Annotated in this window: 407 protein-coding genes, 3 pseudogenes and 2 riboswitches (2 of these 412 cut by a window edge); of the genes and pseudogenes, 159 read left to right on the forward strand and 251 right to left on the reverse strand. The window is 63.3% G+C overall.

The window, feature by feature from the left end; all coding sequences use genetic code 11:
- From K6301_RS17315 to K6301_RS17325, 3 genes are all read left to right on the forward strand, one after another.
- Positions 1-1,095 carry the 3' portion of an NADP-dependent isocitrate dehydrogenase gene (locus tag K6301_RS17315; protein ID WP_247221771.1) on the forward strand. Its footprint begins 120 nt before the window's first position, so 1,095 of the gene's 1,215 nt are visible here — the last part of the coding sequence; the start codon falls outside the window, past its left edge; it ends in the stop codon at positions 1,093-1,095.
- Positions 1,096-1,573: 478 nt separating this feature from the next.
- On the forward strand, positions 1,574-2,938 hold the full coding sequence (locus K6301_RS17320; RefSeq protein WP_247221772.1) for a type II toxin-antitoxin system HipA family toxin: 1,365 nt from the start codon (positions 1,574-1,576) through the stop codon (positions 2,936-2,938).
- Positions 2,935-3,234 (forward strand): helix-turn-helix domain-containing protein, encoded by a 300-nt coding sequence (locus K6301_RS17325; RefSeq protein ID WP_343298970.1) that lies wholly within the window; start codon positions 2,935-2,937, stop codon positions 3,232-3,234. The genes K6301_RS17320 and K6301_RS17325 overlap by 4 nt, the downstream gene beginning before the upstream one ends.
- Positions 3,235-3,319: 85 nt before the next feature.
- Here the strand turns inward: K6301_RS17325 and K6301_RS17330 are convergent, their stop codons facing one another.
- From K6301_RS17330 to K6301_RS17340, 3 genes are all read right to left on the reverse strand, one after another.
- The gene (locus K6301_RS17330; protein ID WP_247221774.1) at positions 3,320-4,321 is read right to left on the reverse strand and encodes an IS30 family transposase; all 1,002 of its coding nucleotides are present in this window, start codon (positions 4,319-4,321) and stop codon (positions 3,320-3,322) included.
- A 192-nt stretch (positions 4,322-4,513) separates the two neighbouring features.
- Positions 4,514-5,551 carry a zinc-dependent alcohol dehydrogenase family protein gene (locus K6301_RS17335; RefSeq protein WP_247221775.1) on the reverse strand — a complete coding sequence of 346 codons (1,038 nt, stop codon included), beginning with the start codon at positions 5,549-5,551 and terminating at the stop codon, positions 4,514-4,516.
- A gap of 268 nt (positions 5,552-5,819) precedes the next feature.
- On the reverse strand, positions 5,820-6,836 hold the full coding sequence (locus tag K6301_RS17340) for an AraC family transcriptional regulator (protein ID WP_247221777.1): 1,017 nt from the start codon (positions 6,834-6,836) through the stop codon (positions 5,820-5,822).
- Between the two features lie 176 nt (positions 6,837-7,012).
- Between K6301_RS17340 and K6301_RS17345 the strand changes: the two genes are divergently transcribed.
- Genes K6301_RS17345 through K6301_RS17355 form a run of 3 tightly spaced genes read left to right on the forward strand, consistent with a single transcriptional unit; the run spans position 7,013 to position 10,808 of the window.
- A complete protein-coding gene (locus K6301_RS17345) occupies positions 7,013-8,386 on the forward strand; it encodes a transaminase (protein ID WP_247221779.1) in 1,374 nt (457 codons plus the stop codon).
- The gene (locus K6301_RS17350; RefSeq protein ID WP_247221780.1) at positions 8,383-9,771 is read left to right on the forward strand and encodes a glutamine synthetase family protein; all 1,389 of its coding nucleotides are present in this window, start codon (positions 8,383-8,385) and stop codon (positions 9,769-9,771) included. The genes K6301_RS17345 and K6301_RS17350 overlap by 4 nt, the downstream gene beginning before the upstream one ends.
- A gap of 2 nt (positions 9,772-9,773) precedes the next feature.
- The gene (locus tag K6301_RS17355; RefSeq protein WP_247221781.1) at positions 9,774-10,808 is read left to right on the forward strand and encodes a histone deacetylase family protein; all 1,035 of its coding nucleotides are present in this window, start codon (positions 9,774-9,776) and stop codon (positions 10,806-10,808) included.
- A 3-nt stretch (positions 10,809-10,811) separates the two neighbouring features.
- Here K6301_RS17355 and K6301_RS17360 read toward each other — a convergent pair whose 3' ends face one another.
- The 11 genes from K6301_RS17360 to K6301_RS17410 form a co-directional block, all read right to left on the reverse strand.
- A complete protein-coding gene (locus tag K6301_RS17360; RefSeq protein WP_343298957.1) occupies positions 10,812-11,006 on the reverse strand; it encodes a type II toxin-antitoxin system RelE/ParE family toxin in 195 nt (64 codons plus the stop codon).
- Positions 11,007-11,109: 103 nt separating this feature from the next.
- Complete coding sequence (locus K6301_RS17365) at positions 11,110-11,343, reverse strand: CopG family ribbon-helix-helix protein (RefSeq protein ID WP_247221782.1); 234 nt, start codon at positions 11,341-11,343, stop codon at positions 11,110-11,112.
- A gap of 43 nt (positions 11,344-11,386) precedes the next feature.
- Positions 11,387-12,529, reverse strand: coding sequence for an alpha-hydroxy acid oxidase (locus tag K6301_RS17370; RefSeq protein WP_281505913.1), 1,143 nt, complete (start codon positions 12,527-12,529; stop codon positions 11,387-11,389).
- 173 nt (positions 12,530-12,702) lie between these two features.
- A complete protein-coding gene (fba, locus tag K6301_RS17375; RefSeq protein WP_134652426.1) occupies positions 12,703-13,746 on the reverse strand; it encodes a class II fructose-bisphosphate aldolase in 1,044 nt (347 codons plus the stop codon).
- A gap of 244 nt (positions 13,747-13,990) precedes the next feature.
- Complete coding sequence (locus K6301_RS17380) at positions 13,991-16,696, reverse strand: DNA translocase FtsK (RefSeq protein WP_247221784.1); 2,706 nt, start codon at positions 16,694-16,696, stop codon at positions 13,991-13,993.
- A gap of 209 nt (positions 16,697-16,905) precedes the next feature.
- Positions 16,906-17,298 (reverse strand): monovalent cation/H(+) antiporter subunit G, encoded by a 393-nt coding sequence (gene mnhG, locus K6301_RS17385; RefSeq protein WP_370340793.1) that lies wholly within the window; start codon positions 17,296-17,298, stop codon positions 16,906-16,908.
- On the reverse strand, positions 17,295-17,576 hold the full coding sequence (locus K6301_RS17390; protein ID WP_134652430.1) for a K+/H+ antiporter subunit F: 282 nt from the start codon (positions 17,574-17,576) through the stop codon (positions 17,295-17,297). Before K6301_RS17390 ends, mnhG begins: the two co-directional genes overlap by 4 nt.
- Positions 17,573-18,049, reverse strand: a complete 477-nt coding sequence (locus K6301_RS17395; RefSeq protein WP_160872956.1) for a Na+/H+ antiporter subunit E — start codon at positions 18,047-18,049, stop codon at positions 17,573-17,575. Before K6301_RS17395 ends, K6301_RS17390 begins: the two co-directional genes overlap by 4 nt.
- A gap of 1 nt (position 18,050) precedes the next feature.
- On the reverse strand, positions 18,051-19,688 hold the full coding sequence (locus K6301_RS17400; RefSeq protein WP_247221785.1) for a monovalent cation/H+ antiporter subunit D: 1,638 nt from the start codon (positions 19,686-19,688) through the stop codon (positions 18,051-18,053).
- Entirely contained in the window at positions 19,685-20,023 is a 339-nt protein-coding gene (locus K6301_RS17405; protein WP_134652436.1) for a Na+/H+ antiporter subunit C, read from the reverse strand. The genes K6301_RS17400 and K6301_RS17405 overlap by 4 nt, the downstream gene beginning before the upstream one ends.
- Entirely contained in the window at positions 20,023-22,941 is a 2,919-nt protein-coding gene (locus K6301_RS17410) for a monovalent cation/H+ antiporter subunit A (RefSeq protein WP_247221787.1), read from the reverse strand. The genes K6301_RS17405 and K6301_RS17410 overlap by 1 nt, the downstream gene beginning before the upstream one ends.
- An 866-nt stretch (positions 22,942-23,807) precedes the next feature.
- On the opposite strand from K6301_RS17410, the gene K6301_RS17415 reads away from it, so the two are divergent.
- The 3 genes from K6301_RS17415 (at position 23,808) to K6301_RS17425 (ending at position 26,026) form a co-directional block, all read left to right on the forward strand.
- Positions 23,808-24,116: a DUF2934 domain-containing protein gene (locus K6301_RS17415; protein WP_247221789.1), complete on the forward strand. Its 309-nt coding sequence runs from the start codon at positions 23,808-23,810 to the stop codon at positions 24,114-24,116.
- 103 nt (positions 24,117-24,219) lie between these two features.
- The gene (locus tag K6301_RS17420) at positions 24,220-24,582 is read left to right on the forward strand and encodes a YbaN family protein (protein ID WP_247221790.1); all 363 of its coding nucleotides are present in this window, start codon (positions 24,220-24,222) and stop codon (positions 24,580-24,582) included.
- Position 24,583: 1 nt separating this feature from the next.
- Positions 24,584-26,026: a cryptochrome/photolyase family protein gene (locus K6301_RS17425; protein ID WP_247221791.1), complete on the forward strand. Its 1,443-nt coding sequence runs from the start codon at positions 24,584-24,586 to the stop codon at positions 26,024-26,026.
- A gap of 1 nt (position 26,027) precedes the next feature.
- On the opposite strand, the gene phnN is transcribed toward K6301_RS17425, so the two are convergent.
- From phnN to phnG, 14 genes are all read right to left on the reverse strand, one after another.
- Complete coding sequence (phnN, locus tag K6301_RS17430; RefSeq protein ID WP_247221792.1) at positions 26,028-26,624, reverse strand: phosphonate metabolism protein/1,5-bisphosphokinase (PRPP-forming) PhnN; 597 nt, start codon at positions 26,622-26,624, stop codon at positions 26,028-26,030.
- Positions 26,621-27,760 carry an alpha-D-ribose 1-methylphosphonate 5-triphosphate diphosphatase gene (locus tag K6301_RS17435; RefSeq protein WP_247222531.1) on the reverse strand — a complete coding sequence of 380 codons (1,140 nt, stop codon included), beginning with the start codon at positions 27,758-27,760 and terminating at the stop codon, positions 26,621-26,623. Before K6301_RS17435 ends, phnN begins: the two co-directional genes overlap by 4 nt.
- 2 nt (positions 27,761-27,762) lie before the next feature.
- Positions 27,763-28,470 carry a DUF1045 domain-containing protein gene (locus K6301_RS17440; protein ID WP_247221793.1) on the reverse strand — a complete coding sequence of 236 codons (708 nt, stop codon included), beginning with the start codon at positions 28,468-28,470 and terminating at the stop codon, positions 27,763-27,765.
- A 93-nt stretch (positions 28,471-28,563) separates the two neighbouring features.
- Positions 28,564-29,910, reverse strand: a complete 1,347-nt coding sequence (gene phnE / locus K6301_RS17445) for a phosphonate ABC transporter, permease protein PhnE (protein ID WP_425475423.1) — start codon at positions 29,908-29,910, stop codon at positions 28,564-28,566.
- Positions 29,910-30,830, reverse strand: coding sequence for a phosphonate ABC transporter, permease protein PhnE (gene phnE / locus K6301_RS17450; protein WP_160872977.1), 921 nt, complete (start codon positions 30,828-30,830; stop codon positions 29,910-29,912). Before phnE (K6301_RS17450) ends, phnE (K6301_RS17445) begins: the two co-directional genes overlap by 1 nt.
- A 116-nt stretch (positions 30,831-30,946) precedes the next feature.
- Positions 30,947-31,852 carry a phosphonate ABC transporter substrate-binding protein gene (gene phnD, locus K6301_RS17455; protein ID WP_247221795.1) on the reverse strand — a complete coding sequence of 302 codons (906 nt, stop codon included), beginning with the start codon at positions 31,850-31,852 and terminating at the stop codon, positions 30,947-30,949.
- Between the two features lie 84 nt (positions 31,853-31,936).
- Positions 31,937-32,797, reverse strand: a complete 861-nt coding sequence (gene phnC, locus K6301_RS17460) for a phosphonate ABC transporter ATP-binding protein (protein WP_247221797.1) — start codon at positions 32,795-32,797, stop codon at positions 31,937-31,939.
- A gap of 153 nt (positions 32,798-32,950) precedes the next feature.
- The gene (locus K6301_RS17465; RefSeq protein WP_247221799.1) at positions 32,951-33,565 is read right to left on the reverse strand and encodes a DapH/DapD/GlmU-related protein; all 615 of its coding nucleotides are present in this window, start codon (positions 33,563-33,565) and stop codon (positions 32,951-32,953) included.
- Positions 33,562-34,269, reverse strand: a complete 708-nt coding sequence (gene phnL / locus K6301_RS17470; protein WP_247221800.1) for a phosphonate C-P lyase system protein PhnL — start codon at positions 34,267-34,269, stop codon at positions 33,562-33,564. The genes K6301_RS17465 and phnL overlap by 4 nt, the downstream gene beginning before the upstream one ends.
- 2 nt (positions 34,270-34,271) lie before the next feature.
- Positions 34,272-35,048: a phosphonate C-P lyase system protein PhnK gene (gene phnK, locus K6301_RS17475; RefSeq protein ID WP_247221801.1), complete on the reverse strand. Its 777-nt coding sequence runs from the start codon at positions 35,046-35,048 to the stop codon at positions 34,272-34,274.
- Positions 35,045-35,929: an alpha-D-ribose 1-methylphosphonate 5-phosphate C-P-lyase PhnJ gene (locus tag K6301_RS17480; protein ID WP_247221802.1), complete on the reverse strand. Its 885-nt coding sequence runs from the start codon at positions 35,927-35,929 to the stop codon at positions 35,045-35,047. Before K6301_RS17480 ends, phnK begins: the two co-directional genes overlap by 4 nt.
- Complete coding sequence (locus K6301_RS17485) at positions 35,926-37,032, reverse strand: carbon-phosphorus lyase complex subunit (protein ID WP_247221803.1); 1,107 nt, start codon at positions 37,030-37,032, stop codon at positions 35,926-35,928. Before K6301_RS17485 ends, K6301_RS17480 begins: the two co-directional genes overlap by 4 nt.
- A 3-nt stretch (positions 37,033-37,035) precedes the next feature.
- Positions 37,036-37,644 carry a phosphonate C-P lyase system protein PhnH gene (phnH, locus tag K6301_RS17490; protein WP_247221804.1) on the reverse strand — a complete coding sequence of 203 codons (609 nt, stop codon included), beginning with the start codon at positions 37,642-37,644 and terminating at the stop codon, positions 37,036-37,038.
- A complete protein-coding gene (phnG, locus tag K6301_RS17495) occupies positions 37,644-38,123 on the reverse strand; it encodes a phosphonate C-P lyase system protein PhnG (RefSeq protein ID WP_247221805.1) in 480 nt (159 codons plus the stop codon). Before phnG ends, phnH begins: the two co-directional genes overlap by 1 nt.
- Before the next feature lie 106 nt (positions 38,124-38,229).
- Here phnG and phnF point away from each other — a divergent pair, with 106 nt between their 5' ends.
- Positions 38,230-38,988: a phosphonate metabolism transcriptional regulator PhnF gene (gene phnF / locus K6301_RS17500; RefSeq protein ID WP_247221807.1), complete on the forward strand. Its 759-nt coding sequence runs from the start codon at positions 38,230-38,232 to the stop codon at positions 38,986-38,988.
- 33 nt (positions 38,989-39,021) lie between these two features.
- On the opposite strand, the gene K6301_RS17505 is transcribed toward phnF, so the two are convergent.
- The 3 genes and pseudogenes from K6301_RS17505 to K6301_RS17515 all read right to left on the reverse strand — a co-directional run bounded on the left by K6301_RS17505 (position 39,022) and on the right by K6301_RS17515 (position 41,770).
- Positions 39,022-39,411, reverse strand: a complete 390-nt coding sequence (locus K6301_RS17505; protein ID WP_247221808.1) for a hypothetical protein — start codon at positions 39,409-39,411, stop codon at positions 39,022-39,024.
- A gap of 63 nt (positions 39,412-39,474) precedes the next feature.
- A pseudogene (locus K6301_RS17510) lies at positions 39,475-40,881 on the reverse strand (NAD(P)-dependent oxidoreductase); the annotation flags it as partial.
- Positions 40,882-40,975: 94 nt separating this feature from the next.
- Complete coding sequence (locus K6301_RS17515) at positions 40,976-41,770, reverse strand: helix-turn-helix domain-containing protein (RefSeq protein WP_247221809.1); 795 nt, start codon at positions 41,768-41,770, stop codon at positions 40,976-40,978.
- Positions 41,771-41,912: 142 nt separating this feature from the next.
- Between K6301_RS17515 and K6301_RS17520 the strand changes: the two genes are divergently transcribed.
- Together K6301_RS17520 and K6301_RS17525 are read left to right on the forward strand one after the other, a co-directional pair.
- Positions 41,913-43,496, forward strand: coding sequence for an ABC transporter substrate-binding protein (locus tag K6301_RS17520; protein WP_247221810.1), 1,584 nt, complete (start codon positions 41,913-41,915; stop codon positions 43,494-43,496).
- Positions 43,497-43,574: 78 nt separating this feature from the next.
- Complete coding sequence (locus tag K6301_RS17525; RefSeq protein WP_247221811.1) at positions 43,575-45,572, forward strand: CocE/NonD family hydrolase; 1,998 nt, start codon at positions 43,575-43,577, stop codon at positions 45,570-45,572.
- Positions 45,573-45,676: 104 nt separating this feature from the next.
- Here the strand turns inward: K6301_RS17525 and K6301_RS17530 are convergent, their stop codons facing one another.
- The 3 genes from K6301_RS17530 to K6301_RS17540 are packed head-to-tail and all read right to left on the reverse strand — an operon-like array spanning position 45,677 to position 51,154.
- A complete protein-coding gene (locus K6301_RS17530; RefSeq protein ID WP_247221812.1) occupies positions 45,677-48,958 on the reverse strand; it encodes an error-prone DNA polymerase in 3,282 nt (1,093 codons plus the stop codon).
- On the reverse strand, positions 48,955-50,478 hold the full coding sequence (locus K6301_RS17535) for a Y-family DNA polymerase (RefSeq protein ID WP_247221813.1): 1,524 nt from the start codon (positions 50,476-50,478) through the stop codon (positions 48,955-48,957). Before K6301_RS17535 ends, K6301_RS17530 begins: the two co-directional genes overlap by 4 nt.
- On the reverse strand, positions 50,393-51,154 hold the full coding sequence (locus K6301_RS17540) for an ImuA family protein (protein ID WP_247221814.1): 762 nt from the start codon (positions 51,152-51,154) through the stop codon (positions 50,393-50,395). Before K6301_RS17540 ends, K6301_RS17535 begins: the two co-directional genes overlap by 86 nt.
- A gap of 171 nt (positions 51,155-51,325) precedes the next feature.
- On the opposite strand from K6301_RS17540, the gene K6301_RS17545 reads away from it, so the two are divergent.
- Complete coding sequence (locus tag K6301_RS17545; protein ID WP_134651285.1) at positions 51,326-51,631, forward strand: hypothetical protein; 306 nt, start codon at positions 51,326-51,328, stop codon at positions 51,629-51,631.
- Positions 51,632-51,697: 66 nt separating this feature from the next.
- On the opposite strand, the gene K6301_RS17550 is transcribed toward K6301_RS17545, so the two are convergent.
- The 3 genes from K6301_RS17550 to K6301_RS17560 form a co-directional block, all read right to left on the reverse strand.
- Entirely contained in the window at positions 51,698-52,018 is a 321-nt protein-coding gene (locus K6301_RS17550) for a hypothetical protein (RefSeq protein ID WP_134651287.1), read from the reverse strand.
- A 76-nt stretch (positions 52,019-52,094) separates the two neighbouring features.
- On the reverse strand, positions 52,095-53,114 hold the full coding sequence (locus K6301_RS17555; RefSeq protein WP_134651289.1) for a GlxA family transcriptional regulator: 1,020 nt from the start codon (positions 53,112-53,114) through the stop codon (positions 52,095-52,097).
- 99 nt (positions 53,115-53,213) lie between these two features.
- Positions 53,214-53,684 carry an Lrp/AsnC family transcriptional regulator gene (locus K6301_RS17560; protein WP_230640312.1) on the reverse strand — a complete coding sequence of 157 codons (471 nt, stop codon included), beginning with the start codon at positions 53,682-53,684 and terminating at the stop codon, positions 53,214-53,216.
- 137 nt (positions 53,685-53,821) lie between these two features.
- On the opposite strand from K6301_RS17560, the gene putA reads away from it, so the two are divergent.
- A complete protein-coding gene (gene putA / locus K6301_RS17565) occupies positions 53,822-57,526 on the forward strand; it encodes a trifunctional transcriptional regulator/proline dehydrogenase/L-glutamate gamma-semialdehyde dehydrogenase (protein WP_247222535.1) in 3,705 nt (1,234 codons plus the stop codon).
- A gap of 47 nt (positions 57,527-57,573) precedes the next feature.
- On the opposite strand, the gene K6301_RS17570 is transcribed toward putA, so the two are convergent.
- Together K6301_RS17570 and K6301_RS17575 are read right to left on the reverse strand one after the other, a co-directional pair.
- Entirely contained in the window at positions 57,574-59,091 is a 1,518-nt protein-coding gene (locus K6301_RS17570; RefSeq protein WP_247221816.1) for a hypothetical protein, read from the reverse strand.
- Complete coding sequence (locus tag K6301_RS17575; RefSeq protein WP_247221817.1) at positions 59,078-61,138, reverse strand: GumC family protein; 2,061 nt, start codon at positions 61,136-61,138, stop codon at positions 59,078-59,080. Before K6301_RS17575 ends, K6301_RS17570 begins: the two co-directional genes overlap by 14 nt.
- Positions 61,139-61,318: 180 nt before the next feature.
- On the opposite strand from K6301_RS17575, the gene K6301_RS17580 reads away from it, so the two are divergent.
- Both K6301_RS17580 and K6301_RS17585 read left to right on the forward strand, forming a co-directional pair.
- Positions 61,319-62,674 carry a lipopolysaccharide biosynthesis protein gene (locus tag K6301_RS17580; protein ID WP_247221818.1) on the forward strand — a complete coding sequence of 452 codons (1,356 nt, stop codon included), beginning with the start codon at positions 61,319-61,321 and terminating at the stop codon, positions 62,672-62,674.
- The gene (locus K6301_RS17585) at positions 62,671-63,828 is read left to right on the forward strand and encodes a glycosyltransferase family 4 protein (protein ID WP_247221819.1); all 1,158 of its coding nucleotides are present in this window, start codon (positions 62,671-62,673) and stop codon (positions 63,826-63,828) included. The genes K6301_RS17580 and K6301_RS17585 overlap by 4 nt, the downstream gene beginning before the upstream one ends.
- Here the strand turns inward: K6301_RS17585 and K6301_RS17590 are convergent.
- Positions 63,741-65,231: a glucosamine inositolphosphorylceramide transferase family protein gene (locus K6301_RS17590; RefSeq protein WP_247221820.1), complete on the reverse strand. Its 1,491-nt coding sequence runs from the start codon at positions 65,229-65,231 to the stop codon at positions 63,741-63,743. The genes K6301_RS17585 and K6301_RS17590 overlap by 88 nt on opposite strands.
- Positions 65,231-66,106, reverse strand: a complete 876-nt coding sequence (locus tag K6301_RS17595) for a GNAT family N-acetyltransferase (RefSeq protein ID WP_247221821.1) — start codon at positions 66,104-66,106, stop codon at positions 65,231-65,233. The genes K6301_RS17590 and K6301_RS17595 overlap by 1 nt, the downstream gene beginning before the upstream one ends.
- Positions 66,107-66,278: 172 nt before the next feature.
- Here K6301_RS17595 and pncB point away from each other — a divergent pair, with 172 nt between their 5' ends.
- From pncB to K6301_RS17625, 6 genes are all read left to right on the forward strand, one after another.
- Positions 66,279-67,583, forward strand: a complete 1,305-nt coding sequence (gene pncB, locus K6301_RS17600; RefSeq protein ID WP_247221823.1) for a nicotinate phosphoribosyltransferase — start codon at positions 66,279-66,281, stop codon at positions 67,581-67,583.
- Positions 67,584-67,782: 199 nt separating this feature from the next.
- On the forward strand, positions 67,783-68,745 hold the full coding sequence (ytfQ, locus tag K6301_RS17605; protein ID WP_134651309.1) for a galactofuranose ABC transporter, galactofuranose-binding protein YtfQ: 963 nt from the start codon (positions 67,783-67,785) through the stop codon (positions 68,743-68,745).
- Between the two features lie 111 nt (positions 68,746-68,856).
- The gene (gene ytfR / locus K6301_RS17610) at positions 68,857-70,380 is read left to right on the forward strand and encodes a galactofuranose ABC transporter, ATP-binding protein YtfR (protein WP_247221824.1); all 1,524 of its coding nucleotides are present in this window, start codon (positions 68,857-68,859) and stop codon (positions 70,378-70,380) included.
- Positions 70,377-71,402, forward strand: coding sequence for an ABC transporter permease (locus K6301_RS17615; protein ID WP_247221825.1), 1,026 nt, complete (start codon positions 70,377-70,379; stop codon positions 71,400-71,402). Before ytfR ends, K6301_RS17615 begins: the two co-directional genes overlap by 4 nt.
- Positions 71,399-72,367: a galactofuranose ABC transporter, permease protein YjfF gene (yjfF, locus tag K6301_RS17620; protein WP_247221826.1), complete on the forward strand. Its 969-nt coding sequence runs from the start codon at positions 71,399-71,401 to the stop codon at positions 72,365-72,367. The genes K6301_RS17615 and yjfF overlap by 4 nt, the downstream gene beginning before the upstream one ends.
- A gap of 58 nt (positions 72,368-72,425) precedes the next feature.
- The gene (locus tag K6301_RS17625; RefSeq protein ID WP_247221827.1) at positions 72,426-73,220 is read left to right on the forward strand and encodes a FadR/GntR family transcriptional regulator; all 795 of its coding nucleotides are present in this window, start codon (positions 72,426-72,428) and stop codon (positions 73,218-73,220) included.
- A 25-nt stretch (positions 73,221-73,245) separates the two neighbouring features.
- On the opposite strand, the gene K6301_RS17630 is transcribed toward K6301_RS17625, so the two are convergent.
- From K6301_RS17630 to K6301_RS17665, 8 genes are all read right to left on the reverse strand, one after another.
- A complete protein-coding gene (locus tag K6301_RS17630; protein WP_247221828.1) occupies positions 73,246-74,010 on the reverse strand; it encodes a triose-phosphate isomerase in 765 nt (254 codons plus the stop codon).
- Positions 74,011-74,024: 14 nt separating this feature from the next.
- Complete coding sequence (locus tag K6301_RS17635; RefSeq protein ID WP_247221829.1) at positions 74,025-74,957, reverse strand: sugar phosphate isomerase/epimerase family protein; 933 nt, start codon at positions 74,955-74,957, stop codon at positions 74,025-74,027.
- Positions 74,958-75,006: 49 nt separating this feature from the next.
- On the reverse strand, positions 75,007-75,690 hold the full coding sequence (gene gph / locus K6301_RS17640; protein WP_247221831.1) for a phosphoglycolate phosphatase: 684 nt from the start codon (positions 75,688-75,690) through the stop codon (positions 75,007-75,009).
- A gap of 9 nt (positions 75,691-75,699) precedes the next feature.
- Positions 75,700-77,109, reverse strand: coding sequence for a dihydrolipoyl dehydrogenase (gene lpdA, locus K6301_RS17645; protein WP_247221833.1), 1,410 nt, complete (start codon positions 77,107-77,109; stop codon positions 75,700-75,702).
- 82 nt (positions 77,110-77,191) lie between these two features.
- The gene (locus tag K6301_RS17650; RefSeq protein ID WP_247221835.1) at positions 77,192-78,517 is read right to left on the reverse strand and encodes an acetoin dehydrogenase dihydrolipoyllysine-residue acetyltransferase subunit; all 1,326 of its coding nucleotides are present in this window, start codon (positions 78,515-78,517) and stop codon (positions 77,192-77,194) included.
- 13 nt (positions 78,518-78,530) lie between these two features.
- The gene (locus K6301_RS17655) at positions 78,531-79,751 is read right to left on the reverse strand and encodes a transaldolase family protein (protein WP_247221836.1); all 1,221 of its coding nucleotides are present in this window, start codon (positions 79,749-79,751) and stop codon (positions 78,531-78,533) included.
- Positions 79,752-79,773: 22 nt separating this feature from the next.
- Entirely contained in the window at positions 79,774-80,778 is a 1,005-nt protein-coding gene (locus tag K6301_RS17660) for an alpha-ketoacid dehydrogenase subunit beta (RefSeq protein WP_247221837.1), read from the reverse strand.
- A gap of 21 nt (positions 80,779-80,799) precedes the next feature.
- Positions 80,800-81,786 carry a thiamine pyrophosphate-dependent dehydrogenase E1 component subunit alpha gene (locus K6301_RS17665; RefSeq protein WP_247221838.1) on the reverse strand — a complete coding sequence of 329 codons (987 nt, stop codon included), beginning with the start codon at positions 81,784-81,786 and terminating at the stop codon, positions 80,800-80,802.
- Positions 81,787-82,226: 440 nt separating this feature from the next.
- On the opposite strand from K6301_RS17665, the gene K6301_RS17670 reads away from it, so the two are divergent.
- Positions 82,227-83,138, forward strand: a complete 912-nt coding sequence (locus tag K6301_RS17670) for a MurR/RpiR family transcriptional regulator (protein ID WP_247221839.1) — start codon at positions 82,227-82,229, stop codon at positions 83,136-83,138.
- A 42-nt stretch (positions 83,139-83,180) separates the two neighbouring features.
- Here K6301_RS17670 and K6301_RS17675 read toward each other — a convergent pair whose 3' ends face one another.
- From K6301_RS17675 to K6301_RS17715, 9 genes are all read right to left on the reverse strand, one after another.
- Positions 83,181-83,882: an HAD family hydrolase gene (locus K6301_RS17675; RefSeq protein ID WP_247221840.1), complete on the reverse strand. Its 702-nt coding sequence runs from the start codon at positions 83,880-83,882 to the stop codon at positions 83,181-83,183.
- Positions 83,883-83,886: 4 nt separating this feature from the next.
- Positions 83,887-84,762 (reverse strand): class II fructose-bisphosphate aldolase, encoded by an 876-nt coding sequence (locus tag K6301_RS17680; protein ID WP_247221841.1) that lies wholly within the window; start codon positions 84,760-84,762, stop codon positions 83,887-83,889.
- A gap of 281 nt (positions 84,763-85,043) precedes the next feature.
- A complete protein-coding gene (locus tag K6301_RS17685) occupies positions 85,044-86,765 on the reverse strand; it encodes an ABC transporter substrate-binding protein (RefSeq protein ID WP_247217495.1) in 1,722 nt (573 codons plus the stop codon).
- Between the two features lie 80 nt (positions 86,766-86,845).
- Entirely contained in the window at positions 86,846-87,265 is a 420-nt protein-coding gene (locus K6301_RS17690; RefSeq protein ID WP_247221843.1) for a DUF2160 domain-containing protein, read from the reverse strand.
- Between the two features lie 13 nt (positions 87,266-87,278).
- Positions 87,279-88,169 (reverse strand): carbohydrate ABC transporter permease, encoded by an 891-nt coding sequence (locus K6301_RS17695; RefSeq protein WP_247221844.1) that lies wholly within the window; start codon positions 88,167-88,169, stop codon positions 87,279-87,281.
- A 70-nt stretch (positions 88,170-88,239) separates the two neighbouring features.
- Entirely contained in the window at positions 88,240-89,103 is an 864-nt protein-coding gene (locus tag K6301_RS17700; RefSeq protein ID WP_247221846.1) for a carbohydrate ABC transporter permease, read from the reverse strand.
- 3 nt (positions 89,104-89,106) lie between these two features.
- Positions 89,107-90,177 carry an ABC transporter ATP-binding protein gene (locus K6301_RS17705; RefSeq protein WP_247221848.1) on the reverse strand — a complete coding sequence of 357 codons (1,071 nt, stop codon included), beginning with the start codon at positions 90,175-90,177 and terminating at the stop codon, positions 89,107-89,109.
- 10 nt (positions 90,178-90,187) lie between these two features.
- The gene (locus K6301_RS17710; RefSeq protein ID WP_247221849.1) at positions 90,188-91,270 is read right to left on the reverse strand and encodes an ABC transporter ATP-binding protein; all 1,083 of its coding nucleotides are present in this window, start codon (positions 91,268-91,270) and stop codon (positions 90,188-90,190) included.
- Between the two features lie 35 nt (positions 91,271-91,305).
- On the reverse strand, positions 91,306-92,847 hold the full coding sequence (locus K6301_RS17715) for an FGGY-family carbohydrate kinase (RefSeq protein WP_247221850.1): 1,542 nt from the start codon (positions 92,845-92,847) through the stop codon (positions 91,306-91,308).
- Between the two features lie 266 nt (positions 92,848-93,113).
- Here K6301_RS17715 and K6301_RS17720 point away from each other — a divergent pair, with 266 nt between their 5' ends.
- Genes K6301_RS17720 through lipA form a run of 3 tightly spaced genes read left to right on the forward strand, consistent with a single transcriptional unit; the run spans position 93,114 to position 96,598 of the window.
- Positions 93,114-94,847, forward strand: coding sequence for a glycerol-3-phosphate dehydrogenase/oxidase (locus tag K6301_RS17720; protein WP_247221851.1), 1,734 nt, complete (start codon positions 93,114-93,116; stop codon positions 94,845-94,847).
- A 10-nt stretch (positions 94,848-94,857) separates the two neighbouring features.
- A complete protein-coding gene (tpiA, locus tag K6301_RS17725; protein ID WP_247221852.1) occupies positions 94,858-95,628 on the forward strand; it encodes a triose-phosphate isomerase in 771 nt (256 codons plus the stop codon).
- A gap of 1 nt (position 95,629) precedes the next feature.
- Positions 95,630-96,598: a lipoyl synthase gene (gene lipA / locus K6301_RS17730; RefSeq protein WP_247221854.1), complete on the forward strand. Its 969-nt coding sequence runs from the start codon at positions 95,630-95,632 to the stop codon at positions 96,596-96,598.
- Positions 96,599-96,636: 38 nt separating this feature from the next.
- Here the strand turns inward: lipA and K6301_RS17735 are convergent, their stop codons facing one another.
- The 9 genes from K6301_RS17735 to K6301_RS17775 all read right to left on the reverse strand — a co-directional run bounded on the left by K6301_RS17735 (position 96,637) and on the right by K6301_RS17775 (position 108,197).
- Positions 96,637-98,250, reverse strand: a complete 1,614-nt coding sequence (locus K6301_RS17735; RefSeq protein WP_247221856.1) for an FGGY-family carbohydrate kinase — start codon at positions 98,248-98,250, stop codon at positions 96,637-96,639.
- Positions 98,247-99,254 carry an ABC transporter permease gene (locus K6301_RS17740; RefSeq protein WP_247221857.1) on the reverse strand — a complete coding sequence of 336 codons (1,008 nt, stop codon included), beginning with the start codon at positions 99,252-99,254 and terminating at the stop codon, positions 98,247-98,249. Before K6301_RS17740 ends, K6301_RS17735 begins: the two co-directional genes overlap by 4 nt.
- The gene (locus K6301_RS17745) at positions 99,251-100,255 is read right to left on the reverse strand and encodes an ABC transporter permease (protein WP_247221858.1); all 1,005 of its coding nucleotides are present in this window, start codon (positions 100,253-100,255) and stop codon (positions 99,251-99,253) included. Before K6301_RS17745 ends, K6301_RS17740 begins: the two co-directional genes overlap by 4 nt.
- Entirely contained in the window at positions 100,248-101,768 is a 1,521-nt protein-coding gene (locus K6301_RS17750) for a sugar ABC transporter ATP-binding protein (protein ID WP_247221859.1), read from the reverse strand. The genes K6301_RS17745 and K6301_RS17750 overlap by 8 nt, the downstream gene beginning before the upstream one ends.
- A gap of 67 nt (positions 101,769-101,835) precedes the next feature.
- The gene (locus tag K6301_RS17755; RefSeq protein WP_247221860.1) at positions 101,836-102,867 is read right to left on the reverse strand and encodes a sugar ABC transporter substrate-binding protein; all 1,032 of its coding nucleotides are present in this window, start codon (positions 102,865-102,867) and stop codon (positions 101,836-101,838) included.
- A gap of 82 nt (positions 102,868-102,949) precedes the next feature.
- Positions 102,950-104,428, reverse strand: a complete 1,479-nt coding sequence (gene xylB, locus K6301_RS17760; protein WP_247221862.1) for a xylulokinase — start codon at positions 104,426-104,428, stop codon at positions 102,950-102,952.
- Between the two features lie 82 nt (positions 104,429-104,510).
- On the reverse strand, positions 104,511-106,034 hold the full coding sequence (glpD, locus tag K6301_RS17765; protein WP_247221863.1) for a glycerol-3-phosphate dehydrogenase: 1,524 nt from the start codon (positions 106,032-106,034) through the stop codon (positions 104,511-104,513).
- Positions 106,027-106,851, reverse strand: coding sequence for an HAD-IIB family hydrolase (locus K6301_RS17770; RefSeq protein ID WP_247221864.1), 825 nt, complete (start codon positions 106,849-106,851; stop codon positions 106,027-106,029). The genes glpD and K6301_RS17770 overlap by 8 nt, the downstream gene beginning before the upstream one ends.
- The gene (locus tag K6301_RS17775) at positions 106,851-108,197 is read right to left on the reverse strand and encodes a sn-glycerol-1-phosphate dehydrogenase (RefSeq protein ID WP_247221865.1); all 1,347 of its coding nucleotides are present in this window, start codon (positions 108,195-108,197) and stop codon (positions 106,851-106,853) included. The genes K6301_RS17770 and K6301_RS17775 overlap by 1 nt, the downstream gene beginning before the upstream one ends.
- A gap of 223 nt (positions 108,198-108,420) precedes the next feature.
- On the opposite strand from K6301_RS17775, the gene K6301_RS17780 reads away from it, so the two are divergent.
- From K6301_RS17780 to K6301_RS17815, 8 genes are all read left to right on the forward strand, one after another.
- Positions 108,421-109,365, forward strand: coding sequence for a sugar-binding transcriptional regulator (locus K6301_RS17780; protein ID WP_247221866.1), 945 nt, complete (start codon positions 108,421-108,423; stop codon positions 109,363-109,365).
- A 220-nt stretch (positions 109,366-109,585) separates the two neighbouring features.
- The gene (locus K6301_RS17785) at positions 109,586-110,086 is read left to right on the forward strand and encodes an RNA polymerase sigma factor (RefSeq protein ID WP_281505897.1); all 501 of its coding nucleotides are present in this window, start codon (positions 109,586-109,588) and stop codon (positions 110,084-110,086) included.
- A gap of 118 nt (positions 110,087-110,204) precedes the next feature.
- Positions 110,205-111,200: a FecR family protein gene (locus tag K6301_RS17790; protein WP_247221868.1), complete on the forward strand. Its 996-nt coding sequence runs from the start codon at positions 110,205-110,207 to the stop codon at positions 111,198-111,200.
- 126 nt (positions 111,201-111,326) lie between these two features.
- On the forward strand, positions 111,327-113,972 hold the full coding sequence (locus tag K6301_RS17795; RefSeq protein ID WP_247221869.1) for a TonB-dependent receptor: 2,646 nt from the start codon (positions 111,327-111,329) through the stop codon (positions 113,970-113,972).
- 89 nt (positions 113,973-114,061) lie between these two features.
- Positions 114,062-114,844 carry a hypothetical protein gene (locus K6301_RS17800; RefSeq protein ID WP_247221870.1) on the forward strand — a complete coding sequence of 261 codons (783 nt, stop codon included), beginning with the start codon at positions 114,062-114,064 and terminating at the stop codon, positions 114,842-114,844.
- A gap of 13 nt (positions 114,845-114,857) precedes the next feature.
- Positions 114,858-116,675, forward strand: coding sequence for a type I secretion system permease/ATPase (locus K6301_RS17805; protein WP_425475424.1), 1,818 nt, complete (start codon positions 114,858-114,860; stop codon positions 116,673-116,675).
- Complete coding sequence (locus K6301_RS17810; protein WP_247221872.1) at positions 116,662-117,972, forward strand: HlyD family type I secretion periplasmic adaptor subunit; 1,311 nt, start codon at positions 116,662-116,664, stop codon at positions 117,970-117,972. The genes K6301_RS17805 and K6301_RS17810 overlap by 14 nt, the downstream gene beginning before the upstream one ends.
- Positions 117,973-118,113: 141 nt before the next feature.
- A complete protein-coding gene (locus K6301_RS17815; protein WP_247221873.1) occupies positions 118,114-119,214 on the forward strand; it encodes a hypothetical protein in 1,101 nt (366 codons plus the stop codon).
- A gap of 281 nt (positions 119,215-119,495) precedes the next feature.
- Here K6301_RS17815 and K6301_RS17820 read toward each other — a convergent pair whose 3' ends face one another.
- Positions 119,496-119,696, reverse strand: a complete 201-nt coding sequence (locus K6301_RS17820) for a cold-shock protein (protein ID WP_134648830.1) — start codon at positions 119,694-119,696, stop codon at positions 119,496-119,498.
- A gap of 376 nt (positions 119,697-120,072) precedes the next feature.
- Between K6301_RS17820 and K6301_RS17825 the strand changes: the two genes are divergently transcribed.
- The 3 genes from K6301_RS17825 to K6301_RS17835 all read left to right on the forward strand — a co-directional run bounded on the left by K6301_RS17825 (position 120,073) and on the right by K6301_RS17835 (position 123,463).
- Positions 120,073-120,972, forward strand: a complete 900-nt coding sequence (locus tag K6301_RS17825) for a DMT family transporter (protein WP_247221874.1) — start codon at positions 120,073-120,075, stop codon at positions 120,970-120,972.
- Between the two features lie 314 nt (positions 120,973-121,286).
- Positions 121,287-121,742 carry a hypothetical protein gene (locus K6301_RS17830; protein ID WP_247221875.1) on the forward strand — a complete coding sequence of 152 codons (456 nt, stop codon included), beginning with the start codon at positions 121,287-121,289 and terminating at the stop codon, positions 121,740-121,742.
- A 221-nt stretch (positions 121,743-121,963) separates the two neighbouring features.
- A complete protein-coding gene (locus K6301_RS17835; RefSeq protein ID WP_247221876.1) occupies positions 121,964-123,463 on the forward strand; it encodes a DegQ family serine endoprotease in 1,500 nt (499 codons plus the stop codon).
- Between the two features lie 58 nt (positions 123,464-123,521).
- Here the strand turns inward: K6301_RS17835 and K6301_RS17840 are convergent, their stop codons facing one another.
- The 7 genes from K6301_RS17840 to K6301_RS17870 form a co-directional block, all read right to left on the reverse strand.
- Positions 123,522-124,934, reverse strand: coding sequence for a PepSY-associated TM helix domain-containing protein (locus K6301_RS17840; protein WP_247221877.1), 1,413 nt, complete (start codon positions 124,932-124,934; stop codon positions 123,522-123,524).
- Between the two features lie 215 nt (positions 124,935-125,149).
- A complete protein-coding gene (locus K6301_RS17845; RefSeq protein ID WP_247221879.1) occupies positions 125,150-125,542 on the reverse strand; it encodes a hypothetical protein in 393 nt (130 codons plus the stop codon).
- Positions 125,543-125,623: 81 nt separating this feature from the next.
- Positions 125,624-128,329 (reverse strand): autotransporter family protein, encoded by a 2,706-nt coding sequence (locus K6301_RS17850; RefSeq protein WP_247221880.1) that lies wholly within the window; start codon positions 128,327-128,329, stop codon positions 125,624-125,626.
- 538 nt (positions 128,330-128,867) lie between these two features.
- Entirely contained in the window at positions 128,868-130,388 is a 1,521-nt protein-coding gene (locus tag K6301_RS17855; protein WP_247221881.1) for an MFS transporter, read from the reverse strand.
- A gap of 89 nt (positions 130,389-130,477) precedes the next feature.
- Positions 130,478-131,626 (reverse strand): fumarylacetoacetate hydrolase family protein, encoded by a 1,149-nt coding sequence (locus tag K6301_RS17860; RefSeq protein WP_247221882.1) that lies wholly within the window; start codon positions 131,624-131,626, stop codon positions 130,478-130,480.
- Positions 131,627-131,734: 108 nt separating this feature from the next.
- Positions 131,735-133,012 carry an L-fuconate dehydratase gene (locus K6301_RS17865; protein ID WP_247221883.1) on the reverse strand — a complete coding sequence of 426 codons (1,278 nt, stop codon included), beginning with the start codon at positions 133,010-133,012 and terminating at the stop codon, positions 131,735-131,737.
- A 61-nt stretch (positions 133,013-133,073) separates the two neighbouring features.
- On the reverse strand, positions 133,074-133,808 hold the full coding sequence (locus tag K6301_RS17870; protein ID WP_247221884.1) for an SDR family oxidoreductase: 735 nt from the start codon (positions 133,806-133,808) through the stop codon (positions 133,074-133,076).
- Positions 133,809-133,959: 151 nt separating this feature from the next.
- Here K6301_RS17870 and K6301_RS17875 point away from each other — a divergent pair, with 151 nt between their 5' ends.
- The gene (locus tag K6301_RS17875; RefSeq protein WP_425475425.1) at positions 133,960-134,778 is read left to right on the forward strand and encodes an IclR family transcriptional regulator; all 819 of its coding nucleotides are present in this window, start codon (positions 133,960-133,962) and stop codon (positions 134,776-134,778) included.
- Positions 134,779-134,789: 11 nt separating this feature from the next.
- Here K6301_RS17875 and gcvA read toward each other — a convergent pair whose 3' ends face one another.
- Positions 134,790-135,719, reverse strand: a complete 930-nt coding sequence (gene gcvA, locus K6301_RS17880; RefSeq protein WP_281505898.1) for a transcriptional regulator GcvA — start codon at positions 135,717-135,719, stop codon at positions 134,790-134,792.
- Positions 135,720-135,855: 136 nt separating this feature from the next.
- On the opposite strand from gcvA, the gene K6301_RS17885 reads away from it, so the two are divergent.
- Positions 135,856-137,109: an aromatic ring-hydroxylating oxygenase subunit alpha gene (locus tag K6301_RS17885; RefSeq protein WP_247221889.1), complete on the forward strand. Its 1,254-nt coding sequence runs from the start codon at positions 135,856-135,858 to the stop codon at positions 137,107-137,109.
- Positions 137,099-138,184, forward strand: coding sequence for an FAD-binding oxidoreductase (locus K6301_RS17890; protein WP_247221891.1), 1,086 nt, complete (start codon positions 137,099-137,101; stop codon positions 138,182-138,184). Before K6301_RS17885 ends, K6301_RS17890 begins: the two co-directional genes overlap by 11 nt.
- A gap of 4 nt (positions 138,185-138,188) precedes the next feature.
- On the opposite strand, the gene K6301_RS17895 is transcribed toward K6301_RS17890, so the two are convergent.
- Together K6301_RS17895 and K6301_RS17900 are read right to left on the reverse strand one after the other, a co-directional pair.
- A complete protein-coding gene (locus K6301_RS17895; protein ID WP_425475426.1) occupies positions 138,189-138,794 on the reverse strand; it encodes a dimethylsulfonioproprionate lyase family protein in 606 nt (201 codons plus the stop codon).
- 2 nt (positions 138,795-138,796) lie between these two features.
- Complete coding sequence (locus K6301_RS17900) at positions 138,797-140,833, reverse strand: NADH:flavin oxidoreductase (protein ID WP_247221892.1); 2,037 nt, start codon at positions 140,831-140,833, stop codon at positions 138,797-138,799.
- A 147-nt stretch (positions 140,834-140,980) separates the two neighbouring features.
- Here K6301_RS17900 and K6301_RS17905 point away from each other — a divergent pair, with 147 nt between their 5' ends.
- The 8 genes from K6301_RS17905 (at position 140,981) to K6301_RS17940 (ending at position 148,534) form a co-directional block, all read left to right on the forward strand.
- Positions 140,981-141,610, forward strand: coding sequence for a TetR/AcrR family transcriptional regulator (locus tag K6301_RS17905; RefSeq protein ID WP_160870597.1), 630 nt, complete (start codon positions 140,981-140,983; stop codon positions 141,608-141,610).
- On the forward strand, positions 141,591-142,418 hold the full coding sequence (locus K6301_RS17910; protein WP_247221893.1) for a pyrroline-5-carboxylate reductase family protein: 828 nt from the start codon (positions 141,591-141,593) through the stop codon (positions 142,416-142,418). The genes K6301_RS17905 and K6301_RS17910 overlap by 20 nt, the downstream gene beginning before the upstream one ends.
- A 64-nt stretch (positions 142,419-142,482) precedes the next feature.
- Entirely contained in the window at positions 142,483-143,484 is a 1,002-nt protein-coding gene (locus K6301_RS17915) for an ABC transporter substrate-binding protein (RefSeq protein WP_134648813.1), read from the forward strand.
- A gap of 413 nt (positions 143,485-143,897) precedes the next feature.
- Positions 143,898-144,647 carry a septum site-determining protein MinC gene (minC, locus tag K6301_RS17920; RefSeq protein ID WP_247221894.1) on the forward strand — a complete coding sequence of 250 codons (750 nt, stop codon included), beginning with the start codon at positions 143,898-143,900 and terminating at the stop codon, positions 144,645-144,647.
- Positions 144,648-144,676: 29 nt separating this feature from the next.
- The gene (gene minD, locus K6301_RS17925) at positions 144,677-145,492 is read left to right on the forward strand and encodes a septum site-determining protein MinD (protein ID WP_247221895.1); all 816 of its coding nucleotides are present in this window, start codon (positions 144,677-144,679) and stop codon (positions 145,490-145,492) included.
- A complete protein-coding gene (minE, locus tag K6301_RS17930) occupies positions 145,489-145,752 on the forward strand; it encodes a cell division topological specificity factor MinE (RefSeq protein ID WP_134648810.1) in 264 nt (87 codons plus the stop codon). The genes minD and minE overlap by 4 nt, the downstream gene beginning before the upstream one ends.
- Positions 145,753-145,882: 130 nt before the next feature.
- Positions 145,883-146,068: a hypothetical protein gene (locus tag K6301_RS17935; protein ID WP_247221896.1), complete on the forward strand. Its 186-nt coding sequence runs from the start codon at positions 145,883-145,885 to the stop codon at positions 146,066-146,068.
- Positions 146,069-146,467: 399 nt separating this feature from the next.
- Complete coding sequence (locus K6301_RS17940) at positions 146,468-148,534, forward strand: right-handed parallel beta-helix repeat-containing protein (RefSeq protein WP_247221897.1); 2,067 nt, start codon at positions 146,468-146,470, stop codon at positions 148,532-148,534.
- A gap of 43 nt (positions 148,535-148,577) precedes the next feature.
- Here K6301_RS17940 and K6301_RS17945 read toward each other — a convergent pair whose 3' ends face one another.
- On the reverse strand, positions 148,578-149,441 hold the full coding sequence (locus tag K6301_RS17945) for a DMT family transporter (RefSeq protein ID WP_247221899.1): 864 nt from the start codon (positions 149,439-149,441) through the stop codon (positions 148,578-148,580).
- Between the two features lie 112 nt (positions 149,442-149,553).
- Here K6301_RS17945 and K6301_RS17950 point away from each other — a divergent pair, with 112 nt between their 5' ends.
- A complete protein-coding gene (locus K6301_RS17950; protein ID WP_247221900.1) occupies positions 149,554-150,972 on the forward strand; it encodes an aminotransferase-like domain-containing protein in 1,419 nt (472 codons plus the stop codon).
- Here K6301_RS17950 and K6301_RS17955 read toward each other — a convergent pair.
- From K6301_RS17955 to K6301_RS17980, 6 genes are all read right to left on the reverse strand, one after another.
- Positions 150,935-151,732, reverse strand: coding sequence for an ABC transporter permease (locus tag K6301_RS17955; protein WP_247221901.1), 798 nt, complete (start codon positions 151,730-151,732; stop codon positions 150,935-150,937). The two genes, K6301_RS17950 and K6301_RS17955, sit on opposite strands and share 38 nt — an antisense overlap.
- Before the next feature lie 2 nt (positions 151,733-151,734).
- Positions 151,735-152,913 carry an ABC transporter permease gene (locus K6301_RS17960; protein WP_247221902.1) on the reverse strand — a complete coding sequence of 393 codons (1,179 nt, stop codon included), beginning with the start codon at positions 152,911-152,913 and terminating at the stop codon, positions 151,735-151,737.
- The gene (locus tag K6301_RS17965) at positions 152,910-153,989 is read right to left on the reverse strand and encodes an ABC transporter ATP-binding protein (RefSeq protein ID WP_425475442.1); all 1,080 of its coding nucleotides are present in this window, start codon (positions 153,987-153,989) and stop codon (positions 152,910-152,912) included. The genes K6301_RS17960 and K6301_RS17965 overlap by 4 nt, the downstream gene beginning before the upstream one ends.
- 93 nt (positions 153,990-154,082) lie before the next feature.
- Positions 154,083-155,135 (reverse strand): ABC transporter substrate-binding protein, encoded by a 1,053-nt coding sequence (locus K6301_RS17970; protein ID WP_247221904.1) that lies wholly within the window; start codon positions 155,133-155,135, stop codon positions 154,083-154,085.
- Positions 155,136-155,331: 196 nt separating this feature from the next.
- Positions 155,332-156,072 (reverse strand): SDR family NAD(P)-dependent oxidoreductase, encoded by a 741-nt coding sequence (locus tag K6301_RS17975; RefSeq protein ID WP_247221905.1) that lies wholly within the window; start codon positions 156,070-156,072, stop codon positions 155,332-155,334.
- Positions 156,073-156,144: 72 nt separating this feature from the next.
- Entirely contained in the window at positions 156,145-156,825 is a 681-nt protein-coding gene (locus K6301_RS17980; RefSeq protein ID WP_247222538.1) for a GntR family transcriptional regulator, read from the reverse strand.
- 168 nt (positions 156,826-156,993) lie between these two features.
- Here K6301_RS17980 and K6301_RS17985 point away from each other — a divergent pair, with 168 nt between their 5' ends.
- A complete protein-coding gene (locus K6301_RS17985) occupies positions 156,994-158,043 on the forward strand; it encodes a phosphotransferase (RefSeq protein ID WP_247221907.1) in 1,050 nt (349 codons plus the stop codon).
- 2 nt (positions 158,044-158,045) lie between these two features.
- The gene (locus K6301_RS17990; protein ID WP_247221908.1) at positions 158,046-159,362 is read left to right on the forward strand and encodes an aspartate aminotransferase family protein; all 1,317 of its coding nucleotides are present in this window, start codon (positions 158,046-158,048) and stop codon (positions 159,360-159,362) included.
- A gap of 35 nt (positions 159,363-159,397) precedes the next feature.
- Here the strand turns inward: K6301_RS17990 and K6301_RS17995 are convergent, their stop codons facing one another.
- The 5 genes from K6301_RS17995 to K6301_RS18015 are packed head-to-tail and all read right to left on the reverse strand — an operon-like array spanning position 159,398 to position 164,486.
- Positions 159,398-160,330 carry a phosphatidate cytidylyltransferase gene (locus K6301_RS17995; protein WP_247221909.1) on the reverse strand — a complete coding sequence of 311 codons (933 nt, stop codon included), beginning with the start codon at positions 160,328-160,330 and terminating at the stop codon, positions 159,398-159,400.
- Complete coding sequence (locus K6301_RS18000; RefSeq protein WP_247221910.1) at positions 160,327-160,977, reverse strand: lysophospholipid acyltransferase family protein; 651 nt, start codon at positions 160,975-160,977, stop codon at positions 160,327-160,329. The genes K6301_RS17995 and K6301_RS18000 overlap by 4 nt, the downstream gene beginning before the upstream one ends.
- Positions 160,974-161,411: a hypothetical protein gene (locus tag K6301_RS18005; protein ID WP_247221911.1), complete on the reverse strand. Its 438-nt coding sequence runs from the start codon at positions 161,409-161,411 to the stop codon at positions 160,974-160,976. Before K6301_RS18005 ends, K6301_RS18000 begins: the two co-directional genes overlap by 4 nt.
- The gene (locus K6301_RS18010) at positions 161,408-162,721 is read right to left on the reverse strand and encodes a phosphatase PAP2/dual specificity phosphatase family protein (protein ID WP_247221912.1); all 1,314 of its coding nucleotides are present in this window, start codon (positions 162,719-162,721) and stop codon (positions 161,408-161,410) included. Before K6301_RS18010 ends, K6301_RS18005 begins: the two co-directional genes overlap by 4 nt.
- Positions 162,722-162,749: 28 nt before the next feature.
- A complete protein-coding gene (locus tag K6301_RS18015; protein WP_247221913.1) occupies positions 162,750-164,486 on the reverse strand; it encodes a bifunctional alpha/beta hydrolase/class I SAM-dependent methyltransferase in 1,737 nt (578 codons plus the stop codon).
- A gap of 119 nt (positions 164,487-164,605) precedes the next feature.
- Between K6301_RS18015 and K6301_RS18020 the strand changes: the two genes are divergently transcribed.
- Positions 164,606-165,202: a CDP-alcohol phosphatidyltransferase family protein gene (locus K6301_RS18020; protein ID WP_247221914.1), complete on the forward strand. Its 597-nt coding sequence runs from the start codon at positions 164,606-164,608 to the stop codon at positions 165,200-165,202.
- Here K6301_RS18020 and K6301_RS18025 read toward each other — a convergent pair.
- Together K6301_RS18025 and K6301_RS18030 are read right to left on the reverse strand one after the other, a co-directional pair.
- The gene (locus K6301_RS18025) at positions 165,199-166,515 is read right to left on the reverse strand and encodes a replication-associated recombination protein A (RefSeq protein WP_247221916.1); all 1,317 of its coding nucleotides are present in this window, start codon (positions 166,513-166,515) and stop codon (positions 165,199-165,201) included. The genes K6301_RS18020 and K6301_RS18025 overlap by 4 nt on opposite strands.
- 152 nt (positions 166,516-166,667) lie before the next feature.
- The gene (locus K6301_RS18030) at positions 166,668-167,207 is read right to left on the reverse strand and encodes a flavin reductase family protein (protein ID WP_247221917.1); all 540 of its coding nucleotides are present in this window, start codon (positions 167,205-167,207) and stop codon (positions 166,668-166,670) included.
- A gap of 230 nt (positions 167,208-167,437) precedes the next feature.
- Here K6301_RS18030 and K6301_RS18035 point away from each other — a divergent pair, with 230 nt between their 5' ends.
- Positions 167,438-168,052 (forward strand): hypothetical protein, encoded by a 615-nt coding sequence (locus tag K6301_RS18035; protein WP_247221918.1) that lies wholly within the window; start codon positions 167,438-167,440, stop codon positions 168,050-168,052.
- Between the two features lie 5 nt (positions 168,053-168,057).
- Here K6301_RS18035 and K6301_RS18040 read toward each other — a convergent pair whose 3' ends face one another.
- The 12 genes from K6301_RS18040 to K6301_RS18095 form a co-directional block, all read right to left on the reverse strand.
- Entirely contained in the window at positions 168,058-169,434 is a 1,377-nt protein-coding gene (locus tag K6301_RS18040) for an FAD/NAD(P)-binding protein (RefSeq protein WP_247221919.1), read from the reverse strand.
- 143 nt (positions 169,435-169,577) lie between these two features.
- Complete coding sequence (locus K6301_RS18045; protein ID WP_247221920.1) at positions 169,578-170,576, reverse strand: CorA family divalent cation transporter; 999 nt, start codon at positions 170,574-170,576, stop codon at positions 169,578-169,580.
- 23 nt (positions 170,577-170,599) lie between these two features.
- On the reverse strand, positions 170,600-171,508 hold the full coding sequence (ppk2, locus tag K6301_RS18050) for a polyphosphate kinase 2 (RefSeq protein WP_247221921.1): 909 nt from the start codon (positions 171,506-171,508) through the stop codon (positions 170,600-170,602).
- Positions 171,509-171,661: 153 nt separating this feature from the next.
- Entirely contained in the window at positions 171,662-173,122 is a 1,461-nt protein-coding gene (locus K6301_RS18055) for an FAD/NAD(P)-binding protein (protein ID WP_247221922.1), read from the reverse strand.
- A gap of 2 nt (positions 173,123-173,124) precedes the next feature.
- A complete protein-coding gene (locus tag K6301_RS18060; RefSeq protein ID WP_247221923.1) occupies positions 173,125-174,537 on the reverse strand; it encodes an LLM class flavin-dependent oxidoreductase in 1,413 nt (470 codons plus the stop codon).
- A 233-nt stretch (positions 174,538-174,770) separates the two neighbouring features.
- Positions 174,771-175,985: an SfnB family sulfur acquisition oxidoreductase gene (locus K6301_RS18065; RefSeq protein ID WP_247221924.1), complete on the reverse strand. Its 1,215-nt coding sequence runs from the start codon at positions 175,983-175,985 to the stop codon at positions 174,771-174,773.
- A gap of 82 nt (positions 175,986-176,067) precedes the next feature.
- The gene (locus K6301_RS18070; RefSeq protein ID WP_247221925.1) at positions 176,068-177,108 is read right to left on the reverse strand and encodes an isopenicillin N synthase family dioxygenase; all 1,041 of its coding nucleotides are present in this window, start codon (positions 177,106-177,108) and stop codon (positions 176,068-176,070) included.
- Positions 177,109-177,323: 215 nt separating this feature from the next.
- Positions 177,324-178,685: an O-acetylhomoserine aminocarboxypropyltransferase/cysteine synthase family protein gene (locus K6301_RS18075; protein ID WP_247221926.1), complete on the reverse strand. Its 1,362-nt coding sequence runs from the start codon at positions 178,683-178,685 to the stop codon at positions 177,324-177,326.
- Positions 178,686-178,710: 25 nt separating this feature from the next.
- Positions 178,711-179,007: a hypothetical protein gene (locus K6301_RS18080; protein WP_247221927.1), complete on the reverse strand. Its 297-nt coding sequence runs from the start codon at positions 179,005-179,007 to the stop codon at positions 178,711-178,713.
- Positions 178,997-179,785, reverse strand: coding sequence for an ABC transporter ATP-binding protein (locus K6301_RS18085; RefSeq protein ID WP_247221928.1), 789 nt, complete (start codon positions 179,783-179,785; stop codon positions 178,997-178,999). The genes K6301_RS18080 and K6301_RS18085 overlap by 11 nt, the downstream gene beginning before the upstream one ends.
- A complete protein-coding gene (locus K6301_RS18090) occupies positions 179,785-180,786 on the reverse strand; it encodes an ABC transporter permease (RefSeq protein WP_247221929.1) in 1,002 nt (333 codons plus the stop codon). Before K6301_RS18090 ends, K6301_RS18085 begins: the two co-directional genes overlap by 1 nt.
- Positions 180,787-180,790: 4 nt before the next feature.
- On the reverse strand, positions 180,791-181,825 hold the full coding sequence (locus K6301_RS18095) for an ABC transporter substrate-binding protein (protein WP_134648779.1): 1,035 nt from the start codon (positions 181,823-181,825) through the stop codon (positions 180,791-180,793).
- 431 nt (positions 181,826-182,256) lie between these two features.
- Between K6301_RS18095 and ssuD the strand changes: the two genes are divergently transcribed.
- Complete coding sequence (ssuD, locus tag K6301_RS18100; RefSeq protein WP_247221930.1) at positions 182,257-183,426, forward strand: FMNH2-dependent alkanesulfonate monooxygenase; 1,170 nt, start codon at positions 182,257-182,259, stop codon at positions 183,424-183,426.
- Between the two features lie 108 nt (positions 183,427-183,534).
- On the opposite strand, the gene K6301_RS18105 is transcribed toward ssuD, so the two are convergent.
- The 7 genes from K6301_RS18105 to K6301_RS18135 form a co-directional block, all read right to left on the reverse strand.
- Positions 183,535-185,208 (reverse strand): glycerol-3-phosphate dehydrogenase/oxidase, encoded by a 1,674-nt coding sequence (locus K6301_RS18105; protein WP_247221931.1) that lies wholly within the window; start codon positions 185,206-185,208, stop codon positions 183,535-183,537.
- Positions 185,209-185,222: 14 nt separating this feature from the next.
- Positions 185,223-186,746: an FGGY-family carbohydrate kinase gene (locus K6301_RS18110; protein WP_247221932.1), complete on the reverse strand. Its 1,524-nt coding sequence runs from the start codon at positions 186,744-186,746 to the stop codon at positions 185,223-185,225.
- Positions 186,747-186,813: 67 nt separating this feature from the next.
- Entirely contained in the window at positions 186,814-187,668 is an 855-nt protein-coding gene (locus tag K6301_RS18115; protein ID WP_202402175.1) for a DeoR/GlpR family DNA-binding transcription regulator, read from the reverse strand.
- A gap of 112 nt (positions 187,669-187,780) precedes the next feature.
- Complete coding sequence (locus K6301_RS18120; protein WP_134648774.1) at positions 187,781-188,728, reverse strand: D-ribose ABC transporter substrate-binding protein; 948 nt, start codon at positions 188,726-188,728, stop codon at positions 187,781-187,783.
- A 116-nt stretch (positions 188,729-188,844) separates the two neighbouring features.
- Positions 188,845-189,885 carry an ABC transporter permease gene (locus K6301_RS18125; protein ID WP_160870563.1) on the reverse strand — a complete coding sequence of 347 codons (1,041 nt, stop codon included), beginning with the start codon at positions 189,883-189,885 and terminating at the stop codon, positions 188,845-188,847.
- A 12-nt stretch (positions 189,886-189,897) separates the two neighbouring features.
- A complete protein-coding gene (locus K6301_RS18130; protein ID WP_247221933.1) occupies positions 189,898-191,439 on the reverse strand; it encodes a sugar ABC transporter ATP-binding protein in 1,542 nt (513 codons plus the stop codon).
- Positions 191,436-192,086, reverse strand: a complete 651-nt coding sequence (locus K6301_RS18135) for a DUF2291 family protein (protein WP_247221934.1) — start codon at positions 192,084-192,086, stop codon at positions 191,436-191,438. Before K6301_RS18135 ends, K6301_RS18130 begins: the two co-directional genes overlap by 4 nt.
- A 732-nt stretch (positions 192,087-192,818) precedes the next feature.
- Between K6301_RS18135 and K6301_RS18140 the strand changes: the two genes are divergently transcribed.
- The 6 genes from K6301_RS18140 to derI are packed head-to-tail and all read left to right on the forward strand — an operon-like array spanning position 192,819 to position 199,134.
- A complete protein-coding gene (locus K6301_RS18140) occupies positions 192,819-194,369 on the forward strand; it encodes an FGGY-family carbohydrate kinase (protein WP_247221936.1) in 1,551 nt (516 codons plus the stop codon).
- A 46-nt stretch (positions 194,370-194,415) separates the two neighbouring features.
- Positions 194,416-195,927, forward strand: coding sequence for a glycerol-3-phosphate dehydrogenase (locus tag K6301_RS18145; RefSeq protein ID WP_247221937.1), 1,512 nt, complete (start codon positions 194,416-194,418; stop codon positions 195,925-195,927).
- Between the two features lie 8 nt (positions 195,928-195,935).
- Positions 195,936-196,871, forward strand: a complete 936-nt coding sequence (locus tag K6301_RS18150; protein WP_247221939.1) for a sugar phosphate isomerase/epimerase family protein — start codon at positions 195,936-195,938, stop codon at positions 196,869-196,871.
- Between the two features lie 43 nt (positions 196,872-196,914).
- A complete protein-coding gene (locus tag K6301_RS18155; protein ID WP_247221942.1) occupies positions 196,915-197,859 on the forward strand; it encodes a sugar-binding transcriptional regulator in 945 nt (314 codons plus the stop codon).
- A 28-nt stretch (positions 197,860-197,887) separates the two neighbouring features.
- Complete coding sequence (locus K6301_RS18160; protein WP_247221943.1) at positions 197,888-198,658, forward strand: triose-phosphate isomerase; 771 nt, start codon at positions 197,888-197,890, stop codon at positions 198,656-198,658.
- A 14-nt stretch (positions 198,659-198,672) separates the two neighbouring features.
- The gene (gene derI / locus K6301_RS18165) at positions 198,673-199,134 is read left to right on the forward strand and encodes a D-erythrulose-4-phosphate isomerase (RefSeq protein ID WP_247221944.1); all 462 of its coding nucleotides are present in this window, start codon (positions 198,673-198,675) and stop codon (positions 199,132-199,134) included.
- A 42-nt stretch (positions 199,135-199,176) separates the two neighbouring features.
- Here the strand turns inward: derI and K6301_RS18170 are convergent, their stop codons facing one another.
- Complete coding sequence (locus K6301_RS18170; protein ID WP_160870557.1) at positions 199,177-199,623, reverse strand: PPC domain-containing DNA-binding protein; 447 nt, start codon at positions 199,621-199,623, stop codon at positions 199,177-199,179.
- Positions 199,624-199,678: 55 nt separating this feature from the next.
- Entirely contained in the window at positions 199,679-200,491 is an 813-nt protein-coding gene (gene otsB / locus K6301_RS18175; RefSeq protein WP_247221945.1) for a trehalose-phosphatase, read from the reverse strand.
- A 108-nt stretch (positions 200,492-200,599) separates the two neighbouring features.
- On the opposite strand from otsB, the gene K6301_RS18180 reads away from it, so the two are divergent.
- Positions 200,600-201,676: an ROK family protein gene (locus tag K6301_RS18180; protein ID WP_160870555.1), complete on the forward strand. Its 1,077-nt coding sequence runs from the start codon at positions 200,600-200,602 to the stop codon at positions 201,674-201,676.
- A 21-nt stretch (positions 201,677-201,697) separates the two neighbouring features.
- Here K6301_RS18180 and K6301_RS18185 read toward each other — a convergent pair whose 3' ends face one another.
- From K6301_RS18185 to K6301_RS18200, 4 genes are all read right to left on the reverse strand, one after another.
- Positions 201,698-202,000 (reverse strand): plasmid stabilization protein, encoded by a 303-nt coding sequence (locus tag K6301_RS18185; RefSeq protein WP_134648761.1) that lies wholly within the window; start codon positions 201,998-202,000, stop codon positions 201,698-201,700.
- A 91-nt stretch (positions 202,001-202,091) separates the two neighbouring features.
- Positions 202,092-202,841, reverse strand: a complete 750-nt coding sequence (locus K6301_RS18190) for an SDR family NAD(P)-dependent oxidoreductase (protein WP_247221946.1) — start codon at positions 202,839-202,841, stop codon at positions 202,092-202,094.
- Between the two features lie 10 nt (positions 202,842-202,851).
- Complete coding sequence (locus K6301_RS18195) at positions 202,852-203,619, reverse strand: SDR family NAD(P)-dependent oxidoreductase (protein ID WP_247222539.1); 768 nt, start codon at positions 203,617-203,619, stop codon at positions 202,852-202,854.
- 41 nt (positions 203,620-203,660) lie between these two features.
- Positions 203,661-204,392, reverse strand: coding sequence for a GntR family transcriptional regulator (locus K6301_RS18200; RefSeq protein ID WP_247221947.1), 732 nt, complete (start codon positions 204,390-204,392; stop codon positions 203,661-203,663).
- Positions 204,393-204,585: 193 nt separating this feature from the next.
- Between K6301_RS18200 and K6301_RS18205 the strand changes: the two genes are divergently transcribed.
- Positions 204,586-205,599 (forward strand): SIS domain-containing protein, encoded by a 1,014-nt coding sequence (locus K6301_RS18205; RefSeq protein WP_247221948.1) that lies wholly within the window; start codon positions 204,586-204,588, stop codon positions 205,597-205,599.
- Between the two features lie 81 nt (positions 205,600-205,680).
- Positions 205,681-206,493 carry a PfkB family carbohydrate kinase gene (locus tag K6301_RS18210; RefSeq protein ID WP_247221949.1) on the forward strand — a complete coding sequence of 271 codons (813 nt, stop codon included), beginning with the start codon at positions 205,681-205,683 and terminating at the stop codon, positions 206,491-206,493.
- A gap of 12 nt (positions 206,494-206,505) precedes the next feature.
- Here K6301_RS18210 and K6301_RS18215 read toward each other — a convergent pair whose 3' ends face one another.
- From K6301_RS18215 to katG, 6 genes are all read right to left on the reverse strand, one after another.
- A complete protein-coding gene (locus K6301_RS18215; protein ID WP_247221950.1) occupies positions 206,506-207,477 on the reverse strand; it encodes an amino acid ABC transporter permease in 972 nt (323 codons plus the stop codon).
- 26 nt (positions 207,478-207,503) lie between these two features.
- Positions 207,504-208,784 (reverse strand): NAD(P)/FAD-dependent oxidoreductase, encoded by a 1,281-nt coding sequence (locus tag K6301_RS18220; protein ID WP_247221952.1) that lies wholly within the window; start codon positions 208,782-208,784, stop codon positions 207,504-207,506.
- Between the two features lie 59 nt (positions 208,785-208,843).
- Positions 208,844-209,671, reverse strand: a complete 828-nt coding sequence (locus K6301_RS18225) for a transporter substrate-binding domain-containing protein (RefSeq protein WP_247221953.1) — start codon at positions 209,669-209,671, stop codon at positions 208,844-208,846.
- A gap of 429 nt (positions 209,672-210,100) precedes the next feature.
- The gene (locus K6301_RS18230; protein ID WP_247221954.1) at positions 210,101-210,406 is read right to left on the reverse strand and encodes a hypothetical protein; all 306 of its coding nucleotides are present in this window, start codon (positions 210,404-210,406) and stop codon (positions 210,101-210,103) included.
- Positions 210,403-212,694 carry an FdhF/YdeP family oxidoreductase gene (locus K6301_RS18235; protein ID WP_247221955.1) on the reverse strand — a complete coding sequence of 764 codons (2,292 nt, stop codon included), beginning with the start codon at positions 212,692-212,694 and terminating at the stop codon, positions 210,403-210,405. The genes K6301_RS18230 and K6301_RS18235 overlap by 4 nt, the downstream gene beginning before the upstream one ends.
- Positions 212,695-212,878: 184 nt before the next feature.
- Positions 212,879-215,062 carry a catalase/peroxidase HPI gene (gene katG / locus K6301_RS18240; protein WP_247221956.1) on the reverse strand — a complete coding sequence of 728 codons (2,184 nt, stop codon included), beginning with the start codon at positions 215,060-215,062 and terminating at the stop codon, positions 212,879-212,881.
- Positions 215,063-215,229: 167 nt separating this feature from the next.
- Here katG and K6301_RS18245 point away from each other — a divergent pair, with 167 nt between their 5' ends.
- Positions 215,230-216,156, forward strand: coding sequence for a hydrogen peroxide-inducible genes activator (locus K6301_RS18245; RefSeq protein ID WP_247221957.1), 927 nt, complete (start codon positions 215,230-215,232; stop codon positions 216,154-216,156).
- Between the two features lie 161 nt (positions 216,157-216,317).
- Positions 216,318-223,106, forward strand: a complete 6,789-nt coding sequence (locus K6301_RS18250; RefSeq protein WP_247221958.1) for a beta strand repeat-containing protein — start codon at positions 216,318-216,320, stop codon at positions 223,104-223,106.
- Positions 223,107-223,174: 68 nt separating this feature from the next.
- On the opposite strand, the gene aguB is transcribed toward K6301_RS18250, so the two are convergent.
- The 4 genes from aguB to K6301_RS18270 form a co-directional block, all read right to left on the reverse strand.
- Positions 223,175-224,053: an N-carbamoylputrescine amidase gene (gene aguB / locus K6301_RS18255; RefSeq protein ID WP_247221959.1), complete on the reverse strand. Its 879-nt coding sequence runs from the start codon at positions 224,051-224,053 to the stop codon at positions 223,175-223,177.
- A 124-nt stretch (positions 224,054-224,177) separates the two neighbouring features.
- Positions 224,178-225,902, reverse strand: coding sequence for an acetyl/propionyl/methylcrotonyl-CoA carboxylase subunit alpha (locus K6301_RS18260; protein WP_247221961.1), 1,725 nt, complete (start codon positions 225,900-225,902; stop codon positions 224,178-224,180).
- A gap of 10 nt (positions 225,903-225,912) precedes the next feature.
- Positions 225,913-227,505 (reverse strand): 5-oxoprolinase subunit B/C family protein, encoded by a 1,593-nt coding sequence (locus K6301_RS18265; protein WP_247221962.1) that lies wholly within the window; start codon positions 227,503-227,505, stop codon positions 225,913-225,915.
- Between the two features lie 50 nt (positions 227,506-227,555).
- A complete protein-coding gene (locus tag K6301_RS18270) occupies positions 227,556-228,323 on the reverse strand; it encodes a LamB/YcsF family protein (protein WP_247221963.1) in 768 nt (255 codons plus the stop codon).
- 124 nt (positions 228,324-228,447) lie between these two features.
- Here K6301_RS18270 and K6301_RS18275 point away from each other — a divergent pair, with 124 nt between their 5' ends.
- Positions 228,448-229,110, forward strand: coding sequence for a GntR family transcriptional regulator (locus K6301_RS18275; protein ID WP_134648743.1), 663 nt, complete (start codon positions 228,448-228,450; stop codon positions 229,108-229,110).
- A gap of 7 nt (positions 229,111-229,117) precedes the next feature.
- Here the strand turns inward: K6301_RS18275 and K6301_RS18280 are convergent, their stop codons facing one another.
- Entirely contained in the window at positions 229,118-230,167 is a 1,050-nt protein-coding gene (locus tag K6301_RS18280; RefSeq protein WP_247221964.1) for a D-alanyl-D-alanine carboxypeptidase family protein, read from the reverse strand.
- 190 nt (positions 230,168-230,357) lie between these two features.
- A riboswitch (cobalamin riboswitch) is annotated at positions 230,358-230,585 on the forward strand.
- Between the two features lie 160 nt (positions 230,586-230,745).
- On the opposite strand from K6301_RS18280, the gene K6301_RS18285 reads away from it, so the two are divergent.
- From K6301_RS18285 to K6301_RS18325, 9 genes are all read left to right on the forward strand, one after another.
- Positions 230,746-231,762 (forward strand): ABC transporter substrate-binding protein, encoded by a 1,017-nt coding sequence (locus K6301_RS18285; protein WP_247221965.1) that lies wholly within the window; start codon positions 230,746-230,748, stop codon positions 231,760-231,762.
- On the forward strand, positions 231,759-232,799 hold the full coding sequence (locus K6301_RS18290) for a FecCD family ABC transporter permease (protein WP_247221966.1): 1,041 nt from the start codon (positions 231,759-231,761) through the stop codon (positions 232,797-232,799). Before K6301_RS18285 ends, K6301_RS18290 begins: the two co-directional genes overlap by 4 nt.
- Positions 232,796-233,560 (forward strand): ABC transporter ATP-binding protein, encoded by a 765-nt coding sequence (locus tag K6301_RS18295; protein ID WP_247221967.1) that lies wholly within the window; start codon positions 232,796-232,798, stop codon positions 233,558-233,560. The genes K6301_RS18290 and K6301_RS18295 overlap by 4 nt, the downstream gene beginning before the upstream one ends.
- A 3-nt stretch (positions 233,561-233,563) precedes the next feature.
- On the forward strand, positions 233,564-234,337 hold the full coding sequence (locus tag K6301_RS18300; protein WP_247221968.1) for a class I SAM-dependent methyltransferase: 774 nt from the start codon (positions 233,564-233,566) through the stop codon (positions 234,335-234,337).
- An 89-nt stretch (positions 234,338-234,426) separates the two neighbouring features.
- Complete coding sequence (locus K6301_RS18305) at positions 234,427-236,835, forward strand: glucan 1,4-alpha-glucosidase (RefSeq protein WP_247222421.1); 2,409 nt, start codon at positions 234,427-234,429, stop codon at positions 236,833-236,835.
- Positions 236,836-236,879: 44 nt separating this feature from the next.
- Entirely contained in the window at positions 236,880-237,887 is a 1,008-nt protein-coding gene (gnd, locus tag K6301_RS18310) for a phosphogluconate dehydrogenase (NAD(+)-dependent, decarboxylating) (RefSeq protein ID WP_247221970.1), read from the forward strand.
- 22 nt (positions 237,888-237,909) lie between these two features.
- Positions 237,910-239,325, forward strand: coding sequence for a glucose-6-phosphate dehydrogenase (gene zwf / locus K6301_RS18315; protein ID WP_247221972.1), 1,416 nt, complete (start codon positions 237,910-237,912; stop codon positions 239,323-239,325).
- A complete protein-coding gene (locus K6301_RS18320; RefSeq protein WP_247221973.1) occupies positions 239,306-240,007 on the forward strand; it encodes an ROK family protein in 702 nt (233 codons plus the stop codon). Before zwf ends, K6301_RS18320 begins: the two co-directional genes overlap by 20 nt.
- Positions 240,008-240,130: 123 nt before the next feature.
- Positions 240,131-240,892: a DeoR/GlpR family DNA-binding transcription regulator gene (locus K6301_RS18325; protein ID WP_247222422.1), complete on the forward strand. Its 762-nt coding sequence runs from the start codon at positions 240,131-240,133 to the stop codon at positions 240,890-240,892.
- Positions 240,893-240,902: 10 nt separating this feature from the next.
- Here K6301_RS18325 and K6301_RS18330 read toward each other — a convergent pair whose 3' ends face one another.
- Positions 240,903-241,772, reverse strand: a complete 870-nt coding sequence (locus tag K6301_RS18330; protein ID WP_247221974.1) for a LysR family transcriptional regulator — start codon at positions 241,770-241,772, stop codon at positions 240,903-240,905.
- Between the two features lie 93 nt (positions 241,773-241,865).
- On the opposite strand from K6301_RS18330, the gene K6301_RS18335 reads away from it, so the two are divergent.
- Positions 241,866-242,855 carry a bile acid:sodium symporter family protein gene (locus tag K6301_RS18335; protein WP_247221975.1) on the forward strand — a complete coding sequence of 330 codons (990 nt, stop codon included), beginning with the start codon at positions 241,866-241,868 and terminating at the stop codon, positions 242,853-242,855.
- A gap of 27 nt (positions 242,856-242,882) precedes the next feature.
- Here the strand turns inward: K6301_RS18335 and K6301_RS18340 are convergent, their stop codons facing one another.
- Positions 242,883-243,839: a LysR family transcriptional regulator gene (locus tag K6301_RS18340; protein ID WP_247221976.1), complete on the reverse strand. Its 957-nt coding sequence runs from the start codon at positions 243,837-243,839 to the stop codon at positions 242,883-242,885.
- A 130-nt stretch (positions 243,840-243,969) separates the two neighbouring features.
- On the opposite strand from K6301_RS18340, the gene K6301_RS18345 reads away from it, so the two are divergent.
- The 10 genes and pseudogenes from K6301_RS18345 to K6301_RS25105 all read left to right on the forward strand — a co-directional run.
- Positions 243,970-245,370 carry an amidase gene (locus tag K6301_RS18345; protein ID WP_247221977.1) on the forward strand — a complete coding sequence of 467 codons (1,401 nt, stop codon included), beginning with the start codon at positions 243,970-243,972 and terminating at the stop codon, positions 245,368-245,370.
- A gap of 51 nt (positions 245,371-245,421) precedes the next feature.
- Entirely contained in the window at positions 245,422-246,720 is a 1,299-nt protein-coding gene (locus tag K6301_RS18350; RefSeq protein WP_134648730.1) for an ABC transporter substrate-binding protein, read from the forward strand.
- A gap of 74 nt (positions 246,721-246,794) precedes the next feature.
- Positions 246,795-247,595, forward strand: a complete 801-nt coding sequence (locus K6301_RS18355; protein ID WP_247221978.1) for an ABC transporter ATP-binding protein — start codon at positions 246,795-246,797, stop codon at positions 247,593-247,595.
- On the forward strand, positions 247,592-248,317 hold the full coding sequence (locus K6301_RS18360) for an ABC transporter ATP-binding protein (RefSeq protein WP_247221979.1): 726 nt from the start codon (positions 247,592-247,594) through the stop codon (positions 248,315-248,317). The genes K6301_RS18355 and K6301_RS18360 overlap by 4 nt, the downstream gene beginning before the upstream one ends.
- A 5-nt stretch (positions 248,318-248,322) precedes the next feature.
- A complete protein-coding gene (locus tag K6301_RS18365) occupies positions 248,323-249,210 on the forward strand; it encodes a branched-chain amino acid ABC transporter permease (RefSeq protein WP_247221981.1) in 888 nt (295 codons plus the stop codon).
- A 9-nt stretch (positions 249,211-249,219) separates the two neighbouring features.
- A complete protein-coding gene (locus K6301_RS18370) occupies positions 249,220-250,290 on the forward strand; it encodes a branched-chain amino acid ABC transporter permease (protein ID WP_247221982.1) in 1,071 nt (356 codons plus the stop codon).
- A gap of 9 nt (positions 250,291-250,299) precedes the next feature.
- On the forward strand, positions 250,300-251,883 hold the full coding sequence (locus tag K6301_RS18375) for a GMC family oxidoreductase (RefSeq protein WP_247221983.1): 1,584 nt from the start codon (positions 250,300-250,302) through the stop codon (positions 251,881-251,883).
- A gap of 12 nt (positions 251,884-251,895) precedes the next feature.
- On the forward strand, positions 251,896-253,401 hold the full coding sequence (locus K6301_RS18380) for an aldehyde dehydrogenase (protein ID WP_247221984.1): 1,506 nt from the start codon (positions 251,896-251,898) through the stop codon (positions 253,399-253,401).
- Between the two features lie 11 nt (positions 253,402-253,412).
- Entirely contained in the window at positions 253,413-254,519 is a 1,107-nt protein-coding gene (locus K6301_RS18385) for a class II histone deacetylase (protein ID WP_247221985.1), read from the forward strand.
- Positions 254,437-254,621 (forward strand): annotated as a pseudogene (locus K6301_RS25105) (hypothetical protein); the annotation flags it as partial. The gene K6301_RS18385 and the pseudogene K6301_RS25105, both read left to right, overlap by 83 nt.
- Here the strand turns inward: K6301_RS25105 and K6301_RS18390 are convergent.
- Positions 254,619-255,851, reverse strand: coding sequence for an acyl-CoA dehydrogenase family protein (locus tag K6301_RS18390; protein ID WP_247221986.1), 1,233 nt, complete (start codon positions 255,849-255,851; stop codon positions 254,619-254,621). The pseudogene K6301_RS25105 and the gene K6301_RS18390 sit on opposite strands and share 3 nt — an antisense overlap.
- 493 nt (positions 255,852-256,344) lie before the next feature.
- Between K6301_RS18390 and K6301_RS18395 the strand changes: the two genes are divergently transcribed.
- The 3 genes from K6301_RS18395 to K6301_RS18405 are packed head-to-tail and all read left to right on the forward strand — an operon-like array spanning position 256,345 to position 259,719.
- Entirely contained in the window at positions 256,345-257,376 is a 1,032-nt protein-coding gene (locus K6301_RS18395; RefSeq protein ID WP_425475427.1) for an amino acid ABC transporter substrate-binding protein, read from the forward strand.
- A 52-nt stretch (positions 257,377-257,428) separates the two neighbouring features.
- Positions 257,429-258,664, forward strand: coding sequence for an amino acid ABC transporter permease (locus K6301_RS18400; RefSeq protein ID WP_247221987.1), 1,236 nt, complete (start codon positions 257,429-257,431; stop codon positions 258,662-258,664).
- Positions 258,661-259,719, forward strand: coding sequence for an amino acid ABC transporter permease (locus tag K6301_RS18405; RefSeq protein ID WP_247221988.1), 1,059 nt, complete (start codon positions 258,661-258,663; stop codon positions 259,717-259,719). The genes K6301_RS18400 and K6301_RS18405 overlap by 4 nt, the downstream gene beginning before the upstream one ends.
- Before the next feature lie 41 nt (positions 259,720-259,760).
- On the opposite strand, the gene K6301_RS18410 is transcribed toward K6301_RS18405, so the two are convergent.
- From K6301_RS18410 to K6301_RS18455, 10 genes are all read right to left on the reverse strand, one after another.
- Entirely contained in the window at positions 259,761-260,537 is a 777-nt protein-coding gene (locus tag K6301_RS18410; protein ID WP_247221990.1) for an ABC transporter ATP-binding protein, read from the reverse strand.
- Between the two features lie 49 nt (positions 260,538-260,586).
- Entirely contained in the window at positions 260,587-261,936 is a 1,350-nt protein-coding gene (locus tag K6301_RS18415) for an ABC transporter substrate-binding protein (RefSeq protein ID WP_247221991.1), read from the reverse strand.
- Positions 261,937-261,990: 54 nt separating this feature from the next.
- Positions 261,991-263,319 carry an ABC transporter substrate-binding protein gene (locus K6301_RS18420; protein WP_134648716.1) on the reverse strand — a complete coding sequence of 443 codons (1,329 nt, stop codon included), beginning with the start codon at positions 263,317-263,319 and terminating at the stop codon, positions 261,991-261,993.
- Between the two features lie 16 nt (positions 263,320-263,335).
- Positions 263,336-264,388 carry a branched-chain amino acid ABC transporter permease gene (locus tag K6301_RS18425; RefSeq protein ID WP_247221992.1) on the reverse strand — a complete coding sequence of 351 codons (1,053 nt, stop codon included), beginning with the start codon at positions 264,386-264,388 and terminating at the stop codon, positions 263,336-263,338.
- A 3-nt stretch (positions 264,389-264,391) separates the two neighbouring features.
- Positions 264,392-265,273: a branched-chain amino acid ABC transporter permease gene (locus tag K6301_RS18430; RefSeq protein ID WP_247221993.1), complete on the reverse strand. Its 882-nt coding sequence runs from the start codon at positions 265,271-265,273 to the stop codon at positions 264,392-264,394.
- The gene (locus K6301_RS18435; RefSeq protein WP_160870517.1) at positions 265,270-266,064 is read right to left on the reverse strand and encodes an ABC transporter ATP-binding protein; all 795 of its coding nucleotides are present in this window, start codon (positions 266,062-266,064) and stop codon (positions 265,270-265,272) included. Before K6301_RS18435 ends, K6301_RS18430 begins: the two co-directional genes overlap by 4 nt.
- Positions 266,065-266,189: 125 nt before the next feature.
- The gene (locus K6301_RS18440) at positions 266,190-267,596 is read right to left on the reverse strand and encodes an LLM class flavin-dependent oxidoreductase (RefSeq protein ID WP_247221994.1); all 1,407 of its coding nucleotides are present in this window, start codon (positions 267,594-267,596) and stop codon (positions 266,190-266,192) included.
- A gap of 188 nt (positions 267,597-267,784) precedes the next feature.
- The gene (gene ribB / locus K6301_RS18445; protein ID WP_247221995.1) at positions 267,785-268,420 is read right to left on the reverse strand and encodes a 3,4-dihydroxy-2-butanone-4-phosphate synthase; all 636 of its coding nucleotides are present in this window, start codon (positions 268,418-268,420) and stop codon (positions 267,785-267,787) included.
- 85 nt (positions 268,421-268,505) lie between these two features.
- Positions 268,506-268,652: riboswitch (FMN riboswitch) on the reverse strand.
- Positions 268,653-268,706: 54 nt separating this feature from the next.
- The gene (locus K6301_RS18450) at positions 268,707-270,041 is read right to left on the reverse strand and encodes a glycoside hydrolase family 140 protein (RefSeq protein ID WP_247221996.1); all 1,335 of its coding nucleotides are present in this window, start codon (positions 270,039-270,041) and stop codon (positions 268,707-268,709) included.
- Positions 270,042-270,070: 29 nt separating this feature from the next.
- A complete protein-coding gene (locus K6301_RS18455) occupies positions 270,071-271,270 on the reverse strand; it encodes a glycosyltransferase family 4 protein (RefSeq protein ID WP_247221997.1) in 1,200 nt (399 codons plus the stop codon).
- 215 nt (positions 271,271-271,485) lie between these two features.
- Here K6301_RS18455 and K6301_RS18460 point away from each other — a divergent pair, with 215 nt between their 5' ends.
- The 3 genes from K6301_RS18460 to K6301_RS18470 all read left to right on the forward strand — a co-directional run bounded on the left by K6301_RS18460 (position 271,486) and on the right by K6301_RS18470 (position 275,287).
- A complete protein-coding gene (locus K6301_RS18460) occupies positions 271,486-272,724 on the forward strand; it encodes a polysaccharide pyruvyl transferase family protein (protein ID WP_247221998.1) in 1,239 nt (412 codons plus the stop codon).
- A gap of 130 nt (positions 272,725-272,854) precedes the next feature.
- A complete protein-coding gene (locus tag K6301_RS18465; RefSeq protein WP_247222000.1) occupies positions 272,855-274,312 on the forward strand; it encodes an oligosaccharide flippase family protein in 1,458 nt (485 codons plus the stop codon).
- 3 nt (positions 274,313-274,315) lie between these two features.
- The gene (locus K6301_RS18470; RefSeq protein ID WP_247222001.1) at positions 274,316-275,287 is read left to right on the forward strand and encodes a glycosyltransferase family 2 protein; all 972 of its coding nucleotides are present in this window, start codon (positions 274,316-274,318) and stop codon (positions 275,285-275,287) included.
- A gap of 3 nt (positions 275,288-275,290) precedes the next feature.
- On the opposite strand, the gene K6301_RS18475 is transcribed toward K6301_RS18470, so the two are convergent.
- The 6 genes from K6301_RS18475 to K6301_RS18500 all read right to left on the reverse strand — a co-directional run bounded on the left by K6301_RS18475 (position 275,291) and on the right by K6301_RS18500 (position 282,392).
- The gene (locus K6301_RS18475; protein ID WP_281505900.1) at positions 275,291-276,547 is read right to left on the reverse strand and encodes a polysaccharide biosynthesis/export family protein; all 1,257 of its coding nucleotides are present in this window, start codon (positions 276,545-276,547) and stop codon (positions 275,291-275,293) included.
- Between the two features lie 12 nt (positions 276,548-276,559).
- Positions 276,560-278,743, reverse strand: a complete 2,184-nt coding sequence (locus tag K6301_RS25030) for a GumC family protein (RefSeq protein ID WP_281505901.1) — start codon at positions 278,741-278,743, stop codon at positions 276,560-276,562.
- A 26-nt stretch (positions 278,744-278,769) separates the two neighbouring features.
- A complete protein-coding gene (locus K6301_RS18485) occupies positions 278,770-279,570 on the reverse strand; it encodes a helix-turn-helix transcriptional regulator (protein ID WP_247222003.1) in 801 nt (266 codons plus the stop codon).
- A gap of 67 nt (positions 279,571-279,637) precedes the next feature.
- Positions 279,638-280,291 carry a PIG-L deacetylase family protein gene (locus tag K6301_RS18490; RefSeq protein WP_247222004.1) on the reverse strand — a complete coding sequence of 218 codons (654 nt, stop codon included), beginning with the start codon at positions 280,289-280,291 and terminating at the stop codon, positions 279,638-279,640.
- Positions 280,288-281,100: a glucose-1-phosphate cytidylyltransferase gene (locus tag K6301_RS18495; RefSeq protein WP_134648701.1), complete on the reverse strand. Its 813-nt coding sequence runs from the start codon at positions 281,098-281,100 to the stop codon at positions 280,288-280,290. The genes K6301_RS18490 and K6301_RS18495 overlap by 4 nt, the downstream gene beginning before the upstream one ends.
- Positions 281,097-282,392 carry a class I SAM-dependent methyltransferase gene (locus K6301_RS18500; RefSeq protein WP_247222005.1) on the reverse strand — a complete coding sequence of 432 codons (1,296 nt, stop codon included), beginning with the start codon at positions 282,390-282,392 and terminating at the stop codon, positions 281,097-281,099. Before K6301_RS18500 ends, K6301_RS18495 begins: the two co-directional genes overlap by 4 nt.
- 288 nt (positions 282,393-282,680) lie before the next feature.
- Here K6301_RS18500 and rfbC point away from each other — a divergent pair, with 288 nt between their 5' ends.
- Complete coding sequence (gene rfbC, locus K6301_RS18505; RefSeq protein WP_247222006.1) at positions 282,681-283,226, forward strand: dTDP-4-dehydrorhamnose 3,5-epimerase; 546 nt, start codon at positions 282,681-282,683, stop codon at positions 283,224-283,226.
- On the opposite strand, the gene K6301_RS18510 is transcribed toward rfbC, so the two are convergent.
- The 4 genes from K6301_RS18510 to K6301_RS18525 all read right to left on the reverse strand — a co-directional run bounded on the left by K6301_RS18510 (position 283,217) and on the right by K6301_RS18525 (position 287,978).
- Positions 283,217-284,536: a DUF4910 domain-containing protein gene (locus K6301_RS18510; protein ID WP_247222008.1), complete on the reverse strand. Its 1,320-nt coding sequence runs from the start codon at positions 284,534-284,536 to the stop codon at positions 283,217-283,219. The genes rfbC and K6301_RS18510 overlap by 10 nt on opposite strands.
- Positions 284,537-284,545: 9 nt before the next feature.
- Entirely contained in the window at positions 284,546-285,616 is a 1,071-nt protein-coding gene (locus K6301_RS18515; protein ID WP_247222010.1) for an NAD-dependent epimerase/dehydratase family protein, read from the reverse strand.
- A gap of 131 nt (positions 285,617-285,747) precedes the next feature.
- Entirely contained in the window at positions 285,748-287,124 is a 1,377-nt protein-coding gene (locus K6301_RS18520; protein WP_247222012.1) for a glutamate-1-semialdehyde 2,1-aminomutase, read from the reverse strand.
- A gap of 104 nt (positions 287,125-287,228) precedes the next feature.
- Positions 287,229-287,978, reverse strand: a complete 750-nt coding sequence (locus K6301_RS18525) for a LuxR family transcriptional regulator (RefSeq protein WP_134648695.1) — start codon at positions 287,976-287,978, stop codon at positions 287,229-287,231.
- Between the two features lie 263 nt (positions 287,979-288,241).
- Here K6301_RS18525 and K6301_RS18530 point away from each other — a divergent pair, with 263 nt between their 5' ends.
- Positions 288,242-291,532 (forward strand): response regulator, encoded by a 3,291-nt coding sequence (locus K6301_RS18530; protein WP_247222014.1) that lies wholly within the window; start codon positions 288,242-288,244, stop codon positions 291,530-291,532.
- Here the strand turns inward: K6301_RS18530 and K6301_RS18535 are convergent.
- On the reverse strand, positions 291,523-292,512 hold the full coding sequence (locus K6301_RS18535) for a GDP-L-fucose synthase family protein (protein ID WP_281505902.1): 990 nt from the start codon (positions 292,510-292,512) through the stop codon (positions 291,523-291,525). The two genes, K6301_RS18530 and K6301_RS18535, sit on opposite strands and share 10 nt — an antisense overlap.
- The gene (gmd, locus tag K6301_RS18540; RefSeq protein WP_134648692.1) at positions 292,496-293,566 is read right to left on the reverse strand and encodes a GDP-mannose 4,6-dehydratase; all 1,071 of its coding nucleotides are present in this window, start codon (positions 293,564-293,566) and stop codon (positions 292,496-292,498) included. Before gmd ends, K6301_RS18535 begins: the two co-directional genes overlap by 17 nt.
- 272 nt (positions 293,567-293,838) lie before the next feature.
- On the opposite strand from gmd, the gene K6301_RS18545 reads away from it, so the two are divergent.
- Genes K6301_RS18545 through K6301_RS18555 form a run of 3 tightly spaced genes read left to right on the forward strand, consistent with a single transcriptional unit; the run spans position 293,839 to position 297,523 of the window.
- Positions 293,839-295,101, forward strand: a complete 1,263-nt coding sequence (locus K6301_RS18545) for a glycosyltransferase family 4 protein (RefSeq protein ID WP_247222015.1) — start codon at positions 293,839-293,841, stop codon at positions 295,099-295,101.
- The gene (locus tag K6301_RS18550; RefSeq protein WP_247222016.1) at positions 295,098-296,330 is read left to right on the forward strand and encodes a glycosyltransferase family 4 protein; all 1,233 of its coding nucleotides are present in this window, start codon (positions 295,098-295,100) and stop codon (positions 296,328-296,330) included. Before K6301_RS18545 ends, K6301_RS18550 begins: the two co-directional genes overlap by 4 nt.
- The gene (locus K6301_RS18555) at positions 296,327-297,523 is read left to right on the forward strand and encodes a glycosyltransferase (protein WP_247222017.1); all 1,197 of its coding nucleotides are present in this window, start codon (positions 296,327-296,329) and stop codon (positions 297,521-297,523) included. Before K6301_RS18550 ends, K6301_RS18555 begins: the two co-directional genes overlap by 4 nt.
- 13 nt (positions 297,524-297,536) lie before the next feature.
- Here K6301_RS18555 and K6301_RS18560 read toward each other — a convergent pair whose 3' ends face one another.
- The 4 genes from K6301_RS18560 to K6301_RS18575 form a co-directional block, all read right to left on the reverse strand.
- Positions 297,537-298,130, reverse strand: coding sequence for an LbetaH domain-containing protein (locus K6301_RS18560; RefSeq protein ID WP_247222018.1), 594 nt, complete (start codon positions 298,128-298,130; stop codon positions 297,537-297,539).
- Complete coding sequence (locus tag K6301_RS18565) at positions 298,127-299,407, reverse strand: hypothetical protein (protein WP_247222019.1); 1,281 nt, start codon at positions 299,405-299,407, stop codon at positions 298,127-298,129. The genes K6301_RS18560 and K6301_RS18565 overlap by 4 nt, the downstream gene beginning before the upstream one ends.
- A 117-nt stretch (positions 299,408-299,524) precedes the next feature.
- Positions 299,525-300,358, reverse strand: a complete 834-nt coding sequence (locus tag K6301_RS18570; RefSeq protein WP_343298958.1) for a glycosyltransferase family 2 protein — start codon at positions 300,356-300,358, stop codon at positions 299,525-299,527.
- 10 nt (positions 300,359-300,368) lie between these two features.
- Positions 300,369-301,445, reverse strand: coding sequence for an MraY family glycosyltransferase (locus K6301_RS18575; protein WP_247222020.1), 1,077 nt, complete (start codon positions 301,443-301,445; stop codon positions 300,369-300,371).
- 51 nt (positions 301,446-301,496) lie between these two features.
- Between K6301_RS18575 and K6301_RS18580 the strand changes: the two genes are divergently transcribed.
- From K6301_RS18580 to K6301_RS18615, 8 genes are all read left to right on the forward strand, one after another.
- The gene (locus K6301_RS18580; RefSeq protein WP_247222021.1) at positions 301,497-301,700 is read left to right on the forward strand and encodes a hypothetical protein; all 204 of its coding nucleotides are present in this window, start codon (positions 301,497-301,499) and stop codon (positions 301,698-301,700) included.
- 219 nt (positions 301,701-301,919) lie between these two features.
- Positions 301,920-302,129: a cold-shock protein gene (locus K6301_RS18585; protein ID WP_241601389.1), complete on the forward strand. Its 210-nt coding sequence runs from the start codon at positions 301,920-301,922 to the stop codon at positions 302,127-302,129.
- Between the two features lie 131 nt (positions 302,130-302,260).
- The gene (locus K6301_RS18590; RefSeq protein WP_247222023.1) at positions 302,261-302,485 is read left to right on the forward strand and encodes a hypothetical protein; all 225 of its coding nucleotides are present in this window, start codon (positions 302,261-302,263) and stop codon (positions 302,483-302,485) included.
- A gap of 33 nt (positions 302,486-302,518) precedes the next feature.
- Positions 302,519-302,899: a DUF6481 family protein gene (locus K6301_RS18595; protein ID WP_247222024.1), complete on the forward strand. Its 381-nt coding sequence runs from the start codon at positions 302,519-302,521 to the stop codon at positions 302,897-302,899.
- A gap of 76 nt (positions 302,900-302,975) precedes the next feature.
- Positions 302,976-303,785 carry a transglutaminase-like domain-containing protein gene (locus K6301_RS18600; protein WP_247222025.1) on the forward strand — a complete coding sequence of 270 codons (810 nt, stop codon included), beginning with the start codon at positions 302,976-302,978 and terminating at the stop codon, positions 303,783-303,785.
- Between the two features lie 113 nt (positions 303,786-303,898).
- The gene (locus K6301_RS18605) at positions 303,899-304,972 is read left to right on the forward strand and encodes an AI-2E family transporter (RefSeq protein ID WP_247222026.1); all 1,074 of its coding nucleotides are present in this window, start codon (positions 303,899-303,901) and stop codon (positions 304,970-304,972) included.
- A 179-nt stretch (positions 304,973-305,151) separates the two neighbouring features.
- Positions 305,152-305,889 (forward strand): cytochrome c oxidase assembly protein, encoded by a 738-nt coding sequence (locus K6301_RS18610; RefSeq protein ID WP_247222027.1) that lies wholly within the window; start codon positions 305,152-305,154, stop codon positions 305,887-305,889.
- Positions 305,886-306,386, forward strand: a complete 501-nt coding sequence (locus K6301_RS18615; protein WP_247222028.1) for a CopD family protein — start codon at positions 305,886-305,888, stop codon at positions 306,384-306,386. The genes K6301_RS18610 and K6301_RS18615 overlap by 4 nt, the downstream gene beginning before the upstream one ends.
- Here K6301_RS18615 and K6301_RS18620 read toward each other — a convergent pair.
- Entirely contained in the window at positions 306,364-306,864 is a 501-nt protein-coding gene (locus K6301_RS18620; RefSeq protein WP_370340779.1) for a DUF2231 domain-containing protein, read from the reverse strand. The two genes, K6301_RS18615 and K6301_RS18620, sit on opposite strands and share 23 nt — an antisense overlap.
- A gap of 78 nt (positions 306,865-306,942) precedes the next feature.
- On the opposite strand from K6301_RS18620, the gene coxB reads away from it, so the two are divergent.
- From coxB to K6301_RS18635, 3 genes are read left to right on the forward strand one after another with little or no spacing between them, the layout of a single operon-like run.
- Positions 306,943-307,596 carry a cytochrome c oxidase subunit II gene (gene coxB, locus K6301_RS18625; RefSeq protein WP_247222029.1) on the forward strand — a complete coding sequence of 218 codons (654 nt, stop codon included), beginning with the start codon at positions 306,943-306,945 and terminating at the stop codon, positions 307,594-307,596.
- The gene (gene ctaD, locus K6301_RS18630; RefSeq protein ID WP_247222030.1) at positions 307,593-310,094 is read left to right on the forward strand and encodes a cytochrome c oxidase subunit I; all 2,502 of its coding nucleotides are present in this window, start codon (positions 307,593-307,595) and stop codon (positions 310,092-310,094) included. Before coxB ends, ctaD begins: the two co-directional genes overlap by 4 nt.
- Positions 310,091-310,408 carry a hypothetical protein gene (locus K6301_RS18635; RefSeq protein WP_247222031.1) on the forward strand — a complete coding sequence of 106 codons (318 nt, stop codon included), beginning with the start codon at positions 310,091-310,093 and terminating at the stop codon, positions 310,406-310,408. Before ctaD ends, K6301_RS18635 begins: the two co-directional genes overlap by 4 nt.
- 15 nt (positions 310,409-310,423) lie before the next feature.
- Here the strand turns inward: K6301_RS18635 and K6301_RS18640 are convergent, their stop codons facing one another.
- From K6301_RS18640 to K6301_RS18665, 6 genes are all read right to left on the reverse strand, one after another.
- Positions 310,424-311,488: an ABC transporter ATP-binding protein gene (locus tag K6301_RS18640; protein ID WP_247222032.1), complete on the reverse strand. Its 1,065-nt coding sequence runs from the start codon at positions 311,486-311,488 to the stop codon at positions 310,424-310,426.
- The gene (locus tag K6301_RS18645) at positions 311,485-312,408 is read right to left on the reverse strand and encodes a PfkB family carbohydrate kinase (protein ID WP_247222033.1); all 924 of its coding nucleotides are present in this window, start codon (positions 312,406-312,408) and stop codon (positions 311,485-311,487) included. The genes K6301_RS18640 and K6301_RS18645 overlap by 4 nt, the downstream gene beginning before the upstream one ends.
- Entirely contained in the window at positions 312,409-313,425 is a 1,017-nt protein-coding gene (locus K6301_RS18650) for an SIS domain-containing protein (protein ID WP_247222035.1), read from the reverse strand.
- 2 nt (positions 313,426-313,427) lie between these two features.
- Entirely contained in the window at positions 313,428-314,273 is an 846-nt protein-coding gene (locus K6301_RS18655) for a carbohydrate ABC transporter permease (protein WP_247222036.1), read from the reverse strand.
- On the reverse strand, positions 314,273-315,157 hold the full coding sequence (locus K6301_RS18660; protein WP_247222037.1) for a carbohydrate ABC transporter permease: 885 nt from the start codon (positions 315,155-315,157) through the stop codon (positions 314,273-314,275). The genes K6301_RS18655 and K6301_RS18660 overlap by 1 nt, the downstream gene beginning before the upstream one ends.
- A 68-nt stretch (positions 315,158-315,225) precedes the next feature.
- Positions 315,226-316,464: an extracellular solute-binding protein gene (locus K6301_RS18665; protein WP_247222038.1), complete on the reverse strand. Its 1,239-nt coding sequence runs from the start codon at positions 316,462-316,464 to the stop codon at positions 315,226-315,228.
- Positions 316,465-316,661: 197 nt separating this feature from the next.
- On the opposite strand from K6301_RS18665, the gene K6301_RS18670 reads away from it, so the two are divergent.
- On the forward strand, positions 316,662-317,867 hold the full coding sequence (locus K6301_RS18670; protein WP_247222039.1) for an ROK family transcriptional regulator: 1,206 nt from the start codon (positions 316,662-316,664) through the stop codon (positions 317,865-317,867).
- Positions 317,868-317,891: 24 nt separating this feature from the next.
- On the opposite strand, the gene K6301_RS18675 is transcribed toward K6301_RS18670, so the two are convergent.
- Entirely contained in the window at positions 317,892-318,515 is a 624-nt protein-coding gene (locus K6301_RS18675) for a phosphatase PAP2 family protein (RefSeq protein WP_247222040.1), read from the reverse strand.
- Positions 318,516-318,525: 10 nt separating this feature from the next.
- On the opposite strand from K6301_RS18675, the gene K6301_RS18680 reads away from it, so the two are divergent.
- From K6301_RS18680 to K6301_RS18690, 3 genes are all read left to right on the forward strand, one after another.
- Positions 318,526-318,780: a hypothetical protein gene (locus tag K6301_RS18680; RefSeq protein ID WP_247222041.1), complete on the forward strand. Its 255-nt coding sequence runs from the start codon at positions 318,526-318,528 to the stop codon at positions 318,778-318,780.
- A gap of 162 nt (positions 318,781-318,942) precedes the next feature.
- A complete protein-coding gene (locus tag K6301_RS18685; RefSeq protein WP_247222042.1) occupies positions 318,943-319,635 on the forward strand; it encodes a response regulator in 693 nt (230 codons plus the stop codon).
- A gap of 59 nt (positions 319,636-319,694) precedes the next feature.
- Positions 319,695-320,798 carry an ATP-binding protein gene (locus K6301_RS18690; protein WP_343298959.1) on the forward strand — a complete coding sequence of 368 codons (1,104 nt, stop codon included), beginning with the start codon at positions 319,695-319,697 and terminating at the stop codon, positions 320,796-320,798.
- A 42-nt stretch (positions 320,799-320,840) separates the two neighbouring features.
- Here K6301_RS18690 and K6301_RS18695 read toward each other — a convergent pair whose 3' ends face one another.
- Entirely contained in the window at positions 320,841-321,761 is a 921-nt protein-coding gene (locus tag K6301_RS18695; protein ID WP_247222045.1) for a DUF535 family protein, read from the reverse strand.
- A gap of 140 nt (positions 321,762-321,901) precedes the next feature.
- Positions 321,902-322,801, reverse strand: coding sequence for a LysR family transcriptional regulator (locus tag K6301_RS18700; protein WP_160870478.1), 900 nt, complete (start codon positions 322,799-322,801; stop codon positions 321,902-321,904).
- 160 nt (positions 322,802-322,961) lie between these two features.
- On the opposite strand from K6301_RS18700, the gene K6301_RS18705 reads away from it, so the two are divergent.
- From K6301_RS18705 to K6301_RS18735, 7 genes and pseudogenes are all read left to right on the forward strand, one after another.
- Positions 322,962-324,572: an ABC transporter substrate-binding protein gene (locus K6301_RS18705; protein WP_247222046.1), complete on the forward strand. Its 1,611-nt coding sequence runs from the start codon at positions 322,962-322,964 to the stop codon at positions 324,570-324,572.
- A 90-nt stretch (positions 324,573-324,662) separates the two neighbouring features.
- The gene (locus K6301_RS18710; protein WP_247222047.1) at positions 324,663-325,637 is read left to right on the forward strand and encodes an ABC transporter permease; all 975 of its coding nucleotides are present in this window, start codon (positions 324,663-324,665) and stop codon (positions 325,635-325,637) included.
- Positions 325,637-326,587 (forward strand): ABC transporter permease, encoded by a 951-nt coding sequence (locus K6301_RS18715; protein WP_247222048.1) that lies wholly within the window; start codon positions 325,637-325,639, stop codon positions 326,585-326,587. The genes K6301_RS18710 and K6301_RS18715 overlap by 1 nt, the downstream gene beginning before the upstream one ends.
- A gap of 11 nt (positions 326,588-326,598) precedes the next feature.
- Complete coding sequence (locus K6301_RS18720; protein ID WP_247222049.1) at positions 326,599-327,579, forward strand: ABC transporter ATP-binding protein; 981 nt, start codon at positions 326,599-326,601, stop codon at positions 327,577-327,579.
- A pseudogene (locus K6301_RS18725) lies at positions 327,576-328,403 on the forward strand (ATP-binding cassette domain-containing protein); the annotation flags it as partial. The gene K6301_RS18720 and the pseudogene K6301_RS18725, both read left to right, overlap by 4 nt.
- 98 nt (positions 328,404-328,501) lie before the next feature.
- Positions 328,502-329,725 (forward strand): amidohydrolase, encoded by a 1,224-nt coding sequence (locus K6301_RS18730; RefSeq protein ID WP_247222050.1) that lies wholly within the window; start codon positions 328,502-328,504, stop codon positions 329,723-329,725.
- A gap of 1 nt (position 329,726) precedes the next feature.
- Positions 329,727-330,596, forward strand: coding sequence for a shikimate dehydrogenase family protein (locus K6301_RS18735; protein ID WP_247222051.1), 870 nt, complete (start codon positions 329,727-329,729; stop codon positions 330,594-330,596).
- 25 nt (positions 330,597-330,621) lie between these two features.
- Here K6301_RS18735 and K6301_RS18740 read toward each other — a convergent pair whose 3' ends face one another.
- The 3 genes from K6301_RS18740 to K6301_RS18750 all read right to left on the reverse strand — a co-directional run bounded on the left by K6301_RS18740 (position 330,622) and on the right by K6301_RS18750 (position 333,004).
- Positions 330,622-331,500, reverse strand: a complete 879-nt coding sequence (locus K6301_RS18740) for a nitrilase family protein (RefSeq protein ID WP_247222053.1) — start codon at positions 331,498-331,500, stop codon at positions 330,622-330,624.
- Positions 331,501-331,527: 27 nt separating this feature from the next.
- Positions 331,528-332,298, reverse strand: a complete 771-nt coding sequence (locus K6301_RS18745; RefSeq protein WP_247222054.1) for a glutamine amidotransferase — start codon at positions 332,296-332,298, stop codon at positions 331,528-331,530.
- Between the two features lie 97 nt (positions 332,299-332,395).
- Positions 332,396-333,004, reverse strand: coding sequence for a cupin domain-containing protein (locus K6301_RS18750; RefSeq protein WP_134648656.1), 609 nt, complete (start codon positions 333,002-333,004; stop codon positions 332,396-332,398).
- Positions 333,005-333,174: 170 nt separating this feature from the next.
- Between K6301_RS18750 and K6301_RS18755 the strand changes: the two genes are divergently transcribed.
- Genes K6301_RS18755 through K6301_RS18775 form a run of 5 tightly spaced genes read left to right on the forward strand, consistent with a single transcriptional unit; the run spans position 333,175 to position 337,828 of the window.
- Entirely contained in the window at positions 333,175-334,488 is a 1,314-nt protein-coding gene (locus tag K6301_RS18755) for a Zn-dependent hydrolase (protein WP_247222055.1), read from the forward strand.
- On the forward strand, positions 334,485-335,480 hold the full coding sequence (locus tag K6301_RS18760; protein WP_247222056.1) for an ABC transporter substrate-binding protein: 996 nt from the start codon (positions 334,485-334,487) through the stop codon (positions 335,478-335,480). The genes K6301_RS18755 and K6301_RS18760 overlap by 4 nt, the downstream gene beginning before the upstream one ends.
- A gap of 16 nt (positions 335,481-335,496) precedes the next feature.
- Entirely contained in the window at positions 335,497-336,213 is a 717-nt protein-coding gene (locus tag K6301_RS18765) for a M24 family metallopeptidase (RefSeq protein WP_247222057.1), read from the forward strand.
- Positions 336,214-336,234: 21 nt separating this feature from the next.
- Positions 336,235-337,023, forward strand: coding sequence for an ABC transporter ATP-binding protein (locus K6301_RS18770; protein WP_247222427.1), 789 nt, complete (start codon positions 336,235-336,237; stop codon positions 337,021-337,023).
- Entirely contained in the window at positions 337,016-337,828 is an 813-nt protein-coding gene (locus K6301_RS18775) for an ABC transporter permease (RefSeq protein ID WP_247222058.1), read from the forward strand. The genes K6301_RS18770 and K6301_RS18775 overlap by 8 nt, the downstream gene beginning before the upstream one ends.
- Before the next feature lie 39 nt (positions 337,829-337,867).
- Here K6301_RS18775 and K6301_RS18780 read toward each other — a convergent pair whose 3' ends face one another.
- Positions 337,868-339,181, reverse strand: coding sequence for a four-carbon acid sugar kinase family protein (locus tag K6301_RS18780; RefSeq protein ID WP_247222060.1), 1,314 nt, complete (start codon positions 339,179-339,181; stop codon positions 337,868-337,870).
- Between the two features lie 2 nt (positions 339,182-339,183).
- Entirely contained in the window at positions 339,184-340,440 is a 1,257-nt protein-coding gene (oiaX, locus tag K6301_RS18785) for a 3-oxo-isoapionate-4-phosphate decarboxylase OiaX (RefSeq protein ID WP_247222061.1), read from the reverse strand.
- 150 nt (positions 340,441-340,590) lie between these two features.
- On the opposite strand from oiaX, the gene K6301_RS18790 reads away from it, so the two are divergent.
- Positions 340,591-341,337 carry a transcriptional regulator NanR gene (locus K6301_RS18790; protein ID WP_247222062.1) on the forward strand — a complete coding sequence of 249 codons (747 nt, stop codon included), beginning with the start codon at positions 340,591-340,593 and terminating at the stop codon, positions 341,335-341,337.
- Here the strand turns inward: K6301_RS18790 and apnL are convergent.
- From apnL to K6301_RS18870, 16 genes are all read right to left on the reverse strand, one after another.
- Positions 341,310-343,172 carry a D-apionate lactonase gene (gene apnL, locus K6301_RS18795; protein ID WP_247222063.1) on the reverse strand — a complete coding sequence of 621 codons (1,863 nt, stop codon included), beginning with the start codon at positions 343,170-343,172 and terminating at the stop codon, positions 341,310-341,312. The genes K6301_RS18790 and apnL overlap by 28 nt on opposite strands.
- Positions 343,169-344,203 (reverse strand): Gfo/Idh/MocA family protein, encoded by a 1,035-nt coding sequence (locus K6301_RS18800; RefSeq protein ID WP_247222065.1) that lies wholly within the window; start codon positions 344,201-344,203, stop codon positions 343,169-343,171. The genes apnL and K6301_RS18800 overlap by 4 nt, the downstream gene beginning before the upstream one ends.
- 2 nt (positions 344,204-344,205) lie before the next feature.
- Positions 344,206-345,273, reverse strand: a complete 1,068-nt coding sequence (locus K6301_RS18805) for an ABC transporter permease (RefSeq protein ID WP_247222428.1) — start codon at positions 345,271-345,273, stop codon at positions 344,206-344,208.
- Positions 345,273-346,817 carry a sugar ABC transporter ATP-binding protein gene (locus K6301_RS18810; RefSeq protein ID WP_247222067.1) on the reverse strand — a complete coding sequence of 515 codons (1,545 nt, stop codon included), beginning with the start codon at positions 346,815-346,817 and terminating at the stop codon, positions 345,273-345,275. The genes K6301_RS18805 and K6301_RS18810 overlap by 1 nt, the downstream gene beginning before the upstream one ends.
- Before the next feature lies 1 nt (position 346,818).
- A complete protein-coding gene (locus K6301_RS18815; protein ID WP_247222068.1) occupies positions 346,819-347,457 on the reverse strand; it encodes a DUF2291 family protein in 639 nt (212 codons plus the stop codon).
- A gap of 70 nt (positions 347,458-347,527) precedes the next feature.
- On the reverse strand, positions 347,528-348,469 hold the full coding sequence (locus K6301_RS18820) for a D-ribose ABC transporter substrate-binding protein (RefSeq protein WP_247222069.1): 942 nt from the start codon (positions 348,467-348,469) through the stop codon (positions 347,528-347,530).
- A 121-nt stretch (positions 348,470-348,590) separates the two neighbouring features.
- On the reverse strand, positions 348,591-349,418 hold the full coding sequence (locus K6301_RS18825; protein ID WP_247222070.1) for a phosphogluconate dehydrogenase C-terminal domain-containing protein: 828 nt from the start codon (positions 349,416-349,418) through the stop codon (positions 348,591-348,593).
- Between the two features lie 209 nt (positions 349,419-349,627).
- On the reverse strand, positions 349,628-350,053 hold the full coding sequence (locus K6301_RS18830) for a GlcG/HbpS family heme-binding protein (RefSeq protein WP_247222071.1): 426 nt from the start codon (positions 350,051-350,053) through the stop codon (positions 349,628-349,630).
- A gap of 139 nt (positions 350,054-350,192) precedes the next feature.
- A complete protein-coding gene (locus tag K6301_RS18835) occupies positions 350,193-351,329 on the reverse strand; it encodes a mannitol dehydrogenase family protein (protein WP_247222072.1) in 1,137 nt (378 codons plus the stop codon).
- Positions 351,330-351,383: 54 nt separating this feature from the next.
- Positions 351,384-352,379: a Gfo/Idh/MocA family protein gene (locus K6301_RS18840; RefSeq protein WP_247222073.1), complete on the reverse strand. Its 996-nt coding sequence runs from the start codon at positions 352,377-352,379 to the stop codon at positions 351,384-351,386.
- Complete coding sequence (locus K6301_RS18845) at positions 352,376-353,257, reverse strand: sugar phosphate isomerase/epimerase family protein (RefSeq protein ID WP_247222074.1); 882 nt, start codon at positions 353,255-353,257, stop codon at positions 352,376-352,378. Before K6301_RS18845 ends, K6301_RS18840 begins: the two co-directional genes overlap by 4 nt.
- A 52-nt stretch (positions 353,258-353,309) precedes the next feature.
- Positions 353,310-354,143 (reverse strand): carbohydrate ABC transporter permease, encoded by an 834-nt coding sequence (locus K6301_RS18850; protein ID WP_134646725.1) that lies wholly within the window; start codon positions 354,141-354,143, stop codon positions 353,310-353,312.
- A complete protein-coding gene (locus K6301_RS18855; RefSeq protein ID WP_134646723.1) occupies positions 354,140-355,063 on the reverse strand; it encodes a carbohydrate ABC transporter permease in 924 nt (307 codons plus the stop codon). Before K6301_RS18855 ends, K6301_RS18850 begins: the two co-directional genes overlap by 4 nt.
- 74 nt (positions 355,064-355,137) lie before the next feature.
- Positions 355,138-356,337 carry an ABC transporter substrate-binding protein gene (locus K6301_RS18860; protein ID WP_247222075.1) on the reverse strand — a complete coding sequence of 400 codons (1,200 nt, stop codon included), beginning with the start codon at positions 356,335-356,337 and terminating at the stop codon, positions 355,138-355,140.
- Positions 356,338-356,361: 24 nt separating this feature from the next.
- Positions 356,362-357,345, reverse strand: coding sequence for an alpha/beta hydrolase (locus tag K6301_RS18865; RefSeq protein WP_247222076.1), 984 nt, complete (start codon positions 357,343-357,345; stop codon positions 356,362-356,364).
- Entirely contained in the window at positions 357,342-358,019 is a 678-nt protein-coding gene (locus K6301_RS18870) for a GntR family transcriptional regulator (RefSeq protein WP_134646796.1), read from the reverse strand. The genes K6301_RS18865 and K6301_RS18870 overlap by 4 nt, the downstream gene beginning before the upstream one ends.
- Positions 358,020-358,119: 100 nt before the next feature.
- On the opposite strand from K6301_RS18870, the gene K6301_RS18875 reads away from it, so the two are divergent.
- Entirely contained in the window at positions 358,120-359,196 is a 1,077-nt protein-coding gene (locus tag K6301_RS18875) for an ABC transporter ATP-binding protein (protein ID WP_281505903.1), read from the forward strand.
- Positions 359,197-359,298: 102 nt separating this feature from the next.
- Here K6301_RS18875 and K6301_RS18880 read toward each other — a convergent pair whose 3' ends face one another.
- The 5 genes from K6301_RS18880 to K6301_RS18900 all read right to left on the reverse strand — a co-directional run bounded on the left by K6301_RS18880 (position 359,299) and on the right by K6301_RS18900 (position 365,381).
- Positions 359,299-361,098, reverse strand: a complete 1,800-nt coding sequence (locus K6301_RS18880) for an NAD(P)/FAD-dependent oxidoreductase (protein WP_247222077.1) — start codon at positions 361,096-361,098, stop codon at positions 359,299-359,301.
- A gap of 65 nt (positions 361,099-361,163) precedes the next feature.
- A complete protein-coding gene (locus K6301_RS18885) occupies positions 361,164-362,237 on the reverse strand; it encodes a 2,3-butanediol dehydrogenase (protein ID WP_247222078.1) in 1,074 nt (357 codons plus the stop codon).
- 166 nt (positions 362,238-362,403) lie between these two features.
- Positions 362,404-364,275, reverse strand: coding sequence for a sigma-54-dependent Fis family transcriptional regulator (locus K6301_RS18890; protein WP_247222079.1), 1,872 nt, complete (start codon positions 364,273-364,275; stop codon positions 362,404-362,406).
- Positions 364,276-364,365: 90 nt separating this feature from the next.
- Positions 364,366-364,728, reverse strand: a complete 363-nt coding sequence (locus K6301_RS18895) for a ribbon-helix-helix domain-containing protein (RefSeq protein ID WP_134646710.1) — start codon at positions 364,726-364,728, stop codon at positions 364,366-364,368.
- A 95-nt stretch (positions 364,729-364,823) separates the two neighbouring features.
- Positions 364,824-365,381, reverse strand: a complete 558-nt coding sequence (locus tag K6301_RS18900) for a DJ-1/PfpI family protein (protein WP_230639955.1) — start codon at positions 365,379-365,381, stop codon at positions 364,824-364,826.
- Positions 365,382-365,622: 241 nt separating this feature from the next.
- On the opposite strand from K6301_RS18900, the gene K6301_RS18905 reads away from it, so the two are divergent.
- The 3 genes from K6301_RS18905 to ku (K6301_RS18915) all read left to right on the forward strand — a co-directional run bounded on the left by K6301_RS18905 (position 365,623) and on the right by ku (K6301_RS18915) (position 367,207).
- Positions 365,623-366,084 (forward strand): MgtC/SapB family protein, encoded by a 462-nt coding sequence (locus K6301_RS18905; RefSeq protein ID WP_247222081.1) that lies wholly within the window; start codon positions 365,623-365,625, stop codon positions 366,082-366,084.
- Between the two features lie 104 nt (positions 366,085-366,188).
- A complete protein-coding gene (locus K6301_RS18910; protein WP_134646704.1) occupies positions 366,189-366,410 on the forward strand; it encodes a hypothetical protein in 222 nt (73 codons plus the stop codon).
- Positions 366,410-367,207 (forward strand): non-homologous end joining protein Ku, encoded by a 798-nt coding sequence (ku, locus tag K6301_RS18915; protein ID WP_247222083.1) that lies wholly within the window; start codon positions 366,410-366,412, stop codon positions 367,205-367,207. Before K6301_RS18910 ends, ku (K6301_RS18915) begins: the two co-directional genes overlap by 1 nt.
- Positions 367,208-367,209: 2 nt before the next feature.
- On the opposite strand, the gene ligD is transcribed toward ku (K6301_RS18915), so the two are convergent.
- The gene (gene ligD, locus K6301_RS18920) at positions 367,210-369,759 is read right to left on the reverse strand and encodes a DNA ligase D (protein ID WP_247222433.1); all 2,550 of its coding nucleotides are present in this window, start codon (positions 369,757-369,759) and stop codon (positions 367,210-367,212) included.
- 2 nt (positions 369,760-369,761) lie between these two features.
- The gene (gene ku / locus K6301_RS18925) at positions 369,762-370,613 is read right to left on the reverse strand and encodes a non-homologous end joining protein Ku (protein WP_247222085.1); all 852 of its coding nucleotides are present in this window, start codon (positions 370,611-370,613) and stop codon (positions 369,762-369,764) included.
- A 122-nt stretch (positions 370,614-370,735) separates the two neighbouring features.
- Between ku (K6301_RS18925) and K6301_RS18930 the strand changes: the two genes are divergently transcribed.
- From K6301_RS18930 to K6301_RS18960, 8 genes are all read left to right on the forward strand, one after another.
- Complete coding sequence (locus K6301_RS18930; protein ID WP_247222087.1) at positions 370,736-371,431, forward strand: DUF72 domain-containing protein; 696 nt, start codon at positions 370,736-370,738, stop codon at positions 371,429-371,431.
- A 5-nt stretch (positions 371,432-371,436) separates the two neighbouring features.
- On the forward strand, positions 371,437-372,003 hold the full coding sequence (locus K6301_RS18935; RefSeq protein WP_247222088.1) for a DNA-3-methyladenine glycosylase: 567 nt from the start codon (positions 371,437-371,439) through the stop codon (positions 372,001-372,003).
- A 245-nt stretch (positions 372,004-372,248) separates the two neighbouring features.
- A complete protein-coding gene (kdpF, locus tag K6301_RS25110; protein ID WP_370340835.1) occupies positions 372,249-372,335 on the forward strand; it encodes a K(+)-transporting ATPase subunit F in 87 nt (28 codons plus the stop codon).
- Between the two features lie 14 nt (positions 372,336-372,349).
- Positions 372,350-374,059, forward strand: coding sequence for a potassium-transporting ATPase subunit KdpA (kdpA, locus tag K6301_RS18940; RefSeq protein WP_247222089.1), 1,710 nt, complete (start codon positions 372,350-372,352; stop codon positions 374,057-374,059).
- 10 nt (positions 374,060-374,069) lie between these two features.
- Positions 374,070-376,121, forward strand: a complete 2,052-nt coding sequence (kdpB, locus tag K6301_RS18945) for a potassium-transporting ATPase subunit KdpB (RefSeq protein ID WP_281505904.1) — start codon at positions 374,070-374,072, stop codon at positions 376,119-376,121.
- A gap of 2 nt (positions 376,122-376,123) precedes the next feature.
- Positions 376,124-376,693, forward strand: a complete 570-nt coding sequence (kdpC, locus tag K6301_RS18950) for a potassium-transporting ATPase subunit KdpC (RefSeq protein ID WP_247222090.1) — start codon at positions 376,124-376,126, stop codon at positions 376,691-376,693.
- Positions 376,694-376,700: 7 nt separating this feature from the next.
- Positions 376,701-379,388 (forward strand): sensor histidine kinase, encoded by a 2,688-nt coding sequence (locus K6301_RS18955; RefSeq protein ID WP_247222091.1) that lies wholly within the window; start codon positions 376,701-376,703, stop codon positions 379,386-379,388.
- Positions 379,388-380,077 carry a response regulator gene (locus tag K6301_RS18960; RefSeq protein ID WP_247222092.1) on the forward strand — a complete coding sequence of 230 codons (690 nt, stop codon included), beginning with the start codon at positions 379,388-379,390 and terminating at the stop codon, positions 380,075-380,077. The genes K6301_RS18955 and K6301_RS18960 overlap by 1 nt, the downstream gene beginning before the upstream one ends.
- 39 nt (positions 380,078-380,116) lie before the next feature.
- On the opposite strand, the gene ehuA is transcribed toward K6301_RS18960, so the two are convergent.
- The 11 genes from ehuA to K6301_RS19015 all read right to left on the reverse strand — a co-directional run bounded on the left by ehuA (position 380,117) and on the right by K6301_RS19015 (position 390,107).
- A complete protein-coding gene (gene ehuA / locus K6301_RS18965) occupies positions 380,117-380,896 on the reverse strand; it encodes an ectoine/hydroxyectoine ABC transporter ATP-binding protein EhuA (protein ID WP_247222093.1) in 780 nt (259 codons plus the stop codon).
- A complete protein-coding gene (gene ehuD / locus K6301_RS18970; protein ID WP_247222096.1) occupies positions 380,893-381,585 on the reverse strand; it encodes an ectoine/hydroxyectoine ABC transporter permease subunit EhuD in 693 nt (230 codons plus the stop codon). The genes ehuA and ehuD overlap by 4 nt, the downstream gene beginning before the upstream one ends.
- Before the next feature lie 12 nt (positions 381,586-381,597).
- A complete protein-coding gene (ehuC, locus tag K6301_RS18975) occupies positions 381,598-382,263 on the reverse strand; it encodes an ectoine/hydroxyectoine ABC transporter permease subunit EhuC (RefSeq protein ID WP_134646680.1) in 666 nt (221 codons plus the stop codon).
- Positions 382,264-382,324: 61 nt separating this feature from the next.
- Positions 382,325-383,176 carry an ectoine/hydroxyectoine ABC transporter substrate-binding protein EhuB gene (ehuB, locus tag K6301_RS18980; RefSeq protein ID WP_247222098.1) on the reverse strand — a complete coding sequence of 284 codons (852 nt, stop codon included), beginning with the start codon at positions 383,174-383,176 and terminating at the stop codon, positions 382,325-382,327.
- Between the two features lie 60 nt (positions 383,177-383,236).
- Complete coding sequence (gene doeB / locus K6301_RS18985) at positions 383,237-384,253, reverse strand: N(2)-acetyl-L-2,4-diaminobutanoate deacetylase DoeB (protein WP_247222099.1); 1,017 nt, start codon at positions 384,251-384,253, stop codon at positions 383,237-383,239.
- 4 nt (positions 384,254-384,257) lie between these two features.
- Entirely contained in the window at positions 384,258-385,436 is a 1,179-nt protein-coding gene (doeA, locus tag K6301_RS18990) for an ectoine hydrolase DoeA (RefSeq protein ID WP_247222101.1), read from the reverse strand.
- The gene (gene eutC, locus K6301_RS18995; protein WP_247222104.1) at positions 385,433-386,446 is read right to left on the reverse strand and encodes an ectoine utilization protein EutC; all 1,014 of its coding nucleotides are present in this window, start codon (positions 386,444-386,446) and stop codon (positions 385,433-385,435) included. The genes doeA and eutC overlap by 4 nt, the downstream gene beginning before the upstream one ends.
- Complete coding sequence (gene eutB, locus K6301_RS19000) at positions 386,443-387,462, reverse strand: hydroxyectoine utilization dehydratase EutB (protein WP_247222106.1); 1,020 nt, start codon at positions 387,460-387,462, stop codon at positions 386,443-386,445. Before eutB ends, eutC begins: the two co-directional genes overlap by 4 nt.
- A 68-nt stretch (positions 387,463-387,530) precedes the next feature.
- Entirely contained in the window at positions 387,531-388,979 is a 1,449-nt protein-coding gene (ehuR, locus tag K6301_RS19005) for a MocR-like ectoine utilization transcription factor EhuR (RefSeq protein ID WP_247222108.1), read from the reverse strand.
- Positions 388,980-389,167: 188 nt separating this feature from the next.
- The gene (locus tag K6301_RS19010) at positions 389,168-389,836 is read right to left on the reverse strand and encodes a hypothetical protein (RefSeq protein ID WP_247222109.1); all 669 of its coding nucleotides are present in this window, start codon (positions 389,834-389,836) and stop codon (positions 389,168-389,170) included.
- Between the two features lie 37 nt (positions 389,837-389,873).
- Complete coding sequence (locus K6301_RS19015; protein ID WP_247222110.1) at positions 389,874-390,107, reverse strand: hypothetical protein; 234 nt, start codon at positions 390,105-390,107, stop codon at positions 389,874-389,876.
- Positions 390,108-390,417: 310 nt separating this feature from the next.
- On the opposite strand from K6301_RS19015, the gene K6301_RS19020 reads away from it, so the two are divergent.
- The gene (locus K6301_RS19020; RefSeq protein ID WP_247222111.1) at positions 390,418-391,632 is read left to right on the forward strand and encodes an MFS transporter; all 1,215 of its coding nucleotides are present in this window, start codon (positions 390,418-390,420) and stop codon (positions 391,630-391,632) included.
- 98 nt (positions 391,633-391,730) lie between these two features.
- On the opposite strand, the gene K6301_RS19025 is transcribed toward K6301_RS19020, so the two are convergent.
- From K6301_RS19025 to K6301_RS19105, 17 genes are all read right to left on the reverse strand, one after another.
- Complete coding sequence (locus K6301_RS19025) at positions 391,731-392,528, reverse strand: HpcH/HpaI aldolase family protein (protein ID WP_247222112.1); 798 nt, start codon at positions 392,526-392,528, stop codon at positions 391,731-391,733.
- Positions 392,525-393,949: an FAD-binding oxidoreductase gene (locus K6301_RS19030; protein ID WP_247222113.1), complete on the reverse strand. Its 1,425-nt coding sequence runs from the start codon at positions 393,947-393,949 to the stop codon at positions 392,525-392,527. The genes K6301_RS19025 and K6301_RS19030 overlap by 4 nt, the downstream gene beginning before the upstream one ends.
- A 75-nt stretch (positions 393,950-394,024) precedes the next feature.
- Entirely contained in the window at positions 394,025-395,032 is a 1,008-nt protein-coding gene (locus K6301_RS19035; protein ID WP_247222115.1) for a DctP family TRAP transporter solute-binding subunit, read from the reverse strand.
- 55 nt (positions 395,033-395,087) lie between these two features.
- A complete protein-coding gene (locus K6301_RS19040; RefSeq protein ID WP_247222117.1) occupies positions 395,088-396,365 on the reverse strand; it encodes a TRAP transporter large permease in 1,278 nt (425 codons plus the stop codon).
- The gene (locus tag K6301_RS19045; RefSeq protein WP_247222118.1) at positions 396,362-396,883 is read right to left on the reverse strand and encodes a TRAP transporter small permease; all 522 of its coding nucleotides are present in this window, start codon (positions 396,881-396,883) and stop codon (positions 396,362-396,364) included. Before K6301_RS19045 ends, K6301_RS19040 begins: the two co-directional genes overlap by 4 nt.
- On the reverse strand, positions 396,880-397,602 hold the full coding sequence (locus tag K6301_RS19050) for an SDR family NAD(P)-dependent oxidoreductase (RefSeq protein WP_247222119.1): 723 nt from the start codon (positions 397,600-397,602) through the stop codon (positions 396,880-396,882). Before K6301_RS19050 ends, K6301_RS19045 begins: the two co-directional genes overlap by 4 nt.
- Positions 397,599-398,459 carry an isocitrate lyase/PEP mutase family protein gene (locus K6301_RS19055; protein WP_247222120.1) on the reverse strand — a complete coding sequence of 287 codons (861 nt, stop codon included), beginning with the start codon at positions 398,457-398,459 and terminating at the stop codon, positions 397,599-397,601. Before K6301_RS19055 ends, K6301_RS19050 begins: the two co-directional genes overlap by 4 nt.
- Positions 398,460-398,463: 4 nt before the next feature.
- Positions 398,464-399,105, reverse strand: coding sequence for a GntR family transcriptional regulator (locus tag K6301_RS19060; protein WP_247222121.1), 642 nt, complete (start codon positions 399,103-399,105; stop codon positions 398,464-398,466).
- A 313-nt stretch (positions 399,106-399,418) separates the two neighbouring features.
- Positions 399,419-400,087, reverse strand: coding sequence for a class II aldolase/adducin family protein (locus K6301_RS19065; protein ID WP_247222122.1), 669 nt, complete (start codon positions 400,085-400,087; stop codon positions 399,419-399,421).
- 8 nt (positions 400,088-400,095) lie between these two features.
- A complete protein-coding gene (locus K6301_RS19070) occupies positions 400,096-401,136 on the reverse strand; it encodes a 2-hydroxyacid dehydrogenase (protein ID WP_247222123.1) in 1,041 nt (346 codons plus the stop codon).
- Positions 401,133-402,692 carry an FGGY-family carbohydrate kinase gene (locus K6301_RS19075; protein WP_247222124.1) on the reverse strand — a complete coding sequence of 520 codons (1,560 nt, stop codon included), beginning with the start codon at positions 402,690-402,692 and terminating at the stop codon, positions 401,133-401,135. The genes K6301_RS19070 and K6301_RS19075 overlap by 4 nt, the downstream gene beginning before the upstream one ends.
- 1 nt (position 402,693) lies before the next feature.
- Complete coding sequence (locus tag K6301_RS19080; protein WP_247222126.1) at positions 402,694-403,818, reverse strand: ABC transporter ATP-binding protein; 1,125 nt, start codon at positions 403,816-403,818, stop codon at positions 402,694-402,696.
- Complete coding sequence (locus K6301_RS19085) at positions 403,815-404,933, reverse strand: ABC transporter ATP-binding protein (RefSeq protein ID WP_247222127.1); 1,119 nt, start codon at positions 404,931-404,933, stop codon at positions 403,815-403,817. The genes K6301_RS19080 and K6301_RS19085 overlap by 4 nt, the downstream gene beginning before the upstream one ends.
- Before the next feature lie 4 nt (positions 404,934-404,937).
- Positions 404,938-405,795 (reverse strand): carbohydrate ABC transporter permease, encoded by an 858-nt coding sequence (locus K6301_RS19090; RefSeq protein ID WP_134646635.1) that lies wholly within the window; start codon positions 405,793-405,795, stop codon positions 404,938-404,940.
- Between the two features lie 10 nt (positions 405,796-405,805).
- Positions 405,806-406,729, reverse strand: a complete 924-nt coding sequence (locus K6301_RS19095) for a carbohydrate ABC transporter permease (protein WP_160870417.1) — start codon at positions 406,727-406,729, stop codon at positions 405,806-405,808.
- A 139-nt stretch (positions 406,730-406,868) separates the two neighbouring features.
- A complete protein-coding gene (locus tag K6301_RS19100) occupies positions 406,869-408,311 on the reverse strand; it encodes an extracellular solute-binding protein (protein ID WP_134646631.1) in 1,443 nt (480 codons plus the stop codon).
- 122 nt (positions 408,312-408,433) lie between these two features.
- The gene (locus tag K6301_RS19105; protein ID WP_247222128.1) at positions 408,434-409,402 is read right to left on the reverse strand and encodes a sugar-binding transcriptional regulator; all 969 of its coding nucleotides are present in this window, start codon (positions 409,400-409,402) and stop codon (positions 408,434-408,436) included.
- 390 nt (positions 409,403-409,792) lie between these two features.
- On the opposite strand from K6301_RS19105, the gene K6301_RS19110 reads away from it, so the two are divergent.
- From K6301_RS19110 to katE, 5 genes are all read left to right on the forward strand, one after another.
- The gene (locus K6301_RS19110; RefSeq protein WP_247222129.1) at positions 409,793-410,572 is read left to right on the forward strand and encodes a hypothetical protein; all 780 of its coding nucleotides are present in this window, start codon (positions 409,793-409,795) and stop codon (positions 410,570-410,572) included.
- Positions 410,573-410,744: 172 nt separating this feature from the next.
- Positions 410,745-412,736 carry a BCCT family transporter gene (locus K6301_RS19115; RefSeq protein ID WP_247222130.1) on the forward strand — a complete coding sequence of 664 codons (1,992 nt, stop codon included), beginning with the start codon at positions 410,745-410,747 and terminating at the stop codon, positions 412,734-412,736.
- A gap of 223 nt (positions 412,737-412,959) precedes the next feature.
- The gene (locus K6301_RS19120) at positions 412,960-413,862 is read left to right on the forward strand and encodes a hypothetical protein (RefSeq protein WP_134646623.1); all 903 of its coding nucleotides are present in this window, start codon (positions 412,960-412,962) and stop codon (positions 413,860-413,862) included.
- 154 nt (positions 413,863-414,016) lie between these two features.
- Complete coding sequence (locus K6301_RS19125) at positions 414,017-414,523, forward strand: YciE/YciF ferroxidase family protein (protein ID WP_134646621.1); 507 nt, start codon at positions 414,017-414,019, stop codon at positions 414,521-414,523.
- A gap of 93 nt (positions 414,524-414,616) precedes the next feature.
- Positions 414,617-416,767 (forward strand): catalase, encoded by a 2,151-nt coding sequence (katE, locus tag K6301_RS19130; protein ID WP_247222131.1) that lies wholly within the window; start codon positions 414,617-414,619, stop codon positions 416,765-416,767.
- A gap of 59 nt (positions 416,768-416,826) precedes the next feature.
- On the opposite strand, the gene K6301_RS19135 is transcribed toward katE, so the two are convergent.
- The gene (locus K6301_RS19135; protein WP_247222132.1) at positions 416,827-418,158 is read right to left on the reverse strand and encodes an NAD(P)/FAD-dependent oxidoreductase; all 1,332 of its coding nucleotides are present in this window, start codon (positions 418,156-418,158) and stop codon (positions 416,827-416,829) included.
- A 136-nt stretch (positions 418,159-418,294) separates the two neighbouring features.
- On the opposite strand from K6301_RS19135, the gene K6301_RS19140 reads away from it, so the two are divergent.
- Genes K6301_RS19140 through K6301_RS19160 form a run of 5 tightly spaced genes read left to right on the forward strand, consistent with a single transcriptional unit; the run spans position 418,295 to position 422,032 of the window.
- The gene (locus tag K6301_RS19140; RefSeq protein ID WP_134646615.1) at positions 418,295-418,933 is read left to right on the forward strand and encodes a sigma-70 family RNA polymerase sigma factor; all 639 of its coding nucleotides are present in this window, start codon (positions 418,295-418,297) and stop codon (positions 418,931-418,933) included.
- Complete coding sequence (locus K6301_RS19145) at positions 418,930-419,583, forward strand: ChrR family anti-sigma-E factor (protein ID WP_247222133.1); 654 nt, start codon at positions 418,930-418,932, stop codon at positions 419,581-419,583. Before K6301_RS19140 ends, K6301_RS19145 begins: the two co-directional genes overlap by 4 nt.
- A 3-nt stretch (positions 419,584-419,586) precedes the next feature.
- Positions 419,587-420,402 carry a DUF1295 domain-containing protein gene (locus K6301_RS19150; protein ID WP_247222134.1) on the forward strand — a complete coding sequence of 272 codons (816 nt, stop codon included), beginning with the start codon at positions 419,587-419,589 and terminating at the stop codon, positions 420,400-420,402.
- Complete coding sequence (locus K6301_RS19155) at positions 420,399-421,436, forward strand: SAM-dependent methyltransferase (RefSeq protein WP_247222136.1); 1,038 nt, start codon at positions 420,399-420,401, stop codon at positions 421,434-421,436. Before K6301_RS19150 ends, K6301_RS19155 begins: the two co-directional genes overlap by 4 nt.
- On the forward strand, positions 421,433-422,032 hold the full coding sequence (locus tag K6301_RS19160; RefSeq protein WP_247222138.1) for a hypothetical protein: 600 nt from the start codon (positions 421,433-421,435) through the stop codon (positions 422,030-422,032). Before K6301_RS19155 ends, K6301_RS19160 begins: the two co-directional genes overlap by 4 nt.
- Here the strand turns inward: K6301_RS19160 and K6301_RS19165 are convergent.
- The gene (locus tag K6301_RS19165; RefSeq protein WP_247222438.1) at positions 421,997-422,398 is read right to left on the reverse strand and encodes a DUF2177 family protein; all 402 of its coding nucleotides are present in this window, start codon (positions 422,396-422,398) and stop codon (positions 421,997-421,999) included. The two genes, K6301_RS19160 and K6301_RS19165, sit on opposite strands and share 36 nt — an antisense overlap.
- A gap of 157 nt (positions 422,399-422,555) precedes the next feature.
- On the opposite strand from K6301_RS19165, the gene K6301_RS19170 reads away from it, so the two are divergent.
- Together K6301_RS19170 and K6301_RS19175 are read left to right on the forward strand one after the other, a co-directional pair.
- Complete coding sequence (locus K6301_RS19170) at positions 422,556-422,900, forward strand: DUF2147 domain-containing protein (RefSeq protein ID WP_247222140.1); 345 nt, start codon at positions 422,556-422,558, stop codon at positions 422,898-422,900.
- 22 nt (positions 422,901-422,922) lie between these two features.
- Positions 422,923-423,747 (forward strand): DUF1365 domain-containing protein, encoded by an 825-nt coding sequence (locus K6301_RS19175; protein WP_247222143.1) that lies wholly within the window; start codon positions 422,923-422,925, stop codon positions 423,745-423,747.
- 31 nt (positions 423,748-423,778) lie between these two features.
- Here the strand turns inward: K6301_RS19175 and K6301_RS19180 are convergent, their stop codons facing one another.
- Both K6301_RS19180 and pdxR read right to left on the reverse strand, forming a co-directional pair.
- Positions 423,779-424,159 carry a response regulator gene (locus K6301_RS19180; RefSeq protein ID WP_247222145.1) on the reverse strand — a complete coding sequence of 127 codons (381 nt, stop codon included), beginning with the start codon at positions 424,157-424,159 and terminating at the stop codon, positions 423,779-423,781.
- Between the two features lie 220 nt (positions 424,160-424,379).
- Positions 424,380-425,867 carry a MocR-like pyridoxine biosynthesis transcription factor PdxR gene (gene pdxR, locus K6301_RS19185; protein WP_247222146.1) on the reverse strand — a complete coding sequence of 496 codons (1,488 nt, stop codon included), beginning with the start codon at positions 425,865-425,867 and terminating at the stop codon, positions 424,380-424,382.
- A 150-nt stretch (positions 425,868-426,017) separates the two neighbouring features.
- On the opposite strand from pdxR, the gene K6301_RS19190 reads away from it, so the two are divergent.
- Together K6301_RS19190 and K6301_RS19195 are read left to right on the forward strand one after the other, a co-directional pair.
- Complete coding sequence (locus K6301_RS19190; RefSeq protein ID WP_247222147.1) at positions 426,018-427,601, forward strand: ABC transporter substrate-binding protein; 1,584 nt, start codon at positions 426,018-426,020, stop codon at positions 427,599-427,601.
- 58 nt (positions 427,602-427,659) lie between these two features.
- Positions 427,660-428,499 (forward strand): alkaline phosphatase family protein, encoded by an 840-nt coding sequence (locus K6301_RS19195; protein ID WP_247222148.1) that lies wholly within the window; start codon positions 427,660-427,662, stop codon positions 428,497-428,499.
- Positions 428,500-428,602: 103 nt separating this feature from the next.
- On the opposite strand, the gene K6301_RS19200 is transcribed toward K6301_RS19195, so the two are convergent.
- The 12 genes from K6301_RS19200 to K6301_RS19255 all read right to left on the reverse strand — a co-directional run bounded on the left by K6301_RS19200 (position 428,603) and on the right by K6301_RS19255 (position 441,740).
- Positions 428,603-429,508, reverse strand: coding sequence for a homocysteine S-methyltransferase family protein (locus tag K6301_RS19200; RefSeq protein WP_247222149.1), 906 nt, complete (start codon positions 429,506-429,508; stop codon positions 428,603-428,605).
- A 281-nt stretch (positions 429,509-429,789) separates the two neighbouring features.
- Positions 429,790-431,217 (reverse strand): aldehyde dehydrogenase family protein, encoded by a 1,428-nt coding sequence (locus tag K6301_RS19205; RefSeq protein WP_247222150.1) that lies wholly within the window; start codon positions 431,215-431,217, stop codon positions 429,790-429,792.
- 44 nt (positions 431,218-431,261) lie between these two features.
- Positions 431,262-432,419 carry an NAD(P)/FAD-dependent oxidoreductase gene (locus K6301_RS19210; protein WP_247222152.1) on the reverse strand — a complete coding sequence of 386 codons (1,158 nt, stop codon included), beginning with the start codon at positions 432,417-432,419 and terminating at the stop codon, positions 431,262-431,264.
- Positions 432,416-433,882 (reverse strand): 2Fe-2S iron-sulfur cluster-binding protein, encoded by a 1,467-nt coding sequence (locus K6301_RS19215; protein ID WP_247222154.1) that lies wholly within the window; start codon positions 433,880-433,882, stop codon positions 432,416-432,418. The genes K6301_RS19210 and K6301_RS19215 overlap by 4 nt, the downstream gene beginning before the upstream one ends.
- Before the next feature lie 20 nt (positions 433,883-433,902).
- Positions 433,903-435,009, reverse strand: coding sequence for an ABC transporter ATP-binding protein (locus K6301_RS19220; RefSeq protein ID WP_247222155.1), 1,107 nt, complete (start codon positions 435,007-435,009; stop codon positions 433,903-433,905).
- Entirely contained in the window at positions 435,006-435,785 is a 780-nt protein-coding gene (locus K6301_RS19225; protein WP_160870396.1) for an ABC transporter permease, read from the reverse strand. Before K6301_RS19225 ends, K6301_RS19220 begins: the two co-directional genes overlap by 4 nt.
- A 1-nt stretch (position 435,786) precedes the next feature.
- The gene (locus tag K6301_RS19230; protein ID WP_247222156.1) at positions 435,787-436,677 is read right to left on the reverse strand and encodes an ABC transporter permease; all 891 of its coding nucleotides are present in this window, start codon (positions 436,675-436,677) and stop codon (positions 435,787-435,789) included.
- A gap of 68 nt (positions 436,678-436,745) precedes the next feature.
- Positions 436,746-437,756 (reverse strand): ABC transporter substrate-binding protein, encoded by a 1,011-nt coding sequence (locus K6301_RS19235; RefSeq protein WP_247222157.1) that lies wholly within the window; start codon positions 437,754-437,756, stop codon positions 436,746-436,748.
- Positions 437,757-437,810: 54 nt separating this feature from the next.
- Positions 437,811-438,164: a RidA family protein gene (locus K6301_RS19240; protein WP_247222158.1), complete on the reverse strand. Its 354-nt coding sequence runs from the start codon at positions 438,162-438,164 to the stop codon at positions 437,811-437,813.
- Positions 438,165-438,181: 17 nt separating this feature from the next.
- The gene (locus tag K6301_RS19245; RefSeq protein WP_247222159.1) at positions 438,182-439,030 is read right to left on the reverse strand and encodes an IclR family transcriptional regulator; all 849 of its coding nucleotides are present in this window, start codon (positions 439,028-439,030) and stop codon (positions 438,182-438,184) included.
- Positions 439,031-439,139: 109 nt separating this feature from the next.
- A complete protein-coding gene (locus K6301_RS19250) occupies positions 439,140-440,495 on the reverse strand; it encodes an NAD(P)/FAD-dependent oxidoreductase (protein WP_247222160.1) in 1,356 nt (451 codons plus the stop codon).
- A gap of 348 nt (positions 440,496-440,843) precedes the next feature.
- Entirely contained in the window at positions 440,844-441,740 is an 897-nt protein-coding gene (locus tag K6301_RS19255; RefSeq protein WP_247222162.1) for a LysR family transcriptional regulator, read from the reverse strand.
- Positions 441,741-441,845: 105 nt separating this feature from the next.
- Between K6301_RS19255 and K6301_RS19260 the strand changes: the two genes are divergently transcribed.
- The 4 genes from K6301_RS19260 to K6301_RS19275 all read left to right on the forward strand — a co-directional run bounded on the left by K6301_RS19260 (position 441,846) and on the right by K6301_RS19275 (position 445,566).
- On the forward strand, positions 441,846-442,928 hold the full coding sequence (locus tag K6301_RS19260) for a 4-oxalomesaconate tautomerase (RefSeq protein ID WP_247222164.1): 1,083 nt from the start codon (positions 441,846-441,848) through the stop codon (positions 442,926-442,928).
- 40 nt (positions 442,929-442,968) lie between these two features.
- A complete protein-coding gene (locus tag K6301_RS19265; RefSeq protein WP_247222165.1) occupies positions 442,969-443,970 on the forward strand; it encodes an ABC transporter substrate-binding protein in 1,002 nt (333 codons plus the stop codon).
- A gap of 65 nt (positions 443,971-444,035) precedes the next feature.
- Positions 444,036-444,803, forward strand: a complete 768-nt coding sequence (locus K6301_RS19270) for an ABC transporter ATP-binding protein (RefSeq protein ID WP_167718809.1) — start codon at positions 444,036-444,038, stop codon at positions 444,801-444,803.
- Positions 444,790-445,566: an ABC transporter permease gene (locus tag K6301_RS19275; RefSeq protein WP_247222167.1), complete on the forward strand. Its 777-nt coding sequence runs from the start codon at positions 444,790-444,792 to the stop codon at positions 445,564-445,566. The genes K6301_RS19270 and K6301_RS19275 overlap by 14 nt, the downstream gene beginning before the upstream one ends.
- 78 nt (positions 445,567-445,644) lie before the next feature.
- Here the strand turns inward: K6301_RS19275 and K6301_RS19280 are convergent, their stop codons facing one another.
- From K6301_RS19280 to K6301_RS19325, 10 genes are all read right to left on the reverse strand, one after another.
- Positions 445,645-446,715 (reverse strand): AbrB family transcriptional regulator, encoded by a 1,071-nt coding sequence (locus tag K6301_RS19280; RefSeq protein ID WP_247222169.1) that lies wholly within the window; start codon positions 446,713-446,715, stop codon positions 445,645-445,647.
- 35 nt (positions 446,716-446,750) lie between these two features.
- Positions 446,751-446,933 carry a hypothetical protein gene (locus K6301_RS19285; RefSeq protein ID WP_247222170.1) on the reverse strand — a complete coding sequence of 61 codons (183 nt, stop codon included), beginning with the start codon at positions 446,931-446,933 and terminating at the stop codon, positions 446,751-446,753.
- Between the two features lie 76 nt (positions 446,934-447,009).
- A complete protein-coding gene (locus K6301_RS19290) occupies positions 447,010-447,609 on the reverse strand; it encodes a glutathione S-transferase family protein (protein ID WP_247222171.1) in 600 nt (199 codons plus the stop codon).
- Entirely contained in the window at positions 447,609-448,976 is a 1,368-nt protein-coding gene (locus K6301_RS19295) for an MmgE/PrpD family protein (RefSeq protein ID WP_247222172.1), read from the reverse strand. Before K6301_RS19295 ends, K6301_RS19290 begins: the two co-directional genes overlap by 1 nt.
- Before the next feature lie 23 nt (positions 448,977-448,999).
- Positions 449,000-450,355, reverse strand: a complete 1,356-nt coding sequence (locus tag K6301_RS19300; RefSeq protein ID WP_247222173.1) for an MmgE/PrpD family protein — start codon at positions 450,353-450,355, stop codon at positions 449,000-449,002.
- Between the two features lie 6 nt (positions 450,356-450,361).
- Complete coding sequence (locus K6301_RS19305) at positions 450,362-451,750, reverse strand: MmgE/PrpD family protein (RefSeq protein ID WP_247222174.1); 1,389 nt, start codon at positions 451,748-451,750, stop codon at positions 450,362-450,364.
- Between the two features lie 51 nt (positions 451,751-451,801).
- The gene (locus K6301_RS19310) at positions 451,802-452,569 is read right to left on the reverse strand and encodes an amino acid ABC transporter ATP-binding protein (RefSeq protein WP_281505905.1); all 768 of its coding nucleotides are present in this window, start codon (positions 452,567-452,569) and stop codon (positions 451,802-451,804) included.
- A 21-nt stretch (positions 452,570-452,590) separates the two neighbouring features.
- Positions 452,591-453,637, reverse strand: coding sequence for an amino acid ABC transporter permease (locus K6301_RS19315; protein WP_247222442.1), 1,047 nt, complete (start codon positions 453,635-453,637; stop codon positions 452,591-452,593).
- Between the two features lie 61 nt (positions 453,638-453,698).
- Positions 453,699-454,895, reverse strand: a complete 1,197-nt coding sequence (locus tag K6301_RS19320; RefSeq protein ID WP_247222175.1) for an amino acid ABC transporter permease — start codon at positions 454,893-454,895, stop codon at positions 453,699-453,701.
- Between the two features lie 63 nt (positions 454,896-454,958).
- Positions 454,959-455,993 carry an amino acid ABC transporter substrate-binding protein gene (locus K6301_RS19325; RefSeq protein ID WP_247222443.1) on the reverse strand — a complete coding sequence of 345 codons (1,035 nt, stop codon included), beginning with the start codon at positions 455,991-455,993 and terminating at the stop codon, positions 454,959-454,961.
- Between the two features lie 136 nt (positions 455,994-456,129).
- Here K6301_RS19325 and metC point away from each other — a divergent pair, with 136 nt between their 5' ends.
- The gene (metC, locus tag K6301_RS19330; protein WP_247222176.1) at positions 456,130-457,293 is read left to right on the forward strand and encodes a cystathionine beta-lyase; all 1,164 of its coding nucleotides are present in this window, start codon (positions 456,130-456,132) and stop codon (positions 457,291-457,293) included.
- A gap of 114 nt (positions 457,294-457,407) precedes the next feature.
- Positions 457,408-458,076, forward strand: a complete 669-nt coding sequence (locus K6301_RS19335; RefSeq protein ID WP_425475432.1) for a GntR family transcriptional regulator — start codon at positions 457,408-457,410, stop codon at positions 458,074-458,076.
- Positions 458,077-458,176: 100 nt separating this feature from the next.
- Here the strand turns inward: K6301_RS19335 and K6301_RS19340 are convergent, their stop codons facing one another.
- Positions 458,177-458,926, reverse strand: coding sequence for a sulfite exporter TauE/SafE family protein (locus K6301_RS19340; RefSeq protein ID WP_247222177.1), 750 nt, complete (start codon positions 458,924-458,926; stop codon positions 458,177-458,179).
- Positions 458,927-459,023: 97 nt separating this feature from the next.
- On the opposite strand from K6301_RS19340, the gene K6301_RS19345 reads away from it, so the two are divergent.
- Positions 459,024-459,905: a LysR family transcriptional regulator gene (locus K6301_RS19345; RefSeq protein WP_247222178.1), complete on the forward strand. Its 882-nt coding sequence runs from the start codon at positions 459,024-459,026 to the stop codon at positions 459,903-459,905.
- Between the two features lie 65 nt (positions 459,906-459,970).
- Here K6301_RS19345 and mtnA read toward each other — a convergent pair whose 3' ends face one another.
- Positions 459,971-460,342: the 3' end of an S-methyl-5-thioribose-1-phosphate isomerase gene (gene mtnA / locus K6301_RS19350; RefSeq protein WP_247222179.1), read on the reverse strand. Its footprint extends 723 nt past the window's final position; only the last 372 of its 1,095 coding nucleotides appear in the window; the start codon falls outside the window, past its right edge; the stop codon is at positions 459,971-459,973.

Genomic DNA, 460,342 nt, shown 5'->3' on the forward strand with positions numbered 1-460,342 from the left:
TACTACGATCTCGGCATGGAAAACCGCGACGCCACCGACGACCAGGTGACGATCGATGCCGCAAACGCCATCAAGAAGCACGGCGTCGGCGTCAAGTGCGCCACCATCACGCCGGACGAGGCCCGCGTCGAGGAATTCAAGCTGAAGAAGATGTGGAAGTCGCCGAACGGCACGATCCGCAACATCCTCGGCGGCGTCATCTTCCGCGAGCCGATCATCGCCAAGAATGTCCCGCGTCTCGTTCCCGGCTGGACCAAGCCGATCATCGTCGGCCGCCACGCCTTCGGCGACCAGTACCGCGCCACGGACTTCAAATTCCCGGGCAAGGGCAAGCTGACGATGAAGTTCGTCGGCGAAGACGGTAAGGAAATCGAATACGACGTGTTCGATGCACCGTCGGCCGGTGTCGCCATGGGCATGTACAACCTTGACGATTCGATCACCGAATTCGCCCGCGCGTCGTTCAACTACGGCCTGCAGCGCAAGGTCCCGGTCTATCTGTCGACCAAGAACACCATCCTCAAGGTCTATGACGGCCGCTTCAAGGATATCTTCCAGCAGGTCTTCGACGCCGAATTCGCCGAGAAGTTCAAGGAAGCCAAGATCTGGTACGAGCACCGCCTGATCGACGACATGGTCGCTTCGGCGCTGAAGTGGTCCGGCGGTTACGTCTGGGCGTGCAAGAACTACGACGGCGACGTGCAGTCCGACATTGTGGCGCAGGGCTTCGGCTCGCTCGGCCTGATGACCTCCGTCCTGATGACGCCCGATGGCAAGACGGTGGAAGCCGAAGCCGCGCACGGCACGGTGACCCGTCACTACCGCCAGCACCAGAAGGGCGAGGAAACCTCGACCAACTCGATCGCCTCGATCTTCGCCTGGACGCGTGGCCTTGCCCACCGCGCCAAGCTGGACGGCAATGCGGAACTGGCGAAGTTCTCCGAAACGCTGGAAAAGGTCTGCGTCGAGACCGTCGAATCCGGCTTCATGACCAAGGATCTCGCGCTCCTCATCGGTCCCGACCAGCCCTGGCTCTCCACCACCGGCTTCCTCGACAAGATCGACGAGAACCTCCGCAAGGACATGGCGGCCTGAAGCGGCCGACACAGGGCGTTCGTTCAATCCCAGATGGGAGCAGGTGCGTCCCCAAGGAGAAGGCGAAAAACGACCCTACCGAACGGGAACATCATGCAATGGCACAGTTTGAGCGCACATGGCGGCACTCCTACCTCCGCCGTATCCCGGCTCCAATGACCGCGATGGTCACGTGTTGACGGAGATCAAAGAAGGGAAGATGAGGCCATCGGCGCGGTCCCTATAAGCTGACATTCTAGGGCTATTCCGGGCGGGAGCCTGCGAGCTGTGTAAGGGGAAGTCCGTGTCGTCATCATTGACACGATGATCGCGTAATGCACTTCTCGATCTCGCTTATTGTAGCTTCTCGTAAACTGCGTTCGCAGGGTTGTCACTTAGGTGTAACCAAGAGGCCAATGCGGACATAATCCCAAAAGATCCTTATAGGGGTTGTTTGACGCTTATTCTGGGAGTATATAACCCCTAAAGGGGTCCCTATATGCAATTAACGTTCGAAACCTATTGGCAAGGTGAGTGGCACGTGTCCGCCGTCGGGCGGATTATGGACGATAGGTTGGGGTATCAAGGGCCCTCAGATGTCGAATATGAACTCGACTACTTCATAGAAAAGGCAGCGGTCGACTTTCATGAAGAAGGATCAGTCCGAGACGCAAGAGCTCTTTCGGTAAATTATCCAGTCAGCTTGGAAGGATATTACCGCCAAACGTGGCCGCCATTCATGTTGGACCTGATGCCGCAAGGTCATGCACGGAGAAAGCTTGCGGACCACATGCGTATAGGTGTCGATGCCAGGGAGTCCGATCTCCCGTTGCTTCTGCGAGCGGGTGGTAATCCGATTGGCAACATCCGTATCAAAGAGGCGGCCGAGGCCGAGGAGCAGCGGCTCGCTGCGGTGCGCCGCGTCGGCGTAACTGAACGGGACATCCTTGAGAGGTCGGAGCTTTTCGTTGAAGTCGTTGACAGGTTCGGGATGATCGCGTCGGGATCGAGCGGTCTTCAAGGAGAGTGGCCTAAGGCATCGATGACCTTGGCCACCGATGGCCGTTACTATCCAGACGCGTTCGTCAGCGACGTCGAAGCTGTGCGGCATGTTATTGTAAAACTGCTCAGAAGCCGCGAAGAACAGGACCGACTGATTCTGGAAGGCGAGGCAGGCTATTCAAGGCTTGCCCAGGAACTTGGTCTCCATGTCTACGAACCTTCGGTGTACGCGGAGGGTGTCCTTGTCATCCCCCGGTTTGATCGACAGGTGGAAAACGGACGACTACTGCGCTTTGGTCAGGAAAGCATGGTATCGGCACTCGGCGTGGCGGACGTCGGGCACTTGGCAAGCCACGAAGACTACATCGATGTTCTCCGTGGCAATTCCGACGACGCATTCACGGACATTGTCGAGTACGTGAAAAGGGACATCGCCAACAGGGCATTCGGCAACCCTGACAACCACGGCCGCAATACCGCTCTCTCGAAGGGACCAAGTGGTGAAGTACGTCTTGCGCCATTGTTCGACTTCGCGCCAATGCGCCTTGCTGTCGAGGGGATTGCCAGATCAACCCGTTGGGCGGCAATGCGGGAAACACATCGGGATACCGCGCCAGATTGGTTCGAGATTTGTCGAGCTGTATTTCCCGACAGCTCTACCGATGCATTAGGGTTGCTGGACGAAATTACTGATTTTGCGGAACGTATACTTGCGTTGGGTGATCTCAACGATTTTGGCATCCGCGACGATGTCTCGAAGCGGGCAGCAGTAAACCTGATACCTGTCTGCGAGGGGGTTCTTGAAGCCCTAAAACGCAGACATGAACTCGTGGCTACGAGGAATCCTCCATGCCTAAAATGAGGCAGCTTACCAGAGAGGAAATACGGGTCCTGCGTCAGCGGCTAAGGGAGCGCGCGTCGTCGGCCGAACTACGCTTACCTGATGCGGTCCTCGATATCCGGAAGTCACTCGGACTGACGCAGGAGAAGTTCGCTGAACTCACGGGGATAACCAAAAGACAAGTTGCCGAGATAGAGACCGGCAAGGGAAACCCCACGATCGATACGCTACATAAGATCGGAAAACTATTCGGATTTTCTTTGGGATTCGTCCCGAAGGATGGAAGTGATCCGCCTCCACAAGGGCCAAAGCCTTGAATGACACCGCGCTTACCAAACCGGTCCGACTTTTTTTTGGAGAAGCTCATCCAACTGCATCATGCCTGCGCTTTAGAGTAGGGGATCACCCTCTTTCTTGCAAATGCGCCATGAACATCTCCGCAGGCGTCTTGTAGCCTAGGCATTTGCGGGGTTGGTTGTTGAGATGACGGGCGAGGTTGTTTAGGTCGCGCTGAGAGACGGCTGCCAGGTCTGTATTGCCTGGCATGAAGCGGCGAATGCGTTTGTTCGCGTTTTCCACGGCTCCTTTTTGCCACGGTGCGCTCGGGTCGCAGAACCAACTGCGCGCACCGATCCCTTCTTCCAAAGCCCTGAACCCGGCAAACTCGGTACCGCGATCAAATGTGAAGCTTTGACGCGCGAAGGCCGGCAGGGAAGAAAATGCTCTGATGATCTTATCCATGATCGGACCAGAGTGCCGGCTTGGATTCTTGATGAGAACGGTGTAGCGGCTCTTGCGCTCCACGAGCGACGTGAGGTTGGCATGGCCGAGGGGACGTTCAAAGATGAGGAGGTCGCCCTCCCAATGTCCAAACCGTGATCTATCTCCAATAAAATCAGGACGTTCGGATATTCTGTGTGAGGCTGGAAACGCACCGTCACGCGGTTTTCTGGAGCGCAGTGGACGACGTTTGCGACGCGCTTCCGGCAGATACTGATAGAGGCCAAGCCCATAATCCTCCTTGCTGTAAATGAAGCGATAGATTGTCTCTTTACAGACGCGGACGAGGCTGTGTCCGTCCAACAATAGCCGCCCGGCGATCTGCTCAGGAGACCAGCGTGCCTCCAACCGGTCGATGATCTCCTTGCGTAAATTCGGGTACCGCCGCAGCTTTCTCAGCCGCCTGCGTCGTTCCTTGGCGATGTCGTCGGCAACCGTGCTGTAGTAGCCGTCGTATTCCGGCAGATCGCGATCATGAAACGTATTGCGCTTGATCTCGCGGTAAATCGTCGAGCGGTGACGCCCAAGTTGACGGGCCATCTCATTGATCGGCATTCTCGCCGCCACCAGCTGATGGAGGCGTCTCCGGTCGGCGAGAGTAATCTGCGTATAGCATCGAGACATGCCAAAATCTCCAAAGTGAAGCCATTGAAATCACTGGCATGTCGCACTTGGAAATAGAATGTACCCCCGCTACATATGAAAATCACATAATCTATCTTATGGAACTAATTTGATCTGTTAAACGACGAGCGTCGCAGGTGGCGAGCAGCCCGCCGGCACGAACGGTGCCGACGGACCTCGTCCTGCGGGTTATTACGCGGCGAGGATGACTTTCATGGCCTTTTCACGGGCGGCGTTGCCGAACACGTCGTAGGCGTCGAGGATCTGGTCGAGACGGAAGCGATGCGTGATGAGCTTGCCGGGATCGAACTTTCCGGCCTTCACGGTCTTCAGCAGCATCGGCGTCGTGTTGGTGTTGACGAGGCCCATCGAAATATTGATGTTCTTGATCCAGAGATCCTCGATGTGGAGTTCCACCGGCTTGCCGTGAACGCCGACATTAGCGATCTTGCCGCCCGCCGAGACGATCTTCTGGCAGATGTCGAAGGTCGCGGGCACGCCGACGGCCTCGATGGCCACGTCGACGCCCTGGCCGCCTGTCAGGTCCATGATGCGCGACGCCGCGTCTTCCTCGCCGACCTGGATCGTGTCGGTGGCGCCGAACTGGCGGGCAAGTGCGAGGCGCGCCGGATCCATATCGATCATCACGATCCTGCCCGGCGAATAGAACTGCGCCGTCAGAAGTGCGGACATGCCGACCGGTCCCGCGCCGACGATGGCGATCGCGTCGCCCGGCTTCACACCGCCCGCCTGCACGCCGATTTCAAGACCGGTCGGCAGGATGTCCGAGAGCATGACGAGCGCTTCCTCGTCTGCGCCGTCGGGGATCGGATAGAGCGAATTGTCGCCATGGCGGATGCGGACATATTCGGCCTGCGTTCCGTCCACGGTGTTGCCGAGCTGCCAGCCGCCGTCGTCGCAATGGGAATAGAGCTGGCGCTTGCAGTTCGGGCACGACCCGCACGAGGTGATGCAGGAGATCAGCACCGGATCGCCCTTGCGGAAATTGCGCACCGCGCTGCCGACATCATCGACGATGCCGACGCCTTCATGGCCGAGCGTGCGCCCTTCGCCGACGCTGGGCACATCGCCCTTGAGAATGTGCAGGTCACTGCCGCAGATGGTCGTCTTCGTGATCTTCACGATGACATCCGTGGCTTCCTGAATGACCGGCTTCGGCTTTTCGACCCAATCCTTTTTCCCTGGGCCGTAATAAACAAGCGCTTTCATCAGATCCTCCCGCGGGGGCGCGCCCCTCAGCATGGTTTTGCAAAGATCACACAAACCCGTCTCCTGTCCGGATGGTGAGGCACCCCACGGGCACCCATGCGCAATCTAGACGAGGACGGGACGGCAATCAGAGCGACGCCTGATCCATTCGGGAATCCGCTCATCGAAATCGGAAGCAATCGGTCGAACGCGCCCAAATCGGCTGCCGAAACGGATCGGCGGCCGCATGTCCGGTAGGAAACGGTTGAAATGTGGTGCCGGCGCGCCGCTAGAGACGGGAGAAGCGGTTGCGCAATGTCTGGGATGGCGTTTCGCCGAAGCGCTGCCGGTAGAAGGCGGTCATCGCGGTGAGGTTCACATATCCCCTCGCCACGGCAATGGACGAAACCGTCTGGCCGGGCGGCGCCTCCTCCAGCGCCTTGCGCAAGCCGTCGAGGCGTCGCGCGGTGAGGTAGTCATGCGGCGTCACGCCGCGAAACCGCCGAAACCCCTCCGAAAGGCTGCGGGCGGAAATACCGAGTTGCGCGGCAATGTCCGCGACGGACGGCGCCTCATGCGCCCTCTCCTCCATCAACCGCTCCGCTTCGCGCACATAACGGGGTGCGGCACTGCGGGCCCCTGTCTCGAGATTGAGACCCGAGCACTCTGCCCAGCCGCGCAGCAGCTCCAGGCAAAGGGTTTCCTCGATCCGCTTTTCGATGAGCGGGCTGGAAATGCGGTTGTTCTGCGCATCGACGGACAGGGTCGCGTAGTCGAGAAGGGAGAGCCAAGGCGAATGGCCACGCCCGAAAACCAGCCGTTTCTTCCAGAGGTCGTCCTCGGGCACGAAGCCGTACCACCGCTGCGCGGTTTCCTCCATCAGCCTGTGCGGGATGGTCAGGTTGAATTGCAGGTCGTCGCCGTTGGCGATGTTCCAGTAATCGGTGCGGCTGCAATCGACGACGTAGCTGTCTCCCGCAACGGTGTCGATACCCGTGCCGTCTGTGAGCGGATGGCGAACCCCGCCGCGCATGGTGTTGACCACGATGATGTTGCCCGACGACGGATCGAACTCATCCGCCCGCGTCGGCACGCCGAAGCAGAAGCGGCTGAGCACGATCCGGCCGATCGACAGGGTGCGCAAGGTGGCATTGGGATCGGCGCCGGCGACGAGCGGCCGCGTCGCCAGCGGCATGTAGACCCGGTGGCAGAACGCGTTGACCTCCGACCAATCACGCGACGCGTTCAGCCGGCCGCTCAAGAGTGGCTGGCCTTGCGCATCATAAAGCAGAGCATGCTCGAGCATTTTCCGCCTCCCTCCGTCCGTATCGGCATTCTGCCTGGAAACCGCGAAATATCAATCGCGCCCTTCGCCGCATGGTTTCCAACGGATGTTGCCCGTCAGCCATCTTGCCGTTTGACACTTGAAATCACATCAACCAATATGTGATCACATTTTTGACGAACCTGCTGGAGAACGGGATGGAGAGGGCGAACCTGGAGGCGCGCGCACGTGCGCTCATCGAGGCGGAAGCGGAGGTTTTTCGGGCGAGGCGTCCGCGCTGCGCGGCGGCCCACGACGAGGCGACATCGGGCTTCTTCGACGGCGTGCCGCAGCACTGGATGCTCGATTGGCCCACACCCTTTCCCCTCGTCGTGGACCAGGCAAGCGGTGTCGAACTCGTCGATCTCGACGGCAACCGCATCGTCGACGTCTGCCTTGGCGATACCGGTGCCATGTTCGGGCACGGCCCTGCCCCCGTTCTTGAGGCGCTGAAGAACGCCGGAACGCGTGGCCTCACCACCATGCTGCCCTCTTCAGATGCGCAGGTTGTCGGCCGTCTGCTGGTCGCGCGTTTCGGCCTGCCGCGCTGGCAGCTCGGCGCGACGGCGAGCGATGCCAACCGCTTTTCGATCCGCGTCGCCCGCGCTGTCACGGGCCGCGCCAAGCTGCTCGTTTTCGACGGCTGCTACCATGGCGCGGTGGACGATACGCTGGTCGACCTCGTCGACGGCAAGACCATCTCGCGGCGAAACCTGCTCGGGCAGGTCCGCGATCTCGGCGAACTCACCGTCTCCATTCCCTTCAACGACGAAGCTGCTCTTGCGAAGGCGCTTGCCGCCAACGACATTGCCTGCGTGCTCGCCGAACCGGTCATGACCAACTGCGGCATGATCCCGCCCGCGCCTGGCTTCCACGATGCGTTGCGCCGCCTCACCCGCGAGGCCGGCACGCTGCTTCTCATCGACGAGACGCACACCATCTCCACCGGGCTTGGCGGCTATACGAAGGTGCACGGCCTGGAGCCCGATCTCATCGTCATGGGCAAGCCGATCGGCGGCGGCGTGCCGGTCAGCGTCTGGGGCATGACGCAGGCCATTTCGGACAGGCTGCATGTCATCCGCCGCGAACAGAGCGGGCATGGCCATTCCGGTATCGGCACCACGCTGTCCGGTAGCGCGCTCCAGCTCGCCTGCCTGCGCGCCTGCCTGGAACAGGTCATGACCGAAGACGCCTATGCGAAGATGCAGGCCAACGCCGACCGCATCGAAGCCGGTTTCAAGGCCGCCATCGCCGCCGCCGGTCTCGACTGGACCGTCTCGCGCGTCGGCGCGCGCCTGGAGGTCGTCTTCTGCCCCGTACCCGTGACGAACGCCGCTGAAGCGCGGGCTGCGGCCTCCGACACGATCGAAGCCGCGCTGCATCTTTCCATGCTGAACCTCGGCTACCTGCTGACCCCGTTCCACAACATGGTGCTCGTGAGCCCTGCCTTGTCCGAGAAACAGGCAGACGGTCTCGTCGACGCCTTCTCGACCGTGATTGGGCGACTTGCCGAGCGGAGGGCCGCTGCGTGAGCCGTGACCTCGCCACCCGTCCGGCATCGGCCGCCGATCTTTCCGAAGCCGAGGCGTTTCTGGCCGCCCATCCGGAAATTACCGCCTTCGATCTCGTCCTGATCGACCTCAATGGCATCGCGCGCGGCAAGATCATCCGCCGGCATGAACTGTTGCCGATCTTCCGCTCCGGACGTCACTTGCCGGGCTCCATTCTCGGTCTCGACGTCACCGGCGAGGACGTCGAGGAAACAGGCCTCGTCTGGTCGGACGGCGACGCGGACCGCCGCGCCTGGCCGGTCGCCGGCTCGCTGGTGCCCCTGCCCTGGACCTCCCCGCCACGCGGCGAAGTGCGGCTGGCGCTTTATGAACTGGACGGCACGCCGATGGATGCCGACCCGCGCCATGCACTGGCCAGGCAGGTCGGGTTGCTGGAGGCGGATGGCTTCCATCCCGTGCTCGCCTATGAGCTGGAATTCTACCTGCTGGACCGCGAGCGGACGCCGGACGGCAATTTCCAGCCACTGCGCCTGCCGCTCACGGGCGAGCGGCCGGATGGCATCCAGGTCTACGGCGTCTCAGAGCTCGACCGGCTCGAACCTTTCATCGATGCCGTCTATCGCGGCGCCGAAGCGCAGGGCCTACCTGTCGAGACGATGATCTCGGAATATGCGCAGGGCCAGTTCGAGCTGACGCTGCGCCATGGCGGCGCGTTGCGGGCGGCCGACGACCTTGCCATGCTGAAGCGCCTTATCCGGGCGCTCGCCGTGCGCCACGGCATGATGGCCTGCTTTATGGCCAAGCCGTTCGCCGGCCGGGCGGGCTCCGGCATGCATGTCCATGCCAGCCTTGGCGACGCCGCCGGCGAGAACCTGTTTGCCGATCACGGCGAAGCCCTGTCGCCTCTCTTGAGAAACGCGGTGGCGGGCCTGCTGGAGACGATGGAGGAATCCATGCTCGTCTTCGCGCCGCACTTCAACTCGTGGCGTCGTTTTTCCGCGCAGAGCTATGCGCCGACGACCCCGACCTGGGGCACGAACAATCGCAGCGTCGCCGTGCGCATTCCCGCCGGCTCGCCCGCCGGCCGCCATCTCGAGCAGCGCGCCGCCGGCATCGATTCCAATCCCTATCTCGTGGGCGCGACGGTGCTGGCCGGCATGCGCAAAGGCATCCTCGCCAAGGCCGATCCCGGCCCGGAAACAACGGCCTATGCAGAAGGCTCCGGCGACACGCTGCCGCCGGACTGGCGCGGCGCCATCGAGACGGCAAGCCGTTCCGTCTTCCTCAGGGAAGCGCTCGGCGAGCGTCTGCACCACGTCTTCCTCGCGCTCAAGCGCGCCGAATACCGCCGCTTCGCCAACGAAGTGACCGCGCTGGAACGCACATTCTACGGTGAAATCGTCTGACCATGAAAACCTTCTACACCGCCGACCATCATCTACATCACAGCGGCATGGAACTGTCCTTCGGCCGCATCGTGGAAACCTTCGAAATGCCGGAACGCGCGGAGATCGTGCTTCGGCGCGTGAAGGAGGTCGGGCTTGGCCCGGTCATCGAGCCGCCGAGCTATGAGCGCGCTGTCATCGAGCGCATTCACACGCCTGACTATGTGGATTTCCTGGAAAACGTCTTTGCCGAGTGGCGCGCGGCGGGACGCGACGGCGAGGTCTGGCCCTATAGCTGGCGCCATCGCTCCATGCCGGCCATCGACGCGCCGCCCTCCGGCCTTGATGCGCGGCTGTCCTATTATTCCTTCGACATGGCCGGATCGATCACCGAGACGACCTGGCAGGCGGCGAAACGCGCCGCCGACACGGCGCTGGCCGGCGCGGACGTCGTGCTCTCCGGCGAGCGCGCCGCCTTCTCGCTCTGCCGCCCACCCGGCCACCATGCGGGACGCGACTTCTTCGGCGGCTACTGCTACCTCAACAATGCCGCCATCGCCGCCCAGCGCTTTCTCGACAAGGGCCACGCCCGTGTCGCGATCTTCGATGTGGATTATCACCACGGCAACGGCACGCAGGAAATCTTCTACGACCGCGATGACGTGCTGCTGGCGAGCCTGCACGGCGACCCGGATTTCGAATTCCCGTTCCATCTCGGCTATGCCCGCGAACGCGGCGCCGGCAAGGGCGAAGGCTATAACCTGAACTATCCCCTGCCAGCCGGAACGCCCTGGGCGCAGTGGCAGGCGGCTTTCGAGGATGCACACGAGAAAATCCGCGCCTACGAACCGTCAGCGCTCGTCATCTCGCTGGGCGTCGACGCGTTCAAGGATGACCCCATCTCGCAGTTCAAGCTGGAGAGCGATCACTTCCTGACGATCGGCCGCCGCATCGCCGATTTCGACCTGCCGACGCTTTTCGTCATGGAAGGCGGCTACGCGACAGGCGCCCTCGGCCTCAACGCGGGGAATGTGCTGCAAGGCTTCGAGGCCGGCTGACGATTACAGGATTTCCGGCCATTCACGCGCGCCGTGCTGCACGAAGAGCACTTCGACGCGCGTCTCCAGAACACGATACGCAACGATATACGGCGTACCCGGAACGACAAGCTCCCGGGTGCCCTCGATTTCACCGACACGTCCAATAAAGGGATTGTCCGCCAGTAGCCGCTTCGTCCGAAGATGGATATTGGCCATGACCTTCGCCGCTGCCTGGGATTACGGTCGGCGATATAATCTCCGATCACTTCCAGCTCACGAAGATAGCGACGGGTCCAGACGACGCGCGTCATGGCGTCCGTCAAGGTTCGTATTTGCTGAGGACAATCGCGATCTCGTCTTCACTGACGAAATCGCCCCGGTCGGCGTCCGCAAGGCCCGCCTCGACACCTTCGATCCACTTTTCCTGCCAGGCGAGCGAACGACCATGTGCGAGTGCGTCCTCAATGATCTGACCACGCGTCAGCGAGGAGCGCGCAGCAAGCGCATCGATGCGGCGATCGTGGTCCTTCGATATGCCATTGCCTTTGCTCATGCCGCTATTCTCGCACGAACCGTCCGCCCTTGCCAGTCCTGCGTCAAGCGTCCCTGTGCAGGTTGTCGCGCGAGAGATTCTTCACGTCGCGCTCGCCGCACAGCGCCATGGTGGTGTCGAGCTCGCGGCGGATGATTTCAAGCGAGCGCCGCACGCCGGCCTTGCCGCCTGCGCCGAGCCCGTAAAGGAAGGGACGGCCGATATAGGTGCCCTTGGCGCCGTAGCAAAGTGCCTTCAACACGTCCTGGCCGGAGCGGATGCCGCCGTCGAGATGGACTTCCATCTGGTCGCCGATGGCATCGACGATGCGCGGCAACATGCTGATCGATGAGGCGGCACCGTCGAGTTGGCGTCCGCCGTGGTTGGAGACGATGATGGCATCCGCACCGCTGCCGAGCGACATGCGCGCATCTTCTTCATCCAGGATGCCCTTCAGGATGAGCTTGCCGCCCCAATGGTCGCGGATCCATTCGATGTCCTTCCAGGACAGTTGCGGATCGAACTGCTCCGACGTCCAGGACGAAAGCGACGAGAGGTCGCCCACGCCCTTGGCATGGCCGACGATGTTGCCGAAGGTTCGGCGTTTGGTGCCGAGCATGTCGAGGCACCAGAACGGCCGCGTCATCATCTGCCAGACGTGCTTGGGCGTAAAGCGCGGCGGAGCGGACAGGCCGTTGCGCAGATCCTTGTGCCGCTGGCCGAGGATCTGGAGATCGAGCGTCAGGACGAGGGCCGAGCAACCGGCCGCCTTGGCGCGGTTGATCAAGCTCAGGACGAAGTCGCGGTCTCGCATCACATAGAGCTGGAACCAGAACGGCTTGGACGTGACGGAGCGCACGTCCTCGATCGAGCAGATGCTCATGGTGGAAAGCGTGAAGGGAACGCCGAATTCCTCCGCCGCCTGCGCGGCCAGCATCTCACCGTCGGCATGCTGCATGCCGGTGAAGCCGGTGGGCGCGATGGCGACCGGCATCGACACCTTCTCGCCGATCATCTCGCTTGCGAGCGAGCGGTTGGTCATGTCGACCAACACGCGCTGGCGCAGCTTGATCTTACGGAAATCCTCTTCGTTGGCGCGATAGGTGCTCTCGGTCCAGGCGCCGGAGTCGGCATAGTCGAAGAACATCTTCGGCACCCTTCGGCGCGCCTGTTCCTTGAGGTCTGCGATTGTCAGGGCCCGTTCCACGCTCATGTCGTCCTCGCACCGGCCACGCTGTCGCAATGGTCCGCTTCCAACTGGATTGCGCCATCTTTTACGAGGACGTGCGGCGCCTCGCAACGTATTCCTGCGGCTTGCAGCTTCAAATCAAAACCCTCCCGGCTGGAGACCGGGAGGGCGCGAACGGCGGTGACGGGGACTTAGCTTGCCGCGTAGAATTTCGCCATTTCCGGCAGGCGCTTGACGCGGATGCCGGACGCCTTGCCGGCCGTGCGGAAGGCCTCGAAGCGCTCGCGGCAGACCTCCTGCATGCGGGCCGTCGCCGGCTTCAGGTAGGTGCGCGGGTCGAAATTCTCCGGCTTTTCCTTGAAATTCTTGCGGATCGTGCCGGTCATGGCGAGACGCAGGTCCGTGTCGATGTTGACCTTGCGCACCCCGAGCGGGATCGCCTTCTGGATTTCGGCGACGGGAACGCCCCATGTCTGCTTCATCTCGCCGCCATATTCGGTGAACAGATCCTGCAGGTCCTGCGGGACCGAAGAGGAACCGTGCATGACGAGATGCGTGTTCGGCAGCTTGGCGTGGATCTTGGCAATGGTCTCGATCGACAGGATGTCGCCATCCGGCGCGCGGGTGAACTTGTAGGCGCCATGGCTCGTGCCGATGGCGACCGCGAGTGCATCGACACCGGTCTTGGACACGAAGTCCAGAGCCTGGTCGGGGTCGGTCAGCAGTTCCTCGCGCGTCAGCTTGCCTTCGAAGCCGTGGCCGTCTTCCTTCTCGCCGGCGCCCGTTTCCAGGTTGCCGAGACAGCCAAGCTCGCCTTCGACGGAAACACCGGCCGCATGCGCGATCTTCACGACTTCGGCCGTGACGTCGACATTGTATTCATAGCTCGCGATCGACTTGCCGTCGGCCAGCAGCGAGCCGTCCATCATGACGGAGGTGAAGCCGTTGGTGATGGCGGAGATGCAGGTGGACGGCTGGTCGCCATGGTCGAGATGCAGGCAGACGGGAATGTGCGGATACTCCTCGGCGGCGCCGAGAATGAGGTGGCGCAGGAAGGCATCGCCCGCATAGGAGCGCGCACCGCGGCTCGCCTGCAGGATCACGGGAGAATCCGTCGCATCCGCCGCGCGCATGACTGCCTGGATGTATTCCAGGTTGTTTACGTTGAATGCGGGCAGTGCGTAGTCGTTCTCCGCTGCGTGATCGAGCAGTTGCCGCATGGTAATCAAGGCCATTCCTGTCCTCCCTTGGATGCATGGTATCGGGGTCGGCGGCACTATTCACACATCGTCAGGCAGATGCAACAGCCGCTCGGGACCGCGCCGGAAGCCAAATCGATTAAATCGGGGACGGGATCGAATTTTCCCGGCCGGACTATAAAAATCCGGCCCGCATGCACGGGCCGGATCCAAAAAAGATCGGCAATTCAAATAAGTAGGACTATTGCCCGATATCGGAGCAATCGCCCGGCGAACGCTCTCAGTCGTCGTCGCCCATCTCCGGCGGAGCGACCGCGTTGCGTTCCCCGCTGATGATCTCGCGTTTGCCGACATGGTTGGCGGCTCCGACGAGGCCTTCCTTCTCCATGCGCTCCACAAGGGAAGCTGCCCGGTTGTAACCGATGGCCAGCCGGCGCTGGATGTAGGATGTCGAGCACTTGCGATCCCGCATCACGACCTTGACGGCCTTCTCGTAGAGATCGTCGCCATCCTCTGCCGCAATGTCGCCCTTGTCGAAGACGGCGCCACCGGCCGCGGGCTTTTCTTCCTCTTCGTCCTCCTCGTCGGCCGTGACCGTCTCGAGATATTCGGGACGCCCCTGCGCCTTGAGGTGCAGCACGACCTTCTCGACTTCCTCGTCGGAGACGAAGGGACCGTGCACGCGGGAAATGCGGCCACCGCCGGCCATGTGCAGCATGTCGCCCTGGCCGAGAAGCTGTTCGGCGCCCTGCTCGCCGAGGATCGTGCGGCTGTCGATCTTCGACGTCACCTGGAAGGAGATACGGGTGGGGAAGTTCGCCTTGATCGTGCCGGTGATGACATCGACCGAAGGACGCTGCGTCGCCATGATCAGGTGGATACCGGCGGCACGCGCCATCTGGGCGAGCCGCTGGATGGCACCTTCGATCTCCTTGCCGGCGACCATCATGAGGTCGGCCATCTCGTCGACGATGACGACGATGTAGGGCATCGGCTCGAGCGAGAGTTCCTGTTCCTCGTTGATCGCCTCGCCGGTTCCCTTGTCGAAGCCGGTCTGGACGCTGATCGAGATGGTCTCGCCCTTGTCGCGGGCGGCGGCGACACGGTTGTTGTAACCGTCGATGTTGCGCACGCCCAGGCGCGACATCTTGCGATAACGGTCCTCCATTTCGCGCACGGCCCATTTCAGCGCCATGACGGCCTTCTTGGGATCGGTCACGACCGGAGTCAGCAGGTGCGGGATGCCGTCATAGATCGACAGTTCCAGCATCTTCGGATCGACCATGATCAGGCGGCATTCTTCCGGACGGAACCGGTAGAGCAGCGAGAGGATCATGGTGTTGATGGCGACGGATTTGCCGGAGCCTGTCGTGCCGGCCACGAGCAGATGCGGCATCTTCGCGAGTTCGGCGATGACGGGTTCGCCGCCGATCGTCTTGCCAAGGCATATCGGAAGCTTGAAGCCGGTCTTGGCGAAATCGGGCGAGTCGATCATTTCGCGGAAATACACGGTCTCGCGCGTCGCGTTCGGCAGTTCGATGCCGATGACGTTGCGGCCGGGCACGACGGCGACACGGGCCGAAAGCGCCGACATGGAGCGCGCGATATCGTCGGCAAGACCGATGACACGCGAGGATTTGACCCCGGGCGCCGGTTCGAATTCGTAGAGCGTGACGACCGGACCGGGACGAACATGGATGATCTCGCCGCGAACGCCGAAATCTTCCAGCACGCTTTCGAGAAGGCCGGCATTCTGTTCGAGCTGTTCCTGGGTCAGTACGAAACCGACGGTGCGCGGCGGCTCCTGCAAGAGTTCGCGCGGCGGGTACTCGTAGGTATCGCCCATGGGCGTTGCCATGGTCACCTCGAAAGGCCGGGCGCGCGAGAGCACCGAGGACGGGGCTTCGCGAACAGGTTCGGCCGACGCGACAGGGGTAACCGCGAAAGGCACCTGCGGGATCTGGACGGCAGCGGGCACAATTTCCTGAATGGCTTCTGCCACTGGCTGGACAGCGGCCACCGGCTCCACGTCCGCAACGCTTGGCGCCGTCACGATCTGCGTCTCCGGCTTGCGGCCGGATGCCGGGCGGCATTCGACAACGCGGAAGAGCGAGGTGATGGAGGCCGGTCCGGCCTTCTGTTCGGCGACGACAACGGGCTTCGAAACGACCGGATCGGCAGCCGGCGGCGGCATGCGCACGACGGAGACGGCCGGGCGCACCGGAATGGGCATGGCGACGGGCGCAGCGACAAGCTCCCCGTCCGGCGTCATGGTCTCGAAGAAGGCATGGTCGGAGAGATGGGCAAAGCGCTCTATGGCGGCGCGGATATCGGGCTTTACAACCGGCACGACCTCGGCAGCCTGTGCAGGCCGGCGCGCGAAGAAGGGAGAACGAATGGGGCTTTCAGGCTTGAACACGACAGCGGCATCTTCCGGTATTTCATGGGTCTTGGCGGCCACGACCGCCTGGACGAATTGGGGGACTGGATCGGCGGGAACACCCTCCGGCGCCTGCTGCGCCTCGAAGCGACGGCGCCGTTCGTCGAGGGCTTCACGCAGGCGTTGAAGCAGTTCGGCCTGCGAAAGCTGCGTCGACTGCGACTCGGCAGCGGGTTCCACGGTCACCGCGGGTTGGGGTTCGATGACCGATTCGGTGCTCGCGGCGGCTTCGGCGGCGGCCTCCTCGATCTTTGCGGAGACCTTGTCGGGCGTGCGCGTGAAGCGGACATTGGGCGCCAGATAGAAGTGGCTCTCCCAGCTTCCGTCGGCATACTGGCCGGGATCGTAGCCGCGCAGAGCGGGCGAGCGGAAGCGCGGACGATAGGTATCGTCGTTCGCCACCGGCGGCTCTTGCGCGATCCAGGCTTCTTCCGGTGTGGCCTCTTCGGCCAAACCATTGTCTTCATGAAAGAAATCCGACGCGTTCTCGTCGGCTTCCGTTTCAGATTCGAGGATAGGATAGAAGTTTGTTCTGGAAATACGCATGAACCTGCACACTCGACGATCATTGCCGATAGGAATGCGTAGATGGTTAGGAAATGAAGGTTAACAATGTCTTTGGAGCGGCGCAGAATCCTTATCACGATCCCGTTTCGGAGCGTCGTCCGAGCGCTTAAAAAGGGCGCATGGGCGTGATCCTCCGCGGGTTGCCGCGGGTGGTTCGAATGCACAAAATTCTATGGGATAACCCCGCCTCACTCGCCGAGGGCGGGGCCGCTTTTGGGTTCGTCCGGGGACACTTCGGCCAGCACATCCGGATTGCCCTCCGCCCTGTCCCGGTGAAGGGCGGCACGGGCGAGCAGCATCAAGGTGACCGGTGTCGTGACGGTCACGAAAATGCCTATCAGGATTTCGTGGATGACCGGCCGCGTGGCAAGCACGGTGAAGAAGATCATCGAGGCCATCACGATGCCGCCGGTCCCCCAGCTGGTACCGAGCGTTGGCGCATGGATGCGCTCGTAGAAGGACGGAAGGCGCGAGAAGCCGATCGTGCCGATCAGCGTCAGACCCGAGCCGACGACGAGAAAGAATGAGACGAGAATCGCTGCCCAGACCGGCAGGTCGACCGCGTGATCCACGATGTTCATTCGATGACCTCCCCGCGCATCAGGAACTTGGCCAGCGCCACCGTGGCCACGAAGCCGAGCATGCCGATGACCAGCGACGCCTCGAAATAGATGTCCTTGCCCGTGCGGATGCCGAACACCATCAGAAGCAGCATCGAGTTCACATAGAGCGTGTCGAGTGCCAGGACGCGATCCTGGGCCCGCGGACCACGCGACATGCGCAGCGCGGCCAGCGCCATGGCGATGGCGAGGCAGACCTGGGCGAATGTCAGGGAAACGGCGAGAATGGTCTGGCTCATTCGAAGATCTCCATCAGCAGCGCCTCGTACCGCCCCTTGATCAGGGTCTGCCACTCGGCCTCGTCGACAAGGTCGAGGACGTGGATCAGCACCGTCCGGTTCAGCGAATTGTATTCAAGCCAGGCCGTGCCCGGCGTACTGGTCACCACGACAGCAAGGACCGCGAGCGCCATCGGGCTCTCCACATCGAGCGGAACGGTGATGAAGCCCGACTTGAACTTTCGCCTGTGCCCGCCAAGGATGATGGACGCGACGGCGATGTTCGAGCGCACGATATCGTAGAGCACGATGCCGACGAGCTTGGGCAGCAGATACCACTTCTTCAGGCGAGGCTTGGCAGGCCGCAGCGACGCCATGCCCCAGGAGGCAAAGACGGCGACGATGCAGCCGAGGATAAGGTGGCCGAGCGTGAAACCGTTCAGGGCCAGCCACATGATGACGAGGGATGCGCTCAGCAGCGGATAGGGCAGCATGTCAGATCCCTCCCCCGCCTTCCGGCCCGCCCGGTTCCTCGACGCCGACGCGGCGGGCATTGATGACCGCATCGATGTAGGTTGCCGGGTGCTGAAGACCGTTGACGGTCTCCTCCATGTAGCGCATCGCGGGACCCGCCTGCACGGTGAGCGCGAGCGTCATGGCGATCAGCAGCAAGACAGGCGCCATTTCCATCACGAGCACACGGGGAACGGTGCCCTCCATCGAGGCCCAGAAAGTGCGGATACCGGCGCGCGTCATGGAGATGAGCGCGGCCAGTCCCGACAGAATGAGAAGCGCCACGATCCACCAGACGGAAGCCGGAATCGGTGCGTCGGCGGCCACGCCGCTGCCGATCATGCCCGTCATCATGGCAAACTTGGCCACGAAACCGGACAGCGGCGGCAGGCCGGAAAGCAGGATGCCGCAGGCGGCGAAGCACACACCGAGCACCGCGATGGTCGCGGGCATGGTCACGCCCACCTCGACTTCCTGCTCTTCCTCGTCGGCGTCGCCATAGGCTTCCATCGTCACCGCCAGAACCGACGCACCGGCGTCCTGCCCGCGCTCGACAAGTTCGATGAGCAGGAAGAAGGCCGCGATGGTGAGCGTGGAACTGACCATGTAGAACAGCGCCCCGGCGGTCACCATGCCGTTGTTGAGGCCGAGCACGGCCAGCAGCGTGCCCGACGACACGAGCACGGAGTAACTGGCAAGCCGTCCGAGCGCCTGCGATGCCAGAACGCCGATCGTGCCGAACGCCACCGTCGCCATGCCGCCATAGAGCAGGACATTGAGGCCGAGCCCTGCGGATTCGCCCTGGCCGAACACCAGAAGCGAAAGCCGCAGGATGACGTATATGCCGACCTTGCTCATGATCGCGAAGATGCCGGCGACGGGCGCCGTCGCTGCGCTATAGGCGGCCGGAAGCCAGAAGTTCAGGGGCCACATGCCCGCCTTGATGAGGAAGACGATGCCGAGGATGGCGGCGCCCGCCTCCAGCAGCATGCGCCGGTCGCCTTCGATCTCGCCGATGCGCACCGCAAGATCGGCCATGTTGAGCGTGCCGGCGGAGCCGTAGATGGCGCTGACACCGATCAGGAAGCACAGCGCGGCAGCGAGGTTGACCGCGATGTAATGCAGACCGGCCTTGACGCGCATGGGGCCGGAGCCGTGCATCAAGAGACCGTAGGACGCCGCCAGCATGACCTCGAAGAAGACGAAGAGGTTGAAGAGGTCGCCTGTCAGGAACGCGCCGTTCAGCCCCATCAGGAGGAACTGGAAAAGCGAGTGGAAATGCGCGCCTGCCGCATGCCAGCGCGCCAGCGCGTAGACCAGCGTCGGGACCGCGAGGATGGAGGCCAGCACGAGCATGAGCGCGGACAGGCGATCGACAACCAGCACGATGCCGAAGGGTGCCGGCCAGTTGCCCAGTAGGTACACGCCCTCGAACCGTTCCGGACCATAGCTTGCAAAGCGGAACAGGCTGACGGCGATGGCGACCAGCGCGAGGCAGGACACCACGCTGATCATCGCCTTCACGACGCGCTGGCGCTCATCGAAGAACAGCAGGAGCGCGCCCGCAAGCAGCGGGATGAGGATCGGCGCAATGATGAGGTTCTGCTGCCAGCCGCTCATTTGGGCTGCTCCCTGCCGTCGACGTGATCCGTGCCGGTAAGGCCGCGCGCGGCAAGCAGGACCACAAGGAAGAGGGCCGTCGTCGCAAAGCCGATGACGATGGCCGTCAGGACCAGTGCATGTGGGACCGGGTCTGTCAGCGTCGAGATATCGACGCCCTCGCCCAGCACGGGCGCGGCGTTGGATTTCACGCCGCCGACGGCGAAGATGAAGAGGTTGACGGCATAGGACAGAAGCGAGAGGCCGATGATCACCTGGTAGGTGCGCGGGCGCAGCAGGAGCCAGACCCCGGATCCCGTCATGATGCCGATACCGATTGCGAGAACGAGCTCCATCAGGCTTCCTCCGCCTTGGTGGCGTCGAGATTGCGAACCCGATGCGTACGAATGGATTGGTGTGCAAGCGCGATGAGGATCAGCACCGTCGCGCCGACGACGAGCGAAAAGACGCCGAGGTCGAACATCAGCGCCGACGCCATCGGCACCTTCCCGATGAACGGCACATCGATATATTGCGAGTGCGACGTCAGGAACGGATAGCCGAACAGCCAGGCGCCCATGCCCGTGAGCGGCGCGACGAGCAGGCCGAAGCCCATCCAGCGCAGCGGCAGAATGCGCAGCCTGTCCTCCGCCCAACGCACGCCGCCCGCAAGATATTGCAGGAGGAAGGCGATCGCCATGGTCACGCCGCCGGCAAACCCGCCGCCCGGCAGGTCATGGCCGCGCATGAACAGGTAGATCGCGAAGGTGACGATGACCGGGAACATCCACTGCATGATGACCGAGGGCACGAGCAGGTAGTCCCGCACCGTATCGCCGGCCGAACGCTCCGGTTGCTCATCGTCATAGGCCGCCTGGATTCGCTGCTGTTCCGGTTTCTCGATGCTGTCGGGCGCTGGGCGGAAGCGGCGCAGCAGCGCAAACACCGTCAGCGCCACGATCGCCAGCACCACGATCTCGCCCATCGTGTCGAAGCCGCGGAAATCCACCAGAATGACGTTGACGACATTGCGCCCGCCGCCTTCCGTATAGGCCTTCTCCAGGAAATAGCTGGCAATGGCATCCGGCACCGGCTGCTTCATGATCGCGTAGGACAGCAGGAACATGCCGAAGCCGCAGGAAACGGCGAGCAGGAAATCGCGGAAGCGACGGCCCCGCGCGGCGAGCGTCACGGAGTTGTCGACCTTCTCGTACCGCTTCGGCAGCCAGCGCAGCCCGAGCAGCAGAAGCACGGTCGTCACGATCTCCACCACGAGCTGCGTGATGGCGAGATCGGGCGCCGAAAGCCAGACGAAGGTGATGCAGGTGGTGATACCGGCACCGCCAAGCAGCACGAGGGCGGCCAGCCGGTGGTACTTCGCCTGATAGGCGGCGGCGAGCGCGCAAAAGGCGCCGATGCACCAGATCGCCGCAAAGATCGGATCGATCCCGCTGATGGCGACCGGCGTCGGCGTGAACCCGGCCATATAGAGCGGCACCACGCCTGCCAGCAGGCCGGCAGCGGCGATCAGGCGCAATTGCGGCTGCAGATTACGCGTACCGAAGCGGCTTTCCATCCAGCGCGCCCACTTCCAGGACACCGTAACCAGCACGCGCTCGAAGATGCGCTGCCCCGCGAGATGACGGAAGATCGGCGGGCCATCGTCGCACCGGGCCAGATAGTCCTTCAGCAGGACATAGAGCAGGACGCCGCCGGCAAGCGCGATCATGCTCATGATCAACGGCGTGTTGATGCCGTGCCAGACGGCCAGGCTGTATTCGGGCGTGCGATCGCCGAGCACCGAAACGACGGCCGAATGCAGGAACGGCCCGATGGACAGGCTCGGAATGACGCCGACAACGAGGCAGGCCAGCACCAGGAACTCGACGGGGAAGCGCATCCAGTGCGGCGGTTCATGGGGTTTCGGCTTGGGCAGGTCCAGCGGCGGCGGGCCGAAGAAGACGGTATGGATGAAGCGCAGCGAATAGACGACGGAGAACGCGCCGGCGAGCGTCGCGATATAGGGCAGCATGCGGTCCAGCACGGAATCGGCATGCGTCTCGACGGCCTCGGCGAAGAACATCTCCTTGGAAATGAACCCGTTGAGCAGCGGCACGCCCGCCATGGCGGCACTCGCCACCATGGCCAGCGTGCCCGTGATCGGCAGGTACCTGTAGAGCCCGCTTAATCGCCGCATGTCGCGGGTACCGGTTTCATGGTCGATGATGCCGGCGGCCATGAAGAGCGATGCCTTGAAGGTCGCGTGGTTCATCATGTGGAAGATCGCCGCGACGGCAGCCAGCGGGCTGCCGAGGCTGAGCAGCGTGGTGATGAGACCGAGATGGCTGATCGTCGAATAGGCGAGCAGGCCTTTCAGGTCCTGCTGGAACATGGCGAAATAGGCGCCGAGCAGCAGGGTGCAGGTGCCGGCGATGCCGACGAGCATGAACCATTCATAGGTGCCCGACAGCGCCGGCCAGAAGCGGACCAGAAGGAAGACACCGGCCTTCACCATGGTCGCCGAATGCAGGTAGGCCGAGACCGGCGTCGGCGCCGCCATGGCATTGGGAAGCCAGAAGTGGAAGGGCACCTGCGCACTCTTCGTGAGCGCGCCGATCAGGATCAGGACGAGCGCCGTCAGGTAGAGCGGATGGGCCTTGATCTGGTCGCCCGCCCCCAGCACCACATCGAGATCGTAGCTGCCGACGATATGGCCAAGCACCAGAAGGCCTGCCAGAAGGCAGAAGCCGCCGATACCCGTGATCGTCAGCGCCATGCGTGCGCCGTCGCGTGCCGTGGCGTTGTTGTGCCAATAGCTGATCAGCAGGAAGGAGAAGATGCTGGTCAGCTCCCAGAACACCGACAGCAGGATGATATTGCCGGAGAGAACGATGCCGAGCATCGAGCCCATGAAGGCGAGCAGGAAGGAGAAGAAGCGCGGAACCGGATCTTCTTCCGACATGTAGTAGCGCGCATAGAGCACGACGAGGCAGCCGATGCCGGTGATCAGCATGGCGAAGAGCCAGGCAAAGCCGTCCATGCGCAGCGTGAAGTTCAATCCGAACTGCGGCAGCCACTCGATATCGAGCCGTAATTTTCCACCGGCGCGAACGGCGGGATACACCGCCGCCGTCAGCACGAGGCACAGGAACGTTACGGCCCCGGCCATGCGGGCGGCGAGAACGCGGGAATCCGTCCGGAGCAGCATGATCGCCGCAAGGCTTCCCACGAAGGGAAGGCAGACCAGCAGGACCAGAACCATTTCACCTGTCATTGTTTGATCGATCGCTTTCGAACGTCGGTGCTTCTCTCATGCCGGCACGCCGGCCCTATGCAAAGCCGCGCGATCTGAAGTGATCGAACGGCGTCAGGCGATATCCGCAGGCGGCGCACGCGCCCCCGACGTCACGAGATGGCTATCGGCGAAGCAGCGCGAACGCCCCGGACCCACACCGGCCGCAGAGCCAAACGGCCCGGTGAATACGGCCTCAAGCGGACAGATCAGCTCGACACCGCGCCCATCCGGAGACATCAGCTTGCCTGCGACCTGCCCTTTCGCCCCTTCCAGACCGGCGGAAGCGGAAAGAGATCCCGCATTCTTCTGCGCGCCATGAACAAGAACGCGTGGCGCCACGCTGCCGGCCACGGGAGCCGATAACGTGAATGCCAGCAGCAGAATGCAGGTGAGCGCAGAGCAGAGGAGGCAGAACGCCGGATAAAACGGCCGATGCTGTCGCCTTGCTCCCGTCAAACGCCCTAACCCTTCGATTCGCCTGCCTGTGATGGATATTTTCGTATCCGGACAATACGTTGGCGGGATCGGCGCTGTCCACCCGCGAGCATGAAATTTTTCCAAAATTGCAACGATTTGCCGCGCCTGACAGGATGTTTTTCCGTTCCCGGGGAAAAACCGTGTTCGGCGACGCATGCAGGCCGGCTTGAAGCCCCGCCCCTTTGGGCGCATCCTTCTCAAGCGAATCGCACAAAGCAGGCCCACCCACGTTCCGGTTGACGGTCGTGGGCGGTTGAAGACTGGTGACGCGGGAAGGCCGACGGAACCGGAGAATTTCGTGCCGAAGCTTCGGCGGTCCCAACCGCGGCGCATGCACGACATCAATCACTCTTATTCGAGGACCAGCGATGACGGATACGCGAAGGGAATGGATCAGCAAGAGAGCCTATACGATCTGGGAGGAAGCCGGCCGGCCTGACGGGCGCGACGGCGACCATTGGGATCAGGCCGAGCGGGAACGTGCCGATTTCGAGAAGGGCGCGGGGGCAAAGAAGGCCGCCAAGAAGCCGCTGATCGAAATCTCAGGCAAAGCGAAGCCTGCGAAGGCGCAGGCGGCCAAGCCGAAGAAGAAGGAAGCCAAGGCGGAAAAACCAGCAGCCGCTAAAGTTCCTGCCAAGGCGAAAACGGCGAAGGCCGCAGCCGACAAATCGATCTGATCCGCCGGCGGCGGCCGTTTCGTCCGCCGCGGCGTCCTGCCCCCTTGGAAGCCGGCGGAAAGCGCTCTATCTGGACCTCGACCACTCCCAAGACGAGGTTCCCTTGCGCTGGATCTACATGCTGGCCGGCCTTTTCATGACGGCGCTCGGCATTGTCGGCGCCTTCCTGCCGCTGTTGCCGACCACGCCCTTCCTTCTGGTCGCGGTCTGGTGTTTCTCGCGATCCTCGCCGCGCCTGGAGCAATGGTTGCTCAACCACCGCACGCTTGGGCCGCCGCTGACGAATTGGCGCCGCGAAGGCGCCATCTCGGCGCGGGCGAAAACGATGGCCGTATCGCTGATCGTCGCGAGCTACGGCTTCTTCTGGTATCGCACACAGCCATCGCCGCTTTTAGCTATAATCGTCGGGCTGGTGCTTGCGGGAAGCGTCACCTTCATCCTCACACGCCCGCTGCCGAAAGGTTGAGATGACCAACAAGACCGCAGCGCCCGTCGTCGTATGGTTCCGCAAGGACCTTCGACTGGATGACAACGCCGCCCTTGCCGCGGCGGCCGACACGGGACGACCCGTGATCCCTCTTTATATCCGCGAACCGGAGGCCGCCGGCACCGGGCCGCTGGGCGCCGCCCAGGCCTGGTGGCTGCATCACGCGCTCGCCTCGCTTGCGCGCGGCCTCGAAAAAGCCGGCTCGCCGCTCGTACTGCGGTCCGGCGCGGCCGCCGATGTTCTGCGCAAGTTTGTCTCGGAAACGGGCGCGGATACGCTTTACTGGAACCGCAGGCATGATCCGGCCGGCATTTCCATCGACAAGGAGATAAAGCGCGTATTCAAGGCCGAAGGCCTCGACGTGCACAGTTTCTCCGGTCAACTGCTGCACGATCCGACCCGCCTCCTGACGGGCGAGAAGAAGCCCTACCGGGTCTATACGCCATTCTGGAAGGCGCTCGAGCGTGAGGGCGAACCGCCGGAACCGATCGAGGCACCGAAGCACATCAAGGCCCCGACGAAGGCGCCGCCGTCCGAAATACTCGACGATTGGAAATTCCTGCCCGTCAAACCGGACTGGGCGGCATCCTTCAAGGACATCTGGACGCCCGGCGAGGCAGCCGCACGCGAACGCCTGGACGACTTCGTGGACGTCGCCATTGCGGACTACAAGGTGGATCGAGATCATCCCGCGCTCGACGCGACGTCCAGGATGTCGCCCTACCTGGCGCTCGGTGAAATCTCCCCTGCCCGCATCTGGCATGCGACGCGCGGCCTGAAGGCGCCCGCCGACGACGTGATCCACTTCCGCAAGGAGCTGGCCTGGCGCGAGTTCTGCCACCATCTGCATTTCCATTTTCCCGCCCTTGCCGAGAAGAACTGGAACGAGCGCTTCGACGACTTTCCCTGGGAAAAGGCAGGCAAGCATTTCCGCCTGTGGACACAGGGCATGACGGGCTACCCGATCGTCGATGCCGGTATGCGCCAGCTCTGGAAACATGGCTGGATGCACAACCGGGTTCGCATGATCACGGCATCGTTCCTCATCAAGCATCTGATGATCGACTGGCGGCATGGCGAGAAGTGGTTTCGCGATACGCTGGTGGACGCAGACGCCGCATCGAACCCGGCCAACTGGCAATGGGTGGCGGGCTCGGGTGCCGACGCCTCCCCCTTCTTCCGCATCTTCAATCCGATCCTGCAGGGTGAGAAATTCGACCCCGACGGCACCTATGTCCGCGCCTTCGTGCCGGAACTGGAGCATCTCGACGCGGCCTTTATCCACAAACCGTTCGATGCGCCCGCTGACGTGCTGAAAAAGGCGAAGATCGAGTTGGGCACGACCTATCCCAAGCCGATCGTCGACCACGCCAAGGCGCGCGAACGCGCACTGGCGGCCTACAAATCCCTGAAGAACGCCTGACCTAGCCGTTCCCGGCCAGGGTTTTGGACAGAAGCGACACCAGCGCGTCTCCGGCGTCCTCCAGCGCGCCGCTGTTGTCGATAACGACAGTGTCGGCGGCGACAACGATTTCGGGGACTGCACGGTCGAGACGCTTGCGGATTGCGTCTGCGGTCTCACGACCGCGTGCGGCAAGCCGTTCGGCAAGGATGTCCGGGCGCGCCGTGATCAGCACGACGGTGAGGCGGGGAAAGGCGCATGCGAAGGCCGGAAGTGCGGAACGGCTGCCGTTGGCGATCAGCGTCACGCCCTTTTCCAACTGGGCCAGCGTCCCGGCGGGAATACCGTAGGACAGGCCATGGGCGTCCCACGATACGGCGAAGCCGCCCTCCGATTTGCGCCGTGCGAAACCTGCGGCATCGATGGCCTCATGCGCCTCCCCGCCGGCATCGGCGGGCCGGGTGATGACGCGGCGCACGAACTGCACGCGCGCCTCTCCAGCGAAATGCCGTGCGGCATAGGACATCACGCTGTCCTTGCCGGCACCGCTCGGCCCGACGACCACCACCATCGTGCCAGCGGCGACACGCGGCGCATGCGGCTTCGCCTCCATGCTCATGCCACGCGGCGACCCTGGCGCCAGACCGAGCGCACGACCGGCACGCCATCCGGCCGGCGCACGCGCACGATATCGGCACGCAGACCCTTGGCGATCGCACCCCGGTCATCGAGACCAACCGTGCGGGCGGGCGTGGTCGAGACCATCGCAATCGCCGTCGGGAGATCGATGCCCTCCACCTCGTCGGCCAGAATGAAGGGCGCATGCATCAGGCTGAAGGGCACGTAGTCGGAGGACAGGACATCGAGCACGCCCATCTTGGCCAAATCGCGCGCCGCGATGTTGCCGGAGTGGGACTTGCCGCGCACGATGTTGGGCGCGCCCATCAGCACGCTCATGCCCGCACCGTGCGAGGCCTTCGCCGCTTCGACGCTGGTCGGGAATTCGGCCAGGCGGATACCGTAGCCGATCGCTTCCTCGACATGCTCCAGCGTAGCGTCGTCATGGCTGGCGACAGAGATATTACGCGCCGCACAGGATGCGGCGATGGCGTCGCGGTGCGGCTTGGCGTAACGCGCGGAAAGCTCCTGCTGCCGCTTGCAGAATTCGGCGAATTCGGCATCCGAGAGGCCACGCTTCTTCTGGTAGTAGAGAACGTACTGGTCCATGGTCTGGAACTGCCGCTGGCCCGGCGCGTGATCCATCAGGGAAACGAGACGGACCATCGGGTCGCCTTCGAATTCTGCGTAATGATCCAATACGTTATCTGTGGAAACTTCACACCGAAGATGAATGAGGTGTTCCGCGCGAAGACGGTCTTCCGCCTGCGCCTCCGCAAGAGCATCGGCCATGGCGCGCATCTCGCCCTGTTCGAAACCGCCGTCCGAATCCGAGCCCATGCGCAGACAATCGAAGACGGTGGTGATGCCTGACGTGACGACCTGTGCATCATGCGACTGGATCGCCGCGGTCTTGCCCCAGCGAACGCCGGGGCGCGGCGAATAATGCGCTTCGAGATGGTCGGTGTGCAGCTCGACGAGGCCGGGAATGAGGAAATCGCCTTCCATGTCCTCACCGGCAGCAGACATTCCCTCGGCGATATCGGCGATGAGGCCGTCGCGCAGAACGAGCGTGCCATCCAGAACCCGGTCCTCAAGCACGATTTTTGCATTAGAAAGAATAGCTTCGCGGGTCATCTTCATGCAGTCTTTCTGTTGGCGGCCCCACCCAGCGGGAAGAGCGAATGAACGGTGAAATCGGCGCCGCGCGATGGCTCCCGGAAGAGCGCCAGCCCGCCGAGCGTCAGCGGACGACCATGGAAATCGGCGAAGTGATCGAGAAGGGCGGCTTCGACGGCGTCACGGCTCTCAACCGGCACGCGGCCTGTCAGCGTCATGTGGAAACGGAACTCATCGAAGACGTAGGGATAACCCCACTGCACCAGATTTTGCCGCTCGGCGCCGCCCAGTTCATCCGGCTTGCGCCGCGCGATATCGGCCGAGGTCAGCGGGGCGCGGAAACGCTCGAAGCGCCGGACCACTTCGCCGGCGAAACTTTGGAGTGACTCGCAATGATCGCCGGGTACCAGCGCGAAAAAGGAGCCGAGGCGTCCGACCACGAGCTCGGGAATGTCGAAGGCTTCCATCTCGCAAACGAAGCGGCCGATTTCGGCGACAAGCTCGGCTTCGCTGCGGCCTTCGGCCAATGCGAACGGCGCCTTCAGGGTGGCATGGAAGCCATAACGGCGCGGGTCTGCCGTGAGCCCCGCCACCGCCGACGCCTCGAAATTGCCGACCGCCGGCTGCTCCAGCGCAGCACCGGTAAAGGCGTTGCGTCCGAGCCAGCGCTGGGCGGCAAGGGTCAGGGGATCGCTGGCGGGCGGGGTAAAGTAAAGGGCGTATCGCAAAGGCTCATTCCTGTGAAACTCGTTCGACGCCGCCCGCGAAGGCGACGCCGGATCATGAAAGCATTCCTGTGGCAGCATCATGCCGCCATGCGATCAATGCATCGGCTTTCCGATCAATCGCGACCTCAGCGCATTCGAAATTCCATCGAATACAAAGACCACGATGAGGATCAGCACCACCATATAGGCCACCTTGTCCCAATCGGCATTCGTGCCCATCGCCTCCAGGAGCTTCAGACCGATGCCGCCGGCGCCGACCGCGCCGATGATCGTCGCGGACCGGGTGTTCGATTCCCAGAAGTAAAGCGACTGCGAGACGAAGACCGGCAGGACCTGCGGCAACACACCGAACCGGTTGACCGTCACGGACGATGCCCCGACGGACTTCACCCCCTCGCGCTGCTTGTCGTCGACATTCTCCAGCGCCTCGGCATAGACCTTACCAAGCGCGCCCGTGTCCGTGAAGAAGATCGCGGCGATGCCGGGGATCGGTCCGGGGCCGAAACCGCGCGTGAAGAACAGCGCCCAGATCAGCATGTCGATCGACCGCAGGAAATCGAAGAGCCGCTTCATGCCCCAGTTCGCGGCGCGGTTCAGCGTGATGTTGCGGGCGGCAATGAAGGCGAGCGGCAGGGCAAACAGCGTGCCGAGAAGCGTGCCGACGAAAGCCATGACCAGTGTCTGGAGGAGCTTGGACAGGATGTCGGCATGCTGCCAGGCGCTATTGCCCAGGAAGTCATCGACCATATGGCGCACGTTCGAACGATCCGGATCGACGCGCTCGGCCAGGAGCGCGAGGTTCGCGATCTCGCCGAACGATTTTCCCCAGAAGGGCGAACGGATATCGAAGAAGAAGTTGGCCCAGCCGAGGAACCGGCGCTGGACATAGACCTGCGATCCGCGGATCTCGGCGCCGCCCTCGAAGCCATAATCGACCATGACCTTCGTGCCATCGAAAACAACGCCCGCAGGCGCGCCTTCCGGCGGCTCCACACCATCCGCGGTGATGGCGACCGGATAGGATGCTCCGTCGACAAGGATATCGACGCGGTCGGGATGGACGTCCAGCCGGTTCCCCTCACCGTCGTAAATCACGCTATAGCCACCATCCGCCATCGGACGGAGCCAGTCGATATCAGCCCCCTCAGGATATTGCCGGCGGCTAGACCATTGCGGCACGACGGCGCCATCGACGAAACGCAGGCGCGGTTGCGCGCGCCAGGAATACCAGTCCTGGACATAGATGGCGGCACGGTCCCAGCGCCCCTGCATGAAGGCCGGACCGACATTGAAGGCAACAAAGCAGACGGCGAGATAAAGGACGGTAACGCCGGCACACAGCGCGAGCCCCCATCGCTGCCAGAAGCTGCGCCGGAAGACATCGGGATAGGAAGCCAGAAGCCGGTCGCGCTCGGCGGCGTGGATCATGGTCGGCGACATCAGACGGCTCCCCGTGCGGCGTCGAGGAACTGTTGGCCGATCAGGCGCCGGCGCAGCCACGACGAAAACTGGTCGACCGCGATGATGGTGACGAGCAGGAGGATGACGATCGCATAGGTCTTGGCGGCGTGGTCGCGGCCGATGGCCAGGCGGAACACCTCGCCGATACCGCCGCCCCCGACGGCGCCGATAATCGTCGAGGCCCGCACATTGATCTCGGCACGCAGCAGCGTGTAGGACACGAAATTCGGCAGGACCTGGGGAACGATGGCATAACGCACGCGCTCGACCCAGCGCGCCCCGGTGGCGCGCAGCCCCTCGTCCGGGCGCATATCGACGTTCTCTACGACCTCGAAGAACAGCTTTCCGAGCGCGCCGATCGTGTGGATGGTGATCGCCACGATGGCGGCGATCGGCCCGATGGACAGGATGGCGGTCAGGAGGCCGGCGACCACGATTTCCGGAAAGGCGCGCATGACCTCCATGATCCGGCGTACGACCCAGCGCGTGGCGCCCGCGCCGACGAGATTGGTCGAGGCGAAGAAGCAGAGCAGGAAGGCCAGCACGAAGCCGATGATTGTGGCGATCAGCGCGATATTCACGGTGATGATCAGCTGGTAGATGAAATGCGGGATATAGAAGCCATCCGTGATGTAGACCCGCTCGGACGTGTAGTCGTAGCGCAGCGACCCGTCGGCATAGGGCGACGGCAGGTCGAACATCGCACGCACGATTTCCATCGGGCTGTCGGGCACGAAATTGCGGATGAAGTCGAAAACGTAGGGCAGGCGTTCGAAGAACTTGCCGGAATTCGCGCTGTTGGCGAAATCGAGCGACGCCCAGAGCGCCACGAGGAAGACGACGATCGCGAGGACGGTATAGATCCGCCGCGTGCGCAGCTGCTGCTGGTAGTGCCGCATCACCGCGGCGGCGGACGGTCCAAGACCGCTCATCGTGTTTTCAGCCGTGCCGGACGCCATGCCGCTTTCTCCTGTGGGGCGGGTGGCGCCTGAGGCGCCACCCATCATGTTGGCGATCAACCGCCGATGACGGACTTACGGGCGTCGATGATCGTCTGGTAGAACGACTGGTCGACCTTGATGTAGTCCTTGTTGGCGCCCTGCGTGTAGGACTGGAAGCAGGCGAGGTCCTTCTTCGGCAGCTCGAAGAAATACTGCTCGACCTTGGCGCGCATGTCTTCCGCCAGCTTGTTGGACACCATCAGCGGGCCGTTCGGGATCAGCGGCGACTTCCAGACCTCGACGATATCGTCCATGTCGAGGTTGCCCTTGTTGACCATCTGGTAGAGGTTGCCGCCCGTATACCCCTCTTCCCACTTGCCGACGCCCGAACCGAAGGTCGTGCCCACATCGAACTTGCCGTCGAGAACGGCGAGAACGAGGTTTTCGTGGCCGCCGCCGAAGCCGGTTTCAGAGAAGTATTCCTTGACCGGCATGCCGATTTCCTTCGGCAGCGTCACGCTCGGCACGAGGTAGCCCGAGGTCGAATCCGGGTCGGCGAAGCCGATCTTCTTGCCCTTGGCGTCGGCCAGCGTCTTGATGCCGGAATCCTTGCGGGCGACCATGATGGAGTAATAGCCGCTGGAGCCGTCCGACTGCGTGTAGGTCAGGATCGGGTCGACGGCCTTCGGGTCCTGAAGGTAGATGGCGGCGTAGGACGACGCGCCCATCGAGGCGATGTCGATCGTGCCGCCGAGCAGGCCCTGGATGACGCCGTTATAGTCCGGCGACGGGAAGATCTGGACTTCCGGCACGCCGGTCGCGGCCTTCAGGCCGTCGGCAACGCACTGGGTGTTGCGGATCTGGTCGGCTTCGTTTTCCGAGCCGTCGAGACCGATGCGCAGGACCTTGACGTCCTGGGCCATGGCGGAACCGGCCGTCACGGCGATTGCGACGGCGGCGAGCAGAGCTTTCTTCAACATTGCGTTCTCCTTTTGCCGGCCTCGCCGGCAGTCGAATCCTGTCGGTCTGTGTTGCCCTTGACGCGGGCGTTCGATCCCGGCGGGTCAGAGACCGGCCAGTGCCAGCGGTGTGGGGCTGGCGGATTCCTTGTCGTTGTCGGGTTCGTTGTCCTGCCGTGCAGGGTTGCGAATGGCGGTGGACGTGACCCTCTCGTCGATCTCCGCGCCATCTGAACCCGTGCCGTAGATCGTGCGCACCGCCTCGGCGTCCAGCTCCCGCGACGGGCCGTCGAAAACCACGCGACCGCCCGACATGCCGATGATGCGCTCGCAATAGGCGCGCGCCGTATCGAGGGTGTGCAGGTTGGTGACGACGGTGATGCCCTCGCGCTCGTTGATGTCGCGCAGCGCATCCATCACGATCTTGGCGTTCAGCGGGTCGAGAGAGGCAATCGGCTCGTCGGCAAGCAGCATCTTGGGGTTCTGCATCAGCGCGCGGGCGATCGCCACGCGCTGCTGCTGGCCGCCCGAGAGCGTGCCCGCGGGCTGGAGCGCCGTCTGCTCGATACCGAGCCGTTCCAGGGCGGCAATCGCCATGATGCGCTCGTCGTTGCTGAAGATGCTCAGCAGGCTGAGGATGGTCGAACGATGGTTGAGGCGGCCGAGCATGACATTGGTCAGTACATCCAGGCGCGGCACGAGGTTGAACTGCTGGAAGATCATCGCGCAGTCGCGCTGCCAGTTGCGCAACGCCGAGCCGCGCAGCGACGACACCTCGATATCGTTGAAATGGATCGTGCCCTCGCTCGGATCGGCAAGGCGGTTGATCATACGCAGCATGGTCGACTTGCCTGCGCCCGAACGGCCGATGACGCCGACCATCTGGCCCTGCGGGATGTCGAACGTCACGTTGTCGACGGCAACGCGCTCGCCGAAACGGCGGGTGACATTCTTCAGTCGGAACATGGCAGCTCCCTCTTCCTTCGCTCGGCGCCCGGGCTTGGGTCCTGTCGCTTTCGGGACTGGCTCTAAACGTCGTTGATGAAAGGGCCATGTCAGTTCCATGTCGGAAAAATAACAGTCCACAGGCCTGGTTTTCAGGCATTGCGGCACGCCTTCTCACCCGCCGTAGCGGGAAAGGAAGGCTTCTGCGTCAAGTTTGCGAAAGTCATCGAGCGCGCTGCGCAGCCGGCCATGATCCCAGTCCCACCACGCGAGTTTTTCCATGCGTTCGGCGATGCTTCGCGGGAAGCGCTCACGAATGACTTTCGCCGCGACACCGCCGACAATGGTATAGGGTTCGACGTCCTTGGTGACGACCGCACCCGATCCCACGACCGCGCCGTTGCCGATCGTGACGCCCGGCAGGATGGTCGACCCGTGGCCGATCCAGACATCGTGCCCAATCGTGACCCGATGCTCGCGCCGTCGTGCGAAGAAATCCGCTTCCTGGTCCGCATCGGGCCAGTAATCGTTGGCGCGGTAGGTGAAGTGATGCAGCGTCGCGCGCCACATCGGGTGGTTCGTTGCGTTGATGCGCACGCAGGCGGCGATGTTGACGAACTTGCCGATCGTCGTGCACCAGACCGAGCCGCTCTCCATGATATAGGAATAGTCGCCGATTTCCGCCTCGCTGATACGGCAGTTCTCGGCAACTTCCGTGTAGCGGCCAAGCATCGTATCGGCGACGATCGCCGTCGGGTGGATTAGCGGCGTTTCGGAGAGCTTCGTCATGGCACGGCCTTTCTCGGCGAGAAGGCGGAGACATCCACGATGCGATCGGCGACCCTTTCGCGCACATCTTCGTCGTGGAAGATGCCGAGAAGCGCCACGCCTGCGGCCTTCTTCTCCTCGATCATGCCCACTACGACGGCACGGTTCTTCGCGTCGAGCGAAGCCGTCGGCTCATCGAGCAGGAGGATACGGTGATCGGTGATGAAACCGCGGGCGATGTTGACGCGCTGCTGCTCGCCACCGGAGAAGGTGGCCGGCGGTAATTGCCACAGTTCACGCGGCAGGTTGAGGCGCGCCAGCATGGCTTCGGCCATGCCCCTCGCCTCTTTCACGTCCGTTCCCCGCGCCGTGATCGGATCGGCGACGACATCGACAGCCGCGACCCGTGGCACCGTTCGCAGAAACTGGCTGACATAGCCGAGTGTTGCCCGGCGCACGGACAGGATCGTGCGGGGATCGGCGCTCGCCAGGTCGAGCAGGCGGCCGCCGTGTTCGATGAGGATCTGGCCGCCATCGACGGCATAATTGCCATAGACCATCTTGAGCAGCGAACTCTTGCCAATGCCGGAGGGACCGCCCAGCACGACGCATTCGCCGGCCTTCACCGAAAAGGTGACGTTGGACATGACGGGCAACCGGATGCCGTCGCGGAGATGCATGGTGAAGCTCTTGGCGACTTCGGAAACGACGAGTGGAGTAGCCATGGTTAAACCTGCAAGATCGAGGAAACGAGGAGCTGGGTATAGGCTTCGCGCGGATCGTCGAGCACGCGATCGGTCAGGCCCTGCTCGATGACGAGGCCCTCCTTCATCACCATCATGCGGTGCGAAAGCAGGCGCGCGACGGCAAGGTCATGCGTGACGATGATCGCCGAAAGGCCGAGATCCTGAACGAGGCCGCGCAGGAGATCGAGCAGGCGGGCCTGCACCGAAACGTCGAGGCCGCCGGTCGGCTCGTCCATGAAGATCAGCCGTGGCGACGTCACGAGGTTGCGCGCGATCTGCAGGCGTTGGCGCATGCCGCCGGAGAAGGCGCGCGGCTGGTCGTCGATGCGGTCCACGCTGATCTCCACCCGGCGCAGCCAGTCGCCGGCCGTGTCGCGGATGTTGCCATAGTGCCGCTCGCCAACGGCCATCAGCCGTTCGCCGACATTGGCGCCGGCCGAGACTGCCATACGCAGGCCGTCCGCCGGATTCTGGTGCACGAAACCCCAGTCCGTACGCATCAGGAAGCGGCGCTCCGCCTCGCTCATGCGGGAGAGGTCGCGCATCTGGCCGTCACGCATGCGGTATTCGACGGAACCTGACGTCGGCATCAGCCGGGTGGCGAGGCAATTGAGCAGCGTCGTCTTGCCCGACCCGGATTCGCCGACGATGGCCAGCACCTCGCCCGGCCAGAGGTCAAAAGAGACATTCCGGCACCCGGTGCGCGCGCCGTAGAATTTGGAGATATCGCGGGCCTTGAGAATGGGCGCGTCGGTCATTCGGCAGCCTCCTTATCATAGGCGAGATGGCCGCGGTGGCCCTGTGCGCAGCGGTCTTCGCAATGGTCGGTGTCGGAGCAGACGAACATCCGTCCGCCCTTGTCGTCGAGCACGACCTCGTCGAGATAGACGTCCTCGGCGCCGCACAGGGCGCAGGGCTTGTCGAAGGTCTGGATCTCGAAGGGATGGTCCTCGAAATCGAGGCTGACGACCTCGGTGTGGGGCGGCACAGCGTAGATGCGCTTCTCGCGTCCCGCGCCGAAGAGCTGGAGCGCTTCCGACATGTGCATCTTCGGATTGTCGAATTTCGGCGTCGGCGACGGATCCATGACGTAACGTCCCTCGACTTTCACCGGATAGGCATAGGTCGTGGCGATATGGCCGTTCCTGGCGATATCCTCATAGAGCTTCACATGCATGAGGCCGTATTCCTCCAGCGCATGCATCTTGCGGGTCTCGGTCTCGCGCGGTTCGAGGAAGCGCAGCGGCTCGGGGATCGGCACCTGGTAGACCAGCGTCTGGCCGGCCGTCAGCTTTTCCTCCGGGATGCGATGGCGTGTCTGGATGATGGACGCTTCGCGCGTCCTGGTCGTGACCGCGACATTGGCGACCTTCTGGAAGAAGGCGCGGATGGAAACGGCGTTGGTCGTATCGTCGGCCCCCTGGTCGATGACCTTCAGCACATCATCGAGCCCGAGGATCGCCGCCGTCACCTGCACGCCGCCGGTGCCCCAGCCATAGGGCATGGGCATTTCGCGTGAGGCGAACGGGACCTGATAGCCGGGGATGGCGATGGCCTTCAGGATCGCGCGGCGGATCATGCGCTTCGTCTGTTCGTCGAGATAGGCGAAATTGTAGGTTGCCAGTTCTGCCGTGCTCATTCTGCGGCCTCCGGAAGATCAGCGTTTGTATTCTGCGCGTTCTCGTATTCACGCCGCATGCGGCGCACGAGGGCAAGTTCGGCCTGGAAATCCACGTAGTGCGGGAGTTTCAGGTGCTCGACGAAACCGGTCGCCTGCACATTGTCGGAATGGGAGATGACGAATTCCTCATCCTGCGCAGGCGCAACGACATCCTCGCCGAATTCCTCCGCGCGCAAGGCGCGATCCACCAATGACATCGCCATGGCCTTGCGTTCGCTCTGGCCGAAGACGAGCCCGTAGCCGCGCGTAAACTGCGGCGGGGTCTTCGCCGAGCCCTTGAACTGCGCGATCATCTGGCATTCGGTGATCTGAATGCGGCCGAGCGACACGGAAAAGCCGAGCTCCGGCATGTCGAGCTCTACCTCGACTTCGCCGATACGCACTTCCCCGACGAAAGGATGGGTGCGGGCATAGCCGCGCTGGGTGGAGTAGCCGAGCGCCAGCAAGAAACCCTCATCGCCCCGGGCGAGTGCCTGCAAGCGAAGGTCGCGCGCCATCGGGTACTCCAGCGGCTCGCGGGTGATGTCACCGGGCACATGGCCGTCCGGCAGGCTGCCGTCATGCTCGACAAGGCCTTCACCGGCGAGAATATCAGACACGCGCATGACCCGCTCCCCGCTGTCTTCGCGCTCCAGCGGCGCGTCGATATCGGCATCCGCCAGCAGGGACGGGTCGAGTAGACGGTGCGTATAGTCGAAAGTCGGGCCGAGCAGCTGGCCGCCAGGCAGATCCTTGTAAGTCGCGGAGACACGGCGCTCGATCACCATTGCAGATGTATCGACGGGCCTGGAATAGCCGAAGCGCGGCAGCGTCGTACGGTAGGCGCGCAGGATAAAGATCGCCTCGATCATGTCGCCCCGCGCCTGCCGGATGGCGAGCGCCGCAAGCGCCCGGCCGTACAGCGAGGCCTCCGCCATCACGCGGTCCACGGCAAGGCCGAGCTGCGCGACGATCTGCTCGATGCCGATCGCCGGCAGTGCGCGATCGCCACGGCGGCGGTCGGCGAGAAGGCGGTGAGCGTTGGCAATGGCGGCTTCGCCACCCTTGACGGCAACATACATGGCTCAGGCCTCCTTGATCTGCAGGACGGTGGTGCGCGGCAGGCAAAGGACCCTGTTGCCAGCGACAAGGATCAGGTCGACACCGCGGGGGAAATTCTGTCGGTTCTGCGCCCAGAACTGCGCAAACATGTCGGGCAGACCCACAGTCGCGATGGTCTCTTGCGTGCGAATACCCGGCCCGGTGAGCGTGAACGGGCTTCCGCCTTCGAATGCCTCGATCTCGACCACAAGCGTGGTGGAACGATCCGGGTAATCCTGCGTGCCCTGCGCGAAGAGGCAGAGATCAGGCAGGACCCCGCCCTTTTCGACGAAGGCAAATCGGGCGTCCTGTCGCTCGGCGGTAATGGCCGCACCCGTGTGAAAGGCAAGCCAGGTGGGCAATGCCGAGGCGGCAAGCGCCGGGGTCAACCACACGGCCGTATCGTGATCGCACAGCGTGAGTGCAATGGCGCCGGCTGCCGGAGAGAGCGGTGCGGGCGGCACGGCATTGCCGGCGATGTCGCCGACCGTGCCGGGACGGGCCATGCCGTCCATCAACGTGCGAAAGACGGCCTGCGCTGCGAAGACCGGCTCCGGGAACCCGCCGGAAAAGGTGTCGGTATCGGGTTTCATCAGTCCTCTCCGCGAACCATGGTGAAGAAATCGACGCGGGTGGCGGCCGTCTGGCGAGCCTTTGCGGCATCCTCGCCGGCAAGACGCGCCGCAATGGCCGCAAGAAGCCTCTCGACGTCGGCCTTGCGTGCCGGCTGCTGGAAAAGCGCATCGAAGATCGCCGCAAGCCGGGCCTTCACCCCGTCCGTGCCGAGCGTCTGGCCGTGGCCGACCGTGTCGTCATCAAGGCGAATACTGGCGCGGCTCACCGTTGCCTCGCCGAGATTGAACGGCGCGCCACCGCCGCCGATACGCCCGCGGACCATCACGAGGCCGGTCTCCGGGCCGCGCACCGGCTGCGCGTCCGGCTTGTCATCAAGAGCATCGAACGCGGACTGCAATTCGGCGCGGGTCGCTTTTGCCAGAAGGCCGATGGCCCTGCGTCGCTCGCCATCGCAATCCGTCGCGCCGGGGTCGGCAGATTTTTGAACCGATGCCATTGCCTCACTCCTAAATGTCTATTAATCTAGACAACTGTACATCTAATTCTTGTCTTAATCCGGCGGAATGACAAGGGTGTGACAGATCTTTCTTGGGGCGGCGAAAATGGTGGAACGACAAACGGGCGTGGCGCTCTGGCGGCAGATTGCAGACCGCATGCGCCTCGCGATCAATAATGGCGATTTCGACGAGACCGGGATGATGCCGCCGGAGACGGTTCTTGCCGCACGGTTCGGCGTGAACCGCCATACGGTGCGCAGCGCCATGGCGACGCTTGCAGATGAAGGCATCGTGCGCCCCATCCAGGGCGTCGGCACCCGCATCGAACGGCGCGACAGGCTGCGTTTTCCGATTTCACGGCGAACGCGCTTCTCGCAGGGCCTCGGAAATCAGGCGCGCGAGATCGAAGGCCGGATGCTGGAGGCGGATATGGACGTTGCGCCCGCTTTGGTCGGGCAGGCATTGGGATTGGCGGCGGGAACGCCGTGCGTGCGAATGGAAACCGTCAACAGTGCCGACAAGCGCCCGATATCGCGTGCAACGCATTATTTCCCGGCGGAACGGTTTGCCGGGATCGCCGACGCTTATGAGAAGACACTCTCGATTACCGCAGCGTTTCGCGAACTTGGCGTGTCCGACTATGTACGCCGGTCGACGGAGATTTCCGCGATCCACGCCGAAGGCGACGACATGCGCCACCTGAAACTCTCGCCCGGAGCGATCATTCTTGTCGCGACCGCCATCAACACCGATCTCGCGGGTATGCCGATCCAGTATTCGCGCACGCGCTTCGCCGCGGATCGCGTCAAGCTGACGGTGGAGCCAGAAAATGACGATATCGGTAACCTTGGCCAATCCGCCTAGGTCACCGACCGTCACGTTTCTCGGATTACAGGATCAGTTCGCGGTGCCGTCGGGCGTCACGCGCTGGCTTTCACCGCCCGTGCCGGACTGTGGCGTGGGATCGCGATCCGTCGGCACCGTCTGGCCGTTATCGGGAGCGGTGTCGTCGATCGCGCCATCGGGTGTGGCGTTGCCGGTACCCGTCGACGTTCCGCTGGTCGATGTGGCCTGACCGCTATCTGTGGGGTCGGAGGGCGCGATACGGTTGCCCCAGATCTCGACCACGCCCCAGACAAGAAATGCGAGCACGAGGCTCACGCCCAATACCTTCAGAATGGGAACTCCGGGACCGCCCTGCCTCGCCTCGCGAGCCGCATATTCCTTTCGGACGGGCTCGTGGGTGCGGGTGATCGGATCGCCGCGTTCGTCTTTCTGATGGGCCATGTCAGCACTCCCTGCATTTGATGTCAGGAAGGGAACTTCTCATCGGCACGAAAGTTCCGAGCCTCAGGCTTCCGCGGGCCCATCCAGCCCGAGTGCGTCGATCAACCGGCGCTGTCTGAGCAGGAGCGTGGTGAGCGCGACGACGTCGCCGCGCGTCGGCTGGTGCGTCATGCTTTCCTGCACCGCCTCGACGATCGCCTCCAGCGTATCGGTGATCTCGCGCGAGACATCGTGCAGGTCCAGGAAACGCGGATCGGCGGCCGCGGCCGCAAGCGTTGCGACCGAGACGCGCCCGATACCGTGCGGCACCTTCGAGCCCGCATCGCTGTAGCCCTCCGGCAGGTCGCCCTTGAGATTGCTGACCCGCCGCCTGAGGATGACGTCCATGATCTGGTCGACCGCCTGGCAGGCACCCGCCACGCGTGAGGGATGATCGGTATCGGCGGCCGCGTGCGGAAGAAGTTCCAGCTTGCCGGGATGCCGCTCCGCGACCTTGAGATAGGGCAGCATCGGCCCGCTCGGGACGCCGCTCGTCGCATTCTTGAAGAGATCGGCGTCGATTGCGGCGTGGCGCAGCCGGCCGGAAGCCAGTGCCCTGTCGAGCGCCGCCGTATCCACCACCTCACCGCGGTCATAATTGACCAGAACGGCGCCACGATTCATCGCCGAAAGCACGGCCTCGCCGACGAGCCCGGCATTGGCATAGCGGCGGGTTTCCGCATCCAGCCGGCCCAGGCCGACATGAACGGACAGCACATCCGCGCCGCTCGCCGCCTCGACAGGCGTTGGTGCGAAGTCGAAGCCTTCGGCTTCAATCCATTGCCGATGGCTCGGGCGGGCGTAGATCGACACCCACATGCCGAAGGCACGGGCGAGCTTCGCCACTTCGCGGCCGATATTGCCATAACCGAGCACCGCCATCTTGCGGCCCTCCAGCTTGGCTGTGGGGTAGGATTTCAGGTCGCGGCCCGTATCGAAATCACCCGCTACAACACGCTGGTGCAGGACATCGACCGGAAGATCCGGGATCACGTTCAGGATCGCCTTCATCACCATCTGCGCGGTCGCGCGGCTGTTGATGCCGGGCGTGTTCATGAGCGGCGCGGTACCGCCCTCCCCGTTGCCACCGCCCCAGGATGCCGACCCCATATTGCCGGTGCCGGCACCGATGCGCACGCCGCCGAGCGGAAAGACGGCTTGTTTGGGGATGAAGGTCGCAGCGGCGATCAACGCATCGTAGCGACCGTCCGCGGTCTGCGCGATGATCTCGACCTCGGCGCTGAGATCGGGCTGATAGAAGAAATGAATGCCCGGCGGCAGATCCTCGCGCTTGTAAGCCCCGTCGTGAAAATGCCCGCCGCGGGCTTCGATATAGGCGCGCGCTTCGCCTGCATCGGGTCGCCCCTCCGCATCGAAGCGCAGGCCGACGAGATCGGCGATCAGGACCTTGTAAGCGCGATCGAGGCCGTCGGTCGTTCCGGTTTGCCGCTCCTGCATGTTCCCCTCCAAATCCTCACCCGTTTCGTAGGCGAGATTGCAGGATCGGGCAAGCCGAGCCGGTTTGTCAGGTCCCGCCCAGCGGCGCGCAAAGGACGGGACTGTCCCCGCTTTCCAGGAACTCCCGCACCGTGGGCGGAAGCAATCTGGAATTCTGCGGCAGCACTCCGCAGCGTGATAGCAGGAGCCGGCGGTCGGTATCGGTGCCGAGATGGCGCCAGATGGCCCGCGACGCATAGGGCTGGTTCTGCTTTCGCCAGGATATGCCGAGTGTCATGCCCTTGAGATAGATGCGCTGATGGGTTTCGAACGGCGCCAGGATGGTCTCGGCGATCATCGGCTCGTCGCGCGTGCTGCGCTCGACGATGAAGATTCGGTTCTGCAGGAAAGAGGCCAGCCCGACATATTTCGTGAATTGCCGGATTTCATGTGGACGGTCCTGGATACGCTCGATTGTCTTGACGCGGACAACACCGTCTTTCTCGTCTATCCGGGTGCAGGAACAGACGATCATGCCGGGCCATGACAGGGAGACGTGATAGGTCTGGTAGTAACCGAGATGCCGCCGAAGCGCCGGGAGATTGCCCGGAAAGCACGTCTGGAGCGCATCCGCCTCGAAGGCAGCGCCAGCCGAACTCAGCAAACGCTGTTCGAATTTCACCGGATCAAGCGAGAAATCGCCCGGGCGCACACCGAAAAATGCCGCGATCCGCGCCAGATTGTGCGGCGACGGCATTGCCTCGCCGTTCACATAGCGATTGAACTGCTGGCGGTTGACGCCGAGCTGGCGACAGATTTCCGACACCGATTTGCGGGTGCTGCAAGCGTGGCGGAGATTGACCGCAAATGATGTGTCCTGCATGTCGATCCTTTGTCAGCGTAGCGTAAACCAGCGTAACCTCGCGTCAAGTCGTGAAATATCAACGCACCACGATATTCGCTACGACTGGGCACGACGACCCCAGCCATGTTCCGGGGTCACCACAAGAACGGGAACCGCCCACATGACGCCTATCTGGAAGTCCGAACCTCATGCCAATGCCGGCCTCAACCGCCGCGCATTCCTCGGCGGCACCGCAGCCCTCGGTGTTCTCGCTGTGACCGCGACAAGCCTTGCGCCCGGCCGCGCGCAGGCGCAGGAGCCGAAGCGTGGGGGACATCTGAAGCTTGGCCTGAACGGCGGCGCTGCGACCGATATGCTCGACCCGGCAGGCTACAGCGCCGGCGTCGCCTTCGTCACCGGACGCTGCTGGGGCGATACGCTGGTGGAATCCCATCCGGAAACCGGCGCGGCCGTCCCCTCGCTTGCCGAATCCTGGGAGCCGTCTGCGGACGCATCGGTCTGGACCTTCAAGATCCGCAAGGGCGTGCAGTTCCATGACGGCAGCGAGATGACCGTCGCCGACGTGCTGGCCACGCTCAAGCGTCACGGCGACGCGGGCTCCAAGTCCGGTGCGCTTGGTCTTCTCGGCTCCATCAAGTCGATCGAGGACAAGGCGGGCGACCTCGTGATCACGCTCACCGAAGGCAATGCCGACCTGCCGCTGATCCTGTCGGACTATCACCTGATCATCCAGCCGGGTGGCGGCGTAGCGAACCCGCACGCTGCAATCGGCACGGGCCCCTACAAGCTGACCTCGTTCGAAGCCGGCGTGCGCACGACCTTCGAGAAGAACGCGAACGACTGGCGCAGCGACCGCGGTTTCGTGCAAAGCGTCGAGATCATCGTGATGAACGACACGACGGCGCGCATTGCGGCCTTGTCGTCGGGACAGGTGCATTTCATCAGCATGGTGGAGCCGAAGACTGCCGCTCTCCTGACGCGCGCACCGACCGTGGAAATCCTCCAGACCGGTGGCAAGGGCTTCTACAGCTTCCTGATGCATTGCGACACCGCACCCTTCGACAACAACGACCTGCGCCTTGCGCTCAAATACGCCATCGACCGTCAGGAAATTCTCGATCGCGTGCTTGGTGGCTACGGAAAGCTCGGCAATGACTATCCGGTCAATGCCGCCTATGCGCTGGCGCCCGACGATATCGAGCAGCGCATGTTCGATCCTGACAAGGCCGCGTTCCATTTCAAGAAGTCCGGCCATTCCGGCGCAGTCGTCCTGCGCGCTGCCAATGCGGCTTTCCCGGGTGCCGTCGATGCCGCCGTGCTCTTCCAGGAAAGCGCCAAGAAGGCCGGTATCGCCATCGACGTCAAGCGCGAGCCGGATGATGGCTACTGGTCGAATGTCTGGAACGTCCAGCCGTTCTGCGCCTCCTACTGGGGCGGCCGTCCGACGCAGGATTCGCGTTACGCGACCTCTTATGTCTCGAACGCGGAATGGAACGATACGCGCTTCAAGCGCCCGGACTTCGACAAGATCATCCTGCAGGCACGCGCCGAACTCGACGACACCAAGCGCCGCGAACTCTACCGGACGGCGGCGCTGATGGTGCGCGACGAAGGCGGACTGATCCTGCCCGTCTTCAACGACTACCTCAACGCCTGCTCCAAGCAGGTGAAGGGCTATGTCCACGACATCGGCAACGACGTCTCGAACGGCTATGTCGCCAGCCGCGTGTGGTTCGACAGCTGAGCCAGCGCCGCATCGGCCTGACGGGGTGATCCATCCCGTCGGGTCAGTCGCCTCCCTTTGACCAAACGGATACTGCCCATGTCCCGCGCCTTCACCGTCATTGAAAACGAATGGATCACGCTTGCCGATGGCACGCGGCTCGCCGCCCGCATCTGGATGCCGGACGGCGCGGTCGATGATCCCGTGCCCGCCGTCTTCGAGTTCCTGCCCTACCGCAAGGGCGATGGCACGAGCCCGCGCGACGAATCCACCTATCCGGTCTTCGCCGCAGCCGGCATTGCCGGCGTGCGCGTCGACATCCGCGGCTCGGGTGAATCCGACGGCGTCATCGACGGCGAATACACGCCGCTCGAGCTGGCCAATGCGTGCGAGCTCATTGCATGGATTGCAGCACAGCCCTGGTCGAACGGCTCGGTCGGCATGATGGGCATCTCCTGGGGCGGGTTCAACTGCCTCCAGGTCGCCGCCCTCAAGCCGCCGGCGCTGAAGGCCGTCATTTCCATCGCCTCCACCGTCGATCGCTACAATGACGACATCCATTACAAGAACGGCACGCACCTTTCCGCCCAGCTGTCCTGGGCCGCGACGATGCTGGCCTACCAGTCGCGCTCGCCCGATCCGGCGATCGTCGGCGACCGCTGGCGCGACATGTGGCTGGAACGCCTCCAGAAGGAAGATTTCTTCATGGAGGAGTGGCTGCAGCACCAGCGCCGCGACGCCTTCTGGCAGCACGGTTCCATTTGTGAAGATTTCGATGGTTTCCCGCTGCCCGCGCTCGTCATTGCCGGCTGGGCGGACGGGTATCGCAACACGCCTTTGAAAGCAGTCGAAGGCCTTGGCGACAAGGCGAAGGCACTGATCGGCCCGTGGGTACACAAATATCCGCATTTCGCCTGGCCGAAGCCGCGCATGGATTTCCACGCAGAAGCCATCGCCTGGTGGAACCGCTGGCTGCGCGGCGAGGAAAACGGCATCGAAAAGACGCCGCAGGTCCGCGCCTATATCCAGGATGCGCCCAAGCCCGCGTTGCGGCGCGAATTCGACCCCGGCTTCTGGGCCGCAAAGGATAGCTGGGAGACGCCCGAAATGGCGACTTTCTATGTCGAGCAATACGGCACGCTTGCGCCCGGCATGCCGATAACGGGCGCGTCCGGCCATGACCGCTACCTGAAGTCCCCGCTCGATACCGGGATCATGGCGGGCGAGTGGTTCACACTGAAGCCTGATGCGGAAATGGCGCTCGACCAGCGGCTCGACGATGCCGGATCGCTTGTCATTGAAACGGCACCGCTTGCCGAAGCGCAGGATTTTCTCGGTCAGCCCGTGCTCAAGCTCGACATCTCGACGGAGGCGGAGATCGGCAACCTCTGCGCCCGCCTTGTCGATATTCATCCTGACGGTACGGCGACGCGCGTCACCTTCGGCGTGCTCAACCTTGCCCATCGCGATGGAAATGCAGAGCCCAAGGCGATGCCGAAGGGTGAGAAAACCCGCATCCGCCTCGTGCTGGACGCGATGGGCTACCGGTTCCGCCCCGGCCATCGCATTCGCCTGTCGCTCTCCACCGCCTACTGGCCCATGGTATTGCCGCCGCCGGTCGATGCGGGGGTGACCATCGACCTTGCCTCGCTCGGCCTTGCCCTGCCCAAGCTCGGCGAATTCAGGGTTATCGACATTCCCGAGCCTGAAAACACCGACCCCTTGCCGAAATACACCGAGCTTGCGCCCGGTGAAACCGCGCGCGGCGTGGAGCGCGACCTGACGAATGGCCTCACGGAGTACACAATCTACGAGGATACCGGTCTCCACGAGCATCCGGGCACGGGACTGGCGACACGGCAGGTGCGTGACGAGCTTTGGTCGATCGCCGAAAATGACCCCCTGTCGATGACTGGCACCTCCGTCTGGACCTGCGACATGCAGCGCCCCGGCTGGTCCGTGCGCACGATCTCGACCTCGTCCATCGCCTGCATCGCCACGGACTGGTTGATCTCCGCGAACGTGCGGGCCTTCGAGGGCGAGACGCAGATCTTCGAGAAGACCTTCGAGAAGAAAATCCCGCGCGATTTTATGTGAGCCAGATCATTTCCGGTGAATGCGAATTCACCGGAAATGGCTCTATCCATTTGTTTTCGCGGATTTTCCGACGAAGAAGCATTCCTGCTTTGACTGGAAATATTCTAGTGAAAATCGCGCGACTTGACGCGGATCTCGTCAATATGGCCATAGCCGTCGACGAGATTGCGCGGTTTGACGAGTTTCGGCATGTCGCGCCTGTCGGGCGAGGGACTGCCGTGATGAAACTCGTCACCCCGGCCATGCGGCAACGGGAAGGGTCCTTCACGCCGACCGACGCTGGCGAGCATGCCGGACAGGTCCGTGAGGTGCTGCGCCACGACATGCACCACCTCGCCTTCCCGCTGGACATAGCCCTTCACGCCCAGCATGGATGCCCCCATCACGACCTTGCGATAGGCGGCGAACACCTTCTTCCAGACGACGAGATTGGCGATGCCCATCTCGTCCTCGATCGTCACGAAGATCACGCCCTTTGCCGAGCCCGGCCGCTGGCGAACGAGAATGACGCCGGCTGTCTCGACCGGTTGCCGGTCGCGCAGATTGGCCGCGACATGACAGGAAACGATCTTTTGGCGCGCCAGATCTTCCCGCAGGAAGCTGACGGGATGCGCGCGCAGCGTCAGCCCGACATGGCCGTAATCCTCGACGACCTCATTGCCGGCGGTCATGGGGCGAAGGGCGACCTCGGGCTCGTCCAGCTCCGCGATGACCGCCTCCTCCCGTCGTGCCGCCGCCGCAAAGAGCGGCAAGGGTTCGTCGCGCAACGCGCGGATCGCCCAGAGCGCCTCGCGCCGGGCAAGGCCGAGCGACGGCCGGAAGGCATCCGCATCCGCCATTTCGATAAGGGCGGCAACCGGCAGGCCGGAGCGGCGCCACAGGTCGTCCACCGAGGCGAAGGGCTCATCGGCCCGCGCCTGGATGAGCCTGCCCGCCTCCGTGTTGTTCATGCCCTTGATCATCCGCAGCCCGAGCCGCACGGCAAAACGATCCGGGTCATCCGTGGGCTCCAGCGTGCAATCCCACCGGCTTTCGTTGACGCAGACCGGCAGCACCTTGACCCCATGCTGCTGGGCATCACGCACGATCTGTGCCGGGGCATAGAAACCCATCGGCTGCGAATTGAGCAGGGCCGCGCAGAAGACATCGGGGTGGTGGCATTTCATCCAGGCTGAGGCATAGGCGATGATCGCGAAACTGTAGGCATGGCTCTCGGGAAAGCCATAGGAGCCGAAGCCCTCAAGCTGCCGGCACATGCGTTCTGCGAACTCCAGCGGATAGTTGTTCTTCGTCATGCCGTCGATCAGCTCCTGACGGAACCTGTCGACACCTCCCGTATGCTTGAAGGTCGCCATGGCACGGCGCAGCTGGTCAGCGCGACCAGCCGAAAAACCGGCGCCGACAATCGCGACCTGCATGGCCTGTTCCTGAAACAGCGGTACACCCAGCGTCTTCTGGAGAACCTTCTTCAGGTCGGGATCGTCGGGATAATCCGGTTCTTCCAGTTTTTGCCGTCGCCGCAGATAGGGATGCACCATGTCTCCCTGAATGGGACCGGGCCGGACAATCGCTACCTGAATGACGATATCGTAGAACTCTTTGGGCCTGAGACGCGGAAGCATCGACATCTGCGCCCGGCTCTCGATCTGGAACGTGCCCAGCGTATCGGCCTTTGAAATCATCGCATAGGTCGGCTCGTCGTCCAGGTGGATATTCCAGAGCCCCTTCCTGATACCTTTGAAGGTCTCCAGGAAATCGAAAGCGCGGCGCATGCAGGTGAGCATGCCGAGCGCCAGCACATCCACCTTCATGAAGTTGAGACTTTCAATATCGTCCTTATCCCACTCGATGACCTGCCGATCGTCCATGGCGGCCGGCTCTATGGGAACGAGATCGTCGAGCCTGTCGCGCGTCAGCACGAAACCGCCGGGATGCTGTGAGAGATGACGCGGAACGCCGGTCAGTTGGCGGGAGAGCTCCACGAGGAGACGCATGCGCCGATCATCGACATTGAAACCGATATCCTCGATCTGCGCTTTCGGAATATCGTTCGACCAGCCCCAGACCTGCGAAGACAATGCTTTCAATACATCTTCCGGCATGCCGAGCGCGCGCCCGACATCCCGCATGGCGCCGCGCGAGCGATAGCGGATGACGGTTGCGCAAAGGGCGGAATGATCCAGCCCATAGGTCTGATAAACCCATTGAATGATCTCCTCGCGCCGTTCATGCTCGAAATCGACATCGATGTCAGGGGGCTCGCCGCGCTGTTCGGAAACAAAGCGTTCGAAGAGCAGGCCGTTCTTCGTTGGATCAATGGAAGTGATGCCCAACACGTAGCACACCGCGCTGTTGGCCGCGGACCCCCTGCCCTGGCAGAGAATGCCCATCTTGCGGGCCTGGCGGACGATGGAGTTCACCGTCAGGAAGTAAGGTGCATAGTTCATGCGCGCGATGAGGGACAGTTCGTGGTTCAGCTTGTCGCGCACTTCCTGCGGCACGCCCTGGGGATAACGCTCCGCAGCCCCCTCCCAAGTGTATTTCTCCAAAGCCTCCTGCGGCGTGTAATGCGCGTATTCTTTTTCCTCGGGATACTGATATTGCAGTTCGTCCAGCGAAAACCGGCAGCGGTTGACGATATCGAGCGTGCGCTGAAGCGCCTCCGGATAGCGGGCGAAAAGCCGGTGCATCTCCTCTGGCGGCTTGAGGTAGCGGTCGGCATGGCGCTCGCGCAGGAAACCCGCATTGTCGATGACCACATTGTGGCGGATGCAGGTGACGACGTCCTGCAACATGCGGCGGCCGGGCTCATGGTAGAGCACGTCATTGGTTACGACGGTGGGAACCCGATGCTGGGCGGCGAGATTGGAGAGCTGCCAGAGCCGTAGCTGGTCGTTCGGCCGCCGGCGCAGGGTCAGCGCCAGATAGCAGCGCCCCCGGAAGGTTTCGGCCAGTCGACGCAGATGAAAACCGGCCGTTTCATCGGCCTCGTCAGGCACGAGGACGGCCAGAAGCCCCTCGCTCCACGCCACCACGTCGCGCCAGTCGAGATGGCACTTGCCCTTGCCGGCCTTCTTCTTGCCGATGGTAAGCAGGCGGCAAAGCCGGGCATAGGCTTCCCGGTCCGTGGGATAGACGAGCAGGGACATGCCATCGACAAGGTCCAGCCGGCAGCCGACGACGAGACGGACCATGTTTCCATCGGCCGGCAGTTCCTTGACCGCGCGATGCGCCTGGACGATGCCGGCAAGACTGTTGCGGTCCACCACGGCCAAGGCTTCAATACCAAGCGCACTCGCCTGGGCGAACAATTCCGCGCAACTGCTCGCCCCGCGCAGGAAAGAGAAATGGGACGTGACCTGAAGCTCGGCGTAGCGCGGGTTCATGCGAAAATCCCGTGCAGGAACCAGCGGCCGAGGCCGCGCGCGGCCTGAACCTCATCGCCGGAACGAAACAGCCAGAAGCGTTCCCCCACGGCATCCTCGACCTGGAAATAATCCCGCACGGCCGCGCGTTCGCCGTCACACTTCCACCATTCGCCGAAGACACGCTCGGGGCCATCGGCACGCTGCACCAGCCGCCGCACGCCGCGCCAGGTGAAGGAGGCGGGCGGATGGTCCGGCAGGAGCGCCATCACCTCTATGGCTTCAGGACGGGCCAGCAGACGCGCCGGGCGCGGCCACTGCCCCTGCCATGTCGCACCGGCATCCGGCGCCAGCGGCGCGACACGCTGGAAGGACCGTTCCGGGACATCGCTCTCGACCGGCGCGATGCGGTAGAGGCGGGCGGCGCCGATGCGGTTGGCGATGACATCGACGAGGCCGGCAATATCCGCAGGCGCCTCCTCGATCAGCGAGGTCGCCGCCTGTTGCAGGACAAGCGGTTCGGCCAGTGTCGCGGAAAGCTCCATGACCTCGATGCCGAAGCCGGGCTCGATGGTCTCGATCCGGTCGCAGAGCAGCCGGGCAAGGCGTTTTTCATCGCGCACCGGACGCGCCGTGCCGATGCGGATCGCCTGCAGGGAATTGTCGACGCGGTGAAAGATGAGGTCGAGCCGGCGGGCGCCGAGGCCACGCTTTTCCAGGGCCTGACAAAGGTCATGGACCAGCGCCGTCGTGTAGCGCGCGATGGTTTCGGGCGCGCCGATCGGCTCGCCGAAGCCTTTTCGGGCGACAATCCGCTCCGGGTCGCGCAGCGGATCTACGGGCTCGCGAACAACCCCTTCCAACTGGTCCAGCCGGCGGCCAAGGAGAGGCCCGAAGCGCAGCACCAGCGGTGCGCGCGGCACGGCAAGCAGGTCGCCGATCGTCGAAAAGCCGAGCACATGCAGCCCCGCCACGATCTCGGGGGGAATGCGCAGCCCATGAATTGTCAGCGGCGAAACGCTTTCGACGGCGGCCCCCGGAGGGATGACGCGGACCGGATCGGCAAGGAAGCGGGCTGCTGCAAAGGCTGCGCCCCATGTATCGGCCACCGCGGCGCGAGCGATAATGCCGGAAGCGCCGAGGCGATTGACAAGGCCGCTCAGCATGAGCGCTTCTCCGCCGTGCAGATGGTCGGCGCCGGTCGTGTCGATGACGAGGCCATCCGGCGGATCGGGCGCGACGATGGGGGCATAGTGCTGGAGAGCCCAGAGCGAAAGCCGCTCGAGGGCTGCCGCATCGGCCGCAGGATCGGCCGGCAGGGTGAGGATGTCAGGCAGGAGCGCGTGGGCCTTGGTAAGCGGCATGCCGACACGCAGGCCCGCCTGCTCGGCCGGGCGGCTGACCGCCGTCACGACGCGGCGCGTGCCCTCGCGACCGACAAGCACAAGCCGGCTGTCAGGCAGAGGCGCTTCCGCGCCAAGCGCCCGCCGCAGCCGGTCGATCGGCCAGCCGGGGAGAAAAAGCGATACGACCCTCGGCATCGGATGCCTCCACTTCGAATTCCGCCGCCTCGCCCGCGCGGCATCGGGTAAGCTCCAGCAGCCATCGCGCCCGGCCGACGCCGGGCACCGGAAGCGGCACGGATGGCCGCACGGAAACCCGCCAGCGCGTCACCGCGGCCGATGGCAGGGTGAAGGCATCCGCCTCGGCACGGCTGCGAAAGCGGCGCACGGCAAGGCCGAGCGTGCCACCGGCTTCCGCCGCGAGTTGCAGGCGGCGCGATGCGGTCATGGACAGACGCGCGACTTCCGCCACCACAGCCCCAAGCCCGCCATGGCGCAGCCCCTCCTCGAAACAGAGAAGCAGGCTCTTCTCATCACCGGCTTCCACGTAAAGGACGCGCCCCGGGGCAAGCCCCGCCTGGGCAAGCGCCGGCGCAAACAGGTCGGGCCGGGTCAGGCACCAGAGCACCTGCCCCCGGGTTCGCGCGGCAATGCCCGCGGCAAAGAGCATGGCGGCCGCGCCCTGGACAGCATCGTTGCCGCCACCGCAGACTTCATGAAGGCTGGCAAGCGCAAGCCCGCCGCCAGGCAACCGCTCATCGATCTCCGGCACGCCGAAAGGCAGCACCGCCCGGTCGCGCTCCGCCCGGCCATCGAACTGGCGGATACGGTCGCGCAGGCCGGCGACGACAGCGCGGGCGGCGGCGGAGGACATCGATACAAAACTCCCTGGCTCGGACGACATGTTCTTTATTTGTTCTCAATTCCGGAAAGAGTCAATCGTCGTTCCCAGTGGGAAAGATCACAGTTTGAATCATCGGTGGGAACCAACTTGCCCGGCGGAAGTTTCCCCTCACGCCATTCCAACAATCCAGGAGACACATCCATGGCTGACGAAAAGAGCACCGGAAAGCGCACGCTCGGCGTCGTTGAAGGTATCGACAGCATTTCAGAGGAAGCCCGCACTGCTGCAGCCGAGGCGGACATCAGCGCACAGATCGAGGCCCTGAAGACGGAAATCAGCCGCATGAAGGAATCGGTCGGCCTGATTGCGGAAGGAACCGGTCAGCTTGCCGTCGCCAAGGCAGAATCGCTGCGTGAAGATCTGCGCCAGACGATCCAGGCCAATCCCCTCGCCACCCTCGCCGGTGCGGCCTTCATCGGTTACCTGTTTGGCCTGCGGCACCGCTGAGTTTTTCGCAAGCCACACCAAAAAGCCCGGCAATGCCGGGCTTTTCCGTATCGACGACCGCTGTTCTTAGAACCAGCGCTGGCGGCGGGGCTCGCTTTCATAGGAGCCGAGCAGATAACCGATAAGGACGCCGGCAAGTCCAGCCGTCAGAACCACGGTGGAGACAGCAGCCGGATGCTCGCGTGCGGTCTGGGCAACAGCAGCACCTTCATTACGCACATAGCGGGTAGCCGAGCGCACGGCAGGACGCGCAGCGTCTACAGCCTCGCCTGCACGCTCACGGACCGCTTCGTAAGCCTCGGCGCCACGCTCCCCAAGATCCTTCTGGAGGGCTGCGATTTCTTCACGAAGAGCGGAAATCTGGGATTGAACGTCATTGCTTGCCATTACGGTCTCCTTCTTAGCAATGAGACACGAACGGTTGGCGCGTAACTTGGTTCCAGGGCTGCGGCAGAATTACAGGTCAGCTCGCCTGCCGGCGGCCGTCGCGGCGGATCTGCGAGGGCGTGTCGCCGAAGGCGGCGCGAAAACGGCGCGTGAAATGCGACAGGCTCTCGAAACCGGTTTCAAGCGCGACTTCGATCAGCGGCTTGTTGCTGCGCATCACCATGTTCAGCGCCGCCGCCATGCGGATCTTCATGTAGACCGCGCTTGGCGAGGCCCCCATATCGCTCTCGAAGAGGCGTTCGAGCTGGCGGCGGGAAACATTCGTCATGTTGGCGATGCTGTCGATGGAAAGCAGATCCTCGGTATGCTGCTCCATCATCATGATGGCGAGATGGACCCGGCGATCGCGGGCCTCCAGGCCGAGCGGGTTGCGCGGCTGGATATCCGTCGCATCACGCCGATGGCGGATCTGCAGGATTTCCAGCGCATTGCGCTCCGCCGCCTCACCGACATGGTGGCGCACCAGCGTTGCCGCGAGATCCGCGACGCTGCTGCCGCCGGCACAGGTCGCGACCTTGCCGTCAAACCGGAAAATCTGCTCGGATGTCGCCTCGATATCGGGATAGCGCGCGCGGAAATCGCGGTGATGCAGCCAGCTCACACAGGCCGTGTGGCCCTTGAGCAGGCCGGCCTCGGCCAGGATGAAGCTGCCCGTACACAGGCCGATCAGCCCGACGCCCGCCTTGGCGGCCTTGCGCAGATAGTCCCGGGCATAACTGTCGATCGGCTCCTCGACCGAGAGAAGGCCACCGACGACGGCGATGTAGTCGAAACAGGAGGGGTCGGCAAAGGGCGCGGTCGGCGCGACCTGGATACCGCTGGAGGAGGAGATGAAATTGCGCGTGCTGCTGATCACGTCCCAATCGCAGTTGACGCGGCGCGAGCGATCCTCGCTGTCGCTGGCAAGCCTGAGCGTATCGACGAACAAGGCAAAAGCCGACAGGGTGAAACTCTTGGACAGGATAAAGCCGACGCGCAGCGCCTTCGGCGCCGATACGCCGTGCATCTCTTTCGATGTCCGAACCCCTACGCCCATCCATATCTCCTATTGTGCCTGCCACTATGGCCGCCAATCGGCCCTTCTGGCAAGAGGCTCATCGCATTCAGCTGCCGTCGGCCAATTCTCGGCATGCAATCAACCGCGCTCCTTGACCGTCTCCATCGCCACATTCGTCGACGTGCTCGCGACGTAGGGAAGATTGGAGATACGCTCGCCCAGCACCAGGCGGTATTTCTTGATGTCGCGCGTGCGGATCTTCAGAAGATAATCGAAACGCCCCGCGATCATATGGCATTCCTCGACCTCCCGGATCTTCTTGACCGCCGCATTGAAGCTCATCAACGCCTCTTCCTGCGTATTCGTCAGCTTCACCTCGGCGAAAGCGATATGATCCAGGTTCATCTTGGCGGGATTGAGGATCGCCTTGAAGCCCTGGATGAAGCCATCGGCGATCAGCCGCTTGAACCGGTTCTGGCACGGCGTCTTGGAAAGACCGACCTTTTCGGCAAGTTCGGCCACCGGAATGCGGCCGTTTTGTGCGAGCTCCTCGAGGATTTTCCGGTCGAAGGAATCCAGCGGACTATCAGCATTGACTATTTCAGGCAAAGAAACCTCCAAAATTGGAAAAATAGAACCAGATGGCCTAATTTTCAGCAATATGAGGTCAATTCGCTTTCGTGCGCAATGGTATTGTTTCGATGTCTTTCCGTGCAGGCATCGAACAGCTTCCGACAGGTCCTTCCATGCAGAACTCTCCAGCCGCTTCCGCTTCCCCCTCCGGCGAAGTCTTTCCACCCTTTTCGCACTTCGCGCCGCCCATTCGCGAGCAAAGCGAATTGCGTCGGGCGATCACCGCAGCCTATCGCCGGCCTGAGACCGAGTGCCTGCCGCCGCTCGTGGCCGCCGCGCGTGTTTCCGAACGCCAGCGCTATGACATCCGCAGCACCGCCCGCACGCTGATCGAGGCGCTGCGCGCCAAGCACAAGGGCACGGGCGTCGAGGGGCTGGTGCAGGAATATTCGCTGTCGAGCCAGGAAGGCGTAGCGCTGATGTGCCTTGCCGAGGCGTTGCTGCGCATTCCCGATACGGACACGCGGGATGCGCTGATCCGCGACAAGATCGCCGAAGGGGACTGGACCTCCCATATCGGCGGCGGCAAGTCGATGTTCGTCAACGCGGCGACCTGGGGCCTCGTCGTCACCGGCAAGCTTACCTCCACGGTGAACGACCGCGGCCTGTCCGCCGCCCTCACCCGGCTTATCGCGCGCGCCGGCGAACCGGTCATCCGCCGCGGCGTCGACATGGCCATGCGCATGATGGGCGAGCAGTTCGTCACCGGCGAGACCATCGAGGAAGCGCTGAAGCGCTCCAAGCCGCTCGAGGCGCGCGGCTTCCGCTATTCCTACGACATGCTGGGCGAGGCCGCGACCACCGCCGCGGACGCCGAGCGCTACTACCGCGATTACGAGAAGGCCATCCATGCCATCGGCAAGGCCTCCGGCGGACGCGGCATCTATGACGGTCCCGGCATCTCCATCAAGCTATCGGCGCTGCACCCGCGCTACGTGCGTGCCCAGGCCGAGCGCGTCATGAGCGAGCTCTTGCCCAAGGTGAAGGCGCTCGCCGCCATCGCCAAGAGCTACGACATCGGCCTCAACATCGACGCCGAGGAAGCAGACCGCCTGGAACTGTCGCTCGATCTGCTCGAAAGCCTGTGCCTGGATGCGGACCTCAAGGGCTGGAACGGCCTGGGCTTCGTGGTGCAGGCCTATGGCAAGCGATGCCCCTTCGTGCTCGATTACATCATCGACCTCGCCCGCCGCGCCGGCCGTCGCATCATGGTGCGCCTCGTCAAGGGCGCCTATTGGGATGCCGAGATCAAGCGCGCACAGCTCGAGGGCCTCGAGGGTTTCCCGGTCTATACGCGCAAGATCTACACGGACGTCGCCTACGTCGCCTGCGCCCGCAAGCTGCTGGCAGCGCCGGACGCCGTCTTCCCGCAGTTCGCCACGCACAATGCGCAGAGCCTCGCCACCATCTACCAGCTCGCCGGCCCGGATTTTTCCGTCGGCAAGTACGAGTTCCAGTGCCTGCACGGCATGGGCGAGCCGCTCTATGACGAGGTGGTCGGAAAGGACAAGCTGGACCGCCCCTGCCGCATCTATGCGCCGGTCGGCACCCATGAGACGCTGCTTGCCTATCTCGTGCGCCGCCTGCTCGAAAACGGCGCCAACTCTTCCTTCGTCAACCGCATCTCCGATCCGAAGGTTTCGGTGGAATCGCTGATTGCTGATCCCGTCGATATCGTCGCGGCGATGCCGGTGGTCGGTGCACCGCATGACCAGATCGCCCTGCCCGACGCCCTGTTCGGCAAGGCCCGCGCAAATTCGAAGGGGCTCGACCTTTCCAACGAGACGACACTTGCGGAGCTTGCCGGCGAACTCGCGGGAACCGCAGCACAATCGTGGCATGCCGCACCGCTGCTGGCCGACGGCGCCAGCGACGGCGAAACGAGCGACGTGCTGAACCCGGCGGATCATCGCGACGTGGTCGGCCGTGTCACCGAAATCCGGCCGGAGGATGCGGAACGCATCGTTGGCGTCGCGGCGGACAATGTCGCCGCCTGGTCCGGCGTTTCGCCGGCCGAGCGTGCCGCCTGCCTGGACCGTGCGGCTGACATCATGGAGGCCCGTATCGAACCGCTAATGGGCATCATCATGCGCGAAGCCGGAAAGTCGGCGGCGAACGCCATCGGCGAGGTGCGCGAGGCGGTCGATTTCCTGCGCTATTATGCCGAGCAGGCGCGCCGTACGCTGGGCCCGTCACATCTGCCGCTCGGCCCCGTCGTCTGCATCAGCCCGTGGAACTTCCCGCTCGCCATTTTCACCGGGCAGGTTGCGGCCGCCCTGGTGGCGGGCAACGCGGTTCTCGCCAAGCCGGCCGAGGAAACGCCGATCATCGCGCATGAAAGCGTGAAGATCCTGCACGAGGCCGGTGTCCCCGTCGGCGCGCTGCAATTCGTGCCCGGCGCAGGCCGCGTCGGCGCAGCCCTTGTCGGTGCGGCGAAGACGGCCGGCGTCATGTTCACCGGTTCGACCGAAGTCGCCCGCCTCATCCAGGCGCAGCTTGCCGAACGTCTCTCGGCCGGCGGCAAGCCGATCCCGCTGATCGCCGAAACCGGCGGCCAGAACGGCATGATCGTCGATTCCTCGGCACTTGCCGAACAGGTCGTCGGCGATGTCATCGCATCGGCCTTCGACAGCGCCGGCCAGCGCTGCTCGGCGCTCCGGGTGCTCTGCCTTCAGGACGATGTTGCGGACCGCACGCTGACCATGCTGAAGGGCGCGCTCAACGAACTGACGCTTGGGCGCACCGACTGCCTCAATGTCGATATCGGCCCCGTCATCACGGCCGAGGCCCGCGACGGCATCGTCAAGCACATCGAGCATATGCGCAGCCTCGGCAACAAGGTGGAGCAGCAACCGCTGCCGGCCGGCACGGAAAACGGCACCTTCGTCGCGCCGACCATCATCGAGCTGAAAACGCTTGCCGATCTCAAACGCGAAGTGTTCGGCCCGGTCCTGCATGTCATCCGCTTCCGGCGCGCCGATCTCGACCGGCTGATCGACGATATCAACGCCTCCGGCTACGGCCTGACGTTCGGCCTGCACACGCGCCTCGACGAGACGATCGCGCATGTCACGAGCCGCATCAAGGTCGGCAACGTCTACGTCAACCGCAACATCATCGGCGCGGTGGTCGGCGTGCAGCCCTTCGGCGGGCGCGGCTTGTCCGGCACCGGCCCCAAGGCCGGCGGTCCGCTCTATATCGGCCGCCTCGTGCAGAAGGCCCCCGTGCCGCCGCAGCAGGATTCGGTGCATACCGATCCGGCGCTCAGGGATTTCATCACCTGGCTCGACCGCGAGGGCAAGACCGACGAGGGCGAGACGGCCCGCAGCTTCGCCAACCGCTCCGCGCTCGGCCTTGAGCGGGAACTGACCGGGCCCGTCGGTGAACGCAACATCTATGCGCTGCATCCGCGCGGCCGCGTGCTGCTCGTTCCGAAGACCGAAACCGGCCTTTTGCGTCAGGTGGCCGCCGCACTGGCGACGGGCAACCAGATCGTCATCGATCATGTCGAGGCCCTGAAAACCGCCATCGCGGACCTGCCGGCCGCCGTTGCCGCCCGCCTGTCGTGGTCGACGGACTGGACGAAGGACGGCCCGTTTGCCGGTGCGCTGGTGGAAGGAGACGCGGCGGACATTCAGCGCGCCAATGCGCGCATTGCCGGCCTGCCCGGCCCGCTCGTGCTCGTACAGGCCGCGACGACCGACGAACTCGTTGCTGATCCCGAGGCCTACTGCCTCAACTGGCTGCTGGAGGAAGTCTCCACCTCCATCAACACCGCCGCTGCCGGCGGCAATGCCAGCCTGATGGCCATCGGCTGACGCTGTAGTGGTACGGCCCGCGAAAAGCGCGCCGTACCTTCCTGTCTTTACGCCCGCCGCTGCTCGCGGATATGCGTGCCGAAGGAAACGCCGACCAGCAGCAGGCAGAAGCCGAGCGCCAACGGCGCGTAGAACGCTTCTTCCTGCAGCACGGCATTCGCGCAGATCGTAACGACGGCGACGAAGGCGAAGAGGAAATCGGCCTCCCCCGTCTCCGACAGCCGGCGACCGGCGGCGACGACTATACCGGCCAGGAAGCCGAAGAAGGCGAGGCTGCCGATCCCCATCTGCGAGAGCATCACGCCCACCGCGCTTTCGACGGGAACCGCCGAGATGCCCTCCCCCTGCGCACGGTCCCAGTCGAGATTGGCGCCGTCGCTTGAGAGATTGCCGCCAATGCCGAGCCCCTGCCCAAGCGGGTTTCCCAGAAAATCGCGGACGCCCGCAAAGAACCCGAGCACATGGTAATCTCCATGGCGCGCACCATAGACGGTGGCGGCGAGCGTCCACACTGTGGCAAGCGAAAGGACCATGGCGAGCGTCAGGCGGAGGCTGGACGCCCGCCAGAGAAAGCGGCTTGTCAGCGCCACGCATAGCAGGAAGGCTGCCCCCTTGGAGCCGATCAGCAAGAGAAGCGGGAAGGCGGCAAGCGGCAGCGCGCGATGCCCCCGGAAAAGCAGCCAGGCGGACGAGAGGCTGAGAGCATAGGCATAGCTGATCGGATGGAAATTCGGCCCGGCATTGCGGAAGATTCGCGGCAGCGCATCGCCAAACAGGGCGGTGTTGAAGAAGGTTGCCGTCATGGTGTCTTCCAGCCCCCGCAGCACGAAACCCGTCTCCCGCAGGGTCTTCTCCCAGACGCCCGCCTCGATCTGTGCCTTGAGGCCGCGCTGGACATAGAGATCGCCATGGAAAAGCCCGAGGAAATCCATTCGAAAGACCTGCTCGAGGTAGCCGTAGGCCATCGCGACGATGCAAAGGCAGATCATCGGCAACCGCAGGTCCACGCGGTAGAGCGTGGCGGCAACGAGCGCGATGTGAAAGCAGGCGATCGGCGTGATCGTGTTGCGGAAGTAGACGATCGCATCCCGCGCCTCGCCACGGACCGCGCCGAGCAAAAGATAAAGCAAGATCACAAGGCAGAGAACGAGGGTCATGACCAGCCATGGCCGCAGCCCCGGCACTGAACGAACCCGGGACGAGAACGCCGCCAGCACAAAGAGGCCGAAGCCTGTCATCAGAATGACGAAGTTGGCGCCGCGCAATGCATCGAACGTGCCATCTTCAGGCACGAACGGGGTGAACCACGCGACGACGAGATTTTGAAACAGGAACGCGCAGGCGATGACCGCCGGCAGCGCCGGCGGCACGGCAATGGCAAGAACGGCCGTCAGGAGACCCGTGGCGACGACGCCGAAGGGCGTCCACACGGCGAAGGACGCCACTGCGACGATGATCGTCATGAGGGCCAGGAAGAGATGAAAGGCGCCGTCGGCCGGCTCGACGGCCGGCCCGATCGCATAAGGCTGAAGAGAGGCCGGAGCCGCGATTTCAACCTTCGCCATCAGATCGGTCTTTGGTGGCGGGATCATCATCGACGGCGACGATAAGGGTCGCACTTCGTTTCATGTCATCGTCTCGAAGTTTGTGGCGCAGCTGGTCTCGCATCCGTGCACCGGCATCCGCCGGAGTGAAGGTGAACAGCATCAGATCGGCGGAGGCGAAAAAAGCCGTTTCCCATCCATGAAAATCAAGCGGCGGCACGAGCAACAGGATGAAATCGAAGCCGTCGGCGAGATGATCCTCAAGCACGAAGGGCATGCCGTCCGTGCCCGGGGCAAGCGGCCGCACGATGGTCGGCAGGCCGCTTGCCCCGTTGACGGATACCCCGGCCATGACCGAACCGGAGCGTCCGTGTTTCACGAACTCGACGATGAGGACCTTCTGGCCCGCTTGCTGCAGCCCAAGACCGATCATCGCGCCTGTCAGTTGCGCTTCAGACGGACTGTTCACGGAGGAGACCAGCAGCGTGTAGGGCGCCGGATGTTCTTCGAGACGAGCGACGATACGCCGGATGAGCTGGAGCGTGCTTCTGGAAAAGACGGCTCCGGCGGGCTGTAGAAGCCGCCGCCTCATGGCGCGGATGCGGGCGGGGATACTCGATCCCGGCAAACCCGGAAGTTCATAGCGGCCGAGATGGACGGGTACGGCCTGGCTGCCTGAGAGCGATCGGTGCGGGCGCATATCCATCGGCTTGTCTTCGGCGCGGCCCGACGGGACGGATCCGCCTGTCACGGCAAGCCCGCACCCCGCAAGGAAGCCGATGGCGGCGCTGACCGGCAGGATAAGCGCGGGTGTGGGCCAGGACGGCTGGACGGGCGGCGACGCAACGCCGATCACCCGTGCCTCGGAAAGCTGGAGACCCCGCATCTGCGTGGTCTCCTCCGTCCGTTTCAGCACATCGTCCAGCACTGTGCGGGCCGCCTCTGCCTTCGCTTCCAGCCGGCGCAGTTCCACGCGCGCCGCATCGGCCGCCTGCGACTTCGCGCGCATCTCGACGAGCTTGGTTTCAAGAACCCGGACGGCCTCGTCGGCCAGGTCCTGCTTCGCCTTCAGCTCGCGCGTGATGCGCCCGGCTTCGGCGGTCATCAGCGCCTTGGTCCGCGACAGTTCCGAACGAAGGCGGCGCACGGTCGGGTGATGCGGCTGATAGACCGTATCGGCATTGGCGATGGCCGCGGCGCGCTGGTTGTAATCGGCGCGAAGCCCGTCAAGGGCCACCGATGTGACGATTTCCGAAAGCCCTGCCGCGCCCGGCTGCGCCCGCTCAGCCGCGACCGCCTGTTCGTAGCGCCCCCGCGCGGCATCCGCCTTGGCCCGCGCGTCGATCACCTGCGTGGTGAGCTGATCGATCTGCGATTGCAGCGTGCCGCCGGCCGCGGGATCGAGAAGCTCGTGCCGAACCTTGAAATCGGCCACGGCACGCTCCGCTTCTGCGACATTGCGCTGGAGGTTGGAAAGCCTTCCTTGCAGGCGTGCATTGACGTCGTCATTGGCGTTCTCGCGCTCGCCGGCAAGGCCCGCGGTGTAACGTGCCACGATCGCATTGGCGATTGCGGCTGCCTTCTGCGCGGAGCGGGACTTGAAACCGACCTTGATCACATAGGTCAATCCTGCGCGTTCCACGGACACGCGCTTTTCGAAGCGGCGGAAAATGGCATCCCGTTCCCGGCCGCCTGCCCCCGTCAGGAAGGAGAGGATGCCGGGATCTGAGAATTCCGGATCCTGCGCGATGCGCTGGCTTTCGAACACACGCATCAGCAGATCCCGCGACTCAATGACGAAGACCTGGCTTGCGACGGCTGCGCTGTCAGCGCCGATACCGGGCAGGACCGTCTCGAACTGGGTGGAGCGCGCATCCCGCGGATCGACGAGCAGGGACGCCGTCGCCGTATAGGTCGGCGTCGTGACGGCAAGATAAAGCAGCGCCAGCGAAAGAGCGGCGCCGACACAGAACAACACCCGCCAGCGCCCGCGCCAAAGGCGTGCCCAGAGGTCTCCGACGTCGAACAATGGCGGAAGAAAACTCCCGGCCGATGCAAGTGCAGTCATCCCTGCCGTCCATGTGAACCGAGGCGAGCATAAGCCGCGCCGTCAACCACTACCCAAGGTTACTGTAACCGCAGAAAGTAACCATACGGTGTATATTTCAAACCATCACCCGCGGGTTGTGTTATTTCCAAACACTCGCATTAGGGGATTTTCCCAAGGCCTACAACCGAAGGAGAGACGATGAGCCAGCGCCCGATGCTTTCCCTCCATGTGCTCGCCGGCAAGGGCGTGGCCGCAGGCGTGGTGAAGCTCGCGAGCGCCGCCCTCACCTTCACGGTTTTCGTCGTTGTCGCCGCCACGATGGACGAGCGCCAGTTCGGCCTGTTCAGCACCGCCTATGCCGGCGCAAGCCTCGTCTCCTTTTTCTCGCTCGCCGGCCAGCATGCCGCCGTCCTGCGCTTCTGGCCGCAATATGCCGGAAGCCGCGACGAGGGCCGCGCCAACACAATGGTGGCTCTGTCCATCCGCATCACGGCAGCCGCCGTCGCCGTCGCGGCTCTCGTCGTTCTGGCGGCAAGCGCGCTTCCGCTCTCGCTTGGCCCCGAATGGCCGGCGATCACGGCGGCGACCGCCCTTCTTGCGGCGGCACTCGGCTGGTCGGAATTCAGCGCCTGTGCCATGCGTGCGAAAGGCGCCGTCGTGAGCAGCCTGCTGCCACGGGACGTCGTATGGCGCGTCCTGAGCATCTTCGTCTTTGTCATCGCCGGGCGCCTCGCGACGGACATGACCGCGGTCACCGCCCTCTGGCTTACCACCCTGCTGCTCATTGCCAGCGTCCTGCCCCAGACGGTGACATTGCTGCGTGACACGCTGCAGGCGCCGCAAACCCCTCTCAGCGCCGGAGAGGCCGCTGAATTCCGCGCCGTGTCTCTGGGCTTGTGGGGCGTCACCGCCCTGCCGCCGGCCCTTGGGCAGGCAAGCACGCTCGTCGTCGCAGCGTTGCTCGGCCCGGAAACGGCAGGCGCGGTCTTCGTGGCCGATCGCATCACGCGCCTTGCGGCACTTGCGCTGAACGGCATCAACCAGGCGGCCGCACCGCAGATCTCCGCCGCTTTCCATGCCGGCGACCGGGTCCATGTGCAGCGCATAACCGGCCTCGTCGCCATGACCGGCTTTGCCGCTGCACTCGCCGTGCTTGTGGCGCTCGTCGTCGCTGGCCGCCCGATACTGGCGCTCTTCGATCCCGCCTACGCCACCCCGGCCATGCACGGCGTGCTGGTCATTCTCGGGCTCGGCGTGCTCGTCGGTACCGCCTGCGGGCCGACGGAACTCACCATGCAGCTGACGGGTCTGCAACGCGAACTCTTTCGCACGCTCGTCGTCGCGAACGGCCTTGGGCTTGCGGCGACCTCCGCGCTTGCCCTCACCCACGGACCGACGGGTGCTGCGATCGGCATGGCCGGCACGACGGCGCTTTGGTGCCTCGCCGGCGCCGCCATCACCCGCCGCAGGATCGGGGTCGATCCCTCCATCCTCGGTTTCCTCTCAGGACGGCGGCACCTCGCCCTCCGCACAACCCAGAAAGGCCGGCCATGAAAATCCTCCAGGTTCAGACGCAGGCGGAAGCCGCCGGCGCGCAACGCATTTCCGATATGGTGGGCGAAGGGCTTCGAGCCCGCGGCCATGACGTCCGCACGGTCTTCCTGTATCGCAAGACCGACGTCTACGACCGCGATCCGCATGCCGACTTCATCCTCATGCACCCGCCGCGTGGCGTGCTTGAGCAGATGCTGGCGGTGCTCGGCCTCATCGACCACGTGCGCAAGATCAGGCCCGATGCCGTCGTGTCCTTCCAGCATTACGGCAATATCGCCGGAACGCTTGCCGCCCGGCTCTGCGGTGTAGGAGCCATCGTCGCCAACCAGAGCGGCGCACCCCAGGTTCACGGCCTGCGTGGCTTGCTCACGCAGGTCGACAAGCTCATGGGCATGGCCGGTATGTATCACGTCAACATCGTGAACTCCGCCTGGACCGAAGCACAGTTCGCCGCCTTTCCCGCGGCCTACCGCAAGCGCCTCAGACGCATCGATCACGGTGTGCCCGCGCCGGCGCGGCTGCCGGCCAGGAAGCGGGCGCGCGCGGCGTTCGGACTGCCAATTGGCGTTCCGCTCGCGATCTCGACCGGCCGGCTGGCGCCGTCGAAGAACCACACCGCCCTCGTGGGGGCGCTGGCGATGCTTCCGGACGTGCATCTTGCCATCGCCGGCACGGGTCCGGAGAAGGAAATGCTCCTCGCGCTTGCCGCGCGGCTCAACGTGCAAAACCGCCTCCATCTCGTCGGCGAACTCTCCCCTGATGGCATCCACGACTTTCTCGCGGCGGGCGATGTCTATGCCTTTTCATCGACGACGGAGACGTTTGGCCTTGCGGTCGTGGAAGCTGCCATCGCCGGGCTGCCGATCGTGTCGAGCGACCTGGACGTGCTGCGCGAGGTCCTGACCACAGCCGATGGACGCCCGGCTGCGCTGTTCGTGCCGCCGGATGCCGATGGAATCGCGGCCGGTCTTGCGCAGGTCTTCGCAAATCCCGCACTCGCTGCGACGCTTGCGAGGGCCGGGCGCCAGTTGCGGGAACAATATTCGCCCGCAGCCATGTGCGCAGCCTATGAAGCCCTGTTTTCGAACAACGGCTTTCGAACCGGCACGATCCCGTCGATCACCTCAAGCGGCCCGGAGCGGTTGAGCGTGTGAATGCGTGGATAGGGCCAATCCCCGTCGGCAACGATGGGGCGTGGCGGTGAAAGGTGAACGGTATCGCTGTCGAGTAAGAGCAGTTCCGACAATCCCAGCCCCCCGCCATAGCCAAGCGTGCCATCCTGAACCGGCAGGAATATCCGCCCCGCCCGGTCGCGCACGAAAGCGCCGCCCGGCCGCGCCCGCCGGCGATCGATCAGGATCGGGTTCAGCCGGTGCGGCCGCCAGGGTCCGGCAAGCGCCTCGGCCTCGAAAACCACGAGCGTATCGGACGTGCTGCCGAAGCCGTCCCTGTCCGTTGCGAAAAGCCACAGCCGTCCGTCGTGTGCGAGCAGGGTCGCGTCGGATATCTCGCCTTCGGCGAGAACAGCCTCCGCCCGCCAGCGATCCGGGAAAGCTTCGGCGCGGTAAAGGGTGAGCTTCCCGCTGGTGCTCGCCTCCGGCAGCATCCAGATCGCCCCGTCCCGGGTGAACACCTGGGGATAGGACAGGTGGTGCGGTTCTTCCAGAACCACACGGGCGGCCTGCGGAACGCCGGCCGCGTTGAACGGCACGACGGATATCACCGCCTTGCCGGCTGCATGCAGATAATCCTCGACGAAGAGGAAGGCGCGGTCCTGCCAATGGAAGACGAAGGGATCGGCATAAAAGCGATCTCCCGCATCCGCAAGGACGGTCCATCCAGTTCCGAGCCTGCCGGTATCGGCCACGCCGGGGCCGTCATGGAAGCGAAAGCCGACCCGCCAGTGCGCCTGCCGAAAGCGAAGCCGCCGCCAGGCCTCCCGGCCAAGGCGCGGCAGGGCGCTGGTCAGATAAGCAGGCAGAAACCGATGGTCTGCTTGGAGTGGGGCGATGGCTTCGAGCCGGTCGAGCCGGTCTGCTGCAAACGCCTCTACCGCCGACACCAGCGCCGTTATCGCCCGGGCAAGAACATCCTCCACCCCAAGCGACGTGGCTTCGAGCCGGTCGATCATCGGCCAGGCCCTGCTGACGACCTGCGCGCCATCGCGCACCACGTCCAGCACCGGTAGCCGCCCTGCGGCGACCAGCGCCGGGACGGCGCGAGCGTCGCATGCGCCATCGAATCGCAATGCGAGGGTTGGCACGTCCCGCACCGGTGCATGTCCGGCAAGATCGACGCGCAGGTTCGCCGCGACATGCGGAGCGCCGGACATAGGCGGTTCGATCTGTGATGCCAGCGCCCGCGCGCGTCGGCGGAAAAGCCGGCGTTCGAGTGCGAGCGTACCGTTCGCCCAAGCCGGCCACCCGTCCGCGACGGCATCCAGGGCGACAGCCACCGCATGCCCAGCCGCCGCCAGGCGCTCGATCAGGACTTCATGCCAGTACTGCGCGCCGCGGGCCGGAACAATGACATCGATCGCAAGGCGCCGGTCGTTCATCAGGCGTCGAAGACCGCGAATTCCGTGAAGGCAAGATCACCCGGCCAGGGTGGGTTGGGCCCTTTCGCATATTTGGGTCCAACACCGGCAAAATAGCGCCCGGTCAGCCCCGGCACAGGTCCGCGGGCATCGACGACCGCGAAGAACAGCCCCTTGCGCGCGAGATGACGCCCGAGCGCATGGGCGCATCGGCTTAGATCCGCATGCGAGCGGCAGTAGATGACCTGGCTGCATGGAATGAGGCCGCGCACCACGCGTCGCGGCTTGAGAACGAAGGGGTAAGCATCGTCTCCGTCCAGACAGACGACCGAATCGCAGCCGAGGGCGGCATGGTCGAGCAGGAGGGTGCGGTCTTCTTCTGGCAGCCTGTCGAGTTCCGCGAGCCCCGGCCGTGCAATGATCGCGCGGATTGTACCCGTCGCCCGGCTGAGGAGCGGCACAAAGGCCTGCTGCCCCTCAGCAAAACGGCGGAACCGCAATGCCTCTGTCACCTTCAGCGTTACGGGCGCCGGGGTAATTGACAGAAAGGTGACATCCCGGCGGCGCATTGCCGTCATGATGAGCTTTCCCGCATAGGAGCGGAACTCCTCGTCCACCGCCCAGCTCGAGAGGTTGCAGCGAATGGCATCGCCGGGATGACGAAAGTACAAAGCCAGCAGCACGCCGACGACACGGCCTTCGCAATCCAAGAGATAGCCGCAGCGCGGCAGGTCCTGCACGGCGGGACGGCTGGACATGCGTTCAAGCGCCCCCTCCCAATGGCGCTGCGACCGCTCGGGAAATCCGCGCCGAAGGCAATCGATAACGCCTGGCCAATCCGCCTCTTCGATCGGGCGGCAGGCGAGACCTTCGGGAAGCGGACCCAACACGCTCATGCAGCCTCCGAGTCGATTCTTCGGTTGTGACGGTGTCATAAATACAACCAAAAGAGAATGTGCAAGTCAAATACACAACCGGAAGAATGCACATCAATCTCCACCCACTTGCCATGCCTTCGCCGATCGGGAAGGTTGGCCGCAATCAGACGCAGCATTCTCAGGAGCCGGCATGGCCGTTACCGACATCGCAACCCGCACCTACGATCATAATTTCCGGCTCGATCCGATCGTGCGCAGCCTGCTGGACACGGATTTCTACAAGCTCCTGATGCTCCAGATGATCCGCCGCCAGTATCCCGAGGTCCACGCCACCTTTTCGCTGATCAACCGGACGAAGAGCGTGCGGCTTGCCGACATCATCGACGAAGGCGAGCTTCGTGCGCAGCTCGATCACGCCCGTGAAATCCGCTTTACCAAGAAGGAGTTGATCTGGCTTGCCGGCAACAGCTTCTACGGCAAGGCGCGGATGTTCGGACCCGACTTCATCGCTTGGCTCGCCGATTTCCGCCTGCCCGAATACGACCTGCACAAGGTGGACGGCCAGTACGAGCTGCATTTCGACGGGCCGTGGACGCACACGACCATGTGGGAAATCCCGGCGCTCGCCATCATCAACGAGCTGAAGTCCCGCGCGGCCATGCGCGGGCGCGGCCGCTTCACGCTCGATGTCCTCTATGCCCGCGCCAAGGCGCGGCTGTGGGAAAAGGTGGAGCGGCTGGCGAAGCTGCCGGATCTCGTCATTTCCGACTTCGGCACACGGCGCAGGCATGGCTTTCTCTGGCAACGCTGGTGCGTGGAAGCCCTGAAGGAAGGGCTCGGCGATCGCTTCATCGGCACGTCGAACGTGCTTCTCGCCATGGATGCCGACCTCGAAGCGATCGGCACCAATGCACATGAATTGCCGATGGTCGCGGCCGCGCTGGCCGACGGCGACGAGGCGCTGGCGCGTGCCCCCTATCAGGTTCTGGAGGACTGGCGGCAGCATTACAACGGCAATCTCCTGATCGCCCTGCCCGACGCCTACGGCACCGCGGCCTTTCTCGCCAACGCGCCGGACTGGGTCGCGGACTGGACCGGTTTTCGCCCCGACAGCGCGCCGCCGATCGAAGGCGGCGAGCAGATCATCGACTGGTGGCGCGCCAGGGGGCGCGATCCGCGCAAGAAGCTGCTGATCTTCTCCGACGGCATGGATGTCGATACGATCGAGGAGACCTACCGGCATTTTCACGGGAAGGTGCGCATGAGCTTCGGCTGGGGCACCAATCTCACCAACGATTTCCGCGGCTGCGATCCGGACGGCGGAACCGGGCTCGACCCGATCTCCCTGGTCTGCAAGGTCACAAGCGCCGACGGCCGTCCCGCCGTCAAGCTTTCCGACAATCCCGCCAAGGCGACCGGCGACCCGGCCGAGATCGAGCGCTACCGCCGCGTCTTCGGCATCGACCGCCAGACTGCGCGGCCAGTCGAGGTCTAGCCCGCCGCGCCGGAAGCGCCACTACGGCCGGCCGCCTGCACCGCGCGGAACGCTTGACGCGTCTACCGGGAACGTCCCGCCGTTTGAATTACCTTTCCGTGAAAAAAGTGCAGGCAAGCGGATTTGCCGGTTTACAATAGTAATACAATATGATGTTTTATCGACGCTGCTGAGGAGCAGCTTTGTTTGGGAGGAAATCATGAAGTTCAAATTCGCACTCGCAGGTGCCACGATTCTGGCTGCATCGGTCTTCAGCGCGGCTTCCGCGTCGGCGATGACCGTGGGCTTTTCGCAGATCGGTTCCGAATCGGGCTGGCGCGCCGCAGAAACCACACTGACCAAGCAGCAGGCTGAAAAGCGCGGCATCGACCTCAAGTTCGCCGATGCCCAGCAGAAGCAGGAAAATCAGATCAAGGCGCTGCGCTCGTTCATCGCGCAGGGCGTCGATGCCATCCTGGTCGCGCCTGTCGTCGCCACCGGCTGGGATGAAGTGCTGCAGGAAGCCAAGGACGCAAACATCCCGGTCGTTCTGCTCGACCGCACCATCGACGCGCCGAAGGAACTCTACCTGACCGCCGTCACGTCCGACCTCGTGCATGAAGGCAATGTCGCCGGCAAGTGGCTGGTCGACACGGTTGCCGGCAAGCCGTGCAACGTCGTCGAACTCCAGGGCACGACCGGCTCCTCGCCGGCCATCGACCGCAAGAAGGGCTTCGAAGAAGCGCTTGCTGGTAAGGACAACCTGAAGATCGTTCGCAGCCAGACCGGTGACTTCACCCGCACCAAGGGCAAGGAAGTCATGGAAAGCTTCCTGAAGGCCGAAGACGGCGGCAAGAACATCTGTGCAGTCTACGCGCACAATGACGACATGGCCGTCGGCGCCATCCAAGCGATCAAGGAAGCCGGCCTGAAGCCGGGCACCGATATCCTCGTCGTATCGATCGACGCGGTTCCGGATATCTTCCAGGCCATGGCCGCCGGCGAGGCGAACGCCACCGTCGAACTGACGCCGAACATGGCCGGCCCGGCCTTCGACGCGCTCGATGCCTTCATCAAGGACGGCAAGGAGCCGCCGAAGTGGATCCAGACGGAATCGAAGCTCTACACCCAGGCTGATGATCCGATGAAGGTCTACGAAGAAAAGAAGGGCCTCGGCTACTAATCCCTATCGGTCCTGTGCCCGGCCTCGAACGGCCGGGCGCACACCACCGCTTTGCCTGCCGACGCGCGTCTTGTCACGCTGCGGCCGGTTTCTGTCATACGGGTCGGGATCATGCAGTCGGTCAGTTCCTATGTTCTATCGGCGACGGGGATCGACAAGATCTTCCCGGGCGCCAGGGCGCTCAACGGCGTCGATTTCTCGCTCGCGCGCGGTGAGGTCCACGCCCTTCTGGGTGAAAACGGCGCCGGAAAATCCACGCTCATCAAGTGCCTGACAGGCGCCTACCGGCGCGATGGCGGTCGTATCCTGCTCGATGGCGCCGAGGTCGATCCGCATAACACGCTGGAAGCGCAAAAGCTCGGCATCGGCACGGTCTACCAGGAAGTGAACCTGCTGGCGAACCTCACGGTTGCCGAAAACCTCTTCCTTGGGCGTCAGCCGCGCCGCTTCGGGCTCGTCGACGCGCGCGCGATGAACAAGCAGGCCCGCGCCCTGCTTTCCGAATACGACCTCGACATCGATGTGACGGCGGAGCTTTCAGCCTTCTCCGTCGCCGTCCAGCAGGTCATTGCGATCGCCCGCGCCGTCGACCTCTCGGGCAAGGTGCTCATCCTCGACGAGCCGACGGCCAGCCTCGACACGCATGAAGTCGCGATGCTGTTTCGCATCGTGCGCCGCCTCAAGGAGCGCGGCCTCGGCATCATCTTCATCACGCACTTCCTCGAACAGGTCTACGAGATCTCGGACCGCATCACCGTTCTGCGCAACGGCCAGCTGGTCGGCACACGCGAGACCGCGGCGCTGCCGCGCCGCGAACTCATCGCCATGATGCTCGGCCGCGAACTCGTGCAGGAAGTCGGCGAAGCGAAGCACAGCGAGACGAAGGAGCCCGGCGAAGCGCGTTTCCGCTTCCGCAGCTTCGGTCGGAAGGGACATATCCAGCCCTTCGACCTGGACGTCGCCTCCGGTGAGGTCGTCGGCATTGCCGGCCTGCTCGGCTCCGGCCGCACGGAGACGGCGGAAATCCTGTTCGGCGCCGAACGCGCCGACAGCGGTACAGCGCAGGCCGATGGCCGCACGCTCGATCTTTCCTCACCGCGCGCGGCGATCCGCGAGAAGTTCGGCTTCTGCCCCGAGGATCGCAAGGTCGATGGCATCGTCGGCGACCTCTCGGTGCGCGAGAACATCGTGCTGGCTTTGCAGGCGCGGCGCGGCTGGGCACGGCCGATCAGCCGAAGCGAGCAGGACAGGCTGGCCGATCACTACATCAAGGCACTCGACATCCGCACGAGCGACCGTGAGAAGCCGATCCGGCTTCTGTCCGGCGGCAACCAGCAGAAGGCCATCCTGGCCCGCTGGCTGGCGACCAATCCGGAATTCCTGATCCTGGACGAGCCGACGCGCGGCATCGATGTCGGCGCCCATGCGGAAATCATCCGCCTTATCGAGACCCTCTGCGAGAATGGCATGTCGCTGATCGTCATATCCTCCGAACTGGAAGAGCTGGTCGCCTATTCGAGCCGCGTCCTCGTGCTGCGAGACCGGGCACATGTGGCCGAGCTGACGGGTGAAGAGGTCACCACGAACGCCATCATCGAGGCGATCGCCTCCGCGCATGAAGGGAGGCCGGCATGACGGGCACGCTCAAAGCCTATGCCGTCAGGCTGTTTCCGCAGGTCGCAGCGCTCGCCATCATCCTGTTCATGGTGTCGCTCGCCTTCCCGGGCTTCTTCAAGCTGTCGTTCCAGAACGACCGCCTCTACGGCAGCCTCATCGATATCCTGAACCGCGGCGCACCCGTCGCGCTGCTGGCCATCGGCATGACCGTGGTGATCGCGACAAAGGGCATCGACCTGTCCGTGGGCGCGGTCATGGCGATCTGCGGCGCGGTCGCGGCCGCCTCCATCACCGCCGGCCATTCGCTGGCCTTCACCCTTGTCGTAACGATCTCGACAGGCATCCTGTGCGGCCTGTGGAACGGCGTGCTCGTCGCGGTGCTCGATATCCAGCCCATTATCGCGACGCTGGTGCTCATGGTGGCGGGACGCGGCATCGCGCAGCTCATCACCGAAGGCGCGATCCTCACCTTCAATCATCCGGGCCTGATCTTCATCGGCAGCGGCTCGCTGTTGGGCCTGCCGATGCCTGTCGTCATCTGGCTGGGCTTCGGGCTGATCGTCGCGCTGCTCGTCCGGCGAACGGCGCTCGGCATGCTGATCGAGGCCGTCGGCGTCAACCGCCGCGCCTCGCGCCTGTCCGGTGTCTCTACCGGTGTCCTGCTCATCGCCGCCTACATGCTCTCCGGTTTGTGCGCCGCCCTCGCCGGCATCATCGCCGCCGCGGATATTCGCGGCGCGGACGCCAACAATGCAGGCCTGTGGCTCGAACTCGACGCCATTCTCGCCGTGGTCGTCGGCGGCACATCCCTGCTCGGGGGTCGGTTCAGCATCGCCGCCTCGCTGCTCGGCGCGATGATCATCCAGTCGATCAACACCGGCATCCTGCTCTCGGGCTTTCCGCCGGAATTCAACCTCATCATCAAGGCGGCGATCATCGTGCTGATCCTGGTCATCCAGTCCCCGCGCGCACAATCGGCCTTCATCTGGCTGTCGCGCGCCCGCGCCACCGAGCCCACGAAGGGGCAGGAGGCGAAATGAACCCGCGTTACCTTCCGCTCACCGCGACCGTCGCGATCTTCCTCATCGCCTATGCCGTCTGCATCGCACAGTACCCCAACATGCTGTCGACCCGGGTGATCGGCAACCTGCTGACGGACAACGCCTTCCTCGGCATAGCGGCCGTCGGCATGACCTTCGTCATCCTGTCCGGTGGCATCGACCTGTCGATCGGCGCGGTGATCGCGTTCACCGGCGTCTTCCTCGCCGTGCTGCTGCAATCGACCGCGATCCACCCGCTCGTTGCCTTCGCCCTGGCGCTGATCATCACCACCGCCTTCGGCGCGATCATGGGCGCGATCATCCATCATCTGGAAATGCCGCCATTCATCGTCACGCTGGCGGGCATGTTTCTCGCCCGCGGCATGGCCTTCGTGCTTTCCATCGATTCCATCCCGATCAAGCACCCGTTCTACACGACGCTGAAGAGCTTCTATTATGTGCTTCCCGGTGGCGGGCGCCTGACACTGATCGGCGGGCTGATGCTCGTGGTTTTCCTCATCGGCATTCTGATCGCCCACCGCACCCGCTTCGGCGCCGACGTCTATGCGCTCGGCGGCGGTACAGCCACGGCACGGCTCATGGGTGTGCCGATCGGCCGTACGACCATCCTGATCTACGCTCTGTCGGGGTTTCTCGCCGGCCTGTCGGGCATCGTCTTCTCGCTCTACACGTCGGCCGGCTATTCGCTGGCGACCGTCGGCGTGGAGCTAGACGCCATCGCGGCCGTGGTCATCGGCGGCACGCTGCTGACGGGCGGCTCTGGTTTCGTCGCAGGCACGCTGATCGGCATCCTCATACAGGGGCTGATCCAGACCTACATCACCTTCGACGGCTCGCTTTCGAGCTGGTGGACCAAGATCCTCATCGGCCTGCTGCTCTTCGCATTCATCCTGCTGCAGAAGGCCCTGATCCTCCTGTCCGACCGAAAGAGACGCCATGCCTGACGTCAAACAAAAGGCGGCGGCTGTTGCGCAGGGCTACCCCGAAAGAAGGGGATAGCACATGGTCCGCCGCAAGGGAGTGCTGGATACGGTCATCACGGGTGCGGGTGTGCGCACAAGCCATTGGCAGGTGGTGAACGCCCTCGGCAAGGCGATCATCGCCGGGGAATTCCCCGTCGGCACCACCCTTCCCGGCGATGCCGAACTGGAGGCGCGCTTCGAGGTTTCCAGAACCGTGCTGCGCGAGGCCATGAAGACGCTGGCTGCCAAAGGCCTCGTCGTGCCGCGCGCCCGCATCGGCACGCGCGTGACGCCGAAGAGCCAGTGGAACCTCTTTGACGGCGATATCCTCACCTGGCATTTCGCGGTCGGCGTCGACGAGAATTTCCTTCTGCACCTGAGCGAAATCAGGCTGGGCTTCGAGCCGCAGGCGGCCGCCCTTGCCGCGCGCCATGCCTCCGAGGCCGATATCATCCAGATGATGCATCTGGCCGTCGCCATGGGCGACCCCAGTCACACCCCCGAGACGATGGCGATCGCCGACCTGCGCTTCCATCTGAGCGTCATGGAGGCCTCGCGCAACCCCTTCATGCGCACGGTAGGAAGCCTTATCGAGGCCGCTCTTGCGGGCGTCTTCGAACTGAGCTCGCCAGCAACTGCCGATATCCGCATCACCGACGTCTCATCGAGCCATATCCGCATCGTCGAGGAAATCCGTCGGCGCGACGAAGACGGCGCACGCCGGGCGATGGAGAACGTCATCCTCGTTGGCCGAAACCGCATACTCGGCGCAATGCATGCAGCGCCGCAGGAAGAGAATCGCGAAAACGATGCCTCCGCGTTGACTTCTGACTGACGCTGCGCGCGGGGCAGCTGTTTCTTCAGACTGCGCCGGCAACCCTCTTGAGGATGTCCAGATAGCCCTCGACGGTCCAGGCCGAGCGGCCGATAAACAGGCCATCGATATGGGCCTGCGACACCAGTTCCGCGCAGTTGGCGGGATTGACACTGCCACCATAGAGCAACGGCAGACGACGGCCCATGACCGCTTCGACGACCGCGCTGATTCTTTCGTGACGAGCGTTCGCGTAATCCATCGTGGCGGGGATGCCGTTCACGCCGATCGCCCAGACCGGTTCATAGGCGATGAGGATTTCCGCCTGCTTTTCCGCCGGAGTGAGCAGAGCCAGTGCCGCCGTTACCTGACGCGCCAGCACTTCGTCCGCCCGCCCAGCCTCTCGTTCGGCAAGTGTCTCGCCAATGCACACGAGCGGGATCAGGCCGTGGCGTACCGCAGCCGCGGTTTTGCGGCCAACCGCTTCATCTGTCTCGTTGAAGAACTCACGACGCTCGCTATGCCCGATCTCGACAAGGTCGGCATTGCAGTCCTTCAGCATGACCGGCGAGATCTCTCCGGTCCAGGCTCCGCCATCGTCCCAGTGCATATTCTGCGCACCGACCTTCACACTGGTCTGCGCAAGGCGGCTCTTCACCTCCCTTAGGGCGGTGAACGCGGGCAGGATGAAGCGCTGAACATTCAGCGCGCGTTCGCCGTCCGCAGCCTTGAGGCCATCGGCGAATGCGAGCGCCTCGGCAAGCGTCTTGTTCATTTTCCAGCTTGTGCCGACCCAGAGCGATTTTGCCATCTGTTCTTCCCTCCTCAGCCGCGAAAACCGTTCATGCCGGTATCGATATGCGGTTCCCAATAGGCGACCGATTCCCGGATCATCTCGACTACGCGTCCATCCGTCGGCTCGCGTTCGCGAAACGACAGCTCCATGCAGATTTCGTTATCCGTGCCGCCGGCCTCCTTGACGGTGCGGATCAGCTTCCCCGGCTGGATGCGGCCGTCCTTGTTGTGTTCGGCGGTGAAGGGCCAGTGCCCTCCCTTGTTCATGGAGGACTGCTTGACATGGATGATCGGCGATTCCTGCGGGAACGACGCCGCCCAGGCATAGGGGTCCGTGTCATCGGGGTTGGAAGACGTCACATCGCCATGGTCGATGTCCACGATCATGCGGAACGGTATGGCAAAGCCCGCGCTCGCGAGCCGCTGGTCGAGCGTCCGGCACGCGGCAATCGTCTGGCCGAATTCACGGCCAACCGACATCGGCTCCCAGAAGATGTATTTGAGCCCAGCCGCCTTGCCCTGTTCCGCGACATCCTTCCAGCAATCGATCACAGTCTCGATCAGTTCCTGCCGCCGCACCTGATCGTTGTAGTCCTTCTGCGTGAAGACCGCGAACTGCGAGCCCATACCGTCCGCGCCCAGTTCACCGGCAATATCGGCGAGCGTGCGAAACCAATCGAGATAATAGGCGCGCACATCGGGGTCGGAATGGCCGAAATGGTTCAGGCGGCCGTAGGTGCTCGTCATGACGGATGTGACCCGCACACCGGTTCGGTCCAGCGCGCGGCGAAAGGCGCGGACACGGCGCGTAATGACGGAGGCCGGCCAGGACGGATTGATGAATTCCGGGGTCAGCTGGATATGGCCGATACGGATTCGCTCGGCGATCGTGTCGATGAGATCATCGACATCGGCGAACCGGTTGACCAGCGGATTGGTGTTGAGCGACAGCCTCAGCGCCATTTTCTTCTCCCAGAGTTGTGCGATGCCGGCGCCGACCGGCATCAGGATGTCATGTTGCCGCCTGCGGCTGCGCCTGTAGCGAGGCGATAGCGTCGGGCAGTTCCGCGAAGGCATCGATGAGCCGGTCGGCACCGAGATCGTCCAGCGGCGTTTTCGTGTAACCGTAGGTCAGCGCTATCACCGGCACGCCGGCTGCCTTTCCGGTTGCGATGTCGACCTCTGAATCGCCAACGAAAAGAACCGGATGCGCGCCGCCGGCTGCCGCCGCGGTATCCATCAGATGGCGGGGATCGGGCTTGCCGACGCCGAACGTGTCCGGCCCAGCAACCACGGCAAAGTAGCGAGACAGGCCAAGATGATCGACGATCTGCCGGGCGAAGCGCTCCATCTTGTTTGTGCAGATCGCCATCCGCCAGCCCTCACCCGCAAGCTCTTCCAGCACGGTATCGACATCGGCATAGGGCCGGGTCTCCTGGGCGACGCGCGCCCCATAGATTTCGGTGAAACGCTTGACGGCGGCAGCACCGGTGTCATCCTGCCATTCCACGCCACGCTCGCCCAAAGCCCGGCGTACCAGGTTCGGAATACCGTGGCCGATCAGTCGGCGCGCGGTTTCCACACCGATCGGCGCCAACCCCCGTTCTTCCATCAACGTGTCGAGAGACCCTGCAAGGTCCGGTACGCTGTCCACCAACGTGCCATCGAGATCGAAAACAATCGTGCCTTTGCTCATGTCCATCCTCTATGCGTGAATCGCGCGTGAATCGGAGGCCAGCGTAGCCTCATGCAGCGCTTCCGACAGCGTAGGATGGGGAAATATCGTGTGGAGAAGATGATCGCGTGTCGCGCCCATGGTCAGCGCGAGAGAAAAGACGGACACGAGCTCGCTGACCGAGGGACCGATCATGTGCGCGCCGACGAGTCGACCGCTCATCTTGTCGAACAGGACTTTGACGAAACCGTCTGCTTCGCCAATGGTCACCGCCTTGCCGTTTCCGCGAAAAGCGAAGCGGCCGATATCGACGACGAGGCCCCTGTCCATCGCCGCCTCTTCCGTCAGCCCAATCGAGGCCACCTGCGGCGCGGCGAAAATGCAGGACGGGACTGGCCCCATGGCAGCGTGCGATCCACGGCCCGCGATCGCCTCGACGCAGCGCACGCCCTCATGCTCGGCCTTGTGTGCCAGCATGGGCGGGCCGGCAACGTCGCCGATAGCATATAGCCCGGCAATGCTGGTCCGGCCGACTGCATCGGTAGCGATCGTGCCATTGCGCAGGGCGGCCCCCAACTTTTCTAGGCCAAGCCCCTCGACGTTTGCCACGACACCCGCGGCGGAAAGAAGCTTCTCGGCTGTGATTTCGCGAGGACCATCTGGATTGCCAAGGCGTACGGTCACGCCGGTTACATCGGACGCGATCTGCGAAATCTCAACGCCGGTCAGAACCTCGATGCCCCGCTTGCGCAGGGACTTGCTCATCTGCTCGGCCACTTCGGCGTCTTCCTGCGGAAGGATACGCGCGAGGCGCTCGATCAGCGTCACTTTCGCGCCGAGCGAATTGTAGAGGCTGGCAAACTCCACGCCGATGGCGCCGCCACCCACAATTGCTAGGGAAGCCGGCAGCGCCGCTGGCGTCATCGCATGATGATAGGACCAGATGCGTTCGCCATCGGGAACGATGCCTGGCAGGCGGCGTTCAGAGGCGCCAGTGGCGATGATAATGTGTGCCGCATCGTAATCGCCGGGTGCAAGCGTGATCTTCGGCGCTTCGCCCTCACCCGCCGTGACTCGCACCATTCCGGGCGCCAGGACTTCGGCGGCGCCCCAGATGACGTCGACCTTGTTCTTACGCAGCAGGAACTGCACACCCGCATTGAGCTGGCCGGCGACCGAGCGCGAACGCGCGACAACGGTGGGAAGATCGACGGAGGGCGTTTCGCTTCGAATGCCGAAGGTTGCAGCATGACGAGCCTCATCCAGAAGGGTCGCAGAATGGAGCAGCGACTTCGTGGGAATGCAGCCCCAGTTCAGGCAGATGCCGCCGAGATGCCGGCGCTCGACAACCGCCGTCCTCAGACCCAGCTGCGCCGCACGAATGGCCGCGACGTAGCCGCCCGGCCCCGCGCCGATCACAATGACATCATAGGCCGGCATGCGGCATTCCTTTCGAGGGATATTGGCTCGACGCGGCCACGCACCAGGGAGAGGTGCGTGGCACGGCCGGGAGGCGAAGCGCTCAGCTCGCGCTTCGAATGGTCTGCGACACGAGACGTCCGACGAGCGGGGCGGCCTCGAGCTGCGGCAGGTGGCCAACCTGTGGAAGGCGGTGCAACCCCACATGCGCGGGCAACGCATTGCTGTACTCTGCCGGAATGATCCGGTCCTGCTCTCCGACGATAACGCGAGCCGGGCCGCCGAAACGGTTGAGGGCATCACGCACGGAGAAGAGCTGCGTGCTTCCCGCAAAGACACCGGCCGCAAGCCGCGTCTGGTTCGCCACCATACCTGTTCCTTCGCGGCCGGAGAGCGTCGCGCGGACCAAGACGCCCGGCAGGCTCGCCGGTTCATGAACCAAAAGGCCAAGCCAGGCCTGAAGCGCCGCCTCGCTGTCGGCGGACAGGAACCCGCTCACGTAGTCGCCGTTGATCTTGGGTCCGAGGCCGGCCGGCGCAATCAGCGTGAGCGACCGCACGTCGAGATCCCCGCCGCCTGCGATGGCCGTGGCGACTGCGGCACCAAGCGAATGGCCGACCAGATGCAGCCGTTCGATCTTTTCGGCGGCAAGAGTCGCTCGTACAACGGAGACAAGATCGTCGAAGCTGTCGGCCGATGCATTCGCCGCGCCACCGTGACCGGGAAGGTCGATCGCGAGGATCGGGTTGGCCACGCCGATATGGCCGATGAACGACCGCCAGGCGGAAAGCTCGGCTCCGAAGCCGTGAATGAACAGAACCGGATCTCCCACACCCGCTTGCAGCGTCTTGAGGACGCTACGGCTCCTTGCAGCCGTCGAAGCTGCGCCGCCGAAGTTGACGAGCGTGCCCGAGCCGGAGGAGCGCTTGAACGCCTCCACATCGCGCTTCACCACAGCACCGCGCGGGCCGGAGCCGGATACCCGGGAAATATCGATGCCGGCGGATGCGGCAATCCGGCGGGCAAGCGGCGAGGAACCGCCGGTGCCCGATTTCAGGAAGGCTGTCTCGTTTTCACGGACGGACTCCCGCGGGAAGACCGCGATGTTCTCCTTGGCCGTCTCGACGATGGACTGGGCGTCTTCGCCGGAGAAAGCTGCGACAGGAGCGGCGGCGGCTTCCAGCTTCTCCCCCTCTTCGCCGACCATCATGAGAGGTTCGAGAACAACACCCATGTCGCCGACATTGTAGCGTATCTCGAGGATCGTACCGGTCTCGAAGGCCTCGACCTCGAAGACTGCCTTTTCGGATTCGACCTCGGCGACGATGTCGCCCTTTTTGACTTTGTCGCCGACCTTCACGAGGATTGCCGTGATCTTGCCTTCGGTCAGGTCCTGACCGACCTGTGGCATCAGAATGGGACGTGCCATTACGGTTCTCCTCTCAAGCCACGCGACGGTGGAGCGTTTCGACAGACTGCGCGACGAAATCCACGGTCTTGCGGGTGGCGGCTGCGAATTCAGCAGCCGTGGCGGCGAAGGCGCCAAAGCGTGAGAACTCCTCCGGCTTCATGCCGTCGAATTCGTAGGCCTGGCGGAAATAGGGAATGCGCAGCAGCTTTTCGATCAGCTCCGGCGACGCATCCGTATCGATTGCGGCAGGATCGAAATCCGGCAGCCGGTCCTCTGCCTTCATGAGCTGCGCGATGTAACCCGGCGGGCAGGTATAGACGAAGTCGCCGCCGGCGATCAGAGCGATATGGCCGCTCGATGCCTTGCCGCCCTCGCCTTCGTCCTGCACGCGCATGGAGCATTGCAGCATCTTGCTGGGATGGTTGCGGTCCTTTCCGTAGCGATAGGCACGCTTCAGCACCGCCATCTCGCCTAGCAGGATTTCCTCTGGCGAGAGCGTAATGCCGCGCGCATCGGCCTGGGCCTTGAGGTCGCCGACATTTCCGAGGCGAGATGACATGTGGGTGATGACCGAGCGCCATTTCGACAGATCGACACCCGCTGCCCTTGCTCGCTCAAGACCGCGTGAAACGGCGTCCATGCAGGCAACATATTGCGGAACGGTGAAGGACGTCGTGTTGTTGGTGGAGATGCCGCGGGCCGTCAGTTCCTCGATGACCTCGTAACCTTCCTTCGAACCGGGGATCTTCACCATGACGTTCGGCGCAATCTCTGCAAGCTGAAGCCCCTGCTCCAACATGCGCGTCTTATCCGTGACGAAGCGTGGATCCACCTGGCCCGAGACATAGCCGTACTTTCCGCCCGATGTATCGAAGACCTTGCGGATCATCGCCGCGCCGCGGCGCACGACATCGAGATAGACCGCCCAGTAGATATCCTCGACATCATCGGCATTGCGTGTCGATGCGATCCTGCGGATCTCTTCAGCCCAGAAGGCCGGATCGGCCTGGATCGCCTGCAGCGAAAGCGGCGGATTGGTCGTGACGCCGCGAAAGCCCATCGTTCCGTCTCGCGATGCGGTTTCCGCATCGAAGAGGCGCGTCAGCTGCGCCTCCCAGTCTGCCCGCTTTCCGGCAGGCGCATCCTTCAGGACGGAGGCTTTCCAACCTTCGTAGATCAGGGGTGAGGAATCCCACCAGATTTCACAGTCCGGATTGGTGGCTGCGAGCTTTTCCAGCACATGCAAGGACATGGTCGTCTCCCGATCTCTCTTCTCACTCAGCGGCTTGTGCGAGCGGCTTCGAATGAAGCGTGCGACGCGCGGCAAGCACGATGTCGTCCACCTGTGGAACGCTTGCCTTTTCAAGCTCAAGGTTGAACGGGATCGGAATGTTGAGACCGGCGACGATCTCGATTGGCGCGTCCAGCTGGTAGAACGCCTCCTCCTGGATGATGGACGCGATATCAGAAGCGACGCCGCCGCGACGCACGGCCTCCTGTACGATGACGGCACGGTTGGTCTTGGCGACCGAGCCAAGGATCATATCCTTGTCGAGCGGCACGAGCGTGCGCGGATCGATCACCTCTGCATCGATGCCCTCGGCGGCGAGTCTCTCGGCCGCTTCCAGCGTCCGCGGGATCATGTTTGACCAGGCGATCAGCGTCACGTCCTTGCCCGGGCGCTTGATATCGCCCTTACCGAACTCGATGATGTGTTCGCCATCGGGCACAAGTCCCTTCGTCATGTAGAGATGCTTGTGTTCCAGGAACATGACCGGATCGGGCTGGCGCAGCGCATATTTCAACAGGCCCTTCGCATCCGCCGGCGTCGACGGCATGACGACCTTCAGACCGGGAATGTGATAGAATAGCGCCTCAAGGCTCTGGGAGTGCTGCGCCGCCACGCCGCCACCCGTTCCACCCTGGGTGCGCATGACAAAGGGAACCCGCCCGTCGCCGCCCGTCATGAGACGGAACTTGGCGGCCTGGTTGACGATCATGTCCATGCCGAGCATGGCGAAGTCGATGTAGAGAATTTCCACGATCGGCCGGGCACCGGCAATAGCCGCGCCCACGCCGACGCCGATCATGCCGGCCTCGGCAATCGGCGTATCGCGCACGCGCTTGGGACCATATTTCGAAAGCAGCCCTTCCGTCACCTTGTAGGAGCCGCCGCGTTCGGCAATACCTTCGCCGATGATGAAAACGGTGCTGTCGCGCTCCATTTCCTCGTCGATCGCCTCGCGCAGCGCATCGCGGTACATGATTTCTCTGGCCATGGTGTGATCCTCCCCGTCTGCTCAGTAGGCTTCGACGAATTCGTTGAATTCGGCCAGCGTGATCTCACGGCTCGCCTTGGAGAATTCGACGGCATCCTCGAACTCCTGCTTGATCTCGTTTTCGATTGCTTCGATTTCGGCTTGGTCGAGGCCCACGATCTCGACGAGAGCATTGCGCGCGCGGTCGACCGGGTCGCGTTCTTTATAGTAGGCGAGCGTATCGGCCGGCATGTACTTGCCGGGATCGTTCACATGGTGGCCCATATGGCGGTAGGTCTTCGCCTCGATGAGGATCGGGCCTTCTCCACGGCGGCACTTTTCAACCGCGGCCTGCATAAGGTGATAGACGGCGAGTGAGTCGTTGCCGTCGACCTGATGGCTTTCGACGCCGATGGCGAGGCCGCGCTTGTAGAGATCGACGTCGCGCGTCGATTCCTCGATACGCGTCGAGACGGCGTATTGATTGTTCTCGACGACGAGCACGTAGGACAGGTTCCAGATCGCCGCCAGATTGAGCGATTCCAGGAACGTACCGTTGTTGGAGGCGCCGTCCGTCGAGAAGGTCACCGTGACGGCGTCATTACCCTTGATCTGGTTGGCGAGTGCTGCACCGACGCCAAGCGGCGTACCGGCGCCCACGATGCCGTTTGCGCCAAGATTGCCGGCCTTGATGTCGGCGATGTGCATGGAGCCGCCGTAGCCGCGGCAGTAACCGGTCTCCTTCTGCAGGAGTTCGGCCACCATGCGCTTCACGTCGGCGCCCCACGCGATGCAATGGCCGTGCCCGCGGTGGGTCGAGGCGATGAAATCCCCCTCCTGCAAGGCGGCGCAGACGCCGGTCGCGATGCCTTCCTGCCCAAGATAGGGATGGAAGTATCCACGGATCAGTCCCTGACGGTAAAGCTTGATGCCTTCGGACTCGAAGACACGGATTTTGTAGGCCGTTCTGAAAAGTTTTTCCAGAAGCTCCCGCGAGGGGGCGTTCGCCTTCTGAGCCTGCGTTGCCATGGATTTCTCTCTCCCCAATATGAAGATCGCCTGCCGATGAATGGCGTTCTAACATCCAAGAAATACATTGTCGAGAAAATTTTCTTCATAGATGGAAGTGTCGGATTGAGTGGGCGGACCGCTTCTCAAACGACAAAGGCAGAATTAAATATCTGTTTTTACGAGATTTTCTGTGCGGCAGTGAGAAGCGCAGGTAAAAACCGGCACCAAGCCCAGCTTGCATTGTTTGCAAAAGCGCCAGAGAAATCCAATAAAAAGTAAAATTCTTTCCATGATCAAGCGGGCGTGTTTCTGATGCGGCCAAACGGGCAATCACGCGGTGCGTTTTTCGGCGCACGCTCCGGCTTGAAAAGCGGAGAGTAAACTTTTCTTCCTTGGTCGATGATGCTACCAATGTCCGGAAGACCTATCGGCCGCGGCCGGCACCCTGGATTGAAGTCATGAATGATGCTCGCCCTTTGAGCGACCTTAAGCAAAGCGACCTTCTGGAACGGATTCAGGAACGCTATGGCACGCTCAGGAAATCGGAGCGCATCGTCGCGGACTTCCTGCGGGAAAATGCGGGACGGCGTCTCGATTCCTCCATCACGGAACTCGGCCGCACGCTCGGCGTTTCGGAAGCCACGATCAGCCGCGTCAGCCGCGCGCTTGGCTATGACGGCTATTCGGACATGAAGCTGTCGCTTGCCGAAGGTGCCCGCGCCCGTGCGAGCTTCGTCAACCTGCCGCTCGAGATCGAAGATACCGACTCCCTGATCAGCACATCGAGCAAGCTTGCCAATCTCCTGATCGCCGGCCTCGACGGCACCCAGCGCATGCTGGACGCCCACCGGCTGGAGCAGGCGGTTGAGGCCCTGCGCAAAGCGCGCAAGATCGTCTTCGTCGGCGTGGGCGGTGCGGCCGCGATCTGCGACGAGGCCGCCCATATGTTCATGAAAGCGGGCTTCGAGGCCACCAGCCTGCGCGACGGCTACACCCAGACGATCGTTGCCGCGACGATGACCGAGAAGGACGTGATGGTCGGCATCTCGCATACCGGTACCACCGAGACGGTAACGGACGCGTTGCATCTGGCACGCGAGCGAAAGGCAACGACGATTGCCATCACGAGCAATGCCGGCTCGGAGGTCGCGCGCGCCGCCGACGTCGCACTGACGACCTGGAGTGCGGGGCAGCAGCTCGTTCCCCTGCACGGCGACTTTCTGGAGGGGCGGCTCAGCCAGCTGTTCCTGATCGACTTGCTTTATGTCGGCACGATCTTCCGCGCGGGCGAAGAGCCGGCCAAGGCGCTGAAGGTCACAGGCGAAGCCCTCGAAAAGCGCTATCGGCACAAAAACGGAAAAGCCGGCTGAGCAAACCGGCCGGCCTTTTATCGCGAGGCGGAATGCTGACCGTCAGCCAGCGATGAGCGCCCGGCAGAACGCGATATCGACCTCTCTCGCATCCAGATCGTCCACGACCCGATCGGCGAGTGAAAAATCCTCCTCGCCGGTATAGGACGAGATCGTCACCACGCAGTGCATGCCCGCCGCCTTGGCTGCGCGCAGCCCGTTGTTGCTGTCCTCGATCACCACGCAGGCAGTCGGATCGAGCCCGAGTGTGCGGGCGGCGAGATTGTAGATATCCGGCGCCGGCTTCTTGGCTGCGACCACATCGCCCGCAAAGACCGTAATCTTGCCTGACCTTTCGGGTCCGAGCATCACATCGACCACCGCCTGGACGGCCTTCTCGTTGGACGTCGAACAAACCGCGAGCGTGATACCGTTTGCAATGGCCTCGTCGACGATCCGTGCGATGCCGGGCCGAAGCGGGAGACTGCCCTCCTCGATCAGGCGCATGAAGATGGCGGTCTTGCGCTTGTGGATTGTCGCGATCAACGCGTCCCTGTCCTCGGCGCCGGCGGGCCAGCCCGTCTCATCGAAATGCCGCCGCATGCGTTCCTTGCCGCCTGCGGTCAGAAGCAGTTCGCCATAGCGCTCCACCGACCAGACGCAGTCTATGCCGAGTTCGGCAAAGGCCTCGTTGAAGGAAACGCGGTGTCCGTCGCGCTCCGTATCGACGAGAACGCCGTCGCAATCGAAAATCAAGGCCTGCATCGGATCATGCCCCCGCCGCGTGCGCGGCCTTGCCGGCCGATCCGAAGATGCGGATCATGTCGACGACGTCCTTCTTCATGGCGTCATATTGCCCGACGATGAAGGGGAGCGGCTCTTCCAGCTTGGGCTTCTCCGCGCGCACACCGATGAAGCCTTCGATGAAGCGATGTTTGTGCATGGTCGAGATGTTGACCTTCGCGCAGCCGCCGGCAATGCACCGGTCGAATTGTTCCTGGCTGAGCCCCGTGCCGCCATGCAGCGCGATCGGCACGGCGATCGAGCGCGTGATGCGTTCCAGGAGATCATAGGCAATCTTTGGCTGACCCTTGTAGAAACCATGCGCCGTCCCGATGGCCGGCGCGAAGACTGCGAGGTTCGGCATATCCTTTACGAAGGCGAGGCATTCGTCGTAATTGGCGAGGATCGCGGCATCCTCGGCGACGAACTTGTCGTCCTCGACACCACCGATCGCGCCGATCTCCGCCTCCAGCCCGACGCCAGCCTGTTCGGTCATGCGGTAGATTTCCTCCGAGCGCGCCTTGTTTTCGGCAAAGGGCAGTGAGGATCCGTCGAACATGACCGACGACCAGCCGGCATCGATGCAGCGACGGATGACGTCCGCATCACTGCAATGGTCGAGATGAAGCGCCACCGGCACATCGACATCATCCGCGAGCATACGCACCCAGGTGGCAATCGGCTTGTAGCCCCAATGCTTGATCGTCTTCACCGAGACCTGCACGATGATCGGTGCATCCAGCTCCGCCGCGCCCTCGATGATCGAGCGCACGCTGTTGTAGTCGATCATGTTGAAAGCGGCGATGCCATAGCGGGACGCCTGCGCGCGCTTCAGCATTGGGCCCATTGTGACGAATGCCATGATTTTCACTCCACCTGCCGGTTTTCGTCGCCTACGTCATGCAACGAGGCAGCACTATCAATACAGTTTAGCTAGCAAGAACCCATATTTTTGTAAATTATTTTCTTAATCAAGAAGCCGGAAAATCTCTTATTTTGTGGATGATTAGCGGGAATGCTCTTCAATGAGCAGCTTCAAGAGATCAGTGCAGGTAGATTTTGTGGAATATTTTTACTTTGCTACTGTCAGATAGAAACGGCCGGGGCATGCCCGGCCGTCAATGGTCTCAAAGGAGGAAAACCTTACTTCTGCCAGGATTTGACGAGTTCGTCGTAGTTTACGGTGAGTGGTTTTTCCTTTTCGTTTTCGATCTTGAGCTGTGGCGCGAGGTTGCCCTTTGCGACGGCGTCCTTGTTCCAGTATTCGAGATCGTGCTCTTCGGCGAGCTTGGGGCCCATGTCGCCCTGGACGCCGGCGCGTTCGAGGCGTTCGAGCACCTTCTCCTGCTCGGCGCACAGCGAATCCATCGCCTCCTGCGCGGTCTTGGCGCCCGACGAGGCATCGCCGATCGCCTGCCACCACAGCTGGGCGAGCTTCGGATAGTCGGGGATGTTCGTGCCGGTCGGCGACCACTGCAGGCGGGCCGGCGAACGGTAGAACTCCACAAGGCCGCCGAGCTTGGGCGCACGGTCGGTGAACGACTGGTGGTCGAGCGTCGACTGGCGGATGAAGGTGAGGCCGACATGGCTCTTCTTCACGTCCACCGTCTTGGAGGTCACGAACTGCGCATAGAGCCAGGCGGCCTTGGCGCGGTCGTCGGGCGTCGACTTCATCAGCGTCCAGGAGCCGGCGTCCTGGTAGCCGAGCTTCATGCCGTCCTTCCAGTAGACGCCGTGCGGCGACGGGGCGAAGCGCCACTTCGGCGTGCCGTCCGCGTTGACGACCGGCAGGCCTTCCTTGACGAAGTCGGCGGTGAACGCCGTGTAGGTGAACATCTGCTGGGCGATCTCGCCCTGTGCGGGAACCGGGCCGGATTCGGAGAAGGTCATGCCGGCAGCGGCGGCCGGCGCATAGGCCTTCAGCCATTCCAGATACTTCTCGATCGAGTAGACCGCCGCCGGGCCGTTGGTGTCGCCGCCGCGTGCCACGCACGAGCCGACCGGCTGCGACTTCTCGTTGACCTTGATACCCCATTCGTCGACCGGCAGGCCGTTGGGGATGCCCTTGTCGCCATTGCCGGCCATCGACAGCCAGGCGTCGGTAAAGCGCCAGCCGAGCGAGGGGTCCTTCTTGCCGTAGTCCATGTGGCCGTAGACCTTCTTGCCGTCGATCTCGCGGCCGGTGAAGAACTCGGCGATGTCCTCGTAGGCCGACCAGTTGACGGGCACGCCGAGGTCGTAGCCGTACTTCGCCTTGAAGTCGGCCTTGTTCTTCTCGTCGTTGAACCAGTCGTAGCGGAACCAGTAGAGGTTGGCGAACTGCTGGTCGGGCAGCTGGTAGAGCTTGCCGTCCGGCGCCGTCGTGAAGGACTTGCCGATGAAGTCGTCGATGTCGAGGCCGGGATTGGTGACGTCCTTGCCCTCGTTGGCCATGAAGTCGGTCAGCGAGCGGGCCTGCTGGTAGCGCCAGTGGGTGCCGATGAGGTCCGAATCGTTGACATAGGCGTCGTAGATGTTCTCGCCCGACTGCATCTGCGTCTGCAGCTTCTCGATGACGTCGCCCTCGCCGATCAGGTCGTGCGTGATCTTGATGCCGGTGATGGCGGTGAAGGCCGGGGCCAGCACCTTGGATTCGTATTCATGCGTGGTGATGGTTTCCGAGACCACCTTGATGTCCATGCCGGCGAACGGCTTGGCGGCATCGATGAACCATTGCATCTCGGCTTCCTGGCCGGCGCGGTCGAGCGCCGACTGGTCGCCGATCTCCGCATCCAGGAACTTCTTGGCCGCGTCCATGTCCGCGAAGGCGGAGCCGGTGAGCGCCAGCAAGATCGCTGCCGTCGTCGTCAGAAGTTGCGTTCGCATGGTATCCTCCCTTAAGGTTTTGCGATTGCGACTGCATGTGCGGAAGCCCCAATCTCCCCGAGGCCCCCATTTCCTTTGCCTCACACGAAGCGGAACACGCCGATGGCGTAGACCACGGACAAGGCAAGAGCCCACCACAGGTTGGGACCGACAAGCCCCAGCCATGCGAGATGGATGAACGCCGAGCCGAGCAGCGACACGAACAGCCGGTCGCCGCGGGTCGTCTCGAAGCGCAGGATGCCGATGCGCGGCGCGCCCCCGGGCCGCGCATATTCCCAGACCGCCATCAGCGCGATCAGCAGGAAGATGGTCAGGAAGAACATGGCCGTCGGGAACGACCAGGCCATCCAGCCGCCCGGGATGAGCGAGGCGAACCAGTCGCGCGCGCCGTCCTTGACGGGCAGTGCCATCACGAGAAGACCGGCGATGACGGCATAGATGACGAGCACGGCGGCGAGCGCGACCGGCCAGCGTGTGTTGCGGTTGGCGACGGCGGCCATCGGACCCCTCCCCTCAGACCCGGCCAAGGGCAAAGCCCTTGGCGATGTAGTTGCGCACGAAGTAGATGACGAGCGCGCCGGGAATGATCGTCAGCACGCCGGCGGCCGCCAGCACGCCCCAGTCCATGCCGGACGCCGAGACCGTGCGCGTCATCGTTGCGGCGATCGGCTTGGCGTCCGTCGTCGTCAGCGTGCGGGCGATCAGAAGCTCCACCCAGGAGAACATGAAGCAGAAGAAGGCCGCCACGCCGATGCCGGACGCGATCAGCGGCACGAAGATCCTGGCGAAGAAGCGCGGGAACGAATAGCCGTCGATATAGGCGGTCTCGTCGATCTCCTTGGGCACGCCCGACATGAAGCCTTCCAGGATCCACACCGCCAGCGGCACGTTGAACAGGCAATGCGCGATGGCCACCGCAATATGGGTGTCGATCAGGCCGAAGGCCGAATAGAGCTGGAAGAACGGCAGCGCGAACACCGCCGGCGGCGCCATGCGGTTGGTGAGCAGCCAGAAGAACAGGTGCTTGTCGCCCAAAAACCGGTAGCGCGAAAACGCATAGGCCGCCGGCAGCGCCACCGAAACCGAGATCACCGTGTTCATGACCACATAGAGGATCGAGTTGATATAGCCCGAATACCACGCCGGGTCCGTGAAGATCACCGCGTAGTTGCGCAGCGTCGGGTTCGCCGGCCACAATGACACCGACGTCATGATCTCCGTGTTCGTCTTGAAGCTCATGTTCACCAGCCAGTAGATCGGCAAAAGCAGGAACACGATGTAAAATGTCGGGACAAGCCACGAGAGGCCGGCTTTGCTCTTGCGGCGGCCGAGCACGAGGCTCGTTGCCGGACGGCTTTGGGAATGCCCCACATCGAGGGCCGCCGTCGAGGTGTTAAGGCTCATGGCATCGTCCTTTCGAAGTTCGCGGGCCAAGCGTGGTTCAGGCTGAAAATTGAGGTCGAGAAGATTGGGGTCACGCCTGATCCCCCTGTGTCATGACCGTGTAGAAAATCCACGACAGAAGCAGGATGATCAGGAAGTAGACGATGGACATGGCGGCTGCTGGACCAAGATCGAACTGACCGACGGCCATTTTGACGAGATCGATCGACAGGAAGGTCGTCGACGAACCGGGGCCACCGCCCGTCACGACAAAGGGCTCGGTATAGATCATGAAACTGTCCATGAAGCGCAACAGAATGGCGATCAGCAAGACGCGCTTCATTTTCGGAAGCTGGATGTAGCGGAAGACAGCGAGGCGCGACGCACCGTCGATCTTGGCCGCCTGGTAATAGGCCTCTGGAATGGAGACGAGGCCGGCATAGCACAGCAGCACGACAAGGCTCGTCCAGTGCCAGACATCCATGACGACGATCGTAACCCAGGCATCGACCGGATCGGCGGCATAGGCGAAGGGAAACCCGAGCTGGGTCAGTCCCCATCCGACGAGGCCGATATCGGCACGGCACAGCAACTGCCAGATCGTGCCGACGACATTCCATGGAATGAGCAGCGGCAGCGCCATGAAGATCAGGCAGATCGGTACCCCGAGCCCGTGACGCGGCATATTGAGCGCTATGAAAATGCCCAGCGGGATCTGGATCGCCAGGATGACTGCGGAGAAGGCCAGGTTGCGGACCAGCGAATCCCAAAAGCGGGCGGAATCCAGCACCTGCGTGAACCAGTCGGTCCCCGCCCAGAAGAACTGGTTGTTGCCGAACGTATCCTGCACCGAATAGTTCACGACCGTCATCAGCGGTATCACCGCCGAAAACGCGACCAGCAGCAGCACCGGCAGCACCATGAACCAGGCCTTGTTGTTCCAGGTCTTATCCATAGCTCAGGCTCCCCTTTCGACGCGCCAGCTGTCGGCGTAGATGTTGATGGCTTTGGGATCGAAGGTGATGCGGGCGTCCGCCGGAACCTCGTCCTCCTCCGGCATCACCGCCGCAACGGACAGGCCGGCAAAGGTTGTGCGCACGATCTTGTGCCTGCCGATATCCTCGATCTTCTCGATACGGACGGGATGTCCCTCTCGGCCAATGCGTACGAATTCCGGGCGGATGCCTAATTCCATCTTTGCGGTGGCCTTGGCGGGCGGAGCGAAGCCGAGATCGACACGCTCGCCGCCGATCACGGCAGTCGCACCGTCGATCTGCATCGGCAGGACATTCATGCCAGGCGAGCCGATAAAGTAGCCGACAAAGGTGTGGCGTGGTGTCTCGAAGAGCTCGGCCGGCGTGTCGATCTGCACGATCTGGCCGTCATACATGACGACGACCTTGTCGGCGAAGGTCAGCGCCTCCGTCTGATCGTGGGTCACATAGACCATGGTGAAACCGAACTGGCGATGCAGCTTCTTGAGCTGCGAACGCAGCTGCCATTTCATATGCGGGTCGATGACCGTCAGCGGCTCGTCAAAAAGGATCGCGTTCACATCGTTGCGCACGAGGCCGCGGCCAAGCGAGATCTTCTGCTTCTGGTCGGCTGTGAGGCCGCGCGCCTTGCGGTTTGCCCGGTCAGCAAGTCCCGTCATCTCGAGAATCTCCTCGACCCGGCGCTTTACAGCGGCCTCGGCAACGCCACGGTTGCGCAGCGGGAAGGCGAGATTGTCGTAGACGGTCATGGTGTCGTAGATGACCGGAAACTGAAAGACCTGCGCGATGTTTCGGGCTTCTGGCGGAAGGTCCGTCACATCCTCGCCATCGAACAGGATGCGGCCTTCGGAAGGCTGCAACAACCCCGAAATGATGTTGAGCAGCGTGGTCTTGCCGCAGCCGGAGGGACCAAGCAGCGCATAGGCGCCGCCGTCGCTCCACTCGTGATTGACCTCGCGCAGCGCGTAGTCATTCGGTGCTGAGGGGCGAATGCCATAGGCATGGCGGATGTGATCGAGCGTGATGCGTGCCATGAATTTCCTCCTATGCCGCCATCGCGACCGGCGCGCCGAGCGCCCTGCCGTCCATGCCGAAAGCCATCAGGTGGCGCGTATCAACATGGACGGTGATCATCGCTTCGGGCTCGATGTCGTGGATGCCGGGCGACAGCATCACCCAGCGGCTACCCTCGAATTCGATATGGACGAAGCTTTCCGAACCCGCGATTTCCGAGATAGCGGTGCGCGCCTGCAGCGGCGCAGAACCTGGCGTCTGGCTGGTAAATGAGAGGTGGTGTGGATGGAACGCGATGGTACAGGGACCATCTGCCAACTGGGACAGGTGCGACGGCACTGTGAGCACGGGCCGGTCGCCGGCTGTGAACTGGCCATTCCGCTTGACGACATCCACGATGTTCAGCGGCGGGTCGGCGAAGGTGCGGGCCGTCAGGAGATCGTTCGGCCGGCGATAGACATCGATGGTGCGGCCGAACTGCGTGATGCGGCCCTCCGACAGCGTCGCGGTGTTACCACCCAGAAGCAGCGCTTCCGAAGGCTCGGTCGTCGCATAGACGAAGATCGCGCCGGAGGCGGCAAAGATCTTTGGCAGTTCCAGGCGCAGTTCCTCGCGCAGCTTGTAGTCGAGATTGGCGAGCGGCTCGTCGAGCAGAACGAGGCTGGCATTCTTGACGATGGCGCGCGCCAGCGCGGTGCGCTGCTGCTGGCCGCCCGACAGGTTAAGCGGCGTGCGGTGAAGATAGGGTGTGAGCTTGAGCAGTTCGGCCGCCTTGCGCACCTCGCGGTCGATCGTCGCCTTGTCGGCACCCTTGATGCGCATGGGCGAGGCGATGTTCTCATAGACGGTCAAGGCGGGATAGTTGATGAACTGCTGGTAGACCATGGCGACACCACGATCCTGCACGCGCACGCCCGTCACATCCTTGCCGTCGAACCAGACGGAACCCGCCGTGGGCTTGTCGAGCCCCGCCATCAACCGCATCAGCGACGTCTTGCCCGACAAGGTCGGGCCCAGCAGCACGTTCAAAGAGCCTCGCTCCAGGGCAAGAGATGTCGCATGGACATGCGTATCCCGGCCCACGGTCTTTTCCACATGGCGCAGTTCAAGCACGGTTCAGTCCTCTTCAATGCGGTTGGGCGATGCGCTCAGCTTGCGCAGGCAAGCGCCTGGTCACCGCTGCCGGCCGACCAGAGATCCGCCACCATGTCGATGGCCGTGAGATAGGTCTTGTATTTCTGGCTTAGCACGGCCGCACGTGCGCTATCCGGTTCGAGCCGCTGTTCGACATGGACCATGTTCGAAATCGCGTTTGCCACATCCGGGTAGACACCCGTTGCCACGGCGGCGCAGATCGCACCACCCTTGGCACCGAATTCACTGCCATTGGCAATTTCGACCGGCAGGCCGAGACCGTCGGCAAACATCTGCGCCCAGACACGACTGCGCGTGGGACCGCCCGCGAGCCTGATCACTTCGGGCGAGGCGGCATCCGGTCCTGTCAGCAGGTAGGTCATGTCGTAGCGATGGGCGAAGACCACGCCCTCATAGACCGCGCGCACGATATCGGGAAGCTGCACGCCGGCGCGAAGCCCGAGGAAGCCGCCCGGCGCACCGCGCGGGCCGTCATAGAGGAACGGGAAGAACAGGATGCCGTTGGTTCGGTCAATGGCGCCGGCGACGAGTTCGTTGCACACATCATAGATGCTACGCCCCTCCAGCACCGCGCGCTGCGCTTCCGCCGACAGCATGGTCTTGCACAGCCATTCGAGATTGCTGGCCGAGGTCGGCGTCGCCGTCGTTGCCAACACCTGCCCATCGACGGGATAGGGTGTCTGGATCGTCGGGAGCGGGTTAAGTGCGGGCTTGCGATGGACCGTCGAATGGATGCTGAACGTGCCGGCAACCGCTGCAAGCTGCCGGGAACTCACGGCACCAGACGCGAGGGCACAACCGACGACATCATACACGCCGCGCACGACGGGCGTTCCTTCACGAAGTCCGGTCAGGGCCGCAACGGATGCTGGAATATAACCTACCACCTCGACGGAAGGCCGAACCGGCGGAAGCTTTTCGAGCCACCCCTGCATGCCGGCGGCCTCGAAGGCCTCCCGGGAAATATCGGATTTTGTGACGTTGATGATGCCGGCACAGCCGCCGTCCGTAGGGTCCGTCGAGATATCGCCGCAAAGCCGCATGCGCAGGAAATCCTTGCAGGGCAGCATGTATCTGGCACGCCGCATCACCTCCGGCGCATTCTCCTGGAACCAGGCCATGATGGGAAAGGTCTGGCCCGGCCAGACCTGCTGCTCGATATGCCGTGAGACTTCGGCGGCAAGTCCAGAGCGCTTCCAGCGCTCGATAAGCGGTATGGAACGCGTATCGGTGGAGACCAGCCCGTTGGCGACCGCATTACCTTCCGCGTCGACGAAATACGCACCGCCACCATAGCCTGACGGCGTGACCGCAATGATGTCCGTGGGGTTGGTTCCGGTCTTTTCAAGTAGCACGCGCAGGCACTCGCAGGTCGCGCGCCACATGACGTCGGCGTCCCGCTCGGTCCAGCCCTCTTGGGGCAAAAGCATGATATTGGGGCGACGCTCGCAGGCGAGTTCGTTTCCCTTGACGTCGAACAACACGACCTTGGTCATGGTGCCACCGGCGTCGATGCCGATCAGGCGTTCCCGCATGGTTTCTCCTCCTCGCCGACGCGCCGTCTCCACCCGGCACATGGACCATTCGGTCTCATCGGCTTTGTTCCTCGTGAGCTAGGCTATTGGACGAGCCTGAATTGTCAATCGAATTCGTAAGGAAATTTTTTACAGAAATAAATAACTGATATTGCATGATATTTTTTATATGTCGGTTCGCGACCGAAGCATGGTGCCTTTCAAAAGTAATAAAATGCCATTATAGCAGCCCCATCTTCTGAGGATGACGGTCAAGAGGGGCTTTCGTGCGAAACAGAACAGAAGCAATCGCCGCGTTAAGGGCTGCCACAGCCGCACAACCGATCCTTATTGTCGGCGGCGGCATCAACGGGATCGGGCTCTTCCGTGACCTGTCTCTACAAGGCGTGCCCGCCGTCTTGGTGGACAAGAGCGACTTCGCCTCCGGCACCAGCGCGGCGCCCTCGCGGCTCATCCATGGCGGGCTCCGTTATCTCGAGACGGGCGAGTTCGCGCTGGTGCGCGAATCGGTCATCGAGCGCAATCACCTGGTGCGAAACGCCCACCACCTCGTCAAACCTCTGCCCGTTTGGGTTCCGGCCTTCAGCTGGTTCGGCGGGCTGTTTTCCGCAGGCCTGCGTTTCCTCAAGCTGAAGAAAACGCCGGGCGCCAAGGGAATTGCGGTGGTAAAGCTGGGGCTGGTGTTTTTCGATCGCTTTGGGCGGGCCACGAGCGCGATGCCCGGCCATCGCATCGTTTCGCGCGGCGAACTACGGACCCGGATGCCCGGCCTTTCGCAGCGGATCAAGGCGGTGGCCGAGTATTACGACGCACGGTTGACCCACCCGGAACGCCTCGCGCTGGAGCTCATCAAGGACGCTGAACGGGACTGCCCCGCATCCATCGCCGTGCCCTATATGGCACTGGCTGGTTCGGACGGCGATCAGGTCATCCTGCGCGACGAGGTCAGCGCGGAGGAGATTGCACTGCGGCCACGCCTCGTGATCAACTGTGCCGGCCCCTGGGCGGACGAGGCAAATCGCAAACTCGGCATCGACGGGCAACTGATAGGCGGCACGCGTGGTTCACATATCGTCCTGCACCGGCCTGACATCGCCCGCCAGCTGGGCGACGGCATGCTCTACTTCGAAACTCGGGATTTCCGCGCCTGCCTCGTCTATGCGCTCGACGCGGGGCACGTCCTGCTCGGCACCACCGACATTCGTACAAGCGACCCCGATACGGTACGTTGTTCGGACGAGGAGATCGACTATCTCTTCGATGTTCTGGAACAGGTCATGCCCGGCGCAGCCGCACGGCGCGAAGAAATCGTCTTCACCTATGCCGGGGTTCGTCCGCTTCCCTATAGCGGTGAAGGAACGACCGGCGCGATCAGCCGCGATCACTTCCTTCGGGATTTCGAACCGGATGGCAATCGGCGCTTCCCGGTATTGGCGCTCGTCGGCGGCAAGTGGACCACCTATCGCGCCTGCGCAGAGCAGATCGCCGATACCGTTCTGGCACGCCTTAGCCTGAACCGCCAGTGCAGCACGCTGGATGTTCCGATCGGCGGAAGCGCGGGGCTCGACAACGACGCCCAGAAGCGCCAGACCTTCATTCGCAGGCTCATGGCCCGCCACGACCTCGACGAGGCCGCTTGCACAGTCCTCGTCGAGCGGTACGGCAGCCAGGCCGACGATGTCGCGCGCCATGTCGCGGCCGATGGCGGCGAGACCGTGGACGAGGCCTCGCTCTACCGCGCAGGCGAAATCCGCTGGATCGTGGCCGAGGAGCGCGTCACGCGACTCTCCGATATCGTGCTGCGCAGAACCCTAATGCCCTTTGAAAACGCCATCACTTGGGCGACTCTTGATGCCGTCGCGCGCATTGCCGCAGATGCGCTCGGTTGGGATAGGCAGCGCCACAAGGCGGAGATCGCCGCGACGGTAGCGGCGCTCGACGAACGGTATCGCGTGGAATTGCCGCCCGTGCCCGCCGCTCTCCGTTCCAACGCATCCTAGGGATACCCGCATGACACCCGCCATCAGACCCCTCCTCGCCGGCAACTGGAAAATGAACGGCACGGCCAGTGCACTCGCGACCCTCGACGCAATCGCCGCGGGGATCGCGCGCATGCCTGACGTCTTCGACACTTTGCTCTGCCCTCCGGCAACGCTTGTGCACCGAGCCGCTTCCGCAGGAAAGACAAGCCGGATCCAGATCGGCGGACAGGATTGCCATACCGACCAGGCCGGTGCGCATACCGGGGATGTCTCCGCTGATATGCTTGCCGATTGCGGCGCGCGCTTCGTCATTGTCGGCCATTCCGAGCGGCGGGCGGATCATGCTGAAACGGATGATCTCGTTTGCCGCAAGGCACGGGCGGCCATCGCCTCTGGCCTGACCGCCATCGTCTGCATCGGCGAAACGGGCGCAGAGAAGGCGCAGGGTAAGACGCTTGCGGTCGTCGAGCGGCAACTCCTGAAATCCGTGCCGGACGGCGCAACGCCACGAAACATCGTCGTCGCGTATGAGCCGGTCTGGGCCATCGGCACCGGCCTCACGCCCACCGTCGAGGATGTCGCCGCAGTGCATCGCTTCATGCGTGATCAGTTGAGCGCGCGGTTCGGCACCGAATGTGCGGGGATGCGCCTGCTCTATGGCGGTTCCGTTAAGGGCGCCAATGCGCACGAGCTGATGGGGATCGATCATGTGGATGGCGCGCTTGTCGGCGGCGCAAGCCTGAAGGCGGAGGATTTCCTGGCGATTGCCCGTGCTTTCCCCGCTCTGGCAGGGGCCTGACATGGTCACCATTCTCGACCGCACCAATCTCGATCCGAACGCACCGCGCGTGCGCCATCCGGAAAAGGCCCACAAGCCGGATACGGAAGTGCTGCGCAAGCCAGAATGGATCCGCGTCAAGGCCCCGGTCTCCAAGGGCTACCAGGAGACGCGCGAGCTGGTGCGCTCCCACAAGCTGGTGACGGTGTGCGAGGAGGCCGGCTGCCCGAATATCGGCGAGTGCTGGGACAAGAAGCACGCCACCTTCATGATCATGGGCGAGATCTGTACCCGCGCCTGTGCGTTCTGCAATGTCGCGACCGGCAAGCCGAACGCGCTCGACATGGCCGAGCCGGAGAATGTCGCCAAGGCTGTCCGGCAGATGGGCCTTTCCCACGTCGTCATCACCTCGGTCGACCGCGATGATCTGGATGACGGCGGCGCGGAGCATTTCGAGAAGGTGATCTGGGCCATTCGCGCGGCGTCGCCGCTGACGACGATCGAAATCCTCACGCCGGACTTCCTGAAGAAGCCGGGCGCGCTGGAGCGTGTCGTCGCCGCCAAGCCTGATGTTTTCAACCACAATATGGAGACCGTGCCGGGCAATTACCTGACGGTGCGTCCGGGCGCGCGCTACTTCCACTCCGTGCGGCTTCTGCAGCGCGTGAAGGAGCTGGATCCGACCATGTTCACCAAGTCGGGCATCATGGTGGGTCTCGGCGAGGAGCGCAACGAAGTGCTCCAGCTGATGGACGACCTGCGCACGGCCGATGTCGACTTCCTGACCATCGGCCAATATCTCCAGCCGACCCGCAAGCACCACAAGGTGGATCGCTTCGTGACGCCCGATGAGTTCAAGTCCTACGAGACGGTCGCCTATTCCAAGGGCTTCCTGATGGTGTCGTCGAGCCCTCTCACCCGCTCCTCGCACCACGCCGGCGACGATTTCGCCCGCCTGCGCGCCGCGCGGGAGAAGAAGCTGCTCGGTTGACGATATGAAGAAGCCCGTCCTGCATAGACGGGCCATTTTCATTCTGCAGGTTGCGCCATGGCCATGCGCGGCACGATATCGGGCAAAGCAAGATCGACCGCCCTGCCACTCCTTGGCGTTTCCTGTCCGCGCCGCGCCATGCGGTGCATGAGCGGCGACAGGGCCTCGTGGGTTTCGCGGTAGAACTCGAACACGTCGCTATAGGCATCGTTACGGCGCATGTCGGGTTCCACGACATGGCTTTCTTTCACCATGTGCCCCGACGCCTCGGGCAGCGAGCCATAGAAACCGGCGCCGACCGCCGCATTGATCGCGGAGCCGAAGGCCGTCGCATCCAATACTTTGGGAACGGCAATCGGAATGCCGCAGACATCGGCATGCATCTGCGTGAGGAACGGCGTTCGGGTAGCACCGCCGCAGATCACCGTCGTTTCGATGGAAACCGCATGCGCCCGCAGCGTCCGCAGAATGTTTTCCGTGCCGTAGGCGACGGACTCGATCAGCGCGCGCAACATGTGGGCGGGCGTGTGCTTCAGTGTCAGCCCCCACAGCGCGCCCTGAAGTTCGTAGTCGGTATAGGGATTGCGGTTGCCCTGCCAGAAATCAAGCGCCACAAGGCCGTCGGCGCCGATCGGCATGCTCTCCGCCTCGCGAAGCATGTCGCCGTAAGTGTCCCCGCCCCCCTGGCCGAGCCGGCCAATATGATCATGCCACCATCGCACGATGGACCCCGAGGAGACCTGCCCGCCTTCCATGACGAACAGGCCGGGCACCACGCAATCGGGATGCGGCCCGAAGATGCCCGGCACCTCCACATCCTGGTCCGTCATCGGCAGGACGAGATGCGAGGAACCGGTGATGAAGGCCGTGCGACCGGGGCGGCACACATCGAGGCCCACCATCGCGACATAGGCATCCGTACCGCCACAGACGACGAGCGTTCCCGGCAAAAGGCCCAACTGGTCAGCGGCCTCGGAAGTCAGCGGCCCTATCGGTTCGGCGAGCGGAAGGATCTCATCCGGGAAGCGTGCCGTGATGTCGCCAAGGCCGATCCGGGCGAAGAAATCCTCCGGCCAGCCACCGCGTCGACCGTCGTAGAACCAACGGTTGGTGATGTGGTTGAGACCGAGTGTCAGACGTCCCGTGAGGCGCAGTGCAAGATAGTCCGTCATCTCGACGAACCAGCGGGAGCGCTCGTAGATCGCAGGCGCCGATTCCTTGATCCAGAGGATTTTCGGCAGCATCCATTCGGAACTTACGCCAAGGCGCGACCGGCGAAGCGCCGCGTCGTTGGTCTGCGTCATGCGGCGGGCCTGTTGGGCGGCGCGGCTGTCCATCCAGAGGATCGCCGGCATGGTCGGCTGTAGGTTGCCATCGAGCGCAACAAGCGTGCTGGACGTACCGTCGGCGGAGATGGCCTTGACGGAGGCCGCTGGTATACCAGCTTCGCTCACCGCCTGACGAACCGCAAGGCACGCGGCGCGCCACCAGTCGGCGGGCGTCTGCTCGGCCCAGCCCGGACGTGGGAATGTGGTCTCGTAGTCGTGCGTGGCCATCGAAACGACGTTGCCGTCCTGATCCACCACGATGGCCCGCGCACCGCCCGTGCCGCCGTCGAGCCCGACGAAATAGGCCTTGCCATTCATGGTCATGATGCCTCCGGATGTTGGGACTGACGGCCATTCACGGCTCGCATGGCGACGGTAACGCCGATCAGCAGCAGAATGCCTTTGATGATCTGGCGCTGGTAGTCGGCCCAGCCGAGCAGCGCGCTGCCGCTTACGAGAACGGCGAGGATAAGGATGGCGGTGGTCGTGCCGAGCACGTTGGGTTTGCCGATCCTGAGCATCATGCCCCCGAGCAGCACCGCCGTCAGGCCGTCGATGAAATAGGACGACCCGATCATCGGCTGGCCTGAGGAAAGGCTCGCCGCCAGCAGCACGCCGGTCAGCGCCGACATGACCCCGGAAAAGACGAAGAGCAGCATGAGCAGGTTGCGAACCGAGACCCCCGCCTGATCGACCGCGGCCTCACTTTGCGCCGTCGCAAAGATATAGTGGCCGAAGGTCAGCTTCTCCTGGGCATACCAAGACAGCGCGTAGAGACCAGCAACGGCGATCGCGATGACCGGCACGGGACCGATATTGGTGAAGATGAGGTCGCCAAGCGGACCTGGATCGGCGATGCGGATGGACGTGCCCTTGCCGAGCGCTGCTGCAATGGAGGCGCAGATGCCACCCGTTGCGATGGTTACAATCAGCGGTTGAAGACGCATAACCGCGACGAGCAGGCCATTAAACAAACCCGCGACCGCACCGACAGAGACCCCGACAAGCCCGGCCACCAGCCAGCCGTGGCCGCCGGCGAGCAGGTACGCCGTGGTCATATTTCCAAGGGCGGCGACATGCATGAAACTGACATCGATCTTGCCGGCCGCGATAACCCAGGTCAGCCCCAGGATCATGATCGCCGTCAATGCCGAGGAACGCAGGATCGTCGCAATGTTGGAGCTGTCGACGAGTTGCGGTCTGAGGAAGGCAAAGACGGCGACCATGAACACGAGCGTTGCAAGAAGCCAGTAGCGGCTGACGAGACCGTTCTTTGGCTTCTGCGTATCAAGACGGGCGACAGACGGGTGGGCGATAGCGTCGGTCATGAACGCTTCTCCTTCTTGACGGATGCGGGCTGGAGAAAGCTGCCGAAATCGCTCAGGAACTCACGCAGGCGGGCATCGAAGAACACCACACCGGCCAGCAGGATCGCGCTGACGACGCCGTCGCTGTAGTAGAACGGAATGCCAAGAAGCGAAAATCCATCGAGCAGCATGGTGATGAGGAATGTGCCGGCAAGCGTCGCCATAACGGATGTTCGTCCCATAAGCGCCGTACCGAGAAAGACACCGGCATAGGCGGGCATCAGCAGGTTCGCACCTTCATTGGTATCGGCAGTGCCAGATTCCGCCAGAATGAGCAGCACCGCCAAGACGCAGGTCACGCCGCAGGCGACGAAGGCCAGCATTGTGTAGAGCCTCGTCGGCACCCCTGAATAATAGGCCGCAACCAGGTTCTCGCCCGTGGCATAGAACGACGCGCCATACCGCGTGCGGTGCATGAAGAACCAGGCAGCGGCATAGAGGCCGAGCAGGAAGACGAAGGACAGGCTGTAACCGAAGACGCGCGCATCGTTCAGATCGAGAATGCCCGACGACATGAAGTTCTGAAAGATCGTGCGGCCGTTGGAATAGACGAAAGCGAGGCCTGCGGCGATCGACCCCGTAGCGATGGTCGTCACGATGTCGGGAAAACGGAAATAGCTGATGACGACGCCGTTGAACGCACCGATGGCCGCACCGACGACGATGCCGGCCGGAATGGCGATCCAAAGTGGTTGGCCGAGCGCTATAAGATAACCGATGGTCATGGCGGCGAAACAAGCAGTTCCGGCAAAGGAAAGATCGAATTTCCGGACGATGACGACGAATGACAGGCCGAGTGCCGCCAGTCCGTTCGCCGCCATATGGCGCGTGACGGCAGACATATTCTGTGTTGAGAGGAAGCGTGGCTCGGCAAGCGTGAAGGCCGTCGCGACGAGAACGACGAGAAGCAGGAAGGCAAGAAATCGTCCGCTTCCCGCTGGAAGCGTGAAAGATCTAGTCACGATGCAATTCTCCCATGATGCCGGCCATGAGCAACTGGTTGCGGGCCTGGAGACCACCGGGCGGCGCGATCTGGCGGCCTTTGTAGAGGGCGAAGGTACGGTCGGCGATGCCGTGGGCCTCGTCGCAATCGCTCGACAGGACGATGACGCCGGCCGTACGGCTTAGCTCCCGCATCAGCCCATAAAGCTTTGCACGCGCACCGATATCGACACCGACCGTCGGCTCCACGAAGATGTAGACGTCGGCCTCGGCGAAGAGGCCCTTGGCGACGACGATCTTCTGCTGGTTGCCGCCGCTGAAGCCACTGACGGGCATGGAAAGGTTCGGCGGACTAAGCGAGAGGCGTGTCGCGAACTCGCCGCTGGCAGTGCGATTACCGGCTCGCTTGAGGATGCCGGCGGCACCTGAGGCGCGCTTGAGATTGGCGAGCGTGATGTTGAAGATCGAGGTTTCCGTGAGCGCCAGCCCCTCGACGCGTCGATCCCCCGGCACGAGGAAGATCCCCGCCTTGAGGGCTTCGCGCGGCGAGCGCGGCGCGATGGTGCGCCCTTTAAGGACGATGCTGCCGCCTTCGACAGGGATCGCGCCGAACAAGGCTTTGGCCAGTTCGTCTGCGCCGGAACCGACAAGGCCGAAAATGCCGAGGATTTCTCCGCGCCTGAGCTCGAAGCCGATGTTGGAAAAAGCGCCGGCCGCTGTCAGGCCACGCACCGCCAGGACCGTCTCTCCAATGGCATCAGTTTCGGCCTTGGGTGGGAAAACGTGGTCGAGCGCCTCGCCCAGCATCAACTCGGCGAGTGAAAGGTTCTTCGCCTTTACATCGGCGACGGACATGCTCGCCACCATGCGCCCGCCGCGAAACACGGAGAGCCGGTCGGCGATTTCCATCACCTCTTCCAGGCGGTGGGTGATATAAAGAACGGAAATGCCGCTCTGACGCAGCGTGTCAATCAGGCGGAACAGCACCGTTTTCTCGACTTCCGTCAGCGTTGACGTCGGCTCGTCGAGAATGAGGACACGGATGTGGTCGCCGGCAAGGGCCTGCAGGATGGCGACGATCTCGCGTTCGACCGCAGACATCTCCGCCACTGTCTTCGAAAGATCGATATCGACGGGAAACCGTTTCAAAAGCGCATTTGCGCGATGCGAGAGATCGGCGCGCTCGATGCGTGAGAGGAGGCCGGGGCGAGCCGCCTCGCGCCCGAGAAAAATGTTCTCGTAGCCTGTGAAATCGGCGACAAGTTCAGGATGCTGCTGAACGGTCGCGATGCCGTGCCGGATCGCTTCCTTCGGATCGCGGCAGTCAATCGCCTCCCCGCCAACCTCTATCGAGCCCTCATCCTTGCGGTAGACGCCGGAGAGAATCTTGATGAAGGTCGATTTTCCCGCACCGTTGACCCCGAGCAAGGCGTGAACCTCTCCGGTCTCGAGCACGAAATCAACGTCGCTGAGCGCATTTACGGGGCCGAAACGCTTTGAAATCGCCCGCGCGCGCAAGGCTGGAGCCGTCATGTCCCACTCCTTCGCTTTGTCTTGGTCGGATGGGCGGCCCGCAGTAGCGAACCGCCCGACGCTCAGGTCAGACGGCGCGGAGCCAGCCGAGCTGATCGGCGCGGCCCGGAACGTCGAAGTCGTCGGGAATGCCATCCTTCAGCATGGCCTCTTCGACGGCATAAGTCGGCGTGACGACCAGGCGTGGCGTCTTCTGTCCGGCCAGATGCTGGTGGGCGTAGAACACCGACAGATAGGCCATCTCATAGAAGCTCTGCGCCATGGAGAGTTTCAGTTGAGAGGGACCGGCAATGTAGTTGAAGGCCTGCGAGCCACCGTCGATGCCGGTGATGATAAGATCGGGCTTGTTGGCGGCGCGTGCCGCAAGTGTGCCTTCGACCGCGGCCCCATCCCAGGCGCACCAGATCGCGTCGATATCGGGATTGGCTGTCAGAATGTTGTCGACGGCCTGGCGCGGCGTGACGTTGCCGGCAAGTGCGAAGGCCCAGTCGGCGACGATCTTGATGTCGGGATAGCGGCGCAGCGTCCACTCCATCCCGAGCGTGCGCTGATCCCAGCTTTCATTCTGCGGCAGCAGGACGCGGGCGATATTGCCCTTGCCGTTCAGCTTGCGCGCAATGAAATCGCACGAATAGGCACCCATCCCGAAATTGTTGGACATCGACGTCGTGTTGACGGCGACGCCGGGAACCGCACTGTCGGCGCAGAACACCGGAATGCCGGCCGCGATGGCCCGCTGCACGGCCGGCGCGATGGCGACGGCATCGGCGGGCGTGATGAACAGCGCCTCCGGCTTGCTCGATATCAGCGAGTCGATCTGGTCCGTTTGGGTTTTGGCGTCGAAGCCGGCATCGGTCGTGGTAAGCGTGCCGCCAAGTTCCTTGACGGCGGCGGTGAAGCCGTCCTGAAGGTGGCGCCCGGAGTCGTAGGTCGTCCAGCCGAGTGCCGCGGCGAACTTGCGGTCGGCGGCCTCGGCACGGACACCCGATGCCGCGAGATATTGTGCGGCAAAGAGCGCGGCACTGCCCCCGAGCAAAGCACGCCGTGAGATATCGAAATTGAACTTATCCATGTCCTTGGTCTCCTCCCAGATAGACATTGTCATCCTCCCGACCCGGGCCCTGTTGGGCTCGGGAACAATCCGCGCATGACCCGACCTCCTCGGGGCGCAACGCGATATTTCAGGCCGCGTTTCCCAGCGCGACCGAAGCCCGGCGAACCTCCGGCATCACCGAAAGCCAGGTGTCGTATGCGTCCGCATAGGCCGGCGCGAGGTTCTGCACCGGGGAAATCACGCGCTTGATGCGCGGTGACGTCAGAACGCTCTCTAGGCTTTCGCCACTTTCGGCGATCAGCGCGAGCCGCGCCGCGCCGTAGGCCGCGCCCAATTCGCTCGCCTCGGGCACGCGCAGGTCCACACCGAGGGACGTCGCGATCATCGACAGCCAGAGCTCGGAACGAGACCCGCCGCCGATCGCCAGCAGGCTCCCGATGGTAGAGCCGGCAGCACGAAACGCATCCGCGCATTCACGCAGAGCAAAGGCGACGCCTTGCAGAACGGCCCGCGTGAGGACCTCGTCGTCGCAGGAATGCTGCAGGCCAAGCAGCGCGCCGCGGATTTCCACATCCGCCCGCGGCGACCAGCACCCGTCCAGAAAGGGCACGAAGAGAACCGGGCTGGGCGCGCCGAGCGACGTGCCGAGTTCAGCGACAAGCTCGGATGCAGGCCGCTTTACGACCTTGGATAGCCAGTTAATACAGGACGTCGCCGACAGGATCACCGACATCTGGTGCCAGACACCGGGCATGGAATGGCAGAGCGTTTCGATCGCGTGATCGTCGCTCGGGCGCACCTTGCCGGTGGCCAGGAACAGCACGCCCGATGTGCCGAGGGAGACGGTTCCCTCCCCGTCGCGGAAGACGCCTGTGCCGCAGGCGCCGCAGGCATTGTCGCCACCGCCGCCGGCAATGACGGGACGGGACGATATTCTCCAACGTTCCGCAAGCTCGGTGCGTAGATGCCCCGTGGGATCAATACCTTCGTAAAGCTTTGGCATTTGCCTGCGATCAAGATCGGTAGCCGCCAGAAGGGTATCGGACCAGTCGCGCGCCGCAAGGTCAAGCCACATCGTGCCGCTGGAATCCGCCATGTCGGATGCCTTTTCGCCGGAAAGCTTCAGCCGCAGGTAGTCCTTTGGCAATAGCACTGTACGGACGCGGCGGAAGGCGTCCGGCTCATGGTCGCGCAGCCAGGCAAGCTTGGGCGCGGTGACGCCGGGCGTCGGCCTGCGGCCCGCAATGCGACGGATATCCGGCGCCCGCGCTTCCAAATCCGCGCATTCCTTTTCGGTGCGCGTGTCATTCCACAAAATGGCCGGGCGGATGGGCGTATCGCGCTCATCAAGAACCGTGGCGCCATACATCTGTCCGGAAAGGCCGATGCCTTTGACGGCACCCATCGCCTTCGGATGGCTCATAGAGAGCGCGTCGAGGCTTTCGCAGACGGCATCCCACCATTGTTCGGGATGCTGCTCCGACCAGCCCCGATGCGGCCGCGACACATCTATCGGACGCGACGACGATTCCGCAACCAGGCTCTGGTTCTCATCCATCAGCATGGACTTCACGCCCGACGTTCCCAGATCGATACCGAGATACATGGCTCCTCCTCCCATCGGGCCTTTCGGGCACCCGCTTTCCCATTTATTCCTCCGCGCGTCTCTGCCGGCCGCGGCGGGCTCCTCAACCCGCCAGCGACTGCCGCTTTCCCTCCAGAAAGCGGTCGAGTGCCGCGATATCTTCCGAACGCATCTTCAAACCGAGCTTGCTGCGGCGGAAGACGATGTCCTCGGCGCTCTGCGCCCACTCCTCCCGCACGAGATAGTTCACTTCCGCTTCCGTCAGGCCGGCGCCGAAGGTCCTGCCGAGATCGGAGAGGCTCTTCGCATGGCCCAGCACGAGGGGAACCCGGCTCCCGTAGTAGGTGAAAAGCCGCTTCAGTTGCTCATCGAGCATGAAAGCGTATCGGGCGCGTAGCGCGGCAAGCTGTTCCTCGAAGGCATCGATCGCGAAATCTCCGCCCGGCAACGCGGTCCTGCCTGTCCAGCCGGCACGAGCCGCAACGGCCTTCGCCTTCTCCCGTGTCAGCAGCGGCTCAAGCCTGGCCATCACCGCCTCGGCCAGCCGGCGATAGGTCGTGATCTTGCCGCCGAAGATCGAGATCAGGCCGATACCGGCCTCCTCGTCCACCTCGATCACATAGTCTCGCGTCGCTTTCTGGGCAGCACTCGCGCCATCGTCGTAAAGTGGACGCACGCCGGAATAGCTCCAGACGATGTCAGCTGTCGTCAGCGGCCTGTCGAAACAGCGGCTGACCGCATTGCAGAGATAGGCCTTCTCCTGCTCCGTTGCCGAGAACTGATCGATATCGCCATCGAAATCGCGGTCTGTCGTTCCGACCAGCGTGTAGTCGCCCTCATATGGAATGGTGAAGAAGATGCGGCCGTCGCTGTTCTGGAAGATGAAACAGCGGTCGTGCGCATAGAGTTTCGGTACGACGATATGCGATCCCTGTACAAGCCTGACCTTGCCGCGTGCCGGCCGACCCGCGGTGCGCGAGACGATGTCGTTTGCCCAGGGACCGGCAGCGTTGATCAGCGTGCGCGCGCGGATGGTGCGCTGGTATCCGCCGCGTGAGACCGTCACGGACCACCCGTCCCTATCGCGTTTCGCCGCCGTCATGGCTGTGTGCGTTTCGATCACCGCGCCCAGTTCGCTTGCGGCCTTCGCATTCATGACGACGAGACGGTTGTCCTCGACCCAGCAGTCGGAATATTCGAAGCCCGTCTTCAGCGACGCCGTCAGCCCTTCACCGAGCGCCTGCCCGGCCAGCTGAACGGTCGTCGTCCCGGGAAGACGCACACGCCCGCCAATATGGTCATAAATGAAGAGACCGAGGCGGAGCTGCCATTTCGCCCGCATGCCGGGCATGTAGGGGAGCACGAAGCGCAACGGACGAACGAAATGCGGTGCGATCGCCCAAAGCCGCTCGCGCTCCTGCAAGGCCTCACGCACCAGTTTGAACTCGTAATGCTCCAGATAGCGCAACCCGCCGTGCAGCAGCTTCGTGGACGCGCACGACGTCGCACCGCCGAGATCGCCTTTTTCGCAGAGATAGACATCAAGCCCGCGTCCCGCAGCGTCGCGGGCAATACCGCATCCATTGATGCCGCCGCCGATGATCGCGATATCGTAGATCTCAGGCATGGGCGCGCTCGCGGATCTCGGCGGGCCGCGCAGCCAGCAAACGGGACGCGATCTGGACGAACCCCTCGCCGCCACGCTCGGAGGCGACGAATGCCGGCAGCGCAGTTTCGCCGCCGGCGAAATCGGTCACGTTTGCCACGCCGCAGGAGTTCGGAAAGAACGAGAACATTGGGCCGTCATTCGGGCTGTCGCCCGTGAAGATGAACCGTGCCTTATCCGCGTCGAGATCCATTCCAAGCACATCGGCTGCGAAACGCCGCGTCATCGACAGCTTGTCATAGTTGCCAAACCACCCGTTGACGTGGATGGAAGACAGCTTCGCGATGGCGCCTGCCTCCTTGAAGAGGGCGAGCACACGATCCACCTCGCCCTGCGGCAGCGGCTCGACATCCTCGCAGACATCGATGGCGAGGTCGGCTTCGCGGTAAAGCTGATCGGAGGCGATGCCTGTGCCCGGTACTTCTTGCAGGATGCGGTCCCGCAAAGCATCGAGCTTCCGGCGATTTTCGCGACGTTCCTGCTCGGTGGCGAAGAAGGCCTGGCGCATCTTTCGCGCTTCGCGGTCGTAGGAAAAATAGAAGGCGCCGTTTTCTCCGACAACGCCCGCGACGGGCCAGAAGCGGGCGATCATGTCGCACCACCCGGCAGGACGGCCCGTGATGGGCACCACGGCGAAGCCTGCACGCGCCAGCGCCTGCAAGGCGGCGTAGGGTTCGGCGCGAAGCTGGCCTTCCGAGGTTAGGGTATCGTCGATATCGGTCAGGACGACCTGCACTTGTGACAGCACGCGATCGGAAAGTTCGTCGAGCGGGCGCATCAGCACTCCTCCTCTATGAACTGCTCGAGCACGCCCATATCGGCCGCAAGGTCGAGCATGGAATAGCGATTGCGCATCTCCTTCGAATAGCGCACCGCATCGCGATAGAGGTCGCGGTCGATGCCTATCTCCTGCGGGGTCGCGCCGCCGCCGGCCGCACGGAGATGCGCGGCAAGGTTTGCCGAGGGGATCGCCATCTGCTGGAGCGTTCGACGCAATTGCGGCCAGAGCGCCTCGAGTTGCGCATTGAACCGTTCCGCGGCGGCCGCATCGAGAACCTTGGCGCGCGACGCCGCGAGGCAATGATCGACTGCGGCCGCGGGATAGCGCGCTCTAATCTCCGCTTCGTCAAAACGGGTCGGCATGATCCGGGGTGCCTTGTCGCTCGCCAGGATGATCTCCTGAAGCCGGGCCATCGTCACGGATGACACGCCGACCTGCTGGCCGTGCACCGTTCCGGGATGGCGGTCGCCAGCGAAGCTGTCGATCCAGTGGGAAATCTGGTGTTCGCCCATCGAGCCTGGATGGCTCATGCCGGTCACGCTGATTCCGATCCCGCCAAGGGTCAGGATGCGGTGCAGATAACCTATGGCGTCATGCTCACGACGGCCCAGTCCAGCGGACCTCGCGAGCATCTCCCTCTCATCCGCTTCCTGTAAGACGTAGGGGGACGTGGCGTAGGCCGTCCTGAGCATGACATGGGAAAAATACCAGTCGACCTGCGCGGTCGAGCGACAAAGGCTGTCGCCGAAACCGGCGGCGATGAGATACTGCGGCGCATTCGCGCTGACCTCGATATCGAGGAAGACGCCCTTTGCGGCATGCGCATTCAGTGTTGTCTTCAGCCCGTTGTCGAGCGTGATGGATGCCGTCGTCGATGTGTAACCGTTCATGGACGGCGCGGTGCCAAAAACGCAGTAATCCTTGCCATCCAGAAACGTCGCGTATTTACACAGGTCGTTGATGGTGCCCGATCCGACAGCAATGACGGCATCGGCGCTTCGGGTTTTCTCCCGAAGGTCACGGATTGCGGCTTCATCTGCATGGGGGTGATCGAGCACCACGGTCGTTGCCCGCCCGCCAAGGCTTCGAGCGACGGCATAGCCGAGCGCGTCATAGGTATCGGCATCCGCGACGACCGCATAGGTCGAGGCTGGCATCACACTTGCGACATAGTCGGCCTCGCCGCCCCGCACGCTTTCCTCGATGAAGATGGCCTTGAATGGGACCTCGGCGGCAGCCCCGGTATCAGGGTCGATCCACCGTCCGGCACTTACGTCGCGGATAAGCGTGTTCCAGTCTTGCCACCCGAGCGGTCGTCGGGCGGCGGGCGCCGCATGCAACATCATGTCCTCCCAGACTTGTTGATGGCATTTTTCATTTGTCGATGCAAAATGTCAATAACATTTTTCATTGTTGATTGAATTTTGCCATTTGCATTGTGAGCCAACACGTTCGGGAAACTGGACTTGCATCCTAAAAGCTGCCAAATGAGAGGAAGGGAGACCCACGACGCAGATGCAATCCGAAAGCCCCCAAGACCGTATTGGCCGAAAAAAAGCCCCGCCCATGCAGTTTGGCGCCGATCTGCCCTTGTGGGTGGCGTGGCTTTATTACGAAGAAGGCCTCAAGCAGGACGAGATCGCTACACGGCTCGGAATATCCCGATCCTCGGTGTTCAACCTTCTTCAGAAGGCGCGCGACGAAGGCATCGTCACAATCACCATCGACCCGACACGCCTTGAGCGCGCCGACCTTTCTGTCGAACTGAAGGAGAAGGGGCAGCTCGCCGAGTGTTATGTCCTGCCCTCATCATCGGGTGGGGCCGCGCTTTCGGAACAGATCGGGCGGCTCGGGGCACGGATTTTCGAGCAGAAGTTGGAAAAGGACGACGTTGTCGGCGTCGCATGGGGGCGCACCGTCATGGCGCTGTCGAAGGCGCTTTCACCGACCAGCATGCCAGGCGTCACAGTTGCCCAGGTCACCGGCAGCTCGATTGCGACTTACGACTTCTCCCCTGAATTGTGCACTTCCAACATCGCAGCGCGCCTTAATGCGCGCTGCGTCAACCTGCACGCGCCGGGCGTCGTGTCCAACGCAAACATGAAGTCGCTTCTCATGCAGGAGCCGATCGTTGGCCAGCATTTCGACCTCCTGCGGCACTGCACGAAATCGCTCTTCGGCGTTACCCACATTACCGGTCAAACCCTGCTGGAAGATACCGGCGTCATGACGGAAGAACTGCTTCGGCAGTATCAGGACAAGGGCGCGGTCGGTTTCGCCTCAGGCTACTTTTTCGACATCGACGGCGCGATCATCCGAACGGGTTTCGACGACCGCCATCTCGTCATGCCTCTCGACGATTTCCTGAATGTGCCAGAACGCCTTTGTATCGGCGGCGGCCCGGAAAAGGTGGATGCGATCCATGGGATGCTGAAGGCCCGCATCGCCACCATCCTGATAACCGATCAGGAAACGGCAAAAGCAGTTTGCGCGAACCTGAGCGTCGTCTAGACCAGGGCGGTCTTGCCTCGCGCGCAGTTTGAGTACCGCATTGCCAGATGCAGTATCCGAACCGCTTGCAACGACGTATCTGCGATATCCCGCCGCCCCCAATAACATGATTGCAAAACTCAGCTTATTATGGCTATCAGAGTCACCAACGGCAATTCAGGAGTGCCGCTGTCCTGCGAAATGAAATGCTGGACCGTGACGGAAGGCGCTTGGCGGGCATATGGGCAGTCAGGGACGGGATACGCGCAACGAAGCCTATGTGGCCTATCGCGCCGAACTGGTGCGGTATGCCACGCCGATTCTCGGTTCCCAGGAAGATGCCGAGGATATTGTGCAGGAGGCTTTCGTGCGCTTCGTGCCAGAGGCGGCGGATGAGCCCTCGCGGCTCAAGTCCTACCTCTACCGTATTGTGCGCAACCTCGCCTTCGACAGGAGGCGTCGGCGCCGGCTTGAGGCGCGCGGACATCCCGACGATACGCCCTGGTGGGGCCTGCCGCAAAACCACGACACGCCGGAGGAACAAGTTCTCTTGTGCGATCGGGTTCGTCAGGTCGAAGCCGTCATGGAGACGATGCCGACACAAAAGCGCATAGCGCTCGAAATGCATCGTTTCGGCGGCTACCGCATCGAGGAGATTGCGCGCCATCTTGGTGTTTCGACATCGAGCGCCCATCGGCTGATCCAGTCCGGGCTGGCCGAGCTGCTGAAAAAGATACTCTAGGAAAGAGAAATCGTATCCGTTCCTGAGAAAATCTCCGGAGCTATTCGTCTTATAGGTGACGAGTACATTCGCGAGGGCGGCTTCTGCGGGTACAGGCGAGACGAAGGCGATGACCGGCATGCGCGATACAGGAACGGACATACCCCAGGCCATTGCCGAAGAGGCGGCCGGATGGATGATTGCCTTGCAGGAAGAGCCGGGCGACCGCCTCTGCCGGGACAGGTTCGAGCACTGGCTCGACCAGTCCGCGCAACACCGACAGGCCTGGGCCCGTCTGCAGATCGCCTGGCAGGCCCTCGGCGCCGCCAGTCCTGTCCTCAAGGAAAGCTGGCAGGGCGCCGCACGCGTCCCTGCGCTTCAAAAACCCCAGCACCCACGCCGCGCAGGCTTGGCACGTCGCGCTGGTATGTTCGGGGCGGCGGCGGCCGCCTTGCTCTGTCTCGCGTTCATCGTCGGGCCGGCCATCATGCTTCGCATGGAAGCCGACTACAGGACGCAGACCGCAGAAAGCCGGACCATTACACTGGAAGACGGCAGCCTCGTTCACCTCTCCGGTGCGAGCGCCATTGCAACGGATTTCGCAAACGGGCGCCGTGCCGTTCGCCTCCTTGCGGGGGAGGCCTTTTTCGAGGTCACACCGGATAAAAACCGTCCCTTCACCGTCGACGCCAACGGCGTCGAGGTCACGGTTCTCGGCACGAAATTCGATGTCCAGGCCGATGGCGATCTGACAGTCGTCGCGTTGGCGGAGGGTTCCGTCAAGGCATCTGTCGGCCGGGATGCGCCGGAGGAATTCCTCGCGCCCGGCGACCAATTGACGGCCAACAGCGCCACCGGCGAAGTGTCGCGCGCGACGATCCCGGTTTCCGATATCGCCACGTGGCGCGACGGGAAGATATTCGTGGTGGATGCCACGATCGGCGCCGTCGTGGAGCAGATCCGCCGCTACCACCCTGCCTGGATCTCACTGCCCGACAGCACCTTGGCCAGCCGGCGGGTGACAGGCTTCTACGACCTTCGCAATCCCGATCAGGCGCTACAGGCGCTCGTCACGCCCTATGGCGGCAAAGTGCGACGCGTCTCGCCGATAGCACGGCTCATCAGCCGCTTCTGATAAAAAAATATGACTGAAATAATCAAGGTTTAGCGTAAAGCACGAAAAAAGCTGGGAAAAAATCCGCAGCTGTCCGTCTTTTCGTTGAGTGCCGCATGAAGCGCGCTGCAACGAAGAGACGAAGACATGCATACCACATACCCGGTGACGCCGCTTGCGAAAGGCAACGGAACCGTCCGCTCCCACACGGTATTTCTCGCGACGACGGCGCTCGCTTTGATGTGTGCGTGCGCACCAGCACTGGGACAAAACGCGCAGACGACCGAAAGCGCGTCCGAGGACAGCGCAACGGGCACGGCACGCATTGCCTTCAACATTCCGGCCCAAACACTGGCCAAGGCCGTGGGTGCCTTTGGCCGGCAATCCGGCCTCCAGGTCACCCTTTCTTCCACGCAGGCGGGAGACATCCGAACGAACGCCGTTGTCGGCCGTTTCACACCGTCGGAGGCCCTTTCGCGCATGCTTGCCGGCACCGGCATACAGGGTCGTGTCAGCGGCGGTTCAGCCATTCTGAGCGGCGGCGGCCAGGCGTCCGATCTCGGCGCGACCGATGGCTCGACGGTGCTGGAAACCATCAATGTGGGAAAAGGTCCGCGGAGCGCCTCCAGCGGCGCCGGTTTCCAGGGCACACCCGACTGGGTCTACGAGACGCCGGCAAGTATCAGCGTCGTATCGCGCGAGGCCATCGAAAAGAAGCAGCCGCGCAACGCCTATGACCTGTTTTCCGGCGTCTCCGGCGTTTCGGTCGCCGGTGCAGCACAGAACCCAGGTGTTGCCATCAATGTGCGGGGCTTGCAGGACCAGACCCGCGTCACGACGACGATCGATGGCGCGCGCCAGAACTTCCAGCAGGCGGGACACGGCTACACATCGAATGTCTATGTCGATCCCGCGCTGATCAGGACCGTGAAGATCGACAAGAATGCCGGCGCCGGTGTCGGCAGCGGCGGTTCGCACGGCGGTGTCGTCGGCTTCCGAACACTGACAGCCGACGATGTGCTTCTCGAAGGCCACAATGCCGGCGGCTGGATCGACGCGACCAGGGGCACCAACGCCTACGAGTTCTACGGCTCGGCAGCGCTCGCAGCCCGCACCGACGACGGCATCGACATCGTGGCGGCGCTCAGCCGCAAGAACCTCGACACCTACCAGATCGGCAAGAATGGAACGCTGGAGGGCAATCCCGGCGGCGACGAGCCCGTCTTCACCGGCTCGGACACCACATCCGGCCTCATCAAGGCCGGCCTCGACCTGGAAAACGACCAGCGCATCGAGTTGGGCTTCGTCGGCTACGATGCACTCTTCACGACCAGCACCGCGCTCGCCACGAACGAAAACACCAACCATGTGCGCAATCTGACGGGTACGCTGACCTATACCTACAATCCGGACGATCCGCTCTTCGACCTGAAGGGCCAATTGTGGTGGAATCGCACGGAAAACCATCAATGGCGCTCGGGCCGCAACGATTATGGTGAGTTTGACGTCAACTACGGATTGAACACCTATGGTCTCAGCCTGGAGAACACCAGCCAGGTCGCGCTTCCCACCGGCGAGCTTTCCTTCCATTACGGTACGGAAATCTTCATCGACCGCGCAGACACGGGCGTCCTCAACAGGGACCCGGGCGATGCAGACAACGCCTGGTGGTTCAGCGGCCCCAACCCGACGGGCGAGCGCTGGCTCTCGAGCACGTTCGCCACGGCGAAATACGAGCATGAGAATTGGTTCGAAGCATCCTTGGGTGGACGCTACGACTATTACAAGATCAAGGGCTCATCGCAGATTGACGGCGGTACGGAGACGTACATCGTCGACCCCGGTGTCTGCCGCGTGTACTGGCCGCCAGATCGAAACAACGGCGAATGCCGAACTTGGGTGACGCGCCCGGTTTACGGCGTGCGAAACGTCGTCCACGATATCGCGCTCGACCATTCCGCAGGACGCTTCTCACCGGAAGCACTGGTCGCCGTAAAGCCATGGAACGGCGTCCAGATCTTCGGAAAGTATGCCGAAGGCTTCCGGCCCGGAACGCTCGGCGAAATGCTGTTGGGCGGCTCGCATATCGGAAACCTGATGGATTATGCGCCGAACGCTAACCTCAAGCCGGAAACCTCGCAAACGTGGGAGGCGGGCGTCAACATCACCGCCGACGACCTGCTGGCCGGCGGAGACAGCCTGCGGCTCAAGGCGGCCTACTTCGACAAGACAATCGCAAACTACATTGCGCTTGGAACCGTGAGCGGAAACCCCGCAGCCGGCGGTCAGGTCAGCAGCTACTACGCCTATACGAACCTTATCGGCGATTCACGCCTGCGCGGTGTCGAGATCGAGGGCAACTATGACGCCGGCCCCTACTATGCCGGCGGCTCGTTTACCTACACCAAAGGTGACTTTCCCAAGACATACAGCGACAACCCCTGGGGCAATGCGACGTCGACGGGCAATGGATCGATCCTCTATGTATCCGTTGCCCCGAAGTATCGCTTCACCGCCGATGTCGGCGTTCGGTTCTTCGATGACAGGTTGAATGTCGGTGCGCGCGCCAACCGTGTTGTTCCCTCCGAACAGATCGGCATGTTCGCAAGCGTCTACAAAGCAAAACCCTTCACGACCTTCGACATCTATGGCTCCTGGGATTTCAACGAGAACGCCTCTCTGCGCTTCGCCGTCAACAACCTGACGGATGTCGCCTATGTCGATCCTATGAACTCATCCGATTTTCCAGCACCCGGCCGCACCGCGACCCTGTCGCTCAAGGTCCGGTTCTGATCCCGCAATCGCGCCGGTTCAAAGATGACCCGGCGTGAGACCAGCTGCATCCATGGTCCGGACGCAGCTAACCCTAGAAAGGAAAACAAATGGCAACGATCGATTTCAATGACGCCAACAGCGACGGCCTTGGCATTGACTTCCTCGGTTATCTCGAGGCGTGGGACGCGAGCTTCAACTCCGGCTACTACGGCTTCTTCTCCACCAATCCGGTCGATTTTTCGGGTAACCAGTTCGCCGTCGCCGACAGCAACAGCACGACGGTCGGCGGCGTGGGCGGCGCCGACACTGTCGTGATCGATTCCGGCAGCGCCGGCGATCTCTACTACGATATGACGTCGCACGTTCTCGCGGGCGCTGTCGACGGTGCGACCTTCGGCCAGGGGCTCAGCTACAATTCCGGCACGGACACGTTCTCGCAGTCCTTGTGGGACATCGACATCAACGGCCTCGGGCTGACCGGCACAGGTGCCGCAAATCCGGTACACAATTTCGTCTACGGCATCATGCAGGGCAATCCGGCAAACCTGATCAGCGTGCTGAACAGCCAGAACAACACGTTCAATGGCAGCGCGGGCGATGACGTGCTCTACAGCTTCAACGGCAATGACACGCTGACCGGCAATGGCGGATACGATACCTTCATTTTCGGTGGTACCGATGGCAACGACGTGATCACCGACTTCAATGCCGCGGAAGACATCATCGATATCTCCGCATGGGCGGCCGGAAGCGCACTTTCGGTGACCTATGCCTATGATGCCGCCAGCGGCCTCTACGACGCCACCATCACGGATGGCGTGAACGGCAGCATTTCCGTCCAGGACATTGCGAACAATTCGCTGGTCAGCGGCGTGAACCTGTTCGTCTGAGAAGTTTGCTGTAGTGTTGGTAGCCCCACAGCAGGCCCCGTCGCAGTCTCTGACTGCGGCGGTCGCCTCACCTCTCAGACGAGCATCCCTTGGGATAGCGCTCATCAGCGGAGTGGTCAACGTTCTGGCGCTGGCCTCGCCGCTCTTCATGCTTCAGGTCTATGACCGCGTCCTCGCAAGCGGCAGCGTGCCCACCCTCGTTGGGCTCGTCATCCTGGCGGCAGGGCTTTACCTGTTCCAGGCGGGGCTCGATATCGTCCGGGCGCGTGTGCTGCTGCGCATCGGCGAGCATGTGGACGGCGTGCTCTGCGGCCCCGTGCACGATGCCGTCGTGCGCCTGCCTCTCGTTGCACGCATGCCGGGCGACGGGCTCCAGCCTTTGCGCGACCTGGACAACGTCCGCGGCTTCCTTTCCGGACAGGGCCCAACCGCCTTTTTCGACCTGCCCTGGATGCCGCTCTATCTCGGCATCTGCTTCCTGTTTCATTTCTGGATCGGCGTGACGGCACTTGCCGGTGCGACCGTGCTCGTCGCCCTGACCATTCTCGCCAACGCGCTGTCGCGGAAGCCCGTTCGGGAGAGCATCGCCCACAACATGGCCCGCAACGGTCTCCTCGAGGCCACGCGCCGCAATGCCGAGATCGTACAGGCGCTCGGCCTCTCCGGAAGGCTTGGGGCGCGGTGGCGGCGGGCGAACGCGGACTATCTCGCCGCCAACCGCCGTGCAGGCGATATCGCGGGTGGCCTCGGCAGCCTGTCGAAAACCTTGCGCCTGATGCTGCAATCGGCGGTGCTCGGTGTTGGTGCCTGGCTGGTCATCGAACAGCAGGCAACCGGCGGCATCATGATCGCGAGTTCCATCATGGTGGGGCGGGCGCTGGCCCCGGTCGATCTGGCGATCACCAGCTGGAAACCTTTCCTCATGGCGCGGCAGAGCTGGAAGCGCCTTCAGGATCTGTTCGGGAAAATCCCGCCTGTGCCGGAGACGATGGCTTTGCCCGCGCCATGCCGGGACCTTCGTGTCGAGAACCTCACCATTCTGCCGCCCGGAGAGAAGCGGCCGACGGTGGCCGGTGTCGGTTTCCAACTTCAGGCCGGCAGCGCGCTCGGCATCATCGGCCCCTCCGGCTCCGGCAAATCGACACTTTCGCGCGCACTTGTCGGCGCATGGGCAACAGCGGGCGGCAAGGTACGCCTCGACGGCGCCAGTCTAGACCATTGGGATCGCGAAGCACTCGGGCGCCATATCGGCTACCTCCCGCAGGGCGTCGAGTTGTTCGACGGTACCATCGCGGAGAACATCGCGCGCTTCGAGGAAGATGCTGACGCCGAGGCCATCGTCGCGGCTGCCCGAACCGCCGGCGCCCACGACCTGATCCTGCGCTTCGAAGAGGGATACAAGACGCGCATTGGCGAAGGAGGCTCTTCCCTTTCAGCCGGACAGCGTCAACGCATCGGGCTGGCGCGGGCGCTTTACGGCGATCCGTTCCTCGTCGTGCTGGATGAGCCCAATGCTAATCTCGATGCCGAAGGCGAGGCCGCGGTCGTGCGTGCCATTGCCTCGGTGCGCGAACGCAACGGCATCGTCGTCGTGGTGGCGCACCGTCCGAGCGCCATCAGCGTGGTCGATCAGGTCTTGATGATGGAGGGTGGACGCCAGAAGGCGTTCGGCCCGCGCGACGCCATCCTCGGACAGGTCCTGAAGCCTGCTCAGGCAAGCAGAAACGGCTTTGCCGCGACCGGCCATGGGATCATGCCGCTGCGCGTCGTCGCAAACCCCACGAAATCCGAAAACCTCAGCGACCCTGACAAGACAGATGGCGACACCTGACGTGACAACCGTGACCCGCTCCATCCGCCTTCACCTTGCAGCGGGCCTTGCGCTGGTGGGATTGCTTGCCGGCGGCGTCGGCGGATGGGCGGCGGCGACGCAGCTCGCCGGCGCTGTGGTGGCATCCGGCCATTTCGTCGTCGACTCCTACCCCAAGAAGGTGCAGCACGCCAAAGGCGGCATCGTCGGGGAAATCCGCGTGCAGGAAGGCAAAACGGTAAAGGCCGGCGAGGTCGTCCTGCGGTTCGATGCCACGCAGACCCGCGCCAATCTTGCTATCGTCACGAAGCGGTTGAACGAGCTTCACGCCCGACTCGCACGCCTTGAAGCCGAGCGCGACGACAGGACGGCCATCGACTTTCCGCCGGGGCTGAGCATGGACAGCACCGATCCCGACATCATCTCGGCGGTCAGGAGCGAAACCCGCCTTTTCGAATTCCGGCGCGAAGCGCGCAACGCGCGCAAGGCCCAGCTCGCAGAACGCATCGCCCAATATGAGCACGAGATCGAAGGATTGAAGGCGCAGGAATCGGCCTATGCCGGCGGGCTTACGGTGCTGCGCACGGAAATCGCCTCGCAGGAATCACTTCACGACAAGGGCGTCGTCTCGGTCCAGCGCCTCAACAGCCTGAAGACCCAGGCGGCGACCTATGACGGCGAGCGCGGTGAGAAGATCGCCTACCAGGCACAGACGCAGGGCAAGATTACCGAGACGCGGCTCCAGATTCTTTCCATCGACCAGGACATGAAGACGGAAGTCGGCCGGGAACTGCGCGAAATCCAGGGACAGATCGGCGAATTTGTCGAGCGCAAGGTGGCCGCCGAAGACGAGCTGAAGCGCATCGATATCCTGGCGCCGCAAACGGGCATCGTGCACCAGCTCGCGGTGCATACGGTCGGCGGCGTGGTCAACCCGGCCGAAACGATCATGCTGGTCATCCCCGAGGGAGATGATCTCGCACTCGAAGTCCGCATCGCGCCGCGCGACATCGACCAGATCCAGCCCGGGCAGCGCGCAGTCCTCCGGCTCTCGGCGTTCAACCAGCGCACGACGCCGGAACTGTCCGGTCGCGTCTCGCGCATCGCCGCCGACCTCACGGTCGAAGAAAGGACCGGCCTCTCGTTCTATGTCGTCCGCATCGCTGTGCCGCATGAAGAGATGCGGAAACTCGGTGGTCTCACGCTACTTCCCGGCATGCCGGCCGAGGCGATGATCCAGACCGGTGAGCGCACCGCCCTCTCCTATCTCGTCAAGCCGCTTGCCGACCAGCTCAACCGCGCCTTCCGGGAAGAGTGAACGGCCCTTGGCAACGAAATGCGCCCGGCAACGACGTGTGCTGGCCCGTCGCATGCCGCAGCGTAAAATTTCAGCGAATGAATGGCGATCCTGCGCCGTCTTCCCCATGGCAGACAATAACAGAACCACTTCAGGCATATCATGACGTTTCCGACAATAAAGCTTCCCGCCCGCCCCCTTGCCATCAAGCGCGGGACGATCTCCACCCCGTTCGTCTATTACTTCTCCATCCCCGTCCTGCTGGCGATCGCCGTCTTCATGATGGTGTCGGAGGCGCCGGGAATTCTGCGCGACTACACGATCAGCCAGAATCCGGTTTTCGTCGACGGCACGATCGACGGCAGCTGCAAGACGCGGAAAGCCGTCTTCACGACCTGCGAGGTCGACCTGTCCTACGAACAGGGCGGCCAGCGCTACGACAAGGATGTCGAGATCATGTTCGTCGACATCCATAGCGGGGATTATGAAACGGGCCTTGTCGTTTCGGGCGATCATCCTGAACTCGCGACGATCACGCTCGGTCTGGACATGCTCTGGAACCGGATCATCACGCTGTCGGTCTTCACCGTGCTGCTCGGCGGCGGCGGTCTTGTGATGATCTTCCTGCTGCTGCGTTTCTGGCGGGTCAGCGGCCAGCTCAGCAAGCCGGCCCCGCTCACGGTGGTCCCGGTCGAGATCACCGGCATGGATACGAAGCGCAATCGCCTGAACGTAACCTATGCCGACCGCGTCAGCGAGCGGAAAACCAAACGCGTCGCCTTCACCCGCTTCGAGCGCGGACAGGAGCCGATCATCGTCGGCGATGCCGGCAGCAACCTGGTCGCGCTTGCCGTCTGGCACGGCAACACCTCGCTCCCCGTCCTGCTGGATGACCGCCTGGAGCGGATCGAGATGACGGAGCAGGAACGCGCGGCCGCACTCGCGCCGCTTCACGAACTGGCGCAGTCGACCGACCACGCGTCGGCCACCAGCCACGTCGTGCCGGAAAAGCAGGGCATGTCGCTGGCACGCAGGGCCGGCGGTTTCGCGCTCGTCCTTCTGCTGCTCATCGGCGCCATTCTCGGCTATTGGCTCTGGTATGTGACCAGCGCGCCGTCACAGTACAATTCACCTGGAATGGACATCAACAACATGATGCCCGAGGCGCTCAACAGGTGGGGTTGCGACCAGCTGAAAAGCCGCTTCGGCGACGGCAACGCACCGTTCGGCTGCACGGCCCCCGACCACATCAGCTGGAAGTGAGGACGGGCATTCACACGCACGCCGACGCATTGATCGTTCATACTCGGTCGATGTCATCGATAAACAAGGCGCAGCTGCATAGGCTGCGCTTTTTTCTTGCCGACGGGACGACGCAGCAAAACGCACCCTTCGTTTCAAACGATCGGGCGAGAACTTTATCTATAATGCGTGTTGGGAAAAGGATGCTGCGTCCAGGCGCGAAAGGCCATAGCAGTCACGGACCTCAGATCGACCGAGGTCGGATACGGACGCCGGATCAACTCCGGCGTCCGTAAAATCAATTAGATAACGCGAACGTTCTCAGCCTTGGACTTACCGGTCTTGCGGTCCTGTCCCATGTCGTAGCTGACGCGCTGTCCGTCGCTCAATGTGCCGCCCTGAACTGCGGAGATATGGACGAAAACGTCGGTTCCGCCGTTTTCGGGTGTGATGAAGCCAAACCCTTTGTCGGTGTTAAAGAATTTGACTGTGCCGTTCGCCATGATTTATCTCCAGAATTCAGCGATGGACGATGGGGCGCAAACCTACAGGTGCATGGCCGCAGCCGCAATACCCTCATTTGCTTTGAAGCAAGCAAATAGTCGTTTTCTCTCATTTTGCCGGCAATCGCTTATCTGCACTATACGCCGCAACGCCAGAACCTGGGGGATTTCAGTCAAATTCCGTACGTTCGGCCAGCGAGGCCCCGCTTTCCCCTTGGCAAAGCGCCGGAAAACGATCAAACAGGCGGGTCTCTTCGTCTCGATACAGCCTTTACGGTGACGTATCGCAGAAGCCTTCCCGGATCGTCAGAATGCGCATCTCTCCGATTTTCGCCGACACGACACCGATTCCCGCCACCGCGGGCAGGATATCGTCATGAGCGTGGGGCTGATCGACTCGCGGCCGCTTGCCGGAATCGCGCTCGCCTCGGCCGGCTACGCCTGCTTCGCGCTGCAGGACGCGCTGGTGAAGTGGCTGGTTGCGACCTACGAAGTGCCGCAGATCCTCTTCATGCGCAGCGTCGTGATCGTGCTGGTCTCCGGTGTGCTGATACGCCTCTACCGTCATCCTTCGATCTTGAAGAGCCCCTATCGCGGAACCGTCGTGCTGCGCGCCGCGTTGATGCTAATCGCATGGCTGCTTTATTATAATGCCGCGCGCTATCTCGGGCTGGCGGAACTGACGACGCTCTATTTCTCCGCGCCGATCATCACCGTCTTTCTGTCTATTCTCGTCCTGAAGGAAGCCGTCGGGGCGGGCCGATGGATAGCCTGCGTGGTCGGTTTCGCCGGCGTGGTGATTGCAGCAAATCCGTCGCACTCCCCCAACCTCATCCCCGCGGTCATGTGCCTCGTCGCCGGCTTCTGCTGGGCGTGGAGCACGATCCTCATCCGCCTGGTCAGCCGCAGCGAAAGCACGCTGACGCAGATGTTTGCGACCAGCCTGCTGTTCGGCCTCGCCTGCGCGCTGTCGTTTCCCTGGATCTGGCGCACACCGGATGCGGAAGGATGGGCGCTGATGCTGGCGCTCGGCCTTATCGCGACGATCGGGCAATACCTGCTTTACGAGGGGTTCCGCTATGCGCCGGCATCGGCGCTTGCGCCGGTGGAATATACCGGGCTCATCTGGGCCTTCATCTATGGCTACGCGATTTGGGCGGAAATCCCGGCCCTGAACGTCTTCATCGGCGCGATCTTCATCGTGACGGCAAGCCTTGTGCTGGTCTATTGGGAGCGGCGCAGCGACCTGATCGCGAAAAAGCGGCTTATGTCATGACACGCCGCGCGCTCGGCGCGCGGGAAACATTACAGGCATGTCATGTGTCGGCGGTCGGGCCTGAAACACGCGGCGGGGCCAGTCCATTGAATCCAAAAGACATTTTTCGCCAAGACCGACGCAGCGCTCCGCGAAATCGGCAATATTTTGGCAAATCCGCCCTTCGAAACTTTATTTAATTGTAACATGACCCCGCGAGCCGGGCGGACCTATAAATGATGCCAGGCTGGATGCCGCCGGCGGTTGGAAACCGCGACGCGACGGCACCGGACAGCCTGCCGGGGAGAGTTCTCCCCTTTTCGAGGACACGCACCATGCGCTCGACATTCAAGACCATCGCTCTTGCCGCCACTGTTCTTTCGCTCGCCGCCGGCGGCGCCTTTGCTGCCAGCCGGCCAGCAAATCCAAATCCGGCTTTGCAAGACCACTCCCGCTATGATCGCGATTACGGGGATCACGACTCCGCTGACGATTTCATGATGCCTGCACAGCCCACCCCCGTGCGCATGACGCCCGCCATGACCTACAAGCCGCGCCTGCACCAGGTTCTTGCCGGTGTCCGCTCGGCGGAAAAGAGCATCCGCAGGGAAGAAGCCATGCACAAGCTTTCGGCCGGCGCCGCAGGGCGTCTCCAGGCCGAGGCCCGTGGCATTCGCCAGCGGGCGATCGCAGTCGCCGACGCCAATCATGGCTCGCTTCCGAAGGCGAACTACCAGCGCCTGGAAGCCGCCGTCCACAAGCTCGACCGGGATATCGTCCGCTTGAGCTGAGACCTCCGGTCGGCGGGTCACGCTCGATCCGCTGAGAAATAGCGCCGCCTCCGCCCTTGGCGGCGGCCGGCGTCGCGTCAAGGCAGCACCTTGGTGCCTTCCGCGCCGCCCCCCTCACCTTGAAGCAATAACAAGACCGGCCGGCAAGCAGCGCGGCCGGAGTGCGGCTGCTCGTCCAGACAGCGGGCAGCGCAACACCGAGCAGAACAAAGGAAACGACCATGATCAGGATACTTCAAAGACATCGCGCCGCAGCGCTTCTCGGTGTCGCATTGCTGGCGGTGCCGATCGCGACCTCCGGCCTTGTCGGCGCTCGAAACGCGGAGGCGGCGGCACCTGCGAGCATCAACTCCCCCCTTGCGGATGGATCGTTCGCCTCCATCGTTTCGACCGACAAGCCGGCTGTCGTCACCATCACGACGGTCCTGAAGGCCGAGAACGCTTCGGCCAACGGCGCCATGCCGTTCGGCGGGGAATCCCCGTTCGACCAGCAGTTCCGTGACTTCTTCGGCGAACGCCAGATGCCGCAACCGCGCAGCGAAAAAGCCCAGGCCCTCGGCTCCGGTTTCGTGCTGACCAGTGACGGCTATATCGTCACCAACAACCACGTCATCGACAAGGCGAGCACGATAAAGGTGACGCTGGACGACGGGACGGAGCTTCCCGCCAAGCTGATCGGCGCCGATCCGAAGTCGGACCTCGCCGTGGTGAAAATCGAAAGCGACAAGCCGCTGGCGACGATCGGCTGGGGCCAGTCCGATAAATTGCGGGCGGGTGACCCGATCCTCGCCATCGGCAATCCGTTCGGCATCGGCACGACGGTCACGGCGGGTATCGTCTCGGCGCGCGGCCGCGACCTTCACAGCGGACCATACGACGACTTCATCCAGATCGATGCGCCGATCAACCACGGCAATTCCGGCGGCCCGCTGGTCGGGCTCGATGGCAAGGTGGTCGGCATCAACACCGCGATCTATTCGCCGAACGGCGGCAGCGTGGGCGTCGGCTTCGCCATTCCGTCCGACCAGGCGCAGACCGTCGTCGCCAAGCTGATGAAGGACGGCTCCATCGAGCACGGCTTCATCGGCGTGCAGATCCAGCCCGTGACATCGGACATTGCTGACGCCATCGGGCTTTCCAAGCCGGCCGGCGCGCTGGTGGCCCGGGTCGACGACGGCACCCCTGCGGCGGCGGCCGGCATACATTCCGGCGACGTCATCACCGCGCTTGGCGGCAAGCCCGTCGCGTCTCCGCGCGAGCTCTCCCGCATGGTGGCGGACCTGACGCCCGGCGAGAAGGAGGGCCTTACGGTCTGGCGCGACGGCGCCGCCAAGGACCTTTCTGTCGTCATCGGCAACAATGACGATGGCGGACAGGTCGTGGCCGACGCGGGCGGCAAATCGGGCAAGGCAGAACAGCGCGTGCCGACCATCGGCGTGCAGCTCGGCGACCTGACGGCGGACATGCGCGAATCCCTCGGCCTGCCGAAGGACGAGAAGGGCGCCATCGTGGAGGGCGTCAATCCGGACAAGCCGGCCGCTGACGCGGGCCTCCAGCCCGGCGATGTCATCCTTTCGGTGAACCAGAAGCGGGTCGGTTCGGCCAGCGAAGCCAAGACCGCCGTCGCCGACGCCGGCAAGGCGGGCCGCAAGACCGTGCTGCTTCTCGTGCAGCGCCAGGACGAGCAGACCTTCGTCACCGTCCCCTTCGCCGCAGGCTGATGGCCTGACCCGCCGCCCGGTCGAAGCCGGGCGGCGGCCCTTGTTTACTTTCAGTCCGTCAGCTCAACGCCTTCTTCAACGGCCGTATGTTGCGGATGACCAACAGGTCCAGGAAGAGGACCGTCACAAGGACCGCTCCCGTGAGCGGAAACAGCAGCGACACCGCCAGCATGACGACGGCACCGGTCTTCCAGAGCGGGCCCGGTTCGCTGATATTCGGTGCGAAGAGACGGACGGCACCCTTGGGACGACGCTTCCACCACATCACGACACCGCTCACCGACAGGAACACGATCGACAGGCAGAAAAGCGTGTTGAGCACGAGGTTCCACAGGCCCATGTCGCCCTCGTGAAACGCGATGCCGACGGCCATCGCCTTGCCGGGCAGGCCGTAATCCGCAAAGCCGACATCGGCGAGAATCTTGCCGGTATATTGATCGACATGGACCGTGCGATCGGACAGCGGGTCTGAACTGTCATTGCTCATCGTATCGCGGGCAATGGTCCAGACGCCGGTTTCACCATTCGGGAAAGCGAGCTGGAAGCGCTGGTCGAAGCCAAGCTTGCGGGTGAGCGCTACGACCGCATCGATCGTCACGGGCTCGCCTTCGGGCGTCCCCACAACGCCGGCCTCCGAGCCCGAGGCGGGCATCGGCGTCTGCTCCAGCGTCCACGGTACCTGCTTGATGCCGCCATGGTTCATGCTGGCATGGGTGATGTCGGACAGCGGAACATTATCCCACTTCTGCGCCGGAAAGGTGCTCCAGGCCTGTGTCATGCGCTCGCCCCACACGCCCGCCCAGGTGAGGCCGGAAAGCAGGAAAAGCACAAGAATGAGAGACACATAGAAGCCGATGCTGAGATGCAGCGACTTCCACAATTGCCGTCCCTTCGCCGACAGATCGGGCACGAGCGCCGCGCGCAATCCCTTTCCGTCGCGCGGCCACCAGAGATAGAGGCCTGTGATGACAAGCACGATGCCGAAGCCTGCGGCAATCTCGATCAGTCTGTCGCCGACGGTGCCGATAAGCAGCGTGCCGTGGATGTCGTTGGCGAGATCATAGAGGGCATCGCGCCGGCTCCACTGACCGACAACATCCGCCGTGTAGGGATTGACGGCGACCATCGAGGCAGCGCCGTCGTGATCGATACGGAAGACCGAGACCCCATCCGCCGTGCGCGGCGCGATATATTGAACGACTTGCCCGGGCACGGCGATGAAGGCCGCACTCGCCTGCTTCGACACGGCGGCGACCGATTGGCCCGGCGTGACCCTGAACGCGTTTTCGCCGTCGCGGCCGACCAGGACGCCGGCCCACAGCATGATGAGCCCGGTGACCGCAAGCATGATGAGGAACGGCGCGACATAGAGACCGGCATAAAAATGCCAGCGCCAGGCGGTGAGGTAGAACCGGCGTGAAAAGCCGGCGGTTTCATTTGGAGGCGATGATAGCCCCGATAAGGTGGACATGGAGAGAACCTCTCGAAATTCTCGTATCGACAGAGAAATTTGTTTTTGAGAGGCCGTTCGGGGCAATCCAGCGGGATCGCTGGCAGAACAGGGACGCTTACCCTTGCTTGACGCGATTCCTTCGATGCCATCGAACAGCCCGGCGTCCGCTTCTGATTGAAGAAGCGGCGAAGCTGAACGGGCCGGCCGCCTGTAGCGTGGCTTCCGTCCAGCGATCAGGCGATCGCGGGTGGTCCGCGTGGGCTTGCGTTTGGCGGGAAAACCTTACGGTAGGCGCCCTCGATCGCAACGGGCAGATCGAATGAAGCGGCAAATGCGATGCGGACGCCGATGATGTCGGCGGGTTCCGATACCAGGATATCGCCCGCGATCCGGCATGCCTCGCAGCGCGGCGCTTGGCCATGGTCCTTGCCCCCGTCGTCATGCCCGGTGAGGCATAGGTCCGGCAGCGTCCCGTCTGGAAGCGTGTAAAGCGCGATTTCGGCGGGGGTGTAGGCCTGGGCGGCCAGGACCGGCGTGCGGTGGCCAAAGGCGATAGCCATCAGCGCGATGGTGCAGAGAATGCACACCGCCCATTCAAGGCTCCTGCTCAGATCCCGCCGCGCCATATCATCCCCTCGGCATAGCAAGACAGGCGATAGCAGCAACATGGCTCCGCCGCAACACCGAGGTCGCGGCGGAGCCATATGTTAGAACCGCATATTGAAACCCATTCTTCCGGTCAGCGCGTGGCTGTCGCCGAAGTTTCTGAGGCTGGTGTCCACAAGGGCTTCGCCATAAAGGGCATATCGGTCGTTGCCCCAGCTGTAGGTACCCCCGAGACCGATACCACCCCACAGCGCTTCCGGTTCGCTGGAGAGGCTGACGCCTGAGAGCGTCGTGCGGGCTTCGGACTGGAAATTATAGTAGAGGTTGGCGATGCCGTAGGCGTGAAGACGGCTTGTCTGGTTGGCGTCGTCCTTCCATCTGTCCTCATAGTCGGCGGAGATGCCCAATCGACCCTTGAGGTCGTGCGAGCGCGCGAGCGCGACGTCACTGCCGAAGACATCCCTGAAATCATCGTAGTCGATCGACGAGTAGGTGAGCTGCGCCTGCGGGGTGAGCGACCAGTTTCCGCCGAGCGCCACCTGTTTCCCGGCTTCCAGGCCGAGCGCATAACCGAAACCATCATTGCCGGCGACCAGACTGCGACCCGCGGCGGCGGAGAACAATTCGCTGTCGTACCAGGTGGCGTTCGCCTGCGCATCGACATAGAAACCGGTATCGCCGTACCAGGTCAGCGAGCCACCCAGCCCATAGCCCGTGCTGTCGATCGAGCCGGAACCGTAAACCGAAGAGACATCGGCGGAAATCGTGCCGTAGCGCATCGAGATGCCGCCGATGAGGCTGCCGGCGTCGCCGGAATAAAGCGTGCCGTCGGCCCCGGCCTGCAACTGCCAGATACCGGAATCATAGTCGGCGCCCGTCGTCGAATGTTTCGGATCGGTTCCGCTGCGACGCGCCATGATCCGTCCCCATGTGCCGCTTTCGGCGCCGACGGAACGATGGGATATATCGGCGTCGGCTGCGTTGTCCGACCACGATCGGTTGCCGAGCCGCTGTTGCAGCGTGTCGAGCGCATTGAAATTCTGCAGGACGCCAGCATAAACCTCGTAGAGCGGCGCGCCAGCCTGGTAGAGCGGCGTGGCGGGGCCGCTGGGATTCAGCAGAGCCGAGCGCAGATACCAGTCGCCATCGGCCGGTGTGCTGACACCCCCCTGATAGAGACGATAAGCGTAAGCGCCTGCGACAATCGCCGGCGCGCCTTCGAACGTATAACTGCCGAGAAGCGTGAAACTGCCGGCGGAAACGCCTCCGGCCTCGATGATCCTGATACCTTCGGTGGTCTGCGCACCGGCGCCGCCGAGGTTGATCACCCGGACATTGGTGCTGCCCGATGTGTTTCCGGTAACAACCAGCTTATCCGTCGACGAAGCGTCGTCACCCAGCACGCTTTCGATCTCCAGGGTACCGCCGCTGCCGGTATAGTCGCCCGCAATGGTCAGCGTGCCGATGGAATTGCCGGGCGCGATCGTACCGCCGGCAAAGTTGGTTGTGCCGCCCACCTGGCCGATGCCCTGAAGACGCCCACCTATGACCTCCATCGTGCCGCCCAGCGATCCGTTGACCGAGAGGATGCCGTTTTGGACCTGCGAAACACCTGTGAGAGCCGAACTGTCGGCGGTCAGCCGCGTCATTCCGGAGCCGATCTGGTGAACGCCGCCGGTTCCCGTAATCGTTCCACCGAAGATCACGTCGTCGGAGCGGTTGAAGGCCAGGACGCCACTGTTGCTCACGTCTCCCAGAATGGAACCTGACGTGCCGCCGTCACCCAGTCGCAGTGTACCGAGGCTGATGGTCGTATCGCCCAGATACGTGTTCTCACCCGTCAATGTCAGTGTGCCCAGGCCATCCTTGGTCAGAGCGCCAATGCCTGTCAATTCCGGCGAGATGCCGATATCGTGCCCGCTCGTGTCGATAATACCGCCCCCGGCATCGATCATGACCTTATCGGCGCCGGCGCCGTAGATGAAAGAGATCATGTTCTCTGTAGCGCGCAGGACGCCCCCATCGAGAGTGATATCGGCTGTTCCGGCATCGCCGCGCAGGAAGTTTGTCTCCAGAACACCCCGTGCACCCGGCACACCGTTCACCTTCAACGTACCGCTTGCCGACGCCCAACTGCCAAGCCAGACACCGGATTTTACCGAAACAAGCCCTCCGTCTTCGATTATCATCGAGCCGGATCCGTAGTTTCCGACTGTCAGGCTTGAGTCCGTTATATCCCAGCGCGAACCGCTCCCCGTAACGGTAACGTCACCTACTACGCCGGCGCCGGCGCCCACGTACCCCTGTTCGCTCGTGACAGCGGCGCCGTCTGCTATTCGCAACGTACCGTTGCCGTAGCTGCCGACGATAAGCTGTCCAGCGTTGACCCATGTCGAGCCTGCGCCGCTGACCTCCACGTCGCCTTGGGAACCCTCTCCGATCGTACCGATTCCGTTGGAGACACGACCGCCGTCGTTAATGCGCAAAACGCCGTTAGCGATGGTCAGACGTCCTGTGTTCTCCCAGGATGATCCGGTCCCGGAAACCAAGGCCTCGCCAAAGTAATCGAGACCAAGCGAAGCATCGTCGTCGACGACAAGCTTGCCACCCACAAGGATATTGAGCGTTCCGTTCCCACCGTCGCCGACAGCGAAATAGTCGGAACTGGTCCAGGTAGACGCATTGCCGCTACCGTCCGTCCCGGAAACGGTTGCTGTGCCTCCGACAACCCCGCTGCGGTTCGTGACCGCACCGCCATCTTGGATTGTGAGCGTGCCGCCCAACGTGCGCGTTTCCGTGGCCGTCAACGAGGCCCCGGCTCCATCTACCGTAACGGTGCCACCGGATTGTATCTCGACATTATTGGCTTGGGCGGCAGATCCTGAAATGGTGGCGTTGCCTGATGCGATCTGGGCATCGCTGGAGGGATCCGGTTGGACGTTGCCACTCCAGTTCGCGTCGTTGGACCAATCCCCGTTTCCGCCGGTCCAGGTCTGCGCGGAGGCCGGGAAGGCCGCTCCTGTGATCAAACAGCCAAGAAGGATGGCGCGCGACAGGCGCGGCTTGGCCGAACCCGACCCCGATCCATCATGAAGGCCCGCAACGCCAGGCCGCCAAAGCACCGGGATCGACGGGGAGGGACAGAGCCCATCACCGAGCAATGCCGATGAAAAGACACTCGGAGTTTTCACGCAAAATTGGAGTATGCGCATCGTCCCCTCCGAGACCGAAAACTAAATGAATGAAATAAATCCCACGAAATCAGAACATTATATCGTTAATTGTCGGTAAATTCCCCGTCAGCCTGTCGACCGACGTGCTTTGAGAACCGGCGCTGACGCGACCCTAATGGTGCGCGCCACCCTTTTCGCGATAGCCGGCCAGCATGAAGAGAACGAGAACGGCCAACGCGCCGATCAGGCCGGCGGAGGTCGATAGAAGCACGGAATGCGTCGCCGTGAACGCCGCCTTTCCGGCTGAAACCAAAGCCTCTGCCTGTTCGGGGGAAAGTTGCTGGGCAACCAGATAGGTATCGCCGATCGATTCGACCGCCTGCGCAGCCTGTTCGGGCGACAGTCCGGCGGGAACCACGACCGTGTGGCCGAAGACCGCGGACATGAAGACACCGAACACCGTGATGCCGATTCCCGTGCCGAGTTCATAGCCGGTCGCTTCGAGCGAGCCCGCGGCCCCGCCCCTTTCGGCCTCGACCGCGCCCATGATCGCAATGGAGGAGGCGGTCAGCCCGATGCTCAGCATCAGGCCCAGTACGGCGAGCATCAATGGCACCATGATACCCGGATGATGAAAGTCGCTCAGGGCGAGATAGGCGAGCGCAAGCGAGGAGGCGAACATGGACGCGCTTGCCACGATGCGAAGGCCGAGAAGATTGGAGAGATAGCCCGCGACCGGGCCGCCGACTGCGGCGGCCGCCATGATCGGTATCATGAAGATGCCGGCTTGCAGGGGGGACTTGTCGAGCACGTATTGCAGTTCCTGCGCGAGCGTCAGTTCGACACCGGCCAGCGCGCCCGTCGCGACGACCGCCATGATCATGCCGGCCACGATCGCCGGACGGGAGAAAAGGGAGAGATCCAGCATCGGTTCGCTGGAATTCAGCTGCTTGCGGGCAAACAGGCCGAGCATCGCCATGCCGAACAGCAACACCACCAGGACGACCGGCAGCGTGTGCTTGCCGCCGAAGCCGGCCTTGATGGCATAGACGAGCGAAATCATGCCGGCGATGAGCAGGAGCGCCTGCCCGATCGCCCACTTTCCGGGGCTGGTCACTTCGGCGCGCGGCAGGAGCAGATAGCAGGCCGGTGCGACGATCAGCATCACCGGCACATTGATGAGGAAGACCGAGCCCCACCAGAAATGCTCCAGCAGCGCGCCGCCGATCAAGGGGCCGATGGCGGCGCCGGCCGCCCCCACCGTGCCCCAAAGGCCAAGCGCCATCGCGCGTTCGGCGTCATCCTCGAAGGTGCGGCGGATGATGCCGAGCACGCAGGGCATGATCATCGATCCGCCGAGCGCGAGCAGCATGCGGGCGCCGATCAGAAGCGGCGCGTTCGGCGCGAATGCCGCGAGCGCCGAGGCGATGCCGAACAGGGTGAGGCCGACGAGAAGGATACGCCGGTTGCCGACGCGGTCGGCCAGCGTGCCCATCGGCACCAGCAGGCCGGCCATCAGCAGAGGATAGATGTCGATGATCCAGAGAACCTGCGTGCTGGAGGCACCGAGCGCCTGCGTCAATGTCGGAACGGCGACATGCAGGATGGTCATGTCGAGCACGACGGGCAGGAAGGCAAGCATGACGGCGACAAGGACCAGCCAGCGTCCGGCATGGGGAGGAGCAGAGGACATCATTCACCCGTTATGTAGTGCGTCCAAGCGTATAAAGGGATGAATGCCGATTTCAATTTGAATGTCGGCCGTCGGACAACCGGCCCGCCCTACAGCAGCCCACGCGCTGCAAGGTTGCGCATGAGATGGGATGCGCCGAAGGTCCAGGGCGGGCAGTCCGTCGAGAGCCTCACCGTGTTGACGAGCGCGCCGAGCCGGTCGTTTGAAATCGTCACGACATCGCCGATCTTGTGCGTGAACCCCTCGCCCGGCGCATCGCGATCCTCAACGGGTGCGAATAGCGTGCCGAGGAACAGCACGAAGCCGTCGGGATATTGATGATGCGCCCCACAGGTCTGGGCGACGAGATCCAGCGGATCCCGGCTGATCTCCCGCATGGAGCTTTTGCCGCGCAGCACGAAACCATCCTTGCCTTCGACGCGCAGGTCCAGCTCGGCATTGCGCACGTCGTCGATGGTGTAGGTGTCATCGAACAGGCGGATAAACGGTCCTATGGCGCAGGATGCGTTGTTGTCCTTCGCCTTGCCCAACAGCAATGCCGAGCGCCCCTCGACGTCGCGCAAGTTGACGTCGTTGCCGAGCGTGGCGCCCTTGACACGGTCCCGGCTATCGACGGCAAGCACGATTTCCGGTTCGGGGTTGTTCCACTTCGAAATGGGATGCAGGCCGACGGCCGATCCGGTGCCGACAGAGGACATGGCCTGCGCCTTCGTGAAGACTTCCGCATCGGGCCCGATGCCGACCTCCAGATATTGCGACCACAGGCCTTCCTCGATCAGGGCTGCCTTGACCCTCTGAGCGTCGTCCGATCCGGCCTTCAGGTCGCGCAGGCTGGCGCCGATGATCTGCGACACCTTCTCGCGAATGCTGGCCGCCCGCGCGGGATTGCCGGCCGCACGTTCCTCGATGACGCGTTCGATCATCGAGCGGGCGAAGGTAACGCCGCAAGCCTTCACCGCATGAAAATCGACGGGGGCGAGCAGGTGGAGCCGGGATGGATCGGGCTCACTGAGGGAGAGCAGGTTTTCCAGTGGCCCAATGTCCCGGCCCGGCGCATTGCGCACGACATCTGCGGGCGTTTCGTGCTCCAGCAGGTCGCGCATCGTGGCGCAATCCCTCGCCGTGATGTCGAAGACGCGGCCGTTGCGGACCGTCACAAGGGATGGCCCTGCAACTTCGGGGAGCCAGGCCCGGCCGACGAAGCATCCGGTGGCGAAGGTCGACGGGATATGGGTCACGGTGGCAGATGCTCCCTGTATGCTGATGTCACGGCTTTATCTTTGCCGAATTCCGCGCAGGTGCAAAGGGTTGAACGCCTCCGCTCCGTGTGAAATCACCGAGATGCTTTACGGCCTGAATGTATAGGCCGCAATCGACGCCGGCTTCATCTCGCTGGAAAAGCCCGGCAGCGCGGGCGGCATGTAGGCTGCGTTCTCGATGCGGCAGGGATCGAGGAAATGCTCGTGCAAGTGCTCGACATATTCGATCACCCGGCCCTGTTTCGTGCCGGATACGGCGATGTAATCGATCATCGAGAGATGCTGAACATATTCGCAAAGGCCGACGCCGCCGGCATGCGGCCAGACCGGCAGGTCATATTTCGCGGCAATCAGCAGCACGGCGAGCACCTCGTTCAGCCCACCCATGCGGCAGGCGTCGATCTGCACGATGTCGATCGCGCCGCCGGCGATCAACTGCTTGAAGATGATGCGGTTCTGGCACATTTCTCCGGTCGCGACCTTTACCGGGTGAACCGCGTCGCGGATGGCCTTGTGGCCGGCAATATCGTCCGGGCTCGTCGGCTCCTCGATGAAGAACGGCTTGTAGGGCTGCAGTTCCTTCACCCAGTCGATCGCCTGTCCCACCTCCCAGATCTGGTTGGCGTCGATCATCATGGTCCGCTCGTCGCCGATCACCTCGCGGGCGATGCGCAGGCGCCGCTTGTCATCTTCGAGATCGCGGCCGACCTTCATCTTGATATGGGTAAAACCCTGGTCGACGGCCTCCTGGCAGAGGCGGCGCAGTTTTTCGTCATCGTAACCGAGCCAGCCGGCCGACGTCGTGTAGCAGGCATAGCCTTCCTTCTCGAGCGTTGCGATGCGCTCGGCCTTGCCCAGTTCCGCCTTCTTCAGGATGGCCAGCGCCTCCTCCGGAGTCAGCGCGTCGGTCAGATAGCGGAAGTCGATGATACCGAGGATTTCCTGCGCGCTCATCTCGGCGACCAGGCGCCATACGGGCTTTCCGGCCTGTTTGGCGAGCAGGTCCCAGACGGCATTGACCACCGCACCCGTCGCCAGATGCATCGCGCCCTTGTCCGGGCCGATCCAGCGCAACTGGCTGTCACCAGTGACATGGCGCCAGAAGCGGCCGGGATTTTCCCGCACCCAGTCGAGATCGAGGCCGACGACGAGATGCTTCATGGCATCGATTGCCGCACAACAGATCTCGTTGCCGCGACCGATCGTGAATGTCAGGCCATGGCCCTCCAGCCCCGCCACATCCGTGCCGAGCACGACATAGGCGGCCGAATAGTCCGGATCCGGGTTCATGGCATCCGAGCCGTCGAGGCTCTGCGAGGTGGGAAAGCGCAGGTCGATCGAGCGAAGGCTGGTGATCTTGGTCATGGAAGCGGCCCTTGGAAGTGGTCGGGTGGCCCTCGGTGCGATGCCGATGGCGGACAATGCATCAGATGGTCCAGCCGCCGTCGATGGCGTAGGCCTGGCCCGTCGTGTAGGTGGCGCCGGCGAGATAGACGGCGAGATCGGCGATCTCCTCCGGCGTACCGATACGGCCGATCGGCTGGCGGGCGATGAAGGCCGCGCGTGCGGCCTCGAAATCGCCCTGCGCGCGCAGGCGATCCTGCAAAGACGGGCTCTCCACCGTACCGGGGCAGATGCAGTTGCAGCGAATGCCCTGCCCGACATAATCGGCCGCGACCGATTTGGTGAGGCCGACGACGGCCGCCTTGGTGATGGTGTAGGCGGCGCGGTTCGGCACGCCCTTCACGCTGGAGGCGACCGACGCCATGTTGATGATTGCCCCGTCCTTCCTTTCCAGCATCGCCGGCAGCACGGCACGGATGGTTCGCACCATGGCGCGGACATTGAGGTCGAAGGCGAAGTCGAGGTCCTTGTCGGACATCTCCAAGATCGTGCCGGCATGCACGAAGCCCGCGCAGTTGAAGAGCACATCGAACGGACCGGTGTCTGAGACGATGCGGGTGACGGCGTCCGCATCGAGCACATCCAGCACGTAGGTCTCGATATTGGCCTCGGCGGCGAGGCTTTTCAGGGCGTTGGCGTTGATATCGGTCGCAACGACCTTCGCGCCGGCGCGCGCGAAGGCGAGTGCGCTCGCCCGGCCGATACCCTGGCCCGCCGCGGTCAGGAGGACCCGCTTGTTTTCAAGGGAAAGGCTCATGTTTGCTCCTTGCATAAGGCGTCAGGCACCCGGGCGCAGGACGCATTACTATAATCTGCGGCGATAATCTGATTTAAATACAAATCATTTATTCATTTATAGTCAAGCAATATGTGCCGCCGGTGCATTGCCGGCGTTGCGCCATGCGTATATGAATTTTCGTATTCACAGGAGGTGGCGGTTGGCCGACGACGAGAATGATCGATACAGGGCGCCGGCCCTGGACAAGGGTCTCGACATCCTCGAATTGCTCGCCGCTGTCGACGGTGGGCTGACGCAGGCCGAGATCGCCAAGCGGCTGGACCGCAGCCCGAACGAGTTCTACCGCATGCTCGATCGCCTGGTGAAGCGCGGCTATGTCACGCGCATCGACGGCGATCGTTTCTCGCTGACCCTCAAGCTCTTCGGCCTCGCCCAGCTCCACGCGCCCGTTCGCCGGCTGGTTTCCTTTGCCGTTCCGTTGATGCGGGAACTTGCGGAGACATCGCGACAGGCCAACCAGCTCGTCGTTTTCGATCGGGGCAATCCCATCGTCATCGCGCAGCAGGAAGCGCCGGGATATTGGGGCATCTCCATCCGCGTCGGCTCGCGCATCAGCCTGTTCGATACGGGCTCGGGTCATGCCCTGCTTGCCTTCCGCTCGCCGGAAGAGCGCAGGCGCATGATCGCCGAACATGTCGGCGGCGGCGGAGACGATGCACGCGTAACGCCGGAATTTCTGGCGCGCCTCGACCTCATTCGCGCCCGCGGCCACGAGATGATGCCCAGTGCCCAGACGGCAGGCGTCATCAACCTGTCCGCCCCGGTGCTGGGCGCCGACGGCACGGCGATCGCCGCGCTGACCGTGCCCTACATCACGCTCATCAATGCGCCGGCCGCGCCCGACATCTCCACCACGATCCAGCTCCTGATGGATGCCACGAAAACGCTTTCGGACATGGCGGGCGCCGGCTTCTCGTCTGATAGCTGAGCGACCGACCTTCACGCATTCGGTGCGGAGGGCTCAGCCGAGGCATGCTCCGAGCCCAGCCATTCGATGAACAACCGTGCGCTTTCCTTGACCGGCCTTCGCGCCGGTATGACGACGAAGTAGGCCGCGCGGGTGCGGATCGACGCGTCGGTCAGGCGCACCAGGCGGCCCTGCTGGATAAGGTCAGACACAAGGCGGCTCCAGCCGAGCGCAATACCCTGCCCGTTCATCGCGGCATAGATGACTTCGGTATAGAAGCTGCACCGGAGCCCCCGCCCCTTCTTCGGCGCCTTCACGGAAAACGCCGCCAACCACTCGTCCCATCCCGTCCAGGTCGGATCATCGGCATCGCTCGATATCAGCGGGTGATCCACGAGATCCGCCGGCGTCGCGACCGGGCCTTTCGCCTGTCTGTAATCGGGGCTGCAGATGGGAAACACCTCGTCTTCGAACAGGAACACCGCCTGTCCATCCGGCCATGTTCCCATGCCATAGCGCAGCGAAAGGTCTATGTCTCCGCCTTCGGTTCCGATGCGCGCATCCTGGGTTATGATGCGCAGCTTGATTTCGGGATGCGCCCGCGAAAAGGCAGCAATGCGCGGCATCAGCCAGAAATGGGCAAAGGATATGGTCGCCGATATCGCCAGCTCGTCGTCCGGTCCTTCTGCGCGCAGGTCCGCCACCGTATCGGCGATCAGGCTGAACGCATCTCCTGCCGCGGTAAACAGCATGCGCCCCTTCTCCGTAAGCTCGATCCTGCGATGCAGCCGGTGAAACAGCGGAAAACCGAAATCCTCCTCCAGAAGATGGATCTGGCGGCTGACGGCGGCCTGCGTCACGCCCAGTTCCGCGGCGGCGCGGGTGAAGCTGGCATGCCGCGCAGCGGCCTCAAAGGCCGTCAGCGCGGTCAAGGGCGGGAGTTTCCTGCGCAGATTTGCCAAAGCGGGCGGCCTTTCGAGAACGATGGGCTACGCATTACATTTAGTAATGCCACTCTCGCACATTTATGCCGTTGAGCAACCGATAAACGTGGACAATCCTGCCGCGGGAACTTCAGCCTCGACATAAGGTGGCATTATGCTTCAGACGTTCGCAACCCCGATCTCCGCCCTGCTCGACGAGAGAGCCGAAGGGCATTCCCTGCCGGCCGGACTTTACACCCGGCAGGACGTCTTCGAGGCAGATTTCGAGGTCTTCTTCCGCAATCACTGGATCTGCATCGGGCTGGATTGCGATGTGCCGGAACCGGGCGACGCGACGGTGGTCGATATCGGCAAAACCAGCCTCATCCTGCTGCGCGACGACGACAACGAGATCCGCGTGCTGCACAATGTCTGTCGCCATCGCGGGTCTCGCCTGCTGGATACCGGCAAATCCATCGTTTCCAAGCTCGTCTGTCCCTATCACACCTGGACCTATGAACTGACCGGCGAACTCAGCTACGCACCGCATATGGGCAAGGGCTTCGACAAGGAATGCCGCAGCCTCAAGCAGGTCGCCTTCAAGTCGATCGGCGGCCTCGTCTATGCCTGTCTTTCTGACAATCCGCCGGAGGACATTGCGCGTCTGGAAGAGGTGATGAGGGACCGTCTTGCGCCCTACGACATCCGCAATGCCAAGGTCGCCCACGAAACCGATGTCATCGAGAAAGGCAACTGGAAGCTGACGATCGAAAACAACCGGGAATGTTACCACTGTTCCGCCAACCACCCGGAACTGTGCGTTTCCTTCGTCGATCTCGATTTCGGCTTCGATCCGGACGCGCTCAGCCCCGAGGACAAGGCGCAGGCGGAAGAGCATTTTGCCTTGTATGAGGCGCGAACCAGCCAGTGGGAGGCCGACGGCTTTCCGTCCGCCGCCGTGGAGCAACTGGTCGATTGTGCCACAAATTTCCGCACGCAACGCCTGATCATCTCTGGGGCCGGCGAATCCCAGACACCCGATGCGACCGCTGCATCCGCCAAGCTGCTCGGCACCATGACCCGCAAGGACCTCGGCGATGTCCATCTATGGGGCCACAACAACTGGAACCACTTCATGGGCGATCACGCCGTGGTGTCGATCGTCATCCCGCTCACGGCCGATACGACGCTGGTGCGCACGAAGTGGCTCGTTCACAAGGATGCCGTCGAAGGCGTCGACTACGATCTCGACAAGCTGACCAATGTCTGGATCGCGACGACGGACCAGGACGCCGAGCTCGTTGCCCGCTCGCAGGCCGGCGTGGAGGATCCCGCCTATATTCCCGGCCCTTATTCGCCCTTCTCCGAGACGAACCTCGACAAGTTCGCGACGTGGTATATCGACCGGATGCGCGCCCATGGATACTAGGAGCGATATTCCGCCGGCCGAGCGTGCGCATCATGCTCCGCTCTGGAAGCGGGAAACGGACGAGGACCTCGTCTGCATCGATATCCATCAGGAAACGCACGACGTGAAGACCTTCACCTTCGCGTCGCCGGAGGGAAAACGCTTCGCCTTCGAGGCGGGACAGTACTTCCTGTTCGACCTCGATGTGGCGGGTGAAACGGAAAGCCGCTGCTACAGCATCTCTTCCTCGCCGAAGCGAAGCCATGCCTTCTCCATTACGGTGAAGCGTGTTGCCGGCGGCAGGATATCCAATTGGCTGCACGATAACCTCGCGGTTCATGCGAAGGTCAAGGCGAACGGTCCGCTTGGCCACTTCATCCGGCCCCACGCGCGCAAGTATCTTTTCCTTTCCGGCGGTTCCGGCATCACGCCCGTCATGTCGATGCTGCGCGACATCGCCGACACCTGCAAGCCGGCCGACGTGGTCTTCCTGCATGCCGCGCGCAGCCCTAAGGATCTGATTTTCCGCGACGAGCTGACATGGCTGGCAGAGCGCGTGAAGGGGCTGCGGCTCCATTTCCTGCCGGAAACGGTGACGGGCGAGGCACACTGGCCGGGCCTGACGGGACGTATATCGTCCGACTACATGAAGCTTGCCGTGCCCGACCTTGCCGAACGCACCGTGCTGTGCTGCGGCCCTGCCCCCTTCATGGCGGCGGCACGCAAGATCACGGCCGAGCTTGGGGTTCCCTCGGCGAATTATCTCGAAGAGAGCTTCGACGCGGCCGTCATCGATGAGATCGACCTTCCGGTCGTGGCCGAAGCGGCGACGCGCACCTTCCAGGTTTCCTTCGCTAAGCAGGCGCGCGAGATTGCCGTGTCAGTCGAACAGACCATACTGTCCTGCGCCAAGAAGGCGGGCGTGAAACTGCCCTCGTCCTGTTCCAACGGCGTGTGCGGCACCTGTAAATCCAAGCTGATTTCCGGCAGCGTCGACATGAACCACAATGGCGGTATTCGGCAGCGCGAGATCGATGCAGGCCTTTTCCTGCCCTGCTGCTCGAAACCGCTCAGCGATCTCGTCATCGACAGGTAGGAAATCAGCGCTTCGTTTGGTCGGGGAGCAGTGCCCAGAAGGCGAAGAGCGGTTTGCCTCCGGAGCGCATGGCATGGCGAATGCCGGGCGGATTGTAGAAAGTCCCGCCGACAGCCGGCGAAAACCAGCCGGACTCACCGTGCAGGAATTCGCCGTCCGACATCACGAGATAGGTCTCTTCCGGCGCATGATCGTGGTCGGGATAGCGCACCTGCGGCGCCAGCAGGCTTACGCCCAGCCAGATATCCGGCCGCTCTTCAAGGCCGCCGGGGCCGACGATCATCGTATTGGCATGCCCAATCGCGAAATTGTCGCTCGCCGTTTCGTCGAAGTGCGGACGGGTTTTCCACTCCAGAAGCGGTTCCAGCGCCCTGAACCGCTCCAGCAACAGGCCCAGAGATGGCCGGTCGTTTCCCACCGAAAGGACATTCGTCAGATGCTCCTCGCAGACCGGCAGCCGCCGGCCGATGTCCTGCCGTTCCGGATGCGGCACCTTCAGCGCCGCCACGATCTGCGTGATCGACGCGCGCCCCCGCGCATCCGTCACACAGCCATCGAAGGCGCCGAAGATGGCATCGAGGAAGCCTTGCAGGACATCGCTGCGTGGCATGATCAGAGGTCCTTCGCCAGGCGCAGGGCGTCGTAGATGGCGGCATGGGTGTTGCGCGCGGCAACCGCGTCGCCGATCCGGAAGAGCTGATAGGCGCCGTCAGGATTGCGCCGCACGGTCTGCGGCGCTCCTGCGACGAGGTCATCGTAGGAAACCTCGCCGAGATTGCTCGAACCGGGCTTCAGCTCGAAATAGAGGTCATCCAGCGGAATTGTGCCATGGTTGACAACGATCTGGTCCACCGTACGCTGGCGGGAGACGCCGCCGTAGTCGCTTCCGACATGGGCGATGATCTGATTGCCGCTCTTCTCGGCGGCCTCCAGCCGGTACGTGACGGTGAAGGTCGTGTCGAGCTTTTGCAGCGAGCGCATGTAGGGCACGAGGTTCATGGCCATGACCTCGGGCGCGAAGGACCGGTCCGGCGTCATGATCTCGACCTTGCCACCGGCCTTTGCGATGAACTCAGCGGCCTGCAAACCGGCGTGATCGCCCGCATCGTCGTAGACGAGCACGTTGGTGCCGGGCTTCACATCGCCGGAAATGATATCCCAGGAGGAAACGACCAGTTCGTTGCCGCTGGTGAGCACATCCGTATGCGGCAGTCCGCCCGTTGCGATGATCACGACATCCGGCGTCTCAGTCGTGATCGTCTCGGCATCCGCCCAGGTGTTGAAGTGGAAGGTGACGCCCAGCTTCTCGCACTGGCTCATGCGCCAGTCGATGATGCCGATCATTTCGCGGCGACGCTCGCTCTGCGCCGTCAGCCGGATCTGGCCGCCGGCGTTGTTCGCCGCTTCGAAGACGATGACCTCGTGACCGCGCTCGGCGGAGACACGCGCCGCCTCCAGCCCGGCCGGGCCGGCGCCGACGATGACGACCTTCCTGCGCACCTCCGCCTTCGGAATGACATGCGGCATCGTTTCTTCGCGCCCGGTCGCAGCATTGTGGATGCAGAACGCCAGGCCGCCCTGGTAGATGCGATCGAGACAGTAGTTCGCCCCGACGCAGGGCCGGATGTCGTCCTCGCGCTTCTCGATGATCTTGCGCAGGATGTGCGGGTCGGTCATATGCGCGCGCGTCATGCCGATCATGTCGACCTTGCCCGTCGCGATGGCGTGGCGCGCGGTAGCCACGTCCTGGATCTTGGCGGCGTGGAAGGTCGGGAACTTCGTGGCTGCGCGCACGTCGCCGGCAAAATCGACATGCGGCGCACTCGCCATGCCCTGGATCGGGATGACATCCGTCAAACCGGGATCGGTGTCGATATGGCCGCGGATGACGTTGAGATAGTCGATCAGGCCGCTTTCCTTGAGGCGGCGGGAGATTTCGAGGCCCTCGGCCTTTCCGGTCCCGCCGGGAAGACATTCGTCGGCGGTGTAGCGCACGCCGAGAATGAAATCGTCGCCGACGCGCTCGCGCATCGCCTTGAACACGTCGAGACAGAAGCGCAGACGGTTGTCGAGCGAGCCGCCATAGGGGCCGTCCAGCTCATTGGTCAGCGGCGAATTGAACTGGTCTATCAGGTGGCCGTAGGCCTCCAGCTCCACCCCGTCCATGCCGCCGGCCTTCATGCGCTCGGCCGCATCGGCGAAGTCCTTGATGATCCTTTCGATATCCCAGTCTTCCAGCTTCTTCGGAAACGCGCGGTGCGCGGCCTCGCGGTGATGCGACGGCGCCACGACCGGCAGCCAGTCGCCCTTGTCCCAGCGCGTGCGGCGGCCGAGATGGGTGAGCTGGATCATGATGGCCGCGCCTTCCTCATGCACGGCGTCGGTCATCTCGCGGATCCACGGGACGATCTCGTCCTTGTAGGCCAGCAGGTTGTTGAAGACCGGCGGGCTGTCCTTGGAGACGGCGGCGGAGCCGGCCGTCATCGTCATCGCGACACCGCCCTTGGCGCGCTCCACCGTATAGGCGCGGTAGCGACCTTTCGGCATGCCATCCTCAGGGTAGGCCGGTTCGTGCGAGGTGACGATGATGCGGTTGCGGAGGGTCAGATGCTTCAGCTGATACGGCTGAAGCAGAGGATCGTTCGACATGCGCCGGGCTCCGGTCTAGGGGGATTATGATGGAAGCTAAACAGAAATGTACATAAGCGTCAATATTATCAGACAGCCTAGTTCGGCTAATTGACATATGTGTACATTTTCCTTGCTCCCGTGGGACGGATTTGCTAGGAGGATTTCATGGAACAGGCCACCACTGACAGCGGCTGGCGTGGCTCCCAGGAGGGATGGCTGGAGGCCGCCTATGAGGCGCTGCTCGAGTCCGGCGTCGACTCGGTCAAGATCCTGCCGCTGGCCAAAAGGCTCAATCTCTCCCGCACCAGCTTTTACTGGTTCTTCAAGGACCGCGAAGAGTTGCTCGATGCGCTGATCGCGCGCTGGAGGGACAAGAACACCGGCAATCTCGTGAAACAGTCAGAGGCTTATGCGGAGACACTCGCCGAGGCGATGCTCAATGTCTTCGATTGCTGGCTGAACAAGGACCTGTTCGATTCCCAATTCGAATTTGCCGTTCGCAGCTGGGCTTTGCAGTCTCCCGATATCCTCGCGGAAGTGCATGCGGCCGACCAGACGAGAATGGAAGCGCTCCGCCGGATGTTCGTGCGGTTCGGCCATGAGGAAGGCCCTGCCGACGTTCGCGCGCGCACCACCTATCTCGTCCAGATCGGCTATATCTCCATGCAGTCGCGCGAGGATATCGCGCTGCGCATGAAGCGCATCCCCGAATATATCGCGATCTATACCGGCGAGGTTCCGCAACAGCGGGAACTCGATCGCTTCTTCGCGCGGCATGGGTACAAACCGGAGTGAAAGCAGGGTGGAACAGGGCAAGGACCTGAGGATCGGCATTATCGGCGGGGCCGGCTGGCTGGGCGGCGCGATGGCCGCCGCGATGCTGGAGTCCGGCATCGTTGCTCCGGAAAACCTTGCCCTCTCCTACCGCAGCACGCGCCCGGACCGTTTCCCCTGCGCCTTCTGGACGCAAGACAACCAGGCGCTGGCCAATCGCTCCGATATCGTCATCCTCTCCGTTCGCCCGTCCGACTGGCAGGACCTCAGCGTGACGGCGGACGGCAAGCTCGTGATCTCCGTCATGGCGGGCATCCGTCTTGCAGCACTTGGCGACCGCCACCGCACTCACAGAGCCGTCCGGTCCCTGCCGAACGCCGCAGCGGAAGTCCGCAAATCCTATACGCCATGGCTGGCGGCCGACGGGATTGACGACGCCGACCGCGCGATCATCAGGGCAATCTTCGATGCCTGTGGCCTACAGGACGAGGTGCGCAGCGAAGCGGAGATCGACTACCTCACCGGTCTCACGGGCTCCGGTCCGGCGTTTCCGGCGCTCCTCGCCGACGCCATGATGGCCGATGCCGTTTCCAGGGGCCTCGACCGGCACGTCGCGCGCCGTGCGGTCAACATGCTTCTGATCGGTGCCGGCCGGATGCTGGAGCAACGAGACGACTGTCCGGCCGAAACGGTCAGGACCTTTCTCGACTATCGCGGCACCACCGCAGCGGCCATCGAGGCGATGACACGCGCGGGCTTTCGCGCCGCCGTCGCAGAGGGCTTGACCGCGGCCCAAGAGAAATCGCTGCGCCTGGGAGACGCCTCCTAGCAACGCAGGATAGGGGCCAAAGCGGCGGCCCGCAGAGAAGATGCCGCAAACATAGGGAACCACAATGAAGAGACTGCTTGCATCGACCTGTCTGACACTCGGCCTTTTCGCCGGCGCGTCCATCGCCAATGCTGCGGAATGCGGTGATGTCACCATCGCCAGCATGAACTGGCAGAGCGCCGAAGTGATTTCCAACCTCGACAAGATCATTCTCAACGCGGGCTATGGCTGCAATGCCGAGATCACGATCGGCGACACCGTGCCGACGATCACGTCGATGGCCGAGAAAGGCCAGCCGGACATTGCACCGGAAGCCTGGATCGACCTTCTGCCCGACGTCGTCAAGAAGGGCACGGATGAAGGCCGCATCGTGCAGGTCGGTTCACCGTTGCCGGATGGCGGCGTGCAGGGCTGGTGGATCCCGCAATATGTCGCGGAAGCTCACCCCGACATCAAGACGATCCCGGATCTGCTCAAGCATCCCGATCTGTTCCCGGACAGCGAAGACAAGAGCAAGGGCGCCATCCTCAACGGTCCGCAGGGCTGGGGCGGCACGGTTGTGACCTCGCAGCTGTTCAAGGCCTTCGACGGCGAGAAGCTCGGCTGGAAGCTTGTCGACACGGGCTCGGCGGCGGGTCTCGATGGCTCGATGGCCAAGGCCTACGAGCGCAAGGAAAACTTCGTTGCCTACTACTGGGCTCCGACCGCGCTTCTCGGCAAATACCAGATGGTACGCCTCGCCGAGGGCGTCGACAACGACGCGGCCGAGTGGAAGCGTTGCAACACCGTCGAGGCCTGCCCGGATCCGAAGCCGAACGGCTGGCCGGTGGACACGATCGTCACGCTGGTTGCCAAGCCCTTCTCCGAGCGCGTCGGCCCCGAGGTCATGGACTATCTCAACAAGCGCTCGTGGAGCAACGACACCATCAACAAGCTGATGGCCTGGATGACCGACAATCAGGCGAGCGGCGAGGACGGCGCCAAGCACTTCCTCTCCGAAAACAAGGATACCTGGAAAGCCTGGGTCACGCCGGAAGCCGCCGAGAAGATCGAAGCGTCGCTCTGACGGCGCCCTCCCCGAAATCCGTGCGATGCGCCCCTGCGCATCGCACCTTTCCCGAAGCCAACGGGATGGCATTCGCCGAGGCGGCAACCTCGCCGCCAGACCTGCCTGCCAAGTGAGTCGGCGATTTCGTCGCTCCGGCCTGAAGAATCGTTGCCGCTACGCCGGCAAAAGAACACTCCGGGTGATGCATAACCGGCCGGATGAGGGCTGAACCTCACTTCGCTCGGTTGCAGCGGCGGCCAAATTGCCTGCCGGCCATGGTGCCAAATCCTGCCCCACAGCGTTTTCTGCGCAACATTGGCGCTGGCCTTGCCGGTGAATTGTGGCGCGTCATGCCTCGCGCCAGCCAAACCTGCAATTAACGCTTTGTTAACCATTTCACCGCTACACAAAGCTACCGAAAATTAACCAAGATGACTGACGTGTTAACTCAACCCCGGCCGATCCGCCTCAAGGGGCGGTCCTTTCTTGCGCTTGCGCTGACCCCGGAACTGCCCGTTGCGGACTGGCTGGTGCGGCTCGACGATCTGGCGGCCCGTTCGGCCGGCTTCTTCCTTCGCCGTCCGGTCGTGCTGGATATCGATGGCCTCGATATCGACCGTCAGGAGCTGCGCGAACTCGTCGAGCAGCTGTCGTCCCGCAATGTCCGGGTGATGGGCATCGAGGGCGCGCGCACCTCGCAACTCGGCCCCGACATGCCGCCGGCGATGACCGACGGCCGCCCGGCTGCCGATTTCGAAGCCCCGGCCGAATCGCAGAAGACGGAGAAGGAGACGGTCGATCCGGTTGAGATCCCAGCACCCTCCGCTCCCCTGCAGCAGCCGGTCACAGCAGCGCCGTCCCTGATCGTCTCCCGCACGGTGCGGTCCGGCCAGTCGATCTTCTTTCCCGAGGGCGACGTGACCATCGTCGGGTCGGTCGGATCCGGCGCCGAAGTCGTCGCGGGCGGCTCCATCCACGTCTACGGCGCGCTGCGCGGCCGGGCGATGGCGGGCTCGACCGGCAATGCCGAGGCACGCATCTTCTGCCGCAAGCTGGAAGCAGAACTCATTGCAATCGACGGCTTCTACAAGACTGCCGAAGACATGGAACCCGAACTGCGCGGCAAGGCCGGGCAGATCTGGCTCGAAGGCGAAACCATCAAGGCCGCGATACTCGGCTGAACACGAATTCCTATGGACTGGAGAGGTATATGGGCAAGGTCATCGTTGTCACATCGGGTAAGGGCGGCGTCGGCAAGACGACGTCGTCGGCCGCACTGGGCGCCGCGCTGGCGCAGAACGGCGAAAAGGTCGTCGTCGTCGATTTCGACGTCGGCCTGCGCAATCTCGATCTCGTCATGGGGGCGGAACGACGCGTCGTCTACGATCTCGTCAACGTCATCCAGGGCGAAGCAAAGCTCACGCAGGCGCTCATCCGCGACAAGCGCGTCGAGACGCTCTATCTGCTCCCGGCCTCGCAGACCCGCGACAAGGACAATCTCACGCCCGAGGGTGTCGAGAAGGTCATCGCGGCGCTGAAGAGCGCGTTCGACTGGGTGATCTGCGACAGCCCGGCCGGCATCGAGCGCGGTGCGACGCTCGCTATGCGCCATGCGGATGTCGCCATCGTCGTGACCAATCCGGAAGTCTCTTCGGTCCGCGATTCCGACCGCATCATCGGCCTTCTCGATTCCAAGACGCTGAAGGCGGAGAACGGCGAGCGCATCGAAAAGCACCTGCTGTTGACCCGCTATGACGCCAACCGCGCGGAACGCGGCGACATGCTGAAGGTCGACGACGTGCTGGAGATCCTCTCCATCCCGCTGCTCGGCATCATCCCGGAAAGCATGGACGTGCTGCGCGCATCGAATGTCGGCGCTCCCGTGACGCTGGCCGACGGCCGCTGCGCGCCCGCGCTCGCCTATTTCGAAGCGACGCGCCGTCTCAAGGGCGAGGACCTGCCGGTCACGATTCCTGGCGAGAAGCGCAGCTTCCTCGGCAAGATTTTCGGAAGGAAGGCGGCATGAAACTTTTCGGCTTCTTCTCCCGCGGCCAGTCGGCGCCGGCAGCCCGTGAGCGGCTGCAGGTTCTGCTCGCCCACGAACGCGCCGCCACCGGCGACGTCGACCTCGTCAACAAGCTGCGCGATGAAATCCTGAAGGCGATTTCCAAGCACATGCAGGTGGATGACGAGAAGGTCAGCATTAAGATGGAGCGCGGCGCGCAGGTCTCCACGCTCGCCGTGGATATCGAAATCCCCTTCGACGCTGGCAAGAAAGCCGCCTGACGGTTCCCACCGGTCACGCCGCCGCGCCCTTCCGGGCGGGCGGCATCGTTCAACGCTCAGCAAGGACACCGAGCCGAAAGCAGCCCGCCTCGGGCGCATCAACACATACCAGCATAGCAAGGAGGCTGTCATGACCCGCTTAGCCCTTCTGGAAAGACTGAAAGCAGTCCAGCAGACGCCGAAGTTCGAGCGCCGCGACATCACCACCATCGCCGCCATCCTCAACACGAAAGCACTCGCCCGCCATGTCGAGGTCTGCGAGACCGACGCGGGGATCACCAGACCGTCCGACGACGCACCAAGCGGGCCGGCATAGGCTTAAGGCATCCTTCCGCCGATAACAGTTTCCCTGCAGTTTTCTAATTGCGCCATTTTGTCACCGCAATGAACCATTGCTTAACCCCGGGCATGCCGGACGAAGATTGCAACTGACGCGTTTCCAGCGCTTGGTTCGCGTTCGAGCAGTCTTATATCGACGCGCATCCAATCGCAAAAGTAGCGCCATCCCGATATGGTCGAACCTGCTTCACCAACTATAAAGTTGACTCTTATAATCATGTATAATATCGCCGCGATCATCCGTTGACCGGATTATTGAGCAGGAGATTTTATGTACATTATGAGAGGGTTAGCCGGGCCGCTTATCGCGGGGGCCACGGGGTTTTCGTACGCCTATGCTTCTGACTATCGTGGCTTTGCCGAGTTTGAAGGGCGATTGGGAAGCGCGGAATCCACCGGTGGTCTCGGTATGATGCTGCCCTTCCAGCTCGACGCAGGGCAGACATTCTTCCTTGACCTCAATGGATCATTGGTATCCGGGGGTGTGGAAGAGGGCTCACTTGGCACCGGTTACCGATTTGCGACACCAAGCGGCTGGACGCTCGGGGTCTATGGCTATTACGATTATCTCAACTCGCGCCTCGGCAACGATTTCCACCAAATCTCCTTTGGCGCGGAAGCAATCGGCGCATTGCTGGAAACGCGCGCAAACATCTATCTGCCGCTCGGCAACGGCTATTCGGTCAATGGCGCAGGTGCGGTCGTCATCGACGACGGGAACGTTCGCTTCCGCGATGGGCGTGAACAGGCACGCCCCGGCGCCGATTTTGAGGCCGGCATCAAGGTGCCCGGCCTCACCGACAACACACAACTGAAATTCTTTGCCGGTAGTTACTGGTATGGTGGCAAGAATGTCAGCGATATGTTCGGGGCTAAACTGCGGGCGGAAATCGCCTTCACGGACATTGCCGGATTGCCGTCTGGCTCCACTGTTTCCTTCGGCGCGACCGGCACCTACGACAGTCAGGACAAACTCGGCGGCTCGGTCATGGCACGGTTACGCATTCCGTTTGGCGGGTCCGGCGGTACGGCCGGAGACCCCTTCGACCCGACCACGCAGGCCGTCCGGCGGAACTCGACCATCAGAACCCATATCGGCGCAACAGGCGACATCGAAGATGCGGTTCTTGAGCTAAACGGCCAGACGGCTGGCAGGCTGATCAACGTCTCGACGCGGACCGGCGACACCGCCGCTATCAATGCTCTGCTGGCGTCGGCAGGAGATGGCGCGGTTGTCTTCACCGATGGCGATATCGGCCTCGATGGTTCGCTGATGCTCTCGAACGGCCAGGCACTTCTGGGCGGAGGTGGTACGCTCTCCGTTCGCGGCGCCACCAGCGGAGGCCTTGGCATTCTTGCTAATACCGGTGCTCATACAACGCTAACGGGCTATGATCCGGCGAGAGACGTCGTGACCATGGCATCCAACAGCATGGTTGCGTCGGTGAATATCATAGGCGGCCTCGCGGGGATCGGCAGCGCCGACACGATCGGGCTGACGATCCATAATGTCGACATCTCGAACACTGCCCATGACGGAATCCGGCTAGCAAGCGTCAACGGCGCCCTTATCGAGAACGCCCGCATCCACGATCTCTATATCTGCAACAACAACACGCTCTGCGAGTTTGCCGTCGGCAACCCGAACCGCGCACCCTATGCGGCGATCAGCGCGCATGGCACCTCGAACCTCACCGTTCGCGATACGGCGATCGACAACGTGACCTATGGCATCTTTGCCGGCAGCATTATCGACGACAACGACTGGCCGCCAGTGGTGACGGACCTTGCCAGCAACATCACGTTCGACAACGTATCCATTTCCCGATCGCGACGTGAAGGCATCCTGCTCGTCGCAGCGGACAAGGTCAACATGAACACCGTGTCGATCGACAACACCCAGCAGGACCGTGACATGGATCTCGTCGTTCTCCAAGGGACGTCGAACGTTTCGATCACCGACATGTCCCTGAAGGGCGGTATCAACGGCCTGATGCTGGTGACTGCGTCCACCCTACCGGAGGACGCCATCACAACGAAGGTGAAGGTCAGCGGCCTGACGACCGACGACACGACAAATGCCGGCATCTTCTTCAATCCCGTCTCGGGTATCTCCCTTGAAGATGTCACGATCAACAATGCCGGCACCTACGGCATGTTCATCTACGGAAGCGACTATGCTTTCCTCGGCGGACCGGTGGCCGATATCGACTTCAAGAACGTGGTTATCGACAAGGCGGCGAATGCAGGCCTCTACTTCATGGGACCGGCACAGGACCTAAAGGGCAATATCACCGTTCGCAATACGCCACGCGATTGCAAGTCGGATCCGCATTGGAGCGGCAGCGGCGTCAATGGCTCCATTACTCAGTCTCCGGGATTTGTCTTCAGCGTCAACGGCCAGGAGATCGGCAATACGACACTTGCAGCACGGTGCGGCTGAAACAATACATGCGGCGGGGGCGCGTTGCGCCCCTCGTTGCGTCTTAACGCGCGAACTTCCGTGCGCCTGCGACGCAAAGCACCACGGCGAGTGTCGTTACAATCATTAGCGGGCTGACCTTTTCGTGAAGCAGCACGGCAGCGATCAGAAGACCGAAAAAGGGTTGCAGCAGCTGCAACTGGCCGACGGCCGCGATACCGCCCTTCGCCAGGCCTCGGTACCAGAAGAAGAAGCCGACCAGCATGCTGAACACGGAGACGTAAAACAGACCGGCCCAGGCACGTGGCGCAATGCCGCCCCAGGCATCCGGAAGCCACAGAAGCGCGATGACCGTCATCGGCGGCAGCGACAGGACGAGCGCCCAGCAGATGACCTGCCAGCCGCCAATGGCGCGCGAAAGCTTTGCCCCCTCCGCATAGCCGAGACCGCAGAGGATGATCGCCGCGACCATCAGCAAATCGCCGACAAGGGAGACTTCCACGCCGGCGGTCAGTGCAAAGCCCACGACGGTCGCGCTGCCGATGCAGGAGAACAGCCAGAACAGCGGCTTGGGCCGCTCACCACCGCGCAGCACGCCGAAGATCGCGGTCGCCAGCGGCAGGAGCCCGATGAAAACCGCCGAATGCGCGGCCGTTACATATTGCAGGGCAATCGCCGTCAGTAGCGGAAAGCCGACGACGACGCCGAGTGCGACGACGGCGAGCGAGAGGAGATTGTCCCGCGGCGGCCGGGCCTGGCGCAAGGCGAGAAGAAAGATCGCCGCCAGCGTCCCGGCGATCACCGCCCGCGCGGAAGTCAAAAACAGCGGCGAAAAATCTCCCACTGCCAGACGCGTCGCCGGGAGCGAACCACTGAAGATGACAACGCCCGTCAGCCCGCTGCCCCAGCCTTCCATCGAAGTTTTCATAGCACCTTGCCTTTCCTGTCCTGTTAAGCGCGGGGACACTGGAAATGACAGGAACAGTGCAGTACAATTCTGAAAAACTGTACTGGTTCAGTAACCCATACAAAGGCCTGACATGACGACGACAGCAACAGGCACACGGACCTCCGATGTCATGAACGCCGTTCGCGGGCGGATCGCCGGTCGCATGCTTGGCCCCGGGGACCGCCTCCCCTCGATCCGCAATTTTGCGGCCACGATGGGCGTATCCCCTTCCACAGTCGTGGAGGCCTATGACCGGCTTGCAGCGGAAGGACTGATCCGTGCCCAGCAGGGATCGGGTTTCTACGTATCCGGCACCGCCCTTCCGCCGCTGAAGCTCGCCGAGTCCGAAAACCCCAAAGCGCGGGCCGTCGATCCGTTCTGGGTATCGCGGCAGTCGCTCGATGCTGATGACACCACGCTCAAGCCCGGCTGCGGCTGGTTGCCGGCCGACTGGATGCCCAACGATGCCCTGCGGCGGGCGATCCGAAGCCTTGCGCGCAGCGACGACGCGCTCCTGGCCTACTACGGCAGCACACGCGGCTCCCCCGCCCTTCGACGCCTTCTGCTCGGCCGTCTCGCGGAGAACGGCATTCCGGCCGGACCCGACAATTTGGTTCTGACCAGCACCGGGACGCAGGCGCTTGATCTCATCTGCCGTTTCCTCCTGCGGCCCGGCGACACGGTGCTGGTGGACGATCCCTGCTATTTCAATTTCCAGGCGATGCTGAAGGCGCATCAGGTCAAGGTTGTCGGTGTTGCCCGCACGCATAACGGGCCCGACATCGCCGCCTTCGAGGCGATACTCTCGGCTCACCGCCCCCGGCTCTACGTCACCAATTCGACGATCCACAATCCGACCGGCTCGACCCTATCCCCACAGGTCGCCCACCGGATCCTGAATGCCGCCGCGGCCAATGACACCATCATCGTCGAAGACGATATCTTTGCGGATTTCGAGCCGGAGCCATCCACCCGGCTTGCGGCGCTCGACGGGCTGGAGCGGGTCATTCGGATCGGCAGTTTCTCGAAAACCCTTTCGGCGGCGGTGCGTTGCGGTTACATCGCGGCCCGCCCGGATTGGGTCGAGGGCCTGATCGACCTGCAAATCGCGACGAATTTCGGCGGCCCGAGCCCGCTCGCCAGCGAGATCATCACCCACATGCTGGCGGGCGGCGGATACCGCAAGCATATGGAGGATGTGCGCCGCAAGCTGGTGCGAGTCCGGCGCGAGACGGCCGACCGCCTGTCCCGCCTCGGCATCGAGCCCTGGTTGATGCCACGCGGCGGGATTTATCTCTGGTGCCGGCTGCCGGAAGGGCTGGATTCCGGCGAGGTCGCGCAGGCGGCACTTGCACAGGGCGTGGTCCTGGCGCCGGGCAACGTGTTCAGCGTATCGCAGAGTGCCGGCAACTTCATGCGCTTCAACGTGGCCCTCATGCTCGAGCCGCGTATTTATACCGTGCTTGCGGATGTCATGACGCGGCCGGTCTCGTCCGCTTCGCCAGCATAGACCGCGACAGCACCACGACGAGGCCGATCAGGATGGTCGCCGCGATGAACAGGAAGGCTGCCGCGGCAATAGCCGGGCTGATATTCTCACGAATGCTGGAGAACATCTGCCGCGCCAGCGTGCGCTGGTTGGGGCCGGCGACGAAGAGCGTCAGCACCACCTCGTCGAGCGAGGTCGCGAAGGCGAGTACGGCGCCGGATAGCACGCCTGGCATTGCCAGGGGCAGTGTCACGCGCCGGAAGACGGTGACGGGCGGCGCTCCGAGGCTTTGCGCGGCAAGCTCCACCCGTTCGTCGATGCCGGCAAGCGCGCCCGTCACGCTCACCACCACGAAGGGGACCGCCACGACCGTATGCGCGATGATCACGCCGGCATAGCTGTTGATGAGGCCGAAGCGCGCGAGAAGCACCTGCATGCCGACGCCCAGCACCACCGCCGGCACGACCATGGGCAGCAGGAAGAGCGTGCGCATGGAGCCGCGGAAAAAGAAAAGACGGTTGCGCAGGCCGAGCGAGGCTGCGGTACCCAGCACGGTTGCGAGCAGCGTCGTGCCCGCGCCGATGATCAGGCTGTTGATGATCGCCCGGCGCCAGGCGTCCGCGAAGAACAGTTCTTCGAACCAGCGCAGGGACCACGATGGTATCGGATAGGTCAGGATGACGCTCGATGTGAAGGCGAGCGGCAGGATGGCGACGAGTGGTGCTACGAGAAACAGGATCGTCAGCAGGGCGAAGGTGAATTTGGCAATCTTCATCGGCATGGTCAGCGCCTCCCCGGCTCGTCCGAGGAAAGCCGCGCATAGACGCTGTAGAGCAACAGCGTCGCCACCAGCAGCACCATGCCGAGTGCGCCGGCCATGCCCCAGTTTGCCGAACCCGTCGCGTAGAACGCGATGATCGAGGAAATCATCTGGTCGCCCGGCCCGCCGATCAGCGCCGGCGTGATGTAATAGCCGATGGCCGAGATGAAGACGAGCAGCCCCCCCGACGCGACGCCGCGCAGGCTGAGCGGCAGCAGAACGCGCAGGAAGGCGCGCATCGGGGGCGCACCGAGCGAAGCAGCCGCCGGCATGAGGTTCTTCGGGATGGTGATGAGCACCGAATAGATCGGCAGTACCATGAAGGGCAGCAGCACATGCGTCATGGCGATGATGACGCCGGTGCGGTTGAAGATGAGCGCCAGCGGCGCGTCGATGAGGCCGATGGCGCGCAGGAAATCGTTGATCAGCCCCTGCTCCTGCAAGAGGATGAACCATGCGGCCGTGCGCACCAGAAGCGATGTCCAGAGCGGCAGCAGGACGGCGGCCAGCATCAGGTCACGCTTCCAGCCGCTCAGCGACGCGGCGATGATCGCATAGGGAAAACCGATACAGGCACAGAAGAACGTGACAAGCGCCGCAATCCAGAACGTGCGCACCAGGATCACACGGTTGACGGACTGGTCGGCCGGCAGATGTTCGATAGCGCCCGCCGCGTTGCGCCCGAGATCGACGGCCGCGAGCAGGTTGCGGTCGGTGAGTGGGGACAGTGCATCGGCAATCGCGATCCAGAATTCCGGCTTTTCCCACCGTTTGTCGATGGAAACCAGATCGGGCGGCGGATTTGCGGTGTCGGAAAGCGCACTCGTCGTCTTCGACATCAAGGTGCGAAAGCCGGAGCGGGCGCTGTTGAGGCGGCGCACCATGTCGCCGAGCGCCTGATCGTCGTCGACAGCCCTGAGATCGTCCATCAGCGCCGTCTGCATCGGCATGCTCGGCGGAGACTGGCGATCCCATTCACCCACCACGTCTGCGGTGCGCGGCAAGAGGCGCAGGACCGCGGGGTCGGACACGGCCTGCGACATCATGCTGAACAGCGGCCAGACGAAGAAGCCGATGAGGAAGAGAAAAAGCGGCGCAAGCAGCAACAGGGAGCGCCCCATGCGGGGCGACGGTCCGCTCATGGCGCGATGACCCGACAATCGCCCGCCGAAAAGGCAGCGAAGACCTTGGTGCCCGGCGCGAATTCCCGCGAGCGACGTCCAAGCTTGGCGATCAGCGGATGCGCGTCGTTCTGCAGCTGAACGCGCAGGTGATCCCCCTGGTAGACGCTGTCCGTGACCTCCGTTTCCAACACGTTGCGGGCCTCACCACGGGCTTCGGCAAGATCGATGCGCTCCGGGCGGATGGAAAGGTAGACCGGCTGGCCAGCCGCCACGCCGTCCGAAACGGCCGAGACGATGTGCGCGCCATTCGGCAGTCGCACCGTCGCCTCCCGCCCCTCTATCGCTTCCACGACGCCCTCGACGAGGTTGGTCTCGCCGATGAATTCGGCCACGAAGCGGGTCGCCGGCTCGTCGTAGACCTCACGCGGCGTGCCGATCTGCTCGATCTTTCCCTTGTTGAAGACGGCGACGCGGTCCGACATGGTCAGCGCCTCGGACTGGTCATGCGTCACGAAGACGATGGTCAACCCGAGCCGGCGATGAAGATCACGGATATCGAGCTGCATCTGCTCGCGCAGCTGCTTGTCGAGCGCGCCGAGCGGTTCGTCCATCAACACGACGCGCGGTTCGAAGACCAGCGCGCGGGCAAGCGCCACGCGCTGCTGCTGGCCACCGGAAAGCTGCGAGGGACGGCGGTCGGCCAGCGCGGACAGTTGCACCATATCGAGCGCCTGCTTGACGCGCGCGGCGGTCTCGGCCTTGTCGATGCCCCGCATTTGCAGCGGAAACGCGATGTTCTCGCCGACGGTCATGTGGGGGAAGAGCGCATAGCTCTGGAAAACGACGCCCATATCGCGCTTGTGGGTCGGCACATCGTTGATGGCCGCGCCATCGAGAAGGATCTTGCCGGACGTCGCCTGTTCGAAACCGGCAAGCATCATGAGCAGCGTCGTCTTGCCGGAACCGGACGGACCCAGAAGACTGACGAACTCACCCTTCGCAATGCTGAGGTCAAGGTTTTCGACCACACAGAGCGGGCCGTAGAATTTGGTGATGCGATCGAATTTGATGAATTCGGCCAAGGAATGCTCCATCGCTAGCGGCGAAGGATGCGGCATGAAGGGATTGCGACGCATCCGGCCAGTCAGGAAGGGCGCCCGTGAGGACGCCCTTCGCCGCGGATATCCTTACTGGGCCAGCCAGGCATTGAACCGCTGCGTCAGCGATTCCGCGTTGTCGATCCAGAAATCGACATTGAGTGCGATGGCTTCCGGCAGGTTCGCCGGATCCGTCGGCAGGTCCTTGGCGAGCTCCGCCGGCACCATGGCCGCAGCCTCCTTGTTGGGCAGGCCGTAGGCAACGGATTCCGGCAGCTTGGCCTGGTTTTCCGGCTGGCTCGCAAAGGCGATGAAGTCCTGTGCGACATCCTTGTTCTCGGCATCCTTGAGAACGACCCAGCTGTCGACGGCATAGATGCTGCCGGGGAACACGACCTTGAAGTTCTTGCCTTCGGTGCGGTTGATGCCGGTGATGCGGCCGTTATAGGCCGAAGTCATCGCGACTTCGCCGGAAGCGAGGAACTGGATCGGCTGCGCACCGGATTCCCACCAGACGATATTCGGCTTCAGTTCATCGAGCTTCTTGAAGGCACGCTCGACACCCTCTTCGGTAGACAGCACGTCATAGAGCTCGTCCTTGGAGACGCCATCGGCCAAAAGAGCGAATTCCAGCGTGTATTTCGGGCCCTTGCGCAGCGAACGCTTGCCCGGGAACTTTTCGACATTCCAGAAATCCGCCCAGGACTTCGGCCCCTCGGCAAGCTTGTCGCCGTCATAGGCGATGGCCGTTGACCAGACGATGGCCCCGACGCCGCAATCGTTGACGGCGCTGTCGAGGAACTTGTCCTTGCCGCCCATCTTGTCCCAGTCGATCTTCTCGTAAAGGCCGTCGGCACAGCCGAGTGCAAGTTCTTCGGCCTCCACCTGCACGGCATCCCAGTTCGGCGCGCCGGCCTTGACCTTCGACTGGATGACGCCGATGCCGCCGTCCCATGCTTCGTCGAGCACCGGCTTGCCGATCTTTTCGGAGAACGGCTTGAAATAGATGTTGCGCTGCGCGTCCTGATAGTTGCCGCCCCAGGAAACGACGGTAAGGTCCCGCGCAGCGGCCGGAAGAACCAGGCTTGCCGAGAGGGCGACCGCAGCGGCCGCCAGGATTCCGGATTTAACGATCGTCTTCATAGCATTCCCCTTTTCTGTTTTATTGACGAGCCGGTGCGGCTCTGTCGCGACCTTCGGCCCTGCTCCGCGCTCGCCTTAGACGTTGCGCGACCTCGCAGCCTTTACAGCCGGCCTGTCCTTTCCCCGGGACATGTCGGCCGATTGATGCATTCCGATCATCGCCGGTCAACGGAAATCCGCTGCGGCTTGATCATCGTCAGACGTGCTGTCCTCCATTGATGTGGATTTCCGCGCCGTTGATGTAGGAGGACTGCTCGGTGCACAGGAAATAGATAGTCTCCGCGACTTCGCGCGGTTCTCCCAGCCGTCCCATGGGCACTTCCGCAGCCACCAGCGCATCGGTGCCGGGTGACAGGATGGAGGTTTCGATCTCGCCGGGCGCGATCGCATTCGCCCGCACGCCGCGCTTGCCGAATTCATGCGCCATCTCGCGGGTCAGCGAGGCAAGCCCGGCCTTGGAAGCGGCATAGGCGACACCGGCGAAGGGATGCACGCGCGAACCGGCAATCGAGGTGACGTTGACGATGGAACCCTTCGCCGCTTCCAGCTCCGGCATGAGCGCGCGTGCGATCAGCGCCGTCGAGACAAGATTGACGTTGAGGACCTGCGTCCACACTTCGGCGTCCGTGCCCATCACGCCGAGGCGGCTCTTGTCCGGCCCCTTCGGCGAAATGCCGGCATTGTTGACGAGCGCATGCAGCCTGCCGTTGGGCAGCCGCTCGCGCACCGTCGCGGCAAGACGATCGATCTGGCTGAGGTCGGCAAGGTCGGCCTGGATGTGACTTTCACGCGCGGACGGCCAGGCGCATTCCTCCGAAAAGGGCTGGCGCGAGACGGTGAAAATCCGCCAGCCTTTCGACTGGAAGAGCTTGACCGTTGCGTGCCCGATGCCGCGGCTTGCGCCCGTCAGCAACATGTAGCGGCGTTCTTCGGTCATCCGGCAGTCTCCGTTGATGCTTGATACATCGTAATTGGCCGTTAGCGAAATGCAAGAGCCTTTCGGCGGGCCTTATGCCGAAGGCTGTGCATCGGGCGATCCACCGCCGATACGGTCGAGAATCGGCTTCCCGCCCAGGAGAATATCGTCCACGATGGCCATCGACGCGGCAGTCGGATCGTGCCGCTTCAAGGCCTCCACGACGGGGTAATGGTGGTCGATCATCGCCCGCCCGCCGGCCAGATAGGCGTCCGAAATATGCGGGCCCATCTGAAGCCAGAGGCGCCGCAAGATCGTCGTCAGCACGGGAAGCCCGGCGATCTGGGGCAGCATGAAGTGGAACGCCTGGTTGAGCTGCGTACCCTTCAAGCGGTCGCCGTGTTTGATAGCGGCTTCATTTTCCAGAAGAATTTGTTCCATAGCCTGAATATCGGCGCTTGTGGCGACCTGCGCGGCTGTTTCCGCGGCAAGCCCTTCGAGACGCACGCGGATGGCGCGGATTTCGCGGTAGCGGTTTTCACTGAGCCCGGCGATGCGGATATCGCGCGGCGAGCGGAACGTGATCGCCTCATCATTGGCCAAGCGCAGGATCGCATCGCGGATCGGCGTGACACTGGTGCCGAACTGTTCGGCGAGATCGCGGATCTTGAGCCGGTCGCCCGGCTGGAACCGCCCCTGCATCAGCGCGTCGCACAGTGCGCCATAGACGACGCTGTTCAGGTTCTCATGTTCCAGTGTGGTGAATTCCGCCATGGACCGACCGATAAAATTGCGCGATAAGATACTTGATGCATCTTTTTTGACGTGTTTCAAGTATGGGTCGCCGCAGGTGTCGTTCCTGCCTCGAAACTTTCGCAAATCCAGCATGCATTCTCTCTCCGGCAAAACGACACGCCGGCAGAACGCGCCAACGGAGCCAGCATGACCGAGCCATCGCTCGCCAGTCCCGGAACAGATTCGATGCGCGCGACGCTGACCGTAACGGCCCTGTCGTATGCGGCGGCCGCGGTCGCCGCGGTGTATGGGCTTGACGGCGAGGTGAAGCGCCTTTCGAGCGAGCGGGACGAGACGTTTCTCTTCAGGCGAACGGACGGCACGGCGTTCATCCTCAAGATCGCCAACGCAGCGGAGGACCCCACGGCGCTGGAATTCCAGGATGGCGCGCTGCTGCACCTCGAAAGGGCCGCCCCCTACGTACCGGTTCCAAGACTGATCCGCACCCAGGCGGGCGAGCAGAGCCACACGCTCGCGAGCCCCGACGGGCCGCGCATCATGCGCCTGCTTTCCTTCCTGCCCGGCGAACTGCAATATCGCACGCCCGCAACGCCGGCGCAGAGCCGCAATGTCGGCCGTGCGCTCGCCGAACTCGGCCGTGGGCTTGAGGATTATCAGGGCCGCCCGCCGGAGGGAAAGCTGATGTGGGACATTTCCCACACGCTCGATCTTGTCGCCGTCGTCGGACACGTCGCCCCCGAGCGTCGCGCTCGGGCCGAAGCCGTTCTGGCGGAATTCGAGCGCGCGCTGCCGGCCATCAAAACCCTCAGGCGGCGCCAGATCATCCACAACGATTTCAACCCGCACAATATCCTGCTCGATCCGGCCGAGCCAGACGTGGTGGCCGGCATCATCGATTTCGGCGACATGGTGCATGCGCCGCTCATCAACGATCTCGCCGTCGGCCTTTCCTATCATCTGGCGACGGACAACTGGGCGGCGCGTGTAAGCGGCTTCCTTGAAGGCTTTCTCTCGGCGCGACCGCTGGAGAAGGCGGAGATCGAGCTTCTGCCGCTTCTCCTGCGCTGCCGGCTGGCCATGTCCATCATCATCGCCGAATGGCGCTCGGCGCTTTTCCCGGAAAACCGGGACTACATCATGCGCAACCACGCCACCGCCCTCAGGGGCCTGCAGAACATCTCCGATCTCAACCCGGCCGGGCTCGCATGGCTCGTGCCCAATCTTTCCGAGGCCTGATCATGTCGATGGTGAATGCATTTTCGCGCGAGGACTTCGAGCGGCTCGACGAAGCGGACCGGGCACTGATCGCCCGGCGGGAAAAAGTGCTCGGCCCTGCCTATCGCCTTTTCTATGAAAAGCCGCTGCATCTCGTGCGCGGCGAAGGTGTTTTTCTCTATGACACGTCCGGCGATCGCTATCTCGATGCCTATAACAACGTCGCCTCGGTCGGCCACTGCCATCCGCGCGTGGTGGAAGCGATCACCCACCAGACGGCCGTGCTCAACACCCACACGCGCTACCTCCATGAAGGGATCATCGACTATGCAGAAACGCTGACGGCGACGTTCCCCGACGCGCTCAGCCAGGCCATGTTCACCTGCACGGGCAGCGAGGCCAACGATCTCGCGGTGCGTATCGCACGCTTCGTCACGGGCGGAACAGGCATCATCGCGACAGAACTCGCCTATCACGGCCTGACGAGCGCGGTTGCGGAATTCTCGCCGTCACTCGGTGAATCCGTCACGCTCGGGCCGCATGTGCGCACCGTTCCCGCGCCGGACAGCTATCGCCAAACGCCAGAAGACACGATGGAGAAATTCGGTCGCGACGTTCGCGCGGCGATCGCCGACCTGAAGCGGCACGGCATCAAGCCGGCCATGCTGATCACCGATACGATCTTTTCGAGTGACGGCATTTTCGAGGGACCGAAGGGCTTCCTCAAGCCCGCGGTGGACGCCATCCATGAAGCGGGCGGCCTCTTCGTCGCGGACGAGGTGCAGCCCGGCTTCGGACGCACGGGCGAAGCCATGTGGGGTTTCGAGCGCCACGGAGTGGCACCCGACATGGTGACGATCGGCAAGCCGATGGGCAATGGCTATCCCATGGCCGGCATCGTGCTTCGACCTGATATCATCGCCGAATTCGGTCCCCGCGCCCGCTATTTCAACACCTTCGGCGGCAACCCCATCGCTGCCGCCGCCGGCAGGGCCGTGCTGGACGTCATCCGCGAAGAAGGCCTCCAGCAGAATGCGCTGGATGTCGGCCGCTATCTGATGGACGGGCTCAAGAGCCTGTCGGACCGCTACCATGCCATCGGCGACGTTCGCGGCTGCGGCCTCTTCATCGGCGTCGAGATCGTCGCGGACCCGGCGGCAAAGACCGCCGATGCTGCGCTTACGACGCGCATTGTCAACGGACTTCGCGAGCGCCGCGTGCTGATCAGCGCCTCCGGCCCGCGCGCCAACGTGCTGAAGATCCGTCCACCGCTCGTCTTTTCGCGCGAGAACGCGGATATGCTGCTCGACGCCCTCCGCGGTGTGTTGCAGGCACTGTGATCGACGGGACGGCGGGTGGCAAAGCCGGCCCGCCGTCAGGTCCACGCGTAACGAACGATGTGGAAGAAGACGGGCGCGGCAAAGACCAGGCTGTCGGCGCGGTCGAGCATGCCGCCATGGCCTTCGATCATGTGCCCCCAGTCCTTCACGCCGCGATCGCGCTTGATGGCGGAGGCGACGAGGCCGCCGAAGAAGCCCATGATGCAGGCGAGCGCCGCCAAGACCCCGGCTTCGAGCGGCGAGAACGGCGTCAGCCAATAGAGCCCCGCCCCCATCAGCGAAGCGCTGGCGATACCGCCGATCAGGCCTTCCCAGGTCTTGGATGGAGAGATGGCAGGCGCCACCTTGTGCCGGCCGAACAGCTTGCCGAAGATATATTGCAGCACGTCGCTGCCTTGAACGGTGGCGATCAGGAAGGCGATGAGAAGCAGGCCGCGTCCCTCATTGCCGGGAATGGGCAGCGTCACCAGCGCAGGGACATGGCTCAGGCAGTAGACCGAAAGCATGATGCCCCATTGCTGCTCGCTGACCCGCTCGAGAAAGCGGGACGTGTCCCCGCGCAGCGCCGTAATCGCCGGCATCGCTAGGAAGCAGTAGACGGGAATGAAGATCGAATAGAGCCCATACCAGTCGATCCAGATCAGGTAGTACTGCACCGGAATGACGATCAGGAACATGCCGAGCAGCGTCCAGCGATCGGCGCGGCGGGTATTGGTCAGCGTCACATATTCCCGCAGCGCCGCGAAGGAAACGAAGGCGAAAAGCAGGATCACGCCGCCCTTGCCGAACAGGAAGGCCAGGGAAATGCCCGCCACCATGATCCACCACGCCTTGATACGGGCGTTCAGGTTGTCGAGCGTGGAATGCAAAGGCTTGGGACTGCGCCAGGAAAGGATGGCCGCGACAAGGCTCGCCACCGTCAGCACCGCGACAAGCCCGAGGAAAAGACAAGTGGTATCGTCGGTCATTGCGGGGTTCCATCCTTACGCGGCGCAAGCGCGAGAAGCGCCGCTCGGGCGCGATCAAGAAAGACTTTGCGGTCTTCGCCGGCTTCCAGCTTGAGCGGCGCGCCGAACACGACGCGGCAGAGCAGCGGAACGGGCAGGAATGCTCCCTTCGGCAGGACACGGGACATGTTCTCGATCCAGCACGGCACGAGTTCCACCTGCGGACGCGCGGCGGCCAGATTGTAGAGGCCGGAGCGGAAGCGCAGCAGCGGTTCCTCCGTCATGTTGCGGGTGCCCTCGGGAAAAAAGATCAGGCTCTCGCCGGCATCGAGGGCCGCGAGCATCACCGCAAGCGGATCGGCCCGGCGCTCGACCCAGTTGCGTTCCACCAGCACGGTGCGCAGCAGCCTGCCGGCGATGAAGCGCCGGACGCGACCGGCGTTCCAGTAATCCGCGCCGGCGACCGCCGCCGTGCGGCCGCGCTCGGCCGGATGCAGGCAGGTGGAAACCAGAATGAAATCACCGTGGCTGGCATGATTGGCGAAATAGATGCGCAGCGGCCCGTTCGGTGACGTGCCCGCCCAGATCGGGCGCACGCCGGTCACGGCGCGGGCGAGCACGGCGAGCACAGCGGCGGACGCTCTCTGGAGAAGGCTCGCCCCGCTCATGCGCCGCCGCCCTCAAGGCCGTCGAGCAGCAGGATGGCAAAAAGCGCAAGTGCAACGGCCAGAAGAATGCGTTGCGTCCAGATGAGCCGGCGGCATCCCGCAAGTCTGACAGCAAGCGGTGCGGGCCGGCCGTCGCGCTTTCGAAGGCCCATGCGTTCCAGCACATCGTCGATGGCCGAAAGCCCGGCCGCTTCCGCGTCATGGGAGGCGGCCAGCCTGAACAGCGCGGCATCGAACAGGAGGTGAGCCGAAAGCGCGAGCGGCGCGAGGCAGAAGGCGAGCAGCAGCCACCAGCCGAGCGGCGCGATAAAACCATGGGCGCCGGCGGTCGGCGGTGCGATGGCGAGGATCAGCACCGCAAGAGCGCCGCCCGCGAGCGCGTTGCGCCTGAGGCTCAGCGCCGCTTTGGTGACAGGCATCCTCCAGTCCGTCATCGCGCTGCCTCGTCGATCACAGCGTATGTCTCGACCGGCAGATGAACCGGCCGGCCGGCGGCCCTGATCTGCGCCACGGCAATTGCCGCACTTGCCGCATGACCCGCGCGAACCAGAACGCAGGCCGCAACCACCGCACTGCGCTGGAAACCCAGCGCGCAGCAGATCAGAACGGGGCCGTGGCGGCGAGCGTCCTCAACGGCAAGCGCTGCTTCGCGAATGCGCCCGGCCGTCAAGGACAAGAGATCGAGGCAGGGAAAGGCGCGCCAGGCAAGACCCGGCACGACAAGGCCCGGAAATTCCGCCGTCAAATCGATGACCGTCGCGATCGTCGAGAGCGTACTGCGTTTGGGAAAACGCCCGAGCAGCACGCCATCGCCGATGTCCACCGTCTCGGGAAGCCGGCGCGTCCACCAGAGCATGTTGAGCCACGCGCCGAACCGGTAGGGCATGAGCAGCCATCGGCTCGCCAGGCTGACGCGGCCGTCAGCCGCCTTCTGGAAAACCGCCTCGCCCGCGCCCGCATAACCGAGCGCCACGATGGCGAGCGCCAGCGCCGGCCAGAGCAACAGCAGACCGGCGCCCGAACTGCGTGTCGTGAGGATTGCCAGAATGAGCAGGACCGTTGCTCCGCCTGCGTAGAAAGCGGCGAGCTGCCGCGCCTTTGCCTCCACGGTCCACCGGAAGCCGGAAAGCGGCGACTTGTCGCCCGACGGGAAAAGCCAGAGCGCGAAGAGGCCGAGAAGCGCGCCGGCCGGAATGTCGAGCACGTGGTGCTGCCATGTCGTCAGCACCGAGATCCCGATCAGGAAGCTCCAGAGATGCCAGATCATTCTGGCCGCGCCGGCAAACCGGAAACGCCAGTGATCCCAGATGATCACCAGAAGCGCGATATGCAGCGAGGGCGCCTGGTTGAACGGCTTGTCGAAACCACCGAGCACATCGAACATGAAGCCCGGCAGGCCCTCGGTCTGCGGCCGAACGAAAATGGCCTGAAGCGGAAAGGCGACGAAACAGGCGACGGCGATGACTTGCGCCGTCAGATAACGCCGCGCCAGCCGGCCGACCGCCTCCGGCGTGTCGTTCACGAACAGCGAGATGGCATAGAAGGCATTGATCGACCAATAAGGCACGATCGTCCAGGCGAGGAAAGGAATGTGACGTTCCCAGCCGAAGGCGACGTTCGGCACATCGGATCGCAGCGAGGCCAGCCAATTCGCCGTGCCGTAGGTCAGGTAGAAGAATGGCGCCAGGAAAAGCAGCCACAGCGCCGCCGCGCGCAACACGGTGCGGCGCTCACTGCCCGGCATGGATGCGACCCCCTCCCCCATGACGGCCTCAGACGCGTTCGGCCAGCGAAACGGTGAAGATGCCCCACTTGTCGATGCGCTGCTCGATCTTGCGGAAGCCCGCCGCCGCGACGAGCTGGTCCATCTCCTGCTGTGTGCGGCGGCGCATGATCCAGGCTTCGCCGCCGCGATGCGAGGTCAGCGCGCGGGCTATCATCTCAAGCTGCGGATGCCAGGGCTGGCCGGTATAGACGAGCAGCGATCCCGGCTCCAGCGCACGGCTAAGGCCGGCAAGCGAGGCTTCGATCATGGCATTGTCCGGGAAAAGCTCGTAGAGGCCGGAAACGATAGCAAGCGTCGGTCGCGGCTCGATCGCGGCTAGGCCCTGCGTATCAAAGGCATCCGCGCGGTGGAATGCCGCCCTGTCGCCAAGGTCCCGCGCCGTAATCAGCGCCGTACCCTTCTCTACATTGATAGGCGAATAATCCTGCAGGCGGATGCTCTCCGGCTTCACCTCGGATGCAGCAACGGCGTCGAGCACATAGCGCCCATGGCCGGCTGCGATGTCGAGAACGCGCAACGGCTTTCCTTCGGCAGCGAGACGCTTGAGCGCCTTGCCGATCAGTTCCTCCAGATGCACCTTTCTCTGACGAATGCCGCGCCAGCCGATGGCATCGAGGAACTGCCGGTCGATGAAACGTCCGCCCGGACCGAGCCCGCGCGCCTCGTCTTCGTAGACGTAATCAAGTGTGGAACCGGAATCGAAGCCGGTGCGGCCACCGGTCGCAAGCCCCTTGGAGAACAGGCCGCCCAGGCGGATCGAGGCGCGGGTAAGCGCCCAATAGAGGCCGCGCGGCGAAAGCAGCGGCAGGGGCGTCGCCAGCCGGTCGGCCTCGTCACGGGTGTAGCCGGAAAGATGGGCGCCCCGCACATCGGCCACGACGGGCGGTTCGGCAAAGCGGGCGAGCAGGAAGGTGCGCACCTTCTCCAGCGCCTTGGCCCGATCCCGCTCGCCCAATGTGTCATGATAGAAACCGGGCAGCACGTGGCGTTGCTTGATCGTCGCACCAAGGTTTTCGAAGAAGCGATGCTGCGGCGCGTGGCGCACGACGAAGTCGCTGCCCGAGATCAGGACTTGCGTCGGCACCGTAATGGCGCGGGCATCCGCCACCACACGGTCGGCAGCCTCATAAAGCTCCAGCAGGATGTTGGACGCGATAGGGCGGGTGATCAGCGGGTCGGCCTCGAAGGAGGCGATGCGCTCCCGGTCATGAGTCAGGAAGCGTGCCTTGACGTAGGAATTGACGAAGAACCGCCCCTTCAGCTTCTGCCAGAGTGCAATGCCCTCTTTCGCGAAGGGAACGTAGAGTTTGACGTCGAAGGCGGGAGCCGCCAGCACGAGCGCGCGGATATCCGGCGCATAGTCATGCACCCAGGTTGCGGCCAGCACCGCCCCGACGCTCTGGGCGACGACTGCGATATCGCGGATCGCAAAACCGCCGGTCTCCATAATATGCCGGACGAAGCAATCGAGGTCGCGCACGGAGTGGGCAAACGACGGCGAATAACCGCGTTCGCCGGGCGAGCGGCCATGTCCGCGGGCATCCCAGGCGTAGAAGGCGAAATCGTCCAGGCCGAGTTCGTCGACGATATGCGCGACCCGCCCGCCGTGCTCGTGTCCGCGGTGCAGAAGCACGATCGCGCCTTTTGGCGTGCCGGAGCGGGCCGGCCAATAACGGTAGAAAAGCTCAACCCCGTCGTGGCTGGCGAAAGTCGATTCGATCATGCCTGTCCTCGTTTCGCGTATGAACACACATCCTATACGGATGAGCCCGCCTGTTTGCAGTTGATTTCATATCGCCGCACCTGCATTTGTTGAATCGAGAGAAGCGGATTCAAGCCCTTATGTCGATCTATAAACTGAAATCGTCCTTCCAGAACCTGCTGCGGCCGCTGGTCGGGCGACTTGCGGAGCGCGGCGTCACCGCCAATCAGGTCACGCTTTTCGCGGCGCTCGTCTCGGTCGGGATCGGTGCGCTTCTCCTCGCCAATCCCCAGCCCGCGCTTTTCGCGCTGGTACCGATCTGGATGTTGCTGCGCATGGCGCTGAACGCCGTGGATGGCATGCTGGCGCGCGAGCACGGCCAGAAAAGTGCGCTTGGCGGCTATCTCAACGAGATCACGGACGTCGTTTCCGACGCAGCGCTTTACCTGCCCTTCGCGCTCATCGCGCCCTTCTCGCTGCCCTGGCTGACAGCCATCGTATTCCTGGCGACGCTCACCGAATTCACAGGCGTTCTGGGCGTCGCGCACGGCAAGGGCCGCAGCTACGAGGGACCGATGGGCAAGAGCGACAGGGCGTTGCTCTTCGGCGCGCTGGGCGCGCTGGTGGCCGGCTTCGGCACCCTGCCGGACTGGACATGGCATATCCAGCCCATGGCCTGCGTCCTGCTCGTCTGGACCGTCGTCAACCGCGTGCGGGCCGGACTGGCCCCATCCTAGCGCTTCGCGCCGAACCGGCCGGGCGTCGGCCGGCCAGTGACCTGTTCCCAGTGCTCATCGGCGCGCCGCTCGAAGGTCGCGGCATCGCGCGCATCGCTCTGGTATAAGGCGCCGCGGGGAACATCCGGCGCATAGACCTGCTCGCTCCAGCCGCGCCCGTCATCATGCGGGAAGGCGTAACCGACATGGCCGAGGGACGCCGCGCCCTTGTAATGCGTATCGCGCAGATGCATCGGCACCGCTGACGGCGCCTCGTTCGCCACATGCGCAAGGGCAAGCGAGATACCCCGGCAGGCGGAGTTCGATTTCGGCGCCCGCGCAACATGAAGGGCGGCATGGGCCAGCACGATCTGCGCCTCCGGGTACCCGATCTTCTCCACGGCATGCAGGGCCGCGACCGCGGTCTGCAGCGCGGTGTTGTCGGCAAGCCCGACATCCTCCGAGGCATGGATCATGATCCTGCGGGCAATATAGCGCGGATCTTCGCCGCCATGGATCAGCCGCGCCAGCCAGTAGAGCGTCGCATCAGGGTCGGAGCCGCGCATCGATTTGACGAAGGCGGAGACCACGTCGTAATGGGCGTCGCCCGATCGATCGTGGTTGACCGGCGCGGCGGCATAGGCTTCCTCCACCATCGCTTCGGTGATGACGACGGGCTGGCCGTGTACATGGCCGACAGCGAGGCTTTCGAGCACCGTCAGCGCGCGGCGCGCATCGCCCCCGGACCGGCCGGCAATGCGGCGCAGCTGTTCGGGCGGCAGGTCGACCGCAATGCCGCTTGCGGCGAGATGTTGCAAGCCGCGCCGCACGACTTCCTCCATCTCTTCGATCGTCAGCGGCTCCAGCTTGAGAATGGTGGAGCGGGAAATGAGAGCGGGCGTCAGCGTATGGTAAGGGTTGCCCGTCGTCGCGCCGATGAAGTCAGCGACGCCCTCCTCGCACAGTGCGAGCAGATGATCCTGCTGCGTGGCGCTGAAGCGATGCACCTCGTCCGCGAAAAGCAGGGTCGGGCGCATGCGCGCCTCGTCGGCGATCTTGCGGATATCGGCGACATTGTTGTGCGCGGCATGCAGAGGGCGGAAGTTCTTGCCGAGCATGTTGCCGATGGCGCGCGCGATGGATGTCTTGCCGAGGCCCGGCGGTCCGTAGAGGATAATGCTGCCGAGCCGTCCCGCTGCAATGCGCCGGCGCAGCATGGTGCCCTCGCCGATCACCTTCTGCTGACCGATGACCTCGTCCAGCGTCGCCGGCCGCAGTTCGGCGGCCAGCGGCATGGAGCCCGTGCGCGGCGCCGCGTCGAAAAGATCGGACATGGGACCTCCCGTCGAAAACCAGTGCAGGCGGCGGGCGTGACGGGAAAACCCGTCTGCCGGCCGATGACTGTCGTCTATCGAGCGCGGCAGGCGGGGTCAAAGGCAATATTCGGCTTTCCGGCCGGCGGGCGACGTGGCTCCCGTGCCCGGCATCAGGCTACGGCGTGGTAGCGACCGTCTTGGTAGAGCAGCGAATGGCCTGTTCCGAGACGGATGGCCAGCACCGTGCCGATGACGATGACATGGCTGTGGCGCTCGATGGCTTCTTCGACGACGCAATCGATCGCCGCGACGGCATCGACCAGCAACGGCGCGCCGCTGACGGCGGTCGTCCACTCGGCGCCGCGGTAGCGCGCCGGCCCGCGCAGGCCGCCACGACCGGCGAACTGGTTGGCGATCTCCTCGTGGGCCGCGCCGACGATATTGATGCCGAAATGGCCGTAACGCTCGACCACGGGCCATGTGGAGGATGAACGGTTGAGGGAGACGAGCATGCGGGCGGGTTCGACGGAAAGGGCGGTCGCCGAGGTGACGGTCGCTCCGGTCCGCGTCTCCCCTTCGCCCGCCGTGATGATGCTCACGCCTCCGCCGAGTGTGCGCAGAGCCGCCTTCAGGCTGTCCGCATCCGCAGGCTGGTTGAGCAATGCCGTGTTTTCGGCGTTGAAAAGAATGTTTTCGACATGCGCGTTCATCGTTCCCGCTCCGGCAGAGACTTCGAATAGTGAAAGGGATAGCAAACCCGGCAGGACATCAGCAGGCACGTCTTTCTTAATTTGAGTATTTTTATAGAAAATATGCACTCGGGTGCCGCTGTTGTGCGCATCCCGGACGACGGCAAATCCGCCGCGTGGAGGATGGCATCGTTCGAAAATTGTCGCTGTCATGGTACTTAGGGAAACGCCCGACACCCCGGAGGACAGGCATGACTTTGCAGAACCGTGTCACGCCTTTCGGCGAGATCGTCGCCATCGCGCAGCGAGGTCTTTTCACGGGCAATCGCGGCATCATTCACGACCCGGCGACACGCACCTTGTTGAAACGGCGCTGGACAAGCAAGGCCTGGATCATCTGCGCCTGTGATTTCAAGGGCGTCCGCCGCGACGTGATGGCCGGGCACAGCTGGACGGAACTGTTCTTTCTCGACGAGGCGGTTGCGCTCGCCGCCGGGCATCGGCCCTGTTTCTTTTGTCGCCGGCCGCAAGCCGAACAATTCCGCGCCTGTTTTCCGGCAGAACAGCCCTCCGCCCCGGAGATGGATGCCCGGCTCCATGCCGAACGCCTGGAAAACGGGCAAAAGCGCCGGCACCCCATGGACGGCCCGCCGTCCGCTCTGCCGGACGGTGCTGTCGTCGCAGTCGGCGTACACGCCTATACGATGCGCAACGGCCGCGCCCATCGCTGGACCGTCGACGGCTATGCGCCTGCGCAAGACCTCGATCATGCCGACAGCCTGCTGACACCGCCCTCGACGATCATGGCACTACGCGCCGGTTACAGCCCCGTTTTCCACCCGTCCATCGCACCGGGCTCCCCGTAGGAGCGTCATCCGGCCTGAACGCCGTGGGCGCTAGCGGGCTGATGCTCGGCTAGCGCCGACGCCGCCGCATAGGCCTGCGTCACGATCTGCGGTACGAGGTCGATATCAGGCAGACTGCCAAGACCCAGCGGCCCCATGGCGAACAGCCCCTCGAAACGGTCCTTGCCATTGACCACGCGGCCGCTGCAATCGACGAAGACGCCGAGATCGAGTTCGTCCCGCTGCGCGAGGCCGCTGGAAAACAGCGCCCTAAACAGCGGTGAATCCAGATCCGCCGACCGAATACGACAATCGATCGTCTGCTCGGCAGCGAGAACCTGTAGGCCGCCCGCTGTCGACAGGAGCACGCCGTTCGTCGCGATACGCTCGACCTTGCCCTTGCGCACGGTGATCGCGCCGCTGGCGATCGCCTCACGCAGGCGCGCATACTGCGCGGGCGGCAGACGGTTGCGATGGCTGTCGTAGATCGGCTTGACGTGCCGCTTGAAGCGCCGGCGCTCTTCCGGCGTCAGTCCCCGCCAGAGATCACCTGCCCGTTGCCGGAAGTCGTTCATGATCCCCTGCCAGCCCGACCCGTCCGTGGCCGCCCGGTTGGCCGCTTCGCGCAGCGAACGGAACGCTCCGCGCAACGTGTTGGGCAACGGCCGGTCCGACACCACCGTGCCGACGGCGGCGGCGGTATGCGGCTGCGGCAGGAAACCGGAAGCGGAAATGAGCGTCACATGCGCCGCCCCGCCGGATGCCAGCAGGCGAAGCGCGCGATCGACCGCATGGACCCCGCCGCCGATGACGATCGCCTCTGCGGCAGCGCCCTGCGTACCCGCATCCTCACGACCGTCACGCAGGCCATAACCTGTGGCGAGGAACACCGCGTCGAAACGCGCCCGCTCCCCACCGGAGAAGACATTCAGCCCACCCTGCGGGTGCCGCTCGACGGCGGTCACGCTGTCAGCGCTGATCTGCATGATGACGTCGGTGCGCCCGCGCAGAGCCTCGGCGAAGCGCTGATAGACATAGGCGCTGAAGATTTCGCCGGGCACGAAGGCATGGTCGACCGCGCCGGCCGCGGCGTCCGTCTGGACACCTTCGTTCCAGCGGCCGTCCGCTTCCAGCCAGGCACGGAAATCGTCGCGCAGGACCGGGTCGATGGAAAGATCCCGCACCCGGCTGTTGAGCAGCGGCGAGGCCGCGTGGGCCAGACCTTCGCCCCCGTCGATCCTTGGATAGGGGTCGTGCAGGACGAGGTGGAACGGCCTGTCGAACGTCTTCAGCAAGGCAATCGCGGTCATCATGCCGGTAAAGCCGCGACCGACCACGGCGATGCGGGCAAGAGCGCCGGTCTCTTTCGATTGCGGTGCGAAATGGCTGGGAACAAGCGTCATCTTTCGGCTCCTCTCCTGTGTTGCATCAGGCGGTATTCCAGGACTCGCTCCGTACGGAACGAGCGGTGACTCTGCATTTCCCCACTAAAACAATAGAATTTAGATGAGATTGCAAGACCCTTTTTTGGAAGATCCCGGAATCCTCAGAAGCGCAGGCTGATCCCGGCGCGGCGCAGCAACCAGTAGAAAAGCCCGGTTGCGGCGATCCCCAGCGCCATGGCCCAGCCGAAACCCGAATCGCCGTGACTGAACGGCAGGCCGGCCGTGTTCATGCCGAAGACGCCCACAACCAGCGTGCCGGGCAGAAGAAGCGCGCTCATGATCGCCATGGCGCGCAGGCTGCGGTTGGACTCGTCGGCAAGCTCGGCCGCCATTTCCTCCTGAAGCAGGCGGGCGCGATCGTTGAGGGTGACGATTTCGCGATCGAGCCGTTCGAGCCGCAGGGAAAGCCGGCGCAGTACGGCATGGGCTGTTTCCGACAACGTCCAGCCTTCCCGGTCTTCCTCATCGAAAAGCGCCACCATCCCCGCGACGGGCCGGTGCAGGGACACCGCGAGGCGACGAACCTCCTTCAGGCTGCGCCGTTCGTCGCTCAGCCGTTCGGTGACGATCCGATCCTCGATGGTATCGAGCAGGCCAGACGCCTCCTTGAGCCGAAGATTGGTGTTCTTGCAGAAGGCGGCGACAATGCCTTCGAACAGCTCGTAGGCCGTGGCGGGCGCGAATCCCTCGGAGAACGAGCGGCGCACCTTGTCCACAGCGGCGAGCGGATGGCGCCGCGCCGTCACGAGAAGCCGGTCGGTCAGCGCGAAATGCAGCCGTCCGACCACGGTCGTCACGCGCCCCATGTCCTGTTCCAGGTCGACCACGACGCCGTGGGTGGTGCCCGCCTCGTGGCCCAGCACAAGGCTCTCGTCGTGCCCGTCGAGAACGGCACGTGCGGCAATGGGAAGGGCACAGCGCCCGGTCAGCCAACCCTGCATGCGCTGATCGACGAGATCGACATGCAGCCAGACCCAACCGGTATCATCGGCCAGTGCCGCATCGAGATCCTGCGGCGCCATCGGCCGCACACGCCCGCCGGGTTCTCCCCGCCAGGCGCCGACGAGCCCGGGCGCATGCCCGCCTTCATTCTCAGTCAAAAGCGTCACAGGTCCCGGCCGCGTCAGTAGACCTCGGGAACGTACATCTCGTCCGGTGGCTCACGGCGAATGTAGTCGTCATGCCGCACGCGTTCCGGCAGTTCGACGGCGGCCTTCGGCACGTCCTCGTAGGGCACCTGCGCGAGAAGGTGGGCGATGCAGTTCAGGCGCGCCTTCTTCTTGTCCACGGCCTCGACGATCCACCACGGCGCCTCGGGAATGTGCGTGCGCTCCAGCATCTCTTCCTTGGCCTTGGTGTAGTCTTCCCAGTGGACGCGGCTCTCCAGGTCCATCGGCGACAGCTTCCACTGCTTCAGCGGATCGTGGATGCGCATGCGGAAGCGGAATTCCTGCTCGTCGTCGGTAATCGAGAACCAGTATTTGATCAGGATGATGCCCGAACGAACGAGCATGCGCTCGAATTCCGGTACCGAGCGGAAGAACTCCTCCAGTTCGTCGGGCGTGCAGAAGCCCATGACGCGCTCGACGCCGGCGCGGTTGTACCAGGAGCGGTCGAACAGCACCATTTCGCCGGCCGTCGGCAGATGCGGCACATAGCGCTGGAAGTACCATTGATTGCGTTCGCGCTCGGTCGGTGCAGGCAGCGCGACGACGCGGCAGACACGCGGGTTGAGCCGCTGCGTGACGCGCTTGATGGCGCCGCCCTTGCCGGCGGAATCGCGCCCTTCGAACAGCACGACAACCTTGAGCTTCTTGTGCTGGACCCAATCCTGAAGCTTGACCAGTTCGTGCTGGAGGCGGAACAGCTCGCGGAAATAGATGCGGCGCTCCAGCGTCGGCGCGGGCGCCTCGGACATGCCCTCCGAGATGAGGTCGTCCAGCCGATCCTCCTCGATCTGCATTTCAAGCTCCTCGTCGAAGCTGTCGGCAATTTCCGCCTTGATGCGGTTCAGATGATTGTCGTTGAACATGACCGGTATCCGCCAATGGACGCTGCGCCCGGAGGCGGCCGCCGCCGGGGTCAGTGAGGCGCATGCCGGCTGCAAGGCCAGCATCGGCGCAGCCTAGAGATAGGAAGGCTTCATGAAGCTTTTGTGACGGCAGCCATGTGCGCCAGCGGCGTCTCAGTCGATCCGGTAGTTCGCCGTCGTGACCGTTTCCGAAACCGGATGCGCCAGGACCGCAGCGATCCGCTCGGCCACGAAGAGCGCGTGTTCGGTCACCTGGGGCAGGCCCATCAGTTCGCCGAACGTCCCGCGGGCAAGCGGCCCCGCGACATAGAGATCGCGCATGCTCGCGCCGTCCTTGTCGATGACGCGGCTGTCGGCATCGACCGCTATGCCGAGACCGACATTGTCGACCTGCAGAATACCGGCCTCCGCGAGCCCGGTGAGACAAGGCTGGCTTGACAGGATGCTGCCATGGCCTGGCCCCGTCGCCAGCACCAGCGCATCGTAGCGCCCTTCGAAGGGTTGACCTCCGCGGCGCGGGCGGAACGTTACCGCGATCGTATCGTCCGGCTCGCGCGAGACCGCGGCAAGCGACGCCGCATGAAAGTCGAGGCCGCCGGTTGAAAGACGCCGCTCGATGGCCGCCTCGACCTGCGGCGCGATGCGGAAGCGGTGGACATCCCAATAGGGCCGCAGGAAGCGCACGAGCCGCCTTCGCTCGGAAACCGGCAGGGCGCGCCAGATGTCACCACCCTGCGCCCGCAGCCGGTCGAAGACCGCGTGCCATGTCACGCCATGCGCCTCTGCGACCGCGATCGTACGGCGAACCCGCCTCAGCAGGGCACCCGCCGTGCGGCTCGGCGGATCGGCGAACTCGCCAAAGGGCTCCTGCGGCAGAAGATTATGACCGCGCGAGCGCAACCCGCGCCGGGAAACGGCGGTTATCCTGCCGGAATGACCGGCCGCATCGAGTGCGGCGATAATGTCGGCCGCGGTCAATCCCGTTCCGACGATCAGCACGCGATCGTGGGGCCGGATCGCCGCGAGCGCCGATGGCCGTGTCGCATCGGCGACGTAACGAGGATGCCCGGCAAGCGCCCGCTCGATGCCGGCGGGCGCCTGCGGACCCGGATGGCTCGTCGCCAGGACGAGGTGGTCGGCCACGAGGCCTGCACCATCCTCCGTCTCGATCCGCCACGCCTTGCCCGCCGGCGCTATCCCGACGACGCGCGCCCTGTGATGTTCGACAACGCCGGCCGCCAGCAACGGCTGGAGCTGGGCCGCGACGTAACGTCCAAAGGCCGAGCGGCGCGCGAAGACATGACCATCAGGCGTCGTCGCGTCCGCATCGTCATCCAGCGCGCCCGTCTCGACCAGCCAGTCCTGGAAATGTGACCCCTCGCTTGGGATAAGCGACATGCGAGACGCGGGGACGTTGATGCGGTGGACGGGTTCGGCCGTATCATAGGCCAGCCCGCCGCCAAGATTTGCACGCGGCTCATAGACCACGATGCGGACCGCCTCTGCACGCACAAGACCAGCGAGATGATAGGCCAACGCCGCGCCGGTGAAGCCGCCGCCGATGATGGCGACAACCGGCCGGGCCAGCTCTTTGTGCGGAAAAGGCACCGTCATGATCACCCCGCGATCTTCACGGCCGGGACAACCTCGGCCTCGCGTCGTTTGAAAGCCTCGATATCCCGGTAGCCCTGCGCCGGGTGGGACTTCGGCAGATACGGCCCCTCGCCGAACAGTTTCTCCCGCAGCGTTCCCGGCTTGTAGGCCGTGGGATAGGCGCCGCGCTTTTGCAATTCCGGCACGATATGACCGACGACATCCTCGAAACTGTCGGGCGTTACGGCATAGGCGATGTTGAAGCCATCGACGTCCGTATCCGCCACCCATTCCTGCAGGATATCGGCGATGCGCTCCGGCGAGCCGACAAAGACCGGGCCCATGCCCCCGATGCCGCCGAATTGCGCCAGCTCGTCGATGGTCCATGACTTGTCGCCGCCGGCAATGTGCTCGACGAAGGAATGGATCGCATTCGTCTCGATCCTCTCGACAACATCGGTCGGCGCATATTGCCCGAAATCGATGCCGCTCCAGCCGGACATGAAGGTCAGCGAGCCGTCATAGGAGACATAGCTGCGGTAATCCTCGAATTTCTTCTGCGCCTTCTCTTCTGTCTCGTCCGTTATGACGGTGACGAGCGTATAAATGTAAACCCTCTTCGGATCGCGCCCCGCGGCGGCGATCCGCTGGCGAATATCGGCGACATAGGCCTTGAGCACGGCCTTGGTCGGCGCGGCCACAAAGATGCACTCGGCATGGCCGGCGGCGAATGCCTTGCCGGGACCGGACGCGCCGGCCTGGTATAGCACGGGCGTGCGCTGCGGCGAAGGCTCCGTCAAGCCGTAGCCCGGCACCTCGAAATACTTGCCCTTATGACCGATCTCGTGGACCTTTTCGGGATGGGTAAAGATGCGATTTTCGCTGTCACGCACGACGGCGCCCTCTTCCCAGGACCCTTCCAGCAGCTTGTAGAGCACTTCGAGATATTCGGCGGCGACCTCGTAGCGGTTGTCATGCCGGCGAAGACCGCCCTGCCCGACATTCTTCGCCCCGCTCTCCAGATAGGAGGTGACGATGTTCCAGCCCACGCGGCCCTTGGTGTGATGATCGGCCGTCGCCAGCCGCCGGGCGAAGGTATAGGGGTGCTCGAAGGACGTCGAGGCGGTTATGCCGATACCCAGATGCTGCGTCGCGAGCGCAATGGGCGCTGCCAGTTGCAGGGGATCGTTCACCGGAATCTGCGCGGCCTGATGGATGGCGTGGTAATTGGAGCCTTTGTAGACGTCGTAGTAGCCGACGACGTCGGCGATGAAGATGCCATCGAAGACGCCACGCTCCAGCGTGCGGGCAAGGTCCTGCCAATAGTCCAGGTCCTTGTATTTCGCGGACTTGTCGCGGGGATGCGCCCACAGGCCCGGCGACTGATGGCCCACGCAGTTCATGTCGAAGGCATTGAAACGAATGTGGCGTGCCATGTGTGTCTCCAGAGGTGGGGAATGCCGAGCGGCTTCCGGTTCTGGCGGAGAATAATGCTCCCGCACATTAAATACAGAAATTCCATCTTTTATATAGATTAATTTTGGAAATCGCATTTCAGCCGAACCGTCCAAGCCGGGCAAGCCGCCAGGCCTTGCGGCACCAGCGCATAAAAAAGGCCGCAATCCCAAAGGATTGCGGCCAGTCGACCACCCCCACCACGAGGTTGATCTCAAAGCGCTCCGTTTTTCAGCGGAATGACGTCGTTGAGATGATAGTTGCCCACGACGTGGTATTTCCAGCGAACCGGATCATGCAGCGTATGGGTACGGGCGTTGCGCCAATGGCGCTCGAGGTTGAGGCCGCGCTTCGTCGCGGATGTGCCGGCAAGCTCGAAAAGCACGTTCGTCGCATCGATGACCAGTTCGGTCGTCAGGACCTTCGCAGCGGCCACCGCGAGCGTCGCGGCGACCGCATTGTCCGCATTGAGGCTCACCTGCGCCTGGTCGATCTTCCGCCCCGCCCGCTCCACCGTCGCCTCGGCCGCTTCGATGCGGATGGCCAGGTCGCCGACCCGGGCGATCGTCAGTGGATCGTCCGCGGCGCGCTCGACGCCCGAATCCATCCAGGGACGTGCCTTGTCGCGGACATAACCGATGAGTTCCTTGAACGCGGCGCGGGCAATGCCGAGATCAACGCCGGCATGGATGATCTGTCCGACGGAACCGATTGTGCCCGGTCGTTCGAAGCCCTTCTGATGCGGCACGACGGCATCGGCAGGAACATAGACGTCACGCAGGATCGTCGTGCCGCTTCCCGTCGTGCGTTGGCCAAAGCCATCCCAGTCGTCAACGATCTCGATGCCATCGGTGTCACGCGGCACGAAGGACATGGTCAGCCGATCCTGATCGTCAAGCGCGAAGACGGTGACCCAATGGGCAAACAGCACACCCGTCGAGTAGAACTTGCGCCCATTGATGCGAAACCCCGGCCCGTCAGGCGTGATGCGCGTGTTGTAGTCACCGACCGTCTTCGTGCCGACCTCCGAAAGGGCATTGCCGAAACGGTCGCCGGCAAGGGCGCGGCCGAAATAGAAGCGTTTCTGCACCTCGCTCCCGTCATGGCGCAGGGCCTCCAGGATATAGAAATGATTCTGCGGGATCTGCCCGATCGAGCTGTCGGCCTCCGAAAGGATCGCCGTTACCTCCGCAAGCACCGCATTCGAAACATCGATGCCGCCGTATTCGGCGGGAACCGTGATGGCGAGCAGGCCCGAGTCGGAAAGCCTGTCCAGTTCCTCATGCGGCAAGGCGCGTTCGAAGTCGCGCCGGCTCGCGCCGCCTGCGAATTCTGTGGCAAGCGCGCGGGCAACGGAAAGCGCCTCCTCCTCGCTTGCGATGCGGTTGGCAACCTTCGGGGGCTGGACGAGCGCGGTGACGCTGCTCATGGTTCTTCCTTTCTGATTAAGGCCGGCATCTCAAGGCCGGCATCGGCGCTCGAATGGCCACGGTCGAAAACCGCGACCCGCGTCACGCCTTGGCGGGCTTGTCCAGCAGATGAAGCAGGTCGGAATGGTGTCGCTCCGCCACATCGGGATGGGAGCGCAGCCGGCTCTTCAGGTGGTTGATGCCGACTTCGCGGAAGATGGGATTGAGCGGATCGACCGTGACGCCGCGCTCGCCGCGCTTCAGTTCATCTGGCAGCGGAATGACGGGGATGGTTGCGTCGTAACGCGCACCGAGAAAGAAGGCGACCGAGAAGCGCTCCACGCCGGCCGGCGGCGTCACGACGTCATGCACGTCGGCGCGCACGAAACCGTTCGTCGCCAGTTCGAGCAGCTCGCCGCTGTTGATGATGAAGGTTCCGGGCACCGGCGGCGCCTCGATCCAGACCCCCTCTTCGGTGCGGATGCGCAGGCCGGGCGTCGTATCCTGGAGCAGGACCGTGACGAAGCCGCCATCCTTGTGTGCGCCGACCCCCTGGTCGCTACCAGCCGCCTCGCGGCCGGGATAGCGGATGATCTTCAGGAGCTGAGACGGCGTCGGCTCGTAAATGTCGGCAAAGGCATTTTCCGGCTGCCCAAGCGAAAGCGCGATCGCCTTCAGCACGTCGATACCGATGCGCGTGACTTCCGCCTGATAGCGCAGGAGAAGCGGTTTCAGTTCCGGCAGCGCCTCCGGCCATTGGTTGGGGCCGTGAAGCCGGTTCCAGGGCGTATCCGCGCTACCCTCGACAGCCGTGCCCTCGGTGTTGATGTCGAGCTGTTCGCGCCAGTCCTGCTCACCGCGCGTGCGCTCGTATCCGGCCCGATTGTAACCGCGAAAATGCGGCGACTTGACCATCTCGATCGACAGCTTTTCGGCCTCGGGCAGCGCGAAGAAGCGCTTCGAAACGGCGATCACGTCATCGATCAGGCTCTGCGGAACGCCGTGGCCCGTGAGGTAGAAGAAGCCGTGATCGTGCAGAACGCGGGTGAGCTCCCGGATGAAGCCGTCACGTTCGGCGGCATCGCCATAGAACCTTGAAAAATCGATGGTCGGCAGATGAACCGGCTTGGTGTGTATCGTCATGTCGCGCGTCCCGCGTTGTTGTGGCGTGGCCGGACAGTATGCCGCGCCCGATCTGAAACGAGACTAGCGGCCGCTTCACACAAATACAGAAATTCTATCTTTTTTATGCGGTTAAAGAGGAAATGGCATTTCTTTTGACGGAACGGCAGTTCCTGCAAAGGAAGCCCCGGCGCTGGGAGGAGGTACACCGGGGCCGTACCGATCGAACGGACGGGTCAGGCCAGTGAAATGGCGCGTTCGAGATCGGCGATCAGGTCATCGGGATGTTCGAGGCCGATCGACAGGCGCACATAGCCGGGCGTCACGCCGGTTGCGAGCTGGTCGTCCTGCGACAGTTGCGAATGGGTCGTCGTCGCGGGATGGATCGCCAGCGAGCGGGCATCCCCGATATTGGCGAGGTGATAGAACAGCTGGAGATTGTCGATGAAGCGGCGGCCAGCCTCACGCCCGCCCTTCAGCTCGAAACCGACCAGCGCGCCAAAATAGCCCGGCTTGAAATACTTGTCCGCCCGGGCCTTGGCCGTGCCCTCCTGGAACTTCGGGAAGATCACGCGCTCGACCTTGGCGTGGCCCTTGAGGAATTCGGCGACCTTTACCGCATTCTCATTGTGCTGGCGCAGGCGCAGCGGCAGGGTTTCGAGCCCCTGGATGAACTGGAAGGCGTTCTGCGGGCTGATCGCGGCACCCAGGTCGCGCAGCAGCACGGCGCGGGCGCGCAGGATATAGGAGTGGAAGCCGATGGCCGCCGCCTTCTCGATCCAGGTCTTGCCCTGGTAGCTCGCGTCGGGCTCCGTCAGGTTCGGCTGGCGGGCCGGGCTCTCCGTCCAGGGAAAGGTGCCGCTATCGACGATCGCGCCGCCGATGGACGTGCCGTGACCGCCGATATATTTCGTGGTCGAATAGACGACGACAGCCGCTCCATGCTCCAGCGGGCGGATGACCAGCGGGGCGGCGGTGTTGTCGACGATCAGCGGAACGCCGTGCCGGCGGCCGATGGCGGCGACTTCCGCGATCGGGAAGACTTCCAGCTTCGGGTTCGGCAGGGATTCGGCATAATAGGCGCGCGTGCGCTCATCCGTCGCTTTCTCGAAGGCTTCCGGATCGGCGGCGTCCACAAAGCGCGTCTCGATGCCGAAGCTTTTCAGTGTCGCCGCAAATAGCGCCCAGGTGCCGCCGTAGAGGCCGGCGGCGCTGACGATATTGTCGCCGGCGCGCGCAAGGTTGAGGATGGCGAAGGCGGAGGCCGCCTGCCCCGACGAGACCGCCAGGGCCGCCGCGCCGCCTTCGAGCTCTGCAAGGCGTTGTTCGAAGGCATCCTGCGTCGGGTTGGAGACCCGCGTGTAGAGATGGCCGGGCGCCTCAAGCGCAAAGAGCTTGTCCGCACCGTCGGTGCCGGGCAACTGGAACGAGGACGTCTGGTAGATGGGCACGGCGACCGCGCCCGTCGAGGGATCGAAGCGGAAACTGCCGCCGTGCAGCGCGATGGTTTCGGGGTGTCGGCTCTTGAAGGTCGCGGTGCCCGCGGGAACGTCGACGATATCCTGCTCGGCGACCTCGGGGGATTGATGGATCGTCATGACATTTCTCCTTTGATGACGCGCTTCAGGCGCGCGAGGGACGGGCCGACAGGAACGCGCCGGCGACGAAGAGGCTTGCTGCGACCCAGAAGGCCTCCGGCGCGTACCACCGGATTCCGTAAAGGTGATCGTTGGTGCAGAGCGCCTGGGCGAGCGCACAGAGATCCGTCGCCCCGGCAATGCAGGTCACGGCCTGGCGGACGCTAAGGTAGTCGGCCTCGACGACCTTGCTGAAGATCAGCCACCACCAGCCGAGCGCGGCGAGGGAAAAGACACCTCCGGCCGCAGCGATGATCACATAAGGTCGCGCGCTAGACGTCATGGGAGATCCCGAGCTTTTCCAGCAGCTCACGGCGAAGCGCGACGAGGCCAGCGTCATCGCGCCTTCGCGGATGGGGCCGATCGACACGCACCTCTGCGACGATGGACGCCGGCCGGTCCGACAGCACGATCACCCGGTCGGCGAGAAGCAGCGCTTCCTCGACATCGTGCGTGACGAGAAGCGCGGTGAAACCGGCACTCCTCCAAAGTTCGAGAAGCTCGTTCTGCATCCTCAGCCGCGTCAGCGAGTCGAGTTTGCCGAAGGGCTCATCCAGCAACAGCAGCTTGGGATCGTTGACGAGGGCACGGGCGAGGGCCGCACGCTGGGCCATGCCGCCGGACAGCTGATGCGGATAGACATCCGCAAAGCCTTCGAGCTTCACCAGCTTCAGCACCTCGTCGATCCGGTACTCCAGCTCTCGGATGAGACCGCGCGCCTCCAGGCCGATCGCGACATTGTCCCGCACCGTGCGCCATGGAAATAGCGTCGCATCCTGAAAGACGAGGATGCGGTCCGGGTCGGGCGCAATGATCGGCCGCCCGTCCTCCAGCACCCGGCCGGCGGTTGGCGTCTCCAGGCCGGCCGCAAGCCGCAGGAGCGTGGACTTGCCGCAACCGGACGGCCCGAGCAGGGCGACGAACTCACCGGGCTCGATGACGATGCTGACATTGTCGAGAACCTGAAGGTCCCTGCCGTCGAGGTCGTAGCGGAGTGTGACGCCTTCGATATCGAGGGCAATGCTGTTCGAGACAACGTTGTCAGCAAGAGCAAGCGCCATCAGAGAATCCCCTTCTGCCAGCCGAGCAGCCTGTCGCGCACCACGAAGAGCAGGCGCACGAGGCCCGCGCAGATCAGCGCCATGATGATGAGGGCGGCATAGACATTGGCGTAGGCCGAATAGGCCGTGTTGAACTGGAGATACCAGCCGAGGCCGAACTTCGCGCCAAGCATTTCGGCGACGACCAGCACGGCGAAGGAGTAGTAAAGGCCCATGAAGACGCCGACGAAGACGTTCGGCAACGATGCGGGAATGGCGACCTTGAAGATGAGGAAGCGATTGCTGGCGCCGAGCGTACGAGCGACATCATAGAACGAGCGGTTGACTTGCCCGACACCGGCGGCCGTGAGGATGGCGACAGGAATGCCCGATGCCAGCGCGACGAGGAAGATGGACGCGTGGAAGGTCGTCGGAAACAGGAAGAACGTGCAGGGAATCCAGGCGCTGGCCGGAACGGGGCCGATCAGCTTGAGAAGCGGCATGCCCCAGTAGGCGAAGCGCTTCGACCAGCCGAGCGCCACGCCGCCGGCAAAGCCCACGAGGATGCCCGAAAAGAAGCCGAGACCCCAGAGCCGCCCGGTATAGGCGACGCAGATCAAAAGCCGTTCCCAATCCGTGACATAGACATGCAGCAGGCCCTGCGGCGGCGAGAAGAAGGGTTTGGGCAACCAGCCGAGCTTGGCCGTCAGCACTTCCCACACGGCAAGCCACAGGCCGAGCACGATGAACCAGGGCCCGTAGTGCACGAGCGTGCGTCCAACGCTGCCGAGACGGTGCACCGTCAAGGACAGCGCGACAAAGATGATCGCGCCGGCAAGCGTCACGATTGCGAACAGCTCCGTTGCGCCCCAGGTGATGACATCGGGCAAGCCGTAGGTCACGGCGGAGGCGAGCAGCCATGTTCCGGCTGCAAGCAGGCCGTTTCGCCAGAGACCGGTGACGGGCAAAGCGAGGGATCGCCGCCCTGTCCCGCCGAATGTATCCTCTATCGCAGCGCTCATGGCATCACGCGAAGATGTCGATGGTGATGCGGTTTGCGATCTCGTCTGGGTCCGTCGACGCATCGATGACGCCCGTCAGCTTGAGATCCTCGTAGCCGATCTTCACCTCCTTCAGCAGATCCTTGCCGAACCAGTGGTCGTGGTAGGTAAAGGAGGAGAGGACTTCCGTCAGGTCTTCCAGCGGAAGGCCGGGCTTCAGCGTATCGAAGTACCACTTGGCGACCTCGTCCGGGTGTTTCGCCGTGTACTGGTGGATTTCCAGATTGGCGGCGGCGACGCGCTTGATGGCATCCTTGTTGGCCTCGTAATAGTCGCCGTTGACGCCGAGCACGCAGCACACGCGGTCCTTGAAGGTACCGGTCTGCGTGTCGGCGACGCGGCGGAAGCCGTGCTGCTTTTCATAGGAATAGGCCCAGGGGTCCATGTGCGCGACGGCATCCGCCTCGCCCTTCAGCACGCCTTCCGCCACGAGATCGAACGGAAAGACCTTCCAGGTGACATCGGTCTCGGGATTGAGGCCCGCCTTGGCGAGCGCGACGGAAAAGGCGACGCGCGACGGCGACATGACATCGAAGGTGCCGATGGTCTTTCCCTTGAGGTCCGTCAGAGTCTTGATGTCGGAGTCCGGCTTGACGAGCACGCTCTGGCAGCCGCCATGCGAACCGGCAAAGAGCCGTACGTCGAAACCCTGCTCGATGGGCTTCAGCCAGTCGTACAGCAATCCCGGCCCGGCTTCCGCCTTGCGGGTGGCGAGCGCCTGGATCAGGGTCTGGCCGCTGGCGCCCTGATAGAACAGCTCCACATCCAGGCCATGCTTGGCATAGATGCCCTTGGAAAGACCGAAGCCGACGGGCGAATGGCAGGCCGCCACTTCCGTCCATTCCAGCTTGATCGGGATCGGATTGCCGGCGATGGCATAGCGCGTCGAGCGCGCACCGATGATACCGGCCGTGGCCGCTGCGGCGGTCACCCCGGCCGCCTTGATCAGGCCGCGACGCGACAGGCCCTTGGAAAAGATGGATTCGGATTGCTGGGTCATCAGAGGTCCCCTCGACTGTTGATGACACCAGCTTAGTTGAAACGCTTATTGTTTATAGATTTTATAGATTATAAGTCGCCGTGTGGCGGGAATATTGTTTTGCCGAGTGCCGCCGCTCGCGCATTCTGGTCCTCATCACGGGAGAGGAAACGACTTTTCCGCCTATCAAGGCGACCACAGCGGTCGAGGACAGCCTGAATGAAACATTTTGTCGGGAGAACGCGTCGATACGGCCCATATTCGCGTGAAAACCGCGGCAGACGTCGATCGCGTTTTTACCCTCCGCGGGTCGCGATAAAAATCCACGGGCATCCGCCACAAGAGAATTTAATTCCTTACTGAAAATATAGAATTTATTATTCTCCGGGAAACGCCTGTGTTCTCAGGCGCATCATAAGAGACGGCACCATGCACACCGCAGGAGACATTTCGTGACGAAGACAGCCAATCCCCTCGATTTCCTGTGGTTCATCCCATCATCCGGCGACGGTTCCTATCTCGGCTCTGACAAGCTGAGCCGTCCATCGGATCCGGGCTATTTCCGCGAGATCGCCGTTGCCGTCGATCGGCTGGGCTATTCGGGCGTTCTCATCCCGGTCGGCGCGGCCTGCGAGGAGTCGTTCGTGCTTGCCGCGGATCTCGCCGCGCGTACGGAACAGCTGAAGTTCCTCGTCGCCATCCGCCCCGGCACGGCAACACCGGCCTATTACGCCCGCCTCGCCTCGACGCTCGACCGCGTGTCGAACGGCCGCCTGCTGCTCAACATCGTCGTGGGCGGCAGCGCGCAGGAGCTGGCCGGCGACGGCATCTTCCTGCCGCATGACGAGCGCTACGACCACGCCGCAGAATTCTTCAAGGTCTTCAACGAACTGATCGAAACCGGCCGGTCCACCCTGGACGGCAAGTATATCAAGGCAATCGATGCCCAGCTCGGCCTTCCTCCGGTGCAGGAGCCGCGCCCGCCGATCTATTTCGGTGGCTCCTCGGACGCCGCGATAGACTTCGCCGGCGGTCTCGTCGACAAGTACCTCACCTGGGGCGAACCGCCCGCGCAGGTGGCCGAAAAGATCGCGCATGCCCGCAAGGCCGCCGCCGCCAAGGGCCGCGACGCGACCTTCGGCATCCGGCTGCATTTCATCGTGCGGGAAACGGACGACGAGGCCTGGGAAGCGGCCGACAGGCTGATCTCCCATCTGTCCGACGAGGCGATTGCAGCGGCACAGGAAGTGCTGACCAAGAATTCGGATTCGGTCGGCCAGGCGCGCATGGTCGCCCTGCACAACGGCCGCCGCGACAAGCTGGAAGTCTCGCCCAACCTTTGGGCCGGCATCGGGCTCGTGCGGTCCGGCGCAGGCACGGCGCTGGTCGGCTCGCCGAAGACGGTTGCCGCGCGCCTGCGCGAATACCAGGACCTCGGCATCGACACGGTCATCGCCTCGGGTTATCCGCATCTCGAAGAGGCCTACCGCGTCTCCGAGCTGCTCTTCCCGGAACTCGGCCTGCCCGGGCCGCGCAACCAGCTGCGCGCCTCCTTCGGGCACCATCAGGTCTTCGGCGGCGGCGGCCACGGCGGCAACGTCAAGCTCACCTCCGCTTCCTGAGTACCACGCCGTCGCCCTGCGTCACGCCGGAGCCTCCGGCGTGCGCCTTGATCGCGGGTTCTCGGGGCGGCGACCAGCCACGAGGATGTGTTAAGCGGGAGGCCGCGCCTAAAGGCTGACGCGGTTGAAAGCCGTGAGGTGTGCGGTGACCGCAGCGAGCTCCTCGGCCCGCTTCTCCTCGCTCCAGCCGAGAGCCGCAGCCGCAACGCGTGCGATCTCGTCGAGCCCCGTCGCCGTCAGCTTGCCCTCGATCGCAAGCGTCGTGCGGCGCATGACGATGTCGGCGAGATGGCCGACCATCTCGTTGCGCACGATCCAGTCGATCTCGCCCTGCCCATAGCCTTCGACATGGACGAGCGGCTGGTCGCCCACCTGGCGGATATGCGCCAGCACCGCGTCGGCGGTCGTGCCGTACCGCGCAAGAAGCGCTTCTATCCGAGACGCCGGAAGGCCACTTTCTGCGGCACGCCGTCCGATCCACGCCTTGCGCGCAGGCTCGTCCGTCGGGAAATCCCGTCCGCCACCGATCGGCAGCATCTGGGTGCTGACCGTGCGGCTGCGACCGATGCGCGAGAGGATCGTGTCGGCGACTTCCTCGGCAAATCCACGAAACGTCGTCCACTTGCCACCGACCAACGAGATGACCGGGAACGGCCGACCTTTGGACGGCTCGGCGACCGGTGCCGAATGGTCGCGGCTGATCAGGCCCGGATTGCTGGCATCGGAGGCCGGGAGCGGACGAATACCGCTATAGGCATAAACGATCTGCTCGCGGCTGAACTCGAGTTTCGGCAGGAGGGAGCGCAGGCTGGCGATGAAGTAGTCGATCTCGTCTTCCTCACAACGCACCGTATCCGGATTGTCGGCCTTGATATCCGTCGAACCGACGAGGGCGAGCCCGAGGAAATCGTAGACCAGGCAGATGCGCCCGTCATCGGCCTCGAAATAGATCATCCGGCCCTTCAGGCTTTTCACCAGGTCCGGATGCTGCAGCAGGATATGCGAGCCCTTGGTACCGCCGATCAGCTTGCCGGATATGCCGAGCGTTTCATTGACGTGATCGATCCACGGGCCGGCTGCATTCACCACGGTCCCGCCGCGAACCAGCCGTTCGACGCCGTTTGCGTCGTGAAGCGTGATCACCCCGTCCTGTTGGCCGATCAGCGTGGCGCCATTCATCGCGCGTGAGCCTACGCTGGCGTCAAGGCCATCGCGCACCAGTTCCCAGACGAGCCGCTCGGGCCGGCTGATCTTTGCATCATAATAGATGCCGCCGGCGACGATGCGTGGCGTCAGCGCCGGCATTTCCTGAAGCGCCTTGCGGCGAAAGAAGAACTGGTGCTTCGGCATCACCCGGTGGCGCGCGCCGTAGAGATCATAAAGCGCCAGGCCGATCTTGATGAGCACGGCGCCACGGCTGCGCGGTGCCGTCGTGGAGCCGAGAAGCGTGCGCAATGCGGCAAAGGCCCCCTTCATCAGGGAGAAGGACGGGATGAAGGTCGGCAGCGGCTCCACGCAATGCGGCGCGTTGCGCAAAAGCAGGTTGCGCTCCAGCGTCGACTGCGCGACGAGGCCAAGCTCGCCGGTCTCCAGATACTTGATGCCGCCGTGGATGAGGCGCGAGGGCGCTGCACTGGTGCCGGCGCCGAAATCCGCCTTTTCGACAATCAGGCACTTCAGCCCCTGGAGGCAGAGATCGCGAAAGAGCCCTGCCCCGTTGATGCCCGCGCCGAGAATGATGACGTCGAATGTCTCGACCGCATCGGCTGCCATGTCCGTCATGATGGGATGTCCTGTTACTGTGCCGCGCCGCCGAGACGCCGCAGCGTCGGCCAGAGCGGCTTCATGGCCTCTGCGAGATCGAGAAACACCCGGTACTTCTCGTCATAGGCTTTCTGCCGGTCGGGGTCCGGCTGATAGGTCGTTTCGATCGACGCCAAATCGCGGGGATCGTCCGTCGGGGAGGCGAAAAGCCCCGCGCCGGCACCGGCGCAGAGCGCCGCGCCCCAGGCGGCAGCCTCCTCGGTGCGCGTCGCCGTCACTGGCATGCCGAGAATATCGGCGAAGAGACCGGCCATGGCCGGATTGCGCGAGACGCCGCCCGTCAAGCGCGCCGAACGGGGTGCAAATCCATCGCGCAACGCATCGGCATGGACACGGTGGTTGAAGGCGATGCCTTCCAGCACGGCGCGCACCAGATCGCCACGGTCATGCCAGGCATTGAGGCCGTAGAAACCGGCGCTCGAAGCGCCACCGAACGGCGAGCCGAAAAGATAGGGATGGAAGAAGACGCTCGACGGTCGGGCGCGTGCCGCCTCGAATTCCTCACCGAGAATGGCGTGGATGCTCTGACCGGCGGCTTCCGCCGCCTTCGCATCACTGGCGCAGAACTGATCGATGAACCAGTCGTAATTAGCGGTCGAGGCCGGCGAGATCGACATGCTGTTCCATTCGCCGGGAAGGATGCCGTTGCGGCAGAACCAGCGGGCATCGACCTTCGGCGCACGCGACACCGTTTCATTGATCGAATAGGTGCCGGCAATGACGGCGACGACACCCTCGCCGTAACCACCCATGCCGAGCGCGGAGGCGGTGACGTCGTGGAGACCGGCCATGACGGGCGTGCCCTCGACGAGGCCCGTGAGGCGCGCGGTGGCCGCAGTCACGCCGCCGACGACCTCGGTAGAGCCTGCAATCGGTGGCTGCCGGCCGATGAGCCCGTCCAGTCCGAACAGGCGCAATGCGTCGTCAGTGTAGTCCTGGGTGCGAACGTCGGTGAAGGACGTGCTCGCCTCCGTCCGGTCCGTGCCGATCGTGCCGCAAAGGCAGAAGCGCAGCCAGTCCTTCGCGGCGATGAAATGCGCAATCCGCGCATAACGTTCGGGCTCGTTGTCGCGTATCCAGCGCAGGATGGCAGACGGCGCCGAGGCGTGCGGCTTCTGGCCCGTCAGAGCCAGCGATTGTTCGCCGATCTCGGCACTGTTCCAGGCATCCGCAATCGCATCGGCGCGCGTGTCGAGCGAGACGATGGCGTTGCCGAGCGGTCGCGTATCCTTGTCCAAGAGGTAGATGCCGTCGCCATGGGCCGTGGCCGCGATGGCGACGATGTCGGAAGCCGGACGGCCGCAGCCGGAGACCGCCTCACGGATCGCATCCGCGGTCGCCGCCCACATGCCGTCCATGTCGCGCTCGATATGCTGCGGCGCGGGGATGAGCTGCGGGACGCGCCGACGGGCGGTGGACAGAACCGTGCCGTCCGCATCGAAAATCACCGCCTTCGTTACAGTCAGTCCGCTGTCTATACCTAGGATGCAGGGCATCGTTGTCTCCATTCTCAAGCGAAGGAGAAACGCACCCGGCATCAGTCGTCCGCACCAGGCGAACCCTTCAGCCGGACCGCTCCCCGTCCGCCACTATGACGTTGATCCCCTTCGAGCGCAGGCGCGACAGATGGGAGACCGGAATATCCTCGTCGACGATCACGGCGTCGAATTCCTGCAGCGTCGCGAAGTGATGCAGCGCGCGCCGCTCGAACTTGGTGTGATCAGCCAGGAGCACGCGACGCGACGCGCATTCGAACATCGCCCGCTTGGTCTCCACCGTCTCCGGCGACTGGTGGTAGACGGCCTCGTCGACGATGGCCGAGAGCGACATGAACACGGTATCGGCGCGCAGCCGGCGGATCTCGTTGGTGGTGATGTGCCCCATGAAGGCATTGCACCAATGGTAGAACTGCCCCCCGAGACAGATGAGGTTGATGTCCTTCACCTCCTTCAGCTCGGTGATGAGGACGAGGGAATTGGTGATGACCGTCAGCGGCACCTTGGCCGGCAGGAAACGCGTCATCTCGTGGACCGTGGTGGCATCGTCCATGAAGATCGCCTGCCCCGGCTCGACGAACTGCATCGCCGCCCTGGCGATGGCCTTCTTCTCCTTGGCCTGCTTGGTCGCCCGATAGGCGTCGGAGGACTCGATCAGGCTCGTCGGCGCTGCGGAAACGATGCCGCGCGTCTTGCGAAACAGCCCACGGCTGACAAGTTCGTCGACATCGCGATGGGCGGTCATCAGGCTGATGCCGAAACGTTCGGTCAGGTCCTCGATGCGCAGCGAGCCCTCGGCGATCACCGCCTCGGCGATCATCTGGCGTCGCGCGATCTGTCGGGCATGCCGGCTGTCGCTCGGCAACTCCTCCGAAAGCAAATCCTTGACATCGACTTTCTTGTTCACGGGAAATCCTGCCATGCTTCGAGGTAAGAGCTGTCGTATCTCGTATCGGGCGGCAAGGAGAATACTAGGCCGACCGGGCAGTGCCCTGGTGGGATGGGAGCGCCCCGAAAGGCGCCCCCGGTCTCGATTACTCGCTCAGAACGAACGGAGCGGTGTACTTGTCGACGTTGTCCTTGGTGATCAGCAGGCAATCGAAGAGCTGCTTTTCGGTTTCAACGCCGGTCGAGCCCGTCTTGATGACGTTGTCAGCCTGCTTGACGGCTGCTTCCGAGAAGACGGCAACCGGCTGAAGGACCGTGTACTGCAGTTCACCGGCCTTGATGGCGGCGACAGCGTCCGGCGAACCGTCGAAGCCGCCGACCTTGACCTGGTCGAGCTTGCCGGCTTCCTTCAGGGCAGCGATGGCGCCAAGGGCCATTTCGTCGTTACCGCTGATCACGCCGATGATGTCGGGGTTTGCCTGGAGCAGCGACTGCATCTTGGCATGGCCCTTGGTGCGGTCCCAGTCAGCGACTTCGCGGCCGACCTTCTCGAGGTCCGGGTACTGCGTCAGCACGGTTTCATAACCGTTGGAACGCGTTGCGGCGTTGTTGTCGGAGGGCGCGCCGAAGAGTTCGACATACTTGCCCGTCTCGCCGACCGATTCGACCCACTGCTGCGCACCGAGAGCGGCGCCCTGAGCGTTGTTGGAGACGAGCTGCGCCTTGGCGAGGCCTTCCTGGTTGATCTCGGCATTGACGAGAATGACCGGAATGCCGGCAGCAACGGCCTTCTTGACCGCGCCGACCGAACCGTCGGCGTTGGCCGGATCGAGGATGATCGCGACCGACTTGTTGGTGATCGCGGTGTCGATCAGGTTGCTTTCGGTGTTGGTGTCGCCCTTGTGCGCGCCGACATTGGCCGTGTAGCCGAGGCCTTCGGCCGTCTTCTTGGCAACTTCGCCTTCCGTGAACCAATACGGGTTGGACGGATCGTTGACGATGACGGTGATGAGGCCTTCGGCCCAGGCCGAGCTGAACAGCAGAGGCACGACGGCCGTTGCTGCGAAGAGGATACGCATACCTTTTTTGAACATAGTCTCACTCCCTTTGTTGAGTCCGTTGACGCCGGTGTCCGGCAATACTTTCCGCGGCCGGCTCCTCGATGGTCCGCCTCGTCGGGCCGCGGTCAGTTCCAGTCAGCCGTCGCGTTTCAGCGACGGCCGTATTTGACGCTGTTCAAGAGAACGGCGGTAACGATGACGGCGCCGGTGAAGACCGTCTGCCAGTAGGCGGAGACGCCGATGATCACGAGGCCATCCGACAGGAAGCCGATCACGAAGGCGCCCAGCATGGTGCCGATGACCGTGCCGCGGCCACCCGTCAGCGCCGCACCGCCGATCACCACGGCCGCGATTGCGGTCAGTTCGTAGGTGGTGCCGGCCGTCGGGCCTGCCGACGTCAGCTGCGAGGACAGAACAAGGCCCGCTACGGCGGCGCAGATGCCGGAAAGCACATAGACGCTGATCTTGACGCGCTTGACCGGCACGCCCGACAGTTCGGCCGCGCGCTCGTTGCCGCCGGACGCATAGAGCCAGCGGCCGAAGGCGGTACGCGTCAACAGGATGTGGCAGACGACCGCGAAGACCAGGAGAACGAGGACACCGATCGGCACGCCGGCCAGACGGTTGAAGCCGAGCCAGTCGAAACCGGTATTGCCAAGTTCCGGACGGCCGCCGAGATTGTTGTAGGTGAGGCCGTTGGTCATCAGGAGAGCGATGCCGCGGGCAACGTAGAGCACGCCGAGCGTGGCGACGAAGGCCGGGACGCGCAGATAGGCGATCAGCACGCCGTTGACCGCGCCGACGACCGCGCCGAGCAGGCAGGTCAGGACCACGACGACCCAGACGGACGGATAGAGGATCACCCCGATTTGCGGCAGCGTCACGCCCTGCATCAGGAAGCCCGCGACCACCCCGGCAAGCCCGAGCGTGGAACCGACCGACAGGTCGATGCCGCCATTGAGGATGACGAGCAGCATGCCGATGGCCAGAAGGCCGAAAATCGCCACATGCGACGCCATGATCAGGAAGTTGTTGATCGTGAAATAGTTCGGCGACATCAGCGAGAAGACGACCACGATGGCGATCAACGCGAAGAAGGCGCGGCCTTCGAACAGCAGTTCGACAAGGCTTTTCTTGCGCTTGCCGCCGCTCGTCGCCGCCTTCGTGTCTATTGCAGGTGTGACTGACATGCTTCAGCGCTCCTAATGGGCATGCACGGCTTCGCCGGAGGCGGCCATGATCTGTTCCTTGGTCGCATCGGGACCGAATTCTGCGGAAATGCGGCCACGCCGCATGACGATGATACGGTGCGCAATGCTGAGGCACTCGCCGACCTCGGAGGTCGTGTAGACGACGGCAAGGCCCTGCTTTGCGCGCTCGGCCAAAAGCTTGAACACTTCCGCCTTGGCGCCGATATCGATGCCGCGGCTGGGCTCGTCGAGCAGGATGACCTCGGGGTTGGTCGCCAGCATCTTGCCGATAACCACCTTCTGCTGGTTGCCGCCCGAGAGCGAACCGATCGCCGCGTCGCCGCCATCCGTCTTGATATGCACCTTGCGGATCGCGTTGCCGACGAGATCGAGCTCGCGGCCGGCGGACGTGAAGAGACCGCGGGTGAAGGAGCCGATGCTGGCGAGCGAGAGGTTGCGACCAACGGTCATGGTCTGCACCAGACCGTCGCGCTGGCGATCTTCCGGCACGAGCACGAGGCCATCGCGGATGCACTGGGCGATCGACTGCCCCGTCACGTCCCTGCCCTTCAGCACCACCTTGCCGGCCGTCGGCGTGAGCCGTCCCGCCGCCGTTTCCAGCAGTTCCGTCCGTCCCGCGCCCATCAGGCCATAGATGCAGACGATCTCGCCCTCGCGGACGGACAGCGACAGGCCGTCGACGACCGAGTAACCGGCGCCGCCGGGATCGGACACGGTCAGGCCTTCGATGGAAAGCGCGACATCCCCCATCTCATAACCCGTCGGCGGCGAGCCGAGATCGAAGTTCTCGCCGACCATGTGGCGGACGATCCATTCCAGATCGATCTCCTCGCGCCCGGCATAGGCCGTCATGGCGCCGTCGCGCAAAACCACCGCATGGTTGGTGATCTGCAACGCCTCTTCGAGGTGGTGCGAAATGTAGACGATGGAGACGCCGCGGGCGGTCAGGTCGCGAATGACCTTGAACAGCACTTCCACCTCGGAGGCGCTGAGCGCCGAAGTCGGCTCGTCCATGATGAGGATTCGCGAATTGACGGACAGCGCGCGCGCGATCTCGACGATCTGCTGCTGGCCGAGGCGCAATTCCTCCACCGGGGTCAGAGGATCGATATCCTCTTCGAGCTCTTCCATCAGGAGGCGCGTCTGGCGCTCTTCTTCCGCGAAGTCCACGCCCGTCGCCGTCATGATTTCGCGACCCATGAAGATGTTGTCGCGGACGTTCATGTTGGGAGCAAGGCTGAGCTCCTGATGGATGATGGAGATGCCGCGGTCGCGTGCTTGGGAGGATGACGCGAAAGCGACGGATTCCCCATCGAGTATGATTTCGCCGGACGTGGGTTGCACCACGCCGGACAGGATTTTCATCAGCGTCGACTTGCCGGCGCCGTTCTCGCCGAAAAGCGTCGTCACTTCGCCGCGGCGAATGTCGAAATTCACGCCCTTCAGGGCATGGATATTGCCGTACGACTTCGCCACATTGCGTGCAGCGAGGACGACGTCACCCTTCTGGCCGATGTCGGCAACTTCACTCATTGGACGTCGAACCTCACGGGCGTCACGATCCAGCTCTTCGGGTTGACCGGCTTGAAGACGCCGATGACAGTCACGGTCTTGCCCTCGATCGCCGCCGGATCGAGATTGCCGAGAACGACCTTCTTGACCTCGTTGTTGATGGCGGAACCGGCGTCCTGGTACTCGATCTGGTTCTTGAACTGGCCGAATTCGATCTTGCCCGTCGCATCGCGCAGATCCGTGCCGTTGAGTGCCGGCCCGGTCTGGACGCGCACGGTCAGCTCGGCCGGCAGACCCTCGACCGCAACGACATTGTAGTTGGCCTTGCGCTCGCCGAGCACACCCGTGAACTTCACGGGAAAGACCGGCCCGACGGACGTGGCGACGCCATACTTTTCGCCGGCAGCCTTCCTGTCGGCCGCAATGGCCTGCGACAGCTCGACAGCGTCGACGGCGCGCCCTTCGACATCCTGCTTGATGATCGGGAACTGCTCGGCACCGAAGGCGACCGGCGAGAACTTCTGCACCTGGACGTCGGCGTCCGAGCCGATCGTCACGATCTTCGTGTCGAAGGCCATGGCGCCGACGAGCACGATGGCGGCTGCAATGCCAAACCAGCGATAGGACCGCGCCGGCTGCGGCGATTTCGAAAGCGTGGCTTCAGTCATGTCCGTTGACCCTGAAATAGAACGAGGAGATTTCCAGCGAGGACGACGGCGACAGAAGCGGCGCGCCGCTTACGCAGCGTCCGTTTAAGGGGATCTGAAGACCAGAAGATGTCACGACGTCCTCCCATGAACGCGCTGGCCAGATCTCCTCACCCGCCTCGCGCTGCATTGCACAAACCTTCGCATCTGCGGTATGTGCACGTTATATGTCCCAACACATATGTTAACTTAACACAGGCTGTCAATCGGACTTTTTTCGGTAATCCACATTGGCGCGCCGTGCTGCACCCGCAGGAAACATTGGTATTTGCGGTTCCGGCAGAACATGAGGGATGGCGGATAATTAACTTCAGAAAAATCTATCAAACAACTGCTTATAATGAATTTATCAACAATATTAAATCAACGCATCTCGGGATTGGGCGACGCTAGAGCAAGCGCCCAGAACCCTGCTTGCCGCGGTCGCGCATTAAAAATCGCGCCCAATCGGCATTCGGCGGAACGTCCGCCTGCGTTGAAAAAAACTCCATTGTCCGAAATTTTTTCCGCGACACGCGATAACTTTGTGTTATCTTCTGCGTCGAGGTACGGAATATCAGCGTTATTTTCCCTTGCGGGGCGGCATCACCGACGGGTCAAGGAAACCACGCGCTTCCGGAAAGACGTGTCGGGAGGACTGAATGCCCTGTTTTGGATCAGGCAACGCGGCGGACGCCGTTGCACGGGTGCGCCATGACTGAGGCGCAGGACCTGATCATCGGCATCGACGCCGGCACATCGGTCATGAAGGCGGTGGCCTTCAGCCTGAACGGCCGCCAGATTGCCAGCGCATCCGTGCGCAATACCTACAAGACCGGCGACGACGGCTCCGTCACGCAGTCCCTCGACCAGGCCTGGCACGACTGCACGCGCGCGCTCCGCGGCCTGGCGGACAAGGTCGTGCGTCTTGCTGATCGCACCGCCGCCATCGCGGTTACCGCCCAGGGCGACGGCACCTGGCTCGTCGGCGCCGGCAATCGGCCGGTTGGGGACGCGTGGCTGTGGCTCGACGCCCGTGCCGCCTCCACCGTCGAGCGCCTTGCCGCGACAGATGCGGACCGCGCCCGATTCGAGGCGACGGGAACCGGGCTCAACACCTGCCAGCAGGGCACGCAGCTTGCCCATATGGACCGCTATTATCCGGAGCTTCTCGCCGGTGCGGAAACGGCCATGCACTGCAAGGACTGGCTCTATCTCAACCTGACGGGCGTGCGTGCGACGGATCCTTCCGAAGTCAGCTTCACCTTCGGCAATTTCCGCACGCGCCAGTACGATACGGATGTGCTGGCCGCGCTGGGCCTTACGCACCGGCGCAACTTGCTGCCCGAGGTCATCGACGGCACACAGACGTCGCACAAGCTGACCGCAGAGGCGGCCGCGGCATCGGGCCTGAGAGCCGGAACGCCTGTTAGCCTTGGCTACGTCGATATGTGCATGACGGCGCTCGGTGCCGGCGTGCGCAGCGAGGGCCGCAACGCGGCCTGCTCCGCCATCGGCTCGACCGGCGTTCACCTGTTGGCCACGGCCGTGGAAGACGTGGTGCTGAACGCCGAACGCACCGGCTATGTGATCGCGCTGCCGATTCCCGGCATCGTCACCCAGGTCCAGACCAATATGGGCGCGACCATCAATCTCGACTGGCTGCTGCAATTGGGCGCCGACATGCTGGGCGAATTCGGTGTCAGCGTCGGGCTGGACGAGATGATCGCCCGCGTCGACCAATGGTTTGCGGCAAGCAAGCCGGGTAACATTCTCTATCACCCCTATATTTCGGAAGCCGGGGAACGCGGGCCCTTCGTCAATGCCCGCGCGCGCGCCAATTTCACGGGCCTTTCCAGCCGCCACCGCTATCCCGATCTCGTTCGCGCCGTGGTCGAGGGTCTCGGCATGGCGACACGCGATTGTTATGCCGCCATGGGCGCCCTGCCCTCCGAACTGCGCGTGAGCGGCGGAGCAGCCCGGTCAGCCTCCCTTCGACGCACGCTCGGCGCCGCCCTTGGAGCGCCGGTGCGCGTCAGCACGCGCGAAGAAGCCGGAGCCGCAGGCGCCTCGATGATGGCAGCCGTCGCCATCGGCGCCTACCGTACCATGGACGACTGCATCGCCGACTGGGTGACGCCCGAGCTCGGCGCGGCCGAACAGCCCGACATGGAAGCGTCCGAACGCATGACACGCCTCTTTACCGCCTACGCGGATGTACGCCGGGGCATCGCGCCCGCCTGGGACATCCTTGCCGCGCGCTGAGGAAAACGATGATCGTGCCGCTGCGGCGGCGCCAGAGGAGACTGATATGAACGAGCCACAGCTTATTGACCTCTTCGTCATCGGCGGGGGCATCAACGGCGCGGGCATCGCACGCGACGCTGCCGGACGCGGTCTGTCCGTCGTGCTGAGCGAAAAGGACGACCTTGCCGAAGGCACCTCCTCACGCTCCGGAAAACTGGTCCATGGCGGCCTTCGCTACCTGGAATATTACGAGTTCCGTCTGGTCCGCGAAGCCTTGATCGAGCGTGAGGTGCTTCTCAACGCCGCTCCCCACATCATCTGGCCGATGCGTTTCGTTCTGCCCCATAGTCCTGAGGATCGGCCGGCCTGGCTCGTGCGCCTCGGCCTCTTCCTCTACGACCATCTCGGCGGCCGCAAGAAACTGCCCGGCACCCGCACGCTGGACCTCAAGCGCGATCCCGAGGGCACGCCGATCCTCGACCAGTACACCCGCGGCTTCGAATATTCCGATTGCTGGGTGGACGACGCCCGCCTCGTGACGCTGAACGCCATCGGCGCCGCCGAGAAAGGCGCCGTCATCCTGACCCGCTCGCCCACCGTATCGGCGCGCCGCGAGAATGGCGCCTGGACCGTCACGACCCAGAACAGCGTGACGGGCGAGACCCGCACGTTCCGCGCCAAGTGCCTCGTCAACTGTGCCGGCCCCTGGGTGACCGACATCATCAACCGCGTCGCCGGCTCGAATTCCGCGCGCAATGTCCGCCTCGTGAAGGGCAGCCACATCATCGTTCCAAAGTTCTGGGCGGGCGCGAACGCCTATCTGGTCCAGAACCACGACAAGCGTGTCATCTTCATCAATCCCTACGAGGGCGACAAGGCGCTGATCGGCACCACTGACATCGCCTATGAAGGCCGCGCCGAGGACGTTGCCGCCGACGAGGCGGAGATCGATTACCTGCTGAAGGCCGTGAACCGCTACTTCAAGGAGAAGCTTCGCCGTCAGGACGTGCTGCATTCCTTCTCCGGCGTGCGCCCGCTCTTCGACGACGGCAAGGGCAACCCCTCCGCCGTTACCCGCGACTATGTGTTCGATCTCGACGAAACCGGCGGCGCACCGCTGCTCAACGTATTCGGCGGCAAGATCACGACGTTCCGCGAACTTGCCGAGCGCGGCATGCACCGCCTGAAACATATCTTCCCGAACATGGGCGCCGACTGGACCGAGAAGGCGCCCCTGCCCGGCGGCGACATGCCGAATGCCGACTACGAGACCTTCGCCAACAGCCTGCGGGACATCTATCCCTGGATGCCGCGCAAGCTCGTCCAGCACTATGGGCGCCTTTATGGTACACGCACGAAGGCCGTCGTCGGCAATGCCGCCGGCATCGGAGACCTCGGCCGGCATTTCGGCGGGCAGCTCTACGAGGCGGAAGCCCGCTATCTCGTCGAGAACGAATGGGCGCTGACGGCGCAGGACATTCTCTATCGCCGCACCAAGCACTACCTCCACCTGACGGAAGCCGAACGGGCCGCCTTCGCGGACTGGTTCAGCACCAGCCGCCTTGCAGCGGCGTGAGGAAAACCATGCCACTGACGCTCTCGCTCAACACCAATCCGCTCGTCAACCGCTTTGCCGATCCTGACGACCTCATCGATACGGTCGCACGGGATCTCCGGCTGCGCGATCTTCAGCTGACCCATGAGTTCATCAATCCAAGCTGGAATGCCGATACGATCCGCCGCCTGACGCGACAGATGGACCGCGCGCTCCAGCGCACGGGCGTGCGTGTCACGTCCGGCATGACCGGCCCCTATGGCCGTCTCAATCATTTCGGCCACCCCGACGCAGAAGTGCGGCGCTATTACATCGACTGGTTCAAGACCTTCGCCGACATCATCGGCGATCTCGGCGGCCAGTCCGTCGGCACCCAGTTCGCGATCTTCACCTACAAGGACTATGATGATCCGGTCCGTCGCGAAGACCTGATCAAGATCGCAATCGACTGTTGGGCAGAGGTCGCCGACCACGCCCGGGACGCCGGCCTCTCCTACGTGTTCTGGGAACCGATGAGCGTCGGGCGCGAATTCGGCGAGACGATCAAGGCCTGCCTCGCCCTGCAGGATCGCCTGACGTCGGCGAACATGGCCGTTCCCATGTGGATGATGGCCGATATCGACCATGGGGACGTGACGTCCGACAACCCCGACGACTACGACCCCTATGCCTGGGCACGCGCCGTTCCGACGGTATCGCCGATCATCCACATCAAGCAGAGCCTGATGGACAAGGGCGGCCATCGGCCGTTCACCGCCGCATTCAACGCCAAGGGCCGCATCCAGCCGGAACCGTTGCTGAAGGCATTTGCCGAAGGCGGTGCGGTCGACAACGAGATCTGCCTCGAACTCTCCTTCAAGGAACGCGAACCGAACGACCGCGAGGTCATCCCGCAGATTGCCGAAAGCATTGCCTTCTGGGCGCCCCATATCGATACCGGTGCATCCGATCTGAAAATAGGCTGAATAACCCGGCCCCGCCGGATGACAGCAGGACAGGACATCATCGATGACCGATAACGAAGATTCCCTCGCCGTCCGTGCCGCTTGGCTGCACTATGTCGGGGGCTTCACCCAGTCCGCCGTGGCCAAGCGGCTCGGCATTCCCTCGGGCAAGGCGCACCGACTGATTTCGCGTGCGGTGGCCGAGGGCGTGGTGAAGGTCAGCATCGACGGGGATATCGCCGAATGCGTCAACCTGGAGGTCGCGCTTTCGGAGCGCTACGGTCTGGATTACTGTGAGGTCGCCCCCGATGTCGACGATGATGCGCTTGCGCTGACGGCGCTCGGCCATGCCGGCGCGGATTTCCTCCGCCGGGAAATCGAGGGCGGCGCGGCTGCCGTCATCGGCCTTGGTCATGGCCGCACGCTGTCGGCGGCCGTCCATCACCTGCCGCGCATCAGCGCAGGCAATGCGCGTTTCGTCTCGCTGCTGGGCGGGCTCACCCGCGATTACGCGACAAACCCCTATGACGTGATGCACCAGCTTGCGGCAAAGACCGGCAGGCAGGCCTATGTGATGCCCGTACCCTTCTTCGCCAATACCGAAGACGACCGCGAGGTGCTGCTTGCCCAACGCGGCGTCAGCGATGTGTTCCATCTCGCCCGCAGCGCCGATCTGAAGATCGTCGGCATCGGCACGGTGGACAGCCAGGCACACCTCGTCACCTCCGGCATGCTGCACGCCGACGAACTGGAGGAAATCGCAGCGCTTGGCGGCATCGGCGAACTGCTCGGCCACTTCTTCGACAACAAGGGCCGTATCCTGGAAACATCGGTGACGGCACGAACGCTTGCGGCCTCCTTCACCGAGCCCGGCCGGGATCGCATCGTCGCCATTGCCGGCGGCCCGGCCAAGACCGAAGCCATCCGGGCCGTTCTGCACAGCTACAAGCTTCACGGCCTGATCACCGACGAGCGAACCGCCCGTCTTCTGCTAGAAAGCTCCGCATGAGGCACACAATGACGAGGGAGAATACACCATGAGCGACGGCCAGAACTTCTGGGTCGGCACAAGCTGGAAGATGAACAAGACGCTGGCCGAGGCAAAGGTTTTCGCCGAGGGCCTGAAGGCTGCCGACAAGGATCGCCATGCCCGCATCCAGCGCTTCATCATCCCGCCCTTCACCGCGGTGCGCGAGGTCAAGGCGCTGCTTGCCGAGACCTCCGTCAAGGTCGGCGCACAGAACATGCACTGGGCCGACGAGGGTGCCTGGACCGGCGAGATTTCTCCGGTCATGCTGAAGGACTGCAATCTCGACCTCGTCGAACTCGGCCACTCCGAACGCCGCGAGCATTTCGGGGAGACGGACGAGGCTGTCGGCCTGAAGACGGAGGCCGCCGTGCGTCATGGCCTCGTGCCGCTCATCTGCATCGGTGAAACGCTCGCGGACCGGGAAAGCGGCAATGCCGACGCCGTGTTGGCGCAGCAGGTTCGCGGCGCCCTCGGAAAACTCCAGGGCGCACAGAAGGAAGCGGAAATCCTGCTCGCCTATGAGCCCGTCTGGGCAATCGGCGAAAAGGGCATTCCGGCAACCGCAGACTATGCCGATGCACGGCATGCCGAAATCGCCAGGGTCGCGGAGGATATCCTCGGCCGCCGGATCCCGTGCCTCTACGGCGGCTCGGTCAATCCGCAGAACTGCGAAGAACTGATCGCCTGCCCCAATATCGACGGGCTTTTCATCGGCCGCTCAGCCTGGAAGGTTGAAGGCTATCTCGACATCCTGGCGCGTTGCGCCGCCACCCTCTGAAAAGGAGTTGCACCATGAAACTTGCTATTGCCGGTGACAGCGCGGGCGAAGGCCTCGCCAAGGTTCTCGCCGATTACCTCAAGGACCGCCACGAAGTGCACGAAGTCTCGCGTACCGATGCCGGCCCGGATGCGTTCTACGCCACCCTCTCCGACCGCGTCGCCTCTGCCGTCATCGCCGGCGAATATGACCGCGCGATCCTCGTCTGCGGCACTGGCATCGGTGTGTGCATCGCGGCCAACAAGGTGCCCGGCATCCGCGCGGCGCTGACCCACGATACCTATTCTGCCGAGCGCGCGGCGCTTTCCAACAATGCGCAGATCATCACGATGGGCGCACGCGTCATCGGTTCGGAAGTCGCAAAGACCATCGCGGACGCCTTCCTGGCCCAGACCTTCGACGAAAACGGCCGCTCGGCCGGCAACGTCAACGCCATCAACGAGGTCGACGCCAAGTACAACACCGCCGGCTGGTGAGCCGCCCTTGAAGGGCGGGGACAGCCGTCTCCGCCCTTCTTTTCAAGCCTGGTCGATATCGATCAGCGCGATACCCAGTTCGGCACGGCGCCTGCGGCGCAGTTTCGCCGGCGTTTCGCGCACCACCACCTCCAATGTCGGCCGCACATGGCCTTCCAGGAAATGGCCGCCCCTCGTGCTCCCATCGGACAGGCCGAGCACGACGTGAAGATGCAGGCTCGCCTTGCCCTCGTCATCGACGGCAATGTCACCCATCAGGCTGAGCACCTCCGACTGCACCTCGACAGGTATCCGCTTGTAGTTCTTCGTCTCGAACTCGAAGAAGGCAATGGTCGCCGACCGGAAAGCGCCGATGGCGGTGACGGACGCCGCCGTGATCCGTTCCTGCTGCGCGAACGCGGTGAGACATGCGAAAGCCTCATCGCCTTCTTCGAGGATCAGGATGAAGGTGCGTTCCCCCGCATCGTTTGCCAGTAATTTGTGCTTCATCGTTCTCTCCCTTGCTCCGAAGGGAAAGGCGTGGAACCGGTTTGGGTTCCGGCCTCTACGACGCCGACGCCTTCTTCTCGCCGGTTGAGGACGCGATGGTCGCCAGCGCCGAGCGGATCGCGGACGGGGAGGATGCCTTGGCGAGCGCGCAGGTTTCGGTCGACAGCGAGCCGACGCGGATCGACTGCCCGCCCCGCGCATTGGCCAGCGCAAACATGGATTCGTCGGTGAGATCGTCGCCGATCGCGATCGGCAGGCGCCCGGCAAACACGGGCTCTTCCAGGTAGGACGCAACCGCCTCCCCCTTGTCTGCGCGCGACGGCCGGATTTCGAACACCATCTTGCCGGGTTGCAGCACCCAGTCCGGTCCCGCCTCCTCGGCGAAGGCACGCATGATCTGCTCGAGCGCCTTGTCATAGGCGGGCGCCAGCCGGTAATGGGCCGCGACGGCAGCACCCTTATCCTCGATCAGCACGCCCTCCATCCATGCCGTCTGCTGCAGCAGGCGCAGCTTGATGGCCGCGAAAGCCGGGGTCTCGACGACGGCATTCACCTTGCCATCCGCGCTGCGGAACTGCGCGCCGTGCAGCCCGGCAATGGGGAAGCGATGCGGTGCGAAGAGGCCATCGGCGTAAGGAAGGCTCCGGCCTGTCACGAGCGCCAGCGCGCCGCCGAGACGGGCCGAAATGGCGCTGAGATCCGAAGCGAGCGACAGCGGGACCTGAATGGCATCGGGCGTCGCCGCAAGGTCGAGCAGCGTGCCATCGATATCGAGGAAGAGTGCCCAGCGCTCCGGTTCGTCGACGAGGCGGCGAACGAGACGGCGGGTGGCCGCGTCCGACGGACGCAATTTCTCCAGTTCAGTCATGGCATTGCAAGTAGATCGTAAATCCGGCCCGGCAAGGGGGCGTGCCGGAACAAGTTTCATCGCCCCGCATTTGGGTTCTGCGTTTCGTCACGGGGGCTGGGAGCTGGTATGACCAAGAAGAAGAAACCGCAGGAGAGCAACGGAAGTGCGGCGCCCGTCGCCCACGGCGCGGAGGATCTGCCGGCGGTGACGGTGGCAAGTTACAACCTGGAGGTCCGCGACAAGGACGGCTTCATCGGCGACCGCGCCAACAAATCTGCCTTCCGCGACATGCTCGATGATTGGCGCAAGCGAGCGCGGGACGGCGGATCGGATCCCCTCGGAGACATCGCCACAGGCGACCTCTCGAAGAAGGACGTCGACGCCCTTCTCGACCAGCTCGAAACGGAAAAGGCTGCCCTTGTGCTTTCCGCCATCGACGATTTTTCACGGGAGCTCGCCGGCGTCCTGACCCGCTACATGAAGGAAGACCCGTGGAAGGGCGTGAAGAAGATCGTGGTCGGCGGCGGGTTCAAGGACAGCCTGTCGGGCCTTATGGCGATCGCGCGAACCGGCTTGCTGCTGAAGGCGGCCGGAATGAAGGTGGACGTTCTGCCGATCGAGCATCACCCTGACAAGGCCGGTCTCATCGGCGCGGTCCATCTCATTCCTGCCTGGATGCTTCGGGGCCACGACGCCATCATTGCCGTCGATATCGGCGGGACCAACATCCGTGCCGGCATCGTGAAGCTCAATCTCGATGAGAAGCCGGACTTCTCAAAGGCGAAGGTGTGGAAATCGGAACTGTGGCGTCACGCCGAGGACGAACCGCGACGCACCGCGACCATTGCCTATCTGGTCAGCATGATCGAGGACCTGATCGCCAAGGCGAAGAAGGCGAAGATCGCACTGGCGCCCGTGATCGGCATCGGATGTCCCGGGATCATCGCAGCCGACGGTTCGATTGCCCGGGGCGGCCAGAACCTTCCAGGCGGCAACTGGGAAAGCACCCATTTCAACCTCCCGGAAGCGCTTCGCAAAGCGATCCCGCAGATCGCGGACCACCCGACCTTCGTCATCATGCACAACGACGCGGTTGTTCAGGGCCTGTCGGAAGTGCCCCGCATGGCCGATGTCGACCACTGGGGCGCAATCACCATCGGAACCGGCCTCGGCAACGCAAGCTTCGTTCGAAAACAGGACTAGGCCGGCACGAGGCCCGTCGCGTCAATGATGCCTCTCCTTGCGGGTTTCGGCGGCTTTCTTGGCGCTGGCCGAACGCTCCGATGCAGGGCGATCAGCCGACGCGGCGCCACCCTTCCGGCCGCCTTTCTTGGCGGAGGCGTTCGTATCGGCCTTGCCTCGGCCCGAGCCGGATTTGTTGCCGCCGCCGCTATCCTTGTTGACGGTGGCCCAGGCGCGGCGCTCGGCTTCATCGTTTGAAACACCGCGCTCCTTGTAGCCTTCCTCGATATGCTCGGCCTTGCGCTTCTGCTTGTCGGTATAGGCGGACTTGTCTCCCTGGGGCATGTCGGGTCTCCTCGCTGTTGCATGGATTATGCCCAAACGAGAGGACCCGCGCGATGTTCCATGCCGCCCGAACGTCCGCCGGAGCCGGACGTCAGATCTTTGTTTCCTGCAGGATGTTTCCGCCGTCCACCACCAGCACGGCGCCGTTGATGTAGCTGGCCTTCGGCGAGGCAAGGAAGGTGACGGCTGCGGCAACCTCGTCGGGCCGGCCGGCACGGCCGCAGGGCGTCGCCTTCGCCGCGCGGCGTTCTTCGTCGGTGGAAGCGCCGGTATCGATCCAGCCCGGCGCGACGGCATTGATCGTGACGCCACGCGGGCCGGCCTCCAGCGCAAGCGCATGCGTCATGCCCACCATCCCGGCCTTCGCGGCGGAGTAGGCCGTTTCACCGCGATTGGCGACATAGGGCCCGGTCACCGACGCCACGTTGACGATACGGCCATAGCCATCCGCCAGCATGTCCGGTAGGTAGATGCGCGTCGCGAGGAAGGCGGTCTTCAGCGTGACGGAGATGCCACGATCCCAGTCGGCCTCCTCGAGATCGACGAATTCGCGCTGCAATGCCGGCTGCGCCAGACTTCCCATGCCGGCATTGTTGACGAGGATGGCGGCGGGGCCGGTCACACGGCGCAGGGTCTCGACCGCAGCCTTCGCGGTCAGATCACAGATATGACCCGCTGCCGAAAAGCCGGCAGCCTGGAGTTCCTGCGCCCGCTGGAGGATGCGTTCGCTGGTGGCGACGAGATGAACGGCGAGGCCCTCTTCGGCCAGGCTTCTGGCGCAGGCGAAGCCGATGCCGTCCTCGGCGCCTGCCCCCGTGATGATCGCGGTCTTGCGCTGCATATGCTTCTCCTCAGTAGCCGGCCGTCACGCCGAAATCGATCGAAAGGGCCGCACCGGTGATCGGGGCGGCACTCTCCTCGCACAGGAAGGCCACCATGCGCGCAATCTCCTCAGGCCGGATGAAGCGGGCGGCCGCCTGCTGCGGATAGTTCGAGAGGAGCTTCGCCTTGTAGCCTTCCGGATCGCCGCCGCCATAGCGCTCGGCCTGGAAGTCGATCATCGGCGTGGCGACATCGCCGGGGCAAACGGCATTGACCCGGATCTGCCGCGGCGCAAGCTCCAGTGCCAGCGCCTTGGTCAGCAGCACGAGCCCACCCTTGGACGCGCAATAGATCGATGCGCCGTTATTGCCGACGAGACCGGCATCCGAAGCGATGTTGACGATGGCAGCGCCCGCGGCGAGGTGCGGGATGGCCGCCTGGATCAGGAAGAACGCCCCCTTGAGGTTGACGTCGAGAACGATATCCCAGTCGTCTTCCGTCATCGTGACGGCATCGCCCTCACGCCAGACGCCGGCCGCGTTGACCAGTACGTCGAGGCGGCCATGCCAGCCGATGACGGCTTCGACGGCGGCCGCGCAGGCGGAAACCTTGCGGATATCGAGTGGCACGCTGAGCACGTCGGCACCCTGTGCCTTCAGTGCCGCCACCGCAGAGGTCAGGCGCTCGGAGGCGAGGTCAGCAATGGCGACGGCGTAACCGGCGGCGGCGAGACGAGTGGCGATTGCTATTCCCATGCCGCCGGCGCCGCCGGCCACGAGTGCGACTTTCCGATTGATCTCTTCGGTCATATCCACCTCTGATGTGAAAGGTCTGGCCGCTACTTGCGCGTCAGGCTGAAGGAGAAATGGCTACCACGATGATAATCGATGGCGTAGTTCACCGGTTCGCCCGCAGCGTTGAAGCAGGTTTCCGTGATGAGCAGGGCGGGGCCGAAATCGCGCAGGCCATGCCGGTCGATCACGTCCTGGGGCAGCATGACGGCCGAAACGCTGGCCGCCGACATGCGCGGCCGATTTCCGTACCGTTCCATGAGGTCGAGCAACGACCCGCTCCACTCGATGTCATAGAGCGGACCTGGAACAAGAGCACGCGGGAGGTAATCGACGCAGTAGAGAATGGGCGTGTCGTCATGCAGGCGGATACGCTCGATGCGGATAACCCTGTCCGTCGGCGCCAGCCGCAGGCTTTCTGCGACACGCTTTTCCGGCTTCTCCTCCGCGATCGACAGCACGCGGTTGACCGGCCGGTAGCCGTATTGGCGCGCCATGTCGGTCACGCTCTCGAAAGCCGTAATCGGCCGGTCGACCTGCACGGCCGACAGCGCGGAGACGAAACGGCCGCGGCCGTGCTCGACAAAGATCACGTCGTCCTGCTCAAGCAGTTTCAGCGCCTCGCGCAGCGCGGGACGGGAAATCTTGAAGCGCTGGGTCAACTGGGCTTCGGTCGGCAGCTTGTCGCCCGGCTTCAGCCCCTCCCCGCGAATGAGGTCGGCGATCCGGTCGCGGAGCTGAACGGCAAGCGTGCGCGAATCGCGCAGAGGTTCCTCCACCGTAAGCCTCGTTTGATCGTTGGTCCTGTCCTTTCTTGTCTGACAAATCCGGGCGGGTCAAGGTCGAGGTTGATTGGGCGCCAACAAGCGAAATTCCATACGACGGCGCAGCAGGCCGCCGGGCACATCTTGACAGATGATAGTCATGATGTCAGTTGTCTTACAACTTTCGCATTCTTCAGGAAGAGCCGTCATGCTGAACTTCGACGAACAGAGATTTCTTCGCATCCAGGCCGGCGCGGTCGCATTGCGGCAGCGCCTGGAGACCGTTATTGCCGGTTGCCTCGACGCCGGTGCCGAGAACATCTTCTTCCTCGGCACGGGCGGTGCGGCGATCCTGATGCAGCCGGCAGTCCAGCTCTTGCAACGGCGCTCGCGCTTTCCCGCCTTCATCGACATGCCGGCCGAACTCGTCATCACCGGCTCCGCCCATCTGACGAACAGGTCCATCGTCGTCATGCCGTCGCTTTCCGGCACGACGAAGGAAAGCGTGGCGCTGCTGGAGAAGCTGAAGGCGATCGGTGCCACCGTGCTCACCCTTGTCGGCAATGCGGATACGCCGCTCGGGCAAGGCGGCGACCATGTCTTCGTCAACGCCGCGGCCGACGACACCTCGTCGGAATCCTTCTACCTGCAATCCCTCTTCATAGCGCTGGCGATCCTGCACCATCGCGGCGAGATCGCGAACCACGATGATATCGTCGCCGGGTTGGATCGCATGCCTGAACTGCTGTTGGAGGTGAAGCGCGCCTACGAGCCACAGGCGGAAGCCTTTGCAAAGGTTCTTGCCGGATCGGACTATCATATCATCACCGGCGCGGGAAACGTCTGGCCGGAAGCGTTCTACTACGGCATGTGCATCCTGGAAGAGATGCAGTGGATACGCACCCGCCCCGTCCACGCCTCCGACTTCTTCCACGGCACTCTGGAACTGGTGGAAAAGGATGTCAGCGTCATCCTCTTCAAGGGCGAAGACGAATTGCGGCCGCTGGCAGAGCGCGTCGCATCCTTCGTACCGCAATATACCGACAGGCTGACCGTGCTCGACACCGCCGCCTTTGCGCTACCCGGCCTTTCGGCTGAGGTCCGGGCGCTTGTTTCACCCGTGGTGCTGGCAACCGTTCTCGAACGTATCAGCGCCCATCTGGAGGTCATGCGCAATCATCCGCTGACGACCCGGCGCTACTACAAGCGGGTCGCCTATTGAAACCACGGCTTGACGATAGCCTGAAAGTCGGAAATGCAGGAGCCGACGTCCATAGTTTCAGAGCCTTACCCTGGTATGCTCATGACGCGCCTTAAGTTCGCCGCCGTCGGCGATAACTGCATAGATCGCTTCGGCCCGCCGCTCTCACAATCGCTCGTGGGCGGGAACGCGGTGAATGTCGCCGTGCAGCTTGCGCGGCTTGGACATACGGCGCTCTACTTCGGCGCGGTCGGCGATGACAAAGGCGGCCGGCGGACGAGCGCGGCGCTGGCCGCAAACGGGGTGGACGTCACATATCTGTGCAAACGCCCCGGCATAACGGCCTATACCGATATCGAGATCACGCCCTCGGGCGAGCGCATCTTCGTCCACGAGGATTTCGGCGCCTGTGCCGGCTACAGGCCCGACGATGCGGAAACCGCGGTTCTCAAGACCATGGACCATGTTCATATCGGCTGGCTGGACGATGGCGGCGCCCTGCGGCGAACCCTTGCAGCGGCAGGCGTCAGCATCTCACAGGATATTTCCGTCAATGCGAATCCGGCCGATCTGGGCATCGCGGGCCTTTCCGTCGTCTTTGCCTCAGCCGGCGACGACCATGGCAAGGCAGACGTTATACTGCGTAAGCTGCTTGAAGACGGTGCACTCCTTGCCGTGGTCACCCGTGGCAGCGACGGCTCGATTGCCGGCGACGGGCATGAACGCGTCGAGATCGGCAGCTTGACCGTACCGGTCGTGGATACGACAGGTGCAGGCGACAGCTTCATCGCGGGCTTCCTGGCCGCCCGTATCGGCAAACGGCCGCTTTCGGATTGCCTTACCGCCGGGCGTGATCATGCGGCCCTGACCTGCACCCATGTCGGCGGCTTCCCGCAGGAACCGCAGCCGCTCTGATGCAAGCCCCCTTCAACGAGCGTTGAAGCGGCCGAAACGCTCTTCGATGCGGGATTGCGCGAATTCCAGGCCGATGGACAGGATCCAGTAGATCATAGACGCGGTGATCAGCATCTCGATATGGCGGAACTCCGTCTGACCCATCGTGCGGGCGAGATACATAATCTCCCAGACACCGACGACCGATACGAGCGAGGAATCCTTCAGCATGGCGATGAACTGGTTGCCGGTGGGCGGGATGATGACACGCATCGCCTGCGGCAGGATGACCAGCATCATGGTCTGGGCGGGGCTCAGACCGAGCGCCGTCGCGCCCTCCGTCTGGCCGCGATTGATGCTCTGGATACCAGCGCGAAAGATTTCCGTCATATAGGCGCCGTAGCAGAGCGAGAGCGCGAGAATGCCGGCCGGCACGGCGCCGATCACATAACCGACCTGCGGCAGGCCGAGATAGATGATATAGATCTGCATGAGCAGGGGCAGACCGCGGAAAAGCGAGGTGTAGAAGGTCGCAAGCCCGTAGATCACGCCATTGCTTGACAGCTTGGCGATCGCGCCGGCAAGCGCGATGATCGTCGCGATGACGATCGAAATGGCCGAGATATAGAGCGTGGTCACGACGCCCTGCGAAATGAGGAAGCCGATCTTCTTGGCGATGAAGGCAAAGGACAGATCGAAGGAATAGAAGAACAGCATCAGCAACGCGAAGAGCTCGAGCCAGACGGCCACGATCTGCTGGCGCCGTGAAAGCTGGCGCAACGCCTTCCAGTTCGCGGCGAGGATCAGCGCGATCAGCAGTGCCGAGACAAGCCGGCCGATACCGGGATTGGCTTTGACCCACTCCGCCGACGACGGCAGCAGATGGCCCATCCACGCCGGGCTCACCCCAAGGGCATAGAGGGCCGCTACCACGAAGGCGAGGATCAGCAGGCTGCCGACCCTGCGCGCTGTTTCGGGATAGGAGAGTATCAGCCGACCGATCATGTTTCGTCCTTTCCCGTGTCAGACGTTCAGGCTGCGCGCTCGCGCCACCAGTCCTGTGCCTGAAGCTTCCAGTAAGTGAGTTGCGCCACCGCAAGCCCCGCAAGGCCGCCGGCCCACACGAGGCCGAAAGGCTCGTAGAGCCGGTAGCGATCGCTGGCGCCGAGAATGCCTTCGGCGATCACCTTGCCGCCGATCGCCGTGGTGTTCAGCCCGTGCCCGCCGAATGCGGTGCAATACCAGACGCCCGGGCTCATGCAGCCGATCTGGGGCATCAGGTGGCGGGCATAGGACATGAGGCCCGACCAGGCGAGTTCCGTTCTAAGGCCCGCGAGCTGCGGATAGGTGCCGACCATCTCCGCACGCAGTTCCTTGACGAGACCGGCCGTCGAGGCAGCATGCGTGGTGATGCGTCCACCCCAGAGAAGCCGGCGGCCATCGTCGATGACGCGGTAATAATCCCCTGCCCTGCGGTTGTCGCCGATGGCGTCGCGCGTAGCGATGGCCGACGCGATCAGCTCCGGCGCCTCTTCGCTGACCATGACATAGGTCGCGATCGGCAGGAAGGAGCGCTTCAGCCTGCCGTTGAGGCCGCCTGTATAGCCGCCCGTCGTGAAGACGACGTCCCGCGCCCGCGCCTCGCCGCCTGCGGTTTTCACCCGCTTTTCGGGTCCCGAAAGCGCCGTGGCCGTTGCGGGAGATTGTTCGAAGATCAACCCGCCGAGACGCTCGATCTCGCGTGCGATCCCGCGCAGGTAGTTCAGGGGATGGATGTGAAAGGCGTTCGGATTGCGCAGCGCCTGAAAATAGCGCTCCGACTTCAGGACCGCCCGCACGGCGTCGCGGTCCATATATTCCAGTTCATAACCGTAGTCGCGTCGGGTCTGCTCGGCATAGGCCTTGAGACTTGCAGCATCGTCGTAGCGCAGCACGCTCATGAGACCGGGCACGGGTTTGGCATCGTCGATGCCGAGCGCCCTGATATTGTCGCGAACGAAATCCACACCCTCGATGGAAAGCATGTGGAGCTTGCGTGCTGTGTCCTTGCCTGCGATCCGGGCGATATCGTCGGCATCAGTCGCATAGCCGGCGCTGACAAAGCCGCCATTGCGTCCCGACGCGCCGAAGCCGACGCTTTCGGCCTCCAGCACCGCGACGCGCTTGCCGGCCCTCGCGAGTTGCAGGGCGGTCGACAGACCGGCCAGGCCCCCACCGATGATGACCGCGTCGCATTCCACCGTGCCCGAAAGGGCCCCGCGCGTCGCGCCGTCCGCCATGGTTCTCTTGTAATAGGTGTCCGGATAGGCCATCGGCATGCTCCCCCTGAAAATGAATGGCGCGGACGTAGATCGCCCGCGCCGGCCTTGCCTCAGTCGGCGCTGTAATCCTTGCCGTACCACTTGGTGGTCAGCTGGCCCAGCGTCCCGTCCTTCTTCATCTCCTCGATGATCCCGCCGACCTTCGCGGTCCATTCTGGGTCGACCTTCTCCGCGATGACGACGAGCGGCTCGCGGAAGGCATATTCCCCTTCGAGGATCTTGACCGGATAACCGTTCTTGATGGCGTTCATCGCCGTCTGTTCCGGCGCGATAACGGCATCGAGGCGAACACCGGCTCCAAGGCGCAGATCGTCGAAGGGCAGCATGGAATCAGCGAAGGTGCGGACCTCGCCCGGTTCCAGCTTGTACTCCACGGGCGGAAGGCCGGGCGCATCGATCTCGAGGCGGCGGTTGATGAAGTCTTCGGACGTCGTCGCGGTCTCAACGCCGATGACCTTACCGTTCAGGTCGTTGACGGACTTTGCCTCGCTGTCCTTGTGCACGACATAGACATAGGGGCTGTAATAATAGATCCCGACGAAGTCGATGACCTGCGCGCGTGCCTTGGTGGGCGTGACCGAGCCGACGCCGAGGTCGTATCGACCCTGCCAGCGGCCACCCGTCAATGTCTGCCAGTCCGGCGTATCGAAGCTCACCTCGACGCCGAGGCGCTTGGCGATCTCGCGCGACACGTCGATGTCGAAGCCGACCATCTCGTTGTTGTCGTCGAGGTAACTCTGGGGTGGCCAGCCGCTGTTGGTGGCGACAACCATCGCCTTCTTTTCCATGACGCGGTCGAGCGTTTCTCCGGCCTGTGCCGATACCGCAGCCGCCAGGAACGCGGCCCCGATGGTAAATCGCATGAAAAGCGTTTTCATGTGGTCCTCCTTAGGTAGGTCAGCCTTGATCCCCATTATTATGTAAGATGTCTGACAACGAAATCTGTCAGCGCACAGCTTTCTGTGTCAAGCGTGAAGCGACCGGGACCTCATGAAACAATAAGATCACATCATAGGTTTTGGTGATGGGTGATGATCGAGGTGCTTGCGGTCAAGCGGCGCGGCCGGTCGCCTTCAAACACGCTCCGACGAGCGAAATGGTCCTTCTCGAACGCGCTCCGCCTTGAAGCCCGCAAGATAATTTCTCACGCAGGTTTATTTAATCAACCGTACCCGATTCGCCATATCAGACCTTCCTTGTCGATGGTCAAAACCGTAGTTGGGGTTACTCGCGTTCTCGCGAGCTTCCCCGCGTCACCGGGAGCCAAACCGTGGCGCTTGCTGCCCCGCTTCGTGCGGGGCTTTTTTTCACCGCATATCCTCCGCGAAAAGATGCGCCGCCGCCTTACCGAGCGTGAAATGCGTGCGCATGGTGCGGCCATCCCTCTTTTCGATATGCAGCAATCCTTCGCGTTGCGCCAGGCCGTTGACCGCGCGCAGCACCAGCGCGTGCTCGATGTCGAGCAGCCGCGAAAAGGTGCGGCTGTCGCGGGCAATATCGGTGTGGGCGGCGACAAGGAGTCCGGTCTCGAGCGCGGTCAGGCCAGGATCTCTTTGCTGCAACTTCCCGACCGCCGCAAGGAAGTCGTCCGCATCGGGTGCGGCGGCGCTCACGCCGCCCGCTTGCGGAACGTCACCATGATCGACTTGGAGGTCGGCGTGTCGCTCTCCTCGCCGGCGCTGGCGAGCGGCACGAGCACGTTCAGTTCCGGATAATACCCGGCAATGCTGCCGCGCGGGATATCGTAGGGCACGAAACGGAAATCTGCGGCGATACGCTCGACGCCGTCATCATGATCACCGACGACGTCCACACGTTCGCCGGCTTCGGCCCCCATGGCCTTCAGGTCTTCAGGATGGATGAAGATCACCTGGCGCTCGCCATAGACGCCGCGATAGCGATCGTCGAGGCCATAGACCGTGGTGTTGTACTGGTCGTGCGACCGGAATGTCTGCAGCGCGTAGCGTCCGCCGCCGCGCTTGGCGCGCTGGTGCACCGTCTCCGACGGCAGCGGGCCGCTGAAGAAGGTCGCCTTGCCGGCCGGCGTGCTCCACTCGCGGTGGGCCGCCGTGTTGCGCAGGTGAAAGCCGCGCGGCTTGCGCAGACGCTTGTTGTAGTCTTCGAAACCCGGAATGGTCGCCTCGATATGGTCGCGGATCCGGTCGTAGTCGTCGGCGAGCGCCCGCCATTCGACGACGCCGTCGCCGACGGTCGCCGCCGCGATGCCGGCGATGATCGAGACTTCGGACAGCTGATGCGGCGAGGCCGGGCGATTGATTCCCGCCGAGCCGTGCACCATGCTCATGGAGTCCTCGACGCTGATCAGCTGCGATTGGCCGGCTGAGTTGAGGTCCATTTCCGTGCGGCCCAGGCAGGGCAGGATATAGGACACTTCGCCCGGCATCAGGTGCGAGTGGTTGGGCTTGGTGGCGATGTTGACCGTGAGCTTGAGGCCACTCAGAGCTTTCTCGACGAGGGCGCTGTCGGGCGTCGCGCGCGCGAAATTGCCGCCAAGGCCGATAAAGGCCTGCGCCGACCCGTCCAGCATGGCGCCGATGGCGGACAGCACATTGTGCCCGTCCTTGCGCGGCACCGTGAAACCGAAATGTGTCTCCAGCGCATCGAGGAAAGCCTTCGGCGGCTTCTCGTTGATGCCGACGGTGCGGTCGCCCTGAACGTTGGAGTGGCCGCGCACCGGGCAGAGGCCGGCCCCGGGCCGGCCGATATTGCCGCGCAGGAACATGAAGTTGGCAATTTCGCGGATCGTCGCAACGGAATGGATATGTTGCGTGACACCCATCGCCCAGGTGCAGATCACCCGGTCGGCCTTCATATAGACCTCGGCTGCCCGTTCGATCTCGACACGCGTGAGGCCCGATTGATCCTCGATCGCGGCCCATTCCGTCGCATCGACCGCGGCGCGGTAGGCGGCAAAATCGGCGCAGTGCTCGGCAAGGAAAGCATGGTCGAGAACGGAGGGAAGACCGGCGGCAACCGCCGCATCCTCGGCCGCCAGCACGACCTTTGCCATGCCGCGCACGGCGGCCATGTCGCCTCCGAGCTGCGGCTGGAAATAGTGGCTGGCGATGTCCGTCGCCCCGCCGCGCAACATCTCGATCTTGTCCTGCGGGTCGGAGAAGCGCTCAAGCCCGCGTTCGCGGATGGGATTGAAGACAACGATACGCGCGCCGCGCATGGCCGCGCGACGCAGGTCGCCCAGCATGCGGGGATGGTTGGTGCCGGGGTTCTGGCCGATCACGAAAATCGCATCCGCCGCTTCGAAATCCTCCAGCAGGACCGTGCCCTTGCCGACGCCGATCGCCTGCTTCAGGCCGACGCCGCTCGCCTCATGGCACATGTTCGAGCAGTCGGGGAAATTGTTTGTCCCGTAGATGCGCACGAAAAGCTGATAGAGATAGGCCGCTTCGTTGCTGGCGCGGCCGGATGTGTAGAACTCGGCACGATCCGGGCTATCGAGCCCCTTGAGAATGCCGCCGATCTCCGCAAAGGCCTCGTCCCAGGCCACCGGCAGATATTTGTCGCTTGCCGCATCATAGCGCATCGGATGCGTCAGCCGCCCGTTTCGCTCCAGCTCGTAATCGCTGAGCTTGCGCAGTTCGGAAACGGTGTTGGCGGCGAAAAAGGCCGGCGTCGCGCGCTTCTCGGTCGATTCCCACGCGACGGCCTTCACGCCATTCTCGCAGAACTCAAACGAGGAGCCATGGGCGGGATCGCCCCAGGCGCAGCCCGGGCAATCGAAGCCGTCCGGCTGGTTGGCCTTCAAGAGCGTGCGCGCGCCGGAGATCGGCATGCCGCTCTCCAGAAGACGTTTTCCGCAGCTTTTCAGCGCTCCCCAGCCGCCGGCCGCGGAGGATTTCTTACCGATAAAGGGTGTGTCCATGGCGGCGATATTTGCGATCCGTCAGGAATGATCAAGGGGACGGTTCGTATGGCTTGATAGGCAACGCCTATCAAGCCGGATGGAGAGCGCTGCCCGCGGCCGGACATGGTGTCAGGCAGTACGCCTTCCAAACAAAAACGCCGCGGAGCTTGTCCGCGGCGTTTTCGATGCGACGATCGTTCGATCAGGCGAGATCGAAACGGTCGGCGTTCATGACCTTGTTCCAGGCAGCGACGAAGTCGCGCACGAACTTCTCGCGGGCGTCGGACGAGCCGTAGACTTCGGCAAGTGCGCGCAGCTGGGCATGCGAACCGAAGATCAGGTCGACGCGGGTGCCGGTCCACTTGACCTCGTTCGTCTTGCGGTCGCGGCCTTCGTAGACGCCGTTCTGGCCCGCGAGCGGGGCCCAGACCGTGCCCATGTCGAGCAGGTTCACGAAGAAGTCGTTCGTCAGGGTTTCCGGGCGGTGCGTGAAGACGCCATGCTCCGGCGCACCGGTCTTCAGCACGCGCAGGCCGCCGAGCAGCACCGTCAGTTCCGGTGCGGTGAGCGTCAGGAGCTGAGCCCGATCGATGAGGGCTTCTTCTGCCTTGAGGAACTGCTTGCGGTTGGCGTTCACATAGTTGCGGAAGCCATCGGCACGCGGCTCGAGCGCAGCGAAGGAGGCCGCATCCGTCTGTTCGGCAGACGCATCCATACGGCCGGGCGTGAACGGCACGGTCACGTCGTGGCCGCCATCCTTCGCCGCCTTCTCCACACCCGCGCCACCGGCGAGCACGATAAGGTCGGCAAGCGAGATCTTCTTGCCGCCGGTCTGGGCTGCATTGAAGTCCGACTGGATGCCTTCGAGAACGCCGAGCACGCGGGCAAGCTGTTCCGGCTGATTGGCTTCCCAATCCTTCTGCGGAGCCAGGCGGATGCGTGCGCCATTGGCGCCGCCGCGCTTGTCGGAACCGCGGAAGGTCGAGGCCGAAGCCCACGCGGTGGACACCAGTTCCTGCACGGAAAGACCGGAGGCCAGAACCTTCGCCTTGAGATCCGCGATATCCTTCTCGTCGACCAGCGGATGGTCGACAGCGGGGATGACATCCTGCCAGATCAGGTCTTCAGCCGGCACTTCCGGACCGAGGTAACGGGCCTTGGGACCCATGTCTCGGTGGGTGAGCTTGAACCAGGCGCGCGCAAAGGCATCGGCGAACTGGTCCGGGTTCTCCAGGAAGCGGCGGGAGATCTTCTCGTATTCCGGGTCGAAGCGCAGCGCGAGGTCCGAGGTGAGCATGCGCGGCAGGTGCTTCTTGTTCGGATCGAACGCGTCGGGGATCGTGGCACCGGCGCCCTTGGCGACCCACTGGTGCGCGCCGGCCGGGCTCTTCTCCAGTTCCCACTCGTAGCCGAATAGGTTCCAGAAGAAGTTGTTGCTCCACTTGGTCGGCGTCGAGGTCCAGGTGACTTCGAGCCCGCTGCCGATCGCATCCGTGCCGACGCCGGAATTGAACGTGCTCTTCCAGCCAAGACCCTGTGCTTCCAGTTCGCCGCCCTCGGGATCGATGCCGACGAAAGAGGGATCGCCCGCGCCGTGGGTCTTGCCGAAGGTATGGCCGCCGGCGATGAGCGCGACGGTCTCTTCGTCGTTCATGGCCATGCGGGCGAAGGTGGCACGGATATCGCGCGCCGATGCGAGCGGGTCCGGGTTACCGTTCGGGCCTTCCGGGTTGACATAGATCAGGCCCATCTGGACGGCGCCGAGGGGTTCTGCCAGTTCGCGCTCGCCGCTATAGCGCTCGTCGCCGAGCCAGGTGCCTTCCGGGCCCCAATACAGCTCCTCAGGCTCCCAGACGTCGGCACGGCCGCCGGCGAAACCAAAGGTCTTGAAGCCCATGGATTCGAGCGCGACGTTGCCGGTCAGGATGAGAAGATCGGCCCAGGAGATCTTGTTGCCGTACTTCTGCTTGATCGGCCAGAGCAGGCGGCGGGCCTTGTCGAGGTTGACGTTATCAGGCCACGAATTGAGCGGCGCAAAGCGCTGCTGGCCCATGCCAGCACCGCCACGGCCGTCGGTGATGCGGTAGGTGCCGGCAGAGTGCCAGGCCATGCGGATGAAGAGGCCGCCGTAATGACCGAAGTCCGCCGGCCACCATTCCTGCGAATCCGTCATCAGCGCATGGAGGTCCTGCTTCAGCGCGTCCAGGTCGAGCTTCTTGAATTCCTCGGCATAATTGAAGGTCTCGCCCATCGGGTCCGACAGGTTGGAATGCGTGTGCAGCACCTGGACATCCAGCTGGTCCGGCCACCAGTCGCGGTTAGAGCGACCCTTCGTTACGGAATGCGCGACGGGACACTTGCCCGCGGTGTCGGTTTTCTGGTCCATGATGGTCTCCTGTTCGTCAATGCCCAGTGATCGGCGGAAAGCACAAAACGACCTTAGCCGCCTTGCATGACGGCAAACAGATCGCCGCGCCTTCGTTGCCTCCTTCATAGCCGACTGATACGATAAATTTAAGTTGGATTTACTGATTATCCCGATAAGATATTCTTATGGCGAACTTGACCCTGAAACAGCTGCGATATTTCGAGGCGTTGACCCGGCATGGCCGGTTTCGCCTGGCCGCCGATGCATGTGCGATTTCCCAGCCCGCGCTGTCCATGCAGATCAGGGAACTGGAGGACCAGCTCGGCAACGAGCTTTTCGAGCGCACCGCGCGCGATGCGAAGCTGACGGCCTTCGGCGAGATCTTCGCCCACCGGGTCCGCGACATCCTGCGCGCCGTGGATGAACTGGGCGAGCTCGCCCGCGCCGCGCGCAACCCGTTCCTCGCACGCCTGCGCATCGGCATCATCCCGACGGTCGCGCCCTACCTGCTGCCTGTCGTCATCAACGAGCTCAACCGCACCTTCGAGGGCATCCAGATCGATGTGCGCGAGACCCAGACGGCACGCCTCATACAGGAGCTGGCGCAGGGCGAGTTGGACATGGCCATCGTGGCCCTGCCGGTTTCCGAGCCTTCGTTGACGGAGTTCAAGCTCTTCGACGAGGATTTCGTGCTCGTCCGGCGGCACGAGGACGCGGGAAAACCCGTGCCCGAGCGCGATGCACTGCGCGAAATGCGGCTGCTGCTCCTGGAGGAAGGCCATTGCTTCCGTGAGCAGGCCCTCTCCTTTTGCCGGATCGGCTCCGCCCGCCCGCGTGAGATCATGGAAGGCAGCTCCCTTTCGACGCTGGTCCAGATGGTGGGGGCAGGTATCGGCATCACCCTGATCCCCGAAATGGCCGTTCCGGTCGAAACGCGGTCGGCGCAGGTTTCCATCGCCCGCTTCCCCGCGCCTTCACCGTCGCGCACCATCGGCATGATCTGGCGCAACGCGACACCGCTCGTCCGCCAGCTCCGGCAGATTGCCGATGTCATCCACGCCTGCACCGCGCCCATGCGCGAACGCGCAGAAGGCGGCACCGGCCGGCCGTAGGCGAACGGGCAAAAGCGGCGGTTTTCCAGGGACATCCAAAGGCCCCACAAGAATACCAGAAGGCAAAAAGACAGGCTCAGGCAAGCTCATCCGCGTATGGAAAAGCCTGCCTAGTTGTGGAATCGCGCGTTCTTTTCGCTATTATTTTCAGGGTTTTGCTCATGACGTCGGTCGTTTCATCGCTCACCATCAACCAGATCCGGCAGCTGAAGCCGGAGGTGATCCGGGAGTGGACGACGGAAGACGTGGCCTCGCTTTCGACTGGCCAGCTGGGTGCGCTTTCCTCCGCGCAAGTCGCCGCGCTGGAAGCGGAAGACATCGGCGTGCTGGGCGCGCGCATCAGCGCGATCTCGCGCGGCGCCATTCTCGGCCTGTCGCTGGAACATATCGGCGTCCTCGAGAAATTCGCGATCGAAAGCCTGACCACCGGACAAGTGGGCGCGCTGTCGACAGCCCAGCTCGGTGCCTTGACGAGCGATCAGGCCGAGGCCCTGACGCCCGGCCAGATCAATATGCTGAGCGCCGCGCAGCTCGCCGCGCTCGGTCCCGAGGAAGTCGCGACCTTCTCCGAGGAGGACATGGCGGCGATCAGCTACAAGTCGGTTCAGGGGCTCAGCCCCGCGGCAATCGCCGCGCTCTCCACCGACCAGATCGCATCGCTTGCGCCGCTTTCGCTGGCAGGGCTCACATCCGCGCAGGCCGCGGCGCTCACTGCGGAGCAGAGCGAGGCGCTTTCCATCGAGCAGGTCGCCCTTCTGAAGCCCGCCCAGATCGCAGCACTCGGCCCGGACGCTATCCAGGCATTCTCCGCCGAACAGATCGCCGCGCTCAACACCGGCGCGATCGGCGGCCTGACGACCGCACAGATCAAGCTTCTGGACACCGACCGGATCGAGGCCTTCACGCCGGCGCAGGTGCGGGCGCTCACGGCCCAGCAGCTCGCCGCCATCGGCCCGGACGGCATCGTCACCTTCTCTCCCGCCGATATGGCCGCGATCTCGGCCAAATCGATTGCCGGCTTGAGCCCGGACATGATCGCCGCGCTGGATGGCGAGCAGATCGCGGCCCTCGACCCGAAAACCATTGCAGGCATGACGGCCGCCCAGGCCGCGGCACTCACACCCGATCAGATCGGCGAGTTCACGCCCGCGCAGGCCCGCGCCCTGACCGCAACCCACCTCGGCGCCTTCTCGGCCGAAAGCCTTGCGGCACTGTCGAGCGAAAGCATCGCCGCCCTGTCGAACCAGGCGATCAAGGGTATCAGCACGACCGCAATCGCAGGGCTGGACGGCGAAGTCGCGACGCTCGTGGAATCGCTGAGCGCAAGCCAGATCAGTGCGCTCGACGCAAAACAGATCACGGCCCTCGGCGCGCAAGGCCTGCGCTGGTTCACGCCCGCCCAGATAACCGCCATAAGCCCGGCAGGCGTCAAGGGACTGACGACGGATCAGATCGCCGAGCTCGATAGCGACCAGGCCGCGGCCTTTACGCCCGGCCAGATCAAGCTCTTCGCGGCGAACCAGATCGGCGCGTTCGACCGCTTCTCCATCGCCGCCTTCTCGCTGGAGGATATCGCGGCCATCGCCGGCAACGCCATCGGCGGTCTCAGCACGGATGCCATCGAAGGCCTGACGCCGGCGCAGATCGCCGCCCTCAGCCCGAAGGCCATCGCCGGCCTGACCGCACAGCAGATCGCGGCCCTTTTGCCGGAACAGGCAGCGGCTCTCACGCCCGCCCAGGTGAAGGCGATGACGCCGACCCAGGTTGGCGCACTTTCGCCCGAAGCCATTGCCGCCTTCTCTCCCGCCAAGATCGCGGCCATTCCGACCAATGCCATCGGAAGCCTGAGCACGGAGACGCTCGCAGCTCTCGACAGCGCCCAGATCGCGGCCATGACGGGCGCGCAGATCGGCGCGCTGAAGCCTGCCCAGGTCGCCGTGCTCGATGTCGAGGTTCTTTCGCCAGCCCAGGTCCGCTTCATGACCGCGCAGCAGCTCGCGGCGCTCAGTGCCGAAGCGCTGTCGACCTTCTCTGCCGAAGACATGGCCGCCATCACCAACAAGGCGATCACCGGCATCAGCAGCGCCGCGATCGCCGGTCTGCCGGCCGGCCACATCGCCGCGCTCAGCACGGCGACCCTCGCCAGCCTGACCACGGCGCAGATGCGCGGCGTCACGAGCGAACAGCTGCTGGCGCTCTCAACCGGACAGATTGCCGGCCTCAATGCAGGGCAGATCTCCGCGATTTCGTCCAGTGCGCTGCTCGAACTTTCGCCGGCCCAGTTCGGCGCCATCAACGGCAAGGCGGTGGCTGGTCTGTCCACGTCAGCGCTCGCGGCCCTGTCGACGGACCAGATCGCCTCGCTCAGCTCGGGTGTCATTGCCGGGTTGACCACGCAACAGATCGCGGCCCTCAGCCCGGGCCAGCTCGAGGCGCTCACGCCGACCCAGGTTCGTGCGCTCAGTGCCAAACAGCTGACCGCACTCGGTTCGGCCGGCATCGCAACCTTCTCGACCGACGACATCGCGGCGATCAACGCGAAGGCGATACCTGGACTGTCCAGCTCTGCCTTCGCCGAACTGACATCCAGCCAACTCGCCGCCCTCACCACCGCACAGATCGCCGCCCTGCTTCCCGCGCAGATCAGCGCCGCCAGCGAAGGCTTCTTTGCCGGGCTGACACCCGCGCAGGTCGCCGTCCTCGGCACGGGCATCATCGCCAGCCTCAAGCCCGAGCAGATCGAGGCCATGACGACCGCGCAGGTCGAGGCGCTCACGCCGACCCAGATCCGCGTCCTGAACTCCGCCCAACTCGCCGCGCTCGGGCCCGAGGAACTCGCAACGTTCTCGACCGCCGATATCGCGGCAATCAGCAACAAGGCCATCTCAGGCCTGACGGCCGGCGCGCTGGCCGGCCTCACCACCCAGCAGACGGTGGCTCTCAGCCGCTCGGCGCTTTCAGGCCTCACCGCCGAGCAGGTCGAAGCCCTGTCGACGGCCCAGATCGGCGCGCTCACAACGACGCAGATCGGCGGGCTCACCTCCGCACAGATCGCAGCACTCGAACTCCAGGATCTCCAGGCTCTGACGCCCGCGCAGATAACGGCGATCGGCGGCAGCGCTCTCAAGGGGCTCGGCACGGATCTCCTGGCGGGCCTGTCTTCGGCCCAGCTCGCCGCGCTCACCACCAGCGCCGTCGCGAGCCTCACCAGCGTCCAGGTGGAGGCCCTGACATCCCAGCAGATCGGCCTGCTGTCCTCCAGTCAGGTCAAGGCGCTGACCTCCGCACAGCTGGGCGCGCTCGGCAGCAATGTATCGGCCCTCACCCCCGCCCAGATCGCCAGCCTCAGCGCCGCCGCCATCGCGGGTCTCGCGACCGACCAGATTTCCGCCCTGCAATCGGGCCAGTTGGCCGCGCTGACGCCAGCCCAGATCGGTTCGCTGTCTTCGAGCCAGGTCGCGGCACTGGGCAGCGACAACCTGGCCAACCTGACGACGGCGCAGATCGCCGCCATCAGCGCGGGCGGCATTTCCGGCCTGACGTCGGCCCAGATCAATGCGCTCGGCGCCGGGCAGATCGCAGCGCTCACCGCCAAGCAGATGGCGGGCCTGACCTCGACGCAGATCCCGGCCTTCAGCACCGCCAAGATCGCAGCGCTAACCACGGCGCAGATTGCCGGTCTCAATGCCGGCAGCATCTCCGGTTTCACGACCCAGCAGCTCGCCGTGCTGAACACCGCCCAGGCGGAGGCCCTGACGAGCGCGCAGGTGGGAACGCTGAGCTCCGAACAGATCGCGCAGTTCGGCACCGACAGCATCGCCGCCTTCTCCACGAAGGACATCTCGATGATCACGGCGGGCGCCATCGCCGGCCTAACCACCGCAACCCTTGCCTCGCTTTCGACGGCACAGATCGCCGCGCTCAGCCCCGCAGCCGTCGGCGCGCTCAGCACACGCCAGATCGACGCCCTGAGCAGCGCGCAGGTACAGGCACTGAGCCGCACGCAGATTGCCGCGATGAGCTCGGCGCAGATCGCCGCGCTCGGCCCTGACGACATCGCCACCTTCTCCGTCCAGGAAATGGGCGCGATCAGCGCGGGCGCGATGGCCGGCCTTTCGACGGACGCGCTCGGCGCGCTTTCGACGGCGCAGATCGCAGGCCTCAGCACGGCCGGCATCAGCGGCATGACGACGAGGCAGATTTCCGCGCTGAGCCTGGCGCAGGCGGAGGCGCTTTCCACCACCCAGATCGGCAGCCTGTCCTCCACGCAGCTTGCCGCCTTCACGACGGACAAGATCGCCACCTTCACGACGCGCGAGATCGCTGCGATCGGCGCAACGGCCGTCGGCGGCCTTTCAAGCGACACCATCGCCTCGCTTTCGACGGCCCATATCGCGGCGCTGAGCACGGCGGCGATCAGCGGGCTGCAGCCGCGCCAGATCGCGGCCTTGACCAGCGCGCAGCTCGACGCGCTGCGGCCGGACCAGGTGCGCATCCTCGATGCGCGCCAGATCGCCTCGCTCGGGCCGGAGTATATCGCGTCGCTGACGCCCGCGCAGATTGCCGCCCTTGGCACTGCTGCCATTGCGGGCCTTTCGACCGAACAGGTCGCCGCACTTTCGACGGCCCAGGCCGAAGCGTTGGCGCCGGCGCAGATCGCAGCCTTCACCTCCCGCCAGATCGCGGCGCTGAGTGCCGAACAGCTCGACACCTTCTCGCTGGCCGACATGGCGGCCATTAGTTCCACCGCCATGGCCGGCCTGTCGACGGGCATGCTGGCGTCGCTCTCGACGGGCCAGATCGCAGCCCTTGGCCCCGCCGGGCTTTCGGGAATGACCAGCGCGCAGATCGGAGCCCTCAGCCTCGCGCAGCTCGAAGCCCTGACAACGGCGCAGATCGGTGCTCTCGGCTCCCGGCAGATCGCGGCACTGACGCCGCAGAACCTCGCGGGCTTCTCATCTGCGCAGATCGCCGCGCTCAGCGCCGGCGCGATCCCCGGCCTCACCGCGGCGCAGATCGCCGGCCTCTCCAGCGCGCAGGCCGAGGCGCTCACCAGCGCGCAGATCGCGGCGCTCGGATCTGCCCAGATCTCCGCCTTCAGCCCCGAAAATATCGGCACCTTCACGACGGCCGAGATCGCTTCTATCGGCTCATGGGCTGTCGCCGGGTTGCCGACGGCCGTTATCGCGGCCCTTCCGGCAGGCCATATCGCCGCCCTCAACGCGGCAGGCCTTACTGCCGCGCAGGTGTCTTCGCTCAGCGCCAGCCAGTTCGAAGCGCTGACAAATCTTCAGCTCGCCGCGCTCGGCTCCACGCAGATTGCGGCCTTCGGCACGGCGGGCATTGCCGCGCTTTCGCCTGCACAGATCGCCGCTCTCAGCACGGCCGCCGTCGCCGCCCTCAGCACCGCACAGATCGGCGCGCTCTCGACCGGGCAGGCCGAGGCGCTGACGCCGACACAGGTCGGTGCGCTGACCTCACAGCAGATCGCGGCCTTCAGTGCTGACGATCTCTCGCTTTTCTCGACGGCCGATATCGCCGCGCTCGGCTCGCGGGCCGTCCTCGGCCTGTCGACCGCCACGCTGGCGACGCTGACCACAGCCCAGATCGCCGCTCTCAGCACGGCCGGCATCTCCGGTCTGTCGAGCGCGCAGATCAACGCCCTCACCGAGGAGCAGATCGAGGCCCTGACCGCCACACAGATCGGTGCGCTCTCCTCCAAGCAGGTCGCCGTCCTCGATGCCGCCGACATCGCCTTGTTCACCACGGCGGAAATCGCCGCCATCGGCTCGGCGGCCATTGCGGGCCTGGCGGTGGCCATCATCGCCGGTTTCTCGCCCGAACAGATTTCGGCGATCAGCCCCGCCGGCATCGGTGGCCTGTCCACAAGCCAGATCGCCGCGCTCGGCTCGACGCAGATCACCGGGCTCTCCACCCAGCAGATCGCGTCCCTCGGCTCCAAGCAGATCGCAGCCCTCGGCGCGGCCGATATCGCGGCACTTACCCCCGGCCAGCTTGCCGCCATCAGCCCTGCCGGTCTTGCCGGGCTCACTGGCCCGCAGGCCGCAGGCCTGAGCTTCGAACAGGCCGAAGCCCTGTCCGCCAGCCAGATTGCGGCGCTCGGTTCCGCCGCACTCGGCGGCCTGTCGAGTGCGGCCCTCGATACGCTTTCGACGGACAAGCTCGCCGCCATCGGATCGGCGGCCATCAAGGGCCTGCCGTCCTCATACCTGGCGACGCTGGAGACCGCCGAAATCGCCGCATTGAGCACAGGCGCCATTTCCGGCCTCAGCAGCGCGCAGGTCGCCGCGCTCTCGACGCAACAGGTCGAGGCCTTGTCGGCAGCGCAGATCGCAGCCCTCAGCTCGCCCGGCACGGCCGGCCTGACGCCCGCGCATATGGAAACCATCTCCACGGAGGAGCTGGCGTCGATGAGTTCGTCGGCGATAAGGGGCCTGACGACCGCCGTCATCGGCGCGCTGTCGACCGAAAGCGTGGCAGCCTTGCGCAAGGAGCAGATCGCCGCCCTCACCTACGGCCAGATGGGCGCCATGAGCACCAGCCAGGTCTCGACCCTCTCGACGGAGCAGGCCGGCGCGCTGACCGCCACGCAGACGGCAGCACTTGGCCCGGCAGCCCTCGCGGCCTTCCCCATCGACAACATCGTCGCGCTGGGGACCAACGCCATCTCGGGTCTGAGCACGGCGGCGCTTGCCGGGCTGACGCCGGAGCAGGCGAATGCCTTCACCCCCGGCCAGCTCGCCGCAATGAGCCAGTCGCAGATCGACGCGCTGCCGCGCGGGCCGGGCGCCTCGCCCTCTAGCTTCCGCACCGCTGCGGAAGACACCGGCGCGCCGCAGGATATGCAGCCCCAGCCCGAGACCGCGGTTGAAACGGGCGGCCAGCAGAATGATATCGCGGCCTTCATCTCTTCCTATCTGGAAGTCTGAGCTTTAGGCATACGAAAAGAGCCGGACGTCTCGTCCGGCTCTTTGTCATCTCCTCTTGGCGGTCGACGTTACGAGACCGCATGGCCGTCCAGTGTCGCCAGATGCCTGTAAAGCTCCGGCCGCCTGTCGCGGAACACGCCCCAGGATCGGCGCTGATGATCGATGGCGTCGAGATCGAATGTGGCGGTCAGCACCGTTTCCGTCTCCCGATCCGCCTCGGCGACCTTCGCGCCCGTGGCGTCAGCGATGAAGGACGAGCCGTAGAAGGTGATCTTTGTGCCGTGACGGCCTTCTTCCGTGCCGATGCGGTTCGAGGCAATGAGCGGCATGAGGTTGGCGCCGGCGTGTCCCTGCATCACACGCTGCCAGTGCGCACTGGAATCCAGCATCGGATCGTGGGGCTCGGAGCCGATGGCCGTCGGGTAAAGCAGGATTTCCGCGCCCTGCAGGGCCATGGAGCGTGCGGATTCAGGGAACCACTGATCCCAGCAGATGCCGACGCCAATGCGACCGACGCGTGTATTCCACACCTTGAAACCGGTATCCCCCGGCGAGAAATAGAACTTCTCGGTATAGCCGGGCCCGTCCGGAATGTGGCTTTTGCGATAGTTGCCGAGGACGCTGCCATCGGCGTCGATAATGGCCACACTGTTGAAATGGGATTGGCCGGCACGCTCGAAGTAACTGATCGGCAGCACGACGCCGAGTTCGGCGGCAAGCTTGGCAAAATGCGCGATCAGCGTATTGCCCTCGAAGGGCTGCGCCAGCGAAAAGAAATCGTGGATCTGGTCCTGGCAGAAATAGGGCGCGGCAAAGAGCTCCTGGATGAGCACGAGGTCGGCGCCTTTGTCCTTCGCGTCACGGACAAGCTGCTCAGCCCGCTCGATATTGGCCTTCTCGTCCCAGATACAGGCCATCTGGGTGGCCGCGACCGTCACATTGCGCATCTGCCGATTTCCTTCACTCGACGCCATTCTGTGCGGACAGCGGCAATGCAATTTCGCAGCGCTCCGCGCGCGCATTTAGGCAGGCCCGTGTTCCTCCGGTCAATGAGTCATTTGGGGCGTGTCGTCATGGCTCGTAGATCAGCAGTGTCTCGCCGGCATTGACATAGCCGCCCTCCTCCACCCGCCGGCGCAGACGACCGGCGCGGGCCGCGAAGACCTGCGTTTCCATCTTCATGGCCTCCATCACGGCGACAAGGTCCCCTTCCGCCACCTCCGCACCGTCTGCCACCCGGAAGGCCTGGAGGGTGCCGGAGACCGGCGCAATGATCGCGTCTTCGGCCGGCTTTGATTTGGCAGCTGATGTCGGGCCTCGTCCCGCCCCTCCCAGACCGGCAACCAGCATGGCCGGAAAGGCCAGCGCGACGCGTCGGCCGTCGATTTCCACATGGGTACGGATCAGCGCCGGGTCGGCGGCCGGTTCAGGCCGCGCGGCGGCCTCCGGCATGGCCGCGAAATCCGTCTCGATCCAGCGCGTGTGGACCTTGAAGCCTTCCGTGCCCATGAAATCCGCGGTTTCGATGGCCGCGCGGTGGAACGGCAGGATGGTGGCGACGCCCTCGATGCGGAACTCCCGCAAAGCGCGGCGCGCGCGGCGCAACGCCTCCTCGCGCGTGGAACCCGTCACCACCAGCTTGGCCATGAGGGAATCGAAGACGCCGGGGATGGAGGCGCCATTCGCCACGCCGCTGTCTAGCCGCACGCCGGGGCCCGACGGCGGCTCGAAGACGGTGATCGTGCCCGGCGTCGGCAGGAAGCCACGACCGGGATCCTCGGCATTGATGCGGAACTCGATGGCGTGGCCGCGCGGCGCAGGCGTTTCAAGGACGGACAGGCGCTCGCCATCTGCAATGCGGAACTGTTCGACGACGAGATCGATGCCGGTCGTTTCTTCCGTGACGGGGTGCTCGACCTGGAGGCGGGTGTTCACCTCGAGAAACGAGATGGTGCCGTCCACGCCGAGCAGGAACTCCACCGTCCCGGCGCCGGTGTAACCGGCCGCAGCGCAGATCGCCTTCGCCGCCGCATGGATCGTTTCGCGCTGTTGTGACGTCAGGAAAGGGGCCGGTGCTTCCTCCACGAGCTTCTGGTTTCGCCGTTGCAGCGAGCAGTCGCGGGTGCCGAGCACCACCACATTGCCATGCCTGTCGGCAATGACCTGCGCCTCGACATGGCGCGGGCGGTCGAGGAATCGTTCGAGGAAACACTCGCCCCGGCCGAAAGCGGCCGTTGCCTCGCGCACCGCCGATTCGTAGAGATCGGCGATCTCGTCCATCTTCCAGGCGACCTTGAGACCTCTGCCGCCGCCACCATGCGCCGCCTTGATGGCGACAGGCAATCCATGCTGCTTTGCAAATGCAAGGACCTCGGCAGGGGACGAAACCGGGCCATCGCTGCCGGCCACGAGGGGCGCTCCGACTTGAGCGGCGATCCGGCGCGCCTCGACCTTGTCGCCGAGCGCCTGGATGACTTCAGGGTCGGGGCCGATCCAGGTGAGGCCCGCGTTCAGCACGGCGCGCGCGAACTCGGCCCGCTCGGAGAGGAAGCCATAGCCGGGATGCACGGCATCCACCCCGGAACGCCGGGCGATGGCGATCAGCTTTTCGATATCGAGATAGGTTTCGGCCGGCCGCACCCCATCGAGACCGTAAGCCTCGTCGGCCTGGCGCACGAAGAGCGCATCCGCGTCCGGGTCCGCGTAGACCGCGACCGATTGCAGGCCGTAATCGCGGCAGGCCCGCACGATCCGGACGGCGATTTCCCCGCGATTGGCGATCAGGACTTTCTTCACGGCATGTCTCCTAACGGGTCGCGGCAATGTCGGCGAAAGGGCCGAGCGGACGGAAACGGATCTTCGCATTGACGGGGATCTGCCCTGCCAGATCGAGATGGTAGTCGGCGACGGCCCCGATCACCGGATAACCGCCCGTCAGCGGATGGTCGGCGAGAAACAGCACCGGCTGGCCGCTATGCGGAACCTGGATCGCACCGGTCGCCGTGCCTTCGCTCGGCAGCTCGGCGCTATCCCTGCGTTCCAGCGGCACGTCGCCGGCCAGGCGGATACCGATGCGGTTGGATTGCGGGGTGACCTGCCAGAGCTGGTTCGTCAGCGTTTCCAACCCCTGTTGGGTGAACCAGTCGGTGCGTGGCCCAAGCACGACATCGAGCGTCACGACATCATCGGCACCCGGCAGATCGAAGGCGGCAGCCTCGTCGAGCGCGACGCTCGAAAGCCCTGCTGTCTCGTGCTTCAGCGCCAGCACGGAGCCGGCCGTGACAATGGGAGGTCCAACGACGGCGAGCGTATCGGTCGCAGCGCTGCCCAGAACCGGCGCCACCTCGAAACCGCCCCTGACCGCCAGGTAGGTACGCATGCCCCTGCGCGGGTGACCGATGGTCACGATATCGCCGGGCTCCAGCGCGATCGGTGCATAGGTTTGGTGTTCCCGGCTCGTACCCGCATGATCGCGTACGGTCACCGATACGGTTGCGCCGGCAAGCGCGATCACCGCTCGCGCATTACAGGCGAAACTGAAGCCGCCGAGCGTGAGTTCCAGTGCCGGCGTGTTCACCGGATTGCCGATCACGCGATTGACGGCGTTGAAGGCCGAACGGTCCAGCGCACCGGAGGCGGACACGCCCTGCCCCGTCTGGCCGAAGCGGCCGAGATCCTGGAAAACAGCGGGGATCGGCGCGGCCAGCACGCTGAACTGCGACCCCTCGGCACGTCCAACCGGTACGGCGCGCGGGAGCGCCCCGGGAACATCGATGGACCTGCCGGCCGCATCCATATCGCGGAACCGGACGCGATATCCGGGCTGCAACAGGGCACCAGGTTCGCGATCGATGTCCCACATTCTGACGGGTGTCTTGCCGATGATCTGCCAGCCGCCTGGGCTCTCCTGCGGATAGACGCCGCTGAAAGCGCCGGCAATCGCGACGGAACCGGCGGGAACGCGGGTGCGCGGGCTCTTGCGACGCGGCACATGCAGCGCCGGATCGCCGCCGACAAGATAGCCGAACCCCGGCGCGAAACCGCAGAAGGCGACGGTGAACTCGCTCCCGGTGTGCCGGCGGATGACCTCCGCGACGCTGAGGCCCGTCAGTTCCGCGACATCGGCAAGGTCTTCGCCATCATAGTGCACAGGGATCTCGACCAGATGCCGGGACGGTTCGATGCGGGCCGACAGATCGCGCCGGCCGACCTGTTCGGCAAGCGCCGCCGGAGACATTACCTCGGGCCGGAAACGGATCATCAGCGTACGGGCGGCCGGCACCATCTCCTCGACGCCGTCGATGGGCTCAGCCTGCAATGCCGCGAAGAGTGCGAGCGTCTCGTCGAGATCGGCAAGTTCGACGAGGACCGTGGTCAGGCTGACGGGGAGAACGCGCATCGGAGCCTCGCGAAGGCGATGTTTCAGGACAGTCCCGGCGAGGACGGCGTTCAGGCCTGTTCGGCAAAAGAACGGATGGCGATACCTTCCGCCTCGAAACGACGCCGGATTTCACGCGCAATGGCAACGGCGCCCGGGCTGTCGCCGTGCACGCAGATCGACTGCGCCTCGATCTGGATCGTGCTGCCGTCGATGGCCTGGAGCGTTCCGCCGCGGGCAAGCTGCACCATCCGGTTTGCAATGACGGTCTCATCATGCAGGACCGAACCTGCTTCGCGACGCGAGACCAGTTCGCCCTTCGGCGTGTAGGCCCGGTCGGCAAAGGCCTCGGCAACGACGGAAAGGCCTGTGCGTCGGGCGAGATCGAGGATCGGGGCATTGGCGAGCCCCATCAGGATGAGCGAGGGATCGACCGCAAGAATGCCATCGATCACCGCCTGCCCCTGCCCGGCATCGTAGGCAATGCGATTGTAAAGCGCTCCGTGCGGTTTCACGTAGCGGACCGTCGTTCCCGCCGCCGCCGCGATGCCCTTCAGCGCGCCGATCTGGTAGATGACGTCGGCGGTCAGGTCTTCCGTGGTGATATCGAGATCGCGCCGTCCGAATCCGACGCGATCAGGGTAGGAGACATGGGCGCCGACCACCGCACCATTCGCGGCGGCAGCCTTCACCGTGCGATAGATGCCGGCGGGATCGCCCGCGTGGAACCCGCAGGCGATATTGGCGGAGGAGACGATGGCAAGCATCGCAGCGTCATCACCCATCCGCCAAGCGCCGTAGCCCTCGCCGAGATCGCTGTTGAGATCCATCGCCGTCATGTTCCCTCCATGGCTATCCTTCAGATAGGGAGGACTTTACATGAAAGAACAAAAATATCAATATTGTTCAACAATCATTCCTCTAGTGAAGAGCGACGAGCATTATGGGGCGAGGAAAAACACAATGACAGAGGATGGGCAGGGCCTGCCACTTGCCGACCGCCTGGCGCGGCGTATCCGCGCGCTGCTGATCGCCGGAGAGCTTTCGCCCGGCCAGCGCCTGTCCGAGGCAGCATTCAGCGAGCGCTTCGACGTGTCGCGCAATTCGCTGCGCGAGGCGTTCCGCCTGCTGACCAAGGACGGCCTTCTGCGCCATGAGGCCAACCGCGGCGTCTTCGTCGCGGTCCCGACCATGGCCTCCGTCATCGACATATACCGCGTGCGGCGCATGCTGGAATGTGCTGCCCTGCGCCAGGCCTGGCATCAGCATGCGGCCATCGGGGCAATGCGCGATGCGGTCGCCGAAGGACGTGAGCGGCGCGACGCCGGTGACTGGACGGGCGTCGGCAGCGCGAATATGACCTTCCACGCGGCGATCATCGATCTCGCAGACAGCACGCGCATCAGCGAATTCTACGAACGCATATCAGCGGAATTGCGGCTCTGCTTCGGGCTGCTGAAAGACCCGGCGCACCTGCACGCGCCCTTCGTGGACATGAACGGCGAGATCGTGACGCTGCTTGAACAGAACAAGCGCGAAGAGGCCGCCGCGCAGCTCGACGCCTACCTCAACCTGGCGGAACGGACGATGCTGAAGACGCTGGAGCGCGCCTCCGAGCCATCATGACGCCGGACTAAGACGGCCGGCGGGCGGGTATCGGCACATCCACGGCCGTATCGTCCGCCCATGTGCTGATGGTGTGAACCTCGCCTTTCGTCTCGCCCTGCAGATAACTCTCGTGGCCGGGCAGCCCCATCGGGTAGAGCGCGTCGCGGCTTGCCTCGTAGGCTGCGCTCTGGTCGGTGCAGAGGCGCACGCGCATGTCCTGCGGTGCGACATCCTTGCGGTTCGCCAGGTCCTCGACGCGCGCGCCGCCGGAAAGCCGCCCCTCGAAGGCCTGGGTCATGTATTGGGCGGAGCGTTCGTTGCGCTCACGCTCCGTCGTCGCGCCCAGAATGACCACCATCACCCGCTTGCCGTTTCGCGCGGCGAGCCCGACGATATTGCGACCGGATGCGCACAGGAAGCCCGTCTTCATCCCCGTCGTGCCCGGATAGCGGGTCAGCAGCAGATTGTTGGACTTGATCTCCTTGCCGTCGATGGTGACCGACGACGCCAGGAAGAAGCGTCGGTATTCGGGAAACTGCCGGTCGACTTCCATGCCGAGGATCGCGAGGTCCCGTGCAGTCGTATAGTTGGTCTTATCGAACAGACCGTTCGGGTTGGCGAAATGGGTGCCGGTCAACCCCAGACGCGCCGCCGCGTCATTCATGCGCTTGACGAAGGCGGCCTCGTTGGGCGCCACCGTTTCGGCGACGGCGACAGCGACGTCGTTGGCAGAGGCGGTGATCATGGCGAAAAGCGCATCCTCGAGCGTCATCGCCCGGCCGAAGGTCAGCCCGGATTCGAGGAACGCCTGCTTGGTCGCATTGCGCGTCATGGTCACGGGCGTCGTCAGCGTCACCTCTCCCGCTTTCAGCGCTTCGAACGTCACGAAAGCCGACATCAGCTTGGTCGTCGACGCCGGATACCACGGCACGCCGGCATCTTCCTCGTACAGCACCTGATGGCTGTCGGGATCGACGACGAGAACAGGCGTGGCACTGGCGGCGCTAGCCATGAACAGGCACGCCGCCACTACCAGACATTTCCACGCTCGCCCGAGCATCGTGCTTTCCGCCATGTATCCGTCTCCAGAAATCAAGCTATTCTAATGGCATGGCATCGCCTTGAAGGGCAAGATGCCGATGCGACGCACGCTCGCGCAGCAGGCGAAGCCATCCATCGCGGCCTGCATACGTCCCGTTTTCGACGAAGACGCGGCAGTGTCTTCCGCAAGCGAGCATCTGCGCCTTGACGCGGATCGGGGCGCGTCATAAGGGGAATGCGACGGTTCCCGGAGGACGACTCCGAAGGGATTAATAGGGAACACGGTGCGGACGACCCAAAAGGGACCAAGACCGTGGCTGCCCCCGCAACTGTAAGCGGATTGTCGACCATCCCCGGGCCTTAACGGCCATGCCACTGCGAAACACCGCGGGAAGGCAGATGAGCGACAGACATCCGTGAGCCAGGAGACCTGCCGTCGAACACGATCCAATCAACCGGGCGGGGATGCCTGGAAAGGAGCAGATATGTCTGACCTGAACCTTCGCCATATGACGGCATCCATCCGCCTCGATTGGGCTTTCCGCGCGAGCTGACACTCACGTCGCCCGCTGCGCTTCGCAGCGCTCGCCTTCTCCCGGAATCGAGGTTTCCATGCGCCAGATCATCGCCACCATTTCGTTCGCCGTCGGCCTGACCGCCCTAGCCGGTACCGGCTTCGCCGCCACCCAATATCCGCTCACCATCAACAATTGCGGCCAGCAGGTCACCTTTACAAAAGCGCCCGAAAAGATCGTCTCGATCGGCCAGGGCATGACCGAGGTCCTGTTCTCGCTCGGCCTTGCCGACAAGATCGCCGGCACCGCCGTCTGGGTCGGCCCGGTTCTGCCCGCCTATGCCGAGGCCAACGGCAAGATCAAGCGGCTTGCCGACAACGACCCTAGCTTCGAATCCGTCGTCGGCGAGGAACCGGACCTGGTAGCCGCCGAATTCGAATGGCATGTCGGCGTGCAGGGCGCGGTCGGCAAGCGCGAACAATTCGCCGATCTCGGCATCAACACTTACGTCGCACCGGCCGATTGCGTCGCCAAGATCAACACCGACGGCGGCGACGGCGTTCGCAAGGAGCTGTTCACGATGGACCTGATCTATCAGGAAATCGCCGAACTCTCCGAAATCTTCGACATCAAGGAGCGCGGCGACGCCCTGATCGCCGACCTGAAGAAGCGCGAGACCGACGCCGTCGCCTCCATCGAGGGCGCCGCCAGCAAGAACCTTCCCGTCGTGTTCTGGTTCTCCAGCAAGGAGGTGAGCGGCGACGCCTTCATCGCCGGCAAGAACAGCGCACCGGCCTATATCCTCAAGACGATCGGCGCGAAGAACGTCGTCACCACCGAAGAAGAATGGCCGCTGGTGGGCTGGGAAACCATCTCACAGGCAAATCCCGCCGTCATCGTGCTGGCAACGATGGATCGCCGCCGCTATGCAGCCGACGACCCGCAGACCAAGATCGACTTCCTTGAGAACGACCCTGTCACCAAGGAACTCGATGCGGTGAAGAACAAGCGCTTCGTCATGATGGATGCCCAGTCGATGAACCCGACGATCCGTACGATCGACGGTATCGAGACGCTGGCTGCCGGCATCAAGTCCTTCGGCCTGTCGCAGTGAGGGCTGCCGCATCCAGACACCATCGCTGGTGGGCGCTCGTAGCGCTCACCGTTGTCGCCGTCATCCTGCTCGCGATCATGATCAGCCTCGCCGTCGCGATCGGCGAGATCGCCATTCCCCTGTCCACGACGGTCAGGGCGGTGTCGAACCGGATCTTCGGCACGTCCTTCGAACTCAACCGCATTCACCAGGGTATCGTCTGGGATTACCGGCTCAGCCGCGCGCTCGTTGCCGCAAGCGCCGGCGCGTCGCTTGCCCTGTGCGGCGTCGTGCTCCAGGCAATGCTGCGCAATCCGCTTGCCGAACCCTATGTGCTCGGCATCTCGGCGGGCGCCTCGACGGGCGCTGTTTGCGTCATGATCCTCGGCCTCGGCTACGGCGCGCTGACGCTGTCGGGCGGCGCCTTCATCGGCGCGATCGTCGCCTTCCTGCTCGTTGGTGTCCTTGCGGCCGGTGCCGGCCGGTCGAGCGAGCGCATCATTCTGTGCGGTGTCGCCGGCTCGCAGCTCTTCAATGCACTCACCTCCTATATCGTCACCACATCCGCCAATGCCGAACAGGCGCGCGGCGTGCTGTTCTGGCTGCTCGGCTCGATGAGCGGCGTGCGCTGGACCGACGTCTATCTCTCCGTGCCGGTCGCCATTACCGGATATCTCGCCTGCCTGTTCCACGCCCGCGCGCTGGACGCCTTCGCCTTCGGCACGGATGCCGCCGCCGCACTCGGCATCGCCGTGCGGCGCGTCCAGGTCGTGCTGTTCGGCATCACGGCGCTGATGACCGCCGCTGTCGTCAGCATGGTCGGCTCCATCGGGTTCGTCGGGCTCGTCATCCCGCATGCCGCGCGCTTCATCGTCGGCCCTTCGCACCACCGTCTCCTGCCGGCGACGGCGCTGGGCGGGGCGATCTTTATGGTTTTCGCCGACATCGTCTCGCGCATCATCATTCCGCAGCAGATCCTGCCCATCGGCGTTGTCACCGCGCTGTTCGGCGCGCCGGCCTTCGCCATCATCCTGTTTCGTGCCCGGAGAAGCGTGTGAGTATCGCCGTCGAGAACGTGACCTATGCCGCCGGTAAGACCATCATCGTCGACGGCATCACGCTGGCGGTCGAGCAGGGCAAGGTGCTCGGCCTTCTGGGGCCAAACGGTTCGGGAAAATCCAGCCTGCTCAGGCTGATCTGCCGCCTGCGCAAGGTCGACAGCGGCATCATACGCCTTGCCGAGCAGGATATCGCCGCTATCCCGCGGGCAAACCTCGCACGTCGCGTCGCCTTCGTGGAACAGCAGGCGACGACCGATACCCAGCTGACGGTGCGCGATGTCGTCCAGCTCGGGCGAACACCGCATCGCGGCCTGCTGTCCCCCTGGGGCGTGGATGACGACCTCGCCGTCGAGGACGCGCTAGCACGGGTGGACATGACCCATAGGGCGGACCAGTTCTGGCATACACTTTCAGGCGGCGAGCGTCAGCGGGTGCACATCGCGCGGGCACTGGCGCAGACGCCGAGCGAACTTCTGCTCGACGAGCCGACCAACCACCTCGACATCCAGCACCAGCTGGAAATCTTGTCGCTCGTCACCCGGCTCGGCGTCACGTCGATCATCGCCCTGCACGATCTCAATCTCGCGGCGATGTTCTGCGACAGTCTCGCCGTCCTTCAGAACGGCAAGGTCGTGGCCGCCGGCGCCCCGCAGGAGGTGCTGACCGAGGACCTTTTCGCGCGGGTGTTCGGCGTGCGTGCGCATATCGAGCGCTCCGCCGTGCACGGCCGCTACAATATCCAGTACGCGATGGGCTGACGGATGGACGGCCGGAACTTCGATCTCAAGGAAGAAATACGGGACTATTGGTCGAGACGATCCGGGACGTTCGATCTCGCCTTCGGTCACAGGATTCCCGCAGGTCCCGAGGCCGACGCCTGGCAACGGCCGATCCGGGACCAGCTGGGGCCCGCCCCGAAACGCGTTCTCGAACTTGCCTGCGGCACCGGCGAGGTGACGCGCCTGATCCATGACCTCGGCCACGACGTCACCGCCCTCGACTTCTCCGAGGCCATGCTTGCGGTCGCGCGCGCCAAGCATGCGGGCAAGACCAGGCTTCGCTTCCTGCTGGCGGATGCCGAAAACACCCTTGAAGCCGATCAGTCCTATGACGCCATCATCTGCCGGCACCTCGTCTGGACGCTGACGCGGCCGGATGAAACCTTCCGCGAATGGTTCCGCCTCCTGCGTCCAGGCGGTCGGCTGCTCGTCTTCGACGGCGACTGGGCAACGCCGAAACCCGCCGGGCGCCTGGCCAGCCTGCTCATCTCGCTCATCGACCGCATCGTCGGCCCCGATACCAATTACGACGGCGCCATGAGCGAGCGCCACGCCGCGATCATGAACGCCCTGCCCTTCGGCGCCGGACTGCGGCCCGCCATGATCGAGCCCTTGCTGGCATCCGCCGGCTTCCGCGACGTCGCTCTGCATTCGCACGAACCGATCGCGCGGGCGCAGCGTCGGAACGCCAATCTGCGCAACCGGCTTCGAACCCTCGTGTATCGCCGCTTCATTCTGACCTGCCGCCGCCCCTGAAAGTACCGAGAAGCACCCTCTGGCGAAGCGGCCGTAATACCCTACATTAGGGGTAGCATCGACCGCCTCGCGTGGAGCAGAACTTGGACATAGCCGCCAGCCAGAATCCCGCCCCCGGCGCGCCGGGAATTGATGCCCGGTGGACATCCAGCGCAAAGAGTGGAGTGGGAACAGCACTGACCGCGGCCTCGCGCACCTGGTTCACCACCAGCCACGGCATTCTGAACGAGGTCTACCATCCGCGCCTCGATCACGCCTGCACACGCGATCTCGGCCTGGTGGTGACGCGCGACGACGGTTACTTCTCGGAAGAAAAACGCCACGCGGCACACGAGGTCGCCTGGTTTGCGGACGGTGTTCCCGCCTTCCACCTCACCAACACCGCGCTCGACGGCGCCTACAGGATCGAGAAGCGCATTCTCACCGATCCCCTGCGGCCGACGGTCCTGCAAAACATCCGATTCACCCCGCTTTCCGGTGCTGCCTCGGACTATCACGTCTACGCCCTGCTCGCGCCCCACCTGGTCAATGCGGGGATGGGCAATTCCGCATGGATCGGCGAATACAAGGGCGTGACGATGCTCTTTGCCAGCGGGCGGGGGCAGTTCCTGGCGCTCGCCTCCTCCCTACCCTGGCGCGAGGCGTCAGCGGGCTATGTCGGCGTGTCGGACGGCTGGCGCGCCCTGTCGGCCTCCGGCAGGCTCGACGCCCGATATACAAGCGCGCCGGATGGCAATGTCGCGCTGACGGGCGAAATCGGCTTTACGCCGACGCAGGACTTCGCCCTTCTTGCACTCTCCTTCGGACCGAGTGCGGATGAAGCAGGCTACAACGCGCTTGCCAGCCTCAATGCGGGTTTCGACAGCGCAGCACGCGCCTATGTCGCCGGATGGCACGACTGGCAGAAGGACCTTCTGCCGCTCGACCAGCCCGGTCACAAGGGCCCCAACCTCTACCGCACCAGCACCGCCGTGCTGGGCACGCACCGCTCGTCGAGCTTTCCCGGGCCTGCCATCGCCAGTCTCTCCGTCCCCTGGGGCTTCAACAAGGGCGACGACGACCTCGGCGGCTACCATCTCGTCTGGCCGCGCGATCTTGTCGAAACGGCCGGCGGCTTTCTTGCCGTCGGCCTCGTCGATGATGCGCTGGAAATCCTCGCCTATCTCCGCACCATTCAGGAGGCCGACGGCCACTGGCCGCAGAATGTCTGGCTCGATGGCACGGCCTACTGGAACGGCATCCAGATGGACGAATGCGGCTTTCCGCTGCTGCTGGCCGATGCGCTGCATCGCGCGGGCGCGCTTTCAGGCGAAATGCTCCTCGCCTACCTGCCCATGGTGGAGCGCGCGACAGCCTATCTCGTGAAAAACGGCCCCGTCACCGGCGAGGACCGCTGGGAGGAGGACAGCGGATACTCCCCCTTCACGCTGGCCGTCGAAATCGCCGCCCTTCTTGCCGCCGCCGATGTCCTCGACGCGTGCGACAGGCGGGAGGCTGCGCGCTTTGCCCGCGAGACCGCGGACTGCTGGAACGACCAGGTCGAGAAATGGACCTATGCCAGCGGCACGGATACATGCGCGGCGCTCGGCGTGTCCGGCTACTACGTGCGCATCGCGCCGAGCGATCTTTCCGGTGCGGCCTCCCCCCGGGACGGTTTCGTTCCCATCAAAAACCGCCCGCCCGACGACGCCGACCGACGGCCCGACCTCATCGTCAGCCCGGATGCGCTGGCGCTGGTGCGCTTCGGCCTGCGCGCGCCCGACGACCCCCGCATCGTCGATACGGTCAAGGTGATCGATGCATCGCTGCGCGCCGACCTGCCGCAGGGGCCGGTCTGGTATCGCTACACCGATGACGGCTATGGCGAACACCCCAATGGCGGCCCTTTCGACGGAACCGGCCAGGGACGACCCTGGCCCCTGCTGACCGGCGAGCGCGCGCATTACGAACTCGCCGCAGGCCGCCCGCAGGTCGCCTTCGATCTTCTCGGCACCTTTGCCGCCTCCGCGGGGCCGGGGGGATTGCTGCCCGAACAGGTGTGGGACGGCGCCGATATGCCGGAGCGGGAACTTCTGCACGGCCGCCCGTCAGGCAGCGCCATGCCGCTGGTCTGGGCGCATGCGGAATATGTCAAGCTGCTGCGCTCGCTGCGCGACGGCCATGTCTTCGACATGCCACCGCAGGGCCCGGCGCGCTATATCAAGAACCGGACAACCGCACCGTTCCGCTCATGGCGCTTCAACAACAGGATCCGCACACTCGCTGAAGGCAAGATGCTGCGGCTCGAGCTTCTGGCTGCCGCGACCGTTCGCTGGAGCGCCGACGCCTGGATGACTGTCGAGGAAAGCACCACGCGCGAAAATGCCTTCGGCGTCCATGTCGTTGACATTCCCGTGTCGCATCTGAGCGTCGGCCAAGGTGTCGAATTCACGTTTTTCTGGCGTGACGCGCAGCGCTGGGAAGGCCGCAATTTCGGCGTGATCGTCGCGCCGGAATAGCGGTTCGACCATGCCGAACCATTCTTTCAACGAAGGACTTAGCAATGCAGATCGGTATGATGGGTTTGGGGCGCATGGGCGCCAATATGGTGCGACGCCTCATGAAGGACGGCCATGACTGCGTGGTCTATGATATCAATCCCGACGCCGTGGCGGCGCTCGTTGCCGAAGGCGCGACCGGCGCGATGTCCCTCGAGGATCTCGTCGCGCGGCTCGCCAAACCCGCCTGCCTCTGGCTGATGCTGCCCGCCGCCATCACCGGCAAGGTGGCCAAAGAGGTTGCCGCAGAGATGCAGCCGGGTGACATCATCATCGACGGCGGCAATTCGCATTATCAGGATGCCGTGGACCTGGCCGCAGAGCTTTCCGGCCGCGGCATCAGCTTCGTCGACGTCGGCACGAGCGGCGGCGTCTGGGGGCTGGAGCGCGGCTATTGCCTGATGATCGGCGGCCCCGAGGCGGCGGTGCGCCACCTCGACCCCATCTTCGCCACGCTCGCGCCCGGCGCGGACAAGGGCGCGGCGCCGTCCACCGAACATGGCACCGCCCCTTTCGGCTACCTCCATTGCGGCCCGAGCGGTGCGGGGCACTTCGTCAAGATGGTGCACAACGGTATCGAGTACGGCATGATGGCCGCCTATGCCGAGGGCCTGAACATCCTCAAGGCAGCCAATGCCGGCAACAGACCGCGCACCACCGATGCGGAGACGAGTCCGCTGAAGAACCCGGAATACTACCGCTTCGACATCGATCTGGCTGCGGTAACGGAAGTGTGGCGGCACGGCAGCGTCATCGGCTCCTGGCTGCTCGACCTGACGGCAGGCGTTCTCAAGAACGACCAGACGCTTGCAGGCTATGGCGGGCGCGTCTCGGATTCTGGCGAGGGACGATGGACGTTGAAGGCGGCGATCGACACCGGCGTGCCCGCCCCCGTTCTTTCCTCGGCCCTCTTCGACCGCTTCACTTCGCAGGGTGAATCAGCCTTCGCCGACAAGCTGCTGTCGGCCATGCGCTTCGCCTTCGGCGGCCATGTCGAGAAGAAGGCGGAGTGATATCCGTTCCAGGGAGGCTTTGATGACGACCAACCGCTCGGATGCCCTTGTGCTGTTCGGCGCAACGGGAGACCTCGCGCACAAGAAGATCTTTCCCGCGCTTTACCGCATGGTGGCGCGCGGGACGCTTGCCGAGCCGATCATCGGCATCGCCTATGACGACTGGCCGCGCGAAAAGCTGGTCGAACGCGCCCGGGACGGTATCATCAAGGCCCTTGGCGCCGTCGATGAGGTCGTCTTTGCCCGATTGGCCGGCCTCATGAACTATGCCAGCGGCGACTACCGCGAGCCCGGCACCTTCGAAACGCTGAAGACTGCGCTTGGCGGCGCCCGCAGGCCCCTGTTTTACCTCGCCGTGCCGCCCAGCATGTTCGAACCGGTGGTACAGGGCCTGCAGCATTCGAACCTCGCAAAGGGCGGGCGGCTGATGGTGGAAAAGCCGTTCGGGCGCGATCTCCAGTCCGCCCGGCAGCTCAACGCCATCCTGCATACGGCCTTCGCGGAGAAATCGATCTTCCGCATCGACCACTATCTCGGCAAGGAAGCGATCCAGAACCTGCTCTATTTCCGCTTCGCCAACTCCTTCCTGGAGCCGATCTGGAACCGCGATCACGTCGAAAGCGTCGAGATCACCATGGCGGAAGATTTCGGCGTGGAAGGCCGGGGCAAGTTCTACGACGAGGTCGGATGCCTGCGGGACGTGATCCAGAACCACCTGCTCAACGTCCTGCTGCTGCTGGCGATGGAACCGCCGGCCGGCCGCACGGTCGATGACCTGATCGACGAAAAGGTGCAGGTGTTGAAGGCCGTGCGCACGCTCAGGCCCTCCGATGTGGTTCGTGGACAGTTCAAGGGATATCTCGACGAACCCGGCGTGCGGCCGGGCTCGACCGTCGAGACCTTCGCGGCGGTGCGCTTCCACGTCGATACCTGGCGCTGGAAGGACGTGCCGTTCCACATCCGCGCCGGCAAGAACCTCCCGGTCCATATGACGGAGGTCGTGGTGCGGCTGAAGCGGCCGCCCATCGATGTCTTCGACACGATCCGTCGCGAAGACGCCAACTATCTGCGGTTCCGCATCTCGCCGCAGGTCGCGGTCGCACTGGGTGCACGACGCAAGGCGGCCGGCGACGCCATGGTCGGCGAGCCTGTCGAACTTCTGGCGGTCGATGACGATACGGGCGACATGACACCCTATGAGCGCCTGATCGGCGATGCCATGAACGGCAATGCCCAGCTGTTCACGCGCCAGGATGCAAGCGAGATCGCCTGGCGCATCGTCGAGCGCGTTCTCGAAAACCCGTCGCCACTCCATGGTTACGATCCCGGTACGTGGGGTCCGCCGGAGGCCTCGAACGGTTTCGGTCCGCCCGGCGGCTGGTACGCTGCGCTTGCCCCTGACAGTGAGGAGGGCCGCCATGACGACGCGAGAGGATGACGCCGCACCGGCCGATCCGGTCGTTCTATCGATCGATGTCGGCGGCTCGCATGTAAAGATCATGACGAGCACGCATGTCGAGGAACGACGGGTGGAATCCGGTCCTGCGATGTCTGCGGCACAGATGGTCGACGCGGTCCGCGACCTTGCCAGGGGCTGGTCCTATGACGTCATCTCCATCGGCTATCCCGGTCCCGTCAGGGAAAACAAACCGTCGCGGGATCCCGCCCATCTCGCGAGCGGATGGGTCGGCTACGATTTTGCGGATCATTTCGGCAAGCCCGTCAAGGTCGTCAACGACGCCCTCATGCAGGCGATCGGCAGCTATGAGGGCGGGCGCATGCTCTTCCTCGGTCTCGGCACCGGGCTGGGTACCGCCATGATCCTCGACAATGTCTGCCATCCCGTGGAGGTGGGCCACCTTCCCTTCCGGAAGGGCGGGAGCTTCGAGGATTATGTCGGAGAGCCCGCCCTGGAGAAACGCGGAAAGAAGAAATGGCGCAAGGCCGTCGCCGCGGTGACGGAATGCCTGAATGCCGCCCTGCTGCCGGATTACATCGTCATCGGCGGCGGCAATGTCGCACATCTCTCCGACCTGCCTGGCAACAGCGTGCGCGGCGATAATACGCGTGCCTTCGCAGGTGGCTTCAGAATATGGAAGGATCCCCAGCTTCGCCTGTAAGGCGATGGCGCCACTGCTTGGGGGTGTGGCTTTTTCTGTTTTTATGACCGTTCATGCGGCTTTTCTTGTCAGCGTGCACCGAACGGATTATGGAAGCAGGAAAGCACCGCGGACATGACTGCCATGAACTCTTCCAAGCGCCACAGCGACATTCTTCGCCTTCTCCAGCAGGACGGCACGGTGACGATTGCCGAACTCGCCAGCAAGCTTGGCGTTTCGCTCGAAACCGTGCGCCGGGACATCAAGCCGCTGACGTCGAACGGCAGTGTCGTGAAGATGCATGGCGCCGTGGCATTGCCTTCCACCGTCGGCGAGGCGCCCTTCGAAAAGCGCATGCGTGAGAACAGCGAGGCGAAGAAAGCGATAGCAGCCGCCGTCGCCCTGACCATTCGCGATGGCGATTCCGTCATGTTGGATACGGGCACGACCACGAGCTATCTCGCCCGCGAGCTGCTCGGACACCGGCGGCTCACCGTGATCACGAACTCCTCGGATATCGCCCGCACGCTCTCGACGGTCAATGACAACCGAGTTTACATGGCCGGCGGCGAGCTGCGCAGCGACAATGGCGCGGCTTTCGGCGTTTCGGCGATCGATTTCGTCAGCAACTTTACCGTCAGCCACGCCGTCATCACCACGGGCGCGATCGATGCCTCGATCGGGATCATGGATTACGATCTGGAGGAGGCGGAGTTCGCGCGAACGGTGATTTCCCGCGGCAAGCGTGCGATCGTCGTTACCGACCACAGCAAATTCGGGCGGCAAGGGCTTGTCCGGGTCTGCGCGTTCAACGCGCTGACCGACCTCTTCACCGACAAGGCGCCACCGCGCGATATCGCCTCGGCGCTCAAGACCGCCGGCGTTAGCCTGACCCTGGCCGGTTAGGCGACAGGCTTCAGGCGGCGTTCCCAACCGAAACGAAGCCCTTTCCAAACCGTTCCCGCACCCGCCGCGAGAAGGCGGAAACGGTGGCACGGTTGGCGGACGCCGATGTCACGAGCACGAATTCGACATCCTCCAGAACCGGAAGATGCGGCTGTGCGATCTCGCGCAGACCAGCGGGCGCAAGGCTGCGGGGTTGCACGAGCACGCCCATGCCGGCACGGGCGGCGGCCGTCAAACCGCTCAGGCTGGGGCACGAGCAGACAATGCGCCATGCCGTACCGCTTCGCTCAAGCGCCTCCATCAGCAGCACGCGCGTCAGGCTCGGCGGCGGAAAAACGATCAGCGGCAGAACGGGTTTCGCCAGCACGGCCTCGGGATCGCTCGCCAGCCAGACCAGAGGCTCGCGCAGCACACTGTCGCCCCGCTTGTCGCCGATGCGGCGCTTGGCCATGACGAGATCGAGCTCGCCGCGATCCTGCATCTCGCCAAGCGTCCTGGAAAGCGCGACCGAAAGCTGGAGGTCGACGGAGGGATAGTCCGCGATGAAATCCTCAAGAAGGCCTGGCAACTGCGCGCTCACGAGGTCCTCGGAAACGCCGAGCCGGAACGTGCCGCGCGGCGTCTCCGTCTCGAATTGCGCAATGGCCTGGCGCTCGAGGGCCAGAAGCTGCCGGGCATGCGGCAACAGCGCTTCGCCATCCGGCGTCAGCCGCACCGAGTGCGTGTCGCGGTGGATGAGCCGTCGCCGCAGATCGCGCTCCAGACGCTGCACATGCTGGCTGACCGTCGACTGGCCGAGTTGAAGGCGTTCTGCGGCAAGCGTGAAGCTTCTGGCCTGGGCCACCGTCAGGAAACTGCGCAGCTGCACGAGATCAAGCATATCACGATCCTCGATAACTGTTATTCCTTGCATCTTGATTCAGGATATCCAAGATCGCGCGATAGTCGAGACCCGATCGATCTGGATGCTCCCGTGAAGAACCTTCTGCCTGATACGTTCACCCTGCTGCTTCTCGCAGCCGTTGGCCTGGCCTCTGTCCTGCCGATCTCCGGCGAACCGGCCGATTGGTTCGGCATCGCGACGATGCTTGCGATCGCGGGGCTGTTCTTCCTGCACGGCGCGCGTCTCTCCACCGATGTGGTGATCGCAGGCTTCCTGCACTGGCGGCTGCAGCTGTTCATCCTGGTCACCACCTTCGTGATCTTCCCGCTGCTGGGCCTCGGGCTTGGCCTACTTTCGCCCTGGCTCATTCCGCAGCCGCTCTATCTCGGCCTGCTGTTCCTCTGCGTTCTGCCTTCGACGGTGCAGTCGTCGATTGCATTCACCTCGATTGCGGGCGGAAACGTGCCGGCGGCGATCTGCGCCGCCTCGACCTCGAACATTCTCGGCATCTTCCTCACCCCGGTCCTGGTCGCCATGCTGTTCTCCGCCGGCGGCCATGTCGGTGTTTCCTTTGATATGGTGTGGAAGATCATGCTGCAGCTCTTCCTGCCCTTCGTGGCCGGCCAACTGCTGCAGCCGTTCATCGGCAACTGGGTGCGTGCCCGCAAGGCGCTGCTCACCCCTTTCGATCGCGGCTCCATCCTGATGGTGGTTTATCTCGCCTTTTCCGAAGCCGTGGCGCAGGGCGTCTGGCATCAGCTGGACGGAAAGGACCTGGCGCTACTCGTTCTGATCGACGTCCTCCTGCTGGCGACGGTGCTGCTGATCACCAGCCTGGGCGGCAAGCTTTTCGGCTTCAACCGCGAGGACCGGATTACCGCGCTGTTCTGCGGCTCCAAGAAGAGCCTGGCAAGCGGCGTGCCTATGGCGGGCGTCATCTTCGCCGGCCAGTCCGTCGGCGCGATCGTGCTGCCCCTGATGCTGTTCCACCAGATCCAGCTCATGGTCTGTGCCTGGCTGGCGCGGATCTACGCCCAGAGGAAGGCCGAGGCCGTACCGGAACCCGCCCCTGCATCGTGACGGCCGCACCGGCAGCCTTGGTTTCGGCTAGTTGAAAATCAGGGACGGGTGCCGCTCCTCGACGCAGACGGAAAACCCAGACGGCCCCACCTCGCGGAAGAACCGGCGTATGATTTCGATGAACAGCCGCACGAACAGCGGCTTGGCATTGCCATAGAGGTCCAGGACGATAACGGACGGCGGCGGAAGCTCGTCGAGGATCGGCCGCCGCACGATACCCTGCCCGTCAGATGTCGCCCGGCCGATGGGCCGCATGTTGAGGATCGACATGCCGAATCCGGATGCCACCGCGGAACGGACCGTCTCGTAGGAGCGCGTGTGAAAGCGCACGTCCGGTCGTTTCGCGAGGATATCGAACAAAGTCAGCAGGTAAGTGGCCGTCTGCGGCATGTCCAGAAGCACGAACGGGCGCGTCGCGATCTCCGACAACCAGACGGCGTCCCGGGCCGCCAGCGGGTCATCGACATGCAGGAGCGCATGCGCCGGTACCTTGCAGATCTTTGTCATCGTGCCGGTCGTGATCGAGCCGATATCGTAGAGAACGGCCAGATCGATCAGCCCTTCGCCGAGCCAGGTTTGCAGCTGCACCTGGTCGCCTTCCAGAAGGTCGATTTCGACATCTGCCACGTTGTGGATGTACATGCGCAGCATTTCCGGCATGAACAGCGCCCCGAACGGCTCGAAGCAACCGATGCGCAGCACCTTCGGCACGCGGTCGGCGAGGTCGCCGATCGCCCTGTCGAACTCCGTGGCAGCGGACAGCATGATGCGCGCGGCACTGATGAAGCGCTCGCCTGCGGGCGTCACCTGCACTCCGCGCGCCGGGCGCCGCTCGAAGATGCGCGCACCCATTTCCCCTTCGGCGAGCGTGATGGCCGCAAGAATGGATGATTGCGAGATATGCAGTGATTTCGATGCGGCCTGTACGCTGCCGAGGTTCGCCACTTCGCAGACATAGCGAAGCTGCCGGATTGTCAGGTTCATCGCACCGAACTCTCCACAAAATGTATGAAGTTATGCGAGAGAATACATTTTGTGCGTTGGAAGGAAAGGTCCATTCTGCCTGCAACAAACCACCTGCCGCAAAGATGCAGGGAACCAGGGGAACGACCGAATGCCTTTACAGAACCCGCTCGAAGGCGCGGCGGAGCTGTGCCGTCTGGACGCCGCCGCGCTGACGACTGCTTATCGCAACCGCACGCTTTCGCCGGTCGAGGTCGCCAAGGCCGCGATGGCGCGCGCCGAGGCGGTCAATCCGGAGCTCAACGCCTTCACCTTTATCGACCATGGGGGTGCGCTTGCGGCGGCCGGCGCTTCGGAGAAGCGCTGGGCGGAGGGTGCGCCTCTTTCGCAGGTCGATGGCATCCCGACCACGCTCAAGGACATCGTATGGGTTAACGGGTGGAGCGTACGCTACGGCAGTGCCACCACGCCTGCACGTCCTTACAGCGAGGACGCGCCATCCGTGGAACGGTTGCGCAAGGCGGGCGCGGTCTTCATTGCACAAACCACGACCCCGGAATTCGGCTGGAAAGCCGTCACCGACAGCGCGCTTTTCGGCGTGACCCGCAATCCATGGAACACGCAGAAAACCCCCGGTGGTTCATCCGGCGGCGCGGCCGTGGCCGCAGCGGTCGGCGCGGGCGTGTTCCATCTGGGAACCGATGGCGGTGGGTCGATCCGTGTTCCCGCATCCTTCACCGGGATCGTCGGTCACAAGCCGACATTCGGCCGGGTTCCGGCCCATCCGGCGAGCGCCTTCGGCACCGTTGCCCATATCGGGCCGATGACACGAAGCGCGAGCGATGCCGCAGCCATGCTGCAGGCGATGTCCGGCCGGGACATCCGGGATTGGGCGCAGGGTGCCGGCGTACTGGCAAGCCTCGACCGCCCCGCAGAAATCGATCTTGCTGGCAAACGCGTCGGATACTGGTCGACGCCGGCAAGCGGCACCGTCGATCCCGACATCGCCGCGGTCGTAGACGCCGCCGTCGCACGCCTGTCTTCCGCAGGCGCACACGTTGAACCGATCACGCTGCCGGCAGAAGGCCTTCTCGATCTCTTCCACCATCACTGGTTCACCGGGGCCGCCGCGCGTCTCTCCGCGATCCCCGAGGCCGAACGCGCGTCGATCGATCCGGGCTTTCTGGAAATCGCCCGCGCCGGTGCTGCCTACAGTTCGACTGCGCTCGTGCTCGCACAGGTCCGGCGTGGCGACTACGGCGCGGCGATGGATCGGCTGCTCGCCGAATACGATTTCGTCGTGTCGCCCGGCACGGCGCTGCCGGCCTTCGATGCAGGACTTGAGATACCTGCGGGAAGCGCCTTTGCACGATGGACGGAATGGGCGGGCTTCAGCTTCCCCATCAACCTCAGCCAGCAGCCTGCCTGCGTCATACCCTGCGGGTTCACGCCGGACGGCCTGCCGGTCGGTTTCCAAATCATCGGAGCGCGCGGCGCAGATGCCAGCGTTCTTTCCGCCGCTGCCGGCCTGGAGGTGATCTTCTCCAGATAAGCATCGATACGCGCATGACGAACACAACCAAATATAAAAGGGGTAACCGTTATGATGAATAGACGTGCAATGCTTCAGGGCGCCTTGGGAGCCGGCGCCGCCGGTGGAATGCTTCTCGCCGACATGAACAGGTCCGCCAAGGCGCAGGATACCTCGCCGATCGCGGTGGGCTCGGCGTTGCCGATGTCCGGCATCGCGGCGGCCGATGGCATCGAGTTCAAGAATGGCCTCGACCTCGCCGCCGAGGAGATCAATGCCGCCGGCGGCATTCTGGGGCGGCCTGTCGAGATCCACATTGAGGACACCAAGGAAATGGGGGCGGACCTCGTGTCCCAGTCCATGCAGCGGCTGATCGACCGCTTCAACACCCCGGTGCTCATCAATGGCTATAATCTCGGCACCAACATGATCGAGATGGACGTCGCGGCCGACAACGACGTCATCATGATGCACTACAACACGCTCATCTCGCACAATGAGAAGTTCAAGACCGATCCCGAACGGTATTATGGTTCGTTCCAGGGCGATCCGCCGGAATTCTGGTACGGGCCTGGCTGCCTGAACTTCCTGAAGTCGCTTTCGGACGCCGGCACGTGGAAAGCGCCGAACAAGAAGATCGCCATCATTCCCTCGGCAAACGAGTATTCGATCGTCATCGCCAACGCGATCCGCGATCAGGCCAAGGATTACGGTTTCGAGGTGAGCCTGTTCGAGACCGTGCCGTTCCCGACGAACCAGTGGGGCCCGACACTGGCAAAGCTGCGTCAGGACCCGCCGGCTGCCATTATCGTCACGCACTTCCTGCCTCAGGACCTTGCCCAGTTCATGGTGCAGTTCCTCACGCAGCCAACCAACAGCCTCGTCTACATGCAGTACGGCCCCTCCCTTCCCGCTTTCCGCGAGATCGGCGGCGAGACGATCAACGGCGTCATCTATTCGACGGTCGTCGGCTGCCTGCCGGATGACTTCTCGAAACCGTTCCGCGAGTCCTATCGCGCGAAATTCGGCCCCAACTCCGCCTACATCACGGGGTCGCAGACCTATGACGGGCTGTGGATGTGGGCGATAGCCGCTGCCATCGCCGGGGGGCCGGGCGAGCCCTTCAACAAGGAGCAGGTGAGCAAGGTCGCCGCCGTCATGCGACGCAACGTCTATCGCGGCGTCAACGGAACCTACCGGGCCGATCCCGCCGGCCAGTCCGCCTATTGCTACCCGACACAGACCGCCGATCCTTCGCTGGGCATGCCGCACCAGTTCCTGCAGCATCAGGACTACAAGACCGATCCGAAGCTCATCGCACCGGCGCTCTACGCCACCGACACGTTCCTCCTGCCGCCCTGGATCAAATAGGTCCCGGCAGCGCAGCCCTGAACGGGGTATCGGCCGCCGGAGCGGCCGGTACCGATGGCAAAAGGAGCGGAATGATGGAAAGCAGCGGGACAATCTTGCTGGAATGCGAAAACGTCGTGAAGCGCTACGGCTCGCTTGCGGCGGTCGATGGCATGTCGCTCACCGTGAACCGCGGCGAGATCGTCGGCATCGGCGGCCCGAACGGTGCGGGCAAGACGACCTTCTTCGATGTGGTGACGGGCGTGACCCCCGCCACCGAGGGCCGGATGGTTTTCGACGGCCACGACATTTCAAAGCTTGGCGCCGACAGCATTTGCCAGCATGGCATCGCGCGCACATTCCAGCTCAACGCCGCCTTTGAAAGCCTGACGGTGCGCGAAAACATCGACGTCGCCGCCTATTTCGGCAGGAGCCGAAGGGCGATCCCGGGCCTGAAGCTCGGCCAGGATGTGCGCCAACAGACGCAAGAGGCATTGGCTTTCGTCGGTCTTGCCGACAAGGCGGATGCCACGGTGGGGCAGCTTCCCGTGCTCGACCGCAAGCTGCTGATGATTGCCGGCGCGATCGCGACACGGCCCAAACTGCTTTTCCTAGACGAGCCCGTCGGCGGGCTCAATTCCAGCGAGATCGATCACATCATCGGTCTGGTCGAACGGCTGAAAGCGAACGGTATGACCGTCGTTCTGATCGAACATGTCATGCGTTTCCTGCTGGCGCTCTCCAGCCGCGTCATCATCATGCATCACGGCAAGAAAATCTTCGAAGGCCCGCCGCAGGCGGTGGCGGAAGACCCCGTGGTCGTGGACTCTTATCTTGGAGAAGGCACCCGCAAGCGGCTCGCGACATATTTTGCCGAAGGCGAGGTACAGCCGTGAGCGCATCCACCCAACCGCCTGTCCTCAGTCTTTCCAACGTGGTTTCGGGCTACAAGGGACTGCAAGTCCTCAAGGGCATATCCTTCGACATTGCCGCCGGCGACTTCGTGACCGTCGTCGGCCCCAACGGCCATGGCAAGTCGACCCTGCTTAAGACCATTTCCGGCCTCGTGCCGCTGACGTCGGGCGCGATCCGCATCAACGGCGAACCGGCCCCGGGAAAGCCGCATGCCGTCGCCGGGCTGGGTGTTGCCCACGTTCCGCAGGGCGACATGCTGTTTCCGGAAATGAACGTGCTGGAAAACCTGCTGATGGGCGCTTACCTCGCGCCCTCGAAAGCCGAGATCGACCGGCGGCTGGACGAAGTCTACACGCTCCTTCCCAAGCTTTCGGATCGCCGCGACCAGGTGGCCTCGTCTCTTTCGGGAGGCGAGCGACGGATGGTCGGCATCGGTCGCGGGCTCATGATGGGCGGGCAGATCCTGCTGATCGACGAGCCGTCGCTGGGGCTCGCACCGCTGATCATCGAGCAGATCTACGGCGTCATAACGGAGCTCTCCAGAAGCGGCAGGACCATATTGCTCGTCGAGGAAAATCCGGCTCGTGTCGCCGACCTCGCCGACCATCTTCATCTGCTGGATGACGGCATCATCGTGTGGTCGGGCCCGCCGGCGGAACTCCTTGCCCGCGATGAACTCCTCGCAACCTATCTCGGAGGCTGACGATCATGCTCGACATCCTGACCGCCATCCTCATCGCCGGCCTGACGACAGGCGCGCTCTACGCACTCGCGACCGTCGGCCTCTCCCTGGTCTGGGGTTCCATGGGCATGCTCAACATGGCGCATGCCGCCATGTTGACGCTCGGCGGCTACTCGGCCTTTACGCTCTGCACCGTGCTCGGCCTTCCCGTCATCGTCGGCTTTGCCGGCGCGATTCTGGTCGGCGCCGTCGCGGGCGGACTGCTCTACGTGCTGATCGTGCGCAACCTGCTCAAAACCGACAAGGCGACATTCGAATCCAACGTGATGATCGCGACCGTCGGCATCGGCATCGCGCTCGAAAACGCCATTCTGCTGACCTATGGCGGCCAGCCTTTGAAGCAGCCGATCTCCGCAACCGGATCGTTCATCCTCGGACCGGTCAGCCTGCCCTATCAGAACATGCTCATCGTGCTGGTGGTCATCGCGCTCATGGCCGTCATCGCACTGCTTCTCGGCAGGACACGCATGGGTCGCGCGATCCGCGCGACGGCGCAGAACCGCGAGGCGGCCCAGCTGATGGGCGTGGCGGTCAACTCGGTCTATTTTCAGGTTCTCGTCCTGTCGGGCGCCATCGCCGGCATCTGCGGCGTCATGGTCAGTTCCATGACCCAGCTTTCGCCGCCGCTCGGCAACGACCCCATGCTGAAGGCCTTCATCATGTGCGTGGTCGCAGGCCTCGGCAACCTTCCGGGCGCGGTGGCGGCCGCTTTCGGCCTCGCCCTGCTGGAAGCCTTCGTCCAGTACGTCGCGGGCGCGCGCTGGGGTTTCCCAACCCTGCTCTTCGTGGTCATCGCTGTCCTGATATGGCGGCCCGCCGGCCTTTTCGGCCGTGTCCAAATCCGTCGCATGTGAGGTGGCGCCATGAACAAGACTTCAAGCTCCAAGGGCATGTCCGGCAACGCCCGGATCGACCTCTTCGTCAGCCTGCTGCTGATCGCAGCCGCGATCGCGCTCCCCTTCATGATCGACAGCCGCTACGTGCTCGGGCAGATCGTGCTGGCACTGTTCTACGCCACCATCGCCTCGCAGTGGAACCTGCTGTTCGGCTTTGCCGGCGTCTTCTCCCTTGCCCAGATGGCGATGTTCGCCTTCGGCGGCTATGCGACCGCGATGATCTGCTTCTACTTCGGCTGGAATGTCTGGGCGGCCTTGCTCCCGGGCGCCCTTTCCGCCGTCGTCTTCTCGCTGGTCGTCGGCCTCGCCTGCCTCCGCCTCACCGGCGTTTACGTGGCGCTGCTCACGCTTGCCATTGCGCAGACCATGTATCTGCTGATCGTGACGGACACCGAATGCTTCATCATGGTCGGCTCGATCTGCCGGCAGTTTACCGGCGGCGCGGTGGGCTTCGCCCGCTTCGGCGATCTTGGCACGCGCGCCCTCCTCAAGGGCCAATGGCTCGTCGGCAACTATGCCATCATCGCAACGCTCTTCGCCGTCACGATGGTCGTCACCTACATCATCGTCAAAAGCCCGATCGGCCTTGCGTTTCGCGCCCTCAAGGACAATCCCGGCTATGCGGTGGCCCGCGGCGTCAACCAGTTCCAGGCGCAGCTTCTGGTGTTCGGCATCTCGGCCTTCTTCACTGGCCTTGCCGGCGGTTTCTACGCCGCGCATTTCCAGGCCATCGGCCCGGGCATCCTGTCGATGTCGCAGCTGATGTTCATCATCGCCATCACGGTGGTCGGCGGCGTCGGAACCTTCTGGGGGCCGCTCGTGGGCACCATCGTGCTGGTGGCGGCTGACGAACTGATGCGTGAAGCCGGCGAGTTTCGCACGCTCGGGCTTGGCCTCATCATCGCGCTGTCGATCCTGCTTATGCCGAAGGGCCTCGTCGGGCGGCTCGGCGATCTCTTGTCCTGGCTGCGCCACCGCAACCGCGCCGCCGCATCTGCCATCACGTTTCAGGAAAAGCCGGCAACCACCGGGAAGTGAGGAGTTTTCATGTACGACACGATCATCATCGGCGCCGGTTCCGCCGGCTGCGTGCTTGCAAACCGGCTGAGCGCCGATCCGAACCGCAAGGTCCTGGTGCTGGAGGCCGGCCGGGCGGCCCCGCTGGCCTCGGATATTCCATCCGACTGGGTCACCATGTTCAACACGGGTGCCGACTGGGGCTATTACACCGAGCCTCAGGCGGGCTGCCGCGGTCGCCGCATCTTCTGGCCGCGCGGCAAGATGGTCGGCGGCTCCGGTGCGCTCAACGCGATGATCTATATCAGGGGGCTGCCGTCCGACTACGATGCATGGGAAGCGATGGGTTGCAGCGGCTGGGGCTGGAAGGATGTGTTCCCGGTGTTCCTCTTTTCGGAAGCCAATGCCGACATCAAGGACAGCCGCTATCACGGCAACGACGGCCTCCTGCATATCGGCAATGTACCCTATGTCGACAAATATGAGCGGATGTGGATCGAGGCCGCCGAGGCGGCGGGTTACCCCTACAATCCCGATTACAACGGCGAGAGCCAGGAAGGGGTCGGCCTCTTCCAGTTCACCATCAAGAATGGTGAGCGCTGGGGAACCGGCAAGGCCTATCTGCGGCCGGCCCTCGAACGCCCCAACCTCACCGTGGAAACCGGCGTTCTCGTCACGAAGCTCATCGTCGAGAATGGTCGCGCCAAGGGCGTCAGCTATCTCATCGACGGCGTTGCGCACACGGCCTATGCCGAAAGCGAAGTGGTGCTCTCGGCGGGTGCGATCGCGTCCTGCCAGCTGCTGATGCTGTCGGGCATCGGTCCGGCGGACGAACTCAAGGCGGTCGGCGTCGATCCCATCCATGACCTTCCCGGCGTCGGCAAGGATTTGCAAGACCACCTCAACATTCCCATCACCTTCTACACCAAGGAACCGCTCGGCATCGGTGCGTGGACCGACGAGGTGATCGCAGACAGCTTCGAGGAATGGCGCGACTACCGTACCGGCATCCGCTCATCTCCCTGGGTTGCGTCCGGCGGACATGTGTGCAGCCGACCCGGCGTCGAGCCCGACCTGCAGCTCTACGGCGCGATGAGCCCGCACCGCGATTATGCCCGCTTCCTGGGCGGCCAATCCGGTATCACCGCGCATTCCACGCTTCAGCGCCCGAACAGCCGGGGCGAGATCAGGCTCCGCTCGGCCAATCCGATCGAATACCCATCGATCGACCCCAAATATTTCGTGAGCGATCCGGATGGGCTCGACCTCGCCACCATGGTGGAAGGTGTGAAGATCAACCGCCGCATCATGGAACAGTCGCCGATCCGCGATCTCGTCGATTACGAAGTCAGCCCCAGCGCCGAGTGCAGGACGGACGCCGAAATCGCCAACTACGTCCGCGGCCACATGACGACGCTCTATCACCCGTCTTCATCCTGCCGCATGGGGACCGACGCGATGGCCGTCACCGATCCCGCGACCCTGAAGGTGCACGGTCTCGAAGGCCTGCGCGTCGCAGATGCATCGGTCATCCCGAAGATGGTTTCGGGCAACCTCAATGCGCCGACGATCATGGTCGCCGAGCGTGCCGCCCAAATGATCCTCGCCGGTTAAGGAGACGCATCCATGAACATCGCCCCATCCACAGGCAGCTGGCACGACAGGGCCGCGAAACTCTCTTTCGAAGGAAGGCTCTTCATCGACGGCGACTACCGCGAGGCGGTTTCCGGAGCGAAATTCGAGACGGTCAATCCGGCGGATGACAGCATCATCGCGGCGGTGTCGCGCGGCGACGGCGCCGATATCGACCTCGCCGTCGCTTCCGCGCGCAAGGCTTTCAAGTCGGGCGTCTGGTCGCGCATGGCGCCGCGTGCCCGCATGGCCGTCATGCTGCGGTTCGCCGACCTTGTCGAACAGCACGCGGGCGAATTCGCTGTTCTCGACACCCTCGACATGGGCAAGCCCATCCAGGAGATGCTGGCCGTCGATATCCCGCTGGCATTGACCTGCCTGCGCTTCACGGCCGAATGCATCGACAAGATCGAAGGCAGCGTCGGCGCGACGGCAAGCGACGTGCTGTCCTATGTCATCCGCCAGCCGCTCGGCGTCGTCGGCTGCATCGTTCCGTGGAATTATCCCCTGCTGATGACGGTGTGGAAAATCGCCCCCGCCCTCTCGGCCGGCAATTCCGTCGTGCTGAAGCCGGCCGAACAATCCCCGCTCTCGGCGCTGCTGCTTGCGCGGCTCTTCATGGAGGCCGGCGGGCCCGCGGGCGTGTTGAACGTCGTCAACGGCTTCGGCGCAGAGGCCGGCAAGGCGCTGGCCTTGCACGACGGCGTCGACAAGATCGCCTTTACCGGCTCGGCAGAGGTCGGCAAGCTGATGCTGATCTATGCCGGCCAATCCAACATGAAGAAGGTCGCGACGGAGTGCGGGGGCAAATCTCCGCATATCGTCCTGGCGGATGCGGAAAACCTCGAAAAGGCGGCCTGGTGGGCGGCCATGGGCATCTTCGGCAACCAGGGCGAAGTGTGTTGCGCCGGCTCGCGCATCATCGTGGAAAAGTCCGTTGTCCCCGACTTCATCGATGCACTGTCGGCGCAGGCGAAATCCGGCTACGTGCCCGGCGACCCGCTGGACGAGACCACCACGATGGGCCCGCTCGTTACCCGGGAACAGCAGCAGCGCGTGCTGAACTATATCGACATCGGTCGCCGGGGCGGCGCGGACTGCATCCTCGGCGGCGGCGTGCCCGACGGTCTGGAGCACGGCGCCTATGTCGCGCCCACCATCTTCACCGGCGTCAACAATAGCATGACGATCGCGCGCGAAGAGATATTCGGACCGGTCGCCAGCATCATTCCGGTGTCCGGTTACGAGGAGGCGGTCGCCATCGCCAATGACAGCCCGTTCGGGCTCGCCGCCGGCATCTGGACGAGCGACCTGGGCAAGGCGCATCGTTTCGCACGCGATGTCGAGGCCGGCATGGTTTACGTGAACAGCTACATGAATGGCGACATGCAATTGCCGTTCGGGGGCTGGAAGGAAAGCGGCAACGGCCGCGACAAATGCATGGATGCGATCCTCTCCTACACGCAAAGCAAGGGCGTGTGGGTCACGGTCGGCGAATGACGAGGGCAGAGATGACGAAGACCGGATGGAATTTTCATGAACTCTACCTCTGGCACGATACCGGCGCGGCCGCGCAGTTCTTTCCGGCCAGCCTGACCGTCGAACCCGGCGAGCATGCGGAAAACGCCGAAACGAAGCGGCGCTTCCGCAATCTCATGGAGGTCTCCGGGCTCACCGAGCAGCTTACGAGCGTCAAGTCGGTTCCGGTAGACGAGGATGACCTCGCGCTGTTCCATACCCGCGACTACATCCGGCGCATCAAGGCGCTCAGCGACGATCGCGGCGGCGATGCGAGTTACCTCACGCCGTTCGGGCGTGGCAGCTACGAGATCGCCTGCCTTGCGGCCGGCGGCACGTTTGCCCTCATGGACAAGGTGCTTTCCGGCGAGCTCGACAATGGCTACGCGCTGGTCCGTCCGCCGGGCCACCACGCGGAAAGCGATAAGGGCATGGGCTTCTGCCTGTTCGGCAATGTCCCGGTGGCCATCCTGAAGAACCGCAAGAAGCATGGTTTCGAGCGTGTGGCGACGGTGGATTGGGACGTCCACCACGGGAACGGCACCCAGGCCGCATTCTGGACCGATCCCGCCGTGCTGACGATCTCGCTTCACCAGGAGCGGCTCTATCCGCATGACAGCGGCGACCGCGAGGAACGCGGCGCCGGTGCGGGTCTCGGCTACAACCTCAACATTCCGCTTCCGGCCGGCAGCGGGCACGGCGCCTATATCGCGGCCTTCGAACAGGTCGTGCTTCCGGCGCTACGGGCCTACAAGCCCGACCTCATCGTCGTTCCCTCGGGTTTCGACGGTTCGGGCGCCGATCCGCTCGGCCGCATGATGCTGCACAGCGATACCTATCGCGAGATGACCCGAATGCTGATGGAAGCCGCCGCTGACCTATGCGGCGGGCGTCTCGTGATGTCGCACGAAGGCGGCTATTCCGCTGCCTATGTGCCCTATTGCGGCCTCGCCGTGCTGGAGCAGCTTTCGGGCATCAAGACCCATATCGACGATCCCTTCCTGCCCGTGTTTCGAAATTACGCGGGCCAGGAGCTCCGCCCTTGGCAACAGGAGGCGATCTCGGCCGCCGCCGAACTTCTGGCCGGCATTCGCCCATAGCCGCCTCATCGAGAAGGAGGACGCGCTCGGCCGGCACCAGACCGGCCATAACAGCGGCGTCATCCATGCAGGCGTCTCCATCCGCCGGGCAGTCTCAAGTCAGCCTGGCGCCGCGCCGATACGCCACTGGTAGGGCGGCGGCGTGCCGTTGACGGCGAAATCGCCGATGATCCGGTGTTTGTAGATGCGCGGATTGTGCGAGGCGAGCGTGCGGGCGTTGCGCCAGTGACGGTCGAGGCCGGCGGGCTTCTTGGTGGCGGAGGCGCCGAGCGCATCGAAGAGCAGCGTCGAGGCTTCGAGGATCAGATCGGAAACGACCGTCTGGGCCTGTGCCGCTTCGAGTTCGGCGATCGCATTGGCTTTCTCCTCGGCAGCCTCGTCGTCCGCGAAATGTGCGTCGAAGGCCCGCTGAAGGCTCGCTGCGGCCTGGAGCGTGATCGCCGACGCCGCATAGGCAGCGGCACGGATGCGCCCGACAACCTGCAGGACCTGCGGGTCCTCGCTGGAACGCGCCGCGGCGGCGTGTGTGTAGGTCCGCCGCCGCTCGGCCACGGCCTTGGCGACATCGGCCGTAATCGCGCGGCCGATGCCGGCAAGCGTTGCGAGATGAACGAGCTGGTAGAAGGCAGCCGAGTATCGGAAACGCGCCTCGTCGACGACGATGTCCTCCGGCGTCACCACGACATCGCGGAAGGTGGTGGTGCCGCTTGCCGTCAGCACCTGGCCGAAGCCGTCCCAGTCATCGACGACATCGACGCCTTCGGCGTGACGGCGCACGGCCACGGAGATGCCCTCGCCCTCGGCGTTGGAGGCTCCGACATCGATCCAGTCGGCGAAGAGGGAACCGGTCGTGTAGTACTTCGCACCGTTCAGGACGAGCCTGCCGTCCTTCTCGGCGACATGGGTGGCGAAGCGGTCGAGTGCGGCACTCGCACCGATCTCGCTCCAGGCGTTGCCCGTGATCTCGCCGCCGCCGATACGCCCCAGCCAGAGCGCGCGGCGCGCGGCATCCCGGGTGTTCAGGATATCTTCCGTAAAGCCGAAGTGCCCGCGCAGCGCCTGCGTGATATTGGAATCCGCCGCCGAAAGCTCGATCAGCAGGTTGAAGAACTGCGGCAGGCTCGCGCCTTTGCCGCCCGCTTCCACCGGAAGCCGCACGGCACCGAAACCCGCCTCCTTCAAGTCGCGGATCGCCTCATGCGGCAGGTCGCGCCCCAGGTCCCGCGCAATCGCGTTTTCAGCGATCCGCGTAAAGATTGGCCGGAACGGCGCGGCAATGGTCTCGTAATCCTCTCCGGGGCCAGCGCCCCAGGCATTCTCGATCTGCGTCATCTATCCTGCTCGTTGCTATCGTGCCGACCATCGCCGGTCACGCTTGGAGTTGCCGCGAGGGTAGCTGCGCCAGATATGGAATAAAGAAATTCCATATCTTTTATGTACTATTCGGCAAAATGCTGTTCCGCCTTTGGCTGAAAAAAGCGCAACCGGAAAACGGACGACAACGGCTTATGCCGTTCGTTCGGGGAAATGACGATACGAACCGGGCACGCTTTGCCTGTCCAGAAGGCGCGGCAAGCTGCGTATCAAGCTGTCCCGATCCCGTCTAAGCCGGGCGGCCTTCAATAGGTGACAATATCAAACACGGCAACTGACTTGGCCTTTCGCCCTGCGGCGCGCTGGTAGCAATTTTCGTGTCTTTGCCGAAATTTGGAACATCCATTTCTTAAATACAGTAATTTTATAGATAATATGAAAATTACTTTCACTGCCCGGCAGAGTCTCGCTGTGGTGGAAGCTCTTTTTTCGAGAATGGGGACATTTCCATATGAGTACACAGACCACCTTCCGGCGGGCCGTACAGTCCGTCGCCGCCGCTGCCTTCCTCGCCACGACCATGCTATCGGGCCTGGCTCACGCCGGCCCGACGCTCGACAAGATCAACCAGCGCGGCACCATCAAGGTCGGCGTCGGCACCACACCGGGCTTCTTCACGCCCGACAGCAACGGCAAGTGGCAGGGCTTCTTCATCGATTACGGCCGCGCCCTGTCGATCGCGGTCTTCGGCACCCCCGATAAGGTGGAGTTCACGTCGTCCTCGCCGCAGCAGTGTCTTCCCGCCCTTCAGAGCGGTGAATTCGACATCCTGCTCTCGGGCGTCACGGTCACCGCCACCCGCGCCTTCAAGCTCGGCTTCCATTTCGGCCCGACGGTCTTCTATGACGGTCAGGGCATCCTGGTCCGCAAGGACCTCGGCGTAACGAAGGCCGTGGATCTCGACGGCGCGACGATCGGGGCGCAGAGCGGTACGACGGGCGAACTGAACGTGGCCGACTTCTTCCGCAAGACGGGCAAGACCTTCACGCCCGTGACCATAGAGGATACCGGACAGTTCATCGACGCACTGGAATCCGGCCGCGTCGACGCGATCACGCAGGACTCCTCCGATCTCGTCGGCAAGCGCACCCAGCTGAAGAAGCCGGATGACTATGTCCTCCTGCCGGAACGCCTTTCGAAGGAGCCGCTCGCACCGGCTATCGCCGGTGGCGACGATCGCTGGCTCGAACTTGTGAACTGGACCGTGAATGCGACCATCCAGGCCGAAGAATGGGGCATCACATCGGCAAATGTGGACGAGTTCCTCAAATCGGAAGACCCGGCAATCCAGCGCTTCCTCGGCGTCGACCCGTCCTTTGCCAACGATATCGGGCTCGATCCGAAATGGGCTTACAACATCATCAAGACGGTCGGAAACTACGGTGAGATCTTCGACCGCAACCTGAAGCCGCTCGGCTGGGAGCGCGGTTACAACAGTCTGTGGACCGACGGCGGCCTGCTCTATTCCCCGCCCTTCCGCTAAGCCGTGATGATGACGAACGACCACCCGTCTGGAATTGCGTAAAGGCGAGGACATGGAGCATTTTCGCGATTCCGGGCGAAACGCGCCGGTTTCAGGTCGACGCGTTTTCCACATCGTCCTGTCGGGCCCGCCGCGGCCCGGCCTGGCCGCGAAAATCCAGGCATGGTGGGGCGGCTGGCCATGGGGCCAGCTCGCCCTTCTGGCCGTGTGTGCAGCATTGGGCGCGCTGTTCATCGGCAATGTTCTGGAGAACATGGCGCGCATCGGCATCCTGCCGGGTTTTGCCTTTCTTTCGAGTTCCGCCAACTTTGAAATCGGCGAAAGCCCGATCGCCTTCCGCGCGGGGGATACCTATCTGCGCGCGCTCGTTGCGGGCCTTCTCAATACGCTGAAGGTTTCCCTGCTCGGCTGCCTTCTCGCGACGATCCTCGGTGTCGCGGTGGGCGTGGCGGGGCTCTCGCGCAATTTGCTGCTCTCCCGCCTCGTGCGCTGGTTCATCGAGATCACCCGCAACACGCCGCTCCTGCTGCAGCTGTTCTTCTGGATGGCGCTTGCGAAGGCGTTACCGGCGCCACGCCAGGCATCGGGCGTGTTCGATGCGGTCTTCCTCACCAACAGGGGTGTCTACATACCCTCGCTCTACTTTGTGGGCGGTCCCTTCGGCATCGTCGCAGCACTCGGAATTGCCGCAATTGCAACTCTGGTCCTCATCGTCCTCCTGCGGGCCACCGGCCGGCTGACGCGTCGTTCCGGCATGGTCGCCACCGGGCTCGCCGTTGCCGCCCCCTTCGCTTTCCTTCTTCTCACCGGTGCACGGCCGGCGGCGGAACTGCCGGCGCTGTCAGGCTTCAACATCAGAGGCGGCCTCAACCTCTCCCCGGAATTCGCCGCACTGTTGACCGGCCTCGTGGTGAAGTTCGCGGCGCTGATCGCGGAGATCGTCCGCGCAGGCATACAATCGGTCGGCAAGGGTCAGTGGGAGGCGGCGCGGGCGCTCGGGCTGCACGACGGCCATATCATTCGCCTCGTCGTGATGCCGCAGGCGCTGCGCGTGATAACGCCGCTGACGACATCGAGCTATCTGGACCTCACCAAGGATTCGAGCCTGGCCGTTGCCATCGGCTTTCCCGACCTGGTCAGTATCGTCAACACGACCGCCAACACGACCGGCCAGTCGATGGAGGCGCTGATCATTCTCATCGGCGCGTTCCTAACTATCAATCTCGCGCTTTCGGCCCTGATGAACATCTACAACAACCGTGTCGCGCTCAAGGGAAGCAGACGATGACCACACGCCTTGCCCGTGCGCTGCCTGGCCTGCGCGCCGGCCTCTTCGGAACGCGCGCCAATACACTCGTCACGCTGGCGACACTTCTTCTGCTGTGGCAGACCGTTCCACCGCTTTTGCGCTGGGCGGTGCTCGACGCCACCTTTACCGGTGACGCGAATGCGTGCACGCGGGCGGGCGCCTGCTGGGCCTTCGTGACGGCGAAGCTCCGCTTCATCCTCTTCGCCTTCTATCCGCCGGACCTGCAATGGCGGCCACTCCTGGTGATCGTGTTGCTGTGCGCGATCCTTGCGGCAAGCGCCCTTCCGCGCTTCTGGGGACGTGGGCTCATCCTTGCCTGGCCACTGACGATCGTTGCCTGCTGGCTGCTCATGCAAGGCGCCTTCACGGCAACGCCCATTCCTTCCAACCAATGGGGCGGCCTGCCGGTAACGCTGTTCGTCTGGGCCTTGTGTTTTGCCGCCGCGACGCCCATTGCCGTGCTGCTGGCGCTTGCCCGCCGCTCGAACCTCGGAGGGCTGCGCACCTTCGCCGTCCTCTATATCGAACTCATGCGCGGCACGCCGATGGTCGCCATTCTCTATGTCGCCATGCTGATCCTGCCGATGGCGCTGCCGGATGGCCTTTCCATCGACAAGATGCTGCGCGCGATCATCATGGTGACGCTGTTCTGGGCCGCCTACATTGCCGAGGTCATCCGCGCCGGGCTTCAGGCCGTGCCGAACGGCCAGGCGGAAGCAGCGACGGCGCTCGGGCTCGGATACTGGCGCATCCAGGGCCTCGTCATCCTGCCGCAGGCCTTTCGCATCGTTATCCCCGGCATCGTGAACCTCGCCATCGGCTTCCTGCTGGCGACCTCGTTGCTCGCCGTCATCGGGATATTCGACCTCCTGAACGCCGCCCGCGCCTCCGCTGCCGATCCGCAATGGCTCGGCTTCTACAACGAGGCATATATCGTCGTGGCCGTCATCTACTTCGTGATCTGCTTCGGCGCCTCGCGCTACAGTCAGTGGCTCGAGCGCCGGCTGGGAAATAACGGGGCGGCGCCCGCATAGGCGCCACCCCGCCGCCCACAAACTTGCCGAACCGTTGGCACTCAGGCCCCGGACCCCAGATAGATGTGATGCAGGTCGTCGCGCTGGGCGAGGTCTTCCGCCTTGCCTTCCAGCGCCACGCGGCCGCTTTCGAGAAAATAGGCGCGGGAGGCATGGGCAAGGGAAAGGGCCGCGTTCTGCTCGGCAAGCAGGAAGGCCACCCCCTTCTCGCGGTTGAGCCGGACGATGATCCTGAAGATCTCCTGGACGATGGTCGGCGCCAGCCCCATCGAGGGCTCGTCCAGCAGGACGAGGCGCGGCTGCGTCAAGAGTGCGCGACCGATCGCTAGCATCTGCTGCTCGCCGCCGGAGGTGAGCCCTGCCAGGGTTCGCCTCTTGTCCTTGAGGCGGGGGAACCAGGCATAGATGTCGTCCAGCTGGCGCACGAGTTCGCCCCGCGCCGGCTTGTGAAGAAACGCGCCCGACAGCAGGTTTTCCTCGACCGTCAGATGCGAGAATACCCGCCGGCCTTCGAGCACATGCACGATGCCGCGTTTCGTCAGGCGGTTTGCCGCCGTCCCCAGGATGTCCTGACCGTCAAAACGCACATGTCCTTGCCGCACCGTCGCCCTGTCGGCAGCCGCCAGCCCGGATATCGCCTTGAGCACCGTGCTCTTGCCCGCACCATTGGCGCCGAGCAGCGCGACGATCTCGCCCTGGCCGACGGTCAGCGAAACATCCGCGACCGCCAGGATGGCGCCGCCATAGACGACCTCTATGCCCGACACGTCGAGAAGACGACGATCGGCGGCGACAGGCAGTTCAGGCTGAAGGGTCATTTTTCTCTCCTTGTGGGACCGGGGCGGCTCCCGCCCCGGTCCTGATGGATCAGTTGGTGCCGACGTCGCGCGGCGTGATGCCGTGCTCCTTGGCATAGGCGGCGGACTTGGCGTCGATCAGCGGGCGCAATGCCTCGCGGTCGGCCTGAACCCAGTCGCTGACAAGGTTCCAGTTCTCGCCGGTCCACTGCTGGACACGCACGGCGCCGCCACCCTCGTGGTCGGCAGGCGTCAGCTGGAGGTTCTGGACGAGACCGAGGAAACCGGCCTTATCGAGTGCGGCATCGTCAAGCTTGAGGTGTTCCAACGCGCACTGACCTTCCTCACCCGTGATCGGCCTGTTGCCGAATTTCGCCTGCGCCTGCCGGACGATTTCGACCGATATGAGCGCATCGACGAGGCCGGAATTGTAGTAGACGCTGCCGAACGCCTTGGTGTCGCGCAGATCCGACTTGCCGGTATCGATGATGTGCTGCTTGAGGCGCTTGTGGATCTCGAAATCGGCGCCGGCCGGATAGGGTGTCAGCGCGAGATAGCCCTTTGCGGCGTTGCCGGCGGGAATGACGTCCTCTTCCGAAGATGCCCAGACATCACCGATGATGCGGTCGGCCGGGAAGCCGAAGCGCTGCGCCGTCTTGATGGCGACCGGCGTGGAAACGCCCCAGGTGCGCAGGAAAACCCAGTCCGGCTTCTGCTCGCGGACCTGGCGCCACTGCGAGGACTGCTCGCTGCCCGGATCCGGCACCGGAATCTGGATGTTCTCGAAACCGTACTTCTCGGCAAGCAGCGCCAGCGGATCGAGCGTTTCTCGGCCATAGGCGCTATCATGGTAGACGGTGGCGATCTTCTTGCCCTTGAGCTTGTCAAAGCCGCCTTCCTTCTCGGCGATGTAGTTCACGACGGCCGAGGCCTCGCTGTAGAACGTCACCATGACCGGGAAGATGTAGGGAAAGACGCGCCCGTCGGTCGCTTCGGTGCGGCCATAGGCCAGCGTCACCAGCGGAATCTTGTCCTGCGCCGCACGGTCGGACAACGCATAGGCGGCCGGTGCGCCGTTGGGGAAATAGGCAGAGACCGGCGCGCCGTTCAGGCCGCGCTTGAAGCGTTCGTAGCATTCGATGCCCTTTTCGGCCGTCCATTCCGTCTCGCATTCCTGCCAGACGATCGGCACGCCGTTGATGCCGCCCTCCACTTCATTGATGTAGCGGTAGTAGTCGATGCGACCCGCCCAGATCGACGCGCCGGAGGCCGCATAGGGACCGACGCGATAGCTGGCGATCGGGAAGAACTGCTTGTCGCTGTCCGGTCCCGACGTCGTGTCGATTGCCTGTGCGGAGCCCGCAAGCACCAGCACGGAAGCGGCTGCGACGATCGCGCCGCGCAAGAAAGTCTTGAACATACCCATCTCCTGTTGGGGGTCGAGACGTGGCACCCGCCACGCCCCGCCATGGAATCAATTGGTTTCGGTTTCCGGCGTGCGCGGCGTGATGCCGTTTTCCTTGGCGTAGGCCGCGGCGCCCTCCTTGATCAGCGGATTGAGAAGCTCGTGGTCGGCCTTGATCCAGTCGGTCTGGAGCACCCACTTCTCGCCGTCCCAGCTCTGGATGCGGGCCGCCCCGCCGCCCTCGTGATCGGTGGGCGTGATCCTGATCTGCTGAAGCAGGCCCTTGAAGCCGATTTCCTCGAGGCGCTTGTCATCGATGGTCAGGTGTTCGAAGGCCCAGCGGCCCTCCTCGCCATTGAGCGGGCGTGCGCCGAAATGCTTGTAACCGGTGCGCAGCGCTTCCACGGCGAGCGCCGCATTGACGAGGCCGATATTGTAGTTGACGGCGCCAAACAGCTTCTGGTCCCGCAGGTCGGACTTGCCCTTGTCGAGGATCTCGGCCTTCAGGCGCTTGTGGATCTCGAAATCCGTTCCGCCCGGATAGGGTGCGAGCGCCGAATAGCCGATGGCCGCGGTGCCCGCGGGAATGGCGTCGGATTCCGACCCCGCCCAGACGTCGCCGATGATATGATCGGCCGGGAAGCCGAAGCGCTGGGCCGTCTTCAGCGCAACGACCGTCGAAACGCCCCAAGTGCGCAGGAAGACCCAGTCCGGCTTCTGCTCGCGGATCTGGCGCCACTGCGGCGACTGTTCGTTGCCGGGATCAGCGACGGGGATCTGGATATTCTCGAAGCCGTACTTCTTGGCGAGCGCCTCGACGGCCGGCTGGCTGGCGCGGCCATAGGCGCTGTCATGATAGACGGTCGCGATCTTCAGGCCCTTGAGCTTGTCGAAGCCGCCGACCTTGTCGGCGATGTAATTGATGCCCGTCGACGCCTGGCTGTAGTAGCTGAACAGCAGCGGGAAGGCATAGGGGAAGACCGTGCCGTCGACCGTCTCCGTCTTCCCGCCGGCCGGATCGATCAACGGGATCTTGTCGGCTGCCGCCTTTTCGAGCAGCGCATAGGTCGCCGGCGTGCCGTGGGTGAAGAAGAAGGCGAGCGGCGACCCGTCCTTGCCGGCCTTCACACGCTCATAGACCTCGACGGTGCGGTCCGGGCTCCATTCGGTCTCGAACTCCTCGTAGTTGAGCTTCACACCCTCGACGCCGCCTTCCACCTCGTTGATGTAGCGGAAATAATCCCGCTCGCCGGCCCACCAGAGTTCGCCGGATGACGCATAGGCGCCGACGCGATAGGTCGGCAGCGGGATATACTGGCTCACCTCCTCGGCCGAAGCCGGGGTGAAGCTGGAGAAAAGCGTGCCGGCTAACAACGCGGCGACAAGCAGACGTTTCATGGTTCAACTCCTGGGTTCAAGATGGGAAAAGACGGCGGCGCGCACCCTGCGCTCGCTGCAAGCCGAGAAGCCTCGCCAATCCTTCCGGCTCCTTGATCAGGAACCAGATGATGAGGAGGCCGAAGATCGCTTTCTGGATGTTCTGGAGCAGGCCGGCATCGACATGGCCGCCGAAGACGTGCTGGAACAGCCAGTCGAGTGCCAGCGGCAGAAGGCTGACGAAGGCCGCGCCGAAATAAGCGCCGCGAATGGTGCCCAGACCGCCGATGATGATGATGAAAAGGATCTGGTAGGAGCGCGTGAGGCCGAAGCTCTGCACGCTGGCAGATCCGAGATAGGCGAAGGCCCAGAGCGCGCCGGCGATGCCGAGGATGAAGCTTGAGACCGCGAAGGCCTGCAGCTTCGCGCGAAAGACCGGGACGCCGATGACTGCGGCGGCCGTATCCATGTCACGGATCGCCATCCAGTTCCGCCCCGTCTGGCCGCGGATCAAGTTGAAGGAGAGGAGCGTCAGGAGCGCGACGATGCCGAGCGTCAGGTAGTAGCGACCGTGCGGCGTATTGGCCTCCAGCCCGAAGAAGGAGAGGCCGCGCGACAGCGCGATGGTGGCGGACGAGTTGCCATTGTAGAACCAGGGAAACTTCAGGAACAGCCACTCGAAGAAGAACTGGGCGGCGAGCGTGCTGACGATCAGGTAGAACCCCTTGATGCGCGTCGACGGAATGCCGAAGAGAAGCCCGACGGCACCCGCGATGAGACCCGCCACGACCAGCGCCAGCGGCAACGGCAGATCGGGAACACGCAGCTGGAGCGAGAAGGTCGCGTAGGCGCCGACCATCATGAACGCGCCGGCGCCAAGGGAAAGTTGGCCAGCGTAGCCGGTCAGGAGATTGAGGCCGAGGCCAGCGAGGGACAGGATCAGGAACGGCACGATGATCGCGTTGATCCAGTATTCCGAAGCGAGGAAAGGGGCGGCAAGAAGCACGGCGATTGCCGCCGCAATGCCGAGCGCCTTCAGGCCGACGGGATCGACAGGTTCGGCGGCAGCGGGCAGGTTGATCTCGGACATGGCTCAGACCCTTTCGATCTGTCGTTCGCCGAACAGGCCGGCCGGGCGGATGAAAAGGAAGACGAGCGCCAGCACATAGGCGAACCAGGGCGTGATGCCGCCGCCGAGATACGGGCCGATATAGGTTTCGGCCAGGCTCTCGCCGGCTCCCACGATCAGCCCGCCGACGATGGCGCCGGGGATCGAGGTGAAGCCGCCGATGATGAGGACGGGAAGAGCCTTCAGCACCACCAGCGACAGCGAGAACTGCACGCCCTGGCGCGCGCCCCACAGCAAGCCGGCGACGAGGCCGACCAGTCCGGCGACTGCCCAGACGATTTGCCAGATGCGGTTGATATCGATGCCGAGCGACAGCGCCGCGCGCGTATCGTCCGCCACGCCCCGCAGCTGGATGCCGATGCGCGTGCGGTTGAACAGCAGCGACAGGACGACGACGATTGCAAGCGCCACGCCGGCGGCGATGAGGTCGAACTGGCTGATCATGATGTCGCCGAGGAAGATCGGCAGGTCGTCGATGCCGAGGTTCAGGGCCCGCACCTGCGATCCCATGATGCCCTGCGCGACGCCCTCCACGACATAGGAGAGGCCGAGTGTCGCCATGAACAACGTCATGGGGCTGCGGTTGGTCAGCGGACGCAGCAACAGCTTTTCGATGGCGATGGCGGTGACGATGAGCAGGGCGATCGTCACGGCAATCGCACCGAGCGCCGGCACGCCCTGATCGGTGAGCGTGACGAACGTGAGCGCGCCAAACAACAGCAGCGAGCCCTGGGCGTAGTTGAAGACGCCCGACGCCTTGTAGATCAGCACGAAGCCGATGGCGACGAGGGAATACATCGTGCCGGCAAGCAGGCCGCCGATCAAGGTTTCCAGGAACATGTTCATGCCGCGGCCTCCGCATGTTGTGCGCCGAGATAGGCAGCGATGACATCCGGATTGTCGCGGATGGTTTCCGGCGGGCCGTCGGCCAGCTTGCGTCCGTAGTCGAGCACAACGACATGGTGGGCGAGTTTCAGGACGATGCCGATGTCGTGCTCGATGAGAACGACGGTGAGGTCCAGCTCCCTGTTGAGCCGCGCGATGACGGCCGCGATCTCCTGCTTTTCAGCGGCGTTCATTCCGGCCAGCGGCTCGTCCAGCAGAAGCAGGCGAGGCTTTGCGACGATGGCGCGGGCGATCTCCACCTTCTTCTGAACGCCATAGGGCAAAGTGCCGACGACAGTTTCGGCATGTTTCTCAAGGTCGAACAGCTTCAGCACATCCAGAGCCCGCGCGCGAAACGCCTTCTCCTGCGAGAGCGCACGCGGCAGCCGGAACGCCTCCTCGACCAGCGTCACGCGGGACTTGCGCGACAGGCCGGCAATGACATTGTCCAGCACGCTCATGCCGGAAAACAGCGCATTGTTCTGGAAACCCCGGCCGATTCCGCGCCGCGCGGCCTCGAGCGGCTGCATGCGCCGGAAGTGTTCGCCCTCAAACACGATCTCGCCGGAATCCGGTATATAGACGCCGTTCAGAATGTTCAGCAGAGAGCTCTTTCCAGCGCCATTCGGACCGATCAGAGCGCAGATTTCACGGCGCTCGACCTGAAAGGACAGGTCCGAAATCGCCTTGACGCCCTTGAAGGAGAGCGAGACGTTTCTGACTTCCAGGGCGGGACCAGCTGAAGTGGTCATCGTATCATGCTCCTCATTGCGTCCTGACGCACACAGGCCCGCGCTCGCCCGATCGGTGACGGGGCGTCCGGTCCGTATGCTGGGAAGGGTTGGCGGCTACGGCCGCGCGTAAAACTAGATCGGCGTCATGCAGCCTCGCCGGCGGCGGCATCCGCCTCCTCGCGCTTCACCCGCTCGATATCGCGGAAGCGATGGGCGGGGTGGCTTTCCGGAAGGTACGGGCCATCGCCGAAAAGCTTTTCGCGAAGCGTGCCGTCCCGGTAACCGGTGGCGTAGACACCGCGCTTCTGGAGCTCCGGTACGAGATAACCGATCACATCGGCAAAGGTCTCGTGTGCGAGGGCATAGGCCAGGTTGAAACCGTCGATATCGGTCTCTTCCACCCATTCCTGCAACAGGTCGGCAACCGTCGCGGCGGACCCTACAAACAACGGCCCGAGACCGCCGATGCCGCCCCACTTCGCTAGTTCCTCGATCGTCCAGACCTTGTCGCCTTCCGACAGGTGCTCGACGGCCGAGATGATGGCGTTCGTCTTGACCTTCTTGACCGTGTCGGCGGGCTTGTAGTGACCGAAATCGATGCCCGTCCATCCGGACATCAGCACCAGCGCACCGTCATACGAGGCATACCTCGCGTATTCTTCGTATTTCGCCCGCGCTTTCGCATCGGTTTCGTCGACGATGATCGTCGCCATCGCATAGATCAGCACCTTCTTCGGGTCGCGGCCCTGCGCGGCGGCGCGCTGTCGGATATCGGACACATAGGCCCGCGTCGCATCCTTGAGCGGTGTCGAAATGAAGACGCATTCCGCATGGCCTGCCGCGAACTGCTTGCCCGCGCCCGATGCGCCGGCCTGGAAAAGAACCGGCGTGCGCTGTGGCGACGGTTCGCTCAGATGATACCCGGGGACCTCGAAATATCTGCCCTTGTGGCCGATCTCGTGAATCTTCGTGGGGTCGGCGAAGATGCCGCGCTCCTTGTCCCTGACAACAGCGCCCTCTTCCCAGCTGCCCTCGAGGAGCTTGTAGAGCACCTCGACATACTCGGTCGCCACATCATAGCGGTTGTCATGGGAGCGAAGCCCGCCTTGTCCGACATTCTTTGCACCGCTCTCGAGGTAGGAGGTCACGATGTTCCAGCCGACACGACCCTTCGTGTGGTGGTCTGCCGTCGAGAGGCGCCGCGCGAACGTGTAAGGGTGTTCGAAGGAGGTCGATGCGGTAATGCCGATCCCGAGATGCTTGGTCGCCTGGGCGATGGGATTGGCCAATTGCAGCGGATCATTGACGGGGATCTGCACGCCCTGGAGCAGGGCATTGTCCAAATTGCCCTTGTAGACATCATAATAGCCTACGACGTCGGCGATAAACACGGATTCGAAGAACCCGGTTTCAAGGAGCTTCGCGAGATCCGTCCAATAGTCGAGATCCTTGTATTCCCAGGAGCGGTCGCGCGGATGACGCCATAGGCCGGGGGATTGGTGCCCCACGCAATTCATCTCGAAGGCATTGAATCGTATCGTCTTGCTCATGAAGTCTCGTCCGTTTGGCTGGACGAGACATTATGATCCCAAAACGATGCCGGACAGGCATTCTATATTTTTTATAGAATTTATCTTGAAACAAATTTCCGCTGCGCTTCAGGCCCAGGGTGCCGGCCTTTCACCAAGCCGATACCCTGCGTTCAAAGCCCTTCGTCGTTGACTTAGCAGAGACCCGATCAAGCCGCGTTCGCGGACGCGTCGGATTGGCGTGCCTCGATGAAGCCGATCAGATCCTCGACGCTGATGAGCGGCAGTTGATGCTGTTCTGCGAAGGCGATCAGCTCCGGCAGGCGCGCCATGGTGCCGTCGTCGTTGGCGACCTCGCAGATCACACCCGACGGCACCTTGCCAGCGAGACGCGCGAGATCGACGGCGGCTTCCGTGTGGCCCGGTCGGCCGCGCACGCCGCGCGGATGAGCGCGCAGCGGGAATATGTGGCCCGGTCGTGCAAAATCCTGCGGCCGTGCGGCGGGATCCATCAGCGCCTTGACGGTTATCGCCCGATCAGCCGCCGAAATACCCGTCGTCGTGCCGGAAAGATAATCGACGGAGACGGTGAAGGCGGTCTGGAGATACTCCGTGTTCTGGGGAACCATCAGCGGAATGTCGAGCGCATCGAGACGCTCGCCCTCCATCGCCACGCAGATGAGGCCGCGGGCGTGTTTCATCATGAACGCGATGATCTCGGGCGTCACCGCCTCCGAGGCGACGATGATGTCACCCTCGTTTTCACGGTTTTCGTCGTCGACGACCACGATCATGCCACCACGTGCCAAGGCCGCGATTGCGTCTTCAATTTTCGACAGTGCCATTTCATTGCCTTTCAAGGGTTGCCGTAGCGGCGATTCATCCCTTGGGCGAACAGGCCTGCATCCGCGCAGACGAGCGGTTTTGCAGACATGCCCTCTTCCATCCGGACTTTAACCGTCGGCTCCGGCATCGCACCGGATCTGCTGACCCCTTCATTCGCGAAAGGCGCTCGCGGGCTCCGGGCTCTCGCCCGATACCGCCGGTGGGGAATTTCACCCCGCCCTGAGAACATCTCTAGATAAGGAATTTTGATAGGAAAATGCAAGAGCGGCGTTAGGTATCACCGATCTAATTGTCCCGCAGGCCACCCGCCGCCCGCAGAACGACCAGCCAGTCCGTGGCGCTGGATGCTCTCGAGGATGTCGGCACCACCAGTCGTCGCAGGTCGGCTTCAGGCTCCGTGGCGGCGAGTGCACCGGTCGCGGGATCGTACCATTCGACGGCGTCGGTCGCGGCCGCCAGGACCGCAGGGTCGAGATCGAGCGCGGCGACGCCCTGGACGTAGGCGGCGGCAAAGGTTCCATCGCCTGCGACGGCGAATATGGCATTGGCGGACGGTATGCCTTCGATATGACGCACGAACCGCCCGTCGTCCGGTTTCAGTTTCCACCAGTCGAAGCGCTCGAACAGGCCCGCCAGATGGCCGATGCTCTTTGCCCCTTCGCTATCGAGTGCCTGCCGCCATCCCTCCGGCGTGTCGTAGAGAGCGGGGCCGCTGAAATGCCAGACGGGGTTGTTGCCGAAAACCTGGCCGCTCGCACCCGACAGAAGCGCACCATAGGCGATCTTGCGGATTTCGGCCGCCTTGACCCCATGCTCTCCTTCATAGCGCGACTCGATCATGAAGAACGGCCGGTGCGGCCCGGCCCGATAGCGTGCCTGCACGGCGGCCGCGACATCCTCGTAGGTGTAGACCGTATCGATGGACAGCCATTTCGCATCGGGCCAATAGGCGGCCGTCGCGCTGTCGCGATTGCCGTGGACGGTCTGCATCGCGCCCGGCGCCCCCTCCTCGATGCCCAGCGCCAATGCATCGACCAGCGCACGGTCCGGTGGATCGTAGTCACCGCCCTGCACCCAGATGATGTTGGGATAGCGGGCATAGCGCTTGCCGATATAGCGCCCGTAAGCACGCAAGGTCTCCGGCCCCGCCGCCGCCATCTCCGCATACCAGCCCTGTGGCCCACCGTTCGCACCGGTATAGGCCGGTGCCAGCAGCACCAGCATGCCGGCCCGAAGCGCGGCATCAAGGACGTGCTCGGCATCGGCGAAATAGCGATCATTCGGTCGCGCGAAGTCACCCGGCGCCAGGAAAGGCGCGACGCCGGCTGCGTTATTCGGCGCGTTGCGCGCGAATTCATGCTCGATCAGCGAGACCAGGATGGTGTTGAACCCTCGCGCCTTTCGATCGGCAATGTAGAGATCGGCATCCTCGGGCGGAAGATCGGCGATCAGCGACCAGGCCGCATCGCCTGTGATGAGGAACGGCTTTCCGGCCGCATCCTCCAGATATGTGCCTAAAGCGGCGATGCGCAGGGGAAAGCGCGCCTCGGCACCGGCTGGCATGACGCGACCGGCCAGCAACATGAGGCCGATCAGTAGGGTAAAACCAATGGTCCGCATCTTCCCTGTTCCTTGTTGGATACCATGGCTCAAAGCCGCTCCCGGACACCCCGCAGCCAGTTCTTCAGCGGCCGCGGCAGAAAGGTGCGCAGGCCGGCACGCAGCCCGCGCGGTATCGACCAACCGTCGATCGAAAGGGGTGCGGCGATTGATGGCGGGTCTGCCGCGATCCCGCGCAATATCGTGGCGTAGCCGGCCGCCATGTGCTCCACCGTGAAAGCGCCTTCGACCTTGCGACGCGCAGCGACCGAGAGGCTACAAAGCTGCGCACGATCCGTGTCGAGAGTGCGAACGGTCTCGGCAGCACTGGCGGTATGGCCGACCGGGAAAAGCAGCCCGTCACGGCCATGCTCCACGATCATGTCGGTAACGCCGCGAAGCCGCGAGGCGACCGGCACGCATCCCGCCGCCATGGCCTCCACCAGCGCCATCGGCAATCCTTCGTAGCGCGATGGCATGAGGAAGATATCATGGCGCGCCAGCAGCGCGGGCACGGCTTGCGTCGCAACGGCTCCGGCATAAACGATCCGCGGCGCCCGTTCCGGCATCGCAGCCTTCAATCGTTTGAGATCGGGGCCGTCGCCGGCGATGGTCAGGGTCGATGATGCCGGCAGCCGCGCCAGGATGTCGGGCAGCCAGAACACACCTTTGGAGGCGTCCTCGATCCGTCCGAGAAAAAGAAGGCGAAGTCCCTGCCCGCTCGGTCGTGGCGACCGTCCGGTTTCGGGGAAAGCATCCAGCGCAACGGCGTTGGCGATGACGCTGGTGCGCCCGGCGGGGAAGTGATGGCGCTTCACAAGATCATCGCGGCAGCGCTGCGACACGCAGACCGTCGCATGCACATGAGGCCGGATCGCCTCGGCCGCCGCATAGGTTCCCGGCGTGATGTTGTGTACGACCATCAGGCGAATGAGATCGGCGGGAAGATAGCGCACGATATTGGTCTGTATGCGGTCGCTGAGCACATTGACCACCACGCCGTCAAACCCGCCCGCAAGGATCGCCCTCTCCAATAGGCGCGCGGCGGCCCTGTCGTCCACCTGGGACGGTACCTCCACGAGCGTGCCGAATGCCGCTTCCTGCTCCAGTCCTGAAGCAAGCCCTTGGCCCGCCGGCGCGAGGCCGAGCCAGCAAAGCTCGATCCCGTGCGGGGCGAGACCCGCACGCAGGTTTCTGAACACGGTGTAGGTGCCGCCGAGATGCGGCAGGACGAAATAGGCGATCTTCATGGCGGCCCTCTGCTTCTTTTGTAAGCCGGATGGGTCATGGGAGAAGCTGGGCGTTGGAGGCCGCGGGCGGCTCTTGGCAGGAGATGGCCTGCTTTCTACCTCTTTCGGCGCAGGTCCTGTCTCCGAATATCGGCGTTTTCCGCACTGCATCACGGCGCGATAGTGCGGCCGCTTGACTGTCCTTTCAACGCATACTCGACAGCGGCGGACGCTCCATGAAAATCGCCTTGCTTGGGCAATTCGGGTCCGGAAACTCGGGAAATGACGGCTCGCTTGAGGCGATGCTCGGCTTTCTGCGCGGAGCGCTTCCCGATGCGAACCTGTTATGCGTCTGCTCCAATCCGGCAGCGATCCGCGAACGGTTCAGACTTGACGTGATCGGCCTGCGCGCCCGCAGGGCCTCTGTCTCACGAACGCGGCGCTGGCTCGAAAGTGGGCTGGGGCGCAATTTCAGCCGGCTCGTCAGCCTTGCCTCGATCCTGCGCATAATGGGCGATGTCGATGTGATGGTGATCCCCGGGACGGGTATCCTTGATGACTTCCAGGAGTCGCCTTTCGGCTGGCCGTTCATCGTTTACTGGTGGTGCCTTGCCGCCAGGCTGCGCGGCGCCCGCATCGCCTTCGTCAGCATCGGTGCCGGCCCGATCCGCGGCGCGCTCAGTCGCTGGTTCCTCACATCGGCCGCGCGCATGGCCACCTATCGCTCTTACCGCGATGACTTTTCCCTGCGCTACGTCCGGGGCCTGGGCATCGACACCGCGCCCGACCATCGCTTTCCCGATCTTGCCTTCGGGCTGCAGGCGCCGGCGCAATCCGACGCCCTGCGTGACCGGCAGAAGCCTGCAACGATCGGCATCGGCGTCATGCGATATCGCGGATGGGAGCGTAATCATGCCGACGCGGAGGCCATCTACGCCACCTATGTCGAGAAGATCGCGGAGGTCGCACGCCGGCTCCTGGATGACGGCCACTACATACGCCTCTTCATGGGCGACACATCGGATGAAAAGGCGCTCGACGATATCCTTGCCGCCCTTCCGGAAACCGGCAGCCGCGGGCGGCTTTCGGTGGCCCGTACGTCCTCGCTGCAAGCGGTCATGGATGAGGTCTTGAAGGTCGATGTCGCCATCGTTTCGCGCTTTCACAATTTGCTCTGCGCCCTCAAGCTCAATCGCCCTGCCCTGTCGCTTGGATATGCGGAGAAGAATGACGAGCTGATGGCCGCATTCGACCGCGCCGAATTCTGCCAGCATATCGAGCGCTTCGACGTGGAGCTGGTGCTGCGACAGGTGGACATGGTTCTGGACGACCTCACCGCCGCCGGAAACGTCATCGCCCGGCACAACACGGCAATTCGTGCCGAACTCGTGCGTCAGCAGAATCTGCTTCTCGCACAAGTGCTGATCGGTCGGCACGGCAAGACCCTACCACTTGTACAGGATGCCCTACGCTGAATGGACAAGTGGGCATCGTCGCGCGTGCGCCTATCCTGCTTGCAACCATCGGAATGAACCTCGTGATCCAGACACCGCAGACCTCCAGCCATTTCCCGAAAGTGTGAGCCGCATGGTCCGACGCGCGTATATGATGGCATCGCTGGAGCAGTATTTCGCGCTCCTGATCAATTTTACCGTGCTGGTGATCATGGCCCGCATCCTGACGCCCGGCGAGATCGGCGAGGCCGTGACGGGCCTGGCTATCGCCGTCGTCGCCTTCTCCGCGCGCGAATTCGTCACGTCCGAATTCCTCATCCAGCGCGGCACGGTGGACGTCGAAACGCTGCGAACCGCGCTGACACTTCAGGTCGCAGTCAGCGTGATGATCGCCGCGGCCCTCGTCGCCCTCTCCGGCCTTATCACCCGCTTCTATGCCGCGCCGGATCTCTCCTTCTTCCTGTCGCTGGCAGCGGTGGCGGGCGTCATCGAGGCGCTCGCCCAGCCCGTTATCGCGCTCCTCCGACGCGAGATGGGCTTCGGTGTGCTCGCCTGCATCCGCACGGCGGTTTCGCTGACCGCGGCACTGTTCACGATCGTGCTAGCCGCCCTTGGCTTCGGCCCCATAGCCTTCGCATGGGGTATGCTCTCGGGATCGTTGATACTGGCAATCCTCGCCGTGACCTGCTCACCCTTTCCCGCAGCCGCGATCTTCCGCCCGGGCCTTGCGCGCTGGCGTGAAGTGCTCAGCTTCGGCCTGTTCAAGGGCGCAGCGCTCGTGGTGGAACGCCTGCACGAAACCGTGCCGCAGTTGATCCTGGGACGCATCGCCTCCATGACCTCGGTCGCGCTCTACAATCGCTCGAATACCCTCTGCGGCATCCCAGACCGGATCATCATGTCGGCCTTCTACAGCATGGCCTTTCCCGCGCTGGCAAGCCGCGTGCGTGACGGTCACGACATCGAGAAGACCTATCTCGGCGTGCTGGCCTACCTGTCCGTCCTCTACTGGCCGGGCGTGTTGCTGATTTCCCTCCTCGCCCCCTCGATCGTCGGTATCGTGCTTGGGCCACAATGGACCGAGGCCGTGCCCGTCGTTCGCTTGCTGGCGCTCGCGGCGGTCTTCTGGCTGCCGGTCATCGTGACAGGACCGCTTCTGCTCGCGCTCGGCCGCAACAGGGACGCCTTCCTGGCAAGCCTGGTCTCGCGCTGCCTTGCCGCCGGCATCCTTTGCACCGCCAGCCTCCATGGCGTGATGGCCATGGCATTGAGCCAATTCGTCTCGCTGCCGCTCCAGATGGTGGTCGCGCTCGCCTTCGTGCATCGCCACGTCCGCTTTTCCCTGTCCGGCCTTGCGGCGGCGCTGATGCCAAGCGCCATCGTCACCGGATTTTCGCTGGTGGGGCCTGTCGCGCTCCTGGCGATGCCCGGACATCAGGAGGCAGGGCTTCTCGTCTTTGCCGGTGCAATCCTTCTTGCCGGCGGTGGATGGCTGGCAGGGCTGCTTGCCACGCGCCATCCGTTTCTTATCGAACTCCAGGTTCTGCTGAATGCCGGCCGCGACCGTGCCCGCCGGCTGCGACGATTTCTCGTGGCATCAGGAGCATGAACCATGGCGAGCGTCGACGTCGTCATCCCCAACTACAATTACGGCCGCTATCTCGAGGCCTGCGTGAACAGCGTGCTTTCGCAGGACATGGCCGAGATCCGCGTCCTGATCGTCGACAATGCCTCCGCGGACGACAGCGCCGACGTCGCCAGACGCCTCGCCGCCGCGGATTCGCGGGTCGAGCTGCTTCTGCGGCCGGAGAACCTCGGCCCTCATGCCTCCTTCAACGCGGGGATCGACTGGGCGCGCGCCGATTACTTCCTCCTGCTCTTCGCGGATGATTTTCTGGTCCCGGGTGCACTGCGCCGCGCGACCGCGGTCATGGAACGGGATTGCGGCATCGCCTTCTGCTACGGCCGCGACGTGGCGATAAGGGGCGACGAACCCATCCCGGAGATCGAACCACAGCCCGCCGATCCGCCACTCAGGCTGATGACCGGCCGAGCCTTCATCGAGCGCTTCTGCCGCCTCGGCGTCTTTCAGATACCTGGACCGTCCATCGTCGTGCGCACCAGCGTCCAGAAGCGTGCAGGCCACTACCGGACCGCACTGCCGCACAGCGACGACTACGAACTCTGGCTGCGGCTTGCGCTGTATGGAACCGTGGCCGAGCTGGATTGCGTCCAGGCAGGCATCCGTTCGCATGATGCCAACCGCTCGACCGAGCTTTGGGCGCACCAGACCCTGCACATCCGCCACACGGCCGATGCCGCCGAGAGCTTCTTCTACCATGAAGGGCGATGGCTCGACGGAGCGGAGACGCTGCGCCGTCGCGCCCGGCGCGGTATCGCCGAACGCGCCTACTGGTCGGCGGTGTCACATGCGCTCAGGGGAAACGGGGAAGCGTGGAAGCTGCTGATCCTCGCCTTCCGCATGGCACCGGCGACCGCCGTGCTGCCGCCTTTGGGCTACCTGCTTCATCGACCTGACACACTGCCGCGCATGCGCTCCCTGCTCGCCAGGATCCAGCGATAGACCTCAGCGTTCCGCCACATCGCCCGTATCAAGGGCGAGGCTCACCCGCAGAATATCACCCGCCCGCACCGGATCGGTCTGGCCGACCGGCACTTCGCGGTACTTGCCATCGACTAGCCGCACGGCGGAGAAGCGGAAAGCCGTCTGGCGCGCGCCGCCTTTTCGTTCGATGGCGATGCCGGCCTCGGCCATCGCCTGCAGGCTGTAGGCCATCTTGCGGCGCAGGCGCAGGATATCGATGTTCAGGTCACGCAACTCCGCTGCGACTTCGCCCCGGCGCTGTTCTCGCAACGAGCCGAGGCGGCTTTCGATCACGGTCAGGTTCTGCCGTGCGCGGGCGAGAAAGGAGCCGAATTCCAGCACATCGCGGTTGGTGGCGGAAATTTCCCGTTGTTTGTCCCGCAGCTGCGTCTTCGAGGTAAGACCCCGCGCCACCATGCTTTGCGCGAGCTTCACGTCCTCGTCCAGCAAGGTGAGTTCGCCATTGCGCAGCTTGCCGCTCTTTTCCAGCGTATCGATCTCGTCGACATAGCCGGCGCGCTGCTGCTCCAGGCTCTTCAGCTCGGCGTCCAGCGTCGTGCGGCGCAGCTCGAACAGCGTGCGCTCGGCTTCCACGATCTGATCGACGATCCGCGGATCCGGCGTGCCGATTTCCTCGCTCGGACGATAGGTGAACGGCTGGCCGTTCAGTTCCGCCTCGAGCCGGACGCGCTTCACGTCCTGGCCGAGAAGCTGCGCGCCGAGATCGACATAGTCCTGGCGCAGGCCGGCGAGCCGCACGCCGGCATTGTCGCCCTGCGCCAGCACTTCCTTCTGCCCGCCACCGAGCGCGAAGAGCTCCAGCGCGATCATGCCGGGACGGAATTCATAGCGGCCGGGCCTCTGGACTTCGCCCACGACGAACACCGGCGCGTAGGTCTCCACGACGACCGAAACCGACAGATTGGCGATATGCTCCTTCAGTCCCGCATCGATGGCCTGGCGTACCTCTTCGACGGGCCTACCACTCACGGCGACGTTGCCAAGCAGCGGATAACCGATCGTTCCGTCAGCCCCGATGGGGAAGGATCCGCTCAGCCCGGGATCACCATAGACGGTGATGCGCAGCACGTCGCCGCTCGCCACCCTGTACTCCTGTCCCTGCGCGTTCGCCGGAGCAACCGAGCCGGCAAGGAGCAGGATGCAGGCGCATGCCTTCAGAAAAAGGGCGTGCCACCGAGAACGTTGGTCATCACGTGGCGTAGCGTGGAGATGTGCCATGGCGTCCAGACCTCACATACCGACGATCGAGGGCAAGTCGACGGGCATTTCCATGCGCTTGCGGCCGTCGGCAGCCGAAGCGGCATGATCGTTGGCAAAGGAAACGACATTGCTGCGCTCCAGTGTGGCGCGGCATGCCCCGTTGACGACGAGGCCATCAATTGTAAGGCCGGCGGTGCCGAATTTGCGGATGGCGCGGTCGGTTTCGATGCGGTCGGCGCCCTCGGGAACGACGAGGATCGTCCGGTCGGCGAGCGCGGAAACCAGCAACGCGCCGGAACCATTCGATACCGCCGTGGAGTCGATCACCACGACGTCATAGACACTTCTCAGCGTGGTCAGGAGGCGGGCAAAGCCGCCGTGCCCGAGAATATGCTCGGCGGGACCGTTCGACGTGCCCGCGCAGATCAGGTCGATCCCCGAGGGACCATCGTGACGAACGAAGTCTTCGATCTCGACCTCCTCGCGCGGACCGATCGTATCGACGGTGCGCACCGGTCGCGCACCGAACTCGGCGGCAACACCGGGTGCGGTGAGGTTGGCATCGAGCAACAGCGTGCGCAGGCCCGTTGCGGCAAGCGAACGGGCAAGACAGGAAGCGACGAGTGTCTTGCCCTCGCCGCCGCCACCCGATGTCACTGCGATCACCGGCGTTTTCCCGGGCCGGGCGGAAAGACGCAGACAGCTCTGGATGTCGGCGACGGCATGGGCGAACGGTTCGCGGGCATGGCGAACGAGATCGCCGATGCCGGCACGCTGCAACGGGGACAATTCAGGAAGACGCCCGAGGACCGGAATGCCGGCACCGCCCTCCTCCGGATCGGCGCGGCGCAGGTATCCGGCGCGCAGCTCGAGAAGAAGGGCTGCAAGCGCGCCGCCGGAGAGGCCGAAAACCAACCCGCCCAGGAGCCAGGCGGACGCGCTCGGGCTTGATGGCGATGAAGACGGCACCGCGCGCGAGATGATGCGCGCCTCGGCCATCGCGATGCCATCCTGTTCGATCGTCTGCTTGTAGCGCGTCAGATAGCTTTCGTAGATCGCGCGGTTGGCGCTGGCCTCACGATCGAGCTGGTCGGCCTGCACGAGGGCATCGTTGGCGCGCGACATCTCGGCCTGAAGCTGCTTCAGGCTCGCCTCCAGCCCGGTCTGCTGGCGTCGCGTAACCTCGATTTCCGTTCGCAGGCTGTCGACGATCTGGGCCACCTCCGCGTCGATCTGCTTCTGGATCGTCTCCAGCTGCGAGGTAAGTTCCTGAATTTGGGGATTCTTGATTGCACCGCTTTCGTTGATGGCGGAAAGCTGGCGCTTGAGGCGCGCTTCCTCGCTGCGCAACTGCTGGATCGCGGCCGAATTCAACACTTCGGGAAGAGCAAGGCCCGCTTTTCCATCCGAGATGTCGACCGCCGTCGCAAGACGCGCGAGCGAGCCAGCGAGCTGGGCCCTCAGCCGGGCTAGCTCGTTGTTCAACCCAGCGATCTGCTGGGCAAGCAGCGTCGTGCCGTTCGACTTTGCGACGCCGGATTTTTCACGGAATATGGTCGCCGCATGCTCGGAGCGCTCCAGCTCGCTGCGCAGGCTGACAAGGCGCGTACCGAGCCAGTCGCTGACCCGCCGTGTCGCCGTCGTCTGCACGTCGACCTGGTAGTTGATGTAGGCTTCGGCATAGGCATTGGCCACCGCAGCCGTGAACTCCGGCTCCGTGCCGGTAAATGCGACATAGATCGTATAGGAGCGACCGTCATTGGTGACGCGCACTCCGGACATGAGGCTGTCGAGAAGGGCGCGCCGGTCGGACGCAACACGGTTCACGCGGCCGGAGGCCGGCTGGCCGGTTGCGTTCTCCTTCGTGAGGCCGAAACCCTTGGCGGCATCGATGCCTTGCGCCTGCAGAAGCGCCAGAACCCGCTCGGCCATGGAGCGGGAACTGATGATGTCGACCTCGGTGCGCAGCACCGGACTTTCCTGCGGCAGCGGCGAAACGACCGATTCCGTCGGCAAGGCCTGGAACTTGCGCATATCGAGCGCCAGCACCGCCTCGGCGCCGTAGCGCGACGGCTGGTCGAGATAACCGACCGCCGCAAGGGCTACACCGCCGGCAAGGCAGGCGAGGATCGCCCGCCGCCGTTCGACAACAACTGTCAGGACCCGGGGAAGGACAAGCTCCTCCGGGTCGGCCGGCTTCATCGACCAGATCATGGCTTTATTCCCGTTATAGGAACCGGTTACATCCGGCTGTTCTGATAGGCATCGTCCGACATGATCTCGCCGAACTTGCAGGCAACCTCCGTGCGATTGGTCGCACCGAGCTTCTTCATGATGTTGCGGATATGAACCTTGACCGTGCTTTCACACAGATTGAGTTCGCGGGCGATCATCTTGTTGGCCTTGCCCCGCCGCAACGCTTCGGCGATGGCCGCCTGTCGCACGGTGAAGGCATCCCGGCTGCAGAATTTCTGCGGATAGCTGCCGAGCAGGCCGCGCATCGCCAATATGCTGCTGGCCGGCACGAACTGCCCGCCGGCAATGGCGAGCCCGATCGCCTCGATGCAGACATCGATATCGACCGAACTCGGGATGAAGCCGTGCACCCCGAGATCGATGACATCAAGCACATGCTCAAGCGTCTGGTTGTCCGACAGCACCACGACCGGCACCGGTTCCAGTGTCGTCAGAAGCTGCGTGATCTCATCCCTCAGGCCGGGATCCGAAACACTCTTGCTGCCGATATTGACGAGGCTGGCACGAAGGGTGCCGAGATTTGCCTTGCTCTGCTGCCAGGAGGCCAGCCCTGAAAAGGTGAAGATATTAATGCCGATACGGTGAGAATGCAGGCTGTTTGCCAGACATTCCCGATCGAGATTGCGCTTGTCGAAGATCGCGACATAGTCGCTTGCGGCATATTGCTGAGGCCGCCGATCGACCGGCACCCTGATTTCCGTCTCCTGATCGCTGCCGACCGCGTTCCTTGCCCGGAAAATATCGATCGCCTGGTCGTCGAAATCCGCTCTGTCACTTCTCGCCATGGTACCCCTCACTAATTTCCTGGTCAGAATTACGAGTCCGGGCCTGCGTTCGAATGTGTTGCCGGTCCTATGCCAGGGCCATCTTGCGTATTGTGAAAGCCTCCGCGAAAAGCGAGGGCGATCTGCACTCCATCCCGCGCATGCGGGCCAAACCCCGAAAGACGTCCGCGTCGAACCAGTCCTTGGACCGCTGCGTCGCGAAATGCGCCATGAGCAGATCGATCTTGCGATCGATCACGCCGGGCTGGAGAGGCACGTAGGCGTTACGCTGCGTGATATCCCCGTCCCATTTCGGGATCTCATATTCTAAGACGAAATGGTCCCTGAATATATTCATTGTTAACTTATTTAGCTCTCGATGATCTTGATGTGCGTCATGGCGGCTGTGGGTGAAAATGACGTCCGGATCCACCCTGTCGCGCAAGGACAGCATGAATGTCTTGATCTCGCGGCTCTGGCTTGGAAAATAGCTGTCCTCGAAGCCGCAGACCTCTACCGTCGCCGAGGCCGCGCCCTCGAGGAAGGCGGCCGCGGCCAGCCGCGTTTCGGTCGCTCGCTCCGGCGTTGCACTCATCACGCACCAAAAGACCTCCAGATCCACGCCGGCAGCGATCAGGCCGAGGATCGTGCCGCCGGCTCCGATCTCGATATCGTCGGCATGCGCGCCGAGGCAGAGGACTCGTAGCCGGTGCCCGGCGGAGGCGAGAGGCAGCATTTTCATGATCGACCGACCTTGCGCAGCCGGGAAACACGCTCCCCTTCCGTCTGACGCACCCACGGCATCTCGCCGCGCTCCACCATTTCCTCCAGCATCTGCCAGTCGCGCAGCGTGTCCATCGAGCGCCAGAAGCCCTCGTGCTTGTACGCCATCAGCATGTCGTCCCGGATCAGCCGCTCGAAGGGTTCGAGAACCAGTTCCTCACCTTCGCGCATGTAGTCGAAGATCTCCTGACGCATCAGGAAATAGCCGCCGTTGATCCAGATCTCCGACCGGTCGGACGAACGGAATTCCCGCACCTGGCCCGCCTCATCGATATCGGCAAGATGGTAGGTGAGCGGCGGCCGTACCGCGAGGAAGCAGGCAATCTTGCCGCTTGCCTCGAAGCGGGCGATCATGTCGTCGAGGTCGACATCGGTCAGGCCGTCGCTGTAATTGGCCAAGAACATCCGCTCGCCGCGCACCTGCTCGCGCACGGCCCACAGGCGTTCGCCGATATTGCGCCAGATTCCGGTATCGATCAGCGCGATGCGCCAGTGTTCCTGTGCATCCCCGAGGAGTTCGACCCGTCCCTCACCGGACACGATGCAGTCCGAAAATGTCTGCGGCCGGCATGTCAGGAAAAAGTCCTTGATGACATTCGCCTTGTAGCCGAGGCACAGGGTGAAGTCGTCGTGGCCGTAGGACGCGTAATACTGCATGACATGGCGCAGGATCGGTTGCGCGCCGAGCGGGATCATCGGCTTGGGAATGGCCTCGGAATATTCGCGGATGCGTGTTCCGCGCCCGCCGCAGAAAAGAACGACCTTCATGACAGATCCTCCAGCGGATCGATGACGGAGACCTCGGGGATGGGAACGATGAACTTCGCGCCCCATTCGCCGACATGGCGCATCTGACCGACGATCTCGGCCCTCAGGTTCCAGGGCAGGATCAGGATGTAATCCGGGCGGTGGCGATCGATCGCCTCGACGGGAAGGATCGGAATATGCATGCCCGGCGTAAAGCGGCCGTGCTTGTAGGGATTGCGGTCGACGGTGAAATCGAGGAAGTCCGTGCCGATACCGCAATAGTTGAGGAGCGTGTTGCCCTTGCCGGGTGCGCCGTAGCCGCAGATGCGCACTCCCCTCTCCTTCACGCTGATCAGGAAATAGAGGAGGTTGCGCTTGGCCTGTCGTGCACGGTCGGCAAAGGACGTGTAGGCCGCAACGCCGTGCAGGCCCGCCTGCTGCTCGCGTTGCAGGAGCGCCGCGACATTCGCGCTGATCACACCGGACCGTCCGGCATGGCCGAGATAGACCCTGAGCGAGCCGCCGTGGGTCGGCAGTTCCTCGACATCGAAGACCTCCAGTCCATGCATGCGGGCGGCAACCTGCACCGTGAACAAGGAGAAATACGAGAAGTGCTCGTGGTAGATCGTATCGAACTGGTTCTGCGCGATCATCGTCGCGACATGCGGGAACTCCAGCGTGATCACGCCCTGTGGCTTGAGGATCTGCTTCATGCCGCCCAGGAAATCGTTGATATCAGGCACCTGCGCCAGCACGTTGTTGGCGACGATCAGGTCCGCCGTGTGGCCGACCGCTGCCATGTCGCCCGCAAGCCTTTTGCCGAAGAAGGCGATCTTCGTGGGTATGCTGCGGGAAATCGCCACCTCGGCCACGTTGATCGCCGGCTCGATGCCGAGAACGGGAATGCCGCGCGCCACAAAATGCTGCAGCAGATAACCGTCGTTGCTGGCGAGCTCGACGACGAAGCTGCGTGCATCGAGACCGAAGCGATCGATCATCTTCTCGCAGTAGCGCTCGGCATGCGCGACCCAGCTGGTGGAGTAGGAGGAGAAGTACGCATACTCCTCAAAGATGCTTTCGGGACTGACATACTCCTCCAGCTGCACCAGCAAGCATTCTTCGCACACACGCACATGCAGCGGGTAGTAGGCCTCCATCAGGCCGAGTTCGCTTTCCTGGCGAAAGCTTTCGCACGGCGGCGACATGCCGAGATCGACGACGGTATGTTTCAAGGTCCTGCCGCACAGGCGGCACGGCGGCCGAAGCGACAGGCTGGGAGACGGATCAAGCGAATGGCTGGCCTGAAAATTCATGACAATGCCTCCATGGAGATATCCGGTCGGGACCGACATGGGAGGCGATCGAAGCTAGCCTAACCGCGAAGGGACCGTTTCTCGACGTGGTGCCAGATTAGGCATGGCGGACGAAGCCGGCCATACTACCTTGCGAATACCGCAACTGTCCGAAAGGCGTAGCAACATGAAACGCACTTAAACGAACATTGACCATCCTACCCGCTACGCTCGAAAGATACGTCGGAAACCGCACTTGGCAGCCTGGCTGCGGTCGTCACACTCAGGAAAACGGGAGAGGAAGAACCGATGCTGTTCACCAGAACCGACCTGGAAGGCGTATGGCTGATCGAAGCGTCGCCGATCCGTGACGAGCGAGGCTCGTTCGTCAGGACCTTCTGCATCGACGAGATGGATCTCCGCGGGCTCGAACACCACTTCGTCCAGCACAGCCTTTCGCGCTCGACGGCCAAGCACACGCTGCGTGGCTTGCATTTCCAGCACGCGCCGCATGCGGAGGTAAAGGTGGTGTCCTGCCTGAACGGCGCGATCTGGGACGTCGCCGTCGACCTTCGCCCACAATCGCCGACCTATCGCCGCTGGACGGCAGCGGAACTCAGCGCCGACAACATGCGCCAGCTCTATATTCCCAAGGGATGCGCCCACGGTTTCCTGTCGCTGACGGAGGATGCGGTGGTCGGCTATCTCATATCGACGCGCTACGATCCGTCCGCCGCCGCCGGCCTGCGCTATGATGATCCCGCCCTTGCGATCGACTGGCCGGCAGCACCGGCCGTGATGTCGGAAAAGGACAGGAGCTGGCCGCTGCTTGCGGACAGCGTACATCACGCCTGAGCATTTCCGACCAGTCCGCACGCCTCCAGTCGCGTTGCCGCTGCGGCGATCGCCGAGAAAGGAAGCCCGGATCGGCGGGCAATGTCGAGCAGGGAATGTCTGCCGTCGGCGAGATTCAGCACCCAGAGGTATGCCATGGTAACGTCAGGCGTCGTCTTGTGACCGCCGGTCGTCGCGTACAGCCCGCGCTTTCCAAGCTGCGGCTCGCCCTTCGGTGACAGGTTTAGCGGTATCCTGTCGGTTTCGATGACCTCGATAATGTCCATGATCATGCGAAAGGAGGAGGCAAGATGCTCCGGGCGCACGAAGTCCAGATCGTCCGCCGATGTGTGGTATTCGGGAAAAGTGCCGAAGGCGCTGCGTTGCAGGAGGCCGACAGGCAGGTCGAAACCTGGCGAGCAGAATTGCCGCTCGTCATAACCGAAGGGACTGAAATCGATCATCGCGATCTTCCGGCCATCACACCGGATGACCTCCATCACCCGATCGATCGTCGCATCGCCGCGCCTGCTGCGCTTGTAGACAGGCCCGCCGCCGTCGCCGATGCAGGAAACCACGAGGCCATGATCGATCCGCGAAAGCCGCTCCTCGTTTGTCGCGAGCCAGCAAAGCGCCCCTATCGTGCCTGGCGCAAAGAGAAATCGGTAGCCGAACCGCCTGCGCCGCCCGGCCAGCGCCCGTGCCAGGAAGGCCAGAACCGCGAGCCCGGAGCAGTTGTCGTTGGCGAGCGAAGGATGGCAGATATGCGCACTGAGCAGCACCTCGCGATCGGTCTCGCCCGGCAGGAAGACTTCTCCATAGGTCAGCGAACCGTCAGAAAAGGTGGTGTCTATGACGACGTCGTAGTCTCCATCATTGAGCGCCAGATACTCCCGGTGCGCCATGCAGAAGCCCCAGTCGCGGCTGTAGTAGCTCGTGCGGTAAGGGATGACTTCCGGCTGGTCCGGCAGCGTGTGGACATGCGTCCGAAGCTCCGAAAGCGGCATGCGGCGGGCGACAGGCTCGCTGTAACCGACAAGGTGGAGATTGGAAGCCGCGATATCGACCACGGCCTTGCCGCTCGCATCGCGGATGGAGGCCGCACGGACATTCCATTCCTGCGGCACGGTCCAGTCGAAGACCCGGGTGCCCGAAGGCACCTCACGGACCGCAACGTCGACATGCTCCGACAGGATCGCGAGCGTGCGGCGCACGCCTTCACCCGTGATACTGCGGCAGATCGGAAAAAGGCGGGAAACCAGCGCGTGGATCTCCCCGCCGATATCGGCCGTGGCCTCTGCCGATGGAGCGAACCGCGCCGCCTCGTTCATCGCCGTCCCTCAGGCACGCATTTCGATCCTGTCCGAGAGCACCTTCGCCGGCGCGCGCCATCTCAGGTTCCGGTCGAGCGTATTGCTGGCAAGAAGCGAGCGGATATGGCCGATACGCTGGTAGCGCGGCCCCTCGAATTCCTCGAGCGTCAGGCCGGAAGCCCGATAGGCGCCGTAGAGCTGCTGCGCCCCTGACACCACGTCCCACTTCGGGCGGAAGGCCGGCAAGGTGCGTGCGATCTTGCCGAAATCGACGCGGTAGGAGCGCGGGTCGGGCCCGGCCTCGCTGGCATAGTCCAGCCGGCACCCAGGCACGGTCTGCGCCACCACATCCGCGATGTCCCTGACCTGATAATTGTGCTCCGTGCGGCCGACATTGAACGCTTCGGCAAAGACCGCATCCCTCGGCGCCTCGAGTGCCGCAAGAAATGCCCCCGAGATATCCTCGATATGCACGATCGGCCGCCACGGCGTACCGTCCGACTTGAGCAGGATAACGCCCCGTGTGACCGCCCACGCGACCAGATTGTTGAGCACGATATCGAAGCGCAGCATGGGTGACAGGCCATAGGCCGTCGCCGGCCGCAGGAAGACCGGGCAGAAGCCGGCATCGGCCAGCTCCGCGATGTCGGCCTCTGCCATCACCTTGGAGCGGCCGTAGGCCGATACCGGATTGAGCGGCGCGTCTTCGTCGACAAGGCCCTCGCCGGCTAGGCCGTAGTTGCTGCACGACGAGGCGAAGAGAAAGCGTGCGACGCCGGCCTGCCTTGCCGCACGCGCAACGCGCACGCTGCCTTTGTGGTTGATGTCATAGGTGACATCGGGATCCAGATTGCTGAGCGGGTCATTCGACAGGGCCGCGAGATGGATCACGGCGTCGAAGCCTTCGAGGTCGTAAGGCGTTATATCCCTGACATCCTTCAGCGTGGAGGGAACCTCCGTCATGGGCCCGCCAGGCGCATAGGTGCATCGCCGGTAGAGCCTGCTGTCGTAGCCATGCACCTCATGCCCTGCCGCCAGGAGGATCGGCACCATGACGGAGCCGATGTAACCCTGATGTCCCGTCACAAGCAATTTCATGTCCGTGTCTCCCCAACTTCTTTGCCAAGGGAGATGCTACGTCGGCACGATGCGGACCACGATTGACGACAATGACGGCGGCACGCACCCGAATGGCGTATCGGCAGTTCTTCCTACCGCTTTCGGGCAGGTCAGGCCGTCTGGGCCCTCGCGACCGGCCCAACGCTGTGAGGCCGTGGCGCAGTGTTGAAGCGGCGGAAAACGACGTCCGAGGGGCGGCCGACCAGATAGTTCTCGACGCCGTGATCGAGTGCCGCACGATAGACGCCGAGCGCGCCGTCGAAGGCCTCGATCGTCTGGTCTATCTCGTCGTTTCCGTGCGTATAGCTCACCACGAGCGATGGCGCGAGGACGCCGCGGCGGATGGTTTCCTGCAGCAGCAGCGTCCTGAAGGCCTGGGAAGGCGTTCCGCTACCGTCCTTGGTGACGTAGCTGAGACAGGCGGGGTGACCGGTGACACCGACGAAGCCTTCCAGACCATGCCGGGCAACCGCCTGCTCGATGCCCGCCTTGAGCCGCGTTCCCTGGCTGCGCAGATGCGGGATGACGGGTTCCTGCGCATAGACATGCATGGTCGCGATCGCGGCCGCCATGGCATGGGTTTCGGCACCATGGGTGGTGGACAACAGGAAGACGCGCGGCTTCTCTGTCTGCTCGATGCCGCCGAGCGCCATGAATTCACGCTTGCCGGCGAGCGCGGAGATTGCGAAGCCGTTGCCGAGCGCCTTGCCGAAACAGGAAAGGTCCGGCCGAAAACCGTAATATTCCTGCGCGCCGCCGCGCGCCCAGCGGAAGCCGGTGATCATCTCGTCAAGAATGAGGAGCGCGCCATTGGCATGGCAAAGTGCTTGCAAGTCCTGCAAATAGCCTTCGGCAGGATCATCGCCGCGCGAAGCCTCCAGAATGAGGGCGGCGATCCTGCCGGGGTGCCGGGCGAAGAGGTCGCGCGCGTCATCGAGATCGTTGTAGCGGAAGCCGAGCGTGAGATCCCTGACAGCTTCGGGAATGCCGGCATTCATCTCCGTCGTGCCGATGAACCAGTCGTCGGTCGAGAAGAACGGGTGGTCCCGACACCGCGCAATGAGGTCCCGGCCCGTTGCGGCCCGCGCAAGGCGCACCGCCGCAGAGGTCGCGTCCGAGCCGTCCTTGCAGAACTTCACCATGTCCGCGCCGGAAACCATCTGGAGGAAGGTCGAGGCGCATTCGACCTCAATGCTCGCAGGCCGCGTGAAATTGCAGCCGAATTCCAGCTGCCGCGCGACGGCCTCCACGACATGGCGATAGGCGTGACCGAGACCGACAGCACGGTTGCCCATGCCGTATTCGATATAGGCGTTGCCGTCGACATCCCACACATGGCAGCCGTAACCGCTGACGATGAAGCCGGGCGACAGGACGGGATACTGGTCATCGCCCTTGGCATAAGTATGCGCGCCGCCCGGGATGAGCCGATGCGCCCGCTGGCGAAGCCGATCCGAATTCTCGAAGTCGTGAATGAAGGCATCCATCGCAGTCTCCTCTGCCCCGCCAGCCCGTCCGGGCACTATCGCGCCATGCGCGGCAGGCGCATCCGCGCTCTTGGTGGATAGGGCATGGCCGATAGGCGTAGGGATCAGCCGTAGAGATCGTTGAGCTTGAAGATAACTTCCGTCCGGTTGCGAACCTTGAGCTTCTTCATGATGTTGCGGATGTGGACCTTGACCGTGCTTTCACGCAGGCCGAGCTCATAAGCGATGATCTTGTTGGCCTTGCCGAGCTTGAGCATGGCGATCACATTCTCTTCCCGGCAGGTGAAAATCTCCGCCCGCCTGCGCTCCTGCTGATCGGCTGCCGACATCAGTCTGCGCAGTTCAGGCAGGCTCTCGGTGGAGATGAAGACGCCCCCCGAAAGCGCAAGCGAGATCGCCTTCACGCACACGGAAATGCCGACCGCCGAGGGAATGAACCCTTTGACCCCGAGATCGAGCGCCGTCAGAACCTGGCGCAAATCATGATTGTCGGAGAGGATGATGACCGGCAGATTCGGGAACCGCGATACCAGCATGCGAATGTTGTTTTCGATGCGAGGCTCGGTACAATCGCGACTGCCGATATTGATCAGAACGCCGCTCGATGCCTCTGCGTATTTGGACATCCATGCTTCGATGGAGTTGAAAAGCACGATCGTCATGTCGAGGCCATGCGATACGAGGCTTTGAGAAAGACACTCGCGATCCAGCGCCCGTTCGTCGATCACGTCCAGGACACGCAGGTCCGTCAAAGCGTTTTTCGCAGTATCGGCAAGCTTGAGAGCCGGTAACCGGACAGCCCCGTTTGCTACAGGCCGATGACTTAATCCGTTGGCACCCCCAATTTCAACCATCGTGTCCACCCCCAGCGATTGGGAAAATAAATCAAGAGAATCGCTCTCTAATAAACAAGCTCCCAGCGGGATAAAACTCTCTCAGGACGGCACATCAGATAAACGTATATGGACTAAATTTTATTCCCTTCTTCGTTACCTTTTACAATTTTAAATTCATATCAAAATGGATTTCCCGCGAACAGATTCGGAAAATACGTACGTCTGCGGGTATGCAATCAGGATAACGACGCCTATACTATAACGAGCTCAATATAAGCCTGGTGAATTCTCACTTTGCGTGCATTATTATTGAGATTGCACCCATGAGTTTAGTTCGACCTTTTCCGGGAATTTCGTCTCGGGGCAACTCTGCCCCTGGAGACCCTGTTGCTGGCGTCGTTGCGATCAGCGCATCAGCCAGCGAACTCAATGCCTGTCGGACCCTGCTTACGGCCGTGCCACTGGGTGGCGGCAATGCCTTTGTCCTCGTGCAACATGAGGACCGCGCTCCCCAAACCCCGCTGGCCGAGCTCTTTTCAAGCAATATGAACAGGACGGTCGTCCACGCGGCGGAAGGCCTTGCGCTGGCGCCGGAACATCTCTTCATCGTTCCGCCCGGCGGGTACATCGTTCTGAAGAACGACACGATCCGCCTCATCAAACCGCCCGGTTCCCAAGGCATGCAAACGTCTTATGATATCCTGCTGCGTTCTCTCGCCGATGAGTACGGCGCGCGGGCTACAGCTGTCGTCCTTTCCGGCACCGGCGCTGGCGCAAACATCGGCATCCGCCTTCTTCGAGAAGCCGGCGGGCGCATCTGCGTGCGGGATCCCGCCGAAATCGACGATGAACGCGTTTCCGGAAACACGATCTATCCGGACTTTGCGGAACATCTCATGCCGCTATCGGCGATCGCGCAGGCCCTGCACCCGCAGGGCACTGAGGCAGTCAGCCTCAATATCGCCGTACAAACGGAACGGACGCCTTTATCGGAGCAGTCGGAGCTGGCCGATCTCTGTCGCCGCGCGATCCTGGACGGCTATGCCCCGGCCACGGTATTGATCAACCGGCAGCACCAATGCCTCTATTGGTTCGGTCCGGTGCAACGCTATCTGCGCGCCGCGCCCGACAATCCAAACCAGGACCTTTTCGCCATCATTCCGCGCAGCGTGCACGCCGAGCTCCGCTCCGCACTGCGCAGGGCGGATGAGGAAAAGGGACGCACGATGGCCGTCGGCCTGCACCAAGACAGCTCAGATGCACGACTGCGCTACAATATCGCCGTGCAGCCGATCATAAGCGATGGCGAGGATCTTTTTCTCGTCAGCTTTCTCGATACGGCCGGACCAAGTCCGGTGGCCGCTGCCCCGCCGTCTCACGAAGAGCAGAGCGATGAACCGCTTCAGCGCGCTGCGGCGAGCGACATCGAGAACATGCTGTACAGCACTGACGTCGCCACCGTCTTCCTCGATCGCCACCTGAACATCCGCTATTTCACGCCGGCAACACGCTCGGTTTTCAATGTCACGATGGGCGATGTCGGCCAGCATTTGGCGGACATCAACGCGCGCGCGCCGGATCCGACCCTGCTCGACGACGCTGCGGCGGTCCTGAACGACGGCGTGGCCAGGGAGCGTGAAATCCGCGTGGCAAACGGCGCCTGGCATATGCGCCGCGTCGTGCCGTACAGAACCCGTGAAGGCGGCACGGAAGGTGTCGTCATCACCTTTTCGGACGTATCCGCGCAACACCGCGCCCATGAAGCGCTCGCGCGGGCAAAGCGGGCGGCGGAACGCGCAAATGCGGCAAAGTCCCGCTTCCTCGCCACGGCAAGCCACGACCTGCGCCAACCGCTTCAGTCGCTCGCGCTCCTGCAAGGCCTCTTGGAGAAATCGGTGGAGGGGGAACGCTCCCAGAAGCTCGTTCGGAGCTTCCGCGATACACTCATGTCGATGTCCGGCATGCTGAACGCGCTCTTGGACATCAACAAGATCGAGGCGGGCACGGTCTATCCGCGCATCATGACATGCAGGGTCAACGACGTTCTGCAACGCCTGAACGACGAATTCAGCTATGGCGCGATGGAAAAGGGGCTCTCTCTTCGCTTTGTACCGTCGAGCCTGCTGGTTCGGACCGATCCGCGGCTTCTCGAACAAATGATCCGCAATCTGATGTCGAACGCGCTCAGGTACACGCGGCGGGGCAAGATCCTGCTAGGGTGCCGCAGGCATGAGGATGCGCTCACCATTGAAATCTGGGACAGCGGCGTCGGCATTGCGGCCCATGAACTCCAGACCATTTTCGACGAGTACCATCAGGCAATCGGTGATGGAACCGATATGGAAGCCCAAACCGATCTCGGCCTCGGCCTCGGCCTTTCCATCGTCAAGCGCCTGAGCACGCTGCTCGGCCACCGCATTCAGGTTCGCTCCGTGCCGGGCAAGGGTTCGGTCTTCTCCGTCCATGTCGCGCTTGGCCGGGAAGACGCGCAGCACGCACCACCACCGATGAAGAGACGCAGCCAGCCGGGCCCGGCTCTGCATGGCACCATTCTCGTGGTTGAAGATGACAGGAAGGTCCGCAGCCTGATCGAGATCGGGCTGCGCGACGAACAGCACCTTGTCTATGCCGCAGACGATGGCGCAGCCGCAGTGGACCTCGTTGCGAAGGGAACCGTGGCTCCCACGCTGATCCTCGCCGACTACAATCTTCCAGGCGGGGCGAACGGCATGGATGTCGCCAGGAGGATTCGCTCGATCCTGGGCCGCAGCATCCCCACGATCATCCTCACCGGGGACATCACGGCAGAAGCCCTTCGCATTCTATCGTCCGAGGATTGCCTGTACATGCCCAAGCCAGTGAGCCTCGGCGATCTCCTCAAGGCGATCCAGCTCATGCTGCAGGCGAGCAGGATCGAGCATACCGCAGCGCAGCCGCCGGATCTCCGGGCTCCCTCGCCCAATAAATCGACGATCTTCGTCGTCGAGGACAACCGCGACACGAGAGACTCCTTGCAGGAGTTCTTCGAAGCGGAGGGACATCGTGTACAGACATTTCCCAATGGCGAGACCATTCTTGCAGCACTCGACGGCGCAGCCATGGGATGCCTCGTGATCGACATGAGGCTCCCGGGAATGAGCGGTCTGGACGTTCTCCATACCCTGCGCGGGCGCGGGGTGAAGCTGCCGATCGTCATGATCACCGGCGCGGGCGATGTCGCAACCGCAGTCGCGGCGATGAAGGCAGGGGCATCCGACTTCATCGAGAAGCCGGTCAGCCCCGCCGATCTGCTCGCGAGCATCACCGAGGCTCTTTCGCACAGTTCCCACACAGGCGCCGAGAACAAAAGACAATTGGAGGCGAAGATGCGGCTCTCGCGCCTGACGGACCGCCAGCGGGAAATCCTCGACCGGGTGCTTGCCGGCCAGCCCAGCAAGATCATCGCCCAGGATCTGGACCTCAGCCAGCGCACGGTCGAAGCCCATCGGGCCGCGATCATGCGGCGCATGCAGGTCCACTCCCTTCCGGCGCTCGCACGGCTTGTCATGCTGGCGCAGACCGATCAGGGATAATCCTGTCGCACGGCGGGCTTACGGTCGCTTTCTCTCCATCGCTGATACAGGTCGCGGATGCCGGTGCGAAGCTGCGTCTCATGCGACCAGCCGAGCCCGCGGAGCCGGGACGTGTCCAGAAGCTTGCGGGGCGCGCCGTCCGGCTTGAAGGCATCGAAGACGATGTGGCCGCGATAATCGACGATGTCGGCGATCAGGAACGCCAGTTCGCCGATGGAAATCTCCTCCCCCGATCCGACATTGATCGGCTTCGGGCTCTCATACGCCTTCATCAGGAAAACGCAGGCATCCGCAAGGTCGTCGACATGCAGGAATTCCCGCTTCGGCGTGCCCGTTCCCCAGACAACGACGCTGTCGCGATGGGCCACCTTCGCATCATGCATCTTGCGGATCAGCGCGGGTATCACATGGGAATGGTCGAGATCGAAATTGTCGTTCTGGCCGTAGAGGTTGGTCGGCATGACGGAGATGAAGCGGCGGCCATATTGCTCCGCATAGGCGGCGGCGAGCTTCAGACCGGTGATCTTGGCAAGCGCGTAGGCTTCATTCGTCGGCTCCAGGCTGCCCGTCAAAAGCGCATCCTCGTGGATGGGCTGCTCGGCATGTTTGGGATAGATGCAGCTCGATCCCAGGCACATCAGCTTCTCGACACCGAGTTCCGACGCCGTCCTGATGACATTGACGAGGATGAGCACGTTTTCCGACAGGAATTCCGCGGGATAGCGCGCATTCGCCCCGATACCGCCGACGCGCGCGGATGCTATGAAGATTGCTTCCGGGCGCGCCTTGCGCATCCAGTTTTCGGTCTCGGACTGGCGCGTCAGGTCCACCTCGGCGTGCGAGACGGTCTGGATATCACACCGTTCCCGCTTGAGCCGTCGCAGAAGGGCGGAGCCGACCATTCCCGAATGACCGGCGACCCAGACCCGCTTGCCGCGCAGATCGTACGATAGCGCCGTCTTGTCATCCGTGGAGATCATTGCGGCCTTCCTCCCTCGTGATGACGCGCAGATCCGATTCCACCATTTCCGAGATGAGATCCTCGAAGGACACGGTCTGCTGCCAGCCCAGCCTGTCACGTGCCTTGCTGGCATCACCAAGCAGGATATCCACCTCAGCCGGCCGGAAGTAGCGCGGATCGATTTGTATCAGGGTGCGGCCGCTGCGGCGGTCATAACCGATCTCGTCGACGCCGACGCCATCCCATTCGATGGACTTCCCGACGACTTCGAAGGCGCGCTCGACGAATTCCCGCACGGTATGAGTGGTGCCGGTCGCAAGCACATAATCGTCGGGAACGTCCTGCTGAACGATGCGCCACATGCCCTCGACATAGTCACGCGCATGGCCCCAGTCGCGCTTGGCGTCGAGATTGCCGAGGAAGAGCTTGTCCTGCAGCCCCCATTCGATCGCGGCGACCGCCCGGGTGATCTTGCGTGTGACGAAGGTTTCCCCGCGACGCGGGCTTTCATGGTTGAAGAGAATGCCGTTCGAGGCATGGAAGCCGTAAGCCTCGCGATAGTTGACCGTCATCCAGTACGCGTAGAGCTTGGCCGCGGCATAGGGGCTGCGCGGATGGAAGGGCGTACCCTCCCGCTGCGGCGTCTCACCGAGGCCGCCGAAGAGTTCGGAGGTCGACGCCTGATAGAAGCGGCAATGATCTCCCACCTTCAAAAGACGCATGGCCTCCAGCAGGCGCAGCGTGCCGAGCGCATCCGTATTGGCGGTGTATTCCGGTGTCTCGAAGCTCACCTGCACATGGCTCTGCGCGCCGAGATTATAGATCTCGTCCGGGCAAACCTCCTGGATGACCCGGCAGAGGTTCGTCGCATCCGTCAGGTCGCCGAAATGCATGTGGAAACGCACATCGGGCGAACGCGGATCGACATAGAGGTGATCAACGCGGGCCGTGTTGAAGGAGGACGAGCGCCGCTTGAGACCGTGCACCCGGTATCCTTTTTCCAGAAGGAGTTCGGTGAGATAGGAGCCGTCCTGGCCCGTCACGCCGATGATCAAGGCTTTCTTTTCAGACATGCGCCACCAGCTTTCACACGAGGAAATGCCGTGCACGATCCTCCGCACACCGTCGGCTGAGTTAGCGGCAGGATAGTTTGACCGACAAGGTGACCGTTCGGGGGATGGACGACGGTTCGCCGACCGTCGGATGGGTGATGTCACCGTCCGATACGCCGGAAGGCGTAGACCGGGTGGGAGGACAACATGCCCGCTAGCGCCATTGGAGAACTTGTCGCCCGCGGCTCCGCTGCCAAGATCACGGCTCGCAGGAGAACATGCGGGGCGGCTCCATGAGGACGATCTTCGTAAACCGGTACTTCCATCCGGACCAGTCGGCGACGAGCCGAATGGTATCCGCGCTGGCATTCGGCCTTGCGCGGCAGGGCGGCAGGGTCACCGTTCTTGCCAGCCGCACGCTGCACGACGACGCAGGTGCCACACTAGCCGGGCGCGAAACCTGTTCGGGCGTCGAGGTCGTGCGGCTGCCCACCTCGCGCTTCGGTCGCGGCAGCTTGCCCGGCCGGGCGGCCGATTACCTGTCTTTCCATCTTTCGGCCTTCACCTGGCTCTCCCGCAACATCGGGCGCGGCGATGTCGTCGTCGTGTGCACCGATCCGCCGCTGATCTCGCTTGCCTGCGCACTGCCCATCTGGCTGCGCGGCGGCCGGATGGTGAACTGGGTCATGGACCTCTTTCCGGAAACGGCAATCGAACTCGGTCTTCTGCGCACTGCACCGATCCTCGGCCGGTTTGCGGCATGGCTGCGAGACCGGTCGATCACACATTCGCGGTTGACGATCTGCCCGACGGAGCGGATGGCGGACTATCTCGTAGCGCGCGGCCTGCCGGGGAAACGGATCCGCGTGCTGCACCATTGGTCGGACGCCGCCGAAATCCAACCCGTCGCGAAGGAAGACAACCCGCTGCGCGCCGCCTGGGGCTATGCGGGAAAGTTCGTCGTCGGCTATTCCGGCAATTTCGGCCGCGCCCACGAGTTCGAGACGCTGATCGAAGCAGCAACGCTTTTGAAGGACCACCCGAACGTCCGCTTCCTCATGGTCGGGGGCGGCCACAAGCTGCAATCCGTCATGGAAGCCGTCCGCGCGCGCGGCCTTGCCAATGTCGAGTTCAAGCCGTTGCAACCGGCGAGGCAGCTGTCCGAAAGCCTCGGCGTGCCGGACCTCCACGTCGTCTCGCTGCTGCCCTGCCTTGAGCACTGCATCATTCCCAGCAAGTTCTACGGCATCCTGGCCGCCGGAAAACCCACTCTTTTCATCGGCGACCCCAGGGGGAGTGTCGCGGCTGTGGTGGCCGCCGAGCGGTGCGGCGTCAACATCGAGATCGGCGACGCGGAAACGCTGGCCGGAACCATATCCGATCTCGCCGCCGACCCCGAAAGGGTTGCGGCGATGGGTGCAACCGCGCGAGCCGTGCTGGAAGCCGACTATGCCTATGACCGCGCTTTGACCACCTGGAGCGCTCTTCTCGCCGAGATCGCCGAAAAGGAACCCGTTCCGGCAGGCACCATCATGCTGGAGCACCGACCATCATGACCCAGACCGTCGTCGTCAGCCAGCTCGGTGCCCGCATGCATTATGCCGTCGCCCGCATCCTGGCGAAGGAAGGGCAACTTGGCCATTTCTTCACCGATATCTGCGGCACGAAAAGCTGGCCGGCGCTGCTGCGCCTCCTGCCGCCTGCCCTGCTGCCCCGTTCGGTGCAGCGGTTGGTCGGGCGGGTCCCGAATGGCGTGCCGCCGGAGCTGATTACGGATTTCCCCCTGTTCGGCGTCCGCTCCGCCATCCGCCGCCTGCGCATCGAGGATGCGGCGGAAGAAGCGTCGCACGCCGTCTGGGCCGGCAGCCGGTTCTCGACCCTCGTCGCAACGCACGGCTTTCACAATGCCGCGGGCCTGTACGCCTATAGCGGCGACGCACTGGAGCAGATGCAGGCGGCCAAGCGGCAGGGCCTTTGGGTGGCCGTGGAGCAGATGATCGCACCGCGCGCCGTCGTGGAAAATATTCTCGCGGAGGAGATGCGTCGCTTCCCGGAATGGGCTGGCCCGGTGCAAACCAATCCCCACGCCGAGGCCTTCGCGGCGCGCGAGCGCGCCGAATGGGCGCTGGCCGACCGTATCGTTTGCCCTTCTGAATTCGTGCGCGACCATGTCGTCGCCGAGGGTGTTCCGGCAGAGCGCTGCGTGGTCGTCCCCTACGGCGTCGATGCGACAGATCACTCGAGCACCACGGTTCGCGCACCGGGGCCGTTGCGCATATTGACGATCGGCGAGGTCGGCCTGCGCAAGGGCTCGCCCTATGTGCTGCAAGCCGCCGAACGCCTTGGCGCCGCCGTGCGCATGCGCATGGCAGGCCCCGACCGATTGCCTGAACCGGTGCGCCGCCGGTTGAGCCGGTCGATCGAGCTGAGGGGAATCGTCCCGCGCGCAGCGATTGCGGACGAATATCGCTGGGCGGACGTCTTCCTGTTGCCTTCGCTTTGCGAGGGATCGGCGACCGTCGTCTACGAAGCGCTGGCCTGCGGGCTTCCCGTTATCACCACCTACAGCACCGGAAGCGTCGTGCGCGATGGCGTGGAAGGGTTGATCGTGCCGGAGTGGGATCCGCAAGCCATCGTCGATGCGGTGCGCTACCTTGCCGACAACGAGGATGCGCGCGCGACCATGGCCGCGAACGCCCGGCTTCGCGCAAAGGAGTACACCGTCGAACAATACGGCGCGCGCCTTCTCGGCGTGCTGTCCTCACTCAACGGATCCAATGCATGAAAATCGTCCATGTCATCACTTCGATCGACCCTGACAGCGGCGGGCCGCAGGCCGTGGTGATGCGGCTCGCCGCAGCGCAGGCAAGCCTCGGGCACGATGTCCGCGTGGTCAGCCAGGCGAATGACCGGACGCTCGCCAGCGTCGCGCGGCTCGGTGCGGCCATTCCCGGCTTCCAGCGAGTCGTCTGGCATATCCTGCCGCCGCCGGGCACGATCGAAGCGATCCTGTGCCTGAAGGCACGCCCCTTCCTCGCCCGCGTTCTCGCCGACAGCGCGCAGGTGCATCTGCACGGTATATGGGAACCCATCCTCGCCTGCGCGGCGGCAATAGCCACGCGCAACGGCATTCCCTATTGCGTCTGTCCTGCGGGAATGCTCGATAGCTGGAGCCTTTCCCAGAAGCCCTGGAAGAAACGTGTCGCCCTTGCCGTCGCCTTCCGGCGCATGCTCGACGGTGCTGCCTTTCTCCACGCTCTGAATCGCGACGAAGTGAAGCTGATGCGGCCCCTCCACCTGAAGGCGCCGGCCGAGATCATTCCCAACGGTGTCTTCACCGAGGAATTCGAAACCCTGCCGGCCGCGGCTGACTTTCCGGCGCTGATCGGCTTGCCCGCCGGGCGGCGCTTCGTGCTCTTCCTGTCGCGGCTGCATTACAAGAAGGGGCTCGATCTCCTCGCAAGTGCCTTCCAGCTGGTGGCACGGCAATGCCCCGATGTCGATCTCGTCGTCGCCGGCCCCGATGGCGGCGCCGAGGACGACTTCCGCGACCTCGTGCGCCGCTTTGGTCTGGAACATCGGGTGTTCATGGTCGGCCCGATCTACGGCGGCACCAAACTGAAAGCCTTCGCGGCGGCCGCCTGCTTCTGCCTGCCCAGCCGCCAGGAGGGATTCAGCATCGCCATTACCGAGGCGCTTGCCTGCGGCACGCCCGTCGTCATCACCGATGCCTGCCATTTTCCGGAGGTCGCCGCCGCCGGCGCGGGCACTGTCGTCAGCCTCGATCCGATGGAGATCGCCACCGCTTTGATCGATGTGCTTTCCCACCCTCTTGCGGCGACAGCCATGGGATACAAGGGCCGCCAACTGGTGTTCGAGAATTACACTTGGCCGCAGATCGCGCGTCGGACGATCAGCCTCTACAACGCCTATAGGCCAGTGACTGCAAAGCCCGGCCTGGCGGCAGCAACACGATAGGGCAGGACTTGGGTCAGATGCCGTCTGCGCTCCGTCGGCGGCTGGCGACAGCCTTAGCCGGATTGCCGGCATAAACCGTCCAGGGCTCCAGTGACTTCACCGCCACGCCCCGCGCACCCAGCACCGCGCCCTCACCCACGTTCGTTCCCGGTCCGACGAAGGCTTCGGCTGCCACCCATGCCTTGTGACGCAGCGTAATGGGCCGCGCCACCAGCGGAAAGGAAGCCTTGTGGATGTCGTGTGTGCCCGTGCACAGATGCGCGCGTTGCGAGACGACGGCGAGCGCCTCGAGCGTCACCGGCGCCACATTGTAGCAGATGACACCCGGCCCCATCGAGGCGTTGCGTCCTATCGTGAGATTGCCCGGCCACCAGATGACCGTGCTGCCATGCACGATCGCGGTCGGGTGAACCTTCGCACCGAACAGTCGCAGCAGGAGATTTCGCCAGGGATGGAAGGGCGACGGCGTCCAGGCCGCAAGGCAGCGCCACGCAACCAGCCACGCAAGCCGCATCAAGCGGAAGCGCAGCGCAAAAGTCGGTCCACCGAGAAGCGGTGTGGCTCGGCCGCCCGCATCGAAGGCGGGATCGTCATAGCGCGATTTCATGAATGAACGAGCCTCCTTGATACGAACGGGTCAGCATGTCCGCTGCGGCCTCGTCTTGCGGGAACGGCCGCCAGCGCCAGCGACGGGACAAGAAACAGCACCATATGCACCCAGGCCATGATGACCCAGTCGGTCTGGTGTGACACAACATGCATCGCCGGCACGATCGACAGCATGTAGACGATCTGCCCTGCCGCCTGCCCTTCCTTGGCGCTCGCCCAGAGCCGCGCCAGGAGATAGGCGATGAGGAAGAACTTCAGCGCGCCGAAATACCAGAAGGACTGAAACGCATCGGCCATGCCGGTCTCCGTCGTGCCGGTCAGTGCGTTGTAGTCACGCGCCATGGCCGGCGTTCTCAGCATCAGCGACCGCTTCACCGCCTCACCGACGAGCTGGGAGGGGACATAGTTGAACACCAGCCGGTTCCAGTGGAACTTGCCGTAGTCGAATTCGAGCGTCTCGGCGGCATGGTCGATGCGCAGGATCGCATTGCGCACTTCCAGCCCGCCCTCTTTGAGGGTTGCCCTGAAATTCGCGGTGACGTCGATCTGGCTGATGTCCTGCCAGATCGGACTGGCGTTCTCCCGCGTGATCGCGCGGTAATCGCCCATGCTGTTCATCAGGAACGTCCCCAGCAGGACACCCGCGAGTATGATCGTTCGCGGCGCAAGCCACCCGCGATGGAACCAGAAGGCGACGGCAAAGATTGCGAAAAGCTCGACGGTTTCCGCCCGTTTGCCCGTGACGACGATGCGGTCGAGATAGAAGACGAGATCGAAAACGACAATGGACAGGGCGAAGAGCGATGTCCGTCTCGCAAGGCACAGGACGCCGATTGCAAGCCCGTAGGTCATGAGACGTGCCACGAAGAGATAGATCACCGGCACGCCGCTCATCTGCACGCCGACCACCATGTCGCCCGGCAGGCGGCTCAGCTTGAAATAGAAATATGCACCGATAACCGAAAGCGCGGCGGAGATGATCAGCAGGCGTTGCTCGCTGAAATTCCCCCGCAGGAAGGCGACCGGCTTGCGGGTAGAAATCCAGCCGAGCCAGGCCGCCACCAGGCAGAGGATCGTGAACGCCACCATCCGGTCGTAGGCGCCGCGCGGCAGGAACCGGTCATCCATCAGGCCGGGAAGCTGCGGCAGAAGAAAACTCACGGCCATGACACCGACGAGGAAGGGAAGCTGGTAGATGCGGCCCGGCGCCAGCATGCCCCACAACAAGAGCAGGGCGACCGTCAGACAAAGAAGGCAGGTCAATAGCAGGGTCACGGGCGGCCTCCTTCCCGGATGCGCGTGATCGCAAAACTCAACCGCCGGAAGGGGAGCCTCGTGCCTTCTTCTCCCGGCGGCGGCCGCAACACGGCTTGCGCCGGCTGCGACAAACGATCAGACCGGCAAACCTTCTTCCCGGCGCCGCAACTCTTCGGTCTTGATGACAATCATGTATTCGTAAGCGGCGAGCAGCCGGCAATAGTGGTAGCCTTCCTTGCCATCGAGAAAACCGCCGCGCAGCACATACATGTAGAGAAAGCGCGCCGTCGGCCGGAACGGCAGACGCATGGCCACTTCCTTGAGCGCCCGTCGTCGCACCTCCGGTACGCCGCTCAGGACATCGTGCCAGGGCACGCGCTTCTCGCGCAGGCTGACCACGGTCTCGCGCGCTTCCGACGAGGAGTAGCGGTTGTGCTTGTCGTACCAGGCATTCATGCCCTTGTTGAAGCTGTAGTGGATGAAATGCGCATTGAGCTTGCCTTCCGGTCCTTCGGTCAGACAGCGGGAATGGGCGTCGCGCTCATAGCGCACGCGATCGGGCCGGACCAGCCGCGTGATCCAGGTCGGGTAGAGGCTACTGTGCTTGATCCAGCGCCCCATGAACATGTTCTTGTAGCGGATACGGAAGGCGCTTTCGGGCCGCTTCTGATCACGCGCGATCGCCAGCATCTCATCGCGCAGGTCGGGCGGCGTCACTTCGTCGGCATCGGGCGTGTAGACCCAGGGATACTTGTATTCGATCTCCTTCAGCCCGTAGGTGCGCTGGTTCGATTCCGTGTCGTGCACCCGCTGGTAGACGCGGGCGCCGGCAGCCCGCGCAATCTCCACCGTCGCATCGGTTGAATAGGAATCGAGCACGACGATATCGTCGCACCAGTCCAGCGAGGCGAGGCAGGCGGGCAGGTTCTTCTCCTCGTTCAACGTCATGATCAGAACGGAGATCGACATCGTGCTCCTCCTATATCTGCAGCTTGATGGAAGGGCTGGCCGCCCGATCGGCACGCCGATGCGTGGCGGTTTCGACGGCGAGCACGAAGGCACTGTGCGTGACCGTGACGAGGAGCAGGCCGCCCACCATCACCTGCTGCGGCACCGCAAACAGCAGGCCGAGATAACCGACGCCTCCACACAGGAAGGAGACGAGAATGATGATGTAGCTGGTCGCGGCAGGCGACAGACCGGAATCGATCATGAGATGGTGCAGGTGCCGACGGTCCGCCGACATGGGGCTGCGGTGATCGAGCAGGCGACGCACCATGAGGCTCAGCGTATCGATGACCGGAAGGATCACCAGCCACAACAGGGATGGAAACGGCAGTCCGTCCGCGCCATCCGACAGGCGCAGGATCAGATAGGCGATGATTGCGCCGAGCCCGGTACTGCCGGCATCGCCGAGATAGACGCAGGCGCGTGCGCGCCAAGGGCTGCGCAGGTTGAAGACGAGAAAGCCGCCGACCGCCGCAAGCAGGGCGGCAACCGGAAAGACAAGCCCATCCTCCCCGGTCAGGAGCACAAGCGCGAGGATCCAGACGAGAGTGGACGCGGCGGCACCGCCGGCAAGCCCATCGACGCCATCAGCCATGTTCCAGGCGTTGATCAGCCCGACGACGAAGACGACAGAGATGACGAAGAGCAAGCCGTAGGCCGCGGGACCGGCAATCGGCAGCAGGTCACCGAGCGAAATCCGCCCGAGGCCTTCGGAGGCGATCAGCGCCAGCGCAATCAGGACCTGCGCCGCGAACCGGACACGCGCCGGCAGGGTGAAGCGATCATCCAGCACCCCGAGCGTGACGACAAGCAGCGTCGCCGACCAGAAGCCCGGCCCCACGTCCATTCCGTTGGCCGTGATCAGGTTCATGCCGGCAAAAGCCATGAAGATTGCAATCCCGCCGCACAGCGGCACGGCGCCCTCATGGATCTTCCGGTGGTCCGGCAGATCGATGAGATGAAGCGGCACCGACAACCAGCGCAACAGAACGACGAATACCGTGCTCAGCACGAGAGATGCCGAGCTTTCGAGCAGCAAGAAGATCATCTGACGCCCCTGCAATCGCGCCGATGCCCTGACCATAAGCGGTCAGGTCGCATGGGCGACGATGCAAGCATAGCGTTTGATTCGCCGGTCACACCATTCGAGCAAAAGGCCAAGACGAGCGACGCGAAGGGTGAATTCAATGGCATGGCCATCCCTGCCTACGCCCTTTCCACCCCCTGTATCCTCCCTTTGGTTGAGGGCGCCGGGATGTCGGCCAATGATCAATGCGGTGGCGGAACGGGCCGGCGAGTGTAAGTCGTCACATCACAACCAAATGACGAGATGGAATGGCGGAAAAACTAATGGTTGACGCGCCTGTCTTGCGCAGGTACAAGTGCACATCGAATTTGCTTAGAGCTTTGCTTGTTGCGCGTCTGGCACCGCGTCCTGAACGAACTTCCTTTCAAAATCGCTATCATCCTCCGGCGCGCCTTGGCGCATCGGTTTCTCAATGTTGCTATGAAAGGGTTCATCATGACCACTGGCACAGTTAAATGGTTCAATTCCACCAAGGGCTTCGGCTTCATCCAGCCCGATAACGGCGACGCCGACGCGTTCGTGCACATCTCCGCTGTCGAGCGCGCCGGCATGCGCGAGCTCGTCGAAGGCCAGAAGATCGGCTTCGACTTGGAGCGTGACAACAAGTCTGGCAAAATGTCGGCCTGCAATCTCCAGGCCGCCTGATCAGGTCGCGCTTCGCCTTGACCACGGATGTACTGGCACTGCCGGAAGCGCGTTACCCAAAGCAAGGCCAGGCAAACCGCCTGGCCTTTTGTTTTCCACTCGCCAGCCGGGCGTCACAACAGGAAAATCCAATGACCGAAAAACACAGCCTCTCGCGCCAGAGGGCCGAGATCGCGTTCAATGCCATCCAGACACCTTTCTTCGCCAAGGCCGAGGCGGTTGAGGAGCTTGCCTCCATCAGCCAGCACCGCGACGCCAAGACCCAGCGGCTCCGTGAAGCACGCCTTGCGAAGAAAATGGAAGACAGCGCATCCGCCACCGCCGCTCTCGTCGCAAAGCGCGCCACGGCGCGGTGACGCCTTTCCACCCATAATAGACAGGACGAAAATTTGAAGAACGCCAGAGACAACCAGCTTTCCGACCGCCGCACGGCATCGGCCGATGCGAAGTCGGCCCTGCTGAAAGCCTATCGCGCGGCCCAGGTCACCGCGGCACCCGCCCGAGCGGAACGCCAGGCTGAACGTGCGCTCATCGCCGCCGCACGCGAGGAGCGCCGCATCGAGCGCGAACGCGTGAAAACGGAAGAGCAGGCACGGATCGCCGCCGAAGAGGCCACTTTGCAGGCCGAAGCACAAGCAGCCGCGCTTGCCGAGACGCACGCCCGCGAGACCGCCGAAAAAGCGCGTGTCGCACGCGTGATCGAAGACGAGGCGGCGCGAAAGGCAGCGCGCGACCTGCGCTACGCAAACCGCAAGGCTCGGCGCGCATAGGTCTCCTGCGCCCTGAATGGAACGCCAAGCATGCGAGAGCGTTGCGGGTCATTACTGCTGTTTCAGGGGCATACCAATGAAAATACACGCCGGCTTCGATATCGGTTACGAATGCGAGAACGACACGGCCATGCTGCTGGTTCTCAACATCCACCCCAGCCGGCGCGCCGATCTGCTGACGGAGCAGGTCCTGACCTTCGACCGTCCGATCGAGACATGGGAATATCTCGACGGGTTCGGCAATGCCTGCAGCCGCATCGTTGCGCCTTCCGGCCTTACGACGATCTCCAGCCGATTCGAGATCTACGACAGCGGCCTGCCGGATCCCGTACCGGAGAACGCCGTCCAGCATGACATCAAGGATCTGCCAGACGACGTCCTGGTCTTCCTGCTCGGCAGCCGGTACTGCGATACGGATCGGCTGTCGGATTTCGCCTGGAAGCGGTTTTCCGCCATGCCGCTCGGCTGGCCGCGTGTGCAGGCGATCGTCGACTTCGTGCACAATCACCTGTCCTTCGATTACGACAAGGCCGACCCGCTACGAACCGCATATGGCGGGTTCAACGATCGGACCGGTGTATGCCGTGATTTCGCACATCTCGCGATCACGCTTTGCCGGTGCATGAACATTCCCGCCCGCTACTGCACAGGTTATCTCGGCGATATCGGTGTCCCTAGGGATCCGCATCCCATGGATTTCAGCGCCTGGTTCGAAGTGTATCTCAGCGGTCGCTGGTACACGCTCGACGCACGCCACAACACGCCCCGCATCGGTCGCATATTGATGGCGACGGGCCGCGATGCGACAGACGTCGCGCTTTCGACGGCGTTCGGGCCCGCCCGCCTGATGCGCTTCGAGGTCGTGACGGAGGAAGCGGCAGGGTAGCTGCCGCCCTCGCAAGGACGGTTTCCCCATTGTCCTTTGCTTGAATCTGTCTTTATTGTTCACCCGCGACGTCCTGCATCCGCAGGGTGAACCGCTCAGCCAGCAAGGCAACCATGTCTGTTCAACGTACCAGCTTCTACATTCTTCTGACGCTTCTGACGGTGGCGTTCGTCTGGCTCCTCCTGCCCTATTACACCGCGATTTTCTGGGCACTCATTCTCGCCATCATCTTCTTTCCGGTTCACGCGGAACTGGAGCGGAGACTGGGCGGTCGCAGCAGCATTGCCGCCCTGCTGACGGTCCTGTTGTGCATCTGCCTCGTCATCGTGCCCGCCATGGTCATACTCGGCTCCCTCATTCAGGAGGGCACGAGCCTCTACGAGAAGATCAGCAACAAGGAAATCGACCTGAACGCCTATCTCACGGGCATTCAGAATGCATTGCCGGCAAGCGTCGACAATTGGCTGAATTCGATGCGGCTCGGCGGTTTCGCAGAGTTGCGCGAGCAGATCTCATCGGCCTTCATGCAGGCGGGCCAGTCGATTGCAGGAACCATTTTGAGCTTTGGCCAGAACGCCCTGCAATTCTTCGTCAGCTTCGGCATTTTGCTCTATCTGCTGTTTTTCCTTTTCAAAGATGGCGCCGCGCTCGGCGTGACGATCCGCAAGGCGATACCGCTGAGTGACGACTACAGCCGCAAATTCGTCGACAAGGTCGCGGATGTCGTGCGCGCCACGGTCAAAGGCAACATCATCATCGCGATCGTCCAAGGCACCATTGGCGGCGTCAGCTTCTGGGCCCTGGGTATCGAGGGCGCCCTTTTGTGGGGTGTCGTCATGACGTTCCTGTCGATGTTGCCCGCGGTCGGTGCGGCGCTGGTCTGGGTTCCGGCCGCGATCTGGCTGTTTCTCGCAGGCGCCTGGCTGAAGGGCGTGATCCTGGTTCTCATCGGCGTGTTCGTGATCGGGCTGATCGACAACCTGCTGCGTCCACCGCTTGTGGGCAAAGGAACACGGCTGCCCGACTATGTCGTGCTGATCTCGACGGTCGGTGGCATTTCACTGTTCGGCATCAACGGCTTTGTGATCGGTCCGCTGATCGCCGCCCTCTTCATCTCCGCGTGGTCACTCTTTACCGAGGAGCAGAACATCCAGAAAGCAAGGCCCACGGATATAACCGCCCCGTAGATTTTGCGCTATCCGCGTCGTCGGCCGAAAAAAGTAGCCAATTGATGGACTTGCCGCAGCAGCGACCTATGTCGCTTCGGACAGGGGCAATTCGGGCGGCGCGGCGACGCCGGCCGAAGCACGCGGGCCGATCGGCCCGCTCGTGATGCCCAGGCGTGAAGCACCGAGCGGAGAGAACGATGCCGAACGACGAAATCTATTGCGGACCGGCGCCGGATCTTCTGTCGCTGCCCTGGCGCTGGAACTTCGATCCCGTTCTGCTTGCTGCGCTGGCGCTGCTCTCGTTCGCCCTTTATCGAAATAGCCGCGACGGGGTTCATCGCAGCTATGCCGCCGCCGCCATGGCGGTACTGCTCGTCGCCTTTGTGTCGCCGCTCTGCGCGCTGGCGTCCGCGCTGTTCTCCGCCAGGGTGCTTCACCACATTCTGCTCGTCGCTGTCGCAGCGCCTCTTCTGGCCCTTGCTCTGGGCCGACTGCCGTGGCGCCCTCGCGCGCCGCACGTGGCGTTTGCCGCCCACACACTGCTGTTCTGGCTCTGGCATTCTCCGGTTGCCTATCAGTTGGCGCTCTCCTCCCATGCCGCCTACTGGCTGATGCAGCTTTCGCTGCTGGGCTCGGCGGTCTGGCTCTGGATGGTCGCACTCGACCAGCGCACTTCGGCCGGCAATGCCTGCGCGCTTTTGTTCGGCACGGTCCTGCAGATGGGCATGCTGGCTGCCCTGCTCACCTTCTCACGCAGTCCGCTCTATGACGCGCACGTGTCGACGACTGCGGCGTTCGGCCTTTCACCGCTCGAAGACCAGCAATTGGCGGGCGTTCTGATGTGGGTTCCGGCCGCCGGCCCCTATCTCGTCGCCATGCTGTGGCGCATCCGCATTCTGCTTTCGCAGAACAGCCTCGACAGGCCGGCGTCGTGATCGCGCTTGCCAAATTCGTGCATATCGCCGCCATCGCAATCTGGGCGGCCGGCATCGTCAGTCTGCCGGGACTTTATGTGCAGCGTGCCCACGCAAAGGATGAGGACGCGCTCTTGCGTTTGCAGCGGCTGGTGCGGTTCGCCTATATCGGCATCATCTCGCCGTCAGCGTTCGTGGCCGTTCTGACCGGAACGATGCTGATCTTCCTGCGCCAGACCTTCGAGCCCTGGTTCTCCGTCAAGCTCGCGCTTGTGGGCCTCCTCGCCATCCTGCATGTGCTGACGGGCCTCGTCGTCATCAGGCTTTTCCGCGATGGCGAAATCTATCCGACCTGGCGTTTCATCACAGCCACGATCCTCAGCGGCGGGGTCGTCATCGCGATCTTCTTTATCGTTCTGGCAAAGCCGGCGATGGATCTCGCGATTTTCGACGTGCTCTCCGAACCGGGCGGCCTGAAGCGTCTCTACGACGAATTCAATCCTTTGCGGAAACCATGAGGCCGACGCCGTGATCGAAGATGAGCTTGCCGCCATGCCAACCCGCCATTCCCGTCAGGACTGCTGCCAGGCCGGAAAGCAGGAGGCCCTGCGGGAGGACGTCGAGTGGGTTCATGACGCGCGTGCCCCAGTTAGCGCCCATCACGGCGATGAGGGTCATGGCGGAAATGGCGTGGGCCCAACTGGCCGCGCGCGCGCGAATGCCGGGTACCAGCAGCAATTCGACCGTGCCGACGAGGCCGGCCGCCATGCCAAGGAAAAATGCGCCGCCGGAAGACCACAGCCCGACACGAAGCCAGAACGTATCGCCCGTCCACCAGTAGAGCATGTCGACGCCAAGCGTGGCGAAGACGAAGGCGATGGGAAAGTGCACGCTCATGGCATGCAGCGGATGCCCGCTGATGGCGACCAGCGAACTGGCATCCTTCTCCTCGACCTTCTGGATGACGGGATTGTCCTTGTCCTGCGTTTCTTCCATGCGCATTCTCCCTTCCCGCCGATAACCGTACGACAAGCAATCGGGTTCCGTACCGTCCTTGCCTTTTCGTTCCCCCTCATGCTCGCCGGCTGCACGGGCGACCTTTCCGCGCTCGATCCGGCCGGCCCCTTTGCCGGCGCCATCGCGAACCTCTGGTGGCTGATGCTGGCCGGCGCGGCGGCAATCTTCCTGCTTGTCCTCGGGCTTTTCCTGCTTGTCGTTTTCCGGCCGGGGAGCGGGAGGCGGGTATCGCCGTCCCGCTGGATCTGGATGGGAGGGATCGCCTTTCCGCTCATCACACTGATCGCGCTGATCGGCCACGGACTGATGCGTGGCGAGTATATCCTCAACCTCGGGATCGGCGGCGCGCCGTTCGAGGTGGAGGCACGCGGCAGCATGTGGCGCTGGGACTTCCGCTACGCCGAGGGTGCGCGGGCAAGCGAAGGCATCCTTCACATTCCGACGGGCAGGACGGTCGTGGTGACGGCGACCAGCGATGACGTGATCCACAGCTTCTGGGCGCCGCGGCTTGGTGGCAAGATCGACGCGATCCCGGGTCACGCCGCCACGGTGCGCATCCTCGCGGACCGTCCGGGCATCTATGGCGGCATCTGTTCGGAATATTGCGGAACCGGTCACGACGGGATGGTGTTCGAAGTGCATGCGCATGCACCCGAGGACTTCGCGGCCGTTCTGGCCGGTCTGCCCGAAGCGCAGGAGCCAGCCCGATGACGCAATCCCCCCGCAAATCGGCGCTGCGCCTCCACCGTGAGCTGACGGCCATCTGGGGCACGCCGCCGGGATGGGGCTGCCTTCAGGCGGTCAACCACACTGTCATCGGCAAGCGCTTCATGATGACGGCCCTGGTCTTCTTTGCCATCGGCGGCATCCTGGCCATGTTGATCCGCACGCAACTCGCCACGACGCAGAGCGCATTCCTCGACGCAGCCAGCTATGCGCAGGTCTTCACCATGCATGGCGTGGTGATGATGTTCCTCTTCGCCATTCCCTTCTTCGAGGGGTTGGCGATGTACCTGCTGCCGAAGATGCTGGGCAGCCGCGACCTCGCGTTCCCGCGCATGTCGGCCTACGGCTACTGGTGCTACCTTTTCGGCGGCACGTTTCTCGTCGGTGCGCTCGTTGCGGGCGTCGCGCCCGATGGCGGCTGGTTCATGTACACGCCGCTGTCGTCATCGACCTATTCGCCCGGCGTCAATGCCGATGTCTGGCTGCTCGGCATTACCTTCGTCGAAATCTCGGCGCTGTCCGCCGCAGTCGAGATCCTCGTGTCGGTGCTGAAGCTTCGCGCGCCAGGCATGTCGCTGACGCGTATGCCGATCTTCGCCTGGTACATGCTTATCGTGGCCGGCATGATGCTGATCGGCTTTCCGCCGCTCATTCTGGGGTCGATCCTGCTGGAAGCGGAGCGGGCTTTCGGCCTGCCTTTCTTCGATCCGACCCGCGGTGGCGATCCGCTGCTGTGGCAACACCTTTTCTGGCTGTTCGGCCACCCCGAAGTCTATATCATCTTCCTGCCGGCGGCCGGCGCGCTCTCGACAATCATTCCAACGCTCGCGCGTCGCCCGCTCGAAGGTTACGAGATCGTCGTGGCGGCGGTCATCGCCCTCGCATTTCTCTCCTTCGGACTTTGGGTCCACCACATGTACACGGTCGGCATTCCCCATGTCGCGCTTTCCTTCTTCTCGGCCGCCAGCGGGCTGGCGGCGGTTCCGACGGGCGTTCAGATTTTCGCCTGGCTTGCCACGCTCGCTCACGGCAAGCCGCGCATGTCGGTGCCCATGCTTCACATATTCGGCTTCATGTTCGTCTTCGTCCTGGGCGGGCTGACCGGCGTCATGCTCGCCATGGTGCCCTTCGACTGGCAGGCGCATGATACGCATTTCGTCGTCGCACACCTGCATTACGTGCTGGTCGGCGGCTTCGTCTTTCCCATGCTTGCTGCCGCCTATTACTGGTTGCCGCACATCTTCGGCCGGCAGGCCGTGCAGCATCTTTCGCACGCCGCCTTCTGGATGATCTTCATCGGTTTCAACCTGACCTTTTTCGCCATGCACCTGACGGGACTGCGCGGCATGCCGCGGCGCATCTCGACCTATCCGCCGGAGGCCGGCTGGGAAACGCTCAATTTCGTCTCCTCGATGGGCGGCTTCATCATGACGACGGGCTTTGCCCTCGTCGCACTTGACCTGCTGCTGCTCGCCGTTTTCGGAAAGCCCTTCCGCCGCAATCCGTGGCGGGCCGGCACGCTGGAATGGGCCATGCCGACACCGCCACCCGCCTATGCCTTCGCGTCGCTTCCCGAAATCTCGGCCCGCGCCGACCAGCTCGATCCGGACAGGCTCGGGCCGGTGCTGGCGTCGGGACAAGGATATCTTGGCGCGACGCGGCACGGCTGGATGGAGATTATCGGCGTCGACATGGTGACGGGAAAGCCCGAACAGGTCGTCGTCCTGCCAAAGAGAACCTACCTGCCCTTGCTGACGGCGATCGCGACCGGAAGCTTCTTTGCACTTATCCTCGTGAAGCTCTACTGGCTCGCGCCCCTCGCGCTGCTGATCGTCACGGCGCTGTTCCTGCTCTGGACCCGCGATTGCGGCCTGAAATCGGATCTGGGCGATCTCGCTGTCGGCCATGGCACCCACCTTCCGCATCACTACCAGACAGCGCAGCCTCCATCCTATTGGGCAATGGTCTTCACCCTTGCCGCTGACGCCACGCTCTTCGCGTCGTTGCTGTTCGGCTCGCTCTTTCTCTGGCTGTCGGCCCCGAACTGGCCGCCTGAAAGCGTTATCCCCATAGATGCCACGACATCGGTGATTTCGGCGGTCGCCCTCATCGTGGCCGCAGGCTTCGGGCGTGGAGCCTTCACGAGCCGAACCGTAGGAAATCTCTGCATCGTCGCGGTCGCCTATGCCGTCGCGCTCCTGGCTCTCGGCTATGTCCTCATCGAGATCCACGCCGAAGCGACACGGCACGCGGCGGTGGCAAGCATCTTTGCCGTCAAGGCCTATGCGGTCCTGCATATCTTCGTCGGCCTCATCCTGTCGCTGTTCTGTCTGTGGCGTGTCAGACGCGGATATGTCTCCGTCCGCAGGGACCTCGATTTGCGTCTTGGCCGCCAATGGCACCTGTTCACGCTCACCACGGGCGTGATCGCCCTGGCATTCCCGTTCGTCATCAACCTCCTCGCCGGAGGGGCAGGCCCATGAGCGGACGCGCGCTGTTTGGCATTCTCATTGGCTGGATCGGCTGGGCGGGCGGGTTTTTGCTTCTCTACGCCCTCCAGGCGACAGGGTGCCGGGCCGGGTGGGACGGGCATCTGCTCGGCCCGATCTCTGCGCTGCGCCTGTTGCTGATCATCACGACGGTGGCAATCGTCCTTGTGCTGATCTGGTTCACCGTGAAGGCAAATCGGCATGGCTCGACGTCTTCCTTGGAGAGGATCGGTGTCCTGGCAAACAGCGCGGCAATCCTCGCCGCGCTTTGTTTTACCGGCGTGATTTGGCTGCAGCTCTGCGCGTGAGGTGACCGAAAACGGTCAGTTGAGACGCTGCTCGGTTTCGGCATCGAAGACATGAAAGGCCGTGGCATCGGCATTGATGGTGATCTCGTCCCCGGCCTTTATGCCCGCGTCCGCCGGCATGGCCGCCACGACACGCTGATCGCCGATCCGCGCGGTGACGACGAGTTCCGGTCCGGTCAACTCGGCAACCTCGCAGCGCGCGTCGAGGAACAAGGGCTCGCGCGATTTGCCGATCGCTTCCGGGCGGATGCCGAGTGTGACGCGACGGCCCGGCGCCATGGCTTCCAGCCCCGCAACGGCTACCGTCGCCGTCGTCCCGTCGATCGTCACACCACTGTCTCCCATCGTTCCGGCAAGCAAGTTCATGGGCAGCGCGCCGACAAAGGTCGCGACATAGAGCGTCGCCGGACGATTATAGATGTTTTCAGGCGTGTCGAGTTGCTCGATGCGTCCGTTACGCATGACAGCGATGCGCGTCGCAAGCGTCATCGCCTCGATCTGGTCATGCGTCACATAGACGACCGTCGTCTTGGTCAGCTGGTGCAGGCGCTTCAGCTCGGTGCGCATTTCCAGGCGCAGCTTGGCGTCAAGGTTGGACAGCGGCTCGTCGAACAGGAAGATCTTCGGATTGCGCACCAGCGCGCGGCCGATGGCGACCCGCTGGCGCTGGCCGCCTGAAAGCTGGGCCGGCTTGCGATCCAGCAGGTTTTCGATCTGCAACAGGCGTGCCGTCTCCAGCACCGCCCTGTCCCGCTCGGCCTTTTCGACCTTGCGCATTTCCAGCCCGAAGCCGATGTTTCGATGCACGGTGAGATTGGGATAGAGCGCGTAGGACTGGAAGACCATGGCGATGTCCCGGTCCTTCGGATGCACGCCGATGATCGAGCGCTCATCGATACGCACGTCGCCGCTGGTCGGTTCGCCGAGGCCTGCGATAATGTTGAGCAGGGTGGACTTGCCGCAACCGGAAGCGCCGAGCAGAACAAGGAATTCCCCGCTTTGCAGGGCGATGTCGATGCCCTTCAGCGTCTCGACCGGACCGTAGCTCTTGCGGATTGCATCGATGGTCAGGGTGCTCATGCCAGGGCTTTCTGCTGGGTCGCTTCGTAACGTCGCGGATGGGTCGAAATGGCGCGCGAGGCAACGCCTGTTCCTGCTTCAAGGCTCGCCTTCACGCCCTTGCCGTCCGCATAGGCCGCAAGAAAGGCCGCATTGAACACATCGCCGGCGCCGATCGTATCGACCACGGCGACCCGCGGCGCGTCCACATGGGTCACGGCACCATTGCCTTCGATGGCAATCGCCCCCTTAGGCCCGCACTTTACAACCACGAGACTGTCGGCCGGCATTCCCTGCTGCAGGATATGACCGGCCTCGACGGGATCGGAAACACCGGCAAGGTTCGTCGTTTCCACTTCGTTGAGCAGCGCGATCCGGCAACGTGACAGCCACGACGCGGCGGCACGCCTGTTGCCGTCGGTCCACCCCTCCAGCGGCCAACCCGTATCCAGTGCGACGAAGATGTCATGGCGATCCGCCCAATCGAACAGGCCGGTATAGTCTTCCACCAGCTTGTCGGTGAGGAAGGAGCCGCAAAGAAGGGCAATACCGCCGCGAAGACGTTCGCCGTCGAGCACCGCGAAGACATCCTCCAGGCTGAACAGCGGCAGGTGGCCACGCGTCGTGAAGAAGGTTCGCTCGCCATCCGGATGGGTGATGCCGACGGACAGCGTGGTGCTTTCGCCGTGCACGGGCCAATGTTGCGCGTGGTCGCCGAAGCTTGCGGCAAGCCATGTGCCGAACTGATCCCGGCCGATGCTCGCGGCGATCTCGAAGGGTGTGCCGAGCGCCATCCACGCCAGCGCCGTATTGCCCGCCGATCCGCCGACCCGCAGTTCGTCGTGATCGACGATAATTTCGGTTCCCGGCTGCGGCCAGGGCGCGGCCGGTCCCATGATGAGGTCGACATTGACGTTTCCGATGACGGCGAGCGGTCTCACTCATTCGCTCCGGGTAATCTTGGTCGACCGCACCGGCGTTCCCGCGTCGGGAACGCGTGCTTCAGCGAAAGCGATCATGAGGCGCTGCGCCGTCGGCAACATCGCGAAGATCGCGGCAAGGCCGTTCGATGCCGGAAAGGCGATCGTCGAGGCGCCCGCAACCGGTGGCCGGCCGGAGCAATCGAACATCACGAGTTTGGCGCCGGTACCGGCAACGGAAACCGCCATCGCGGTCACCAGATCGGCCGTCTCGTCGTCACCGCGGAAGAGGATGACGCCCATCTCGGGAGAGAGCATTTCCATCGGCCCGTGGCGCAACTGCCCACCCTCCAGCGAGAAGCTTGGTACCCGGGAGAGTTCCGCAAAGCCAAGCGCGATGGCTTCGGCCATGCCCTGCAATCGGCGGCCGGACGTCACGACCGACTGAACATCCGAAAGGGTGGCGACAGCCTCGTCGATCGGCGGCGCCAGGGGCGTCTCAAGGGCTGCGAGCGCCGTCGAAACGTCCTCGCCCAGTGCTGCGAAAATGGCCAGATGCAACGCAAAACTGATGGTGAGGCTGCGCGTCGCGGCGAAAGCCTGCTCGGTGCCCCCCGCACCCACGAGGCAGGGAGCACTGCGGCCGAGGAAGGAGCCGCTCTCAAGCGTGAAGCCGAAGGTATCGGCATTGCCGCCCGTCTCCGCAAACCAGCGCAACACTTCCGCGCTTTCGCCGGACTGCGAGGTCATGAAGACCGTCCGCCCCTCCAGGGAAAGCGGTGCGGAAAGCTGTTCCGACAGGGGCACGGCGATGGCATCGATGCCAAGGGCGCGGTAGAGCGGCTCGACGGCCCGTCCGACCGCGTGCGAACCGCCCATGCCGAGCAGCAGAAGCTTGCCCGTCCGCTTCAGGCTGGCAGCGGCCTTTCCGGCCACCTCGGCGCTGCTGCGGAAGGATGCGATGGCATCGGCATGCTGGCGTGCCATCTCGCGATCGATTGCCTGAAGCCCCTCCGGCCGGTTTGTCGTCTCGGTCATGGTCATCCTTTCACACCGCCGCTGGTGAGGCCCGAAATCAGGGCCCGTTGCATGATGAGGCCGACCAGCACCGGCGGCAGCGCGGCAAGCACGCCAGCCGTCGCGATCAGCCCGTAATCAGAAACCCTGCCGCCCGCGAGTTCGGCGATCGCCACCGTCAGGGTTCGGGCGCGCTGATCCGAAGTGAACAGCAGCGCATAAAAGAACTCGTCCCAGGCCAGCAGGAAGGCGAAGAGCGCCGAGGTCGCGACGATGGGCATGGCGAGCGGCAGGGTGATGATGCGCAGGGTCGCAAACAGGCTCGCGCCATCCATCATCGCCGCCTGCTCGATCTCGCGGGGAATACCGTCGAAGCCGGACTTCATGAGCCACGTCGTGAAGGGTGCCAGAATGGTCAGATAGACCAATGCCAGCCCGAAGACGGAGTTGAGCAGTCCGAAGGACGCGAGCGCCATATAGAGCGGCACGGCAAGCGCGACCGGCGGCAGCATGTAGGTGGCGATTACGAGCGACAGGGACCAGCTGATGGCGGGGGTGCGCGAGACGGCCCATCCGGCCGGCACCGCAAGCGCAATGGCTGCGAGTGTCGCCATGCCGGCAACGAGGACGCTGTTGACCAGCGAGGCGACGAAGTTGGCGCCCGCACTGTTGGGAATGCTCGAAAGCAGTGTCGCGTAGCGCGAGAAATCCATCGCGCTCGGCCACCAATTCAGCGGTCGGGCAACGAGATCGGCGGCCGGCGAGATGCTCATCACGAAGAGCCAGAAAATCGGTGCGACGATGACGACGGCGAGAAGCAGCGCCGCGGCGTGAATGAGGATGGAAGCGAGAAGGCTGCGGCGTTCCATCAGGCGGCACTCCCCGCCGTGCGGCGCACCAGCATGCCGTAGCCGACCGCAAGCACCGTCACGATGAGCGTGACGACCAGGGCAAGCGACGCCCCGGAGCCCGCGCGCTGGAAGGAAAACGCCTCCTGGTAGACGAGGATCGACAAGGTCCGCGTCGAATTGGCCGGACCACCGCGCGTCATTACCCAGATGATGTCGAACACCTTGAACGCCTCGATGGTGCGCAGCACCAGCGCAACCATCAACGGGCCGGCGAGATAGGGCAGGATGACGAAGCGGAAACGCGCGAAGGGGCCTGCGCCATCGACGAGCGATGCGGCCGTGATATCACGCGGCACCGCCTGGAGCGCGGCAAGCGCGATGAGTGCCACGAGCGGAAAATTCTTCCAGCAGTCCGCGACGATGAGCGCGGTCATGGCCGTGCCCGGCTCGCCCAGCCAGGAACGATAGCTGTCGAGCAATCCGATCTGCGTGAGCGCGGAATTCAGCGCGCCGTATTCGGGATTGTAGATCAGCCGCCACAAAGTTGCGTTGACCACGGTCGGCAGCGCCCAGGGCAGGATCAGCAGGGCGCGCAGCACGGCACGGCCGTAGAACTGCTGGTTCAAGAGAAGGGCGGCCAGAACGCCGATCACCATTTCCGCGGTGACGGAGATGACGGCAAACCATGTCGTGGCAAAGAGCGCACGCTGGAAGTTGCTGCTCGACAACATCTTCACATAGTTGTCGAGCCCGACGAAGGCGCCGCCGGTCCCGACGAGCTTGGCGTCGGTGAAGGAAAGCCGGACGGTATCGATCATCGGCCAGCCGATGACGGCGGTCATGATGATCAGAAGGGGCAGCATGAGAAGCCACGCCCGGGTCGTCATCCAGGTGCTGGACATCACGTCTCTTCGTCGCTTGTCGGGGTAATATCGTGCGGGTGGCCGAAGCCACCCGCAAGCGCTCAAGATCAGAGCCCGCTGTTTTCCGCGGCGGACTTCAGCGCGTCTTCAGGCGTCGCCTGATCGAGCAGCGCTTCCTGAATGCCCTGCTGCAGGGCCGTGGAAAGCTCCTGGTATTTCGGCGTCGTCGGCCGCGGATACATGGCCGCAAGGCCGAGCTTGGCGGCAGCGATCAGCTCTTCCTGGCCAGCCGTCACGGCGGGATCCTCATAGGAAGAGGCCCAGATCGGCAGGCTCAGCTTCGCATAGGCGTTCTGCGTTTCCTGCGACGTCATGTGCACGATGTACTTCCAGGCTTCTTCCTGGTGCTGGCTCGTGGAGGTGATGCCGAGGCCCATCGAGCCATTGACGGCCGAAACCTCGCTCTTGCCCTCGACGCCGGGGGCGGGAACGATGCCCACCTTGCCGGCAACCTTGCTGTCCTTGCCGCTATTGGCCATGTTGTACATGTAGGTCCAGTTGAGCGCGAATGCCGCCTCGCCGTTCTGGAAGACGTTGCGCACGTCCTCCTCCAGGAACTCCTTGGAGTTCGGATTGGTGAGGCCGGGCTTGTAACTGTCGACCATATATTTCAGCGCGTCGAGGCCGCCGCCTTCAGCGAAGGCCGGCTTGCCGTCTTTCAGGAATTCACCGCCATAGGCGCTGACCAGCGTGGTGTAGTCGCAGATCACCGCCTCGGCCTGCGCCCAGCTCCAGGCAATGGGCGTTGCCAGCAGGCCCTTGTCCTTGATGATCTTCGCCTGATCGGACAGTTCTGCCCAGGTCTTCGGCGGCGTCTTGATACCGGCCTTCTCCAGGATTTCCTTGTTGTAGAACAGGTATTTGGTGTCGAGAATCCACGGCATGCCGTAGGATTTTCCATCATAGTTGACGGTCGTCCAGGCGCCCGGCAGCACACCCTTCTTCATGTCGTCGGTAACGCGGCCGGTCACATCGACCAGAACGTTGTTGGCGGCATATTCGGCAGGCCAGATCACGTCGAACAGGACGACGTCGTAACCGCTGCCGGACCCCTGTGCCAGCACGGTCTTGTCGTGCAGGCCCTCATAGGGAACGAATTCGAGGTTCACTTTGATATCGGGGTTCGCCTTCGTGAAGGCATCCGTCATGGCGCGCACATCGGCCTCGCTATAGGCGGCCTGCGCCATGAACAGCGCATTGAGCGTGGTTTCGGCGAACGCGTGCGGAGCCGAAACGGCCGCGAGCAGCGCTGCGTACAACAGGGTCTTCTTCATCGATTTCAACATGCCTGCCTCCAGTTTGGTTTGAATCCGGAATGTCTTGCGGACACTCGTGATCGTTGCGCCTTATGGCTTCCGCCGGATCGCTCCGGGCTTGGCTTCGCCTCGCCCTTGTTCCCCGGAACTCTTTGGTTCCTTATTAAGTCAAATGTATTGACTTAAGTCTTGTGTAATATCCAAATGGTGTCAAGAGGGAATTGTCGATGAACGAATTGCGGACGATCCGCGCCAGGAGCGGGACCAATCAGGAGGGCACGAGCGCGCATAACCGGCGCGTGCTCATCGAGGCCATCCGCGTCAATGGCCCGCTCTCGCGCGCCGCCCTCGCCCGCGCCACGCACCTGACCAAGCAGACCGTCTCCAATCTCATCGAAAGCCTGGAATCGGACGGTCTCGTCGCATCCGAAGACGTTGTGCGCGGCGGGCGCGGCCAGCCTTCCACACCCTACAGGCTCGTTCCCGAAGGCGCCTTTGCGCTCGGCGTGCAGATCGACCGGGAACTGACACGCATCGTCGCCGTGGACTTTCTGGGGCGGGAAGTGGCGCGTGCGGTTGCGGACCTTCCGCCGGGCGAGCCCGAGGAAGGCAGCAAGGTCATCCTCCACCACATCGGAAAAGTGCGGCGCGAACTTGCCGATCGTGTCCCGATGTCCACGCAGCGCCTGACCGGCCTCGGCATCGCCATGCCCGGCCCGTATGGGCTGAAGCCTTCCGGCGACGACCCCTGGATGATGGCCAAATGGCAGTCGTTTCCGCTTGTGGAAACGCTGGCCGCGGGCACCGGCCTTGAGACAACCCTGCAGAACGACGCCACTGCCTGCGCGACAGCCGAGCGCATGAACGGTGTGGCGGATGGCATCGACCATGCCGTCTGCCTCTACTTCGGCTATGGCATCGGCGCGGGCCTCATTCTCGGCGGTGAGATTTATACCGGCAGCAACCGCAATGCAGGCGAGATCGGCATGGTCCTCTTCTCGCGGGGCGGCACGGTCGCCCCCTTCGAACACCGCTCCTCGTTCGCCTCGCTGCTCCAGCATCTCGGCCTCGGCACCGCGACGACCGACGCCTATGAGGAGGTCGAGCGGCTGACGCTTGCGGACGATCCGCGCATCCGCCAATGGCTGGAAGGTGCCGGCGCCGATTTCCGGCAGGCGGTTCATATGGTCGAGACGATCTTCGACCCCGAGACCGTCATCCTCAACGGCAGCGCGCCCCCTGCCCTCTCAAGAAGGCTTTTCGAAGCAATGCATCCGCCGCTGCCGTCGATCGCCGAACGCCCCGGCCGCACCATTCCGCGCGTCCAGCTCGGAATGATCGATCCCTGGGCCGTCGCACTCGGCGCCGCCGCGGATCCCATTCGCCGCGCATTCGACCCACTCTTTTCCGCGATCCTGAAGGAAGCTCCCTGATCCGCCGGGGAACGCCTCCGCGACTTACTGGGAGCGCGACGTCCTCGTCATGAACCGGTCGATGGCGCCAGCGCGGGGCTCTATCCACCGCCAGATCAGGATCATGGCGGACAGCGTGAAGAGCCAGCCGAGCATGATGTCCGACAGGAAATGTGCACCGACGAGAACGCGGTTGAACGCGATGAAAAAGAGGAAAGGTGTCAGAACCAGTGCTGCCACCCCCCTCAGCCCTGCCGGCACGAAAATCAGGAGCGAAAGCGCCGCCGCTGCTGCCGACGACTCGCCTGACGGAAAGGAACAGCTGCGGCTGCACGCGGCGGAAAACTGCCATACCGGCGTGAAGTCGGCGCTTCCGCCGAATTCGAACAGATCGCGAGGACGCACGCGGCCGATCAGGAATTTCAGCGTGTGAACGACGATGAACGGTCCCAAGGCAAAGCTCAGAAGCACGAACAGCGGCTTGTGAGGCCGGCAAAGTTTGTACTGCTTCGGCCCGAACGCCTTGAGGCCGATCAAGAGCGCCATCGCGCCGATGATGTAGATTTGGCCATCCCGGCCAAGGCGCCTCACGGCCTGAAGGAAGGGCTGCTCGGCCAGAACGAAAACCTGCCCTACTGCGAACCAGCGCGATACCGCGAGATCGATCATGGGGAAGACCATGAAGAAAAAGCTGGTGCAGATGATCGATGTTGCCAAAACGGTCAGCGCCCTGTCGGCGGCGGACGGCTGTTGGACGGAAAATGGAAACAGGTCGCTTGATGCTGTTTTTCGCATACCGGTCTTTCAGGAAGGCCACAGCCGCAGCCCGAAAACCCCTCCCGATTCCCGTGCCGCCGGATGTGCTGTTTCGTTGGATAGAGCGGCTGCGAGCATCTGGAAGAACGCCCCGCGCTCCGGAACGGCGGCAAATTGAGGCCCGATTATCAAGAAACGGCCAAGACACAATCAATGACGCGTCCAGAATCGGTTATCCGTCCGTCGAGAGACCATTTGGAATTGCACGAGCCGAACGTCTCCCCGATAGTCGCGGCGCGGCGAAAGCCGTAGGAAAAGACAAGAGCAGCAAGGCATCAAAGTGGATAACAATCTTGTTCTGATCGTCGAGGACGAGCCGGCGATTGCAAGAATTCTCGAGGGATATCTGTTACGGGACGGCTTCCGGACCGTTCAGGCCGCCGATGGCGAAACCGCTCTGCAGCATCACGCGCTCCTGAAACCGGATCTCGTGCTTCTGGATGTCCGCATCCCGAAACTGGACGGCCTTGGCGTGTTGGCCCGCCTTCGGCAGACAAGTTCCACGCCCGTCATCATGGTGACGGCGCTTGCCGATGATCTTGATCGCCTGAGCGGCCTGCATCTCGGCGCCGACGACTATGTCGTGAAGCCCTTCAACCCGCAGGAGGTTGTCGCGCGGGTAAAGGCCGTGCTGCGCCGGACCCTCGGCGAACGACAGGATTCCGTGCGCCGCTTCCGCGAAATCGAGGTCGATTTTTCCAGCTACTCCGTCGTCGTCAACCGCGATGGGCAGCGCATTCCCTTGTCCCTGACGCTCAGCGAGTTCCGGATCCTCGCCCACATGATCCGTCACCCACACCAGGCCTTCGCGCGCGCGGATATCCTCGACGCCTGCCTGCCTGAAAGCGATGCGCTGGTGCGCACCGTGGACACGCATATTTCCAACCTCCGACGCAAGCTGGAAGAGCTGGGCCAGATCGGGTTCTTCCCCGCCCTCCGCGGCGTCGGCTACCGCTTCTTTGATCCCCAATGAAGATTCCCAGATTTCCGATCCTGCCGCTTGCCACGCTCACGGCGACCGTCATCACGACCATGCTCGTACTCAGCGTCAGCATGGCCTATCTTGGGGTGACCTGGTATTCGACCTATCTTGAGGACAGCATGGCCAGTGCCCTACCGCCCGAGGCTGCGACCGCTTACAGAATGGTCAACGAGGGCCGGGTCCCCGACAGCGATGCGCTCAAGACGCTGCTTGAACATTTGGACGAGCAGGCGGCTCCAACGGATTTCAAGATCCAGCTTGCCGTCTTGATTTGCGGCTTCCTGTCGGCTCTCATATGCGCCGTTATCGGCGTCTTTCTCGCGAGGCGCATCGCGCGGCCCCTGGAGGATCTCACCGTTGCCGCAGAAAGCCTGACATCGGGCGATTTTTCAGCCCGGGTCACCGCTTCGCCCAGCAGCACGCGCGAGGTCTCGAGCCTCGTCGAGACGTTCAACGCTCTCGCCACAAGCCTCGACAGGATGGAGGAGCGGCTGCGCTTCAACAATATGGCGATCGCGCACGAACTGCGCACGCCGCTGACGATCCTGCAAGGCGCGTTACAGGGCATGGTGGACGGCGTTTTTCCGATGGATCGAAAGATCGTTTCCGATCTTCTGCTCCAAGTCGAAGGCCTGGGGAAAATCGTCGAGGATTTGCGTACCCTCTCCTTGGCCATCGGCCAGAAACTGATGATGCAACGGCAACCGCTCGATGTGGCCGCGGTCGTGGAAACCGTTCTGGCGGCCGCAAAACCCATGATGGATGCAAGCCGGATGACGGTTGAATCCGGACTTCAGCCTGCGCGCATATCCGCGGACCCGTCAAGAATTCGCCAGGCCGTGCTGGCGCTTCTGGAAAATGCCAGCCGCTATGCGCAAAGCGGCGGCTGGCTGCGGTGCGAGACGGAACGATTAGCGGACGAAAGCGTGATCATCCGCATTCTCGACCGCGGTCCCGGCTTTCCCGAGGACATGGACGCAATCGCCGTCAATCCGTTCTGGCGCGGCGATCCGTCACGCTCGCGCGCCACGGGCGGCACAGGTCTGGGGCTTTCGGTGGTACAGGCGATTGCGACCGCTCATGGCGGTCATCTGGAGTTTACCAACCGGCAAGGCGGAGGCGCGGTGGTGACCGTCCACTTGCGGCCTGAATAAGCGGTTGGCGGGACCCGGCAGAACCGCCGACCGCCCTTCCCGTTAGCAGAACAGCTCACCGACCCGGTTGAACTGCGCCTTAACCGCATTGCGCCGGTCGTCTCGATCGATCCGGGACGAGGGAACGACGAAGCCATAGGTGTCATCCGGCTCGCCGCACCGTTCGCACCAGAAACCGTCGATGTTCGACCGCAACATGGATTGCCGCCGGGAACGTCGATACAGGATCGGGTGCTTGGCTTGCGAAACGGCGCGGAAATGTCGCGCATTCCCCTCGGCGACCAATCCCTGCAATACCATCAGGACTGCCTCCTTTGGGCGAAGACCCGAGAGATCGCGCGTGGTTTCGACGATCAGTCGTTTCGCGTTTCGGGGGCCCTGCATGCTTCCCACCACGAATGTGTAGCCCTGTGGCGCGCTTTCGCGAACGAGTGTGAAACGGACGGTGCACAATGCCGCTCCGTCCCGGGACCGCACGAGCTCGATGCCGAAGGCACCTTCATGGCGCCCGCCGCAGCGGTCGGCCAGCACGAGACGGCACGAATAGGTTTCATTGCGGCCCTGGACATCGCCCATATCGACGGTGTCGCCGCTCCAGAGCCTGATCATGCTGTCCCTCGACAGAATTTTCTCGGCAATCGTGAAATGATCGATGAGCAGACCCAGCCGTTGTGAACCGCTCAGCCCGTAAACAAGGAATTTGGACAGCGGCTTCTGGAGCAGGTCATCGTGCGGGAGAGGATAGTCGCGCGACGCCGAGAATACGGCCAACCATCGCCACCATCCTAGGATAAGCGGCGGATTGGCAGCGAAGCGCATCCAGAGCAGAACGCTGCGTTTCCAGCGCAATCTCGAAACGGTGGTCAGGATGCGCCGGGCCATGGCGGGACGCTGCTTTGCCGCGCGTGTTCGAACGGGCGACATATCCTCGAACGGGAGGACGTTCAACTTCTTCTGGTGCATGATCAATGTCCGGTCGGTGATTGTCCGCGGACATCTGCGCCGGCATTGTCAAGGTTCTGCGAAGAATGGGTCGGCCTTTCATGGGCGACCGGGTGGGTTGGTGCGCGGTGCCGACGGCACGGCGTCGCCGTTCGCCCCGCCTAGCCGAACTGGCCGCTCTCGATCAGGGACTTGATCAGCATGCGCATCGCATTCGTCAAATGGCGTTCGCTTCGCGTGATCACCTGCGTTTGCGATGTGACTTTCGATGCGTAGTCGAGCGGCAGCGGCACGAGTTCGTCGTCCAGTTCCCGCTGCGGCGATGGGCGAAACGGCATCAGGAAGACACCTTCACCGAGCAGCACGAACTTCCGCACGATCGCGTAGGAATTGGCCGTCAGCGACGGGCGGAGCACCACGTTTTCGGAGCGCGCGATAAGGTCCGTGACCTGCCGGCCACCGAATTCGGGGTGCAGCATGCCGATCGGATAGTCCACCACATCCGTCAGCCTGGGGTCACGCCCGAGACGTGTCAGCGGATGGTCCTGATGGACGACGACACAGATCGGCACATCGGACCGCGCATGGAACTTCAGATCCCGGTCGTTCGGCGCAAAGTATGTCACGCCGATATCGGCCTCATCCTCCAGGATGGCGCGGACGGTCTCGTCCGTCGGATGAATGCGGATATCGAGGTCGATACCGGGATACTGCGTCTGGAAGGCCCTAAGCGGCCCATTCACCACCCACTCCCCGAAGCCCTCCCCCATCGAGAGGCGGATGAGGCCGCGCTTGATGTTGCGAAATTCGTCGAGGCGCGCGCGCAGCTGAATATCGGCGGATCGTTGCGTGCGATAGTACTCGCACAGCGCGCTGCCGGTCTCGGTCACCTTCACCTTGCGACCATGTTTTTCAAGGAGAGTAAGCTGGAGTTCCCCTTCCAGGACTGCGATCTGGCGGCTGATCGACGACGGATTGACCTTCAGTTCCTCCGCTGCCTGGCGGATACCACCACAGGCATCGGTGTAGAACAGATAGCGCAGGCGGGTGGGGTCGAGCATTGTTTCTCCAGGTCGACTGTTGCGCAATCGTTGCCTTTTGCGCAACATGCAATATGCCGCTCGGCAATTGTTCGCAACAGAATTTCCTTTTATGGCTGGCGACGAATGCGATGAAGGTCACGTCGCGTCCAACACGACCATCAGCGATTGGGAGATAGCTTTGCGTATCAGAAGAATTTTGGCGGCGGCGGCACTGGCGCTCGCTACGTCGGTCTCGGCTCTCGGCGGCACAGTGGGCACAGCCCAGGCCGAAACCTTCCGCTTCGCCTCCCAGGGCGATCTGAAGTCGCTCGATCCGCATGCGCTCGCCGAGACCTTCTCGCTGGCCATGATCGGCGGCGTCTACGAGGGCCTTGTGGCCCGCGACGAAAATCTCAAGCTCGTGCCGGCGCTTGCCGAAAGCTGGGATGTCTCCGAGGATGCCCGCACCTGGACCTTCCATCTGCGCAAGGGCGTGAAGTTCCAGGGCGGTCAGGATTTCACCGCCGACGACGTCATCTTCTCCGCCGACCGCGTCCGCTCGGCAGGCTCGGATCTCAAGACCCGCGTTCCCGCCAATGCGGTGTTCAAGAAGATCGACGACTACACGGTCGAGGTCACGACGCCTGAGCCTTCTCCGCTGCTGCATGCCGTGTGGGACACGTGGTACATCGTCTCCAAGTCCTGGGCCGAGGAACATGGCGCGGCGGAAGTCGCGAGCGCATCGTCGGCACCGTCCTATATCTCTCTGAATGCAAACGGCACGGGGCCTTTCAAGCTCCAGCAGCACCAGCCCGGCGTTCGCACGACATGGGTCCCGAACCCGCAATGGTGGGGCACGCCCAAGCACAATCTCGACGAGGTGGTGCTGACGCCGATCGCATCCGGCGCGACCCGCGTTGCGGCGTTGCTTTCCGGTGAGGTCGACATGATCGACCCGGCGCCGCTGCAGGATGTCGACCGCATCAACGCGAGCGGCAATGCATCGGTTCTCCAGGGACCGGAAGTCCGCACGATCTATTTCGGCTTCGACCAGCGCCGCGATGAACTGCTGTTCTCGTCGGTGAAGGGCAAGAACCCCTTCAAGGACGCCCGCGTGCGCCGCGCCGTCTATCAGGCCATCGACATCGAGGCGATCCACAAGCGCATCATGCGCGGCGCGTCCGTGCCGACGGCGCTCGTCGTCGCCAAGGAACTGTTCCCGCTGGCCGACCAGTTCGAACGCCCCGCCTATGACCCGGACGCGGCCCGCGCACTGCTGGCCGAGGCAGGCTATGGCGACGGCTTCGACGTCACGCTGGACTGCCCGAACGACCGCTACGTCAACGACGAGCGCATCTGCCAGTCGGTCGTTCCCATGCTGGCCCGCATCGGCATCAAGGTGAACCTGAACGCCGAGCCGAAGGCGACCTATTTCGGCCGCATCTTCGCCAGCGGCGGCTACCGCACCTCGTTCTACCTGCTCGGCTGGCAGACGAACGGCTCGGGCAGCCTCGGCGTTCTCCAGGACCTCTATCGTTGCCGCGACGATGCCGGCAATGGCGGCGGCTCGAATGTCGGCGGCTACTGCAATGAAGAGGTCGATACGCTGATCACCAAGATCGGGCATGAGCCCGACGAGGCCAAGCGCAACGAACTCATTCGCCAGGCCTACGACATCGCCCAGAACAAGGAGACGGCCTATCTGCCGCTGCACCAGCAGTCCCTGTCCTGGGGTGTCTCGAACAAGGTCAAGGTCGTGCAGCGCGCCGACAACGACTTCCGCTTCTACTGGGTCACGAAGGGCGAGTGACGCGCCTTTCGCCGGCGGCCTTCCGGCCGCCGGTCGATCCCGATCGGGCGCTTGGGGCAGTCTTGCCCGGCGCATAACAGGATGAATTGAATGATTGCCCTTGTCATCCGACGGCTTCTGCAATCGCTTGCCGTGATGCTGGTCGTCTCGCTGCTGGCCTTCGTGATGTTTCGCTATGCCGGCGATCCCGTCAACCAGATGGTCGGCGCGGAGACCACGGCGGCGGAACGACAGACCGTGCGTGAAAGTCTCGGCCTCGACCAGCCGACCCTCGTGCAGTTCGCCCGCTATGTCAGCCGCGTCGTCACGCTGGATTTCGGCGTTTCCTACCAGTTCCGCCAGCCGGTGACGAAACTGCTCGCCGAGCGGCTTTCCGCCACCTTGGAACTCTCCTTCGTTGCCGCGCTGATCTCGCTCTTTGCCGGCATCGTGCTCGGTGTCTACAGCGCGCTCAATCCGCGCGGGCGCATCTCGTCGCTGCTGCAGAGCGTGTCACTGGTCGGCGTGAGCCTGCCGACATTCCTGATCGGCATCCTGCTGATCTACATCTTTTCCGTATCGCTCGGCTGGCTGCCCGCCTTCGGCCGCAACGGTCTCATCCCCGTGACCGAAAACTGGTCGACAGGCCTCCTGACGATCGAAGGCTGGAAATCGCTGCTCCTGCCGGCGATCACGCTCGGGCTGTTCCAGATGACGCTGATCATGCGCCTCGTGCGCTCCGAGATGCTGGAAGTTCTGCGCACTGATTTCATCAAGTTCGGCGTCGCCCGCGGCCTGCCGCGCGCGCGGCTCTACTTTCGTCACGCGCTCAAGAACACGCTGGTGCCCGTCATCACCGTCGTCGGCCTTCAGATCGGCTCGATCATCGCGTTTTCGATCATCACGGAGACCGTCTTCCAGTGGCCGGGCATGGGGCTCCTGTTCCTGCAAGCCGTGCAGAATGTCGATATTCCGATCATCTCCACCTACCTGCTCCTGATCGCGCTGCTCTTCGTCACGGTCAATCTCATCGTCGACCTGATCTATAATTTCATCGATCCGCGCCTCAAGGACGCTGCAAGCTGATGGCAGAGGTCTCCTCCGATACAACGAAGCCCGCCGAGCAGAGCCTGCGCGCACGGATTGCTGACAACGACATCTTCATCGACTTCAAGCGCAACCGGCTTGTCATGTTCGCCACGGCGCTGCTGGTGGTCATTCTGGGCGCGTCGCTTCTCGCCCCATGGATCGCGCCGACGGACCCGTTCGACCCGCTGTCGCTCGACATCATGAACTCGAACCTGCCGCCGGTCTGGCAGGCCGACGGGCAATGGCCTTTCGTGCTTGGAACCGACGACCAGGGTCGCGACATGCTGTCGGCCGTGCTCTACGGCCTGCGCGTCTCGATCATCATCAGCGCGCTCGGTGTGTTTCTCGCCGCAGCCATCGGCATCTGTCTCGGCGTGCTCGCCGGCTATTTCGGTGGCTTCCTTGATGCTTTCATCATGCGCGTCGCCGATATCCAGCTCACCTTCCCCGCCATCCTGATCGCGCTTCTGATCGATGGCCTGCTGCATGGCATGCTGCCATCGCTGTCGCGTGAGAGCAGTGCATCCTGGGTGATCATCATATCGATCGGCCTGTCCTTCTGGGTGCAATATGCACGCACCATCCGCTCCTCGACCATGGTGGAGCGCAAGAAGGACTACGTGAACGCCGCCCGTCTCTTCGGCCTGCCGCCCGTCGCCATCATGGCGCGTCACATCCTGCCGAACGTGATGGGGCCGGTCCTCGTGATCCTGACCATCAATTTCGGGCTGGCGATCATCACCGAAGCGACGCTGTCCTATCTGGGCGTCGGCCTGCCACCGATGCAGCCTTCGCTCGGCACGCTCATCCGGATCGGCCAGGAGTTCCTGTTCTCCGGCGAATGGTGGATCGTCGCCTTCCCCGGCATCGCGCTGGCGGCACTGGTCCTGACCATCAATCTCCTGGGCGATTGGCTGCGCGACGCGCTCAATCCCCGACTGCGGTAAGGAGGAGAACCATGTCCGAGACGATTCTTTCGGTCGAAAACCTGCGTGTCGAATTCGAGACGCGCCGCGGAACGCTCGTCGCCCTCGACGACATCAGCTTCTCCATCGCGAAGGGCGAGGTTCTCGGCGTCGTCGGTGAGTCCGGTGCGGGCAAATCGATGACGGGTGCTGCGATCATGCATCTCATACCGCGCCCGGGCCGCATCGCGAGCGGCCGCATTCTGCTGGGCGACCAGCGGATCGACAACCTGGACCGAACGGGCATCGAAGCCATTCGCGGCCGGCGCATCGGCATGATCTTTCAGGACCCGCTGACCAGCCTCAATCCGCTGATGACCGTCGGCGATCACCTGACCGAGACGATCCGGGTGCATCTGCCGCTCAACCGGCGTCAGGCACGCGCCCGCGCGATCGAACTGCTCGAGGAAGTGGGCATTCCCGACCCGACGGTGCGCATCGATTCCTACCCGCACGAGTTTTCCGGCGGGCAGCGGCAACGGGTGGTCATCGCGCTGGCGCTTTGCGCCGAGCCGGAACTGGTCATCGCCGACGAGCCGACGACGGCGCTCGACGTTTCGGTTCAGGCGCAGATCATCAAGCTGATCCGCAAGCTGTGCTCCACGCGCGGCACGGCCTTCATGCTCATCACGCACGACATGGGCATGATCGCGGAGACGGCCGATCGCGTGGCCGTCATGTATGCGGGCAAGGTTGCGGAGATCGGAAAGGTCAGCCAGGTCGTCGGCGCGCCGCTCCATCCCTATGCACAGGGCCTGATGGGCGCCATTCCCTCGCTCGACAACGAGGAGCCGCGGCTTCGCCAGATTCCCGGCTCCATGCCATCACTGACGGCGCTGCCGGGCGGCTGCTCGTTCCATCCGCGTTGCGAGCGCGCCATGGATATCTGCCGCCAGCGCGCACCCGCCCTTCTTGGCGCCATGGACCACAAGGTCGCCTGCCATCTTTACGAGCGCGAAGAGGTGGCTGCATGAGCAACAGCGAATTCGTCAGGGTCGAGAAGCTCAACCGGGTCTTCGACGTCTCAAAGCCGCTTCTGAACCGCATCATCGAGCGCCAACCCAAGCGCTTCGTCCATGCTGCGACCGATGTCAGCTTCTCGATTGCCAAGGGAGAGACCTTCGCGCTCGTTGGCGAGTCCGGTTCGGGAAAGTCGACGGTGGCAAAGATGGTCGTGGGGCTCCTGCCGGCCACGTCCGGCACCGTGGAAATCGATGGCGTTTCGATCACCGGCAAGCATGACCGGGCACAGATGCGCGCGCTGCGCCGCCGTATCCAGATGATCTTCCAGGATCCCTATGCCAGCCTCAATCCGCGCTGGCGCGTCGCCAGCATCATCGCCGAGCCGATGCTGGCCCTCGGCATCGCGAAATCGAAGGCCGAGGCACAGCACGAAGCGGGCGAACTTCTCAAGGTCGTCGGCCTCAATCCGCTCGACGGGCGCAAATATCCGCACGAATTCTCCGGCGGCCAGCGGCAGCGCATCGCGATCGCACGTGCGCTTGCGGCCAAAGCGGAATTCATCGTTTGCGACGAGCCGACCTCGGCGCTCGATGTGTCGGTCCAGGCGCAGATCCTCAACCTCATGCGCGACCTGCAGGAGCAGTTCGGCCTGACCTATCTTTTGATCAGCCACAACCTTGCGGTCGTGCGCCACATGTCCTCGCGCATCGGCGTCATGCACTTCGGCAAGCTGGTAGAGGTGGAGGAATCCCGGGCCCTGTTCAAGAATCCCCGCCAATCCTACACGCGCATGCTGATCGACGCGGTACCGGACATTTCTGCGGCAACCCGCAGATAACCGCGCAACCGGCGACCCGCAAAACAATCCTGCCTCTCGCCGTCTCGCCACGGCGCAAGACCTTGTCGTCCTCCAATTCAAGGAAATGACCTTCCATGTCCTCCATCGACCGCAGCAAGCTCGACGCCTACATGCCGGACCTGATCGCCCTGCGCCACGACATCCACGCCCATCCCGAGACGGCTTTCGAGGAGGCGCGCACCTCTGCGCTGGTTGCCGAGAAACTCAAGGAATGGGGCATCGAGGTTCACGAGGGCATCGGCCGGACCGGCGTGGTCGGCGTCCTCAAGGGGTCGCGCCCCGGCCAGCGGCGCATCGGCCTGCGCGCCGATATCGACGCCCTGCACATCTTCGAACGCAACGCGTTCGACTATGCCTCCACCGTCGAAGGAAAGATGCATGCCTGCGGCCATGACGGCCACACGACCATGCTTCTCGGCGCGGCCCGCTATCTCGCGCAGGACCCCGATTTCGCCGGCACCGTGCACTTCATCTTCCAGCCGGCAGAAGAAAGCGCCGGCGGCGCACCGGCGATGATGAAGGATGGCCTGTTCGACCGCTTCCCCTGCGATGCCGTCTATGGCCTGCATACGGAGCCGGGTCGCCCCGTCGGCGAAATCGCCTCGCGCATCGGACCGGCGCTTGCCGGCTCGATGTCGTTCCACGTTACCTTCAAGGGCACGGCCGGCCATGGCGGCGCCGCCCCGCATCTGGCAGACGATTGCACCATCCCCGTCGCCCATTTCATTCTGGGGCTCCAGTCGATCGTCGGCCGCAAGGTCGCGGCAATCGATGCCGCGGTCATTTCCATCGGGCACATTTCCGGCGGTTCGAAGGGCTCGCCGAATGTGATGCCGGCGGAGATGCTGGTCTCCGGCACCGCACGCTACTTCCGCGACGACGTGCAGCAGATCATCCTGCGTGGCCTGCGCGACCAGGCGGAACTCTTCGCAAAGGCCAGCAACTGCAGCGTCGACATCCAGATCAATGAAGGCACGCCGCCGCTGGTGAACCATCCCGAGGCGTTCGAGAGCGCGCTGGCCGCGGCCGAAAAGACCTTCGGCAAGGACAAGGTCGAACGTGAACGTCCGCTGTCGACAGGGGGCGAAGATTTCGCCTACTTCGCCAATACGGTGCCCGGTACCTATATGTGGATGGGCGGCGGCGTCGGGCCCGATGGTCTGGTGCACGATGTCCACACGGACCGTTTCGACTTCAACGATGCATCGATCCCCTATGGCGTGTCCTATTGGGTTAATCTCGTTCATACCGAGCTGCGTTCCGACGAGACACCGACGCAAGACGGCGAGGTCGCGTGACATGCGCGCATCTCAAGCGCCGCGCATCCGGCTCGGACTGATCGGCGACAACATCGCCCGTTCCCAATCGCCCCGCCTGCATCGGATGGCGGGCCGCATGTGCGGACTGGACGTCAGCTATGCCTCCCTCATCCCCGCCGATCTCGACATGGACTTCGACGCGGTCTTCGAGCGATGCAGGGCGGAAGGCTTTCGCGGTATCAACATCACCTATCCCTACAAGGAAACCGTGCTCGGCAAGGTGAAGGTGGACGATCCCGCGGTGCGGGCACTGGGCGCCTGCAACACGATCCTCTTTGAGCCGGATGGTACGCGCGGCTACAACACGGATAGCAGCGGCTTTGCCAGCGCCTTCCTGGCCGCTTTTGGCAACGTTTCGCCTGGTCGCGTGGCGATGGCCGGCGCGGGCGGGGTCGGCAAGGCGATCGCCTTCGCACTCGGCAGGCTTGGCGCCACGCACCTTTCTCTGGTCGATCCTGATCAGTCGAAATCCGAGGCGCTCGCGACGTCCCTGACGGCCCATTTTCCGGGCCTTGAGGTCAGCCGGCCGGAAACGCTTGCCGAGGCCGTGGACGGTGCGGACGGACTGATCAACTGCACCCCGATCGGCATGGTCGGCCATGACGGCAACGTGTTCGATGGCCTTGACCTCAGGCATGGCCGCTGGGCATTCGACGCGGTCTATACGCCCGTCGAAACGCAGTTCCTCGCGGCCGCGCGAACAGCCAAGGCCGAAATCCTCTCAGGCTACGAACTGTTCTTTCACCAGGGCGTCCAGGCATTCCGGCTGTTCACCGGTCACGAACCGGACGAAGCGGCCTTGCGTGCCGCTATGCTCGTCCCGGAACACAGCGAAGCTGGCCGCGCCTAGAGCGGATTCGCCCGCCGCCACGCGATCAATACCAGCCCGGTTTATAGCCTGTGCCGAGCATACGGTCGTAGACGTCCGTGCGCCGGTCGCGCAGGACCTGGTTGAAGTCGTTCCAGTTGCGCTTCCGGCGGGCGTCGGCAAGGTTTACCTCGGCGACCAGAACCTCTTGCCTGTCGGAACTTGCGGGACCGGCGGCGGGCCAGCCGGTGTGGCTGACGATCAGGCTCTGGCCGATGAAGGGCTGGCCGCGCTCGGTCCCGACCCGGTCGGCCGCCACGATGAAGAGGGAATTGCTGTGCGCGGCCGCCATGACGAGGATGTTGGCCATCGCCTCGCGCTTGGGGTCCTGTCCGGGGATCGGCACCCAATTGGTCGGAACGCACATGAGTTCGGCCCCCTGAAGTGCCGCCAGACGAAAGCTTTCCGGGAACCAGCAATCATAGCAGATCTGGCAGCCGATCTTGCCGACGGGGGTATCGAAAACAGGAAATCCAAGATCGCCCGGCGTGAAGTAGAGCGCTTCCTCGCCCCAGAGATGGACCTTTCGGTAACGCCCGATATACCCGGACGGCCCGACGATGACGGCGGAGTTGTAGAACACCTCCCCGTCACGTTCGGTGATGCCGGCGACGATGTGCATGTCGAGGCGGCGGGCGGCTTCGATCCATGCCGTCGTCGACGGGCCGGCCGGGATTTCCTCCGCCAGCGCGCGCAGTTCGGAGCGGCTCTCGAAGACATAACCGGTGTTGCAAAGCTCCGGCAGCACCGCAAGCCTTGCACCCTTCTCCGCCGCCTCCTCGAGAAGCGCGATGGAGCGCGCAACGTTTCCGGCAGTCTCGCCGAACACCGGTTCCATCTGGATGCTGGCGACCTTGAGGGCCGCTTCCTTCACGCGTTTGGCCATTACGCACCTGCCGGCTTGAGTTGAAGATCAGTCGCGGCCGATCGCCCAGAGAATTTGCTGTTCGAAGAGTTTCTTGTAGCCCTGCCAGGCGATGAATTCCGGCGGCAGCCAGTGCGGACCGACATCGGACGTCCAGACGACCGTACGCCCCTTGCCATAGGTGCCGGATACGAGCAGCGGCAGCGAACCGTAATCGGTGGAAACCGTGGCCAGCACCTCGGCGCCGTCCTTGACCACGACCTCGTTGAAGCCAAGCAACATCGGCCATTCCGTGCCGAGACCGGCCAGGATCGGGTGGTCGGAGGAGCCTGTTACGACAGGCAGGAAGCTTTCCGGCACCTCGACGCGGTCGTCGACCGGCAGGCAGGAGACAGGAAGTATCTCCTCAACAGCGGTCTTATGATAACGCGCGCCGCCGTTGATGCCCTGGAAGCTGTAGTATCCGCCAAACATCAGCAGCGCACCGCCTTCGCGCACATAATCGCGCAGCAGGCGCAGACGGTTCGGCGTCGGCTTCGACTTGATCCATGTATCGGGATGCAGAAGCAACGTGTTGGCGCCGATGTCGGACAGCACGATGGCGTCATATTCCTGCATGGCTTCAAGCGATTGCGGGAAATCGGCCTGGGCCTCATGCGAGGGCATGAAGCGCACGTCGAGCGGCCCGCCCTTCAACGCCGCGAGAAGTTCGTCGGCGCCCGTGTGGTAGGTCGCTGTCGGGAACTGGTCGAAGCCCTTGATATGGGTGGAGGTCGAAACCCAGGATTCACCTGCGAGCAGGACTTTGTGAGCGGACATGACTTTCCCCGAATTCGGATTGCTTGTGGCGCGAGCGCCGGTTCATGGCCCATCAAGCAAGTTACTTGAATTTTTGTCAAGAGACTTGAATGAAATGTCAGAAGGTCGGCGGTGTATTCACCCAGAAGATGCTGGCCCGCCCCTTTCCCACGTTGCGATAGTGATGCGGCAATTCCGACTTGAAGACGAAGGCGTCGCCCGGATTGAGCCGGAACACCTCATCTCCCACGATGAGCTCGATTTCACCAGCGATCACATACCCGACCTCTTCGCCAACATGTTCGATCGGCCCGGCACTTTCGCCATCCTCCTCGACATGGTGGATATTGCACTGGAGCAGATGGCCCGGCGAATAGGGAATGATGCGCTCGAGCGAGATGCCTTCGCCGCGGCGAAGCGGATCGAGGGAAATCAGCGGTCGCGTTCCTGCGCGGAAGACGATGCCCTCCTCGCCATCCGCCTCCTCGAACATCCAGCCGATATTCGTACCCAACACCTTTACCAGCTTGTGCAGCATGGGCAGCGACGGTGAGGCCTTGCCGTTCTCGATCTTGGAGAGAAGGCTCTCGGAGCAATGCGCCTCGTCTGCCAGCGCCTTGAGCGTCAGGCCGCGCGTCTGGCGGGCGAGCCGCAGGCGCGTGCCCAGACGGGCCGCATTGGTCGGCAGAGCCGTGCCGTCACCATCGTTCAAGTCGTTGCGTTTCATCAAGCCCTCACATCCCCGCCGCCCGCTCAGGCGGACGGCAAGCCGCACCGAATCCATATTCCTGAAATCGAAGCGGAATGCAATTCAAACGTATTGACATGAATTCAAGTCTCTTGAATATTGAGAATGGGCATTGCGCTGGTGCCCCTGATGCGAGCCGGGACTATGCCATGCTAATCACACCCTCGATCAACGGCACCCGGTTGCTCGGCAGGCTCGACGCCTTCGCCGCGATCGGCGCGACGGCTGACGGTGGTGTCGACCGGCAGGCATTGACGGAGGGTGACCGGCGCGCACGCGCCGCCATCACCGAAATCGCCCTCGCGCGCGGATTTGCCGTATCCCAGGATGCCGCCGCCAACCTCTTCATCCATCGGCCAGGCGGGCACGCCGGCACACTTCCCCTCCTGATCGGCAGTCACCTCGATACCCAGCCGACGGGCGGCCGCTTCGACGGCGCGCTCGGTGTTCTTGCCGCCCTCGAAGTTCTGGAAAGCCTTGAGGATGCGGATATCCAGACTGCCGCGCCGATCGAGCTGGTGGTGTGGACGAACGAGGAGGGCTGCCGCTTTGCCCCGGGCAGCATGGGTGCGCAGGCCTTTGTCGATGGCGCGCTCTCCGATACGCTGCTTGAAAGCCGATCGACCGACGGCTTGCGGCTCGCCGACGAACTTGCGGCCACGCTGAAAGCCCTGCCGCAGGCGCGCCCATGCACGCTTGGCAAGCCGATCGCCGGATATCTTGAACTGCATATCGAACAGGCGCAGAACCTGGAGCGCGCGGGAATACCGATCGGCGTGGTGACGGGCGTGCAGGCCACGCGCTGGCTTCAGGTAAGCGTTACCGGCGAGGCCGGGCATGCGGGCACGACACCGCTTTCTGCCAGACGCGACCCCATGCACGCGACCAGCATGGGCCTTGCCCGCCTCTATGAAACGATCATGCGGCACGACACGCATGCACGCTTCACGGTCGGCCGTATGACGGTGGAGCCCGGCAGCATCAACGCCATTCCCTCGACCGTCATCTTCTACGTCGACATCCGCCATCCGGGTCGCAAGGAGCTTGATGCGATCGAGGCGCAGATCACCGGCGCCCTTCACGACGCCGCGACCGGGACCGGTTGCACGGTCGCCTTCGAACGGGTCTTCGACATGGAGCCCGCCCGGTTCGACGACACCCTGATCAACGCCATAGAGGATGTGGCGAAGGCGCGCGGTGTCGCCAGCACGCGCATGGTCTCCGGTGCCTTCCACGATGCACTGTTCGTCAGCCGCGTCGCGCCGACGGCGATGATCTTCGTGCCCTGTCGTGACGGCATAAGCCACAATCCACGCGAATTCGTCGAGCCCGAATTCTGCATCATGGGCGCCGACATTCTCTTCCACGCGGCCCTGCGCGCCAGCGAGATGACCGTGTCAGTGGCCGAACCAGGCATAAAAACAACAGCAATCTCCAACAACCATAAAGGAGTGGGAACATGAGCATGACATTGACACGCCGAAGCTTCGCTGCCGCCGCCATGGCGCTGGCGGCGATGATCGCTATGCCGCAGAAGACGTTCGCGCAGGACCTGACGAAACTGACCTTCATCCAGGAATGGCCCGTGCCGGACGGGTTCTGGATCCCCTGGATTCTCGGGTCAAAGAAGGGTTTCTACGCCGAAGAGGGCCTCGAAATCGAAATCGTGACGCCGCCGACCGTCGCCGACACGATGAAGTTCCTCGGCACCGGCCAGGCACAGGTCGCCTTCACCACCGTCATGGATGTCATCTTCGCCAAGGAGCAGCAGGCGCCTGTCGTCGCGATCGGCCGTTATGGGCGTAGCAACAACTGGGGCATCCTCAGCCCGGAGGGCAAGCCGCTGACGATCGCCGATCTCAAGGGCAAGACCATCGGCATCTACAACGACGCCTGGACGCTGGCGCAGCTCTCCATGATGCTCGCCGATGGCGGCATGACGATCGACGACGTCAAGACCGTCGCAGCCTCCGATGATACCGTACCGCTGCTTCTGCAGAACCGGGTCGACGCGATCACGGGCATTACCAATGCCGAGGGCACCGGCATGTTGACGACGGGCGGCCAGAAGGCGGAATTCCTGCCCGCCACCGCGCACGGCGTGCCGAACACGCCGATCTTCATGCTTGCCGCCAACGAACCGTGGCTGAAGGAAAATCCTGAAAAAGCCAAGGCCTTCCTGCGCGCCACCCGCAAGAGCATCGAATATGCGGTCGCCAATCCCGAAGAAGCCATCGCCGCTTTCGCCGAACTCTATGCGAAGGCCTATGACGGCAGGTTCATCGACCAGCAGTGGAAGGACACGATCCCGCTCTTCGGCGCGATGGGCGCCAGCCTGATGGTGAACGACGAGGCCGACTGGACGGCACTTCTCGCCGCATTGAAGAAATTTGATGTGGTGAAGAAGATCGAGGCCCCCTCGGCCTACTACACCAACGAGTACATCGCCCAGTAAGCGACGGGAGACCGCCATGACCGCCACCGCCTCTTCGCGCCGCGTCGTTCCCGCCTGGACCTATCGGCCCGGCCCTGATGTCTCGGACCTGCCGCCGCCCGGACTGGTTGCGGCACAACGGATCGCAAAGGGCGCGGCGGCGGCAGGTCTCGCCGCCGCCTCCGCCGGCATCAGCGAGCAGGATGTCGAGCTTGCCGTGAGCGACTATCTCACCGCCCAGGGCATCGCCCATGTCTGGACGATCACCAATGTCGGTCTGGGCGAGAACACGCTTGTCTGCTTCCCGACCAACCCGCCGACGACGCTCAAGGCCGCCGAGCGGGATGTGCTCATGGTCGATGTCCACCCCATCACCGCCGATGGCTCCTGGGGCGACTGCACGCGCTGTACCGTGATCGGCGACTGGCCGGAGGCGCGTAAGGCGCTGTCGGACCTCGAGGCGATCCATTACGAAACGCTGGAGAAATGCCGGCCCGGCATGCCGGCGAACGAGCTTTTCGGCATGAGCCACGAACGGCTTGTCTCGGAAGGATATGTGCTGCTCGACCAGCTCGGCAATATCGGCCACTCGCTCACCGCCGGGGCGGCCTATCTCCACCAGTTCATCGATGCCGGCAATGCGACGCCGATGTGGGGCGCGTGGGCGATCGAGCCCTTTGCGGCCCGAGACGGCATCGCCGTAAAGGTGGAGGACCTCGTGTGGTTCGGCCGCGAACGCTGCATCACGCTCTAGGGAATCGGGAACTTGAACAACATGGAACAGGCTCCAAAACTCGCATTGAAGGGCGTATCGCGCACCTTCGGCGACTTGACCGCGCTTTCCTCGACCGAGCTTGCGGTCAAGCCCGGAGAGTTCATATCCGTTGTCGGCCCGTCCGGCTGCGGCAAAAGCACGATGTTCAACATCATCGCAGGTGTTCTCCAGCCCAGCACCGGAAAGGTGCTGATTGACGGCAAGGACGTGACGAACCAGTCCGGCCATGTCGGCTACATGTTGCAGAAGGACCTGCTGCTGCCGTGGCGGACCGTCCTGGACAACATCGTGCTCGGCGCAGTGCTGAAGGGCGGCGCCTCGCGCGCCGAGCGTGATGAGGGCGTGGCCCTCGCCCGTCGTTACGGCCTCGGCGACTTCATCAACCATTATCCGGCCGCCCTTTCCGGCGGCATGCGCCAGCGCGTGGCGCTGATGCGGACGCTCGCCATGCATCACGACGTGATGCTGCTGGACGAACCCTTTGGTGCGCTCGACAGCCAGACGCGTCTGTCCATGCAGCAATGGCTGCTCAGCGTGTGGGAAAAAGAAAAACGGACCATCGTCTTCGTCACCCATGACATCGACGAAGCGATCTTCCTGGCTGACCGCGTCGTGGTGATGACGCCCAGGCCGGGCCGCATCCATGAGATCATCGATGTGCCGATCGAACGGCCGCGGCCCGTCTCCAGTCTGACGCGCCCGGAATTCGTTGCGCTCAAGCAGCGCATCCTCGGCACCATCTACAACAATGCATCGCCTGCGAACGAGGAGGCCGCACCCCATGCATGATCCGACGGAAAACAGAAGCGTGCTTCTCAAGATCTTCTATCCGGTCGTCGCACTCGTGCTCGTCGTCGTCGCCTGGGCTTTCCTCGTCTGGTTCTATGAGGTTCCACGCTACGTGATGCCGTCGCCGTCGGACGTTGCGACCCACATTTCCGAGGATTGGCAGACACTGGTCAAAGGTTTCGGCGTGACCTTCCTGGAATTCCTGCTCGGCTTCACGCTCGGCGCCGGGACCGGTTTCGTTTTCGCGGTGCTGATGGACATGTCGCGGACGGTGCGTGGCATCCTCTATCCCATCCTGATCCTCAGCCAGGCCATCCCGATCATCGCGATTTCAGCAGCGCTGACGATCTGGCTGGGCTTCGGGCTCGCGCCGAAACTTGTCATCGTTGCGCTGGTCGTCTTCTTTCCCGTCGTCGTCAACGTGCTCGATGGCCTTGCCTCCGTCGACAAGGACGTGCTCAATCTGGTGCGCTCGATGGGCGCATCGAAGTTCAGCACATTCCGCCACGTCAAACTGCCCGCGACCTACTCGCCGTTGTTCTCCGCCCTCAAACTCTCTGCCACCTTCAGCGTTACCGGCGCGGTCATCGCGGAATGGACGGCCTCGACCAGCGGCGGCATCGGCGCCTATCTGCTGCAGGCGAATTCCCGCCTGAATACGGCGGGCACCTTTTCGGCGATCACATTCCTTGCCGCGCTCGGTATCGTGAGCTTCCTGCTGGTGGTCGCGGTGGAATATCTACTGACGCCCTGGAAAAGCGGCCACAAGGCCCGCCGGTGGTCGCGATCGTACTGGCAGGAGTAAATGCACCGATGCGGCGTGCGCGATCCCGCATCGACCCTGTCACATCTGCCCGCCTGCCCCGCCGGCCCTGATCATGCTGAAATAGTCGTCGCCCCCGACCTGGCCGCCCTTCAGGGCGATCTGCAGGCCGTCTGCGACGCCGCCATGCGCAATGCAGAGCGGCGAACCCGGCGTCTGCGGAAGTGGCATTTTCAGCGTCAAGGCGCTGATACCCATTTCGCCGAGCGCGTGACTCGACGTGTCGCCGCCGGCGACGACGGCGCGCGAAAGGCCGGCGCGCGTGATCAGTTCGGACTGGATGCGGCCCAGTGCCCGGCCGAGCCGGTGTCGCGCGCCCGTGGAGGAATCGAGCTCGCCGCCGCGATCGGCGGATGGTCCGAGCGCGGTGTAGAGCACGACGCTTCGGCCACTTCCCAGCACCTTGAGGCCGGCATTGACCGCTTCCGTGATGGTGCTCGCATTTTCTTGCGCCGACAGCGCGACCGGATCGACCGTCACGCCTTCGAAGCCGTTTGCCAGCGCATGCCGGATCTGACGTTCCGTCGTCGGGGACACGCTGCCCGACACGACGGCGATGCGATCCACCGGACCGGCAGCGGCAAAGACCGGCGCCGGACCGATCAATCCACTGTCCCGCCACGCGGGTATGAGCGCATATTCGACGCCCGAGGAGCCGCAGACGAAACGGCTCTTCGCGCGCAAATGGTTCCAGAGCAGAGTACCGGCCGCCCTCTGCGTCCGGTCGTCGAGCACGTCGAGCAACAGGATGTCTGCTTCAGCCGGGTCAGCGTGGCCGAGCAAAGCGACATTATCCACCAGTGCGGAAGACAACGAGGTCTGCCGTGCGAGATGCAGCAGCACGTTCGCCTCATCCATCGGCGTGACGGGATGGCGCGACATGACCGGATGCCTGTCGATACGATAATTGCGGCCCTGATAGGCCGCGAAGAGCTCGCCGAAAGCTGTGTAGCGACGGATCTGCGGCGCACCGACGATGAGAGGAACTGTAGCCTCGCCGAAAACCTTCCGGCCGATTTCCATGGCGCGACCGATGCTGCCGACATGCGGCGCGGAATCGAAGGTCGAGCAGACCTTATAATGGCAAAGTTCCGCGTCCAGCGACTTCAGCCAGGCGAAGGCCTCGGCCAGGTTCACATCCATCCATTCGGGCGTTTCGCTGCGGCTGGTGCCGGCAAGGCCAAAAGCACGCGCACCGGAAAAGCGCGAGAGCAGGTCCGCGTTCGGCACCTTCAGGAAAAGCACGGTCTCGACGCCATTCGAGGCAAGCGCCTCCATGACATCGGTGGAGCCGGTGAAATCGTCGCCGTAGTAACTGATGAGGGGTCGCGTCATGCTCAGGCCGCCTTGCCGTCGGCAAATTTCTCGATGGATTGCGCAAGTTCCGGATGCTCTTTGGCATAGGCGTCGAGCGGTATACCTTCCACCGCCGCCTCCCAGGCCTGCTTCACAGCCCTAACCCCGGCGCCAGGTCCGCCCGGGTGGCTGACGATGCCGCCTCCGCAGAGATAGAGCAGGTCGGTCGAGCCGCCGGTGGCGGCAATCGTGTCGGGCGCCTGACCGCCCCACTGCCCCGAGCCGATGACCGGAAGCGCCACGTCGCTGTCCGAGAAGAGCGGCGTTGTAACGGCCTTGTAGGATCGCACGAAACTCTCATCGGGCTCCCAATACTTCACGCGGATGCCGTTGATCTGGAACTGGTCGACGCCGAGCAGACGCCAGAACTGCTGCCAGACCGAAAATTCGAAACCGAGGCCCGCATGGCGCGTGAGGATATCCCAGCCATTGCGGTGAGCGTGCAGGACGAGCCCGGAACGCTTGCGCAGAAACGCCATGCCGCCAAAGCCGATCGAGTTGATGTTGACGACGGCGCAATTGCCGCCCGCCGCCAGAACCAGATCGTGATTGCGCATCATCTCGTCGGGATCGGCATGGCTGATACCGAAGGCGTACATCACCTTCTTGCCGGTCTTCTGCTCATGATCGAGGATCTTCGGCATGATCGCCGCCACGCGATCGCCCAGCGACGAATAGGCAGGGCTCATCAATTTCTCGTCGTCCTTAATGAAATCGACGCCGGCGTCGATCAATTCTCCGACCATCTGCGCCGTCTCATGCGGTCGAAGGCCGAGCGCCGGCTTGACGATGGTGCCGATGATCGGCCGGTCCTTTACCCCCGTCAGCGCAAAACTGCCGGGAACGCCGAACTGCGGGCCGGGATGGGCTGCGGCGAATTCCGGCGGCAGCTTCATGTCGACGATGCGGATGCCGGTCATGCCCTTGATCGAAAAGACACCGCCGATGGCAATCGTCATTAGTGCGGCAAGATCGGTGCCGATAGCATCCAGCGGGAAATCGATATCGACGTCGGCTCGGTTGAACCGCGTCGCGCCGCCCGCTTCCTCGGGAAACGAAGGACGATCGGCCGATGGCAGGGCGCGGATGTCAACGACGCGCGCCGCCACGCGGGCCTTCAGCTCTTCCGTCTCGCCCGGCAAGGCCACGAAGGTGCCGGTCGACTGGTCGCTGGCGATCTTCGCCGCCATCTTCTCCACCGAACCTGCTGTCTCTATCCGATAGGTCAGACGGATCATGTTTTCTCCTCAGCGGTTCGGCGCAATCAGCTTGTCCGGCGCGAAAAACTGGTATAATGAGTATTCATGTTATTGCAAGCCGTTTGCGGCGAAAGCTGTTGCGACGATTGAACTTGATGCATATTCAAGCCTGTCGAAATCAGGTGACTCATGACCGTCGTTTCCGAACCGATCATCCGCAAGAAACTCTCCGATGAAGTCTTCGCGCGGCTGAAAACCATGATCGAGACCGGCGAATTGCAGGCCGGCGACGACATGCCCTCCGAACGTGAACTCATGGAGCGCTACGGCGTCGGCCGCCCAGCGATCCGCGAAGCAATGCAGGCGCTCGCCGGCAAGGGACTGGTCGAGATTTCGCAGGGCGAGCGTGCCAAGGTACTGCGCATCACGGCCGAGTCCATCATCCGGCAGGTCGACCTGCCGGCCAAGCTGATGCTCTCGGGCTCTTCCGACTCGCTGGAACACTTGAAGAATGCCCGCATCTTCTTCGAACGGGGCATGATCCGCGAGGCCGCCGTCAAGGCGACGCCGGAGCATATCGCAGAGCTGCGCATCCTTCTCGACAGGCAGAAGGCAAATCTTGGCGATGCGGATGCCTTCATCGAGGCCGACATGGATTTTCACCAGTGCATCGCGCGCATTTCCGGCAATCCGATCTTCGCCGCCGTCAGCGGCGCGATGCTGGGTTGGCTGAAGTCCTATCACACCGAAATGCTGATCTGGACAGGCCGCGAGAATGTCACCCTCGCCGAGCACGAGGAGATCATCCGCGCCATCGAGAAGGGCAATGCGGACCAGGCCGAAAAGGTGATGATCAAGCATCTCGAACGTTCCCGCGCCCTCTATACGCTCAAGGGACAGAAATCGCCTCAGAGCACGGCTTCAACGCAGCCATAGGGCGGCAGGACGACCCTTTCGGTTGCCGATAGCCCATCGCCACCAATCAATGAAACCTGGCGCGGCGGAGACGACAGCACCACGGTCTGCGGTTCCGGCGTGATGTTGGTGAGCAGGATCACCCTATCCGACGCAAGACCCAGAACGGCATCCGGCCGTGACGTTTCGACAGACCGCACATTGTGTCCCGCCAGCGCGCCAAGGCGTGCGAGGACGTGGGCAAGCGGCCGCAGTTCGCCAGGCGCCATCGCCTCGCCCGCCCCCGCCACCAGCCCGAAGGGGCCCACGAGTGTGGAAAGTGTGAGCACTTCGAGCCCGGTCGTGGCGACCGTTGCGGCGTAAGCCAGCGTCCACGCAGCACCGAACTGACCATTGTGGCGCGGATCGACATTGGCCATCGGAATGCGCCAGCCGGCAGGGTTCTCCTTGGTCGCGCTACCATAGGGGTTCTGGCGCATGGCGATCGTCGAAGGCCCGATGCGATAGGGCTTCTCGCCATAGAGTGCACGGACCGAGTCGACGACATAGCGTAAGGCCTCGAACGTCTGCATGACCGAGAGATCATGGGCCGCGTGCACGATGGGGTTCGTGCAATGGCTCACATAATCGACGCGGTCGCCCGGCACGCGCTTGCGGTTGAGCTCCGTGAAATAGCTCATCATGCCGCCGCCGAGCCGGACATTCGGGAAGGCAGCCCGTGCGGCCGCGTAAACATCCTCCAGCGGCGGGCATTCCGGCCATGCGCTTCCCGGCGGCGTCGACTGACGGTCCACCGACGGGCAGACGAACAGGCTGTCGAGCGTCAATCCCGCTTCGCGAACCAGCGACGCGAGTTCGGACATTTCCTCGTCCAACGCACGCTGGCAGGCGACGGCGGCCTCCAGGGTGACCTTCAGTCCCGATTTTTCCGCAATGTCGGCATAGCCCTTCAATGCGGGCAAGCCGTGCCCCGCACCGGGATCGAAATGCGCGATCAGATGACGCGCATGAACGGTGTCGAGCACCTCGAGCGCCGACCGTTCCTCCGCAAGGCATTCCGGACGCAGCCCGACACCGATTTCGGGGAAGAGGCGGTCCGTCCGCGCGAGCGTCAACGTGACGGCATCGGAATTGTCCCTAGCGACGCCGGCATCGCCGACCGACTGAATTTCAATGAGAACCTTCTGACTAAAAGGCTCGTTCCGCGCGATGCGGTAAGGCCAGGGCAGCGCCAGCGGGCGCACATAGGTCTTGTAGGAGCCGTCCGTCCAGTTGCGCTGGTCTTCCATCTCGAAGACATCGCCGACGAACTCCGTCACCGCCGAGACGCCAGGCGCGACCTGGTGGGTGATCGCCGCGATATCCATGAAGGGCTGCCAGGGCTCTATCCGCTCCGGCCAACGCGCGTGCTCGACGCTGCCATCGCCATGACGCACCGAAACGGGTTGTCCCGCCACACCGACGACGGGATGCAACACCACAAATCCCGCACGCGCCGTCTCGAAGTCAGCGTCGCTGACGCAATCGGCGGAGAAGGCAACGGTTTCGGCCGTACCGGATATGGCGATGGCGCAATCGAGATTGGCACCGTCGGAAGCACTGAAGCGAGCCTTGTAGGTCACCGAGAAACCTGCGTCCGTCGCCCGCACCTCAAGATCGTTGATTGCGGCGCTGCAGGTACCCCAATCCTTGTCGCGCACGAGGAAGGCCACGGCCCGCAGCACCTCATGGCCACGGAACCGCAGGGTCCGCAGATTGCCGTCCTGCAAGACGACGCTCAGATCGCCGGCCACGAGCGTGCGGCTTTCCGGCTCGCGTTCGTTCGTGCCGTAAAGCCTGAGCAGGTCGCCGCTCATGCCAGCAAATCCGCGATCGTGACGGTCTCCCCACTTTCGGCACTGAGATAGGCGGCCTCGACGAGGGCGAACGTCTTCAGGTTGTCGCGCCCGGACGTATCCGGCTCGCCTCCCTCGGCCAACCGTTCGGCCCAGTGTTTCTGGATGAGCGCGACACTTTCCTGAATGTTGTGCCAGGGCCGCGACGCCCAGGGCAGCAGGTTCGGCGCGACCACGCTTTGTACCGTGCCTTCTGGACCATGGACCTTCAGCTTGTAATCCTTGCCCAGCCGCAGCGTGCCCCTGGTGCCGTCGATCTCGACGAAGGTTTCCGGGAACGGCTCTTCCGGCAGTTTCGTCGCATAGCTGACATCGACGATCGAGGTGATGCCATTGTCATGGTCGAGCAGCATGGTCGCGACATCCTCGCCGGCGATGTCAGGATTGACGCGGCGCGTGCGGGCGGTCATGCGGCTGGCATCCCCGAACAGGAAGCGCGCGATGTCCAGCGAATGGATGCCGAGGTCCTCGATGATGAAGCGCTTGCCCTTGGCGAGATAAGGCTGGCCGGAGAAGACATCGAAGCCGGAGCGGAACGAGACGCGCCCCCAGAAGGGCTCGCCGATGGCACCACTCTCCAGCACCGCCTTCACGGCAAGGATCGGCGTCTGCCAGCGGAAATTCTCGTGGATCATCAACGGAATACCGGCGGCATCCGCAGCGCCGACCATGGCCTTGGCATCGGCCAGCGTCGGCGCGAACGGCTTCTGGCAGATCGCCGGCACCCCGTGGCTGGCGGCAAGCTCGACCAGCGCGCGGTGGCTGCCGACGGTCGTTGCGATATCGACGAAATCGAAGCCGCCATCGGCAAACAGCGCCTCCGCCGATTGGTAGCGCCTTTCGACGCCGAACTGGTCGCCGACGACGCGCAGGCGCTCGGGATCACGGTCGCAGATCGCGACGATCTCGACACCGGCGAGATCCTGCCAGCCATGCATCTGGTTCACGGCAAAGAAGCCGCAACCGATCAGCGCACCCTTGGTCTTCGTCATTTTCAGCCTGCCTTTGCCATCTGCATCAGGGTGACGCGCTGCTGGAGGCGGCGCTGCGCCTGGTCGACCACAACGGCTACGATGATCACGAGACCCTTGATCACCATCTGCCAGAACGAACTGACGCCCATCATCACCAGACCATCCGAGAGAATCCCGATCACGAAGGCGCCGATGATCGTGCCGCCGATCGTGCCGCGCCCGCCCGACATGGATGTACCACCCAGAACCGCCGCCGCAATGGCATTCAATTCGAGATTGGTGCCGGTCGCCGGGTGGGAGGCCATCAGTTCCGAGGAAATGATAAGGCCGACGATGGCCGCGCAGAAGCCGGAGAACATGTAGACGAACATCTTCACGCGGTTGACGCGGATGCCGGACATGCGCGACGCGCGCTCATTGCCGCCGACGGCGAAGATATGCCGGCCGAGCGGCACGAAGCGTGCGAAATAGGCTGCTCCCAGCGCCACGACGATGAGGATCCAGACGGAAACCGGAAGCCCGAGGATGGAGCCCGAGCCGAGATAGGCGAAGCCCTGGTTGCCGAGGTCTTCGCGTCCCGTCAGATTGGGCAGCGTCTGACCATCGGAGTAAAGCAGCGCCATGCCGCGTGCCACATAGAGCGTGCCAAGTGTCGCGATGAAGGGCGCGACGTTGAGGCGGGTGATAAGCAGGCCGTTGATCGCCCCGATCGCGATACCGACGATGGCCACGATGATCGCCACCTCGACGACGTTGAAATAGACGGTATAGCCGAGCGGCAGCGCCACGCCATACATGATAAGGCCGCCGGCGATCATGCCGCAGAGGCCGACGATGGAGCCCACCGACAGGTCGATGCCGCCGGTGATGATGACGAAGGTCATCCCGATGGCGAGGAAGGCGTTCTGCGTCGCATGCTTCGACATCAGGATCATGTTCGCGGTCGACAGGAAATTGGGCGCGAAGATCGAGAAGAAGATGATGACCGCAAAGAGCGCGATGAAGGTGCGAAGCTTCATGAGCGTGAGCAGAGCGGCGCCGGTGGAGAGGTGGTTGCCGGTGGCGGCAGTTTGCGTTGCTGTCGTCATCACGCATGCATCCTTTTGGTTTTATGTCCCTCTGCGGAGGCCGAAATCACCATGTCCTCGGTGGCATCCTTCCGGTCGACCACCATCACCAGCCGGCCATTGCTCATGACGGCGATACGGTCGGAGAGCGCCATGACCTCTTCGAGGTCTGAGGTTGAGAACAAGATCGCAAGCCCCTCGCCCGCCAGCCGCCGCATGGTGCGGAAAACATCCGCCTTGGCGCCGACATCGATGCCGCGGCTCGGTTCGTCCATCAAAAGCACCTTCGGCCCGGTCATCAACGCCTTGCCGATGACGACCTTCTGCTGGTTGCCGCCCGACATGGAGGTGACGTCGAGATCCGGGTTCTTCGCCTTGATCGAGAGGTTGCGGATCGCGTTGGCGATCGCCTCCTTCTCGCGCTTGAGGTCGATATGGAAGCCGGCTTTCAGGAACTGGCTCAGACTGGCCATGGAGAGGTTGTCGGCAATCGACATGGACTGCACGAGGCCTTCGCGCTGTCGATCTTCCGGGATCAGCGACAGGCCCTCACGGATGCGCCGCGTCGTGTCACGGCCCTTGAGCTCCTCGCCCTCGACGAAGATTTTGCCCGTGTAGTGTTCGTGGCGGCCCATGATGCACTCGAAGAGTTCGGAGCGCCCCGCACCCATCAGGCCGTAAATGCCGAGGATTTCGCCCTTGCGCACACCGATCGAGACATGATCGACGGCATAGCCGCCCTGCGCACGGGGCAGGCAGATATCCTCGGAACGGAAGACCTCTTCGCCGGGTTCGTGATCCACCTGCTTGGCGAAATCCTTGGCATCCGAGCCGATCATGGAGCGCACGATCCAGCGCGTGTCGATGTCCTTGACCATCGCATGGCCGGTAATCTGTCCGTCCTTGAGGACGGTGATGTAGTCGCCGATGCGCATCAGCTCTTCCAGCCGGTGCGAGATATAGACGATGGCGACGTCACGCGCCTTGAGATCGGCGATGACGCGGAAGAGCACGTCGACTTCCGCAGCGCTCAACGCGGAGGTCGGCTCGTCCATGATGAGGATGCGTGTGTCGAGGGAGACGGCGCGGGCGATCTCGACAAGCTGCTGCTGGCCGATCGGCAGGTCTTCCGCCAGCGTGTCGGCGGAGATGCCGGCTTCGAGGCGATTGAGGAATTCGTTGGCCTTCTCGACCTGCGCCTTGTGATCGATACCGCGCAGGCCGCGTGTGATCTCGCGCGTCGCAAAGATGTTTTCGGCGACCGAGAGATTTCCGAAGAGGTTCAATTCCTGGAAGACGATACCGATGCCGTGGCGGACCGCGTCCGCAGGACTGTCGAGATGAATGCGCTCGCCATCCATCCAGATTTCGCCGAGCGTCGGGCGTTCGACTCCAGCGATGATGCGCATCATGGTGGACTTGCCGGCGCCATTCTCGCCCACAAGCACGTTGACCGCGCCGCGGCGCAGCTTCAGGTCCGCCTTCTTGAGCGCCACGATGCCGGAATAGGCCTTGGTGATGTCCTTCAGTTCGAGAATGACGTCGCCGTCATCGGTGGCGCTCATGTCAGCCTCCGACCGTGATGGTGACGGGCACGAAAAGCGGCAGCTGTCCCTTGGCCGGCAGCGGATAGGCGCCGAGCGCCTTGATCGTCTTGCCCGTCAGGTTTTCCCGCGGCAATTTTTCAAGCAACAGGCCGTTCACATGGGTGTTGAACGACTTGCCGTACTGCGCCCATTCGATCTGGTTCTTGAACTCGTTGAAGTTCACGAATTTCAGGCTGTCGCGGATCGCCGTGCCGCGGATGGCCGGACCGATCGCAACGCGCACGTCCGCCTTCCGGTCGCCGTCGACGTCGACATCGACATAGCCGGCGCGGGATTTGGTTTCCTCTGCGACGATCACGCCGTCGATCGTGGCGGCAAAGGTCCAGGGCGCGTTGCCCTGCTTTTCCTTATGGCCATATTTTTCAGCTGCCGCGTCGAGATTTTCGGCCGCGAGTGCCGAGACCTCCTGGAAAGTGCCGGCGCGCTCCTGAAGAAACGGAACCACCTTGGCGTCCCAGATATCGGCGACCATCTTGTCCGGGTTGAAGGCGCCGGCCGCCGCCTGTTTCTGCTCGTCTTCCGTCTTGACGAGCTTGCAGCCCGAAAGCGCGAGCATCCCGGCAAGCACGAGTGTCCAGGCAGCCTGATACCTTGGCATTCCGATTCTCCGTCATGAAAGAAGGAACGCGAGGCGGGACCGCACCCCGCCTCGCGCCATCGTGCGACGATTACTCTGTCAGCGCGAAGGTCTCGAGCTTGTCAGCGTTGTCGGCCGTGATGAGCACGCAGTCCATGAGCTGCTTTTCTTCGGCTGGGCCCTTGCCGGTCTTGATGTAGGTGTCCGCCTGGGTAACGGCGAGCTGGGCCTGCGCGTAGGCCGGCTGCATGACGGTCGCCTTGATGCCACCCGCCTTGATGGAATCGCGCACGTCGTTGGACCCGTCGAAACCGACGACGATGACGTCCTTGCGGCCGGCAGCCTGGAGTGCTGCGATCGCACCCATGGCCATGGTGTCGTTGCCGGCGATCACGCCCTGGATATCGGGGTTCGCCTGAAGGATGGTCTCCATCTTGGAGTAGCCTTCCGTCTGGCTCCAGTTGGCCGACTGCTGGGCGACCATCTTCATATCAGGGTATTCGTCGATGACGTCGTGGTAGCCCTTGGAGCGGATGCCGGCATTGAGATCGGCTTCGCGGCCGAGCAGCTCGACATAGTTGCCCTTCTCGCCCATCAGCTTCACGAACTCCTCGGCGCCGAGCTGCGCGCCCTGATAGTTGTTCGAAACGATCTGCGAGACGGCGACGCCCGTGGCGTTGATTTCGCGGTCGATCAGGAAGGACGGGATGCCGGCATCCTTGGCCTTCTGCACGGCGGCGATCGAGGCTTCCGAACCGGCATTGTCAAGGATGATCGCCTTGGCGCCGCGGCCGATGGCCGTATCGATCAGCTGCGACTGCTTGTTGGCGTCGTCGTCATGCACAAGAACCAGCGTGTCGTAGCCGAGTTCCTTCGCCTTGGCTTCCGCGCCGACGGCTTCCGCCTTGAAGAACGGATTGTCATGGCTTGGCGTGATGATGGCAATGAGGTCTGCGGCGAAGGACGGCATGGCGACGCTTGCGGCCATGACAGCAGCAAAGCCGACGGTAATCAGTCTGCGGGTAATATTCATAGGTCTCCTCCCGGTTAAGCACCGGCCTCCTGCGACCATCCCTCCATGAAAATGGCCGCACCGGTGCAATCTTTACCCGGCACACATGGCGCCGGATGCGGCGGGCCAGGCCCGCCGAAAATCAGGTGATGCGCTGGATGCTGGCTGCGATTTCCGCGGGCTCGAACACACGCTTCCAGTCATCCTTCATCAGCACGGGCTTGCCGAATTCGATGGCCTTGTTGCAGGCATCGGAGAATACGCCCGGCGTCTCTTCGAAGATGACGGCGCCGAGCACATTCATGTGGCCGAGCAGGAAGTCGCGGGCGGCCTCCTTGGCAACGCCGCGACGCACGCATTCATCCATCGCCTCGCGCATGACAACGAGCAGCGAGGCGCAAACGGTTTCCGAAAGGCCCGGCTCCAGCAGCGCCATCTGCTCGACGGTGACGCGGTGCGAGCGCATGACCGGCGCCCAGATGACCTTGGCGATCTCCTCGCCGAGCGCGTAGGCCTCCTCGGGACCCTGCATCAGCGCGGAAACGATGTGCTGCTTGGCGGCGATACCGCCGAAGAAGTCCCGCTTGGCCGCCGGATCCGTCTCGTCGTTGAAGATCGGCGGATGGCAGGGATGCGTGACGAAATAGGTGAGGTCCGCGCGCTCCGGCAGATGACCGGCAAAAGGCGCGGCAGCATCGAGCGCCACGACCATCGTACCCGGCTTCAGCTTGTCGGCAATGCCGGCGGCAACCTTGCCGATCGCCGTATCGGGAACGGCGAGAATGACGACGTCCGCGCCATCGAGGCCTTCATCGGTGGCGACGCAGGTCAGGCCCAGATCGTCAGACAGGCGCTTCTTGCCTGCGTCACTCACCTCGATATGCCGCACATCGAACCGCGAGCCCTTAAGGTTCTTGGCGAGCCGATAGCCCATTTTGCCGCCAGCGCCGAACAACGCGATCGATGTCATCGAAATCTCCAAATGCGAACGGCTGGCCTGCAATCGGCCCAACCGAATTTCCTCCACCGGCAACCCGGCCTGGAGCTATATCTCGCAACTGGTATAACAAGTCAATAACTATCTCATCGAATATGTGATGCGATGAGACATCGTTGAAGAGCCGGCAACCTCGTTCGGTTACCGGCTCTTCAATTGCATGATGCCGCTTTACGGCTTCCTCAGGCTCTCGACGCCAGGAAATGGTCGATGCCGGCCTGGGCGCACTGGGTGTCCTGCGCGGGAGTGCCCGAGCTGAGGCCGATGGCGCCCACGACATCGCCATCGACTATCACCGGCAATCCGCCCGCGACCACCATCAGACGACCGCCGATTGCCGAATTGATGCCATAGGCCGGGCTACCCGGCTGACTTGCCGAACCGTAACTCTCGGTCGTGCGCTTTGCGCCGGCGGCCGTATAGGCCTTGTCCTGTGCGATGATCGTGCTTGTGATCTTCCCGCCATCCATACGCTCGAACGCGATCAACTGACCCGATTCATCGGTGATGGCGATGCACATCGGCACCCCGATCTCCTCTGCTTTGGCGCGCGCGCCTGCAATCAGGATGCGGGCATCTTCGATGCTCAAACGGCGGATAGTCAACATGATGGAGGTCCTTCCCTCGCGAAGTCCAGGTTTCAGTGATCAGCGATTCAATAACACAATCGGCGGCACGCCGATCCCAGCAGATACACTGGTTTGGGCATCCGGCCGATGCAAATTCCTGATGCAGACCTTCCCGTCATCACGCATGCGAAGCCTCCAGAGCGGCGGCGAGAAGAGGTTGGGAGAGCGGCGGCGTCGCCGCATGCCCCCTGTCGAGCATGGGCTTGATGCGCCGCAGTTTCTTTTCGGTATGGTTGCCGGCGATATCGGCCAGCCGGTGGTCGAGATAGGGATTGAGGAACCGCTCGCGCACTTCATCAACGTAGCGCAGGGCGTCGTTTCGCATTCCCTCCAAAGCGAAAACAGGCACAACCTCGTCACGCCAGACGGCTTCCAGGTCGCGACGGACGTGATGATCGGCCATGATCTCGCGCACCGTCTCGCCTGCCGGTCGATTACCCGCGAGCCAACGTTCGGCCAGGTAGCTGTGGCCAAGGTTGAGGATATGCAACTTGAGATGTTCGTAACGGTCGAGATTGTCGGTGACGACCAGAGAAGGGTGTCGGCAGGGCAGAACCAGACCTTCCTGCGCCTCGATGGCCCAGAGCGCATAGGGTTCCGCAACCGCCCCGACCGGCTCCAGCGGCTCGGATACGATGCGGTCGACCAGGCTATTGGCAAAGTGGCACCGCGCCTCGACGTAACCGAGAAAGTCGGATGACAGTTTCCAATTCCTGGCGATCGTCAGGACGATCGCTTTCAGCTTGTCGCCGTTGCGCTGTACGAGTTCGCACGGAAAAATCGAAACGGGCCGGCCCGGGCGCGCGCGCCAGCGCGCATACAGCAACACCAGGAGTTTTGCGGGAAAACTCACCGGCACCCTGTCCGGCTCGGACAGGAGCACGACATCGTCGCTTTCGTCCAGATCGTAGCCCCGGTCCCCGGTATTGCTGAGGATGACGTCCGCGGCGATCCCGGCGCTGACGATCGCCGGCCAGTCCGTACCCGCGAACAAGGCCCGCGATATGGCCCTGCCTTGCCGCATCTCGTCGATCGTCTTCCCGTCCTTCAAGCCGCGTATCCGCACAGGATAGGCCCCACCATCGGCGAGAGCCTGGATCCGGCGGGCACTGGCTGGATTGCCGGTCGTCTGGACGACCGTGATGGGGCCAAGCGCCTCATCACGGTCCATCGCCTCGGATATGAACAGATCGGCATGGGCAAGAAGGAAACGGCTCGTTCCGAACTGGAGTATCGGGGTCGGGGCAACAGCCATCATCTCGTTCCTTGTGAAGAGGCGGGCCGGTTGCCCGGAACCGCCGATCCAGATCTAGAGAGCCAGTTCGCGGCGCAGGGTTTCCAGACGCTCCATGGCGATGACGCCGTCAGCGATGGTGGGCGCCGGGGTGGCTGCTCCACCAAGCGCCGGCACGACATCGGCCAGGAGTGAATGGTATCCCTTCGGATCTTCGTTGGCGGCCGCCGTAAAATTCGGCTTCCATGTCAGCGTGTCGCAATCTTCCGACAGGGTCGCACCGAGATCGTCGATCTTGAAGGGCGGATTGCGGTGCCACTTGATCTCGATCACGTCGTCCACCTCGATACGCTGATGATCGCCCATCAGTTCGATGCGTTCGACCGGCGTGCCGCGCGACTGGATCGTGCCCATGGCGATGTTGCCGATCGCACCGCATTCGAATTCGAAGCCGACATGGAAGAGCACCCGGCCGGGCGTCTTTTCAACCTTGCGGGCAGAGATCGAACGGACCGGCGAGACGAGGAAGGACACCAGGTCCATATAGTGCACGCAGTGGTGCAGGAAGAATCCCGTGTAGTCGACATTACCGGCGAAATAGCCCGGCGCCGTCATGTAATAGCCGGTCAAACCGAGCACATCGCCGAACCGGCCGGATTTGACGATGTTGGCCGCCATCCGGTTGCCGATCGAGTAGCGCTTCATGAAGCCGAGCAGCAGCGGCTTCTTCGCTTTTTCGGAGGCTGCAAGGAGTTCGCGCGCACCGGCCGCCGAGCCGGACGGCGGCTTTTCCATGAAGACCGGCAGGCCGCGCTCCAGAGCCGCCTTGCCGAAGGCAAGGTGCTGGTCCGGCCCGACCGCCATACCGACGGCATCGATCCCCGGTGTCTTCAGGAGATCGTCGACATCGGTCACAAGGTTCCTGACGCCGAACTGGCGACCGGCATTCCTGAGGCGCTCGGCATCGATGTCACATAGCGCGATGATCTCCACGTCGTGACGCACGAGCTGCGGCAGCAGCATCTGGGTGGCGTGGATGCCGCAACCGATCCAACCGATTTTTATAGTCATCGACGATATTCCGTAAGCAGGAGGTGGGATTTGATGAAGGCACTGGACGCAGCGAGGCGACCGCTCTCGTCCTCATGCGGCGCGCGCCATTGGGCGAAAGGCACGCCGAAACGGTCATCGGTACGGCGGAAGGGTTCAAGTGAGATCGGCCCCTTGTAGCCGACGTCATGAAGCGCGCGGCACACCTCCACCCAGTCGGTCTGTCCCGTACCGGGAAAGCCCCTGTGGTTCTCGTTGGCCTGGAAATGCACCAGACGGTCGCCGCCAAGCCGGATGGCTTCGCCGAGCGAGCTTTCCTCCATATGCATGTGGAAGGTATCGAGCATCAGCTTCACGGCCGGATGATCGACGGCGTCGAGCAGTTCCATTGCTTGCTGCGTGGTGCAGAGCACGTCGCTTTCGAAGCGGTTCAGCGGCTCGACCGCCAGAAGGACGCCGGCCTTGGCCGCATAATCGCCCGCCTCTTTCAAGCCTCTGACACAACGATCCTTTCGAGCGAGGCGTTCGGCCTCGTCGACCGGCTGCGGAGGGCGGCCCGCAAATACGAGGGGGTTCCCGGTGAGTGGCCCGCCGACGATTGTCGCGCCAAGGCCGGCGGCGCAATCGACCGTGTGTTTCAGATAGTCGATCCCGGCGCGATGAGCGTCGGTTTCGGCCGAGGACAGGTTGCGCTGCAGGTTGACGCGGGCGGCGAGAACGACGCCGAGGCCGGCATCGTCGAGCGCTTTTTTGGCCTCGGCGATATCAAGTTCACCGACTTCGGGAACAAGAAGTTCGACGAAATCATAGCCATGGTCGCGCATCTTCGCAAAGAGCGGGAAGTGCTCCGCGGTGAACGGCCTGGCATACTGCATGGAAATCAACCCGACGGGGTTCATCTGTTTTTCCTTTTCAGTGCATACAAATTCAATTGCTGGCGGACTTTCGCGATCACCCCTTCACCGCCCCCTGGGTCAGGCCGCCGATCAGACGGCGCTGGACGAGCAGGAACAGGATCGTTGCCGGCATCGCACCGACCACGGCGCCTGCTGCCAGCAGGCCCCATTCGATCTGGTATTCCCCGATCAGTGTCTGGATCGCGACGGTCACCGGCCGGACGTTTCGGCCGCCGAGCGTCAAGGCGTAGAGATATTCGTTCCACGCTGTGATGAAGATGTAGATGCCGGTCGAAATGATGCCCGGCATGGTCAACGGCAGAACCACCTTGCGAAGGGCGGTCAGACGGGAGCATCCATCCGTCATTGCCGCCTCGTCGAGGCTTTTGGGGATCGCGGCGATGTAGCTTGTCAGCATCCACACAGCGAAGGGAATGGCGACGGTCGCATTGGCCAGGATCAGCCCGAAATGCGTATCGAGAATGCCGACGCTGCGCATGAGAACGAAGAGCGGCAGGATCAGCAGCACGATCGGGAACATGTTGATCAGCAGAAACTGCATCATCAACAGCTTGCGGCCGGTGAAGCGAAACCTGGAGAAGGCATAGGCAGCCGTCACGGAAACGAGCAACCCGACAACGACCGTTCCGCCGGCGATGATGAGGCTGTCGAGCATGTTCTTCAGGAACGACGTCTGCTCGATGAGCCTGACATAGTTGTCCATGCTCCAGCCCATGGGCGAAAGCGAGACCCCGGTGGCCGACAGCGTCGCCGTCGGCGTGAGCGATGTCAGGATCATCCAGACGAATGGAGCCATGGCGAAGAGAACGATCAGGAGCACCGGAAGGTCGGTAGTGATGATCCGGCGAAATGTGCTTTGCTGCGTCATCGTTCGACCTCACGCATGGTGCGGGCGAGGTAAAGGACCACGAATGCCCCCAGAAGAATGGTGAAAGTGACGGCTATAGACGTGCCGTAGCCGAAATCGAGATTCTGGCGCGCCTTGATGAAAGCGTAGAGCGGTAGCGTGTGCGTCGCATAGCCCGGTCCGCCACCGGTCATAACGAAGATGACGTCCATCGAATTGGCCACCCATATCACCCGGAGAAGACCGGCCGTCGCCAGGACCGGCGCGATGCCCGGCAATGTTATGTGGATGAATTGCCTCCAGGCGGACGCCCCATCGATCGATGCGGCCTCGTACTGGCTTTTCGGAATGCCCTGCAGGCCCGCCAGGATCATGACGGCGAAGAAGGGAAAGCCCTGCCACGTCAGCGTCGCGATAATGGCATAGATCGCGACATCGGGATCGGCGAGCCACGGCACGGCGGTTTGAACGATCGAGAGGTAGACCAGGATATCGTTCAGGACGCCCGTGTTCGGATCATAGATCCAGCGCCACATCAGCGCGATGACGACGCTGGGAAGCGCCCACGGGATAATGATCAGCGCACGCGCCAGCCCGCGCCATGGAAATTCCCTGTTGAGAAGCAGGGCAGCGAGAAGGCCAAGCCCCATTTGCAAGGGAACCGTGAGGCCGATCCAAAGCAGCGTGTTCCATAGCGCGGTCCAGAAGACCGGATCGTTGAAAAGTTTCACATAGTTGCCAAAACCGACGAATTTGCTGGCGTTCGGCTTGAACAGGATGAGGTCGTAGAAGCTCGTCCAGACCGCCTGCACCATGGGCATGAAGACGATAACAAGGGTGACGACGACGGCAGGCGCAAGCAGAAGATAGGGAAGAAGCCGCTCCGACCGCCACGCGAAGACCCAATGACGCTGTAGGGGGGAAGTATTCGACAAAGACATGACTGCTCCTGCCTCCATTTCAAGGCCGGGAAAAGCGCCCCGACACGGATGCCGGGGCAATGTGGTAGCTTGGGTTACTCGGCAAACAGCGTCTGAAGTTGTTCCATCATCTGCGCCGCGGTGATCTGCCCGGTGAGCGCCTGCTGCATGTGAGTCTGCCATGCCGTGTTGACGAACTCCGAAACGGCGGAAGTCTGGGGCAGAACCTTTGCAAACGGCAGAGACTCGATCGTTGCATCGACAAATCGCCGTTCATGCAGCTTCCAGTCGGCGGAGCCGCTCTTGGTGACGGTCATCTGGCCTGTCGCGCTGTTGAATGCGACATTGTTCTCGCCTTCGGCCAGGAAGGATATCCACTTCCATGCGGCATCCTTCACTTCGGAATTCGAGAAGATCGCGAGCGACTCGTCACCGTAGGACGTCCAGCGTCCTTTTCCGCATGCCGGCACCGGAACGGCGGAAACCTTGTCGCCCAACGCGGCCACCAGGTCCTTCGAAGAGCCGATATGGTGAATGGTCATGGCCGTTTTGCCGGATTTGAAGGCGGCGATGATTTCCTGGAAACCATCATTCGGGGCGGACGGCGGAATGACCTTGTCCTTCTGGAACAGGTCGATCAGCCACTGGTTTGCCGCGATCGCTTCGGGATTGACCAATCCGCCCGGCTTCAGCTCCGCGCCCTGCGACATCACGAATGCGCCCCACTGGTCCCAACCACCCTTACCGCCGCGCAGGCCGAAGCCGTAGGTCTCGGGCGCCTTCGTCAACTTGATGGCCGCGTCGCGGAACTCCTCGCAGGTCTTGGGCGGTTGCAGGCCGGCGGCCTCGAACAGGTCCGTCCGGTAGTAGAGATAAAGAACCACATACTGGATCGGCAGGTAATATTGCGTGCCGTCGGGCCCCTTGTTCAGATCAAGCAGGTTGTCGAGCAGGTCGGCTTTGCCTTGCCAGGCATCGATCCGCTCTCCGAGCGGTTCGAGCGCGCCCATCTCGACAAGACGAGGCTGGGCGAAAAGCTTGACCATGGCCGCGTCGGGCGCATTACCGCCGACCAGCGATGTGTATAGGTTGTCGTAATAGCTGTTCCACGGCACGTTCTCGGCTTCGATGGTAATGCCCGGATTGGCGGCCTCGAACTTCTTGACGAGTTCGCCCATGGGATTGGCCGGATTGTCGAAGTGATACCAGAAGCGAACGGTTTCCGCCTGGGCCTGTGTAAACGCGGCGGATGCCGCAAGAACGGCGCCGAGCGCCAATGTCTTCAAAAATTTCATGTGTTCCTCCTCCGAGTTGATAGTTCAAGAGCGGCCGGTTAGCCGCCTTGCTGCACGCCCTGCCGCCGCCAGAGCCTCCCGTGCGGCAGACAGTTCGTATGTGTTTTGCAGGAAGCCATGCATGACGCCGGGCACGATGCTCAGTTCGTCGTCTCGACCGAGCGCCTTGAGACGATCGCTCAGCATCAAGGTGTCGGACAGCAACGGATCGACTGCCGCCGCCATCAGATGCAGCGGTGGCAAGGCTGCCAACGCGGCATCGCCGGCAACCAGCGGGCATGCCAAAGGGTCCACCTCAATTTCCTGCCCGCCGGCATAGAAAGACCAGTAGCGCTGCATCTTCGCCCGGGTCAGGCCGGGCCCCTCGCTGAAGCGGATGTAGGACGGCGTCTCGAACGAGCGGGCGTAATTGCCATAGAAAAGGAGCGCGCCATCAGGAAGACCACGTCCTGCGGCCTGCTCGTGCAACATCGCCGCAAGCGCGAGGTTCGCACCGGCGGAATCGCCGGATACCAGCAGGGGACCGCGCGAAACGCCAACGCTCTCCGTCGCATCGAAAATGCTGCGAAGGACCGAAATGACGTCCTTCAGGCCGGCCGGAAAGGGAAATTCGGGGGCCAGCCGGTAATCGGGCAATACGACAGGCAGGCCGCTTTCGATCGCCAATACGCGGGCGCAGCGCTCATGTGTTTCCGGCGAACAGAAAGCGAAACCGCCGCCGTGTACAAAGAGTATGGCGCCCACGCCTGCATCCGGCGGCACAAGAACCCTCACACGACACCGCGCAGCGCCGAGTTCGGCATCTTCGTCGAGCCATATCTCCGACGTCCGGTGCATGGGCGGCAAGTCGACGTTGCAGCGCGCGTTGGCAAGCAGGGATTGGGCCCGCCCTTCGGCCGGCGGCAATGTCGTCGGATCCGGCAAAGGCCCGAGCTCCGCCAACGTCCTTTCGACCAAGGCAACGGTTTCAGGCGACAGCACGCCGGTCAGGCCCGGACCGTCGCTCACTGCACCGCCTCCGGGAACACCTCCGGACCGAGATCGACGATGGTTGCAATATGATGCTGCATGGAAACCGTTGCGCGGCGCGGATCTCCGCTCTCGATCGCCTCGATGATGCTGCGGTGGCGAAGCGCGGTCGCTTCCAGATCGCGGGACATCGGACTGCGGGAGATCTTGAAACGATGGTTGTGAACCAGGCAACGATGCAGGATCGGATCGAGCGCCGGCAGATTGGCATCCTCGAAAATACGGCGATGGAAATCGCGGTCGAACGAAGCAAGCTCCAGCTCGTCGGCAGCGGCGGCCGCCTTCAGCATCTTGTTCAGCAACTCACCGAGATCCTTGATCAACGTGCGGCTCGGCGAGCGCATCACCCGCACCATGCCGTTGCCCTCGATCTGCTGGCGCAGCCGAAACATCTCGATTGCCTCGTCCTCCGTGCACTCGGACACCTGCGTTCCACGCCGGCCCTTCCGCAGGACAAGCCCCTCTTCCTGCAACTGCAGCAACGCTTCGCGGACCGTCCCCTGGCTGCACTGGAAATGGGCGGCAAGCTCCAGCTCGGTCAAACCGGTGCCAGGCTCGAGCACGCCCAACATGATGTCGCGCTTCAGCGCATCGAACGCCGCGCCTGACTTTAGCGATTTGGTGTTCGTCTGCCGTGGTGGAAAATACGCCATCATGACCTGCCTGAGCTGTTGCGTATTCTTGAACTTATCATTATCGATATTGACATCGATAATGATCGTCAAGCACGAAAGTTGCGCTTAGGAGGAAATCGTGGCTGGAATTGCACTGAAGGAAATCCAGAAGTCATACGGCAATCTGAAAGTCATTCATGATATCGACATCGACATACAGAGCGGCGAGTTTCTGGTGCTCATCGGTCCGTCCGGCTGCGGTAAATCCACCCTTTTGCGCATGATTGCCGGCCTGGAGGAGATCACGGGCGGAGAACTCAATATCGAAGGCAGGATGGTCAACCTGCTGCCGCCCGCCGAGCGCAATATCGCAATGGTCTTCCAGGACTATGCCCTTTATCCGCATATGAGCGTACGGGAGAACATGTCCTTCGGCCTCAAGATGCGGGGAAACAAGGACGAGGACATCAACGGACGCGTCCAGCACGCCGCGGAAATCCTGAAGATCACCGATTACCTCGAACGGCGGCCGGCCCAGCTGTCGGGCGGGCAGCGCCAGCGCGTCGCCATGGGGCGCGCAATCGTTCGCGAGCCGGCTGCATTCCTCTTCGATGAACCGCTTTCAAACCTGGATGCCGCGCTGCGGGTCGAGATGCGCCTGGAAATCGCCAAGCTGCACAACCGGATGAAAGCAACCACAATCTATGTCACGCATGATCAGGTGGAAGCGATGACGCTCGCAGACCGCATCGTCGTCATGAACAGCGGGGTTGTCGAGCAGATCGGCAAGCCGCTGGAACTCTACCACAACCCGGCCAGCCTCTTCGTCGCGCGTTTCATCGGCAGCCCGACCATGAACACCATTCCTGCAAACCTCTCGGCGGGCGCGATCGAGGTCCTTGGCCGCACGGTCAAATTCGACGGAGCCGTGGGCGCTTCCAATGCCGGGAGGTCAGTTGTTGTGGGCCTGCGGCCCGAAGATCTCGTGCAATGTTCGCCCGACGAGGCATGGTTCAGCGGGGAACTGGTTGTCGCCGAACGCTTGGGAAGCCAGACATACGGCTACATTGAAATCGGGCATTCGAAGATGCTGAGCGTCGAATTTCCCCGCAACAGCACGCTTCAGGTGGGTGAAACCCTCCATTTCCGCGGCAATCCGGACAGCGTCCATCTTTTTGATGCGAAAACCGAGAAACGGTTGTCGGCAACCCACTAGAGGTCAGTGGTTCTGAAATGGTTGCGCACTTGCGTCTCCGGAAGCTTGCCTATCGGCAGTGACGGCAGGCGGCCCTCGGCGGGCCGCCTGCTTTGACGCACTCTACTTTCGGTGATGGACGGCCTGGAGGCCGTAGACCGGAGTGGGAATGTTCTCCAGTCGTGCCTTCAATTGCAGGGCGAGGTACTGCGAATAGTGGCGCGACTGGTGCAGGTTTCCGCCATGGAACCAGAGGGCTTCCTGCTGTGTCGGCTTCCACATGTTGCGCTGCTCGCCTTCCCACGGACCGGGATCCTTGGGCGTATCCGAGCCAAGCCCCCACACCTTGCCGACCTTGTCGGCCGTCTCCTGGTCGATGAGATCGGCGACCCAGCCGTTCATCGAGCCGTAGCCCGTCGCATAGACGATGACATCGGCCGGGATCTCCTTGCCGCCCGAGAGCTTCACGGAATTCTCCGTGATTTCCTCGACCTGGCCCGCCGCCAGCTTCACCTTGCCATCGATGATCAGCTGCGAGGCGCCGATATCGATGTAATAGCCGGAGCCGCGGCGCAGATACTTCATGAAGAGACCCGAACCATCCGCGCCCCAATCCAGCTGGAAGCCCGCCTTTTCCAGCGCCGCGTAGAAGTCGGCGTCGCGCTCGCGCATCTTGTCATAGAGTGGGATTTGGAACTCGTGCATGATCCGGTAGGGCAATGACGCGAAGATGAGATCGGCCTTCGCCGTCGTCACCCCATTCGCCAGGGCCTGCTCGGAGTAGAGCGAACCGAGGCCGATATCCATCAGCGTGTCGGATTTGACGATATGGGTCGTCGACCGCTGGATCATCGTGACATCGACACCGGCCTCGTAGAGGGCGGCGCAGATGTCGTGCGCAGAGTTGTTCGAGCCGATCACCACGACTTTCTTGCCCTTGTAGCCGTCCGGTCCGGGATGCTGCGAGGAATGGTGCTGCTCGCGGCGGAACCGCTCGCGGCCCTTGAAGTCGGGGATATTCGCCTTTCCGGACATGCCGGTGGCAAAGACCAGCTGCTTCGGCCGCAGCACCACCTCTTCGCCATCGCGGTCGACGACGATGGTCCACTCTTTCGTTGCCTCGTCCCACGTCGCTGACTTGGCGGTGGAGCGCGTCCAGTAGTTCAGCTCCATCACCTTCGTATAGAATTCCAGCCAGTCGCCTATCTTGTCCTTCGGCGCGAAGACGGGCCAGTTTTTCGGGAAGTCGATATAGGGCAGATGATCATACCAGACGGGGTCGTGCAGGCAGAGCGACTTGTAGCGCTTGCGCCAGCTGTCGCCGGGCCGGTCGTTCTTCTCAAGGATAATGGTGGGCACGCCGAGCTGGCGCAGCCGCGCGCCGAGCGCGATGCCGCCCTGCCCGCCACCAATGATCACGACATAGGGCTGCTTTTCGTAACCAAGCGTGCGCTCCTCTTCCTCACGCTCCTCCTTCCAGGTCCTGGCACCGAGGTCCTGGCCATGCTTGGCGCCGAGCGGGCGGGTAAAACCCGATTTCTCCTCGTGGCCCTTCAGCTCGGAAAGTGCCGTCAACAACGTCCAGATCAGACCGTTCTTGAAGCGCATGAGGCCATAGCCGCGCCCGGTGGCCGTCTCGAAGGTAATCCAGCTTTCCAGCACGCCGTCGGCTTCCGTCGCTTCCTCGCCGGCAGCGACGCGCCAGCTGGACGGTTTGGCCGCCGACAGCTGCGCTTGCAGCATGTCGCGCACCTGATCGCGTCCCTCCACCGTCTTGATGTTCCAGGTGAAGGCGACGAGATCGCGCCAGTAGCATTCCTCGGCGAAGAGATTGACGGCCTCATCGATACGGCCGGCGGCAAGGGCGGCGCCGAGCGTATCGAGAAGCGTCTGGACGCGGGTCGTGGGGGTTTTCTCGAGCATAGTTTCTCCTCCTGCTCAGTGGGAAAACGGGACGGCTCCTCAACCGTCCCGCAGAACGGACCGACCTATCGCGACAGGTCGATCAGGATCTTCAGATGCCGGCCGGCAGGGTCGAGCAGCTGGTCGAACCCTTCGGTGACAGCCTCGCCGAGCGAGACATACTTCGTGACGATGCGGCTTGCCGGGATCTGGCCGCTGGCAATCAGCCGGGCGACGCGTGGCCAATAATGGGTCGGATAGGCCCAGGAACCGCGGATATCGATGTCCTTGAACGTGACGTCGAACCAGTTCAACGGATTCTCACCCGGATGAAGCCCGGTCTGCACCACGACGCCCTGTTTGCGTACCGCATCGGCGCAGTTCTTCAGCGCATGCTCGTTGCCGACGCATTCGATGGCGACGTCGCAGCCCACGCCGCCTTCGGTCTCGGCGCGGATGACGTCTCCCACCTTCTCCGTCTTCGGATTGATGGTGCGGACCTCGCCCAGCGCCTCACGGGCCAGCGCCAGCCGCGTATCGTTGAGGTCGGAAAGAAATATCTGCGAGGCCCCGGCCGCCCGCGCCGCCATGGCCACGAGAATGCCGATCGGCCCTGCACCGGTCACAAGAACGCTGTTGCCGGCGGTCACACCGGCGCGGTCGCAGGCGTAGACGGCAACCGCGGTCGGCTCGATGAGGGCGGCCTCCTGATCGCTCAATTCATCGGGAATGGGCTGGACGTTGTAGTCGTTCAGAAGCGCGGCTTGCGCCATGCCGCCGGAATGCCAGGAAAGGCCGACGAGCGCGAGGTCACTGCTCAGGTGGAAGAGACCGCGGTCGGCGTAGTAGTCGCCGCGGCGCGGCATGATGAGCGGCTGGACCGAAACCCGGTCGCCCGGCTTTACGTGGCTGACACCCTCGCCGACCGCCTTGACGACGCCGCCGAATTCATGACCGAGAACCTGCGGACCGTGCGCGCCGGTAAAGGGATGCGGCTCCTTGGGAACGAAGATCGGACCATAGGCATATTCATGCAGATCCGTGCCGCAAATCCCGCAGAAGCGGTTTTCGACCAGCACCTCCCCTGGCCCGGGCGATGGCGGAGCATCGATCGTATCGATACGCAGATCCTTGGCAGCGTGAAAGCGCAGAGCTTTCATGGGTATTCCCTCCTGATGTTGTTCTTGCACAGGAGGGACAGCAAGCGTCGTGCCAGAAAATCGGCATGCCTATTTGTTTAGCATTATCAGGGGCTTGCAAGGAAGCGCCCTACACGCTTCCGAGAAATGCAACAGATCGCCTGCAACAGGTGTTGCAGGTGCTGCATCAGTTGAGCCGCTTCAGGCGGCGATGGATCGTGGACCTGTTGACGCCGAGTTTGCGGGCGAGCGCCGAGACATTGTCACCGCACTCGCTCAGGGCGCGGCGTAAGGAACCATCATCGTCCGCGGCGGCGGGCGCAGACGCGGTGAAGATGTGATCGGGCAGGCAATCCAGCGTGATGTGACCGCCGTCCGAAAGGGCCGCCGCAACCCGCAGCGCATTGGCAAGCTCCCGTAGGTTGCCGGGCCAGGCATGCGCCAGAAGCGCCGCGCGCGCATCCTTGTCGAGGCGATAGGCCTCGCCATTTTCTTTCTCGATGCGCCCGAGGAGTTGGCCGATCAGCCAGTCGAGATCGGTTCGGTCGCGCAACGGCGGCAGGCTGAGCGTCGCGGCGTTGAGCCGATAATAGAGGTCCTGCCGGAAGCGGCCCTCCTTCACAAGTTCGGCGAGATCACGATGGGAGGCGGAGACCACGCGCAGACGCACCGGCCGCGCCTTGAGCGCGCCGACAGGCTGAACCTCGTTTTCGGCGAGCACCCGCAGGAGCCGGCTTTGCAGGGCAAGCGGCATATCGCCGATCTCGTCGAGGAACAGCGTTCCGCCGCTCGCTTCTTCGATCAGGCCGCGCTTGCCCTTCGGATTGGCACCGGTGAAGGCGCCGGGGGCATAGCCGAAGAGTTCGGATTCGATGAGATGCTCCGGGATCGCCGCGCAGTTGACCGCAACAAAGCTGCCCGGATTTGCGCAGCTGTCATGGATCGCGCGCGCCAGAAACTCCTTTCCGCTGCCCGTCTCGCCCTGAATGAGGATCGGGATGTCGCGGGCGGAAAGTTTTGCCGCACGCGCCTGCACGCGCTCCATGGCGACATCCCCGCCGCTCAGATCGCGCAGTGCCCGCGGCAGGCGCGGTTCTGGAGCGACGGGCGTTCGCAGATTGACAGCGGGCGCGATGGCGCTGGCAAACAGCACAAGTCCGTTGCGCGCCTGGATCAACCGCTCACCGTTGGGCCGGCCGCGCATGAACCGGGGCAAATCGTCGACATCGATATCGAAAACCTGCGAAATCGGTTGCCCCAGGAAATCCCGCGTGGACAGGCCACGCAGGTTCATGGACCGCGCGAGCGCACCGAAGCCCCCGTGGGTCATACCCGTGATGCGGCCGCTGCCATCGAGCGCGATGGCCGCATCCGGGTCGACGTCCAGAAATTCAGGCGAGCGTGCAAGTCGCAGCACCCAGTCGTTGCGGGTGCGGGTCATCAGGTTGGCAAGCTCTATGCGCCGCGCGGTGGAGGCCACGAGATGCAGCGCAAGCTGCTGACTAGCCTTGGCCGTCGGCGAGCGGAGCTGGGATATGTCGAGGACGGCGGTCAGGTCGCCCAGGGTGTCGAAAACGGGTGCGGCGGTACAGGTGAGGCCGATATGGCTGGTATCGAAATGGTCGTCCTGATGGATGATCACCGGCTCGCCGGAGACAAGGCAGGCGCCGACCGCGCAGGTGCCCGCCCGGCTCTCCGACCATTCAGACCCGAGATAGAGACCCGCCCGGCGCAGCTGGTTGTCGAAGGTTGGATCACCCATGAAGTCGACGGTCACACCGCGCGCGTCCGACAGGAGCAGCACATAGTTCTGCTCGGCGATCTGGTTGAACAGCGTTTCGAGGCCGGACCGGCCGATGCGGATCAGCTCCTCCGCCTGCTCGCGATGTTCGCGCAGCTTCAGTTCGGGAACGATATAGGCTTCCTGCGCGACCGTCGGGTCGAGCTTGTAATCGTTTAGGCAGCGCAGCCAGGACTGGACGACGGGCGCATCCCGCGGGCTGACCGCGCCCATGCCGACGCGCTCGATCTCCCGTATGTGCGACAATGTCGACACCATCCGCTTTTCCTCCTGTGCCCATCGTGGCACAGGATCGGTTTGACGGCAATTCGAAGAATGCGCGGATGTGGCCGCTGCGCCGTGATCCGGTCAGTTGATCACGGCATGACGGCGCTGGGCTTCCCGGGCGAGGATTTCCCGCGCCGCGTGGTCGGCGATGGGAACGTTAAGGTCCGCCGATATCTCACCGGCCGCGATGAGCGCATGATACCGGGCACAGCACACCCGCAGAAACGAGGTGAAATTGCCGAGGTCGTGATCGGCATCCATCGCCTCGTGCCACAGCCTCGTGATCAGCTGCGCGACGGTCATGCCGTCGCGCAGCCCGATTTCGGTCAGCGTATCCCAGAAATGGTTCTCGATGCGGATCGAGGTCGCGACGCCATCTATTCTCAGGCTGTGCGTTCGACTTTGCCATTGGCTGGCATCGGCCTTGATGAAGAGTTCGCACATTGCAAAGGCCTCCTTCCCTTGAATGCCGGTGCAGTCCGGATATGTCTCGATCCGATGGAGCCGCGCGGTTCGCATCAGTCCACAGTTAACAAGCTCTACAGGATCGCCAGAAACTGCTTGAGCCATGCCGGATGTGCGGGCCATGCTGGTGCTGTCACCAGATTGCCATCTGTAACGGCTTCTGTCACCGCGATATCGGCGAATGTTCCACCCGACGCCGTCACCTCATAGGCGCAGGCCGGATAAGCCGAGCAGGTGCGCCCCTTGAGAACGCCGGCGGCTGCCAGCAGTTGCGCACCGTGGCAGATCGCGGCGACCGGTTTGCCCGCGTCGAAGAAGTGCTTCACCTTGGCGAGCACATCCGGGTTCATGCGCAGATATTCCGGCGCCCGGCCGCCGGGAACGACCAGCGCATCGTAGCCGGCGGGATCGGCGGCGGAAAAATCGGCGTTCAAAGCGAAATTGTGCCCCGGCTTTTCCGAATAGGTCTGATCGCCTTCAAAGTCATGGATCGCGGTCTTTACCGTGTCGCCAGCCTTCTTGCCGGGGCAGACGGCATCGACACTATGGCCGCAGGCCAGAAGCGTCTGGAACGGGACCATGGTTTCATAGTCTTCCGTAAAGTCGCCGGTGATCATGAGAATCTTCGCCATCCTACATCCTCCCTTGCCTTGATGGTTACCGCGGCAGGATAGGTCGTATGACGTCGAAGCGGGTGTTATTCCAATACTACCGGCGCCTCCTAGGCCAATCTATGAGCATTGGAGCGACGAATTGCGTCAGATGTGCTGTCCGCCAAGCACGCAAATCAAATATGTGAGCCATGGTGATCTTGCCGTGAGGCGCAGCGACGATATCTGGAGGTCTAATCCAACCTGACCCAAGGATCCCCTCATGCAATGGCTGCAGAGCATCGGTATCAATCTCGACGTGCTGCCTCATCTCGGCGCCCTGCTGACCGCCTATGTTCTGGCACTGCCTATCGGCTGGGACCGGGAGCGTCATGAGCGCAGTGCGGGATTGCGGACCTTCCCGCTTGTGGCCATCGCAAGCTGCGGATTCGTGCAGGCGGCGGAACCGCTCATCAACGGCAACGCCGAGGCGACGGCGCGCATCGTCGAAGGGCTGATCACCGGCATGGGGTTCATCGGCGGCGGCGCGATCCTCGTGGTGAAGAACAGCGTGCGCGGCACCGCGACGGCCGCAAGCCTCTGGGCGACGGGCGCCATCGGCACCTCCGTCGGGCTCGGATCCTACGACACGGCAATCGTGCTGTCCGTCGTGACGCTGCTGACCCTTCGCGCCATGTCCACGTTCAAGGAAGAGCCGGAGGACTTTACGCGCGAATCCGACTGATTCTTCGTGCGAAACGAGCAAAACGAAAGTCAGGCGCGCCGGTTTGAGGAACCGATGGGTCCATTCGGCATTATCTCGGGAAGCATGCGACTGCGGAGGTTTCCATGGACAACAAGGACAGGCTGATCCTGGCGCTGGCGGCTTTGCTGCGGGCAGAGCGCGAGACCCGCGGTGCGCTTATGGACGCGATCGAAGAAGACTCCATTTCCCGCGAAACCCTGCTCGCCATCCTGTCCGATCCCATCCCGATCGTGACGCAGGAAGACATCGCTTTCGCTGAGCGTTTTGCGCTGTCGAAGCATCTGCCTCTCGAAAGGAAGGATTGATGGCACCGCGTGCCTTCTGGAAGGGCTATCTCAAGCTTTCGCTGGTGACGTGCCCTGTGGCCATGTCGCCGGCGATTTCCCAGGAAGACAAGGTTCGCTTTCGAACCTTGAACGGCAAGACCGGCAATCCGGTGGTCAGCCGCTACGTCGATGCCGTCACCGGCAAGGAAGTCAGTGAGGACGACGAGGTGAAAGGCTACCCGCGCGGCGAAGACGACTATGTCATGCTGGAGGACGACGAGATCGAGGCGGTCGCGCTGGAAAGCACGCGCACGATCGACATCGAGACCTTCGTGCCGCGCGAGACGATCGAGTGGATCTGGTACGACTCGCCGCATTTCCTCGTACCGAACGACACGGTCGGCGAAGAGGCGTTCTCCGTCATCCGCGAAGCCATGGCATCGACAGGCACCGTCGGCATCTCCCGGCTCGTCCTCTATCGCCGCGAACGGGCAGTGATGCTCGAGCCGCGGGGCAAGGGCATCGTGCTGTGGACCCTGCGTTACGGCGACGAGGTGCGCAATGAGGCGGAGTATTTTTCCGATCTCAACCAAGCGAAGCCGGACACGAAGGCGCTCGCCCTCGTCAAGACGCTGATCAAGGAGCGCACCAAGGCCTGGGATCCGAAAATGGTCGACGATCCCGTGCAGGCGAAACTGCTCGATATCATCGCCGCCAAGAAGAAGGGGCGCAAGCGTCCGGCCGCGCGCAAGGCTCAACCGAAAACGTCCGGCAACGTCATCAACATCATGGACGCCCTGCGCAAGAGCATCAAGGCCGAGGGCAAAGGCAAGTAGGATCAGGCCTTCTGCTTTGAAGCCTTCAACGGCCGGGCGGCCTCGGTGAAATCCGCCCATGGATCGGCCTTCAGCGACTGGAGGCGAGTCGGTGTGTTGTCGACCGTGAAATAGGCCGGGCCGATATCGGGGCTGAGTTCCTCCCAGGCCAGCGGCATGGAAACGGCGGCACCGGGCCGGGCTCGGGTCGAGTATGGCGCGACCGCCGTCATGCCGCGCTGGTTTCGCAGGTAGTCAATCAGGATTTTTCCGCGGCGCTTCGACTTGGTGATGGTCGAGACATATTTGTCGGGGCTGTCCTTTGCCATGGCATCGGCGACGCCCTTGCAGAATGCCTTGACGGCCGGCCAGCGCGCAGACGGCTTGAGCGGTGCGCAGACATGCAGACCCTTGCCGCCGGAGGTCTTGACGAAGGCATTCAACCCGGCAGCTTCGAGGCGCTTTCGCGTCTCCTCTGCGGCGTCGATGACCGCCTGCCAGTCGACGCCTTCACCGGGATCGAGGTCCATGATGATGCGGTCGGGTCGCTCCCAGTCGGCGAGCGTCGAGCCCCAAGGGTGGATTTCAAGCACCGCAGCCTGAACGAGGCCCATCAGGCCGTCGAGATCGTTGATGGCGACATAGGGTTCGTCGTCCTCCGCGGGGTCCTGCACCTGGAGAATGTTCGCATTGATGCCCTTCCAGACATGTTTCTGGAAGAAGGTCTGCCCATCGATGCCGCTCGGCGCGCGCAGGAGCGCGAGCGGGCGGCCGACGATATGCGGCGCGATATAGCGCCAGACCTCGGTATAATAATCCGCGAGCCCCTCCTTGGTGACGCCTTCTGCCGGCCAGTAGACCCGGTCCGGATGCGTGAGGCGCACGGTACGGCGCTGCGGCTTTGGCGCTTTCTCCGCCTTGGCTTTTGTCGATTTGGGCATCTCGGCAACGACCTCCTGTGCGGGCTTGTCTTCCCTCAGACCGCGGAAGGATGCATGCCGAAGGTGGCCATCGGCCGTCCAGGCCCGGAATTCCACCTCCGCCACCAGCTCGGGCCGCACATAGCGGGCCTGGCGCGCCTCCTCCGCCGTCAGCTTTCGTCCGAACGGGCTTTCCTCCGTCCTGAGGCGCGAGAGACGCTTGAAGATATCCTCCGCGACGAGTGCGGAAAACCCCGTGCCGACACGACCGACCGGCTCCAGCTTACCATTCTTGTAGACGCCGAGCACCAAAGACCCGATCGCCTTGCGGGAGACGGTGGACGGTACGTAGCCGCCGATGACGAACTCCTGCCGGGCCGAGCATTTCGATTTGATCCAGCCCTTGCTGCGGCCGGCCCGATAGGGCGCATCGCGCAGCTTCGATACCACGCCCTCCAGACTGAGGCGGCACGCATGGCGTAGAACGAGCGCGCCATTCTCGTCGAAATGACCGCTGTAGCGCAAAGGTCCTTCCGTTCCCATGACAAGCTTTTCGAGCAGGCTTTTGCGTTGCTCAAGCGGCAGACGGGTCAGGTCATACCCGTCGAGATAGAGGAGATCGAAAAGATAGAAGGTAAAACGATCGTCGCGGCCCGCGCTGAGATCGGCTTGCAAAGCGGAAAAATCGGATGCGCCGGCGCCGGTCTCAACGACAAGTTCACCGTCCATGATGGCCGTACCGACAGGCAGGTCGCGCAGGGCATCCGGTACGGCCTTTCCGAATTTCTTCGTCCAGTCGAGGCCGCTGCGGGTGAGCAGCTTGACCCGGCCCGCCTCGATGCGGGCCTGAAGGCGATACCCGTCGAACTTGATCTCATGCAGCCATCGCTCGCCGGCCGGCGGCGCGCTGGCAAGGGTTGCCAACGTCGGCGGCAGGAAATCCGGCAGCGTCGCCTTGCGCGCGCCCTTGATATCGGATGGGTCCGGCGCCGGCTCGGCCGTCTCCTCCGGCTTCGCGACCTTTTTTTGCGTTTTCGGCCTCGATGGCTTCCGGATACGCCCGGTCTTCGACGACCACCCGGGCTCCTCTCCGGCGACATCCGCGATCTCGCGTCCCGTTTTCACCGATTCAGGCCGCTCCTCAAGCAGGTCGTCCTCGCCTTCAGGCATGGCGAACTCGTCATCGCCCTTGATCAGCAACCAGTTTTCGCGCTTGTCGGCGGGTTTGCCGTGCATGCGCACGAGATGCCAGCGCCCGTGCAGCTTTTCACCGTCGAGCGTGAATTCGAGATGTCCCTTTGCATAGGCTTTTCGTACGTCGCCGATCGGCTCCCATGTGCCACGATCCCAGACGATGACGGTGCCGCCGCCATATTCACCCTTGGGAATGGTCCCTTCGAAGTCGCCGTAATCGAGAGGATGGTCCTCCACATGCACGGCAAGTCGTTTTTCGCTCGGAACCAGGCTCGGACCCTTCGTCACCGCCCAGCTCTTCAGCACGCCGTCCATTTCGAGGCGAAAATCATAGTGCAGCCGTGTGGCATCGTGCTTCTGGATGACAAAGCTGTTTCCGCCCGTCCGCGCCTTCCTGCCGCGCGGCTCCGACGTGGTCTTGAAATCCCGCTTCTGCCGATAGACATCCAGCGTCGCCATGCTCATCCTGCCTTCCGACGGCCCGCCGCCGGTTTGCGCGCGGCCGGAGGCTTCTTCGTTTTGCGCTTCGCCGGTTTCTCGCTCTTGCCCGCACTTTGGCGAAGCGCCTCCATCAGGTCGATGACCTTGCCTTCAGTCTTCGGCTTGACAGGCTTGATCTTCCGTCCCTCAATCTTCGCCTTCACCACCTCCGCCAGCGCGGCGTCGTAGCGATCATCGAAGCCCTTCGGATCGAACCGGCCCTTTTTCGTGTTGATGATGTGTTCGGCAAGCTCCAGCATTTCGCCCTTGAGCTTGACGTCGGGTAGATCCGAGAATGCCGCCTCGGCCGAACGCACTTCGTAGTCGTAGTTGAGCGTGGTTGCGACAAGGCCCTGACCCTCCGGGCGGATCAGCACCGTGCGCATCCGCCGGAAGAGAACGGTTTCTGCAAGGGCGGCCACGTTCGACTTCTTCATTCCCTCACGGATCAGCGCAAAGGCCTCATCGCCGTGACGGTCGGAGGGCGTGAGATAGTAGGGCTTGTCGAAATACAGATCGTCGATGTCATCGCAGGCGATGAACGCCTCGATCTCCAACGTCTTGTCGCTCTCCGGGAGGGCGGCCGCGATTTCCTCCGGGTCGAGCGCGATATAATCGCCATCGCCGACCTCATAGCCCTTCACCTGATCCTCGCGTTCGACGGTTTTGCCCGTCTCGCTGTCGATGAATTCCCGGTGAAGCCGATGACCGGTCTTGCGATTGAGCATGTGAAAGGCGATGCGATCGCTGGTCGACGCGGCGGTGTAAAGCGCCACCGGACAGACCAGCTCGCCCACTTTCAGGAAACCTTTCCAGTTCGCTCTTGGCGCCACGCCCATTCTCCAGCTTCACCATCGGCAATGCCGAAGCAAACAGAATGTTCCGACTTCCGCCCGGAACCAAAGCCGCTAATCGGAATTCCGTCTCGCACTTGTGAGGAACAGCGGAGGACGGGGTGCCCTTCATCGCGACAGCAGCATGGTCCATTCCCAAGACGGTTGCTCAACGATTTCCGGAGACGGGCACCGGCCTGGAACGATATGCCGCCGTCTTTAACGGCGTCGAAATCAACTCGACCTTCTATCGCCGCCATCAGGCCAAGACGTTCGAACGATGGGCCGCCTCGGTACCGGAGCACTTCCGTTTTGCTGTGAAAATACCGCGCGAGATTACTCACGAGGCACGGCTGCACGATATAGGCGGGCTTTTCCACGCATTTCTGGACGAGATCCACGGCCTGAACGAAAAGCTCGGCCCGCTCCTGTGCCAGCTGCCGCCAAGCCTCGCGTTCGACGCGAAGACCGCCAATGAAGCCTTTGCTGCCATGCGCCGCAACCACGCGGGCACGATCGTGATAGAACCACGCCACAAAAGCTGGGCGTCGGAGCCGGCAACAATGCTCCTGCAACGCCATGCCATCGACCGCGTTCTCGCCGACCCGGCGCCCGTCTGGCCGGAAACCGGTTTCGACGAGCCTCCGAAATATGCGCGATTGCACGGCACGCCGAAAATCTACTATTCCAGCTACAGCGAGGCGGATATCAGGCGCTTCGGCGAACGCCTCGCCGAAGACAGCTGGTGCGTCTTCGACAACACGGCATCCGGCGCCGCCATCGAAAACGCGCTGACGATGCGGGATCTTTTGAATTGACAGTCTTGGACGAACATTTCTTCGCACGCGACGTGCTCGCGGTCGCGACCGACCTGCTTGGGGCGGACCTGCAAATCGATGGTGTCGGCGGGATCATTGTCGAGACGGAAGCCTACCACCGGGATGATGAGGCGTCGCATAGTTTCAGGGGGCCGACGGCTGCGAATGCAGCGATGTTCGGCGCGCCGGCCCGCGCCTATGTCTATCGCTCCTACGGGCTGCACTGGTGTCTGAATTTTGTTTGCGAGGAGGGTAGCGCCGTGCTCATCCGCGCCCTGGAGCCGGTGCATGGCATCGAGACAATGAGAGCACGCCGGGCTGTGAGCGAAATACGAAAGCTGTGCGCTGGCCCTGGAAACCTGTGCAAAGCGCTGGGTGTCAGCAGCGACATGAATGGGCTTTCCGTTCTGGCCCCACCGTTTTCCCTGGAACTGCCGGCCGCCGTTCCCGCAATTACGAGCGGTGTTCGTATCGGCATCAGCAAAGCCGCTGAGCGGCCGTGGCGCTTCGCGGTGACGGGGTCACCTTATCTCAGCAAGCCTATCCGACCGGAACGGACCGTTACGGGCTGACTGTTGCGCCCATCGGGTTGGCAATGGTGTAGCGCGTGAGCGCTCGCCAACCCTTCCTTATATTTTCTTTATCCCCGCCGCCGGACTTCCCAATCGAAGCCTGAGCCGTAAGGCGCCTATCCTGCTCCTGCATCAACAGGAGACACAGACATGTCCGATCTCTTTTTTATCGCGCTTGGCGGAGGCACCCTTCTCGTGCTCGCGCTCTATGCCCGCGCGCTCGGCCGGCTTTGAGGAAGGCGACGATGATTGAACCTCTCTTCGGCTTTCTTGTCGCCGTCGGCCTCGGCGCCTACCTCGTCGTGACGCTGCTGCGTCCCGAGCGTTTCTGATCGGGAGCAGATCCATGACAACAGTCGGATGGCTGCAGATCAGCCTCCTCTTCCTTGCCGTCCTCTTGGCGATCAAGCCGCTCGGGCTCTACATGGCGCGGGTCTTCAGCGGCGAGCGGACCGTTCTCTCGCCGGTGCTCGGGCCCATCGAGGGGGGCTTCTATCGCATGAGCGGGGTGGACCCGAACAAGGAGCAAGGATGGCTCGGCTACACCCTTGCCATGCTCGCCTTTTCGCTCGTTGGCTTTCTCGCACTTTACGCCATGCTTCGGCTCCAGGCCCATCTGCCGCTGAACCCGCAGGGTTTCCCCGCCGTTCCCGCCGATCTCGCCTTCGACACCGCCGTTTCCTTCGTCACGAACACCAACTGGCAGAACTATGCCGGCGAGACGACGCTCAGCCATTTCAGCCAGATGGCCGGGCTCACCGTCCAGAACTTCCTGTCGGCGGCGACAGGCATGGCGCTTGCGGTTGCCTTCACCCGGGCGCTCGCCCGCTCCAAGGTCACGACGCTCGGCAATTTCTGGGTCGATATGGTCAGGGCTACCCTTTACGTGCTGCTGCCGCTGTCCATCGTGGTCGCACTCGCCTTTGTCGCCATGGGCCTGCCGCAGACGCTCGATGCCTCGGTGACGGCCAGGACGCTGGAGGGCGCAAACCAGGTCATCTCCCTCGGGCCGGTGGCCTCGCAGGAAGCGATCAAGCAACTCGGCACCAATGGCGGCGGCTTCTTCAACGTCAACGCGGCGCATCCCTTCGAGAACCCCACCGCCTGGTCGAATTACCTGAATATCTTCGCCATGCTGTCGATCTCGGCGGCCCTCGTCTACAGTTTCGGCCAGATGGTCGGCAATCGCCGGCAGGGCTGGGCCCTGATCTCCGCCATGGCGATCCTCCTGATTGCCGGCGTCGCCGTCACCTACTGGGCAGAGGCGCAGGGCAACCCCATCCTGACTGCGCTTGGCGTCGACCCGGCTCTCGGGAACATGGAAGGCAAGGAAGTCCGCTTCGGCCAGGCCATGACCGCGCTCTATGCGGCGGTGACCACCGGCCTTTCGGACGGTGGCGTCAACGGCATGCACGGCTCCTTCACGGGCCTCGGCGGCCTGGTGCCGATGTTCCTCATGCAACTTGGAGAGGTACTGCCCGGCGGTGTCGGCTCGGGCCTCTACGGGATGCTGGTTTTCGCGCTGCTTTCCGTTTTCGTGGCCGGCCTGATGGTGGGGCGCACGCCGGAATTCCTCGGCAAGAAGATCGAGGGACGCGAGATGACGTTCGCCATGCTGGCCGTCCTGATCCTGCCACTGGTAATCCTCGGCTTCACCGCCATCTCGGCGATGCTGCCTTTCGCGGTGGCCAGCATCGGAACAGCGGGGCCGCACGGGCTGTCGGAAATCCTCTATGCCTACACCTCGACGGCGGGCAACAACGGCTCGGCCTTCGGCGGGCTCACCGGAAACACGCCCTGGTACAACACCACGCTTGGGATCGCGATGCTGCTTGGTCGCTTCGCCTATGTCGTGCCGGTCATGGCGATTGCCGGATCGCTCGCCGCCAAGGTGAAGGCCCCGGCCTCGGCCGGCACCTTCCCGACAGACGGCCCGCTCTTCGTCGGGCTCCTCATCGGCATCATCCTTATCCTCGGTGGCCTGCAATTCTTCCCTGCGCTGGCGCTCGGCCCCATTGTCGAACACCTCGCCATGCTCGCCGGCCAGACCTTCTGAAGGAACTCCCATGTCTCAAGCCAACAAGCCGAAAGACCACAGGGCGCCCGGTCTCCTCGATCCGTCGATCCTGTTTCCGGCAATGCGTGACGCCGTCGTCAAGCTCGATCCCCGCAAGCTCCTGCGCAATCCGGTTATCTTCGTGACGGAAATCGTCGCTGCTGTCGTGACGATCCTTTTCATTCGGGATCTCGCCGCCAATCCTGCCGAGGCCGGCTTCTCCGGCCAGATCGCTGCGTGGCTCTGGTTCACCGTGCTGTTTGCCACCTTCGCCGAAGCCGTGGCGGAAGGCCGCGGCCGGGCCCAGGCCGACAGCTTGAAGAAGACGAAGTCCGACCTCGTCGCCCGCAAGGTCGGCGCAAACGGGACGACGGAGACGATCCCGGCATCCAGCCTCAAGGTCGGCGATGTCGTGCTGGTTGCCGCCGGCGAGCTCATTCCCGGCGACGGAGAGGTGATCGGGGGCGTCGCCTCGGTCAACGAGAGCGCCATTACCGGCGAATCCGCACCCGTCATCCGCGAATCCGGCGGCGATCGCTCCGCCGTCACCGGCGGCACGCAGGTGCTGTCCGATGAGATCAGGGTGAAGATCACCGTTCAGCCCGGCTCCTCCTTCGTCGATCGCATGATCGCGCTGATCGAAGGGGCCCAGCGCCAGAAGACGCCGAACGAGATCGCATTGTCGATCCTGCTTTCCGGCCTCACGCTGATCTTCCTCTTCGTCTGCGTCGCGATCTGGGGGTTGGCGGGCTATTCCGGAACCGTGCTCTCCGTGACCGTGCTCGCCGCGCTCCTCGTCACCCTGATCCCGACCACCATCGGTGGCCTGCTCTCCGCCATCGGCATCGCCGGCATGGACCGCCTGGTGCGCTTCAACGTCATCGCCACGTCCGGCCGCGCCGTCGAGGCCGCCGGCGACGTCGACACGCTTCTTCTCGACAAGACGGGTACCATCACCTTTGGCAACCGCATGGCGAGCGACTTCCTGCCGGCCCCCGGCGTGACCGCTGCCGAACTGGCGGAGGCCGCCCTCCTCGCCTCGCTTTCCGACGAGACGCCGGAAGGCCGCTCGGTCGTGGCGCTCGCCTCCGGCGAGTTCGGGGCCGCCATGCCGAATTCGGCCTTCGATGCCGTCATCGGCTTCACCGCGGAGACGCGGCTTTCGGGCGTCGATATGGGTACGCGCCGCCTGCGCAAGGGGGCCGTCGACGCCGTTCTGCGCTTCGCCGGCCTCACGGAACGGGACGCACCGGCCGATTTCCATAGCGCCGTGGAAAAGATCGCCCGCACCGGCGGCACCCCCCTCGCCGTCGCGGACGGCGAGCGCCTGCTCGGCACCATCCATCTGAAGGACGTGGTGAAGCCGGGGATCAAGGACCGTTTCGCCGCGCTTCGCGCCATGGGCATCCGCACCGTCATGGTCACCGGCGACAATCCGGTGACGGCTGCGGCCATCGCCTCGGAGGCGGGCGTCGACGATTTCCTCGCCCAGGCCACACCGGAGGACAAGCTTGCCTATATCCGCCGCGAGCAGCAGGGCGGCCGTCTCATCGCCATGTGCGGCGACGGAACGAACGACGCGCCAGCGCTCGCCCAGGCGGATGTCGGGGTCGCGATGCAGACCGGCACTCAGGCCGCCCGCGAAGCCGCCAACATGGTGGATCTCGACTCAAGCCCGACCAAGCTCATTGAAATCGTCGAGATCGGCAAACAACTCCTGATGACACGCGGCTCGCTGACGACCTTCTCCATCGCCAACGATGTTGCCAAATACTTCGCCATCATCCCGGCGCTGTTCGTCGCGACCTATCCGGCCCTTGATACCCTCAACGTGATGGGGCTCGCCTCGCCCCAATCGGCCATCCTGTCGGCCGTCATCTTCAATGCACTGATCATCGTCGCGCTGATACCACTGGCGCTGAAAGGGGTGGCCTATCGTCCCTCGGGTGCGGCGGCACTCCTGCGCCGAAACCTGCTGGTCTATGGCGTCGGCGGCCTCATCCTGCCCTTCGCCGGCATCAAGCTCATCGATGCCGCCATCAGCGCTCTACATCTGGTGTAACCATGCTCAATCAACTCAGACCCGCCCTCACCCTGGTCGTTGCCCTGACCGTCCTCACCGGCCTTGTCTATCCGCTTACTATCAACGCCGTCGCCCAGGCGGTGATGCCGCAAAAGGCCAATGGCAGCCTGATCGATCGGGGCGGCACGGTGGTCGGTTCAACGCTCATCGGGCAGAACTTCACGACCGACCGCTACTTCTGGCCGCGCCCGTCTGCCACCGGCCCGGATCCGTACAACGCCGCCGCCTCGTCCGGCTCCAATCTCGGCACCACCTCGGCCAAGCTCCGGGATCGCGTCGCAGCCGATATCGCCCGCTTGAACGCCGCAGGCATGCCCTCTCCGATACCGGCTGACGCAGTCACGACGTCAGGCTCCGGCCTCGACCCGCATATCTCGCCGGCCTTTGCCGAAGCGCAGGTCGCGCGCGTCGCCAAGGCACGGGGGCTGGAGCCGGCAAGCGTTGCCTCGCTCGTCAAGCAGCACATCGAAGAGCCGACCTTCGGTATTATCGGCGAAGCGAGGGTGAATGTGCTAGAGCTCAACCTGGCGCTCGATGCGTTGAAGATGTGAGAGCCTGATGGCGGATGACGACCGCAGGGACGCGCGACGTCCCGACCCGGATGCCCTGCTTGCCCTGGCGGAGAAAGACCGTCGGGGCAAGCTCACCGTTTTCCTCGGCGCAGCACCCGGGGTCGGCAAGACCTATGCCATGCTGTCTCGGGCAAAGCGCCTGAAGGCCGATGGCGTCGATGTCGTCGTCGGGCTTGTCGAAACCCATGGACGGAGTGAAACGGCAGCACTGCTCGACGGGCTTGAGGTCCTGCCCCGGCGCCGGATTGCCTATCGCGGACGGATGCTCGACGAGTTCGATCTCGACGCGGCCCTGGCAAGGCGGCCGCGGATCGTCATCGTCGATGAGCTCGCCCATTCCAACCCCGACGACAGCCGCCATCCCAAGCGGTACCAGGATATCGAGGAACTCATCACGGCCGGCATCGATGTCTGGACGGCCTTGAACATCCAGCATCTCGAGAGCCTGGCGGATGTCGTCGCGCAGATCACCGGCGTGTCAGTACGCGAGCGCGTGCCGGATATCGTGCTGAAGCGGGCCGACGAGGTGCTGCTGGTCGATCTTGCACCGTCCGAACTGATCGAGCGGCTGCGGGACGGCAAGGTCTATCTGCCGGAAAGCGCGAACCGTGCGGTCGACCGCTTCTTCCGCCTCGGCAACCTGACGGCGCTGCGGGAACTGGCTCTTCGCCGCACCGCCGACCGTGTCGATGACCAGATGGTCGACTATCTAAAGCAGAACGCGATCGACGGCCCCTGGGCCACGGCCGAGCGGCTGCTGGTCTGCGTGGGCTCCGACCCGCTGTCGGAAAAGGTCGTGCGAGTGGCAAGTCGCCTCGCCTCCGGGCTCAACGCGCCCTGGCTCGTCGTATCGATCGAGCGGGCCGACCGGGAGGCGGACACGCCGGGGCACGTACAGCGGATCGAGACGCTCTTCCGGTTGGCCGAGCAACTCGGCGCGGAGACGCGCCGCGTGATCGGCAACGACTTCGTCGATGAGATCCTGAAGCTTGCGCGTCGGGAACATGTCACCCAGATCGTGATCGGCACACCGAAACGCGCCGGCTGGCGGAAGCATGTCAAACAGGCGCTCCCAGAGGCGCTGGCGAACGATGCGGCCGGCCTCGGCATTCACATCGTGACGCCGGACGGCCCTTCGGGCGAGCGCATGCGGCGTCCGCTCGCGCTCCCCAGGATGCAGGCGTGGCGACAATCGGCACTGAGCGCCGCAGGTTTCGTCGCGCTGACCGTGCTGCTGGGCAAGACGATCGATATCTTCGTCGATCTGCCCAATATCTCGCTGCTCTTCCTGCTCTCGGTGCTCGGCGCTTCCGTCACCGGGGGCTACGTCGCCGCATTCCTGGCGGCGGTTCTTTCTGCCCTCGCCTACAACTTCTTCTTCATAGACCCGCAGCGCACCTTCACGATTGCCGCGCCGCATGAAGTCTTTGCGCTTTTCGTGTTTCTGATCGTGGCGATGATTGCGGGTGGTTTCGCCTCCCGCATCCGGCAACAGGCAGAGGTGGCAGGCCTGCGGGCAACGGAGCTTCAGTCGCTTCACGATTTCTCGCGCAAGCTCGCAACGACGGAAAAGAGCGAGGACGCGATCTGGCTGGCCGTTTCGCAACTCCAGTCGCGTTTGCGGCGCAACGTCGTTTTCCTGCTTGCCCGCAAGGGCGACCTCGGTGTCGCGGCGGCCTGGCCACCGGATACGGACCTTGACGTTACCGACCTCACCGCCGCGCGCTGGACCAACGACAAACGCGAGCCGGCGGGCCGCGGCACCGGGACACTTCCCAACAGCCGTTTCGAGTTCCGCCCGTTGCTTGGCCCTCATGGCATCGTCGGGGTCTGTGGCGTCGAGCATGCCGACGAGCCGCTCGACCTGAATGCGGAGCGCATGCTGAGCGCCGTTCTCGACCAGACGGCTATCGCTCTCGATCGTGCCCGGCTGGCGGATGAGACGATCGTCCAGGCGGCGCGTCTGGAGGGGGAGCGCTATCGCGACGCGCTGCTGTCATCCATTTCGCATGACCTGAGGACGCCCCTCGCCACCATCACCGGCGCCGTCACCGCGCTTCGCGAGCTCGGCGAACGGATGAGCGCGGAGAGCCGCAGCGACCTCCTGCAATCGATCGAGGAGGAAAGCGGCCGGATGAGCCGTTTCGTCGCCAACCTGCTCGACATGACGCGGATCGAGGCGGGCACGTTGAAACCGAAGCGGGACTGGATCGACGTCACCGACGTGGTGCAGTCCGCCGTCGAGCGCACGCGCAAGCACGCCCCGGGACAGATCATCGAAACCAGCATTGCGACCGATCTGCCGTTGATACGCGGCGACAGCGTGCTCATCTCGCAGGTGCTGTTCAATCTGCTCGACAATGCCATCAAGTATGGGGCCGGGGAGCCGGTGAATGTCTATGCGCGTCGTGAGGGCAAGGATGTGATCATCTCCGTCACCGATCTTGGCAAGGGCATCCCACCAGAAGACCTGGACCGCATCTTCGAAAAATTCTATCGCCGTGGAAACCCGGACGGGCGCGCGCCCGGCACAGGGCTCGGGCTATCCATTGCGCGCGGCTTCATCGAGGCGATGGGCGGAAAGATCCATGCCGAGAGCCCGGCTCTCCGGAAGCGGGGCACGCGCATCGTGATGCGGTTTCCCGGAAGTGCAGAAGCAAGGGGCAATGCCTGATGAACCAGTCCCGTATCCTTGTCGTGGATGACGAACCGCAGATCCAGCGCTTCCTGAAGCCCTCGCTGATCGCCGCAGGCTATGAGGTGATCGAGGCCCTAAACGGCGGCGAAGCGCTCAAGTTCGTTGCCACCCAGGCGCCCGATCTCGTGATCCTCGATCTCGGCCTGCCGGACATGGACGGCAAGGCGGTGATCGCGAGCCTCCGGGCATGGTCGGACATCCCGATCGTCATCCTCTCGGCCCGCGACCGCGAAAGCGAGAAGATCGCGGCCCTCGATCTTGGAGCCGACGACTACGTCGAAAAACCGTTTGGCATCGGGGAGCTGACCGCACGCATCCGCACTGCGCTGCGCCATCGCGGCCGGCGGGACGCCATTCCCAGCGTCATGGACGTGGACGACCTGACGATCGATCCGATCAAGCGGCTCGTCTCGCGCGAAGGCGAGACCGTGCACCTGACGCCCAAGGAGTATGACCTGCTGCTTCTGCTTGCTCGCCACGCCGGCCGCGTGGTCACCCACCGAACCCTGCTGACGAGTGTCTGGGGTCCTGCCCATGGCGAGGACCTTCATTATCTGCGGGTCTTCATCGGCCAGCTTCGCCAGAAGATCGAACGGGATCCCACCCAGCCGCGGATCGTGCGCACGGAGCCTGGCGTCGGGTACCGCATGGCTGAGCCGGATTAGTTCACGAACCGTCCGCCAGATGGCGGTCTAAGCATCGGGCTAAGCCAGAACCGACGACAGGAATTCGCGTGTCCGCGCCTCGCGCGGCGCGCCGAAGATCTCGTCCGGCGCGCCCTGTTCGCAGATGCGTCCCTTGTCGAAGAAGCAGACACGATCGGAGACTTCGCGGGCGAAGCGCATTTCGTGCGTCACCAACAGCATGGTCAGGTCATGTTCGTGCGCGAGGCCGCGAATGACGGAGAGCACCTCGCCCACCAGCTGCGGATCCAGTGCGGATGTCGGCTCATCGAAAAGCAGGACCCTCGGGCGCATCGCGAGTGCGCGGGCGATCGCGACGCGCTGCTGCTGCCCACCGGACAGCTGCGAGGGGTAGAAATCCTTCTTGTCCGCCAGCCCCACCATGTCCAGCAATTGCAGCGCACGGCATTCCGCTTCCGCGCGCGCAATGCCGAGAACGCGCAGCGGCGCTTCCACCACATTGCGCAGCACCGTCATGTGCGGAAACAGGTTGAAGCTCTGGAACACCATGCCGACATGGGTGCGGATCTGGCGAAGATGGCGTTCGGACGCCTTGAAGGGACCTTTGCCGTTCGGCTCGTGATAGGACATGCCCGACAATGTCAGCTTGCCGTCCTGAAAGGGCTCGAGCGTCATCAGGATGCGCAGGACGGTCGACTTGCCCGAACCGGACGGACCGATCAGCGTGACCTTTTCTCCCATCCTGACATTGAAATTGAAGTCGTCCAGCACCGTCAACGGGCCGAAGCGCTTGGCGACGTTCGAGAATTCGATGATGGGCGCGGTATTGTCTTCGGTCATCGCAAGGGGATTCCTGCTTTTGGCAGCGCTTTCTGCAGCCGGTGGAGACCGGCCGAGCAGATCAGCGTCAGGAGGAGGAAGATCAGGCCGACGAGCGTCAGCGGAACGAGATATTCGAAGGTGCGTTCGCCGATCATGTTGGCGAGCCCCATCATTTCCATGACGGTGACGACGGACAGGACCGGCGTTTCCTTGATCATCGCGACGAGATAGTTACCCATCGCCGGCACGATCCGCGGAATGGCCTGCGGAATGATGATATCACGGTAGGCCTGCATGCGGGTGAGGTTGAGCGCCGTTGCCCCCTCCCACTGGCCGCGCGCCACGGCCTCGATGCCGCCGCGATAGACCTCCGATGTGTAGGCCGCATATTGCAGGCCGAGTGCCAGCGCGCCCGTGAGAAATGCCGGCAGCACGATGCCGAACTCCGGCAGCACATAGTAGAGGAAGAAGAGCTGGACCAGGAGTGGCGTGTCGCGCAGGAACTCCACGATGACAGCCGTCGTCCAGGAGATCGCGACCAGCCGGCTGCGGCGCAGCAGGGCGAAGGCCAAACCGAGCACCAACGCGATGGCAAAGCCCGCCGCGGCCGCCTTCAAGGTGACGGTCAGGCCGATCAGGATAATGGGCAGGATCGAGGTCGTGTAGGTGAGCCACGTCGTCGTATCCCATTCGTATCCGTACATCATCAGATCATATCCTCACGAACGGGGCATCTGCGGGAACGCCTGGCCGCGTCGCACGAGGCGTTCGACCACGCGGATCGCCACCATGAGGACGAGGGACATGGCGAAGTAGCAGAGAAGCGTGATCGAGTAGATGCTCGTGCTATCAAGCGTGATGTTGCGGATCGACTGGGCCGCGAAGGTCAGATCGGCAATCGAAATCAGCGATACGAGCGATGAAAGCTTGAGTGTCTCGATGGCCAGGTTCCCGAAGGCCGGCATCATCTCGACGATCGCCTGCGGCAGCGAGACCCGAAAGAGCGTCTGCAAGCGGCTGAAATTCAAGGCGCGCGCAGCCTCGAGCTGCTGCGTCGAAACGGAGGACAGCGCCCCGCGCACGATTTCCGCGCCGTATCCACCAGCATGGGCCGCCAGCACCAGGATCCCGGTCGTGATCGGATCGAAGCTCAGTCCGACAAGCGGCAGCGCGTAATAAAACCAGAAGAGCTGAACGAGCAGCGATGTGCCGCGAAACACCTCCGTGTAACACAGCGCGATGGTGGAGAGGATTGGTCCTCCTTCCACGCGCATGATGCCGAACACGAAGGCGAGCACCGCGCCGACGGCAATCGACGCGAGTGTGATCGTCATCGTGACGAATGCCCCTTGCCAGAGCATCGGCAGGTAGGCTGTCCAGTCCATGCAGAAGTCTCCCGGTCCTAAGGAGTGGCGCCCGACCGACGACGATCGAGCGCCTTTGCCGTTACTTACCGGCGCAGAGGTCTTCGACCTTCTTGCCTGCAGCCGCTTCGATACTCTGCTCGGACAAGCCGTATTTGGCGAGGATCGTCTTGTACTCGTCCGTCTTGCGGAACTCGACAAGCGCGGCGTTGAAGGCGTCACGCAGTTCCTTGTCTTCCGGACGGAACGCGAAGCCACCATAGTTGCGAACCGGCGCGCCGTCGACGACCGGATCTTCGAACGGTGCGACCTGCTCGACCTGGGCCTGATCCTTTGCGAGCGCGGCGACGGTCAGTTCGGTTGCCGCATAGGCATCGGTCCGGCTTTGAACCGTCGGGATGGCGTCCGCATTGGCCGGGATGAAGACGATCTGCTCGTCCTTCACGCCGACGGCGCGCAGGAAGTCGACATTGTTGGCGCCCGAGACGACGGCGACCGTCAGCGACGGGTCCTTGGCGATGTCGGCATAGGTCTTCAGGCCCTTCGGATTGCCCTTCTTGACCAGCAGGCCCTCGCCATAGGACGAGTTCGGCTCGGTGAAGGCGACTTGCTTGCAGCGCTCCGGCGAGATGTTCTGCTCGGCGGCGGCGAAATCGAAGCGCTTCGCCTTGAGGCCGGGGATCAGCGTGCCGAACGGTGTGACGGTCCAGTTGATCTCTTCGACCCCCATGGATTTCAGAACGGCAGTGGCGACATCCGGTCCGATACCCGCAGACGTGCCGTCGGGCTGCATGTAGGAATAGGGAACTTCATTGGCTGTTGCGGCGCGGATGTATCCCTGTTCCTTCACTTCCTCGAGCGTCAGCGCATTAGCCGACGTAACGGCGAAGATCAGCGCAAGGGCGGAAAGGCCGGCGATTTTCTTGATAGGCATGTGCATTCTCCTCTGGTTGGGGTTATGCGGTCCGTTTTCGGATCTCGCTGTCGTTTACGGCTAGGTTTCCTCCGTGACGGTGGCGATCACGGAAAGGCAGTCGCCGGCCTTGATCAGGCCGGGTACGTGGCGCGCCGCGAGCACGCCATCCATGGCGGCGCGATACGCGATGGGCGCAATGCCGGTTTTGCCGACGGGATAGACATGGGCGACCACGTCGCCCGTCCTGACCGCATCGCCGAGATCGACGGCAAAGGCGATCAGCCCCTCGTCTTCGGCAAAGGTGAAGCAGTCGCTCGAGGGCATGTCCAACCAACGCGTCGGCGCCCTGTCGGGTTCACCCGAGAGGATGCCGGCATGTCGCAGGAGGTTGAGGCTCCCCTTGCGCGCAATCTCTATCGAGCGCGCCGTGGCAGTGCCGGCGCCGCCAAGCTCCGTCGTGACGAACACCTTGCCCATGTCCTCCACGGTGGTGTCGAGCATCCCGACCGCATCGATTTCCAGCATCTTCATGGAAAAAGGCGCCGCAAAGGCGGCGACGGCCGCAAAACAGCGGGCTTCCTGATCCTTGTCCGGAAGTTCGTGCGCGGCGGCATAGGGAAGAAAGTCCAGCGTCCTGCCGCCGGAATGAAAGTCGAGCACGATGTCGGCCAGCGGGATGAGATGGCGCGTCACGTAGTCGGCGATCTTCTCCGTCACCGTTCCATCCGGACGGCCCGGGAAGCTGCGGTTGAGGTTGCCGCGATCGATGGGCGACGTGCGCGTGCCGGCCCGAAAGGCGGGGTAGTTCAGTGCGGGAACGATTATGATGCGCCCGTTTACCTCGGACGGTTTGAGCGCCTGCGCCAGTTCGAACAGTGCGGCCGGCCCCTCATACTCGTCACCGTGATTGGCGCCGGTCAGAAGGGCCGTCGGCCCCTCGCCGTTGGCGATGACGCAGATCGGGATCATCACCGAGCCCCAAGCGCTGTCGTCGCGGCTGTAGGGCAGGCGCAGGTGCCCATGCTGCAGGCCCTTCGCGTCGAAATCGACGGAAGGCGTGATCGGCGAGGGACGCAGCGCGGCATTGTTAAACATACCATCAGCCCTTCACGAACAGCTGGCGCGGTACGTTGGACAGGCATTCCACGCCCGTCTCGGTAATCGCGATGCTCTCGGTGATCTCGAGCCCCATATCCTCCAGCCACAGGCCGGTCATGAAATGGAACGTCATGCCGGGCTTCAGCTCCGTCCGGTCGCCGGGGCGAAGGCTCATGGTGCGCTCGCCCCAATCCGGCGGATAGGAAAGCCCGATCGGGTAACCGGTGCGGTTGTCCTTGATGATCCCGTATTTCTTCAGCACGCCGAAGAAGGCATTGGCGATGTCTTCGCAGGTATTGCCGGGCTTTGCGGCGGAAAGGCCCGCCTCCATGCCCTCAAGCGTCGCCTTCTCGGCGTCGAGAAAGGCCTGCGTGGGTTTGCCCAGGAAGACGGTGCGCGACAGCGGGCAATGGTAGCGCTTGTAGGCACCGGCTATCTCGAAGAAGGTGCCTTCACCCAACCGCATCGGCTTGTCGTCCCAGGTGAGATGCGGCGCAGAAGCATCGGCGCCCGACGGCAAAAGCGGCACGATCGCCGGATAATCGCCACCGAATTCCGGCGTGCCGCGAATGCCTGCGTCATAAATCTCGGCGACGAGATCGCATTTGCGCATGCCCGGTTCGACGACGTCGACGATACGCTTGTGCATCAGCTCGACGATCTTGCCGGCCTTGCGCATGTAGTCGAGCTCGGTCGGGCTCTTGACGGCCCGCTGCCAGTTCACCAGACCGGCCGCGTCCTTGAAACGGGCGTTCGGCAGGTGCTTCTGCAGCGAGGCGAAGGCCGCGGCCGAGAAATAGTAGTTGTCCATCTCGACGCCGACGGTGAGGCCCGACCATTTGCGCTCGTCGATGATCTGCGACAGCAGGTCCATCGGGTGGCGCTCGGTCGACTGCACGTAATGGTCGGGATAGCCGATGATATTGTCGTGGTGGAGATAGGCGGTGCGCTTGGCGCCGTTGGCATCCTGCTTGCGGCCATACCAGATCGGCTCGCCGCTCGGCGGCACCAGAACGCATTGGTGCACGTAGAAGGACCAACCGTCGTAGCCGGTCAGCCAATGCATGTTGGACGGGTCCGTGACGACGAGGAGATCGATCCCGGCCGCCTCCATGGCATGGCGGGTCTTGGACAGACGCGCGGCATATTCCTCGCGCGTAAAATTCAGCGTCACGCTCACGCGTCACCTCCCATTTCTCTTTCGTTTTCAATTGTCTGCCCGCTACCGACACCCGCTGCACGGCTGACGGCGAGATTGGCGATCGCGGTGTCCTGCACGCCGGTGCCGGTCAGGTCGGCGAAGGTAATGTCATCGGCGCTCGTCCGGCCCTTTGCCGAGCCGGCGATCACGGCGCCGAGTTCGGCGAACGGATCATCGGCACCGACCAGGCCCGCCTTGATGGCGTGGTGCAGCTCCCCGAGTATGCGGGTCTGCGATAGACGGTCGGCAATATAGGTGGCGCGGGCGAAAACGGCGGGATCGATCTCGTTCTTATGTTCGGAATCCGATCCCATCGCGGTGAGATGTTGCCCCGCTTCCAGCCATTCAGCCATCAGGATCGGCTTTTCCGCAGGCGTGGTAGTGACGACGATATGGCTGCCGCGCATCGCGTCGCGCGGATCGGCGACGGCGGTAACGTCGATGCCATACTGGCGTGTGCATTCGGCGGCCAGCGTCTCCGCCCTGGCATGGTCACGGGCCCAGATTCGCGCCGACCTTATCGGACGGACAAGAGTCAGCGCTGCGAGCTGCATCCGCGCCTGCATGCCGGCACCGAAGATGGTGGCGACGGAGGCGTCCTCACGCGCCAGATGCCGGGCAGCGACGGCACCGGCCGCTGCCGTGCGCACATCCGTCAGATAGCCGTTGTCGAGCAGAAGGCCTTCCACGAGACCGGTCTTCGCGCTGAACAGGATCATGAGCCCGTTCAGGCTGGGCAGGCCGAGCTTCGGATTGTCGAAGAAACCGGGGCTGACCTTGATGGCAAAACCGTCGAAGCCCGGCACATAGGCCGTCTTGACGTCCACCTCGCCGCGAAACTCAGGAATATCGAGCCGCAGGATCGGCGGCATGGCGACCGGTTTTGTGGCGAGCGCCAGAAAGGCCTGTTCGACGCAATCGACGGCCGATGCATCCAGCTGAACCGCGGCGCGCAGGTCCTTTTCCGTCAGGATGAGAATGCGGCTCATGCGGCGTCTCCCTCGATGATACGCCGATGAACGTCTGGGGCGATATTGCTTCCGGAGAGAATGGCGACCGTGGGGCCGGACAGTTTTACCTTGCCGGCGAGAATGGCGCCGACACCGACTGCGCCGGCTCCCTCCACGACCTCGTTCTCCTCGCGCGCGATATGGCGAATGCCCCCGGCAATCTCGTCTTCGGTCAGCAGGACGATATCGTCCAGCAACGCGCGGCAGATCGGGAAGGTCACATGGTTCGAAAGGCCGATGCCGCCACCGAGCGAATCCGCCAGCGTCTGCTCCTCGCGCACCGCAACCGGCCGGCCGGCGGTGATGGAGGCATGCATCGCCGCGCCGCGCTCCATCGAAATGCCGATGATCCGAGCCTGCGGCCTCAACGCCTTGACCGCGACGGCAATACCAGCCGCCAGGCCTCCACCGGAGAGCGGAATGAGAACGGTGGAGAGGTCGGGCAGGTCTTCGACGATTTCGAGGCCGATCGTGCCCTGCCCGGCGACGATGTCGACATGATCGAAAGGCGGGATCGGCGTCAGGCCATGATCCGCGACGAGGCGGTCGACCTCCTCTTGTGCGTCGTCCTGCGAGACGCCGACGATGCGGATGTCAGCGCCGAGCGCCCTGATGGCCTCGACCTTGTTGGCCGGAACCAGCGAAGACATGCAGATCGTCGCGGGAATGCCGAGCATCTGTGCAGCATAGGCGACCGCCCGGCCGTGATTGCCCGTGGAGGCGGTCACGAGGCCGCGTTCGCGCGCCGCCTGATCGAGCGCAACGATGGCGTTCGTCGCACCGCGCAGCTTGAAAGCGCCGATCGGCTGGTGCGTTTCGAGTTTCAGGTGAACGGGCTGGCCGGTCAGCCGGGACAGGGAGGCAGAGCGAACGAGCGGCGTGCGCGTCACACGATCCCGGATGCGCGCGGCCGCGCGCTCGATATCGGCGAGGCACACCGGCAGGGTCTGGTCTTCGATTGATCGGGCCTGGATTTCGCTCTTCATGATTGTCATGTTGAGAGCGAAATAAAATCATGTCAATTATTATATTGTAATGATTCAATGATTATCTTTGGCCGTGGTCAGCCGATGGCGCCCACGTCGTAGACCGGGGGCAACTGCTCGAATGCATGCCGCACCGTCGTCAGCGCCTTTCTCAGGTTCGCGTGGCTCATGCGCCCGCCGAGGCAGATGCGGATGCCGCCACCATGGCCGGGACCGGCAATGAAGGGTTCCGACGGCGTGACCGCGACATTCTGGTTGGCGAGCGAGCGCACAAGGCCGTCCTCGGTCCATTGCTGAGGCAGCTTCAGCCAGGCACACAGGGAAAGCGGATGGCTTGACGCAAAATGATCACCCAGGATCTCCGCGGCGATGCTTTGGCGCACCCTCGCCTCCTCCCGCTGCAGCGAAAGCAGATGCCGTGCCGTGCCGTTTTCGACCCAGCGCGCGGCGATCTCGGCGGTCAGGTAAGTGCCGCTCCAGCTCGACACACGCAGGATGGACGCCGCGCGGATGGAATAGGCGGGCGGCACGACGAGATAGCCGACACGCAGGCCGGTCAGCACTGTCTTGGTAAAGCTCGTGACGAAAAAACCGAGTTCCGGCAGCAGTTCGGTGATCGAGGGCAGATCCTCATCGATCATCGGCCTGTAGACCTCGTCCTCGATGACGAAGACCCCATGACGCTGCGCGATCTCTGCGATGGCGCGCCTGCGCTCGGCGCCGGCAACATGGCCGGTCGGGTTGTTGAGTGTCGGGATAAGGACCAGTGCCCGAACACCACCCGCGGCACAGGCCGCCTCCAGAGCCTCGGGCAGAATGCCTTCCCTGTCGGTGGGCAGGCCCTTCAGGCTGAAGCCGAGGATGTTGGACAGGCCGATGATGCCGTGGTCGGTAAGATTCTCGCACAGGACGACGTCTCCGGAGCGAATGACGCAGCTGAGCGCGAGGAAGATGCTATGGGCGGCACCGTTCGTCACCAGGATGCGCTCTGCGCCCGCGCTGACCCCCAGCGGCTGCAACCAAAGCCGCGCGATTTCGCGATGGCGCTCCAGCCCCGCTATCGGACGGCAGGGCCGCATGAAGCTTGCGATATCGCTATCGGCAAGCTCATGGAAGATCTCGCGCGAAGCGGCGTCGTGCGCATCGAGATAGACGGCACGGATGATCGAAAGGTCGAGCACCTCGTTGTGGCTCTGGTCGAGCATCATGCGACCGGCGCGATCCGTCACCCGCGCCTTGACGAAGGTCCCCCGGCCGATCTCACCGCTCAGATAACCGAGCCGCTCCGCCTCCTTGTAGGAGAGGCTGACGGTCTGCACCGACAGGCCGAGTTCGCGTGCCAGATCACGATGGGTCGGCATGCGGTCCATCGGCTTGAGAAGGCCGGAATCGATGTCGGCGATGATACGTTCCGTGAGGGCGGCATGCTTCGTCTCACCCTTCTGCTTTGCCAGGACCGGGCGCCACGCCACAGCCTTTGTGGCAGGAACCGGATCGACGGCAAGGGGATTGGCGTGGCGACGCATGAATTGTCTCGCTTCAAAAGCAACTATGTCATGACATTATGCACTTTTGAAACAAAAGATGAAGCGCCGTGCGCCGCATTGGCATGACTTGCTTTCGAACTTTCCCGGAAGGAGCCCTTAGTTCACCGCGCCGGCACGCAATTCATCAACGCGGCCAACACTCGATCTCCCGTCTTGGCCGTTGCCGTTCAAGGCTCCCCTTCCAGCATCTCCTGGATATCTTGTCCCGCATCACCGGCCATGGAATCGGCTTTGGCGGCCGCATCGAGGAAGTCTTTCTGCGAAGCGACCGTATAATTGCAGCCGACAAACATCGTCTTGGGTTTTCCCGCGTCTGCCGGCATGCCGAGCATCATGGCCAGGGCGTCATCGGTTGGCGCAAAGGCGCCGATCATCGGCCCGCTCTCGGGATCGACGAAACGATAATACTGCTCGGTCAGCTTGATCGGCGCGCGTTTCATGTCCTGCGTCCGGATCGTCGCGAGGGCAGCATCATAATCCCGTTCCGTCACGACCCATTCCTGGAGGAACGCGATCCGTGTCGCTGATGCGCCAAACACGGTGATCGGCGTCTTGAGGTCGAAGGTTTCGAGCCCCATCATTCCATCATGGCCGTCATCATCGACCGGCGAGAGCCAATCCGGAATGGTGCCGCCCATGAAGAGCGCCATTCCGGCTTCGCCGAGGGTTTCGCGAGGCGCGCGACACTCCGCGAGCGCAGCGAGGATTTCGGGCGTAAGCTCGAATGCATCCTGCTCCGCCGGCAGGTCTTCGGCATGGGCCATTCCGCTGACTGCCGGTTGGCACAGGAACGCAACAGCGATGAACGCGCTCAGATAGGTTTTGATCACGGCCATTCCGTCTGCACCTTTCGGATTGAGGTCACGGCAGGCTTTACGAACCCGAATACTTCACGGTCACGCCACGCTGGCGAAAATAAGCCTGCATGAGCTTTCTGCCGGAGCGGTTGTTTTGCACGAGCCTCACGGGGTCGAACACGGCCTCTTTCACCCCTCCCCGCGCCAACGCGGCCTTCAGGGTCGCGATGTGCACATCGATGTCTGCATTATCCGCTTGAAGCGATCCATAAATGCGCTCCACTGCCTCTGCCACTGTCGGTTCGCTCATGTCGGTACTCCTGTCGTTATCCGGCGGAGGACCGCCACATTCCCCGCATTAGCAGCCCTGGCTATCCCGATCTACTGGCCTCCATGGACTTCAACAAGGGATTCCGGAAACGAAGCGTCGGCAGATATGCTGACGATGCGATCGTCAGAACGTCGGTTCCAACCGTGCCTGCCGATGCCGTGTTCGAAAAATTGCGTGTATGTCGGGAATTGACGCCGGCAAACGTCTTTACCACAGTCGCGTCGAACTGCGCCCACCCAAAAGCGATGCAAGACATTCTGCCCGGCCGAAACCGTCACGGAGAAACAGCATGCGCAAGAACGGATATCGTTGGGTTGTCGTGGCTGCCGGCGGTCTGCTCGGCTGCGTGGCCATAGGCTCCATGTTCACCCTGCCAGTCTTCATCCGACCGATCGTGACGGAGACCGGCTGGTCGGTCACTGGAATATCCACCGCCATGACAATTGCGTTCCTCGCGATGGCGCTCGGCAGCATCGTGTTCGGCTCGCTGTCCGACCGGATCGGTGTGCGACCGGTCGTGCTGGCAGGATCTGCGGCGCTCGCCGGCAGCCTGGCATGGGCGAGCCGCGCGGCCTCGCTTTATGAATTCCAGCTGATTTTCGGCCTGCTGGTCGGCCTGTCGATCGCAGCGATCCTCCCGCCGCTCATGGCCTCGGTCATGGGCTGGTTCGATACGCAGCGCAGTCTGGCCGTTTCGCTCGTGTCAGCGGGCATGGGCATGGCGCCGATGACGGTGTCGCCTCTCGCGGCCTGGCTGGTCTCGACCTACGACTGGCGCTCTTCAATGCTTGCGATCGCGGTCCTTGCGGCAGCCACCATGTTACCGATCTCGCTTTTCCTGCGGCAACCTCCGGAGACCGGCGAGGAAGGCAATGCGACCCTTGCGGAAAGCGACGCCGGCACCCCGATGTCCGTTGGAACGGCGCTCCGATCGCAGCCCTTCATCATCCTGATGCTGGTCAACTTCTTCTGTTGCGCCACCCATTCCGGTCCGATCTTCCATACCGTCGGCTATGCCGTCAGCTGTGGCATCCCCCTGATTGCGGCCGTGACGATCTACAGCGTCGAGGGCTTCGCCGGACTGGGCGGTCGTGTTGCCTTCGGATTGCTGGCCGACCGCTTCGGCGCCAAGAACATCCTTGTTCTGGGCCTTCTTGCGCAGGCGATCGTGGCATTCTTCTTTTTCTTCGTCCGCCAGCTGGAGGGATTCTATGCCGTCGCAGCCATGTTCGGCTTCATCTATTCCGGCGTCATGCCGCTCTATGCCGTTCTGGCGCGTGAAAACTTTCCGCAGAGAATGATGGGCACGATCATCGGCGGCACCGGCATGGCCGGCGGGCTCGGCATGGCGCTCGGCCCCTGGGCCGGCGGCCTGATCTACGACACCTTCGCCACATATACCTGGCTCTACCTCGGCGCCTGCGGCATGGGCCTTGGAGCTTTCCTTATCGCCATGACGTTCAAACCGTTCCCCAAGACAGAAGGACAGCTGGCTGCGGGTTAGAATATCGCGGGCGGCAGCGCAGCGACGCTCTCGCGATGAAGAGCCTCGCCAGATCCCGCCGGAATAGCGGCGCGCAGCCGCGCGCCTCCCTCACCCGCTCAGTAGGTCTTCACAGCGGCGGTTTCGTCGGCCACACCGAGTTGCCTGTCGCGTTCGGCGGCGGCCTGCCGGGCACCGTTGACGATCAGCGAGACATCGTTAGTGCCGATGATGAACCGATAGCCCAGGCGCGCAAGATCGGCGAAATCGCGACCCGCCCCGACGATCGTGCCGAGCGGTTTACCGGCTTTCGCCGCGCCGTCCTCGATCGTTTTCAGCAAGGCCTGGGGCTCGGGCTCCAGCATGCGCTCCATCTTGCCGATCGATGCGGCGAGGTCGTTCGGCCCGACGAAAAGCATGTCGATGCCCGGCACCGCAGCGATCGCCGCAAGGTTCTCGACCGCCTGGTGATGCTCGATCTGCACCATCAGCAGCAATTCGTCATGTGCATTGCTCGCATAATCGGGCCGCGCGCCGTAGCGCGAGGCCCGGACGATCGGAGCGGCATAGCCGCGGCGTCCGCGGGCCGGATAGGTGCAGAATTCAGCGATGGAACGCGCATAGTCGGCTGTGTTGACCTGCGGCACGATCAGGGATCGGATGCCCCGGTCGAGTACGCGTTTCAGCGTCGTCTCCGAGCCATCCGGAACGCGCATGACGACCTCGCCGCCGGCGGCTTCGACCGCGCGCGCGACATGCACCGCCTCCTCGATTCCGCCGATGCCGTGTTCACCGTCGATGACGATGACCGGCCAGCCATTCATCACCATGGCCTCTGCATTGTCGGGGCTTCCCATCTCCGACCAGGCGGCGGTGACGGTTTCGCCAGCAAGGATACGCTGTTTGATCGGGTTCACGATGCCGCCTCCACATCAAGATCGATGACCTTGCCAGGGTTGAGGATGTTCTTCGGGTCCAGCGCCTTCTTGATGGTCGCCATCAGGGCGAGTTCCTCGGCGCTGCGCGAATAGGGCAGATAGGGCTTCTTGACCGTGCCGATGCCGTGCTCTGCCGAGACAGTGCCCCCGAAGGCGCGCACCGTCTCATAGACGATCCGGTTGATATCGGCTGCGGGCTGCGTTGCGGCACCTTCGACGAGCGCGACGATGTGAAGGTTGCCGTCCCCGATATGGCCGTAATAAACCGACAGGCAGCCTGGGACTTCATCCTCGAGGCGCGACCGGCACGCCTTGGCGAAATCGTCCATGGCGTCAACCGGCAGGCCGATGTCGAAGGCGCAATGCGGGCCGAGCACGGTCTGGAATTCACCTGCAGCATCGCGGGTGCGCCAGAAGGCCAGCGTGTCCGCCTTGCTCTGGGAAATGGCCGCATCGGCGATAAGGCCTGCCTCGAACTGGCTCTCCAACCAGCTCTGGAACCGTCCGCCGTCCACCTGCTCGTCAAGGCCCTGCGCTTCGACAAGCACATAGAACGCGTGGTCGCCCTCGACCGGGCGGCGGATACCGGGCACACGCACCGTCGCGGCATGCCAGTAGTCCGGCCACATAACCTCGAACGCCGACAGGAGCGGACCAAGCCCGCGGCGCGCGCCGTTCAGGAGCTTGACCACGCTGCCGTAATCATCGACGCCGCAAAGCGCCGCCATCGTGCAGCCGGGTTGCGGATGGAGACGCAAGACGGTGCGCGTGATGACGCCGAGCGTGCCTTCCGACCCGATGAAGAGCTGCTTCAAATCGAAACCGGCATTGTTCTTGATCATCTTGTTGAGGCTGGTCATCAACGTGCCGTCGGCCAGAGCCACCTCGATGCCCAGCACCATTTCGCGTGCCATACCGTACCGGATGACGCGGTTGCCGCCGGCGTTCGTTCCGAGATTGCCACCGATGGCGCAGCTGCCCCGCGCGCCGAGATCGAGCGGAATGAAGAAGCCTGCCTCATCCGCGGCCTTCTGGATCACTTCGAGCGGCGTGCCCGCCCTGACCGTCATGGTGGCGGCTGCGGCGTCGATCTCCTCGATGCCCTGGAGGCGCTCAAGGGAAAGGGCAACCGCTCCTTCGATCGGATGTGCGCCGCCGGCAAGCCCGGTCAGGCCGCCCTGCGGCACCACCGGGACATCATGCGCGGCGCATATGCGCAGCACATCGGCAACGCCTTGCGGGGTGTCGGGACGTGCGACCGCGAGAGGACGGACCGGCGGCAGAAAGCTCGTATCCGCCGTGTTGCGGGCGGGAATGTCCGCTCCGGTCAGAAGCGCATTTCGGTCCAGAATGGCGGAAAGCGCCTGAATGCATTCACCGGCGCGGGCTTGGGCGATCATATCGTGATGGGTCCTGAAACTGTTGACTGCGTCCGACGGCGCGGCGGACCGCGCCGTCGGTTGGGAGGATCGAGCTTATTGGCCGCGCATGGCGGCAAGCTGGTCCTGAACGAGTTTGAACGGTTCTTCGCCGATGGACGCCTTGTTGGCGTCGTAGACGGGCTTGATCGCTTCGCGCAGACGCTCCATCTCGGCGTCGCCCAGCGTTTCCACGACTTCGACACCGTGGCCGCGCAAGGCTTCGAGAGCCTCAAGGGCGGCAGCACGGCTGCGTTCCAGCTGAGCGGTACGCGCCTGCGTAGCACACGTCTGCAGCAGTTCCTGTTCCTGCGGCGTGTAGCCGTCCCACACTTTCTTGGAGAACATGACCGGCGTCGGCGAATAGGCATGACGCGTCAACGTGAGATACTTCTGGACCTCGTAGAACTTCGAAGCCTCGATCAGCGGCAGCGGATTTTCCTGGCCATCGACGGCGCCGGTTTCCAGTGCGGTGAACACCTCTCCGAACGCCATCGGTACCGGATTGGCGCCGAGCCGGCGGAAGGTATCGAGGAAGATGTTGTTCTGCATCACGCGGAAATTGAGCCCGCGGAAATCGTCGAGCTTTTCGATCGGATGCTTTGAATTGGTGGTGTTGCGGAAACCGTTCTCCCAGAACGACAGAAGCACCAGCCCGTGATCGGGCATGCGCTTGGCGAGGTAGTCGTAGAAGGGGCCGGTCAGGACGGCATCCGCTTCGGCATCCGACGCAAACAGGAACGGCAGGCCGAAGACGTTCATGGCCGGCTCGATGCCGGCAAGCGCGTCGGCTCCGGCGACAACCATTTCGAGCGAGCCGGACCGCACGGACTGTGTTGCATCCAGATCGTCGCCCAGCGCACCGGAATAGAAACCGCGAAGCTTCATCTTGCCGTCGGAGCCGGCTTGCAGGCACGCCGACATCGCATCGACGCCAGCCGCGACCGGATGGTCTTTCGGCGCACCGTTGGACACCTTGATATTGCGGCTGTTGAACTCGGCCGATGCCGCTCCGGCAAACATGGTGGCAGCCATCAAGGCGGCCGCGAAAATCTTGAGTTTCATTTTCACTTTCCTCCAAAGTGTGGCGTGGCGAAGGATTTCGCCACGCCGAAAAGCCTCACCGCAGGAAATCCAGCGGGACGAGAACGAGCTGCGGGAACATGACCAGCAGGAACAGCACGATGATCTGCGTCAGGATGAAGGGCAGCGAGCCCTTGATCACGTGGTGCAGCGGAATGCGCGCGACACCGCTCGCCACGCTCATCACGATGCCCACCGGCGGCGTGATCAGGCCGATCGCGCAGTTGATGACGAACAACACGCCGAAGTAGACGGGATCGATCCCCGCTGCGGTCACGACGGGCAGAAGCACCGGTGCCAGGATCAGGATGGTCGGCCCCATGTCGAGCGCCATGCCGATGACAAGGATGATCAGCATGATCACCGCCAGCAGCAGCTTCGGATTGTCGGCGAGCGGCTCGACGAGATCCATCACGACACCAGACAGATCGGCAATGGCGATGAACCAAGCCGTCGTGAGCGCGGCTGCCGCCAGCATCATGACCACGGCTGTCGTTACGGCCGCGTTGCGAAGCGCCTCATACATCGCCGACACGGTCAGTTCCCGATGGACGAAGATGCCGACGAAGATCGCGTAGACGGCGGCAACCACGGCAGCTTCCGTCGGGGTGACGATCCCGAAACGGATGCCACCCAGGATGATCACAGGCATGCCGAGCGACCAGCCGGCTGCGCCCAACGTCTTCAGGCGAACATCCCAGCCCTGCCGCGGCATGACCTCGACATTGTCGGTGCGCGAGACGATCGCCCAGGCGATGGCAAGGCCGACGCCCATCATCAGGCCGGGCACGATACCGGCCAGGAAGAGCTGGGTGATCGATACGTTGGTCGCCACGCCGAAGATGATATAGGCGATAGACGGCGGCATGATCGGCGCGATCGTGCCGCCGGCAGCCATGAGGCCGACGGACCGGCCCTGTTCGTAGCCGGCCGCACGCATCATCGGCAGGAGCATGGCGATGAGCGCGGCCGTATCGGCGGCTGCCGAGCCGGACAGGCTTGCCATGATGACGGCGGCGAGGATCGCCACGAAACCGAGGCCGCCGCGGCGGTGGCCGAGGAACGAGCTCGCGAAGGCGATGATACGCTTCGACATGCCGCCGGCATTCATCAGCTCGCCCGCCAGCAGAAAGAACGGAATGGCCAGCAGCGGGAAATTGTTGGCACCCACGACCATGCGCTGCGCGATGATCTGCGTGTCGAAGAGATCGAGATAGAGGCCCATCGTCAACGCACACAGGATAAGCGCAAATGCGACGGGGACACCGACGGCGAGCGCGCCGCCGAGCGTGGCAATGAAGATCGCAAGAGTCATAGCGCGCGCTCCACCAGTTCTTCGGTCGTCTGCGGGACGGCGTAGGGATCGTAGGTGCCGCGCACCGCGCCGATCATGCGGTGGATGGCGATGATGCCGATACCGATGGCCGAGGGAATGACGATGCCGAACACGAAAATCATCGAAAGCCCGGTGACGGGCGAGCGGTCGGTGGCGGTGACGCCGGATTGCTGCCACGATCCGTCAAGGAGCAGCCAGCAGACGAAGACGATCAACCCGTTCGCGATGAACAGAAGCACCCGCCGCACAGCCGGGCCGGACGCGCTGACAAGCAGATCGAAGCCCATATGCGCGTGATTGCGCATGGCAACGACGCCACCGATAAAGATCAGCCAGACGAAAAAGAAGCGCGAAAGCTCCTCGGAGACATCCAGACCTGAACTGAAGACGTAACGCAGCACGACATTGGCGAACACCATGACTGTCATGCCGGCGAGCAGCAGCACGAGAAGAACCTCGAGCAGCTTGAAAAACACATTGATCGAACGGTCGATCATTTCCTTCCTCCCGAAACGGTAACCACCTCTCCCGTGGTGTATGCAGCGCGGAAGAGCAGCCATGCGGCGGCTTCCGCAACGTCCGCAGCCTCGCCGAGGCGATGAAGCGGTATGGTCGCAGCACGCGCATCCATCTCGGCGCGGTCAGCGAAGACATCCTTCTGGATGTCGGTGTCGATGATCCCAGGCGCGAGCGCATTGACGCGAATGGCCGGCGCGAGCTCGCGGGCCATCGCGAAGGTCAGCGACTGGAGGGCGCCTTTGCTCGCGGCGTAGACCGCGTTGCCGGCCGCCCCACCATTTCCCGCCGCAATGGACGACAGGTTGACGATCGCGGCAGCGGGATGGTCAGCCCGGGCGCGTAGGAAGGCTTGCGTAACGACAAAGGCGCTGCGTACATTGATGCCGAAAACCCGATCCACCTCTGCCGGGTCGATATCGACGAGGGACATGCGCCGACCGATGATGCCGGCATTGTTGACGAGGTGGGTCGGAGCCCAATCGTCACCGATCCCACCCATCGCTTCCTGAACGGCCGCGGCATCCGAAACGTCCACCCGTTCCACGCGGACTTTCTCGCCGAGTTCGTTGCGAGCGGTCTCAAGGCGCTGCACGTCGACATCCCAGAGGATCGCGCGCGCGCCGCCGGCGACGACGGCGTCAGCAATGGCACGGCCGATCCCGGCCGCACCGCCTGTGATGAGGACGACGGCGGTCATCGTCCGTAACTTTCATCCAGCTGCTGATGGAAGCCGAGGTCGACGATCTCGCAGAACTCGGCGTAGCTGTGCTTGGCCGGGCCACCTTCCGGAGCACCGGTGGCGCGCAACTCCGTCAGGGCATCGTGAATGGCACGCGTGGCGCTGAGCAGTGCGGTGAGCGCGTAGAAGACGACGCTGAACCCCATCTCCTGCAGGTCAGCCAGCTTCAGCGCGGTGGTTTCGTTGCCATCGACGATGGAAACGACCTTCGGTCCTTCGATTGCCCTGGCAACGGCCTCGACATCGGCAATCTTCTTGACGCCGTCGACGAAGACGAGATCCACGCCCGCGTCCTGATAAAGCTTCGCCCGGTAGAGAGCCTCCTCGATGCCTTCCGCCTGCAGCGCGTCCGTCCGGCCGATGATGACGAGATCGTCGGTGGCGCGCGCCGCTATCGCCGCCTTCAGCCTCAGCGCCGATTCCTCACGGCCCATGAGTTTCACGCCGGCCATCTGCCCGCACCGCTTCGGCGCGACCTGGTCTTCCAGATGGATCGCGGCAACGCCTGCCTGGATGTATTCGCGCACCGTGCGATGAATGTTCGACGGACCGCCATAGCCGGTATCGGCATCGGCGATGACCGGAATGGAGACCGCGCGCGTCATGTTTCGGGCGTGCTCCGTCATTTCGGTCTGCGTCAGAAGACCGATATCGGGCGTGCCCAGCCGCGTCGCCGTTGCGCCGAAACCGGTCATGTAGACCGTTTCGAAGCCGGCGCGCTGCACGAGCCGGGCGCTCAGGCTGTCGGGTGCGCCGGGCGCAGCAATGATCCGCCCGCCGTCGAGAAGACGGCGCAGGTTTTGTGCTTCATTCATGATTTCAGGGTCTCCTGCTACCCGCATCCTCGGGCAGCGCATCGCGAGCGACACGCAGTGTTCGCCAGACATGTTCATCCATGACGGCGGCGAGAGCGTCGATATCCTTGGCGGCAATCAGTTCCGCTATCTGCTTGTGTTCCGCGTAGCTTTGATCGCCGGGCTGGCCATACGCCACGCTGAGAGAGCTTCGGATGGCGCCGAGCTGGCCTTCGGCGACCGTGTAGGCATCCCTGATCAGCCGATTCCCACAGAGATCGAAAAAGGCCCGGTGAAACGCGGCGTCGGCGCGGGCATAGGCGAACTGGTCGCTGGCTTCGAGCGCGGCGGTCATCGCCGTGACAGCGGATTGGATCGCGTCCGTGAGGTCACCATGGTTGCGCGTCATGGACAGTCGCAACGCCTGCATCTCAAGCATCAGCCGGTATTCACAGAGGATTTCCACATCGGCAAGCGTCGGCGAGAACACGAAGGTTCCACGCTTCGGGCGCACGATGACGAGTCCAGACTGTTGAAGCTGCAACAGAGCATCGCGGATTGGCGTCCGGCTGACCCCGAACGTCTCGGCAAGCTTGTCCTCCGAGATATTCTCGCCAAGCCCGAAATGCCCGTCGATGATGGCCTCCCGCAGCCGTTCCACCACCATCTGCGCGATGGACTGCGGCTGCTTGATACGGAATTGGCGAGTGCCTACCAACCGCGACCTCCTCCTGTCCGGTTCATGTTATGTGTTACATACAACAGAAAATGCGCGCACGTAAACAGGCAAAATTCATTTGCGCGACGACGATACGGTTCGAGAGCCGCGACGAGCTTGAACGCGACATCTTGGAGGCATGACAGGAAGAATCAGGCTTAAGCGGCCACGATCCAGGGATCGACGGCAATGTGTTGCCACAAAAAGACCCGGAGCTGCGCATCAGCACCGGGCCAACAAGCGTTCCAGCTATCTGGACGCGTCAGGCAGCCTTGCCGCCTGTCTTTCCGTCCTGAAGACCGTAGGTCGCGAAGCCCTGGAGCACGCCGACGATCTCTTCGTCGGGCAGGATCATCGGGCCGCCGATAAGAAGCGTGTGGTAGTACTGCTTCGACAGCGTTTCGAGTTCGACCGCCGCCCACATGGCCTTTTCCAGCGTTGCGCCGGTGGCGATCATGCCGTGGTTCGCCATCAGGCAGGCCGAACGCCCTTCCATGGCCCGAAGCACACTGTCCGAAAGCGCCTTCGTGCCGTAACGGGCGTAGTCGGCAATCCTGACATCAGGGCCGCCGAACGCCGCGATCATGTAGTGGCAGGCAGGGATGGGCTTGCCCGCCATCGCAAGGATCGTCGCGTAGGTGGAATGCGTGTGCACGACGGCACCGACATCCGGCCGCGCCTTCATGATATCGAGATGGAACGGCCATTCGACGGACGGCTTTTTCGGGCCGTCATAATCCCCGTTCCCGGCGATCGGAAGCGACGCGATCATGTCCGGTTGCATCGTCTCGTAAGGGATGCCGGAAGGCGTGATCAGCATGCGGTCGCCCAAGCGCACGCTGATATTGCCAGACGTGCCCTGGTTGAGCCCGGAGGCGTTCATGCCGCGGCAATGGTCGATGATCGACTGGCGAATGGAGAGTTCTGTCATGGGAGGCCTCAGCAGGGATTGACCGGCGGCTGGCCGGCGATATAGCGGCGCACCTCGTCGGCCGCCATCTCGGCAGCATATGTCACGGTGCGCACCGACGCGCCAGCAATATGCGGCGTGAGCGTGACATTGGGCAACTGCAACAGAGGCCAATCGGCCGGTACCGGCTCGACCGCGAAGGTCTCCAGCATGGCACTGCCCAGACGGCCGCTCGTCAGGGCATCATAGAGCGCGTCATAATCGCACAGTGGCCCGCGCGCCGTGTTCACGAACAACGCGCCGGGCTTCATTTTTGCAAAGGCGTCAGCGTTCATCAGGTTGCGTGTTTCTTCCGAAACACGAGGATGCAGCGTGACGACGTCCGAGCGGGACAGCAACGTGTCCAGCGAGACATGCTCGACGCCGGCGTTCCGATCGTCGGCGGAAAGCTGGACATAGGGATCGCAGACCAGGACCTTCGTTCCGAAGGCCCGCAGCAGCCGCACGACCTTCATGCCGATATTGCCATAACCAACCACGCCCACGGTCATCTCGGAAAGTTCGCGCCCGGTCACGTCTGCACGATAGAGTTCGCCGCGCCATTCCCCCTTTCGCAGCGATTCGTGCCCGCTGCGGATGAGCCGCGTCTCGGCGAGGATCGCGCCGATGGTGAATTCGGCCACCGCGCTGGAGTTGCGGCCGGGTGTATTGACCACGGTAACACCGGCCGCACGCGCTGCCTTCATGTCGATGTTCACAGGACCGCCGCGGGAGACGGCCACGAATTTCAGGCCCGGCATGCGCTCGAACATCGCACGCGAAAGAGGCGCCAGCTGCGTGATGAAAATTTCCGCGTCGCCGATGAAGTCCACGATCTCGTCGGCTGAGCCCAGATACTCCTTGAGCCCGTCCATGCCCGCGACCTCATAACCGTGCTCCATCGGCACGTCCGGCCAGGGCAGCTCGAGCAGCCGGATGTCGTGGCCGTCACCGCAGGCTTCCACGAGCTTCTCCTGAAAGACCTGCGGAAGCATGAAACGGTCGCCCGCGATGGCTATCTTCTTCGTCATTGAACCTTGTCCTGTTGTTTGGTCATCGTCTCCCAGACGGGCCGAAGCACCTCCCGCGACTGGCGATAGGCGGGGAATACGGCGTCGAAATGCCGGGAGAGCTTTTCGTCGGCGGGTTCGGCCGGCCGCTGGCAGGGCGTCACCCATTCCTGAATGCATTCTGCCATCGATCCGTAAAGGCCAAGGGAGACTGCGGCGATCATCGCGGCACCCGCCGCGCCCGCCTCCTCCCGCTCGCTGGTCTGGATGCTGGCGCCCAGCGCACCGCCGAGGATGCGCCGGAGCGCGGCGCTGCGTGCGGCACCGCCGGTCAGCCGCACGCGTTGCGGCAACGGTCCCATGGCGAGATAGCAGTCGCGCGCGGCAAGCGCCAGACCGTCGAACACGGCGCGCACCATGTCCGGAAAACCGCTCGACATGGTAAGCCCGATAAAGGATGCTCGCGCCGATGCATCGACGAACGGCCCTCTCTCCCCGGCTTCCGATATGTAGGGATGAAAGATCGGCGGACGATCATTCGCCTCAGCGAGCCACATCTCCATCTGCGCCAGAAGTTCCGCCTTCGTCTTCTCGACCCCCATGCTTTTGAGCAACCCGCCCGCCACCGACAATATCCAGTCGATATTGAGCGTCGCGGCCATGTTCGATTGCATTTGCGCATAGACGCCCGGGATCGGCATGCACATCGTGTAGCCGGTCAGGTCGTCATTGAGCCGCACGTCGTCGGGGCTCGTCGCAAGCCGCATATGCATGCCGGTCGACCCGATGATCGAGCATCCCGTGTCGCTTCCGGGATCGTAAAGGCCGGCGCCAAGCGAGGTGCAGACCACGTCGACGTAGCCCAGCACGACGGGCGTGCCGGCGACGAGGCCGGTCAACGCCGCCGCGCTTTCAGACAGGCCATGATGCGTGACCGCGCCGTCGACGATGTCAGGCAGAAGGTATTTTTGCCCGCGCAGGCCAAGAACGTCGATCACGGTCTCGGAATAGGCCCGCGTGCGGAAGTCTCCAAAGGTGAAGCAGGCTTCCGAGGGATCCGTCGCGCGTATTCCCGTCAGCTTGAAATAGAGCCAGTCCTTGCAATGGAAGCCGGTGGCCGCACCTTCAAGCATTTCCGGCGCCTCGTCCAGCATCCAGCGGAGCTGCGATCCCTGCTGGCAGGCGGCAAGCCCGGAGCCCGTATGGCTGAAACGTTCGGCATCCCCGCCCTCGCCGCGAAACCGCAAGACGGTGTCTCCCGCCCGCGCATCGAGCCAGAGCCACCCCTTGCCGACGGGATCGCCGGCCTTGTCGATGAGCCAGGTCCCGTCGCCCTGTCCGGTGACGGCGATGGCCACGACGCGCGCGCCGAGATTCTCGATCTTCCCGGAGAGCTCGGAAAGCGTGCGGGCTGTGTCCACCCAGGTCCGCGCCATGTCCTGGACCGCACCCGCCCGCCCTACGGTCTCATAGCTGTTGGGGACAGCTGCCGCCGCGATCTGCCGGCCCTTCAGATCGAAGGCGACCGACTTGATGACGGACGTTCCCGCATCGATGCCGATCAGGATATCGCGCATGTCAGGCGAGCTCCGGGCCGTGGCTGACGGCGACGCCGGTCTCGCCGTCGAAGACGTGCAGGCTGTGCGGATCGAGCTTCAATGCGATCGTGTCGCCCAGGCCGAGGCGCACACGATCGTGCTCGACGAGCACCATCGTGCCGCCTGCGAAATCCGCAGCGATATGCGTCTGGTCGCCGAGCCACTGGCTGACGGATACCTTCGCAGGCACCCCGCCTTCCGCACGTCGCACTGCATAGGGCCTGATACCGAGAGACACCTTCTTTCGGTTCCGCAGCTCGGCAAGAACGGCCGGCGAAAAATCGGATACCGCATATTCGAGCCGCACACCCTCGTTGAGGCCGAAGACCGCGGTGTCGGCACTGACCGTCACGGTGGCATCGAACACGTTCATCGGCGGCTCACCGACGAAGGTGCCGGTGAAGAGGTTCGCCGGCCGGTCCTTGATCATCTGCGGCGTATCGAACTGCTGGAGCACCCCACCTTCCATGACGGCGATCCGGTCCGCCAGCGCATTCGCCTCGGTCTGGTCGTGCGTTACGAGGATGGCGGTCAGCCCCTTTTCCTTGATGTAGTGCTTGATGCGGCCGCGCAGGACGGCGCGCAGCTGGGGTTCGAGCTGCCCCATCGGCTCGTCGAGCAGGTGCAGGTCGGCATCGCGGATCAGCGCGCGGCCGAGCGACGCACGCTGCTGCTGGCCGCCGGAGATCGAACTCGGGTAACGGCCGAGGATATCCTCGATCTCCAGAAGTTTCGCGATATAGGCAACCTTTTCGTCGACCACGTTCTGCGGCAGCCTGGAGGCCTTGAGCGCAAAGGCGATGTTCTCGCGCACCGTCAGCGGCGGATAGAGCGAGTATCCCTCGAAGGCCATCGCAACGTTGCGCTTGACGGGCGCAAAGGTATGGACCTCGCGGCCCGCAAGCGAGATCTGACCGCGCGAAACCGCCTCGAAACCGGCGATCATGCGCAACGTCGACGTTTTTCCGCAGCCGGACGAGCCGAGCAGCGCGACGATCTCGCCTTTTTCGATAGTCATCGAAAGCGTCTTCACGGCGTGCACGCCGTAATCGACCGGCCCATAGAACTTGTCGACGCCCTTGATCTGAAGTCCCGCGCCGCTCATGCCGCTTCTCCTTGCGTCCCCGTATGGCTGCCGTGCCGGGCGATCAGTGCGCCGGTCTCCTTGTCGAAGAGGAAGGCATTCGCGCCATCGACCGCGATATGTGCGGCCCCGGACGCCGGTCCGGGCGTTCCCGCCGGCCGCGACACCAGGATTTCCCGGCCGCGCACCGTCAGGGCGAGCGTCACGGTCTTCTCGTTGAGCGGCGTTTCCGCTTCGACGGTAACGGGAATGGCGCCCGGCGTTCCTGCCGGCACGAAACGCAGCGCTTCAGGACGAAGTCCGATCACGCAGGCCTTGCCGGCGGTGTTCGCGGGAATGCCGGGCAACACGATCCGCACGTCGGAAAGCAGCACCGACACGCCGTCCGCCTCTGCATTGGGCGTAACGTCCAGCAGATTGATGGTCGGATCGCCGAAGAGGCGGGCAATATCGATATCCGCCGGTGCGTTGTAGATGTCCTCCGGCGTGCCGATCTGGCGGATGCGGCCGTCCGACATCACGGCGATGCGGTCGCCGAGCGCCATCGCCTCCTTGTAATCCTGGGTGACATAGACGACCGTCGCTCCCTGCGCAGCCAGAACACGCGGCAGCTCCAGCCGCATTTCGAAGCGCAGCTTTGCGTCGACGTTCCTGAGCGGATCGTCGAGCAGCAGAAGCGGGGGCGAGCCGGCAAGTGCCCGGGCCAATGCCGTGCGCTGCTTCTGGCCGTTCGAAAGCGCCTTCGGCCGGTGCGTCAGCACATGGTCGATCTTGAGGAGCTTTGCCACGCGGTGCACACCGGCCTTGATGGCATCTGCCGAGGAGCGTTTCGCCTCGAGCGGCGTCGCAATGTTTTCGAAGGCGTCCATATGCGGGAAAAGCGCGAAATTCTGGAAGGCCATGCCAATGCCGCGATGCTCGGCATCGACATCGGTCATGTCCTCGCCGCCGATGAGGATGCGGCCCTCCTCGGGGTCGATGACGCCGGCGACGAGCCGCAGGAGGACCGTCTTGCCGGCACCCGACGGGCCGAACAGCACGAGCGTCTCGCCGTCCTTCACGTCGAGCGACAGGTTGTCGAGCACGGTGTGGTTCTTGTAGCGCTTGACGATGTTTTCGAGTTGAAGCGTGGTCATGGTCTCACCCCTTCACCGCACCGAGCGACAGGCCTTCGACGAGGTAGCGCTGGGCATAGAGTGCGAGTGCGAGCGTCGGCGTGACGGACAGCACGATCGCGGCAGCGATCTGTCCGTACTGGATGCCCGAGGAGGTGACGAAAGCGAGCGCGCCCACCGTCACCGGCTGCTTGTCGGCAGAGGCCAGCACCAGCGCGAAGACGAAGTTGTTCCAGGCGAAGATGAAGGCGAGCAGGCCTGCGGCCGCAATGCCCGGGCCGGCGAGCGGCAGCGCGATCCGGCGGAATGTCGCAAACCAGGAATGACCGGCGATGCGATAGGCGTATTCCACATCGGCCGAGATGTCCTCGAAATAGCCGCGCACGATCCACAGGATCAGCGGCAGGCAGATCAGCTGATAGACCCAGATGAGGCCGATATAGGTGTTCGCGAGGCCGAGCCACTGGAAATACTGCGTCAGCGGCAGCAAGACGAGGAGCGGCGGGGCAAAGCGAAAGGACAGGAGCGTGAAGGCGATGTCTTCCGAACCTTTGAACTTGTGCCGGGCAAAAGCGTAGGCAGCGGGAACGCCGAGCACCAGCGCCAGGGCGACCGAGGTCACCGACAGGAAGACGGAGTTGCCGAGGTTCTTCATGAAGGCGATGTCGAGCGTACCGGCGGCCGATGTCAGCTTGCCGGTTATCAGCGCCGTATAGTTCGACAGCGTCGGCTCGAAGATGACCTGCGGGGGAATGCGCAGGATCGTCTCGTTCGTCTGGAACGACATGAGGAAGATCCAGACGATCGGGAACATGAAGAAGATGACGACGAGCGTGAGCGCGAGGAGGCGCAGCGTCTTTTCGAGTGTGGACGTCGTTTCCATGATCAGGCCCTCATGCCTCACCGCGCGCGCGTTCGCGCAGGCGCAGCCAGTTCTTGATGAAGATGTTGGACAGGATGTAGGTGATGGCCCACAGGATGATGAGCAGCGCGGCCGATCGCCCGACATTCGTCGACTGGAAGAAGTTCAGATACGCCTCTACCTGGAACACCGTCAGCGTATTGCCCGGCCCGCCCTGCGTCATCGCATAGATGATGTCGAACTGCTGGATGCTGTCGAGCAGGCGGAACAACGTCGCCGTCAGGATATAGGGTGTCAGCATCGGCAGGGTTATGCGGAAGAAGACGAAGAGCCGCGGCACGCCGTCGAGCGCGGCAGCCTCGAAGGGCTGGGTCGGCAGCGAGCGCAGCCCGGCAAGCAGCAGGATCATGATGAAGGGCGTATAGACCCAGATGTCGACGAGCACGACCGTCAGCAATGCCGTGGATGGCGAGGACGCCCAGCGGAAATCGTGCAGGCCGACGAGGCTCGCCAAGTAGCTCAGGACGCCGAAACCCGGATTGGTCATCAGCTTCCACATCAGCGCGGCCAGGGCCGGCGCGATCATCAGCGGCAGGAGAAGCATGATCGAGATGAAGTTGTTGACGGTCGACCGGCGCTGCAGAAGAAGCGCGATGCCGAGGCCAAGCAGCAATTCGAGCACCACCGTGAAGCCGGCATAGAGCAACGAGACCTTGAGCGTGTTCCAGAATGCGGGATCGCTGAAGAAATTGAGATAGTTCTCACCCCAGTTGAACTGGCGCGCCCAAGGCTGCGACAGCCGGTAGCGCTGGAACGAATAGACGACGGCCGTGAAGAACGGGATGAGGATACCGATGCAGACGAGCAATGCAGGAAGGCTGAGCACATAGGGCAGTGCCTTCTTGCTGATCCGGAAGCCGGGGCGCCTGGATTCGGGTGTTGCCGGGGAAGCCATGACAGGTCTCGTTCGATGGTCCGGCGCGGCGTCACGGTTCGCCGGGGCCAAGCCCCGCGTCCATCCTGCGCCGACCGGTTCTCATGTTCTGGTAATGGAGCCCGGCGTATTGCCGGGCCCCTGCGAGCGATGTGCCGTCTCAGCCGAGGCCGGCTTCCTTGAGCTGCCGGTTGATGCTCTCGGCCAGCTGATCGAGGCCCTCGTCCACCGGAACCTGCTTGGCGACCATGCGCTGCAGCGTGGCGGCCCATTCCGTCGTCACGTCGAAGAACAGCGGCTGTGGGGTGAACTTGATCGAGGCGCCCGCGGCCGAAGCGTCGAACATTTCCACATAGCCCGGATACTTTTTGTTCAGCTTCTCGCGGAACGCCTCATCCTTCCAGATCGAGTTGCGAACCGGATCGACGAAGTCCATCTCCACCGCGCCGAAGAGCGCATGTTCCGGACCCGACGCCCATTGCAGGAAATACCAGGTGGCGTCCTTGTCCTTCGAGAAGTTGGACATGGCGAGCGACCAGATCCAGATGTTCGGCGTGGACTGGGTGGCTTCCGGGTTTGCGACGAAGGCGGCATAGCCGAGTTCGCCGGCCATCTTGTTGTCGCCGCCGTTCATGAAGTATCCGAGGCAATCGGCGTCATAGATCATGGCGGAGGCGCCGGCGCCGAGATCCGTGCCGACCTGATACCATGTATAGGTCGACCAGTCCTTCGGGCCGCTCTCCTGGATGAGCTGCACGAACTTCTCATGATAGGCCTTGGAGCCGGCCGTGTTCATGGCAGCCGAAAGCTTGCCGTCGGCATCGACGTTGAGGTCCTTCTCATTGAAGTTCGCATAGCCGGACAGGAAGCCCGGATGGATCGTCGCCCAGGAACGGGATCCACGAAGACCGATGCCGTAAATGCCGGGCACGTCCTTCTGGAGCTTGGCGGCAACCGCGATCATGTCGTCGAGGTTCTTTGGAATCTGCACGCCGGCCTTGTCGAACATCGCGCGGTTATACGTGATGTTGTTCTGCTCGAAGGCCCACGGAATGCACCACTGCTTGGCGTCTTCCGATCCCAGCGCGCCGCCGGGCTGGCCATTCCAGGCGCAGGAATTCTTCACGCCCTCGACGAAGTCGCCCCAGTTGTAGTTCGGATTGGTCTTCGTTGGGTCGTTGATCCATTCCTTGAGATCGGTGATCCACCCCGCCGGGCCGTAGGTCCAGGTCATGTAGGCGCCGGTCATGAACGCGTCGTATTCCGACGAACCCGAAGACAGCGCCGCCGTCACCTTGTCGAAATACACATCTTCCGGGAAGACGTCGTAGGTGACCTCGATGCCGGTCAGGTCCTTGAACGCCTTGAGATTGGCGATCATCGCGTCGGCATAGGGGTGTTTGTTGAGCAGCAGCTTCAGCGACTTGCCGGAATGCGCCTTCCAATCGAAATCGGCCGCGAGCGCCCGGGTTGCCATCATGTTGTAGAGCGTGCCGGCAGCCGCCGTGGTCATGCCGGCGGCCGCGATGCCCTTCAAAAGGTCGCGGCGGCCCATCTGTCCGCGCATGAATGCGCCGATAAGATCTTTCTCTTTATCATACATTCTTGTTCTCCTCCGTTGTGGGTACTTCTTGCTTGGACAAGCATGTCACCGGCTACCCAGACCGGTATTCCTCCCACCGGAGCGGACCAGCGCCCTGCCCCGGACCTGTTTTCAGAACGCCCTCACCTGTCGTGTCCCACCAGCGCGGACGCGGTCGCCTCGTCGGTGATGAGGCCGCTGAGCAGCCCGCTCGCCAGAACCGCCTTCATCGCCGGCAGCTTGATCCTGCCGCCAGAGACCGCCACCATCCTCCGGTCTCGAAGTTGGTCGCGCCCGAGCGTGAAGGTGCGGTCGGACAGCGCCGTCTCGACGGTCCTGCCCTTGGCATCGAAGAAATGGCCGAGGATCTCGCCGACGCCTCCCGCGCGCTTGATCTCCTCGAGTTCCCCTTTCTCGATCATGCCGGTCGCCACCAGCGAGGCCTCGCGCTCGACGGTACCGACACCGACCATCAGGAGGTCGGCGCTTGCGGCCAGATCGAAGACATCACGCACGCCGCGCTGGCTGAACAGGATATCGCGATCCTCCACCGAGTTGGCGAAGAATGGCACCGGCATCACATAGGCCTCCGCGCCCGTGCGCTCGGCCAGCCGATGAATGACGTCATGCGGGTTGGCCGAGAACTTGCGGGTAAGGCCGCCCAACAGCGAGACGAAGCGCACGCCGCCCGTCGTGGTGCGCGGCAGGTATTCGACACAGGCAGCCAGTGTCCTGCCGTGTCCCATGCCGATCAGCACATCGCCGCCGCGCTCGATCTCGCGCTTGAGAAACTGCGCGCCCGCAATGCCGAGCGCCTTCAGCGGCAACGCGTCCTGATCGAAATCGGGAACGACTTCGCAATAGTCCAGGCGATAGCGCTCGATCAGCGCCTGCTCCAGCTCCACGCATTCCGACACTTCGCCATCGATATAGACTTTGACCAGCCCATCCTGGTTGGCCTTCGTGATCAGCCGGTGCGCCTTCAGCGATGTGAGGCCGAGCCGTTTGGCGACTTCCGACTGCGTCAGGCCGCCCGCATAGTGCAGCCACGCCGCGCGCGCCGCCATGCTCGCCTCGTCATCCCGAAGGGATCCGCCACCGCCCGCTGCCATGCCTCCACCCTGGTCTGATAATTTTTGCTTTTCTTGAAATAATTTTCAGGCGAAAATTTTCACGGCGCGTGGACAGTGTCAAGCAGATTGCATTCCGCGAATGCGAAGCGTGAGAAGCAAATCGCGCGATAATTGGGCAGAAGCCGTTGCTATAGGCATGAACAATTCGTGGATTCAGCGACTTGCCGCAGCGCGAACATCGTGTGCACTGCAAGGTATTTTCCGCGCGGCATTGAACAGCGCGGACCTATCACGCAGCGATGAGCAAGCCTCGCGAATTATGGCCACGTCGAAACCGTTGTTGTAGGCAGGGTGCACTACGGCGATGCAATCATCGGAACGTCGGATGAGCTTAGATGTCGTCGTTATACAGGATACAGGAGGTCACGCATGTTCAACCAAGCGCCGCAGAGAGCCATTGCGCTCACGGTCCTGCTCATGGCGGGCAGCGCCGGGGCATCGGACGCCGATCTCACGATCGAGATCGGTGGCGCTTTGTTCGAACACGGCGGCGTGGTGACCATTTATCCGATCCCTGTGCCGCCGGAGGAGCTGTCCGTGCAGGATGGCAAAGCCGCCGGCCGGGTTACGGTCACATCGCGCTATGCCGAGGTGCAGCTGAAATATCCCAAGGACGGTAAGTACGTCTTCCGGTTCCGGAGCCCGGAAGGGGCCGCCGATGACCGGAAGCTCGGCACGCAGGCGCTCTCCGTCATCGGCACCGATATGGAAGACCGCGGCCCGCAGATGACCGTCGGCTTCAAGGATGCCTACTCGTCCGGCGGACAGGTCATCCGCGTGCTGCCCCGCGCCGAATATGCCGGGGAAAGCGACGCCTCACGGACAAATGCCCGTTGGGGGAAAGTGGAAGGCAAGGACGCATTGCCACCGGCGGACGAACGCGGTGCCCGCTCCCTGGCGGCAATCCTTCGCTACGGCGTCTCCGATTTCACGTTCCATTGCGCCGGTGACACGAGCGTGCAGGTCTGTACGATCCCGCAGAACCAGTGGCCGACGCTCGACATGCGCTGGTGGCGCGATATCGCGGAAGCCCGGCTCGAACGGCTGGATTACCACGCGCTGCGGCGCTGCTACGACAGCTCATGGCTGGGCGGCGGCACCTGTGAGCCAGATCCGAAATCCGACGAGCCGGCCTATTTCCGCAAGTAAACTCGCCCGATCGAACGGCTCTCAGGCAAGCCCGCGGTGTGGAGGCACGGTCGGCTCTCAAACGTGCCGCTCTTGGTCGACCTTTTGATTTTTGCTCTATATCTGCTGTCCCGGAATACAGGTCCGATCACGTCGTCAGGCGTGCGGGCCGTCAGCAGTGGATGCCAGCATCATGTTCAAGCCGTTCGTCATCAACCCGCCCGTCTTCTTCGGATCGCTCGCGATCATCGGACTGTTCCTGGCTGTCGGCATTCTGTTTCCATCGCAGGCTGAGGACATATTCAGAAGCCTTCAGGCACAAATCCTGTCAGGCTTCGGCTGGCTGTACCTTCTTGCCGTCGGGGTCATTCTCGCCGCCATGCTGCTCTTGTGTTTCAGCCGGTATGGCGACCTGAAGCTCGGCCCCGACGATTCGACGCCGGATTTCAGCTTCCTGTCGTGGATCGCTATGCTGTTTGCTGCCGGCATGGGCATCGGTCTGATGTTCTACGGCGTGGGCGAGCCGATGACCCACTATCTCGCGCCGCCGACCGCCGAACCTCGGTCGATCGCCGCGGTCCGTGAGGCGATGTCCGTCACCTTCCTGCATTGGGGGATTCATGCGTGGGCGGTCTACGCGGTGGTCGGCTTGTCCCTCGCCTATTTCGGCTATCGCTATAACCTGCCGCTCACCATTCGATCCGGCCTCTATCCGCTATTGAAGGAGCGCATCAACGGCCCGATCGGCCATGCGGTCGACATCTTCGCCATTGTCGGGACCATCTTCGGGCTCGCCACGTCCATGGGTGCCGGCGTGACGCAGATCAATTCCGGCCTCAACTTCGTGCTGGGCGTGCCCATCGCGCCTGCCGTGCAACTGCTCATCATCACCTTTGTCACCGGCCTCGCCACGGTGTCGGTCCTGACCGGGCTCGACAAGGGCGTCCGTATCCTCTCGGAGCTCAACCTGCTGGTGGCGATCCTCCTGATGATGTTCGTTCTCGTGGTGGGTCCGACGACCGAACTGCTGCGCGATTTCGTGCAGAATCTCGGCCTGTATCTCGATGGCCTCGTGCTTCGCACGTTCAACATATACGCCTACAACCCGACGCCGTGGATCGACGCCTGGACGCTCTTCTACTGGGCCTGGTGGATCTCCTGGTCGCCCTTCGTGGGCATGTTCATCGCCCGCATTTCGCGCGGGCGGACAGTACGTGGCTTCATCACGGCCGTGCTCTTCATACCGGCCGGCTTCACCTTCATCTGGATGACGGTGTTCGGCAACACCGCCATTTCCATCGACAATGGCGTCGCCGCCGGCGCGCTTGGAAAGGCGATCGTCAACGATCTTTCGGTCGGGCTCTTCGAGTTCTTCACCTACCTGCCCTTCACGGCCGTGACCTCGACACTCGCCATTCTCCTGGTGGCAATCTTCTTCGTCACATCGGCGGATTCGGGATCGCTGGTCGTTGACGCCATCGCGGCCGGCGGGGAAACCGAAACGACCACGCTGCAGCGCGTGTTCTGGTGTGCTTTTTCCGGCATCGTCACCGCCGTGCTGCTGCTTGCGGGAGGATTGTCGGCCCTTCAATCGGTCACGATCGCGAGCGCGCTGCCCTTCGTGATCGTCATGCTGGCGCTGCTGTGGTCTCTCCTGGCAGGCATGCGCGCCGACATGGCACAACAATGGGCGGGCCGATCCGCGGGCGGCGGCATGCCCGCCTATCCGGCTGCAGGGGTCTCCTGGCAGCGACGCCTGGGGCACATGCTGCGTGCGCCGCGTGAAGGCGAGGTCAGGGCCTTCATCACCACCCAGGTCCGTGCGGCACTGGAACAGGTTGCCAAGGAGCTCTCGGCTCGTGGCCGCCCGACGCACGTCGAAGAGGGCGAAAACGGCGCCATCGCCCTGCGGTGCCAATCCGAAGGCGTGCGCGACTTCGTTTACGGCGTCGCCGTCGCCAGCCATCCGCTTGCCGTCCTGTCGCCGATGGCCGCCGGCAAACCGGAAATGCGCTTCGAAGCACGCACCTATTTTTCCAGCGGCAGCCGTGGCTACGACGTCATGGGCATGGAACGAGACCAGATCATCGCCGATGTCCTGGGGCAGTTCGAGCGCTATCTCAGCCTCGTCCAGCTACCCGACGCGCAACTGGTCCACGGCGCGCCTGAACACGCGGGAACCTGACGCTGGACGCCCACCCTCGAACGGGCGTGACGTCGCTTCGCATCTAGCGATGACGCCTTATGGAACATCGAACGATTCAATGAGTTTGGCCACCATGCTGCGGGCCGTCGCCCGCGCTTCACAGGAGGTCTCTAAAATGGGTCGTGGTATTCTTCTCTGGCTTCTGGGTATTCCCCTGCCGCTCGTCATTCTGCTTGTCCTGTTTCTGCGATAGGAGGCGGACATGGCGCTTTACAGTTCGGATGTTTCCGACGTCGGTGTCGAATCCGGCCGGCCGGCCCTCGCATGGGGTCCGGTGATCGGGGGCGCGGTCGCAGCCGCCGCCGCCACGATCATTCTGCTTCTCCTCGGCTCCGGCGTGGGCCTGACGATGGTGTCTCCATGGTCAGGTGACAGCGCCTCCCTCGCCACGGTGGGCGTCACGGCGGCGATCTGGTTCGTCGTCGTCCAGTGGCTCTCTTCCGCACTCGGCGGCTATCTCACGGGACGCCTGCGGACCAAGTGGGCCAATGTTCACACGGACGAGGTCTTCTTCCGTGACACGGCCCATGGCTTTCTGAGCTGGGCGCTCGCAACGGTTGTCGTCGTTGGCATGGCTGGCTCGGCTTTCACCGGGCTCGCCGGCGCAGGTGTTCAGGCGGCATCATCCGCCGCTGCGACCGCCACGGTCGCGGGCACGGCAGCCGCGGCAAACAGCGATGCTGCCACGCCTGATGCGGCAACGGGCTATTTCACGGATATCCTGCTGCGTCCGCAGGACGTCGCCAGCCGCGCCCAGACGGACGACGCGTCGGCGGCAGCCGAGATCTCGCGCATTCTGATGCGTGGCGCCGTCAATGACGGCGTGCCGGAAGCCGACCGGGCCTATATCTCGTCCATCGTCGCTTCGCGCGCCGGCATTTCGCCGGAAGAAGCCCGCGCACGCGTCGATCAGGTCCTGACCCAGATCGAGGATGCAAAGAACGCTGCCCTCAAGGCGGCCGACGATGCACGCAAGTCCGCGGCCACGGCTGCCATGCTTGGTGCGCTGTCCTTGCTGGTGGGTGCCTTCATCGCCTCTGCCGCCGCCGCCCTCGGCGGACGCCAGCGCGACGATGACGAAGCAGCGGTGATCGTTGAACGGTGATGACTGGAGAAGCCGCCCGATGGGCGGCTTCTCGCCTTCTGCGGTTCAGTCGCCATCGTCGCCAGCGGCACGGTCGATTTTATTTCCAGCCTGAGGAACATCGCTTCAGTTCCATGGTTCGAACCTCGTCTCTCAAACTAGAACGGATACTCTCATGGCCACGGAAAAAACTTTGAACGACCTTTTCCTTGATACCCTCAAGGACATCTACTTCGCTGAAAAGCAGATCCTCAAGGCCCTGCCGAAGATGGCGCGTGCGGCACAGTCGGAAGAAGGCAAGGCCGGTTTCCTGCAGCATCGCGACGAGACGCAGGGCCAGATCGAGCGCCTTGAACAGGTATTCGAGCTGCTCGGCAAATCGGCGCGCGGCAAGACCTGCGAAGCGATCCAGGGCATCATCGCGGAAGGCGAGGAGATCATGGAAGAATACAAGGGCACGGCTGCCCTCGATGCTGGTCTGATCTCCTCCGCGCAGGCGGTCGAGCATTATGAGATCGCGCGCTACGGCACCCTCAAGGCCTGGGCGAAACAGCTCGGCTTGAAGGATGCCATCCCGCTGCTCGACGCCAATCTCCAGGAGGAGATCGCCACCGACCAGAAGCTGACCGCGCTCGGAGAATCCTCGGCAAACGCCAAAGGCTCCATGAAGAAAGCCAGCTAGACCGTCAGCACCAACAATCAGGCCGCCCTCAAGGGCGGCCTCTTTGCTTCCGGGCCCTCGTGCCCATCGACTTGTTGAGAGGGAGCCAGATCCATGGCTAAGAAAACAACTGCCCCGTCGCAGCGCCGTGCGGCCGATACCGCCACCATCCACGATGTGAAGCTGCAACGGGGGGAAGGCGGCGAACTTCACCAGACTGCTGATGACGGCGACGCGCCGATCCTGACCACCGCCCAGGGCGGACCTGTCGCCGACGACCAGAACTCCCTGCGCGTCGGCCCGCGGGGTCCGCTCGTCATCGACGATTTCCATTTTCGCGAGAAGCTTTTCCACTTCGACCATGAGCGCATTCCCGAGCGTGTCGTTCATGCCCGCGGTTACGGGGCGCACGGCTTCTTCGAAACCTACGCATCGCTTGCCGCCTATACCAAGGCCGATCTTTTCCAGCGGCCCGGCGAGCGGACGCCAGCCTTTGTCCGGTTCTCGACGGTTGCCGGCAACAAGGGCTCGGCCGACCTTGCACGCGATGTTCGCGGCTTCGCCGTCAAGCTCTATACCCAGGAAGGCAACTGGGACCTCGTCGGCAACAACATCCCGGTTTTCTTCATTCAGGATGCGATCAAGTTTCCTGACCTGATCCACGCCGCCAAGCAGGAGCCCGATCGGGCCTTCCCGCAGGCGCAGACGGCGCATGACACGTTCTGGGATTTCATCAGCCTGACCCCGGAGAGCATGAACATGGTCATGTGGATCATGTCGGACCGGACCATTCCGCGCTCGTTCCGCTTCATGGAAGGCTTCGGTGTCCACACTTTCCGCTTCGTCAACGCCAAGGACGAATCGACCTTCGTGAAGTTTCATTGGAAGCCGAAGCTGGGGCTGCAATCGGTCGCCTGGAACGAAGCGGTCAAAATCAATGGCGCCGATCCCGATTTTCACCGTCGCGACCTCTGGCAGGCGATCCAGTCGGGCAATTTCCCGGAATGGGAATTGCAGGTCCAGCTGTTCGACCAGGATTTCGCCGATAGCTTCGACTTCGACGTGCTCGACCCAACGAAGATCATCCCCGAGGAAATCCTCAAGCCGCAGCCGGTCGGGCGGCTGGTGCTCGATCGCATGCCGGATAACTTCTTCGCCGAGACCGAACAGGTCGCCTTCATGACGCAGAACGTGCCGCCGGGCATCGATTTCAGCAACGACCCGCTGCTGCAAGGTCGAAACTTCTCCTATCTCGACACCCAGCTGAAGCGCCTGGGAAGCCCGAACTTCACACACCTGCCGATCAATGCGCCCAAGTGTCCGTTCGCGCATTTCCAGCAGGACGGCCACATGGCTATGCGAAATCCGGTTGGCCGGGCGAACTACCAGCCGAATTCGTTCAACGAGGGACCGCGCGAATCCCCCATGCGCGGCCATCGCCCCTACCCCGTCGAAGAGCGAGGCATCAAGGCACGGTTGCGTCCCGAGAGCTTTGCCGACCACTACAGCCAGGCCCGGCAGTTCTATCTCAGCCAGACTCCGCCCGAGCAACGCCATATCGCGGCCGCGCTCACCTTCGAACTGAGCAAAGTCGAAACGCCCGTCATCCGCGAGCGTATGGTCTCGCATCTCCTCAATATCGATGAGACGCTGGCAGCGACAGTCGCTCAGAAACTCGGCTTCCAGTCGATGCCCAAGCCCGCCGACGCGGCGGTGCCGACGCGCCAGGATCTGGAGCCGTCGCCGGCACTCAGCATCGTCGAAAAGGGCCCCAAGCGCTTCGAAGGCCGCAAGCTCGGCATCCTCGTCACCGACGGCGTGGACGCCAAATTGCTGAAGGGCATGATGGCGGCGGTGGAAAAGGAAAAAGCCGTCTGTGAACTGATCGCTCCGAAGGTCGGTGGCGTGACGGCGTCGGATGGATCATGGGTCGAGGCACATCACATGATAGACGGCGGACCGTCCGTCCTGTTTGATGCCGTCGCCCTCCTGACGTCCGCAGAGGCCATCGACGACCTTGTGATGGAAGCGACCGCTCGTGACTTCGTCGCGGATGCTTTCCAGCACTGCAAGTTCATCGGCTATGACGCGTCGGCAGCCAAACTGCTGGAAAAAGCGGGGATCGGCGATACCCTCGACGAAGGCGTCATCATGCTTCCGGGCGAGGGTGGGCTGGCAGGCTTCGTTTCCGAACTCGGCAAGCTGCGTGTCTGGGGACGCGAACCCTCGGTCAAACTCGGCAAGGCGTCACCGCCAATCAAGTAGATCGACATCCGGCGCGGCAGAAATGCCGCGCCTCTTCTCTGTTCTTACGCCAGGCGAAATCAGGCGTGTTGCGGGGCGCAGAATATCCGGTCGGAATGCCCCGGCACGGTCCATGGCCTGCTGGCCCCTCCCAGGCTTTCACCGACCGCCAACCCGGCCTGGATGGCATCCTCGTGAAAACCCGATCCGAAATACGATCCGCAGAACCAGGTGTTGCCTTCGCCTTGGAGTGACCAGAGCTGCTTCTGCGCGGCAAGGGTCGCGGCGTTGAAAAGGGGATGCTGATAAAGTCCCCGCCAGATAACCTTGTCCTCGGCCGGCGCATGGAGCGGGCTGAGCGTCACGAAGAATGGACGTTCATCGGCGATACCCTGTAGCCTGTTCATCCAGTACGTCACGCAGGGCTTGCGCGGCGCGGTACCATCGCGCCCGGACTTCGCCAGATAATTCCAGCTCGCCCAGACGCGGCGCCGGCTCGGCATAAGGCTTTCGTCCCGGTGCAGGACGGTTTCGTTATCGCCGTAGGCAAAGACGCCCAGCAGGTCGGACTCCCGTTGCGAGCGATCGGCCAGCATGCCGAGGGCCTGGTCGGCGTGAGCGCCGATCACGACATGATCGAACCATTCGGGCTCAGCATCCGGCACGGAAATCTCCACGGCACCGTTCACCCGGCGGATCGACTTCACCGGCGCATTGGTGCGGATGCGATCGCGGAACGGAGCGATCAGCCGTTCGACATAGGCACGGCTGCCACCATCGACGGTCCGCCAGACCGGCCGACGCGCGAATTTCAGAAGACCATGGTTTTCGCAGAAACGCACGAAGGAAAGGGCCGGATAATTGCCGATTTCCAGCGCCGGCGTCGACCAGATCGCGGCCGCCATCGGATAGAGATGATCCTCACGGAAGGCGCGGCCGAAGCCCGCACTGTCGAGATAATCGTTAAGGCTCGCAGAGGGATCGAGATTTCTCACACCGCTCGGCGCCTGCCGATAAAAGCGCACGAGATCGCGCAGCATCGACCAGAAACGCGGGCTTGCCAGATTGCTGCGCTGCGCGAAAAGGCCCGCAAGGTTTGTCCCCGCATATTCGAGCTGCCCCCCATCCATGGAAACGGCGAAGGACATGTCCGACGCCCGGGTGGGGACTTCGAGATGCGCAAACAGCGCCGTGAGGTTGGGATACGTCGCCTCGTTATAGACGATGAAGCCGGTGTCGACGGGAGCGCCGCCCGCCTCTACAGTATGCGAATGGCCGCCCACGCGATTGTCAGCCTCGAAAACCGTTACCTCATGGCGCTGCGACAGAAGCCATGCAGCGGAAAGACCGGCAATGCCCGTGCCCACCACCGCAATTTTAAGGGGACGGTCCGATTGAGGAAAATGGCGCATGACAATCCTTCTGCGGCTGCCGAACTCATGAGAAACTAGTAGAGCTCTTTACGAGCACGGGCTTCTGACGGATCACTGCCAGAAACCTATTTCGTCCGGTGTGATCCACTCCGGAAAACGCCGCGTAGAAGGACGCATGAATGAAGTTTCGAGCCCCGTTGAGATTGATCACAAACCCATTGTGCCGACAGGCCGGCGGCTTGCCGTGGTGAGTTCAAGGGATACACAACAGACGCCGTCGCCCGACGCGCTTGTGGAAATGATGATGCAGGTCGCCCAAGGCCGGGACCGTCAGGCCTTCGCGCTGCTCTTCCGTTATTTCGGCCCGAGGCTGAAGACGTTCTTCCTGCGCTGGACGATCTCTTCCAGTGTGGCGGAGGATCTGGTGCAGGAAACGATGCTGACGGTCTGGCGCAAGGCTACCTATTTCAATGCGGAGCGGGCGGGCGTTGCGACCTGGATTTTTACCGTCGCGCGCAACATTCGCATCGATCATCTGCGCCGGCAGCGTGATCCATCGGCGCTGCCGCCAGACCCCGAAGACGGACCCGAGACGATCGAGGACGAATTGCTCGGAGCCGAGCGCGACGCGCAGGTGCGCCGGGCGTTGACGGCTCTCTCACCGGAGCAGCAGACGATCATCCGGCTTTCCTACTTCAGCGAGAAATCGCAGACCGAAATCGCCGATGAGCTGGGTATCCCCCTCGGCACCGTGAAATCTAGAACACGCCTGGCAATGAATCGCCTGCGCGCGCTGCTGGAAGACAAATCATGACCACCACACATCACGCAACCGACGAAACTCTGATGCGCTTTGCCGCCGGCACGCTTGCCGCGGGACCAGCCATCGTGGTCGAGGCGCATCTGGCGAGCTGCCCGGCCTGTCGCGCCCGCATCGGCACGTTCGAGGCGCTCGGCGGCGCCGTCCTGGAAGATATGGCCCCCACCCCGCTTTCGGCGAAAGCATTGAACGACACGCTCGCCATGCTCGATGACGAGGAGGACGCAGCGGCAATTACACAGCCGCCGCTCGCGCCCGTGGAAATCGAGGGCATTCGCCTGCCGGACGCGTTGCGCGGCTGCGATATCGGGCGCTGGCGCTGGATCGGTCCCGGCATGAAGATGAGCCGCGTCGGTGTTCCGCAGGATCCCGACGCCAATCTCATCCTGCTGAAAGTCGGCCCAGGTCGCGCCCTTCCCGATCATGGCCATGTCGGTACGGAGTTCACCTACATCGTCTCCGGCTCGTTCTCCGACAAGTTCGGAACGTTTCGTCCCGGCGACCTCGCCGAGATGGACGACGACGTCGAGCACCAACCCATGGTCGACCCTGATGGCGAATGCATATGCCTTGCCGCCATGGAGGGCAAGATGCGCTTCAAGAATGTCATCGGTCGCATGTTGCAGCCGATTTTCGGGATCTGAATCATGACGGCGGCGGTGCTTTTCCTTCTCCTGGCTGCCGCCGCCGCGCTGGTGATGACCGCTGTGTGGTTTGCCGTCATCAAGGGGGCGGCATCCGGCTTGGTGGATGCGGTCTGGTCGTTCCTTGTCGGCGCTGCCGGCGTTACGGCAGCACTCGCGCCTGTTGATGGCTGGGAAGGCGACTGGCAGCGCCGGCTCCTCATCGCCGCGGCCGCTGGGCTCTGGTCCTGTCGGCTGGGCATCCATATCCTGCGGCGCACTTTGCAAGGCGGCGAAGATCCGCGTTATGCCCGATTGCGTGAGGAATGGGGGGAAAGCTGGCGCTTTCGCCTGTTTCTCTTCCTGCAGATCCAGGCCGCAGCAGCCCTTCTCCTGGCCGCGACCATCTTTATTGCGGCGAGAAATCCGGCAGAGGGGCTGCAATGGAGCGATATTGCCGGCATCGCCATCCTCGCCATGGCCGTGATCGGTGAGGGTATCGCCGACGCGCAGCTGTCACGGTTCCGCCGCAAGGCCACCAACGAGGGGAAGGTCTGTGACGAGGGGCTGTGGAGCCTTTCCCGTCACCCCAACTACTTCTTCCAGTGGCTCGGCTGGTGCGGATATGCGGTCATCGCCATCGGCCCGGCTGGCGCGTGGAGCTGGGGCTGGGTGGCACTCGCCGGTCCGGCCTTCATGTACTGGCTGCTCGTGCATGTCTCGGGAATCCCCCCGCTCGAAGCTCACATGATGCGCTCGCGGGGCGCTGCCTTCACCGCCTATGCCGATCGCGTCAATGCGTTCTGGCCCGGGCTGCCAAACAGGGAGAAGACGTCATGAACCTTGCCGTTACCGCGATCACTGCCGCCGAGCGTTTGCCTGTTCCCGACCCTGCCCTTCGCTTCGGCATCAGCCGGCTGGTCGGCCGCACGCGACGCCTGCTGGCTGAGACCGGCGGCCCGACCGATCACGACTTTGCCCGTTCGATGACCGATTGGCCGATAGCCGTTCACACCGATGAAGCAAATTCCCAGCATTACGAACTGCCGGCGGCGTTCTTCGCGCTGACGCTCGGTCCGCGCCGAAAATACTCCTCCTGCCTCTATTCCTCACCCAGCACCACGCTGGCGCAGGCGGAAATTGCGGCGCTTGAGGAAACATGCGGCCATGCGGACCTTGCCGACGGGCAGGACATTCTCGAACTGGGATGCGGCTGGGGCTCGCTTTCCCTCTTCATGGCCGAGCACTACCCAGCCGCCCGCATCGTTTGCGTTTCGAACTCGGCCTCGCAACGCACCCACATCGAGGCGCAGGCTGCCGCGCGCGGTCTCGGCAACCTCTCGGTGGTCACCGCCGATATGAATGTGTTTTCTCCCGAAGGCACTTTCGACCGGATCGTTTCGGTCGAGATGTTCGAGCACATGTCCAACTGGAAATCTCTTCTGGACCGGGCGCGCGGCTGGATCCGCGATGATGGCCGGCTTTTCCTGCATGTCTTCTCGCACCGCAAGACCGCCTACCGTTTCGACCATTCCGACAAGGCGGATTGGATCGCTCAGTATTTCTTCACCGGCGGTGTCATGCCGAGCCACGGTCTCGTGCGGGAATTCAGCGACAGCTTCATCGTCGAAAAGGACTGGCGCTGGAACGGCAAGCACTACGAGCGCACTGCCCTGGACTGGCTCGATAATTTCGACAGGAACCGAGACGAGATCCGAACCATTTTCAATGCGACGTATGGGCCTGATGCCGCGCTCTGGATGCGGCGCTGGCGACTGTTTTTCCTCGCCACGGCGGGGCTCTTCGGCCACGCCAATGGCGAGGAATGGGGTGTCAGCCACTATCGCCTCCGCCCCGCCGGCGCAGGACTGTGATCTCTCTTCTTGCAAAGGCAGCCGAGATGGTTCGGGCCTATGCCCGCCATCCCGACCCTCGCGTCGCTGCGGCGAACGTGATCGCGTTGCTGGTCGCCTCCAACCAGCCCTTCTATCCGCTTTATCTTTTCTGGCTGGTCAGCGACGACATCACCGCAGCGTGGTTCACATTCTTCTCCACGCCCTTCTTCCTCGCCGTGCCGGCCGTTTCACGCCGGAACGGCGTGGCCGGCCGGGCGCTCCTTCCGTTGGCGGGCATAGGCAATACGGTGCTTTCGGCCTGGCTTTTCGGCACGGCCTCAGCGGTCGAGATCTTTCTCATTCCCTGCGGGGTCATCGCATTGTTGCTGTTTCGCCCTCGTGAGCGTCTGGCTGCGCTGGCAATCACCGCAATTGCTTTCGGCGTGTTTCTCTTGCTGCATGATGGCTATGGACCACCGCTCGCCGCCTACGATGCGGCCGAGTATGCCGCGCTGGCCCGCCTCAATCTCATAAGCGCCAGCACGCTGACAGCCTTTGTCGCATTGCTATTCTCCGGCATGCTCGCCGAGGCGGAACGATCACCCAATGCGGCTGGCGACGAGAAAACCGGCTGACGCGCCGACAGCGGTCACGAAGGCACCCCAGGGAATATCGGCAAGGGTTACGGCAAGCGGCCAGTCCTTCAGCGTCGCCTGGTTGGTCAGGTCGTAGGTCGCATACGCCACAAGCCCGAGCACCGCGCCATTCAGCGCAGCCTTGGTGAGACCGCCACCATGAAGTGCGGGCATCACGGCAAAGAAGACGATGCCGGCGACATAAATCAGATAGAAGACGATGGCCGGCGCCAGATGAAACTGCGGTGCGAGCTTATCGCCCATCAGCGGCCTGTATAGCATGTCCGCCATGGTCGACAGCCAGATGGCATCGACGATCAGGAATGCGATGCCGGTCGCCAGGTAAGCCGTTGCGATCGTTTTCATGGCGGTGTCTCCTGCGGTTTCCTCGTCACTGTCTACGCCATCCCGACTTCGGCGGATCACCGAAAGTGAACCGATCGGCGCGCACTTGCGTATTTCAAGCAAAGGCAAGGAGGATGGATCGATGAGAATAGCCGTTCTGACTGCATGCGCCGCCTTGATGTCGACCACCGCTGTGTCCTACGCGCAGCAATCTGCCGATCCCAGCGGCGTATGGCTGCGCGACGATGGCAATGCACGCGTGCGCATCGCGCCCTGCGGCAGCAACATCTGCGCCACCAATCTGTGGATTGGCGATACCAGCAAGGGTGAAGAGGCAGGAGACCGGCTGGTCATGTCGCTCAAGCCGAAATCGGCGGACACACTCGCCGGCACCGCCTATGATGCCAAACGCGACCGAACATATGCGATCACGGTGCAGGTCTCAGGCAAATCGCTTGTCACCCGCGGCTGCATCCTGGGCGGTGTGTTGTGCAAGAATGTCCACTGGCAATCGGCGCCGTAAAGGCTCGGCCAAGAGGAAAAAGATGAGGCAAGACCGCATTACGAGCATGGCCGAGAACGGACCGGCGCCAACGGCGGCGGGCACGCTTTATCCCGGTAAGGTCATGCACCAGCGGCTCAATCCCTTCGGACACCGTTTCAGCTACAGCGTCTTCTCCCTGCTGGTCGATATCGACCGTCTCGATGCGCTGTCCCAGAGCACCCGCCTCCTCGCCGTGAACAAACCGGGCATTCTTTCTTTCCGCGAAAGCGATCACGTCGAGGAAAAGGGTGAGACGCTGCGCATGTTCGCAGACCGCCTGCTGGCGCGTGCCGGGCTCGACAAGCCGGCGGCGCGTGTGTTGCTGCTCGCCTATCCGCGCATGTTCGGGTATGTCTTCAACCCTCTCTCGACCTACTTCGCCTATGATTCGGACGAACGGCTGGTCGCGATCATCTACGCCGTGCGCAACACCTTCGGCGAGCGGCACAGCTATGTCGCGCCGGTGCTCGAGGATGAGAAAAGCCCTGCCGGCATCCGCCAGTCCCGAACCAAGATCTTCCACGTCTCGCCCTTCATGGACATGGGACTGCGCTACCACTTCCGCGTCCTGCCGCCCGGAAAAGCGCTGCGCATACGCATCCATGAGACCGCGGGTAAGGAGCCGGTCCTGGCCGCCACGTTCCATGCGCAGGCCGCGCCGCTGACCGACGTCAACCTCGCGCGGTACCTCGTGCGCTTTCCCTTCATGACACTGAAGGTAATGGCCGGCATTCACTGGGAGGCGCTCAAGCTCTGGCTCAAAGGCGCGCGTTTTCGCAGCAGCCCGCCTCCCCCCGAGACGGCGAGCTATCGGGATGCGGCGTGACGCCGTGCCAAGCGTATATTGAACTGTCGGATTACGCCTTCATTCGACGTTCATCCCGGAGGCCGTGGAGGTTCAGGTGGGCGATGATCTCGTCCAGCCGATAAGGCTTGGGGATGAAAGTCTCGCCGGGCTCCAGATCTGCATCTGTGGGATGACGTCCGCCGGATGCAACGATGACGCCCACACGGTTATCGTGGTTCCGAACGAAGCGCACGAGATCGAACCCGTTGAGCCCCCCCGGCATATCCACGTCCGTTATCAGAAAATCGATAGGATGCGTGCCGAAGGCTGCTATGGCCTCAAGCACACTTGACGCCTCGATGACGTCATGCCCCTCATCCAGAAGGGCATCGGCCAGGGCCATGCGGATCAGCGGTTCGTCTTCCACGACGAGCACGGTTAGATGGGGCATGCTGAGACCTCCGTACTTCGGTTACGCGTTCAACGCGGTCTCCCCACAATCAGTCGGCCCCTACAAAAGAGTTTTCTCCAACAAACTTAATAAAATGAGAATAAAAGTTTAAGCGATGCTTAACCCCGTCGGGCTGTCATGAACCGCCTTCGAGTTTGTTTGGCCGGCTAAAGGCACGTCTACGTCCGAAACCGCGCGGATCGATACGACCGGAACAGCGCTATTTCACGTCGATACAGTGCTTTAGCAGCTTTGTTGCATGTTCGATTTCATCTTCGTTCGAGGCGGCAAAGCCGACGAGGAGCGCTTTGCACGGTGATGTTCGATCCGCATAGTAGTAGGATAGTTGCTCGACCCCGAGATTCTGCTGACGGCACCGGATCAGAACTGCATTCTCGTCAATGGATTGATCCTTGAAGTAGCACAGGTTGTAGAAGCCTGACGCGAATTCCGGCGGCTCGAAAATGTCGGAGAAGTCCGATCTCAGGATCTGCAGCAGACGGGTCTGGCGCTTGGCATAGATCCGCCGCATGCGATGAAGATGCCGCGTATAGTGACCATCCTCGATAAGACGGCCGACGATCTGTTCGGTGAACTGCGGCAACGCCCTGTAGCGGACCTGGATCAGTCGACGGCATCGCTCCGCCAGCGCCCGCGGCATGATCATGTAACCGACGCGCAGCGATTGCAGCAGCGTCATGCTGAAGGCGCCGACATAGATAACCTGCCCGGCCTGGTCCAAGGCCTTGAGCGGCGGGATGGGTCCGCCGCGGTACCGGAATTCGCTTCCCAGGTCGTCCTCGATGATCAAGGTGTCACGGTCAGCGGCCCAATGCAGCATCTCCAGTTTGCGCTTCAGGGGCATGGCGACCGTCATCGGCTGCTGCTTGGCCGCGGTGACGAAGGCGAGCTTGATATCCCGATGTGCGACCGTCTCGGGATTTGGGCCTGATACATCGACATGCATTGGAACGATATTGCAGCCAGCGGACTGGAAAATCGACCGGATGGCCGCCATTCCCGGTTCCTCGAACGCAACCGTATCTCCGGGGTTCAACAGCAGTTCGGCAAGAAGCGTCACGGCGTGGTGCCCACCCAGCGTGGTGACCACTTCCTCCGGTTCACAGCGGATACCGCGGCTTACCGCGATATGGCGGGCAATCTGCTCTTCGAGCAGAGAGGGTTGAAAGATCTCCCGATAGTTGACGATGCGGAAATCCCCCTCCGCATAAACTTCCCTCGTCAGCCGCGACCAGATGTCCACCGGAAACAGCCTGTGATCGGGGCTTGCCATATGGAGGTGCTGGGAGCCGTCGTTCAGCGTCAGTGAGGTGCGCCATGTCAGCGCCTGTCCGCGCCGCGACAGCATTTTTTCGAAGCGTCCGGTGGCGGCGTCGTCTGGCTGTCTCCCCACACCCGCTCCGGCCTCCTGCCGCCTCGGGACGGTTTCCACATAGGTGCCGCTGCCCCGCGCGGAGTGGAGATACCCTTCCGCGGCAAGTTGATCGAGTGCCGTGACCACGGTGAAGCGGGAGACGCCGAGGCTTTCTGACAGGACGCGTGATGATGGAATGCGTGTGCCCCCGGCAATTGCGCCCGAAAGGATCATTTCCCGCAGCCCATCATAAAGCTGGCGATAGAGAGGTCGAGCACCCTGGCCATCAAGCATGAGCCCGTCCAGACTAAAACCGTCAATTGTTCGGCCCATGCCAGCACTCCACGCAGACGTGCCGGCCCGAAAGTGGACTGGTCATTCTTGCGATTTCTGGACATATACACGGTAATCTTGCCGTTTAGTATCCGCCCCGAAAACGATCGGCCGCGCGGCACGCGCACCGCTGTATCAGGGGAAAAATCGATGGATGAACTGACCTATCTTTCCAAGCTCGTCGCAAAGGGCCGGATGTCGCGGCGCGATTTTCTCGGCCGCAGCGCAGTGCTCGGCCTGGGCCTTGCCGCAGCGGGATCCTTGCTGTCCACGGCCGCACGAGCGGAAGGCCCGGTGCGCGGCGGCACGATCAAGGTCGGCATGCAGGGCGGCGCCTCGACGGACAGCCTCGACCCTGGTTTGGCGACAAACCAGGTCAGCGCCATGGTGAACCATCTGTGGGGCGAAACCCTCGTTTGGCTGGCGCCGGACGGCTCGCCGGTCCCGGTGCTCGCTGAAGAATGGACGGCCTCCGCCGATGCCAGGACCTGGACCTTCAAGATCCGGAAAAACGTGCAGTTCCACGATGGCAAGACGCTGACGCCCGATGACGTCGTGGCAACGATCGAGCGGCATTCGGACGAGAGCGCCAAGTCCGGCGCGCTAGGCGTTCTCAAGGGCATCCAGACCATCAAGGCGGACGGCGATGCCGTCGTCATCACGCTCAGCGAAGCCAATGCCGATATGCCCTTCCTGATGAACGACTATCATCTGGTCATCCAGCCGAATGGCGGAAAGGACAATCCGGAGGCCGCGATCGGAACCGGACCTTACAGACTGGCCAGCAGCGAGCCAGGCGTCCGCTACAACGCGACACGTTTCGAAAACTACTGGGGGCGCGAAACGGCGGGCTTTGCCGAGCAGGTCGAGATCATCGTCATCAACGATGCGACGGCCCGCATCGCCGCGATGCAAAGCGGCCAGGTTCACATGATCAATCGCATCGAGCCGAAAACGGTCGCCCTGCTCAAGAACATGAAGAAGGTGATGATCAAGAACGTCTCCGGGCGTGGCTTCTATCCCTTCAACATGTTCTGCGACACGGCGCCGTTCGACAACAAGGATCTGCGCCTCGCCCTGAAATACGCCATGGACCGCGAGACGATGATCGATCGTATCCTGATGGGTTACGGAAGCGTCGGCAACGACACGCCGATCAACAAGGCCTATCCGCTCTTCGAGGAGATCGAACAGCGGACCTTCGATCCGGAAAAAGCAGCCTTCCATTTCAAGAAGTCCGGTCATAGCGGCGGGATCGTGCTGCGCACGTCGGAAGTCGCATTTCCCGGCGCCGTCGATGCCGCGGTTCTCTATCAGGAGAGCGCGAAGAAGGCCGGAATCACGATCGATGTGAAGCGCGAACCCGGTGACGGATACTGGTCGAATGTCTGGAATGTCCAGCCCTTCTGCACCTCCTATTGGGGTGGCCGCCCGACGCAGGACCAGATGTATTCCACCGGCTACATTTCTTCGGCGGACTGGAACGACACGCGCTTCAAGAACGAGGCTTTCGACAAGCTCGTCGTCGCCGCCCGCGCGGAACTCGACGAGACGAAGCGGCGCGCGATGTATCGCGACCTCTCGGAAATGATGCGTGACGAAGGCGGTCTCATTTCGCCGATGTTCAACGATTTCATCGACGGCATCAGCGAGAACATTCTCGGCTGGGAGGACAATCCGGCCGGTGAACTCATGAACGCCGATGCACCGTTGCGTTGCTGGCTGAGCGCCTGACGAACCGCATGTGGCGCACCGCTTCGGGCGGTGCGTCCTTCACTATCAGGGATACATGATGCCGCTTCGCAACAAACTCCTGCTCATCATTCTCGACGGACAGCCGTGGCGCAACGCGCGCCGGCTCATGGGCAACCTGGAAGGCTGGGTCCAGGCCGGCGAGGCGCGCGTCTGGCGCATGCGTTCGGTTCTGCCCTCCACCTCCGCGTCCTGCTACGCCTCGATCCATACGGGGGTACCGCCGCAGGTGCATGGCGTGCTCTCCAACGAGACGCTGTTTCGCGTGGTACAACCGGACATCTTCTCGGAGGTGACGAAGGCCGGCGGCAAGACAGGCGCCGTCACGCACTCCTTCTGGTCGACCTTCTTTCGCCGCGCGCCCTTCGACATGGTTGAGGACATCGAGTACGACGACACGGAAGGTCCGATCCATCATGGCCGGTTTCACACCATGGCGGGCTACAACCATCAGAACCAGATGACGCCGAGCGACCTCGACCTGTTCGCGACGCTGACAATGCTGACCGAACGCCACCAGATCGATTACGGCATCCTGCACACCTGTACGCTCGACAGCATGGGGCATCGCTACGGGCACGACTGCTCGCAGATGGATCATGCCTGTTTCGCCATCGACGCACAGCTTGCCGCCTTCCTGCCGCGCTGGCGCAAGAACGGTTACGAGGTCATCGTGACGGCGGATCACGGCCAGACCGATCGCGGCCATCATGGTGGACATGACCCGGAAATGCAGGACTTCGCTTTCTACTGGTTCGGCGGCGGCGAAGGCCCACCCGACGATACGCTGCTCAACCAGTTGCAGGTCGCACCGACGATCCTGGCACGCCTCGGCGTCGCGGTGCCCACGAGCATGACGCACGCCGGTTTTCTCGAATAAAATATCTCCAACCTGGATCGAGCGGAATCCGGTCTGGCCATCCCTGGCGTCGGTTGACCGCCGGCGACCGTGAAGCAATGGGAGACGGGTGCGGTTCGGCTCTTCAATCCGCCGATAAGCGCTGCTTCACGCGATGGATGTGGGCTGCGCCGACACCACAGCAGCCGCCGATCATCGTGGCACCGCTTTCCGCCCAATCACAGGCGAAGCTTGAATAGCGATCGTCCGAAAGATCGTCACGAATGGCGTGGAGCGTTTCGTTCGCCGCCCCGTCTTCGTCCGTCGTGAACGCGTTGGCATAGACGCCGAGCGGAACGGTCCGGCCGGATTCCGCGAGGACACTGCTTGCCACGGCGATGGCGTTTCGCATCACTTCTGGACGGCTGCAATTGAACAAGAGGGCGGCGGCATTCGAGCCGGCTATCCAGCGCGCTGCCTCTTCGACACTTTCACCTGAGCGCAAGACGGGCGGCCGCGCCTCGGCCCCGGGGTCGTCCTGCAGCGTGAAAGAAATCCAGAACGGCTTTGCAGTCGGAGCGATGGCCCGCTGGACCGCTTCGGCCTCTGCAATCAAGCTGAGGGTTTCTCCCAGAAACACGTCAACCGATGCATCCAGCTCCTCTACGAGAACGGAGAGGTAGTCGTGCACACGGTCCGGTTGGAACAGTTGCGGTTCGTAGGAGCCGAAGATCGGCGGCAGCGAGCCGGCGACACGGACCCGGCCGTCGCCGGCGGCATCCGCCGCCTCGCGCGCCAACTGTCCCGCAAGAGCGATCAGGCGCCTGCCATCCTCGCGAAAACGGGTCTCGCCGATATGAAATGGCACCAGCGCATAACTGTTGGTCGTAATCACATCGGAGCCCGCCGCGATGAACTCCTCATGCACGCGCCGAACGATATCAGGGCTTTCCATGAGGGCCAGCGCCGACCATTCGGGTTGCCGGAGCGTCGCGCCGAGACGCACCAGTTCACGGCTCATGCCGCCGTCGAGGATCGTGATTGATGTCATGTTTTTCTCCCAGGTCCGGCATCAGCGATGCAGGTCGGCGTGACCTCGATGCAGTTGGCCGCAGCGAACATATCCATGAAAGCCGACGGTACCGGCCGTTTTAGTAAGCCGGGATGGATATGGCAAATCGCGACGATGTGCTCGAAGGCAAGCCGCCGCTAGCCTCGATGTTACGGCTTTTCCCGAAGAGCGGAGCGTCTCGGATCGCAAGAGGACCTTTTATCGTCACTGCGAATCAAAGACGTAATGCAGGCACGGGACGTCCCGTGCCTCCTCGATTATCAATCGCCGAAACCGACGATGCTCTTGATCTCCAGGAAATCGTGGATGCCGAAATCGGCATATTCGCGGCCGTTTCCGGATTGCTTGTAGCCACCGAACGAGGCCATCGTGTCCCATGCCGGATAGTTGAGATAGACCGAACCGGCGCGCATGCGCGATGCCACCCGGCGGGCGCGTTCGATATCGGTCGACTGGACGTAGGCAGCGAGACCGTAGACGGTATCGTTTGCGATGCGGATTGCGTCTTCCTCATCCTCGTAGGAGATGATGGAGAGAACAGGTCCGAAGATTTCCTCGCGCGCGATGGTCATATCGGGTGTGACATTGCCGAAAACCGTCGGCCGGACATAGTAGCCGCGATTGAGGCCGTCGGGGCGGCCGAGACCGCCGGTCACAAGGGTCGCACCCTCTTCGATGCCTTTCTCGATCAGGCCCTGGATCTTGCCGAACTGCACGTCGCTTACGACGGGGCCGAGATTCGTATCCTCCGAATTCGGGTCGCCGGTGCGGAATTCTTCCGCCGTGATCTTTGCGATTGCAAGTGCTTCATCGTGGCGATCACGCGGAACAAGCATGCGTGTCGGCGCGTCGCAGGACTGCCCGGTGTTGCTGAAGCAACCGCGCACGCCCTTGGTGACGGCCGTTTCGAAATCCGCGTCGGGCAGGATGATGTTCGCCGACTTGCCGCCCAGCTCCTGCGCGACACGCTTCACCGTATCGGCTGCCGCCTTCGCGACGATGATGCCGGCTCTGGTGGAGCCGGTGAAGGACACCATGTCGACATCGGGATGGGAGGCCATGACCTGGCCGACATCCGGACCTGTGCCGTTCACCAGATTGAACACGCCCTTCGGCACGCCCGCCTCATGCATGACCTCTGCGAAGACGATGCCGGAAATCGGCGCGATCTCAGAAGGCTTCAAAACGACGGTGCACCCTGCCGCGATCGCCGGAGCCACCTTGCAGACGATCTGGTTGAGCGGCCAGTTCCAGGGCGTGATGAGCGCGCATACCCCGATCGGCTCCTTGACGACCGTCGTCGTGCCGCGCTTTTCGCTGAATTCGTAGGTCTCGAAGGCCTTGATGGTGGATTCGAGATGTCCACGGCCCGACCAGGCCTGCGCATCCCTAGCGAAGGCCAATGGTGCGCCCATTTCAGCCGATACGGCCCGTGCGATATCCTCGAAGCGCTCGAGATAGACTTCATGGATGCGCTTCAGAAGGGCAAGCCGTTCGGCGGGCGTCGTCCGCGAAAAGGTCTCGAAGGCCGTCTTTGCGGCGGCGACAGCCTTGTCCACATCGGCGGCGGAACCGACGGAGATGCGGGTAAAAGCCTCTTCGGTTGCCGGATTGATGACGTCGAGCGTCTTCGGCGAAACCGGCGATACCCATTCGCCATTGATGTAGAATTCTTCGTGATGGCTCATCGAGCTGTCCTTCCTGTTATTGTTTCAACGCGTTTTGCGGTATCTCACGCAAGGACGATGCCGCCTTCGACGATCGGCCCCGTCGTCTCGAACCGGTCGAGCGCGAACGGTTTCATGCGGTGATCGATGCGGCCCTTGGCAATGGCTTCCGCCAGCAGCCGGCCGGCCGCAGGCGCGCCGGCAAACCCGTAGGACCACCCGGCCGAAAACCAGAGATCCTTGAGATCAGGATGCTCGCCCATGAGCGGCGCATAGTCAGTCGATGCATGGAACTGCCCCGCCCAGTGGCGCAGGATGCGCACCTCGCCAAGCTGGGGAAAAATCTCCAGATAGACCTTCGCCATGTTGGCCATGACGGGCAGGTCCACCTTCAACGACATACGCGGCCTCTCCGGCACCTCCGTGCCGCCCACCACCTCACCGCGCGAGGTCTGGTGGAAATAGGCGAGGCTATCGATCAGGGCGATCGCAGGCTTGATGAGCGGGCGTGTCGGTTCGAGCGCCATCGCTTCGATGCGCATGCCGAAGCCGTTCAGGGAAACCTCAGCCATAGCCGCGATATCGGGGTTGTTCGGGCCAGCACAAGAGACCACGCAATCGGCCTCGATCCGGTGATCGCCCACGAGCACCGCGCTGACGCGTGAGCCCGTACGCTCCAGACCGGAAATCGCGGTGCGGTAACGAACGTCCACGCCGTTGCGCTGGCAGAAGGCCAACAAGCCCTTCATCACCGCGTGGTGAGGTGCCACGCCGCCATCCGGCTGATGTTGTACTGCCTGCACGCGGGATTTGTTGATTGCGGGAAGCAGGTCATCGATCTCGCGGCGCGACAACATCCAGCTGTTGACGCCAAGGCTCTGCTGCACCTTCAACCCTTCGCGCAGCATGGCCTCACTCTTTTCGGTTTCTGAAACCACCGAGTAACCGCGCTGCGTGAACATGACGTTTTCGCCCAGCCGCCTGGACCAGCTGCGCCATTCATTGACCGTCAGAACGAAAAGCTCCGTCCACGCCACGGATGCGAAGCCGGGACGGATGAGCGTGCCGTTGCGGCCGGAAGCGCCGCCCTGCCAATAGCCGGCGTCAAGCACCAGGATGTCCTTCTGGCCCTGCTCGACGAGGTTGAAAGCAACGGAAAGGCCCTGAACGCCGCCGCCGATGATGACGACGGATGCCCGTTTGGGAAACGGCAACGTGTTCATCTGTCAGGCTCCACCAATGAGGCGAGACCCGCGGCCTGCGCGACGGTAATCGAACGGCGCGGTGGCCGGTGGGTCGGACGGGCAAACACTTCGGGTTCTGCACCCACGCGAGCCGCGAGCAAAGCAAGCATGCTGTCCCAGCAGGGGAAACCCTGGCAGGTTCCCATGCCGCATGAGGTCAACCGCTTCAGGACCTCCGGATCCGTCTCGCCGGCGTCGATATGGCTGTAGAGCTCGCCGGCCGTCACGTCCATGCACGGGCAGATCAACGTGTCTGGATGCACATGCCGTGACGCGTGGATGCGCTCATCGCCCCGCGAGGCGGCGCCTGCGATGGACACTGAGTGCGGCAGAGGGCGGGCCTGCACCTGGTAAAGGCCCTCGCCAGCGGTCTGGAAACCGAGGCTAGGATCGGCCCGCCAGGATCCGGCATGCACGACCGCGTCGCACCGGATGTGCGCATCGGCGCGGACGCCCGTCACGCGGCGGCGCCCCGAAATTTCGATGAGGTCTGAGACCGGGCCGCGGTGGACCACATCTACACCAAGCGCGATCAGCTTTTCTGCTACGTCCACCTCCGCTCCCGTGCCAACGACCGCGACGCGCTCACCCGGCTTGACGCGGTGAACGGCGGCCAGTTGCAGGGCGGAGTGAGCATCGAACACACCCGGCAGCTGGCTGCCCCTTACCAACGGCGGGATTGAACGGCGTCCCGTCGCAAGTACTGTCTCCTTCGGAAGGAAGGCGACGGCGCCGCGACGGTGGTCATGCGGCGCCGCGACCATAAGGGCGCCGTCGCGATAGGCGCCGAAGAGTTCCATGCCGGAAAAGAGGCGCACATCGGAGTTCAGTTCCTCTAGGGCCGCTCCCATGGACGTGGCGAACCGGGCAAGGCTCTCGCCGCGGGTAACGAGCGCCACCGTCTGACCAAGCGCGACGCGCCTGTTGGCTTCGGCAATCCCGGCAGGACCGCCACCCACGACAAGGCAGTCCACCTCCAAACGTTCACCGGGGACGACTGCCGGCACAGTGGCAACGTCCGCAGGGCGTGCGACACCGGCAAGGTTTGCCATTGCCCGTTCCGCAAGACGATAGGCCAGACCACTTTTCGGCATCCACGCGCCATGCTCGAACCCGCCGTAGACGAGTTTGGCCGGCAAGGCCTGCGCCAGACGAAGAACATCGAAACGCGGCGACGGCCACGTGTTCTGCATTTCGACGACAAGCCCTGTCTCGACGGATAACTGATCGAGGCGCACATTCGGTCGGCCGTTGACGCGCGCCAGCACACCGGTCGGGTAGGAACCGCTAAAGCCCAACGGGCGATGGACCTTCCGCGAGCGGGCGAGCGTGGTAATGCCCGCTCGCCACAGCGCAGCCGCAACAGTATCCCCGCGCTGCCCGATGACGGACGTGCCGTTCCAGAAAAAGGTCACCGCAGGTTGACGGCTATCTCGATCCATCTCTTTGCCTGCCCGTCTCTTCATGCAGCGATGATGACGATATCGTCGGGGGCCCAGGCCATGCCGATCCTGTCTCCCGCCTTCATGCCGGCAATGACGGCGACGTCACGGCTACGAACATTGACCTTGCCACCGTCGTTCATGCGCACGACCAGTCGATACTCAACGCCCAGGTAAATCTTGTCTTCGATCACACCTTCGCCGACATTGCCTCCCGGCGATCCGGCCGCAACAGCGCGGATGCGCTCCGGACGAAGGACAACGCAAGCTGTGTTCGTCGCCGTGAGAGTTTGCCCCTGCGGATCGCCCTTCGGCAGGCTGACATTCCAACCGTCGCCTTCGACGACCATGCCGTCCGGCGTCACGCGGGTTTTGCCGCGCAGGAGGTTCGCCTCGCCGATGAAATCCGCCACGAACTCGGAACGTGGCTGCTGATAGAGCTCGTGCGGACTACCGATCTGCTCAAGGCGGCCATCCTTGAAGATGGCGATCCGGTCGCTCATAACCAGGGCTTCTTCCTGGTCATGCGTGACGGAGACCACGGTCGCGCCGACCTGCCGGGTAATATGCATGATTTCGATCTGCATCTGCCCGCGTAGCTTCTTGTCGAGGGCCGCCATCGGCTCATCCAGCAGCACGATATCGGGCTTGAAGACAAGGGCGCGTGCAAGCGCCACGCGCTGCTGCTGGCCACCGGACATTTCTTTGGGATAGCGTGTCGCGCAATGAGCCAGACCGACGATCTCCAGCATTTCCATGCTGCGCTTCTCGCGCTCCGCACGCTTGATGCCGCGCGTTTCGAGAGGGTAGCCGATGTTCTCCAGCACTGTCATATGAGGGAAGAGTGCGTAATCCTGGAACATCATGCCGATATTGCGCTTCTGCGGCGGAACGCTGGTCATGTCACGCCCGTCGATCAGAAGACGACCGGCCGTCGGCTGGATGAAGCCCGCAATTGCGCGCAGCGATGTCGTTTTGCCGGAACCCGACGGGCCGAGCATCGTCAGGAACTCGCCCTTCCTGAGCTCAAAGGATACGTTGTCGAGGGCCTTCACGGGGCCGTACAGTTTCGAAACGCCTTCGAGCTTCATTGCCGTTGCGGCGTTGTTCTGGAGAACAGCGTTCATGATCTCGCGTCCCTGAATTTATATGAAAGGAGGACGCCGAGCGCCGATAGAAGAATGAGAATGGCCGCGACGGCGGCCGTTGCCGGATCGAGATTGGTGCGGACCTGGTTCCAGATCATGATCGGCACGGTACGGGTCTGTGCATCGGCAAGGAAAAGCGCAATGACGACCTCATCCCACGACGTGATGAACGCGAACACCGCACCGGAAAGCACGCCCGGCATGATGAGCGGCAGCGTGACGCGCCTGAAGGTGAACCAGCGGCTCGCGCCAAGACCAAGGCTGGCGGGCACCAGCGAGGGGTTCACCATCCCGGCGCTGGCCAGCACGGACACGACGACAAACGGGATCGCCAGCACCGTATGGGCCAGGACCAGCCCGAGCCGCGTGGCGACGAGGCCCCATCCCGAAAACACCATGTACATGCCGACGGCAAGCACGATGACCGGCGTAACCATCGGACTCAGCAGCAGTCCCATGACGACGGCCTTGCCCGGGAAGCGATGCGCGTGCAGTGCAAGGGCGGCCGCCGTGCCGACGACAGTCGCGAGCGCTGCCGCAGCAATCGCGACGACGAGGCTGTTGATCAGTGCGCTCTGCCAGTCAGCCGCGCCGATGACCTTGCCATACCAGTCCAGCGTGAAGCCAACAGGAGGGAACTCCAGTGTGGTGGTGGTCGTGAACGACATCGGCACGATGATCAGCGTGGGCAAAAGCAGGAACAAGGCCGTGAGGCTGACGATGAGCCAGAAGAGCGCGCGTCTCAGACGATCCATGTCACACCCCACCCTTCGCGCGGCCACGCGACTGGAGCGCAGCACGCGCGGCGCCAAACAGCCCGAAGGCAACGGCCGTTAGAACCATGAGGACAACGGCGAGCGCGGCGCCGAGGCCAAAGTTAAGCTGCTCGTTGAATTGCCCGGCGATCATCTGCGCGATCATCATGTCTCGCGGACTGCCGAGAAGTGCGGGCGTGATGTAGAAGCCCAAAGCAAGTGTGAAGGCGAGAATGGCGGATGCGGCCACACCCGGCAGAGACAGCGGGAAATAGATCCGCATGAACCCCTTGAGCCAGCTAGCGCCGCAGATGGAAGAGGCTTCCATCAAACGCAGATCGATCTTCTTCATGACGGTATAGAGCGGCAGGACGGCATAGGGCAGGAGAATGTGGACCATACCGATCATCACGCCGAAGGGTGTGCGTATCAGGCGAACGGGCTTCTCGATCAGACCCATAGCGATCAGGAAATCATTAATGAGTCCGCTGTTCTGAAGCAGCACGATCCAGGAGAAGCTGCGCAGCAGCAGGCTCACCCAGAACGGAATGAGCAACGCCACGGTGAGGAGCAGGAGAACCGTGCGTCCGCCGTGCGCCATGGCGTAGGCATAGGGATAGGCCACCGCGACGGTGACAAACGTCACGATGAGCGACACCCGAAAAGTCTCACCGATCACCCGCAGGAAGACCGGGGTCGTGAAGATCTGCTCGTAGTATTCCAGACTTCCGCCCGGCAGCGAGATCGCGACGAGCTTCAGCAAGGGGAATACGAAGAAGAGCGCGAGAAACAGGACCGCCGGTGCAATCAGCCAGAACGCTGATGGCACACGAAGCGACCATGGTGCACGCGCTGATGCCGGCGCGCCGCCATCCTGAGCTGAGACGTTCATCTTAAACCCGAAATACGAGGTTGTGCCTGGACCCGCCCGCTTTCGCGGGCAGGTCCCTGCCATATCCGTTACTGAAGAAGCCATTCCTGGAAGCGCAGGTCGACCTTGGCGCCGTTTTCGGCCCACCAGTCAGCATTCATCATGACGCGCGTGTCGAGGTGGTCCGTCGGCAGGCTGCCCTTGAACTTGGCATCAACAGAAGCCAACGCGTTCTTGTTGGACGGGCCGTAGGGCATGTACTTCGTGAAGGCGATCTGCTGGGTCGGCTCGGTGAAGAAATTGATCGCCTTCATCGCCGCTTCCTTGTTCTTCGTGCCCTTGGGCACGACCCAGTATCCGGTCTGCGACGTCCAATTGGTCCAGTCGATCTTGATGCCCTTCTCCGCAACGTTGACGGCACGGCCGACCCAGACGAGCGCCATGCTCGCCTCGCCGCTGGAAAGAAGCTGTTCGGACTGCGAACCGCTTTCCCACCAGACGAGATCCTCCTTGATCGTATCGAGCTTCTTGAGCGCACGCTCGACATCGATCGGATAAAGATCCTCAGGCTTCACGCCATCGGCAATAAGAGCGGCTTCAAAAATGCCCGACGCCGCATATTTCCAAACCGCGCGCGAGCCGGGAAACTTCTCGGTATTGAAGAAGTCCGCAAAACCCTTCGGCGCCTCGCCGCCGAATTCTTCGGCATTATAGGCAAGCACGGTCCCTTCGATATCGGCCGCCACGCGATACGTGCCGGCAGCACCTTCAATAAACTTGGACTTGTCGACTACAGAATAATCGATGGGCTCCAGCCACTGCGCATCGCTGTCGAGGCCGAAACTGTCATCGGTTACGACGAGGTCCAGCGTGACGTTGCCGGTTTCCACCATTGCCTTGAGCTTGGCGTTGCTCGACGAGCTGTCTTCGACGATCTTGATACCCGGATTCTCAGCCATAAAGGGCTGGAAATAGGATTTCGACTGGGCCTCCTGGTAGACGCCGCCATAGCTCGAGATCGTCAGTGTCGTATCAGCAGCGTTGGCGATCGTACCGGCGAGAAGCGTCGCCATGGCAGTCATTGCAAGAATAGTACGCATGTTCAGTTCCCCATCCTTTGCTTGGAATTCTTCGATTGTGAATGCGCTTGAATGTTACACAGCCGCATGGACTGCGATCTCGACGAGAATGTTCTCCGCCGCGAGATTGGCTTCGACGGTTGCACGAGCCGGCAGCGCGGTTTCCGGAATCCAGTCTTCCCAGGCCTTGTTCATCGCCGCGAAATCCGTGACGACGTGCTTCAGCCAGACCTGTGCGAAGAGGATCTTGGACTTGTCGGTTCCGGCCTTGGCGAGAAGCTCGTCAATGCGCGCCAGAACCTGTTCGGTCTGGCCGGCGACATCCTGATTGCGATCGGCCGGCACCTGCCCGGTAACATAGGCGATACCGTTGTGAACGAGCACATGGCTCAGGCGCTTGCCGTTCGGTTCAAAGCGTTGGATGGACATTCGGTCTCCTTACGAAACTACGTTTGTTGCTTGATTGTGCCGGCGGGCTTCAGCCCCTTCGCGGCACTCGAAATGGCCCGCGCCGTATTCACGAGCTGGGGGGCGAGATCCGACAGGACCTGTTCCGGCCGCCACCGGCTGAACGGCACGGAGATGTTGATCGCGGCAAGCGGCTGGCCATCCGCGTTGACGATGCAGGCGCCGACAGCGATGTCGCCGACGTAAATCTCTTCGGTAATGAGGGAAAAACCGTCGGTATGGGCGCGCTGCAGCAACGCCATCAGAGCGCCGGGATCCGTCACGGTGTGAGCGGTGAACGCTGTCCTTTTTGACCGCTCTATGTATGCGCTCGCCGCCTCTTTCGGCAGCGCCGAGAGATAGGCTCGGCCTGCCGCCGTGCAGTACATTGGAAGACGTTGACCGATCGGAACATGGATCGGCATTTCCTTGTGGCTTGTGAACCGGGCTACATACACCATGTCCGTTTCCCATGGCTCCAGCAGGTTACAGCTCTCGCCCGTCTGGCGGTTCAGCTGCTGGATGAAGGGGTTGGCCCTCTCCACCAATTCCGCGGTCTGGAGGTAGCCGGTCCCCATTTCCAGCGACTTGACCGTCAGCCGGTATCGCTTGGAGCCGCCGTCACGCGCGAGGTAGCCGAGCGCTTCCAGCGTGAACACGGAACGCTGAATGGTGCTCTTGTTCAGGCCGGTGGCATCCGCGAGTTCCAGGAGGTTCATCGCCGGCCGTGACGGACCGAAGGCTGTCAGAACGGAAAGGCCTTTGGCAAGGGCGGTGACGTAGAGGGGTGAATCTTCAGCTTCAGTCATGGTAGCCAATCGCGTCAGGTTGGAGAGACCTGCAGTCATAGCACTCCCCTCCCCGCTGTCACGATGCGATGGCGATGGGTGGTTTGTCCGTCCGCGTTGGACCGAACCGAATTCGCGCGACGCTGCTCTGTAAAGCCGCCGATCATGCTCAACCTGCCCGGCGCGCTTCACGCGCGTCCTTGGCATGCAGCCAGCGATAGGCCATCCACTGGCCAAGCCGGATGAACGACGCGAACGGATAGCGCTCCGGTTCCCGGGTCAGGAATGTCGCACCCGTCTCGAACGGCTTGCCGGCCGCCATCATCGCCAGCTTCGTACCAAGGTGAATGGAGAAGGAGACGCCGCTGCCCGCATAACCACCGGCGGTGAAGACATCGCCGAGACCAGGGACCTGATAGCAGAACGGCAGGGAATTACGGGTGACCGCGACCCACCCACCCCACCAGTTCTCTACCGCTATCCCGGCAAGCGCCGGAAACTTGCGCGTCATCGCCTCGTAGAGATATTGCCGGTGACGGGGCGCCGCCGCGTCCGCACCCGAAATCGCGCTGCGTCCGCCGAACAGCATGCGATTGTCGGGGAGACGGCGATAGTAGAAGAGCAGGCCACGGGTATCGAACATGCAGCTGCCGGAAGGCAGGCTGGCATCGACTTGTGCTTGGGTCATCGGCGCCGTGACGATGATCTGGGAATGAACGGGCAGTACGCGGGCTGCCAGTCTCGAATGCAGGTGCGATGACGTGTAGCCATTGGTCGCAACGATGACCCGTCTGGCGCGAACGGTTCCGCCGGGTGTGGAAAGATGGTGCATATTATCCTGCGTCGTCCAGCCGACGACAGGAGAATTCGTGTGAACGCGTGCACCATGGCTGCGCGCCATGCGATGAACCCCCTGCGCAAATTTCAGGGGATCAAGGGAGAACCCGTCGGGCAGATAGAGAGCACCATGACTTTCCGGCCCCTCGTGAATGCCACGCACGTCCGCGGCATCGACATAGCGTGCGGAATAGCCGAGGACCGTGTTGTAAAGTTCCTCTTCCCGTTTCAGCGCAGCCGCATGGCTGGCAAACGTCGCGACCTTATAGACGCCGTCCGGCTGCTTGTCGCAGTCGATGCCGCCATCCGCGATTAAAGAGCGAACGGTATCGAGGCCCTGCCGGAGTTCCCCGAAATAGGCCCGGGCAACCTCCGCACCATATGTCTTCACCAACGTCGACCACGGCACACGCCCACCGGAAATGCGGGCAAAGCTGCCATTCCGTCCGCTGCATCCCCATGCAGAAGACCGTGCCTCGAGAACAGTGGCCTTGATCCCGTAATCACGCCCCAAAGCCAATGCCGCCGACAGGCCCGTGTAGCCGCCACCGATGATGGCGACATCCGCATCCAAATCTTCTGCGACGACACCATCATCCTCGGGTTCGCTTCTGCTGACCTTCAGCCAGTACGAGTCCGGATTGGACTGCTGCTGATCTGGAAAAGGGTGAACGAGAGGATCATACATACTGGCCTGCTATCGCTATGCGATATTTATATATCGATAAACATATATCGAAGTAAATTTTTCAATTTGTCAACATCGATAATTTTGAAGCTGTTGGCGGGTACGCAGAGTGCCCCGGGAATGACCCTCGTGCCCTCAGGCAATTTCCTCGCCCGGAATTATCGTGCTGGCCGTCAGATGGCTTTGAATACACGAGTCGACACTCAAACCACCGCTTATCGATGGACGATAAGAGGGGCGTTCCGAATACGGAAAACAGCGCCGTCAACAGGAGTTTGGTGGTCTTTCAGAAAGCTGGGCTCGCACGTGAGCCCAGACTATATATCGCCTCCGCGATACGCAAAAAAATCATCGTTTCCAGACGTTTAGCAGGACCTCGATGAATTTTTCAGCCGCAGGCGAAAGCGGTGCGCTGCGGCGGCGGACAATGCCGATGGTTCTGGTGACGACGGGGTCGATGATCGGGCGGGTCACCAGATAGGGGTGCTCCTCCTGGGGCGTGGCAAGCCGCGGCAGGACGGAGATGCCGAGCCCGGCTTCGACCAGGCCGAGCGACGTGTTCAGATGCGTCACCTCGTAGAACCAGTTGAGGCGAAGATTGTGTTTGGCAAGCGCGCCATCCAGAAGCGCCCTGTTGCCGCTGGAGCGGTCGACCACCACCAGGGGATAGCCGTCGAGCTGGCGCCAATGGACCTGATCGAATTCGGCAAGCGGATGGTCCTTGCGCATCGCCAGCACGAACGGGTCGTCGATGAGCGGCTCGAACGACAGGTCCGGATCCGAATTTCCCATCAAGTTGATGCCGAACTCGACTTCTCCGCGCGCGACGGCCTGCAGACCTTCATTGGCGGTGAGATCGCGGATGCGCAGCCTTATGTGCGGGTAATCGTTGCCGAATGTCTTGATGACCGTTGGCAAAAAATAAAACGCGGCGGTGGGTACACACGCCATCGTGATGAGCCCGCGGCGCTGGGAGCCGCCCTCCTTGAGAGCGAAAAGCGACCCGTCGAACTCCTCCAGCATGCGGCGCACAAGCGGCAGCAGTTCCTGTCCGGTCGCCGTCGGCGCAACGTGCCGGGTGGTGCGATCGAGCAGCGGCGCGCCAATGGATTGTTCCAGTTTCTGGATGCGCCGCGTCAATGCGGGCTGCGAAATATGAAGGGCCTCGGCAGCGCGGTGAAAGCTTTCGAGATCGACGACCGCCTGAAAAGCACGCAGATCAAAAATCTCGCAATTTATGCTCATGGCGCATCAATCCCTTCAAACATTGCATTTCACAGCTATCCCACATTTCGCATATTGCAACAAGACACCCGATTAATCCGGGTTACGCAATATTGAGGTGAGGAAATGAACGATCTGATACGCATTCCATGCGTCCTGATGCGCGGAGGCACGTCGCGCGGTCCGTTCTTTCTTGCTTCCGATCTGCCTGCCGACAGAGAACAGCGCGATGCCGTACTCCTGTCCATCATGGGCTCCGGTCACCCTCTCCAGATCGACGGGATCGGCGGCGGAAATCCTGTAACGTCGAAGGTCGCCATCATCGGTCCCGCCAGCGTGGATGGGGCGGATGTCGATTATCTCTTCGCTCAGGTGCGAACCGACAGGCAGATGGTCGACTATTCGCCGAACTGCGGCAACATGCTTGCAGCCGTCGGGCCCTTCGCAATCGAAGCCGGGCTTGTCCAGGCCACCGGAACGAGCACGCTCGTGCGCATTCACAACGTCAACACCAAGAAGATCATCGAGGCCAAGGTGCCGACCCGCAACGGCGAGGTGATCTATCTCGGCGACGCGTCGATCGACGGCGTTCCGGGGCTGGCGGCGCCGATCGCCCTCACCTTTCTTGACGCGGCCGGCGCCAAGACGGGCAAACTGTTTCCCACGGGAAATCCTTCGGATATCATCCAGGGCATACCCGTGACGTCGATCGATTGCGCCATTCCGATGGTTCTGATGCGCGCGGAAGACGTTGGTGTCACCGGTTACGAAGATGCCGCCTCCCTGTCGGCCAACAGTGAATTGATCGCGAAGCTGGCATCCATCCGTACGGAGGCCGGGCGCTTGATGGGCATGGGCGACGTATCGGATATGGTGATCCCGAAACCGGTCATCCTTTCGGCGCCGCGAAAAGGCGGCACGCTGTCCGTCCGCTATTTCATGCCGAATGATTGCCATCCTGCTCTCGCGACCACCGGCGCTGTCGGCATCGCAACGGCAGTGGCCAGCATGGGTACCGTCGCTTCGTCGATTGCCGGCGCTACGGAACTGCCGGCCCTGATTCGTATCGAACACCCCGGCGGACGCATCGACGTCCAACTGGAGATACGAAACGGGGCCACTGTCGCGGGCCTGGTGAGGACCGCAAGACGACTTTTCGAAGGTTATGCCTTCGCAAAGCCCAAAGAGCGTGTGGATCACGCTGCTTAACGCGCTCTGGTGAGGACCGGAGCATTAACGGAGGAAATTCATGCGCAAACTACTTCTGGCGACTGCCGCTGTGCTCGCCCTGACCACTGCCGCCCACGCCGATTCCGTTCGTATGAGCGTCGGCTCCTATAACCTGAACAACCTGCCCTTCCCGGTTGCCGAAAGCCTCGGCTTCTACAAGGAAGAAGGTCTCGACGTGACGATCGAGAACTTCGCCCAGGGCGGTTCGAAGGTGCTTCAGGCGCTGGTTGCCGGCTCGACCGACGTCGCCGTCGGTTTTTACGACCACACGATCCAGATGCAGGCGCAGGGCAAGCACGTCATCGGCTTCATCCAGCTCGCACGCAATTCCGGCCTCGTGCTCGCCGGCAAGAACGACACGGATTTCGACCCGGCCAAGCCGGAAACGATCAAGGGCAAGAATGTCGGCATCACCGCGCCGGGTTCGTCGTCCGACTTCTTCATCCGCTACTATCTCAAGCAGCACGGCCTGACCGACGATGACATCTCGATCATCGGCGTCGGTTCGGGTGCTGCCGCGGTCGCCGCACTCCAGCAGGGCAAGATCGACCTTCTGGTCAACTACGACCCGGCCGCGACGATCGTCGTCGAGCGCGGTCTCGGCAAGATCCTGATCGACGCCCGCAGCGACGAGGGCGCAAAAGCCGTCTACGGCGGCATCTATCCGACGTCCGTGCTCTATGCGAACCAGGACTATATGGAGGCCAACCCGCAGGTCATTCAGAAGGTAACCAATGCGACGCTCAAGGCGCTGCACTGGATGAAGGATCATTCGGCCGAGGAAATCGTCGCCAAGCTGCCGGAGGACTTCGTGTCCGGCGACAAGCAGACGTATATCAAGGCCGTCGAGAACGCCAAGGCGATCTTCTCCGAGGACGGCAAGTTCGTTCCGGCCGATCTGGAAACCCCGCTGGCCGTGCTGAAGAGCTTCAACGAAAGCGTCGGCAACGCCACCATCGATCTGGACGCGACCTACACGAACAAGTTCGTCGAGGCTGCAGGCCAGCCCGCCAAGAACTAAGGAAAACCATCATGTCTATTGCAGCAGCTAAAATCGAGGCTGTGCCGCAGCCCGGTCTGCCCCCGATGGTCACGATCGACGACGTCACGATGGCGTTCGGGTCGTTCGTCGCAGTCGAGAACGTCAACCTCACCGTTGGAAACGGCGAGTTCCTGTCGATCGTCGGGCCGACCGGGTGCGGCAAGTCCACCATCCTCAACGCCATCGCGGGCCTTCTTAAGCCGGCGAAAGGCCAAGTTTCCATCGACGGCGCACAGGTCAAGAGCGTTCAGAACAACATCGGCTATCTCTTCCAGCAGGATGCCCTCCTGCCCTGGAAGACGGCGTTCCAGAACGTCGAGCTCGGCTTGATGTTTCGCGGCGTGCCCGTCGAAGAGCGCCGCGTCAAGGTCATGGCATGGCTGGAGAAGGTCGGCCTGAAGGGCTTCGAAGGCCGCTTCCCGCACCAGCTTTCGGGCGGCCAGCGCAAACGTGTCCAGATGGCGCAGGCGCTGATTACCGAACCCAAGGTCATCCTCATGGACGAGCCCTTCTCCGCGCTCGACATCCATACGCGCCACCTGATGCAGAACGAACTGCTGCGCCTGTGGCAGGAAGACCGCCGCGCTGTCGTCATGATCACCCATGACCTCGAGGAAGCCATTGCGCTCGGCGACCGCGTCGTCGTGCTGGCGGCAGGTCCGCGCAGCCGCGTCATCGAAAGCTTCGGCGTGGATCTCGAACGTCCGAGAAACGTCTCCGAAATCAAGCTCGACCCGAAGTTCATGACCCTTTACCGCGACATCTGGGCGTCGCTCAGGGGCGAAGTGGAGAAGTCCTATGCAAGCCGTTAACGTACGTCTCATCCAGATCACGCTTCTGGCCGTGATCCTTGGTGGCTGGCAGCTCGGCGTGACGACCGGCGTCATCGACCGCTTCTTCTTCCCAGCTCCCCTCGACATCGTCCAGCAGGTTATCACCTGGGTCATCGATCCCGGCTTCTACAAGCATGTCGGCATCACGCTCAGCGAAACCGTGCTCGGCTACCTGATCGGTACTGGCCTCGGCGTCGCCGCAGGTGTCTGGCTTGGCCTGAGCCCCTTCACGGCCCGCATCCTCGATCCGTTCATCAAGGCCATCAACGCCATTCCACGCGTCGTGCTCGCACCGATCTTCGTGCTCTGGCTCGGCCTCGGCCTTTGGTCGAAGGTCGCGCTGGCCGTGACGCTCGTGTTCTTCGTGACGTTCTTCAACGCCATGCAGGGCGTACGCGAAGTCAACCCGGTCGTGCTGTCCAACACGCGCATTCTCGGCGCACGGCGCTCCGATCTGCTCCGCCATGTCTACTTCCCGGCGGCAGCCAGCTGGATCCTGTCGTCGCTGCGCACCTCCGTGGGCTTTGCGGTCGTCGGCGCGATCATCGGCGAGTATCTCGGCGCTTCCGCCGGCCTCGGCTACCTGATCGCCCGTGCGGAAGGCAACTTCGATGCGGTTGGCGTCTTCGCCGGGATTATCATCCTCGCGGTGTTCGTCCTGATCATCGACTTGCTTCTCGACGTCGCCGAAAAGCGCCTGATCACCTGGCGCCCCAAGGCCGGCGAAGAACGCCCGGCCTGAGCGAAATTACCGGAACATCCAGTCTATGGGCGGCCTTGTGCCGCCCATTTTCTTTTGAAGGGACGCGAGCAGAGCCTGTCAGCTCTGCGCCAAAAGCGCCTTGCCTCGTCTGCGGAAGAGCCAGACGGCGCCGACATTGACCAGGAGGATCCGCACCAATTGGCTGGAGGTGACGAGCGCCACATTGGCATGCAGCGCGAGGGCGATAAGCGACATCTCGGTGGTGCCGCCCGGCGCCAGTGAAAGGAAGAGGACGCTGCGATCGAGACCGGCGAGCGGCGCGATGAGCATGGCCGCGCCCAGGCATATGCTGACCAGGATCGGAAGGAGGCAAAGGCCATGGCGCAGCGAGTGCCACAGCAGCGACCAGTTCGTGCCGATGAAGTTGGAGCCGAGGGACGACCCGAGGATAAGCTGGGCAAGCACGATGCTGCCGGGCGGCGGTGCGGCGGTGGAGGCCCCGCCGAGATGGATGGCAGCGCTTAGAAGCAACGGCCCGATGACGGGCGCATTCGGAATACCGAACCATCGTGCAATCCACCACCCGACCGCGCCGGCGCCGACAAGCCAGAGCCAGTCTGCAACGGCAAGATCGGATGCGCCGTGCTGGAAAATCCGGCTCGATTGCGAATCGACGTGAAACAGCGCCGCAAAGGCGAGCGGCACCACCATGACCAGAAGGAAAATGCGCGTGCCGTGTATCAGCGCAATCCGCCGCTCGTCACCGCCTGCAAGCCCGCCCTGCAAGGCCATCTCCTGCAAACCGGCCGGCATCCCCGCGAAATAGGCTGTGATGCGATCGAAACCCGCGACGCGGCGCAGGTACTGATAACCGGCAAATCCGCATAGAATGGTGGTCGACGTGATCGCCCCGACGAGCATCAGCAATGTGCCGATCTCCGTGAAGGCAGACGGCTGGAAAGCCGATCCGAGCATGACGCCGAGAATGGCCGCGAAGGGCGGACGGATTGGCCGCGTCCGGGCAAGAGGCGCACCCGACAATGCGGCAAGCATTGTCACGGTCATTCCACCCAACATCCACGGCAAAGGCAGATGGAGCCGATAAAAGAGCCAGCCGCCGGCTGCCGCGAGGGCAAGCGTCAACGCGATACGCCATGACAGCACGGAGCGAAGGAAGCTGGTCACCATGTCAATCATCTCCCTGCACCCACCTTTCCCTATGGTCAGACGTCACGCGGCACCATCACCGCACCGAGCGCGAGCAGTCGCGCCTTGCGCATGATTCCGGCTGCGATTCCCACGTCCGCCAGCCTATGGTGGTTCAGCGGCAGGACGTCCATGCGGAAACACGGCCCTGCGGAGGTCCTGCCACGGAAGAGAAGAAGCGGTATGGCGCGTTGCGACAATGCAAAGTCCTCCTATGGGGCATGCGCGTGTCCTGCCCGATGGAATGCTGCGACAAAGGCCTTCAATGCAGGCGGATCAGCTCAACGCGTCGCGGATATGGCGACGGTAGCCTGGCCCTTCGGCGAGCCGTTCGGCGTAGGCCGCCAGGTTGGCGTACCCCTCACCCGCCTCGGGCAGCCGGAACCAACGGTAGACGGAGGGCGCCGCAACGATATCGGCGAGCGACAAGGCGTCGCCGGCAAGAAAGCGCGAACCCGCCAGCAACTCGTCCATGGCCGTGACCGCCGCGAGCACAGCCGGCAGGTCTCCATCACCGGACCGCCCGGCCGAACGGGCCTTGCGCAGTCGCGTCAGCGGCGGCGTCAAGGAAAGCGAGGCCCAGTCCATCCACCGGTCCACCATGCTGCGTTGTGCATGATCCTGGGGCCACAGTTCCGTCGGCCCGTATCGGCCTGCCAGATACCGGAGTACCGCGTTGGATTCCCAGACGACCGCCTCGTCGTCGCGCAGTACCGGCACCTTTCCGAACGGATTCATCGCCCGGAATTCCGGCGTGTCCGTGGCGCCGAAGCCGCGCCCCGTGAGGACGAGATCGTAATCCAGGCCGAGTTCGTCCAGCAGCCAGAACACCTTGGCGCTGTTGGAAGAGTTCGGGCGCCCGTAAACAGTCAGCATTATGCGTCTCCCTTACCGGAAAGCCGGGCCATGAGCGGCCCGATGGGTGTGTCGGCGTCGAGCGCGAGGAAGGCGCGATAGACGTCTCCCGCATCCTTATCGCCGAGGCTCGCTGCGGCGCAATCGACGAACTTGTCGCAAAGCTCGTCATCCGACATCGGATTGGCCGGGCCGCGGCCGAAGTTGGTGGATGCGCCGTCCTCGAAGACACGGCCGTCCTTCATCACCACGCGCACGTCGCCACGATAGGCATCGGCATCCCGATGCGCGCGGGCGGTTATACGCGGCAGCAGCGACGCGACGTCCGATGTCAGGAAATGCGCATCCTCGAAATCACCGAGGCGAATCCGGCCTGCCGTCAGCGCCTTGGCGGTCAGGAACTGGACACTGAACTTCGCATCCAGCCCCGAGCGTGGCTCGGGCCGGTTGGTATGCGCAAGGCGACGTTCGTGCGTGCGGGTCTCGATCGTCTCAATGGCGTCGGCCGCGAGGAGGCCTTCCCGCGCGACGATGCGCAAAGCGGCGTCGATGGCCGAATGGGCGCTTCCGCAGCAAGGATGCTGTTTGATCGCAATGCCGGGCTGCAACACTTCCAGTTGGCCGTCCCAACCCTCCAGGATGGCGTCGGCGTCATAGGTGCCCGGGCCGTTGAACAGGTTGAAGAATCCGTAATTGTGCTCGAAGGCCTCGAGGTTCGCGGTCATCCCGCGACGTGTGACAAGGGCGGCCATGATGCCGTTGTGTGCGGCCTGGCCGACATGCAGCGGCTTCACAGGCGTGCCGAAATTCGATTTCAGGCCTGAGGCCATCGAAACCGCGACGGCAAGAGCGGTTGCCATCTGCTCCTCATCGAAGTCGAACATGCGGCTGGCGGCGGCGGCAGCACCGAAGACCCCGAGCGTCGCGGTCGGGTGCCAGCCCTTCTCGTAATGATGCGGAAGCAGACCCCGCGCCAGACGGGTTTCGACCTCGACACCGGTGATCCAGGCTTCGAGCGCCTTGCCGGCGGGCAAGTCGAGCGCCTCGGCCAATCCCAATACGACGGGCACGACGGGAGCCGAGGGATGCCCGCCCATCGTGGTCGAGCAATCGTCAAAATCAAGCGCATGCGCCGCGGTGCCGTTGACGAGCGCGGCATGCAGCATCGAAGCGCGACGCCCGCGTCTGCCCCACAGCGTTACCTGGCCCGGTGCCGCATCGCATTCAAGCACCGCATCCAGCGCATCGAGATAGGGCGCATCGGCACCGGCCAGCGCAACACCGACCGTATCGGCAAAGGCGCGGCGCCCGATGTGAACGGCTTCCTCGGGGACAGTTTCAAGGCGGATCGAAAGCGCCCGGCGGGAAAGTTCGCGTGCAAAACTCATGTCTCTGGTTCCTTCGGATATCTTCAGAGCGTGGCGGCTTCGATGGCGGCCGTCAGGTCCGCCATGCGCGGCAGGTCGTCGAGGCGCATCAACTGGCCAAAGATTTCAGCTGCGCCGTCATCGGAAAGGCTGCGGCGGGCGCAGTCGATGAACTTCGCCTCCAGCATGTCCTGCGGAAGCGGGGCCTCCGGGCCGCGCCCGAGCGGAGCGGCCACCGTCTGGCGCAGTACCGTGCCATCCTCCAGCGTCACCACGACCTCCGCGCCGTAATCGTTGGCGTCGTCGTCATGAGGCTCCATGCGGATCAGGCCCATGACACGCGTAACGGCGGGATCATGAAGCGCTGCGTCCTCGAAATGATCCAGCAGCACCGCGCCGTTCACCAGACCGCGCGCCACCGCATAGGGCAGTGAAAACTTGGCATTGAGGGCGCTTGTCGCGGGATTTCGCACATGCGGCAGAAGGCGGCGGGGATGCATCCGCACCAGCACGTCCGTCACCCCTGCGGTGTTACCAAGCGGGCCGTCATGAAGCTGGATCGCCGCGTCGATCGCGCCATGAACGCTATAGACGCAGGGATATTTCTTGATCGAGATGCCGGGCGCGAGCAGGTCGAGCGGCTGCGCCCATCCGGCAAGCATCCGGTCGATATTATAGTTGCCGGCGCCATTGAACACTTCCAGGAATCCTTGCGGGTGCTCCAGCGCAACCGGCGAGCCGGTCACACCCTTGGAGGCCATCAGCGCGGCGAATAATCCATTTCGCGCGGCGATACCGGCATGCAACGGCTTGGTCGATGTGCCGAAATTGGCCTTCAGACCGGAGGCGAGAGAGGCCGAGATCGAGATCGCATTGGCGATCTCGTCCTGCGAAAGCCCCATCAGCACGGACGCGGCGACAGCGGCCCCGAAGATGCCGAGCGTCGCGGTCGGGTGCCAGCCCTTCTCGTAGTGCTGGAAATTGACGCCCCGTGCAAAGCGCGTCGCCGCCTCGACACCGATAATGTAGGCATCGACGAAGGCCTTGCCGCTCACGCCCCTCATCTCGGCAAGCGCCAGCAAGCCCGGCACGATGATGACGGTCGGATGGCCCGACAGGGACTTCGACGTATCATCGTAGTCCAGCGCATGGCCGGCCGTGCCATTCACGAAGGCGGCATCGAGCATGCCGAGCCTCTCGCGGCGACCAAGGACGAGGCACGCGCCCGCCCCGTAGAGCTCCGGCATGCGGGCAGCGTCCGTTGTCTCGGTCGGCGCGCCCAGCAAGGTGCAGCCGATCATGTCGGCGATGGCATTGCGCGCCCACTTCACAGCGTCCGGGTCGAAGCCGTTCGGGTCAAGCGCGACAACGCGCGCGGCAAGTTCGCGAGAGAGAGACATCGGCAATCACCTTTCGTTGGCCGCGCGCGAGGCGGCACGGTGCTGGGTGGTGGAAACAGGCTGCATCAGGCTTGTGAGACTGCGCAGCGAGGGCTGGTCGGGCAGCGCGATGAGGGACGTGTAGAGGCGTTCCGACATGTCGGGCGAAAGGACACGTCCGGCGCAATCATCAAACTTCGCGCGGAACTGGGCCTCGGTCATCGGATTGGACGGGCCCCGGCCCATGGCAACGCTTGCGCTGGCCGTCAGGCTGCGGCCATCGGCAAGACGCAGTGTGACGTGGCCGAGCGACAGGTCCCCTTCCTCATGGGCGACAAGCCGAACGCGTGCAGCAAGCGCCGATGTCGCACCGTCGGACAGCAGCGGCTCCTCGAAATCCGCGAAGCCGACAGTACCGGCGATCAGAGCCCGCGCCGTCAGATATTGGGTCGAGAACTTGGCATCCAGACCGTCACGGGGCTTTGGCCGGTCGATGTTTCGCAGACGGCGCGCATGCAGCGCAACTTCGACCTCCGCGATATCACCGACGGCGACGGTGCCACGCAACTCGCAGGCCGCGTCGATAACGCAGTGGATGAAGGCGCAGCAGGGATACTGCTTGATCGCAATACCCGGTGACAGAAGCGCGAAGTCCCTGCCCCAGCCATCCAGAGCGGGCGCGATATCGGTCGTGACGCCACCATTGAATGCCGCCATGAAACCAAATTTGTGTTCCAGCACGGCTGGTCCAGCGGTGAAGCCTTTCTCGGCCAAAAGCGCGGCTTGCAGGCCGTTGCGGTTGGCCTGGCCGGCATGCAACGGCTTCGTCATCGTTCCCGAATTCGCCCGAAGACCCGCCGCGCAGGACGCCGCGATCCCGATGGCGGTCGCCATGCGTTCGGGTGTGAGCCTCAGTAGCCGCCCTGCCGCGACCGCCGCGCCGATCACCCCGAAGGTAACGGTCGGATGCCAGCCACGATCGGCATGGGCAGGGTTGGACAAACGTGCGATGCGGATTTCAGTCTCGACGCCTGCAACATAGGCCGTCAGAAGATCGGCGCCATCGCAGTCAAGCTGGTCGCCCAGCGCCAGAAGCGCCGGAACGATCGAGACGGACGGATGGCCGTCCATTTCGAGATTGCAGTCGTCGAAATCGAGTGCATGCGCGGCAATGCCGTTGATCTGCGCGGCATCGAGCGGATGCAGTCGCCCTTGCCGACCGAGAAGCGCGGACGGGCCGGCAGCGGCGGGCAGAACGGCGTCGGCAAGATGCACGACGTCCTCGTCGGCACCGGCAATTCCGCAGGCGACAGTATCGGCGAAAGCGCGGCAAGCCCAGTCGCGGGCCGCGGCGCTGAGGTCAGCAAAGCTCAGGCCTGCGGCGCGCGCCGCAAGCTCAGGCGTCAAAGACGTCACGGAAATCTCCTGTCTTTCAGTGTGGCCCGCCGTCGGGGCGAGCCGTAAGCGTCAGTGTTTGAGGATCTGGTCGAGGAAGGTGCGTGTGCGCTCCTCGCGCGGATTGCCGAAGAATTCCTCGGGCGGCGCGCTTTCGACCATCCGGCCGTCGGCCATGAAGACGACATTGTCCGCAACGGTACGGGCAAAGCCCATCTCGTGGGTCACGACGATCATGGTCATGCCGCTTTGCGCAAGCTCGATCATCGTATCGAGCACTTCCTTGATCATCTCGGGATCGAGCGCCGAGGTCGGCTCGTCGAACAGCATGATCTCAGGCTCCATGCAAAGGGAGCGGGCGATGGCCACGCGCTGCTGCTGCCCGCCGGACAGCTGCAATGGATACTTCCGCGCCTGCTCGGGAATGCGGACCTTGCGCAAGAAATGCATGGCGAGGTCTTCCGCGTCGGCCTTCTTCATCTGGCGGGTGAGCATCGGCCCGAGGGTCAGGTTCTCAAGAACCGTGAGATGCGGGAACAGGTTGAAGTTCTGAAACACCATGCCGATGTTGCGGCGGATGGCGTCGATGTTCTTCACATTGTCCGTCATCTCCAGGCCTTTGACGAAAATCCGGCCTTCCTGGTGCACTTCCAGGCGGTTGATGCAGCGAATGAGCGTGGACTTGCCGGAACCGGACGGTCCGCAGACCACGACGCGTTCGCCCTTGCGGACATCGAGGTCGACGGCGCACAGCACCTGGAACTGGCCATACCATTTGGAAACGTTGTGCAGGCTGATGATCGGGGCGTCTGCCGCCTGCATGGACGTGGACTGGGACATGAATATCTCCGATTTCGGCTGTCAGATGCGGCCGCTGGCGATCCACTTCTCCACCTTGCGCGCATAGAGCGAGAGCGCGTAGCCGAAGAAGAGATAGACAGCCGCGACGAACAGGTAGGCCTCGACGTAGAACTTGCGCCAAAGCGGATCCTGCATGACAGCCGTGGTTGCGGTGAGAATATCGAACAGGCCGATGATGATCACGAAGGACGTGTTCTTCATGGCGGCAATGATGTGGTTCGTAATGGCCGGCAGGCAGATGCGCAGCGCCTGAGGCAGGATGATGCGCGTGGTCGTCTGCCAATAGGTCAGGCTGAGCGACGCCGCGGCCTCGTACTGACCACGCGGAATGGCCTGGAGACCGCCACGGATCACCTCTGCCTGGTAGCAGGCGAAGAAGATCGCAATGCCGATCGTGATGCGCAACAGCTTGTCCACCTGGACTCCGGCCGGCAGGAACAGCGGAAAGACGTTTACGGCAACGAACAGGATGGTGATGAGCGGAACACCGCGCAGCGCTTCGATAAAGACGACCGAAACGCCCCTGGCGACGGGGAGCGGCGCACGTCGGCCGAGTGCAAGCAGCACGGCAACCGGCATGCCGAACAACACGGTGCCCGTAAACAGCAGCATGGTGAGCGGCAGGCCGCCCCATTCCGATGTCGGTACATAGCGGAGACCGAGGACACCGCCGAACATCAGCACGCCGATGGACACGGCCGCCACGCACCATAGCGGAACCAGAAGACGCAAGTTCCAGTTGCGCGGCATCAGCGAGAAAACGACCGTTCCGAGATAGATGGCCATCATCAGGACCAGCCGCCAATGCTCATCATAGGGATAGAGCCCGAACAGCATCGGCCGGTGCTTTTCGACGATGACCGCCCAGCAGGCACCCGTGGCGGCACGGCATACCTCGGGATCGGATGTAAACCAGACCGCGTTGATCACACCCCAATCCAGAACGAACCAGAAGAAGCGCAGCAGCACGGCGGCCGTAATAACGGTCAGGAGGGTCTGCCAGACGGAGCTGAACAGATTCCGTTTCAGCCAGTCGCCGGCCGACATGCGGGCAAGTGGATCATAGACGGCGGTTGCGAGCGGAGTTTGCGAGGAAGCTGCCTTCATCCTACCGCTCCTTGATCGCCACGAGGCGGTTGTAGGTGTTCATGAGAAGCGACGTCACGACGCTGATGATGAGATAGATCGTCATCATCACGGCGATGGCCTCGACCGCCTGGCCGGTCTGGTTCATCACCGTGTTGCCGATGTTCACGAGGTCGGGATAGCCGACGACGACGGCAATGGAGCTGTTCTTGATGAGGCTGACATACTGGCTCGTCAGCGGCGGCACGATCACGCGCAGCGCCTGAGGCAGAACGACGTAGCGCATGATGAAGCGCGGACGAAGCGCGATGGATCGCGCGGCTTCGACCTGCCCCCTGGGCGTTGCCTCGATGCCGGCGCGGACGATCTCGGCGATGAAGCCGGAAGCGTAAAGCGAGATCCCCGTCATCAGCGCCACGAATTCGGGGCTGATCGTGTAACCGCCGACGAAACTGAAGCCTTTGCGCTCGGGGAAGCTGATCAGGTGCGGAGCACCGAAGGCAAGCCACACGATGAGCGGCAGGCCGATAATGACGGCAACGCTCGGCCACAGCATATCGACGTGCTTGCCGGTCGCCTCGCGATGGCGTCGCGCCCATCGATCGCCGACAGCGGCCAGCACGATACCGGCAACGAGGGCAAGCAACATCCATCCATGCGCGGGGTCGGCGACCGGGGTCGCAAAGGTCAGGCCCCTGTTGCTGAGGAAACCCAATCCCCACAGATCGAGGGCCTGACGCGGCGCAGGCAGGTTGCGGGTGACCGCCGCCCAAAAGATCACCTGAAGAATGACCGGGACGTTGCGAACGATTTCGACATAGCCCGTTGCGATGCGCTGCAGCAGCCAGTTATTCGACACACGGGCAATTCCAACCGAAAAGCCGATGATGGTGGCAAGAACGATGCCCGCTGCCGAGACGCTGAGCGTGTTCAGAAGGCCGACCAGCAAAGCGCGGGCATAGGTGTCACGCGCGGAATAGTTGATCAGCGCCTCGCCGATCTCGAACTGAGAGACTTCCTTCAAAAAGCCGAAACCCGTCGCGATGTTCTGGCGCTGTAGGTTTTCGACCACGTTATGATAGAGGAACAGCCCGATGAAGATGACGGCAGCCGCAAGCGCGATCTGGTAGGCTGCGGCGCGGAAGCCCTCACTGTAGAGCAAGTCTTTCGGCCTGCGGGCGGAGGGCCGCCCGCCGCGCGCCGGAGTGGCATCGATCATATGATATCTCCAGTGGATCTGCGTGCGTGGAGTCCGCGCCCCTCGGGGCGCGGCTCGACCGGCTTATTGCATCGGCAAACCGTAGAGCAGGCCGCCCTCGGTCCACAGCACGTTCTGCTCGCGATCCAGCGCCACCGGGCTATCCGGGCCAAAGTGGCGCATGTAGATGTCCTTGTAGTTGCCCACCTGCTTGACGATGTCGTAGGCCCACGTATTGCTAACGCCGAGCTTGGTGCCGTTGTCGCCGATGACGCCAAGCAGCGTCTGGACATCAGGGTCCGTCGAGGACTTCATTTCGTCGACATTGGCCTGCCTAACGCCCATTTCCTCGGCATTGAACGTCGCGTAGACGACCCACTTGATCAGGTCGTACCACTGGTCATCGCCCTGGCGCACCGCCATGGCGAGCGGCTCCTTGGAGTAGATGCCTGGCAGGAGAACGTGGTCGTCAGGATTTTCCGTGTCGACCGCGCGCACGCCCGGAAGCGCTGCCTTGTCCTTGGTCAGAGCATCGCAGCGGCCGGTCACATAGGCATCGACCAGTTGCTTGTTGTTTTCGATGACGACGGGCGTGTACTTCATGCCGCGCGCGGCGAAGATCTGGGCCACGTTGCGCTCCGTGGTCGAGCCCGGCGCCATGCAGATTGCGGCACCGTCGAGGTCTTCGACCTTGGTGATGCCGTCATCCTTGCGCACCAGGAAACCGGTTCCCGTGTAGAAGATCGGCGGAGAGAAATTGAGGCCCAGCGCCGTATCGCGGCCGAGCGTGGCCGTCACGTTGCGCGCCAGGACGTCGACTTCACCCGACTGGATGGCGGGGAAACGTTGCTGCGAGGACAGGGCAACGAAACGCACCTTGTTCGCATCGCCGAAAATCGCGGCTGCGACCGCATGGCAGAAGTCGACTTCGAAGCCGCTCCACTTGCCCTGGCTGTCGGGCGCGGCAAAGCCGTGGCGCGCCGGGTGGACGCCGCACAGGACCTCTCCACGCGCCTTGACGGCGGCAAGCGTATCGCCCGAATTCGCCTGCGCGGCCGGGACGCCAAGAGCGCCAGCCACGACACCCGCCAGGACGGAGCGTATAACAGCCTTCAACATTGTCATGTCTTCTCCTCATCGTTCCCCAGGGCAGCGGGCTTTAGGCCTCGCCATGTCATTGACGCCCCATGGGTTACTGTATACATATGTATCCAACGGTATGCAATAGACATCGATTACCCTCGGGGAAATGCTTATGAAGAACGACGATCTGGGTCTGGACACCCGCCTGGCGCATTGCGGACGATCGCCCGCAGACCATTCCGGTACCGTCAACACACCGGTCTACCGCGCCTCCACGATCCTGTTTCCCAACCTTGCGGCCCTCGATGCGAAAGAGAGCGCGCGATTGCGTTACGGTCGCCGCGGAACCCCCACCACGCACGCTCTTGAAGACGCGATCTGCGCCCTGGAGGGAGCGGACAAGGCACTCGTTACGCCCTCCGGTGTCAGTGCGATCAGCATCATACTGATGAGCTACGCCGAGCCGGGCGCGCATTTCCTGGTGACCGACAGCGCCTACGGCCCCACGCGAAAGTTCTGTGAATTCACGCTGAAGAAGTTCGGCATCGAAACCACCTATTACGACCCGACCATCGGTGCAGATATCGAAACCCTCATACGCCCCGAAACAAAGCTGATCTGGATGGAATCGCCCGGCTCCCAGACCTTCGAGGTCCAGGACGTGTCTGCCATCAGCGAAGTCGCGCGGCGCCGCGGCATCGTGACCGTCATCGACAATACATGGAGCGGCGGATACTTCTGTCAGCCGATCTCGCAGGGCGTTGACATATCCGTGCAGGCCGGAACGAAATATATTTCGGGACATTCGGACCTCATGCTCGGCACGATTGCGTGCCGGGAGCAGGAATATGACCGCCTGCGCGAGGCCTATCTGCGCTTCGGTCTCTGCGTCGGACCGGACGATGCCTTTCTCGCCCTGCGCGGCCTGCGCACGATCGGCGTACGCATGGCCCAACACCACGTCAACGGACTGGAAGTTGCGCGCTGGCTGGGCGAGCAGGACGAGGTGCTACGCGTGATGCATCCGGCCCTGCCTGAAGATCCCGGCCACATGCTGTGGCAACGTCATTTCACCGGGGCCTCGGGCCTGTTCGGCTTCGTCATACGCGCTGTCGATCGGACGGCACTGGCCCGCATGTTCGACGGGTTCACCCTCTTCGGCATGGGATCGAGCTGGGGTGGCTTCGAAAGCCTGATGGTGCCAAGCAACCCCTCCGTCTACCGCACCGCCACGACCTGGGAGCCCGGCGGACAGACGATCCGCATCCATGTCGGGCTGGAAAACCCGGTCGACCTCATTCGCGAGATACGCCAAGGGCTTGATCGTCTGCGGTGACAGCCGCTTGCATCTGCGGCTAATGTTCGACGACATTTGTAGTGCGGCGGAAAAAACGTCTGTATAGGGGCGAGGAGGTCACCCGCCATCGGCGGAAGGCCACACTTGAAAGGCATGGATATTCGCATGAAGCAAGTGTTGGAGCCCAACGCAGCGCGCCGCAACCCGCTTGACCATATTCTCGATCTCATCGAGAGCGGCGAACTGCGTCCGGGAAGCCGGCTGACCGAAACCGATCTGGCACAGCGCCTCGGCATCAGCCGGACTCCGGTGCGCGAGGCACTTCACCGTTTGCACACGATGGGACTGGCCGAGCACGGCCCGCAACGCGGGTTGATCATCGCACACCCAAGCGTCGATCACATTCGCCAGCTTTTTGCCGTTCGTGAGGGGCTTGAGGGCATGGCAACCCGTCTGGCCGCAGAGCACGCATCCCGCGCGGAAGTCAATCTGCTGCGGGAAATGGTCATGCAGGACCGCGATCTTACCGATCCCCAGAAGCTTCTTGCCCGCAACAAGCTGCTGCACAGGCAGATCGTGCAGGCCTCGCACAACAAGTTCATGGTGGAGGCGCTCAGCAATCTGCGTGTCCACCTGAGCCTCCTGCCCGGCTCGACATACACGAGGGCCGACCGCGTACAGTCCGCGCAGGCCGAGCACGAGGAAATCGTGGACGCAATCGCACAAGGTGATGGCGATCGCGCCGAACGAGCCGCACGCCTGCACATTTCCGAGGGTTTTCAGATACGTCTGAAAATGCTGGCGGAGGGAAGCGACGATTGAGGTTCCAACGGCCACGTGGTTTGGCAAACTGCCGGCCGCACCAGGCATTTGGTGCTTTCAGCCGCTTTGGAACACGAAAGCGATCAACGCATGTCGTAAGCTAAAGCACGTACCGCAGCATCATTTCCAGCCCCAGAAGCGCAAGCGCGATCAGGAAGCAGCGCTTGAACGTTGCGGGACTGACGCGCCGTCTGACAGACTGCCCCGCCCACATGCCGAACAGTGCCGGGACAACGGCGGCCGATGAGAGCAGGAGCGTATGCGTCTCAAAGACGCCGCGTGATCCCAACGCAGCGGCGAGCGCGATGGTGGATACCGTAAAGGAAAGGCCGAGCGCCTGAACGAGGTCATCCCTTCGCAGTCCAAGGGCTTGCACATAGGGCACGGCAGGAATGACGAACACACCCGTCGCGCCGGCGATAAGGCCCGTCACGCCTCCGACAAGAGGCGAGAGCCAACGTTCGTCCTGCGGGCGGACCTGAAAGGGACGCGCGAAGAGGGTGTAGACGGCATAGGCCGCAAGCGCGAACCCGAGCATGAAGGTGCTGAGGCCCGTTTCCCCGTTTTTCAGAATTGAGGAGCCGGCGAATGTCCCCAGCATCACGCCTGCCATCATGGTCCAAAGACGTCGTACAATGACCATGACGCTCGGCCCTGCCAGCAGCTGCCAGACATTTGTCACGAAAGACGGGACGATGAGCAGGGCGGCGGCCGCGAGCGGCGAGAACAAACCACCGAGCACGCCCATTGCCACGGTCGGAAGGCCCATGCCGGTGACGCCCTTGACGATTCCGGCGACAAAGAACGTGGCGGCAACGGCGATCAGCAGAGAGTTTGACAGGTCGATCATTTCTTTTCGATACCCGAATAGGAAACCCCGGCAATGCGCCTTTGCCGTATCCAGCCTTCGGCTGGACCGAAGCCTGGCTCGGTTGTAACATCAAGACATGCGCTTTGATTTCACCGATCTTGGGCTGTTCCTCGCCGTCGCCGATGCCGGCAGCATTACGCACGGGGCATCTGCCGTCGGGCTTTCGCTTGCTGCTGCGAGTGATCGCCTGCGCGAAATGGAGATCACGGGGCAAGTCAAGCTCATGGAACGGGGCCGCCGAGGCGTGGCTCTGACGGAGGCGGGCGAGGCACTGTCCCATCACGCCCGCGAAATCCTCAATCGGGCCTCCGTCATGCGCGGGGACATGGCACGCCACGCAAAGGGTATACGAGCGACGATCCGCCTGCATGCCAACACGGCCGCCATCGCGGAAGTCCTGCCGGCACGCCTCATTCCCTGGGTCGCGATGCATCAGCAGGTCGATATCGATCTGCAGGAGCGCCAAAGTCACGAAATCGCCCGAAGCGTTGCAGCAGGTTTCGCCGACATCGGCGTGTTGTCCGATGCCGCTGCCACGGATGGGCTGCGGCTCAGGCCCTTCACCGTGAGCAGGCTTGTCATGGTGTCGGCGCAGTCGCATTGGCTTGCGCAGGAGAAGGACGTTCCGTTCTACAAGGTGGCCGACGAGTATTTCATGGGATTGGAAAACGGCGCGTTGCAGGATCACATCGACCTTCAGGCCGACAGGCTTGCGGTGAAGCTCCGATACCGGATCCGGCTGCGCACATTCGAGTCCATATGTTCCGCGGCTGCCGCCGGTATCGGCGTGGCGGTCGTTCCCGAGACGATCGCCCGACGATGCAGGCGCTCGCATGCGCTTGCCATCACGCCGCTCGTAGACAGCTGGGCGAAGCGGTATCTTTCGGTCTGCATACCCGCAAACCTCGACATCACGCCGATGACCCAGGACCTTTTCGAGCATCTGGCAAAGGCGTGACAGATGAGAGGCTTGGCTTCACCGAGCCTCCTCTTCCACATCCCATGGACGGGGTCTGCCGGGTGTCAGCCTCGTTCGGGAAAGAGTGTCTTCAGGCCCTCGGGCGACGGCGTGGCGATGCCGCGCTCGGTGATGAGGCCGGTGATGAGGCGGGCGGGCGTGACGTCGAAGGCGGGGTTGGCGGCGGGGCTGCCTTCCGGCGAGATGCGCACGCTGGCAATCGAGCCGTCGGCGGCGCGGCCCTGCACGAAACTCACCTCGTCGGCGGTGCGCTCCTCGATCGGGATTTCCTTGACGCCGTCATGCACCGTCCAGTCGATGGTGGGTGACGGCAGCGCGACATAGAAGGGCACGTCGTTGTCGCGTGCTGCGAGCGCTTTCAGATAGGTGCCGATCTTGTTGCAGACGTCGCCGTTCGCCGTGGTGCGGTCGGTGCC

The organism is Shinella oryzae, assembly GCF_023038235.1.
Taxonomy (GTDB): Bacteria; Pseudomonadota; Alphaproteobacteria; order Rhizobiales; family Rhizobiaceae; genus Shinella; species Shinella sumterensis.

Excerpts from the sequence above, each read along its gene's own strand:
- K6301_RS18535 (WP_281505902.1), bottom strand. The coding sequence starts at position 292,512 with ATGATCTCCACGGATGACAAGACGGCGCTATCGTACGATCTGCGCGGC.
- K6301_RS18700 (WP_160870478.1), bottom strand. The coding sequence starts at position 322,801 with ATGCTCGACCCCACCCGCCTGCGCTATCTGTTCTACACCGATGCCTGT.
- K6301_RS17535 (WP_247221813.1), bottom strand. The coding sequence starts at position 50,478 with ATGCCGAGGGTCGTATCGCTTTTTCTCCCCGGCTGGCCGATCGACCGG.
- K6301_RS17660 (WP_247221837.1), bottom strand. The coding sequence starts at position 80,778 with ATGGCCAGAGAAATCATGTACCGCGATGCGCTGCGCGAGGCGATCGAC.
- K6301_RS18620 (WP_370340779.1), bottom strand. The coding sequence starts at position 306,864 with ATGGAAGAAACGCAGGACAAGGACAATCCCGTCATCCAGAAGGTCGAG.
- K6301_RS18500 (WP_247222005.1), bottom strand. The coding sequence starts at position 282,392 with ATGAATTTTCAGGCCAGCCATTCGCTTGATCCGTCTCCCAGCCTGTCG.
- K6301_RS18350 (WP_134648730.1), top strand. The coding sequence starts at position 245,422 with ATGATGAATAGACGTGCAATGCTTCAGGGCGCCTTGGGAGCCGGCGCC.
- K6301_RS18495 (WP_134648701.1), bottom strand. The coding sequence starts at position 281,100 with ATGAAGGTCGTTCTTTTCTGCGGCGGGCGCGGAACACGCATCCGCGAA.
- ytfR (WP_247221824.1), top strand. The coding sequence starts at position 68,857 with ATGCAGTCGGTCAGTTCCTATGTTCTATCGGCGACGGGGATCGACAAG.
- K6301_RS18640 (WP_247222032.1), bottom strand. The coding sequence starts at position 311,488 with ATGAGCACCCTGACCATCGATGCAATCCGCAAGAGCTACGGTCCGGTC.
- K6301_RS17750 (WP_247221859.1), bottom strand. The coding sequence starts at position 101,768 with ATGACGGCTCCAGCCTTGCGCGCGCGGGCGATTTCAAAGCGTTTCGGC.
- katG (WP_247221956.1), bottom strand. The coding sequence starts at position 215,062 with ATGGACCAGAAAACCGACACCGCGGGCAAGTGTCCCGTCGCGCATTCC.
- K6301_RS17345 (WP_247221779.1), top strand. The coding sequence starts at position 7,013 with ATGGAGAGGGCGAACCTGGAGGCGCGCGCACGTGCGCTCATCGAGGCG.
- K6301_RS17705 (WP_247221848.1), bottom strand. The coding sequence starts at position 90,177 with ATGGCACGCATCACGCTCGATCACATCCGCCATGCCTATGGCATTCGC.
- ctaD (WP_247222030.1), top strand. The coding sequence starts at position 307,593 with ATGACGCAATCCCCCCGCAAATCGGCGCTGCGCCTCCACCGTGAGCTG.
- K6301_RS19150 (WP_247222134.1), top strand. The coding sequence starts at position 419,587 with ATGACGGCGGCGGTGCTTTTCCTTCTCCTGGCTGCCGCCGCCGCGCTG.
- kdpB (WP_281505904.1), top strand. The coding sequence starts at position 374,070 with ATGTCTCAAGCCAACAAGCCGAAAGACCACAGGGCGCCCGGTCTCCTC.
- K6301_RS17825 (WP_247221874.1), top strand. The coding sequence starts at position 120,073 with ATGAGCGTGGGGCTGATCGACTCGCGGCCGCTTGCCGGAATCGCGCTC.
- K6301_RS17780 (WP_247221866.1), top strand. The coding sequence starts at position 108,421 with ATGCAGTTTGGCGCCGATCTGCCCTTGTGGGTGGCGTGGCTTTATTAC.
- K6301_RS18660 (WP_247222037.1), bottom strand. The coding sequence starts at position 315,157 with ATGTCCAGCACCTGGATGACGACCCGGGCGTGGCTTCTCATGCTGCCC.
- K6301_RS18555 (WP_247222017.1), top strand. The coding sequence starts at position 296,327 with ATGAAAATCGTCCATGTCATCACTTCGATCGACCCTGACAGCGGCGGG.
- phnF (WP_247221807.1), top strand. The coding sequence starts at position 38,230 with ATGGTGGAACGACAAACGGGCGTGGCGCTCTGGCGGCAGATTGCAGAC.
- K6301_RS19230 (WP_247222156.1), bottom strand. The coding sequence starts at position 436,677 with ATGAACGTCTCAGCTCAGGATGGCGGCGCGCCGGCATCAGCGCGTGCA.
- K6301_RS18450 (WP_247221996.1), bottom strand. The coding sequence starts at position 270,041 with ATGCGGACCATTGGTTTTACCCTACTGATCGGCCTCATGTTGCTGGCC.
- K6301_RS18170 (WP_160870557.1), bottom strand. The coding sequence starts at position 199,623 with ATGAAGCACAAATTACTGGCAAACGATGCGGGGGAACGCACCTTCATC.
- K6301_RS17815 (WP_247221873.1), top strand. The coding sequence starts at position 118,114 with ATGACGTTTCCGACAATAAAGCTTCCCGCCCGCCCCCTTGCCATCAAG.
- K6301_RS17615 (WP_247221825.1), top strand. The coding sequence starts at position 70,377 with ATGACGGGCACGCTCAAAGCCTATGCCGTCAGGCTGTTTCCGCAGGTC.
- K6301_RS17945 (WP_247221899.1), bottom strand. The coding sequence starts at position 149,441 with ATGAAAACTTCGATGGAAGGCTGGGGCAGCGGGCTGACGGGCGTTGTC.
- K6301_RS18280 (WP_247221964.1), bottom strand. The coding sequence starts at position 230,167 with ATGGCGGAAAGCACGATGCTCGGGCGAGCGTGGAAATGTCTGGTAGTG.
- K6301_RS17830 (WP_247221875.1), top strand. The coding sequence starts at position 121,287 with ATGCGCTCGACATTCAAGACCATCGCTCTTGCCGCCACTGTTCTTTCG.
- K6301_RS18235 (WP_247221955.1), bottom strand. The coding sequence starts at position 212,694 with ATGGACACACCCTTTATCGGTAAGAAATCCTCCGCGGCCGGCGGCTGG.
- ku (WP_247222083.1), top strand. The coding sequence starts at position 366,410 with ATGGCACCGCGTGCCTTCTGGAAGGGCTATCTCAAGCTTTCGCTGGTG.
- K6301_RS19250 (WP_247222160.1), bottom strand. The coding sequence starts at position 440,495 with ATGTATGATCCTCTCGTTCACCCTTTTCCAGATCAGCAGCAGTCCAAT.
- gnd (WP_247221970.1), top strand. The coding sequence starts at position 236,880 with ATGCAGATCGGTATGATGGGTTTGGGGCGCATGGGCGCCAATATGGTG.
- K6301_RS18905 (WP_247222081.1), top strand. The coding sequence starts at position 365,623 with ATGCAATGGCTGCAGAGCATCGGTATCAATCTCGACGTGCTGCCTCAT.
- K6301_RS18490 (WP_247222004.1), bottom strand. The coding sequence starts at position 280,291 with ATGAAAATGCTGCCTCTCGCCTCCGCCGGGCACCGGCTACGAGTCCTC.
- K6301_RS18695 (WP_247222045.1), bottom strand. The coding sequence starts at position 321,761 with ATGCACCAGAAGAAGTTGAACGTCCTCCCGTTCGAGGATATGTCGCCC.
- K6301_RS18855 (WP_134646723.1), bottom strand. The coding sequence starts at position 355,063 with ATGTCTTTGTCGAATACTTCCCCCCTACAGCGTCATTGGGTCTTCGCG.
- K6301_RS18115 (WP_202402175.1), bottom strand. The coding sequence starts at position 187,668 with ATGGCAGGATTTCCCGTGAACAAGAAAGTCGATGTCAAGGATTTGCTT.
- K6301_RS18380 (WP_247221984.1), top strand. The coding sequence starts at position 251,896 with ATGAACATCGCCCCATCCACAGGCAGCTGGCACGACAGGGCCGCGAAA.
- K6301_RS17975 (WP_247221905.1), bottom strand. The coding sequence starts at position 156,072 with ATGACCGAAGAACGCCGCTACATGTTGCTGACGGGCGCAAGCCGCGGC.
- K6301_RS17755 (WP_247221860.1), bottom strand. The coding sequence starts at position 102,867 with ATGTCTATCTGGGAGGAGACCAAGGACATGGATAAGTTCAATTTCGAT.
- K6301_RS17595 (WP_247221821.1), bottom strand. The coding sequence starts at position 66,106 with ATGAGCGTGTTGGGTCCGCTTCCCGAAGGTCTCGCCTGCCGCCCGATC.
- K6301_RS19140 (WP_134646615.1), top strand. The coding sequence starts at position 418,295 with ATGAATGAAGTTTCGAGCCCCGTTGAGATTGATCACAAACCCATTGTG.
- K6301_RS25030 (WP_281505901.1), bottom strand. The coding sequence starts at position 278,743 with ATGATCTGGTCGATGAAGCCGGCCGACCCGGAGGAGCTTGTCCTTCCC.
- K6301_RS17575 (WP_247221817.1), bottom strand. The coding sequence starts at position 61,138 with ATGACTGCACTTGCATCGGCCGGGAGTTTTCTTCCGCCATTGTTCGAC.
- K6301_RS17895 (WP_425475426.1), bottom strand. The coding sequence starts at position 138,794 with ATGCCACGCAGCGATGTCCTGCAAGGCTTCCTCGATGCCATCTTCGGC.
- K6301_RS19155 (WP_247222136.1), top strand. The coding sequence starts at position 420,399 with ATGAACCTTGCCGTTACCGCGATCACTGCCGCCGAGCGTTTGCCTGTT.
- K6301_RS18520 (WP_247222012.1), bottom strand. The coding sequence starts at position 287,124 with ATGGATGCCTTCATTCACGACTTCGAGAATTCGGATCGGCTTCGCCAG.
- K6301_RS18355 (WP_247221978.1), top strand. The coding sequence starts at position 246,795 with ATGGAAAGCAGCGGGACAATCTTGCTGGAATGCGAAAACGTCGTGAAG.
- K6301_RS18220 (WP_247221952.1), bottom strand. The coding sequence starts at position 208,784 with ATGGCCTATCCGGACACCTATTACAAGAGAACCATGGCGGACGGCGCG.
- K6301_RS18025 (WP_247221916.1), bottom strand. The coding sequence starts at position 166,515 with ATGTCCGATCTTTTCGACGCGGCGCCGCGCACGGGCTCCATGCCGCTG.
- tpiA (WP_247221852.1), top strand. The coding sequence starts at position 94,858 with ATGACACCCGCCATCAGACCCCTCCTCGCCGGCAACTGGAAAATGAAC.
- ligD (WP_247222433.1), bottom strand. The coding sequence starts at position 369,759 with ATGGCGACGCTGGATGTCTATCGGCAGAAGCGGGATTTCAAGACCACG.
- K6301_RS18460 (WP_247221998.1), top strand. The coding sequence starts at position 271,486 with ATGAAAATCGCCTTGCTTGGGCAATTCGGGTCCGGAAACTCGGGAAAT.
- doeB (WP_247222099.1), bottom strand. The coding sequence starts at position 384,253 with ATGTTTAACAATGCCGCGCTGCGTCCCTCGCCGATCACGCCTTCCGTC.
- K6301_RS18370 (WP_247221982.1), top strand. The coding sequence starts at position 249,220 with ATGAACAAGACTTCAAGCTCCAAGGGCATGTCCGGCAACGCCCGGATC.
- ehuR (WP_247222108.1), bottom strand. The coding sequence starts at position 388,979 with ATGCGTCGCCACGCCAATCCCCTTGCCGTCGATCCGGTTCCTGCCACA.
- K6301_RS17970 (WP_247221904.1), bottom strand. The coding sequence starts at position 155,135 with ATGAAGACGATCGTTAAATCCGGAATCCTGGCGGCCGCTGCGGTCGCC.
- K6301_RS18035 (WP_247221918.1), top strand. The coding sequence starts at position 167,438 with ATGACTTTGCAGAACCGTGTCACGCCTTTCGGCGAGATCGTCGCCATC.
- glpD (WP_247221863.1), bottom strand. The coding sequence starts at position 106,034 with ATGCCTGAGATCTACGATATCGCGATCATCGGCGGCGGCATCAATGGA.
- K6301_RS18340 (WP_247221976.1), bottom strand. The coding sequence starts at position 243,839 with ATGAACCTGACAATCCGGCAGCTTCGCTATGTCTGCGAAGTGGCGAAC.
- K6301_RS18755 (WP_247222055.1), top strand. The coding sequence starts at position 333,175 with ATGCTAATCACACCCTCGATCAACGGCACCCGGTTGCTCGGCAGGCTC.
- phnN (WP_247221792.1), bottom strand. The coding sequence starts at position 26,624 with ATGAGCATGGAGGCGAAGCCGCATGCGCCGCGTGTCGCCGCTGGCACG.
- K6301_RS17650 (WP_247221835.1), bottom strand. The coding sequence starts at position 78,517 with ATGGCACGTCCCATTCTGATGCCACAGGTCGGTCAGGACCTGACCGAA.
- derI (WP_247221944.1), top strand. The coding sequence starts at position 198,673 with ATGAAACTTGCTATTGCCGGTGACAGCGCGGGCGAAGGCCTCGCCAAG.
- K6301_RS19310 (WP_281505905.1), bottom strand. The coding sequence starts at position 452,569 with ATGTCCCAGTCCACGTCCATGCAGGCGGCAGACGCCCCGATCATCAGC.
- kdpF (WP_370340835.1), top strand. The coding sequence starts at position 372,249 with ATGATTGAACCTCTCTTCGGCTTTCTTGTCGCCGTCGGCCTCGGCGCC.
- K6301_RS19115 (WP_247222130.1), top strand. The coding sequence starts at position 410,745 with ATGTTCAAGCCGTTCGTCATCAACCCGCCCGTCTTCTTCGGATCGCTC.
- K6301_RS17885 (WP_247221889.1), top strand. The coding sequence starts at position 135,856 with ATGCTTCAGACGTTCGCAACCCCGATCTCCGCCCTGCTCGACGAGAGA.
- mnhG (WP_370340793.1), bottom strand. The coding sequence starts at position 17,298 with ATGAACATCGTGGATCACGCGGTCGACCTGCCGGTCTGGGCAGCGATT.
- K6301_RS18610 (WP_247222027.1), top strand. The coding sequence starts at position 305,152 with ATGCCGAACGACGAAATCTATTGCGGACCGGCGCCGGATCTTCTGTCG.
- xylB (WP_247221862.1), bottom strand. The coding sequence starts at position 104,428 with ATGTATCTCGGTATCGATCTGGGAACGTCGGGCGTGAAGTCCATGCTG.
- K6301_RS18825 (WP_247222070.1), bottom strand. The coding sequence starts at position 349,418 with ATGACATCGATCGCGTTGTTCGGCGCTGGCGGCAAAATGGGCTATCGG.
- K6301_RS18910 (WP_134646704.1), top strand. The coding sequence starts at position 366,189 with ATGGACAACAAGGACAGGCTGATCCTGGCGCTGGCGGCTTTGCTGCGG.
- K6301_RS18095 (WP_134648779.1), bottom strand. The coding sequence starts at position 181,825 with ATGACCCAGCAATCCGAATCCATCTTTTCCAAGGGCCTGTCGCGTCGC.
- K6301_RS18090 (WP_247221929.1), bottom strand. The coding sequence starts at position 180,786 with ATGAGCGCTGCGATAGAGGATACATTCGGCGGGACAGGGCGGCGATCC.
- K6301_RS18405 (WP_247221988.1), top strand. The coding sequence starts at position 258,661 with ATGACCACACGCCTTGCCCGTGCGCTGCCTGGCCTGCGCGCCGGCCTC.
- K6301_RS17700 (WP_247221846.1), bottom strand. The coding sequence starts at position 89,103 with ATGGATAAGACCTGGAACAACAAGGCCTGGTTCATGGTGCTGCCGGTG.
- K6301_RS18845 (WP_247222074.1), bottom strand. The coding sequence starts at position 353,257 with ATGAACCCCGTCGGGTTGATTTCCATGCAGTATGCCAGGCCGTTCACC.
- K6301_RS17585 (WP_247221819.1), top strand. The coding sequence starts at position 62,671 with ATGAAAATCCTCCAGGTTCAGACGCAGGCGGAAGCCGCCGGCGCGCAA.
- K6301_RS18890 (WP_247222079.1), bottom strand. The coding sequence starts at position 364,275 with ATGGTGTCGACATTGTCGCACATACGGGAGATCGAGCGCGTCGGCATG.
- eutB (WP_247222106.1), bottom strand. The coding sequence starts at position 387,462 with ATGACAATCATGAAGAGCGAAATCCAGGCCCGATCAATCGAAGACCAG.
- phnK (WP_247221801.1), bottom strand. The coding sequence starts at position 35,048 with ATGACCGACGCGCCCATTCTCAAGGCCCGCGATATCTCCAAATTCTAC.
- K6301_RS17545 (WP_134651285.1), top strand. The coding sequence starts at position 51,326 with ATGGCTGACGAAAAGAGCACCGGAAAGCGCACGCTCGGCGTCGTTGAA.
- K6301_RS18960 (WP_247222092.1), top strand. The coding sequence starts at position 379,388 with ATGAACCAGTCCCGTATCCTTGTCGTGGATGACGAACCGCAGATCCAG.
- K6301_RS18215 (WP_247221950.1), bottom strand. The coding sequence starts at position 207,477 with ATGATCGGTCGGCTGATACTCTCCTATCCCGAAACAGCGCGCAGGGTC.
- K6301_RS18010 (WP_247221912.1), bottom strand. The coding sequence starts at position 162,721 with ATGCCGGGCAGTGAGCGCCGCACCGTGTTGCGCGCGGCGGCGCTGTGG.
- K6301_RS18895 (WP_134646710.1), bottom strand. The coding sequence starts at position 364,728 with ATGTGCGAACTCTTCATCAAGGCCGATGCCAGCCAATGGCAAAGTCGA.
- K6301_RS18300 (WP_247221968.1), top strand. The coding sequence starts at position 233,564 with ATGGACGGCCGGAACTTCGATCTCAAGGAAGAAATACGGGACTATTGG.
- K6301_RS17330 (WP_247221774.1), bottom strand. The coding sequence starts at position 4,321 with ATGTCTCGATGCTATACGCAGATTACTCTCGCCGACCGGAGACGCCTC.
- phnD (WP_247221795.1), bottom strand. The coding sequence starts at position 31,852 with ATGTTGAAGAAAGCTCTGCTCGCCGCCGTCGCAATCGCCGTGACGGCC.
- K6301_RS18020 (WP_247221914.1), top strand. The coding sequence starts at position 164,606 with ATGTCGATCTATAAACTGAAATCGTCCTTCCAGAACCTGCTGCGGCCG.
- K6301_RS18810 (WP_247222067.1), bottom strand. The coding sequence starts at position 346,817 with ATGAGCGCCACCGATGACGGCGACGTCATTCTCGAACTGAAGGACATC.
- ribB (WP_247221995.1), bottom strand. The coding sequence starts at position 268,420 with ATGGCACTGTCGAAAATTGAAGACGCAATCGCGGCCTTGGCACGTGGT.
- K6301_RS18270 (WP_247221963.1), bottom strand. The coding sequence starts at position 228,323 with ATGACGGCGATGGATCTCAACAGCGATCTCGGCGAGGGCTACGGCGCT.
- K6301_RS18030 (WP_247221917.1), bottom strand. The coding sequence starts at position 167,207 with ATGAACGCGCATGTCGAAAACATTCTTTTCAACGCCGAAAACACGGCA.
- K6301_RS18525 (WP_134648695.1), bottom strand. The coding sequence starts at position 287,978 with ATGGTTGAAATTGGGGGTGCCAACGGATTAAGTCATCGGCCTGTAGCA.
- K6301_RS17810 (WP_247221872.1), top strand. The coding sequence starts at position 116,662 with ATGGCGACACCTGACGTGACAACCGTGACCCGCTCCATCCGCCTTCAC.
- K6301_RS18265 (WP_247221962.1), bottom strand. The coding sequence starts at position 227,505 with ATGCGCGTTCTCCCCGTCAGCCTGACCACGGTCCTCGTCGAACTTGCC.
- K6301_RS17380 (WP_247221784.1), bottom strand. The coding sequence starts at position 16,696 with ATGCGTATTTCCAGAACAAACTTCTATCCTATCCTCGAATCTGAAACG.
- K6301_RS18425 (WP_247221992.1), bottom strand. The coding sequence starts at position 264,388 with ATGTCCGAGATCAACCTGCCCGCTGCCGCCGAACCTGTCGATCCCGTC.
- K6301_RS18585 (WP_241601389.1), top strand. The coding sequence starts at position 301,920 with ATGACCACTGGCACAGTTAAATGGTTCAATTCCACCAAGGGCTTCGGC.
- K6301_RS18245 (WP_247221957.1), top strand. The coding sequence starts at position 215,230 with ATGGCGAACTTGACCCTGAAACAGCTGCGATATTTCGAGGCGTTGACC.
- K6301_RS18440 (WP_247221994.1), bottom strand. The coding sequence starts at position 267,596 with ATGAGCAAGACGATACGATTCAATGCCTTCGAGATGAATTGCGTGGGG.
- K6301_RS19325 (WP_247222443.1), bottom strand. The coding sequence starts at position 455,993 with ATGTTGAAGGCTGTTATACGCTCCGTCCTGGCGGGTGTCGTGGCTGGC.
- lpdA (WP_247221833.1), bottom strand. The coding sequence starts at position 77,109 with ATGCCGGCCTATGATGTCATTGTGATCGGCGCGGGGCCGGGCGGCTAC.
- K6301_RS18590 (WP_247222023.1), top strand. The coding sequence starts at position 302,261 with ATGACCGAAAAACACAGCCTCTCGCGCCAGAGGGCCGAGATCGCGTTC.
- K6301_RS18680 (WP_247222041.1), top strand. The coding sequence starts at position 318,526 with ATGAAGAAAAAGCTGGTGCAGATGATCGATGTTGCCAAAACGGTCAGC.
- K6301_RS19180 (WP_247222145.1), bottom strand. The coding sequence starts at position 424,159 with ATGCCCCATCTAACCGTGCTCGTCGTGGAAGACGAACCGCTGATCCGC.
- K6301_RS19340 (WP_247222177.1), bottom strand. The coding sequence starts at position 458,926 with ATGATCGACCTGTCAAACTCTCTGCTGATCGCCGTTGCCGCCACGTTC.
- K6301_RS19020 (WP_247222111.1), top strand. The coding sequence starts at position 390,418 with ATGCGCAAGAACGGATATCGTTGGGTTGTCGTGGCTGCCGGCGGTCTG.
- K6301_RS18790 (WP_247222062.1), top strand. The coding sequence starts at position 340,591 with ATGACCGTCGTTTCCGAACCGATCATCCGCAAGAAACTCTCCGATGAA.
- K6301_RS17465 (WP_247221799.1), bottom strand. The coding sequence starts at position 33,565 with ATGACGAAGCTCTCCGAAACGCCGCTAATCCACCCGACGGCGATCGTC.
- K6301_RS19260 (WP_247222164.1), top strand. The coding sequence starts at position 441,846 with ATGAACGATCTGATACGCATTCCATGCGTCCTGATGCGCGGAGGCACG.
- K6301_RS19320 (WP_247222175.1), bottom strand. The coding sequence starts at position 454,895 with ATGATCGATGCCACTCCGGCGCGCGGCGGGCGGCCCTCCGCCCGCAGG.
- K6301_RS18000 (WP_247221910.1), bottom strand. The coding sequence starts at position 160,977 with ATGAGCGGGGCGAGCCTTCTCCAGAGAGCGTCCGCCGCTGTGCTCGCC.
- K6301_RS17960 (WP_247221902.1), bottom strand. The coding sequence starts at position 152,913 with ATGAGCGGACCGTCGCCCCGCATGGGGCGCTCCCTGTTGCTGCTTGCG.
- K6301_RS18005 (WP_247221911.1), bottom strand. The coding sequence starts at position 161,411 with ATGACGGACTGGAGGATGCCTGTCACCAAAGCGGCGCTGAGCCTCAGG.
- K6301_RS18325 (WP_247222422.1), top strand. The coding sequence starts at position 240,131 with ATGAACTCTTCCAAGCGCCACAGCGACATTCTTCGCCTTCTCCAGCAG.
- K6301_RS18285 (WP_247221965.1), top strand. The coding sequence starts at position 230,746 with ATGCGCCAGATCATCGCCACCATTTCGTTCGCCGTCGGCCTGACCGCC.
- K6301_RS17550 (WP_134651287.1), bottom strand. The coding sequence starts at position 52,018 with ATGGCAAGCAATGACGTTCAATCCCAGATTTCCGCTCTTCGTGAAGAA.
- K6301_RS18110 (WP_247221932.1), bottom strand. The coding sequence starts at position 186,746 with ATGCCCTGCATCCTAGGTATAGACAGCGGACTGACTGTAACGAAGGCG.
- K6301_RS19135 (WP_247222132.1), bottom strand. The coding sequence starts at position 418,158 with ATGCGCCATTTTCCTCAATCGGACCGTCCCCTTAAAATTGCGGTGGTG.
- K6301_RS18105 (WP_247221931.1), bottom strand. The coding sequence starts at position 185,208 with ATGACGGACATGGCAGCCGATGCGGTCGAGACATTCGACGTCATCATT.
- K6301_RS19315 (WP_247222442.1), bottom strand. The coding sequence starts at position 453,637 with ATGTCGGCCGGCGACTGGCTGAAACGGAATCTGTTCAGCTCCGTCTGG.
- pdxR (WP_247222146.1), bottom strand. The coding sequence starts at position 425,867 with ATGGGCCGAACAATTGACGGTTTTAGTCTGGACGGGCTCATGCTTGAT.
- K6301_RS18650 (WP_247222035.1), bottom strand. The coding sequence starts at position 313,425 with ATGACCGAGACGACAAACCGGCCGGAGGGGCTTCAGGCAATCGATCGC.
- K6301_RS19030 (WP_247222113.1), bottom strand. The coding sequence starts at position 393,949 with ATGATCGCCCAAGCCCGCGCCGGTGAATGCATTCAGGCGCTTTCCGCC.
- K6301_RS18765 (WP_247222057.1), top strand. The coding sequence starts at position 335,497 with ATGACCGCCACCGCCTCTTCGCGCCGCGTCGTTCCCGCCTGGACCTAT.
- K6301_RS18870 (WP_134646796.1), bottom strand. The coding sequence starts at position 358,019 with ATGGCGTATTTTCCACCACGGCAGACGAACACCAAATCGCTAAAGTCA.
- K6301_RS19170 (WP_247222140.1), top strand. The coding sequence starts at position 422,556 with ATGTCGACCACCGCTGTGTCCTACGCGCAGCAATCTGCCGATCCCAGC.
- K6301_RS19055 (WP_247222120.1), bottom strand. The coding sequence starts at position 398,459 with ATGAATGAAGCACAAAACCTGCGCCGTCTTCTCGACGGCGGGCGGATC.
- K6301_RS18510 (WP_247222008.1), bottom strand. The coding sequence starts at position 284,536 with ATGAACGAGGCGGCGCGGTTCGCTCCATCGGCAGAGGCCACGGCCGAT.
- K6301_RS17980 (WP_247222538.1), bottom strand. The coding sequence starts at position 156,825 with ATGGCGGAATTCACCACACTGGAACATGAGAACCTGAACAGCGTCGTC.
- K6301_RS18435 (WP_160870517.1), bottom strand. The coding sequence starts at position 266,064 with ATGACCACTTCAGCTGGTCCCGCCCTGGAAGTCAGAAACGTCTCGCTC.
- K6301_RS18070 (WP_247221925.1), bottom strand. The coding sequence starts at position 177,108 with ATGACGATACACACCAAGCCGGTTCATCTGCCGACCATCGATTTTTCA.
- K6301_RS18250 (WP_247221958.1), top strand. The coding sequence starts at position 216,318 with ATGACGTCGGTCGTTTCATCGCTCACCATCAACCAGATCCGGCAGCTG.
- K6301_RS19165 (WP_247222438.1), bottom strand. The coding sequence starts at position 422,398 with ATGAAAACGATCGCAACGGCTTACCTGGCGACCGGCATCGCATTCCTG.
- K6301_RS17740 (WP_247221857.1), bottom strand. The coding sequence starts at position 99,254 with ATGACCGACGCTATCGCCCACCCGTCTGTCGCCCGTCTTGATACGCAG.
- K6301_RS19045 (WP_247222118.1), bottom strand. The coding sequence starts at position 396,883 with ATGATCGACCGTTCGATCAATGTGTTTTTCAAGCTGCTCGAGGTTCTT.
- K6301_RS17795 (WP_247221869.1), top strand. The coding sequence starts at position 111,327 with ATGCATACCACATACCCGGTGACGCCGCTTGCGAAAGGCAACGGAACC.
- K6301_RS19290 (WP_247222171.1), bottom strand. The coding sequence starts at position 447,609 with ATGCTGACTGTTTACGGGCGCCCGAACTCTTCCAACAGCGCCAAGGTG.
- K6301_RS17770 (WP_247221864.1), bottom strand. The coding sequence starts at position 106,851 with ATGCGCCCGCTCGACGAACTTTCCGATCGCGTGCTGTCACAAGTGCAG.
- K6301_RS18635 (WP_247222031.1), top strand. The coding sequence starts at position 310,091 with ATGAGCGGACGCGCGCTGTTTGGCATTCTCATTGGCTGGATCGGCTGG.
- K6301_RS18760 (WP_247222056.1), top strand. The coding sequence starts at position 334,485 with ATGAGCATGACATTGACACGCCGAAGCTTCGCTGCCGCCGCCATGGCG.
- ehuC (WP_134646680.1), bottom strand. The coding sequence starts at position 382,263 with ATGGACTGGACAGCCTACCTGCCGATGCTCTGGCAAGGGGCATTCGTC.
- apnL (WP_247222063.1), bottom strand. The coding sequence starts at position 343,172 with ATGAGCGGCGACCTGCTCAGGCTTTACGGCACGAACGAACGCGAGCCG.
- K6301_RS18415 (WP_247221991.1), bottom strand. The coding sequence starts at position 261,936 with ATGTTCAAGACTTTCTTGCGCGGCGCGATCGTCGCAGCCGCTTCCGTG.
- K6301_RS18780 (WP_247222060.1), bottom strand. The coding sequence starts at position 339,181 with ATGACGCGACCCCTCATCAGTTACTACGGCGACGATTTCACCGGCTCC.
- K6301_RS17415 (WP_247221789.1), top strand. The coding sequence starts at position 23,808 with ATGACGGATACGCGAAGGGAATGGATCAGCAAGAGAGCCTATACGATC.
- K6301_RS17835 (WP_247221876.1), top strand. The coding sequence starts at position 121,964 with ATGATCAGGATACTTCAAAGACATCGCGCCGCAGCGCTTCTCGGTGTC.
- K6301_RS18840 (WP_247222073.1), bottom strand. The coding sequence starts at position 352,379 with ATGACTATAAAAATCGGTTGGATCGGTTGCGGCATCCACGCCACCCAG.
- K6301_RS17665 (WP_247221838.1), bottom strand. The coding sequence starts at position 81,786 with ATGGCAACGCAGGCTCAGAAGGCGAACGCCCCCTCGCGGGAGCTTCTG.
- K6301_RS17935 (WP_247221896.1), top strand. The coding sequence starts at position 145,883 with ATGACCCGCTTAGCCCTTCTGGAAAGACTGAAAGCAGTCCAGCAGACG.
- K6301_RS19085 (WP_247222127.1), bottom strand. The coding sequence starts at position 404,933 with ATGACCACGCTTCAACTCGAAAACATCGTCAAGCGCTACAAGAACCAC.
- K6301_RS18330 (WP_247221974.1), bottom strand. The coding sequence starts at position 241,772 with ATGCTTGATCTCGTGCAGCTGCGCAGTTTCCTGACGGTGGCCCAGGCC.
- K6301_RS17395 (WP_160872956.1), bottom strand. The coding sequence starts at position 18,049 with ATGCTGCCCTATCCGCTGCTGAGCGCATCCCTCGTCATCATGTGGCTG.
- K6301_RS19040 (WP_247222117.1), bottom strand. The coding sequence starts at position 396,365 with ATGACTCTTGCGATCTTCATTGCCACGCTCGGCGGCGCGCTCGCCGTC.
- K6301_RS17335 (WP_247221775.1), bottom strand. The coding sequence starts at position 5,551 with ATGAAAGCGCTTGTTTATTACGGCCCAGGGAAAAAGGATTGGGTCGAA.
- K6301_RS18955 (WP_247222091.1), top strand. The coding sequence starts at position 376,701 with ATGGCGGATGACGACCGCAGGGACGCGCGACGTCCCGACCCGGATGCC.
- K6301_RS17890 (WP_247221891.1), top strand. The coding sequence starts at position 137,099 with ATGGATACTAGGAGCGATATTCCGCCGGCCGAGCGTGCGCATCATGCT.
- K6301_RS17325 (WP_343298970.1), top strand. The coding sequence starts at position 2,935 with ATGAGGCAGCTTACCAGAGAGGAAATACGGGTCCTGCGTCAGCGGCTA.
- K6301_RS18180 (WP_160870555.1), top strand. The coding sequence starts at position 200,600 with ATGACCAAGAAGAAGAAACCGCAGGAGAGCAACGGAAGTGCGGCGCCC.
- aguB (WP_247221959.1), bottom strand. The coding sequence starts at position 224,053 with ATGCGCAATGTGACGGTCGCGGCCACCCAGATGGCCTGTATCTGGGAC.
- K6301_RS18140 (WP_247221936.1), top strand. The coding sequence starts at position 192,819 with ATGACTGAGGCGCAGGACCTGATCATCGGCATCGACGCCGGCACATCG.
- K6301_RS18740 (WP_247222053.1), bottom strand. The coding sequence starts at position 331,500 with ATGGCCAAACGCGTGAAGGAAGCGGCCCTCAAGGTCGCCAGCATCCAG.
- K6301_RS18885 (WP_247222078.1), bottom strand. The coding sequence starts at position 362,237 with ATGAAAGCTCTGCGCTTTCACGCTGCCAAGGATCTGCGTATCGATACG.
- K6301_RS18805 (WP_247222428.1), bottom strand. The coding sequence starts at position 345,273 with ATGACGACAGCAACGCAAACTGCCGCCACCGGCAACCACCTCTCCACC.
- K6301_RS17870 (WP_247221884.1), bottom strand. The coding sequence starts at position 133,808 with ATGAGCCTTTCCCTTGAAAACAAGCGGGTCCTCCTGACCGCGGCGGGC.
- K6301_RS19010 (WP_247222109.1), bottom strand. The coding sequence starts at position 389,836 with ATGGCCGTGATCAAAACCTATCTGAGCGCGTTCATCGCTGTTGCGTTC.
- K6301_RS19280 (WP_247222169.1), bottom strand. The coding sequence starts at position 446,715 with ATGGTGACCAGCTTCCTTCGCTCCGTGCTGTCATGGCGTATCGCGTTG.
- K6301_RS17590 (WP_247221820.1), bottom strand. The coding sequence starts at position 65,231 with ATGAACGACCGGCGCCTTGCGATCGATGTCATTGTTCCGGCCCGCGGC.
- ehuD (WP_247222096.1), bottom strand. The coding sequence starts at position 381,585 with ATGATGTACGGATACGAATGGGATACGACGACGTGGCTCACCTACACG.
- K6301_RS17525 (WP_247221811.1), top strand. The coding sequence starts at position 43,575 with ATGTCCCGCGCCTTCACCGTCATTGAAAACGAATGGATCACGCTTGCC.
- phnG (WP_247221805.1), bottom strand. The coding sequence starts at position 38,123 with ATGGCATCGGTTCAAAAATCTGCCGACCCCGGCGCGACGGATTGCGAT.
- K6301_RS18210 (WP_247221949.1), top strand. The coding sequence starts at position 205,681 with ATGACGCGCCTTAAGTTCGCCGCCGTCGGCGATAACTGCATAGATCGC.
- metC (WP_247222176.1), top strand. The coding sequence starts at position 456,130 with ATGAAGAACGACGATCTGGGTCTGGACACCCGCCTGGCGCATTGCGGA.
- K6301_RS17355 (WP_247221781.1), top strand. The coding sequence starts at position 9,774 with ATGAAAACCTTCTACACCGCCGACCATCATCTACATCACAGCGGCATG.
- K6301_RS18400 (WP_247221987.1), top strand. The coding sequence starts at position 257,429 with ATGGAGCATTTTCGCGATTCCGGGCGAAACGCGCCGGTTTCAGGTCGA.
- K6301_RS17965 (WP_425475442.1), bottom strand. The coding sequence starts at position 153,989 with ATGGAGCATTCCTTGGCCGAATTCATCAAATTCGATCGCATCACCAAA.
- K6301_RS17425 (WP_247221791.1), top strand. The coding sequence starts at position 24,584 with ATGACCAACAAGACCGCAGCGCCCGTCGTCGTATGGTTCCGCAAGGAC.
- K6301_RS18185 (WP_134648761.1), bottom strand. The coding sequence starts at position 202,000 with ATGCCCCAGGGAGACAAGTCCGCCTATACCGACAAGCAGAAGCGCAAG.
- K6301_RS17865 (WP_247221883.1), bottom strand. The coding sequence starts at position 133,012 with ATGACCAAGATCACCAGCCTTCGCTCGATCGACCTGCGCTTTCCCACC.
- phnE (WP_160872977.1), bottom strand. The coding sequence starts at position 30,830 with ATGCGGCACTACCAGCAGCAGCTGCGCACGCGGCGGATCTATACCGTC.
- K6301_RS19035 (WP_247222115.1), bottom strand. The coding sequence starts at position 395,032 with ATGAAACTCAAGATTTTCGCGGCCGCCTTGATGGCTGCCACCATGTTT.
- oiaX (WP_247222061.1), bottom strand. The coding sequence starts at position 340,440 with ATGATCCGTCTGACCTATCGGATAGAGACAGCAGGTTCGGTGGAGAAG.
- K6301_RS17910 (WP_247221893.1), top strand. The coding sequence starts at position 141,591 with ATGGGTACAAACCGGAGTGAAAGCAGGGTGGAACAGGGCAAGGACCTG.
- K6301_RS17635 (WP_247221829.1), bottom strand. The coding sequence starts at position 74,957 with ATGGCGCTGAGGCTGTCGCTCAACACCAATCCGCTGGTCAACCGGTTC.
- K6301_RS17670 (WP_247221839.1), top strand. The coding sequence starts at position 82,227 with ATGAATGATGCTCGCCCTTTGAGCGACCTTAAGCAAAGCGACCTTCTG.
- K6301_RS17800 (WP_247221870.1), top strand. The coding sequence starts at position 114,062 with ATGGCAACGATCGATTTCAATGACGCCAACAGCGACGGCCTTGGCATT.
- K6301_RS17570 (WP_247221816.1), bottom strand. The coding sequence starts at position 59,091 with ATGGCGAAGGTTGAAATCGCGGCTCCGGCCTCTCTTCAGCCTTATGCG.
- K6301_RS17950 (WP_247221900.1), top strand. The coding sequence starts at position 149,554 with ATGACGACGACAGCAACAGGCACACGGACCTCCGATGTCATGAACGCC.
- K6301_RS17655 (WP_247221836.1), bottom strand. The coding sequence starts at position 79,751 with ATGTCCTTGCATGTGCTGGAAAAGCTCGCAGCCACCAATCCGGACTGT.
- K6301_RS19245 (WP_247222159.1), bottom strand. The coding sequence starts at position 439,030 with ATGACTGCAGGTCTCTCCAACCTGACGCGATTGGCTACCATGACTGAA.
- K6301_RS18375 (WP_247221983.1), top strand. The coding sequence starts at position 250,300 with ATGTACGACACGATCATCATCGGCGCCGGTTCCGCCGGCTGCGTGCTT.
- K6301_RS18710 (WP_247222047.1), top strand. The coding sequence starts at position 324,663 with ATGATTGCCCTTGTCATCCGACGGCTTCTGCAATCGCTTGCCGTGATG.
- K6301_RS18040 (WP_247221919.1), bottom strand. The coding sequence starts at position 169,434 with ATGACGCTTGTTCCCAGCCATTTCGCACCGCAATCGAAAGAGACCGGC.
- K6301_RS18550 (WP_247222016.1), top strand. The coding sequence starts at position 295,098 with ATGACCCAGACCGTCGTCGTCAGCCAGCTCGGTGCCCGCATGCATTAT.
- K6301_RS17625 (WP_247221827.1), top strand. The coding sequence starts at position 72,426 with ATGGTCCGCCGCAAGGGAGTGCTGGATACGGTCATCACGGGTGCGGGT.
- K6301_RS17685 (WP_247217495.1), bottom strand. The coding sequence starts at position 86,765 with ATGCGAACGCAACTTCTGACGACGACGGCAGCGATCTTGCTGGCGCTC.
- K6301_RS18670 (WP_247222039.1), top strand. The coding sequence starts at position 316,662 with ATGAACGAATTGCGGACGATCCGCGCCAGGAGCGGGACCAATCAGGAG.
- K6301_RS17680 (WP_247221841.1), bottom strand. The coding sequence starts at position 84,762 with ATGGCATTCGTCACAATGGGCCCAATGCTGAAGCGCGCGCAGGCGTCC.
- fba (WP_134652426.1), bottom strand. The coding sequence starts at position 13,746 with ATGGCCTTGATTACCATGCGGCAACTGCTCGATCACGCAGCGGAGAAC.
- K6301_RS17690 (WP_247221843.1), bottom strand. The coding sequence starts at position 87,265 with ATGGCCGCCGTCGCCAACCGCAACACACGCTGGCCGGTCGCGCTCGCC.
- lipA (WP_247221854.1), top strand. The coding sequence starts at position 95,630 with ATGGTCACCATTCTCGACCGCACCAATCTCGATCCGAACGCACCGCGC.
- K6301_RS18545 (WP_247222015.1), top strand. The coding sequence starts at position 293,839 with ATGAGGACGATCTTCGTAAACCGGTACTTCCATCCGGACCAGTCGGCG.
- K6301_RS19060 (WP_247222121.1), bottom strand. The coding sequence starts at position 399,105 with ATGGTGGTGGAACGGCTGCGGGAGGCCATCATCGACGGGCATTTCGGG.
- K6301_RS18135 (WP_247221934.1), bottom strand. The coding sequence starts at position 192,086 with ATGACTGAAGCCACGCTTTCGAAATCGCCGCAGCCGGCGCGGTCCTAT.
- K6301_RS17515 (WP_247221809.1), bottom strand. The coding sequence starts at position 41,770 with ATGCAGGACACATCATTTGCGGTCAATCTCCGCCACGCTTGCAGCACC.
- kdpA (WP_247222089.1), top strand. The coding sequence starts at position 372,350 with ATGACAACAGTCGGATGGCTGCAGATCAGCCTCCTCTTCCTTGCCGTC.
- K6301_RS18470 (WP_247222001.1), top strand. The coding sequence starts at position 274,316 with ATGGCGAGCGTCGACGTCGTCATCCCCAACTACAATTACGGCCGCTAT.
- K6301_RS18715 (WP_247222048.1), top strand. The coding sequence starts at position 325,637 with ATGGCAGAGGTCTCCTCCGATACAACGAAGCCCGCCGAGCAGAGCCTG.
- K6301_RS17505 (WP_247221808.1), bottom strand. The coding sequence starts at position 39,411 with ATGGCCCATCAGAAAGACGAACGCGGCGATCCGATCACCCGCACCCAC.
- K6301_RS18125 (WP_160870563.1), bottom strand. The coding sequence starts at position 189,885 with ATGTCAGTCACACCTGCAATAGACACGAAGGCGGCGACGAGCGGCGGC.
- K6301_RS17840 (WP_247221877.1), bottom strand. The coding sequence starts at position 124,934 with ATGTCCACCTTATCGGGGCTATCATCGCCTCCAAATGAAACCGCCGGC.
- K6301_RS19050 (WP_247222119.1), bottom strand. The coding sequence starts at position 397,602 with ATGACCGCCGTCGTCCTCATCACAGGCGGTGCGGCCGGGATCGGCCGT.
- K6301_RS18475 (WP_281505900.1), bottom strand. The coding sequence starts at position 276,547 with ATGGCACATCTCCACGCTACGCCACGTGATGACCAACGTTCTCGGTGG.
- K6301_RS17340 (WP_247221777.1), bottom strand. The coding sequence starts at position 6,836 with ATGCTCGAGCATGCTCTGCTTTATGATGCGCAAGGCCAGCCACTCTTG.
- minE (WP_134648810.1), top strand. The coding sequence starts at position 145,489 with ATGAAACTTTTCGGCTTCTTCTCCCGCGGCCAGTCGGCGCCGGCAGCC.
- yjfF (WP_247221826.1), top strand. The coding sequence starts at position 71,399 with ATGAACCCGCGTTACCTTCCGCTCACCGCGACCGTCGCGATCTTCCTC.
- K6301_RS17485 (WP_247221803.1), bottom strand. The coding sequence starts at position 37,032 with ATGTATGTTGCCGTCAAGGGTGGCGAAGCCGCCATTGCCAACGCTCAC.
- K6301_RS19225 (WP_160870396.1), bottom strand. The coding sequence starts at position 435,785 with ATGGATCGTCTGAGACGCGCGCTCTTCTGGCTCATCGTCAGCCTCACG.
- K6301_RS18155 (WP_247221942.1), top strand. The coding sequence starts at position 196,915 with ATGACCGATAACGAAGATTCCCTCGCCGTCCGTGCCGCTTGGCTGCAC.
- K6301_RS17360 (WP_343298957.1), bottom strand. The coding sequence starts at position 11,006 with ATGGCCAATATCCATCTTCGGACGAAGCGGCTACTGGCGGACAATCCC.
- K6301_RS17915 (WP_134648813.1), top strand. The coding sequence starts at position 142,483 with ATGAAGAGACTGCTTGCATCGACCTGTCTGACACTCGGCCTTTTCGCC.
- K6301_RS18485 (WP_247222003.1), bottom strand. The coding sequence starts at position 279,570 with ATGGCGAGAAGTGACAGAGCGGATTTCGACGACCAGGCGATCGATATT.
- K6301_RS17820 (WP_134648830.1), bottom strand. The coding sequence starts at position 119,696 with ATGGCGAACGGCACAGTCAAATTCTTTAACACCGACAAAGGGTTTGGC.
- K6301_RS18570 (WP_343298958.1), bottom strand. The coding sequence starts at position 300,358 with ATGTCGATCTCCGTTCTGATCATGACGTTGAACGAGGAGAAGAACCTG.
- K6301_RS19070 (WP_247222123.1), bottom strand. The coding sequence starts at position 401,136 with ATGACGAAGAAGATAGCCATCGCGGGCGACCGTTTCATGCTTCCGCAG.
- K6301_RS17435 (WP_247222531.1), bottom strand. The coding sequence starts at position 27,760 with ATGACCCGCGAAGCTATTCTTTCTAATGCAAAAATCGTGCTTGAGGAC.
- K6301_RS17775 (WP_247221865.1), bottom strand. The coding sequence starts at position 108,197 with ATGTTGCATGCGGCGCCCGCCGCCCGACGACCGCTCGGGTGGCAAGAC.
- K6301_RS17985 (WP_247221907.1), top strand. The coding sequence starts at position 156,994 with ATGACCGAGCCATCGCTCGCCAGTCCCGGAACAGATTCGATGCGCGCG.
- rfbC (WP_247222006.1), top strand. The coding sequence starts at position 282,681 with ATGCTGTTCACCAGAACCGACCTGGAAGGCGTATGGCTGATCGAAGCG.
- K6301_RS18410 (WP_247221990.1), bottom strand. The coding sequence starts at position 260,537 with ATGACCCTTCAGCCTGAACTGCCTGTCGCCGCCGATCGTCGTCTTCTC.
- K6301_RS19235 (WP_247222157.1), bottom strand. The coding sequence starts at position 437,756 with ATGCGTACTATTCTTGCAATGACTGCCATGGCGACGCTTCTCGCCGGT.
- K6301_RS18900 (WP_230639955.1), bottom strand. The coding sequence starts at position 365,381 with ATGGCGAAGATTCTCATGATCACCGGCGACTTTACGGAAGACTATGAA.
- K6301_RS17715 (WP_247221850.1), bottom strand. The coding sequence starts at position 92,847 with ATGCGGGAACGCCTGATCGGCATCGACGCCGGTGGCACCATGACCAAG.
- K6301_RS19125 (WP_134646621.1), top strand. The coding sequence starts at position 414,017 with ATGGCCACGGAAAAAACTTTGAACGACCTTTTCCTTGATACCCTCAAG.
- K6301_RS18205 (WP_247221948.1), top strand. The coding sequence starts at position 204,586 with ATGCTGAACTTCGACGAACAGAGATTTCTTCGCATCCAGGCCGGCGCG.
- K6301_RS18655 (WP_247222036.1), bottom strand. The coding sequence starts at position 314,273 with ATGGAACGCCGCAGCCTTCTCGCTTCCATCCTCATTCACGCCGCGGCG.
- K6301_RS18770 (WP_247222427.1), top strand. The coding sequence starts at position 336,235 with ATGGAACAGGCTCCAAAACTCGCATTGAAGGGCGTATCGCGCACCTTC.
- K6301_RS19110 (WP_247222129.1), top strand. The coding sequence starts at position 409,793 with ATGTTCAACCAAGCGCCGCAGAGAGCCATTGCGCTCACGGTCCTGCTC.
- K6301_RS18160 (WP_247221943.1), top strand. The coding sequence starts at position 197,888 with ATGAGCGACGGCCAGAACTTCTGGGTCGGCACAAGCTGGAAGATGAAC.
- K6301_RS19145 (WP_247222133.1), top strand. The coding sequence starts at position 418,930 with ATGACCACCACACATCACGCAACCGACGAAACTCTGATGCGCTTTGCC.
- K6301_RS19120 (WP_134646623.1), top strand. The coding sequence starts at position 412,960 with ATGGCGCTTTACAGTTCGGATGTTTCCGACGTCGGTGTCGAATCCGGC.
- pncB (WP_247221823.1), top strand. The coding sequence starts at position 66,279 with ATGGCCGTTACCGACATCGCAACCCGCACCTACGATCATAATTTCCGG.
- coxB (WP_247222029.1), top strand. The coding sequence starts at position 306,943 with ATGCTCGCCGGCTGCACGGGCGACCTTTCCGCGCTCGATCCGGCCGGC.
- phnH (WP_247221804.1), bottom strand. The coding sequence starts at position 37,644 with ATGAAACCCGATACCGACACCTTTTCCGGCGGGTTCCCGGAGCCGGTC.
- K6301_RS18390 (WP_247221986.1), bottom strand. The coding sequence starts at position 255,851 with ATGACGCAGATCGAGAATGCCTGGGGCGCTGGCCCCGGAGAGGATTAC.
- K6301_RS18880 (WP_247222077.1), bottom strand. The coding sequence starts at position 361,098 with ATGCTCGAGAAAACCCCCACGACCCGCGTCCAGACGCTTCTCGATACG.
- K6301_RS18085 (WP_247221928.1), bottom strand. The coding sequence starts at position 179,785 with ATGGCGCTTGCTCTTGCTGACAACGTTGTCTCGAACAGCATTGCCCTC.
- K6301_RS17855 (WP_247221881.1), bottom strand. The coding sequence starts at position 130,388 with ATGTCCTCTGCTCCTCCCCATGCCGGACGCTGGCTGGTCCTTGTCGCC.
- K6301_RS18600 (WP_247222025.1), top strand. The coding sequence starts at position 302,976 with ATGAAAATACACGCCGGCTTCGATATCGGTTACGAATGCGAGAACGAC.
- K6301_RS18560 (WP_247222018.1), bottom strand. The coding sequence starts at position 298,130 with ATGAAATCGCGCTATGACGATCCCGCCTTCGATGCGGGCGGCCGAGCC.
- K6301_RS18430 (WP_247221993.1), bottom strand. The coding sequence starts at position 265,273 with ATGAACATGTTCCTGGAAACCTTGATCGGCGGCCTGCTTGCCGGCACG.
- ehuB (WP_247222098.1), bottom strand. The coding sequence starts at position 383,176 with ATGCCTATCAAGAAAATCGCCGGCCTTTCCGCCCTTGCGCTGATCTTC.
- gph (WP_247221831.1), bottom strand. The coding sequence starts at position 75,690 with ATGAGCAAAGGCACGATTGTTTTCGATCTCGATGGCACGTTGGTGGAC.
- K6301_RS18190 (WP_247221946.1), bottom strand. The coding sequence starts at position 202,841 with ATGCAGCGCAAGACCGCGATCATCACGGGGGCAGGCGCCGAGGACGGC.
- katE (WP_247222131.1), top strand. The coding sequence starts at position 414,617 with ATGGCTAAGAAAACAACTGCCCCGTCGCAGCGCCGTGCGGCCGATACC.
- K6301_RS17675 (WP_247221840.1), bottom strand. The coding sequence starts at position 83,882 with ATGCAGGCCTTGATTTTCGATTGCGACGGCGTTCTCGTCGATACGGAG.
- K6301_RS18320 (WP_247221973.1), top strand. The coding sequence starts at position 239,306 with ATGACGACGCGAGAGGATGACGCCGCACCGGCCGATCCGGTCGTTCTA.
- K6301_RS19270 (WP_167718809.1), top strand. The coding sequence starts at position 444,036 with ATGGTCACGATCGACGACGTCACGATGGCGTTCGGGTCGTTCGTCGCA.
- K6301_RS17955 (WP_247221901.1), bottom strand. The coding sequence starts at position 151,732 with ATGCCGATGAAGATTGCCAAATTCACCTTCGCCCTGCTGACGATCCTG.
- K6301_RS17875 (WP_425475425.1), top strand. The coding sequence starts at position 133,960 with ATGAATTTTCGTATTCACAGGAGGTGGCGGTTGGCCGACGACGAGAAT.
- K6301_RS18675 (WP_247222040.1), bottom strand. The coding sequence starts at position 318,515 with ATGATCGATCTCGCGGTATCGCGCTGGTTCGCAGTAGGGCAGGTTTTC.
- K6301_RS18150 (WP_247221939.1), top strand. The coding sequence starts at position 195,936 with ATGCCACTGACGCTCTCGCTCAACACCAATCCGCTCGTCAACCGCTTT.
- K6301_RS19255 (WP_247222162.1), bottom strand. The coding sequence starts at position 441,740 with ATGAGCATAAATTGCGAGATTTTTGATCTGCGTGCTTTTCAGGCGGTC.
- K6301_RS18065 (WP_247221924.1), bottom strand. The coding sequence starts at position 175,985 with ATGAGCAGCGTCACCGCGCTCGTCCAGCCCCCGAAGGTTGCCAACCGC.
- K6301_RS19345 (WP_247222178.1), top strand. The coding sequence starts at position 459,024 with ATGCGCTTTGATTTCACCGATCTTGGGCTGTTCCTCGCCGTCGCCGAT.
- K6301_RS19195 (WP_247222148.1), top strand. The coding sequence starts at position 427,660 with ATGCCGCTTCGCAACAAACTCCTGCTCATCATTCTCGACGGACAGCCG.
- ppk2 (WP_247221921.1), bottom strand. The coding sequence starts at position 171,508 with ATGTTCAACGACAATCATCTGAACCGCATCAAGGCGGAAATTGCCGAC.
- K6301_RS19100 (WP_134646631.1), bottom strand. The coding sequence starts at position 408,311 with ATGTATGATAAAGAGAAAGATCTTATCGGCGCATTCATGCGCGGACAG.
- K6301_RS18395 (WP_425475427.1), top strand. The coding sequence starts at position 256,345 with ATGAGTACACAGACCACCTTCCGGCGGGCCGTACAGTCCGTCGCCGCC.
- K6301_RS17630 (WP_247221828.1), bottom strand. The coding sequence starts at position 74,010 with ATGGCAAAATCGCTCTGGGTCGGCACAAGCTGGAAAATGAACAAGACG.
- K6301_RS18055 (WP_247221922.1), bottom strand. The coding sequence starts at position 173,122 with ATGACGGTGCCTTTTCCGCACAAAGAGCTGGCCCGGCCGGTTGTCGCC.
- K6301_RS19080 (WP_247222126.1), bottom strand. The coding sequence starts at position 403,818 with ATGAGCGGCGCGGGACTTCAGATCAAGGGCGTCGACAAGTTCTATGGG.
- K6301_RS17520 (WP_247221810.1), top strand. The coding sequence starts at position 41,913 with ATGACGCCTATCTGGAAGTCCGAACCTCATGCCAATGCCGGCCTCAAC.
- K6301_RS18850 (WP_134646725.1), bottom strand. The coding sequence starts at position 354,143 with ATGACGCAGCAAAGCACATTTCGCCGGATCATCACTACCGACCTTCCG.
- ytfQ (WP_134651309.1), top strand. The coding sequence starts at position 67,783 with ATGAAGTTCAAATTCGCACTCGCAGGTGCCACGATTCTGGCTGCATCG.
- K6301_RS18580 (WP_247222021.1), top strand. The coding sequence starts at position 301,497 with ATGGGCGACGATGCAAGCATAGCGTTTGATTCGCCGGTCACACCATTC.
- K6301_RS18075 (WP_247221926.1), bottom strand. The coding sequence starts at position 178,685 with ATGACGATCCATCAATCCCCCGAGGTCGCCGAGCAGGATATCGTCGAC.
- gmd (WP_134648692.1), bottom strand. The coding sequence starts at position 293,566 with ATGTCTGAAAAGAAAGCCTTGATCATCGGCGTGACGGGCCAGGACGGC.
- K6301_RS17480 (WP_247221802.1), bottom strand. The coding sequence starts at position 35,929 with ATGAGCACGGCAGAACTGGCAACCTACAATTTCGCCTATCTCGACGAA.
- K6301_RS19015 (WP_247222110.1), bottom strand. The coding sequence starts at position 390,107 with ATGAGCGAACCGACAGTGGCAGAGGCAGTGGAGCGCATTTATGGATCG.
- K6301_RS19200 (WP_247222149.1), bottom strand. The coding sequence starts at position 429,508 with ATGACATCAATCACGATCCTCGACGGCGGCATGAGCCGTGAACTGGTG.
- K6301_RS18745 (WP_247222054.1), bottom strand. The coding sequence starts at position 332,298 with ATGTCCGCTCACAAAGTCCTGCTCGCAGGTGAATCCTGGGTTTCGACC.
- K6301_RS19295 (WP_247222172.1), bottom strand. The coding sequence starts at position 448,976 with ATGAGTTTTGCACGCGAACTTTCCCGCCGGGCGCTTTCGATCCGCCTT.
- phnL (WP_247221800.1), bottom strand. The coding sequence starts at position 34,269 with ATGGCTACTCCACTCGTCGTTTCCGAAGTCGCCAAGAGCTTCACCATG.
- K6301_RS18015 (WP_247221913.1), bottom strand. The coding sequence starts at position 164,486 with ATGATCGAATCGACTTTCGCCAGCCACGACGGGGTTGAGCTTTTCTAC.
- K6301_RS17405 (WP_134652436.1), bottom strand. The coding sequence starts at position 20,023 with ATGGAGCTCGTTCTCGCAATCGGTATCGGCATCATGACGGGATCCGGG.
- phnC (WP_247221797.1), bottom strand. The coding sequence starts at position 32,797 with ATGTTCCGACTGAAGAATGTCACCCGCCGTTTCGGCGAGCGCGTTGCC.
- K6301_RS18385 (WP_247221985.1), top strand. The coding sequence starts at position 253,413 with ATGACGAAGACCGGATGGAATTTTCATGAACTCTACCTCTGGCACGAT.
- K6301_RS18060 (WP_247221923.1), bottom strand. The coding sequence starts at position 174,537 with ATGGCACGCCACATTCGTTTCAATGCCTTCGACATGAACTGCGTGGGC.
- K6301_RS18345 (WP_247221977.1), top strand. The coding sequence starts at position 243,970 with ATGCCTTTACAGAACCCGCTCGAAGGCGCGGCGGAGCTGTGCCGTCTG.
- K6301_RS18835 (WP_247222072.1), bottom strand. The coding sequence starts at position 351,329 with ATGGCTGTTGCCCCGACCCCGATACTCCAGTTCGGAACGAGCCGTTTC.
- minD (WP_247221895.1), top strand. The coding sequence starts at position 144,677 with ATGGGCAAGGTCATCGTTGTCACATCGGGTAAGGGCGGCGTCGGCAAG.
- K6301_RS17990 (WP_247221908.1), top strand. The coding sequence starts at position 158,046 with ATGTCGATGGTGAATGCATTTTCGCGCGAGGACTTCGAGCGGCTCGAC.
- K6301_RS18730 (WP_247222050.1), top strand. The coding sequence starts at position 328,502 with ATGTCCTCCATCGACCGCAGCAAGCTCGACGCCTACATGCCGGACCTG.
- K6301_RS19175 (WP_247222143.1), top strand. The coding sequence starts at position 422,923 with ATGAGGCAAGACCGCATTACGAGCATGGCCGAGAACGGACCGGCGCCA.
- K6301_RS19265 (WP_247222165.1), top strand. The coding sequence starts at position 442,969 with ATGCGCAAACTACTTCTGGCGACTGCCGCTGTGCTCGCCCTGACCACT.
- K6301_RS18820 (WP_247222069.1), bottom strand. The coding sequence starts at position 348,469 with ATGAATATTACCCGCAGACTGATTACCGTCGGCTTTGCTGCTGTCATG.
- K6301_RS18080 (WP_247221927.1), bottom strand. The coding sequence starts at position 179,007 with ATGACGTCTAGCGCGCGACCTTATGTGATCATCGCTGCGGCCGGAGGT.
- otsB (WP_247221945.1), bottom strand. The coding sequence starts at position 200,491 with ATGACTGAACTGGAGAAATTGCGTCCGTCGGACGCGGCCACCCGCCGT.
- K6301_RS19090 (WP_134646635.1), bottom strand. The coding sequence starts at position 405,795 with ATGGAAACGACGTCCACACTCGAAAAGACGCTGCGCCTCCTCGCGCTC.
- K6301_RS18130 (WP_247221933.1), bottom strand. The coding sequence starts at position 191,439 with ATGAGTGAAGTTGCCGACATCGGCCAGAAGGGTGACGTCGTCCTCGCT.
- K6301_RS18735 (WP_247222051.1), top strand. The coding sequence starts at position 329,727 with ATGCGCGCATCTCAAGCGCCGCGCATCCGGCTCGGACTGATCGGCGAC.
- K6301_RS18145 (WP_247221937.1), top strand. The coding sequence starts at position 194,416 with ATGAACGAGCCACAGCTTATTGACCTCTTCGTCATCGGCGGGGGCATC.
- K6301_RS18515 (WP_247222010.1), bottom strand. The coding sequence starts at position 285,616 with ATGAAATTGCTTGTGACGGGACATCAGGGTTACATCGGCTCCGTCATG.
- K6301_RS19335 (WP_425475432.1), top strand. The coding sequence starts at position 457,408 with ATGGATATTCGCATGAAGCAAGTGTTGGAGCCCAACGCAGCGCGCCGC.
- K6301_RS18665 (WP_247222038.1), bottom strand. The coding sequence starts at position 316,464 with ATGTTGAAATCGATGAAGAAGACCCTGTTGTACGCAGCGCTGCTCGCG.
- K6301_RS19275 (WP_247222167.1), top strand. The coding sequence starts at position 444,790 with ATGCAAGCCGTTAACGTACGTCTCATCCAGATCACGCTTCTGGCCGTG.
- K6301_RS18420 (WP_134648716.1), bottom strand. The coding sequence starts at position 263,319 with ATGAAACGTCTGCTTGTCGCCGCGTTGTTAGCCGGCACGCTTTTCTCC.
- K6301_RS17580 (WP_247221818.1), top strand. The coding sequence starts at position 61,319 with ATGAGCCAGCGCCCGATGCTTTCCCTCCATGTGCTCGCCGGCAAGGGC.
- K6301_RS17905 (WP_160870597.1), top strand. The coding sequence starts at position 140,981 with ATGGAACAGGCCACCACTGACAGCGGCTGGCGTGGCTCCCAGGAGGGA.
- minC (WP_247221894.1), top strand. The coding sequence starts at position 143,898 with ATGACTGACGTGTTAACTCAACCCCGGCCGATCCGCCTCAAGGGGCGG.
- K6301_RS17320 (WP_247221772.1), top strand. The coding sequence starts at position 1,574 with ATGCAATTAACGTTCGAAACCTATTGGCAAGGTGAGTGGCACGTGTCC.
- K6301_RS17410 (WP_247221787.1), bottom strand. The coding sequence starts at position 22,941 with ATGACAGGTGAAATGGTTCTGGTCCTGCTGGTCTGCCTTCCCTTCGTG.
- K6301_RS18775 (WP_247222058.1), top strand. The coding sequence starts at position 337,016 with ATGCATGATCCGACGGAAAACAGAAGCGTGCTTCTCAAGATCTTCTAT.
- ehuA (WP_247222093.1), bottom strand. The coding sequence starts at position 380,896 with ATGACCGAAGACAATACCGCGCCCATCATCGAATTCTCGAACGTCGCC.
- K6301_RS19205 (WP_247222150.1), bottom strand. The coding sequence starts at position 431,217 with ATGAGCCATCACGAAGAATTCTACATCAATGGCGAATGGGTATCGCCG.
- K6301_RS17400 (WP_247221785.1), bottom strand. The coding sequence starts at position 19,688 with ATGAGCGGCTGGCAGCAGAACCTCATCATTGCGCCGATCCTCATCCCG.
- K6301_RS19210 (WP_247222152.1), bottom strand. The coding sequence starts at position 432,419 with ATGAACACGTTGCCGTTTCCCAAACGGGCATCCGTCGTCATCATCGGC.
- K6301_RS17365 (WP_247221782.1), bottom strand. The coding sequence starts at position 11,343 with ATGAGCAAAGGCAATGGCATATCGAAGGACCACGATCGCCGCATCGAT.
- K6301_RS18275 (WP_134648743.1), top strand. The coding sequence starts at position 228,448 with ATGACAGAGGATGGGCAGGGCCTGCCACTTGCCGACCGCCTGGCGCGG.
- K6301_RS17695 (WP_247221844.1), bottom strand. The coding sequence starts at position 88,169 with ATGAGCCTTAACACCTCGACGGCGGCCCTCGATGTGGGGCATTCCCAA.
- K6301_RS18225 (WP_247221953.1), bottom strand. The coding sequence starts at position 209,671 with ATGAAAACGCTTTTCATGCGATTTACCATCGGGGCCGCGTTCCTGGCG.
- K6301_RS17845 (WP_247221879.1), bottom strand. The coding sequence starts at position 125,542 with ATGGCGCGGCGGGATCTGAGCAGGAGCCTTGAATGGGCGGTGTGCATT.
- K6301_RS19105 (WP_247222128.1), bottom strand. The coding sequence starts at position 409,402 with ATGGCAGCGGGCGGTGGCGGATCCCTTCGGGATGACGAGGCGAGCATG.
- K6301_RS18365 (WP_247221981.1), top strand. The coding sequence starts at position 248,323 with ATGCTCGACATCCTGACCGCCATCCTCATCGCCGGCCTGACGACAGGC.
- K6301_RS19075 (WP_247222124.1), bottom strand. The coding sequence starts at position 402,692 with ATGCGCGATATCCTGATCGGCATCGATGCGGGAACGTCCGTCATCAAG.
- K6301_RS19190 (WP_247222147.1), top strand. The coding sequence starts at position 426,018 with ATGGATGAACTGACCTATCTTTCCAAGCTCGTCGCAAAGGGCCGGATG.
- K6301_RS17995 (WP_247221909.1), bottom strand. The coding sequence starts at position 160,330 with ATGACCGACGATACCACTTGTCTTTTCCTCGGGCTTGTCGCGGTGCTG.
- K6301_RS17390 (WP_134652430.1), bottom strand. The coding sequence starts at position 17,576 with ATGAGCCAGACCATTCTCGCCGTTTCCCTGACATTCGCCCAGGTCTGC.
- K6301_RS18800 (WP_247222065.1), bottom strand. The coding sequence starts at position 344,203 with ATGACGAAGACCAAGGGTGCGCTGATCGGTTGCGGCTTCTTTGCCGTG.
- K6301_RS18605 (WP_247222026.1), top strand. The coding sequence starts at position 303,899 with ATGTCTGTTCAACGTACCAGCTTCTACATTCTTCTGACGCTTCTGACG.
- K6301_RS18720 (WP_247222049.1), top strand. The coding sequence starts at position 326,599 with ATGTCCGAGACGATTCTTTCGGTCGAAAACCTGCGTGTCGAATTCGAG.
- eutC (WP_247222104.1), bottom strand. The coding sequence starts at position 386,446 with ATGAGCCGCATTCTCATCCTGACGGAAAAGGACCTGCGCGCCGCGGTT.
- K6301_RS19240 (WP_247222158.1), bottom strand. The coding sequence starts at position 438,164 with ATGTCCATCCAACGCTTTGAACCGAACGGCAAGCGCCTGAGCCATGTG.
- K6301_RS17530 (WP_247221812.1), bottom strand. The coding sequence starts at position 48,958 with ATGAACCCGCGCTACGCCGAGCTTCAGGTCACGTCCCATTTCTCTTTC.
- K6301_RS19215 (WP_247222154.1), bottom strand. The coding sequence starts at position 433,882 with ATGGATCGAGATAGCCGTCAACCTGCGGTGACCTTTTTCTGGAACGGC.
- K6301_RS18860 (WP_247222075.1), bottom strand. The coding sequence starts at position 356,337 with ATGAAATTTTTGAAGACATTGGCGCTCGGCGCCGTTCTTGCGGCATCC.
- K6301_RS18830 (WP_247222071.1), bottom strand. The coding sequence starts at position 350,053 with ATGTTGACTATCCGCCGTTTGAGCATCGAAGATGCCCGCATCCTGATT.
- K6301_RS17735 (WP_247221856.1), bottom strand. The coding sequence starts at position 98,250 with ATGACCATGAATGGCAAGGCCTATTTCGTCGGGCTCGACGGCGGCACG.
- K6301_RS17790 (WP_247221868.1), top strand. The coding sequence starts at position 110,205 with ATGCGCGATACAGGAACGGACATACCCCAGGCCATTGCCGAAGAGGCG.
- K6301_RS19220 (WP_247222155.1), bottom strand. The coding sequence starts at position 435,009 with ATGAACGCTGTTCTCCAGAACAACGCCGCAACGGCAATGAAGCTCGAA.
- phnE (WP_425475423.1), bottom strand. The coding sequence starts at position 29,910 with ATGTCGCCGACCATGATCCACGCCGCCGAGCGCGACCGGCTTCTGGCT.
- K6301_RS18575 (WP_247222020.1), bottom strand. The coding sequence starts at position 301,445 with ATGATCTTCTTGCTGCTCGAAAGCTCGGCATCTCTCGTGCTGAGCACG.
- K6301_RS19300 (WP_247222173.1), bottom strand. The coding sequence starts at position 450,355 with ATGTCTCTCTCTCGCGAACTTGCCGCGCGCGTTGTCGCGCTTGACCCG.
- zwf (WP_247221972.1), top strand. The coding sequence starts at position 237,910 with ATGACGACCAACCGCTCGGATGCCCTTGTGCTGTTCGGCGCAACGGGA.
- K6301_RS17785 (WP_281505897.1), top strand. The coding sequence starts at position 109,586 with ATGGGCAGTCAGGGACGGGATACGCGCAACGAAGCCTATGTGGCCTAT.
- K6301_RS17900 (WP_247221892.1), bottom strand. The coding sequence starts at position 140,833 with ATGTCGAACGATCCTCTGCTTCAGCCGTATCAGCTGAAGCATCTGACC.
- K6301_RS18815 (WP_247222068.1), bottom strand. The coding sequence starts at position 347,457 with ATGCCAAGGTATCAGGCTGCCTGGACACTCGTGCTTGCCGGGATGCTC.
- K6301_RS18750 (WP_134648656.1), bottom strand. The coding sequence starts at position 333,004 with ATGAAACGCAACGACTTGAACGATGGTGACGGCACGGCTCTGCCGACC.
- putA (WP_247222535.1), top strand. The coding sequence starts at position 53,822 with ATGCAGAACTCTCCAGCCGCTTCCGCTTCCCCCTCCGGCGAAGTCTTT.
- K6301_RS19065 (WP_247222122.1), bottom strand. The coding sequence starts at position 400,087 with ATGACAGAACTCTCCATTCGCCAGTCGATCATCGACCATTGCCGCGGC.
- K6301_RS18465 (WP_247222000.1), top strand. The coding sequence starts at position 272,855 with ATGATGGCATCGCTGGAGCAGTATTTCGCGCTCCTGATCAATTTTACC.
- K6301_RS18690 (WP_343298959.1), top strand. The coding sequence starts at position 319,695 with ATGCTCGTACTCAGCGTCAGCATGGCCTATCTTGGGGTGACCTGGTAT.
- K6301_RS17555 (WP_134651289.1), bottom strand. The coding sequence starts at position 53,114 with ATGGGCGTAGGGGTTCGGACATCGAAAGAGATGCACGGCGTATCGGCG.
- K6301_RS19095 (WP_160870417.1), bottom strand. The coding sequence starts at position 406,729 with ATGGCTTCCCCGGCAACACCCGAATCCAGGCGCCCCGGCTTCCGGATC.
- kdpC (WP_247222090.1), top strand. The coding sequence starts at position 376,124 with ATGCTCAATCAACTCAGACCCGCCCTCACCCTGGTCGTTGCCCTGACC.
- K6301_RS17540 (WP_247221814.1), bottom strand. The coding sequence starts at position 51,154 with ATGTCCTCCGCCGCCGCCCGCGCTGTCGTCGCCGGCCTGCGCGACCGT.
- K6301_RS18120 (WP_134648774.1), bottom strand. The coding sequence starts at position 188,728 with ATGTTCAAAAAAGGTATGCGTATCCTCTTCGCAGCAACGGCCGTCGTG.
- K6301_RS18455 (WP_247221997.1), bottom strand. The coding sequence starts at position 271,270 with ATGAAGATCGCCTATTTCGTCCTGCCGCATCTCGGCGGCACCTACACC.